The organism is Bradyrhizobium sp. WCU1, from assembly GCF_053474805.1.
Genome location: NZ_CM130280.1, coordinates 7003217 through 7457396 on the forward strand (window position 1 = coordinate 7003217; position 454180 = coordinate 7457396).

General features: G+C 64.5%; 417 protein-coding genes, 7 tRNA genes and 2 pseudogenes (2 of these 426 cut by a window edge). 209 read left to right on the plus strand and 217 right to left on the minus strand.

The annotated features are described in order from the left end of the window. From dxr to fabZ, 5 genes are all read left to right on the plus strand, one after another. Positions 1-1220: the 3' portion of a 1-deoxy-D-xylulose-5-phosphate reductoisomerase gene (gene dxr / locus ACTUWL_RS32875; RefSeq protein ID WP_035651641.1), read on the plus strand. 7 nt of this gene lie to the left of the window's left edge; 1220 of the gene's 1227 nt are visible here — the last part of the coding sequence; its start codon lies off the left edge, out of view; it ends in the stop codon at positions 1218-1220. 45 nt (positions 1221-1265) lie between these two features. Further along, complete coding sequence (rseP, locus tag ACTUWL_RS32880) at positions 1266-2417, plus strand: RIP metalloprotease RseP (RefSeq protein ID WP_021079210.1); 1152 nt, start codon at positions 1266-1268, stop codon at positions 2415-2417. A 177-nt stretch (positions 2418-2594) separates the two neighbouring features. Next, a complete protein-coding gene (gene bamA / locus ACTUWL_RS32885; RefSeq protein WP_021079211.1) occupies positions 2595-5135 on the plus strand; it encodes an outer membrane protein assembly factor BamA in 2541 nt (846 codons plus the stop codon). Between the two features lie 32 nt (positions 5136-5167). Next, the gene (gene lpxD / locus ACTUWL_RS32890) at positions 5168-6229 is read left to right on the plus strand and encodes a UDP-3-O-(3-hydroxymyristoyl)glucosamine N-acyltransferase (protein ID WP_021079212.1); all 1062 of its coding nucleotides are present in this window, start codon (positions 5168-5170) and stop codon (positions 6227-6229) included. Continuing rightward, positions 6229-6687: a 3-hydroxyacyl-ACP dehydratase FabZ gene (fabZ, locus tag ACTUWL_RS32895; RefSeq protein ID WP_021079213.1), complete on the plus strand. Its 459-nt coding sequence runs from the start codon at positions 6229-6231 to the stop codon at positions 6685-6687. The genes lpxD and fabZ overlap by 1 nt, the downstream gene beginning before the upstream one ends. A gap of 17 nt (positions 6688-6704) precedes the next feature. On the opposite strand, the gene ACTUWL_RS32900 is transcribed toward fabZ, so the two are convergent. Beyond that, the gene (locus ACTUWL_RS32900) at positions 6705-7028 is read right to left on the minus strand and encodes a KTSC domain-containing protein (RefSeq protein ID WP_021079214.1); all 324 of its coding nucleotides are present in this window, start codon (positions 7026-7028) and stop codon (positions 6705-6707) included. A 138-nt stretch (positions 7029-7166) separates the two neighbouring features. On the opposite strand from ACTUWL_RS32900, the gene lpxA reads away from it, so the two are divergent. Genes lpxA through lpxB form a run of 3 tightly spaced genes read left to right on the plus strand, consistent with a single transcriptional unit; the run spans position 7167 to position 10016 of the window. Beyond that, the gene (lpxA, locus tag ACTUWL_RS32905; RefSeq protein WP_021079215.1) at positions 7167-7961 is read left to right on the plus strand and encodes an acyl-ACP--UDP-N-acetylglucosamine O-acyltransferase; all 795 of its coding nucleotides are present in this window, start codon (positions 7167-7169) and stop codon (positions 7959-7961) included. Between the two features lie 19 nt (positions 7962-7980). Continuing rightward, complete coding sequence (locus ACTUWL_RS32910; protein ID WP_035651643.1) at positions 7981-8838, plus strand: LpxI family protein; 858 nt, start codon at positions 7981-7983, stop codon at positions 8836-8838. Further along, positions 8835-10016 carry a lipid-A-disaccharide synthase gene (lpxB, locus tag ACTUWL_RS32915; RefSeq protein WP_106940312.1) on the plus strand — a complete coding sequence of 394 codons (1182 nt, stop codon included), beginning with the start codon at positions 8835-8837 and terminating at the stop codon, positions 10014-10016. The genes ACTUWL_RS32910 and lpxB overlap by 4 nt, the downstream gene beginning before the upstream one ends. Before the next feature lie 77 nt (positions 10017-10093). Here the strand turns inward: lpxB and gltA are convergent, their stop codons facing one another. Both gltA and gltX read right to left on the minus strand, forming a co-directional pair. Further along, positions 10094-11395, minus strand: a complete 1302-nt coding sequence (gene gltA / locus ACTUWL_RS32920) for a citrate synthase (protein ID WP_021079218.1) — start codon at positions 11393-11395, stop codon at positions 10094-10096. 160 nt (positions 11396-11555) lie between these two features. Beyond that, complete coding sequence (gltX, locus tag ACTUWL_RS32925; RefSeq protein ID WP_035651645.1) at positions 11556-12977, minus strand: glutamate--tRNA ligase; 1422 nt, start codon at positions 12975-12977, stop codon at positions 11556-11558. Positions 12978-13131: 154 nt separating this feature from the next. Here gltX and ACTUWL_RS32930 point away from each other — a divergent pair, with 154 nt between their 5' ends. The 3 genes from ACTUWL_RS32930 (at position 13132) to ACTUWL_RS32940 (ending at position 17641) form a co-directional block, all read left to right on the plus strand. After that, positions 13132-14811: a glutamine--tRNA ligase/YqeY domain fusion protein gene (locus ACTUWL_RS32930; protein ID WP_021079220.1), complete on the plus strand. Its 1680-nt coding sequence runs from the start codon at positions 13132-13134 to the stop codon at positions 14809-14811. 35 nt (positions 14812-14846) lie between these two features. Next, on the plus strand, positions 14847-15230 hold the full coding sequence (locus tag ACTUWL_RS32935) for a YybH family protein (RefSeq protein WP_021079221.1): 384 nt from the start codon (positions 14847-14849) through the stop codon (positions 15228-15230). A gap of 125 nt (positions 15231-15355) precedes the next feature. Next, entirely contained in the window at positions 15356-17641 is a 2286-nt protein-coding gene (locus tag ACTUWL_RS32940; RefSeq protein WP_021079222.1) for a ComEC/Rec2 family competence protein, read from the plus strand. On the opposite strand, the gene ACTUWL_RS32945 is transcribed toward ACTUWL_RS32940, so the two are convergent. From ACTUWL_RS32945 to ACTUWL_RS32965, 5 genes are all read right to left on the minus strand, one after another. After that, positions 17638-17865, minus strand: a complete 228-nt coding sequence (locus ACTUWL_RS32945; protein ID WP_021079223.1) for a hypothetical protein — start codon at positions 17863-17865, stop codon at positions 17638-17640. The two genes, ACTUWL_RS32940 and ACTUWL_RS32945, sit on opposite strands and share 4 nt — an antisense overlap. Before the next feature lie 164 nt (positions 17866-18029). Next, on the minus strand, positions 18030-18458 hold the full coding sequence (locus tag ACTUWL_RS32950) for a hypothetical protein (protein WP_021079224.1): 429 nt from the start codon (positions 18456-18458) through the stop codon (positions 18030-18032). Positions 18459-18722: 264 nt separating this feature from the next. Continuing rightward, the gene (gene lexA, locus ACTUWL_RS32955) at positions 18723-19427 is read right to left on the minus strand and encodes a transcriptional repressor LexA (RefSeq protein WP_021079225.1); all 705 of its coding nucleotides are present in this window, start codon (positions 19425-19427) and stop codon (positions 18723-18725) included. Between the two features lie 244 nt (positions 19428-19671). Then, the gene (locus ACTUWL_RS32960) at positions 19672-20883 is read right to left on the minus strand and encodes a molybdopterin molybdotransferase MoeA (protein ID WP_021079226.1); all 1212 of its coding nucleotides are present in this window, start codon (positions 20881-20883) and stop codon (positions 19672-19674) included. Between the two features lie 106 nt (positions 20884-20989). Further along, positions 20990-21616, minus strand: coding sequence for an HAD family hydrolase (locus tag ACTUWL_RS32965; RefSeq protein WP_021079227.1), 627 nt, complete (start codon positions 21614-21616; stop codon positions 20990-20992). A 504-nt stretch (positions 21617-22120) separates the two neighbouring features. Between ACTUWL_RS32965 and ACTUWL_RS32970 the strand changes: the two genes are divergently transcribed. The 4 genes from ACTUWL_RS32970 (at position 22121) to ACTUWL_RS32985 (ending at position 27760) form a co-directional block, all read left to right on the plus strand. Further along, a complete protein-coding gene (locus tag ACTUWL_RS32970) occupies positions 22121-23032 on the plus strand; it encodes an amino acid ABC transporter substrate-binding protein (protein WP_021079228.1) in 912 nt (303 codons plus the stop codon). Between the two features lie 266 nt (positions 23033-23298). Then, on the plus strand, positions 23299-24315 hold the full coding sequence (locus ACTUWL_RS32975; protein WP_021079229.1) for an ABC transporter substrate-binding protein: 1017 nt from the start codon (positions 23299-23301) through the stop codon (positions 24313-24315). 718 nt (positions 24316-25033) lie between these two features. Continuing rightward, positions 25034-26221 carry an NADH:flavin oxidoreductase/NADH oxidase gene (locus ACTUWL_RS32980; RefSeq protein ID WP_021079231.1) on the plus strand — a complete coding sequence of 396 codons (1188 nt, stop codon included), beginning with the start codon at positions 25034-25036 and terminating at the stop codon, positions 26219-26221. Positions 26222-26407: 186 nt separating this feature from the next. Continuing rightward, a complete protein-coding gene (locus ACTUWL_RS32985; RefSeq protein WP_021079232.1) occupies positions 26408-27760 on the plus strand; it encodes a S41 family peptidase in 1353 nt (450 codons plus the stop codon). Positions 27761-27763: 3 nt separating this feature from the next. Here ACTUWL_RS32985 and ACTUWL_RS32990 read toward each other — a convergent pair whose 3' ends face one another. Beyond that, positions 27764-30496: a bifunctional diguanylate cyclase/phosphodiesterase gene (locus ACTUWL_RS32990; protein ID WP_021079233.1), complete on the minus strand. Its 2733-nt coding sequence runs from the start codon at positions 30494-30496 to the stop codon at positions 27764-27766. Between the two features lie 433 nt (positions 30497-30929). On the opposite strand from ACTUWL_RS32990, the gene ACTUWL_RS32995 reads away from it, so the two are divergent. Further along, on the plus strand, positions 30930-31094 hold the full coding sequence (locus tag ACTUWL_RS32995) for a Flp family type IVb pilin (RefSeq protein ID WP_021079234.1): 165 nt from the start codon (positions 30930-30932) through the stop codon (positions 31092-31094). A 15-nt stretch (positions 31095-31109) separates the two neighbouring features. Here the strand turns inward: ACTUWL_RS32995 and moaC are convergent, their stop codons facing one another. The 4 genes from moaC to ACTUWL_RS33015 all read right to left on the minus strand — a co-directional run bounded on the left by moaC (position 31110) and on the right by ACTUWL_RS33015 (position 35447). After that, positions 31110-31637, minus strand: a complete 528-nt coding sequence (moaC, locus tag ACTUWL_RS33000) for a cyclic pyranopterin monophosphate synthase MoaC (protein ID WP_021079235.1) — start codon at positions 31635-31637, stop codon at positions 31110-31112. 4 nt (positions 31638-31641) lie between these two features. Beyond that, positions 31642-32463, minus strand: coding sequence for an indole-3-glycerol phosphate synthase TrpC (gene trpC, locus ACTUWL_RS33005; RefSeq protein ID WP_021079236.1), 822 nt, complete (start codon positions 32461-32463; stop codon positions 31642-31644). A 10-nt stretch (positions 32464-32473) separates the two neighbouring features. Continuing rightward, entirely contained in the window at positions 32474-33487 is a 1014-nt protein-coding gene (gene trpD / locus ACTUWL_RS33010) for an anthranilate phosphoribosyltransferase (RefSeq protein WP_021079237.1), read from the minus strand. Positions 33488-33557: 70 nt separating this feature from the next. Then, complete coding sequence (locus tag ACTUWL_RS33015; RefSeq protein ID WP_035651570.1) at positions 33558-35447, minus strand: peptidylprolyl isomerase; 1890 nt, start codon at positions 35445-35447, stop codon at positions 33558-33560. A gap of 240 nt (positions 35448-35687) precedes the next feature. On the opposite strand from ACTUWL_RS33015, the gene tpiA reads away from it, so the two are divergent. Continuing rightward, positions 35688-36440 carry a triose-phosphate isomerase gene (gene tpiA, locus ACTUWL_RS33020; protein ID WP_021079239.1) on the plus strand — a complete coding sequence of 251 codons (753 nt, stop codon included), beginning with the start codon at positions 35688-35690 and terminating at the stop codon, positions 36438-36440. Positions 36441-36542: 102 nt separating this feature from the next. On the opposite strand, the gene ACTUWL_RS33025 is transcribed toward tpiA, so the two are convergent. Together ACTUWL_RS33025 and ACTUWL_RS33030 are read right to left on the minus strand one after the other, a co-directional pair. Continuing rightward, a complete protein-coding gene (locus tag ACTUWL_RS33025) occupies positions 36543-37070 on the minus strand; it encodes a GNAT family N-acetyltransferase (protein WP_021079240.1) in 528 nt (175 codons plus the stop codon). Positions 37071-37073: 3 nt separating this feature from the next. Beyond that, entirely contained in the window at positions 37074-37640 is a 567-nt protein-coding gene (locus ACTUWL_RS33030) for a helix-turn-helix domain-containing protein (RefSeq protein WP_021079241.1), read from the minus strand. A gap of 203 nt (positions 37641-37843) precedes the next feature. Between ACTUWL_RS33030 and secG the strand changes: the two genes are divergently transcribed. After that, positions 37844-38233, plus strand: a complete 390-nt coding sequence (gene secG / locus ACTUWL_RS33035) for a preprotein translocase subunit SecG (protein WP_021079242.1) — start codon at positions 37844-37846, stop codon at positions 38231-38233. Positions 38234-38400: 167 nt separating this feature from the next. Continuing rightward, positions 38401-40032: a CTP synthase gene (locus ACTUWL_RS33040; protein WP_021079243.1), complete on the plus strand. Its 1632-nt coding sequence runs from the start codon at positions 38401-38403 to the stop codon at positions 40030-40032. Between the two features lie 230 nt (positions 40033-40262). On the opposite strand, the gene ACTUWL_RS33045 is transcribed toward ACTUWL_RS33040, so the two are convergent. The 3 genes from ACTUWL_RS33045 to ACTUWL_RS33055 form a co-directional block, all read right to left on the minus strand. Beyond that, a complete protein-coding gene (locus ACTUWL_RS33045) occupies positions 40263-40928 on the minus strand; it encodes a class I SAM-dependent methyltransferase (RefSeq protein WP_021079244.1) in 666 nt (221 codons plus the stop codon). Between the two features lie 115 nt (positions 40929-41043). Continuing rightward, on the minus strand, positions 41044-42423 hold the full coding sequence (locus ACTUWL_RS33050; protein WP_021079245.1) for a sensor histidine kinase: 1380 nt from the start codon (positions 42421-42423) through the stop codon (positions 41044-41046). Next, positions 42420-43094 (minus strand): response regulator transcription factor, encoded by a 675-nt coding sequence (locus ACTUWL_RS33055; protein ID WP_021079246.1) that lies wholly within the window; start codon positions 43092-43094, stop codon positions 42420-42422. Before ACTUWL_RS33055 ends, ACTUWL_RS33050 begins: the two co-directional genes overlap by 4 nt. Before the next feature lie 167 nt (positions 43095-43261). On the opposite strand from ACTUWL_RS33055, the gene ACTUWL_RS33060 reads away from it, so the two are divergent. Then, a complete protein-coding gene (locus ACTUWL_RS33060) occupies positions 43262-43588 on the plus strand; it encodes an NIPSNAP family protein (RefSeq protein ID WP_021079247.1) in 327 nt (108 codons plus the stop codon). A 276-nt stretch (positions 43589-43864) separates the two neighbouring features. On the opposite strand, the gene ACTUWL_RS33065 is transcribed toward ACTUWL_RS33060, so the two are convergent. Then, positions 43865-44200, minus strand: a complete 336-nt coding sequence (locus ACTUWL_RS33065) for a PAAR domain-containing protein (RefSeq protein WP_021079248.1) — start codon at positions 44198-44200, stop codon at positions 43865-43867. A 168-nt stretch (positions 44201-44368) separates the two neighbouring features. On the opposite strand from ACTUWL_RS33065, the gene kdsA reads away from it, so the two are divergent. Both kdsA and ACTUWL_RS33075 read left to right on the plus strand, forming a co-directional pair. Continuing rightward, positions 44369-45226, plus strand: a complete 858-nt coding sequence (kdsA, locus tag ACTUWL_RS33070) for a 3-deoxy-8-phosphooctulonate synthase (protein WP_021079249.1) — start codon at positions 44369-44371, stop codon at positions 45224-45226. A gap of 16 nt (positions 45227-45242) precedes the next feature. After that, entirely contained in the window at positions 45243-46451 is a 1209-nt protein-coding gene (locus ACTUWL_RS33075) for an MFS transporter (RefSeq protein WP_021079250.1), read from the plus strand. A gap of 16 nt (positions 46452-46467) precedes the next feature. Here ACTUWL_RS33075 and ACTUWL_RS33080 read toward each other — a convergent pair whose 3' ends face one another. Together ACTUWL_RS33080 and queF are read right to left on the minus strand one after the other, a co-directional pair. Beyond that, entirely contained in the window at positions 46468-46776 is a 309-nt protein-coding gene (locus ACTUWL_RS33080; RefSeq protein WP_106940309.1) for a hypothetical protein, read from the minus strand. A 53-nt stretch (positions 46777-46829) separates the two neighbouring features. Continuing rightward, positions 46830-47306, minus strand: a complete 477-nt coding sequence (gene queF, locus ACTUWL_RS33085) for a preQ(1) synthase (RefSeq protein ID WP_021079251.1) — start codon at positions 47304-47306, stop codon at positions 46830-46832. Positions 47307-47427: 121 nt separating this feature from the next. Here queF and eno point away from each other — a divergent pair, with 121 nt between their 5' ends. Beyond that, positions 47428-48711 carry a phosphopyruvate hydratase gene (eno, locus tag ACTUWL_RS33090; RefSeq protein ID WP_021079252.1) on the plus strand — a complete coding sequence of 428 codons (1284 nt, stop codon included), beginning with the start codon at positions 47428-47430 and terminating at the stop codon, positions 48709-48711. 58 nt (positions 48712-48769) lie between these two features. Here eno and ACTUWL_RS33095 read toward each other — a convergent pair whose 3' ends face one another. Beyond that, on the minus strand, positions 48770-49132 hold the full coding sequence (locus tag ACTUWL_RS33095; protein ID WP_021079253.1) for a hypothetical protein: 363 nt from the start codon (positions 49130-49132) through the stop codon (positions 48770-48772). A gap of 16 nt (positions 49133-49148) precedes the next feature. Next, entirely contained in the window at positions 49149-50129 is a 981-nt protein-coding gene (locus tag ACTUWL_RS33100) for a hypothetical protein (RefSeq protein WP_021079254.1), read from the minus strand. 242 nt (positions 50130-50371) lie between these two features. Between ACTUWL_RS33100 and ACTUWL_RS33105 the strand changes: the two genes are divergently transcribed. Continuing rightward, complete coding sequence (locus ACTUWL_RS33105; protein ID WP_021079255.1) at positions 50372-51511, plus strand: zinc-binding dehydrogenase; 1140 nt, start codon at positions 50372-50374, stop codon at positions 51509-51511. Between the two features lie 112 nt (positions 51512-51623). Here the strand turns inward: ACTUWL_RS33105 and ACTUWL_RS33110 are convergent, their stop codons facing one another. Next, the gene (locus ACTUWL_RS33110) at positions 51624-52739 is read right to left on the minus strand and encodes a D-alanine--D-alanine ligase family protein (RefSeq protein WP_021079256.1); all 1116 of its coding nucleotides are present in this window, start codon (positions 52737-52739) and stop codon (positions 51624-51626) included. A gap of 284 nt (positions 52740-53023) precedes the next feature. Here ACTUWL_RS33110 and ACTUWL_RS33115 point away from each other — a divergent pair, with 284 nt between their 5' ends. The 11 genes from ACTUWL_RS33115 (at position 53024) to ACTUWL_RS33165 (ending at position 62689) form a co-directional block, all read left to right on the plus strand. Next, complete coding sequence (locus ACTUWL_RS33115; protein ID WP_021079257.1) at positions 53024-53575, plus strand: NADPH-dependent FMN reductase; 552 nt, start codon at positions 53024-53026, stop codon at positions 53573-53575. Positions 53576-53664: 89 nt separating this feature from the next. Beyond that, positions 53665-53982 (plus strand): FtsB family cell division protein, encoded by a 318-nt coding sequence (locus tag ACTUWL_RS33120; protein WP_021079258.1) that lies wholly within the window; start codon positions 53665-53667, stop codon positions 53980-53982. 159 nt (positions 53983-54141) lie between these two features. Next, positions 54142-55161: a pyruvate dehydrogenase (acetyl-transferring) E1 component subunit alpha gene (gene pdhA / locus ACTUWL_RS33125; RefSeq protein ID WP_021079259.1), complete on the plus strand. Its 1020-nt coding sequence runs from the start codon at positions 54142-54144 to the stop codon at positions 55159-55161. Positions 55162-55206: 45 nt separating this feature from the next. After that, the gene (locus tag ACTUWL_RS33130; RefSeq protein ID WP_021079260.1) at positions 55207-56607 is read left to right on the plus strand and encodes a pyruvate dehydrogenase complex E1 component subunit beta; all 1401 of its coding nucleotides are present in this window, start codon (positions 55207-55209) and stop codon (positions 56605-56607) included. A gap of 5 nt (positions 56608-56612) precedes the next feature. Then, a complete protein-coding gene (locus ACTUWL_RS33135; protein ID WP_021079261.1) occupies positions 56613-56918 on the plus strand; it encodes a DUF5076 domain-containing protein in 306 nt (101 codons plus the stop codon). A 2-nt stretch (positions 56919-56920) separates the two neighbouring features. Continuing rightward, positions 56921-58279 carry a pyruvate dehydrogenase complex dihydrolipoamide acetyltransferase gene (locus ACTUWL_RS33140; protein WP_021079262.1) on the plus strand — a complete coding sequence of 453 codons (1359 nt, stop codon included), beginning with the start codon at positions 56921-56923 and terminating at the stop codon, positions 58277-58279. Between the two features lie 12 nt (positions 58280-58291). Further along, entirely contained in the window at positions 58292-58468 is a 177-nt protein-coding gene (locus ACTUWL_RS33145) for a hypothetical protein (protein WP_021079263.1), read from the plus strand. Further along, positions 58469-58711, plus strand: coding sequence for a hypothetical protein (locus ACTUWL_RS33150; RefSeq protein ID WP_021079264.1), 243 nt, complete (start codon positions 58469-58471; stop codon positions 58709-58711). Between the two features lie 17 nt (positions 58712-58728). Then, positions 58729-60150, plus strand: coding sequence for a dihydrolipoyl dehydrogenase (lpdA, locus tag ACTUWL_RS33155; RefSeq protein ID WP_021079265.1), 1422 nt, complete (start codon positions 58729-58731; stop codon positions 60148-60150). Positions 60151-60355: 205 nt separating this feature from the next. After that, the gene (locus ACTUWL_RS33160; protein ID WP_021079266.1) at positions 60356-61597 is read left to right on the plus strand and encodes a threonine synthase; all 1242 of its coding nucleotides are present in this window, start codon (positions 60356-60358) and stop codon (positions 61595-61597) included. Between the two features lie 120 nt (positions 61598-61717). Beyond that, a complete protein-coding gene (locus ACTUWL_RS33165) occupies positions 61718-62689 on the plus strand; it encodes a tripartite tricarboxylate transporter substrate binding protein BugD (protein ID WP_021079267.1) in 972 nt (323 codons plus the stop codon). A gap of 40 nt (positions 62690-62729) precedes the next feature. Here ACTUWL_RS33165 and ACTUWL_RS33170 read toward each other — a convergent pair whose 3' ends face one another. Further along, positions 62730-64994: a lytic transglycosylase domain-containing protein gene (locus tag ACTUWL_RS33170; RefSeq protein WP_021079268.1), complete on the minus strand. Its 2265-nt coding sequence runs from the start codon at positions 64992-64994 to the stop codon at positions 62730-62732. Positions 64995-65295: 301 nt separating this feature from the next. Between ACTUWL_RS33170 and ACTUWL_RS33175 the strand changes: the two genes are divergently transcribed. Both ACTUWL_RS33175 and ACTUWL_RS33180 read left to right on the plus strand, forming a co-directional pair. Then, on the plus strand, positions 65296-66144 hold the full coding sequence (locus ACTUWL_RS33175; RefSeq protein WP_021079269.1) for an SMP-30/gluconolactonase/LRE family protein: 849 nt from the start codon (positions 65296-65298) through the stop codon (positions 66142-66144). Between the two features lie 92 nt (positions 66145-66236). Next, entirely contained in the window at positions 66237-66374 is a 138-nt protein-coding gene (locus ACTUWL_RS33180) for a hypothetical protein (protein WP_021079270.1), read from the plus strand. A gap of 108 nt (positions 66375-66482) precedes the next feature. Here ACTUWL_RS33180 and ACTUWL_RS33185 read toward each other — a convergent pair whose 3' ends face one another. Genes ACTUWL_RS33185 through ACTUWL_RS33195 form a run of 3 tightly spaced genes read right to left on the minus strand, consistent with a single transcriptional unit; the run spans position 66483 to position 69411 of the window. Beyond that, positions 66483-67841: a TRAP transporter large permease gene (locus ACTUWL_RS33185; RefSeq protein ID WP_021079271.1), complete on the minus strand. Its 1359-nt coding sequence runs from the start codon at positions 67839-67841 to the stop codon at positions 66483-66485. Next, on the minus strand, positions 67838-68392 hold the full coding sequence (locus ACTUWL_RS33190; protein WP_021079272.1) for a TRAP transporter small permease: 555 nt from the start codon (positions 68390-68392) through the stop codon (positions 67838-67840). The genes ACTUWL_RS33185 and ACTUWL_RS33190 overlap by 4 nt, the downstream gene beginning before the upstream one ends. Continuing rightward, positions 68389-69411: a TRAP transporter substrate-binding protein gene (locus tag ACTUWL_RS33195; protein ID WP_021079273.1), complete on the minus strand. Its 1023-nt coding sequence runs from the start codon at positions 69409-69411 to the stop codon at positions 68389-68391. The genes ACTUWL_RS33190 and ACTUWL_RS33195 overlap by 4 nt, the downstream gene beginning before the upstream one ends. A gap of 297 nt (positions 69412-69708) precedes the next feature. On the opposite strand from ACTUWL_RS33195, the gene ACTUWL_RS33200 reads away from it, so the two are divergent. After that, complete coding sequence (locus ACTUWL_RS33200) at positions 69709-69954, plus strand: pentapeptide MXKDX repeat protein (RefSeq protein WP_021079274.1); 246 nt, start codon at positions 69709-69711, stop codon at positions 69952-69954. 58 nt (positions 69955-70012) lie between these two features. Here ACTUWL_RS33200 and ACTUWL_RS33205 read toward each other — a convergent pair whose 3' ends face one another. Both ACTUWL_RS33205 and ACTUWL_RS33210 read right to left on the minus strand, forming a co-directional pair. Then, positions 70013-70369, minus strand: a complete 357-nt coding sequence (locus ACTUWL_RS33205; protein WP_021079275.1) for a DUF6481 family protein — start codon at positions 70367-70369, stop codon at positions 70013-70015. Between the two features lie 214 nt (positions 70370-70583). Continuing rightward, a complete protein-coding gene (locus tag ACTUWL_RS33210) occupies positions 70584-70835 on the minus strand; it encodes a hypothetical protein (protein ID WP_035651580.1) in 252 nt (83 codons plus the stop codon). A gap of 188 nt (positions 70836-71023) precedes the next feature. Between ACTUWL_RS33210 and ACTUWL_RS33215 the strand changes: the two genes are divergently transcribed. Beyond that, a complete protein-coding gene (locus ACTUWL_RS33215) occupies positions 71024-71200 on the plus strand; it encodes a hypothetical protein (protein ID WP_021079277.1) in 177 nt (58 codons plus the stop codon). Positions 71201-71343: 143 nt separating this feature from the next. Beyond that, a complete protein-coding gene (locus ACTUWL_RS33220) occupies positions 71344-71649 on the plus strand; it encodes a hypothetical protein (RefSeq protein ID WP_021079278.1) in 306 nt (101 codons plus the stop codon). A gap of 92 nt (positions 71650-71741) precedes the next feature. Here the strand turns inward: ACTUWL_RS33220 and ACTUWL_RS33225 are convergent, their stop codons facing one another. Further along, positions 71742-71918, minus strand: coding sequence for a hypothetical protein (locus ACTUWL_RS33225; RefSeq protein ID WP_021079279.1), 177 nt, complete (start codon positions 71916-71918; stop codon positions 71742-71744). A gap of 208 nt (positions 71919-72126) precedes the next feature. Here ACTUWL_RS33225 and ACTUWL_RS33230 point away from each other — a divergent pair, with 208 nt between their 5' ends. From ACTUWL_RS33230 to ACTUWL_RS33240, 3 genes are all read left to right on the plus strand, one after another. Beyond that, complete coding sequence (locus ACTUWL_RS33230; protein ID WP_021079280.1) at positions 72127-72342, plus strand: hypothetical protein; 216 nt, start codon at positions 72127-72129, stop codon at positions 72340-72342. Positions 72343-72484: 142 nt separating this feature from the next. Continuing rightward, positions 72485-73393, plus strand: a complete 909-nt coding sequence (locus ACTUWL_RS33235) for a 2-dehydro-3-deoxygalactonokinase (protein WP_021079281.1) — start codon at positions 72485-72487, stop codon at positions 73391-73393. 16 nt (positions 73394-73409) lie between these two features. After that, positions 73410-74045, plus strand: a complete 636-nt coding sequence (locus ACTUWL_RS33240; RefSeq protein WP_021079282.1) for a 2-dehydro-3-deoxy-6-phosphogalactonate aldolase — start codon at positions 73410-73412, stop codon at positions 74043-74045. A 27-nt stretch (positions 74046-74072) separates the two neighbouring features. Here the strand turns inward: ACTUWL_RS33240 and ACTUWL_RS33245 are convergent, their stop codons facing one another. Further along, positions 74073-74378, minus strand: a complete 306-nt coding sequence (locus ACTUWL_RS33245; protein ID WP_021079283.1) for a hypothetical protein — start codon at positions 74376-74378, stop codon at positions 74073-74075. A gap of 220 nt (positions 74379-74598) precedes the next feature. Here ACTUWL_RS33245 and ACTUWL_RS33250 point away from each other — a divergent pair, with 220 nt between their 5' ends. Then, entirely contained in the window at positions 74599-75012 is a 414-nt protein-coding gene (locus ACTUWL_RS33250) for an SRPBCC family protein (protein ID WP_021079284.1), read from the plus strand. Between the two features lie 296 nt (positions 75013-75308). Here the strand turns inward: ACTUWL_RS33250 and ACTUWL_RS33255 are convergent, their stop codons facing one another. The 5 genes from ACTUWL_RS33255 to ACTUWL_RS33275 all read right to left on the minus strand — a co-directional run bounded on the left by ACTUWL_RS33255 (position 75309) and on the right by ACTUWL_RS33275 (position 78044). Then, entirely contained in the window at positions 75309-75605 is a 297-nt protein-coding gene (locus ACTUWL_RS33255; protein ID WP_021079286.1) for a GMP synthase (glutamine-hydrolysing), read from the minus strand. A 492-nt stretch (positions 75606-76097) separates the two neighbouring features. Next, positions 76098-76565 (minus strand): DUF992 domain-containing protein, encoded by a 468-nt coding sequence (locus ACTUWL_RS33260; protein ID WP_106940307.1) that lies wholly within the window; start codon positions 76563-76565, stop codon positions 76098-76100. A 324-nt stretch (positions 76566-76889) separates the two neighbouring features. Beyond that, positions 76890-77024: a hypothetical protein gene (locus ACTUWL_RS33265; protein ID WP_021079288.1), complete on the minus strand. Its 135-nt coding sequence runs from the start codon at positions 77022-77024 to the stop codon at positions 76890-76892. A 179-nt stretch (positions 77025-77203) separates the two neighbouring features. Further along, positions 77204-77902, minus strand: coding sequence for a hypothetical protein (locus tag ACTUWL_RS33270; RefSeq protein ID WP_021079289.1), 699 nt, complete (start codon positions 77900-77902; stop codon positions 77204-77206). Positions 77903-77967: 65 nt separating this feature from the next. Next, positions 77968-78044, minus strand: a tRNA-Arg gene (locus tag ACTUWL_RS33275). Between the two features lie 287 nt (positions 78045-78331). Here ACTUWL_RS33275 and ACTUWL_RS33280 point away from each other — a divergent pair. The 7 genes from ACTUWL_RS33280 to ACTUWL_RS33310 all read left to right on the plus strand — a co-directional run bounded on the left by ACTUWL_RS33280 (position 78332) and on the right by ACTUWL_RS33310 (position 91504). Next, positions 78332-83539: an alpha-2-macroglobulin family protein gene (locus tag ACTUWL_RS33280; protein WP_021079290.1), complete on the plus strand. Its 5208-nt coding sequence runs from the start codon at positions 78332-78334 to the stop codon at positions 83537-83539. Next, positions 83536-85650 (plus strand): penicillin-binding protein 1C, encoded by a 2115-nt coding sequence (gene pbpC / locus ACTUWL_RS33285; protein ID WP_021079291.1) that lies wholly within the window; start codon positions 83536-83538, stop codon positions 85648-85650. The genes ACTUWL_RS33280 and pbpC overlap by 4 nt, the downstream gene beginning before the upstream one ends. Positions 85651-85732: 82 nt before the next feature. Then, positions 85733-87478, plus strand: coding sequence for an ArnT family glycosyltransferase (locus ACTUWL_RS33290; RefSeq protein ID WP_035651592.1), 1746 nt, complete (start codon positions 85733-85735; stop codon positions 87476-87478). Between the two features lies 1 nt (position 87479). Next, positions 87480-88325: a phosphatase PAP2 family protein gene (locus ACTUWL_RS33295; protein ID WP_021079293.1), complete on the plus strand. Its 846-nt coding sequence runs from the start codon at positions 87480-87482 to the stop codon at positions 88323-88325. Between the two features lie 69 nt (positions 88326-88394). Next, entirely contained in the window at positions 88395-89174 is a 780-nt protein-coding gene (locus ACTUWL_RS33300; protein WP_021079294.1) for a glycosyltransferase family 2 protein, read from the plus strand. Then, positions 89174-89512 carry a lipid-A-disaccharide synthase N-terminal domain-containing protein gene (locus ACTUWL_RS33305; RefSeq protein ID WP_021079295.1) on the plus strand — a complete coding sequence of 113 codons (339 nt, stop codon included), beginning with the start codon at positions 89174-89176 and terminating at the stop codon, positions 89510-89512. The genes ACTUWL_RS33300 and ACTUWL_RS33305 overlap by 1 nt, the downstream gene beginning before the upstream one ends. Before the next feature lie 249 nt (positions 89513-89761). Further along, a complete protein-coding gene (locus ACTUWL_RS33310; protein ID WP_035651595.1) occupies positions 89762-91504 on the plus strand; it encodes a M23 family metallopeptidase in 1743 nt (580 codons plus the stop codon). Positions 91505-91733: 229 nt separating this feature from the next. Here ACTUWL_RS33310 and ACTUWL_RS33315 read toward each other — a convergent pair whose 3' ends face one another. Then, positions 91734-93416 (minus strand): Na/Pi cotransporter family protein, encoded by a 1683-nt coding sequence (locus ACTUWL_RS33315; protein WP_021079297.1) that lies wholly within the window; start codon positions 93414-93416, stop codon positions 91734-91736. Positions 93417-93696: 280 nt separating this feature from the next. On the opposite strand from ACTUWL_RS33315, the gene ACTUWL_RS33320 reads away from it, so the two are divergent. After that, positions 93697-93942, plus strand: a complete 246-nt coding sequence (locus ACTUWL_RS33320; protein WP_021079298.1) for a PilZ domain-containing protein — start codon at positions 93697-93699, stop codon at positions 93940-93942. 130 nt (positions 93943-94072) lie between these two features. Further along, the gene (locus tag ACTUWL_RS33325; RefSeq protein WP_021079299.1) at positions 94073-94897 is read left to right on the plus strand and encodes a tetratricopeptide repeat protein; all 825 of its coding nucleotides are present in this window, start codon (positions 94073-94075) and stop codon (positions 94895-94897) included. 137 nt (positions 94898-95034) lie between these two features. On the opposite strand, the gene ACTUWL_RS33330 is transcribed toward ACTUWL_RS33325, so the two are convergent. From ACTUWL_RS33330 to metC, 5 genes are all read right to left on the minus strand, one after another. After that, positions 95035-96300, minus strand: coding sequence for an AAA family ATPase (locus ACTUWL_RS33330; RefSeq protein WP_021079300.1), 1266 nt, complete (start codon positions 96298-96300; stop codon positions 95035-95037). Then, positions 96297-97034: a CpaD family pilus assembly protein gene (locus tag ACTUWL_RS33335; RefSeq protein WP_021079301.1), complete on the minus strand. Its 738-nt coding sequence runs from the start codon at positions 97032-97034 to the stop codon at positions 96297-96299. The genes ACTUWL_RS33330 and ACTUWL_RS33335 overlap by 4 nt, the downstream gene beginning before the upstream one ends. Before the next feature lie 33 nt (positions 97035-97067). Beyond that, positions 97068-98534: a type II and III secretion system protein family protein gene (locus ACTUWL_RS33340; protein ID WP_021079302.1), complete on the minus strand. Its 1467-nt coding sequence runs from the start codon at positions 98532-98534 to the stop codon at positions 97068-97070. A gap of 13 nt (positions 98535-98547) precedes the next feature. Further along, complete coding sequence (gene cpaB / locus ACTUWL_RS33345) at positions 98548-99351, minus strand: Flp pilus assembly protein CpaB (protein ID WP_021079303.1); 804 nt, start codon at positions 99349-99351, stop codon at positions 98548-98550. A 466-nt stretch (positions 99352-99817) separates the two neighbouring features. After that, a complete protein-coding gene (gene metC, locus ACTUWL_RS33350; RefSeq protein ID WP_021079304.1) occupies positions 99818-101017 on the minus strand; it encodes a cystathionine beta-lyase in 1200 nt (399 codons plus the stop codon). A gap of 327 nt (positions 101018-101344) precedes the next feature. Between metC and ACTUWL_RS33355 the strand changes: the two genes are divergently transcribed. The 4 genes from ACTUWL_RS33355 to ACTUWL_RS33370 are packed head-to-tail and all read left to right on the plus strand — an operon-like array spanning position 101345 to position 105861. After that, a complete protein-coding gene (locus tag ACTUWL_RS33355; protein WP_021079305.1) occupies positions 101345-102361 on the plus strand; it encodes an amino acid ABC transporter substrate-binding protein in 1017 nt (338 codons plus the stop codon). A 25-nt stretch (positions 102362-102386) separates the two neighbouring features. Then, on the plus strand, positions 102387-103592 hold the full coding sequence (locus tag ACTUWL_RS33360; RefSeq protein ID WP_021079306.1) for an amino acid ABC transporter permease: 1206 nt from the start codon (positions 102387-102389) through the stop codon (positions 103590-103592). Next, complete coding sequence (locus ACTUWL_RS33365; RefSeq protein WP_021079307.1) at positions 103589-105109, plus strand: amino acid ABC transporter permease; 1521 nt, start codon at positions 103589-103591, stop codon at positions 105107-105109. Before ACTUWL_RS33360 ends, ACTUWL_RS33365 begins: the two co-directional genes overlap by 4 nt. Positions 105110-105120: 11 nt before the next feature. Further along, entirely contained in the window at positions 105121-105861 is a 741-nt protein-coding gene (locus ACTUWL_RS33370; protein ID WP_021079308.1) for an amino acid ABC transporter ATP-binding protein, read from the plus strand. A gap of 66 nt (positions 105862-105927) precedes the next feature. Here ACTUWL_RS33370 and ACTUWL_RS33375 read toward each other — a convergent pair whose 3' ends face one another. The 4 genes from ACTUWL_RS33375 to ACTUWL_RS33390 form a co-directional block, all read right to left on the minus strand. After that, positions 105928-106962 (minus strand): cysteine synthase A, encoded by a 1035-nt coding sequence (locus ACTUWL_RS33375; protein WP_021079309.1) that lies wholly within the window; start codon positions 106960-106962, stop codon positions 105928-105930. A gap of 233 nt (positions 106963-107195) precedes the next feature. Next, entirely contained in the window at positions 107196-108377 is a 1182-nt protein-coding gene (locus tag ACTUWL_RS33380; protein WP_291730503.1) for an SAM-dependent methyltransferase, read from the minus strand. Positions 108378-108423: 46 nt separating this feature from the next. Beyond that, the gene (locus tag ACTUWL_RS33385; RefSeq protein WP_021079311.1) at positions 108424-109227 is read right to left on the minus strand and encodes a DUF1365 domain-containing protein; all 804 of its coding nucleotides are present in this window, start codon (positions 109225-109227) and stop codon (positions 108424-108426) included. Further along, a complete protein-coding gene (locus ACTUWL_RS33390; protein WP_291730538.1) occupies positions 109224-110594 on the minus strand; it encodes an NAD(P)/FAD-dependent oxidoreductase in 1371 nt (456 codons plus the stop codon). Before ACTUWL_RS33390 ends, ACTUWL_RS33385 begins: the two co-directional genes overlap by 4 nt. 220 nt (positions 110595-110814) lie before the next feature. Between ACTUWL_RS33390 and ACTUWL_RS33395 the strand changes: the two genes are divergently transcribed. Genes ACTUWL_RS33395 through ACTUWL_RS33405 form a run of 3 tightly spaced genes read left to right on the plus strand, consistent with a single transcriptional unit; the run spans position 110815 to position 112888 of the window. Beyond that, on the plus strand, positions 110815-111402 hold the full coding sequence (locus tag ACTUWL_RS33395) for a sigma-70 family RNA polymerase sigma factor (protein WP_021079313.1): 588 nt from the start codon (positions 110815-110817) through the stop codon (positions 111400-111402). Next, complete coding sequence (locus tag ACTUWL_RS33400; RefSeq protein ID WP_021079314.1) at positions 111399-112049, plus strand: ChrR family anti-sigma-E factor; 651 nt, start codon at positions 111399-111401, stop codon at positions 112047-112049. Before ACTUWL_RS33395 ends, ACTUWL_RS33400 begins: the two co-directional genes overlap by 4 nt. 23 nt (positions 112050-112072) lie before the next feature. Next, positions 112073-112888: a DUF1295 domain-containing protein gene (locus ACTUWL_RS33405; protein ID WP_021079315.1), complete on the plus strand. Its 816-nt coding sequence runs from the start codon at positions 112073-112075 to the stop codon at positions 112886-112888. Here ACTUWL_RS33405 and ACTUWL_RS33410 read toward each other — a convergent pair. Continuing rightward, complete coding sequence (locus ACTUWL_RS33410) at positions 112877-113278, minus strand: DUF2177 family protein (RefSeq protein WP_021079316.1); 402 nt, start codon at positions 113276-113278, stop codon at positions 112877-112879. The two genes, ACTUWL_RS33405 and ACTUWL_RS33410, sit on opposite strands and share 12 nt — an antisense overlap. A 440-nt stretch (positions 113279-113718) precedes the next feature. Here ACTUWL_RS33410 and ACTUWL_RS33415 point away from each other — a divergent pair, with 440 nt between their 5' ends. The 6 genes from ACTUWL_RS33415 (at position 113719) to ACTUWL_RS33440 (ending at position 123772) form a co-directional block, all read left to right on the plus strand. Next, positions 113719-115188: an efflux transporter outer membrane subunit gene (locus ACTUWL_RS33415; RefSeq protein WP_035651597.1), complete on the plus strand. Its 1470-nt coding sequence runs from the start codon at positions 113719-113721 to the stop codon at positions 115186-115188. Next, positions 115178-116605 (plus strand): efflux RND transporter periplasmic adaptor subunit, encoded by a 1428-nt coding sequence (locus tag ACTUWL_RS33420; RefSeq protein WP_106940304.1) that lies wholly within the window; start codon positions 115178-115180, stop codon positions 116603-116605. The genes ACTUWL_RS33415 and ACTUWL_RS33420 overlap by 11 nt, the downstream gene beginning before the upstream one ends. 48 nt (positions 116606-116653) lie before the next feature. Then, complete coding sequence (locus tag ACTUWL_RS33425) at positions 116654-119782, plus strand: efflux RND transporter permease subunit (RefSeq protein WP_021079319.1); 3129 nt, start codon at positions 116654-116656, stop codon at positions 119780-119782. Then, positions 119779-122883 (plus strand): efflux RND transporter permease subunit, encoded by a 3105-nt coding sequence (locus tag ACTUWL_RS33430; RefSeq protein ID WP_021079320.1) that lies wholly within the window; start codon positions 119779-119781, stop codon positions 122881-122883. The genes ACTUWL_RS33425 and ACTUWL_RS33430 overlap by 4 nt, the downstream gene beginning before the upstream one ends. A 34-nt stretch (positions 122884-122917) precedes the next feature. After that, positions 122918-123643 carry a tRNA-uridine aminocarboxypropyltransferase gene (locus ACTUWL_RS33435; protein ID WP_021079321.1) on the plus strand — a complete coding sequence of 242 codons (726 nt, stop codon included), beginning with the start codon at positions 122918-122920 and terminating at the stop codon, positions 123641-123643. Positions 123644-123698: 55 nt separating this feature from the next. Beyond that, a tRNA-Cys gene (locus ACTUWL_RS33440) sits at positions 123699-123772 on the plus strand. A 43-nt stretch (positions 123773-123815) separates the two neighbouring features. Here the strand turns inward: ACTUWL_RS33440 and ACTUWL_RS33445 are convergent. Both ACTUWL_RS33445 and ACTUWL_RS33450 read right to left on the minus strand, forming a co-directional pair. Continuing rightward, positions 123816-123998 (minus strand): hypothetical protein, encoded by a 183-nt coding sequence (locus tag ACTUWL_RS33445; protein ID WP_021079322.1) that lies wholly within the window; start codon positions 123996-123998, stop codon positions 123816-123818. Positions 123999-124260: 262 nt separating this feature from the next. Continuing rightward, complete coding sequence (locus ACTUWL_RS33450) at positions 124261-124932, minus strand: TetR family transcriptional regulator (RefSeq protein WP_035651660.1); 672 nt, start codon at positions 124930-124932, stop codon at positions 124261-124263. Positions 124933-125025: 93 nt separating this feature from the next. On the opposite strand from ACTUWL_RS33450, the gene ACTUWL_RS33455 reads away from it, so the two are divergent. The 7 genes from ACTUWL_RS33455 (at position 125026) to ACTUWL_RS33485 (ending at position 132735) form a co-directional block, all read left to right on the plus strand. Beyond that, positions 125026-125511: an anthrone oxygenase family protein gene (locus ACTUWL_RS33455; protein ID WP_021079324.1), complete on the plus strand. Its 486-nt coding sequence runs from the start codon at positions 125026-125028 to the stop codon at positions 125509-125511. 351 nt (positions 125512-125862) lie between these two features. Then, positions 125863-125937 (plus strand) — tRNA-Asn (locus ACTUWL_RS33460). A gap of 136 nt (positions 125938-126073) precedes the next feature. Further along, positions 126074-126253 carry a hypothetical protein gene (locus tag ACTUWL_RS33465; protein WP_021079325.1) on the plus strand — a complete coding sequence of 60 codons (180 nt, stop codon included), beginning with the start codon at positions 126074-126076 and terminating at the stop codon, positions 126251-126253. 120 nt (positions 126254-126373) lie between these two features. Continuing rightward, positions 126374-127039 carry a protein-L-isoaspartate O-methyltransferase family protein gene (locus ACTUWL_RS33470; protein ID WP_021079326.1) on the plus strand — a complete coding sequence of 222 codons (666 nt, stop codon included), beginning with the start codon at positions 126374-126376 and terminating at the stop codon, positions 127037-127039. A gap of 214 nt (positions 127040-127253) precedes the next feature. Continuing rightward, positions 127254-128636: a TolC family outer membrane protein gene (locus tag ACTUWL_RS33475; RefSeq protein WP_021079327.1), complete on the plus strand. Its 1383-nt coding sequence runs from the start codon at positions 127254-127256 to the stop codon at positions 128634-128636. A gap of 336 nt (positions 128637-128972) precedes the next feature. Continuing rightward, the gene (locus ACTUWL_RS33480) at positions 128973-129719 is read left to right on the plus strand and encodes a PopZ family protein (RefSeq protein ID WP_021079328.1); all 747 of its coding nucleotides are present in this window, start codon (positions 128973-128975) and stop codon (positions 129717-129719) included. A 148-nt stretch (positions 129720-129867) separates the two neighbouring features. Beyond that, entirely contained in the window at positions 129868-132735 is a 2868-nt protein-coding gene (locus ACTUWL_RS33485) for a valine--tRNA ligase (RefSeq protein WP_021079329.1), read from the plus strand. A gap of 28 nt (positions 132736-132763) precedes the next feature. Here the strand turns inward: ACTUWL_RS33485 and ACTUWL_RS33490 are convergent, their stop codons facing one another. Next, complete coding sequence (locus ACTUWL_RS33490; RefSeq protein WP_021079330.1) at positions 132764-133369, minus strand: DNA-3-methyladenine glycosylase; 606 nt, start codon at positions 133367-133369, stop codon at positions 132764-132766. A 132-nt stretch (positions 133370-133501) separates the two neighbouring features. Between ACTUWL_RS33490 and lipA the strand changes: the two genes are divergently transcribed. The 4 genes from lipA to ACTUWL_RS33510 all read left to right on the plus strand — a co-directional run bounded on the left by lipA (position 133502) and on the right by ACTUWL_RS33510 (position 137012). Beyond that, positions 133502-134461 (plus strand): lipoyl synthase, encoded by a 960-nt coding sequence (gene lipA, locus ACTUWL_RS33495; RefSeq protein ID WP_021079331.1) that lies wholly within the window; start codon positions 133502-133504, stop codon positions 134459-134461. Positions 134462-134521: 60 nt separating this feature from the next. Next, positions 134522-135061 carry a hypothetical protein gene (locus tag ACTUWL_RS33500; protein ID WP_021079332.1) on the plus strand — a complete coding sequence of 180 codons (540 nt, stop codon included), beginning with the start codon at positions 134522-134524 and terminating at the stop codon, positions 135059-135061. After that, entirely contained in the window at positions 135061-135528 is a 468-nt protein-coding gene (locus ACTUWL_RS33505) for a type II toxin-antitoxin system RatA family toxin (protein ID WP_021079333.1), read from the plus strand. Before ACTUWL_RS33500 ends, ACTUWL_RS33505 begins: the two co-directional genes overlap by 1 nt. Positions 135529-136766: 1238 nt before the next feature. After that, on the plus strand, positions 136767-137012 hold the full coding sequence (locus ACTUWL_RS33510) for an ArsR/SmtB family transcription factor (protein ID WP_409861856.1): 246 nt from the start codon (positions 136767-136769) through the stop codon (positions 137010-137012). A 258-nt stretch (positions 137013-137270) separates the two neighbouring features. Here ACTUWL_RS33510 and ACTUWL_RS33515 read toward each other — a convergent pair whose 3' ends face one another. Further along, positions 137271-137669: a BA14K family protein gene (locus tag ACTUWL_RS33515; RefSeq protein ID WP_035651598.1), complete on the minus strand. Its 399-nt coding sequence runs from the start codon at positions 137667-137669 to the stop codon at positions 137271-137273. A 263-nt stretch (positions 137670-137932) separates the two neighbouring features. Between ACTUWL_RS33515 and ACTUWL_RS33520 the strand changes: the two genes are divergently transcribed. Next, complete coding sequence (locus tag ACTUWL_RS33520) at positions 137933-138592, plus strand: dihydrofolate reductase family protein (RefSeq protein ID WP_021079336.1); 660 nt, start codon at positions 137933-137935, stop codon at positions 138590-138592. Positions 138593-138636: 44 nt separating this feature from the next. Here the strand turns inward: ACTUWL_RS33520 and ACTUWL_RS33525 are convergent, their stop codons facing one another. Together ACTUWL_RS33525 and ACTUWL_RS33530 are read right to left on the minus strand one after the other, a co-directional pair. After that, the gene (locus tag ACTUWL_RS33525; protein WP_021079337.1) at positions 138637-139236 is read right to left on the minus strand and encodes a CinA family protein; all 600 of its coding nucleotides are present in this window, start codon (positions 139234-139236) and stop codon (positions 138637-138639) included. A 1-nt stretch (position 139237) separates the two neighbouring features. Beyond that, entirely contained in the window at positions 139238-140449 is a 1212-nt protein-coding gene (locus ACTUWL_RS33530) for a bifunctional 2-C-methyl-D-erythritol 4-phosphate cytidylyltransferase/2-C-methyl-D-erythritol 2,4-cyclodiphosphate synthase (RefSeq protein ID WP_021079338.1), read from the minus strand. 288 nt (positions 140450-140737) lie between these two features. Between ACTUWL_RS33530 and dusB the strand changes: the two genes are divergently transcribed. The 9 genes from dusB to mgtE all read left to right on the plus strand — a co-directional run bounded on the left by dusB (position 140738) and on the right by mgtE (position 153134). After that, positions 140738-141739 carry a tRNA dihydrouridine synthase DusB gene (dusB, locus tag ACTUWL_RS33535; protein WP_106940302.1) on the plus strand — a complete coding sequence of 334 codons (1002 nt, stop codon included), beginning with the start codon at positions 140738-140740 and terminating at the stop codon, positions 141737-141739. After that, on the plus strand, positions 141736-142911 hold the full coding sequence (locus ACTUWL_RS33540; protein ID WP_021079340.1) for a two-component system sensor histidine kinase NtrB: 1176 nt from the start codon (positions 141736-141738) through the stop codon (positions 142909-142911). Before dusB ends, ACTUWL_RS33540 begins: the two co-directional genes overlap by 4 nt. Before the next feature lie 9 nt (positions 142912-142920). Continuing rightward, positions 142921-144363: a nitrogen regulation protein NR(I) gene (gene ntrC / locus ACTUWL_RS33545; RefSeq protein WP_021079341.1), complete on the plus strand. Its 1443-nt coding sequence runs from the start codon at positions 142921-142923 to the stop codon at positions 144361-144363. A 178-nt stretch (positions 144364-144541) separates the two neighbouring features. Further along, positions 144542-146989: a sensor histidine kinase NtrY-like gene (locus ACTUWL_RS33550; protein WP_035651599.1), complete on the plus strand. Its 2448-nt coding sequence runs from the start codon at positions 144542-144544 to the stop codon at positions 146987-146989. 17 nt (positions 146990-147006) lie between these two features. Continuing rightward, the gene (gene ntrX / locus ACTUWL_RS33555) at positions 147007-148377 is read left to right on the plus strand and encodes a nitrogen assimilation response regulator NtrX (RefSeq protein ID WP_021079343.1); all 1371 of its coding nucleotides are present in this window, start codon (positions 147007-147009) and stop codon (positions 148375-148377) included. Positions 148378-148759: 382 nt separating this feature from the next. Further along, positions 148760-149008 (plus strand): RNA chaperone Hfq, encoded by a 249-nt coding sequence (gene hfq / locus ACTUWL_RS33560; RefSeq protein ID WP_006020546.1) that lies wholly within the window; start codon positions 148760-148762, stop codon positions 149006-149008. Between the two features lie 11 nt (positions 149009-149019). Then, positions 149020-150414 carry a GTPase HflX gene (gene hflX / locus ACTUWL_RS33565; protein ID WP_021079344.1) on the plus strand — a complete coding sequence of 465 codons (1395 nt, stop codon included), beginning with the start codon at positions 149020-149022 and terminating at the stop codon, positions 150412-150414. Positions 150415-150447: 33 nt separating this feature from the next. Further along, on the plus strand, positions 150448-151623 hold the full coding sequence (locus ACTUWL_RS33570; RefSeq protein WP_021079345.1) for an FAD-dependent oxidoreductase: 1176 nt from the start codon (positions 150448-150450) through the stop codon (positions 151621-151623). A gap of 140 nt (positions 151624-151763) precedes the next feature. Next, positions 151764-153134, plus strand: coding sequence for a magnesium transporter (gene mgtE / locus ACTUWL_RS33575; protein ID WP_021079346.1), 1371 nt, complete (start codon positions 151764-151766; stop codon positions 153132-153134). Between the two features lie 155 nt (positions 153135-153289). On the opposite strand, the gene mazG is transcribed toward mgtE, so the two are convergent. Next, complete coding sequence (gene mazG, locus ACTUWL_RS33580) at positions 153290-154150, minus strand: nucleoside triphosphate pyrophosphohydrolase (RefSeq protein ID WP_021079347.1); 861 nt, start codon at positions 154148-154150, stop codon at positions 153290-153292. Positions 154151-154278: 128 nt separating this feature from the next. Here mazG and queC point away from each other — a divergent pair, with 128 nt between their 5' ends. Continuing rightward, entirely contained in the window at positions 154279-154998 is a 720-nt protein-coding gene (gene queC / locus ACTUWL_RS33585) for a 7-cyano-7-deazaguanine synthase QueC (RefSeq protein WP_021079348.1), read from the plus strand. A gap of 176 nt (positions 154999-155174) precedes the next feature. Here the strand turns inward: queC and ACTUWL_RS33590 are convergent, their stop codons facing one another. From ACTUWL_RS33590 to nthA, 3 genes are read right to left on the minus strand one after another with little or no spacing between them, the layout of a single operon-like run. Beyond that, positions 155175-155552, minus strand: coding sequence for a nitrile hydratase accessory protein (locus ACTUWL_RS33590; RefSeq protein WP_021079349.1), 378 nt, complete (start codon positions 155550-155552; stop codon positions 155175-155177). After that, positions 155552-156211, minus strand: a complete 660-nt coding sequence (gene nthB / locus ACTUWL_RS33595; RefSeq protein ID WP_021079350.1) for a nitrile hydratase subunit beta — start codon at positions 156209-156211, stop codon at positions 155552-155554. Before nthB ends, ACTUWL_RS33590 begins: the two co-directional genes overlap by 1 nt. Continuing rightward, positions 156208-156837 (minus strand): nitrile hydratase subunit alpha, encoded by a 630-nt coding sequence (gene nthA / locus ACTUWL_RS33600; protein ID WP_021079351.1) that lies wholly within the window; start codon positions 156835-156837, stop codon positions 156208-156210. The genes nthB and nthA overlap by 4 nt, the downstream gene beginning before the upstream one ends. Positions 156838-156911: 74 nt before the next feature. Here nthA and ACTUWL_RS33605 point away from each other — a divergent pair, with 74 nt between their 5' ends. Then, positions 156912-157718 (plus strand): enoyl-CoA hydratase/isomerase family protein, encoded by an 807-nt coding sequence (locus ACTUWL_RS33605; RefSeq protein WP_021079352.1) that lies wholly within the window; start codon positions 156912-156914, stop codon positions 157716-157718. Between the two features lie 6 nt (positions 157719-157724). Here the strand turns inward: ACTUWL_RS33605 and ACTUWL_RS33610 are convergent, their stop codons facing one another. The 3 genes from ACTUWL_RS33610 to ACTUWL_RS33620 form a co-directional block, all read right to left on the minus strand. Then, positions 157725-158972 carry a DUF763 domain-containing protein gene (locus ACTUWL_RS33610; RefSeq protein WP_021079353.1) on the minus strand — a complete coding sequence of 416 codons (1248 nt, stop codon included), beginning with the start codon at positions 158970-158972 and terminating at the stop codon, positions 157725-157727. A gap of 239 nt (positions 158973-159211) precedes the next feature. After that, positions 159212-159748 carry a DUF4142 domain-containing protein gene (locus ACTUWL_RS33615; protein ID WP_021079354.1) on the minus strand — a complete coding sequence of 179 codons (537 nt, stop codon included), beginning with the start codon at positions 159746-159748 and terminating at the stop codon, positions 159212-159214. A gap of 10 nt (positions 159749-159758) precedes the next feature. Further along, on the minus strand, positions 159759-160247 hold the full coding sequence (locus ACTUWL_RS33620; protein ID WP_021079355.1) for a YciE/YciF ferroxidase family protein: 489 nt from the start codon (positions 160245-160247) through the stop codon (positions 159759-159761). A gap of 174 nt (positions 160248-160421) precedes the next feature. On the opposite strand from ACTUWL_RS33620, the gene ACTUWL_RS33625 reads away from it, so the two are divergent. Then, on the plus strand, positions 160422-160625 hold the full coding sequence (locus tag ACTUWL_RS33625; RefSeq protein WP_021079356.1) for a CsbD family protein: 204 nt from the start codon (positions 160422-160424) through the stop codon (positions 160623-160625). Between the two features lie 203 nt (positions 160626-160828). On the opposite strand, the gene ACTUWL_RS33630 is transcribed toward ACTUWL_RS33625, so the two are convergent. Next, positions 160829-161602: an AraC family transcriptional regulator gene (locus ACTUWL_RS33630; RefSeq protein ID WP_106940528.1), complete on the minus strand. Its 774-nt coding sequence runs from the start codon at positions 161600-161602 to the stop codon at positions 160829-160831. 173 nt (positions 161603-161775) lie between these two features. Between ACTUWL_RS33630 and ACTUWL_RS33635 the strand changes: the two genes are divergently transcribed. From ACTUWL_RS33635 to ACTUWL_RS33655, 5 genes are all read left to right on the plus strand, one after another. Beyond that, positions 161776-162921, plus strand: a complete 1146-nt coding sequence (locus ACTUWL_RS33635) for an HlyD family secretion protein (RefSeq protein WP_106940527.1) — start codon at positions 161776-161778, stop codon at positions 162919-162921. Continuing rightward, positions 162918-164492 (plus strand): DHA2 family efflux MFS transporter permease subunit, encoded by a 1575-nt coding sequence (locus ACTUWL_RS33640; protein ID WP_021079359.1) that lies wholly within the window; start codon positions 162918-162920, stop codon positions 164490-164492. Before ACTUWL_RS33635 ends, ACTUWL_RS33640 begins: the two co-directional genes overlap by 4 nt. 370 nt (positions 164493-164862) lie before the next feature. Continuing rightward, positions 164863-165882: a TRAP transporter substrate-binding protein gene (locus ACTUWL_RS33645; protein ID WP_021079360.1), complete on the plus strand. Its 1020-nt coding sequence runs from the start codon at positions 164863-164865 to the stop codon at positions 165880-165882. A gap of 36 nt (positions 165883-165918) precedes the next feature. Then, positions 165919-167805, plus strand: a complete 1887-nt coding sequence (locus ACTUWL_RS33650) for a TRAP transporter large permease (protein WP_021079361.1) — start codon at positions 165919-165921, stop codon at positions 167803-167805. 25 nt (positions 167806-167830) lie between these two features. Continuing rightward, positions 167831-169480: an acyl-CoA synthetase gene (locus ACTUWL_RS33655; RefSeq protein ID WP_021079362.1), complete on the plus strand. Its 1650-nt coding sequence runs from the start codon at positions 167831-167833 to the stop codon at positions 169478-169480. Positions 169481-169490: 10 nt separating this feature from the next. Here the strand turns inward: ACTUWL_RS33655 and ACTUWL_RS33660 are convergent, their stop codons facing one another. The 8 genes from ACTUWL_RS33660 to ACTUWL_RS33695 form a co-directional block, all read right to left on the minus strand. Continuing rightward, a complete protein-coding gene (locus ACTUWL_RS33660) occupies positions 169491-169958 on the minus strand; it encodes a MarR family winged helix-turn-helix transcriptional regulator (protein ID WP_021079363.1) in 468 nt (155 codons plus the stop codon). Further along, positions 169939-170697, minus strand: coding sequence for a nitroreductase family protein (locus ACTUWL_RS33665; protein WP_021079364.1), 759 nt, complete (start codon positions 170695-170697; stop codon positions 169939-169941). The genes ACTUWL_RS33660 and ACTUWL_RS33665 overlap by 20 nt, the downstream gene beginning before the upstream one ends. 151 nt (positions 170698-170848) lie before the next feature. Continuing rightward, positions 170849-171655 (minus strand): MBL fold metallo-hydrolase, encoded by an 807-nt coding sequence (locus tag ACTUWL_RS33670; RefSeq protein WP_021079365.1) that lies wholly within the window; start codon positions 171653-171655, stop codon positions 170849-170851. Then, on the minus strand, positions 171652-172443 hold the full coding sequence (locus tag ACTUWL_RS33675; protein ID WP_021079366.1) for a TatD family hydrolase: 792 nt from the start codon (positions 172441-172443) through the stop codon (positions 171652-171654). The genes ACTUWL_RS33670 and ACTUWL_RS33675 overlap by 4 nt, the downstream gene beginning before the upstream one ends. 14 nt (positions 172444-172457) lie before the next feature. Then, positions 172458-174437 carry a methionine--tRNA ligase gene (gene metG, locus ACTUWL_RS33680; protein WP_021079367.1) on the minus strand — a complete coding sequence of 660 codons (1980 nt, stop codon included), beginning with the start codon at positions 174435-174437 and terminating at the stop codon, positions 172458-172460. A gap of 89 nt (positions 174438-174526) precedes the next feature. Further along, on the minus strand, positions 174527-175567 hold the full coding sequence (locus ACTUWL_RS33685; RefSeq protein ID WP_021079368.1) for a DNA polymerase III subunit delta': 1041 nt from the start codon (positions 175565-175567) through the stop codon (positions 174527-174529). Continuing rightward, entirely contained in the window at positions 175564-176250 is a 687-nt protein-coding gene (tmk, locus tag ACTUWL_RS33690) for a dTMP kinase (protein WP_021079369.1), read from the minus strand. The genes ACTUWL_RS33685 and tmk overlap by 4 nt, the downstream gene beginning before the upstream one ends. A 1-nt stretch (position 176251) precedes the next feature. Further along, a complete protein-coding gene (locus ACTUWL_RS33695) occupies positions 176252-177502 on the minus strand; it encodes a D-alanyl-D-alanine carboxypeptidase family protein (RefSeq protein WP_021079370.1) in 1251 nt (416 codons plus the stop codon). 158 nt (positions 177503-177660) lie between these two features. On the opposite strand from ACTUWL_RS33695, the gene ACTUWL_RS33700 reads away from it, so the two are divergent. After that, positions 177661-178596: an alpha/beta fold hydrolase gene (locus tag ACTUWL_RS33700; protein WP_021079371.1), complete on the plus strand. Its 936-nt coding sequence runs from the start codon at positions 177661-177663 to the stop codon at positions 178594-178596. A gap of 33 nt (positions 178597-178629) precedes the next feature. Here ACTUWL_RS33700 and ACTUWL_RS33705 read toward each other — a convergent pair whose 3' ends face one another. Next, positions 178630-179562, minus strand: a complete 933-nt coding sequence (locus ACTUWL_RS33705) for a septal ring lytic transglycosylase RlpA family protein (protein WP_106940526.1) — start codon at positions 179560-179562, stop codon at positions 178630-178632. Between the two features lie 772 nt (positions 179563-180334). Between ACTUWL_RS33705 and ACTUWL_RS33710 the strand changes: the two genes are divergently transcribed. Next, complete coding sequence (locus ACTUWL_RS33710; protein WP_021079373.1) at positions 180335-180769, plus strand: NUDIX domain-containing protein; 435 nt, start codon at positions 180335-180337, stop codon at positions 180767-180769. Here ACTUWL_RS33710 and ACTUWL_RS33715 read toward each other — a convergent pair. Then, positions 180758-181225: an arsenate reductase/protein-tyrosine-phosphatase family protein gene (locus tag ACTUWL_RS33715; RefSeq protein WP_021079374.1), complete on the minus strand. Its 468-nt coding sequence runs from the start codon at positions 181223-181225 to the stop codon at positions 180758-180760. The two genes, ACTUWL_RS33710 and ACTUWL_RS33715, sit on opposite strands and share 12 nt — an antisense overlap. A 182-nt stretch (positions 181226-181407) precedes the next feature. Between ACTUWL_RS33715 and ACTUWL_RS33720 the strand changes: the two genes are divergently transcribed. Next, a tRNA-Ser gene (locus tag ACTUWL_RS33720) sits at positions 181408-181497 on the plus strand. Positions 181498-181658: 161 nt separating this feature from the next. Further along, positions 181659-182084, plus strand: coding sequence for an Arm DNA-binding domain-containing protein (locus tag ACTUWL_RS33725; RefSeq protein WP_035651626.1), 426 nt, complete (start codon positions 181659-181661; stop codon positions 182082-182084). A 105-nt stretch (positions 182085-182189) separates the two neighbouring features. Here ACTUWL_RS33725 and ACTUWL_RS33730 read toward each other — a convergent pair whose 3' ends face one another. The 7 genes and pseudogenes from ACTUWL_RS33730 to ACTUWL_RS33760 form a co-directional block, all read right to left on the minus strand. Next, on the minus strand, positions 182190-183935 hold the full coding sequence (locus ACTUWL_RS33730; RefSeq protein ID WP_021079391.1) for a tetratricopeptide repeat protein: 1746 nt from the start codon (positions 183933-183935) through the stop codon (positions 182190-182192). Positions 183936-183977: 42 nt separating this feature from the next. Beyond that, positions 183978-185375 carry an HlyD family type I secretion periplasmic adaptor subunit gene (locus ACTUWL_RS33735; protein WP_021079392.1) on the minus strand — a complete coding sequence of 466 codons (1398 nt, stop codon included), beginning with the start codon at positions 185373-185375 and terminating at the stop codon, positions 183978-183980. Further along, complete coding sequence (locus ACTUWL_RS33740; RefSeq protein ID WP_021079393.1) at positions 185372-187735, minus strand: peptidase domain-containing ABC transporter; 2364 nt, start codon at positions 187733-187735, stop codon at positions 185372-185374. Before ACTUWL_RS33740 ends, ACTUWL_RS33735 begins: the two co-directional genes overlap by 4 nt. A 633-nt stretch (positions 187736-188368) precedes the next feature. After that, positions 188369-189259: a hypothetical protein gene (locus ACTUWL_RS33745; protein ID WP_021079394.1), complete on the minus strand. Its 891-nt coding sequence runs from the start codon at positions 189257-189259 to the stop codon at positions 188369-188371. Positions 189260-189341: 82 nt separating this feature from the next. Continuing rightward, positions 189342-189599: a hypothetical protein gene (locus ACTUWL_RS33750; protein ID WP_035651627.1), complete on the minus strand. Its 258-nt coding sequence runs from the start codon at positions 189597-189599 to the stop codon at positions 189342-189344. Positions 189600-193790: 4191 nt separating this feature from the next. Continuing rightward, positions 193791-194237, minus strand: a pseudogene (locus ACTUWL_RS33755) (DUF4347 domain-containing protein); the annotation flags it as partial. Positions 194238-194338: 101 nt separating this feature from the next. Next, the gene (locus ACTUWL_RS33760) at positions 194339-194740 is read right to left on the minus strand and encodes a hypothetical protein (protein WP_021081926.1); all 402 of its coding nucleotides are present in this window, start codon (positions 194738-194740) and stop codon (positions 194339-194341) included. A 490-nt stretch (positions 194741-195230) separates the two neighbouring features. Between ACTUWL_RS33760 and ACTUWL_RS33765 the strand changes: the two genes are divergently transcribed. The 3 genes from ACTUWL_RS33765 (at position 195231) to ACTUWL_RS33775 (ending at position 202108) form a co-directional block, all read left to right on the plus strand. Further along, positions 195231-200912, plus strand: coding sequence for a glycosyltransferase family 25 protein (locus ACTUWL_RS33765; RefSeq protein WP_299105960.1), 5682 nt, complete (start codon positions 195231-195233; stop codon positions 200910-200912). A gap of 72 nt (positions 200913-200984) precedes the next feature. After that, positions 200985-201542 (plus strand): hypothetical protein, encoded by a 558-nt coding sequence (locus ACTUWL_RS33770; RefSeq protein WP_021081924.1) that lies wholly within the window; start codon positions 200985-200987, stop codon positions 201540-201542. A 278-nt stretch (positions 201543-201820) separates the two neighbouring features. Then, complete coding sequence (locus tag ACTUWL_RS33775) at positions 201821-202108, plus strand: DUF5658 family protein (RefSeq protein ID WP_021081923.1); 288 nt, start codon at positions 201821-201823, stop codon at positions 202106-202108. A gap of 124 nt (positions 202109-202232) precedes the next feature. Here ACTUWL_RS33775 and ACTUWL_RS33780 read toward each other — a convergent pair whose 3' ends face one another. Continuing rightward, positions 202233-203153 (minus strand): alpha/beta fold hydrolase, encoded by a 921-nt coding sequence (locus ACTUWL_RS33780; RefSeq protein WP_021081922.1) that lies wholly within the window; start codon positions 203151-203153, stop codon positions 202233-202235. A gap of 134 nt (positions 203154-203287) precedes the next feature. Here ACTUWL_RS33780 and ACTUWL_RS33785 point away from each other — a divergent pair, with 134 nt between their 5' ends. After that, positions 203288-203758: a winged helix-turn-helix transcriptional regulator gene (locus ACTUWL_RS33785; protein WP_021081921.1), complete on the plus strand. Its 471-nt coding sequence runs from the start codon at positions 203288-203290 to the stop codon at positions 203756-203758. 268 nt (positions 203759-204026) lie between these two features. Here the strand turns inward: ACTUWL_RS33785 and ACTUWL_RS33790 are convergent, their stop codons facing one another. Then, on the minus strand, positions 204027-204845 hold the full coding sequence (locus tag ACTUWL_RS33790) for an aminoglycoside phosphotransferase family protein (protein ID WP_035653331.1): 819 nt from the start codon (positions 204843-204845) through the stop codon (positions 204027-204029). A gap of 196 nt (positions 204846-205041) precedes the next feature. On the opposite strand from ACTUWL_RS33790, the gene ACTUWL_RS33795 reads away from it, so the two are divergent. Then, positions 205042-205299, plus strand: coding sequence for a hypothetical protein (locus tag ACTUWL_RS33795; RefSeq protein WP_021081918.1), 258 nt, complete (start codon positions 205042-205044; stop codon positions 205297-205299). A gap of 18 nt (positions 205300-205317) precedes the next feature. On the opposite strand, the gene ACTUWL_RS33800 is transcribed toward ACTUWL_RS33795, so the two are convergent. The 5 genes from ACTUWL_RS33800 to ACTUWL_RS33820 all read right to left on the minus strand — a co-directional run bounded on the left by ACTUWL_RS33800 (position 205318) and on the right by ACTUWL_RS33820 (position 215466). Further along, on the minus strand, positions 205318-206664 hold the full coding sequence (locus tag ACTUWL_RS33800) for a PQQ-dependent sugar dehydrogenase (RefSeq protein ID WP_021081917.1): 1347 nt from the start codon (positions 206662-206664) through the stop codon (positions 205318-205320). A gap of 143 nt (positions 206665-206807) precedes the next feature. Next, complete coding sequence (locus ACTUWL_RS33805; RefSeq protein WP_035653334.1) at positions 206808-208301, minus strand: sensor histidine kinase; 1494 nt, start codon at positions 208299-208301, stop codon at positions 206808-206810. A gap of 16 nt (positions 208302-208317) precedes the next feature. Continuing rightward, entirely contained in the window at positions 208318-214611 is a 6294-nt protein-coding gene (locus tag ACTUWL_RS33810) for a HAMP domain-containing protein (protein ID WP_415027985.1), read from the minus strand. A gap of 192 nt (positions 214612-214803) precedes the next feature. Next, on the minus strand, positions 214804-214986 hold the full coding sequence (locus ACTUWL_RS33815) for a hypothetical protein (RefSeq protein ID WP_291734934.1): 183 nt from the start codon (positions 214984-214986) through the stop codon (positions 214804-214806). A 165-nt stretch (positions 214987-215151) separates the two neighbouring features. Beyond that, positions 215152-215466, minus strand: a complete 315-nt coding sequence (locus tag ACTUWL_RS33820; RefSeq protein WP_021082216.1) for a hypothetical protein — start codon at positions 215464-215466, stop codon at positions 215152-215154. A gap of 61 nt (positions 215467-215527) precedes the next feature. Between ACTUWL_RS33820 and ACTUWL_RS33825 the strand changes: the two genes are divergently transcribed. Beyond that, positions 215528-215728 carry a DUF3072 domain-containing protein gene (locus ACTUWL_RS33825; RefSeq protein WP_021082217.1) on the plus strand — a complete coding sequence of 67 codons (201 nt, stop codon included), beginning with the start codon at positions 215528-215530 and terminating at the stop codon, positions 215726-215728. A 59-nt stretch (positions 215729-215787) separates the two neighbouring features. Continuing rightward, positions 215788-216075: a hypothetical protein gene (locus ACTUWL_RS33830; RefSeq protein ID WP_206117325.1), complete on the plus strand. Its 288-nt coding sequence runs from the start codon at positions 215788-215790 to the stop codon at positions 216073-216075. Positions 216076-216237: 162 nt separating this feature from the next. Here the strand turns inward: ACTUWL_RS33830 and ACTUWL_RS33835 are convergent, their stop codons facing one another. Then, the gene (locus ACTUWL_RS33835; protein WP_021082219.1) at positions 216238-216495 is read right to left on the minus strand and encodes a hypothetical protein; all 258 of its coding nucleotides are present in this window, start codon (positions 216493-216495) and stop codon (positions 216238-216240) included. 124 nt (positions 216496-216619) lie between these two features. On the opposite strand from ACTUWL_RS33835, the gene ACTUWL_RS33840 reads away from it, so the two are divergent. Further along, positions 216620-218689: an ATP-dependent helicase gene (locus ACTUWL_RS33840; protein WP_021082220.1), complete on the plus strand. Its 2070-nt coding sequence runs from the start codon at positions 216620-216622 to the stop codon at positions 218687-218689. A gap of 126 nt (positions 218690-218815) precedes the next feature. On the opposite strand, the gene ACTUWL_RS33845 is transcribed toward ACTUWL_RS33840, so the two are convergent. Continuing rightward, positions 218816-219067, minus strand: a complete 252-nt coding sequence (locus tag ACTUWL_RS33845; RefSeq protein WP_021082221.1) for a PilZ domain-containing protein — start codon at positions 219065-219067, stop codon at positions 218816-218818. A 267-nt stretch (positions 219068-219334) separates the two neighbouring features. Here ACTUWL_RS33845 and ACTUWL_RS33850 point away from each other — a divergent pair, with 267 nt between their 5' ends. Genes ACTUWL_RS33850 through ACTUWL_RS33860 form a run of 3 tightly spaced genes read left to right on the plus strand, consistent with a single transcriptional unit; the run spans position 219335 to position 222366 of the window. Further along, complete coding sequence (locus tag ACTUWL_RS33850; RefSeq protein WP_021082222.1) at positions 219335-220741, plus strand: MFS transporter; 1407 nt, start codon at positions 219335-219337, stop codon at positions 220739-220741. Positions 220742-220752: 11 nt separating this feature from the next. Next, the gene (locus ACTUWL_RS33855) at positions 220753-221940 is read left to right on the plus strand and encodes an acyl-CoA dehydrogenase family protein (protein ID WP_021082223.1); all 1188 of its coding nucleotides are present in this window, start codon (positions 220753-220755) and stop codon (positions 221938-221940) included. Positions 221941-221964: 24 nt separating this feature from the next. Continuing rightward, positions 221965-222366: a VOC family protein gene (locus ACTUWL_RS33860; protein ID WP_021082224.1), complete on the plus strand. Its 402-nt coding sequence runs from the start codon at positions 221965-221967 to the stop codon at positions 222364-222366. A 238-nt stretch (positions 222367-222604) separates the two neighbouring features. On the opposite strand, the gene ACTUWL_RS33865 is transcribed toward ACTUWL_RS33860, so the two are convergent. Then, positions 222605-223354: a Spy/CpxP family protein refolding chaperone gene (locus ACTUWL_RS33865; protein WP_021082225.1), complete on the minus strand. Its 750-nt coding sequence runs from the start codon at positions 223352-223354 to the stop codon at positions 222605-222607. A gap of 440 nt (positions 223355-223794) precedes the next feature. On the opposite strand from ACTUWL_RS33865, the gene ACTUWL_RS33870 reads away from it, so the two are divergent. From ACTUWL_RS33870 to ACTUWL_RS33900, 7 genes are all read left to right on the plus strand, one after another. After that, a complete protein-coding gene (locus tag ACTUWL_RS33870; RefSeq protein WP_021082226.1) occupies positions 223795-225135 on the plus strand; it encodes an ABC transporter substrate-binding protein in 1341 nt (446 codons plus the stop codon). Positions 225136-225250: 115 nt separating this feature from the next. Continuing rightward, positions 225251-226189, plus strand: coding sequence for a carbohydrate ABC transporter permease (locus ACTUWL_RS33875; protein ID WP_021082227.1), 939 nt, complete (start codon positions 225251-225253; stop codon positions 226187-226189). Then, a complete protein-coding gene (locus tag ACTUWL_RS33880) occupies positions 226189-227100 on the plus strand; it encodes a carbohydrate ABC transporter permease (RefSeq protein ID WP_021082228.1) in 912 nt (303 codons plus the stop codon). Before ACTUWL_RS33875 ends, ACTUWL_RS33880 begins: the two co-directional genes overlap by 1 nt. Positions 227101-227121: 21 nt before the next feature. Beyond that, positions 227122-228222: an ABC transporter ATP-binding protein gene (locus ACTUWL_RS33885; protein WP_106939911.1), complete on the plus strand. Its 1101-nt coding sequence runs from the start codon at positions 227122-227124 to the stop codon at positions 228220-228222. A 29-nt stretch (positions 228223-228251) separates the two neighbouring features. Beyond that, a complete protein-coding gene (locus ACTUWL_RS33890; protein ID WP_021081520.1) occupies positions 228252-229241 on the plus strand; it encodes a hydroxyacid dehydrogenase in 990 nt (329 codons plus the stop codon). 52 nt (positions 229242-229293) lie between these two features. Beyond that, positions 229294-230733: an amidase gene (locus tag ACTUWL_RS33895; RefSeq protein WP_291738641.1), complete on the plus strand. Its 1440-nt coding sequence runs from the start codon at positions 229294-229296 to the stop codon at positions 230731-230733. A gap of 102 nt (positions 230734-230835) precedes the next feature. Next, positions 230836-231489 carry a hypothetical protein gene (locus ACTUWL_RS33900; protein ID WP_021081522.1) on the plus strand — a complete coding sequence of 218 codons (654 nt, stop codon included), beginning with the start codon at positions 230836-230838 and terminating at the stop codon, positions 231487-231489. Here the strand turns inward: ACTUWL_RS33900 and ACTUWL_RS33905 are convergent. Then, entirely contained in the window at positions 231486-232010 is a 525-nt protein-coding gene (locus ACTUWL_RS33905; protein ID WP_035653048.1) for a DUF1993 domain-containing protein, read from the minus strand. The two genes, ACTUWL_RS33900 and ACTUWL_RS33905, sit on opposite strands and share 4 nt — an antisense overlap. 85 nt (positions 232011-232095) lie before the next feature. On the opposite strand from ACTUWL_RS33905, the gene ACTUWL_RS33910 reads away from it, so the two are divergent. After that, a complete protein-coding gene (locus ACTUWL_RS33910; protein ID WP_021081524.1) occupies positions 232096-232869 on the plus strand; it encodes a transporter substrate-binding domain-containing protein in 774 nt (257 codons plus the stop codon). A 183-nt stretch (positions 232870-233052) separates the two neighbouring features. Then, positions 233053-233844: a DUF2147 domain-containing protein gene (locus ACTUWL_RS33915; RefSeq protein WP_021081525.1), complete on the plus strand. Its 792-nt coding sequence runs from the start codon at positions 233053-233055 to the stop codon at positions 233842-233844. A 69-nt stretch (positions 233845-233913) separates the two neighbouring features. Here ACTUWL_RS33915 and ACTUWL_RS33920 read toward each other — a convergent pair whose 3' ends face one another. Beyond that, the gene (locus ACTUWL_RS33920; RefSeq protein ID WP_021081526.1) at positions 233914-234318 is read right to left on the minus strand and encodes a (R)-mandelonitrile lyase; all 405 of its coding nucleotides are present in this window, start codon (positions 234316-234318) and stop codon (positions 233914-233916) included. Between the two features lie 23 nt (positions 234319-234341). Further along, the gene (locus tag ACTUWL_RS33925) at positions 234342-235040 is read right to left on the minus strand and encodes a ribonuclease activity regulator RraA (protein WP_021081527.1); all 699 of its coding nucleotides are present in this window, start codon (positions 235038-235040) and stop codon (positions 234342-234344) included. Positions 235041-235254: 214 nt separating this feature from the next. On the opposite strand from ACTUWL_RS33925, the gene pxpB reads away from it, so the two are divergent. From pxpB to ACTUWL_RS33945, 4 genes are all read left to right on the plus strand, one after another. Then, a complete protein-coding gene (gene pxpB, locus ACTUWL_RS33930) occupies positions 235255-235986 on the plus strand; it encodes a 5-oxoprolinase subunit PxpB (protein ID WP_035653061.1) in 732 nt (243 codons plus the stop codon). Further along, positions 235983-237017: a 5-oxoprolinase subunit C family protein gene (locus tag ACTUWL_RS33935; protein WP_021081529.1), complete on the plus strand. Its 1035-nt coding sequence runs from the start codon at positions 235983-235985 to the stop codon at positions 237015-237017. Before pxpB ends, ACTUWL_RS33935 begins: the two co-directional genes overlap by 4 nt. 27 nt (positions 237018-237044) lie before the next feature. Further along, a complete protein-coding gene (locus ACTUWL_RS33940) occupies positions 237045-237818 on the plus strand; it encodes a LamB/YcsF family protein (protein ID WP_021081530.1) in 774 nt (257 codons plus the stop codon). A 147-nt stretch (positions 237819-237965) separates the two neighbouring features. Beyond that, positions 237966-238370, plus strand: coding sequence for a hypothetical protein (locus ACTUWL_RS33945; protein ID WP_021081531.1), 405 nt, complete (start codon positions 237966-237968; stop codon positions 238368-238370). 74 nt (positions 238371-238444) lie between these two features. Here the strand turns inward: ACTUWL_RS33945 and ACTUWL_RS33950 are convergent, their stop codons facing one another. From ACTUWL_RS33950 to ACTUWL_RS33960, 3 genes are all read right to left on the minus strand, one after another. Then, entirely contained in the window at positions 238445-238597 is a 153-nt protein-coding gene (locus ACTUWL_RS33950; protein ID WP_021081532.1) for a hypothetical protein, read from the minus strand. A gap of 264 nt (positions 238598-238861) precedes the next feature. Beyond that, entirely contained in the window at positions 238862-240019 is a 1158-nt protein-coding gene (locus ACTUWL_RS33955; protein WP_021081533.1) for a CmpA/NrtA family ABC transporter substrate-binding protein, read from the minus strand. Further along, positions 240016-240606: an ANTAR domain-containing response regulator gene (locus tag ACTUWL_RS33960; protein ID WP_021081534.1), complete on the minus strand. Its 591-nt coding sequence runs from the start codon at positions 240604-240606 to the stop codon at positions 240016-240018. The genes ACTUWL_RS33955 and ACTUWL_RS33960 overlap by 4 nt, the downstream gene beginning before the upstream one ends. 119 nt (positions 240607-240725) lie before the next feature. On the opposite strand from ACTUWL_RS33960, the gene rimO reads away from it, so the two are divergent. Then, positions 240726-242051 (plus strand): 30S ribosomal protein S12 methylthiotransferase RimO, encoded by a 1326-nt coding sequence (gene rimO / locus ACTUWL_RS33965; RefSeq protein ID WP_021081535.1) that lies wholly within the window; start codon positions 240726-240728, stop codon positions 242049-242051. 6 nt (positions 242052-242057) lie between these two features. Here the strand turns inward: rimO and ACTUWL_RS33970 are convergent, their stop codons facing one another. Continuing rightward, positions 242058-242354 carry a hypothetical protein gene (locus tag ACTUWL_RS33970; RefSeq protein ID WP_021081536.1) on the minus strand — a complete coding sequence of 99 codons (297 nt, stop codon included), beginning with the start codon at positions 242352-242354 and terminating at the stop codon, positions 242058-242060. Between the two features lie 313 nt (positions 242355-242667). On the opposite strand from ACTUWL_RS33970, the gene ACTUWL_RS33975 reads away from it, so the two are divergent. Then, positions 242668-243864, plus strand: a complete 1197-nt coding sequence (locus tag ACTUWL_RS33975) for an acetylornithine transaminase (protein WP_021081537.1) — start codon at positions 242668-242670, stop codon at positions 243862-243864. A gap of 102 nt (positions 243865-243966) precedes the next feature. Here the strand turns inward: ACTUWL_RS33975 and ACTUWL_RS33980 are convergent, their stop codons facing one another. From ACTUWL_RS33980 to pcsA, 3 genes are all read right to left on the minus strand, one after another. Further along, positions 243967-244941, minus strand: coding sequence for a quinone oxidoreductase family protein (locus tag ACTUWL_RS33980; RefSeq protein ID WP_021081538.1), 975 nt, complete (start codon positions 244939-244941; stop codon positions 243967-243969). Positions 244942-245233: 292 nt separating this feature from the next. Further along, positions 245234-245959: a TerC family protein gene (locus tag ACTUWL_RS33985; RefSeq protein ID WP_035653054.1), complete on the minus strand. Its 726-nt coding sequence runs from the start codon at positions 245957-245959 to the stop codon at positions 245234-245236. After that, positions 245956-246684 (minus strand): phosphatidylcholine synthase, encoded by a 729-nt coding sequence (pcsA, locus tag ACTUWL_RS33990; RefSeq protein WP_106939913.1) that lies wholly within the window; start codon positions 246682-246684, stop codon positions 245956-245958. Before pcsA ends, ACTUWL_RS33985 begins: the two co-directional genes overlap by 4 nt. 132 nt (positions 246685-246816) lie before the next feature. On the opposite strand from pcsA, the gene ACTUWL_RS33995 reads away from it, so the two are divergent. Then, complete coding sequence (locus ACTUWL_RS33995) at positions 246817-248001, plus strand: UbiH/UbiF family hydroxylase (protein ID WP_021081541.1); 1185 nt, start codon at positions 246817-246819, stop codon at positions 247999-248001. A gap of 13 nt (positions 248002-248014) precedes the next feature. On the opposite strand, the gene ACTUWL_RS34000 is transcribed toward ACTUWL_RS33995, so the two are convergent. Beyond that, positions 248015-248968 (minus strand): AEC family transporter, encoded by a 954-nt coding sequence (locus ACTUWL_RS34000; protein ID WP_021081542.1) that lies wholly within the window; start codon positions 248966-248968, stop codon positions 248015-248017. A 121-nt stretch (positions 248969-249089) separates the two neighbouring features. On the opposite strand from ACTUWL_RS34000, the gene hspQ reads away from it, so the two are divergent. After that, a complete protein-coding gene (gene hspQ / locus ACTUWL_RS34005) occupies positions 249090-249422 on the plus strand; it encodes a heat shock protein HspQ (protein ID WP_021081543.1) in 333 nt (110 codons plus the stop codon). Positions 249423-249451: 29 nt separating this feature from the next. Here hspQ and ACTUWL_RS34010 read toward each other — a convergent pair whose 3' ends face one another. Beyond that, on the minus strand, positions 249452-250729 hold the full coding sequence (locus tag ACTUWL_RS34010; protein WP_021081544.1) for an MFS transporter: 1278 nt from the start codon (positions 250727-250729) through the stop codon (positions 249452-249454). A gap of 330 nt (positions 250730-251059) precedes the next feature. Then, positions 251060-251899: an invasion associated locus B family protein gene (locus tag ACTUWL_RS34015; RefSeq protein ID WP_021081545.1), complete on the minus strand. Its 840-nt coding sequence runs from the start codon at positions 251897-251899 to the stop codon at positions 251060-251062. Between the two features lie 408 nt (positions 251900-252307). On the opposite strand from ACTUWL_RS34015, the gene ACTUWL_RS34020 reads away from it, so the two are divergent. The 3 genes from ACTUWL_RS34020 to ACTUWL_RS34030 all read left to right on the plus strand — a co-directional run bounded on the left by ACTUWL_RS34020 (position 252308) and on the right by ACTUWL_RS34030 (position 257009). Then, on the plus strand, positions 252308-254044 hold the full coding sequence (locus ACTUWL_RS34020; RefSeq protein WP_021081546.1) for an extracellular solute-binding protein: 1737 nt from the start codon (positions 252308-252310) through the stop codon (positions 254042-254044). A 120-nt stretch (positions 254045-254164) separates the two neighbouring features. Continuing rightward, a complete protein-coding gene (locus tag ACTUWL_RS34025) occupies positions 254165-255676 on the plus strand; it encodes an AMP-binding protein (protein ID WP_035653072.1) in 1512 nt (503 codons plus the stop codon). Between the two features lie 106 nt (positions 255677-255782). Further along, positions 255783-257009 (plus strand): hypothetical protein, encoded by a 1227-nt coding sequence (locus tag ACTUWL_RS34030; protein ID WP_021081548.1) that lies wholly within the window; start codon positions 255783-255785, stop codon positions 257007-257009. Positions 257010-257115: 106 nt separating this feature from the next. Here the strand turns inward: ACTUWL_RS34030 and ACTUWL_RS34035 are convergent, their stop codons facing one another. The 4 genes from ACTUWL_RS34035 to ACTUWL_RS34050 all read right to left on the minus strand — a co-directional run bounded on the left by ACTUWL_RS34035 (position 257116) and on the right by ACTUWL_RS34050 (position 267602). After that, positions 257116-263070: a hypothetical protein gene (locus tag ACTUWL_RS34035; protein ID WP_106939914.1), complete on the minus strand. Its 5955-nt coding sequence runs from the start codon at positions 263068-263070 to the stop codon at positions 257116-257118. Between the two features lie 82 nt (positions 263071-263152). After that, the gene (locus tag ACTUWL_RS34040) at positions 263153-263503 is read right to left on the minus strand and encodes a hypothetical protein (protein ID WP_146160306.1); all 351 of its coding nucleotides are present in this window, start codon (positions 263501-263503) and stop codon (positions 263153-263155) included. A gap of 293 nt (positions 263504-263796) precedes the next feature. Continuing rightward, positions 263797-267315: a transcription-repair coupling factor gene (gene mfd, locus ACTUWL_RS34045; protein ID WP_021081318.1), complete on the minus strand. Its 3519-nt coding sequence runs from the start codon at positions 267313-267315 to the stop codon at positions 263797-263799. Continuing rightward, entirely contained in the window at positions 267312-267602 is a 291-nt protein-coding gene (locus tag ACTUWL_RS34050) for an FAD assembly factor SdhE (RefSeq protein WP_021081317.1), read from the minus strand. Before ACTUWL_RS34050 ends, mfd begins: the two co-directional genes overlap by 4 nt. Before the next feature lie 143 nt (positions 267603-267745). Here ACTUWL_RS34050 and recG point away from each other — a divergent pair, with 143 nt between their 5' ends. Next, positions 267746-269854 carry an ATP-dependent DNA helicase RecG gene (recG, locus tag ACTUWL_RS34055; protein ID WP_021081316.1) on the plus strand — a complete coding sequence of 703 codons (2109 nt, stop codon included), beginning with the start codon at positions 267746-267748 and terminating at the stop codon, positions 269852-269854. Positions 269855-270085: 231 nt separating this feature from the next. Further along, positions 270086-271216 (plus strand): FAD-dependent oxidoreductase, encoded by a 1131-nt coding sequence (locus tag ACTUWL_RS34060; RefSeq protein WP_021081315.1) that lies wholly within the window; start codon positions 270086-270088, stop codon positions 271214-271216. Positions 271217-271232: 16 nt separating this feature from the next. On the opposite strand, the gene ACTUWL_RS34065 is transcribed toward ACTUWL_RS34060, so the two are convergent. The 4 genes from ACTUWL_RS34065 to ACTUWL_RS34080 form a co-directional block, all read right to left on the minus strand. Further along, the gene (locus ACTUWL_RS34065) at positions 271233-271616 is read right to left on the minus strand and encodes a rhodanese-like domain-containing protein (protein ID WP_021081314.1); all 384 of its coding nucleotides are present in this window, start codon (positions 271614-271616) and stop codon (positions 271233-271235) included. Continuing rightward, a complete protein-coding gene (locus ACTUWL_RS34070; RefSeq protein WP_021081313.1) occupies positions 271616-272389 on the minus strand; it encodes a DUF502 domain-containing protein in 774 nt (257 codons plus the stop codon). Before ACTUWL_RS34070 ends, ACTUWL_RS34065 begins: the two co-directional genes overlap by 1 nt. Before the next feature lie 107 nt (positions 272390-272496). Further along, complete coding sequence (glmS, locus tag ACTUWL_RS34075; RefSeq protein WP_021081312.1) at positions 272497-274323, minus strand: glutamine--fructose-6-phosphate transaminase (isomerizing); 1827 nt, start codon at positions 274321-274323, stop codon at positions 272497-272499. A gap of 325 nt (positions 274324-274648) precedes the next feature. Continuing rightward, positions 274649-274789 (minus strand): hypothetical protein, encoded by a 141-nt coding sequence (locus ACTUWL_RS34080; protein ID WP_021081311.1) that lies wholly within the window; start codon positions 274787-274789, stop codon positions 274649-274651. 119 nt (positions 274790-274908) lie between these two features. Between ACTUWL_RS34080 and ACTUWL_RS34085 the strand changes: the two genes are divergently transcribed. The 3 genes from ACTUWL_RS34085 to ACTUWL_RS34095 all read left to right on the plus strand — a co-directional run bounded on the left by ACTUWL_RS34085 (position 274909) and on the right by ACTUWL_RS34095 (position 278551). Beyond that, positions 274909-276123 (plus strand): sensor domain-containing diguanylate cyclase, encoded by a 1215-nt coding sequence (locus tag ACTUWL_RS34085; protein ID WP_021081310.1) that lies wholly within the window; start codon positions 274909-274911, stop codon positions 276121-276123. Positions 276124-276169: 46 nt separating this feature from the next. Next, a complete protein-coding gene (locus tag ACTUWL_RS34090) occupies positions 276170-276424 on the plus strand; it encodes a hypothetical protein (RefSeq protein ID WP_021081309.1) in 255 nt (84 codons plus the stop codon). Between the two features lie 159 nt (positions 276425-276583). Next, on the plus strand, positions 276584-278551 hold the full coding sequence (locus ACTUWL_RS34095; protein WP_021081308.1) for an oleate hydratase: 1968 nt from the start codon (positions 276584-276586) through the stop codon (positions 278549-278551). A 46-nt stretch (positions 278552-278597) separates the two neighbouring features. Here ACTUWL_RS34095 and ACTUWL_RS34100 read toward each other — a convergent pair whose 3' ends face one another. Together ACTUWL_RS34100 and ACTUWL_RS34105 are read right to left on the minus strand one after the other, a co-directional pair. Continuing rightward, positions 278598-279392, minus strand: coding sequence for an adenylate/guanylate cyclase domain-containing protein (locus ACTUWL_RS34100; RefSeq protein ID WP_021081307.1), 795 nt, complete (start codon positions 279390-279392; stop codon positions 278598-278600). A gap of 87 nt (positions 279393-279479) precedes the next feature. Next, positions 279480-280529: a carbon-nitrogen hydrolase family protein gene (locus tag ACTUWL_RS34105; protein WP_021081306.1), complete on the minus strand. Its 1050-nt coding sequence runs from the start codon at positions 280527-280529 to the stop codon at positions 279480-279482. A gap of 160 nt (positions 280530-280689) precedes the next feature. On the opposite strand from ACTUWL_RS34105, the gene ACTUWL_RS34110 reads away from it, so the two are divergent. From ACTUWL_RS34110 to ACTUWL_RS34120, 3 genes are all read left to right on the plus strand, one after another. Further along, entirely contained in the window at positions 280690-281640 is a 951-nt protein-coding gene (locus ACTUWL_RS34110; RefSeq protein WP_021081305.1) for a LysR family transcriptional regulator, read from the plus strand. Positions 281641-281717: 77 nt separating this feature from the next. Continuing rightward, positions 281718-282020 carry a DUF485 domain-containing protein gene (locus ACTUWL_RS34115; protein WP_021081304.1) on the plus strand — a complete coding sequence of 101 codons (303 nt, stop codon included), beginning with the start codon at positions 281718-281720 and terminating at the stop codon, positions 282018-282020. A gap of 15 nt (positions 282021-282035) precedes the next feature. After that, positions 282036-283619, plus strand: coding sequence for a solute symporter family protein (locus tag ACTUWL_RS34120; RefSeq protein ID WP_106939915.1), 1584 nt, complete (start codon positions 282036-282038; stop codon positions 283617-283619). 195 nt (positions 283620-283814) lie between these two features. Here the strand turns inward: ACTUWL_RS34120 and glmU are convergent, their stop codons facing one another. After that, the gene (gene glmU, locus ACTUWL_RS34125; RefSeq protein ID WP_021081302.1) at positions 283815-285173 is read right to left on the minus strand and encodes a bifunctional UDP-N-acetylglucosamine diphosphorylase/glucosamine-1-phosphate N-acetyltransferase GlmU; all 1359 of its coding nucleotides are present in this window, start codon (positions 285171-285173) and stop codon (positions 283815-283817) included. Positions 285174-285396: 223 nt separating this feature from the next. On the opposite strand from glmU, the gene ACTUWL_RS34130 reads away from it, so the two are divergent. Then, entirely contained in the window at positions 285397-286797 is a 1401-nt protein-coding gene (locus ACTUWL_RS34130; protein ID WP_035652814.1) for a hypothetical protein, read from the plus strand. Positions 286798-286892: 95 nt separating this feature from the next. After that, complete coding sequence (locus ACTUWL_RS34135; RefSeq protein WP_021081300.1) at positions 286893-287273, plus strand: hypothetical protein; 381 nt, start codon at positions 286893-286895, stop codon at positions 287271-287273. On the opposite strand, the gene ACTUWL_RS34140 is transcribed toward ACTUWL_RS34135, so the two are convergent. Then, on the minus strand, positions 287233-288861 hold the full coding sequence (locus ACTUWL_RS34140; protein ID WP_021081299.1) for a glycoside hydrolase family 17 protein: 1629 nt from the start codon (positions 288859-288861) through the stop codon (positions 287233-287235). The genes ACTUWL_RS34135 and ACTUWL_RS34140 overlap by 41 nt on opposite strands. Positions 288862-289106: 245 nt before the next feature. On the opposite strand from ACTUWL_RS34140, the gene ACTUWL_RS34145 reads away from it, so the two are divergent. From ACTUWL_RS34145 to ACTUWL_RS34155, 3 genes are all read left to right on the plus strand, one after another. Then, on the plus strand, positions 289107-289712 hold the full coding sequence (locus ACTUWL_RS34145; protein ID WP_021081298.1) for a hypothetical protein: 606 nt from the start codon (positions 289107-289109) through the stop codon (positions 289710-289712). A gap of 193 nt (positions 289713-289905) precedes the next feature. Continuing rightward, a complete protein-coding gene (locus tag ACTUWL_RS34150; protein ID WP_021081297.1) occupies positions 289906-292734 on the plus strand; it encodes a glycosyltransferase in 2829 nt (942 codons plus the stop codon). Positions 292735-292968: 234 nt separating this feature from the next. After that, positions 292969-293044 (plus strand) — tRNA-Lys (locus tag ACTUWL_RS34155). A 323-nt stretch (positions 293045-293367) separates the two neighbouring features. On the opposite strand, the gene ACTUWL_RS34160 is transcribed toward ACTUWL_RS34155, so the two are convergent. The 3 genes from ACTUWL_RS34160 to ACTUWL_RS34170 all read right to left on the minus strand — a co-directional run bounded on the left by ACTUWL_RS34160 (position 293368) and on the right by ACTUWL_RS34170 (position 294632). Continuing rightward, positions 293368-293550: a hypothetical protein gene (locus ACTUWL_RS34160; protein WP_146160307.1), complete on the minus strand. Its 183-nt coding sequence runs from the start codon at positions 293548-293550 to the stop codon at positions 293368-293370. A 465-nt stretch (positions 293551-294015) separates the two neighbouring features. Further along, positions 294016-294255, minus strand: coding sequence for a hypothetical protein (locus tag ACTUWL_RS34165; protein WP_021081295.1), 240 nt, complete (start codon positions 294253-294255; stop codon positions 294016-294018). 182 nt (positions 294256-294437) lie between these two features. Continuing rightward, positions 294438-294632 (minus strand): hypothetical protein, encoded by a 195-nt coding sequence (locus ACTUWL_RS34170; protein WP_035652811.1) that lies wholly within the window; start codon positions 294630-294632, stop codon positions 294438-294440. A 305-nt stretch (positions 294633-294937) separates the two neighbouring features. Here ACTUWL_RS34170 and ACTUWL_RS34175 point away from each other — a divergent pair, with 305 nt between their 5' ends. Beyond that, positions 294938-295117 (plus strand): hypothetical protein, encoded by a 180-nt coding sequence (locus ACTUWL_RS34175; protein WP_146160308.1) that lies wholly within the window; start codon positions 294938-294940, stop codon positions 295115-295117. 33 nt (positions 295118-295150) lie between these two features. Here ACTUWL_RS34175 and ACTUWL_RS34180 read toward each other — a convergent pair whose 3' ends face one another. From ACTUWL_RS34180 to ACTUWL_RS34190, 3 genes are all read right to left on the minus strand, one after another. Continuing rightward, the gene (locus tag ACTUWL_RS34180) at positions 295151-295534 is read right to left on the minus strand and encodes a hypothetical protein (protein WP_307756238.1); all 384 of its coding nucleotides are present in this window, start codon (positions 295532-295534) and stop codon (positions 295151-295153) included. A gap of 298 nt (positions 295535-295832) precedes the next feature. Continuing rightward, positions 295833-296684, minus strand: coding sequence for a 3-hydroxybutyryl-CoA dehydrogenase (locus ACTUWL_RS34185; protein ID WP_021081290.1), 852 nt, complete (start codon positions 296682-296684; stop codon positions 295833-295835). 137 nt (positions 296685-296821) lie between these two features. Then, complete coding sequence (locus ACTUWL_RS34190; RefSeq protein ID WP_035652809.1) at positions 296822-297013, minus strand: hypothetical protein; 192 nt, start codon at positions 297011-297013, stop codon at positions 296822-296824. 564 nt (positions 297014-297577) lie between these two features. Between ACTUWL_RS34190 and ACTUWL_RS34195 the strand changes: the two genes are divergently transcribed. From ACTUWL_RS34195 to ACTUWL_RS34220, 6 genes are all read left to right on the plus strand, one after another. Beyond that, positions 297578-297781: a hypothetical protein gene (locus ACTUWL_RS34195; RefSeq protein WP_035652806.1), complete on the plus strand. Its 204-nt coding sequence runs from the start codon at positions 297578-297580 to the stop codon at positions 297779-297781. A gap of 128 nt (positions 297782-297909) precedes the next feature. After that, entirely contained in the window at positions 297910-298167 is a 258-nt protein-coding gene (locus ACTUWL_RS34200; RefSeq protein ID WP_021081287.1) for a hypothetical protein, read from the plus strand. 190 nt (positions 298168-298357) lie between these two features. After that, positions 298358-299647, plus strand: a complete 1290-nt coding sequence (locus ACTUWL_RS34205) for a hemolysin family protein (RefSeq protein WP_021081286.1) — start codon at positions 298358-298360, stop codon at positions 299645-299647. 132 nt (positions 299648-299779) lie between these two features. Further along, positions 299780-300379: a formyltransferase family protein gene (locus ACTUWL_RS34210; protein ID WP_021081285.1), complete on the plus strand. Its 600-nt coding sequence runs from the start codon at positions 299780-299782 to the stop codon at positions 300377-300379. Between the two features lie 193 nt (positions 300380-300572). Continuing rightward, positions 300573-300932: a hypothetical protein gene (locus ACTUWL_RS34215; protein WP_021081284.1), complete on the plus strand. Its 360-nt coding sequence runs from the start codon at positions 300573-300575 to the stop codon at positions 300930-300932. Continuing rightward, the gene (locus ACTUWL_RS34220; protein ID WP_021081283.1) at positions 300877-301431 is read left to right on the plus strand and encodes a hypothetical protein; all 555 of its coding nucleotides are present in this window, start codon (positions 300877-300879) and stop codon (positions 301429-301431) included. The genes ACTUWL_RS34215 and ACTUWL_RS34220 overlap by 56 nt, the downstream gene beginning before the upstream one ends. A gap of 169 nt (positions 301432-301600) precedes the next feature. On the opposite strand, the gene ACTUWL_RS34225 is transcribed toward ACTUWL_RS34220, so the two are convergent. After that, positions 301601-301807: a hypothetical protein gene (locus ACTUWL_RS34225; protein ID WP_021081282.1), complete on the minus strand. Its 207-nt coding sequence runs from the start codon at positions 301805-301807 to the stop codon at positions 301601-301603. A gap of 11 nt (positions 301808-301818) precedes the next feature. Beyond that, complete coding sequence (locus ACTUWL_RS34230; protein WP_021081281.1) at positions 301819-302217, minus strand: RidA family protein; 399 nt, start codon at positions 302215-302217, stop codon at positions 301819-301821. Positions 302218-302359: 142 nt separating this feature from the next. On the opposite strand from ACTUWL_RS34230, the gene ACTUWL_RS34235 reads away from it, so the two are divergent. Continuing rightward, positions 302360-303235 (plus strand): DMT family transporter, encoded by an 876-nt coding sequence (locus tag ACTUWL_RS34235; RefSeq protein WP_035652802.1) that lies wholly within the window; start codon positions 302360-302362, stop codon positions 303233-303235. 87 nt (positions 303236-303322) lie between these two features. On the opposite strand, the gene ACTUWL_RS34240 is transcribed toward ACTUWL_RS34235, so the two are convergent. Continuing rightward, positions 303323-303562, minus strand: a complete 240-nt coding sequence (locus ACTUWL_RS34240; protein ID WP_021081279.1) for a BrnA antitoxin family protein — start codon at positions 303560-303562, stop codon at positions 303323-303325. A gap of 18 nt (positions 303563-303580) precedes the next feature. Next, positions 303581-304555 carry a cysteine synthase A gene (gene cysK, locus ACTUWL_RS34245; protein WP_021081278.1) on the minus strand — a complete coding sequence of 325 codons (975 nt, stop codon included), beginning with the start codon at positions 304553-304555 and terminating at the stop codon, positions 303581-303583. Positions 304556-304782: 227 nt separating this feature from the next. On the opposite strand from cysK, the gene ACTUWL_RS34250 reads away from it, so the two are divergent. After that, positions 304783-305004 carry an inorganic pyrophosphatase gene (locus ACTUWL_RS34250; protein WP_021081277.1) on the plus strand — a complete coding sequence of 74 codons (222 nt, stop codon included), beginning with the start codon at positions 304783-304785 and terminating at the stop codon, positions 305002-305004. Between the two features lie 10 nt (positions 305005-305014). On the opposite strand, the gene tgt is transcribed toward ACTUWL_RS34250, so the two are convergent. After that, positions 305015-306148 carry a tRNA guanosine(34) transglycosylase Tgt gene (gene tgt, locus ACTUWL_RS34255; RefSeq protein WP_021081276.1) on the minus strand — a complete coding sequence of 378 codons (1134 nt, stop codon included), beginning with the start codon at positions 306146-306148 and terminating at the stop codon, positions 305015-305017. Between the two features lie 267 nt (positions 306149-306415). On the opposite strand from tgt, the gene ACTUWL_RS34260 reads away from it, so the two are divergent. From ACTUWL_RS34260 to ACTUWL_RS34275, 4 genes are all read left to right on the plus strand, one after another. Beyond that, complete coding sequence (locus ACTUWL_RS34260) at positions 306416-307531, plus strand: patatin-like phospholipase family protein (protein ID WP_106939917.1); 1116 nt, start codon at positions 306416-306418, stop codon at positions 307529-307531. Positions 307532-307627: 96 nt separating this feature from the next. Further along, positions 307628-308401: a TetR/AcrR family transcriptional regulator gene (locus tag ACTUWL_RS34265; protein WP_021081274.1), complete on the plus strand. Its 774-nt coding sequence runs from the start codon at positions 307628-307630 to the stop codon at positions 308399-308401. Positions 308402-308692: 291 nt separating this feature from the next. Continuing rightward, positions 308693-309310, plus strand: coding sequence for a PepSY domain-containing protein (locus tag ACTUWL_RS34270; protein WP_021081273.1), 618 nt, complete (start codon positions 308693-308695; stop codon positions 309308-309310). A 237-nt stretch (positions 309311-309547) separates the two neighbouring features. Then, entirely contained in the window at positions 309548-310585 is a 1038-nt protein-coding gene (locus ACTUWL_RS34275) for an aspartate-semialdehyde dehydrogenase (protein ID WP_035652795.1), read from the plus strand. 56 nt (positions 310586-310641) lie between these two features. On the opposite strand, the gene ACTUWL_RS34280 is transcribed toward ACTUWL_RS34275, so the two are convergent. From ACTUWL_RS34280 to coaD, 6 genes are all read right to left on the minus strand, one after another. Then, positions 310642-311148, minus strand: coding sequence for a hypothetical protein (locus tag ACTUWL_RS34280; protein ID WP_021081270.1), 507 nt, complete (start codon positions 311146-311148; stop codon positions 310642-310644). Positions 311149-311207: 59 nt separating this feature from the next. Beyond that, the gene (gene queA / locus ACTUWL_RS34285; RefSeq protein ID WP_021081269.1) at positions 311208-312287 is read right to left on the minus strand and encodes a tRNA preQ1(34) S-adenosylmethionine ribosyltransferase-isomerase QueA; all 1080 of its coding nucleotides are present in this window, start codon (positions 312285-312287) and stop codon (positions 311208-311210) included. Between the two features lie 74 nt (positions 312288-312361). Next, positions 312362-312826: a peptidylprolyl isomerase gene (locus tag ACTUWL_RS34290; protein ID WP_021081268.1), complete on the minus strand. Its 465-nt coding sequence runs from the start codon at positions 312824-312826 to the stop codon at positions 312362-312364. Then, the gene (locus tag ACTUWL_RS34295) at positions 312802-313242 is read right to left on the minus strand and encodes a spermidine/putrescine ABC transporter permease (RefSeq protein WP_021081267.1); all 441 of its coding nucleotides are present in this window, start codon (positions 313240-313242) and stop codon (positions 312802-312804) included. Before ACTUWL_RS34295 ends, ACTUWL_RS34290 begins: the two co-directional genes overlap by 25 nt. A gap of 6 nt (positions 313243-313248) precedes the next feature. After that, complete coding sequence (locus ACTUWL_RS34300) at positions 313249-313812, minus strand: peptidylprolyl isomerase (RefSeq protein ID WP_021081266.1); 564 nt, start codon at positions 313810-313812, stop codon at positions 313249-313251. Between the two features lie 48 nt (positions 313813-313860). After that, on the minus strand, positions 313861-314358 hold the full coding sequence (coaD, locus tag ACTUWL_RS34305) for a pantetheine-phosphate adenylyltransferase (protein WP_021081265.1): 498 nt from the start codon (positions 314356-314358) through the stop codon (positions 313861-313863). A 270-nt stretch (positions 314359-314628) separates the two neighbouring features. Here coaD and ACTUWL_RS34310 point away from each other — a divergent pair, with 270 nt between their 5' ends. The 5 genes from ACTUWL_RS34310 to ACTUWL_RS34330 all read left to right on the plus strand — a co-directional run bounded on the left by ACTUWL_RS34310 (position 314629) and on the right by ACTUWL_RS34330 (position 319700). Next, the gene (locus ACTUWL_RS34310) at positions 314629-314886 is read left to right on the plus strand and encodes a hypothetical protein (protein WP_021081264.1); all 258 of its coding nucleotides are present in this window, start codon (positions 314629-314631) and stop codon (positions 314884-314886) included. 206 nt (positions 314887-315092) lie between these two features. Beyond that, positions 315093-316991, plus strand: a complete 1899-nt coding sequence (locus ACTUWL_RS34315) for a potassium transporter Kup (protein ID WP_168470999.1) — start codon at positions 315093-315095, stop codon at positions 316989-316991. A gap of 12 nt (positions 316992-317003) precedes the next feature. Continuing rightward, positions 317004-317588: a hypothetical protein gene (locus ACTUWL_RS34320; RefSeq protein ID WP_021081262.1), complete on the plus strand. Its 585-nt coding sequence runs from the start codon at positions 317004-317006 to the stop codon at positions 317586-317588. A gap of 58 nt (positions 317589-317646) precedes the next feature. After that, a complete protein-coding gene (locus ACTUWL_RS34325; protein WP_021081261.1) occupies positions 317647-318609 on the plus strand; it encodes a phosphotransferase family protein in 963 nt (320 codons plus the stop codon). A gap of 125 nt (positions 318610-318734) precedes the next feature. Then, positions 318735-319700 carry a DUF4062 domain-containing protein gene (locus tag ACTUWL_RS34330; protein WP_021081260.1) on the plus strand — a complete coding sequence of 322 codons (966 nt, stop codon included), beginning with the start codon at positions 318735-318737 and terminating at the stop codon, positions 319698-319700. A gap of 144 nt (positions 319701-319844) precedes the next feature. Here the strand turns inward: ACTUWL_RS34330 and gyrA are convergent, their stop codons facing one another. The 3 genes from gyrA to ACTUWL_RS34345 form a co-directional block, all read right to left on the minus strand. Next, the gene (gene gyrA, locus ACTUWL_RS34335; protein ID WP_021081259.1) at positions 319845-322574 is read right to left on the minus strand and encodes a DNA gyrase subunit A; all 2730 of its coding nucleotides are present in this window, start codon (positions 322572-322574) and stop codon (positions 319845-319847) included. Positions 322575-322787: 213 nt separating this feature from the next. Beyond that, positions 322788-323186 (minus strand): DUF2306 domain-containing protein, encoded by a 399-nt coding sequence (locus tag ACTUWL_RS34340; protein ID WP_035652867.1) that lies wholly within the window; start codon positions 323184-323186, stop codon positions 322788-322790. A gap of 253 nt (positions 323187-323439) precedes the next feature. Continuing rightward, positions 323440-323931: a single-stranded DNA-binding protein gene (locus tag ACTUWL_RS34345; RefSeq protein WP_021081257.1), complete on the minus strand. Its 492-nt coding sequence runs from the start codon at positions 323929-323931 to the stop codon at positions 323440-323442. A 445-nt stretch (positions 323932-324376) separates the two neighbouring features. On the opposite strand from ACTUWL_RS34345, the gene ACTUWL_RS34350 reads away from it, so the two are divergent. The 4 genes from ACTUWL_RS34350 to uvrA all read left to right on the plus strand — a co-directional run bounded on the left by ACTUWL_RS34350 (position 324377) and on the right by uvrA (position 330560). Beyond that, entirely contained in the window at positions 324377-325120 is a 744-nt protein-coding gene (locus ACTUWL_RS34350) for an outer membrane protein (RefSeq protein WP_021081256.1), read from the plus strand. Positions 325121-325368: 248 nt separating this feature from the next. Then, positions 325369-326130, plus strand: coding sequence for an outer membrane protein (locus ACTUWL_RS34355; RefSeq protein ID WP_021081255.1), 762 nt, complete (start codon positions 325369-325371; stop codon positions 326128-326130). Between the two features lie 240 nt (positions 326131-326370). Continuing rightward, the gene (locus ACTUWL_RS34360; protein ID WP_035652865.1) at positions 326371-327030 is read left to right on the plus strand and encodes an outer membrane protein; all 660 of its coding nucleotides are present in this window, start codon (positions 326371-326373) and stop codon (positions 327028-327030) included. A gap of 548 nt (positions 327031-327578) precedes the next feature. Beyond that, positions 327579-330560: an excinuclease ABC subunit UvrA gene (gene uvrA, locus ACTUWL_RS34365; protein ID WP_021081253.1), complete on the plus strand. Its 2982-nt coding sequence runs from the start codon at positions 327579-327581 to the stop codon at positions 330558-330560. A gap of 6 nt (positions 330561-330566) precedes the next feature. Here uvrA and ACTUWL_RS34370 read toward each other — a convergent pair whose 3' ends face one another. The 3 genes from ACTUWL_RS34370 to ACTUWL_RS34380 form a co-directional block, all read right to left on the minus strand. Next, positions 330567-332729 carry a nuclease-related domain-containing protein gene (locus tag ACTUWL_RS34370; RefSeq protein ID WP_021081252.1) on the minus strand — a complete coding sequence of 721 codons (2163 nt, stop codon included), beginning with the start codon at positions 332727-332729 and terminating at the stop codon, positions 330567-330569. A 333-nt stretch (positions 332730-333062) separates the two neighbouring features. Continuing rightward, positions 333063-333443, minus strand: a complete 381-nt coding sequence (locus tag ACTUWL_RS34375; protein ID WP_021081251.1) for a VOC family protein — start codon at positions 333441-333443, stop codon at positions 333063-333065. Between the two features lie 166 nt (positions 333444-333609). Continuing rightward, positions 333610-333942, minus strand: a complete 333-nt coding sequence (locus tag ACTUWL_RS34380; protein WP_021081250.1) for a PRC-barrel domain-containing protein — start codon at positions 333940-333942, stop codon at positions 333610-333612. Between ACTUWL_RS34380 and ACTUWL_RS34385 the strand changes: the two genes are divergently transcribed. Both ACTUWL_RS34385 and ACTUWL_RS34390 read left to right on the plus strand, forming a co-directional pair. Then, complete coding sequence (locus tag ACTUWL_RS34385; protein WP_299108262.1) at positions 333904-334725, plus strand: hemerythrin domain-containing protein; 822 nt, start codon at positions 333904-333906, stop codon at positions 334723-334725. The genes ACTUWL_RS34380 and ACTUWL_RS34385 overlap by 39 nt on opposite strands. Before the next feature lie 116 nt (positions 334726-334841). Further along, positions 334842-335246: a c-type cytochrome gene (locus ACTUWL_RS34390; protein ID WP_021081248.1), complete on the plus strand. Its 405-nt coding sequence runs from the start codon at positions 334842-334844 to the stop codon at positions 335244-335246. A 280-nt stretch (positions 335247-335526) separates the two neighbouring features. On the opposite strand, the gene ACTUWL_RS34395 is transcribed toward ACTUWL_RS34390, so the two are convergent. Both ACTUWL_RS34395 and ACTUWL_RS34400 read right to left on the minus strand, forming a co-directional pair. Then, positions 335527-336066 (minus strand): SRPBCC family protein, encoded by a 540-nt coding sequence (locus tag ACTUWL_RS34395; protein WP_021081247.1) that lies wholly within the window; start codon positions 336064-336066, stop codon positions 335527-335529. Between the two features lie 136 nt (positions 336067-336202). Next, positions 336203-336967, minus strand: coding sequence for an AAA family ATPase (locus ACTUWL_RS34400; RefSeq protein ID WP_021081246.1), 765 nt, complete (start codon positions 336965-336967; stop codon positions 336203-336205). An 82-nt stretch (positions 336968-337049) separates the two neighbouring features. Between ACTUWL_RS34400 and ACTUWL_RS34405 the strand changes: the two genes are divergently transcribed. Then, positions 337050-337373, plus strand: coding sequence for a hypothetical protein (locus ACTUWL_RS34405; RefSeq protein WP_021081245.1), 324 nt, complete (start codon positions 337050-337052; stop codon positions 337371-337373). A 21-nt stretch (positions 337374-337394) separates the two neighbouring features. Here ACTUWL_RS34405 and ACTUWL_RS34410 read toward each other — a convergent pair whose 3' ends face one another. From ACTUWL_RS34410 to ACTUWL_RS34430, 5 genes are all read right to left on the minus strand, one after another. Beyond that, on the minus strand, positions 337395-338399 hold the full coding sequence (locus ACTUWL_RS34410) for a hypothetical protein (RefSeq protein ID WP_021081244.1): 1005 nt from the start codon (positions 338397-338399) through the stop codon (positions 337395-337397). Between the two features lie 250 nt (positions 338400-338649). Further along, on the minus strand, positions 338650-339525 hold the full coding sequence (locus ACTUWL_RS34415; protein WP_021081243.1) for a PCC domain-containing protein: 876 nt from the start codon (positions 339523-339525) through the stop codon (positions 338650-338652). Positions 339526-339529: 4 nt separating this feature from the next. Beyond that, complete coding sequence (locus ACTUWL_RS34420) at positions 339530-341170, minus strand: acyl-CoA synthetase (protein ID WP_021081242.1); 1641 nt, start codon at positions 341168-341170, stop codon at positions 339530-339532. 211 nt (positions 341171-341381) lie between these two features. After that, positions 341382-341783 (minus strand): SPW repeat protein, encoded by a 402-nt coding sequence (locus tag ACTUWL_RS34425; protein WP_021081241.1) that lies wholly within the window; start codon positions 341781-341783, stop codon positions 341382-341384. Positions 341784-341886: 103 nt separating this feature from the next. Then, positions 341887-342057 carry a hypothetical protein gene (locus tag ACTUWL_RS34430; protein WP_158267733.1) on the minus strand — a complete coding sequence of 57 codons (171 nt, stop codon included), beginning with the start codon at positions 342055-342057 and terminating at the stop codon, positions 341887-341889. Between the two features lie 170 nt (positions 342058-342227). On the opposite strand from ACTUWL_RS34430, the gene ACTUWL_RS34435 reads away from it, so the two are divergent. Next, a complete protein-coding gene (locus ACTUWL_RS34435) occupies positions 342228-342500 on the plus strand; it encodes a GNAT family N-acetyltransferase (RefSeq protein WP_021081240.1) in 273 nt (90 codons plus the stop codon). Positions 342501-342514: 14 nt separating this feature from the next. On the opposite strand, the gene ACTUWL_RS34440 is transcribed toward ACTUWL_RS34435, so the two are convergent. Together ACTUWL_RS34440 and ACTUWL_RS34445 are read right to left on the minus strand one after the other, a co-directional pair. Next, positions 342515-343306, minus strand: coding sequence for a fumarylacetoacetate hydrolase family protein (locus ACTUWL_RS34440; protein ID WP_035652791.1), 792 nt, complete (start codon positions 343304-343306; stop codon positions 342515-342517). Between the two features lie 126 nt (positions 343307-343432). Continuing rightward, positions 343433-343846: a DUF3597 domain-containing protein gene (locus ACTUWL_RS34445; protein WP_021081238.1), complete on the minus strand. Its 414-nt coding sequence runs from the start codon at positions 343844-343846 to the stop codon at positions 343433-343435. 287 nt (positions 343847-344133) lie between these two features. On the opposite strand from ACTUWL_RS34445, the gene ACTUWL_RS34450 reads away from it, so the two are divergent. Beyond that, complete coding sequence (locus tag ACTUWL_RS34450; protein ID WP_021081237.1) at positions 344134-345045, plus strand: DUF2189 domain-containing protein; 912 nt, start codon at positions 344134-344136, stop codon at positions 345043-345045. 232 nt (positions 345046-345277) lie between these two features. After that, a complete protein-coding gene (locus ACTUWL_RS34455) occupies positions 345278-346093 on the plus strand; it encodes a lytic murein transglycosylase (RefSeq protein WP_021081236.1) in 816 nt (271 codons plus the stop codon). Between the two features lie 34 nt (positions 346094-346127). Here ACTUWL_RS34455 and ACTUWL_RS34460 read toward each other — a convergent pair whose 3' ends face one another. Continuing rightward, the gene (locus ACTUWL_RS34460; RefSeq protein WP_021081235.1) at positions 346128-346547 is read right to left on the minus strand and encodes a DUF3574 domain-containing protein; all 420 of its coding nucleotides are present in this window, start codon (positions 346545-346547) and stop codon (positions 346128-346130) included. A gap of 516 nt (positions 346548-347063) precedes the next feature. Between ACTUWL_RS34460 and ACTUWL_RS34465 the strand changes: the two genes are divergently transcribed. Then, a complete protein-coding gene (locus ACTUWL_RS34465) occupies positions 347064-348095 on the plus strand; it encodes an AraC family transcriptional regulator (protein WP_158267734.1) in 1032 nt (343 codons plus the stop codon). A 49-nt stretch (positions 348096-348144) separates the two neighbouring features. Here the strand turns inward: ACTUWL_RS34465 and ACTUWL_RS34470 are convergent, their stop codons facing one another. Next, entirely contained in the window at positions 348145-348432 is a 288-nt protein-coding gene (locus ACTUWL_RS34470; RefSeq protein WP_035652788.1) for a hypothetical protein, read from the minus strand. A gap of 733 nt (positions 348433-349165) precedes the next feature. Here ACTUWL_RS34470 and ACTUWL_RS34475 point away from each other — a divergent pair. The 4 genes from ACTUWL_RS34475 (at position 349166) to ACTUWL_RS34490 (ending at position 352347) form a co-directional block, all read left to right on the plus strand. Continuing rightward, positions 349166-349318: a DUF1127 domain-containing protein gene (locus tag ACTUWL_RS34475; protein WP_016846063.1), complete on the plus strand. Its 153-nt coding sequence runs from the start codon at positions 349166-349168 to the stop codon at positions 349316-349318. A 110-nt stretch (positions 349319-349428) separates the two neighbouring features. Beyond that, positions 349429-350862, plus strand: a complete 1434-nt coding sequence (trmFO, locus tag ACTUWL_RS34480) for a methylenetetrahydrofolate--tRNA-(uracil(54)-C(5))-methyltransferase (FADH(2)-oxidizing) TrmFO (protein WP_021081232.1) — start codon at positions 349429-349431, stop codon at positions 350860-350862. Between the two features lie 5 nt (positions 350863-350867). Further along, on the plus strand, positions 350868-351971 hold the full coding sequence (locus tag ACTUWL_RS34485; protein ID WP_021081231.1) for a protease: 1104 nt from the start codon (positions 350868-350870) through the stop codon (positions 351969-351971). Positions 351972-352062: 91 nt separating this feature from the next. Continuing rightward, positions 352063-352347 (plus strand): DUF1488 family protein, encoded by a 285-nt coding sequence (locus tag ACTUWL_RS34490; protein WP_021081230.1) that lies wholly within the window; start codon positions 352063-352065, stop codon positions 352345-352347. Here the strand turns inward: ACTUWL_RS34490 and ACTUWL_RS34495 are convergent. The 5 genes from ACTUWL_RS34495 to yajC are packed head-to-tail and all read right to left on the minus strand — an operon-like array spanning position 352344 to position 356641. Further along, the gene (locus ACTUWL_RS34495; RefSeq protein WP_021081229.1) at positions 352344-353207 is read right to left on the minus strand and encodes a phytoene/squalene synthase family protein; all 864 of its coding nucleotides are present in this window, start codon (positions 353205-353207) and stop codon (positions 352344-352346) included. The two genes, ACTUWL_RS34490 and ACTUWL_RS34495, sit on opposite strands and share 4 nt — an antisense overlap. Beyond that, a complete protein-coding gene (locus ACTUWL_RS34500) occupies positions 353204-353587 on the minus strand; it encodes an Mth938-like domain-containing protein (protein WP_021081228.1) in 384 nt (127 codons plus the stop codon). The genes ACTUWL_RS34495 and ACTUWL_RS34500 overlap by 4 nt, the downstream gene beginning before the upstream one ends. A 6-nt stretch (positions 353588-353593) precedes the next feature. Beyond that, entirely contained in the window at positions 353594-354628 is a 1035-nt protein-coding gene (secF, locus tag ACTUWL_RS34505; protein WP_021081227.1) for a protein translocase subunit SecF, read from the minus strand. Positions 354629-354638: 10 nt separating this feature from the next. Then, on the minus strand, positions 354639-356243 hold the full coding sequence (secD, locus tag ACTUWL_RS34510; RefSeq protein ID WP_021081226.1) for a protein translocase subunit SecD: 1605 nt from the start codon (positions 356241-356243) through the stop codon (positions 354639-354641). Between the two features lie 41 nt (positions 356244-356284). Then, a complete protein-coding gene (yajC, locus tag ACTUWL_RS34515) occupies positions 356285-356641 on the minus strand; it encodes a preprotein translocase subunit YajC (protein ID WP_021081225.1) in 357 nt (118 codons plus the stop codon). Between the two features lie 191 nt (positions 356642-356832). On the opposite strand from yajC, the gene ACTUWL_RS34520 reads away from it, so the two are divergent. The 3 genes from ACTUWL_RS34520 (at position 356833) to ACTUWL_RS34530 (ending at position 360329) form a co-directional block, all read left to right on the plus strand. Next, positions 356833-357807: an ATP-binding protein gene (locus ACTUWL_RS34520; RefSeq protein ID WP_021081224.1), complete on the plus strand. Its 975-nt coding sequence runs from the start codon at positions 356833-356835 to the stop codon at positions 357805-357807. Between the two features lie 67 nt (positions 357808-357874). Next, a complete protein-coding gene (locus ACTUWL_RS34525) occupies positions 357875-358348 on the plus strand; it encodes a hypothetical protein (RefSeq protein WP_021081223.1) in 474 nt (157 codons plus the stop codon). A gap of 418 nt (positions 358349-358766) precedes the next feature. Continuing rightward, entirely contained in the window at positions 358767-360329 is a 1563-nt protein-coding gene (locus ACTUWL_RS34530) for a porin (protein WP_168470989.1), read from the plus strand. A 176-nt stretch (positions 360330-360505) separates the two neighbouring features. On the opposite strand, the gene ACTUWL_RS34535 is transcribed toward ACTUWL_RS34530, so the two are convergent. Both ACTUWL_RS34535 and ACTUWL_RS34540 read right to left on the minus strand, forming a co-directional pair. Then, a complete protein-coding gene (locus ACTUWL_RS34535) occupies positions 360506-361870 on the minus strand; it encodes a LysM peptidoglycan-binding domain-containing M23 family metallopeptidase (RefSeq protein ID WP_021081221.1) in 1365 nt (454 codons plus the stop codon). A 110-nt stretch (positions 361871-361980) separates the two neighbouring features. Beyond that, a complete protein-coding gene (locus ACTUWL_RS34540; protein ID WP_021081220.1) occupies positions 361981-362637 on the minus strand; it encodes a protein-L-isoaspartate(D-aspartate) O-methyltransferase in 657 nt (218 codons plus the stop codon). Between the two features lie 370 nt (positions 362638-363007). Here ACTUWL_RS34540 and ACTUWL_RS34545 point away from each other — a divergent pair, with 370 nt between their 5' ends. Next, entirely contained in the window at positions 363008-363385 is a 378-nt protein-coding gene (locus tag ACTUWL_RS34545) for a response regulator (protein WP_021081219.1), read from the plus strand. A 9-nt stretch (positions 363386-363394) separates the two neighbouring features. On the opposite strand, the gene surE is transcribed toward ACTUWL_RS34545, so the two are convergent. From surE to ACTUWL_RS34605, 12 genes and pseudogenes are all read right to left on the minus strand, one after another. Beyond that, positions 363395-364162, minus strand: a complete 768-nt coding sequence (surE, locus tag ACTUWL_RS34550; RefSeq protein ID WP_021081218.1) for a 5'/3'-nucleotidase SurE — start codon at positions 364160-364162, stop codon at positions 363395-363397. Positions 364163-364241: 79 nt separating this feature from the next. Then, positions 364242-365129: a hypothetical protein gene (locus tag ACTUWL_RS34555; protein WP_021081217.1), complete on the minus strand. Its 888-nt coding sequence runs from the start codon at positions 365127-365129 to the stop codon at positions 364242-364244. A 16-nt stretch (positions 365130-365145) separates the two neighbouring features. Then, the gene (serS, locus tag ACTUWL_RS34560; protein ID WP_021081216.1) at positions 365146-366477 is read right to left on the minus strand and encodes a serine--tRNA ligase; all 1332 of its coding nucleotides are present in this window, start codon (positions 366475-366477) and stop codon (positions 365146-365148) included. 203 nt (positions 366478-366680) lie between these two features. After that, on the minus strand, positions 366681-367481 hold the full coding sequence (tatC, locus tag ACTUWL_RS34565) for a twin-arginine translocase subunit TatC (protein WP_021081215.1): 801 nt from the start codon (positions 367479-367481) through the stop codon (positions 366681-366683). Beyond that, positions 367478-367999 carry a Sec-independent protein translocase protein TatB gene (gene tatB, locus ACTUWL_RS34570; RefSeq protein ID WP_021081214.1) on the minus strand — a complete coding sequence of 174 codons (522 nt, stop codon included), beginning with the start codon at positions 367997-367999 and terminating at the stop codon, positions 367478-367480. Before tatB ends, tatC begins: the two co-directional genes overlap by 4 nt. Positions 368000-368160: 161 nt before the next feature. Next, entirely contained in the window at positions 368161-368394 is a 234-nt protein-coding gene (locus ACTUWL_RS34575; protein ID WP_021081213.1) for a twin-arginine translocase TatA/TatE family subunit, read from the minus strand. A 180-nt stretch (positions 368395-368574) separates the two neighbouring features. Beyond that, a pseudogene (gene scpB, locus ACTUWL_RS34580) lies at positions 368575-369462 on the minus strand (SMC-Scp complex subunit ScpB); the annotation flags it as partial. Between the two features lie 22 nt (positions 369463-369484). Further along, entirely contained in the window at positions 369485-370306 is an 822-nt protein-coding gene (locus tag ACTUWL_RS34585; protein ID WP_021081211.1) for a segregation and condensation protein A, read from the minus strand. After that, positions 370303-371325: a beta-N-acetylhexosaminidase gene (gene nagZ / locus ACTUWL_RS34590; RefSeq protein ID WP_021081210.1), complete on the minus strand. Its 1023-nt coding sequence runs from the start codon at positions 371323-371325 to the stop codon at positions 370303-370305. The genes ACTUWL_RS34585 and nagZ overlap by 4 nt, the downstream gene beginning before the upstream one ends. Before the next feature lie 46 nt (positions 371326-371371). After that, positions 371372-372838, minus strand: coding sequence for an SPOR domain-containing protein (locus ACTUWL_RS34595; protein ID WP_035652780.1), 1467 nt, complete (start codon positions 372836-372838; stop codon positions 371372-371374). A 118-nt stretch (positions 372839-372956) separates the two neighbouring features. Continuing rightward, on the minus strand, positions 372957-374753 hold the full coding sequence (argS, locus tag ACTUWL_RS34600) for an arginine--tRNA ligase (protein ID WP_035652777.1): 1797 nt from the start codon (positions 374751-374753) through the stop codon (positions 372957-372959). A 9-nt stretch (positions 374754-374762) separates the two neighbouring features. After that, positions 374763-375971: a deoxyguanosinetriphosphate triphosphohydrolase gene (locus ACTUWL_RS34605; RefSeq protein ID WP_021081207.1), complete on the minus strand. Its 1209-nt coding sequence runs from the start codon at positions 375969-375971 to the stop codon at positions 374763-374765. Between the two features lie 139 nt (positions 375972-376110). On the opposite strand from ACTUWL_RS34605, the gene erpA reads away from it, so the two are divergent. Then, a complete protein-coding gene (gene erpA, locus ACTUWL_RS34610) occupies positions 376111-376440 on the plus strand; it encodes an iron-sulfur cluster insertion protein ErpA (RefSeq protein WP_021081206.1) in 330 nt (109 codons plus the stop codon). 10 nt (positions 376441-376450) lie between these two features. Here erpA and ACTUWL_RS34615 read toward each other — a convergent pair whose 3' ends face one another. Together ACTUWL_RS34615 and ACTUWL_RS34620 are read right to left on the minus strand one after the other, a co-directional pair. Beyond that, complete coding sequence (locus tag ACTUWL_RS34615) at positions 376451-379573, minus strand: efflux RND transporter permease subunit (protein ID WP_021081205.1); 3123 nt, start codon at positions 379571-379573, stop codon at positions 376451-376453. Between the two features lie 3 nt (positions 379574-379576). Then, positions 379577-380710: an efflux RND transporter periplasmic adaptor subunit gene (locus ACTUWL_RS34620; protein WP_021081204.1), complete on the minus strand. Its 1134-nt coding sequence runs from the start codon at positions 380708-380710 to the stop codon at positions 379577-379579. A 169-nt stretch (positions 380711-380879) separates the two neighbouring features. On the opposite strand from ACTUWL_RS34620, the gene ACTUWL_RS34625 reads away from it, so the two are divergent. Further along, complete coding sequence (locus ACTUWL_RS34625; protein WP_021081203.1) at positions 380880-381305, plus strand: GNAT family N-acetyltransferase; 426 nt, start codon at positions 380880-380882, stop codon at positions 381303-381305. Positions 381306-381347: 42 nt separating this feature from the next. After that, positions 381348-382145, plus strand: coding sequence for an exodeoxyribonuclease III (xth, locus tag ACTUWL_RS34630; RefSeq protein WP_021081202.1), 798 nt, complete (start codon positions 381348-381350; stop codon positions 382143-382145). A gap of 49 nt (positions 382146-382194) precedes the next feature. Here the strand turns inward: xth and ACTUWL_RS34635 are convergent, their stop codons facing one another. The 7 genes from ACTUWL_RS34635 to ACTUWL_RS34665 all read right to left on the minus strand — a co-directional run bounded on the left by ACTUWL_RS34635 (position 382195) and on the right by ACTUWL_RS34665 (position 392723). Beyond that, complete coding sequence (locus tag ACTUWL_RS34635; RefSeq protein ID WP_021081201.1) at positions 382195-383031, minus strand: tetratricopeptide repeat protein; 837 nt, start codon at positions 383029-383031, stop codon at positions 382195-382197. Then, on the minus strand, positions 383018-384742 hold the full coding sequence (ilvD, locus tag ACTUWL_RS34640) for a dihydroxy-acid dehydratase (protein ID WP_021081200.1): 1725 nt from the start codon (positions 384740-384742) through the stop codon (positions 383018-383020). The genes ACTUWL_RS34635 and ilvD overlap by 14 nt, the downstream gene beginning before the upstream one ends. 317 nt (positions 384743-385059) lie before the next feature. Next, entirely contained in the window at positions 385060-386574 is a 1515-nt protein-coding gene (locus ACTUWL_RS34645) for a sensor domain-containing diguanylate cyclase (RefSeq protein ID WP_291735045.1), read from the minus strand. 352 nt (positions 386575-386926) lie between these two features. Beyond that, a complete protein-coding gene (locus ACTUWL_RS34650; RefSeq protein ID WP_021081198.1) occupies positions 386927-387841 on the minus strand; it encodes a hydroxymethylglutaryl-CoA lyase in 915 nt (304 codons plus the stop codon). After that, positions 387838-389847 carry an acetyl/propionyl/methylcrotonyl-CoA carboxylase subunit alpha gene (locus tag ACTUWL_RS34655; RefSeq protein WP_106939924.1) on the minus strand — a complete coding sequence of 670 codons (2010 nt, stop codon included), beginning with the start codon at positions 389845-389847 and terminating at the stop codon, positions 387838-387840. Before ACTUWL_RS34655 ends, ACTUWL_RS34650 begins: the two co-directional genes overlap by 4 nt. 15 nt (positions 389848-389862) lie before the next feature. Then, complete coding sequence (locus tag ACTUWL_RS34660; protein ID WP_021081196.1) at positions 389863-391467, minus strand: carboxyl transferase domain-containing protein; 1605 nt, start codon at positions 391465-391467, stop codon at positions 389863-389865. Positions 391468-391550: 83 nt separating this feature from the next. Continuing rightward, entirely contained in the window at positions 391551-392723 is a 1173-nt protein-coding gene (locus tag ACTUWL_RS34665; protein ID WP_021081195.1) for an isovaleryl-CoA dehydrogenase, read from the minus strand. A 193-nt stretch (positions 392724-392916) separates the two neighbouring features. On the opposite strand from ACTUWL_RS34665, the gene ACTUWL_RS34670 reads away from it, so the two are divergent. Together ACTUWL_RS34670 and ACTUWL_RS34675 are read left to right on the plus strand one after the other, a co-directional pair. After that, a complete protein-coding gene (locus ACTUWL_RS34670) occupies positions 392917-393570 on the plus strand; it encodes a TetR/AcrR family transcriptional regulator (protein ID WP_021081194.1) in 654 nt (217 codons plus the stop codon). Positions 393571-393572: 2 nt separating this feature from the next. Further along, on the plus strand, positions 393573-394067 hold the full coding sequence (locus tag ACTUWL_RS34675) for an Lrp/AsnC family transcriptional regulator (protein ID WP_035652770.1): 495 nt from the start codon (positions 393573-393575) through the stop codon (positions 394065-394067). Between the two features lie 9 nt (positions 394068-394076). Here the strand turns inward: ACTUWL_RS34675 and ACTUWL_RS34680 are convergent, their stop codons facing one another. After that, positions 394077-394382 carry an ETC complex I subunit gene (locus ACTUWL_RS34680; RefSeq protein WP_021081192.1) on the minus strand — a complete coding sequence of 102 codons (306 nt, stop codon included), beginning with the start codon at positions 394380-394382 and terminating at the stop codon, positions 394077-394079. Between the two features lie 255 nt (positions 394383-394637). Here ACTUWL_RS34680 and ACTUWL_RS34685 point away from each other — a divergent pair, with 255 nt between their 5' ends. After that, positions 394638-395801 carry an OpgC domain-containing protein gene (locus ACTUWL_RS34685; protein WP_021081191.1) on the plus strand — a complete coding sequence of 388 codons (1164 nt, stop codon included), beginning with the start codon at positions 394638-394640 and terminating at the stop codon, positions 395799-395801. A 60-nt stretch (positions 395802-395861) separates the two neighbouring features. On the opposite strand, the gene ACTUWL_RS34690 is transcribed toward ACTUWL_RS34685, so the two are convergent. From ACTUWL_RS34690 to ACTUWL_RS34715, 6 genes are all read right to left on the minus strand, one after another. After that, on the minus strand, positions 395862-397682 hold the full coding sequence (locus ACTUWL_RS34690) for a carbamoyltransferase family protein (RefSeq protein ID WP_021081190.1): 1821 nt from the start codon (positions 397680-397682) through the stop codon (positions 395862-395864). Positions 397683-398693: 1011 nt separating this feature from the next. Beyond that, positions 398694-399470 carry a cyclase family protein gene (locus ACTUWL_RS34695; RefSeq protein ID WP_021081188.1) on the minus strand — a complete coding sequence of 259 codons (777 nt, stop codon included), beginning with the start codon at positions 399468-399470 and terminating at the stop codon, positions 398694-398696. Between the two features lie 340 nt (positions 399471-399810). Beyond that, positions 399811-399887 (minus strand) — tRNA-Pro (locus tag ACTUWL_RS34700). Between the two features lie 218 nt (positions 399888-400105). Further along, a complete protein-coding gene (locus tag ACTUWL_RS34705; protein ID WP_021081187.1) occupies positions 400106-400582 on the minus strand; it encodes a DUF192 domain-containing protein in 477 nt (158 codons plus the stop codon). Positions 400583-400779: 197 nt separating this feature from the next. Further along, complete coding sequence (locus tag ACTUWL_RS34710; protein WP_021081186.1) at positions 400780-401442, minus strand: cold-shock protein; 663 nt, start codon at positions 401440-401442, stop codon at positions 400780-400782. A 199-nt stretch (positions 401443-401641) separates the two neighbouring features. Beyond that, positions 401642-402358, minus strand: coding sequence for an SIR2 family NAD-dependent protein deacylase (locus tag ACTUWL_RS34715; RefSeq protein WP_106939967.1), 717 nt, complete (start codon positions 402356-402358; stop codon positions 401642-401644). 248 nt (positions 402359-402606) lie between these two features. Here ACTUWL_RS34715 and ACTUWL_RS34720 point away from each other — a divergent pair, with 248 nt between their 5' ends. Further along, positions 402607-402768 (plus strand): hypothetical protein, encoded by a 162-nt coding sequence (locus ACTUWL_RS34720; protein ID WP_021081184.1) that lies wholly within the window; start codon positions 402607-402609, stop codon positions 402766-402768. A gap of 100 nt (positions 402769-402868) precedes the next feature. Here the strand turns inward: ACTUWL_RS34720 and ACTUWL_RS34725 are convergent, their stop codons facing one another. The 3 genes from ACTUWL_RS34725 to ACTUWL_RS34735 all read right to left on the minus strand — a co-directional run bounded on the left by ACTUWL_RS34725 (position 402869) and on the right by ACTUWL_RS34735 (position 404183). After that, complete coding sequence (locus ACTUWL_RS34725) at positions 402869-403138, minus strand: hypothetical protein (RefSeq protein WP_021081183.1); 270 nt, start codon at positions 403136-403138, stop codon at positions 402869-402871. Positions 403139-403436: 298 nt separating this feature from the next. Beyond that, the gene (locus tag ACTUWL_RS34730) at positions 403437-403622 is read right to left on the minus strand and encodes a hypothetical protein (RefSeq protein WP_021081181.1); all 186 of its coding nucleotides are present in this window, start codon (positions 403620-403622) and stop codon (positions 403437-403439) included. Positions 403623-403868: 246 nt separating this feature from the next. Beyond that, positions 403869-404183: a hypothetical protein gene (locus ACTUWL_RS34735; RefSeq protein WP_210256442.1), complete on the minus strand. Its 315-nt coding sequence runs from the start codon at positions 404181-404183 to the stop codon at positions 403869-403871. A gap of 200 nt (positions 404184-404383) precedes the next feature. Between ACTUWL_RS34735 and ACTUWL_RS34740 the strand changes: the two genes are divergently transcribed. The 5 genes from ACTUWL_RS34740 (at position 404384) to ACTUWL_RS34760 (ending at position 407424) form a co-directional block, all read left to right on the plus strand. Further along, positions 404384-404557, plus strand: coding sequence for a hypothetical protein (locus tag ACTUWL_RS34740; protein WP_021081179.1), 174 nt, complete (start codon positions 404384-404386; stop codon positions 404555-404557). Positions 404558-405180: 623 nt separating this feature from the next. Continuing rightward, on the plus strand, positions 405181-405414 hold the full coding sequence (locus ACTUWL_RS34745; RefSeq protein ID WP_021081178.1) for a hypothetical protein: 234 nt from the start codon (positions 405181-405183) through the stop codon (positions 405412-405414). 193 nt (positions 405415-405607) lie between these two features. Then, positions 405608-406060, plus strand: a complete 453-nt coding sequence (locus tag ACTUWL_RS34750) for a VOC family protein (protein ID WP_021081177.1) — start codon at positions 405608-405610, stop codon at positions 406058-406060. A gap of 365 nt (positions 406061-406425) precedes the next feature. After that, on the plus strand, positions 406426-407067 hold the full coding sequence (locus tag ACTUWL_RS34755; RefSeq protein ID WP_021081176.1) for a glutathione S-transferase family protein: 642 nt from the start codon (positions 406426-406428) through the stop codon (positions 407065-407067). 18 nt (positions 407068-407085) lie between these two features. After that, positions 407086-407424 (plus strand): hypothetical protein, encoded by a 339-nt coding sequence (locus ACTUWL_RS34760; RefSeq protein WP_158267735.1) that lies wholly within the window; start codon positions 407086-407088, stop codon positions 407422-407424. Here the strand turns inward: ACTUWL_RS34760 and ACTUWL_RS34765 are convergent. The 4 genes from ACTUWL_RS34765 to ACTUWL_RS34780 all read right to left on the minus strand — a co-directional run bounded on the left by ACTUWL_RS34765 (position 407408) and on the right by ACTUWL_RS34780 (position 411316). Then, entirely contained in the window at positions 407408-407665 is a 258-nt protein-coding gene (locus ACTUWL_RS34765) for a PilZ domain-containing protein (RefSeq protein WP_021081174.1), read from the minus strand. The two genes, ACTUWL_RS34760 and ACTUWL_RS34765, sit on opposite strands and share 17 nt — an antisense overlap. 324 nt (positions 407666-407989) lie before the next feature. Further along, positions 407990-408637 (minus strand): flavin reductase family protein, encoded by a 648-nt coding sequence (locus tag ACTUWL_RS34770; protein ID WP_021081173.1) that lies wholly within the window; start codon positions 408635-408637, stop codon positions 407990-407992. Between the two features lie 7 nt (positions 408638-408644). Continuing rightward, positions 408645-409607: a carbon-nitrogen hydrolase family protein gene (locus ACTUWL_RS34775; protein WP_021081172.1), complete on the minus strand. Its 963-nt coding sequence runs from the start codon at positions 409605-409607 to the stop codon at positions 408645-408647. Positions 409608-409681: 74 nt separating this feature from the next. Next, complete coding sequence (locus ACTUWL_RS34780; protein ID WP_021081171.1) at positions 409682-411316, minus strand: MFS transporter; 1635 nt, start codon at positions 411314-411316, stop codon at positions 409682-409684. A gap of 184 nt (positions 411317-411500) precedes the next feature. On the opposite strand from ACTUWL_RS34780, the gene ACTUWL_RS34785 reads away from it, so the two are divergent. Then, a complete protein-coding gene (locus tag ACTUWL_RS34785) occupies positions 411501-412394 on the plus strand; it encodes an IclR family transcriptional regulator (protein WP_021081170.1) in 894 nt (297 codons plus the stop codon). 418 nt (positions 412395-412812) lie between these two features. Here ACTUWL_RS34785 and ACTUWL_RS34790 read toward each other — a convergent pair whose 3' ends face one another. After that, positions 412813-413304 (minus strand): hypothetical protein, encoded by a 492-nt coding sequence (locus ACTUWL_RS34790; protein ID WP_021081169.1) that lies wholly within the window; start codon positions 413302-413304, stop codon positions 412813-412815. A 25-nt stretch (positions 413305-413329) separates the two neighbouring features. Between ACTUWL_RS34790 and ACTUWL_RS34795 the strand changes: the two genes are divergently transcribed. Next, entirely contained in the window at positions 413330-414493 is a 1164-nt protein-coding gene (locus ACTUWL_RS34795; RefSeq protein WP_146160310.1) for an ImmA/IrrE family metallo-endopeptidase, read from the plus strand. After that, on the plus strand, positions 414486-414920 hold the full coding sequence (locus ACTUWL_RS34800) for a hypothetical protein (protein WP_021081167.1): 435 nt from the start codon (positions 414486-414488) through the stop codon (positions 414918-414920). Before ACTUWL_RS34795 ends, ACTUWL_RS34800 begins: the two co-directional genes overlap by 8 nt. A gap of 62 nt (positions 414921-414982) precedes the next feature. Here ACTUWL_RS34800 and ACTUWL_RS34805 read toward each other — a convergent pair whose 3' ends face one another. The 4 genes from ACTUWL_RS34805 to ACTUWL_RS34820 all read right to left on the minus strand — a co-directional run bounded on the left by ACTUWL_RS34805 (position 414983) and on the right by ACTUWL_RS34820 (position 416999). Further along, positions 414983-415297, minus strand: coding sequence for a hypothetical protein (locus ACTUWL_RS34805; protein ID WP_021081166.1), 315 nt, complete (start codon positions 415295-415297; stop codon positions 414983-414985). A 533-nt stretch (positions 415298-415830) separates the two neighbouring features. Next, complete coding sequence (locus tag ACTUWL_RS34810; RefSeq protein WP_021081165.1) at positions 415831-416121, minus strand: DUF6538 domain-containing protein; 291 nt, start codon at positions 416119-416121, stop codon at positions 415831-415833. 85 nt (positions 416122-416206) lie between these two features. After that, positions 416207-416281, minus strand: a tRNA-Glu gene (locus ACTUWL_RS34815). Between the two features lie 379 nt (positions 416282-416660). After that, complete coding sequence (locus tag ACTUWL_RS34820) at positions 416661-416999, minus strand: hypothetical protein (RefSeq protein WP_021081164.1); 339 nt, start codon at positions 416997-416999, stop codon at positions 416661-416663. Positions 417000-417181: 182 nt separating this feature from the next. Between ACTUWL_RS34820 and ACTUWL_RS34825 the strand changes: the two genes are divergently transcribed. Continuing rightward, positions 417182-418414 (plus strand): Zn-dependent hydrolase, encoded by a 1233-nt coding sequence (locus ACTUWL_RS34825; protein ID WP_021081163.1) that lies wholly within the window; start codon positions 417182-417184, stop codon positions 418412-418414. Between the two features lie 22 nt (positions 418415-418436). Here ACTUWL_RS34825 and ACTUWL_RS34830 read toward each other — a convergent pair whose 3' ends face one another. Then, positions 418437-419321 carry a sulfite exporter TauE/SafE family protein gene (locus tag ACTUWL_RS34830; protein WP_291738348.1) on the minus strand — a complete coding sequence of 295 codons (885 nt, stop codon included), beginning with the start codon at positions 419319-419321 and terminating at the stop codon, positions 418437-418439. Between the two features lie 445 nt (positions 419322-419766). On the opposite strand from ACTUWL_RS34830, the gene ACTUWL_RS34835 reads away from it, so the two are divergent. The 3 genes from ACTUWL_RS34835 (at position 419767) to ACTUWL_RS34845 (ending at position 422731) form a co-directional block, all read left to right on the plus strand. Continuing rightward, a complete protein-coding gene (locus ACTUWL_RS34835; protein WP_035652759.1) occupies positions 419767-420804 on the plus strand; it encodes a PrsW family glutamic-type intramembrane protease in 1038 nt (345 codons plus the stop codon). A 32-nt stretch (positions 420805-420836) separates the two neighbouring features. Beyond that, on the plus strand, positions 420837-421409 hold the full coding sequence (locus ACTUWL_RS34840) for an HdeD family acid-resistance protein (protein WP_021081160.1): 573 nt from the start codon (positions 420837-420839) through the stop codon (positions 421407-421409). Between the two features lie 236 nt (positions 421410-421645). After that, positions 421646-422731 (plus strand): 3-deoxy-7-phosphoheptulonate synthase, encoded by a 1086-nt coding sequence (locus tag ACTUWL_RS34845; RefSeq protein WP_021081159.1) that lies wholly within the window; start codon positions 421646-421648, stop codon positions 422729-422731. A gap of 66 nt (positions 422732-422797) precedes the next feature. Here the strand turns inward: ACTUWL_RS34845 and ACTUWL_RS34850 are convergent, their stop codons facing one another. The 3 genes from ACTUWL_RS34850 to epmA all read right to left on the minus strand — a co-directional run bounded on the left by ACTUWL_RS34850 (position 422798) and on the right by epmA (position 425407). Next, on the minus strand, positions 422798-423064 hold the full coding sequence (locus ACTUWL_RS34850; RefSeq protein WP_021081158.1) for a hypothetical protein: 267 nt from the start codon (positions 423062-423064) through the stop codon (positions 422798-422800). 202 nt (positions 423065-423266) lie between these two features. Then, positions 423267-424358, minus strand: a complete 1092-nt coding sequence (locus tag ACTUWL_RS34855; protein WP_021081157.1) for a lysine-2,3-aminomutase-like protein — start codon at positions 424356-424358, stop codon at positions 423267-423269. Next, positions 424355-425407 carry an EF-P lysine aminoacylase EpmA gene (gene epmA / locus ACTUWL_RS34860; protein ID WP_021081156.1) on the minus strand — a complete coding sequence of 351 codons (1053 nt, stop codon included), beginning with the start codon at positions 425405-425407 and terminating at the stop codon, positions 424355-424357. Before epmA ends, ACTUWL_RS34855 begins: the two co-directional genes overlap by 4 nt. A 380-nt stretch (positions 425408-425787) precedes the next feature. Here epmA and efp point away from each other — a divergent pair, with 380 nt between their 5' ends. Next, positions 425788-426354: an elongation factor P gene (gene efp / locus ACTUWL_RS34865; RefSeq protein ID WP_021081155.1), complete on the plus strand. Its 567-nt coding sequence runs from the start codon at positions 425788-425790 to the stop codon at positions 426352-426354. A 50-nt stretch (positions 426355-426404) separates the two neighbouring features. Next, positions 426405-427982: a peptidase M23 gene (locus ACTUWL_RS34870; protein ID WP_035652753.1), complete on the plus strand. Its 1578-nt coding sequence runs from the start codon at positions 426405-426407 to the stop codon at positions 427980-427982. Positions 427983-428222: 240 nt separating this feature from the next. Here the strand turns inward: ACTUWL_RS34870 and ACTUWL_RS34875 are convergent, their stop codons facing one another. From ACTUWL_RS34875 to ACTUWL_RS34890, 4 genes are all read right to left on the minus strand, one after another. Then, entirely contained in the window at positions 428223-428624 is a 402-nt protein-coding gene (locus ACTUWL_RS34875; protein ID WP_374044865.1) for a chorismate mutase, read from the minus strand. A gap of 105 nt (positions 428625-428729) precedes the next feature. After that, positions 428730-429623 (minus strand): dihydrodipicolinate synthase family protein, encoded by an 894-nt coding sequence (locus ACTUWL_RS34880; protein ID WP_021081152.1) that lies wholly within the window; start codon positions 429621-429623, stop codon positions 428730-428732. Positions 429624-429802: 179 nt separating this feature from the next. Then, positions 429803-430309, minus strand: coding sequence for a cupin domain-containing protein (locus ACTUWL_RS34885; RefSeq protein ID WP_021081151.1), 507 nt, complete (start codon positions 430307-430309; stop codon positions 429803-429805). A 37-nt stretch (positions 430310-430346) separates the two neighbouring features. Further along, a complete protein-coding gene (locus tag ACTUWL_RS34890; protein ID WP_021081150.1) occupies positions 430347-430826 on the minus strand; it encodes a carboxymuconolactone decarboxylase family protein in 480 nt (159 codons plus the stop codon). A gap of 83 nt (positions 430827-430909) precedes the next feature. On the opposite strand from ACTUWL_RS34890, the gene ACTUWL_RS34895 reads away from it, so the two are divergent. Further along, on the plus strand, positions 430910-431482 hold the full coding sequence (locus tag ACTUWL_RS34895) for a MarR family winged helix-turn-helix transcriptional regulator (protein ID WP_021081149.1): 573 nt from the start codon (positions 430910-430912) through the stop codon (positions 431480-431482). A gap of 111 nt (positions 431483-431593) precedes the next feature. Then, entirely contained in the window at positions 431594-432829 is a 1236-nt protein-coding gene (locus tag ACTUWL_RS34900) for a lytic murein transglycosylase (RefSeq protein WP_021081148.1), read from the plus strand. 62 nt (positions 432830-432891) lie between these two features. On the opposite strand, the gene ACTUWL_RS34905 is transcribed toward ACTUWL_RS34900, so the two are convergent. From ACTUWL_RS34905 to ACTUWL_RS34935, 7 genes are all read right to left on the minus strand, one after another. Beyond that, positions 432892-433704 carry an SDR family NAD(P)-dependent oxidoreductase gene (locus ACTUWL_RS34905; RefSeq protein WP_021081147.1) on the minus strand — a complete coding sequence of 271 codons (813 nt, stop codon included), beginning with the start codon at positions 433702-433704 and terminating at the stop codon, positions 432892-432894. An 18-nt stretch (positions 433705-433722) separates the two neighbouring features. Next, positions 433723-435564: a single-stranded-DNA-specific exonuclease RecJ gene (gene recJ, locus ACTUWL_RS34910; RefSeq protein ID WP_021081146.1), complete on the minus strand. Its 1842-nt coding sequence runs from the start codon at positions 435562-435564 to the stop codon at positions 433723-433725. Positions 435565-435619: 55 nt separating this feature from the next. After that, positions 435620-436339, minus strand: coding sequence for a haloacid dehalogenase type II (locus ACTUWL_RS34915; protein WP_021081145.1), 720 nt, complete (start codon positions 436337-436339; stop codon positions 435620-435622). Positions 436340-436504: 165 nt separating this feature from the next. Next, positions 436505-437503, minus strand: a complete 999-nt coding sequence (gene glpX, locus ACTUWL_RS34920; protein WP_021081144.1) for a class II fructose-bisphosphatase — start codon at positions 437501-437503, stop codon at positions 436505-436507. 79 nt (positions 437504-437582) lie between these two features. Beyond that, entirely contained in the window at positions 437583-438902 is a 1320-nt protein-coding gene (locus tag ACTUWL_RS34925; protein ID WP_021081143.1) for a homoserine dehydrogenase, read from the minus strand. Between the two features lie 22 nt (positions 438903-438924). After that, positions 438925-440145, minus strand: a complete 1221-nt coding sequence (locus ACTUWL_RS34930) for an LL-diaminopimelate aminotransferase (RefSeq protein ID WP_021081142.1) — start codon at positions 440143-440145, stop codon at positions 438925-438927. Positions 440146-440362: 217 nt separating this feature from the next. Continuing rightward, complete coding sequence (locus tag ACTUWL_RS34935; protein WP_021081141.1) at positions 440363-440638, minus strand: hypothetical protein; 276 nt, start codon at positions 440636-440638, stop codon at positions 440363-440365. Positions 440639-440931: 293 nt separating this feature from the next. Here ACTUWL_RS34935 and ACTUWL_RS34940 point away from each other — a divergent pair, with 293 nt between their 5' ends. After that, positions 440932-442740: a PHA/PHB synthase family protein gene (locus tag ACTUWL_RS34940; protein WP_035652750.1), complete on the plus strand. Its 1809-nt coding sequence runs from the start codon at positions 440932-440934 to the stop codon at positions 442738-442740. Positions 442741-442813: 73 nt separating this feature from the next. Next, positions 442814-443212, plus strand: coding sequence for an MAPEG family protein (locus ACTUWL_RS34945; protein WP_021081139.1), 399 nt, complete (start codon positions 442814-442816; stop codon positions 443210-443212). A gap of 256 nt (positions 443213-443468) precedes the next feature. Here ACTUWL_RS34945 and ACTUWL_RS34950 read toward each other — a convergent pair whose 3' ends face one another. The 5 genes from ACTUWL_RS34950 to ACTUWL_RS34970 all read right to left on the minus strand — a co-directional run bounded on the left by ACTUWL_RS34950 (position 443469) and on the right by ACTUWL_RS34970 (position 447601). Beyond that, positions 443469-444059, minus strand: coding sequence for a class I SAM-dependent methyltransferase (locus ACTUWL_RS34950; RefSeq protein ID WP_021081138.1), 591 nt, complete (start codon positions 444057-444059; stop codon positions 443469-443471). A gap of 14 nt (positions 444060-444073) precedes the next feature. Further along, positions 444074-445051: an N-acetyl-gamma-glutamyl-phosphate reductase gene (gene argC, locus ACTUWL_RS34955; protein WP_021081137.1), complete on the minus strand. Its 978-nt coding sequence runs from the start codon at positions 445049-445051 to the stop codon at positions 444074-444076. Then, a complete protein-coding gene (locus tag ACTUWL_RS34960; protein WP_021081136.1) occupies positions 445048-445713 on the minus strand; it encodes an FMN-binding negative transcriptional regulator in 666 nt (221 codons plus the stop codon). Before ACTUWL_RS34960 ends, argC begins: the two co-directional genes overlap by 4 nt. Positions 445714-445933: 220 nt before the next feature. Continuing rightward, entirely contained in the window at positions 445934-446923 is a 990-nt protein-coding gene (locus tag ACTUWL_RS34965; protein ID WP_021081134.1) for an MBL fold metallo-hydrolase, read from the minus strand. Positions 446924-447070: 147 nt separating this feature from the next. After that, positions 447071-447601 (minus strand): DedA family protein, encoded by a 531-nt coding sequence (locus ACTUWL_RS34970; RefSeq protein ID WP_021081133.1) that lies wholly within the window; start codon positions 447599-447601, stop codon positions 447071-447073. Positions 447602-447785: 184 nt separating this feature from the next. Here ACTUWL_RS34970 and ACTUWL_RS34975 point away from each other — a divergent pair, with 184 nt between their 5' ends. The 4 genes from ACTUWL_RS34975 (at position 447786) to ACTUWL_RS34990 (ending at position 452315) form a co-directional block, all read left to right on the plus strand. Continuing rightward, a complete protein-coding gene (locus ACTUWL_RS34975) occupies positions 447786-448154 on the plus strand; it encodes a hypothetical protein (RefSeq protein WP_035652748.1) in 369 nt (122 codons plus the stop codon). Positions 448155-448279: 125 nt separating this feature from the next. Beyond that, positions 448280-450340, plus strand: coding sequence for a DNA topoisomerase IV subunit B (gene parE / locus ACTUWL_RS34980; protein ID WP_021081131.1), 2061 nt, complete (start codon positions 448280-448282; stop codon positions 450338-450340). 227 nt (positions 450341-450567) lie between these two features. Then, the gene (locus ACTUWL_RS34985) at positions 450568-451359 is read left to right on the plus strand and encodes an outer membrane protein (protein ID WP_021081130.1); all 792 of its coding nucleotides are present in this window, start codon (positions 450568-450570) and stop codon (positions 451357-451359) included. Positions 451360-451544: 185 nt separating this feature from the next. Beyond that, entirely contained in the window at positions 451545-452315 is a 771-nt protein-coding gene (locus ACTUWL_RS34990; protein ID WP_021081129.1) for a glucose 1-dehydrogenase, read from the plus strand. A gap of 80 nt (positions 452316-452395) precedes the next feature. Here ACTUWL_RS34990 and ACTUWL_RS34995 read toward each other — a convergent pair whose 3' ends face one another. Further along, positions 452396-453640 carry an FAD-dependent oxidoreductase gene (locus ACTUWL_RS34995; protein WP_021081128.1) on the minus strand — a complete coding sequence of 415 codons (1245 nt, stop codon included), beginning with the start codon at positions 453638-453640 and terminating at the stop codon, positions 452396-452398. 66 nt (positions 453641-453706) lie between these two features. Further along, positions 453707-454180, minus strand: the 3' portion of a protein-coding gene (locus tag ACTUWL_RS35000; RefSeq protein WP_021081127.1) for a caspase family protein. It continues 1023 nt past the right edge of the window; the window shows 474 of its 1497 coding nt (coding positions 1024-1497); its start codon lies off the right edge, out of view; the stop codon is at positions 453707-453709.

Consider the following 454180-nt stretch of genomic DNA (forward strand, 5'->3'; position numbering starts at 1 on the left):
CAGTTCCGTTGCGTAACAACAAGGCCGTGGCGGCATCGGCCGCACGGACCGTGACCGTCCTCGGTGCCACCGGCTCGATTGGCGACAGCACGATGGATCTGTTGCGTGGCGCGCGCGACCGTTACCGGGTCGAGGCGCTGACCGCGAACAGCAACGTCGAGGGGCTGGCCAAGCTCGCCAAGGAGTTCGGCGCGCGGTTCGCTGCGATTGCCGATCCGGCGAAGCTTTCCGAGCTCAAGGACGCGTTGGCTGGAACCCGGATCGAATGCGGGGCCGGGGAGAGCGCCATCATCGAGGCGGCCGCTCGGCCGGCGGATTGGGTGATGGCGGCGGTCAGCGGTGCGGCCGGACTGAAGCCGGCGCTTGCCGCGGTCGATCGCGGCGCCACCGTCGCGCTCGCCAACAAGGAGTGCCTGGTCTGCGCCGGGGACATCTTCATGGAGCGGGCCAAGAAGGCCGGCGCCTGCATCCTGCCGGCGGATTCCGAGCACAACGCGCTGTTCCAGGCGTTGGCTTCAGGCAATCGCGAGGAGCTGACGCGGGTCATCATCACCGCGTCCGGCGGGCCGTTCCGCACCTGGGCTCCCGCCGACATCGAGCAGGCGACGCTGGAGCAGGCCCTGAAGCATCCAAACTGGAGCATGGGGCAGAAGATCACGATCGATTCCGCCTCGATGATGAACAAGGGCCTCGAGGTGATCGAGGCGTCGTACTTGTTCGCCCTGGCGCCCGACGAGATCGACGTGCTGGTGCACCCGCAATCGATCATTCACGGCATGGTCGAGTTCTCGGATCGCTCGGTGGTGGCTCAACTCGGCACGCCCGACATGCGGATCCCGATCGCGCATTGCCTCGGCTGGCCTGATCGCGTGGTCGGCCCGTCAGCCAAGCTCGATCTGGCCAAGATCGGACAGCTCACCTTCGAGGCGCCGGACTTCCAGCGCTTCCCCGGGCTGCGGCTGGCTTACGAGGCGCTGCGGCTCGGGCACGGCGCAACGACAGTCTACAATGCCGCGAACGAGATCGCGGTCGCAGCGTTCATCGCCGGCAAGATCAAGTTCGGCGCGATCGCCCGGCTGGTCGAGGCAACGATGAATGATTGGATCAGGTCGGGGAATCAGCCACCACTGCACTCGGCGGATGATGCTATTTCCGTTGACCATATCGCGCGAAATAAAGCTGCCGCCCTATTGCCTCAAATTGCCTTAAAGGCAACCTAGAGGGTTGGGGACGGAGCTTGATCGCTCTTGTCAAGGGGAAGTCGGATGCCCGAGTATTTTCTTCATAGTATCAATGCGTTGAGCCATGGGCTCCTCGGCTATATCGTTCCCTTCCTCTTCGTCCTCACCATCGTCGTTTTCTTTCACGAGCTCGGCCATTTCCTGGTCGCACGCTGGGCCGGCGTGAAGGTGCTGACCTTCTCGCTGGGCTTTGGGCCGGAGCTTGCGGGATTCAACGACCGGCACGGCACGCGCTGGAAGATTTCGGCGATTCCGCTCGGCGGCTACGTCAAGTTCTTCGGTGACGACAGCGAGGCGTCGACGCCGTCGACGGAGACGCTCAACGCCATGACGGCGGAAGAGCGTGAAGGCAGCTTCCACCACAAATCTGTCGGCAAGCGCACCGCGATCGTTGCAGCCGGACCGATCGCAAACTTCATTCTCGGCGCCCTGATTTTCGCGAGCATGGCGCTGTACTACGGCAAGCCCAGCACGATCGCCCGGGTTGACGGTCTGGTTGCCGAGAGCGTTGCCGCGAATGCCGGCTTCAAGGTTGGCGACGTCGTCGTGGATATCGACGGTAGCGCCATCCAGAGCTTCGCTGACATGCAGCGGATCGTAGCATCGAACGCTGGTTCAGAGCTTGGCTTCAAGGTCAAGCGGGACGGCGCGATCGTCTCGCTCAAGGCGGCGCCGGCGCTGAAGGAGGTCAAGGATCCCTTCGGCAACGCTCACAAGATCGGCGTGCTCGGGATCGAGCACAAGGCTCAGGTCGGCGAAGCGTCCAGCGCTCCGGTCGGCGTCTTTGAGGCCCTGAAGATCGGCGTCGAGCAGGTCTGGTACATTATTGCCAGCACGTTCAAGTTCCTGGGGTCGCTCTTCGTCGGAACCGGCAATCCGGCCGAAGTGAGCGGTGTTATTGGAATCGCGAAGCTATCGGGCCAGGCCGCGAGCGCCGGGTTCCAGTTCGTGGTCAATCTTTGCGCCATCCTGTCGGTCTCGATCGGTCTGTTGAACCTGTTTCCGATCCCGCTTCTGGATGGCGGACACCTTCTTTTCTACAGCGCAGAGGCGCTCCGTGGGCGGCCGCTTTCGGAGCGGACGCAGGAGGTGGGTTTCCGAATCGGTCTGGGTTTGGTTCTGATGTTGATGGTGTTTGCGACGTACAACGACATCCTCAGAATCGCCGGGTCCTGAAACGGGGCTTTTCTGTGGCGTTGCCGATGGGCAACGTCTTGGTATGAAAATGGAAATGTTCTGCTGTAGTAAGTTTGCCCTCTTGGCAAAGTTGGCTACAAGCTGAGCGGCAGGTTGGGAATCTGTCGGGTCGTTGGGGAACGGTCCGGCATTGCGAAAGATAAGGGCGCGTTGCGCATGATGTTTGGAATGCGAGTGAGGGGGGGGCTGTTCGCCGCCTTGGTCATGTTCGCCGCGCCAGCGGTGGCCACCTTGGCGGCCGTTGCTGTCTCTGCGCCTGCGCTTGCGCAGACGGTCGATTCGATCACGGTGGAGGGGAACCGTCGCGTCGAACTCGAAACCATCCGCTCCTATTTCCATCCCGGACCGGGCGGTCGGCTGGGCCAGGCCCAGATCGACGATGGCCTGAAGGCGCTGATCGAGACCGGCCTGTTCCAGGACGTCCATATCGATCAGCGGGGCGGGCGCCTCGTCGTGGTCGTGGTCGAGAACCCGGTGATCGGTCGCGTTGCCTTCGAAGGCAACAAGAAGGTCAAGGACGAGCAGCTCACCGCCGAAGTCCAGTCCAAGCCGCGCGGCACCTTCTCGCGTCCGATGGTGCAGTCCGATGCCCTACGCATCGCCGAAATCTACCGCCGCTCCGGCCGCTACGACGTGCGGGTCAATCCGCAGATCATCGAGCAGCCGAATAACCGCGTCGACCTGATCTTCGAGGTCAATGAAGGCGTGAAGACCGGTGTGCGGTCGATCGAATTCATCGGCAACAGTGCCTATTCGGCGTCCCGCCTGCGCGACGTCATCAAGACCCGCGAATCGAATCTGCTTAGCTTCCTCGGCGGCAACGACGTCTACGACCCCGACCGGGTCGAGGCCGACCGTGACCTGCTGCGCCGTTTCTACCTCAAGAACGGCTATGCCGACGTTCAGGTCGTGGCCGCGCTGACCGAATACGATCCCGACAAGAAGGGCTTCCTGGTTACCTTCAAGATCGAGGAGGGCCAGCAGTACCGCGTTGCGTCCGTCAACTTCACCTCGTCGATCAACACGCTCGATCCGAACGCGCTGCGCTCCTATTCGCGCGTCAATGTCGGCTCGCTCTACAACGCCGAGGCGCTGGAGAAGTCGGTCGAGGAAATGCAGATCGAGGCGTCCCGCCGCGGCTACGCCTTCGCGGTGGTCCGGCCGCGCGGCGATCGCAATTTCGACAATCACACGGTGTCGATCACCTTCGCGATCGATGAAGGTCCGCGCACCTATATCGAGCGCATCAACATCCGCGGAAACAGCCGCACGCGCGACTACGTGATCCGCCGCGAGTTCGATATCTCCGAAGGCGACGCCTACAACCGTGCGCTGGTCGACCGTGCCGAGCGGCGGCTGAAGAACCTCGACTTCTTCAAGACCGTGAAGATCACCACCGAGCCCGGGTCCTCCAGCGATCGCGTCATCCTGGTCGTCGAACTCGAGGAGAAGTCGACCGGCGACTTCTCGGTGTCGGGCGGCTATTCGACCACCGACGGCGCGCTGGCCGAAGTCAGCGTCTCCGAGCGCAACCTGCTCGGCCGCGGCCTGTTCGCGAAGGCGTCGGTGACCTACGGCCAGTACGCCCGCGGCTACTCGCTGTCGTTCGTTGAGCCCTATCTGCTCGACTATCGCGTCGCGCTCGGCCTCGATTTCTACCAGCGCCAGCAGCTGTCCAACAGCTACATCGCCTACGGCACCAAGACGCTGGGCTTCAGCCCGCGGCTCGGCTTCAGCCTGCGGGAAGACCTGTCGCTGCAGCTGCGCTACTCGATCTACCAGCAGGAAATCACGCTGCCGTCGACGTTGAACAACTGTAACAACGTGCCGCTGCTGCCGGATGGAACGCCGAATCCCGCGTTCAATCCGACCCCCGCCTATGCGAACCTGAACGGGATCAGCCTGGTGTCGACCAATGGGCTGGGCTGCTTCTCCGATGGTGAAGCCTCGCTGCCGGTCCGCAAGGAGCTGGCGGGTGGCAAGACCCTGACCTCGGCGCTCGGCTACACGCTCAACTACAACACGCTCGACAACAACAAGAACCCGACCGACGGTCTGATCGTCGACTTCAAGCAGGACTTTGCCGGCGTCGGCGGCGACGTCAGCTACATCAAGAGCGCGATCGACGCGAAGTACTACACCCCGCTGGTGTCGGACATCGTCGGCGTGATCCACGCCCAGGGCGGTATCCTGAACAAGCTCGGGAGCCAGGATCTGCGCATGCTGGATCATTTCCAGATGGGCCCGAACCTGGTCCGCGGCTTCGCGCCGAACGGCATCGGTCCGCGTGACATCAACCCGTACGGCACGATGGACGCCATCGGCGGCACCAAGTACTGGGGCGTGTCGGCGGAACTGCAGATGCCGTTCTGGTTCCTGCCGAAGGAAGTCGGGCTCAAGGGCGCGGTCTATGCCGACGCCGGCGGGCTGTACGACTACAAGGGCCCGACCTCGTGGGCGGCGACGGGCGAAGTCAACCAGCCCGGCTGTATCAAGCCGACGAACAACCCGCCGTCTCCGGGCACCTGCCTTGGTCTGAGCTATGACGACAGCAAGGTGGTCCGTACCTCGGTCGGTGTCGGTCTGATCTGGCAGTCACCGTTTGGTCCGCTGCGCTTCGACTACGCGATCCCGCTGACCAAGGGTGCGTATGACCGCGTGCAAGAATTCCGGTTCGGTGGCGGTACGACTTTCTAACACCGCCACTCGGCCGGACTGCGACGGATGGAATGGCGCAGCCGATCTTCTTCAAGAGTCCTCCTTCGTCATCGCTGGCTGAAATTGCCGCGCTGACGAAGGCGCAACTGGTCGACCCCGAGAGGGGCGCGCAACAGATCAGGGGGCTGGCTTCGCTCGACGAGGCCGGTCCGATGCATCTCGCGTTTTTCGACAATCTCAAATACGCCGATCAGCTTGCCGCGACCAAGGCCGGTGCCTGCCTGGTCAGCCCGCGCTTCGAGGCGCAGGTACCGAAGGGCACAGCGGTGCTGCGGGCCGCAAAGCCGTTCCAGGTGTTCGTCGAACTGGCCCGCGAATGGCACGCGGATGCGCTGCGGCCGCAATCCTGGTTCAATACCGAGGGCATCGCCCCGTCGGCGATCATCGATCCCACCGCGCGTCTCGAGGACGGCGTCATCGTCGATCCGCTGGTCGTGATCGGCCCACGGGTCGAGATCGGCTCTGGCACCATCATCGGCGCCGGCGCGGTGATCGGCGCCGACGTCAAGATCGGCCGCGACTGCAATGTCGGCGCCAAGACCACCATTCAGTTCGCGCTGATCGGCAACAACGTCTTGATCCATCCCGGCTGCAATATCGGCCAGGACGGCTACGGCTTCATCTTCTTTGGGCCGAAGGGCCATGTGAAGGTGCCGCAGACCGGCCGTGTGGTGATCCAGAACAACGTCGAGGTCGGCGCCGCCTCGACCATCGACCGCGGTTCCCTGCGCGACACCGTGATCGGCGAGGGCACCAAAATCGACAATCAGGTCCAGATCGGCCACAATGTCACCATCGGCCGGCACTGCCTGCTCGCGGCCCAGATCGGGCTCGCCGGCAGTCTGACGATCGGCGACAATGTCGCGCTCGGCGCCAAGGTGGGCATCAACAACCACCTCAAGATCGGCGACGGCGCCCAGGTGACGGCGATGAGTGCGGTCAAGGACGACATCCCGGCCAACGGCCGCTGGGGCGGGCATTTCGCCAAGCCGACCAAGCAGTGGTTCAGGGAAATTATCGCAGTGGAGCGCCTGGTGCGCGACAACGAAGCCAAGGGCAAGGAACAGGAGTGATGGAGGAGGCACCGGTCAAATTCGAGCTGGTGGATATCAACGATATCCTGAAGACGCTCCCGCATCGCTTTCCGATGTTGCTGATCGACCGCGTGATCAAGATCCGCACCGACTACAGCGGCATCGGCATCAAGAATGTCACCTTCAACGAGCCGCCGTTCCAGGGACATTTCCCGGATCGCCCGGTGTACCCCGGCGTCATGATGATCGAGGCGATGGCGCAGACCGCCGGCGTGATCGGCATCAAGTCGGTCGAAGGCACCGAGAAGCCGCGCGCGGTGTATTTCCTCACCATCGACAAGTGCAAATTCAGGAAGCCGGTGCTGCCGGGCGACACCATCGAGTATCACATGCGCTCGCTCGGTCGCCGCAAGACGATGTGGTGGTTTCACGGCGACGCCAAGGTCAACGGTCAGGTGGTCGCCGAGGCTGATGTCGGCGCGATGCTGACGGACTAAACTTCAGGTCGCCGCCGTCACGACGTCCTGCAAGCATACCGGCCGTCCGCGCCGGCGATGCGCAGGACGCGGTTGAGGAAGACGCCCATCGACGGCGCGATCATCAGCGCGTCGTAGGTTTCAGCAGGCACGCCGCAATAGTGCTGATACCTGCCCCTGACCGCGACCAGCAGTGTCCGCGCGCCGGCGCTGTAGCAGACCCGCTGGACGATCGTGCTGCGATTGATGTCGCAGCAGTCGAAGTGCGAGAGATCGATGGTCGTGCTGTTGCCGAGGTCGACGGTCTCCGGGCCGATCGGCGCAGAGAACAGGCTGAGGATCAGCGCGGCGGCCCGGACCATGGCTCGGTTGCGACCTTCTCGTTTGCAACAGGCGGTCATGATACGTCACTGGACAGGGCGGTCAAAGTCGCGCTAACGACCGCCCAAATCGACAGCGTAGCGCTTTGGCGCCATTAACGAATTCCGGATCGAAACTTCATGAGCATGATCGACCCCACTGCGCGGATTGCGGATGGCGCTGTGATCGGGGCCGGCACCGAGATCGGTCCGTACTGCATCATCGGCCCCAACGTCGTGCTCGGTGAGAACTGCAAGCTGATCGCGCATGTCACGGTCAGTGGACATACCAGGATCGGCGCCGGCTGCGTCATCTCGCCGTTTGCCGCGCTCGGCGGGCCGCCGCAGGATCTCAGCTATCGCGGCGAGCCGACCCGTCTCGAAGTCGGCGAGGCCTGCACGATCCGCGAGGGCGTGACGATGAACGTCGGCACGATCAAGGGCGGCGGGCTCACCCGCGTGGGCGATCGCGGCTTCTTCATGAACAACAGCCATGTCGGCCACGACTGCATGGTCGGCAACGGCGTGATCTTCGCAACGTCGGCGACGCTCGGCGGTCATTGCGAGATCGGCGACTTCGTCTATATCGGCGGCCTGTCGGCGGTGCATCAGTTCACCCGGGTCGGCTCGCAGGTGATGATCGGCGGTGTTTGCGGCGTGCGCGGCGACATCATCCCGTTCGGGCTCGCCAACGGCCAGTACGCAGTGCTCGAAGGCCTCAACATCATCGGCATGCGCCGCCGCCAGTTCACCAAGGCGCGGCTCGCAACCGTGCGTGCGTTCTATCAGAAGCTGTTCCACGGCCCCGGCATCTTCGCCGAGCGGCTGGCTTCGGTGCAGCCGCTGGCGAGCGAGGATCCCGCGATCGCGGAAATCCTCACCTTCATCGAGGGCGGCAAGCTGCGGCCGCTCTGTCTTCCCGCCGGCACCAATTGAGCAGGGGATGGCCGCCAGCATGACGTCAGCGGCTCCCTCGCTTTCCTCGCCGGTCGGCGTGATCGCCGGCGGCGGTGCCATGCCGTTCGCGGTCGCCGATCAACTCGCCGCGCGCGGCATCACGCCGGTGCTGTTTGCACTGCGCGGCGCCTGCGATCCGGCACGTGCGCAGCGGTTTCGCCACCGCTGGATCTCGGTCGGTCAACTCGGGCGGGCGACGCGGCTATTTCGTGATGAAGGCTGCCGCGACCTGATCTTCATTGGCACCCTGGTGCGCCCGGCACTGTCGGAGATCAGAATCGACTGGGGCACGCTGCGCCTGCTCGGCCATGTCGTCCGCGCGTTTCGCGGCGGCGACGATCATTTGCTGTCGAGCGTCGGCCGCATCCTCGAGCAGCAAGGGTTCCGCATGGTCGGGATCAAGGATGTCGCGCCCGATCTCCTGATGCCCGAGGGCGCCGTGACCCGCGTGACACCCGACAGCGCCGCGCTCGCCGATATCGCGCGAGGCCGCGGCGTGCTCGATGCGCTCGGTCCGTTCGACATCGGCCAGGCCGCGGTGGTGATCGACGGTCACGTGGTCGCCGTCGAGGACATCGAGGGTACCGACGGGCTGCTGGCGCGGGTGGCGCGGCTGCGCGCCGAGGGGCGGATCCGTGCCAAGGCCGGCCGCGGCGTGCTGGTGAAGGCGCCGAAGAGCAAGCAGGATCTGCGCTTCGATCTGCCGACCATCGGCCCGCGGACGGTCGAGGGCGCGGCGACGGCGGGGATCGCCGGCATCGCCGTGATCGCCGGCAACACGCTCGCCGCCGAGCCGCAGGCCCTGATCGAGGCCGCCGACGCCAAGGGGCTGTTCGTCATCGGACTGGCGGGCTGATGCAGGCGCGTAGTCCCAGCACCGATCGCAAGATCTTCCTCATCGCCACCGAGGAATCCGGCGACCGTCTCGGCGCCGCGCTGATGAAGGTGCTGCGCCAGCGCCTCGGCGATAGCGTGCAGTTTTCCGGTGTCGGCGGCCGGGCGATGACCGCGGAGGGTATCGCTCCGCTGTTTCCGATCGAAGAACTCTCGATCGTTGGCCTTTCCGCCGTCGTGAAGCAACTGCCGAAAATCCTGCGGTTGATCAGCCGCACCGCCGACGCGGCGCTCGCCGACGCGCCCGATATGCTCGTCATCATCGACAGCCCCGACTTCACCCATCGCGTCGCCCGCCGGGTCCGCGCGCGCAATCCCGACATCCCGATCGTCGACTACGTGTCGCCGTCGGTCTGGGCCTGGCGGCCGGGCCGGGCGCGGGCGATGCGCGGTTATGTCGATCACGTGCTGGCGCTGCTGCCGTTCGAACCGGAGGAGTATCGCAAGCTGCAGGGACCGCCCTGCAGTTATGTCGGTCATCCCCTGACCGAGCAGCTCGCCTCGCTGCGCCCGAACGAGGAGGAGCAGAAGCGGCGCGACGGGCAGCCACCGGTTCTGCTGGTCCTGCCCGGAAGCCGGCGCAGCGAGATCAGGCATCATCTGGCGCTGTTCGGTGCTGCGCTCGGCAAGCTCAACCGGCAAATCCCGTTCGAGCTCGTGCTTCCCACCATGCCGCATCTCGAGGCGATGGTGCGCGAAGGGGTCGCCTCGTGGCCGGTGGCGCCGCGGCTCGCGATCGGCGAGATCGAGAAGCGCGCCGCATTCCGCGTCGCCCGTGCGGCGCTCGCGAAGTCCGGCACGGTGACGCTGGAGCTCGCGCTATCAGGGATTCCGATGGTGACGGCCTATCGCGTCGGCGCCGCCGAGGCGTTCATCCTGCGCCGCGCGATCCGGGTGTCGTCGGTGATCCTCGCCAATCTCGTCATCGGCAGCGATATCATCCCCGAGTTCCTGCAGGAGAACTGCACGCCGGACAAGCTCGCGGAGGCGCTGGTCGACGTGATCAAGGATTCGCCCGAGCGCCTGCGGCAGCTCGTCGCGTTCGCGACGATGGACGGCAAGATGTCGACCGGCGAGCAGCCGCCGAGCGTCCGCGCAGCCGACATCGTGCTGGCGGAATTGGGCCTGCGTTCGAGCTAACCGAAGTCGCTCGGGGCAAACGAAAACGGCGCCATCGGGAATGATGGCGCCGTCTCGATTTCGCTCAGGAACGAAGCTTACGTGCGCTTGTCGATCTGCACATAGTCGCGGCGCGCGACGCCGGTGTAAAGCTGGCGGGGACGACCGATCTTCTGCTGCGGATCCTCGATCATCTCGCTCCACTGGCTGATCCAGCCGACGGTGCGGGCGACCGCGAACAGCACGGTGAACATCGAGACCGGGAAGCCCATCGCCTTCAGCGTGATGCCCGAATAGAAGTCGACGTTCGGATAGAGCTTGCGATCGATGAAGTAGGGATCGCTGAGCGCGATCCTCTCGAGCTCCATCGCGACCTTGAGCATCGGATCGTCGCCGTGCCCGGTCTCTTTCAGCACCGCGTGACACATCTTCTGCATGATCTTGGCGCGCGGGTCGTAGTTCTTGTAGACGCGGTGGCCGAAGCCCATCAGGCGGACTTCGCTGTTCTTGTCCTTCACCTTGGCGATGAAGTCCGGAATGTTTTCGACCTTGCCGATGCCGTAGAGCATGTTGAGCGCGGCTTCGTTGGCGCCGCCATGCGCCGGGCCCCACAGGCAGGCGATGCCGGCCGCGATGCAGGCGAACGGGTTGGCGCCGGAGGAGCCGGCGATGCGCACCGTCGAGGTCGAGGCGTTCTGCTCGTGGTCGGCGTGCAGGATGAAGATCTTGTCGAGTGCGTCGGCGAGCACCGGATTGATCTTGTAGTCCTCGCAGGGCACCGCGAAGCACATGTTGAGGAAGTTCTCGGCAAAGGACAGCGAGTTCTTCGGATAGATGAAGGGCTGGCCGATCGTGTACTTGTAGGCCATCGCCGCCAGCGTCGGCACCTTCGCGATCATCCGCATCGAGGCGATCATGCGCTGCCGTGGATCGTTGATGTCGGTGGAGTCGTGATAGAACGCGGCGAGCGCGCCGACGGCAGCCACCATGATTGCCATCGGATGCGCGTCGCGGCGGAAGCCCTGGAAGAAGCGGGCCATCTGCTCATGCACCATCGTGTGATGGATCACGCGGTGGTCGAAGTCCTTCTTCTGCGCCGGGGTCGGCAGCTCCCCGTAGAGCAGCAGGTAGCAGGTTTCGAGGAAATCGCCGTGCTCGGCGAGCTGCTCGATCGGATAGCCGCGGTATTCGAGAACACCGGCATCGCCATCGATGTAGGTGATCTTCGACTGGCAGCTGCCGGTCGAGGTGAAGCCGGGGTCGTAAGTGAACACCCCGGCCTGGCCGTAGAGCTTGCCGATGTCGATGACATCGGGCCCAACCGTGCCGCTCAGGATCGGGAAATCGTAGTTCTTGTTGCCGATGGTGAGTGTGGCTGTCTTGCTGGATTTTGCGTCCATCGTGATATCCCCGATGAATTCGTTGCGAAAACCGACCATGCCCAGTCGCTAAATTGCGGCCCATGGCCGGGCGGAACGGCTTGTGGAGAAAGCGTCCCGGGATGGGTAGCTCATTGCCATGTGCGCTGCAAGATGGACCCTGGAGGGGGTCCATGCAGGATTACGCCGCCTGATCGCCGAGACGGGCAAGACACTCCTGGCGTCCCAGCACGGCCAGCACGTCGAAGATGCCGGGCGACGTCGTACGCCCGGTCAGCGCCACCCGCAGCGGCTGGGCGACGGCGCCGAGTTTCAGATTGTTCTGTTCGGCGAAATTCCGCATGGCGGCCTCGGTGGTTTCCGCCGTCCAGTCGTTCACGGCTTCGAGCGCGGTGCGCAGGCGGCCGATCAATGCGCGCGTTTCCGGCGTCAGTAGCGCCACGGCTTTCGGATCAAGCTCAAGCGGCCGATCGGCGAAAATGAAATAGGCGCCCGCGATCAGCTCGAGCAGCGTCTTGGCGCGCTCCTTCAGGCTCGGCATCGCCCGCAGCAATTGCGCGCGGGTGGTGTCGTTGAGCTTGGCCTTCAGCGCGGCGCCCTCGGGCACATAATCCAGCACACTCTCGAACTGGGTCACGAGGGATTGATCGTCGCTCTGCCGGATGTAGTGACCGTTGAGGTTCTCCAGCTTGGCGAAATCGAACCGCGCCGCCGAGCGGCCGATACCCGGGAGATCGAACGCGTCGATCATCTCCTGGGTCGAGAAGATCTCCTGGTCGCCATGGCTCCAGCCGAGTCGGACCAGGTAGTTGCGCAAGGCGGCCGGCAGATAGCCCAGCGCGCGATAGGCATCGACGCCGAGCGCGCCGTGGCGCTTCGACAGTTTCGAGCCGTCAGGACCGTGGATCAGCGGAATGTGGGACATGCTCGGCAGCTCCCACTCCAGCGCGTCGTAGATCTGCTTCTGGCGCGCCGCGTTGATCAAATGGTCGTCGCCGCGGATGATGTGGGTAACGCCCATGTCGTGGTCGTCGACCACGACCGCGAGCATGTAGGTCGGGGTGCCGTCGCCGCGCAGCAGGACGAGGTCGTCGAGATTCTCGTTCTGCCAGACCACGCGGCCCTGGACCTGATCCTCGATCACGGTCTCGCCGGTCTGCGGCGCCTTCAGGCGGATGGTCGGCTTGACGTCCGTAGGCGCGGTGGCCGGATCGCGGTCGCGCCACATGCCGTCATAGAGCCGGGTGCGGCCCTCGGCGCGCGCCGTCTCGCGCATCGCGGTGAGCTCCTGTGGTGTGGCGTAGCAGTAATAGGCCCGCCCGGCGGCGAGCAGACCCTCGGCGACCTCGCGATGGCGGGCGGCGCGGCTGAACTGGTAGATGACGTCGCCGTCCCAATCGAGCTCGAGCCATTTCAGGCCGTCGAGGATGGCGTCGATCGCCTCCTTGGTGGAGCGTTCGCGGTCGGTATCCTCGATCCGGAGCAGCATCTTGCCGCCGAGCTTCCTGGCATAGAGCCAGTTGAACAGCGCGGTGCGGGCACCTCCGATGTGGAGGAAGCCGGTCGGTGAGGGGGCGAAGCGGGTAACGACGGAATTGGTCATGATGGTGCAGGGCGTATGTGTGAACGGCGGTGGTGTATAGCAGGAACCGAACATAACTAAAGGCTCGAGCGGGCATTTTGGCGGGCAAACCGGGCTTGGCCCGGCGGCCCGAATTTGGCAGAAGATCAGCCAGACTCCTCCAGGGAACCCTTTGATGACGACTGACACGACGGCAGAGGCAGGGCGCGACTTCATCCGCGACATCGTCCAGGCCGATCTTTCCTCCCACAAGCACAACCGGATCGTGACCCGCTTTCCGCCGGAGCCGAACGGCTACCTGCATATCGGCCACGCCAAGTCGATCGCGCTGAATTTCGGCATCGCGCAGGAGTTCGGCGGCCAGTGCAATTTGCGCTTCGACGACACCAATCCGACCAAGGAGGAGCAGGAATACATCGACTCGATCCAGGCCGACGTCCATTGGCTCGGCTACGATTGGGGCAAAAACCTCTTCTATGCGTCCGACTATTTCGAGCGTCTGTACGATTGGGCCGAGGGCTTGATCAAGGCGGGTTATGCCTATGTCGACGACCAGTCGCAGGAGGAGATCCGCACCTCCCGCGGCACGCTGACCGAGCCCGGCAAGAACTCGCCGTTCCGCGACCGTTCGGTGGAGGAGAATCTCGACCTGTTCCGCCGCATGAAGGCCGGCGAGTTTCCGAACGGCACCCGCGTGCTGCGCGCCAAGATCGACATGGCGGCCGGCAACATCAACCTGCGCGACCCCGTGCTCTACCGCATCCTGCACGCCCACCATCCGCGCACAGGCGACAAATGGTCGATCTACCCGAGCTACGACTACGCGCATGGCCAGTCGGACGCGATCGAGGGCATCACCCATTCGATCTGCACGCTGGAGTTCGAGGATCACCGTCCACTCTATGAGTGGCTGCTCGACAAGCTGCCGGTGCCGTCGAAGCCGCGCCAGTACGAGTTTGCGCGGCTGAACCTGACCTACACGCTGCTGTCCAAGCGCGTGCTGACCCAGCTGGTCCGTGACGGCCACGTCTCGGGCTGGGACGATCCGAGGATGCCGACCGTCGCCGGTCTCAAGCGGCGCGGCGTGCCGCCGGCCGCGGTGCGCGAGTTCATCAAGCGTATCGGCGTCGCCAAGGCCAACAGCGTGGTCGATGTCGGCATGCTGGAATTTTGCATCCGCGAGGAGCTGAACCGCACGGCGCTGCGCCGCATGGCGGTGCTGCGGCCGCTCAAGGTCGTGATCGAGAACTATCCGGAAGGCCAGGTCGAGGAGATCGAGGCGATCAACCATCCCGACAATCCGGATGCCGGCACCCGCAAGGTCTCCTTCGGCCGCGAGCTCTATATCGAACGCGACGACTTCATGGAGAACCCGCCGAAGAAGTTCTTCCGCCTCTCGCCCGGCAACGAGGTGCGGCTGCGCTATGCCTACTTCATCAAGTGCACCGGCGTGATCAAGGACGCCGCCGGCGAGATCATGGAGCTGCGCGCGACCTACGATCCCCTGACCAAGGGCGGCAACGCGCCCGACGGCCGCAAGGTGAAGGCGACGATGCACTGGCTGCCGGCAGCACAATCGAAGCCGGCCGAGATCCGGATCTACAATCAGCTGTTCGCAAACCCGAGCCCGAACGCCGCCGATTTCGCTGCCGACCTCAACCCGCAGTCGCTGGAAGTGCTCAGCGATGCCCGGGTCGAGCCGGCGATCGCCGAGGGCAATTCGCCCGATCCGATGCAGTTTGAGCGGCAGGGCTATTTCGTGCGCGATGCAGATTCGACGCAGGACAAGCTCGTATTCAACCGCACCATCGGCCTGCGCGACACCTTCGCCAAGGAAGTCGGCGGCAAGAGCTAGGACGGTCCGGCGCGGACAGCAGACGGAGGGGATCGATGAGTGAAGCCAACGAGATCGCCTCCGCCGTCATCACGAACTGGTCGGCGGGTTTTGGCAAGCTCGATGCGGAGGCGCTTGCCGCGCTTTATTCGAAGAGCGCGTTCTTCTTCGGCTCGAACCCGACGCTCTATCGCGGCCGCGACGGCGTCAAAGCTTATTTTGACGGCTTGCCACGCTGGAGCGCGCCACGCGTTCAGTTCAGCGATGTGGCGGCGGAGCGCGTGAACGCCGATCTCGTAAACATGGCGGGGATCGCTTCGTTTTTCCTCGACGGCGATGCGCCGTCGCTCGCCGTCAAGATCACCTGGGTGATCGCGCGCGAGGACGGCGACTGGAAGATCGCCTGCCATCATGTCTCGTCGCAGGCGTCGCTGATCTAGGCGCTCAGCAGAGCCCAGCGGTCCGTGCCGGTTCACAGCCTTCGGTTGCGCGTTGCGGTTTCGTTCCCGTAGTCGGGTGACTGCGGCATCCGCTAGCCTGTCGACCGGCAGGGATCGCAAGCGGAATGGCGGAGCAGGGTACGACCCCGGGCGGCAAACGCGGCTACGCGGGCACGTGGCCGCCGCGCGCCGCTGTCCCGGCCGGCGGTTATCTGCCGGTGTCCGCCAGCAGCTGGCGGCCCTTCGTCGAGACGCTGCGGCAATGGGCGCGGGCGGAGACCGGCGCCGGTCGCTTGTTGCCGTGGGTGCCGGTGGCGTTCGGGACCGGTATTGCGTTCTATTTCGCGGCAGAGCACGAGCCGGTGCTGTCGGTTTCGGTGATCGTCGCAATTGCGCTCTGCCTGGTAGCCGTTCTGCTGCGACGGCACAGGATCTTCCCCGCCATCGTGATGCTGGCTGCGGTCGCGGCAGGCTTTGCGACCGCGACATGGAAGACGGCGCGGATCGCCCATGGCGTGCTGGCGCGGCCGATGTTCTCGGTGGCGCTGACCGGCTTCGTCGAGACGCGCGACATCCGCGAGAAGACCGACCGTTTCGTGCTGCGCGTGGTCTCGATGGAGAGCCCGCGCGACAACACGAAGTTGGAGCGTGTCAGGCTTTCGGTGAAGAAAGGCACCGCGCCCGAGGTCGGCAGTTTCGTCGAATTGAAGGCGCGGCTGATGCCGCCGCTCGGGCCCCAGCGCCCGGGTTCCTATGATTTCGGCCGCGACCTGTATTTCCAGGGTATCGGTGCCTCCGGCTTCGTGATGGGCGCGATCAAGACCTCGGAGCCGCCGGCGGCCGGTGGCTTCGCGCTGCGCTATGCTGCGATCATGCAGGGCCTGCGTGACGCCATCGATGCCCGCATCCGCACTACGCTCGATGGCGATCAGCGTGCGATCGCCACCGCGCTGCTCACCGGCCGCCGCGATGCGATCACGACGCCGGTCAACGACGCGATGTTCATTTCGGGGCTCGGCCATGTGCTGTCGATCTCCGGCTACCACATGGCTGTCGTCGCCGGCGTCGTGTTCTTCACGATCCGCGCGTTGCTGGCGCTGTTTCCGGCGCTGACGGCGGGACATCCGATCAAGAAGTGGGCGGCGGCGGCCGCGCTCGTTGCCGCGGCGTTCTATCTGCTGCTGTCGGGCGCGGAGGTCGCGACCCAGCGGTCGTTCTTCATGACGGCCGTGGTGCTGATCGCGGTGATCGTCGACCGCCGCGCCATCACCTTCCGAACGCTGGCGGTGGCGGCGCTGATCGTGCTCGCGATCGCGCCGGAGGCGCTGGTGCATCCGAGCTTCCAGATGTCGTTTGCCGCGACGCTGGGGCTGGTGGCGCTGGTGCAGATCGGGCTGCCGAACCTCTTGGCATCGCCCGACCATTCGGTCACCGCGCGCCTTGCGCTGTGGGGCGGGCGTGAGCTCATGGTGCTCACGCTGGCCTCGCTGGTGGCGGGGCTCGCGACGACGCCCTACGCCGCGTTCCACTTCCATCGCGTCACGCCCTACGGTCTGCTCGCGAACCTTGCGGCGATGCCGGTGGTGTCGGCCGTCGTGATGCCGGCGGGTCTGCTCGGGCTCCTCGCGATGCCGTTCGGCTTCGACGGCGTATTCTGGGCGATCATGGGGTTCGGCATCGACTGGATGATCCTGGTGACGCAATGGGTCGCGGCGCTCCCAGGCGCCGTCGGCCGGATGGCGGCTTTCGGCGTCGGGCCGATGATCGCGGCGAGCGCCGGTCTGATCCTGCTCGGGCTGCTGCGCACGCCACTGCGTTGGTCCGGCGCGGTGTTGCTGGTGGTGGCGTCGGTCTGGGCGGTGCGGGTGCCGCAGCCGGACGTGCTGGTTTCCGCCGATGGCCGCAACGTCGCGGTGCGGGGCGGCGACGGGCGGCTGCATCTGATGCACAGCGCCAAGGACGCTTTCCTCGTGAAGGAGTGGCTGGCGGCGGATGCCGATGCGAGGGCCGCCACCGATCCGTCGCTCGGCGAGGGCGTCTCCTGCGATCCCAGCGGCTGCGTGACGCAAGGGACCGGCGGTGCCTTCGTCGCGCTGGCGACCCGGCCGGAGGCATTGGCCGACGATTGCGAGCGTGCCGCGCTGATCGTGGCCACGCGGCCGGCCCCGCGGGACTGCTCCGCTTCCGTGATCGACACCGAGCGGCTGCGGCGTCACGGCGCCCTGATGCTGCGGCGGATCAGGGACGGCTACGCCATCGAGGCGGTCAGGCCGGGCGGGATCGACCGGCCGTGGTCGCCGGCGGTTCCCGGCGACGGTGAAAGCGAGCCCATATTGCGCGTGCCCGCTGCGGCGCCACGGCCGGCCGTCGACGCGACGCCGTCCGAGGTGGACGTGCAGGGCGAGGATTAGCCCGGACCGGGCGACGTGCCGGAGGGCAGCTCGAACAGGCCGAGGTGGTACTCGTCGGAGTCGGGGCCGCCATCGGGCTTCTTGACGAGGGTAAACACCGCCTCGGGAAACTGCTCCCAGACCTTCAGGTCGTCAGCCGTGACCGTCAGCCAACCGAACCGGAACATGTAGCGGCCCGGTTCCGTGACGCGTCCAGCCTTTTGCCAAGTGACCTTATCGACCACCGCGCACGTCCTCCGTGCACGATGATGCGCCAACCCGTCCGCCGACGCAAATGCCGTCCGTCGACACAAATCGCCCTACGCGCCCCGGAACCCGACGTCCGGGGGCGCTCGAAATCGCTTAGGTCATCTGCCGCCGAATGGATCCTTCCGCGGCGACGATGCGTTCAACCCAAAAACAGCGACGCGAATGCGGAGGGCCGCCGCTCCACAACCTTCGGCTTCTGTTCGATCTGCGGATGCAATGCCGGCAATTGTAGCACACTGACGCGCTGTCCCTCGACAAGCTGAGTCACCAGCACGTGGCTGCCGTCGGGGAATTCGACCGCGTCGTGATGGCGATCCGGCACGTCGGGCTCGACTTCGTTGAACACGCCGACGCGGAAGTTCATCGTCTTGGTCCAGATCCAGCGGCTGTCGTAGCGAACGTTCTCGGCGAAAGCGAGCTCGGTGCCCGGCAGCATGCAGACCGCGACAGTGGGATCGTTCTCCGAAGCAAAGCCGCGGGTCGAGGTGCCGCGGAAAGTCGTCGTGATCAGCGTCTCTCCGACAATGGCGGGGCGCGATGCCACGGCGTGCAGACTGTAGTCACACATCGGATGGCTCCTCATTGAGGTAGCGACCCGTGCCTCTCCATGAGGCATAGGGCCTCTACCAGAGTGGACGATAGCGAACGAGTGTCTGCTCGTTTCTGGGCGATTGTACGACTGCTCCGCGAACGCGCCGATCACAAACACGCGACGCTGCGTGAGAGGTATCGGAGCGCATCAGCCAGCCTGCACGAGAAGCCGCGCGTGACGCTATCTTTCAAGGAACGGTCCGATGTGCCGCTCGTTCCTCGCCGCCGCAAGTATTTGCATTCAGTACTTGCGGTAGAGGCCGATCAGCTTGCCCTGGATGCGGACCCGGTTCGGCGGCAGGATGCGCACTTCATAGGCCGTGTTGGCCGGCTCCAGCGCGATCGACGCTCCGCGGCGGCGGAAGCGCTTCAGGGTGGCTTCCTCCTCGTCGATCAGCGCCACCACGATATCGCCGGTGTTGGCGACGTCGTTGCGCTGGATCAGCGCCATGTCGCCGTCGAGGATACCGGCATCGACCATCGAATCGCCGCGCACTTCCAGCGCATAGTGTTCGCCGGCGCCGAGCATGTCGGGCGGCACGCTGATGGTGTGGCTACGGGTCTGCAGCGCCTCGATCGGCGTACCGGCGGCGATCCGGCCCATCACGGGCACGGCGACCGGCCGGTTGCCGTCGTCCTCGGCGATCGGCGGCGTGCTGGTGCGCTTGCCGAGGGTGCCTTCGATCACGCTCGGGGTGAAGCCGCGGCGGCCATTGCCGCCGCCGGCCGACAGCTCGGGCAATTTGATGACTTCGATGGCGCGGGCGCGGTTGGGCAAGCGGCGGATGAAGCCGCGCTCCTCCAGCGCAGTGATCAGGCGGTGGATACCGGACTTCGAGCGCAGGTCGAGCGCATCCTTCATCTCGTCGAAGGAGGGCGGCACGCCGGCCTCTTTCAGACGTTCATTGATGAAACGCAGAAGTTCGTACTGTTTGCGCGTGAGCATCTCGAGTATTCCCCCGGTTGATAGCGTCGTTCGATTCCGAGACTCTTCAGTGGGGCCTGCACGCCGGGCCTGACCTCCGAAGCACGGTGCTCATTGCAAGCACTCCCTCGCGGCCTCCCGATTGTAGACACCAGTACTCGAAACAAATCATGAACGGACACTATATGTTCGATATGTGTTCCGCAACCACTTAATTTCAGGTGAACGTATCGGGCAACGCACAACGAGCGGGCCGCGAAAGCCCTCACTCGGGCAGCGTCAGGATCTCGCATTCACTGCCTTTGATGGCAGCAGGCGCAAACGGCGGACGCACGAGAAGTGCCCGCGCCGCAGCAAGATTCCCGAGCAGCGACGAGTCCTGCTGCATGACAGGCGTTGCGATCAGCGTGCCGTCATCGTTCTCCTCGAGACGTGCGCGCAGATAGTCCTCGCGCTGATCATTGGCGGCGAGGTCGCGGCCGAGCAGGGCGGTGGTGCGGACATGATGAATCGTTTTCCGGCCGCTCAGCGCCCGAATCAACGGCACCAGGAACAGGAAGGCGCAGACATAGGATGACACCGGATTGCCGGGCAGGCCGATCACCCGCATCGCGCCTAACCGGCCATGCATCATCGGCTTGCCGGGCCGCATCGCGATCCGCCAGAACGCCATCCTGACGCCCTCGGCCTCCAGCGACTGCTTGACCAGGTCGTGGTCGCCGACCGAGGCGCCGCCGGTCGTAATCAGGATGTCGGCTTCAGTCTCGCGCGCCCGGCGGATGCCGGCCGTGGTCGCCTCCAACGTGTCGGCGGCAACCCCGAGGTCGACGGTCTCGGCGCCTTCGGCGCGCGCCAGCGCCCGCAGCGCATAGCCGTTGGAGTAGACGATCTGGCCCGGACCGGGCTTCGAGCCCGGCATCACCAGTTCGTCGCCGGTTGCCAGCACCGCGACCTTCGGGCGGCGGTGGACCGCGAGCTCCGGATAGTTCATGGCCGCGGCGAGCGACAGGGCGCGATCCGACAGCCGGCTGCCGGCGGTGAGCAGCACGTCGCCCTCGCGGAAGTCGACGCCCGCGGCACGGATGTGCCGTCCGGTGGCAGCCGCCTCTGTTATCGCGATGTGGTCGCCGTCGACCCTTGTGTCCTCCTGGATGATCACGGCGTCGGCGCCGTCGGGGATGACGCCGCCGGTAAAGATCCGCACCGCTTCGCCGGCTCCGACCGTCCGCTCGAACGGCCGGCCGGCCGCAACTTCGCCGATCACCTTGAGCCGGGCCGAGAGACTGGCCGCATCGGCTGCACGGACGGCGTAGCCGTCCATCGCCGACATCGGCAGCGGCGGCTGGGTGCGCAGCGCGGCGAGGTCGCGCGCCAGGGTGCGGTGATAGGCGGCATCGAGCGCGACCATCTCCTGCGGCAGCGGCTCGGCGCCGGCGAGGACGGCAGATAGGGCATCGGCAACCGGCATCAGGGCCATGCTCGGAACTCCTTCATTCCCAAGGTTCAAATCCCAAGCGCTTCGAATCCCAAGCGCTTCGAATCCCAAGCGCCTCAAATCCCAAGCGCCTCAAATCCCAAGCGCCTCAAATCCCAAGTGCGGTGAGTGCCCCGGCCACGTCATCCGTCGATGTCACGTGGATGGCACGGAGGCCGCGCGCCCGCGCACCCTCGATATTGGCGGCCAGGTCGTCGAAGAACAGGATCCGCGACGCCGGCACCCCGATGGCTTTTACCACATGATCGTAGGCCTCGGCGTCGGGTTTGCGGAAGCCGATGCTCGACGACAGGAAGACCGTTCGGAAATGGCTGAGCAGCTCGGCATGGATGACCGAGAAATGCGCGACATGAGCCGGATTGGTGTTGGAGAAGGCATAGAGCGGCATTCGCTTGGCGGCGGCCGCGAGCAGGGGAGCGATGCCCGGCATCTCGCCGGTGAAGATCGTGTTCCAGCCTTCGAGGAACTGGGCGTCGGTGATGTCGATACCGAGCGTCCGGCGCAGGTTTGCGAAGAATGCGGCGTCGTCGATCCGGCCGATCTCGTGATGCCTGAAGCTGTCGTCGACGACGAAGCGGCTGGCGAGTTCGGCCGGTGCGCAGCCGGCATGCTGCGCCCAGCACGCCATCACCTTGTCAAAGTCGATGTCGAGCACGACGCGGCCGATATCGAACAGCAGCACGTCGATGGAATCGGGAGAGAGTTGCGAGGTCATTGCGTGAAACCGTGTACGAGAATTGCGGGCGGGCGGCAATGTCCCCGATTTGTGCTGCAGGCATGCGACGTTGGACAGCACGGCACTTGGGATGACACCGACTATGTTGCCCGGTCTGTCTCGGCGCCGTCACCTGCTGATCCGGGCCGGCAACGCGCAACGCCGCCCGCATTGAAATATGACGGGCGGCGCTGGTTCTAGCCCCAGGAGGGATGACAAAATCCTGACCGTACGGATACGCATGAGAAAGGAACAGGGTTCACTGCTTTGGCCCCGTACGATTCCGGTCATCCGAAGGTGCAGAGCAAAGCGTTTCTATACGGTCTAGGATGGCGCGACTGAGTTGCTCTGGCCTCGGCGACCCCCCTCGCTGGGGCCCTTTCTTGATGCCCTGGCGTCGCCATGAACCTTCGCAAAGCGCGATAGCTGTTAGAGCGTCGTCGTCTATCGCCGCACCCGTGTGTGGGCTATCACGGCCATCTGATCACCGCACAGGAGCCGCCGATGCGCTTCCCCACCATCCTTTTCGTTCTCACGCTCGCCGCGAACCCCGTGGCGGCCGAGGAGCTGTCGGGCACGCTGCTGAAGATCAAGGAGACCAGGAAGGTCACGCTCGGCTTTCAGGAAGCGTCCGTTCCCTTCAGCTATCTCGACGACAATGCGCGGCCGATCGGCTTTGCGCTCGATATCTGCCTTCGGATCGTCGATGCTGTGAAGAAGGACCTCGGCATGCCGGATATCGCGGTCGACTACCTTCCCGTCACCTCGTCGAACCGCATCCCCCTGATGGTCAACGGCACGATCGATCTGCACTGCTCGGCGACTACCAACAGTGCGGATCGCCAGAAGCAGGTGACCTTCACCAACACGCACTTCCTGAGCGCGACGCGCTTTGCCGCCAAGAAATCCCTCGGCATCAACACGATCGACGACCTCAAGGGGAAGTCGGTCACCGCCGTTGCCGGCTCGGTCAACTTGGCGCAGCTCGTCAAGGTCAATGCTGACCGCAAGCTCGGCATCAACGTCCTGCCGGCCAAGGACCAGGCCGAGGCGTTCCTGATGCTGGAGACCGATCGCGCCCAGGCCTATGCGCTCGACGACGTCCAACTCGCGGTCGCGATCGCGCGATCGAAGGAGCCGGCGCTCTACATGATCAGCGAGGAGGCCTTCTCGAAGGCGGAGCCGTTCGGCGTCATGCTGCGCCGGGAGGACGCGCCGTTCAAAGCGCTCGCCGACCGCGCCACCGCGGAGCTCTACAAGAGCCCGGAGATCGAGGTGATGTACAGGAAGTGGCTGGAAGCGCCGACCCCGCCGAAGGGGATCAACTACAACGTGCCGATGTCGCCTGCGCTGCGCAATGCGTTCAAGAATCCGAGCTCGAGCTACGATCCTGATGTGTACGAGGTTACGAAGTAGCAGGGAGTAGGATGGGTGGAGCGAAGCGATACCCATCATTCTTGCCGCGGATGAGTGATGGGTTTCGTTTCGCTCGATGCGACGCGGTGCAGCCTGGTTCTACGCTTGGCCAGTGACGCGACCGGAATACGGATCGTCGCGCCAAGCCACCGATCTGTGGAACGGCTTTTCGCGTCCGGTGCCAAAAATGAAATAGCGTCTCATATACATCGGCGGTTTTTCTCCTAAGGTTGCGGGCTTGTAACTGCTGATCAGGAGCAAAGCCGGTGACCAGGCCGTTTTCTCTCTCGCGACGTTCTGCGCTCGGCGCGCTCGCCGGAAGTCTGCTCGCGGGTGGTGTTCGCGCGGAAACCGGGGCGGGTGCGGGCGCCGATCTCGGCGGCGTCACGCTCCGCGTCGCCTATTACAAGGGCGGCTGGCGGCCGCTGCTGCAGGCCGCCGGCGAGGACAAGACGCCGTACAAGATCGAATGGAAGGAGCTCAACAACGGTGTGCTCCATATCGAGGCGTTGAACGGCGATGCGCTCGACGTCGGTTCGGGCAGCGAGATTCCGGCGATGTTCGCCGCGCGCCAGAATGCCAAGGTGCGTTTCATCGCTGTCACTCACGAGGATCTCAATATCCAGGTCACGGTGGCGGCGAAGGATGCGCCGATCCGTTCGATCGCCGACCTCAAGGGAAAGCGCGTCGGCTATGTGCGCGCGACGACGGCACATTATTTCCTCGCCAAGCAGCTCGAGGAAGCAGGCCTTGCGTTCAGCGATATCGAGGCCATCAATCTGACGCCGTCGGACGGTTACACGGCGTTCGCCTCCGGCAAGCTCGATGCCTGGGCGATCTACGGCTACAACGGGCAGCTCGCCATCGCGAAGCAGGGCGCGCGCCTGCTCAAGACCGGCGTCGGCTATCTCTCGGGGAATTTCCCGATCTATGCCAACCCCAGGGCGGTCGACGATCCGCTGCTTCACGCGGCGTTGACCGATTTCTTGCTGCGTATCCAGCGCGCCTATGCGTTCGCCAACAAGAACTTTCCGGTCTACGCCGCGGCGCAGGTGGCCGAGACGCATCTGCCGTTGCAGGACATTCTCGACCAGTTCGCCCGCCGCAGCGACGACTTCTCGCTCGCCGGCGTGACGCCTGACGTGCCGGACACCCACCAGAAGGTCGCCGACACCTTCCTCAAGCTCGGCGTGCTCGACGCGCGCGCCGACGTCGGAAAGTTCTGGGATACGAGCTTCAACGATGCCATCGCGGCCGGGGCGGCGCGACTCGCGCGGCTGTAATGGTCGTCGCTGGAACGTAGCCAAATTGGGCTAGATGGTGCCGGGCGGCTCCCGGAGAGGTGCCATCCCGTCGACTCAAGAATCCAGATCGCGTGAAGCTCCAGATATTTGTGGCCTCGGCGTGAGCGCCGCAGCCGCAGGACGTGGCGCGTGCCTCTGCGGCAACGATCAAAGAACTGCCACCGAACGGCGCACAGCTGAAAAAGTTCCAGGGGGCCACGGCCGGCTGCGCCGTGCTGGCATTCGGACCGAAAAGGTTGCGGGCCGCGCGGCGGCCGTTCCATGATGACGTCGACCGGGTCGAACCTCGCGCAGGTCGCGGAGATGGCGCTCGGACCGCATTCTGTTGTCAATTTTGCAACCAATTTTTTCTCATGCTGATTGTTGTTCGGAGCTGACATTGAATCACGACACGTTGGCCAAGCTCACCGTCACCATCATTGTCCTGGTCGCGCTGCTGGTGTGGCGTGTTGGCGATCAGAGGAAGGCGAGTGCGTGCGGGGCGAACTGCCCGACGGACATGTCGGCGAACCGGAAACTCGCGCGATAGGGGGTCAGCCGACGCGCGCGCTTATTTGCCGATACCGCTGCCGCATCGCTTGTCGCGCCTCGCATGGGCTATCGGTCATCACGCGGTGCGTATATCGTCGGCGATGAGCACAGAGCCTGCCAGGTTCAGTCCGGCGCGCGCCGGCTCACGACGCCACATGAGGAAGCGATGTCCGAGAAGCTGCTGTTTTCGCCGATGACCATCCGCGGCGTCACGCTGAAGAACCGGATCGTGGTGCCGCCGATGCACCAGTATTCCGCCGAGAAGGGCTTTCCGACCGATTGGCATCTGATGAATGCCGGCAAGTTCGCCGCCGGCGGCGCCGGCCTCGTGATCGTCGAATCGACCAAGGTCGAGCGCCGCGGCTGCGGAACGATCGGCGATCTCGGCATCTGGGACGACAAGTTCATCGCGCCGCTCAGCCGTCTCGCCGGCTTCATCAAGCAGCAGAACGCGGTCGCCGGCATCCAGCTCGGCCATTCCGGCCGCAAGGCGCGTGCAAGCCGCCCCTGGGAGGGCGATCGTCCGCTCGAACGCAGCGCCGAGATCGAGGATTGGGATGCCTGGACGCCGGTGGCGCCGAGCGCGATCGCCCATAGCGAGCGCTGGCCGGTGCCGCGGGCGCTCGGGACGCAGGAGGTGAGGGATCTGGTTGCGGCCTGGGGGCAGGCGGCACGGCGCGCGCACGAGGCCGGCTTCGACGTGCTCGAGTTGCACGGCGCCCACGGCTATCTCGTGCATGAATTTCTCTCGGAGCGCTCCAACCAGCGCGGCGACGAGTATGGCGGCTCGGAAGCCAACCGGATGCGCTTCCTGATCGAGGTGACCGAGGCCGTGCGCGCGCACTGGCCGGATCACAAGCCGCTGTTCGTGCGGCTGTCGGTCGAGGACAATGCCGGCTGGGGTCCGGCGCAGAGCGCGCGGCTGGCGACCATCCTGAAGGCCAAAGGCGTCGACGTGATCGACTGCTCGTCGGGCGGAATCAGCGAGGTGGCGCCGATTCTCGGCAAGGAGATCAAATACAATTATCAGGTGCCGCTGGCGGAATATGTCCGCGCCCACGCCGATATCATGACCATGGCGGTCGGCTTGATCATCCATGGTGACCAGGCCGAGCAGATCCTGCGGGATAAACAAGCAGATTTGATCGCGGTCGGCCGGGAAATCCTCAATAACCCCAATTGGCCGATGGATGCGGCGTTGAAACTCGGGGTTGAGGGGCCATTTCGCAATGTTCCTGCGCAGTTTGGCTATTGGCTGGGCACGCGGGCCAAGCGCGGATTCGGGACCCGGCCGTCGACCTGGCAGGCCGGGTTGCAGGAGGCTGGGCCGGAGGCCGACCGGGAGCTGACTTGAGACTGATTTGGTGCTGACTAAGTTGTTGATTTGGCGCTGACCAGGGCATCGTGACAGGACCGTAATGGTCCGGTGACGAGGCGGCCTTGATCCGACCAAAAAGCCGTTGTGTGGTGCTCCGCGTCGGGGTGAGGTGGGCCGTATGTTGCGAAACGTTGCCGGCCGCTAGCGAAGGGATCACGGATAATGCGCAAACATTTTGGCTTCTTCCTCGGGACGGTTGCGGGAGCGTGTCTCACCCTGCTCGTGGCCTCGCCGCAGGGGGCGCATCTGTTCGCCGTCGCCAATGCCGCCGCGCATTCCGACAACACCTATTCGCAGCTCAATCTGTTCGGCGAGGTGTTCGAGAAGATCAAGACCGACTATGTCGAGAAGCCCGAGGACTCCAAGCTGGTCGAGGGCGCAATCAACGGCATGATCTCCTCGCTCGATCCGCACTCCCGCTACATGAACGAGAAGGGCTGGGCGGAGATGCAGGAGACCACGCATGGCGAGTTCGGCGGACTCGGCATCGAGGTCACGATGGAAGACGGCTTCGTCAAGGTGGTGGCCCCGATCGACGACACGCCGGCCTCGCGCGCCGGCATCATGTCGGGCGACGTGATCACCTCGATCGACGATGAGCAGATCCAGGGCCTCACGCTCGACCAGGCCGTCAACAAGATGAAGGGCGCGCCCAACAGCTCGATCCGGCTGAAGATCGTCCGCAAGGACGCCGACAAGCCGATCGAGCTCTCGATCACCCGCGAGATCATCCGCGTCCGCCCGGTGAAGTATCACGTCGAGGGCGGCGACATCGGCTATGTCAGAATCACATCGTTCAACGAGCAGACCACCGATGGCTTGCGCAAGGCGATCGGCGAGATCCAGAAGGAGGTCCCGCAGGACAAGCTCGCCGGCTATGTCGTCGACCTCCGCAACAATCCCGGCGGCCTGCTCGACCAGGCGGTGTCGGTGACTTCGACCTTGATGCAGCGCGGCGAGGTGGTCTCGACCCGCGGCCGCAATCCGGAAGAGACCCAGCGCTTCACCGCCCATGGCGGTGACATGACCAAGGGCAAGCCGCTCGTCGTGCTGATCAATGGTGGCTCGGCCTCGGCCTCGGAGATCGTGGCCGGCGCGCTGCACGACCACAAGCGCGCGACCCTGATCGGCACCCGCTCGTTCGGCAAGGGCTCGGTGCAGACCATCATTCCGCTCGGCGCCGGCAATGGCGCATTGGCGCTGACCACCGCGCGCTATTTCACGCCATCAGGCCATTCGATCCAGGCGCTTGGCATCAAGCCCGACATCGAGGTGCTGCAGGACGTGCCGGACGAGTTCAAGACCCGCTCGGAAATCAAGGGTGAGGCGTCGATGCGCGGCCATCTCTCGGCCGAGGGCGCCGAGCAGACCGGCTCGCAGTCCTACGTTCCGCCGGATGAGAAGAACGACAAGGCGCTGGCCGCAGCCTTCAACCAGCTGCGCGGCGTCACCGTCAACGCCGATGCCAAGAATGCCGACACCAAGACCGCGCAGAAGCGGCCGGTGCCGAACTAGCCACTACGCCGCGCCGGCGACAGGTTTTCGCCGGCGCGTCGCGGCCGCGCCGGCGGCGGGGCCTTGGCGGTGTCCGGCCAGCAGCTCGCGGATCTGCGCGGCCGGCTTCGGCGCACTGAACAGATAGCCCTGCATCTCCGAACAGCCGAGCTCGCGCAGCAATTGCTGCTGCTGCGCGGTCTCGACGCCTTCCGCCGTCGTGGTCATGCTGCGCTCGGCCGCGATGTTGACGACAGCCTCGACGATGCCGGCTGAGCCTTGCGGATCGGCGATGTCGGTGACGAAGCAGCGATCGATCTTGATCTTGTCGAACGGGAAGCGCTTCAGATAGCTCAGCGACGAATAGCCGGTGCCGAAATCGTCGAGCGCGATCCGGATGCCGATGGCGCGGAGCTGGTGCATTGCGGCAAGCGCCGTCTCGTCGTCGCGGATCAGCACCGCCTCGGTGATCTCGAGCTCCAATCGGCCGGCTGACAGCCCCGACGCCGCGAGCGCCGCGATCACCTTGAGTGCCAGCGTGCCGCTGCGGAACTGGATCGGCGAGACGTTGACGGCGAGCCTGATCTGGTCGGGCCAGTTCACGGCTTCCTTGCAGGCCGTCATCAGCACCCATTCGCCGAGCTGGTTGATCAGGCCGGTCTCCTCGGCGATCGGCACGAACTCGGCCGGCGAGATCATGCCGCGCACCGGATGCCGCCAGCGCACCAGCGCCTCGCAGCCGGTGATCTCGTTGCTGCGCAGGTCGACGCAGGGCTGGTAATACACTTCGAGGCCGCTGCCGGCCGCGATGGTCTGCCGCAACTCCATCTCGAGCTCGCGGCGGGCGCGGGCATCGGCGTCCATCGCCGGCTCGAAGAAGCGCGCGACGCGCCGACCGGCCGACTTCGCCGCATACATCGCCAGGTCGGCGTTCTTCATGATCTGGTCCAGATCGGTGCCGTCCCTTGGCGCCAGCGCGATGCCGATGCTGGCGTCGGTCGTGACCTGGTGGCCGAGGCATTGATAGGGCGAGCGGATCACCTCGTAGATGCGCGCGACCAGGTCGGTGACCTCGAACTCGCTCGTCACGCCGGTCTGCACGATCGCGAATTCGTCGCCGCCGAGCCGCGCCACGAAGTCGCCGTCGCCGATCACGCCGCTCAGCGTCCGTGCAACCGACTTGAGCAGTTCGTCGCCGACCATGTGGCCGAGCGAGTCGTTGACGCCCTTGAATTCATCGATGTCGATATAGAGCACCGCGAGCTGGCTGTCCGGGGTGACATGGGCCAGTTCGCGCTTGATCTCTTCGTGGAACAGCGCCCGGTTCGGCAGGTCGGTGAGCGCGTCGTAATGGGCCAGATGCGTAATGCGTTCCTCGGCACGGCGGCGCTCGGTGACGTCCTCGTGGGTCGCAAGCCAGCCGCCGTCGGCCAGCGGCTCGTTGACGACCTGGATCGAGCGGCCGTCGGGCGTCGCGATCACCATCGTGTTGCGGACGCCGACGTCGCGCAGCACGAGGTTGACGTAGCGCTCGACGTCGCCCTGGAACGAGCCGGTCAAATGGCGATGCACGATGACGTCGCGGAAGCTGCAGCCGGGCTTGATGACGTCGGCCGACAGTCCGTACATCTCGATGTAGCGCTTGTTGCAGATCACCAGCCGCTGCGTGGCATCGAACAGCAACAGCCCCTGCGTCATGTTGTTGACGGCGGTGTCGAGCCGCAGCTTCTCCAGCGTCAGGCGCTGCTGCTGGGCGCGATGCTGCTGGATCAGCTTGCGCACCACCAGCGTCAGCAGGATCGCGATCGCCAGAACGGATGCCGCGGCGACCGCGATCAGCATGCCGATCTGCTCGCGCCAGTTGGCGAGCGCCGCCTCCGTGGTGGTCGTGGCGACCACGACGATCGGGAATTTGGTCAGCGCCCGCGACGACAGCAGGCGGTCCTTGCCGTCGACCGGGCTCGCCATCCTTGTGGTGCTCTGCGGCAGCTCGAACACCTGCTGTTGGTTGGCGGGACCGTTGCGGAAATTCTTCCCGATCATTTCCTCGACATGGGGATAGCGCGCCAGCAGCGTGCCGTCGCGATGGTGCATCGAGATCGCGGCGCCTTCGCCGAGCACAACGGTAGAGAAGAATTTCTCGAACGTCGCCGGCTCGATGCCGCGGCCGACCACGCCGAGGAATTCGCCGTGCGGGCCGGTCACCTTGCGGACGATGGCGGTGGTCCAGTTTCCGCTGACGCGGCTGACCACCGGCGCGACCATCATGTCCGGCGAGTAGGGGCTGGATTTGAAGATGTTGAAATAGTCGCGATCGGCGATCGAAGCCTGCGGCAGCGGCAGGGCGCCCGAGCTGTTGATCAGCGCGCCGTCGGCGTCGAACACGTTGAGGCTGCCGACATTGGACAGCGCGTCCATCTTGGACTTCAGCATCGCATGGATGTCGGCGGACGACATCCGGCGCCTGTAATTCTCAGCCGTCGCGATCCCGTTGTCGCGCATGAACGCGATCAGGTCGCGCTGCACCACTTCGAGATCGTCGAGCTGCTGGTCGAAATGCCGCGCCAGCAGCAGCACGGTGTTCTCGAGCTCGCGCTCGCTGTTGTTCAGGGCGCGCTCGCGAAAATTCCCGGCCATCAAGGTGGCGCCGATCGCGATCGCGGCCATCAGCACGGCGCCGCCGAGGATCAGCCAGCGGATCGGGCCGCTACCGATCACCGAGGCGATGTTGAACGAGGCGCTGCCGTTTTGATTCATCTGTCGCTATCGTTTCCAGGCGTTTCACCCGGAAGTAGGTTTCGTGCACCTCCGGCCCGCGAAAGTCGTAGCCAAACGAAATGGAGCGCCGGTTAGCGAGGTTGGTTAACGAATAGTTGCCTGCGCGAGTGGGCAGCACGGCTTACGGCGTTAACGCAACTGATTTCCATCCGACCGACGAGATGTGGAAATTGCCGTGCATGAAGCTTTACGGGGTCGGCGCGCCGTTTCGGGGGTGACTGAAATCGGGACAAAAAGTTTCACGAACGAAACTGCAAATTCTGCCGGTCGCGATCCGATGCGACGGAATCCTTTGCCGTGTGCGTGATCGCCGCAAGAGTCCGTTTACGATCTAAGTCCATGACGCTGCTCGATGTCATCGTCGGCACGTTGCTTGCGTGTCGTCGCGCTCAGTGCAGTGCGTGAGAGGGCCATGAAGAAACTCCTGCGGAATTTTTGCGCCGACGAGACCGGAGCCACCGCGATCGAATACGGGCTGATCGCGACCGGCATCGCCATCGCCATCATCGCTGCGGTGAAGGGTGTCGGCACCAAGCTCTCGGGCACCTTCAGTTCGATCAGCGGCTCATTGAAGTAGCTGGAGAACCGGCGATCACGCGCCGGCGCGATAGTGCCCGGACTTGCCGCCGATCTTCTCGATCAGGTGAATGCCCTCGATGCGCACGCCGCGCTCGACCGCCTTGATCATGTCGTAGATCGTGAGGCAGGCGACGGACACCGCGGTCAGCGCCTCCATCTCGACGCCGGTCGGCCCGGTCACCTTGACGCTGGCGCGGACGATGCAGCCGGGCAGCTTGCGGTCGGTTGCGATGTCGATCGTGACCTTGGTCAGCGCCAGCGGATGGCAGAGCGGAATCAATTCCGAGGTCCGCTTGGCCGCCATGATGCCGGCGATCCGCGCGGTGGCCAGCACGTCGCCCTTCTTGGCCTGGCCGGATTCGATCAGCGCCAGCGTCGCCTTGCTCATCAGAACGCGGCCTTCGGCGACCGCGGTCCGTTCGGTCGCGGGCTTCGCCGAGACGTCGACCATGCGCGCCTCGCCCTTGGCATCGATATGGGTGAGGGCCGTGCCGGAGCCTGACGGCTCGGCCTGGGCTTTTGCTTTGGACTTCCGCGCCATCGCGTCAGCGCGTTGCGGTGGCGCGCGGGGCGGCCTGCCGCGTCAGCAACGCGCGGGTGGCCGCAGTGACGTCCTGCTGGCGCATCAGGCTCTCGCCGACCAGGAAGGTTGACATCCCGACGCGCTCGAGGCGGGCGAGATCCTCAGGCGTGAAGATGCCGCTCTCGCCGACCATCAGGCGATCGTGCGGGATCAGCGGCGCCAGCGTCTCGCTGGTCGCGAGCGTGGTCTCGAAGGTGCGCAGATTGCGGTTGTTGACGCCGATCATCGGCGAGCGAAGTTTCAGCGCACGGTCGAGTTCGACGCGGTCGTGGATCTCGATCAGCACGTCCATGCCGTAGCCGAGGGCGGCATCCTCGATCTCCTTGGCCGCCACGTCGTCGAGCGCGGCCATGATGATCAGGATGCAGTCGGCGCCATGGGCGCGCGCTTCCGCCACCTGATAGGTGTCGAACATGAAATCCTTGCGCAGCACCGGCAGGTTGGTCGCCGCACGCGCCGCGACCATGAAGTCGAGATGGCCCTGGAACGAGGGCGCATCGGTCAAGACCGACAGGCAGGCAGCGCCGCCGACCTCGTAGGCCTTTGCGAGCGCCGGCGGATCGAAGTCGGTCCGGATCAGCCCCTTCGAGGGCGAGGCCTTCTTCACTTCCGCGATCAGCGCGTAGTCGCCGCGTCCGTGCTTGTCCGTGAGGGCGCGGACGAAGCCGCGCGGTGCCGCGGCCGATTTCGCCTGCGCCTCGATATCGGCGAGCGGACGCGCGCGCTTGGCGACGGCGATCTCCTCGCGCTTGTAGGCTTCGATCTTGGTCAGGATGTCGGACATCTCTGCACTCTCAACCGTTCGAAACCGCAACCAGATGCTTCAGCCGCGCCGCGGCCGCGCCGCTGTCGAGCGACTGGGCGCCGATCGCAACCCCTTCCTTCAAGTCCTTGGCGCGGCCGGCCACGATCAGCGCGGCGGCGGCGTTGAGCAGGGCGACGTCGCGATAGGCGCTCGGCTTGCCCTGGAGCACGCTGGAGAGCGCGATCGCGTTGGCGTCGGCATCGCCGCCCTTCAGCGCCTCGCCGCCGACGCGGCCAAGGCCTGCCTCCTCGGGCGTCACCTCGAACGTCCCGATCTCGCCGTTCTCAAGGCTCGCGACGAAGGTCGGGCCGGTGAGGGTGATCTCGTCGAGGCCATCGGAGCCGTGCACGACCCAGACCTTGTCCGAGCCGAGATTCTTCAGCACCTGCGCCAACGGCTGCACCCACTGCCGCGAGAACACGCCGACCATCTGCCGCTTGACGCCGGCCGGGTTCGACAGCGGCCCGAGCAGGTTGAAGATGGTGCGGGTGGCGAGCTCGACCCGGGTCGGGCCGACATTCTTCATCGCCGGATGATGCGAGGGCGCGAACATGAAGCCGATGCCGGCTTCCGCGACGCAGCGTCCGACCTGGGCCGGCGTCAGGTCGAGCTTGACCCCGAGCGAGGCCAGCACGTCGGCGGCGCCCGAGCGTGACGACAGCGCGCGGTTGCCGTGCTTGGCGACGGGCACGCCGGCGCCGGCCACGATGAAGGCCGCGCAGGTCGAGACGTTGACCGATCCGGAGCCGTCGCCGCCGGTGCCGACGATATCGACGGCCTCGGCCGGCGCTTTCACCGGCAGCATCTTGCCGCGCATCGCGGTGACGGCGCCAGTGATCTCCTCGACGGTCTCGCCGCGCACCCGCAGCGCCATCAACAGCCCGCCCATCTGCGAGGGCGTGGCCTCGCCCGACATCATGCTGTCGAAGGCGGAGGCCGCTTCTTCACGCGTCAGCGTGGCGCCGGTGGCGACTTTTCCGATGATCGATTTCAGGTCGTCCATTCGCGGGCTCAGGGTCTGTTGTTGGAGCTTGATCTGCGGACAGCGCGCCGTCGCGCTATCCGGATCATGCTCAATTATTCGCGCCTGTCACCTGTGCGAAGGCTGCCTGGTTGACGGTCACGCCGATGTCGGACTCGATCTTGCTGACATATTGCGCGACCTGCTCGTCGCTCAGCGAGCGCCGCAGCGCCTCGGTGAGCTGCTTGGCCGCGTCGGAAGCGAAGTCGACCGGCGGCACCGTCACGTTGGTGACGCGGAACACGACCCACTGGCTGCCGCCAGCGGTCGACGTTTGCCCGTCGCCATCCTTGGCGGTGCGGAACGCTGCCGCGATCACGCCGGCCGGCGAGGCCTCGCGGTTGAAGTTCGCCGATGTCTCGACCTTGACGCCGGCAGCGGCCGCCTCATCGGCAAGCTTGGCGCCGCTGTCGAGCTTCTGTACGATCTCGGTCGCCTTGGCGCGCAGCTTGGCGGAGATCTGGTCGTCGCGCCACTTGGCCTCGACCTGGTCGCGGACCTCGTCAAGGGTGCGCTCGCGCGACGGCGTGATGCCGAGCACGTCGTACCAGACATAGCCGTTGTTGAACTGGATCGGGTCGTTGTCGACGCCGACGTCGCTGTTGAAGGCCTGCGACACCACGTCGAGGCCGCGCGGGATGTTTGACGCGACCTGGCCGTTCGGCAGGCGCCCCGAGCGATCGACCGCGTCGATCGTGACGGCGGTCAGTTTCAGCTTCTGCGCCGCGTCGATCACGCTGGAGCCGCCGCCGCGCTCGTCTTCCATCTTGTCGCGCAGCTCGGCGACCTTGGCGCGGGCGCGCTCGGTCGCGATCTCGTTCTTCACCTGTGGTGCGAGGCTCTCATAGCTCGGGGTCACGCCGGGCTCGATCTTGCCGACCTTGACCAGCGCGATGCCGAAGCGGCCCTGGACCGGCTGGCTGACTTCGCCCGCAGGCAGCGAGAAGGCCGCATCGCCGACGGCCGGATCGAGGATCGCCGACTTCGCGACCAGTCCGAGGTTGACGTCGGCCGGACTGAGCTTGCGCTCGTTGGCGATGTCGTCGAACGAGGTGCCTGACGTGATGCGGGCGCGGGCGGCCTGCGCCTCGCCGGCGTCCGGAAACACGATCTGTGAGACCTCGCGCTTCTCCGGCGTGCTGAGCCGGTCCTTGCGCTCCTCGAAGATCTTCCTGGCATCCTCGTCGGACACGGTTTCCCACTTGCCGATTTCCTCCGGCGTGATCGCGACGAAAGCGATCTTGCGGTATTCGGGCGCACGGAACTGGACCTTGTGGTCCTCGAAATAGGCGGCGAGCGCCTCGGGCGAGGGCGGATCGATGGTGCCGGCCTGTGCGGCGCCGAGCGTAACGTAATCGATCGAGCGCTGCTCGTTCTGGAAGCGGGTCAGCGCCTCGACCATCGATTTGGGCGGTTCGATCCCGGACGAGATGGTGCCCGCGATCTGCCGGCGCAGGCCGACGCGGCGCTGCTCGGCGATGTAGCGGCCCTCGGTGTAGCCGAAGTTGCGGATCACGGACTGGAAGCGCTGCGGATCGAACTGGCCGTTGAGGCCCTTGAAGTTCGGATCGTTGTAGATCGTGCGCAGCACCTCGGCATCGGATTGATTGAGGCCGGTGCGGCGCGCTTCCTCGTCCAACGCGGCTTCCGCAAGCGTCTGCTGCAGCACCTGTCGGTCAATCCCGAAGGCGCGCGCCTGGTCCGGCGTCAGCGGACGGCCGAACTGGCGGCCGAGCTGCTGCAGGCGGTCGGTATAGATCTGGCGGAACTGCTCGGCCGAAATTTCGGTCCCGCCCACCTTGGCGAAGGTCGACTGGCCAAACCCCTTAAAGATGTCGGCAATGCCCCAAATTCCGAAACTGACGATCAAAACGCCCATCACCGCGGCCATAATCGTCTTGCCGAGCCAGTTTGATGAGGCTTTCCGCATTCCTCGAAGCATGGGTCCAACTTGTTTTGCAGGAGGGGAACCGGATCGTGCCCAAGTGGGACCAAAAGTCGGGACTTCTTGTCCGGCAGCAGGGCGTCACCGAATTGAAAAGGCTTATAAAGTGGCCGAAGCCCCCCCGCAACCTCGGGCGCGCGGGCGCAAGCGTCGCACGGCAGGCGCGAAGCCGCGCTCTGGAAGTCGCCGCTCGGCTCTGATAGCGCAGGGGGACGCCTGAATGATGGGAAATCCGACATGACCGACGCCATCCGGCCGCTGATCGCCGGCAACTGGAAAATGAACGGCCTGAAATCCTCCTTTGCCGAGTTCGACGCGATGCTGGCCGGCGCCGGCGATGTCGCCGGGAAGGCCGATCTGCTGGTCTGTCCGCCCGCGACATTGGTCGGGGCCTTTGCCGACAAGGCGCGGGGCTCGAAGGTCGCCGTCGGCGCCCAGGATTGCCATCCGAAGGCATCGGGCGCCCACACCGGGGACCTCTCGGCGGAAATGTTCAAGGACCTCGGCGCCACGGCCATCATCGTCGGGCATTCCGAGCGGCGCGCCGACCATGGCGAGACCGACGCCTTGATTCGGCAGAAGGCGGAGGCCGTCTGGCGCGCCGGGCTGACCGCGATCGTCTGTATCGGCGAAACGCGCGAGCAGCGCGACGCCGGCCAGACGCTCGATGTCTGCGGCACCCAGCTGGCCGGCTCGCTGCCCGACGGCTCGACCGCGGTCAACCTGGTGGTGGCCTACGAGCCGGTCTGGGCGATCGGCACCGGGCTGACGCCGACCGCCGGAGATGTCGAGGAAGTTCACAGGTTTATCCGAGGTCAGCTCACCGATCGCTTCAAGGGCGAGGGAAACAAGATCAGGATCCTCTATGGCGGCTCGGTCAAGCCGTCGAACGCCGCCGAGCTGATGGCCGTCGCCAACGTCAACGGCGCCCTGGTCGGCGGCGCCAGCCTGAAGGCATCGGACTTTCTGGCGATCGCTGCGGGCTGCTAGCGGGACGGCGCTCCACCCACGTCATTGCGAGCGAAGCGCTGCAATCCATTTGTGGATCGATGGATTGCTTCGTCGCTTCGCTCCTCGCAATGACGCTTCGGGCTACGTTGCCGCGCCGATCCGCTTCCAGTAGATCAACGTCCCGGTGAGGCCGCCATGCGGTTTCAGCGCGTAGTCCGGGATCAGGCCGCTGAGCTGAAATCCCATTTTTTCGTAGAGTGGGGCGGCACCGTCCTCTTCGGCGGTGTCAAGCACCAGCAGCGTGCGTCCGTGCGCGATTGCAAGCTGCTCGGCGGCGCGCAGCAAAGCCGTTGCCACGCCGCGGTTGCGGTGGGTGAGGCGTGTCATCATCTTGGCGATCTCGGCGCGGTGCGGCTGGTTCGGCGGCAGCTTGAGCAGCAGGGTTACCGTGGCGACCAGATCATTGCCGTCGAATGCGCCGAGCACGATTCGCTCGCCGCGCGCCGCGGCGCCGAGCGAATCCTGCCAGAATGTGTCGGCGTCGTCCGGCGATAGCGGATGCATGAAGCTTACGGAGCCGCCGCTGGCGACGGTTTCGATCAACAGCTCGCTGAGCGCATCGCGAATCCCGGGTTCATCGGCGAGTGGCTTGATGGCGAAGTGCGGCATGCATCAGCTCCGGGCAAGGGCGACCACATAGGTGCAGCCGGTGTTGGTCTCGTTGGCGAAGGTCGTTTCCGCCGGCGGGCCGAAGCCGAAGCAATCGCCGGTCGCGAGCAGATGGCGCGCGCCGCCTTCGGTGATGACGAGGCTTCCGCTCAAGACCCAGACCAGCTGGCGGATATGGGCATAGGACGAGGCGGGCAGGGTGACGGATTGCTTCGGCGGTAACTCGACCCGCACCAGCTCGACCGGATGATCGGGGCGGCTGAACACCTGGCGGCGCAGATAGCCGGTTTCCGGATCGCGCCAGAGCGGCTGCGTCGCGGCACGCGACAGCCGCTCACCCTGGCCCTCGGCGCGCAGCATCAGGCCGGCCAGCGTGAGGTCGAAGGCCGATGCGAGGCGCACCAGCACGACCGCGGTGGGACTGACCTCGGCGCGCTCGATCTTGCTGATGGTCGCCTTCGAGACGCCGGCGCGTTCGGCAAGCTCGGCCAGCGACCAGCCCCGGCCATCGCGTTCGAGCTTGATCCGCAGCGCCAGGCGTTGGCTCAGGTCGTCTACCAAAGTATCCATTCGTCTATTATAATGGAATTGGCTGGTACCGATCAAGATGCGGCGGAGTGCGATCGGCGTCGCTTGTGATGTCAGCCGATGCGACTATCTCGGGGGTGACAATGCCCGGTCCAATCGTGTAACAGAGCGCGACTTCACGAAAACCGCAAAGCCGATAGCGCCGTTTGTCTGGCCGCTTGGCGGCTTATGACGGAAGGCTTGCGATGCAGACTGTCGTTATCATTATTCATCTCATGATCGTCGCCGTCATGATCGGCGCCGTCCTGCTGCAGAAATCCGAAGGCGGTGGCCTCGGCATGGGCGGCGGAGCCGGCTTCATGTCGAGCCGCGGCACCGCGAATTTGCTGACGCGGACCACCGCGATCCTCGCGGTCGGCTTCTTCGTGACCAGCCTGTTCCTGTCCTGGTACGCCGGCTACGACCGCAAGCCGAGCTCGATCATCGGCACCGGCGCACCGGCGCAGACCCAGCCGGCCGGCGGCACGCCGCTAACGCCCCCGACCTCGGGCGGCATCCTCGATTCGCTGAAGAAGACCGACGAGCAGCAGGGCCAGCAGGCTCCGAGCGGCCCGCAGGCACCACGGTCGCAATAAAGCGGGGTGGCCATGCAGGATGCACCGCTGGCGTCCTGCATCAGGAATACCCATCAATAGTCTGAAATCGCTCTCAATTTAGCATAACCCACAGCCCGGTGGTTTGTTTGCCGGGAACAGCTGATTCGTTTTGCGAATCGCAGGAAGCGGCTTAAAGGTAAAGTCCCATGGCGCGGTACATATTCATCACCGGCGGCGTGGTCTCCTCGCTCGGCAAGGGTCTGGCTTCAGCGGCGCTCGGCGCCTTGCTGCAGGCCAGGGGCTACAAGGTCCGCCTTCGCAAACTCGATCCCTATCTCAACCTCGATCCCGGAACGATGTCGCCGTATCAGCACGGTGAAGTGTTCGTGACCGACGACGGCGCCGAGACCGATCTCGATCTCGGCCATTACGAGCGTTTCACCGGTCGCCCGGCCACCAAGGCCGACAACATCACGACCGGGCGGATCTATCAGGACATCATCACCAAGGAGCGCCGCGGCGACTATCTCGGCGCGACCATCCAGGTGGTCCCGCACGTCACCAACGCGATCAAGGAATTCGTGCTTGATGGCAACGACGAGTACGACTTCGTGCTGGTCGAGATCGGCGGCACCGTCGGCGACATCGAAGGCCTGCCGTTCTTCGAGGCGATCCGTCAGCTCAAGAACGAGCTGCCGCGCGATCATGCCGTCTACATTCACCTGACACTTCTGCCGTACATTCCAAGCGCCGGCGAACTCAAGACAAAGCCGACGCAGCACTCGGTCAAGGAGCTGCGCTCGATCGGCATCCAGCCGGATATCCTGCTGTGCCGCACCGACCGCGAAATCCCCAAGGAAGAGCGGCGCAAGCTCGGCCTTTTCTGCAACGTGCGCGAGAGCGCCGTGATCGAGGCCCGCGACGTCGACAACATCTACGCCGTGCCGGAGGCCTATCACGCCGCCGGGCTCGACGACGAGGTGCTGGCCGCGTTTGGCATCACGGCGAAGCTTCCACCGGCGTTGCAGAGCTGGCACGTGATCAATGAGCGCGTCCGCAATCCGGAAGGCGCGGTGACCATCGCCATCGTCGGCAAGTACACCGGCATGAAGGACGCCTACAAATCGCTGATCGAGGCGCTGTCGCATGGCGGCATCGCCAACAAGGTGAAGGTCAATCTCGACTGGATCGAGAGCGAGGTGTTCGAGAACGAGGACCCGGCGCCGTTCCTCGAGCACGTCAACGGCATCCTGGTGCCCGGCGGCTTCGGCCAGCGCGGCGCCGAGGGCAAGATCCGCGCAGCGCAGTTCGCGCGCGAGCGCAACGTGCCGTATTTCGGCATCTGTTTCGGCATGCAGATGGCCGTGATCGAGGCGGCGCGCAATCTGGTCGGCATCGAGAACGCCAACTCGACCGAGTTCGGCCCGACCAAGGAGCCGCTGGTCGGCCTGATGACCGAATGGCTGCGCGGCAACGAGCTCGAGAAGCGCTCGCAGAGCGGCGACCTCGGCGGCACCATGCGGCTCGGCGCCTATCCTGCCGCGCTCAACCGCGGCAGCCGCGTCTCGCGGGTCTATGGCGGCGCGACCGAAATCTCGGAGCGGCATCGTCACCGCTACGAGGTCAACACCGCCTACAAGGACCGCCTCGAGCAGCACGGCCTGCGTTTCTCCGGCATGTCGCCCGACGGCGTATTGCCCGAGATCGTCGAATACGAGGACCATCCCTGGTTCATCGGCGTCCAGTTCCACCCCGAGCTGAAGTCGCGGCCGTTTGAACCGCATCCGCTGTTCGCTTCGTTCATCGAAGCCGCGGCGAAGCAGAGCCGGCTGGTCTGAGACGCTATAAGTTTTGGTTGAATCGGCTTGGCGCGGTCTTGCTTCACCGCTCCCCGGCGGGGAGAGGTCGGATTGCGCAGCAATCCGGGTGAGGGCTCTTGCTCTCTCGATAGACCGCAACCCCTCACCCGATTTGCTGCGCAAATCGACCTCTCCCAAGGGAGAGGTGAACTTTCGACGCCGCTACAGCTCAACCTCGTCTCATCAGGCTTTAGGTGTCAGCTGCGCCGTCACACGGCGGCGCAGTCCTCGTTGGCCCGGCGCTCTTGCTTGATCGGTGTCACATTGGTGCCGGCCGCAGGCGCTGTGTCACGCGTCAACAGCCTGTATTGCGGACGTCGCGTCAGCCGGTAGACCGCGGCGGGTGGCACGTTGAGAAGCGCGCGATCGACCAGCGTCGCGCGCAGGCCGAGCCGGTCGAGGATCGGCCGCCGGATCGGGCAGCGCATCCCATAGGTGAATTGATAGAACGCGGCGCCGGGACGCATATAGCTGAACGCGCCGCCGACGATCGAGATCACCTTGCGCGGCGACATGTTGAGCAGCGGCAATCCGCTGACCACCGCGCCGACCGGCGCGCCGTCATACAGCCGTTCCGACGCCAGCCTTGCTGCGTCCATCCACAGCACGCGCGCGCCGGGAAAGCGCAGCTGCAGCAGCCGCATGAAATCCGAGCCGTATTCGATCAGCGTCAGGTCCTGCTGGCGCACGCCGCGCTTCAGCAGCTGATAGGTGAAGGCGCCCGTTCCCGGGCCGAGCTCGAGCACCGGGCCGGTGTTGGCGTTGATGTCACGCGTGATCAGTTCGGCGAGCGCCGCGCCTGACGGTGCGATGGCGCCGACGCGGCCGGGGGCTGCCATCCACGCGGTGAAGAAAGAGAGCAGATCATGTGCCATTGGGATTCCCAGCAAAGTGTCGCAGCGCCGCGACTCGATTGCGTGGCGCGCTGTCTTCTTTGCGGGACCTGCATTGCGTCAGCATTGCGCAATGTTGCTGGAAAGCTCTCGGGCATCACGATGCGTACGGTGCCGGCGGCAATGTGAGGCGGAAGCACGCGCCGCCCCTCGGTCCGTCGAGCACGGAGACGTGACCGCCATGCAGCCTCGCGATCTCGCGCACCATGTTCAGCCCGAGGCCGGCGCCGCGGTCTTGCGGCGCAAGACGATAGAACGGATCGAATATCCGCGTGCGCTGATCCCGGGGAATGCCGTCGCCTTCGTCCGTCACGTCGATGGTCGTGGCGCTGCCGACATGGATGGTGATGGTGCCGCGACGGCCGCCATGCTGGATCGCGTTCTGCACGAGATTGGTCAGCGCGCGCTCCAGCGCGGCGCGGTCACCGATCGTGTCGACCCGATCGGCCGCGCTATCGAGCGACAATTCGTAGCCGGCCGCGATCGCCAGCGGCGCGAGATCGGCAGCGACATTGCGCGCGACCGCGACGAGATCGACGCGCCCGAACGGATTGCGGCACTGGTCGAAGCGCTGGATGTCGAGCAGCTGCTCGGCCAATGTCGCAAGCCGCGCCGAGTCCTCGAGCAGACGGGTCTTCTCTGGCCCTGAAGGCAGCGACTCCAGACGCGTGTTGAGGATCGCGATCGGCGTGCGCAATTCATGCGCCGCGTCCGCGACGAAGCGCTGGTGGCGCGAATAGCCGTCGTCGAGCCGCGTCAGCGCGTCGTTGACGGCGGTTACCAGCGGCGCGACCTCGAGCGGCAGGTGGTCGGCCGACAGCCGGCTGCCGCGCTGACGGAAGTCGATCCGGCGGGCTTCGTCAGCCGCGGTCTCAAGGCCGGCAAAGGCGCGCCGCACCACCATCGGCGTTGCGATGAAGGTGGCGCATGCCATCAGCAATAGGCCGGGCAGGGTGCTGGCCAGGCACGTCACCGCCATCACCAACAACGCCTTGGTGCCGGTCATCCGTCCCTGCGTCGCGGTGAGAATCTGAACGTTTCCCGCATCCGTATTGACCCGCTTGAGCCGCGCCGCGGGCTTGCCCGGGCTGTCCTCCAGCATCTGATAGCCGAGCCGCGCCTGGCTGATATGATCGAGGGCATTGCCGATCCGCGCGAAATCCGGCGGCACGTCGCCTTCGGTCAGCGTGTGCCCGTCGCGGTCCCGGACGGCGAACCAAAGATCGGGAAACTCGGCGCGCAGCTTGTTGAGATCGTCGGTCGAACGCAGCACGAGTTCGCCCTGCGCGTTGCGCGCGACCGCCGCTTGCACGACGTCGATGATGCGTTCCTCGTCCCGGTTGACCAGCAGGAAGCCGGACGCCCACAGCGCGCCGAGCACCGTGAGCACGAGTCCCGTCAGCAGGACGGCTTGCAGCGCGACCAGCCGCCAGCTCAGTTGCGAGCGCAAGCAATAGTGGTCGGCGGGTTCGCTCATGACACCTGCTTGAGCAGGTAGCCGACGCCGCGGATGCTGTGGATCTCGACGCCGGCGTCGGTATCTGCGAGCTTGCGCCGCAGCCGCGAGACATGGGCATCGAGCGCGTTCGACTGGATCTCGTCCTCGAAATTGTAGACGGCTTCCTCGAGCGTCGCGCGCAGCACGGTGCGGCCGAGCCGGCGCAGCAGCGTCTCGAGCACCAGCAGCTCGCGCCGGGGCAGGTCGAGCGGGCGGCCGTTGACGCTGGCCTCGCGGTGGCTGCAATCGAACGCCATCCGGCCGGCCTTGATGATCTCGAGCTGCAGGCCGGCGGGCCGGCGCAGCACGGCACGCAGTCGCGCCAGAAGCTCCTCGACCGCGAACGGTTTCGCCAGATAGTCGTCGGCGCCGCTGTCGAGCCCGCTGACGCGGTCGGCGAGGTCGCCGCGCGCGGTCAGCACGATGATCGGAACGCCGTCGGCCTTGGCGCGCAGCTTTGGGATCAGCGTGAGGCCGTCGCCGTCGGGCAGCTGGCGGTCGAGCAGGACCGCGCCATGCACGTCCGCGGAAATCGCCTCCTCGGCCTCGGCAAGGGTCGGCACGTGGTCGACCACCATGTCGTAGCCCTTCAGCGCCTGCGACAGCGCGGCCGCCATCTCCGCCTCGTCTTCAACCAGCAGTATCCGCATGTCCTCTCAGTCCTGCTCCCAACAGCCGGTTTTAGGGCAAGTCACATTGCAACAACATTGCGGAAATGGCCGCCGCGGGCGAGCAGGGGTGCCATGTTGGCGCCCCCTCAAGACAGCCCGGAACCCGCTGGCTATAACCGTCCGCACCACATCTGGGAGGACCGCCAATGATCTACGAGACCCGCGTCTATCGCTGCCTGCCGGGCCGGCTGCCGGCACTGCTCAAGCGCTTCGAGACCGTCACGTTGAAGCTCTGGGACAAGCATGGCATCAGGCAGGCTGGCTTCTTCACGACGCTGGTCGGCGAATCCAACCAGGACCTGACCTATCTGCTGGCCTGGGAATCGCTCGCCGAGCGCGAGAAGAAATGGACCGCATTCCAGACCGATCCGGAATGGATCGCCGCGCGCGCCAAGACCGAGGAGGACGGCCAGATCGTTCTCACCATCGAAAACCAGCTTCTGGTGCCGACCGCGTTCTCATCGGTGAAGTAACGCCGACTGCCGTCGAAGCAATCCATTGGCATCGCATTTGCGAGCGATGGATTGCCTTGTCGCTTCAGCGCAAAATAGCTTCGTCACGCCGGGACGTCGCCAGTTGCGTAAGCCTTGCGGGGGAGGCTGCACGATTTCGGAATACTGGAAATATATCCCTGATTTGCCCGACGGGTCAAGCCACCTTGTCGACAGCTACCTTCGAACGCCGAAAGTCGCCTGCTCCTTTGCATGGGGTTGTTTTCGATATTTTGACAGCGCCGCTGCGGTGGCGCGTTATTGCGGGCAGCCTGAGGTCTGGTCGCCTTCGCGGACCATCGGCTTGCCGTTGATGAAGACGCCGTGGCTCCCCGAGGTCGCCTTGCCGCCGCAATGCGTGCGGTCGCCCATCACCACCGCCGGTTTGCCGTTGATCAGGACGTTGGGCACGCCCTCGACCAGCGGACCGCCATTGCTGGTGGTGTCGCCGCTGCGGGCGGCCGGCTTGCCGTTGACGATGACGCCGGCGGCGCCGCTTGTGACGACGCCGGGCTGGCTGCTGGCCTGGCCATGGGCCAGGCCCGAGATCGCCGACATGGCGGCCACGGCTCCGATGACAAGCGAAATGCGCATGTTCTGCCTCACTGGGAATCCGTTCCGCGTCAGTCTACAGGGGCGGTTGGGGCAGGATTGTGATAGCACGGCGCACCTACGGCGTCAGCGCAACCCCCTCATGGTGCGGGATGGCTTGATCGATCCGGCGCGGGATTGCATGGTCGCTACCAAACAGGATGCAGCATTTTGACCAATCAGGTTTCCACGCAGGCCGCCGCACCGATCGTTGCCGTCGGATCGGCCAAGTTCGGCAATGCCTTGCCCCTCTCGATCATCGCCGGTCCCTGCCAGCTCGAGAGCCGCGCACATGCGCTTGAAGTGGCGTCCGCGCTGAAGGAGATCGCGGCGAGGCTCAAGATCGGCCTGGTCTACAAGACCTCGTTCGACAAGGCGAACCGCACCAGCGCGTCGGCCGCGCGCGGCGTCGGGCTGAAGCAGGCGCTGCCGATCTTCGCCGAGATCCGGTCCTCGCTCGGGCTGCCCGTGCTGACCGACGTGCATGAGCCCGACCAGTGCACCGAGGCGGCGCAGGCGGTCGACGTGCTGCAGATCCCGGCCTTCCTGTGCCGGCAGACTGATCTCCTCGTGGCAGCCGCCGCGACCGGCAAGGTCGTCAACGTCAAGAAGGGCCAATTCCTGGCGCCGTGGGACATGGCGAATGTGGTCAGCAAGATCACCGGCGCCGGGAATGCCAATGTCCTGGTTACCGAGCGCGGCGCGTCGTTCGGCTACAACACGCTGGTGTCAGACATGCGCGCGCTGCCGATCCTTGCGCGCACCACCGGCGCGCCGGTGATCTTCGACGCCACCCATTCGGTGCAGCAGCCGGGTGGCAAGGGCACCTCGTCGGGCGGCGAACGCGAATTCGTGCCGGTGCTGGCACGCGCCGCGGTCGCGGTCGGCGTCGCCGGCGTGTTCATCGAGACCCATCCCGATCCGGATCACGCGCCGTCGGACGGTCCGAACATGGTGCCGCTCCGCGACTTCGAAGCCCTCGTCAAGCGGTTGATGCAGTTCGACGCGCTGGCCAAGACCGCGGCCTGACGGAGGTGACGACGACATGACCGCAACCAGCGGCATGCCGCCGGCCCTCAACGTCATCACGCTGGCGACCTTCGCGGCGAGCCTGTCGGTACGCGCGCTCGATCCGGTGCTGCCGCACGTCGCGGACGATTTCGGTGTCGGCATCGCAACCGCAGCGAGCTTTGCCGCGGTGTTCGCCTTCACCTTCGCCGCGGTGCAGCCGGCGATCGGCGCCGCCGCGGATTTGTTCGGCAAGGCGCGGCTGATGACGATCTGCCTCGCGCTGCTTGGCGTCGCCAACATCCTCGGTGCGCTCTCGACCTCGTTCCCGATGCTGTTCGTCACCCGCATCCTCGCCGGCATCGGCTCGGGCGGGGTGTTTCCGGTCGCGCTGTCGCTGACCAGCGATCTCGTCGGCCCCGACAAGCGGCAGCTCGCGATCGGGCGAACGCTCGCGGGCTCGATGACCGGCAATCTGCTCGGCGCGACGGCGTCCGGCCTGATCGGCGATTTGCTCGGCTGGCGCGGCGTGCTCGCGGTGCTCGGCGGCCTCGTGATCATCGTCGCGCTGGCGGTTGCGGCCGGCTTCCGCGGCGCTGCCCTCAATCGCCCGCCGCGAACCAGCCTGAAGGCGCTGCGCCACGGCTATCGCACCATCTTCACCAACCCGAACGCGCGGATCTGCTACTCGGCGGTTTTCGTCGAAGGCTGCTGCGTGCTCGGGCTGTTTCCCTTCATCGCATCGTTCCTGTTCGAGCTCGGCGAGAGCTCGCTGTCGATCGCGGGCATCGTGATCGCGGGCTTTGCGATCGGCGGCTTGCTCTACACGCTGACGGTATCGCGCCTGCTGCCGTGGATCGGGGTGAGAGGCATGATGGTCGTCGGCGCAACGCTGGTCGGCATCCAGCTCGTCGGCGTCGCGTTCGGGCCGCACTGGAAGCTGCAGATGGCGGGCCTGCTGGTGATGGGCCTCGGCTTTTACATGATCCACGGCTGCCTGCAGGTGTTTGCCAGCGAGCTTTCGGTCGAGGCGCGCGCCACCGCGCTGTCGCTGCACTCGTTCTTCTTCTTCATGGGGCAGACCGTCGGCCCGATCGCCTACGGTTTTGGTCTTCAACATGCCGGCAAGACCGCAACGTTAGTCTCGGCCGCCGCGGTGATGGTGGTGCTCGGATTTATCTGCGCGAGATTCCTGAAGCAGACGCGGCCGGCTGATGCGGCGGCAAGGCCGGATGTGGAGGCTTAGCGATCGCCTATCAACGTCAAGAGTCACCAGCGATCGTGTAACTGTCGAGCAATCCACCCGCGACAAATTGGTAGTCCTTCATCAGTGGACCGACCAAATCAGGTTTGGCTTCCAGATAATCAGCTAGCGCCTTCGCGAGGTCCTGGACGCGATCATCGAATGACACGCTCCGTCGTTCAAACGATCGGATTCGGCGAAGGGCGGCGACTGCTATCCTTCGACGCTGCTCGAGGGATTGGCCCGCCACCGAAGAGCCGCCATCGTAAGCACGTGTCAACGCCGCTACCAAGGCGCTCAGCACCTCGTCTTCGGCCTTCTTGAGCAAGCCCTGCCTCCCTCAAAGTGTCTAGCCACGGGCGCTGGAGCAGACGTGTGGTCTTAACCCCGCCCGCGATACGTCGCGACGCCCTGATCCGGCACCCAGATGCCCTTCGGCAATCGTCCGGTCTGGAAGAACACGTCGATCGGGATGCCGCCGCGCGGATACCAGTAGCCGCCGATGCGCAGCCATTTCGGCTTGATCTCGTCCGTGATCCGCTTGCCGATCATGACCGTGCAGTCCTCGTGGAATGCGCCATGGTTGCGGAAGCTCGCCGCGAACAGTTTCAGCGATTTGGATTCCAGCAGCCAGCGACCGGGCACGAAGTCGATCACCAGATGGGCGAAATCCGGTTGGCCCGTCACCGGGCAGATCGAGGTGAATTCCGGCACCGTGAAGCGTACCAGATAATCGGTACCAGCCTGCGGATTGGGCACGCGGTCGAGCTGCGCCTTTTCCGGCGTGTCGGGCCATTCCACCGCGCGACCGAGTTGCAGGCCGGGGGAGGTGGTTGATTTGGTGGATTTCTTTGCCATCAGGGGTCTCCGTGGCGTCCTCTTATCCAATGCGGGGGCGCCCGTCACCCGGCCTTTTCCCCCTCGATGCATTGCGCTAGAAGCACCGCCATCTGCCCCCGCACTGCCACAAGAGGTTCTCATGACTGACATCGTCGACATCATCGGCCGCGAAATCCTGGATAGCCGCGGCAACCCCACGGTCGAGGTCGATGTGGTGCTGGAGGACGGGTCGATCGGCCGCGCGGCGGTGCCGTCGGGTGCCTCCACCGGCGCCCATGAGGCGGTGGAACTGCGCGACGGCGACAAGTCGCGCTATCTCGGCAAGGGCGTCGAGAAGGCGGTTGCCGCCATCAACGGCGAGATCTTCGAGGCACTCAGCGACCAGGCCGTCGAGGAGCAGGTCGCGATCGACGAGATCATGATCGAGCTCGACGGCACGCCGAACAAGAGCCGGCTCGGCGCCAACGCCATCCTCGGCGTCTCGCTGGCCTGCGCCAAGGCGGCCGCTGAATCCTTCGACATGCCGCTCTATCGCTACGTCGGCGGCACCTCGGCGCGGACGCTGCCGGTGCCGATGATGAACATCATCAATGGCGGCGTGCATGCCGACAACCCGATCGACTTCCAGGAATTCATGATCCTGCCGGTCGGCGCCAGCAGCTTCGCCGAAGCGCTGCGCTGCGGTTCGGAAATCTTCCACACCCTGCGCGGTGAACTGAAGAAGGCCGGCCACAACACCAATGTCGGCGACGAGGGCGGCTTCGCGCCGAACCTGCCGTCGGCCGACGCGGCGCTCGAGTTCGTCATGAACGCGATCGGCAAGGCCGGCTACAAGGCCGGCGACGACGTCGTGCTCGGCCTCGACTGCGCCTCCACCGAATTCTTCAAGGAAGGCGCCTACGTCTATGGCGGCGAGAACAAGACCCGCTCGCGTTCGGAGCAGGTGAAGTATCTCGCCGATCTGGTCGGCCGCTATCCGATCGTCACCATCGAGGACGGCATGTCGGAGGACGACATGGACGGCTGGAAGGAACTGACCGACGCGATCGGCAACAAGTGCCAGCTGGTCGGCGACGATCTGTTCGTCACCAACGTCACCCGGCTTGCCGACGGCATCAAGCACGGCCGCGCCAATTCGATCCTGGTCAAGGTCAACCAGATCGGCACGCTGACCGAAACGCTGGCGGCGATCGAGATGGCCTACAAGGCCGGCTACACTGCCGTGATGTCGCACCGCTCCGGCGAGACCGAGGACTCCACGATCGCCGACCTCGCGGTCGCCACCAATTGCGGGCAGATCAAGACCGGCTCGCTGGCGCGCTCTGACCGCACCGCCAAGTACAACCAGCTGCTGCGTATCGAACAGCAACTCGGCACCCAGGCGAAATACGCGGGCAGGGCGGCCCTGAAGGCGCTGGCCTGAACCTTTTTCAGGACACGGCGTCCGACGAACTCAAGCGGCGAGTATCACGCCGGTCACGTTAGTGCTTGAAGCAGGTTTCGTCGCTCGAAATATTCACTGCCGCCGGCGAGAGTCCTCTGGTGGCAGGAGTTGTTGCGCCTCTTGTGGGTTCGGGGCGGAGCCCATGCTCAGCCTCGAATTCCTTGACCAGCCTGACGATCCGGGAATTGACGGTCACGAAGCGATCGTCGCCAAGCTCCGCGCATTTCCGGAGAAACTCCTGCTCCTTGTTGCCCTCGACGATCGCCTTCATCTTCTCGAGGACTTTCTCAATCGCGACGCCGAACATCGTTCGTTGCTTTGATGGTTTCGTCGTCGTGGACTTCTTCTTCGTTGTCTTCTTTGCCGTCACCGATGTTTTCGCCCGCGCCTTTCTTGCCATAGCTTGCTCCTATCCATCAGTTCAGGGTTCGTGATCCGAGCCGGTCGATGATGCTCCGGTAGATGGCGTCGTCGATGGCCCGGTTGCTCCGCTCGCTCGCTGTCGATGGACGCGCAGGTGCCAGGCCTCCAAGCAATCCGGGCGTGGGAACCGGCGCTGCCTTCGGTGCGGGCGGCAGCGACATCGCGACAATGACCTTATGGATGTCTTTTCGCATCGACGTTGCGCCGAGCGAGGCACCGGACACGTTGAACAGATGATTCAAGGGCGTGAGGGTCACCTGAGGCGTCACCGAGCCCGTGATGGTCGTTTGAAAATTGAACGTGTCCGCGATCGTCGGAACCTTGTCGCCATCTTTCGAACCGGTGAGGCGTTGGTACTCATTGAGGTCGACAAACGTCTCGACCAACTCGCCAAGACCGATCCTGCCGCTCACCGGATAGGCAAAATTCTCGGGCGACCCATCTTCGGTGCAACGGCTTGGACGAAAGTTGATCAATTCGCCGAACGTGTCGTTGACACGGAATAGCCGGACCGTCTGGCGTTGCAGATCGCTGGATCCCTTGGCCGGCATGCTGAAAGTGCCGCTGCTCAACAGGTTCGCGAAATCCACCTCTGCGGCGACAGTATTTTGTTCGGTGATATCGAACGTAAAATCATAGCTGATGGCCGCGCGCTCGTACTTGACGATGTTGGCACGCACCCTCGGAGGCAATTCATAGAGGTGCTGATCGAGTTGATCGAGGGAAAGCTGATTGCTTTCGAGCCGCTGCATGAAGTCGGTCAATTCCGCCTTCCTGAGATAGTCGATGATCGCTTGCTTGATCGCGGCGCGAGCCTCGCATCGAATGTGATGAACGATCTCGCGCGTGGCCAACCGGGTGACGTCGTCGGGCAAAGGATGGATCGCGCACCCAGCCATTCCCAGCGCGCAGCAAAGCGGGAGAGCAAATCGCAACATGTGAAACACGCTTTGATAGAAATGATCGATAGGCATCTAATATTGGTTGCTATCCTAGGATCAGTTTGATTGCGGAGTCTGTGATATTTTGGCAACTGTTCAACAATAGGTTGTGCAGGGATCGAGTTGCGAGGGTGCTAAGGCGGTGCCCTGAAACTTGCTGTTTGAAGCGGCCGATCGCTGGACTTCATTGCCGGCTCGGCCCATATCGGCTGGGCCGTACGCTCCGCAGGGAGCATGTCGCGCCGGGCAAAAACGAATTCCAGGGAGAACGTATGATGAGTGACGGCAAGAGCGGTCTGCAGCTGCGTTCGCTGCTCAAGAAGGATGGCGAACTGGAATTGTCGCTGGTCAATGTCCCGACCCCCGAGCCAGGCCCCGACGAGGTCGTGGTCCGGGTCGAGGCGAGCCCGATCAATCCGTCCGACCTCGGTCTCTTGATCGGCCCGGCCGACATGGCCGCCGCCAAGGTCTCCGGCAGCAAGGAATTGCCTGTGGTGACCGCGCGCGTGCCGGATGCGGCGCTGCCGGGCCTTGCCGCCCGGCTCGACGAGTCGATGCCGGTCGGCAATGAAGGCGCCGGCGTCGTCATCAGGACCGGTTCGTCGGACGCCGCGAAGGCGCTGATGGGCCGGACGGTCGCGATGATCGGCGGGGCGATGTATGCGCAATACCGCACGCTGCGCGTCACCGAATGCCTGCCGTTGCCCGAGGGCACGACGCCCGCGGAAGGCGCGTCCTGCTTCGTCAATCCGCTGACCGCGCTCGGCATGACCGAGACGATGCGGCGCGAGGGCCACAAGGCGCTGGTGCACACGGCGGCAGCGTCGAACCTCGGCCAGATGCTGAACCGGATCTGCCTCAAGGACGGCATCGGCCTCGTCAACATCGTGCGCAACAAGGAGCAGGCCGATATTCTGCACAAGATCGGTGCCAGACACGTCGTCGATTCCAGCGCGCCCGATTTCATGGACAAGCTTACCGGTGCGCTGGTCGAGACCGGCGCGACCATCGCCTTCGATGCGATCGGCGGCGGCAAGCTCGCCGGCCAGATCCTGGTCGCGATGGAGACCGCGATCAACAAATCCGCCAAGGCCTACAGCCGCTACGGCTCGAACACGCACAAGCAGGTCTATATCTACGGCAGCCTCGACACCCGCTCGATCGAGCTGCCGCGCGGCTTCGGCATGGCCTGGGGTGTCGGCGGCTGGCTCTTGTTCCCGTTCCTGATGAAGATCGGTCCGGAGGCGGGCAACTCGCTGCGCCAGCGCGTGGTGGCCGAGTTGAAGACCACCTTCGCCAGTCACTACACCAAGGTGGTGTCGTTGCAGGAAACCCTGCAGCTCGACAACATCGCCGTCTACGGCAAGCGCGCCACCGGCGAGAAATTCCTGATCAATCCGAACAAGGGCGCGTAACCGCGCGGAGGCTAAAGCGCGATGAGATTAAGTTGAATCGTCATCGCGCGCTTTGGATTCTTGTTTGAGCATGATCCTTCCGGAAAACCGCTTCGCACTTTTCCGGATCATGCTAGTCGCGCTCGAACGCCAATGCCCTGGAGCGCTTGTGACGCTCCAGGGCATGGCCGATCAGCACATCCATCAGTGCGGATTGCGGCAGGCCGCTGGCCTCCCACAGCCGGGGATACATGCTGATGTTGGTGAAGCCGGGCAGGGTGTTCGCCTCGTTCACGAACGCCTCCTCGCCGTGCAGGAAGAAGTCGATGCGCGCCATGCCTTCGCAACCCAGCACACGAAACGTCTTGATCGCGAGCTCCCTGATGCGATCCGCGACAGCCGGCGGGACGTCGGCGGGCACCTGAAGCAAGGCGCCCTCCGCATCGAGGTATTTCGCGTCGTAGGAGTAGAAGCCGTGCTTGTCGGACGGCACGATCTCGCCGAGTTGGGAGGCGCGGATGTGGCCCTCGGCATCCTCGAGCACGGAGCACTCGATTTCCCGGATCGGCGCAACACAGCGTTCGATCAGGAGCTTGGTATCGAAGCGGAACGCCAGTCTGCAGCCTGCCTCGAACTCCGCCGCATCGCGCGCCTTCGACACGCCGACCGATGATCCCATGTTGGCAGGCTTGACGAACAGCTCCTGCGATCCGAGGGCGTTGACCGCGTCGTCATAGCTGACGGGAGCCGCGGCGGACATCACGACAAAGGGAACGATCGGCAATCCCGCCTCGCGCAGCAGGCGCTTGGCGATATCCTTGTCCATGCCGGCCGCCGAGCCCATCACGCGCGAGCCGACATAGGCGACGTCGGACAGTTCCAGCGCCCCCTGCACGGTGCCGTCCTCGCCGTTCGGGCCATGCAGCACCGGGAAGACGACGTCGAACGCCGGCAATTCCGCCGGCGCCGCGCCCGGCCCCTGCAGCACCACGACACGGCCCTGGCCGCCCGGCAGCAGTGCGAGCTGGGGCCCATGATCCGGAATGGTCAGCGCGCCGCCACCCGCGCCCGCGCCGTTTCCGGCATCGGCGACGATCCAGCGGCCATCCCGGGTGATGCCGATCGCCGTGACCTCATAGCGATCCGGGTCGAGCGAGCGAAGCACGTTCGCCGCCGACGCCCGCGACACGTCATGTTCGGCGGATCGTCCGCCGAACAGGATTGCAACCCGTCTCTTGCGCTCTGCCATTTCCGGTCAGCCCGATGGTGCGTGGAATCCGGCGACAGTATGGTTGGAAGAACGTGTCGACAATTGGCCCCGGGGCCGTGCCCGGCGCAGGTTTCGGTTGGAAGACGCGCTCCCCGGGCACCGTGGCACCGTGCGCGCGCTTGAGCCGTGGCGGCTCATGGCCGTACGGTCAATTCCGTGAACGCTGCGTTTCCGGAATTGGATGATCCATGCACTTGCATCTTTCTTGATGCGCCGGTAGGTGAGATAAGCGAGTTTCACGCGAACCCGAGGGGGAATTTGCTATGGCCTATAACATCGTCACCATCGTCGGCAGCATCCGCAAGGAGAGCCTGTCGCTCAAGATCGCCAATGCGCTGGCCAAGCTCGCGCCCGCTTCGCTGCAGCTCGACGTCACGACGCTTCAGGGCATTTCCTTCTTCAACCAGGACCTCGAGGGGGCCCCGCCGGCGGACTGGCTCGCCTTCCGCGAGAAGCTGCAGAAGTCGAACGGCGTGCTGTTCGTGACCCCGGAATACAACCGCTCGATCCCGGGCGTGCTGAAGAACGCGATCGACGTCGCCTCGCGGCCCTATGGCAAGAGCTCGTTCATCGGCAAGCCGATCGGCATCATCGGCAATTCGCCGGGCCCGCTCGGCGGCGTCAGCGCGGTGAAGCATCTGCAGAACATCCTGCCGGGGATTTCCGGTCCGATCCTCGGCCAGCCGGAAGCCTATCTCAACGGCGTCGGCGATGCTTTCGACGACAAGGGCGAGCTGACCAAGGAGTCGCTCAAGGGCGTGCTGCAGCAGTATCTCGACGCCTTCGCGGCCTTCGTCGAAAAGCAGAACCGCTGAGCGCATATCCGGAAAAGTGCGCAGCGCCTTGCTGGTCAAGTGGCCGCGCTTTAGCACTCCATTAACCCCATGGCCGCATCTTTGCGGCCATGGTCTCCCGTACACGCCTCAAATCGATTCTGACCGGGCTCGCGCTCTACACGCTGGCGGCGCTGATGGTCGGCTATTTCGGCGTCAACGCCTACACCGGCAAATACGGCCTGAACGCGCGCCAGGAGCTCGATCAGGAAATCATCGCGCTGACCTCGGAGCTCGCGCGGTTGAAGAAGGAACGCGCCGAGGGCGAGCAGCGGGTGTCGCTGTTGCGGTCGGACCGGGTCGATCCCGACATGCTGGACGAGCGCGCGCGCTTCCAGCTCGACTACGCCAACCCGCGTGATCTGGTTCGGATCAACAAGTCGAACTGACGCGTTCTCAAATTTCAAAAACAATCGCGCACTATCACAAAAGTGTCGCGCCGCGCTGCACTGCGGCATAGCAAAATTCCATCGGGCGAACGCAATCCTTCCAAGGTGATTTGAGTTGGGTTAGAGAGGGTTCTTCGACTTCTCTCACCCGGAATTGCCATGGCCGCACCCAAGAAAAGCGTCGCGAAGGAATCAGGTCAGGACAAGGCTGGCTCTCCCCCCGAATTCAGCAGGGAGCAGGAGCTCAAGGCACTGCGGGACATGCTCCTGATCCGGCGCTTCGAGGAGAAGGCCGGTCAGCTCTACGGCATGGGCGCGATCGGCGGCTTCTGCCATCTCTATATCGGCCAGGAAGCGGTCGTGGTCGGCATGCAGATGGCGCTGAAGCAGGGCGACGAGGTCATAACGGGCTACCGCGACCACGGCCACATGCTGGCCTGCGACATGGAAGCCAGGGGCGTGATGGCAGAACTGACCGGACGCCGCGGCGGCTATTCCCGCGGCAAGGGCGGCTCCATGCACATGTTCAGCAAGGAGAAGCATTTCTACGGCGGTCACGGAATCGTGGGCGCGCAGGTGTCGCTCGGCACCGGCCTTGCGTTCGCCAACCGCTATCGCGGCAACGATAACGTCAGCGTGACCTATTTCGGCGACGGCGCGGCCAATCAGGGCCAGGTCTACGAAAGCTTCAACATGGCCGAACTGTGGAAGCTGCCGGTGATCTACGTGATCGAGAACAATCGCTATGCGATGGGCACCGCGGTGTCGCGCGCCTCGGCCCAGCAGGACTTCTCCAAGCGCGGCGTGTCTTTCAACATCCCCGGCAAGCAGGTCGACGGCATGGACGTACGTGCGGTCAAGGCCGCCGCCGATGAGGCCACGGCATGGTGCCGAGGCGGCAACGGTCCGATCATCCTGGAGATGCAGACCTACCGCTACCGCGGCCACTCGATGTCCGATCCCGCGAAGTACCGCACCCGCGAGGAAGTCGAAAAGGTTCGTCACGACCATGACCCGATCGAGCAGGTGCGCAACCGCTTGCTGGCCTCAGGCGTGAGCGAGCAGGATCTGAAGGCGATCGACGGCGAGGTGCGCGAGATCGTCAACGAAGCCGCCGACTTCGCGCAGCACGATCCGGAGCCGGATGCATCCGAGCTCTACACCGACATCTACCGCTGACCCCACCCGCGCAGAAGAATTTCAAGACCGATTTCGGGAGCCGATATGCCCATTCAAGTGCTGATGCCTGCGCTGTCGCCCACCATGGAGAAGGGCAACCTCGCCAAATGGCTGAAGAAGGAAGGCGAGACCATCAAGTCCGGTGACGTCATCGCCGAGATCGAGACCGACAAGGCGACGATGGAGGTCGAGGCCACCGACGAGGGCACGCTCGGCAAGATCCTGATTCCGGAAGGCACCGCCGATGTCGCGGTGAACACGCCGATCGCCACCATCCTGGCCGATGGCGAAAGCGCCGCCGACCTCGCCAAGGTGCCCGCGGCTCCTGCGCCGAAGGCTGCGGAGGCGCCTGCTGCTGAAGCCAAGCGAGATGCAAAGGCGGAAGCGCCGCAGCCCGCGGCGAAGGCGCCGGCTGCACCGGTCAGCGAAGCACTGCCCGATCCGGAAATCCCGGCGGGCACCGAGATGATCACCCAGACCATCCGCGAGGCGTTGCGCGATGCGATGGCCGAGGAGATGCGCCGCGACGGCGACGTCTTCATCATGGGCGAGGAGGTCGCCGAGTATCAGGGCGCCTACAAGGTGACGCAGGGCCTGTTGCAGGAGTTCGGCGCGCGGCGCGTGATCGACACGCCGATCACCGAGCACGGCTTTGCCGGCGTCGGCGTCGGCGCGGCGATGGCCGGACTGAAGCCGATCGTCGAGTTCATGACCTGGAACTTCGCCATGCAGGCGATCGACCAGATCATCAACTCCGCCGCCAAGACGCTCTATATGTCCGGCGGCCAGATGGGCTGCTCGATCGTGTTCCGCGGACCGAACGGCGCCGCCGCGCGCGTTGCGGCCCAGCACAGCCAGGACTACGCCGCCTGGTACTCGCAGATCCCGGGCCTCAAGGTGATCGCGCCGTACTCGGCCGCCGACTACAAGGGCCTGCTCAAGGCCGCGATCCGCGATCCCAATCCGGTGGTCTTCCTCGAGAATGAAATGCTGTACGGCCACACCGGCGAGGTGCCGAAGCTGCCCGACTTCGTGGTGCCGATCGGCAAGGCGCGCATTGCCCGCGCCGGCAAGGACGTCACCATCGTCTCCTGGGCGATGGGCATGTCCTACGCGCTGAAGGCCGCCGACGAGCTCGCCAAGGAAGGCATCGAGGCCGAGGTGATCGATCTGCGCACCATCCGTCCGATGGACACCGAGACCGTCATCAACTCGGTGAAGAAGACCGGCCGCGCGGTCACGGTGGAGGAGGGCTGGCAGCAGAGCGGTGTCGGCTCCGAGGTCGCCGCGCGCATCATGGAGCATGCGTTCGACTATCTCGACGCGCCGGTCGCGCGTGTCTCAGGCAAGGACGTGCCGATGCCCTACGCGGCCAATCTCGAAAAGCTCGCCCTGCCTTCCGTCGCCGAGGTGGTCGCGGCCGCCAAGGCCGTGTCCTACCGGTAGCGCCGATGGCCGGTCCCAAGGAGCAGCCGCTGCCGCCCGACGTGATGGGCCGCGACGACGCCGTCGAGGTGCTGCGCGCGTTTGTCGTCGACGGCGGGCTGTCGATCGCGTTCCAGCGCGCCTTCGAGGAGCCGGACATGTGGGGGCTGATGCTCGTCGACATCGCCCGTCACGCTGCGCGCGCCTATTCGCGCGAGAGCGAATACACCGAGGACGAAGCGCTCGCGCGCATCGTCGAGATGTTCGAAGCCGAAATCGCCCGGCCGACCGACATGGGCCAAACCAAACCGCGGTCGCAACAAGGTCACTGACAATGCCGATCAATATTCTCATGCCCGCGCTGTCGCCGACGATGGAAAAGGGCAACCTCGCCAAGTGGCTCAAGAAAGAGGGCGACAAGGTCAAGTCCGGCGACGTGATCGCGGAGATCGAGACCGACAAGGCGACGATGGAAGTCGAGGCGGTCGATGAAGGCACGATCGCCAAGATCCTGGTGCCCGAGGGCACCCAGGACGTGCCGGTCAACGACGTGATCGCTGTCCTGGCCGGCGATGGCGAGGACGTGAAGGCGGCAGCCAGCGCCGGAGCCGGCGCAGCACCTGCGCCGAAGCCCGCCGAGCCCCCGAAGCCTGCCGCCCAGGCCGCGGCTGCCGCTGCACCTGCTCCGACGGCAGCTCCGGCGCCGTCCGCGGCGCCGGTACCACAGCCCGCTGCGGCGCCCGCCGCGCAGGCCAACGGCCACGCCCGCGTGTTCTCGTCGCCGCTGGCGCGCCGATTGGCAAAGGAAGCCGGCATCGATCTCGGCCGCATCACCGGCACCGGCCCGCACGGCCGCGTCATCGCGCGCGACGTCGACGACGCCAAGTCCGGCAAGGGCCTGAAGGCGCCGGCGGCCGCGCCCGCCGCGGCTGGCCCGAGCATCGCGCCGTCAATGTCGGACAAGCAGATCCTGGCGCTGTTCGAGCCCGGCTCCTACGAGGTCGTGCCGCATGACGGCATGCGCCGCACCATCGCGCAGCGTCTCACCGCCTCGGTGCAGAACGTCCCGCACTTCTACCTGACCATCGACTGCGACATCGGCAAGCTGCTCGCCGCGCGCGAGGAGATCAACGCGGCTGCGCCGAAGGACAAGGAGAAGAAGCCGCTCTACAAGATCTCGGTCAACGATTTCGTCATCAAGGCGATGGCGGTCGCGCTGCAGAAGATCCCGAACTGCAACGTCAGCTGGACCGAAGGCGGCATGCTCAAGCACAAGCATTCCGACGTCGGCGTCGCGGTGGCGATGCCGGGCGGCCTGATCACGCCGATCATCCGCAAGGCCGAGACCAAGACGCTGTCGACCATCTCCAACGAGATGAAGGATTTCGCCGCCCGCGCCCGCGCCCGCAAGCTGAAGCCGGAAGAATACCAGGGCGGCACCACCGCGGTGTCCAACCTCGGCATGTACGGCATCAACCACTTCACCGCCGTGATCAACCCGCCGCACGCTTCGATCCTCGCGGTCGGCACCTCGGAGGAGCGTCCCGTCGTGCGTGGCGGCAAGATCGAGATCGCGAACATCATGAGCGTCACCTTGTCGTGCGATCACCGCGCGATCGACGGCGCGCTCGGCGCCGAGCTGATCGGCGCCTTCAAGCAGCTGATCGAAAACCCCGTGATGATGATGGTGTGACGGGCATCAGCCATGTACGCGATGTCAGGTCCGTACGTTCTGCTCGCCGCCATCGCCGTTGCGCTGCTCGTCGCGGTCAACCGCGACCTGATATCGACGTTCCAGTTCAGGCTCATGATGATCGGTGCTGGCGTGCTGGCGCTGGCGTGGACCATATTCCTCGGTACGGTGTGGCAGGAGTACCGATGAATGGCCGGCACGGCCCGCACGCGCTGGCCCTGGATCTCGCTGCTGCTGTCGGCTGTGCTGGTGCTCAACCCGGTCGGGTTGGATCTGGTGCACTCCGCGTTCTTCGCCGGCGAACAGCTGGCGCGGAACATCGCCCAGCCGATCGTGCCGACGGCCCTGGCCATCATGGCCGTGGTAATCGGGTTCGAATGGCTGGTCAGGTCATTGATCGCAAGAAGCCGCGCCCGCGGCGCCACAGATTGAGTTGAACGGGAGCCGCCATGGCCGACACATCCTTCGACGTCATCATCATCGGCTCCGGCCCCGGCGGCTACGTGACCGCGATCCGCGCCGCGCAGCTCGGGTTCAAGACCGCGATCGTGGAGAAATCCTATCTCGGCGGCATCTGCCTGAACTGGGGCTGCATCCCGACCAAGGCGCTGCTGCGCTCGGCGGAGATCTACCACTACATGCAGCACGCCAAGGATTACGGACTGTCGGCGGACAATGTCGGCTTCGATCCGAAGGCCGTGGTGCAGCGTTCGCGCGGTGTCTCGAAGCGCCTCAATGACGGTGTCGGCTTCCTGATGAAGAAGAACAAGGTCACGGTGATCTGGGGCGACGCCACGATCGACGCACCCGGCAAGATCACCGTGAAGAAGTCCGCGGTCGAGGCGCCGAAGGGCGCCAGCGGCGAGGGCAGCTACCAGGCCAAGCACATCATCGTCGCGACCGGCGCGCGGCCGCGCGTGCTGCCCGGGCTCGAGCCCGACAAGAAACTGATCTGGACCTATTTCGAGGCGATGGTGCCGGAGCGGATGCCGAAATCGCTGCTGGTGGTGGGCTCGGGCGCGATCGGCATCGAATTCGCCTCGTTCTTCCACACCATGGGCGCCGACGTCACCGTGGTCGAGGTGCTGCCGCAGATTCTCCCGGTCGAGGATGCTGAGATCGCCGGCCTGGCGCGTAAGCGCTTCGAGAAGATGGGCATCAAGATCATGTCCTCGACCAAGGTGACCAAGCTCGAGAAGAAGGCCGACAGCGTGGTCGCGACCATCGACGACGGCAAGGGCCAGCCGCAGACCAAGGAATTCGAGCGCGTGATCTCGGCGGTCGGCGTGGTCGGCAATATCGAGAATCTCGGGCTGGAGAAGCTCGGGGTGAAAACCGACCGCGGCTGCATCGTGATCGACGGCTACGGCAAGACCAATATCCCCGGCATCTACGCGATCGGCGACGTCGCGGGTCCGCCGATGCTGGCGCACAAGGCCGAGCATGAGGGCGTGGTCTGCATCGAGGCGATCAAGGGCCTGCATCCGCATCCGATGGACAAGCTGCTGATCCCGGGCTGCACCTACTGCAACCCGCAGGTCGCCTCAGTTGGCCTGACGGAAGCCAAGGCCAAGGAAGGCGGCCGCGAGATCCGCGTCGGCCGATTCCCGTTCGTCGGCAACGGCAAGGCGATTGCGCTCGGCGAGGACCAGGGCCTCGTCAAGGTGGTGTTCGACAAGAAGACCGGGCAGCTGCTCGGCGCGCATATGATCGGCGCCGAGGTCACGGAGCTGATCCAGGGCTATGTCGTGGCGATGAACCTGGAGACCACCGAAGAGGAGTTGATGCACACCGTATTCCCGCATCCGACCTTGTCGGAAATGATGAAGGAAGCGGTGCTCGACGCCTACGGGCGCGTGCTGAACATCTGAGGCCGCGGACGGCGGCCGCGGTCCCGTCATCCCCGCGCAAAGGCTTCGCCTTTGTCGCTGGAGGAGCGCGGAGCGCGTCTCGAAGGATGTACGGCCCGGATCGATCGGCGGGCCGTTCGCCCTTCGAGACGGCCGCTTCGCGGCCTCCTCCGGGTGACGGGTCTGGCAGGGACGAATTCATCAAGAGCAAGAAAGAGCGCACCTCGTGAAAGACAACGACAACCTCACCATCGAACGCCCGACCTTCGTGACCCATCTCGAATGCGCGATGGAGGGCGATCATTATGCAGCCGACCAGGTGCACAATCTCTCCAAGGCCGGTAAGCCGCTCTTGGTGCGCTACGATCTGGCCGGGGTGAAGAAGGCGCTCACGAAAGAAGCGCTGGCCGAGCGACCGGCCGACCTGTGGCGCTATCGCGAGCTGCTGCCGGTGCGCAAGTGCCAGGACATCGTCAGCCTCGGCGAAGTCACGACGCCGCTGATCCGGTTGCCGAAGCTTTCAGCGCGACTTGGCGGCGGCGAGATCATCGTCAAGGACGAGGGGCGGCTGCCGACCGGCTCGTTCAAGGCGCGCGGTCTCGTGATGGCGGTGTCGATGGGCAAGGCGCTCGGCATCAAGCACATGGCGATGCCGACCAACGGCAATGCCGGCGCGGCGCTCGCCGCCTACGCGACCTCCTGCGGCATCAAGACCACGATCTTCTGCCCGGCGGATACGCCGGAGGTGAATGTCAGCGAGATCGAGCTGCAGGGCGCCACCGTCTACCGCGTCAACGGCTATATCGACGATTGCGGCAAGATCGTCGGCGAGGGCAAGGCCAAGGTCGGCTGGTTCGATACCTCGACCCTGAAGGAGCCGTACCGGATCGAGGGCAAGAAGACGATGGGCCTCGAGCTCGCCGAGCAGCTCGGCTGGGACGTGCCCGACGTGATCTTCTATCCGACCGGTGGCGGCACCGGGCTGATCGGGATGTGGAAGGCGTTCGACGAGCTCGAGAGGATCGGCTTCATCGGCTCGAAGCGTCCGCGCGTGGTCGCGGTGCAGGCCTCCGGCTGCGCGCCGATGGTGCGGGCCTATGAGGCCGGCACCGAGCATGCGGCACGCTGGGAGGACGCCCACACCATCGCCTCGGGCATCCGCGTGCCGCAGGCGATCGGCGACTTCCTCATCCTGCGCGCGGTGCGCGAGAGCAAGGGGTTTGCGATCGCGGTCGATGACGACAAGATCAGCAACGCGCTCAACGAGGTCGCCCGCGAGGAGGGCCTCCTGTTGTGCCCCGAGGGTGCTGCGACCTATGCTGCCTACAAGCAGAGCCTTGCCGACGGCCGCGTCACGAAGACCGACCGCGTGATGCTGTTCAATTGCGCCAGCGGCCTGAAATACCCGCTGCCGCCGGTGACCCGCGCGCTCGACCGGCACAAGCCGATCGACTTCTCGCAGTTCTAACCTGTTGTTGCAGTCGTCATTGCGAGCGCAGCGAAGCAATCCATCTCACCGCCTGCTGGACCACGGATTGCTTCGTCGCTTCGCTCCTCGCAATGACGGTGTCATTTGATGGAGTGAACGATGCGTCGAATCCTGTTGGCTGTTTTGGCCGCGTTTGTGACGCTGGTCGGCCCTGCACACGCGGAAACCTGGCCCGCGCACCCGATCACCATCGTGGTGCCGTTCGCTGCCGGCGGTCCGTCGGATGCCATGGCGCGCATTCTCGCCGAGCGGATGAAGCAGTCGCTAGGTGAGGTGGTCCTGATCGAGAACGTGACCGGAGCGGGCGGTTCGCTCGGCGTCGGCCGCGCGGTGCGCGCGGCGCCGGACGGCTACACCGTCTCGTTCGGCCATCTCGGGACCCACGTCGCAAACGGCGCGATCTACAAGCTCGGCTACGACCTCGTCGATGATCTCGAACCGGTCGTGCTGCTGCCGAGCAACCCGATGATCATCGTCAGCAAGAACACCGTGCCGGCGAAGTCGCTGAAGGAGCTGCTGGCGTGGCTACAGTCGCTGCCGGCGCCGCCGACCGCGGGCACCGCCGGCGCCGGCAGCGGCAGCCATATCGCCGGGGTCTATTTCGAGAACGTCTCCGGCATCAAGCTGCAATACGTGCCGTATCGCGGCACCGGGCCCGCGCTGAACGACCTCGTCGCCGGCCAGATCGATATCATCATCGATCAGACCTCGAACTCGATCAATCAGGTCCGCGCCGGCAACATCCGCGCCTATGCCGTCACCGATTCCAAGCGGGTCGCGAATGCGCCGGAGGTGCCGACGGTCGACGAGGCCGGCCTGCCAGGCTTCCACATGACGCTGTGGTCCGGCCTCTGGGTACCGAAGGGCACGCCGAAGGAGATCGTGGCCAGGCTCAACACCGCTGCGATCCAGGCGCTGCGTGATCCCGCCGTGAAGAAGCAGCTCGAGAATCTCGGCCTGCAGATGCCGCCGCAGGACCAGCTGAAGCCGGAGGCACTTGGTGCCTGGCAGAAGGCGGAAATCGCAAAGTGGTGGCCGATGATCAAGGCGGCGAATGTGAAGGTGGAGTGAAGACGCAACGTCGTGCCGGCCTTCGCCGGGACGACAGCATCTACTGCGACGGGATTGCTGCACCCGCCGGCGCCGCGTTGGTCTCCTGCGTCACGACGCGCTCGCCGCTCTTTGCCGCGATCGCCGTGCCGGCGTCCTCGAAGCGCGCCCGATAGACCACGAAATTCTCCATCACGCGCTGCACGTAGTTGCGCGTTTCCGAGATCGGAATCCGCTCGACCCAGTCGACCGGATCGACCTTGGGATCGCGCGGATCGCCATAGGCCTTGATCCAATCGCGGACGCGGCCGCGGCCAGCGTTGTAGCCGGCAAATGTCATGATATGGCAGCCGCGATACTCCGCCAGCAGCGCGCTCAATTCGGCCGCGCCCATCTGGGTGTTGTAGACCGGATCGGACACCATCCTGCTCCAGTCGTAGCTGACGCCGAAGCGCTTGGCGGTGTCGCGGCCGGCTTCGGGCGTCACCTGCATCAGGCCGACGGCGTTGGCCGCCGACTTGTCGCGCTGATCGAACGCGCTTTCGGTGCGCGCGATCGAGTAGGTCATGCTGCGTCCGATATCGGGCGCGATCGGGCTGTGCCTGGGAATGCCGATGACCGGGAAGGCGTAATGGTCGAAGGCAAAGCCCCGCGCGAGCGCGATCTTGCCGATCTGCAGCATGGCGCGGGCATCGTTGCGGCGGCCGGTGAGCTCGCCGAGTGCCTCGAGCATGCCGACGTCAGGGCTCTCTTCGGCAAGGTCGGCGGCGAAATAGAGCACGATGTCGGGCTCGCCGATCGTATAGAGCATATCGGCGGCGCGAACCCGTTCGTCCGCGGCCATGCTGTCGGCGTTCGCAGCGGGCGAGGGCGCGTGCAGCTCGACGCCGTCGCGGCCGAGCCTGGCCAGCGCGAGCTGCCCGTAATAGGCGGTCGGGTAGCGCGCGGCGGCCTGGTAGCCGGCGCGCATCGCCACGGAGTTGCCGAGTGCCTCGGCGGCGCGGCCGCGCCAATAGGCGGCGCGCGCCAGCACGGTCGGGTTGGTCTGGCCCTCGTCGATGTGAGCGAAATGCGCCGCCGCGGTCTTGGCATCATCGAGACAGCGCAGCGCGATCCAGCCGCGCATGAAGTGCATGTCGGAGCGATAATAAGGATTGTCCGGCGCCGCAGCGCCCCGGATCACGTCGTAGGCCGCCTGGTACTCGCCCTGGTCGAGCAGCTTGCGGGAGAGGATGCGGCGCTCGCGCCACCATTGGTCGGTGTCCTGCTGCGCCATCGTCTCGGGCGCGGCCGCAATCGTCACGCGCGCCGCATCATCGATCCTGTTCTTCGCGAGCAGCCATTGGATGCGGCAGAGCGTGTAGCCGAGGTCGCTGCGGGCATCGGCCGGCACGTCGTTCAGCATGTCCTCTGCCTTGCTGGATTGGCCGCGGACCGCGCTGCAAGCCTTCACGATCGCGAGCTCGTCGCTGCCGAGGTGCTGCGCCGCGCGCCGCGCGGCGGCGAGATCCTTGGCGCCGATCCGCTTGTCCATGCGCGCGCGATGGTCATCGCGCGTCAGCAGATCCTTGAACGCGTCGTAGGCGTCGCTCTCGGTCCGGTCCAGCAATTCGTCCGAGCGCCAGGCCTCGCGCACCAGCCGCGCGGCGCCGTCGCGGTCGCCCTCAGTGAGCAGCGTACGGGCGAGCGCGAACTTGCCCTTGGCGCTGATCGGTTGATCGAGGGTGAAGCCGTGCACCGTGGCCGGATCGCTGCGCTCCTGCCACATCCGCGCTTCAGCCCGCTTGCGCAGCAGCGTGACGCTTGGCCAATCCGGGTTGGCCGCGACGAATGCCGCATAGCGGCTGAACGGCGCATTCGACTCCGAATGGCGCAGCAGGTACCACTCGACGAGCTTCCGCCCGACCGGGTCGGCAATCTTGGCCTGGATATCGGTCGCGTCGCTGGTCTTGCCCTTGCGCGCCGCCGCGATCGCATCCCTGACCGCGGCGAGATCGCCCGACAATTGCGGCCCGGCAGATTTCTCAGGCTCGGGCGCCTTGGTGGTCTCGACCGATTTGGACGGAGCTGATTTGGCCTTGGCGGATTTGCGTCTATCGGCGCCGTGCCTGGCGTGCCGGCGCTTGCCGGAGGCGTTCTCTCGCACGGCCTTGGCGTTGGTCCTGGTGTTGGTCTTGGTGTTGGTCTTGGCGCCATGCGCCTTGTTGTCACCGTGGCCGCTCTTGGCCTGATGCTGGTGATGCGGCTTGGCGGTCGCCTGGATCGGAAGCAGCGCGAGCGCAGCGACGGTGGCGAAACACGCCAGCGGACGTAGGCACCGGTTCATTCTCTGGTCCCCCCTGAGAAACCACGAGGCACAAACAGAACGCGTCATACGGCGGCACAACCGCCGCAGGTTATCACTACCCTCGATTCTCGAGTGTTAATGCGGCCGCAACTCAACAGGGAAAACGCGGCGAAATATGGAATATGGCCTGTGGAATCCGCGGGAACCGGGGTTTTGCGGGCAAAAATAGCGGCATATGCACCGCGTTTTGACCGATTCCCGCCGAGATGTATCTTCGGTGCAACCGCGCTGTGGGGGAACCGATGTCGTCGACAGATCAGTTTTTGCCGGCCCGGACACCATGACGGCTCGCCTCAGAACCGTCCTGGACGGTGGCCGCTATTTTGAAGGTCCGCGCTGGCATCGTGGGCGGCTCTGGTTCGTCGACTGCATGGCGCGGACGCTGCTCAGCATCAGCCCGTCGGGCGAGCGGCAGGAGCATGCTGCGGTGACCGACGACACGCCCTGCGGTCTCGGCGTGCTGCCTGACGGCGATATCGTCGTGCTGACGATGTTCAGGAAGCGGCTGCTGCGTTTTGCCGACGGCGCGCTGTCGCTGTATGCCGACCTCTCGGCGGTCGCGAGCGGCACGATCGACGACATGATTGTCGACGGGCAGGGGCGGGCCTATGTCGGCGACCTCGGCTTCAATCTGCCGCCGCCGGAGGGGCGCGGCGCGGTCGGCCGGATCATCCTGGTGATGCCCGACGGCAGCGCCCGCGTCGTCGCCGACGGCTTGCGGTTTCCCAACGGCATCGCGGTGTCCTCCGACCATCGCCGGCTCGTCGTCGCGGAAATGGATGGCGCAGGTCTCGCCGACTACGACATCGCGCCGGACGGCGGGTTGAGCCTCCGCGGGCGGTTCGGTCGCCTCAACGATCCCGACGGCATCTGCCTCGATCGTGATGGAGCGGTCTGGGCCGCCTCGTTCACGGAAGACGCTTTTGTCCGGATAGATCGCGACGGCGTGGAGCTTGAGCGCATCGCGGTCCCGGGCCGCCGCGCAGTCGCCTGCGCACTCGGCGGCACCGATCGCAGGACATTGTTCTGCTTGAGCGCGGAGACATCCTACGAGGAGCTGCGGAAGGGCAAATCGGTGCCGCGGATCGATGTTGCCGAGGTCGGCACGCCGGGCGACGGCTTTCCCTAAGCAAAAGCGGACTGACCTTGGGTCTTGACCTTGGGGGTCTTGAAATTTGTTCCCGTTTCGTTCATATTGCGGCGCTTCGGGAGCACGCCGCCATGGACGCCGAACGAGACCGCGAAATCATCAGGCTCTGGAACGAGCTCCGCCGGCTGCAGCGCGCAGGACTTCCGACTGCGTCGATCGTCCGGCGGATCGAGCAGGCGCTGGCCGCACGGGAGCAGGAGGCGGCCTGACCCGCCTCTAAAGCGCGATGAGATCAGGTTGAATCGTCATCGCGCCTTGGATTCTTGTCTAAGCATGATCTTTTCGGAAAACCGCTTCGCACTTTTCCGGATCATGCTTTAGCGCCCGCCGTCGGGCCCCATCACCAGGTTCGGCAGCCAGGTCGATATCTCCGGGAAGAAGCAGAGCAGGAGCACCGCGAACATCATCAGCAGCACGAACGGCAGCGTGCCCCAGATGACTTCGCTGAGGGGAATGTCCGGCGCGACGTTGCGGATCACGAAGATGTTGAGGCCGACCGGCGGGTGAATCAGGCCCATCTCCATCACGATGGTCATGACGACGCCGAACCAGATGATGTCGAATTCGGCGGCCCGGAGCGGCGGCAGGATGATCGGCGCGGTCATCAGGATGATCGAGACCGGCGGCAGGAAGAAGCCGAGCACGATCACCATCACGAGGATCGCAAACAGCAGTTCCCAGCGCGGCAGATGCATCGCGACGATCGCTTCCGCCGCCGATTGCGAGATGTGCAGATAGCTCATCACGTAGGAATAGAGCAGCGACATGCCGATGATCAGCATCAGCATGGTGGATTCGCGGATGGTCGATTTCAGGATCGGCGACAGGTCGCTGGGTTTCCACACGCTGTAGATCACGGCGACCAGCGCGAGCGCCAGGAGGCCGCCGAGCCCTGCGGTTTCCGACGGCGTGGCGTAGCCGCCATAGAGCGCGATCATCACACCGGTCAGCAGCAGCACGAACGGAATCACCCGCGGCAGCGCGCTGAAGCGCTCGGCCATGGTGAACTCGTCGTGCTGCAGGATCGCGGCGTCCTTGCCGGTCGCGTCATAAGCGGCCTTGGCCATGGCGTATTCCTTGCGGAAGCGGAACACGGCGTAGAGGCCGAACAACGACACCAGCAGCAGTCCCGGGCCGATGCCGGCGAGGAACAGCCGCCCGAGCGATTTCTCGGCCGCGACGGCGAACAGGATCATCGTGATCGAGGGCGGCAGCAGGATGCCGAGCGTGCCGCCGGCGGCGATGATCCCCGCGGCAAAGCCGCCGGAATAGCCGCGCTTGCGCATCTCGGGAATGCCGGCCGAGCCGATCGCCGAACAGGTCGCGGGCGACGACCCGGCCATCGCCGCGAACAGCGCGCAGGCGAACACGTTAGCGACGCCGAGGCCGCCGGGCACGCGGTGCAGCCAGGCGTGCAGCGCCGAGTAGAGGTCCTGGCCGGCGCGCGATTTGCCGATCGCCGCACCCTTCAGGATGAACAGCGGGATCGACAGCAGCGTGATCGAAGCCATTTCCTCGTAGACGTTCTGCGTCACCGTATCGAGCGAGGCCGCCGGCATGTAGATCGCCATGAACACGACCGCGACCGCACCGAGCGCGAATGCGATCGGCATGCCGGAGAACATCGCAAACAGGGTGGCAAGCCCGTAGGAGATGCCAATACCAAACACGGTCATCGGCGCGCGCCACCGGTCAGCGGAATGAGGATTTGCAGGAGGAGCTGCACGCAGAGCAGGGTCATGCCGAGCGCCATCAGGCCATAGGGGATCGCAAGCGGCGGCGACCACATCGAGTTGGACACCTGGCCGTCGACATAGGCCTCGTGCGCCAGCGTCCAGGATTTCCAGGCGAAGAAAGTGCAGAATGCGAAGCTCGCGACATCGACGAGCCACAGCCTGATGCTGTTGGCGCGGGTCGAGAGCAGGCCGACGAACGCCTCGATGCTGACGTGACCACGCTGGCTCTGCACATAGGCCGAGGTCATGAAGGTGGCGCCGACCAACAGGAACACCGCAGCCTCGTCCTGCCAGTAGTTCGGGCTGTGGAACAGGGCGCGGCCGAGCACGCTGTAGCTCAGGATCACGCAGGCCGCGATCAGGGCCAGCGCGGCGAACACCACGATGATGTTGTTGCAGACGGACAGCGCGCGCCCGAGCAGCGCCACGGGTGTGTTGCCCGCGGCGCCGCTCGAGGTTTCGGCCTGATCCGCGATCGGACCATGCATCATGCGGCGACGTCGCTTGCGAGCTTCAGCAGGTTGGCTGCGGTCGCCGTCTTGGCGCCATAGTCCTTCCAGGCCGTGTCGCGCGCGATGTCGCGCCACTTGCCGACAATGGCGGCGTCGAGCGCGCTGACCTTGGCGCCGGCCTTCTCATAGACCTTGGCCACCTCGGCATCGTCGTCCTGCGCGCCCTTGCGGCCGAAAGCCTCGAGTTCGGCGCCGACGGCGAGGATGATGTCCTGCTGGTTCTTCGGCAGCTTGTCGAAGATCGCCTTCGACATCATCAGCGGCTCCAGCATGAACCAGTAGGAGGCGCCCGCGCCCGAGGTCAGCGACTTCGCGACCTCCTCGAGGCGGAACGAGATCAGGCTGGTGGAGGAGGTGATGCCGGCATCGCAGGCGCCGGTCTGCATCGCGGCGTAGATCTCGTTCGAGGGCACCGACAGCACCGCGGCACCGGCGGTCTGCAGCACCATGTCCATCTCGCGCGAGCCGCCGCGCACCTTCATGCCCTTGGCGTCCTCGGGCGCCACGATCGGCTTGGAGCGGCTGGCGACGCCGCCGGCCTGCCAGACCCAGGAGATCAAGAGGATGCCCTTGTCGGCGAGGAAGTCGGAGAGCGCCTTGCCGACCGGCTCCTTCTTCCAGCGCAGGCCCTGGTCGTAGGTGGTGACGAGGCCCGGCATCAGGCCGATATTGGTCTCCGGCAATTCGCCGCCGGCATAAGGCATCGGATACAGGCTGAGATCGAGCGCGCCCTTGCGCATCGCCGAGAACTGCGCGTTGGTCTTGATCAGCGAGGAGTTCGGATAGACCTCGGCGGTGAGGTCGCCGCCCGAGCGCTTGGCAACCTCGGCCGCGAACATCCGGCACAGCCGGTCGCGGAAGTCGCCCTTGTCGATCGTGCCGCCGGGAAATTGGTGCGAGATCTTCAGCGTGGTCGCGGCCTGCGCGGTCCCGACGCCCATCCGTACGACTGCGGGCGCGGCGAGGGCGGAAGCGAGAACGTGGCGGCGTGTGAGCATGGGTTCTTTCCCTGAAGGGCTTCTTGAGTGGCTGTTAGACCGGCGCGGAGTTGCAGCTTAGCCGGTCTTCGCGTGGGTTTTCTCTCATCTGATAGTTCGAGGCGCCCTGATAGTGCGAGCCGATACGCGGCCGCAAGCGTTGCCGTTGCTGCGGCGCACACTGCGCGCCGACCCGGCGCGTGCGCGCGGGACGCTTCAAGAATTTGTTATTGGAGGTAACAACGGGCGGCGCAAGTGCGTCGAGGAGAGAGCGGCAAGTCGTCGCGCTCACACTGGATCATACAAGGGATCATCATCATGACCACCAAGACCCGCCTCGGCCTCTCCGCAGCTTTGCTCTCGTTCAGCCTGGCGCTCGCGCCCGCTGCCTTCGCTCAGGACAAGATGGGCCACGACGATGCGATGAAGAAGGAAGGCGCGATGTCCAAGGATGCCATGTCCAAGGACGCCATGAAGAAGGACGATGGCATGAAGAAGGACGACGCCATGAAGAAGGACGGCGGCGCGATGATGAAGAAGGACGACGGCATGAAGAAGAACTGATTGCCGCGATCGATCACCGCCCGCAGGCCCGCCGTCGTGGCGGGCCTGACGACGGTGGCTAGCGCTTCTTCTTGCCGCGCTCCTTGCGCGCCGCGTAGCGGGCGTCGCGCTTGGCCTTCTGCTCGGCCTCGAGCGCAGCCAGTCTTGCGACTTCCTCTTCCTTCTCCCGCGCGATTCGGGCGGCCTCGGCTGCGGCGGTTTCTTCCTCGCGGCGCTTCCGTTCGGCCTTCTCGATTTCACGGGCTTCCTTGGCCTTGGCGCGGCGTTCGGCAATCGCCGCGCGCTCCTCGGCCCGTGCCTTCACGGTCGGATCGTCAGCGCCTGGCTGGGTACGAAACTTGTTGAGGAGGTTTTGCCGCGCCTGCAGGGCCGCTTTCTGGCGGTCGGCAAAACCCGGTTCCTTGAAGCCACTCATAGAGGAAGCCCGCTGCTTTCTGTTCGTTGATGGATGGGGTTCGGTTCGGCGTTCAATAAGTGAATGGCGGCGAAAAGGCCAGTGGCGAACGAGGGGCTGTGGAGCAAAGGAGATATGAGCGCACAGCAAATGGCGGTGGTTGCCTACGCCTGGAGGTCGGCGTGGTGAGTGGTTGGTCACCGAATCCGGCGACAGCCCGGCCCTGTCGCAACGTCTAGCCGCGCTCAGACTGCTCCCGCCATCCGTTGCCCAGGACGTCATTGCCGGAGACCTTGGTGCCCAAAACCTTGGCGACCGTCTCGGCGGTCATCGCGCTCCGGTCGGAAGCGCGCTGGGCTTCGAGCCTGTCGCGCGCCTTTTCGGTGATCAGGAGGCTGATCAGGCGCAGCCTGCTGGTCTCGTCGACAGCTTCCGACAGTAGTTGCCTGTAACGCTGATAATCGTAGCTCACTTGCTGTTCGCTCATCGGCACGCCCCGCACACGCGCTCCACCTGCGCGAGCAGTGTTTCGCGAGTCTGAAGCGCCCGCAATGGAATTGCAGGGGCAGACGGCTGCCGGCGCGCATTTCGTTGTGCGACTGTTGCAGAATTGATCGCACGCAACCGTGCAAACGGTCATGATGCGGGGCAATCGCAACGGGAACCCAAGCGGGCATGAGCGAATCCGAAGACGGAGGCAACCGCCGTGGTGCGTTGATCGGATTGCTGGTCGCGGTGGTCATGCTCGCGGTCGGTCTCTGGCTCGCGCACGACCTGACGGCGGCGAGCAAGATGCAGGATTGTGTGATGTCGGGCCGATCCAACTGTAATGTGATCGAGCCGGCACGCTGACCCTGCCTTGCGGCAGTGCAATATCGCTCCCACATCAGACCGTAAGAGTCGGGCTGAACTGTTTGGTCCCGGTTGTGATTCCGGTCACACGCGGACAAGTGAGCTGCCTGATCAATCCCCAGAGATCGGCGGGAACCAAGGCCATGATGTCAAAGCTGTGGTCCGGAAAGGGCGCGGCGCTGGCTGTCGCAGGCGCGGCGGGTGCCGTTTTGGTAGCGTATGTGTCCCTCACGCTGGCATCGCCCGAACAGGTGTCCAGCGCGGGCCTCGGCCCCGGATGGCAGTGCAGCCGGGTGGCTTTCGTGCTGACCACCTGCACCCGGGCGGGCGAGGCCGAGCGCGAGGCCAGGGGTGAGGGCGAGGTCAAGGCTGCAGATGAGGCCAAGGCCGTAGGTGAGGTCAAGGCGATCCCCGTACGAGCGAAGGACGATTGTCCGCCTGAACCCTAGTTCTGTTGCTGTCGGGTTTGCCTCATACCAGCGGTGCCACGTGGCTCAAACCCGCGCCGGCCGGCCCGGGCGTCAGAGCGCCGTATTTCAGATTATTTCTTGGTGGCGCCACGCGGCTTGATCGAGAGGCCGAGGCGCATCGCCATCTTCTTGATCCGCTCCGGCGAGCGGCCGGTCGCCTTCACGACCTCCTCCAGCGTCTTGGAGGAGCGTGCCAATTCCATCAGTCGTCGGTCCTCCTTGAACGACCACCGCGGCTTTCTGGCCATCTTGTTGGTATCCTTGCGCATTGCTGGGCAACAAAGCCGCCAGGCGGGGTCGCCTGACGGCCTTGCCGGTGTGGGCCCGGACCTTGGGGAAATGTCCGGTGGATAAGCAATACTGCTTCCGGATAAGGTCGCAATTGAAACCGGAATTTAACCTAACCTATCAAGGTTACTTGTAAGGTTACTTGGATAGAGCGTGGCAGGAGGCCTTATGCGCAAGGTCGCCATTTTGAGTGCCGCAGCATTTTTACTGTCCGGTTGCTGGCCCGACCCGGAGGTCACGGGATCGACCAACAGCTGTGCGGCCAATCTTTATAGTCAGTACAATCCCAAGGTCATGGATCAGTGCGTCAATGCCTGCATCAAGTGTGACCACGGCAACGTCACGACCTGCACGACCTCCTGTACGCTGAAGGGCGCGCGGTAACCGAACCGCGCATGCCCTGATGCGAGGAGTTTCGTAGCAGCACGCCAACGGGCCGTCTTGCGCGGCCCGAGGAAGGCCTTTATCGCGTCTCATGAGCGGTGCCGTCGCTGCGCCGGAAACTGAGTGCGTGGAACTGAGCGCGATGAGCGGGCCTTCCTATGTCGCGGTCGATTGGGGCACCAGCAGCTTCCGGCTCTGGCTGATGGACGCTGGCGGCGAGGTGTTCGGCGAACGCCGCAGCGACCAGGGCATGACCGCGGCCGCGAGGACCGGCTTTGCCTCCGTGCTGCAATCGCATCTCGACGCGCTGGGGGCGGCCGTCGATCTGCCGGTCGTGATCTGCGGCATGGCCGGCGCGCGGCAGGGCTGGGTCGAGGCCGGCTATGTCGACACGCCGGCGCATCTCTCGGACATCCTCAAAGGTGCCGTCAAGGTCAGCGGGCAGGCGCGGGACATTCGCATCCTGCCGGGAATTGCGCAGCGCAATGTCGCGGCTCCCGACGTGATGCGCGGCGAGGAAACCCAGTTGCTCGGCGCGCTCGGTCTGGACGCACCGGGCGAGGCGCTCGTTTGCATGCCGGGAACGCATTCCAAATGGGTGCGCCTGCGCGGCGGAACCGTCGAGCGTTTTGCGACCTTGATGACCGGCGAGTTGTTCAGCGCGGTCGTGCGCGACACCATCCTGTCTCACGCCGTCGCGGACGCTGACGAGGCTGTTGATGCCGACGCGTTTTGCTCGGCGGTCGCTGAGGCATTCGCCTCGCCTGCGCTGTCAGCCAACCTGCTGTTTCGCGTGCGATCGCGGCAATTGCTGTTCGGCGGCAGCGCGCAGGCCGCGCGCGAGACGATCTCGGGCACATTGATCGGCGCCGAGCTGGCGGCCGGCCTCGCCGAGCGGGCGCGGGCAACGCCGGTCACGCTGATCGCATCGGGCCGCCTGCAGCGGCTCTATCAGATCGGGCTCGAACACCTTTCCATTCCGCTCAACGTCATGGATGCAGACGAGGCGGTTCGCCGTGGCCTTGCCGGCGCAGCGGCGGCGATCTGGTAAAATTGAGGATCAACGCATGAGCATTCCGTTTCCGCCGATGCAGCGTCCGCTGCTCGCGATCCTGCGCGGCGTCAGGCCGGACGAGACCTTGGGCATCGTGAGCGCGCTGATCGAGGCTGGCATGACCGCGATCGAGATTCCGCTGAACTCGCCCGAGCCGTTCCGTTCGATCGCGATCGCGGCGAAGCGGGCGCCTGCCGATGTCCTGATCGGCGCCGGCACGGTGCTGTCGGCCGCGGACGTCGATCATCTCCACGACGCCGGCGGGAGTCTCATGGTGTCGCCGAACGTCGATGTCGACGTGTTGAGGCGGGCCCGGGACCACGCGATGGTCACGATGCCCGGCGTGTTCTCGCCGACGGAAGCCTTGCTCGCCGCACGTGCGGGCGCCTCAGGCCTGAAATTCTTTCCGGCGAGCGTGCTCGGCGCCTCAGGCATCTCGGCGATCCGCGCCGTGCTGCCGCCGGATGCGATGATCGCCGCCGTCGGCGGCGTCTCGGAGCAGAATTTCGCGGTGTATGTGAAGGCCGGCATTCGCGCCTTCGGTCTCGGCAGCAGCCTCTACAAGCCGGGCATGACGGCCGCGGATGTTGCGGTCAGGGCAAGGACGACGATCGAGGCGTATGACAGGGCGGTGCAGGGGGCGAGCTAAGCTCGGTCCGCAACGCCTGATCGCGGGTTAATCGTCGCGCTTGCCGCCATCGATCACCCTGAACAGCGGCGCCGCCTCGCGAGGGTTCTCGAGCAGCTCTTCGACCATGGCGATCGCGGCCGCGACGTACTTCTCGGTCGCGGCGTCCAGCGGCCGCTCGGCTTCGTCCGACAGCGCGAGCCTGGCGCCCTCGAGCAGCTTGCGGGTGCGGACCGCGGATTCGTCGCCGGCGGTGAGGGCGGCGCGGGCGATCGATCGCAGCACGAACAGCTCGCCCTCCAGCCGCAGCAGGCGGTCGTTCAGCTTGCTCAGCACAGTGTTCAGGTTCCGCATGACGTCCTCTCCGGGCGTTGGCTCCGTCTTCCATACACGGTCATTCCTGACGAAATTCTTGTGCCGGCGCCAAACCCGGGCGGCCCCGGGCCGGGACGGCCTGCTGGTGGAGCCGTTTGTGGATCATCGCGGATGGCCCTAGTAGAGTGATCGCGATCCGCCGGCCCGGCCGGGCGCCAGGGGCGCATCCACCCGTTCAATCACGACGAAGGAAACGCATATGAGGATTGCCGTCGAAACGATCGTTGCCGCACCGATCGCCGATGTCTGGCGCGCCTACACCACGCCGGACGATATCAGGCAATGGAATGCGGCTTCCGACGATTGGCACACCACTGCTGCGACCGTGGATCTGCGCGCCGGCGGCGCCTTCTCCTCGCGGATGGAAGCCAAGGACGGCAGCATGGGATTCGATTTCGCCGGCACCTACACCAGGGTCGAGGCGCCGCGGCTGCTCGAATATTCGTTCGGCGATCGCACCGCGCAGGTTGCGTTCACGCCCGAGGCCGGCAGCGTCAAGGTAGAGGTCAGCTTCGACAGCGAAGATACCCATTCGGTCGAACAGCAGCGCGGCGGCTGGCAGGCGATCCTGGACAATTTCAAGCGCTACGTCGAGGCAAAGCGGCGGTCCTGATCCGGCCATTGCAGGGCGGCTCTCTCGGCGCGGTCGGGATGATGATCAGGAGCAAATTGCGATGCGCCTTGTTTTGGCACTTGGTCTGTTGGTGATGCTGTGCGCGCCGGCGAACGCCGCACCACGGCGTCACCCCCACCCACGGCAACCCGCAGCCGTTCGCGCGCCCGCGGATGTCACGCCGTCGGCGCGCTTCGCCGTTCCCGGCTGGAGTGACGAGGCGACCCGCCAGTGGCTCGACCGCGCGTCGGAAAATGCCGGCCGCGGCGGATAGTCCTACAGCCTGCGGCACCAATTCAATCGTCGCCGTCGTCTACGGTTCCGCGCGGGTTCGATGCCGAGCGGCCGCCATAGCGCCGCGGAGCGGCGGCGGCCTTTCTCGGGCTCACGTCTTCGCTTTCGCGTAGCTCCTTGCGTACGCGCCGCGCGGTTCGCATCGCGCGCTTGATGTTTGGATCGTGCGAATCCTCATCGAAGAAGAGGACGATCTCGCAGCCAGGGCATTGGCGCGTGTAACCGTTCTGCAGCCGCATGGCGCGATCGCGAAAGACGTTCTTGCAGCGTGTGCAGCGGATCTGGACGGAATCTTCCATGACGGTCCTGCATTTCGGTGCACGCTCACAATACCTCTGAGGAGGCAGTTCGAAGCAAGAAATCACGAAGCGCGCTGCAATCAAACGCGGCAGCCTGCAACGTCACGACCAGAATGCATCGGGCCGTTGAAGGCGCCGGAACCTTGTTCATGCACGGAGAACTAGGGAAGCATTCGTGCGCTGGATGATAAAGAACAGGATGCGACTTCAGAGCAGACCGTGAACATCAAAAAGAACGGCCCCAGCGCGTGGGCCACGCTGAGGCCAAGTTGACACTTTGGTCGTGAGGCACCGTCACAGCACCTCGATGCTTAACCTACCCGCGTTTCTCTCCAGCCAAATAGCCCATATGGGCCATGATGTCTGGCACAGAACGTGCAGACTTGGAGCCGTCAGGATTTTGCATCACCTTCCTGGGGCTAGGAGCAGCGCCGTCCGCATATATTTCAAGCGGACGGCGTTGTGCGTTTGACTTGCCGCGCGCGAGCACGATCAGGGATTCACCGGCCGAATTTCCAGGCTCTCGATTTTCACCGGCGGTGGTGCGGGATCTTTTTCGTCCAACGGATGCAAGGCGACCGTCGCATTCGTACCGCCTGTGAGAACGTTGTCGCCGGCGCCGCTCGCGTGCGTGTAGTTGCCGGCGAGATCGTCGAGCCCGAGCCGCGACACCGGTGCCATCACCTTCCAGGTGAGGGTGACTTCCTGCTCACCGATGAAAATGCCGAAGTTGCGAATGGCCGCGACGTAGCGGCTGTCCGGTGCATTCTCGACGTGCAGCACGCAGTCGAGATTGGTCACCGGGCCCAGGATGAAACCGGTGTCGGGGCCGCCGCGACATGCAAGCGTTCCGGCTTGCACCTGTTGTGCCTCGGCGGTTGCGATGGGGGCGACGACAATTACCGCCCCACACATCGCAAGGACGACGCAATGATCCGTTGCACGCATGGTGCTGTACAACGCCGATCGAAGCGCGATCGGTCCACGATCTCAGCCACGGCCTTTGCTTGTGGTTAAGAGAGTTTTAGGGAGCCTCGGCCGCAGCGGCCTTCGCGAGCGATCCGGCAGAGCTGCGGGGACCACTCGCTGCGCAAGCCGCAGCCGATCGCCCCGCCGCAGAATGCGCCGGTCGCAACGACGCTAACTGTGTCCCGAAAATTACGCCGCCGGGCTGGAAATGATTTGTCCCGGCGGCGACCTGTTCCAATCTGGGCCCGCAATCCCAGTGACGGTCTGTCTGCAGGACCGGCGCCAAGGTTCGAACGCACCGGACTCTTACGGGGATCAGCGCCTGGCAACCGTCTGGTGCTGGCTGCCGACCTTCTTGTGCAAGGGCGCAGGCCCGATGGTGGCCCAAACCACCGCCGCAATCACCATCGCCGTCAGGATGGCGCCGGCCAGGGGCTGATCGTTGTCCATGGTTCGCGTCCGTTCAGATATGCTGATCGAGCTTGCGCATCTCCTGCAGGCGGGCCAGGCAAAAATCGCGGTACAATTCGTTGATGAAATCCCACATGACCGAATCCCCTTTTGGTCGAATGTTGGGACGCTACGCCGGGTTTGTTTCCGGCCGGCTTCGCGGCCTCCGGAAAATGGCTTCATCGAGGGGCGGCGTGGCGATCCGGCCAGGACCGCAGCGGTGGCCCCGAGGTTGCCGCGCGATTCCGGTCTCTCATCAAGATGATCGCGATCACGGCGGCGCACATCAACGGACCAACGGGAACCAGCACCAGCGGAAATGCGTAGCCCAATACGAACACGATGCCGACAGCGATCCGAAACACCCGACGATCGGAGAGCAGCGAGATCCGGCTATCCGTCTTCGCGTTCATCAGAAACACCAACGCGAGCGCCAGGATCGGCATATCGTAGATGGCGAAGTAGGGCGAAATGAGCGGCGTTACCGCAAGCAGGGTTGCGGCCTGCAAGGCGAAGCTGACGTTGCGGCGCCACATGACCAGCACCCAGATCGCGCAGGCCGACGCGATCGCGATCTGCAACGACATCGCCGATCCGTAGCCCAGGCCGGCAAATCGAAATAGCCCGTAGTTGCTCTGCAGCTTGTACCATGGCAGCACGCCGCTGAGGTGAAACTGCGTGGTCGCGAAAGTCGCTGCCTTACGAAATCCGTTGAAGCTATCCCAGCCGAAGATGACCCCCGTGAGCAGGATGAGGGTCGGCGCCACGAAGCAGGCCGTATGTTGCTGCAGGGCCGCGATTCGGCGCGCCGGCGCGCTCGACCAGTCGAAACCGATTGTCTTTCGAAGCAGGCATTCCTGGTCGTAGAGCGTCCGCAACGAAGCTGGCCAACATTGACCGGCTGATCCGCTTCCCGGATCACTGCGACGACCTGAGCCATTGTTGGCGATCCCGGCAGGATTCGAACCTGCAACCCGCGGAGTAGAAATCCGCTACTCTATCCAGTTGAGCTACGGGACCGTGGCCGCCTTGTAGCACCGCCATTATGAAAAATCCGCTTTTCCGCCAAGTCGGTCCGAACCGATTTCTGTGGGCGAGCGACAAAGGCGAGCAGGGGTCCCGTCCTGCGTTGGCCTGTCCAGCCCCCGAGCCGGCATGATGCTGCCGCCGGGGTTGGTCGAAGGAATGTCGGCAATGCGATCTGCGACGTTTTCGTCCGTTCATGTCGGCGCCTTCACTCCGTCACCTTTTCGCGCATTTTTTACCCCAACGCGGCGCTCGACCGCGGGGCGTTCAGGAGCTCCATCATGATCGGATTGGTTCGTGCCGCTGCAGTTTGCGCCACGCTGGCGCTCGGCCTGGTCAGCGCCCAGGCGGCGGACAAGGCCTTCAAGCGCGACGACCTCGCCGATTCCGCGATCAAGCTGGAAGCCCAGATCAAGAGCGAGGCGGGGGCGGTCAACAAGTCGGCCGCAACCCTGCGCACCGACGCGGATGCCGCCTTCAAGCGCAATGATTTCCGCGGAGGCTTGCAGATCCTCGGCCAGATCGCGGCGACCGCGCCGGAGGACGGCGCCAACTGGCTGCGGCTCGCCAAGACCGTGTTCCAGATCAGGTCGGCGAGCTCCAGCGAACAGACCTTCCTGATGGAGCGCGCCTCCACCGCCGCCTACATCGCCTATCAGCGCGCCGGCAATGCCGGCGAAGAGGCCGATGCGCTGGCCGTGCTCGGCAAGGCGTTCGCCGAGCGCAAGCTGTGGCGTCCGGCGCTCGACAGCTTGCGGCTGTCGCTCGACCTGCGCGAGGTCGCCGATATCAGAGGCCAGTATGAGAGGATGCGCGACGAGCACGGCTTCCGGCTGCTGGATTATAGCGTTGATTCCGATGCGGCCTCGCCGCGGGCCTGCTTCCAGTTCTCCGAGGAGCTGGCCAAGCGCGTCGATTTCGCGCCGTACCTGGCACTGGCCGGCACCGACAAGCCGGCCCTGTCGGCGGAAGGCCAGCAGCTCTGCGTCGATGGCCTGAAGCATGGCGAGCGCTACAACATCAATCTGCGCGCCGGGCTGCCCTCGACCGTCAAGGAGACGCTGCCGAAATCGGCCGAGTTCAACATCTATGTCCGCGACCGCAAGCCGTTCGTCCGGTTCACGGGGCGCGCCTATGTGCTGCCGCGGACCGGACAGCGCGGTATCCCGGTGGTCAGCGTCAACACGCCGGCGGTCACGATCGATGTGTTCCGGATCGGCGACCGCAACCTGATCAACACCGTGATCGATAGCGACTTCCAGAGCACGCTGAGCCGTTACCAGCTCTCCGATCTCGGCGGCCAGCGTGGCGTCAAGGTGTGGTCCGGCGAGCTGGCGACCGCAACCACGCTGAACCAGGACGTGGTCACGGCGTTTCCGGTCGATCAGGCGCTCGGCGACCTGCAGCCCGGTGTCTATGTCATGACCGCGGCGGCCAAGGGCCCGGGCAGCGATGATGACGGCACGCTGGCGACGCAATGGTTCATCGTCTCGGACATGGGCTTGTCGGCCTTCTCCGGCAATGACGGTATCCACGTGTTCGTCAACTCGCTGGCCTCGACTGAAGCGGTCGCCAATGCGGAAGTGAAGCTGGTCGCCCGCAACAACGAGATCCTGGCCACCCGCAAGACCGACGCCGCCGGCCACGTGCTGTTCGAGCAGGGCCTGGCACGCGGCGAGGGCGGGCTGTCGCCGGCGCTGCTCACGGTGACAGGCGAAAAATCCGACTACGCCTTCCTGAGCCTGAAGACCAATGCCTTCGACCTCACCGACCGCGGCGTCGCGGGCCGGGCGATCCCCGCCGGCGCCGACGCCTTCGTCTATGCCGAGCGCGGCGTCTATCGTTCCAACGAGACCGTTTATTTGACGGCGCTGCTGCGTGACGGCCAGGGCAACGCGCTGACCGGAACGCCGCTTACCATGGTGATCGAGCGTCCCGACGGCGTCGAATTCCGCCGCACCGTGCTGCCTGACCAGGGTGCCGGCGGCCGGATGCTGGCGGTGGCGCTCAATTCCGCGGTGCCGACCGGCACCTGGCGCGCCCGCGTCTTCACCGATCCCAAGGGCGCGTCGGTCGGCGAGACCACCTTCATGGTCGAGGATTACATCCCCGAGCGGATCGAATTCGACCTGACCAGCAAGGAGAAGCTGATCAAAGCTGAAGTTCCGGTGGAACTTCAGGTCTCCGGCCGTTTCCTCTATGGCGCGCCGGCCTCGGGCCTTCAGCTCGAAGGCGATATGCTGGTCGCGCCGGCCGCTAACGGCCGGCCCGGCTATGCCGGCTACCAGTTCGGCGTCGATGACGAGAAGACCGCGAGCAATGAGCGGACTCCGATCGAGGACCTGCCGGAGGCCGATGCCAATGGCGCGGCGACCTTCCCGGTGAAGCTCGAGAAGGTCCCGGCCTCGACCCGGCCGCAGGAGGCCCAGATCTTCATCCGCATGGCGGAGAGCGGCGGCCGTTCGGTCGAGCGCAAGATCGTGCTGCCGGTGGCCCCCAGCGCCTCGCTGATCGGCGTCAAGCCGTTGTTCGGCGACAAGAGCGTCGCCGAGGGCGACAAGGCCGAATTCGATGTCGTGTTCGTCGCGCCCGACGGCAAGCAGCTGCCGCGCAACGGGCTGCGCTACGAGCTGCTGAAGCTGGAGTCGCGCTACCAGTGGTACCGGCAGAACTCGTCCTGGCAGTATGAACCGGTCAAGTCGACCCGCCGCGTGGCCGATGGCGACGCCAACCTCGCGGCCGACAAGCCGCTGCGCCTGACCTTCCAGCCGCAGCCCGGCCGCTACCGGCTCGATGTGAAATCGACCGATGCCGACGGGCCTGTGACCTCGGTGCAGTTCGATGTCGGCTGGTATTCGGACGGCAGCGCCGACACGCCCGATCTGCTGGAAACATCGATCGACAAGCCGGAATATGCTTCTGGCGACACCATGACGGTGTCCGTCAATGCGCGCACCGCGGGCAAGCTGACCGTCTATGTGCTTGGTGACCGCCTGCTGACGACCCAGAGCGTCGACGTCAAGGAAGGCACCCAGCAGGTCAAACTCGAGGTTGGCAAGGATTGGGGCACCGGCGCCTACGTCATGACGACGCTGCGCCGTCCGCTCGATGCCGCCGCCGGGCGCATGCCGGGCCGCGCGATCGGGCTGAAATGGTTCGGCATCGACAAGAAGACGCGTACGCTCGCCGTCACGCTGTCGCCGCCCGCTCTGGTGCGGCCGGGCACGGCGCTGAAAATTCCGGTCAAGCTCGGCGGGCTCAATCCCGGCGAGGATGCCAAGGTGGTGCTGGCCGCGGTCGACGTCGGCATTCTCAACCTGACCAACTACAAGCCGCCGGCGCCGGACGACTACTACCTCGGCCAGCGCCGCCTGACCGCCGAGATCCGCGACCTCTACGGGCAGCTGATCGACGGCATGCAGGGCACAACCGGCCAAATCCGCAGCGGCGGCGACGCGGCCGGCGCCGAGCTGCAGGGCTCGCCGCCGACGCAGAAGCCGCTCGCGCTCTATTCCGGCATCGTCACGGTCGGCCCCGACGGCACGGCCGAAGTGAGCTTCGACATTCCGGAGTTCGCGGGCACCGCGCGGGTGATGGCGGTGGCGTGGAGCGCCACCAAGCTCGGCCGCGCCAATGTCGACGTGACGGTGCGCGATCCCGTGGTGCTGACCGCGACCTTGCCGCGCTTCCTGCTGACCGGTGACAAAGGCACCATCAGCATGGATATCGACAATGTCGAAGGCGCCGCCGGCGACTACGCAATCAGCATCAAGGCGAGCGGCCCGATCAAGGCGTCGGGCAATCCCACGACGACGGTGAAGCTCGCCGCCAAGCAGCGCTCCTCGCTGTCGCTCGGGCTCGAGGCCGGTGGCGCCGGTCGCGCCGATTTCGACGTCAATATTTCCGGGCCGAACGGGCTGACGCTGGCGCGGCATTACGCACTGGACGTCAAGCCGGCCACGCAAGTGCTGGCACGCCGCTCGATCCGCACGCTGGCGAAGGGCGAGAGCCTGACGCTGACGTCGGACATGTTCTCCGACCTGGTGCCGGGCACCGGCAGCGTCTCGATCTCGGCGAGCCTGTCGACCGCGCTCGATGCCGCGAGCATCCTGAAGGCGCTCGACCGCTACCCCTATGGCTGCTCCGAGCAGATCACCAGCCGTGCGCTGCCGCTGCTCTATGTCAACGATCTCGCCGCCGGCGCCCATCTGGCGATGGACACCGCGGTCGATCAGCGCATCCGCGACGCGATCGAGCGGCTCCTCGCTCGACAAGGCTCCAACGGATCGTTCGGCCTTTGGTCGGCGGGCGGCGACGACGCCTGGCTCGATGCTTACGTGACGGACTTCCTGACCCGCGCCCGCGAGAAGGGCTTTGCGGTGCCGGACGTGCTGTTCAAGAGCGCGCTCGACCGTGTCAGGAACTCGGTGGTCAATGCCAACGAACCGGAGAAGGACGGCGGCCGTGATCTGGCCTACGGCCTCTACGTGCTCGCGCGCAATGGCGCGGCGCCGATCGGCGACCTGCGCTATCTCGCCGACACCAAGTTGAACAATCTGGCGACGCCGATCTCCAAGGCGCAGCTTGCCGCGGCACTGGCGCTGGTCGGCGACAGAGCGAGGGCCGAGCGGGTCTACGGCGCCGCGCTCGACGCGCTGAACCCGAAACCGGTGATCGAGTTCGGCCGCGTCGATTACGGCTCGGCACTGCGCGATGCGGCGGCGCTGGTCTCGCTTGCCGGCGAGGGCAATGCGCCGCGCACGACGCTGACGCAGGCCGTGTTGCGGGTGGAAGCAGCGCGGGGGCTGTCGCCCTACACCTCGACGCAGGAGAATGCGTGGATGGTGCTGGCGGCGCGCGCGCTGGCCAAGGAGACGCTGGCCCTCGACATCAACGGCCAGGGCGTCAAGACCGCGGTCTATCGCAGCTACAAGGCCGAGGCGATGACGGGCCAGCCGCTCAAGATCACCAACACCGGCGACGCACCGCTGCAGGCGGTGGTCTCGGTGGCGGGCTCGCCGGTCACGCCGGAACCTGCGGCCTCCAACGGCTTCAAGATCGAGCGCAGCTACTTCACGCTCGACGGCAAGCCGGCCGATGTCAGCAAGGCGAAGCAGAACGACCGCTTCGCGGTTGTCCTGAAGGTCACGGAAGCGAAACCGGAATTCGGTCACATCATGGTGGCGGACTATCTGCCGGCCGGGCTCGAGATCGACAACCCGCATTTGGTGTCGTCAGGCGATTCCGGCACGCTCACGTGGATCGAGGACGGTGTCGAGCCGAAGAACACCGAGTTCCGCGACGACCGCTTCACCGCGGCGATCGACCGCGGCGCCAACGACAAGTCGGTGTTCACTGTCGCCTATGTCGTGCGCGCGGTGTCGCCGGGCAAATACGTGCTGCCACAGGCCTATGTCGAGGACATGTACAACCCCTCGCGCTACGGCCGCAGCGGCACCGGCGCCGTCGAGGTGAAGCCCGCGAAATGAGCGCAGCGTCGAGGACAGCACCGGAACGCAAGACGCGCTGGCGGCGGATCAAGACCGTCCTGGCGATCTGCGCCGTCACGACGCTGGTCGCAACCGGCGGCTTCGCCGGCTGGGTCGTCTCGCTCGGTCCGCTGCCGATCATGCAGGCGCAGCAGGTCTCGACCACAGTCGTCGATCGCAACGGAAAACTGCTGCGCGCCTATGCGATGGCGGACGGACGCTGGCGGCTGCCGGTCGATGCGAAGACGGCCGTCGATCCCGGCTATCTGAAGCTGCTGTTCGCCTATGAGGACAAGCGCTTCTACGAGCATCACGGCATCGATCCGCTGGCGCTGTCGCGCGCCGGCTTCCAGCTGCTCACCAGCGGCCATATCGTCTCGGGCGGTTCGACCATCACGATGCAGCTGGCGCGGCTGATCGAGCCGCGGCACCAGCGTTCGGTCTACGCAAAGCTGCGGCAGATGGTGCGCGCGGTCGAGCTGGAGCGGCAGCTCTCGAAGGACCAGATCCTCGACCTCTATCTGGCGCTGGCGCCGTTCGGCGGCAATCTCGAGGGCGTCCGCGCGGCCTCGATCGCCTATTTCGGCAAGGAGCCGAGGCGGCTGTCGCTCGCGGAAGCCGCGCTCCTGGTGGCGCTGCCGCAATCGCCGGAGCGGCGGCGGCTCGACCGTTACCCCGAAGCCGCGCATGCCGCGCGCGACCGCGTGCTCGACCGCATGGTCGAGGATGGCGTGGTGTCGAAGGACGATGCCGCGCAGGCGAGGGCGGCGGCGGTGCCGAGGTTGCGCAAGCAGATCCCGATCCTGGCGCCGCATTCGTCCGATCAGGCGGTCGCGACGATGAAGGACTCTCCCGTCATCAAGCTGACGCTGGACTCCACACTTCAGCGGAACCTGGAGGCGTTGGCGCGCGATCGCGCCATCGCGCAGGGGCCTGACGTCTCGGTCGCGATCGTGGTGGTGGACAACGAAACCGGTGACGTGCTGGCGCGCGTCGGCTCCGCCGATTATTTCGACGAGCGGCGGGCCGGGCAGGTCGACATGACGCGCGCGATACGCTCGCCGGGCTCAACGCTGAAACCGTTCATCTACGGCCTCGCTTTCGAGGACGGCTTCGTCCATCCCGACAGCCTGATCGAGGATCGGCCGATCCGCTTCGGCAGCTATGCGCCGGAAAATTTCGACATGACGTTCCAGGGCACGGTGCCGATCCGCAAGGCGCTGCAATTGTCGCTCAACGTGCCCGCGATCGCGCTGCTCGATCGGGTCGGCGCCAGCCGGCTGTCGTCGCGGCTGAAGCAGGCCGGCACCAGTCTGGTACTGCCGAAGGACGAGGCGCCGGGCCTTGCGATGGGTCTCGGCGGTGTCGGCATAACGTTGCAGGATCTCGCCCAGCTCTATTCCGGACTGGCGCGGCTCGGCGCCACCAAGCCGCTGCGCGAGATCATGCAGGAGAATGACAGCCGCGACACGATGCGGTTGATGGATCAGGCCGCGGCCTGGCAGGTCGGCAACGTCCTGCTTGGCACACCGCCGCCGGAGAACGGCGTGCACAACCGGATCGCGTTCAAGACCGGCACCAGCTACGGCTATCGCGATGCCTGGTCGGTCGGCTTCGACGGCCGCATCACGATCGGCGTCTGGGTCGGCCGCCCGGACGGCGCGCCGGTGCCGGGTCTGGTCGGCCGCACGGCAGCGGCGCCGATCCTGTTCGACGCCTTTGCGCGCACCGGCAAGATCCCGGCGGCGTTGCCGAAGCCGCCGCGGGGCGTGCTGGTTGCCTCCAACGCGAAACTGCCGCCGCCGCTGCGCCGGTTCCGGCCGTTGGGCGAGCTGGTCCGCAGCGGCAATGATCAGGCCCCGCACATCCAGTTTCCGCTGAACGGCTCACGCATCGACGTCGATCAATCGGAGGGCGGCCGCAATGCGCCGCTGCCGGTGAAGGTTGCCGGCGGCGTGCTGCCGCTGACGGTCCTCGTCAATGGTGTCTCAGCCGGGGACATCGACAGCCGGCGGCAGCGCCTGATCGACCCGCCCGGGCCGGGCTTCGCGCGGCTGACCGTGATCGACGCCACGGGAGCTGCGGATACCGTTGTGATCCGCGTGCAATGATCGCGCGGGAAAGCGGAACGGTACGGGTGGAAAGCGGAACAGCACGGTTGTTTGCGCTGCGGTTTCATCGTATGCGAAACCCATGGTGGATAGCCTCCAACCCCGGCGCTTTGGAGCAGGGCAACAGTCTGTAAAACCTGCGCATTCGAGCCGCAGGCTGTTCATGGCGTTCGAGTTCGCGACGGCCAGCCAATGGCGTTCGCTCCTGTTTCTGACGCTGACCTGCCTGGTGCTGTTCCTGCCGGGCTTCTTCACCATCCCGCCGATCGACCGCGACGAGGTTCGCTTTGCCCAGGCGACCAAGCAGATGGTCGAGAGCGGCGATTTCGTCGACATCCGCTTCCAGGACGACGTCCGGTACAAGAAACCGGTCGGCATCTACTGGATGCAGGCGGCGGCGCTGAAGACGATCTCCGCGCTCGGGGTGCAGCGCGCCCAGGTCCGTATCTGGGTCTACCGCCTGCCGTCCCTGATCGGCGCCATCGGCGCCGTCTTGCTGACCTATTGGACGGCGCTCGCCTTCGTGACGCGGCAAGGGGCGGTGCTGGCCGCCCTGATGATGGCAAGCTGCGTGTTGCTCGGGGTCGAAGCGCGGCTCGCCAAGACCGACGCGATGCTGCTGCTGACGGTCACCGCGGCGATGGGTGCGATGGCGCGCGTGTATCTGTCCTGGCAACGCGGCGAGGATCCGGCGCATCCATCATGGGGCCCGCCCGCGATCTTCTGGACCGCGCTCGCGGTCGGCATCCTGCTCAAGGGGCCGCTGATCCTGATGTTCGTCGGCCTTGCGATGGCGGGGCTTGCGATCCTCGATCGATCGGCGGCGTGGTTCTGGCGGATGCGTCCGGTCTGGGGCCTGATGTGGACCCTTGTGCTGGTGCTGCCGTGGTTCGTGCTGATCTTCCTGCGGGCCGGAGAGACCTTCTTTGCCGACTCGGTCGGCGGCGACATGCTGAGCAAGCTCGGTGCGCAGGAATCGCACGGCGCGCCGCCCGGGATCTATCTGTTGCTGTTCTGGATCACGTTCTGGCCCGGCGCGCCGCTTGCTGCCATGGCGGCGCCGGCGGTCTGGCGCGCGCGGCGTGAGCCCGGCGCGCAGTTCCTGTTGGCCTGGCTGATCCCGTCCTGGATCGTGTTCGAAGCCGTGCTGACCAAGCTGCCGCATTACGTGCTGCCGCTCTATCCGGCGATCGCGATCCTGACCGTCGGCGCGCTGGAGCGCCGCGTGCTGTCGCGTTCGCCCTGGTTGCTGCGTGGCGCCGCCTGGTGGTTTGCCATCCCTGCATTCGGCGCGGTGCTGGTGATCGTCGGCGCCATCAAGGCGATCCATCAGCCGGTGTTTCCGGCCTGGCCGCTGTTTGCCGTCGCGATGGTGTTCGGCCTCGTCGCGTGGTGGATGTTCGAGGACAGCCGCGCCGAACGCTCGCTGCTCAATGCGGTGATCGCCGCGGCGCTGATGGCGGGCGCCACCTATGGCGTGGTGCTGCCGCGGCTCACCACCGTGTTTCCGAGCCAGGAGGTCGCACGCGCCTTGCGCAACGTCACCTGCGTCGGCCCGAAGGCGGCGGCGGCCGGCTTCCATGAGCCGAGCCTCGTCTTCATGACCGATACCTCGACGCTGCTCACCGACGGATCCGGCGCGGCGGATTTTCTGGGGCAGGGCTCCTGCCGCTTCGCGCTGGTCGAACAGCGCTCGGAGCGCGCCTTCGTGCAGCGCGCCGAGGCGATCGGGCTGCGCTACAACGCGCCGGTCCGGATCGAGGGCTACAACATCTCGCAGGGCAAGGCGGTCTCGATTGCGATCTTCCGTTCCGAAGGGACGGAGTGACATGCCGGCGCCGCCAGCCAACCTGGAATCCGCCAATTATTTCGGACGATTGCTGACGCTGGTCTGGCTGTCCCTCGCCCAGCTGGTGCGGGCACCGTCGCATTCGCGCCGGGCCGAGGCAGCGCGCCGCTCCGCGCGCCACGTGCTGCTGCTCTTCGTCATCGGCGGCGCCGTGATCGTCACGCTGATGTATGCGGTCGATGTCGCCGAGATCAGCCTGATGCCGCCGCGCGGCACGCCTTCGCTCTGGTGGGTGAAGATTCTCACCGATTTCGGCAAGGACGAGTATGTGCTCAGCGCGCTCGGTCTGCTGCTGATTGCAGTCGCATTGGCGGCGCCCGCGCTGCGCGGCGTGCCGCGCGCAACCCTGCTTGGCCTCGGGACCAGGCTGCAATACCTGTTCCTGTCGGTCGCGCTGTCGGTGGCGACCGGTGAAGTGATCAAGTGGATCGTCGGTCGCGGCCGGCCGTTCGTCGGCGGCAAGGCCAATGCCTTCAACTTCCAGCACTTCGCCGGCACCGAGGCCTATTCGAGCTTTCCGTCGGGACATGCGATCACGGCGTTTGCGCTGGCCTTCGCCGTGTCGGCGGTGTGGCCGCGCGCGCGGGTTGCGATGCTGGTCTATGCGCTGATCATCATCGCGACGCGGCTGGTGCTGCTGGCCCATCATCCGAGCGACGTGGTGGCCGGCGCGGCTGTCGGCATGATCGGCGCAACGGCCGTACGCTACTGGTTCGCCGCCCGCCGCCTTGGTTTTGCCATCGATCGCGATGGCACCGTGGTGGCGTTGCCGGGCCCCTCGGAAGGGCGCCTCAAAAGGGTTGCGAGGAGCGCTTTCGCCCCATAAAAGCGGTCGCCCGGCGGCCGGATCGGGTGGGTTCCAGCCGCGAACCCCACATCAACCACGAGTGCCGAATTGCCTGTTTCCGACCAGACGCCGGTCGCCGTTTCCATCGTCGTGCCGGTGCGCAACGAGGCCGACAATATCGCGCCGCTGATCGCCGAGATCGCGGCCGCGCTCGACGGACGTTGGGCCTACGAGATCGTCTACGTCAATGACGGCTCGACCGACGCCACCGGTGAACGGCTGGGCGCGATCATGGCGCAGCGGCCCAATCTCCGGCAACTGCGCCACGCCATCTCCTCGGGCCAGTCGGCGGCCGTGCGCAGCGGCGTTCGCGCCGCGCGCGGTGCGATCGTGGCGACGCTCGATGGTGACGGCCAGAACGATCCGGCCTTCCTGCCGGACCTGATCAGGGCGATCGAGAGCGGCAACGGCCGCGTCGGCCTTGCCGCCGGCCAGCGCGTCGGGCGCAAGGACACCGGCTTCAAGAAGCTGCAATCGCGCATCGCCAACAAGGTGCGCGGCATCATCCTGCGTGATGGCACGCGCGACACCGGTTGCGGCCTGAAGGCGTTTCCGCGCGAGGTGTTCCTGGCGATGCCCTATTTCGACGGGCTGCATCGCTTCCTGCCGGCGCTGGTCCGCCGCGAAGGATATGCGATCGCCTATGTCGATGTCGTCGATCGCCCGCGCCATTCCGGCGTCTCGAACTATGGATTCTTCGACCGGCTCTGGATCGGGATCATGGATCTGGCCGGCGTGTGGTGGCTGATCCGCCGCAAGAAGCCGACGCCGGTCGTCACGGAAGTGCCGGGCGTCACCGATGCGACTGATGTCACCAAGGTGAAATGATGCTGATTCAGTTTGGCCAGGCGCTGAGCGCCTATTTCTACGACACGTTCGTCGCCAAGTTCGATTTCTGGCTGGCGTTCGGCCTCGTCGCGCAACTGCTGTTCACCGCGCGCTTTCTGGTGCAGTGGATTTCCAGCGAGCGCGCCGGCCAGAGCGTGGTGCCGATGGCGTTCTGGTTCTTCTCGATGGGCGGCGGCCTGATGACGCTGGTCTACGGGCTCGCCAAGCGCGAACCCGTCATCATCCTCGGCCAGGGCCTCGCCACGCTGATCTATGTCCGCAACATCATGCTGATCGTGAAGAACCGCCGACGCGCGTCGAAGACGCTCGACAATTGATCCGCACGGCCGTCGGTGCGGCGAACGGTATGCTGGGGCTGCTTTCGAAGTCTTGATGGCTTCCAGCATCGATTGCGACCAAATCCGGACGACGGTCAAACAATCGCCCCAAGACGCATGGCATCTACGGCCCGTCGTGGGCGTGGCGGCATCCCGAGTCCATGCGCCAGGGGATGAGGGGCGTCGATGACCAGCCGTGGCGAACCGACCAGAGCGGGTAGTTATCTGTTGCATGTCCGCAATGTCGTTTTGCTCGACGCGCCGCCGCTGACCGGCGAGCGCGGTCTGCCGGACCGGCGCGCCGTCAGTATCCGCTGGATGGCCGGGACGATCCTGATCGGCGCCGCGGCCGTGGTGCTGCTTGGTGGCGCGCTTCGCGGCGCATTTGGTTATCGCACGAGATTCGCTGCGTCGCCGGTGGTCTCAGGTCCGCGCGTCACGGGGCAGGTGGTCGACGAGGCGCGGCGCGGCGATCGCCTGGATCGGAGGCCCGGCTCGCCAGGCAATCCCTCGGCGCTCAAGATCGAGCAATTGAGCGATGCCGGCTCGGTCCGTCGATTTACCCGCGTGTCGGCGCGGCTTGCGGAGATCGATCCCGAGCCGGAGCAGGACCATCGCCGCGAAACGCCGGCGGACGGCAAGGACGAGCAGCGAGCAAGCACGCAACTGCCGTCGGAGTTGCCATCGATCATTCGGGGAGGTCCATCGCGCCGTGGGCTGCCGGGCGGCACCAGCGCTTATGCCGACGTTGAAGACGTGCCGCATTCGCCGGCTCCGATCGGTGACGCCGTCAATGTCACCAGCCTTCCGAAGTCGCCTTCCTCCTCTCGTCACTATCGACATGTCATTGTCGCCAGGAGCGGTGACACGCTCTCCGCCATCCTGCGGGCGCTGGCCGCGGCCGCGGAGGATGCGCCGGCGATCCTTGCCGCTTTCCCGTCGACGGGCCGTCAGCAGACATTGTCGGGCGGCGAGAAAATCACCGTCATCGAGCAGGACGGAGATGCCGGGGCGCCGCGCGGCCACGTCGCGAAAGTGTCGATCGAACGGGCGGGCTCCAGCGTGTCCGCCGTCGGTCGCACCGATGTCGGTCAATACCAGGCGATTGTGCCGGAACAGCCGGAGGCCGCCGCGTCGGGCGGAAGGCAGCCGCGCCAATCGATCGACACGCACGCCGTCCCGGGCGAGACGTTACGCGACGGCCTCAACGCGCTTGCTCGCTCCAATCACGTCGACGAGGGGATCGTCGCTGAACTGATGCGGCTGTGCGGCCGCGATTTCGACCTCGACGAGCCGCTCGGCGACGCCGATGTGGCCGAGATCATCTATGCGCCCAACGACATCGGCCAACCGGAACTGGTGTTCATCGATTTGGCGGCGGGCGGGCAGACGCGCCGCTACTATCGCTTCACGGCGCCGGACGATGGCAGCTCCGATTTCTATGATGAGGACGGCCAGTCCATCACCAAATTTCTGCTGCGCAAGCCGGTGGTCAGCGGACGCCTCGGCGACGGGTTCGGGTGGCGCATTCATCCGATCCTTGGCGATCGCCGCTTCCATGAGGGCGTCGATTTCGCCGCCCCCTACGGGTCGCCGATCGCGGCCGCGGGCGCCGGCGTCGTCGAGACCGAAGGGTACGAACGCGGGTACGGCAAGTACATCCGGGTACGGCATGATCGCGGTTACGAGACGACTTATGCTCACATCGCGAGCGTCCCGTCCGGACTGAAGGTGGGTGACCGTGTTCGCCAGGGCGAGACGATTGCCTATGTCGGGTCCACGGGGCTCTCGACCGGACCGCATCTCTATTACGAGGTGCGGATCAACGGCCGTAACGTCGATCCGCTTCGGATGAAATTGTCGGGCGGCCGGGTGCTGCAGGGCGATCTCCTTGGCGCCTTCGATCGCCAGCGCGACAGCATCGACCAGCTCGTTGCGGCTTCCGCGTCTCCACAGCCGCCGCGTGGTTCGGAACATCGGCCGCCGACCTAGAGCATGATGAGTTTGGGTCGAGTCAGTTAATCTCGCAAGATTCGTTCACCTCTCCCCAGCGGGAAGAGGTCGATTTGCGTAGCAAATCGGGTGAGGGGGCGCTGCTCCTACAAGAGACCGCAACCCCTCACCCGGCGCTACCCGCCGACCTCTCCCAAGGGAGAGGTGAATTCCCACTGCTGCTTCAGATCAACCCAATCTCATCGCGCTTTGGCGCGACCGCGCTTGATCAAGGCCGCCCGGGCGCCGGAAGTTCGGCTGCTTCCACCGCGTTCTGCCGATCGGCGGCGGTCTCGCCGGCGGCATCGAGCACGGGGTAGGCGACCGAGCAGATGTGCGAATGGATGCGGCGCAGGTCGCGCAGCACGTCGAGATGCAGCGACGTGGTTTCGATGGTCTCGGGCCGGCCTTCGCGCAGTCGCTCCAGATGGCGCTCGACGGCGGCAAGTTCGGCCGCGCGCAGCGCCGCCTTCTCGGTGAGCAGCTTGCGCGCTTCGCTCGCATCGCCCGACATGAACACCCCGAACGCGATCCGCAGCGAATCGATCGTGCGCTTGTGGAACGCGGCCAATTCCTCGGCGCCTTCCGCCGAGAATTGCAGGCGGTGCTTGATCTTCTTGGTCGCGAGCTCGCTCAGGTTCTTGTCGACGATGTCGCCGATATGCTCGAGGTTGATCGCGAAGGCGACGATCTCCATGGCGCGGTGTCCCTCGCGCTCATCGAGGCTGCCGCGGGTAAGCTTCGTGACGTAGAGCTTGATCGCCTCGTTCAGCCGGTCGACGGTGTTGTCCATCTTCGACACATGGTCGACCAGCGCGCGATCGTTGGTCAGCATCGCCGCCATCACCTTGCGCAACATCGCCTCGGCATGGTCGCCCATATGCAGCACCTCGCGCGCGGCGTCGGCGAGCGCAAGCGAAGGCGTCTCCAGCGCGCTCTCGTCGAGATAGCGCGGCCGTGACGGATCGGTCTCCTGCGCCCGCTTGGGCAGCAGCCGCTCGAGCAGGCGCGCGAAGTGATCCAGCACGCCGATGAACAGCAGCGCGGTCGCGACGTTGAAGGCGATGTGGAACAGCGCGGTCGCCTTGGCGAGATCGGGCTGCCAGGTGCAAATCGTTTCCGTGATCGGGCGCAGGAACGGCGCCACCAGCAGGATGCCGACGACGCGGTTGACGAGGTTGCCAACCGGCAGCCGGTAGCTCGCCGGATTGTCGCGCCGCGCGCCTTCCATCAGCGGATTGATGGCGCTGCCGAGATTGGCGCCGAGCACCAGCGCGAACGCGGCGTAGGGCGAGATGAACTGGGAATAGGCCAGCGACATCACCAGCAGCACGCTGGCGACGCTGGAATGGACCAGCCAGGTGACGAACGCGCCGATCAGGATGCAGAGCACGGGATCGCCGGTGATCCCGTTCAGGAACACGCGCACGCCCGGGGCATTCTCGGCCGGCGCCATCGTATCGAGCAGGATATGCAGCGCGAGCAGCATCAGGCCGAGGCCGATCGCGACCCGGCCGAGGTCCTTGATCCGGGAGCGTGGCCCGCTGCGGAATGCGACGAGGCCGACAATGAACAGCACCGGCGCCACCGCTGCGACATTGAACGACAGCACCTGCACGATCAGCGTGGTGCCGATATTGGCGCCGAGCATGATCGCAAGCGCCGGCACCAGGCTGACGATCTCCTCGGCGGCGAAGGAACTGGTGATCAGGGCAGTCGCGGTCGAGCTCTGGAGCAGGGCGGTCAGGCCGAGGCCGGCGCCGAGCGCGGTGAACCGGTTGCGGAGCGCCCGCGCCAGCAACAGCCGCAAATCGGGCCCGAAGGCCCGCAGGATCCCGCTATGGACCATGTGCAGGCCCCACAGCAGGAGCGCGACGCCCCCCATCAGATCAAGCAGAACAAGACTTCCCATACGTCCTGGATATCCCGGCAAATTCGAGTCGAAGGGTTCACGCTATAGAGCCAATTGACCCGCGATCAACCCCTTTTTGTTCACGTTGGAACCGGCCGGGGGAGCGGGCTTGTAGCGAAGAGGCCGTTAATCGAGGCGGCGTCGTTCGGACACGGCGATACCGGTAAACGAATCCTGGAAATGACCGTTCAATTGCGACGGGTTCCGCTAGGCAGTTCCCAATCTTTCCCGGTTATGACGGTGGGAACGAGAAGCTGTCCAGCAAGGCTTGGGGATCAGGATGTTTGTCAATCGCCGCAAGAGCGAACGCCGTGAGTGCCGGAGCGTCGCCAAAATTCAATTGGGCACAGGGTCGTTGCCGCGTGACTGCATGATCACCGACATCTCGGCCGGCGGCGTCAAGGTGATCGCCGAATATCTGGAGATCCCGCCGGAATTCACCATCATCCTTTCGAGCGGCAGTCCGCGTCAGTGCCGCCTGGCCTGGCGGATTGGCCACGAATTCGGCGCCCAGTTCGTCGACTGACGGCCGGGCGGCCTGCGCGGCGCCATGCGCCGCTTCTGGGCCGGATGACGGCGAGATGATGGCATCCTTAACCGGAACTTAGGGTTAAGCTGTGAGCATCCCGGAACCTTCGCTGTTCCGAGTCTCGTTGATGTCTGAGAAACTAGCCCGACCTCTTGGCCGCATGCATCGTCTTGCCGGCTCGGCAGCCGCCGTGATCCTGCTGATCGGGCTGTCCGCCTGTCAGACCTCGGGTCCGTCCGACATTACCGGGTCGTTGGGCGATACGGCGGAGGCCACGCCGGCTCCCGTCGATCCCCGGCGCGACATTGCGACCTATCACGAGCGCGTCCGCGCCAACCCGAAAGACACCGACGCCGCGCTGAAATACGCCCGGGCGCTCCGCGCCACCGGCCAGCGGGCGCAGGCGGTCGCCGTCATGGAGCAGGCGGTACTGGCGCAGCCCAGCAACAAGGCGTTGCTCGCCGGCTACGGACGGGCGCTCGCCGATAACGGCAATTTCCAGCAGGCCTTCGACGTGCTCGGGCGCGCGCACACGCCGGAAGACCCGGACTGGCGTATCCTGTCGGCGCAAGGCGCAGTGCTCGATCAGCTCGAGCGCCACGACGAGGCCCGGCAATATTACGCGAGCGCCCTCAAGGTCGTGCCCGAAGATGCGTCGGTGCTCTCCAATCTCGGTCTGTCGTACCTGCTGTCGAAAGACCTGCCGAAGGCCGAGGAGACGCTGCGCCGCGCCCGGGAGCGCGCACCCGACGACATGCGGATCCGTACCAATCTCGCCGTCGTGGTCGGCCTGCAAGGCCGCCAGGCGGAGGCGGAGACCATCATGAAGGCTGACCTGCCGCCCGAGCAGGGCTCGGCCAATGTTGCCGCGCTGAAGCGGCTGCTGGCGCGCAGGGACGCGAGCCGCACCGAGGCGGACAAGATTCCGGTTGCGGCCAGCCGTCGCGACTAAAGCGGGATGAGTCTTGGTTGGATCGGCTTGGCGCGGTCTTGGTTCACCACTCCGGGGAGAGGTGACCTTTCGGCGCCGTCCCCGCTGGATACAATCTTATCAGGCGTTGGTTCTAGCGATGCCTCGAATCGGGGCTGCTAGCCGGCGGCGCGGCGTCCGTCGTTGCGGCGCGGCTGCAGTTTCTTGAGGATCGGCGACAGGAACGATTCGCGCGCCTCGGCGAGATCCGGGCGCCCGGTCAGGCGCTGCGCGATCTGCAAGAAGGTCCTCGTGGTGCGGTGACGTGCGGAGACTTCCGCGATCATCTGGCCGTTGTTGGCGGCTTCCCCGAATAGCCTGCAATCGAACGGGATCGCCGCAATCGGCTGGCTCTCGATCGTCTTGGCGAAATCCTTGACCTCGATCTCGGGTCGCTTCGACATGCCGACCTGGTTCAGGCAATAGAGCGGCGGACGATCGTTGGGACGCGCGGTCCGCAACAGGTTCATCATGTTCTTGGTATTGCGCATGTTGGCGAGATCGGGTTCGGCGACGATCAGGATATCGTCGGCGCCGACCAGCACGCGCTTGGTCCAGGCGGTCCACTGATGCGGAACGTCGAGCACGATGCAGGAGGTGGTCATGCGCATCGTATCGAAGATGGCGTCGAAGGCTTCGGCGCCGAAATCGTAGACGTGGTCGAGCGTGGCCGGTGCCGCCAGCAGGCTGAGGTGATCGCCGCACTTTGCGAGCAGGCGCTCCATGAAGGCGCTGTCCGGACGCTCTGGTGAGAAGACCGCGTTGGCGATGCCCTGCACCGGATCCTGGTTGTAGTCGAGGCCGGCGGTGCCGAAGGCGAGGTCGAGATCGACGACGACCGAATCCAGTCCGAGGTCGCGCGCGATGGTCCAGGCGACATTGTGGGCGATGGTCGAGGCGCCGACGCCACCCTTGGCGCCCGCGACCGCGATCAGGCGGCCGACCGAGACCGCTTCCGAGGACGAGAACAGGCCGCAGATCGAGCGCACGACGTCGAGCACCTTGACCGGCCCGATCACGTAATCGTTGACGCCGCGCCGGACCAGTTCGCGATACGGCGCGGCCTCGCCGGGGGTGCCGAGCACGACGACGCGGGTGCCGGGATCGCAGACCGTCGCGAGCTCGTCGAGGGCGGCGAGCAGATCGGTGTCCGGCTCGGTCTCCAGCATGATGACGTTGGGCGTCGGCGCCTTGTGGTAGGCATCGATGGCCGCGGCAATGCCGCCCATATGGACGGAGAGGTGAGCCTTGGCGAGCCGGCGGTCTTCGGCGGCGGCGCGCGCCGTCGCGGCGGTCGCGACGCTGGCGCAGAACGCCTGCACGGAAATCCGCGGCGCCGGCGCGATGTGGTCGTTGGCGTGTGGCTCGTCGTGTTGTTCGGTCATTTCGCGGCGTCGCTCAGCTTGGCTCTATCGGCTTCAGGGTAGGTGGTCGCGGTTGACTCACCCTTGCTGTATTTCTGGAACGCGATCGACCGGCGCGGCGTGTAGGCTGCGGTCTCGGTCCGCGGCTGTTCGAGGTCAGACGGATTGGCGACCATCGCAGCCAGGTTGTGCTGGTTGGCGCAGCCGAAATTGTCCCACTGCTTGTTCTCGTGGTAGGCCGGATTGTCGATCGAGGGACCAAGGTCGGCCGGCCATGTGCCGCAGGGCCCGGCGACCGCGGCCATCTTCGGATAGCTGAGGCGAATGGTCGGCAGCGCGCGCGGATCCTCGATGCGGTAGGAGCGTCTTGTGATGGCGTGGGCGGGCACGCCCATCGACGCCAGCACGCCGCGGATTTCCCGGGACACCGCCTGTGCCGAGCGCGCGTTCGAGGTGTCGGCCGGCACGTCGATTGCGATCGCGCCGGTGCCTTCGCGGCGCCAGCTGCGGGCGAGCCCCATGACGTCGTCGCGCTGGGTTTCGGTGAGATTGCCGCGGGCGCGGCCCACGAAGACGACGATCGACTGCTCGCCCTCGGTGATCGCGATCGGATGCCGCTGCCGGTAATCGTCGGGCACCGTGCCGGTGACGACGTCGCCGGTCAGGTTGCAGCCGCCGAGTGCGACCGCCGACGTGACGAGGGCGCCGAACAGCGCCAGCGTCCTTGCGCGACCGGCTTGTGTGTTGCGTGTCATCATAGGATCCCCCAACCCCTTCAGGTCCGCGCCTCAGTCGATGATGAAGCCGAAATTGGCCGGCGTCGTGCCGATCGGCTCGGCACGGGCGGCAACGCCGTAGATGCGGTTGACGCGCGCCAGCAGCGCCGACTGCGCGTCGGAGGCCGGGGCGAACCCGTCATCGGGACGGGACAATTCCTTCTGCGCGACCGCGCGCACCACATAGGGCGTCACGATGACCATCAACTCGGTCTCGTTGTTGACGAAGTCCTGGCTCCTGAACAGCTGTCCGAGCACCGGGATCTGGTCGACACCGGGCATGCCGTTGATGGCCTGCTTGGTCTGCTCCTGGATCAATCCGGCCATCGCGATCGAGCCGCCGGAGGGCACCTCCAGCGTGGTGTCGGCGCGACGGGTCTTGATCGAGGGAATCGTCGTGCCGCCCTGGCCGCCGGTCAGCGCGTTGTCCATCGAGACCTCGGAAACCTCGGTCATCACCTTCAGGCTGATGCGCCCCTCGGACAGCACCACCGGGGTGAAGTTGAGCGAGATGCCGAACTTCTTGAAGCTGACGGTCTGGACGCAATTGCCGATCGTGCCGGTCGACGACGTCTGACAGGTGACGCCGGTCGGAATCGGAAACTCGCCGCCTGAGACGAAGGTCGCGGACTCGCCGGAGATCGCGGTGAGGTTCGGTTCGGCCAGCGTCTTGACCACGCCCGCGGTCTCCATCGCCCGCAGCGTCGCGGTGACGGTCGGCACGCCGAGCTTGTTCAGCGCCGCGCCGGTCAGCAAATTGCTATTGAGCGGTCCGTTGTTGGCGGTGAAGGGGTTGGCGTTGTTGAAGACCACCGCGGCGGTGCCGTAGTTCATGTTGGCGCTGAGATCGACGCCGAGCTGCTTGACGACGTCCCTTCGCACCTCGGCGACGGTGACTTTCAGCATCACCTGGTCGCGGCCGCGCACCACGATGGAGTTGACCACCTTGTCGGGGCTTCCGACGAGCTTGGCGGCGATATCGCCGGCCTGCTGGGCCTCGACCGGGCTTGCCACCGTGCCGGTCAGCACCACGCTCTCGCCGACGCCCTCGATCTGCACGCCGGGCAGCATCTGCTTCAGCGCGGCGCGCATGCCGTTGAGATCGCGCTTGATCGCGATGTCGTAGGAGGCGACCTGGTTGCCGTCGGCGTCGAAGAACACCACGTTGGTCTGGCCGACCGCGGCGCCGATGATGTAGGCACGCTGCGCCGAGCGGATCACGGCGTTGGCGATCTTGGGATCGGCGACCAGGACGTCCTTGGCTTCGCGCGGCAGGTCGACCACGACCGACTTGCCGACGCCGAGCGAGACGGAGCGCGTCTTGGCGGCAATGCTGCTCGTCACCGCGACGTCCGCGTTCTTGTCCGGATCGGTCGCGCTGGCGAGGGCGGGGATCAGCATCAGGGCGGTGACCGCCGAGATCGACAGCGAACGGACCAGCGTGGTCCGCTTCGTCAGTTGTGTTGCACCCGTTGTCATATCGAAGCCCCCATCACTTCTGTGTCGTCTGAGAGCTCGGGATGCCGAAGCGCACGACCCTGATGCTCTCGCCCCGCTTCGGGGCATTGTCTCTGGTCTCGTCGGTCTTCTCGTTGACGTCGGCGATGCTGCGCAGCGCCAGCGCCAGCGTGCCGCTCTGCCGCGCGCGCGCGAGCGTCTCGGCCTGTTCCGGCTTGAGCTCGAGGGTCACGGTCTTGCCGACGAGGGAGTTGTTGCCGTCCTTCTCTTTCGGCGCCTGGTCGATCGCCAGCACGCGGACGTTGGACAACAGGATTTCGGTGGTGACGATGTCGCGGCCACCCATTTGCTGATCGAGATTCTTGTCGCGTCGCGACAGGATCACGTCGACGCGGTCGTTCGGCAGGATGAAGCCGCCGGCGCCGGTCTCCGGCGAGATTTCAGTGGAGATCGCGCGCATGCCGGACGGCAGGATCGCGGCCATGAAGCCGCTGCCATTGGCCTTGACCAGCTTTTGCTCGCGGATCGGTTCGCCGATGATGAAGGGAGCGCGCGCGATCGAGCCGATCACGTCGTTCATGGCGTCGGCGTTGGTGTCGTGGCGGATGAACGCGCTGCTGGCGGTCTCGGCCGGCCAACGCTGCCATTGCACGTCCTCAGCCTTGACCGCTTGACCAAGTCCGATGTCGGACTTCGCCACCAGCACCTCGACGGTCGGCAATTGCGCCACGGGCGCCGCGACCGGCGCAGGTTTATTGTCGCCGACGCTCGCGAGATACATGGCCGCGAGGCCTGCGACGCCGGCGATGCCGAGGACCACGATGCGTGCCGTCTTCATGCGATTGTCTGAATGCCCTTACCGCAGGGCAGTCACGTCCTTGCGGCACTGACAGCCCTTCCCGGGAGCATCACTACGGCCGCAAAAGTATAAGGGAACTTGATGGAAGGTCCGGACAATTAAGGGATTGGTGGGGATGGTGAACGCCGGGTTATCGGCGCTCGTCGCATCTCCGCAGAATCCCGGAGATCGTGCATGCTTACCGCCAGCGACGTCGGTGGCAACGCCGCGTCAGGCCGGCCGGTCGTGGTTAATGTCGGCTGACGCGCGCCGACACGCAGCGGGGCAAGGCATCGCTGCGCAATTTCGGAATATTAGAAGTGTGCCCCTGATTTGCCCGACGTGTCAAGCCGTCTCGTCGAACGCCGGCGGCGTCAACGCCTTTGCATGGGGTTGTTTTCGATATTTTGGCGGCGCGCACCTGCGGCGGGGAGTTCCTCCGCCGTCGTGCGTCGATCGCCCTGGATCAGAGCGCGGCCTTCAACGCGGCGAATCCACGATCGAGATCGGCCTTGAGGTCGTCGAGATTTTCGAGCCCGATATGCAGCCGCAGCGTCGGGCCGCCCGGCGACCATTTGGTCGCGGTGCGATAGTCGCTGCAGTCGAACGGGATGGCGAGGCTCTCGAAGCCGCCCCAGGAAAAGCCCATGCCGAACAGTTGCAGCGCGTCGAGCATCGCATCGACCGCGGCCTGCGGCACTGGCTTCAGCACGATGCTGAACAGGCCGGAGGCGCCGGTGAAGTCGCGCTTCCAGATCGCGTGCCCCGGATCGGTCTCCAGGGCCGGGTGCAGCACCCGATCGACTTCGGGGCGTGCGCCAAGCCAGCGCGCCATTTCGAGCCCGGAGCGGTGGTGCTGGGCGAGCCGCACCGACAGCGTGCGGACCCCGCGCAGCGCGAGATAGACGTCGTCGGGGCCGGCGCAGACGCCGAGCAGGCGGATCGCATCCTGAACCAGCGGCCAGGCCTTTGCATTGGCCGCGATGGTGCCGAACATGATGTCGGAATGGCCGCCGATATACTTTGTGCCGGCCTGCATGCTGATGTCGACGCCCTGGTCGAGCGAACGGTGATAGAGCGCCGTCGCCCAGGTGTTGTCGTCGATCATGAGCGCGCCGCGGGCATGCGCCACGGCCGCTATCGCGCGGATGTCGGGCATCTCGAAGGACTGCGAACCGGGCGCCTCGACCAGCACCGCGCGGGTATTCGGCTTGAACAGCGTCTCGATGCCGGCACCGATCAGCGGATCGAAATAGCTGGTCTCGATGCCGTAGCGCTTCAGCATGTTGTCGCAGAAATTGCGGGTCGGCCGATAGGCATTGTCGCACACCAGCAGGTGGTCGCCGGCCTTCAGCGCGGCGAGCAGCGTGGTGCTGATCGCCGCCAGTCCCGACGGGGCGATGCCGACGCCGGCGCATTGCGGGCCTTCCAGCGCCATCAGCACGTCCTGCAGCGCCCGCGTGGTCGGGCTGCCGTGGCGGCCATAGGTAAATTCGGCGCGATGGGCGTGCAGGGCCTCGGCGGTCGGATAGAGCACGGTCGAGCCGTGAAACACCGGCGGATTGACGAAGCCTTTCTGGGCCTTGGTGTCGCGGCCGGCCGTGACCAGGCGGGTCGCGGCGTCTTGTTGCGGGCGGGAGGGCGTGGAGCCGTCGGAGGAGGTCATGGTTCGCTGCCGTTGGACTTTTGACTTTTGCCGCAGCCGTACCGCGTCGGGAGGACGGGACTACGCCGGGAGTTGCTACTAACAAGAGGTAGAAGACACGCGTCAACCCCTTGACCCGGCTCGTCAGTCGCTATGTGATGCGGCGCAACTACCCGTCGCCGCACGTTGAGGGGCCTGCCGCGACCGAGGATCCGTTGCCTGACCGGTTTGCACGCCAAACTGCCGGTTTGATCAGCATGATTTGCTGCAGGGGATCATTGGGATGGCCCGTGAACGCGAGCGATCACAAAGCAAACGTCCAACGGACGACCCTGAAAGGCCCCGCCCATGAAACGCGTATCCCTGGCTGTCATACTTACCGCTGCCGCCGCCCTGTCGGTCCAAGCGGCTTCGGCACAAACCCTCAAGACGGTCAAGGATCGAGGCCAATTGTCCTGCGGCGTCAGCCAGGGGCTGCCCGGATTTTCGGCACCCGACGACAAGGGGAACTGGACCGGGATCGACGTCGACGTGTGCCGGGCGATCGCCGCCGTGGTGCTCGACGACCCGACCAAGGTCAAGTTCGTGCCGCTGTCGGCCAAGGATCGCTTCACCGCGCTGCAGTCGGGTGAGATCGACGTGCTGTCGCGCAATACCACCTGGACGGTGTCGCGTGACACCTCGCTCGGCGCCAATTTCACCGGCGTGACCTATTATGACGGGCAGGGCTTCATGGTGAAGAAGTCGCTCAAGGTCAATTCGGCGCTCGAGCTGAACAGCGCATCGGTCTGCGTGCAGACCGGAACCACCACCGAGCAGAACCTCGCCGACTTCTTCAAGGGCAACAACATGAAGTATGAGGTGATCGCGTTCGGCAGCATCGACGAAGCGGTCAAGGCCTATGAGTCAGGACGCTGCGACGTCTTCACCGACGACGCCTCCGGGCTCTACGCCAGCCGGCTGAAGCTCGCCAGCCCCGCCGATCACATCGTGCTCCCGGAAATCATTTCGAAGGAGCCGCTGGGGCCGATGGTGCGCCACGGCGACGACCAGTGGTTCGACATCGTGAAATGGACGCTGTTTGCAATGATCAATGCCGAGGAACTCGGCATCACCCAGAAAAACGTCGACACGATGCTGAAATCCGACAAGCCGGAGATGAAACGGGTGCTCGGCACCGACGGCAATCTGGGCGAACAGCTCGGCCTCACCAAGGACTGGGTGGTGCGGATCGTGAAGGCGGTCGGCAATTACGGCGAGACCTTCGAGCGCAATGTCGGCACCGGCTCGCCGCTCGGCATCGCCCGCGGCGTCAACAATCTCTGGAACAAGGGCGGTATCCAGTACGCGCCGCCGATCCGCTGATCGATCCCGGCCGACGGCTGCCGCGATGAGCATCGCGCCCCGCAAACCACCGCTGCAATTTGCCCTCAGGCTGAAGCGTGCGCTTGGCGGCAAGGCCGGCTGGAACGGGTTGGCCGCCCAGATTGCCTTCGCCGCGATCCTGGCCTGGATCGCCTACGAGATCGTGGCGAATGCACGCACGAACCTGGAGACCCAGCACATCGCGTCGGGCTTCGGCTTCCTCAATTACAATGCGGGCTTTGACGTCAACCAGAGCCTGATCGCCTACAACAATTCCGACACTTACTGGCGGGTGTTCTTCGTCGGTCTTTTGAACACGATCCTGGTCTCGGTGATCGGAATTGTCTTTGCCACCGTGATCGGCTTCGTCGTGGCGCTGTGCCGGTTGTCGCCCAACCTGCTGTTGTCGCGGATCGGCGGCATCTATGTCGAGATCGTCAGGAACCTGCCGCTGCTGTTCCAGATTCTGTTCTGGTATCTCGCCGTGCTCGCGGCGCTGCCGGCGCCGCGGCAGAGCATCTCGGTCTTCAGCACGTTCTTCCTCAACAATCGCGGCCTGGTCGTGCCGCAGCCGATCACCGAGCCGGGGCTCTATCCGTTCCTGGTCGCGCTCGCGGTAGGCATCGTTTTGGCGCTGGGATTGCGACGCTACGCGCGGCGCGCCCTGTTTCAGCGCGGGCAGATGATCCGGATCTGGCCCTACTTGCTGGGTTGTCTCGTCGGCCTGCCGCTGGTCTCGATACTGATCTTCGGCTGGCCGTTGAAGTTCGAATTGCCGCAGCTGAAAGGCTTCAACTTCGCCGGCGGCGCGCGGATCATTCCCGAATTCGTCGCGCTGACGGTCGCGCTGTCGACCTACACGGGGGCTTTCATCGCCGAAATCGTCCGCGCTGGCGTCCTGTCGGTGCACAGGGGACAGATGGAGGCGGGCTCGTCGCTCGGCCTCAGCCGCGCCGCGACGCTGCGGCTGATCGTGGTGCCGCAGGCGATGCGGGTCATCGTGCCGCCGCTGACCAGCCAGTACCTCAATCTCACCAAGAATTCGTCGCTGGCGGTGGCGATCGGCTATCCGGATCTGGTCTCGGTCTTCGCCGGCACCGCGGTGAGCCAGACCGGGCAGGCGATCGAGATCATCGCCATGACGATGGGTGTCTATTTGCTGCTCTCGCTGACGACGAGCGCGCTGATGAGCGTCTATGGCTGGCGCATCAACCGGAGCATGGCGGCATGACGGATATCTCCGCGCCGTCCTTTGTCCGGCAGGACCTGGTCACCGAGCGCGCAGCGCCGGCGAAGACCACCGGCTTCATCGGCTTCCTGCGCACGCGGCTGTTGAACTCGCCGGGCAACGTCCTGCTCACGATCCTCGGCCTCTTGCTGGCCTGGTACATCGTGATCCCGGCGGTCAAGTTCCTGCTGGTCGACGCGGTGTGGACCGGCAAGGATCGCACCGCGTGCCTCGCCGAACAGGCCGGGCACCAGGTCGGTGCCTGCTGGCCCTATATTCAGGCCAAGCTGACGCAGTTGATCTATGGCTTCTATCCGGAAGCCCAGCGCTGGCGCGTCAACCTGACTTATGGGCTCGGTGCCGCGCTGTTGCTGCCGCTGCTGATGCCGCGCTTGCCGGCGAAGGGGCTGAACTCCGGACTGTTCTTCTTCGCGTTTCCGGCGGTCGCGTTTTTCCTGCTGCATGGCGGCGGCATCGCGGGCTTCGGCGTGAGCTGGACGGCAGGCCTGTTCCAGCTGTTCGAGCAGAGCATTGGCGGCGCCGGTGATCTGCTGGTCAATCTCAGCAAGGGTTCGGCGATCGCCCCGCTGCCATGGGTCCTGGGCAAGCTGCTCGTCCTGGTCGGGGTACTAATCCACTGGCTGATCTTTCCGCTGACCTGGCTGCGCGATCAAATGCAGCTGTCGTCGGTGCCGGTCTGGGGTGATTTCCTCCTTACCGCCGTGATCGTATCCGCCGCGCTGTTTGTGCTCGGTGGCGGCCTGCGCACAGGCCGCAGGGCGCTGATCGGCAGCCTCCTGACGTTTGCCGGGATCGCCGTCGGCATCAAGCTGATGGGGCTCGATCGCGGCGGCTTTCCGATCGTCGACACGCGGCTGTGGGGCGGCCTGCTGGTGACGCTGGTGATCGCGATCACCGGCATCGTCGCCTCGATGCCGATCGGGATTGCGCTCGCGCTCGGCCGCCGCTCGACCATCCCGCTGATCCGGATCTTCTCGATCGCCTTCATCGAATTCTGGCGCGGCGTGCCGCTGATCACGGTGCTGTTCTTCGCGACCTACATGCTGCCGCTGTTCGTGCCGGGCAATTTCGCGGTCGATGGCCTGCTGCGGGCCCTGATCGGCGTGGCGATCTTCACCGGCGCCTATATGGCCGAGGTGATCAGGGGTGGGCTTGCTGCGGTGGCGCGCGGGCAGGCGGAGGCCGCATCGGCGCTCGGCCTGTCCTGGTGGAAGACAACGTCGCTGATCGTGCTGCCGCAGGCGCTGCGCTACGTCATTCCCGGCATCGTCAACAGCTTCATCTCGCTGTTCAAGGATACCTCGCTGGTGTCGATCGTGGCGCTGTTCGACCTGTTGGGTTCGCTGCGGGCGTCGTTCTCGGACCCGAACTGGTCAACGCCGACCACGGCCTTTACCGGCTTCGCCTTTGCCGGGATGATCTATTTCGTGTTCTGCTTTGGAATGTCGCGCTACTCGCTGTTCGTCGAAAACCGGCTCAACGCTCATCGCCGCCACTGAACAAGGTCACCATGTCCACAGCCCCGATCGTCAACATTTCCACGCTGAACAAATGGTACGGCGACTTCCACGTGTTGCGCGACATCAACCTTGAGGTCGGCAAGGGCGAGCGCATCGTGATCTGCGGCCCATCCGGCTCGGGCAAGTCGACCCTGATCCGCTGCATCAACGCGCTGGAGGAATTCCAGGAGGGCGAGATCGTGGTCGACGGCATCGAGCTCGGCCCGAACCTGCGCCGGGTCGACGAGGTGCGGCGTGAAGTCGGCATGGTGTTCCAGAGCTTCAACCTGTTCCCGCATCTTACCGTGCTCGACAATTGCACGCTGGCCCCGATCTGGGTGCGCAACATCCCGAAGAAGGATGCCGAGGCGATGGCGATGAAGTTCCTCGAGCGGGTCAAGATCCCGCATCAGGCCAACAAGTTTCCCGGCCAGATGTCGGGTGGTCAGCAACAGCGCGTCGCGATCGCCCGCGCGCTGACCATGAACCCGAAGGTGATGCTGTTCGACGAGCCGACCTCGGCGCTCGACCCGGAAATGGTCAAGGAGGTGCTCGACACCATGGTCGATCTCGCCAGGGAGGGCATGACCATGCTGGTCGTGACCCACGAAATGGGCTTTGCCCGCGAGGTCGCCAACCGTGTCGTGTTCATGGACGCCGGCCAGATCATCGAGTCGAACACGCCGCAGGAATTCTTCGCCAACCCGCAGCATGCGCGATCGAAGCTGTTCCTGAGCCAGATTCTGAGATGAGCGAACTGGGAGTGGCGAATAGCGAATGGATTCCTCGATTCGCTGCTCACCACTGCTATTTGCGACTCAGACGAACGGCAGCTCGATCTTGCTGCGCCGTTCCAGCCATTCCGGCACCGGTAGATTCTTCGAACGCATGAAGGCCGGGTTGAACAGCTTGGACTGATAGCGGTTGCCGGAGTCGCAGAGGATGGTGACGATGGTCTTGCCGGGGCCGAGCTGCTTGGCAAGCTGGATCGCGCCGGCGATGTTGACGCCGGTCGAGCCGCCGAGGCACAGGCCCTCGTGCTCCAGCAGCTCATAGATGATCGTCACGGCTTCCTCGTCGGAGACCAGGAACGCATCATCGACATTCGCGGTTTCGACAACCGGTGTCTTGCGGCCCAGTCCGATGCCTTCGGTGATCGAGTCGCCCGGGGTCGACTTGACCTGGCCGTTCTTGAACAGTTCGTACATCGCAAAGCCGTGCGGATCGGCGCACGCGGTGACGATGTCCTTGTTCTTTTCCTTCAAATAGCGGCTGATGCCGGCGAGCGTGCCGCCGGTCCCGACCGAGCAGATGAAGCCGTCAACCTTGCCGTTGGTCTGCTGCCAGATCTCAGGTCCGGTCGAGTCGTAATGCGCCTTGGGATTGTCGAGGTTATTCCACTGGTCGGCGAACAGCACGCCGTTCGGCTCGGTCTTGCGCAGCTGATCGGCGAGACGCCTGCCGAGATGCTGGTAGTTGTTCGGATTGGAGTAGGGCAGTTGCGGCGCCTCGACGAGCTCGGCGCCGCACAGCCGCAGCATGTCCTTCTTTTCCTGGCTCTGCGTCTCCGGAATGACGATCAGGGTGCGGTAGCCGCGCGCGCTCGCCACGACCGCAAGCCCGATGCCGGTATTGCCCGCGGTCGATTCGACCACGAGGCCGCCGGGCTTCAGATCGCCGCGCTTTTCGGCCTCCAGGATCATCCCCTTGCCGGCGCGATCCTTGACCGACTGGCCGGGATTCATGAATTCGGCCTTGCCGAGAATGGTGCAGCCCGTCAGTTCGGATGCACGTTTCAGCTTGATGAGGGGGGTGTTGCCGATCGCTTCGATGACGTCTTTGTTGAATGTCATGTCGGGGGTAATCTTTTGCCGGTCAGTGTTTTGCTCTGGCCGGAAACTAGTGTGCCGACGGCAAAAGGGGAAGGCTTTTGCAGTGCGGCGAACGTCGTGTGGCGATCTGCGTTAACCTGTTGTCGGGACCGATCAAGCGCCGCCGGGAACGCTCGTTTCGCGAATGCCCGGCGGCCCGGCCAAATCTTGCTGCAATTCGGCGCGCGACGTCAGATTTGCTGTATGAGCTCAATTCAAGATGAACGCTCGATCTTGTACAGCCCCACATTGAGGGCGCCAATTTCGAAGCCCAGTCTGCAATAGGCCAGATAGTACTCCCACATCCGCTTGAACCTGACATCGAAGCCGAGGGATTCGATTGAAGCCCAGGCGTCGAGGAAACGGTCGTGCCAGTCGGCCAGCGTGCGTGCGTAGCTGTCGGCGAAAAATTCGGTTGAAACCAGCCGCAATCCGGAACTGCTCACCAGCTGCTTGACGATGTCGATGGTGGGCAGCATTCCGCCAGGAAAGATATAGCGCTGGATGAACTCCGGCCGCCTGCGATAGCTTTCAAAGCGACGCTCATCGATCGTGATCACCTGGAGCACCGCGACGCCACCGACACTGAGCCGCTGCCGCAGCTTGTCGAAAAACAGTGGCCAGTAGGTTTCTCCGACCGCTTCCAGCATCTCGATCGAGACGACCCGGTCGTAGCGGCCGGCGGTGTCCCGATAGTCCTCGAGCCGCAGGTCTGATTTGTCGGCAAGGCCTTGCGCGGACAGCTTCTCACGCGCGTAGCCAAGCTGCTCGGTCGACAGCGTCAGTCCGGTGACGTGACAGCGGTGTCGTTCGATCAGGTGTCGTGCCAGCGCGCCCCAGCCGCAACCGATCTCGAGGATTCTCTCGCCGCCGTCGAGTTCGAGCAGCTCGGTGACCCGATCGAGCTTGACCTGCTGAGCTTGCGCGAGGGTCTGGTAGGGCGAGCTGTAGATCCCGGACGAATAGGTCATGCTCGGATCGAGCCAGAGCCGGTAGAAATCATTGCCGAGGTCGTAATGGGCGCGAATGTTGCGCCGGCTACCGCGCCTGGTATTGCGATTGAGCAGGGCATGGCGAAGCCAGTTGAGAGGCTGCGGAGGTCTCAACCGCTCGAACGAGGCCGCGTGGGTCGAACGCGGTGCGGCGGCACTCAGGAACGCGTGGATGTTCGGCGTCGACCACTCGCCGGCAAGGTAGCCTTCAGCAAAGCCCAGATCGCCGCCGGTCAACAGCCGCAGCAGGCATTTCCAACTGTGAATCCTGATATGCACCTGTTCTCCGCCGCGCGAGCCGGAGATCGCAACACCCCGTCCGCCGGGCAACTGCACCAGAATCTCTCCGCAGTCGAGCCGGCGAAACATCCGCCGCAGCAGCACTCCGATCGTCGCGCGCAGCACCGGCGGCCATTCGACGGGCACCCAGCCCAAGGCGGTTCGCTGATGGTCAGTGTGCATGCAAATTCGTCCCTCGCTTGGGTGATCTGGCCGCGAGCGTCATGTCGTCAGCGGGTGGATTCGGGCGGTCACGAAAGCGCAAGCCCTTCAGCCAAAGCCTCGCCGCCTCCCAATGGATCGCGAGCATGACTTTGACGGTCACAAGCGGAATCCCAAGGAAATTGCGCAACAATGTCCGATCGCTCAGTGACTGGCGTGACGCAACCAGGCATGCGCTAAGCATCGTTTCGCCGCCTTCGCTCGCGGCGATGGCGAGCGCAAAATGCTCGGCCGGCAGGTTCAAGCGGAAATGATAGGTTTGGTTCATGGCCATGAACGGCGACACGTAGAAGGTCTTGTTGCAGTCGTGCCGGATGCCTGTGTCGCCAGCGTCGGCCGCCGCCACATAAGCGTGGCGTGCGCCGAACGTGTTGTGAACCTGATAAACGATCGCCGCGAGCTGGCCCGAGTTTCGGTAGCAGAAATAGAGGCTGAGGGGATTAAAACTGTAGCCGAGTGTCCGCGGCATGCAGAACAACTGAATCCGCCCGCCGGCCAGATCGATACCCGCTTGTTCGAGATGCCGCTCGATCTGAGCGCGCAGTGGCGTTGCTCCGGCGTCGCCGTGATCGCGGTCGTACAGTGCGAACAGGTTGAACCGGTTGTGCGAGAGAAGCCGCAACCGAGAGCTGAGCGTTGGCATCTCGTCGAGATCGAGCAGCAGCCAGAACACACGGTAACGAAAGCGATGCGTCGTCGGCCGCAGCCGCCGATGCATCACGCCACCGCGATAGAGACAGGAGCGCAGCGTCATGGCTGCAGCTCCGGTTCAGGCAAGGATCTGGTGTTGGCGGCGAGCACAATGCGTCCGGATTCGTTCGGCACGTTCCACGGCCTGCGTACGTTGCCGAGTTGCTCGGCGACCGCAAGCCCGGATTGCAGCCCGTCTTCGTGGAAGCCGGCGCCGAAATGCGCGCCGCAGAACCAGATGCCTCCGTCGCCTTGCAACGACCATAGCCGGCGCTGCGCGGCAATCGCGGCTGCATCGAAGATCGGGTGCTCGTAGACCTCCGTCTGATGCAGCGTGTCCGCGCGCGGTGGACGGGCAGGATTGAGCGTGACGAACAGCGGCAAATGCCCGGGGATGCCCTGCAGCCGGTTCATCCAATAGGTGACACCGACCGGCCCGCTGCACTCGCCGCGGGATCCGACATAATTCCAGCTCGACCATGCGAGACGCCGCCGCGGCATGAACGTTTGATCGGAATGGAGGACGGCAAGGTTGCGGCTGTAGCGGAACGCACCGAGCAATCCGGATTGATCTGGCGTGGGCTCGTCGATCGTCGACAGCGCCTGATCCGCATGCGTTGCCAGCACCACATGATCGTATGGCCGTGTTTCGCCGTGAATGTCGGTCACTGTCACACCGCGTGCCGACCGTCGTATCCTGGTCACGCCGCAGTCGAGCTTGATCCGGTCCGCGAATGGCTCGACCAGTCGCTGTACGTAGACACGGCTACCGCCGGTCACGGTTTCCCATGGCGGACGACTGGTCAGCTGGAGCAGCCCGTGATTGTGGTGGAATCGAATGAAGGTCGCCGCGGGGAAGGCGAGAATTTCCTCCGGGGGCGCCGACCAGATGGCGCTTGCCATCGGCAGCAGGTGGTCGTCGCGGAACGCGGAACCAAAACCGCCTTGCGCCAGATAGTCGCCGAGGCTGATCGTCTCGTCACCCAGCAACGTCGCGTCGCGTGTCGCGCGATCGTAGAACCGGACAAGGTCGCGCAGCATCGACCAAAAGCGCGGACGCAGCAAATTGCCGGGCTGAGCAAGCAGGCCCGAGAGGCCGGTCCCGGAATATTCGAGATCGCCCTGGTCAAGAGAAACCGAGAGCGACATTTCCGAAGCTTGTGTGGGAACGCCGAGATGCCGGAACAGCGCGGTAAGGTTAGGGTAGGTTTTCCGGTTGAACACGATGAAGCCGGTATCCACGGCGACGCGTTGGCCGCCAAGGGACGCCGTCACGGTGTTGGAATGCCCGCCGATCCGATCGGATTTCTCGTAGACGGTCACATCGTGCCGCTGGCTCAGCAGCCAGGCTGCCGAGAGGCCGGAAATGCCGGTTCCGACTATGGCGACGTTCAATTTGCCGTCGGTCCTCAACGATGATCCCTCTTCGATCCGCGAGCGCGCCGGCCCCTTGCGCCGGCTGGCGTCATCGATAGGAACGACTGATCTTGAGGGTTGGATCACCGGCAGTGATCCAACCGCGGACCGACGGCGTTCCTGTTGCATGCAAACCGCCCTACGACATACCTCCGGGGTTGCCGGTCTGGTCAGGCCGGGTGCGATCCGGTATTGCGGTCGCGTAGCCCGTAACGACAGGGAGTGCCCGCGCGGCATGCTGAGTGAAACTCCCGACAATGAGACGTCGGATGCGGCCCGTTGGGCCCGGCTGATCGAAGCCGTTGCGATTCGAAGGGATCGCGAGGCCTTCGCTGCGCTGTTTCGGCATTTTGCGCCGCGCATAAAGACGCTCATGCAGCGCTCGGGCGCGAGCGAGCAGCTTGCCGACGAACTGGCGCAGGAGGCCCTGTTCCTGGTGTGGTCGAAGGCCAGTCTGTTCGATCCCAAAAGCGGTGGTGCCGCAGCCTGGATATTCACGATCGCGCGCAACCTGCGCATCGACGCGCTCCGTCGTCAGAGGCGAACTCCAACCAACGATACGTCCGAGACGGAGCTCGAGTTTCAGCGCGATGAGGGGCCGTCGCCTGACGCTGGGGTGGCGGCATCTCAAATCGAAGCGCGGGTCCGTAACGCGCTGTCGGCGCTGCCCGACGAGCAGATGCGGGTGATCGAGCTATCGTTCTTTCACGAAGCAGCCCATGCGGAGATCGCAAGGGTGCTGGATATTCCGCTCGGCACCGTCAAATCGCGCCTGCGGCTCGCGATGGCACGGCTGCGCAACTTGCTGGATGACTTCTCATGACCGTCCATCATCACCCCCCGGACGAGCTGTTGGGCGCGTTCGCAGCCGGTACGCTCGATCTTGGCCAGCACGTTGCGATTGCTACCCATTTGGTCGGCTGCGCCAAGTGCCGCGGAGCGGTGCAGGCGATGGAGCATGTCGGCGGCGCGGTGCTGGCTGCGCTGCCTCCATCCGCGATGTCTGACGGATCGTTTGAGGCCTTGCAGCGCAGATTGGACGAGGCATCGGAGATTCCCGCCCCCGTGCAGCGCCAGGGGCGGGCATTCCGCGACGTGCCGGGCTTGCCGGACTTTCTGGGCAGCTATCCCGACAGCTCGTGGCGATGGATTGCGCCAAAGGTGCATTTGCGACCGATCCGGTTACCCGAGCCGAGCGCGACGCGCGTCTTTCTGCTGAAGTCCAGCCCGGGAACGAGAATGATCGAGCACACGCACACCGGCTTTGAGATGACCTGCGTGCTGTCGGGAAGCTTCGTTCACGCCGGCGGCCAGTTCGGACCCGGAGATTTCGATTTGGGGGACGGGGCGGTCGATCACGACATCAGGATCGACTCCATGGAAGACTGTATTTGCCTGGTCGCAATGCAGGGCGATTTGCGGCTCAACGGAGTGATCGGCCGCTTATTGCAGCCGTTGATCCGCATGTGATGGCTGCGCCGGAAGATAGCTCCATGAGCCTGCTCCCGCTGATCTTCCAATTCGTCGTCATGGCACTCGCGATGTCTGCGGTTATGGCGATAGCCTGGTTCATTCAGCGCCGGACCGGGGCCACGGGATGGATCGATGTCTGCTGGACATTCGGGACCGGCCTGGTCGCTTGCCTGGCCAGCGTTGTCTCGGTCCCGCCGGGCGAGACGGCCAGCGCGCGGCAGATCGTGGTCGCGATCCTGGTCGCCATCTGGTCGCTCCGGCTCGGCGGTCATCTGCTGCTGCGAACCTGTAAGGCAGGCGATGATCCGCGCTATCGCGACCTGATCGATCAATGGGGCGCCACTGCCGGCAGGCGGATGTTCCTGCAGCTGCAGGCGCAGGCGGCAGTTGGTTTGCTCCTGGCGGTCTCGGTCGCGCTCGCTGCACATAATCCGCGCCCCGAACTCGGGTTTGCGGATTTCATCGGTGCGCTGCTGCTGCTGGCCGGCCTGATCGGGGAGGCGTTATCCGACGCGCAGCTGCGCAGATTCCGCTCGGATCCCGCCAACCGGCAGCGGGTCTGTGAGGCGGGGCTCTGGAAGTGGTCGCGCCATCCGAACTATTTCTTTGAATGGCTGTGCTGGCTGGCCTATCCGTTGATCGCGATCGACCCCTCATATCCGGCGGGCTGGATCACGCTGCTGGCGCCGGCCTGCATGTACTGGGTCTTGGTCCACGTGTCCGGCGTGCCGCCGCTCGAACAGCACATGCTGCGTTCGCGCGGGCAGCAGTTCCGCGACGTGCAGGCGCGGACCCGGGCGTTCCTTCCGTTTCCGAAGCTGACGTCAGGGGACTAGCCTCGATGTCACGAAATACGCCGCCGTCGCGGAAATTGCGCCAAGCAACGTCCCCCAAGTGACGTCGAGCAATGTGAGTTGGACGGTCCAGTTCCGCAACGTCGCCTGGTTGGTCAAGTCATAGGTCATGTAGCTGAAGAAACCGAGCAGCGCGCCGCTGAGCGCGGCCGAGCCAAGGCCTCCCGACTTCAGGGCCGGAAGCACGGCGAACACCACCAGCCCGACCGGGTAGACCAGATAGAACACGATCGCCGGAGGCAGGTTGACCTCGGCCGACAGGATGTCGCCGAGAGTCGGGCGATACAGTCGGCTCGCCATCGTTCCAAGCCAGGCCATGTCGCAGAGCAGAAAAACGATCAATGTCGACAGGTAGGCGTACAGGTAGGTCATGTCGGGTCCGAAGGTTGAACGCCGCTATGGGACGCAAAGCAGCGAATCTCTCGAAGGTAACGACGGATCGCGCGATCTGGATCATCGGGGCGCCGGGCAGGGCGCTGGACGCTGCGGTTTCGGCGCAACAGGGCCGAGAAATCCCCATGAAATCTTTGTTAGAATATGACTTCCGGCACCGGCCTGAAACGCGCGGAAATGCCTTAAAAATAGGGGAAAGCCCGCAATCAGGCTGGCCTCGAATCGCTTGCGATGCGACGCCGTGCGCCCGTGACGGGGCTGTCCGCTCCATCGTCCCAAGGGTAGGATAGGACAGTCAGGTTCCATTGAAAGCATTAGCCCGTGTACGTCACCCAGACCACCGCTGAACGCGTCGCTCGTGCGCCACGGGCAAGGTCTGGCTCCGGCGGAGAGCGGGTGTGACCCAGCCCGCATCCGTGATGGTGCCTGGAGGCCGGTTCGGCCTCGCCGGCCGCCTGGGACGGCTGGCCGGACGCTCGATCGTCGCGCTCGGCCTGGTCGCGGGCTCGGCCGGCTGTATCCTGACCCAGGACATCCCCGATCCTGCGCTCGACGTGCCGCAGGGTTACAAGGCCGCGCGGCTCGGCCGGCCCGGCGATGCGCTTCCGACGCTCGACTGGTGGCGCGGCTTCCGATCCAGCGAGCTGACCCAGCTGATGGAGGAGGCGCAGACCGTCAACCTCGATATCGCCGCGGCGGTCGCCCGCTTCCGCCAGGCCGATGCGCTGGCGCGGCAGGCCAGCGCGGCGCTGCTGCCAACCGTCAATCTCAACGGATCGGAGACCTATTCCCGCACCTCAGGCTCCAGCGCGAGCGGTCTCACCAATGGCGGGCGCGAAGTGGTGAACTACAACGCCTCGCTCAGCGCCAGCTACCAGCTCGACTTCTGGGGCCAGAATCGCGACGCCGCGCAGGCGGCGGAGGAGACTGCGGTCGCCAACCGGTTCGATCGCGAGGTGGTGGCGCTGACCACGCTGACGAGCGTAGCCAATGCCTATTTCACTGTGCTCGCCACCCAGGACCGGCTCCGCACCGCGCAGCGCAACATCGCCAGCGCCGAGCGCATCCTCAATGCGATCCGGGACCGCTTCAAGGCCGGCACCGGCTCCGATCTCGACGTCGCGCAACAGGAGAGCGTGGTCGCCAACCAGCGCGCGCTGGTGCCGCCGCTTCGGCAGACGCTCGACCAGAACGTCAATGCGCTCGCGGTGCTGGTGTCGCGGCCGCCCGAAAGCGTGCGCGTCGCCGGCGGCTCGCTCAACGCGGTTGCCGTCCCCCGCGTCACGCCGGGCCTGCCGTCCGAATTGCTGACCCAGCGTCCCGACATCCGCCGCCAGGAGGCGCAATTGGCATCCGCCACCGCCAATGTCGGCAGCGCGCGGGCGCAGTTCTTCCCAAGTATCCAGCTGACCGGGACGGGCGGTTACCAGAGCCAGGCGCTGGTCTCGCTGTTCCAGCCGCATGCCGCCTTCTTCAATCTGGTCGGCGGTATGACCCAGCCGATCTTCGACGGCGGCCGCATCCTCGGCAATTTCGAGAACGCGAAGGCGAAGCAGGACGAGCTGCTGCAGACCTATCGCAAGACGGTGGTCCAGTCGTTCACCGATGTCGACAACGCGCTGGTCGCGATCCGCGAAACGTCGCGGCGGCTACAACTGCAGCGCGACGTGCTGTCGTCGTCGCGGCGCGCCTTCGACCTCGCCGAGCAGCAGCTCAAGGCCGGCACTGCCGACATCGTAACTGTGCTAAACACGCAGCTGACCCTGTTCCAGGCGGAAGACGCTTATTCCCAGGCCCAACTTGCCCGGCTCTTGGCGATCGTGAGCCTCTATCAGGCCTTGGGGGGCGGCTGGGAACCGAAGATGGAAAGACCGGTCGATGCTCTTTAAGCCCGACTCTGCGGATGACGAGAAAAGCACCGCGCCGCGCAAGCGGAGCCTGATCTCGCGCCTGCTGGGGCGCATGGTGTCGCTGCTCATCACGCTCGTGATCCTGGCCGGCCTCAGCTATCTCGGCTGGCTCGCCTTCCAGCCCAAGTCGAATGGAGCCGGCGGGCGCGGCGCGGGCGCGCGGCCCGATCTGCCGGTGCCGGTGCTTGCGGCCACCCCGCATGTGCAGGACGTACCGGTCTATCTCGACGGCGTCGGCTCGGTGAAGGCGCTCAACACCGTCACCGTGCGCTCGCAGGTCGACGGCAAGCTGCTCAAGGTCAATTTCCTCGAGGGCCAGGACGTCAAGAAGGACGACGTGCTGGGCGAGATCGATCCCGCGATCTATCAGGCGCAGTACGATCAGGCGGTGGCCACGAAGGCCAAGGACGAGGCGCTGCTCGCCAATCAGAAAATCGACCTTGCCCGCTACGAGCAACTCGCTGCCACCAACGCGGGCTCCAAGCAGCAGGCCGATACGCAGCGTGCGCTGGTCGCGCAGCAGGAGGCCATCATCAAGGCCGACCAGGCCCAGATCGACAATGCGCGCACCACGCTCGGCTACACCAAGATCGTCGCACCGATTTCCGGCCGCGCCGGCCTGCGCCAGGTCGACCAGGGCAATATCATTCACGCCTCCGACACCACCGGGCTCGTGATCCTGACCCAGCTACAGCCGATCGCGGTGTGGTTCAGCCTGCCGCAGCAGCAGATCATGCGCGTCAACGCCGCGGCCGCGAAGGGCCAGCTGGCCGTCGACGTGTTCGGCAATGACGGCGTCACCGTGATCGACACCGGCAAGCTGACCGGCATCGACAATCAGGTCGATCCGACCACCGGTACGCTGAAGCTGAAGGCCGAGCTCCCGAATGCCAGCTACCAGCTCTGGCCCGGGCAGTTCGTCAATGTGCGGCTCAAGGTTGAGATCCTGCCGCAGGCGATCGTGGTGCCGACTTCGGCCGTGCAGCGCGGTCCCGCGGGCACCTTCAGCTATGTGATCGGCGCGGACAACGTCGTCTCCGCCAAGCCGGTCACGGTCACACAGCAGAACGAGCATGAAGCCGTCATCGCCAGCGGCCTGACCACCTCGGACCGCGTCGTAACGACGGGCTTTGCCAACCTCGCCGATGGCTCCAAGGTCATTGTCGGCAAGGACGACGGGCCGCCCGCCGCCGATCTCGCGCCGCGCAAGCGCAGCCGCAGTCCCGACGGCAAGAGTGGAAGCCAGAGCAAGGACGGCAAGCCGGACGGGCAGGGCAAGAACGGCGAGCCGCACGGCCGGCGCGAGCCCGGCGAAGGCGATCAGAAGGGGCAGGCCGGGCCGGCGCCGGCGGCAGGGGGCGAACAGCCGGGCGGCTCGCCGAAAGCGCAGCCATGAGCGATATCCTGACCTCGTAATGTCTGACCTTGCAGCGAGAACGCAACCATGAGCGTCTCCGAACCGTTCATCCGCCGGCCGATCGCCACCTCGCTGCTCGGCATCGCCCTGATGATCGGCGGCGCGCTCGGCTATTGGGCGCTGCCGGTCTCGGCGCTGCCGCAGGTCGATTTCCCGACGGTCCAGGTGTCGACCCAGCTGCCCGGCGCGAGTCCCGACGTGGTCGCCTCGCTGATCACGGCGCCGCTGGAGCGGCAGCTCGGGCAGATCCCGTCGCTGTCGTCGATGAACTCGACAAGCTCGTTCGGCGTCAGCCAGATCTCGCTGCAGTTCGACCTCAACCGCGACATCGACGGCGCCACCCAGGACGTGCAGGCCGCGATCAACGCCGCCGCCGGCATCCTGCCCAAGTCGCTGCCGTATCCACCGGTCTACGCCAAGGTGAACCCGGCGGACGCGCCGGTCATGACCCTCGCGCTGACCTCGGACACCATCTCGCTGCGGGCGATGAGCGATCTCGCCGATACCATCCTCGGGCAACGCTTGAGCCAGATTTCAGGCGTCGGCCGGGTTTCGATCCTCGGCGGCCTGAAGCCGGCGGTGCGCGTGCAGGCCGACCTCGCGCGGCTTGCGGCCTACGGCATCGCGATGGAGGATCTGCGCAACGCGATCGCCGGCGCCAACGTGTCGGGGCCGAAGGGCTCGCTCGACGGCGCCCAGCAATCCTACACCATCGCCGCCAACGACCAGATTGCCGCGGCCGATGCCTACCGGCCGATCATCATCGCCTATCGGAACGGCTCGCCGGTCACGATCGGCGACGTCGCGCAGATCGTCGACGGGCTGGAGAACGACCGCACCGGCGGCTGGTACCAGGGCACGCCGGCCGTCATCATCGACATCCAGCGCCAGCCGGGTGCCAACGTGATCGACGTCGTCAAGCAGATCCGCGACGAAATCCCACGGCTGCAACGCGCGGTGCCGGCCGGCGTCAAGCTGACCGTCGTCTCCGACCGCACCGTGACGATCCGCGCCTCGGTCCGCGACGTGCAGTTCACGCTGGTCCTGAGCGTCGTGCTGGTGACGCTGGTGGTGTTGTTGTTCCTGCGGTCGCTGCGCGCGACCCTGATCGCCGGCGTCGCACTGCCGCTGTCGCTGATCACGAGCTTCGGCATCATGTATTTCGCGGGCTTCAGCCTCGACAATCTGTCCCTGATGGCGTTGACCATCGGCACCGGTTTCGTGGTCGACGATGCGATCGTGATGATCGAGAACATCGTCCGCCACATGGAAGACGGCGAGACGGTCATGGAAGCCTCGCTGAAGGGTGCCAGCGAGATCGGCTTCACCGTGATCTCGCTGACGGTGTCGCTGATCGCCGTGTTCATCCCGCTGCTGTTCATGTCCGGTCTGGTCGGCCGCATGTTCCGCGAGTTCGCGCTGACCTTGACGATCGCGGTGGTGACCTCGGCGATCGTCTCGCTGACACTGACGCCGATGATGTGCTCGCGGCTGCTCAAGAACATCCATGAGGAGATGGCGGTCCCGGGCCTGGCCGCGGTCAGCCGCTTCATCGACCGCATGGTGGAATTCTATCATCGCACGCTGCTCTGGGTGCTGCAGCGCCAGCGCGCGACGCTGCTGGTGACGTTCGCGACCATCGCGCTGACGCTGATCATGTATGTGCTGGCGCCGAAGGGGTTTCTGCCGCTGCAGGACACTTCCTCGATCACGGCGGTGACCGAGGCAGGACCGGACGTTTCGTTCGACGAGATGCAGCGGCGCCAGAGCGCAGTCTCCGACATCATCAAGGCCGACCCCGACGTCGTCGGCGTGGTCTCGGTGATCGGCTCCGGCTCGGTCAATCCGACCACCAATGTCGGCCGCCTGGTGATGACGCTGAAGCCGCTCGATCAGCGGCGCGATGGCGTCGCTAACGTGATCGAGCGGCTCAAGCAGAAGATATCGATGGTCCCCGGCATGACGGTCTACTTCCAGCCGGTGCAGGACGTGCAGATCTCGACCCAGTCGAGCCGTTCGCAATACCAGTACACGCTGACCGCGACCGATGCCGCCGAGGTCTCGCAATGGGCGCGGAAACTTGTCGCCGAAATGCGGCGCGACCCGATCTTCCGCGACGTCTCGTCGGAGGCGCAGGAGGGCGGCTTGCGCGCGGCGCTCGACATCAACCGCCAGCGCGCCGGCCAGCTTGGCGTCAGTCTCCAGGGTGTCACGGATACGCTGAACGACGCCTTCGCGCAGCGCCAGATCTCGACGATCTACGGCCAGGCCAACCAGTACCGCGTCGTGCTCGAGGCGCTGCCGATGTACCAGCGCGACCCGTCGATTCTCGACAAGCTCTATCTGCCCGGCGCCAACGGCGCGCAGGTGCCGCTGTCGGCGGTGGCAACCCTGGTCCGCACCACGGCGCCGCTCGCGATCTCGCATCAGGCCCAGTTTCCGTCGGTCTCGCTCAGCTTCAACCTGGCGCCCGGCGAAGCGCTCGGCGACGCGGTCGAGGCGGTGAAGGCGATCGAGGCCAGGATCGGGATGCCCGGCAGCATCGTCGGCATCTATTCCGGCGACGCCGCCGAATTCGCGCGCTCGCTGGCCGGACAGCCCTGGCTGATCCTGGCCGCGATCATCACGATCTACATCGTGCTCGGCGTGCTCTACGAGAGCTACATCCACCCGATCACCATCCTGTCGACGCTGCCCTCGGCCGGCGTCGGCGCCATCCTCGCCTTGATGCTGTGCGGGCAGGACCTCTCGGTGATCGGCCTGATCGGCATCATCCTGCTGATGGGCATCGTCAAGAAGAACGCGATCATGATGATCGACTTCGCGCTGGAGGCCGAGCGGCATCAGGGCATGTCGTCCTATGACGCGATCGTGCAGGCCTGTCTGCTGCGCTTCCGGCCGATCATGATGACGACGCTGGCGGCGCTGTTCGGCGCGCTGCCGCTCGCGATTGAAAGCGGCACCGGCGCCGAGCTACGCTTCCCGCTCGGCATCTCGATCATCGGCGGCCTGCTGCTGAGCCAGTTGCTGACGCTCTACACCACGCCGGTGATCTATCTCGCGCTCGACCGACTCAACCGGCGGATCGAGCGGACCGTGCCGGAGCCAGGTCCCAGCGGCCCGCCGATCGCGGGCACCACCGAGGGCATGCAGTGATCTCGATCTCGGAGCCCTTCATTCGCCGGCCGGTGGGCACCACGCTGCTGGCGATCGGGCTGTTCCTGGTCGGGATCGTCGCCTACGAGTTTCTGCCGGTGTCGTCGGTTCCGAACGTCGATTTCCCGACCATCCGGGTCTCGGCGTCGCGTCCCGGCGCCGATCCCTCTGTCATGGCCGCGACCGTCGCCGCTCCGCTGGAGCGCAAGCTCGGCACCATTTCTGGTGTCGACCAGATCACCTCGACGAGCTCGCTCGGCACCACCAGCATCCAGGTGCAGTTCTCGATCGGCCGCGACATCGACCGCGCGGCACGCGACGTGCAGGCCGCGATCAATGCCTCGCTCGCCGATCTGCCCAGCGACCTGCCGTCGCTGCCCAAGTTCCGCAAGGCCAATCCGGCCGCGGCGCCGGTGTTCGTGCTGGCGTTGACCTCGAAGACGATCTCGACCAGCGCGATGTACGATGTCGCCGACACCGTGCTGGCGCAGCGCATCTCGCAGGTGCCCGGGGTTGGCGAGGTCACCGTCAGCGGCGCCGACCAGCCGGCGGTGCGCATCGCGCTCAATCCGGTGTCGCTGGCCAATGCCGGGATCGCGACCGACGACGTCCGGCTTGCGATCATCAATGCCAATCCGCTCGGCCCCGTCGGCATCTTCAACGGTGACCGCCAGAGCGAGACGCTGTCGATCAACAAGCAGATGCGCACCGCGGCCGAGTTCCGCGACATCGTCATCAAGAGCTCGAACGGCAATTTCGTCCGCCTCTCGGACGTCGCCGAGGTCGAGGATTCCGTCCGCAACTCGCGCTCGATTGCCTGGTTCAACAAGCAGCCGGCGGTGCTGATCCAGATCACCAAGCAGGGTGATGCCAACGTCATCGACACCGTCGACAACGTTCGCAGGCTGCTGCCGGAATTGAAGCAGTGGATCCCGGCCGGTGTCGATATCTCGACCCTGGTCGATCGTACCGGAACGATCCGAGCCAGCGTCGAGGACATGCAGTTCACGCTGCTGGCGACCGCCATTCTCGTGATGGTCGTGGTGTTCGTGTTCCTGCGCCGCGTGGTGCCGACGATCGCGGCCGGCGTGTCGGTGCCGCTGGCGCTGGCCGGCACCTGTGCCGGGATGTGGCTGGCCGGCTTCTCGATCGACAATCTGTCGCTGATGGCGCTCGCGATCTCCGTCGGCTTCGTGGTCGACGACGCCATCGTGATGATCGAGAACATGTACCGCAATCTCGAGCAGGGCATGGCTCCATATCCGGCCGCGGTCGAAGGCGCCAAGCAGATCGGCTTCACGGTGCTGTCGATCTCGCTGTCCTTGATCGCTGCCTTCACGCCGCTGATCTTCATGGACGGGATCGTCGGCCGGCTGCTCCGCGAATTCTCGCTGACCTTGACCTTTGCCATCATCGTGTCGACGCTGGTGTCGGTGACGATCACGCCGATGATCTGCGCGCACTACATCAAGGAGACGACTTCGGATCACGCCACCTGGTACGACCGGGCCATCGAGGGCACGCTGTCGCGGGTGGTGGCATTCTATGCGTCGACCCTGCGGATCGTGCTCGGCTATCCCTTCCTGACCCTGGTGGTGTTCTTCGCCACCGTCGCGCTCACCGTGACGCTCTATGTCAAGACGCCGAAGGGCTATTTCCCGACCGACGACAGCGGCTTCGTGATCGGCTCGACGCGGGCGTCGGCGGACATCTCGTTCCAGTCGATGCTCGCCCTGCAGCAGCGGCTCGCCGACATCGTGATGGCCGACCCCGCGGTTGCCGGCATCGGCTCGTCGGTCGGCTCCGGCGGCGGCCCGGGCGGCGCCACCTCCAACCGCGGCACCATGTTCATCAGCCTGAAGCCGCCGGAGGAGCGGGCAGGCATGTCGACCGCCCAGGTGATCGACCGGCTGCGCCGCAACCTGTTCATGGTGCCCGGCATCCGCCTGTTCATGTTCGCGGCGCAGGACATCCGCACCGGCGGCCGGCAGAGCGATTCCGACTACCAGTACACGCTCGCCTCGACCGATCTCGACCTGTTGCAGAAATGGGCGCCGCTCATCGCCAAGCGCATGGAGACCGTGGAGGGCATCACGGACGTCTCGGCCGACCGCGATCCCGGCGGCCTGCAGCTCAACCTCGCGATCGACCGCAGGATGGCCTCCAGCCTCGGCGTCCGGGTGCAGGATATCGACAACGCGCTCAACAACGCGTTCTCGCAGCGGCAGATCTCGTACATCTACACCCAACGCAACCAGTACGTCGTGGTGCTCGAGATCGACCCGAGATTCCAGAGTGATCCGTCGAATCTCGAGCGTATCTATGTCGCCGGGGCCAATGATGTGCAGGTGCCGCTGTCGGCACTCGTGCACTACCAGAAGGGATTGTCGGCGCTCGCGGTGTTTCACTCCGGCGGCGTCCCCTCGACCACGGTGTCGTTCAATCTACTGCCGGACGTCCCGCTGGAGGTCGCGACCACCAACATCCAGCAGGCGGTCAACGAGCTGCATATGCCGGAAGGCATTCGCGGCAGCTTCGACGGCAATGCCGGCGACTTCAACAAGACCAGCGGTCGGCAGCCGCTCCTGATCCTCGGCGCGCTGGTCGCGATGTATATCGTGCTCGGCGTGCTCTATGAGAGCCTGGCGCATCCGATCACGATCATCTCGACCTTGCCGTCAGCCGGCCTCGGCGCCTTGCTGGCGCTGCAGGTGACCAATACGCCGCTGACCGTGATCGCCTTCGTTGGGATCATCCTGTTGATCGGCATCGTCAAGAAGAACGGCATCATGATGGTCGACTTCGCGCTCGAGGCCGAACGGCATCAGGGCCTGTCGTCGCGGGATGCGATCTTCGAGGCCTGCCGGGCGCGCTTCCGCCCGATCCTGATGACGACGATGGCGGCGCTGTTCGCCGGCATTCCGCTGGTCATTGCGACCGGCCCGGGCACCGAGCTGCGGCGGCCGCTCGGGATCACCATCATCGGCGGCCTGTTCGTGTCGCAGATCCTGACGCTCTACACCACGCCGGTGATCTACCTGTTGATCGACAGGCTGCGCCGGCGTCGCGAGCCATCAGGTGTGCACGCGCCGGCGGAATAGTTTGAATTGTGCCGTCGTGAGCGTATAGCGAAGCATGTCCGAACCGACCGAAGTCAAACCCGACGTCACCGCCGAGATCGAGGATTGCCCGGATTGCGGCAAGCCGCTGCCGCTGTGCATCTGCGACAGCGTCACGCCGATCGAAAGCCGCATCCAGCTGCTGATCCTGATCCATCCGCAGGAGCAGGACAGGGCGCTCGGCACCGCGCGGCTGTTGGCGCGGCATTTCGAGAACGCCGTGGTGCGGATCGGGCTGTCGTGGCCGAGCCTGGCCAAGGCGCTCGGCCGGCCGGTACCGGATCCGTCGCGCTGGGCGGTGCTCTATCTCGGCTCGGCCAAGGTCGAGGATCTCGATACCGAAGCGGAGATCGTCGCGATCAACCGCAAGGGCGAGCTCGAGCCGCATCAGCGCGCGATCCTGTCCGACATCGAGGGCATCGTGCTGCTCGACGGCACCTGGAGCCAGGCCAAGGCGCTGTGGTGGCGCAATGCCTGGATGCTGAAGTGCCAGCGGGTGATTCTCGGGCCGAAACGGCCCTCGCTTTACGGCAAGCTGCGCCGGGAACCGCGCCGCGACGGTCTGTCCACCATCGAGGCGGCCGCAATCCTGCTGGCCGGACTGCAGAAGCGGCCCGATATCGCTGCAACGTTAACGGACAGTTTCGAACGGATGCTGGCGCGATTCCGCGAAGTCCAGGCCAAAATGCCCGAATTGGCGCCAAAACCGAAGAAGAAGGATTATCGAAAGCGCCGGCGCTAGTTCTGCGGCTTGGTTGCCTATCGGGCGGAGGGCGTATATGAAGTGCGCCGCAAGGGGCCACGTGGCGGAGTGGTTACGCAACGGTCTGCAAAACCGTGTACACCAGTTCAATTCTGGTCGTGGCCTCCACTCATCTCATCAATGGCTTGCAGCCGACAAACGAGAAGCCGCCTTAGCTCGCGGCGTACCAGCCTTCAGGAAACGGAATCAGCGGCCACGGCGCCTGGTTGTCATTGGCGGCGGGCGGCGGTGGCTGAATGCGGGGCGAGGGCTGGGCCACAATATCCTCCTGAGCAATAGGCGCGATCGCGGTTCGCACGGCGTCTAGCAGCAGATCAAATTCGACTTCGCTCATCGCGCTCTCCGAGGTTCGAGAGCGCCATGGTCGCAAAACTGTCTTCGGTCCGGATTGAACGATTCGTTCGAATTTTATGAAAAGAACGATGGCGTCCGCTTTGGTAAATAAATGACTGATGAGCTCCTTCGGGAACCTAGGTCGGCACCGCCGCACCTCGTGTGGGACAAATCACATCTTACGAAAAACTCTTCCCGGAATTCCCGGCGATATTCATAGCAGACAAATATCGCAGGAATTTTAGCGAGACGTGACAATGGTGTCAGGTCAACTCGGCGAGGTCGTGCGGCAGCATGGCCTTGAATTGCGCCAGCGCCTGCCGCGCCTTCTTCGGCGGCAGCGTGATCGCGTGGCGCACGGCGGCTGCGATCAGCGTCATCGTCAGTCCTGAGAAGGTGGCGAGGGTGGCGGCCGGCATGCCGGGCGCGATCCGCCTGATCGCGTCGGACAACAGGCCGGCAAGCACGGCCATGTCGTCCGCATCGAGCTTCTGCAGCGCGCGATCGGCCTGCGTCGCCTGCCAGATGTCGCGCATGACAGGCTCGCGCATGAACATCTCGTAGTAGCTGTCGACGATCCGGCAAAGCGCCGGATGCAGGTCGCGCGCGGCCGCGACTGCGGCCAGGTCGCGCCTGACGCACTCGCGTCCGACCGCGTTATGCCGTTCCGCCAGCGTGCCGATGATCGCGGCCTTGTCCGGGAAATATTGATAGAGCGAGCCGAATGCGACGCCGCTGCGTTCGACGATGTCGCTCATGCGGAATGCCTCGCTGCCCTTTTCCGCCATGATCTCGGTCGCGCAGGCGAGGATGCGCTCGAAGCGCTCGCGGCTACGCTGCTGCGCCGGGGCAAGCCGCGCCAGCCCGGGCAGGGGAGCGTCCAGCACCGGCGTGGCCCCTTCTGTTGCCCCCGGCGCAGCCTTTCGTCTGGCCACCATCGCTCTCCTTCGAAATCGGTTGACGCCTCAAATACGAGAGTTTATCGCTTTTGACAAACACGAGGATTTCTCGTATTTGGAGGTGAATCGATGCGCAATGTCCTGACCTCGGGCTTGCTGTGGTTTTCCGCGCTCGGCTGCGGCCAGATCGCCGGGCTCTATTTCGCGTTCTCGGCGTTCATCATGACCGCGCTCGGCCGGATCGATCAGGCCGCCGGCATCTCGGCGATGAACGCGATCAGTGTCTATATCCTGCGCTCGCCGTTCATGCCGGTCTTTATCGGCACCACGCTGTCCTGCGCCGTGCTGGTCGTGCTCGGCGGGCTGCGATGGCAGGAGCCGGGCGCCATTGCGATGATTTGCGGCGGCGTCCTCTATGTGCTTGGGATGTTCATCGTCACCATGGTCTTCAACGTGCCGCTGAACGACCAGCTTGCGGCCACCGATCCCGCGAGCGCCGCGGCTGCGCCGGTCTGGGCGCGCTATCTGATCGACTGGACCTTCTGGAACCACGTTCGGACCGTCACCTCGCTGGCGGCGACCGCGATGTTCATCGTAGCCATCGCTGCGCGCTGACCGGCGCTTCGCATCAGCCTCCGCAGTCTCAACGTGCTGAGGCTGCGCTACGATCCCGGCACCAAGACCACGTCGTTCATTGCGGAATGACATCGGGGCGGGCGGCTGGCACCTCGTCCCAGAATCACAGGCGCCGCGGAATGGCCGCGCCGGCGGGATGTGCGGGCGCCGCTACGGCGATGGCTCGACGGCCGGAACAGCCCTGCATTGCGCCCGGGACGCCGGCAAACCCTTGCAACGCAGTGGTTTACCGTCCCGCGCTAAAGTTTCGCCGGAGCCCCTATTTGGTTCTTTGCAAGCCCGAAAGGCTTTGTTATACGCTGCCCGCTCGCGAACAATTTGTTCGCCTATTCCTCGGTAGCTCAGCGGTAGAGCATTCGACTGTTAATCGAATGGTCGCTGGTTCGAATCCAGCCCGGGGAGCCAGCTTTGCTGGCCCCATCCACGTCCCGCCATCGACACTCACAAGCGCGTGGTCCGCAACATGCAGACCAAAATCGTCGTCAAATCGACTCAATAGCCGTCGACACTGCGTGTTGCCGGGTCTTGAGAGGTGATTCTGATGCCGATTAATCTGATCGACCTGTCGATGCCGCAGCCGACGCTCGTTCCGAATGATGCGCCCGAGATCAGCGACGATGAGTGTGTCCGCCGGCTCGCGCAGGCCGTCGAGCAACATGATTCCGAGCATCTCGATGAGGTGGCCCGCCTGATCAGCCGGCTTGCCGTCACGATCGAATAGCGCCCCGCGCCACCGGTTCCGCACGCCAACGGCGTGTTGCGTTTTGGCGGAGCTTGTTCCAAAAGATGGCCCTGTTCTAGCTTCTCCAGCGGCAATGCCGCGACTTGCAGGGTCCCGCCAATGACCGGTTTTTCGACCGCGCGCCAGTACATGGTCGATGGTCAGGTGCGTCCGAGCGACGTGACCGATGATCGTATTCTCGAAGCCATGCTGAGCGTGCCGCGCGAGGTGTTCGTGCCGGCCAGCAAGCAGGCGCTTGCCTACCTCGACCTCGATCTCGACGTGACCGAGGGCGGCGCGGTGAGCCGCTGCCTGATCACGCCGGCGCTGCTCGCCAGGATGCTGCAGGCCGCCGAGATCAAGGCCTCCGACCGCGTCCTGGTCGTCGGCTGCGCAACCGGCTATGCCGCCGCAATCGTGGCGCGCTTTGCCGCGGAGGTCCGTGCCACCGAAAGTGATCCGGCGCTCGCCGCCAAGGCGACCGCAGCCTTCGCCCAGCTCGGGATCCAGAATGCGACCGTCAAGACCGCGGCTGCCGCCGACGGCGATGCCGCGGGCGCGCCCTATGACGTCATCGTCCTCAATGGTGCGACCGAGATCGTCCCGACCGGGCTGTTTGGACAGCTCAAGGAGGGGGGCCGGCTGGTCGGGGTGTTCGGCCTGACGCCGCCGCCGCGCGCCACCCTCGTGACCCACTCCCACGGGGATTTCGGACATCGCGAGCTGTTCGACGCCACAGCCCCCGTGCTGCCGGGACTGGAGCGGCTTCCCGCGTTCGTCTTCTGACCCTACCGCGCTGCGCCAGCTGATAAAATCCCGTTCTGAATCAGAAGTGTGGCCCGTTTGCCCCATGTGAAGAGTTTCCACCATGTTCCGTTGCGGGGTGGTTCCGTTGCCCTTAGCTGCGGACTAAGGTGAGGCGGGACTCACTTCGTCTGAAGCGACCGCCGGAACTGACTTGCGTGTGGAGACGGCGACTACAATGATTGGATTACCGGGGATGCGAGGGGTGAAGGCTATCACCGCGGCTGCGACTGCCGTCCTTCTGTTGGCGGAGATGGGCCCCGTGCCCGCACTCGCCGAAACTATCGAGTCCGCGCTGGTGCGGTCCTACCAGAACAATCCCCAGCTGAACGCACAACGCGCCCAGGTGCGGTCGATTGACGAAAACGTTCCGCAGGCACTCTCGGGTTACCGTCCGAAGGTCTCGCTGACCGCAACCGCCGGCGGACAATACACCGATGAGAAATTGACGGCGGGAACCCCGGCGGTGTCCGGCGTGAGCCGGCAGCGCACCGTCGGCATCACCGCCAACCAGTCGTTGTTCAACGCGCAGAATGCGCCGAAGGTGCGCCAGGCTGAAAGCCAGGTGTCGTCGGCACGCGAAGGTTTGCGGGTGCTGGAGCAGAGCGTGCTCCTGAGCGCGGCGACGATCTATATGGACTATCTCCGCGACGCGGCGATCGTCGAGGTTCAGCGCAGCAATACGCGCGTGCTGGAACAGACGCTGAAGCAGACCCAGGACCGCTTCAACGTTGGCGAAGTGACGCGCACCGACGTCGCGCAATCCGAGGCCCAGCTCGCGGCGGGCAGAAGCCAGCAGCTCACCGTGGAATCGAACCTGACGACGACGCGGTCGAACTACCGCCGCATCATCGGCGTCGAGCCGCAGAATGTGGCGCCCGGCTCGCCGGTCGACCGGTTCCTTCCGCCGACGCTCTCCGCCGCTGTCGAGCTCAGCCTGACCCAGAACCCGAATGTCACCGCTGCGATGTACGGCGTCGACGTCAGTTTCCTGCAGACCAAGGTTGCCGAAGGTGCGCTGCTGCCGTCGGTTGCGCTGCAGGCAACGGTCAGCCAAGGCTACGAGACGCAGTTGACTGTGTATCGCCTGTTCAATGCGTCGGTCGGTGTTCAGCTGTCGCTGCCGATCTATCAGGGCGGCACGGAATACTCGCTGATCCGGCAGTCCAAGGAATCGCTGGCCCAGCAGCGTCTGGTGCTGGACCAGACCAGGGATCAGGCGCGCGCCAACGTCGTCACCGCCTGGGGCCAGCTGGTCGCCGGCAAATCGCAGGTTTCGTCGGCGCAAGCGCAGGTGACCGCGTCCGAAATCGCCTTGAACGGCGTTCGCGAGGAAGCCAAGGCCGGCCAGCGCACCACGCTCGACGTGCTCAATGCGCAGCAGGCGCTTGTCAACGCGCGCAACGCGCTCGTCACCGCGCAGCATGACCGCGTCGTCGCATCCTACAATGTGCTGAACGCGATCGGCCGCCTGTCGCCGCAGGTCATGGGCCTTGCGACCAACGTCTATGATCCGAGCGTGCACTACCAGCAGGTTCGCGACAACTGGGCCGGCGTCCGCACGCCCGACGGCCGCTAAACACCTTCGCTTTCATCATCGCTTGTCGCGCCATGTTTGTGGTTCTGAGTTAATCAGGACCACGAACGGGCGCGTTTGCTTGCAATCGATATTTGGCCTGACATACCGTTTTGTCGGGCAGCAAGGCGATTCGCGGCGAGCCGGCGTAGCGTGATGACAGGTGCGACGCCACCTGTGATCACGCTGCATTGGGCGACACGAAGCTTGCAGAATGGCCTCGGGTGGGCGTGATCTGGGGACAAGTCGGGCGGGAGCAATGAAAATCTCCGCCCGCATCATCGGAACCGGCGAATCCTCTCGGGCTTGATGTAAAATAGTTTCGATGTGGAGTCGGAGATGACGCAACCTGCGAAGGTCCAAGAGCCCTCGATGGAGGAGATCCTGGCGTCGATCCGTCGCATCATTGCCGACGACGAGGCGAAGCCGGGCGCGACCGAGAAGCCGGCGGCTGCCGCTGCACCACCGCCTCCGAAGGCTGAGCCCGCGCCACCTCCGGCAGCCAAGCCCGCGATGAAGAGCCCGCCACCCGTAGCGCCTCCGGCCGCAAAGGCCGCAGCGCCCGCGCCGAAAGCACCGCCGCCCGCACCGGCAGCGGCCGCCAGCAACAGCCAGGACGATATCGATTCGCTTCTGGCCAGCCTCGACGAGGCGACGCCCGCGGCCGAGATCAGGCCGTCGCCGCAGCCCGAAGCCCAATCCGAAGCTGATGTGTTCGAGCTCACCGACGACATGGCGCTGCCGGAGCCGGCTCCGGCGCCGTCGTTCCGCAAGGTCGAGCCGGAGGACGACGTCGAGTTCACGGAAGCCCGTGGCCGGGCACCAGCCCAACAACCCGTTCGAGAACCACCGGCGATCGAACCGGCGCCGATGCAGCAGATCATCTCGGGAACCACGATGCGGGCGGTCGAATCCGCCTTCAACTCGCTGGCCAACACGGTGCTGAGCAACAATGCTCGGACGCTGGAGGATCTGGTCAAGGAGATGCTGCGGCCAATGCTGAAGTCCTGGCTGGACGACAATCTGCCGGGTCTGGTCGAGCGGATCGTCAAGGCCGAGATCGAACGGGTCTCCCGCGGGCGGTAGCTCCGCGCGGCTGCGAGGGCCTGGCAGCCCTCATTTCAGCCCCCAAATGCCCAAATCGCCCAAAACGCCGTTTTGACGCGCCGGTCCGGTTGACTTGGTGCGCTCCGGCGGCTTTCTAACCTTTCCCCATGGTCCACAGCGCATTGTCATGATCGAGAAAAACTACCAGCCCGCCGATATCGAGCACCGCATGGCCCGGATCTGGGAGGAGAGCGGGGCGTTCAAGGCCGGCAGGCCCGAGCGCAAGGACGCCGCGCCCTTCACCATCGTGATCCCGCCGCCGAATGTGACCGGTTCGCTGCACATGGGCCACGCGCTCAACAACACGCTGCAGGACATCCTGTGCCGTTTCGAGCGGATGCGTGGCCGCGACGTGCTGTGGCAGCCCGGCACCGATCATGCCGGCATCGCCACCCAGATGGTGGTCGAGCGCCAGCTGATGGAACGGCAGGAGCCGGGACGGCGCGACATGGGCCGCGCCAAATTCCTTGAGCGGGTCTGGCAGTGGAAGGCCGAGAGCGGCGGCACCATCGTCAACCAGCTCAAGCGCCTCGGCGCATCCTGCGACTGGTCGCGCGAGCGCTTCACCATGGACGAAGGGCTGTCGCGCGCCGTCGTCAAGGTATTCGTCGAACTGCACCGCGAGGGCCTGATCTACAAGGACAAGCGCCTCGTCAATTGGGACCCGAAGCTGCTCACCGCGATCTCCGATCTCGAGGTGCAGCAGGTCGAGGTCAAGGGCCATCTCTGGTACCTGCGCTATCCGATCGAAGGCCGCAGCTTCAACCCCGACGATCCGAAATCGTTCATCGTGGTCGCGACGACGCGCCCCGAGACGATGCTCGGCGACACCGCGGTCGCGGTGCATCCGGACGATGAGCGCTACACGGACCTGGTCGGCAAGCATGTCATCCTGCCGCTGGTCGGCCGCAAGATTCCGATCGTCGCCGACGATTATTCCGATCCGGAGAAGGGCTCGGGCGCGGTCAAGGTGACGCCGGCGCACGACTTCAACGACTTCGAGATCGGCAAGCGCCACGGCCTGCCACAGATCAGCGTGCTCGACCAGGAAGGCTGCCTCAGCCTTGTCGGCAACGAGGACTATCTGCGCGGCCTGCCTGTTGGCGCCGACGAGTTCGCCGCCGAGTTCGACAAGATCGAGCGCTTCGCCGCGCGCAAGAAGATCGTCGCGAGGCTGGAGGAGTTCGGCTTCCTGGAGCGGATCGAGCCCAACACTCACATGGTGCCGCATGGTGACCGCTCCGGCGTCGTGATCGAGCCGTATCTGACCGACCAGTGGTATGTCGACGCCAAGACGCTGGCGCAGCCGGCGATGGCCGCGGTGCGCTCGGGCGAAACCACCTTCGTGCCGAAGAATTGGGAAAAGACCTATTTCGAGTGGATGGAGAACATCCAGCCCTGGTGCATCTCGCGCCAGCTCTGGTGGGGCCATCAGATCCCGGCGTGGTACGGCCCCGACGGCAAGGTGTTCGTCGCCGAGACCGAGGAAGAGGCTGTCGGCAACGCGCTCGGCTATTACGTCGAGCAGGAGGTCATTACGCCGGAGCAGGGCCACGACATGGCCACGGACCCCGCCAAGCGCGAGGGCTTCATCACGCGTGACGAGGACGTGCTCGACACCTGGTTCTCGTCGGCGCTGTGGCCGTTCTCGACCTTGGGATGGCCGGACGATGTGCCGGAGGTTGCGCGCTACTACCCGACCAACACGCTGGTCACGGGCTTCGACATCATCTTCTTCTGGGTCGCCCGGATGATGATGATGGGTCTGCATTTCATGAAGCAGGCGCCGTTCTCGACCGTCTACATCCACCGTCTCGTCCGCGACGAGAAGGGCGCCAAGATGTCGAAGTCGAAGGGCAACGTCATCGATCCACTCGGCGTGATCGACGAATACGGCGCCGACGCGCTGCGCTTCGCGCTGACCCGTGAGGCGGCACAGGGCCACGACATCCGCCTGTCGCCGCATCTGGTCGAGACCAACCGCAATTTCGCGACCAAGTTCTGGAACGCCTGCCGCTTCGCCGAGATGAACGAGTGCGTGAAGCCGGACGGGTTCGATCCGAAGAACGCGAAGGAAACCTTGAACCGCTGGATCGCGCACGAGACCTCGCGCGTCACCCGTGAGGTGACCGAGACGATCGAGGATCATCGTTTCAACGATGCGGCAGCCGCGATCTACCGGTTCGTCTGGAACGTGTTCTGCGACTGGTATCTCGAACTCGCAAAGCCGGTGCTGATGGGCGAGGAGGGCGCGGCCAAGGCCGAGACCCGCGCCATGATCGCCTGGACGCGCGACGAGATCCTCAAGCTGCTGCATCCGTTCATGCCCTTCATCACCGAAGAGCTGTGGGCCGTGACCGCGAAGCGCGACGGCCTCCTGGTGCTGGCGTCTTGGCCGCGCAAATCGGGCGTGACCGGCGAGCAACTGGCGGCGATCGCGACCGCCGGTCCAGTCGTCGACCCGATCATCCCTCCGGTCATTGCCGCGCTCGACGCCGACGAGTTCAGCGATCCCGCGGCCGAAGCTGAGATCGGCTGGGTGGTCGATCTCGTCACCACGATGCGTTCGGTGAAAGCGGAGATGAACATTCCGCCATCGACGCTGACGCCGCTGGTGATCGTGACCAACTCGGATGAAACGCGGGACCGTGCGCGGCGCTGGAACGACACCATCAAGCGGCTCGCTCGGTTGTCGGAGATCTCGTTCGCGGACGCCGCGCCGGAAGGCGCGATGCAGCTGCTGGTCCGCGGTGAAGTCGTCGCATTGCCGCTGAAGGGCGTGATCGATCTTGCCGCCGAACGGGCGCGGCTCGAGAAGGAGCTCGGCAAGGCCGACGCCGACATCAAGCGCGTCGACGCAAAACTCTCCAACGAGAAGTTCGTCGCCAACGCGCCGGAAGAGCTCGTCGAGGAAGAGAAGGAAAAGCGCGCGGCAGCGCAGGAACGCCGGGCGAAGATCCTCGAGGCGATCGAGCGGCTGAAGAAGGCGTCGTAGCGGACGCCTTGAGTAGACGCCTTGGCGTTCAAAACCGCTTGCTGAGGAACTTCGATCCCTTCAGCCCGTAGCGCCAGGGCAGCTCGACGGCCTTGGTGATGCCGATCCGGATCCCGGTGACGATGTCGGGCGTCTCCAGCCGGGCGTGGAGCGCGATCGGCGGACGGTCCAGCGGCAGCTCGCTATGGGCGATGGTGATGCCCATCGCTTCGCACAGCTTGCCCGGCCCCGAGCATAGCGCGCGTTCGTCCTCCAGCCCGCGCCGCCGGCGCATCGCGGCGAGCCCATGGGTCGGCTCGATCGCGCGGATCAGCACGGCGCTGGCCGAGCCAGCTTCCTCGCAGACGAAATTGACGCACCAATGGATGCCGTAGGAACGGTAGACATAGGAGAAGCCCGGCGGGCCGAACATCACCTGGTTGCGCGGGGTCGGTCCGTTGAACGAGTGCGCCGCCGGCTCGGTGTGATGGTAGGCCTCGACCTCGGTGATGATGCCGCCGACCCCGCCGACCAGGAAGGTCGCGCCGATCAGGTCGGGCGCGACCTCAAGGACGCTGCGATCGAAGAAGGAGCGTTTCAGCGCCTTGCCGAGGCGCGGCACGGTCGCACGGGTCGAGCGGGGTTTTTGAGCCATTTTGAGGTGGGAATCGGCGTGGAACGGACCGCAACACTGCCAATATCTGGGCTGATCTGCTAGGGTCGCGGTGCGGGTTGCGAGCCGCGTCAACACCGATTAGCTATGGTTTCTCGCGACTTGCAGGCACCTATGGTCACCATTGTCGACACCATCTCCACCACCCAGCTCCGCCCGCGCCACCCCGAAAAGGTGAACCGGCCGGATGCCGTATCGCCGCCGAAGCCGGACTGGATCCGGGTTCGCGCGCCGAACACGCGCGGCTATGCGGATACGCGCAAGATCGTGAAGGAGAACGGCCTCGTCACGGTGTGCGAGGAGGCGGGCTGCCCCAATATCGGTGAGTGCTGGGACAAGAAGCACGCCACCTTCATGATCATGGGTGACACCTGCACCCGCGCTTGCGCATTCTGCAACGTCAAGACCGGCATGCCGGGCGCGCTCGACGCCAATGAGCCCGAACACGTCGCCGAGGCGGTGTCCAAGCTGGGATTGGCCCACGTCGTCATCACCTCGGTCGATCGCGACGATCTCGCTGACGGCGGCGCGGAGCATTTCGCGCAAGTCATCCGCGCCATCCGTGCGCGCTGCCCGACCACCACGATCGAGATCCTGACGCCGGACTTCCTGCGCAAGGACGGTGCGCTGGAGCGCGTGGTCGCGGCCAAGCCCGACGTCTTCAACCACAATCTGGAAACCGTGCCATCGCGCTATCTGACGGTCCGTCCCGGCGCGCGCTATTTCCATTCGATCCGGCTGTTGCAGCGGGTCAAGGAGATGGACCCGACCATCTTCACCAAGTCGGGCATCATGGTCGGTCTCGGCGAGGAGCGGCATGAGGTGCTCCAGGTGATGGACGATCTGCGCTCGGCCGAGGTCGATTTCCTGACCATCGGCCAGTATCTGCAGCCGACGCGCAAGCATCACGCCGTGATGCGCTACGTGACCCCGGACGAATTCGCGGGCTACGAGCGCGTGGCCTATACCAAGGGCTTTCTGATGGTGTCGGCGAGCCCGCTGACACGCTCGTCGCATCATGCCGGCGAGGATTTTGCGAAACTGCAGGCGGCACGCACGGCTCGTGGCCGCTAGTACTTTTTACCTCGGTGAGCCGGTGCCAGCCCGTGCTCGACCGAACCTTGGACTGGACCAATGCAGCGCGTTCTGGTGATGGGATCGTCCGGGTCCGGCAAGTCGACTTTTGCCCGGCGGCTGTCCGCTCTGACGGGTATCCCGACCGTGTCGATCGACGCGCTGTTCTGGAAGCCGGGCTGGGTCGAGTCCGACAAGGACGACTTCGAGCGTCGCATGATCGAAGTCGCGCGCGAGCCGCGCTGGATCATGGACGGCAACTACACCAGGAATGGTGCAGGTGAACTGCGCCGGGAGCTCTCCGATACGATCATCTGGTTCGACCTGCCGCGGTCGACCTGCATGCTTGGGATCCTGGGGCGCATTGCCGGGAGCTACGGTCAGGTTCGCCCCGAGATGGCGGCTGGTTGCCCGGAGAAGATTGATCTCGAGTTCTTCCGCTACGTCTGGACCTATCGCGAGCAGCAGCGGCCGAAGCTGGTCGAATATTTCGAGGGCCTGCGCCCCGATCAATCGCTGGTCTGCTTCACAGCCCGGACCCAGGCGGACGATTACCTGAAGAGCCTCGCACGCCAGCAAAACCGTGCGAGTATCCACTGATGCCACGATTCTCCAGCAAGCGGCGGGTCCGCCACACCGCACCTCAAATGTTCGATCTGGTCGCCGACGTCGAGCGCTATCCGGAATTCGTGCCGTTGTGCCAGGCGCTCAAGATCCGTCAGCGGACGCCCAAGGACGACGGCACCGAAATCGTGGTCGCCGACATGACGGTCTCCTTCAAGCTGGTGCGGGAAACCTTCACCAGCAAGGTGACGCTCGATCGGCCCAACTTGAAGATCCTGGTCGAATATCTGCGCGGCCCGTTCAGCAATCTGGAGAACCGCTGGAGCTTCGAGCCGAAGTCGGAGACCGAATGCGATGTCGGCTTCTTCCTGGACTACGAATTCAGGAGTCGGATGCTGGCGATGCTGATGGGCTCGATGTTCGACGCCGCATTCGGACGCTTTGCGCTTGCTTTCGAGAAGCGGGCCGACCAGATTTACGGCAAGCCGCAGCTGTCAACGTAAGCGCTCTCGTTGCGAAACGCGCCGCAATGCGTCCGCGTCGATCAGCGGGTGCTCCGATGCGGCAGTACCGGTCGAGCCTGGCAAAGGCCAACGAGGACAGCACGAGGATCGCAGCTCCGATCACCGTTTCCGCACTTTGCGGCGTGCCATAGATGTAGTGCTCTCCGATCATGGTGACGATCGGTACAAAATAGAATACGACGCCGATTTTCGACGCCTGATGTCGTGACAGCAGATAGAGGAGCAGTACGTTCGCGCCAACTGACACGACGAGTATCATCCATGCGGCGGAGATCAGGAAGCCGACATCCAGCGTGGCTCGCCAACCGGTCACCGCCACGACTGTTCCGAAGACGAGCGCCGAGCCGATATATTGCCAAACGATCGAGCGCGCGACGGCGACGCCGATTTGCTTCTGCAATGCGGTCCCAACGGTGATGGCCAGAAGCGCAATCACCCCGAACCCGACACCCGAAACGGAACCGTCGCCTACCGCGCGTGTGCCGACGACGGCCAATACCAGTCCCAAGAATGCGGCCAGCAAGAGCACCATGCCCCGCCACGGCACCCTTTCTCGTGCGATCCAGGGGGTGAGCAGAGGCTGAGCACCCAGTATGATCGTGAGGGTGCTGGGTGACAGTCCGTGGGCGATAGCCAGGAAATAGGCGCCTTGGTAGCCCGCCTGTAGCAACAGGCCGACCGAGATCGCCCAAAGGACGGTTCGACCAGGCAGGGCCAGGGCGGCGCGAAAGTCGGATCGAAACGCCACGAGCAGGACGACCGAGAGCACAAGCGTCGCGCCGATGGAGCGAACGGCAAGGAACGTCCAAACGGACGAACTCATGAGGCCAAGCTTTACGAAAATTGCACCGCTGCTCCACATGACCAGAAACAGCATTGGGGCCACGACGCTCAGCGAGGCGTGGTGTCCGGGCCGCATCGTCGTTGCAGCGCGATCCGGCGCCCGACCTGAAATCCGAGCGGGCGCCGCATCATCCAGGTCTCCTGGCTCGTCGGCGGATCCATCAGTCATCAACGTGCCCAACGACTTCCTGCATCGCAGCGCGCGATCATATTGTCATTTGGCTAAATGACAATATGATCGGCGCATGGAACGATCCGCACAGATCAGAGCGCTGGCCAGCGAAGCCAGGATGCTGATATTGAGGCTCTTGGCCAGGCCTCGGAGGCACTTCGGCCATCAACGGTCGGCCGATCCCGTCGAAGTTGGGGTTTGCATGACGCTGATCGCGGAGGCCCTTGCGATTACGCAACCCACCGCAAGCCGGCATCTTGAGATTCTCAAGCGCGCAGGGTTCATCGCGGTTCGACGGCACCACAAATGGTCTTACTGCAAGCGGAACGAAGCTGCGATTCAGGATCACCTGGAATGGATCAGGCATGAGCTTCAGATCCGAAACGGATCTGCCGGAGCTGCAAGCAGCACGCGCCCCGCTCAATCCCGCGCTCGCATGGCGCGCTGAGAATTGCTGACGGAGCCCGGATGCTCGCGACAGCTACGCACCGACGCGGCGAGGTTCCAGAGCGTTGGCGGCATGAGGATTGTTTCATGCCGATCCTGACCGCGACCTGCAAACGTGCGCCGCTGTACCGAAGGTTCAGGTCAAGCCGGCGGTCGACCTGAACCAGTTTCATGTTGACGGCCTTGGGCCGTCGATTTTGATTAGGCTGGTCAACTCGTGACCGACTGTTGCGGATCGGAAATCGTTCCGCGCGCCGACTTACGGGCAGGAACGGCGCACGCCGCCGGAGGCGATGTAGGTGCCGGATGCGGGATCGTAGGAGCGGAAACGCCGGGAGCAATAGGCGTCGTTGTTGGCCTTCGCCTGGCTCGCCGCGATCGCGCCGCCGATGATCGCGCCGGCCGCAAGCCCGCCGATCACCGCGCCGGCATTGCCGCGGCCGTGATGACGGTGGCCGTAGTAGCCGCCGCGATAGCCACCGTGGTAACCGTGACGCGGGCCGCCGTGCCAGTGGCGGTACTGCACGTGCGCGACGGAGCTGGGCTGGCCCTGCAAATGCGCGGGCGCGAGCGGCGCGGCAGCTGAGGGTGCAATCGTGGTCAGCGTCATGGCGCCCGCGGCAATTGCGGCCACGACCAAAGTTCCCAACTTCATCATTTTCTCCTTGTTGTGGGATTGCGGTTGAAACACCGCATGTTGGAACGGAAGAAACTGCGAAGCGACGTCAGGGTTCCACTTGAGATGGTGTCACTAAGTCGCAATTGACACGACCGGCCCATGCCCGACCTGACGTGACCAGGATTCGCGCGATGGGACGACACTGCCGGAAGTCTTGCGAAGAATTTCGCGCAGAGTGTCGGATTCTCCCCGTCCACGTCGTCCTTGGGTCATCTCGATGATAATCACCCAGGGAGCTCGAAGTGAGAAAGATTGTTGTTGGCGCCTTCATCAGCCTGGACGGCGTCATGCAGTCCCCCGGCGGCCCGCAGGAAGATCCGATCGGCGGCTTCAGCTTCGGCGGCTGGTTCGCGCCGCTGTTCGACGAGAAGACCGGCGAGGTCATCGGCGAGATGTTCGCCAGTCCGTTCGATCTGCTGCTTGGCCGCAAGACCTACGACATCTTTGCCGCGCACTGGCCCTATGTCGACAAGAGCGATCCGATCGGCCCGCTGTTCGATCGCATCACGAAATATGTCGCCACCCGCGACGCCACCCGCAAGCTGAGCTGGCAGAACAGCGAGACGCTTGGGGCCGACGCCGTCGGCGCTTTGAAGAAGTTGAAGCAGTCCGACGGACCGAATCTCCTCACCCAGGGATCGAGTGATTTTCTCAAGACATTGCTGGCCGCCGGCCTCGTCGATGAGCTCAATCTCTTCATCGCGCCGCTCATCCTCGGCAAGGGCAAGCGCCTGTTCGCCGACAGCGGCCAGCCAGGCAATCTGAAGCTGGTGTCTTCGCAGGTCATGCCGTCCGGCGTCATCCACGCCAAATACGTTCCAGACGGCGAGGTGAAGACCGGCTCGTTCGAATTCGATACGCCAACTGAGGCGGAGCTCGAGCGTCGCAAGAACCTGATGTGAATCAAGAGCGGGTCAGCATATGGAGGCCGGTGCCGCGGCCGGTCTCATCCGCGCGGCGGCCGCCGCCGTTTCGCGGCGTGGCTGCGCGGCGAACGGGCCACTCGTGGTCGCAACCGGCTGGCAGTCTCTCGGCGGGGTTTTGCGGCCTGCGGCGGGCGCGCGAGTTCCATCAGCATGCGCAGCGCCTCGACGACGGAACGCTGCCGCACCGCGCTGCGGCCGATCGCGCCGAACCGCTGCTCACGATGGAGGATGCGGCCGTCGCGTGCGGCGACAGCGAAATGCACGAGGCCTACCGGCTTGCCTGGCGTCGCCCCGCCGGGGCCGGCGATTCCGGTGATCGAGACCGCAAGGTCGACGCCGGCCTTCTCCAGCGCACCGATCGCCATCGCGGTCGCGGTTTCCTTGCTCACCGCGCCAAACGTCTCCAGCGTCGCCGCCTTTACGCCAAGCATCACCCGCTTGGCCTCGTTCGAATAAGTCACGAAGCCGCGGTCAATGACGTCGGACGAACCGGGGATGTCGGTGAGCGCGCCAGCGACCAGGCCGCCGGTGCAGGATTCGGCGGTCGCAATCGTGAGCTTGCGCATCCGGCACAGGTCGAGCAGCGAGCGGGAGAGGGCACGAGCGTCGCTGCCGCCCATGTCAGGCACTCCGGCCCTTGTCGTCCCAACCTTGCTCGTCCCAAGGCAGGCGGACCGTGGCGCTCGCGGTCGCCGCGATGCCTTCCTCGCGACCGGTGAAGCCGAGCCGCTCGCTGGTGGTGGCCTTGACTGCGACGCGCGAGATGTGGACACCGGAGATCTCCGCGATCTTCGCCCGCATGGTGTCGCGCAGCGGACCGATCTTCGGCCGCTCGCAGATCAGCGTCACTTCGAGGTTGGCGATCCGCCCGCCGCGCGCGGTAACGCGCTCGACGGCATATTTCAGGAATTGGTCGGAGGAAGCGCCCTTCCACTTGGCATCGCTCGGCGGGAAGTGCGAGCCGATGTCGCCGTCGGCCAGCGCGCCGAGGATGGCGTCGACCAGCGCATGCAATCCGACATCGCCGTCGGAATGGGCAAGGAACCCCTTGCTGTGCGGCACGCGCACGCCGCAGATCATCACGTGATCGCCTTCGCCAAAGGCATGCACGTCGTAGCCGGTGCCGGTCCTGATGTCGCCGAGCTGGCTGGCGAGCCGCGCTTCCTCGCGCACGAAGTCTTCGGGGGTGGTGAGTTTCATGTTGGCAGCATCGCCTTCAAACGTCGCAACGGTCAATCCCGCCCATTCAGCAAGCGCGGCATCATCGGTGAAATCGCTGCGGCCCTCGCGCGCGGCACGACGATGCGCTTCCAATATTACGTCGAAACGAAACGCCTGCGGCGTCTGCGCGATCCGCAGGCGCGCGCGCTCCGGCGTCGCTTCGACATCGCCGGTATCGCCGGTGAGCTTGATCGTGTCGGTGACGGGAATGACGGGGATCGCCGCGCCGGTCCGGCCGGCTGCCGCGATCGCGCGTGAGATCACGGCTTCGGTCACGAAGGGACGGGCGGCGTCATGGATCAGCACGATGTCCGGCTTCTCGGCGGCGAGCGCCTCGAGCCCGGCATGGACCGAGGCCTGCCGGGTCGCGCCGCCTGGTGTCGGCGGTCGGTGACGAAGGCCCGCGACCGCTTCATCGAACAGCGCGGCATCGTCAGGATTGACCACCGGCTGCACCGCAAAGACGTCAGGATGTCCGGAGAACGCCTCCATGGCGCGGTAGATCACGGTCTGCCCGCCGATCGTCCGATATTGCTTCGGACCGCCTGCGCCGGCGCGAAGTCCACGGCCGGCTGCGACAAGAATAGCTGCGGTACGCTCAAGCTTCGGCATTTTGAACCAGTGACAGACGAATCTGGGATGAGGGGGACGGCGGGGATCGCCCGCCGCGCACAGCCCTTAGCATGACCGCTGCGCAAAAACAGAGCGTTTGCCGCTGACTGTGGGAAAAGCAGATTTTGTTGCGGTGCACTTGCGTCGGTGGTACAAATGTCTAAACCGTAGGCATGAGCCTTGACTGCACAAGAATTGTGCGCAGAATAGACGATGTCAGCTGCAATGGCGTGGCTGCAAAACGACGAGACGGCTGTGACCGGCGTGCAAAGTACTCCTCGTAACCCATTGAAAATAGGCGATATTGCTGTCGCCAACCGGGTTCTTCTTGCGCCCATGTCCGGCATCACTGACGCGCCCTTCCGGCGACTCGCTGCCACTTTGGGCGCCGGCCTGGTGGTCTCCGAGATGACCGCCAGCGACGATCTGGTGAATGGCAAGCCGATGTCGAAGCTGCGTTGTGAGGCAGCCGGGATCGGGACGCATGTGGTCCAGCTTGCGGGCTGCCAGGCCCATTGGATGGCGGAGGGCGCGCGGATCGCCGAGGACGCCGGCGCCGACATCATCGACATCAACATGGGCTGCCCGGCACGCCATGTCACCGGCGGCCAGTCTGGCTCGGCCCTGATGCGTGACCTCGACCACGCGGTCACGTTGATCGATGCGACCATCGCCGCGGTCAAGGTGCCGGTGACGCTGAAGATGCGGCTCGGCTGGGACGATCGCTCGCTCAACTCGCCCGAGCTGGCGCGCCGGGCCGAAGCCTCAGGCGTGCAGATGATCACCGTGCATGGCCGCACCCGCTGCCAGTTCTACAAGGGCGAGGCGAACTGGAACGCGGTGCGCGCGGTCAAGGACGCCGTCTCGGTCCCGGTCGTGGTCAACGGCGACATCACCTCATTCCACAAGGCCGTCGGCGCGCTGCAGATGTCGGGCGCCGACGCCGTCATGATCGGCCGCGGCGCCCAGGGGCAACCGTGGCTGCCCGGCCAGATCGGCCGCCGGCTCGAGACCGGGGTCGCCGAAACCGCGCCATCGCTCGCCGAGCAACTCAAGCATGTTCGCGCGCTCTATGACGAGATCTGCAGCCATTACGGTCTGCGCATCGGGCTCAAGCATGCGCGCAAGCATCTCGGCTGGGCGCTGGAGACCGCGGCCGCCTACAGCTGCGCACCAACGGCCACGTTGAAGGCCTGGCGGCAGGCGATTCTGACCGCGGAGCAGCCGTCCAGCGTGCATCGCTCGCTCGAGGACGCCTACGACGATTTTGCCTGGAGTGCTGCCGCATGACGTCAGCCATGGAATTTCGCCGGCCCGTGCCTACCGATGGCGAGGCCATCCTCAACGCGCTGCCCAATCCGGTGCTGCTGGTCGCACCCGACGGCCGGATCGTCGACGCCAATATCGCCGCCGAATCCTTCTTCGAGATCTCGACCCAATTCCTGCGCCGGCAGTCGCTGAAGGAGCTGGTGCCGTTCGGCAGCCCGCTGCTTGCGCTGATCGAGCAGGTGCGGGCCAGCGGCTCGCCGGTCAATGAATACAAGGTCGATCTCGGCACGCCGCGGATCGGCGGCGATCGCCAGGTCGATCTTCACGTCGCGCCACTGACCGAGCGGCCCGGCCACATCGTGGTTATGCTGCAGGAGCGCACCATCGCCGACAAGATGGACCGCCAGCTCACCCATCGCAGTGCGGCGCGTTCGGTGATCGCGCTGGCGGCGATGCTCGCCCATGAGATCAAGAACCCGCTGTCCGGCATCCGCGGCGCAGCGCAGCTGTTGGAGCAGCAGGCCTCATCCGAGGACCGGCTTTTGACGCGGCTGATCTGCGACGAGGCGGACCGCATCGTCACGCTGGTCGACCGCATGGAAGTGTTCGGCGACGATCGTCCGGTGGCGCGCGGCCCGGTCAATATCCATTCCGTGCTCGACCATGTGAAGCGGCTGGCGCAATCCGGCTTTGCCCGCAATGTCCGCTTCATCGAGGACTACGATCCGTCGCTGCCGCCGGTGCTCGCCAACCAGGACCAGCTGATCCAGGTGTTCCTCAATCTGGTGAAGAACGCGGCCGAAGCGGTCGCCGACCTCGGCACCGATGCGGAGATCCACCTCACCACGGCTTTCCGCCCGGGCGTGCGGCTGTCGGTGCCCGGCAAGAAATCGCGGGTCTCGCTGCCGCTGGAATTCTGCGTCAAAGACAATGGCTCAGGCGTGCCGGAAGACCTGCTGCCGAACCTGTTCGATCCCTTCGTCACCACCAAGCAGACCGGCAGCGGGCTCGGCCTCGCGCTGGTCGCCAAGATCGTTGGCGATCACGGCGGCATCATCGAGTGCGAGTCGCAGCCGCGCAAAACCACTTTCCGTGTGCTGATGCCGATGTACAGCGTCGCCAAGCAACACGACCAAAGCAACCGCGATGACGTTCCGGGTACGTCCTCGCCTGCCTCTCAGGATGCACGATGAGGAACACCAATGCCTGCAGGTAGCATACTTGTCGCTGACGACGACACCGCCATCCGGACCGTCCTGAACCAGGCGCTGTCGCGCGCCGGCTACGAAGTGCGCCTGACCGGCAATGCCGCCACGCTGTGGCGCTGGGTCAGCCAGGGCGAGGGCGATCTCGTCATCACCGACGTGGTGATGCCCGACGAGAACGCGTTCGATCTGTTGCCGCGGATCAAGAAGATGCGGCCGAATTTACCAGTCATCGTGATGAGCGCGCAGAACACCTTCATGACCGCGATCCGCGCCTCCGAGCGCGGCGCCTACGAGTATCTGCCGAAGCCGTTCGACCTCAAGGAGCTGATCACCATCGTCGGCCGCGCGCTGGCCGAACCGAAGGAGCGGGTCTCCAGTCCCGCCGACGACGGCGAGTTCGACTCGATCCCGCTGGTCGGCCGCTCGCCGGCGATGCAGGAAATCTACCGCGTGCTGGCGCGGTTGATGCAGACCGATCTCACGGTGATGATCTCCGGCGAGTCCGGCACCGGCAAGGAGCTGGTCGCCCGCGCGCTGCACGATTACGGCCGGCGCCGCAACGGCCCGTTCGTCGCGGTCAACATGGCGGCGATCCCGCGCGACCTCATTGAGTCCGAGCTGTTCGGCCATGAGCGCGGCGCATTCACCGGCGCCAACACCCGTGCTTCCGGCCGCTTCGAGCAGGCCGAGGGCGGCACGCTGTTCCTCGACGAGATCGGCGACATGCCGATGGAGGCGCAGACCCGGCTGCTGCGCGTGCTGCAGCAGGGCGAATACACCACCGTCGGCGGCCGCACCCCGATCAAGACCGACGTGCGCATCGTCGCGGCCTCCAACAAGGACCTGCGCATCCTGATCCAGCAGGGCCTGTTCCGCGAGGATCTGTTCTTCCGCCTCAACGTAGTGCCGCTGCGGCTGCCGCCGTTGCGCGAGCGCATCGAGGATCTGCCCGACCTGATCCGGCATTTCTTCTCGCTTGCCGAGAAGGACGGCCTGCCGCCGAAGAAGCTCGATGCCCAGGCGCTGGAGCGGCTCAAGCAGCACCGCTGGCCGGGCAACGTCCGCGAACTGGAGAACCTCGCCCGGCGGCTCGCCGCGCTCTATCCGCAAGACGTCATCACCGCCTCGGTCATCGACGGCGAGCTGGCGCCGCCGGCGGTGACCTCGGGCAGCACCGCGACTGTCGGCGTCGACAATCTCGGCGGCGCGGTCGAGGCCTATCTGTCCTCGCACTTCTCCGGTTTCCCGAACGGGGTGCCGCCGCCGGGCCTCTATCACCGCATCCTCAAGGAGATCGAGATCCCGCTGCTGACCGCCGCGCTGGCGGCGACCCGCGGCAACCAGATCCGGGCCGCCGACCTGCTCGGATTGAACCGCAACACCCTGCGCAAGAAGATCCGCGACCTCGACATCCAGGTCTACCGGAGCGGCGGGTAGCAGGAGCGGGCACCGGCGCGAGGACTCACGACAGTTATTGAGTAGTCACAAATGGTTTTGCGGACATCGAGCCGCACTGCGGTTTGCGCCGCGGAAATGTCGCAATTCGGCAACATTGTGATATGATTGCATCAGTTCGCAATTCCCGCGGGCGATCGCTCTCAGCTCAATTGCCGGTATGACCAGCGCAGACACCACCGCTTCAACGTTACACGCGTCACCGGCCGAGCCCCGAGCAGAGGCGCGGGGCTTTCCGTTGCGGCGCTGGCTGGCGCCGTTCGCCGTGGCCATCGCGCTGTTGTCCGCCTTCCTCACCTTCGTGGTGCTGACCGGCCTGACCCCGATCGAGCCGACGCCCGAGGTGGTCCGCTCCTTCCTGCTGATCAATGCCGGCTCGATCCTGCTGCTGGTCGGCATCATTGTCCGGGAAGTCTGGCAGATGGTGCAGGCGAGGCGGCGGGGCCGGGCGGCGGCGCGGCTGCACGTCCAGATCGTCGGCCTGTTCTCGGTGATCGCGGTGCTGCCCGCCGTGCTGGTGTCGATCGTCGCCAACGTCACGATCGAGCGCGGCCTCGACCGGCTGTTCTCGGGCCCCACCAAGCAGGTGATCCAGAACTCGCTGACCATCGCCAGCGCCTACATGCAGGAGCATGCCCAGCTCATCAACGGCGACACGCTGGCGATGGCCAACGACCTCGCCCATGCGCGGCCACTCTACGACCAGGACCGCATGACGTTCCTGCAGCTGATGACGGCCGGCGCCGAGTCGCGCAACCTGCCGGTCGCGGTGTTGATGGACAAGGACGGCAAGATCGTCGCCAGCGCCGAAACCGGCGTCCGGCTGAACTACGAGGCGCCGCCGCCCGACATCCTGAAGGACATCAACGAAACCGAGCCGAAGATCTCGGTGTTCCCGGAAAACTACGTCGCCTCCGTGGTCCGGCTGCGGGCCTATGACGACATGTTCCTGTATGTGGCGCGGCTGCTCGATCCGGCTGTTGTCGCCCAACTCAAGCAGACCCAGACCAGCGCCGCCGAATATGCCCAGGTCGAGACCCAGAGGCTCGGTGTCCAGGTGGCGTTCGCGCTGATGTTCGCGGTGATCGCACTGACCATCCTGATGGCTTCGGTGCTGATCGGGCTGAACTTCGCCAACGGGCTGGTGTCGCCCATCCGCCAGCTGATGGGCGCGGCGAGCGAGGTCTCGACCGGCAATCTCAATGTCCAGGTGCCGGTGCATAAATCGGCCAGCGACCTCGCGCTGCTCGGCGAAACCTTCAACAAGATGACCCAGGAGCTGCGCACCCAGCGCAACGAGCTGGTCGACGCCAGCGAGACGATCGACAGCCGCCGCCGCTTCATCGAGGCGGTGCTGTCCTCGGCCTCTGCCGGCATCATCGGGGTCGACGCGTCGGGCAGCGTCGGCATCCTCAATCGGTCGGCGGAAAAGCTGATCGGGCACGCCGAGTCCGAGACGCTCGGCCATCCGCTCTCGGACGTGCTGCCCGAACTCGACGAGATGATGAAGACCGCGCGCGAGGGCACGCAACGCCTGGTGCAGGGCCAGGTCACGATCCTGCGCGACGGCAATGAGCGCAATCTGTCGGTTCGCGTCTCGGCCGAGCAGACCAGCCAGTCGCATGAGAGCTACATCATCACGCTCGACGACATCACCGAATTGGTCTCCGCGCAGCGCACCTCGGCCTGGGGCGACGTCGCCCGCCGCATCGCCCATGAGATCAAGAACCCGCTGACCCCGATCCAGCTCTCCGCCGAGCGCATCCGCCGTAAATTCGGCAAGACCATCACCGAAGCGAAGGACAAGTCGATCTTCGAGCAGTGCACCGACACCATCGTGCGCCAGGTCGACGATATCAGGCGCATGGTCGACGAGTTCTCACGCTTTGCGCGGATGCCCAAGCCCGTGATGGAAGGCGAGGACGTCGCCGACGTGGTGCGCCAGGCCGTGTTCCTGATGAAGGTCGCGCATCCCGATCTCGCCATCGAGGCCGACATCAAGCAGTCGCCGCTGCCCGCGCAATTCGACCGCCGGCTGATCTCGCAGGCGCTGACCAACATCATCAAGAACGCCACCGAGGCGATCGAGCAGGTGCCGCCCGAGGAGCTCGGCAAGGGCCGCATCGACGTCGTGGCGCAGCGCGAGAACGACGACGTCCTGATCGACGTCGTCGACAACGGCATCGGCCTGCCCAAGGTCGCTCGCGCGCGCCTGCTCGAGCCCTATGTCACGACGCGGGCCAAGGGCACCGGGCTTGGACTTGCGATCGTCGGCCGCGTTCTGGAGGACCATGGCGGCCGCATCGAGCTCAAGGACGCCTCCGATTTCCGCGAGGGCCAGCGTGGTGCCTGGATGCGGCTGCGCTTCTCCGTCACGGGCCAGGCGGCCAAGCCCGAGCACAAGCCTGAAAGCAAGGAACAAAAACCGGACGCGACACCGGACAAGACCGAATCCGACATTGAAAAAAATCCGCCGGAAGAGTCGACCAACGGCCCGGCACAGGCGACCAACAATGAACCAAAAATCCAAGAAGCAAACAGCCAAGAGCCAAATGCGCAAGAGCCAAGAAGCCAAGAGCCAAAAATCAAAGCCGCGACGGGCGACTGACAAGGCAGGTGTAACCCATGGCAAGTGACATTCTGATTGTCGACGACGAAGCTGACATTCGTGACCTCGTCGCGGGTATCCTGGACGATGAGGGCTTCTCCACGCGCACTGCGCGCGACAGCGATTCGGCGCTCGCCGAGATCGCCAATCGCCGCCCGAACCTGGTCTTCCTCGACATCTGGCTGCAGGGCTCCAAGCTCGACGGCCTGCAACTGCTCGAACAGATCAAGAAGGACAATGCCGATTTGCCGGTCGTGATGATCTCCGGCCACGGCAACATCGAGACCGCGGTCGCCGCGATCAAGCGCGGCGCCTATGACTTCATCGAGAAGCCGTTCAAGTCGGACCGGCTGATCCTGGTCGCGACCCGGGCGCTCGAGACCTCGCGGCTGAAGCGCGAGGTCAAGGAGCTCAAGCAACTGGCGCCGGCGGCAAGCGTGCTGACCGGCCGCTCGGCCTGCATGAACCAGCTGCGCCAGACCATCGACCGCGCTGCCAAGGCCAACAGCCGCATCCTGATCGTCGGTCCCTCCGGGGCCGGCAAGGAGCTCGCCGCGCGCACGCTGCATCATGCGTCGGGTCGCGCCGAGGGTCCGTTCGTGGTGATCAATGCGGCCGCGATCACGCCGGAGCGCATGGAGATCGAGCTGTTCGGCATCGAGGGATCGAACGGCGAGCAGCAGCGCAAGGCCGGCGCGCTCGAAGAAGCGCATGGCGGCACGCTGTTCATCGACGAGATCGCCGACATGCCGCGCGAGACCCAGAACAAGATCCTGCGCGTGCTGGTCGATCAGACCTTCCAGCGCCAGGGCGGCACCAGCAAGGTCCATGTCGACGTCCGCATCATCTCCTCGACCGCACGTAACCTCGAGGAAGAGATCGCCGCGGGCCGTTTCCGCGAAGACCTCTATCACCGCCTGTCGGTGGTGCCGATCCGGGTGCCGCCGCTGTCGGAGCGCCGCGAGGACATCCCCGAGCTGATCGACTATTTCATGGACCAGATCTCGGCCGCCACCGGCCTGCCGAAGCGGCAGATCGGACAGGACGCGATGGCCGTGCTGCAGTCCCATGTCTGGCCGGGCAACGTCCGCCAGCTGCGCAACAATGTGGAGCGCGTGATGATCCTGGCCGGCGGCGGACCGGAGGCGATCATCACCGCCGACATGCTGCCGCAGGACGTCGGCTCGATGGTGCCGGCGATGCCGACCTCCAACAATGGCGAGCACATCATGGGCTTGCCGCTGCGCGAGGCGCGGGAGGTGTTCGAGCGCGATTATCTGATCGCCCAGATCAGCCGCTTCTCCGGCAATATCTCGCGCACCGCGGAGTTCGTCGGCATGGAGCGTTCGGCGCTGCATCGCAAGCTGAAGGCGCTCGGGGTCGGCTGACGCTCAGGGGCGGCCGATCACGACGTGCCCTGGGCAGGCAACCGCCCGCGACCTGGAGCGAGGCCCCGGCGCTCACCGCCGGGACCAGGCTTCGGGGCCAGGTAGAGCGCCGGCGAGGCGAGGGCAAGACACGGTACAGCCGGGGATTTATCCACTCTCCACGAGAATATTCGTCTCTTTCCTTGCGCTTTCTTAGAATTGCCACCGTGTTCCTACCGACTGCACCCCGAACCGGCTTGCCTAAAAACCGCGCGTGGCCTCTAATCCTACCGCTACGCCTGCCAGAGGGGGATCTCAGGGCAGGTGGGCAGCCGGAGGAGGCTCCGTCAGAGAGCCGCAACCGGTTCAATAAAAAGAAGCACAAGCTTGCGGGACAAAAACAATGGCGGCAGACCGCGCACAAAATCTACAAGACACCTTCCTTAATCACGTTCGTAAAACCAAGACGCCACTGACGATATTTCTGGTCAACGGGGTAAAGCTGCAGGGCATTGTCACATGGTTCGACAATTTCTGCTTGCTGCTGCGGCGCGACGGTCATTCGCAGCTTGTCTACAAGCACGCGATCTCGACTATCATGCCGGGAGCTCCGATTCAGCTGTTCGAAGGTGGCGAGGACGCACCTGCTTGAGAGTGAACTGATTGGAACCCTTCGATCGTGAAGGGGGCGCCGACCGGACCAAGTCTAGGCCCGGGTCGGCCGGGAACGGCGGTACCGGGCGAGTCATCGTCATCGGCCCGTACCTGCGCGCGCGCCGTGGCGACGGCGACGCGCAGCCGGATTCCGCGATCCGCGACTACGAAGCACGGATCGAGGAGGCCGCCGGCCTCGCCGGTGCGATCGACCTCACCGTCGTTGAGTCCGTTGTCGCGCCGATCAGCCAGATCCGGCCCGCGACCTATCTCGGCAAGGGCAAGGTGGAGGAGATCAACGGCCTCGTCGCCAGCAACACGGTCGAACTCGTGGTGATGGATTGCGCGCTGTCGCCGATCCAGCAGCGCAACCTCGAGAAGGCCTGGAGCACCAAGGTGCTCGACCGCACTGGCCTGATCCTGGAAATCTTCGGCCGCCGCGCCAAGACCAAGGAAGGTGCGCTGCAGGTCGAGCTCGCCCATCTCAACTATCAGCGCAGCCGCCTGGTGCGGTCATGGACCCATCTCGAGCGCCAGCGCGGCGGCTTCGGCTTCATGGGCGGCCCCGGCGAGACCCAGATCGAGGCCGACCGCCGCCTGATCAGCGAGCGCATCACCAAGCTCGAGGGCGAATTGAAGAAGGTGCAGGCGACGCGGCGGCTGCATCGCGCCGGCCGCCAGCGCGTGCCCTACCGCGTGGTGGCACTGGTCGGCTACACCAATGCCGGCAAATCGACCCTGTTCAACCGCCTGACCCGGTCTGACGTGCAGGCCGCCGACATGCTGTTCGCGACGCTCGACCCGACCCTGCGCGCGCTCAATTTGCCGCATGGCGGCAGAGCGATGCTGTCGGACACGGTCGGCTTCATTTCCAATCTGCCGACCCAACTGGTCGCTGCGTTCCGCGCCACGCTGGAGGAGGTGCTGGAAGCCGACATCGTCCTGCATGTCCGCGACATCTCCCATGAAGACGCCGAGGCACAGGAGCGCGACGTCGAGGGCGTGCTGCGCCAGCTCGGCATCGATCCCGACGCCGATGGCGGCCTGCGCATCATCGAGGTCTGGAACAAGATCGACCGCTTCGATCCCGAGGAGCGGGACAATCTGCGCAACATTGCTGCGCGCCGCCCGCCGGAGCGGCCATGCTTCCTGGTTTCGGCCGTGACCGGCGAGGGGATCGACGCATTGTTGACCGCGATCGAGGATCGCCTCGCGGCCAAGCGCATCACGCTCGACCTGTCGATCGACGCCGCCGATGGCGCCGGCATCAGCTGGCTGCACCGCAATGCCGAGGTCCTGAGCAAGGAGCTTCATGGCGAGCGGTTCGACATGACGGTGCGGGTCGACGAGACCAAGCGCGACATCGTCGTGTCACGATTCGATGCTCTGCCGCACGGGACGTAGCGTCCCGGAAGTCCGAGACGGCAAGGGGGATCGATGTTCAATCGTCGGGCATTTCTCGGCGGCGGCCTGGCGAGCGCCGCGGTCGCAGGGATTTCAACGCGTGGCGCCGCCGACAACGCTGCGTTCGTCGATGCCCCCGCACTCCGGCCGGTCCTTGCGCGTCCGGACCGGATGTTTCGCGTCACCGTGTGCCTGCGTCCCTTCCGCGCCGCCGGTCCGCGCATCGAGGCGGAATGGATCGACGCGAAGTATGTCGTCCACAATTATGGACATGGTGGAAGCGGCTGGTCGCTGTCGTGGGGCGCCGCGCAGGAGGCCGTGCCGCTGGCCCTGCAATTGAGCACGCGCAATATCGCCGTCCTCGGCGCCGGCGCGATCGGCCTGACGACCGCAATCACAGCCCAGCGGATGGGCGCGACCGTCACGATCTATGCCAAGGAGCGTTTCCCTCAGGTGCGCTCGGCACGCGCGACCGGAGACTGGTCGCCGGATTCGCGCGTCGCGATGGAAGCCGATGTCGCGCCGGACTTCGCCGACCGCTGGGAGCGCATGGCGCGCACGACCTTCGCAGCCCATCAAAGCTATCTCGGCCTTGCCGGCAATCCGATCGAATGGACGGATCGCTATCTGCTCTCCGACGATGCTCCCGACGCCGACGGCCGTCCGCACCGGCGTCAGCATGCCTCGGCCGACGGCCAGAAGAAATTCCTCGAACTGCGCGGCCGCGTCCGGTCGCTCACGCCGCGATGGGACTTGCTGGCCGCCGGATCAAATCCATTTCCCGCGCCGTACGCCTGGAAAAGCGCCTCGCTGACCTACAACGTCACGGATCTCTATCGGCAACTGGAGGCAGAGTTTCAGCGCGCCGGGGGCCTCTTCGTGCCGATCGAGTTGCAGGCGCCGTCCGATCTTTCGAAGATCCGCGAAACCGTCATTGTCAATTGCACCGGCTATGGCGCCCGTGCGTTGTTTCGCGACGAGAGCATCGTTCCGGTGCGCGGCCAGATCGCCTGGCTCATTCCCCAGCCGGATGTCGGTTACGGCGTCTTCTACCGTAACCTCAGCGTGCTCGGCCGGCGCGACGGCATCGTCGTTCAGCCGGTCGGCGAGAACGACTATTTCGGTTTCAACGACGACAACGAAACGCCTGACTACGCCGCCGCGCGCCAGGCGGTGGAAGACGCGGCGAAGCTGTTCAGCCGGGCCTGATCGGCCGCGATCCCCCGAAATGTGACGGCGCCGTGAGGCGGCCTCACTGCTGCGCGCCTGGGACGCGCCGCCGCACTTTCTGTTTGAATTCTGCGCCGCCGTGGTTCATTCGCTGCTGGACGCACAGGCGAGGGTGATCGATGCAGAATTCAGGCGACACCATGACATTGGAGACGGTCGCGAGCCCGCACGGGGATATCGCCCATGAGCGGGCGCCCGAAATCGTCGAGGCGCTCAACGCCCGGGAACCGGCGGACGCCGCCAAGCTGCTGCGCTCGCTGCCGGCCGAGAAGGCGATCGAGGTGCTCGACCTGCCGGGGCTCGACAACACCTGCGAGATCCTGGCTGAGCTGCCGACGGACACCGCGGTGTCGCTGCTGTCGGGCGTCTCCGACGACCGCGCCGCCGACATCTTCAAGGAGCTGGTCGAGCCGCTGCGCACCACGCTGCTGAACGGGCTCAATCCGGAGACCCGCAGCGTCATCTCGGGGCTGCTGGCCTATCCCGAGCGCAGCGCCGGCAGCATCATGACGACCGAGTTCGTCAGCGTGCCCTCGACCTGGACCATCGCCGAGGTGCTGCATCACATCCGGATGGTCGAGCGCACCCGCGAGACTGTCTACTCGATCTTCGTGATCGACCCGGTCAAGAAGACCCTGATCCAGGCCGTGCCGCTGCGCCGCCTGATCTCGGCCGACCCGCACGCCAATGTGCTGACCGCGGCGCCGGCACGGAAGCCGCTGATGATCGCCCCCGAGGCCGACCGCATGGAGGCGGCGCGGCTGATCTCGCGCTACGATCTGCTCGCGGTCGCCGTCGTCGACGGCCCCGGCCACATCCTCGGCATCGTCACGGTGGACGACGTCATCGACGCCATCGTCGAGGAATCGACCGAGGACGCCCAGAAGTTCGGCGGCATGGAAGCGATCGACGAGCCATACTTGCGGATCGGCTTCGGCGAGATGATCAAGAAGCGCGCCGGCTGGCTGTGCGCGCTGTTCCTGTCGGAAATGCTGACCGCGACCGCGATGCAGTCGTACCAGAGCGAGCTCGAGAAGGCGATCGTGCTGACGCTCTTCATCCCGCTGATCATGAGCTCCGGCGGCAACTCCGGCTCACAGGCGACCTCGCTGCTGATCCGTTCGCTGGCATTGCACGAAGTGCGGCTGCGCGACTGGTGGCGAGTCGCGGTGCGCGAAGTCCCGACCGGTATCGTGCTCGGCTCTATCCTCGGCCTGATCGGTATTGTCAGGATCGCGCTCTGGCAGACCATGGGCCTGTTCGACTACGGCCCGCATTGGGGGCTGGTGGCCGCGACCGTCGGCGCCACGCTGATCGGCATCGTCACCTTCGGCTCGCTGTGCGGCTCGATGCTGCCGTTCGTCCTCAAGCGCATCGGCTTCGATCCCGCCAGCGCATCCGCGCCGTTCGTCGCGACGCTGGTCGACGTGACAGGTCTCGTGATCTATTTCGGCGTTGCCGCGGTTATCCTGCGCGGGACGCTGCTGTGAGGTGAGGCAGCGTCCTCAAACTCGCCGTCGTCCCTGCGAAAGCAGGGACCCATAACCACAGGCCATCGTTGTTGAGCGCAGCAGCAGTTCTGCTTGATCGCCTCGACGAATCTCTGGCGATGCCGCGGGACCGATACCGCCAACCAACCGATAGATCACGCGGTATGGGTCCCCGCTTTCGCAGGGACGACAGCGGTGGTTGTGGCGGCTGTTTTCGCCTCGTTCCACAGCGCATCCATCTCGTCGAGCGACGCGTTCTCCAGTGAACGTCCCTTTGCCGCCAGCGCCCGTTCGATATAGGCAAACCGCCGCTCGAACTTGGCGTTGGTCGCGCGCAGCGCGGTTTCCGGATCGGCGTCGACGTGGCGGGCGAGGTTGACCAGAGCGAACATCAGGTCACCGGTTTCCTCGGCGATCTCCTGCTTGTCGTTGCGGTCGAGCGCGGCCTCGATCTCATCGGCCTCCTCGCGGATCTTGGCGAGCACCGCGCGTGGGTCGTTCCAGTCGAAGCCGACGGTGGAGGCCTTGCGCTGCAACTCCATCGCGCGCGTCAGGGCGGGAAGGCCCGCCTTCACGCTCGCCAGCAGCGATGTGTGCGCGGTCTCCTCTGGCGGCCGACGTGCCGCGCGCTCGGCCTTCTCCTCCGCCTTGATGCGCTCCCAGGCGCTCTTGACACTGGCCGGCTGGATGTTGCCGTCCTTGTCGGCAAAGACATGCGGATGGCGGCGGATCATCTTCCTGGTGATCGCCTCGACCACGTCGCCGAAGGCAAATGCGTTCTGCTCCTCGGCCATCCTCGCGTGATAGACCACCTGGAGCAGGAGGTCGCCGAGTTCCTCGCGCAGATCGTCGAGATCGCCGCGCGTGATCGCGTCCGCGACCTCATAGGCCTCTTCGATCGTGTAGGGCGCGATGGTCTCGAAGTTCTGAATGAGATCCCATGGACACCCCGTCACCGGTGTCCGCAGCGCGGCCATGATCTCGATCAGGCGGGAAATGTCGCGGGAAGGGGTCATGGAGCACCGCTGGATGAGAGGTCGAGCCGTTATGCCAAATCGACCCAGTCGATCCCAGCAAAACGCGCCGGAATCGCGGCGCCGTCCACCGATTGGCCGCAGGGCGAAGGAGTGGTAAAGCCCGTTCCATGACCGAACAGAACGCTTCCGACACCGCGCTGGTGCTGTTTTCCGGCGGCCAGGATTCCACGACCTGTCTGGCCTGGGCCTTGTCGCGCTTCGCCCGCGTCGAGATGCTGGGCTTTTCCTACGGCCAACGCCATGCCGTCGAACTGGATTGCCGCGACCAATTGCTGGCCGGGATCAAACAGATGCGGCCGGACTGGGCGGCGAAGCTCGGCGACAGTCACACGCTCGCGATCCCGACGCTGTCGGACATTTCCGACACCGCGCTGACCCGTGACGTCGCCATCGAAATGGGCGCGGACGGGTTGCCGAACACCTTCGTGCCGGGCCGCAACCTCGTGTTCCTCACCTTCGCCGCGGCGCTGGCCTACCGGCGCGGCATCCGCCACATCATCGGCGGCATGTGCGAAACCGACTATTCCGGCTATCCGGATTGCCGCAACGACACCATCAAGGCCTTGCAGTCGGCGCTCAACCTCGGCATGGCCAGAAACTTCGAGCTGCACACGCCGCTGATGTGGCTCGACAAGGCCGCGACCTGGCGGCTCGCGCACGAGCTCGGCGGGGCAGGGCTGGTCGATCTGATCCGAGAGCGCTCTCACACCTGCTATCTCGGCGAACGCGGCGCGCAACATGATTGGGGCTATGGCTGCGGCGAGTGCCCGGCCTGCAGCCTGCGTGCCAAGGGTTGGCGGGAGTACGTCGCGCAGGGGGGCGCGTAACCGCGGCTGATGGCCTCCGCAGGGGCGCGCCGCCAAAATATTGAAAACAACCCCATGCAAAGGAGCTGGCGGTCGCCGGCGTTCGACACGGCGGCTTGACACGTCGGGCAACTCAGCCTTACTATTCTAAAATTCAGAAATCGTGCAGCTTCGGTTCACTGCTTTCGTGGGCGCCGCTACCCGAAATCCGCCGCCGTCAGTACGATCGGTTGGCCGTGCGGGGTGCGGTCGGCGGCGTGATCCCAGGCGTCGCGGTAGCGATGCAGCGTCTCGTGCGTCGTGACGCCCTTGGCGGCGACAAGGTGTTCGAGCGTCGCCAGCCAATGCTGATAATAGGTTTCGCCGGTGTCGGGATCGCCGGCGGCCTGCGCGCGTTTGATCTGGTCGGCGAGGGCCGCCGCCCATTCGGGCCAGGTGAACACGCCGCGGTCATGCAGCGTCAGTGCCATCGCGAACGCCTGTGCTTCCCAGGGCGCGCGAAACACCGGGCCGTCCTGATCGCGGGGAATGCTGGACACGGCACTGGTCGCGCGCGCGGCGGCGCCGGCATCCATCACACCGCCTCCAGATAGGGCTCGAACGCGTCGATCGAGACCTTGATGGTCGGATCCGAGTCCGGCCCCCACAGCTCACGTCCGTCGAACACGACGGTGTACAGCCATTGCGGATGCTCGCCGGCATCGTTGGCAGCCGTATCGGGAAAGACGTGACAGCCATGATCGCGCTCGACCACGCCGACATGACCGCGCACATAGCGCGGCAGCCGCGTGTGCGTGGCGGGATGGATGTTCTTCGCCCGCACCCGATCGCCGGCCTTGAACTTCGCCGGGGCCGGCGCCGCGCGGCCGAACTTGCCGCGCACCATGATGCGCTCGACATCGGGGATCGAGAACTTGCCGTGTTTGAGCGATTTCGCCGGCGCGACGGAATGTCCGGATGCGACGTCGTCCTTGGAGATATAGCCCTTGTCTAGCAGCAGGGCTTCCAGCCCAAGGAACCATTTTTTGTAATAGGAGCTCGACAGATAGACCTGCGGGGGCAGGGTCTCGCGATAGAAGCGCGAGGCGTCGATGTTGAAGGCGCCGGCCGCGCCCATCGCACGGACCATGGCGAGCACCCGCGATTCCCATTCCTCATGGAACATCGGCTCGTTCGGCTCGGGCTCGACCTTGCCGAACCCGTCCATGCCGCCCATGTCGTGGACGCCGTTCATGACGGAGCTCCCGGCGTCTTCGGGAATCCGGTGCCGATCATCGAATCGCGCGTCACGAGCTCGGCGAGCTGCTCCTCGCTCCAGCCCTCGGTACCGGCGGGCCGCATCGGCAGCACCAGGAAGCGCGTCTCGGCGGTCGAGTCCCAGACCCGGATTTCGGTTTCCTTCGGCAGGCTGACGCCGAAATCGGCCAGTACGCCGCGCGGATCCTTGACCGCGCGCGAACGGTACGGCGAGGCCTTGTACCAGACCGGCGGCAGGCCCAGCATCTCCCAAGGGTAACAGGAGCAGAGCGTGCAGACGACCATGTTGTGGCGACCGGGCGTGTTCTCGATCGCGACCAGATGGTCGCCGACCCGGCTGACATGGCCGAGGGTGCCGACTGCCTTGGAGGCGTCCTCGAGCAGCGCCTGCTTGAAGGCGGGATCGGCCCAGGCCTTGGCGACGACCCGGGCGCCGTTATGCGGGCCGATCTTGGTCTCATAGGCCTGCACGATGGCGTCGAGCGCGGCAGCCTCGACATAGCCTTTTTCGGTCAGGATCGATTCCAGCGCGCGGACGCGCAGTTCGGTCTCCGAAAGTTCGGAATGGTCGTGATCGTGGTGGTGATGATCATGTTCGCTCATGCCCAGAGAATAGGCGAAACCGCCATGCTATGTCGAGGCAAGCCGTACACAACAATGCGAGCTGGGAGGTATGCGTGGTTGACTATGTGACGATCGAAAAAGGCCTCGGGCCGGAGGGCCGCATCGCGGTGGTGCGGTTCGACCGCGGCGACGGGATCAACGCGCTGTCGCCGGAGGCGCTGCGGCAGCTGACCGATGCGGCGCGCAGTTTCGAGGACGATGCCGACACCTCGGTGGTGGTGCTGACCGGCGGCGCCAAATCGTTCAGCGCCGGCTTCGACCTCAAGGATGCCGAAGGGCGTTCGCGCGCGACCATGGACATGGGCATGCTGCGCCGCCACCTGAAGCTCGGGCCGCGGCTGACGCGCGCCTGGCAGGAGATGGAGCAGGTCACGATCGGCGCGATCGAGGGCTTCTGTGTCGGCGGCGGCGTGGCGCTCGCCGTCGCGCTGGATTTCCGCGTCATGGCGCGCGATGCGCATCTGCGGGTGCCGGAGATTGCGCTCGGCATGAACATGAGCTGGCAGAGCGTGCCGCGCATGCTGCATCTGATGGGCCCGGCGCGCACCAAGCAGGCGGTGATCCTGGCCGACGACCGGATTTCGGCTGCCGAGGCCTATGAATGGGGCTTGGTGGAGCAGGTGACTGATCCCGGCAAATCCTTCGAAGCCGCGATGGCGTTCGCGGCCAAGATCGCCGCCCAGCCGCCGATTTCGGTGGCGATGACCAAGCTGACGGTCAACCGGCTGGCGCATGCGCTCGACGATCTCGCCAGCCACATGGATCTCGACCAGTTCGCGCTGGCGAGCCTGACCGAGGATCACAAGGAAGGCGTTGCGGCGTTCCTCGGACGGCGCAAACCGCGCTTCAGGGGGCGCTGACGGGCGTCACTGCCGTTTGGGGATATCGCAGCCGGAGAGGTCGGCCTCCCAGCCGAAAACTGATCGGCCGTCGAGGCTTGGCGAACGGGCGCGCTCGTTGGCCACGAACGCATCGAAGGACGGGCCGGTTGCGGTCAGCTCCAGCCTGCGCGCCTGATCGTCCAGCCGCTTGAGTGCCTGCATCTCCTCGTCGCGGCCGAGCTTCGCCTGTTGTACCGCCGATTTCAGCACGCCGATGGTCTCGTCATAGACCTTGATCGGCACCGGAAACGGATGACGGTCTTTGCCGCCATGCGCGAGTGAGAACCGCGCCGGATCGCGGAAACGATACGGCGTCCCGTGAACGACTTCAGCGACCATGGCGAGCGACTCCACGGTGCGGGCGCCGACGCCGGGTGTGAGCAGCAGCTCGGGGAAGTCCAGCGGCCCGCGCTCGGCTGCGGCGGCGAGGGTGCCGTGCAGACGGCGGATGAACACGTCGCTCGAGCGCACATCGTGATTCGCAGGCATGATCAGATGCAACAGATCGCCCTGTGCCGCCACCTTCTCGGTCAGCTCGGCATATTCGCGCGCAACGCCGTCGGGACCGAGCCCGGCAAGCAAATCGAGCTGAGCCTGGCGTGAGGCATCGGCGCGGTGGTCGGTCAGATTGACGATCTCGCCCTGCGATGGTCCGTCGATCGCGCTGTGCGGCTCGTCAACGAAGCTGCGCAGGCCCTCGGAATGCCAGTGATAGCGCCGCGCCTGCCGCTTGCTGTCGCTCATGCCTTGCTGGACCACGGTCCATTTGCCGTCCGTGGTGACGAAGAAGCCGTGCAGATAGAGCTCGAACCCATCCTGGACCGCGGCGCTGTCGACCTTGGCGACCAGACGGCTGGCGCGGGTGAGCGCAACGCCGTCAAAGCCGGTCCGCTCGCCCAGCGCCGTCAGTTCGTCCGGCGTCCGGCGCGAATACCTGCCGCGGCCGCCGCAAACGTAGATGCCGAGCTCGTCCTGCAGCGGTGCCAGCCCGCGCTTGAGCGCGCCGATGACGCTCGTAGTGATTCCGGACGAATGCCAATCCATGCCCATCACGGCGCCGAACGACTGGAACCAGAACGGATGCGAGAGCCGCTGCAGGAACGCGTCACGGCCGTAATGATGGACCACGGCCTGCGTGATGATCGCGCCCAACGTCGACATGCGCTCCGCCAGCCACGGCGGCACGCGCCCACCATGCAGGGGCAGATCAGCGCTGCCGGTACGTCGGGCCATCGGTCTCCAAACCTTGGATCACGCCTTCGATCGAGCCTCGATGCAACGTCCGTGACGAGAGGCAGACTATCCTCGCCGATCAGCCTGTAATCGACTCGTTAGCAACCCGTCGAGGATCGCGAGGGATTGTGGTCGCCAAACGCCTCGCTGTCGACCCCGCGGAGGCCCGACCGGAACATCCGGGCGATGGCCAAGAAGGGCCGCCGGCAGCCGGATCCGGGGCTGCCGGCGACTGGCAATTACTTTCGGTTCTTGTCCAGGTCCTGCGCCATCGCGAGATGGTGCTTGAGCGCGAGCAGGGTCCGATCAGCCCAGTCCTTCAGCTTCACATCCTCGCCGCCCTTGGCGTAGCGTTCAAACAGTGAGACCGCATCCTTGTGGGCGCTGACCTGCATCGGATCATATTCGCTGGCGAAATTGTCCGGCTTGGTGTTGCGCAGCACGTCGAGCTTCTTCTGTGAGCTGTCGTCGAGGCCGGTCGGCAATGCAGCCTTCATCTCGCCGCTGACCAACGCCTTCAACTCGGTACTGGTCTTGGTATGGTCCGTGATCATCTGGTCGGCGAACTTCTTTTCCGCCGCATTGCCCTTCTGCTGGGCGATCTTCGCTGCTTCGATCTCCAGCATGTCGCTCAAGGCCACTTCCTTGATGAAGTCTTCCGTTTTCGGTGCGACGCCAAGCACGGAATTGACACCGGTCTTCTCGCCGACCGATTGGGCCAGCGCGGGCAGGGTCAGCCCGCAACTGATGGCAATAGCCAGAATAGTTCGCTTCATGCGCGTCTCCTCAGGCCGCCTCGGCATTGATGGCGCTGATGGCGAGCTTGCTGAGGGCTTCATCCGTCTTCTTTTCCTCGGCCAGGGTCTGGTCGATGAGCTTGACGGCGTCCTTCATGTTGAGCTTGGTCGCCCATGCTTTTAGTGTGCCGTAACGCGCGATCTCGTAGTGCTCGACCGCCTGGGCCGCAGAGACTAGGCCCGGATCGAGCGCCGGCGTGTCGGCATACTCTTCCATGATCTCCTTGCCTTCGTCGAGGATGCCCTCGATGGCGTCGCACTTCTTGCCGCGCGCCGGCTTGCCCATCAGATCGAAGATCTGCTCAAGCCGATCGATCTGGCCTTCGGTCTCGTCATGGTGCTTCTCGAAAGCCGCACGCAACTGCTCGGATTCGGCGGCCTTGGCCATCCGCGGCAGTGCCTTGAGGATCTGTTTTTCGGCGTAGTAGATGTCCTTGAGGGTGTCCAGGAAGAGGGCGCTCAGGTCTTTCTCCGGCATTGGTGTCGCTCCGTGGGGGTTGATCTGTACCCACAACAGGGACCCTGCAATGTCGTTCCTATCTGTCCTGGTTCAGGCGCGGACTTATGACTGCGCAGCTTTGACGCATCGCTCGCCAGGAACGAAGCGTCGGCGCACCCGTTGGACGATCTCATCTTTCAACGGAGGATCGCGATGGATTGGAATCGTGTCGAAGGCAACTGGAAGCAAATGAAGGGTAAGATCAAGGAGCAGTGGGGCAAGCTGACCGATGACGATCTCGATGTGATCGCCGGCAAGCAGGACCAGCTCGAAGGCCGTTTGCAGCAGCGCTACGGCTATGCCAAGGATCAAGCCACGAAGGAAGTGAATGACTGGTACGGCCGCCAGGAATGGTGACCGCTGCGCATTCCAGGGCCCCGCTTGCGGGGCCCTTTGCTTTGCGCCGCTTGGAATAGGGGCCAATGTCAAACGTTCAAGGCGTGCCGTCATCGCCTCGAGCAAGGGGCATCCAGCCGATCACGGTCCGACCGACCCAGCCTCGCCGCGAGGGGATTGGTCTATGACTGAAGTTGAAGCCCGTATGACGCGAAGACGGTGCCCTAACCCTCGCCTAGATACTGGCTCGGAGCAATGCCGAAGGTTCGCTTGAACATCGCGGCGAATGCGCTGGGGCTCTGATAGCCGTGCTCCATCGCGACCTCCAGGATCGATGCACCGGCGGCAAGCCGCGGCAGGCTCAGCATCAGCCGCATGCGTCGCCGCCACTCGCCGAAGCTCATTCCGAGTTCCTTCTGAAACAGTCTGGCCAGCGTACGGCCGCTCATGGCGCACTCCGCCGCCAGGCTTTCCAGCGTGACCTCCGAAGCAGGGTCCGCGATCATGGCGTTGCAGAGGTTGGCGAGGCGCGGATGATTTGGCATCGGCACGTGCATCGACAAGCGAGGCGCCAGGCGAACCTCATCCAGGATCAGCCGCATGACCCTCTCGTCGCGGCTATCGGTGTCGTAGTCGAGCGGAATGGCGGTCGCGGCGACGACCAGCGAGCGCAGCAGGGCGGAGACCTCGATCACCTCGCAGTCCGGTGACAGGTCCGGTAGCGCGTCGGGCACGACGAACACCGTACGCATCTCCACTTGTCCCGCGATGCGGATAGCATGCGCTATGCCGGCCGGCATCCAGACCGCGCGACCGCTCGGCACCACCCAGCTTCCCGATGGGCAGGTAACGGTCATGACACCGGCTATGGCATGCACCAATTGCGCCCGTGGATGGCTGTGGGGTGCGATGATCTCTCCATCGCAGTGGCTGCTCGCCATCGCGGCAAGCGGCCGTGGTGCAAGCTGGCAGGCTTCGTGAGTGCGGGCGATGTCCATTTCACGACGATTGTTGACCTAACTGCGCGCGAATGACAAGCGGGGCAGGGCTATGACCTCTGACAAACTGCCACCGCGGCGGCGCTTCCTTCAGCGTCTCCGAGCGCGGGGGATCATTTTGTGACGGCCGACGGCGAGTTCCGTTGGTCGAAGGTCTACGCATGTCAGGTTCAATGACTCAACTCAGCTTCAATTCGACTCCGTCCAGCGCCGCGAACATATCCACCTTCCTGCGGACCGGCCGCCGCTGGTTGCCGCAGATTGGCGGTGCTCTCGCCGGGCTGCTCGCGCTGACCTATGGCGCGCATTGGTGGTTGTCGGAACGCTTCATCGAGACGACGGACAACGCCTATGTCCGCGCCGACGTCGCCGTCATCAGTTCACGTATCGCCGGTCATATCGCGACCGTCGTGGTGTGCGACAATCAGGCCGTCCGCCGTGGCGACGTGCTGGCCAAGCTCGATGACGCGCCGTACCAGGCAAGACGCGACCAGGCGAAGGCCGCCGTTGCGGCAGCGCAGGCTGATGTCGTCGTCGAGACGGCCGCCATCGCGACGATCGATGCGCAGTTGGCGCAGCAGCGCAGCCTGATCGTCCAGGCGGGCGCCGAGACGGTGACGGCCGAAGCGGAGGTACAGCGGACGTCGCTTGAATTGCAGCGTCAGGAGGCGCTGGTCGCGCGCGAGGTTGCAAGCCGCCAGCGCCTGGAGAGCGCGGAGGCGGACCAGAAAAAATCCGTGGCAACGCTTGCCGCGGGGCGTGCGGCTCTGGCCGGCCAGCACGACCGCCTGACCGTGTTGACCGAGCAACGACAGGGCAGGCTGGCGACGCTGGAAAAGGCACGCGCGGCCGTGTCCCAGGCACAGGCGACGCTGGAGCTGTCGCTCATCGATGTCGCCAACACCGTGATTCGTGCGCCGGTGGACGGCGTGGTCGGACAGCGCACGATTCGCGTCGGGCAATATGTCGATCCCGGCCAGCCGCTGCTTGCGGTGGTGCCGGTCCAGGCTGTTTACGTGGTTGCCAACCTGAAGGAGACCCAGCTCGACCGGGTTATGGTGGGACAGCCGGTAGCGCTCGACGTCGATGCATTCGACGGCGAACCGCTGTCCGGCCATGTCGAGAGCTTTGCGCCGGCGTCCGGTGCGCAGTTCGCCCTGCTGCCGCCCGACAATGCCACCGGCAACTTTACCAAGATCGTGCAGCGCCTGCCCGTGCGGATCAGTATTGATCCCGGGCAACATCGCGCAGCCGATTTGCGGCCGGGTCTGTCGGTGGTCGCGAGGATTGATACGCGCCGCGGCGAAGCGCAGCGATGAGCGCTCAGGAGAGGGCTGACGGCGCCGAGCCGAAGGTCGAGCTGCGAGCGTGGGTTGCCGTGATCGGCGGCGTGTTCGGCTGCTTCATGGCCGGCATGAATGTGCACGTTACCAACGCCTCGCTGCCGGACATCCGCGGCTCACTCGGAGCCACCTTCGAGGAGGGCTCCTGGATCACCACGGCCTATCTGGTGGCCGAGATCATCGTGATTCCGCTGACCGGCTGGCTGGTGTCGGCATTCTCGATGCGGCGGGTGCTGATCGTCGGCACCACGGGCTTTCTGTTGTTCTCGGTGGCGTGCTCGCTCGCACCGACGATCGGCGCCATGATCGCGGCGCGGGCGTTGCAGGGCGCATTTGGCGGGGTCTTGATCCCATTGTCGTTCCAGCTCATTGCAACCGAATTGCCGCTGTCGCGCCGTCCACTCGGGATGGCCCTGTTCGCCGTCGCCAACAATGTCGCGCAGGCTGCGGGACCTTCGATCGGCGGCTGGCTGACCGACGTCTATTCCTGGCGCTGGATCTTCTATCTGCAGATTCCGCCCGGGCTCGCGCTGCTGGCCGCGATCGCCAGGTCGATCAGGCCGCAGGCGGTGCACGCCGCCGGGCTGCGCAATGGCGACTGGGGCGGCATCGCGACAATGGCGCTCGGCCTGAGCGCGATGCAGATCGTACTGGAGGAGGGTGGCCGTAGGGATTGGTTCGCCTCACCTTTCATCGTTCAGACCTCGATCCTCGCCGCGACCAGCCTTCTGCTGTTCGTCGTGATCGAGCTGCGCGCCACCACGCCGTTCATCAATCTGCGGCTGCTCGGCCGTTATAATTTTGGGCTCGCGAGCTTCATGCAGTTCACCTTTGGCGCGGTGGTGTTCGGCGTGGTGTTCCTGGTGCCGAACTATTTTGCCGAGTTGCACGGCTACAATGCCCGCGAAATCGGACTCGCCATGATTCCCTATGGCCTGGTTCAGTTCGCGATGTCGTTCATGACCCCGCCGCTGATGAAGCGGGTGGGGACGCGATGGATCATCGTGCTCGGCTTCGTTCTGGTCAGCATTGGCTGCTTCATGAATATTCATCTCGATCACGATGCCGCGCGCAACGTGATCATTCCGTCACTCATCGTGCGGGGCATTGGCCAATCGCTGGTGGTCGTTGCCTTGTCGGTCATGGCGGTCCGCGGGATCGAACAAGCGCAACTTGGGTCGGCTTCGGGGCTGTTCTCGACGGTTCGCAATGTCGGCGGTGCGATCGGGATCGCGATCGCGAGCCAGATCGTGGTCGAGCGTGAGAAGCTCCACGCATCGCGGATCGGCGAGGCGATGACGGTCTTCAGCCCAGAAACCCGCGAGCGCGTCATCGCGTTGGTACGCCGGTTGGGGGGCCTCTACGTGGATCGTGTCGCAGCCTTGCATGCCGCAGTCACCGCGCCGCTGCGGCAGCAGGCGATAGCCTTGCTCGACAGCCTCGTCCATCGCGACGCGCTGATACTCGCCTATAGCGATACGTTCCTGCTTGCAGGTATCGCCATGGCATTTTGTGCGCTGGCAGCTCTTGTCTTGAAGGACTCGTGATGAGTTGGTCGTGGGGGGCCACGATTGGCTGTGGCGCAGGCTTGCTTGGAGCCACGGGTATAATCAGAATTCGCATAAGGTATATTATGGAATATTTATATCTACAATTAGATCAGATATTTAGTGGGAAATCTTCGCATTGGACAGCAGCACGGCGTCGGTTCAGACCTGTCTCGGCCGTTGCTGGGGCTCGCCCGGACAATCGTCGCGGTTCACATGCAAGCGTCTCGTCAGAAAGCCGATATTGCCGCGGCGTACGGACGCTGCAATAAGCCCCAGCTGTGCAGAGATCGCTGGTGACCCCGCGGCATCAGGTCCGTATAGGATGGCATCTCAGAACAACAACAAGCCTCTCGAGGGAGCAACACCAATGAGCTTTTCACGACGCACGCTGCTGAAGGTTTCCGCCGCTTCCGCCGTCCTGGGCGGAATTGGCGCGCCGTATGTCGCGCGCGCCCAGTCGGCCGAGTTCTCCTACAAGTTCGCCAACAACCTGCCGGAATCGCATCCGCTGGTGGCGCGCGCCCGGGAGATGTCTGCGGCGATCAAGACCGAGACCAACGGCCGGTTCGACCTTCAGGTGTTCCCGAACAATCAGCTCGGCTCGGATACCGACGTGCTGAGCCAGGTGCGCTCCGGCGGCGTCGAGTTCTTCACGCTGTCCGGCCTGATCCTGGCGACCCTGGTGCCGGCGGCTTCGATCAACGGTATCGGCTTCGCATTCCCGGACTATCCCACGGTCTGGAAGGCCATGGATGGCGACCTCGGCGCCTATGTCCGTGGCGAGATCAAGAAGGCCGGCCTCGAGGTCATGGACAAGATCTGGGACAACGGCTTCCGCCAGACCACGTCGTCGACCAAGCCGATCAACGGACCGGACGACTTCAAGGGGTTCAAGATCCGCGTGCCAGTGTCGCCGCTGTGGACCTCGATGTTCAAGGCGTTCGACGCCTCGCCCGCCTCGATCAATTTCAGCGAGGTCTATTCGGCGCTGCAGACCAAGATCGTCGAGGGCCAGGAGAACCCGCTGGCGCTGATCTCGACCGCGAAGCTGTATGAAGTCCAGAAGTATTGCTCGCTGACCAACCACATGTGGGACGGCTTCTGGTTCCTGATGAACCGTCGTGCCTGGGCGGCTCTGCCTGACGATATCAAGACCATCGTCGCCAAGCACGTCAACGCGGCCGCCGTGAAGGAACGCGAAGACACCGAGAAGCTGAACGCGACCGTGAAGCAGGAACTCGCGGGTAAGGGTCTCGTGTTCAACCAGCCCGAGGTCGGGCCGTTCCGCGACAAGCTCCGCACCGCCGGCTTCTACGCCGAGTGGAAGGGCAAGTACGGCGACAAGGCCTGGGAGCTGCTCGAGAAGTCCGTCGGCAAACTGTCCTGATCGTCAAGCGGGAGGCTCGCCAGCGGGAGATTTGCTATGGCTCATGTCGAGATGACGCCGGCCGTGGCCGGCGAGGCGGCGTCACAGCCCCCTCGCCGCCGCTCTGTTCTCGGTGCCATCGATGCGGCGCTGGGATGGCTGGTCGAAATCCCGGCGGCGATCCTTGTCGTCGCCGAGGTCGTCATCCTGTTCGCGGGCGTGGTGGCGCGCTACGTGCTGCACACGCCGCTGATCTGGTCCGACGAGCTGGCGTCGATCCTGTTCCTGTGGCTTGCGATGTTGGGATCAGTGGTCGCGCTCCGCCGCGGCGAGCACATGCGCATGACGGCCTTGGTGGCAAGCGCCGGACCGCGGCTCTGGGCCTATCTCGACGTCGTCGCGACCTGCGCCGCGCTGGCGTTCCTGGTCCTGATCGTGCACCCGGCCTATGAATACGCCTACGAGGAAAGCTTCATCACGACGCCGGCGTTGCAGATCTCCAATACCTGGCGCGCCGCGGCGCTGCCGGTCGGGATCTGCCTGATGGCGTTGTTCGCGCTGCTGCGGCTGGCCCGCGCCGGCGATTTCAAGACCTTCCTGCTGGCCGCCCTGACGGTGGTTGCCTTGATCGGGGTGTTCTGGCTGGCGCAACCGATGTTGCGGCCGCTCGGCAACCTCAACCTGATCATCTTCTTCGTCGGCGTGGTCGGCTTCTGCGTGTTCGCCGGCGTGCCGATCGGCTTTGCCTTCGGGATGGCGATCTTCGGCTATCTGGCGCTGACGACGCGGACGCCGTTGATGGTGCTGGTCGGCCGGATGGACGAGGGCATGAGCCACCTGATCCTGCTGTCGGTGCCGCTGTTCGTGTTCCTCGGCCTGCTGATCGAAATGACCGGCATGGCGCGCGCGATGGTGGCCTTCCTGGCCAGCCTGCTCGGGCACGTCCGGGGCGGCCTGCACTACGTGCTGGTCGGCGCGATGTATCTGGTGTCAGGCATTTCCGGATCGAAGGCCGCCGACATGGCGGCGGTCGCACCGGTGCTGTTTCCCGAAATGAAGGAACGCGGCGCCAAGCCTGGCGATCTGGTCGCCCTGCTCGCCGCGACCGGAGCGCAGACTGAAACCATTCCGCCGAGCCTGGTGCTGATCACGATCGGCTCGGTCACCGGCGTCTCGATCTCGGCGCTGTTCACCGGCGGCCTGCTGCCGGGCGTCGTGCTGGCAATCACCCTGTCGGCGCTGGTGTGGTGGCGTTACCGCGGCGAAAACCTCAGCCACGTCCAGCGCGCCACGCGAAGCGAGATCGGCAAGGCCTTCATCTACGCCCTGCCCGCATTGGCGCTGCCGTTCGTGATCCGCTACGCGGTGGTCGAAGGCATCGCCACCGCGACCGAGGTCTCGACCATCGGCATCGTCTATGCGTTCCTCATCGGCCTCCTGATCTATCGCAAGTTCAACTGGCGGCGGCTCGTGCCGATGCTGATCGACACGGCGTGCCTGTCGGGCGCGATCCTGTTCATCATCGGCACCGCCACCGGCATGGCCTGGGGCCTGACCCAGTCCGGCTTCTCGCGGGCGCTGGCGGCGGCGATGGCCGGATTGCCCGGCGGGTCGGCGACCTTCATTGCGGTGTCGATCCTGGCCTTCGTGATCCTCGGCAGCGTGCTCGAGGGCATCCCGGCGATCGTGCTGTTCGGGCCGCTGCTGTTTCCGATCGCGCACCAGGTCGGCGTCCACGAGGTGCACTATGCCATGATCATCATCCTGGCGATGGGCATCGGGCTGTTCGCGCCGCCGTTCGGCGTCGGCTATTATGCCGCCTGCGCCATCGGGCGCGTCGATCCGGCCGAGGGTATCCGGCCGATCTGGGGTTACATGCTGGCGCTGTTGATCGGCCTGATCATCGTCGCCATCTTCCCCTGGATATCGATCGGTTTCCTTTAGAGCACCTAGCGGATGGGATAGAGCCATGAGTGCAGCTCAAAATCAGTACTCGATCGGGCTGGACAAGACATCAGCCAATTACGTGCCGCTGACGCCCCTGAGCTTCCTGGCGCGCTCGGCCGCGGTCTATCCCGACCATGTCAGCGCCGTCTATGAGGGGCGCAGCTTCACCTGGAAGCAGACCTATGAGCGCTGCAAGCGGTTCGCGTCCTATCTCGCGGGCCATGGCATCGGCCATGGCGACACGGTCGCGGCGATGCTGCCGAACATCCCGGCGATGAACGAGCTGCATTTCGCGGTGCCGATGACCGGCGCGGTGCTGAACGCGCTGAACATCCGGCTCGATGCGGCATCGATCGCGTTCCAGCTCGACCATGGCGGCGCCAGGATTATCCTCGTCGATCCCGAATTCGCCGGCGTGATCGCGGAGGCGTTGACGCTGATGGAGGGCCCGAAGCCTTTCGTCATCGACGTCGATGATGCCGCATTCAGCGGCGGCAAGCGGATCGGCGCGATCGAGTATGAGGCGGCGGTCGCGGCAGGCGATCCCGCATTCGCCGAGCGGCCGCCGGCCGACGAATGGAATGCGATCGCGCTGAGCTATACGTCGGGCACGACCGGCAATCCGAAGGGCGTGGTGACCCATCACCGCGGCGCCTATCTCAATGCCGTCAGCAACATCCTCGCCGGCAATCTCGGCCAGCATCCGGTCTATCTCTGGACGCTGCCGATGTTTCATTGCAACGGCTGGTGCTTCCCCTGGACGATCGCGGCGACCGCCGGCGTCAATGTCTGTCTGCGCAAGGTCGATCCCGCAAAAATCTTCGAGCTGATTCCGAAGCACGGCGTCACCCATATGTGCGGCGCGCCGATCGTCTACAACACGCTGATCAATGCGCCTGACGCACCGAAGGGCGGCAAGGTGAAGCCGGTCACAGGCCTGATCGCCGGCGCGGCGCCGCCGGTTGCGGTGCTCGAGGGTGCCGAGCGCATCGGCATCAAGCTGACGCATGTCTACGGCCTGACCGAGGTCTACGGCCCCGCTTCCGTCTGCGCCGAGCAGCCGGGCTGGGACGAGCTGTCGGCCGATGCGCGCGCGCAGCTGAAGCGGCGTCAGGGCGTCTCCTATCCGCTGCAGGAAGGCGTCACGGTGCTCGATCCCGAGACCATGCGCGAGGTGCCGCGCGACGGCGAGACCATCGGCGAGGTCATGTTCCGCGGCAACATCGTGATGAAGGGCTACCTGAAGAACGAGAAGGCGACGCAGGAAGCCTTTGCCGGCGGCTGGTTTCACACCGGCGATCTCGGCGTGCTCGACGCGCACGGTTACGTCATCATCAAGGACCGCTCCAAGGACATCATCATCTCCGGCGGCGAGAACGTCTCCTCGGTCGAGGTTGAGGACATCCTCTACAAGCACCCGGCCGTGCTGTTCGCGGCGGTCGTCGCAAAACCCGATCCGAAATGGGGCGAAGTGCCCTGCGCGTTCATCGAGCTGAAGGACGGCGCCAAGGCGACCGAGGCCGAAATCATCGCCTATTGCCGCGAGCACATGTCGGGCTTCAAGACACCGAAATCGGTGGTCTTCGGGGCGGTCCCGAAAACATCCACGGGCAAGATCCAGAAATTCCTGCTGCGCAACGAGGTCGGCTCGGCCAAGGCGATCTCGGCCTGAGCCGTGGCGCTCAGCCCTCCGCGAGGCGGCCGAGCAGATCGTACAGGAGCTTCTTCTGGTCTGCCTTGAGCGGCGCCAGCGTCGTCGCCGTGCATTCGATCTCGATCGGGATCAGTTGCTCGACCAGCGCTGTGCCGGACGCGGTCAGGTCGATCAGGACCAGCCGCTTGTCGGTCGGATCGCGCCGTGTCGCAACCAGACGCCGCTTCTTCAGCCGCAAGACGACGTCGCGGATATTGGCGGGCTCCATCGCAACCAGGCGTCCCAGCAGATTCTGCGACAGTGCCCCGCGCTCGTAGAGCCGGGCCAGCGTCGCGTATTGCGGCGCTGTCAGATCGTAGGAGCCGATCCGCTCCACAAGGTTGGACGACGCGCGCTGATAGGCCCGACGCAGCAGGAAACCGACCTGGTCCTCCAGCCTATAGTCCGGCGCGACACGCCTTGCTGGTGCCGCTGCTTTAGTCGACGTTCTCGGCATCGCGGTACATCACCTTGTGGCGCGTGGTCGAAACCCATTCGTCAATCTGGGCTTCGGTCATGAAGTGCTGATCATCGAACCTGTTCCAGTTGCTGATGTCGGTGAGGCTCTTCTTCCAGCGCTTGTAGGGCGGCTTGGCCGGCGGACCGAAGCACATGATGTCGAGCACGGACAATTCGTCGGGGATGCCGAGCAGCGGCTTCATCGCCTGCTGAGCCTTCTCCTGCCCGATCGCGGTCACCCACCAGACATTATAGCCGAGGGCCGCCGCCGCGAGGTGCGCCGACATCGTCGCGGCCGCCACGCTCTGCAGCAGGATCCGCTCGGCATTCTGCTTGTACATCTTGTCGAGCTCGGAGCCGTCATTGAGTACCGGAAACGCCTTGACCCAGCGGAAGTCGCTCGCGACCACGATGAAGCCCGGGGCCGATGCGAGGCCGCGATAGTCGGGCGTCGGGAACTTCATCTTGAGCCGGGCGCGGGCGACCTGCTCCTCGCGGAAATACTCGGTGATCCTGTTCTTCAGCTCCTGATCGGTGACGGCAATGAAGTGCCAGGGCTGCGCATTTGCGCCCGATGGCGCGTGCCGCGCCGCCTCCAGAACCATGTCGTAATGCTCACGCGGCATCACGTAGCCGGAATCGAAGGCGCGTGTGGTCAGCCGGTTCTTCACGACGTCCATCAGCGCGTCATATCGCGTGCGGTCCGTATAGTCCCGCGCGGCCAAAGCCTCTGCCATTGGGTCCTCCCGATATTGTTATGATCATAACGATATCCAAAGTCCGCGAAAGGTCAATCCCGGGCTGCGAAGGCGGGCGGCAGCCTGGCGTGCGGAATCCCGCGCGATCGGATGAACGCGCGCGGCCCGGTCGTCACGGTCGTTGACGTCTTCAGCCCGCCCGGTCGAGCGTCAGCCGCATGCCGTCATAGGCCGGGATCACGCCGGCCGGCAGGCTCTGCCGCAGCACCTCGTAGTCGAGGTCGGAATGCATGTTGGTGATCACGGCGCGCTTCGGCTTGAAGCGTTCGATCCACGACAGCGCATCCGCAACGCTGAAATGGCTCGGATGCGGCGCATAGCGCAGGCCGTCGACGATCCAGAGATCGAGGCCTTGCAGCGCCGGCCAGCTCTCCTCGGGAATGTCGTGCAGATCGGGCGTGTAGGCGGCATCGCCGATGCGGTAGCCGAGCGCCGGAATCCGGCCGTGCTGCACCAGGAAGGCCTCGAGCTTCAGCGGACCGCCCTTCCCCGTGACCGTATGGCTCTCGCCGGCCTCGATCGAATGCCGGGTTAGGATCGGCGGATAGTCGCTGCCTTCAGGCGAGATGAAGCAATAGGAGAACCGCGCCATGATGTCCTTGGCGGTCGACTGGTTGAAGTAGACCGGGATGCGGCGGCGCTGGTGCAGCACCACCGAGCGCAGATCGTCGATGCCGTGGGTCTGGTCGGCATGCTCATGGGTCAGGAACACCGCGTCGATATGCTCGACACTGGCGTCGATCAACTGCTCGCGCAGGTCGGGCGCGGTGTCGATCACGACCCGCGTGGTGCCGTGCTCCATGGTGCGCTCGGCCATGATCGAGCAGCGGCGGCGGCGGTTCTTTGGATTGCTGGGATCGCAGGCGCCCCAGCCGAGCGCCGGGCGCGGCACGCCGGCGGAAGAGCCGCAGCCCAGGATGGTCAGTGTCAGCGTCATGCAGCTACCTTCGGCGTCGGCACCTTGGAGAACAGCCGGAAGAAGTTTTCGGTGGTCTGCCGTGAGATATCTTCCAGCGAGACGCCGCGTGTTTCGGCGAGCACCTTGGCGACCTCGACGACGTAGGACGGCTCGTTGCGCTTGCCGCGGAATTTGCCGGGCGCGAGATACGGCGCGTCGGTCTCGACCATGATGCGGTCGGCCGGCAGCTCGGCGGCCAGCGCGCGCAGCGCGTCCGACTTCTTGAAAGTCAGGATCCCCGTGAACGAGATCGACAGCCCAAGCGCAATCGCCTTCATCGCGAGCTCGCGGCCGCCGGTGTAGCAATGCAGCACCGCCTTGAACGGGCCCTTCGCGACTTCGTCCTCCAGGATGCGGCCGCAATCCTCGTCGGCCTCCCGGGTGTGGATGACGAGCGGCAGGCCGGTCGCGCGTGCGGCCGCGATATGCGCGCGAAAGCCCCGCTCCTGCGCCTCGCGCGAGCCATGCTCATAGAAATAATCCAGCCCCGCCTCGCCGAGCGCCACGACCTTCGGGTGTTTGGTCAGCTCGATCAGCTCGCTGGCCGGAATGCCGTCCTCTTCATCGGCGTGATGCGGATGGGTGCCGACCGAGCAGTAGACGTCCGGAAAGCGCTCCGTGATCGCAAGCAGGCCGCCGAGCCGCTTCACCCGGGTCGAGATCGTGACCATGCGGCCGATGCCGGCCGCTTCGGCGCGGGCGACGATCCCGTCGAGATCGTCGGCGAAGTCGGGGAAATCGAGGTGGCAGTGACTGTCGACCAGCATGAATTTCGAGCCGCTCACTCGGTCTTCGGTTCCACGTAGCGCGGGAACACGCCGACCGGCGCCGGCAGCACCGTGCCCGGCCTGATCCGCTCCGCGATCGCCGCGAAGTCGCGGGCATCTGCTGCTATCCCGAGGCTGTCGAGCATCTTGCCGCAGGACTCGGGCATCACCGCCTGCGCCATTATCGCGATCTGGCGCACGACTTCGGCGGTGACATAGAGCACCGTCTTCTGACGCGCCGGATCGGTCTTGGCCAGCGCCCACGGCGCTTCGCCCGCAAAGTAGCGGTTGGCCTCGGCGACCACGGCCCAGACCGTGTTGAGCCATTGATGGATCTGCTGCGTGGCCATCGCGGTCCGCGACGTCTCCAGCATGGCGTCGGCCTGCGCCAGGATCGCCTTGTCGTTGTCGCTGAACTCGCCCGGCTCCGGCAGGACGCCGCCAAGCTGCTTGGCGATCATCGACAGCGAACGCTGCGCGAGATTGCCGAAATCGTTGGCGAGGTCGGCATTGATGCGCGCGACGATGGCCTCGTGGTTGTAGTTGCCGTCCTGGCCGAACGGCACCTCGCGCAGGAAGAAATAGCGCACCTGGTCGACGCCGTACTGGTCCGCCAGATTGAAGGGATCGACCACGTTGCCGACCGACTTCGACATCTTCTCGCCCCTGTTGAACAGGAAGCCGTGGGCATAGACGCGCTTCTGCAGGGGAATGCCGGCCGACATCAGGAAGGCCGGCCAGTACACCGCGTGGAAGCGGATGATGTCCTTGCCGATGATGTGCACGTCGGCAGGCCAGTAGCGCCAGTGCTTGTCGCTTTGGTCGGGATAGCCGACGCCGGTTATGTAGTTGGTCAGCGCATCGACCCAGACATACATCACGTGCTCGGGATCGTTCGGGACCTTGACGCCCCAGTCGAACGTGGTGCGCGAGATCGAAAGGTCCTTCAGCCCGCCCCGCACGAAGCTCATCACCTCGTTGCGGCGGGAATCCGGACCGATGAAATCGGGCTGGCTCTCATAGAGATGCAGCAGCTTGTCCTGGTAGGCCGAGAGCTTGAAGAAATAACTCTTCTCCTCGACCCACTCGACCGGCGTGCCCTGCGGGCCGCGGCGGACATTGTCCTCGCCGACTTTGGTCTCATCCTCGGCGTAATAGGCCTCGTCGCGGACCGAATACCAACCCGCATAGCTGTCGATATAGATGTCGCCATTGTCCTGCATGCGGCGCCAGATTTCCTGCACCGACTTGTGGTGAGCAGGTTCAGACGTGCGGATGAAGCGGTCGAACGAGACGTTGAGTCGCTCGTCCATCTCCTTGAACCGCGCGGCGTTGCGGGTGGCGAGATCGTACGGCGTCATCCCCTCGCCCTGCGCGGTCTGGATCATCTTCTGGCCGTGCTCGTCGGTGCCGGTCAGGAAGAACACGTCCTTGCCGTCGAGCCGCTGGAAGCGCGCCAGCGCGTCGGTCGCGATCGCCTCATAGGCGTGGCCGATATGCGGCTGGCCGTTCGGATAAGCGATCGCGGTCGTGATGTAGTAGATGTTGCCGCGGTCTGCGGCTGGCGCCGCGACGGCGGCGGATACAGGTGCTGCCGCGGCCGGCCTGGGTTGCTTTGGTGCGCGAACCGCTGCCGGTCTCGGCGCCTTCTCGGCGGCCGGAGCCTTCGGCACAGCGGGCTTCCTTGCAGCCGTCGCAACGGCCACCGCGGCGGCCTTCTTCGGCGCGGTCTTGGTGGCCTTCGCCGCAGCCTTCTTGACAGCCTTCTTGGCCGTCTTCTTCGCAGCCTTCTTCACGGTCTTTTTGGCTGCCGTCTTCGCTCCCGACTTGTTGGCTCCCGTCTTGGTCTTGGCGGCCTGCTTCGCCTTCTTGGCGACGCGCCCACCCTTCTTGGCCGTGCGCGACTTCGCAGCGGCCTTCCTCGTCGCGCGGGCGGGCGATGCCTTCTTCGTCTTCTTGGCCTTCTTCGACGATGTCTTCTTAGCGGTCGCCACCACGGAATCCTTTGCAGATCGAAACGAGATTGTCGGGAGTTTTGTCGGACGGATGTGTTGTCAGACAGATGTGTTTTGGGACTTGGCGTCTATCGGGTCGCATCCGCGAGCATCGAAAACACCGAGAAAACCAGCGGCTTGCGCTCCAGATTGTAGGCTTCGGTATCGCGCGCGGCGCGAACGATCTTTTCCCATACCTCCGCGAGCCGTGCAAGGCGCGGCAGATTGGCATTGGCGTCGCCGGTCCGCATCCGCTCGCTCATCCAGCGATCGATGCCGTCGATGAAGGCGGCGAGCGCGACGCGGTCGCTGGTGCCGAGCGCATCGCCCAGCGCATGCAGCTCGCGCGGATCGACGCTTGGAAGCGTTGCCAGCAGCGCAGCCGTACGTTGTTGCAGCTTGAGGGCGTCGCCGCCGAGCAGCGACAGCGCCCGCCCGACGCTGCCTTCGGATGCGGCCGCGGCTTCCAGCAGCGCCGGGTCTTCAGCGTCGATATCGGTTGCCGCCGCGGCTGCGCGCACGACGTCGTCCGTCTCCAGCGGCCGCAGCAGCAATTTGCGGCAGCGGGACAGGATCGTCGGCAGCACCCGCGACGGCGCGTGACTGACCAGGAGGAACAACGACTGCTGCGGCGGCTCCTCGAGGATTTTCAAGAGCGCATTCGCAGCGTTGGGATTGAGCTCGTCGACGGTGTCGACGATGCAGACGCGCCAACCGTCGACCGCGGCCGTCGAGCCGAAGAACGAGATCGTCTCGCGCGTCTCGTCGACCGTGATCACGGTGCGCATCACGCCGCGGTCGTTGAGGCCGCGCTCCAGCACCAAGAGCCCGCCATGGGCGCCCGCCGTGATCTGCCGCGCCACCGCATCGGACGGATCGACCCGCAGCGTCGGCGCCGCCTGAACCTGCGACGATTTCGGATTGCGGAACGCCAGCACAAAGCGCGCCATGCGGTAGGCCAGCGTCGCCTTGCCGACGCCCTGCGCGCCGCCGATCAGCCAGGCATGCGGAATCCGCCCGCTGCGATAGGCATCGAGCAAGGTGGCCTCAGCCTCGCGATGTCCGAACAGATCGGACGTTTCGCGCGGATGGCGGGCAGTGCGCTCCTGTTCGACCTTGCGCGCGCTCATGCTGGACTGTCCGCCGTGAGCGTCGCGCGCAGATGCTCGCGCAGCGCGGCCCATATCGTAGCTGTGACCGTGTCCGGATCGGGCGTGGCGTCGATCAGGACGCAGCGCTCCGGGTCTTCGGCCGCGATCCGGCGGTACGCGTCGCGCAAATCCTGGTGGAACTTGATGCCTTCGGCCTCGAAGCGGTCAGCCGTGGCGTTGCCGCGGCGCGCGGCGGCGCGTTGCAGTCCGACCTCGACCGGCACATCGAGGATGAAGGTCAGATCGGGCTTGAGATCGCCGATCGTCACGCGCTGCATCGCGTTGACCAGTTCGGGCGACACCTGCCCGAGCTGGCCCTGATAGGCGCGCGTCGAATCGAAGAAGCGGTCGCACAGCACCCAGATGCCCTGGTTGAGCGCCGGCAGGATCACCGTGCGGACGTGGTCGTCGCGCGCCGCGGCAAACAGCAGCGTCTCGGCCTCGGGCCCGAGCAGCTTGCCCATTCCGGACAGCACGAGGTGACGGATGATCTCCGCGCCCGGCGAGCCGCCGGGCTCGCGGGTCACGATCACGCGCAGCTTGGCGGTGTCGAGCCGCTCAGCGAGCTTGCGGATCTGGGTCGATTTGCCCGAACCTTCGCCGCCTTCAAAGGTGATGAAGCGACCGCGCAAGCTCGGCCGTTGGACTGCTGCTTCCGCCATGTCAGAGTTTCTCGACCCCTGCGCGGAACATGCCGATGACGAGCTCCTGGGCACCGTCGAGCGCGCGGCGCATCGTCGATCCCGTGCCGACGGCATCAGCCGCGAACACCGGCGCCTCCATCGCGACATTGGCGCCGCGCCACACGCGCACCACCCCGATCTTCTGGCCGGCGGCGATCGGCGCCTTGACAGGGCCGCTATAGATCACGCGTGCGAGCAGCTTGTCGTTGCCGTTCTTGGACACCATCACCTTGACCGGATCGGGACTGACGAGCTTGACCGAGCGGCTCTCGCCGCCGAACACCCGGGCGTAGCCGACCGGCTGGTTGGCTGCGATCAAGGTCCGGGTCTCGAAGCTGCGGAACCCCCATTCCAGCATCTTCTTCGCCTCGGTCGCGCGGTCTTCGGAGTCCTCGAGACCATTGACGACGACGATCAGCCTTGTGTCGTTCTGCACCGCGGAGCCGACCATGCCGTAGCCGCCTTCCTTGGTGTATCCGGTCTTCAACCCGTCGGCGCCGGGCAAGGCATTGAGCAGCGGATTGCGGTTCTGCTGGCGGATCTTGTTCCAGGTGAACTCCTTCTCGCCGAACAGCTTGTACTGGTCGGGATAGGCCTGGATGATGTGGCGCGCCAGCACCGCGAGTTCCCGCACCGTCATCTTGTTGGTCGGGTCCGGCAGGCCGTTGGAATTGCCGAAGGTCGACTTCGTCATGCCGAGCTCGCGGGCGCGCTTGGTCATGAAGTCGGTCGCGAACGTATGCTCGTTGCCGGCAATGCCTTCGGCGAGCGCGATGCAGGCGTCGTTGCCGCTCGGGATGATCGCGCCGTGCAGGAGGTCGTCGACCGAGACCTTGCTGTTGATCGCAGCGAACATCGTCGAGGTGCCGGACGGCGCCCCGCCCCGCCGCCAGGCGTTCTCGCTGATCCGGTATTCGTCCGTGAGCTTGATGTCGCCCTTCTTGATGGCGTCGAACACCACCTCGGCGGTCATCAGCTTCATCATGCTGGAGGGCGCGCGCAGCTCGTCGGCATTCTTCTCGAACAGCACGCTGCCCGAGGAGGCCTCGACCAGGATCGCGGTCGGCGCGTCACCGTCGAATCCGGCGTCTTCCTTCTTGGCGCCCTGGACGCTGTTGTTGGCGGCATAGACCACGCCGCCGCAGCCGATCGCCAGCGCGACCGCGGCCGCGATCAGGCCGCGCCCGGCGCGAGCTGACAACGTGCGGGGAACTGCGGTCTGGGCTGCCATCGGCGATGTCCTGAAAGACTGCGTTCTAACAGCTGGAAGTATCGCAAACAACTCAGGTTTCGCCGCTTGTGCACGGCCGGCTGGATTGCCTGCTGCGTTGAACGTCCGTATCTTCGGAACTAACGACAGCAAAACCGGCAAACAAGGCGGAAACGCGAATGTCATCCTCCCGCACCATTTCCGCCAACGGCATCGACATGTTCGTGCGCGAGGCCGGCCACGGCCCGCTGGTCGTGCTCTGCCATGGCTGGCCGGAACTGTCCTACTCGTGGCGGCACCAGATCGCAGCGCTCGCAGCCGCGGGCTTCCGGGTCGCAGCACCCGATATGCGCGGCTTCGGCCGGACCGCCGCGCCGGCCGACATCGGTGCCTACACGATCTTCGATACCGTCGGCGACATGGTCGCGCTGGTGGCTGCGCTCGGCGAGAAGAAAGCAATGATCGTGGGTCACGATTGGGGAGCGCCGGTGGCCTGGCACGCGGCGCTGTTCCGCCCCGACGTCTTCACCAGGGTTGCCGGCCTCAGCGTGCCGCCGCCGTTTCGCGGCCGCGGACGTCCGCTCGAAACCCTGCGCGACAGCGGCATCACCAATTTCTATTGGCAGTATTTCCAGCCGCCCGGAGTCGCCGAGGCCGAGTTCGAGCGCGACGTCGCCCACACCATGCGGCTGGTGCTCGGACGCGGCGTCTCCGATGCCAGCTCGATGTTCGTCGACGAGGCCAAGGGCTTCCTCGGCAAGCTGCCGGCCGGAATGCCGCTGCCGGCCTGGATCACCGAGGCCGACATCGCCGAATTCGCCGAGGGTTATCGGCAGTCCGGCTTCCGCGGCGGCCTCAACTGGTACCGCAATCTCGACCGCAACTGGGAGCTGACCGCGCCCTGGCAGGACGCGCAGATCCATCAGCCATCGTTGTTCATCGCCGGCTCGAACGATTCTGTCATCACCGGGCTGATCGGCGCCAAGCGGGTCGCCGACATGGAGCGCGTGCTGCCGAACTTGCGGCAGAAGCTGATCATCGAGGGCGCCGGCCACTGGATCCAGCAGGAGCGCCCCGACGAGGTCAACGCGTCGCTGATCGCGTTTCTGAAGTGAACAGGCCAAGCACCTGATTCGTAACGCTTTGACTTAGTAGAGCCCGCGCCCGCTCAGCACTTCGGCCGGTCCACGTGCATCGATCGGCACATAGGCGGCGGCCGGGCTCGGGGTTGCGGCATAGCGCGGGTCACCCTCGTAGGAGACTTCGCGCTGATTGTTCGCGACGCGACGGTGCGACCGGCTTGAGGCCGACATCTCCGAGGTCGCGTTCGCCGAGGCGTAGTCGGCCTGGGTGTTGCCGAGGCTGTACGGCCGCCCTTCGGGCAGCGGGACGTCGCCGCGGACCCGGCCCGACGAGGACGACATCTCCGGGACGAACGGACGTGCCGAGGTGACCCGGACCATCGACGGCGACGGCGCTGGCGTGCCGGTGCGCAAGGTCGCCATCAACTGGCGGTCGTCGGAGCCTTCGAGCGGTGCCCGGCCGACATATTCGACGCGGACGCGGGCGACACCATTTCCTTTGAAATCAAGCAGTTCGGCAGCTTTGTTCGAGACGTCGATGAGGCGGTTGCCGTGGTACGGGCCGCGGTCATTGACGCGAACGACGAGCGATTTGCCGTTGCTTAGATTGGTGACCCGCGCGTAGCTCGGCATCGGCAGGGTCGGATGGGCGGCCGTCAGCGAGGCCATGTCGAACACCTCGCCATTGGCGGTCAGGCGGCCGTGGAAATCATCGCCGTACCAGGACGCCATGCCCTCGGCGCGGTAGTTCTCGTTCTCCTCCGGCACATAGGTGCGGCCGGCGACGACATAGGGCTTGCCGATGCGGTAGGTGCCGCCGCCCTTCGGCACGGGGTCGCCCAGCGCCACGACCCGCGGGCTCGACGACACGCCATATTTGGGATCGACCCGGCTGGCGAACTTGTTGGAGGAGGCACAATTGGCGAGGACGAGGCACGTCGCCACCGCAACGGCGCCGCGCGCCGTCCGGATCATCGAATCTGGCCGTCTAGTCCCCATTTGCCCCAAGTACCATTCTGCCGGACCCGCGCCTACTCCGAGGCGTCGGGATCATTTTCGTCACTGCGCGGCCCACCTCCGCACCAGAGCTTGACGATATCGCAACCGGAACACGGCGGAAATGGGGAGAGCCTTAACCCTATGGCACTTTGGTAAACCGCCTGTTGCGCCTCCTCAGTTGTTCTACGGAGCCTCGGCCACCCGAAACGCGCTCGCCTGTCCCGCTATCAGACACACTGTTGCAGTAAATCATCAGTGGGTCGGCATCTTGAATTCCAACAATTGAATCTTTTTGACTGTGCAAGGCTGCAATCGTTTTCTCTTCAGCGTGGGGCGCAAAGGAAGTTTGCGATGATCGAGACGGTTACAGCGGTGATGGGCTTGGTGAGTGCGGCGATCTTCTTGGCGCACGCCGTGGAAGGCTATCGGTACCGGGCCTGACAGTCCGTTGAAGGCGGAAAGACGCGTCACCTCTTTCCAGGAGAGTATGTTCGGAAAGCTTTAATCAATTCGGATGAGCATCGATTGAAAGCAGGTGTGTCATGCGTAATCACGATTTGGTCTCCGACGGATTTCTAACCCTGACCGCAGCAAGCCTCGTGCTGCTGTGCTCGAGCCTCTTGGCCTTCGCTTTCGGCTAAAGATGCGATGCTCCGGGGCGCCATCTGCGCCCGCTCGCCTACCCCTCACCTCGTCCCTCGCCGATCTCACTCACGTCGGCATCAGCCCAGTCCTGACGCCCCCTCCACCTTTCCAGCGAGAGGATTGGCGAATGACCGGCTCAGCGAGGGAGGGAACGTCGGCACTCCTCGTCAGCACAGACGGCCGGTTGCTCATGCAACTGCGCGACGACCTTCCGCACGTTTCCGATCCCGGCAAGATTAGCCTGTTTGGCGGGCGGCGGGAGGGCACCGAGACTTTCCTGGAATGTGTCGTTCGCGAGATCCACGAGGAGATCGGCCATTACGTGCCGCCGGAGCGCTTTGAGCTGATCGGGAGTTACTCCGGACCGGATCCTTCGACCCCGGGCGGCAGCCTTCGGGGCGAGGTGTTCCTCGCCCGCGACGTTCCGATCGACCGGCTGAGGGTCACCGAAGGCCGCCTCGAGATCGTCGCGGTCGAGGACCTCGAACGTCTCAGCGGCAGGCTCGCGCGCCCGGCGGAGTATGCGCTGGCGATATTCCTGAAGCGCGAACTAGCTGAGTGACGAAACCAGCCCGCGCACGAGGTCATCGATCATCGGCAGCGCAACGGCGGGATCGGCAACGTCGATGTCGTGCACGTGCCAATACGTCACTCTTTCGGCAACCTCAGGGAACCGCCGCTCGACGAGCGGGCGATGCTCGGCCTCCTTGAGCGCGATCACGAGGTCCGCGCCGTCGAAGTCAGCCAGCGAACAGGGTTGCGGATAGCGCGTCGCGCCCTCCGGGACGATGCCGCTGGCGCGAAGACGCCGATCCGCAAACACCGACATGGCTCCGACATTGTCGGGCGAGCCCCGTTCGGCTGCGCCTCGGGACAAGGCGCGCCACGGCAGGTTCTCGGCTCTTGCCAGATGATTGAACAGCTCTTCTGCGTATCGACTGCGATAGTAGTTGCCGGTGCAAAGGAACAGGACACGCTTCATCGGCGCATGATGACTGGCGCCGGCGGTCGGGGTCAACGATGATGCCTCTCTGGCGGCGATTTGCCGCCCGGCTGGATCGCCGGAAAGTGAACTCGTCTTCGCGCTCAGATCAGTCCGCCGGCCGCTGGCGGACCGCGCAAACGGCCGTTTCGCCCCGGCGTTCTCATCAAGTTCGCGTTGCGTTAGGCGTCGCCCTACGCTAAGGGCCTGATCGATCCGGAAGGGTGGCCGAGTGGTTTAAGGCACCGGTCTTGAAAACCGGCGTGCCCGCAAGGGTACCGTGGGTTCGAATCCCACCCCTTCCGCCAGTACACTGTTCTCCGTTGTTCTCCACCGTTCGGAATCCCCAGTAAAATCAGCGCTTTCGTCGGCGAACTGTATTCCCTAGTTCGCCTCGTTCCTCACAATCAAAGCGCAAACCGTAGCTTGGGACCGTGGGTTCGGAGGATGGTTTTCATCGGAGGAACACGTGGTTGGAAAACTCAAGCCGCTCGACGTCGAACGCGAAACGAAGCCCGGAAAGTATGCTGACGGCGACGGGCTCTACCTGATCGTAACTGGTCCCGCGGCGAAGAGCTGGTCTTATCGTTACTGGAAGGACGGCAAGGAGCGATGGCATGGCCTCGGCTCCTTCAGGGATGTATCCCTTAAGAACGCTAGGCTCGCACGAGACGCAGCTCGTCTATGCGTGAAGGGGGACCGCAACACGCCCGGCATAGACATCGTGCAGGAGCGCCGTGAGGCTCGCCAAGAGGCGAAGGCGGCAGCGGACCGAAGCCCACAGCTCACTACAGGTTTGGTTGACGGCGTCGCAAAGGAAGCCTCGCGCAGATCGTCCGCTTTGCCCCAAAGCTTAGGTCGGACGTCGCGCCACCGCCCTGCTGGCTTTGCGTGACCTCATTCAGAACGTCCACTGACGTGGCGGAATTGATGATAGGTCCGATTTTGTTTGCCGAGCTGAGCTTCACATACTGTTAGAACGGCGGGTCCGTTCGCGAGATCATCTTGAAGCAGTTCTTGTCAGTTCCGCCAGCTCTGCGTCTGCATCTACGACGCCTTGGGCAACGGCCAGCTCCAGCCAGTAGCTCGCCTCCTTAGGGTCACTATGGCCAGCCGCACCGCTACGCAAATAGCGCCCGAGCATGAGTTGAGCTTGACCATGCCCGCGCTCTGCGGCTGCGCGAAACCAATGCTCGGCTTTGGCTCGATCAACGGCAATGGCATGGCCGCCGCTATACATTGCGCCTAGTGCAAACATTGCTCCAGCGTGGTCTTTCGCGGCGGCCTGTTCGCATAATTTGAGCGCGGCAGGAGTGTCTTGTGGTCCCCCTCGACCGTTCACGAGCATCTCGGCCAGGGCAACCTGAGCATCGGTGATCCCTCCCTCCGCCGCACGCGCGAACCAACCGCGTGCTGCTTTCAGGTCGGCCGGCACACCTCGGCCGTCGGCAAATAGGCGACCGATCATAAACTGCGCCTCCGGAACCCCTTCGGCAGCGCGCCGCAACCAGACGGCCGCCTGCTGTTCGTTGCGCTCAACGCCGATGCCCTGGAGAAGGCATACGCCAAGATTGAACGCGGCGACAAGATTGCCGCGTTGCGCTGTATTCATGAACCAATCCGCTACCGGCGGGCATTCCTCTCCTCTGACTGCTCGTTCCAGCAGGTCATTTCCGACGTCGACTTGAGCATCTACATTTCCGGCCTCGGCAGCGATGCGCAACCATCGGGCCGCTTCATGATTGTCCTGAGGTACTCCGGCTCCGGTCATGTAAAATGAACTCAACGACCGAGCCGCCGCCGCATTGCCCCCCTCAGCTGCGCGGCGATACCAGTTTGCCGCTTCCACGTAATTCGGCGGTAGTGCTCCGCCCTTTGCATAGAGGTCGCCGACCAACTCCGCTGCACGAACGTCGCCTGCCAGGGCCGCACGACGAAGCCACGTCTCTCCCAAAACAAGGTCTCTCGCAACAACCGTGCCTTCAATCAGTAAGGTGCCCCATTTTATCTGCGCACCGCGATGTCCCAATTCTGCGGCCTTGCGGTACAGCTCAGCAGCGGCGCCCGGGTCATGCGGGCCACTGATCCCACCTTCGGTCAGGACACCCAGCATGAAGACGGCCGTCGGAATTTCGGCGGCGGCCGCCGCTCGCATGTTTTCGACGACCTCGTCCCGATGAACGGCCCGGTTCGGGTCTCCAGCAAGCGACAGCGCATATCCCAATTGTCCTTGCGCGCAGCCCGCGGCGGCGGAGCGGCGATACCATTCCCTCGCCTGTATGAGGTCTCTGAGCGGCGGCGGACCATAGGTCAGAATGTAAGCCAATAGAGCTTGCCCATCGGGAGAACCGGCGTCAGCCGCTAGACGGGCCCACTTCAGGGCGGCTTCGAAATCCGGCTTCGCCGTGCTGTCGTGCGAAAACAATCGCGCGGCAGCATCGCCGCTTTCACGCGATTGCGGGCCGAGCCCTTGGAGCAAGAGCGCCGCCAGCAGGGACTGCGCTTCCACGTGGCCATCCAACGCCGCGCGTTCCAGCCAACGCGCGCCCTCCGTTCGACTGAACGGAACGCCACCGCCCTGAAGGTAGAGCTTTCCGATAAAATATGCAGCTTCCGCGCTGCCGGCCTCTGCCATTCGGGCCAGATGCGGCAACGCTTCAGCAAACCGCTCTTTCTCGATAAGAGCGATCGCCCGGCGTAGCCCCGTTTCGGGTGACGCCTTTCCGATCAAGCGATCAAAGAGCATTTCCAGAAGGCTCCGTCGGGTCGTACAGCAAAGCCATCTCGATCAGGGCTCGCGCATCGCTTCCTGCGTCACCGGAAGCATCAGGCCGAGCATGTATTTTAGTACGGTGCGCTGCCCCACCTTGATATCAGCGGTTACGGGCATGCCTGGCGTGAGCTGGAAACCGGCCGGCACGTCGTGCAGGGCCACCCGATCGATACTTATGCGGCTTCGGTAAAATGGCTCCAGATTCGTCGTCGGAATGGCACTGGTCGGATTGCGCGCCTCTACCTGAGCATTAAAGCTGTCCGGGCTCACGATGCGCACGACACCCTCGGCCATACCGTACTGAGAGAATGGAAACGTGTCGAACTTGATGGCCACGGGATCCTTGACGTGCACAAAGCCGTTATCCTTGCCCGCGATGTTGGCCTCGATCTCAAGCGGCGCGTCTGCCGGCACGAGCGTAATGAATTGCTGGCCCGACTGCATGACGGATCCTACCGAGACCTTTGCGACCGATTGCACGATCGCGTCCAGCCCGGCGCGGATCTCGACCAGCTTGCGTCGCAGGTTCGCCTTGGTCAGCAGCTCGCGTGTATCGGCCGCCTTGACGGTGATCTCCTGCAACTTTTGCGATGCTTCAGCCTTCCAGCCACGAACGTAGGCGTCGCGGTCGGAAGCAAGTGCCGCTTGATCGCGCTTCGCCCCCTCCCCTGTCGCAACAGCGTTGGAAAGCGACCGCTGCATTTCAACGCGTGTATCCTTTGCGATCAGCGAGTTCAGCCGACTTCCGGTCTGGGTCGCCTCCAGTTGCCGGCGCATATCCTCGATGCTTTGGGCGACACCGAGGCGATCACGATAGCCTACAGCATCAGAGTCCGCCCTCGCTATAACGGAATTCAGTTCCTGCAGGCGATGCTCGTAGTTCTCGACCTTGGCATCAAATTGCGCCTTTCGATGGTTGAAAATCGAGGCCTGCAAGGTCCAATTTGGATCATTGCCGGAGTACGTGAACGGCTGTCCATCTGCCTCAGCGCGCAGACGCGCAAGTTCGGGCTCAAGGCTGTTCAGTTGCCCCTCTAAAGCCACTCGATCTGCTTCCGCGAAGGTTGGATCTAGCCGTGCCAGCACGTCGCCCGACCGCACGCGCTGGCCTTCGCTGACGTCGATTGAACGAACGATTGCGGTTTCAAGTGGCTGCACGAGAACGGTGGAGGATTGCGAAACCACAAGGCCGCGCGCTGTGACGACCTGATCGACGGGCAATACACCCGCAACTAGAACCAAGGCAGCGACCATGCTGGAGACGATCCAGACGGTGCCACGGGCTGCGCGCGGGACAGGTGCATTAACAATCGCCGTTGACGGTTGCTGGAATTCAAGAATCACTGGCAACGTCGGATCGCTCTTCTTCGATCTGAACGGTAGCGGCAGCAAATTGGCCTGCACTTCGCTCATGGTGCGTTCGCTCCGCCCGTGACCAGCTTCGGAGTAACCGACTGGCGCGTCGGTTCGACGTGCCGGTTCTGCTGGTTCCAAAGTTGTCGGTAGATCGTGCAACGCTCCACCAAAACGTTGTGCGTAGCGCAGTCGACGATCTTACCTTGATCGAGAACTAGAATTTGATCGCAGCCGACCAGCGACGACAACCGGTGCGAAACAATGACCATTGTCCGTCCGCTGGCGATACGTTCAAGGTTGGCCGTCACGACGGCTTCACTTTCCGGGTCAAGTGCGCTGGTCGCTTCGTCCAATATCAGGATGCGTGGATCTGCAATGAGCGCTCGTGCAATCGCCAGTCGCTGCCTTTGGCCGCCGGAAAGGTTTGGAGATCCCTCTTCGATGTAGGTTTCGAAGCCATTGGGCATCCGCTCGATGAATTCCTCCGCACCGGCGAGCCTTGCCGCATAAACAGCATCGGACAAGGTCAGCCCCGGTCGACCGGCGATGATGTTATCTCTGATGGAACCGCGAAAGAGAAAATTCTCTTGCAAGACGACACCGAGGCTCTGTCGAAGGTGCCGTAGATCAACGTCGCGCAGATCAGCGCCATCGATCTTCACAAATCCCTTGTAGTCACGATTAATACCCTGCAGCAGGCGCGTAACCGTCGACTTGCCGGATCCGCTGCGGCCAACTATCCCTAGCGTCGATCCGGCAGGAACGGAGAAGCTGATCCTGTCGAGTGCGGGGACAGTTGTGTTGAGGTAGGTGAAGCTGACGTCCTGGAAGGCTATTTCACCTGCGAACTTCGGCCTCAAGCCTCCCGCTCGCGCACCGCTCTCAGTGGGCCGATTGAGAACGGAGCTCGCTTCTCCAATCGCGGCCCCAACCTCCTCATAGTCCTCGATCAGTCGCGCCAGCCCGACCAGCGGCTGGGCGACCCGCGCGCTCAGCATCAGGAACGCGAACAATCCGCCGACCATGTAGCCTGACTGGTCGCTCATCGCGAGATATGCACCAAGCATGGTCGTGCCAAGCACCATCAAGCGCTCTATCGGTGTAACCAAAGTCTGCGGCCAATTGGACAAGCGGCCGAATTCGAGCCGCCATTTTCCTGCCTCGGCAATGCGTTCGTCCCAGAGGGCGCGACGTTGCGGCTCAAGCGCCAAAGCCTTGACCGTCTTGATCCCCACGATCGTCTCACCGAGCGTCGCCGATTTCCACGTCTCGGCGGTGGCGACCCGTCCATACATCTCTCGCATCGGCTTCAGGAATGCGATGATGATCAGCAAGATCAGGCAAGCGCAGCCAAGAACAATGCTGGCGAGGATCGGACTTAGATAGAACAGGAACGGGAGCAGCACGCAAAGCGTCATCAGGTCGAGAAACGTCGTCAGAAGGCGGCCGGTCAGAAACTCGCGAACGCGATAGACCTGCGCGATGCGATACATCGTTTCGCCGGCAGGATGGCGCTCGAAGTAATCCAGTGGCAGGCGAAGCAGCCGATTGAAGACGTGCAGATTGAGTTTTGCGTCGAGCCTCGCGCCGACGACCGCAATGATATGACGTCGCGCATGTCCCAGGAGGGATTCATAAATGATGACGACCGCCATGACTGCCGCAAGCATCACCAAAGTCGACGTGCTGTGAAATTGCAGGACCTTGTTCACCATCGTCATCACCAGGAGTGGTGGGAAGATGGTGAGGAAGCTGATGGTGAGCGAGGCGATGCCGATGTCCCGCAGCAAGCGCCTTTCGCGCAGAACGAGATCGAAAAGCCAGCGCAAATCAAACGGAGCGTCGGCCGCAGTGCCGCTTCGGCTCGCGCGCACCAGGATGGCCTCACCGCTCCACACCTGAGAAAGGCGCAACTCATCGACGGGCACGGCCGCGTCTGCCGGGGCGCCGGGATCCCTGAGCATAACGATATTCTGATCGCCGTTTGCGCCAACCATGAGCGCGGCGCTGCCATCGGCAAACAACAGGACGACGGGACCAGCCTCGCTCATGCCCTGCAAGTGCCGCCAACTGGTTCGTACCGCACGAGACCACAGACCGGCGTTCTGTGCCCAGGTCGAGAGTGCGGCAGCCGATGGATAGATATCGGGTTCACCAGCTCTCAATTCGCTGGCATCAAGCTCGACGCCGTAATGACGGGCCACCTGAATAACCGCCTGCAGTCGTGCCTGGTATTGCGGACTGCGTTGCGCGTCCAGGCGATTGATTGAATGCCCTTGTTGCGGATCAACCCCGGTTAATTTCGGTGCGGATGAAACGGCAAGCGGCTTTGACAGAGCCTCTACGTTGACCTTTGCGGCGAGCTCCGCGCAAATCCGTTGTGCGGAGTGGCATGCGCGGACACCGAGATCGGTCACTAGCTCGCCGCCTCCACGGAGACTATCCATGAATCTACGCGGGAGACCGGACCATCGCGCCGCGAATTGCGCTTTCGCCGTTTGCCAGGCACGTCGCGAGGTGCTCGGCCCTTTGGCGGCGCGTGAGCGTCCTCGCGGGCGTTCGGAACGAATATCTCGTGACGCCACAACGTGTGACCGGTCACCGCTCCGAGCCGGGATGACATCCAGGTCGCCGGGGACATTGTACGATGGCGTTCTCACCGGTGCCGTTACGCCGGGTCGGACCTGCCCTTCGACGCGCCATACTGCCTGATCGAAATCACCTTTCTCAGTGTCGATTTGTGCCTGCGACATATCCCTTCTGGCGGCGAGCCGGCTCTCCAAAAGGGCACGTGCCCGGCTGTAAAGCGCATCACGCGACGCTTCATCGTCCGCACCAAGATCGTCAATTGCGTTCTGCAGCAAGCGGACATACTTGCCAGGTCCCGGCTCCCCAAAGGCTCCGCTATGCGGGTCCACGGTCACCCTCCTAAATCGACAACAGAATAAAAATCTTCACTATATCGCGGCAATCTAGACGAATTCGACCGGTCGCAACACCGAAATCCCTCCAGTTGGTTGACGCGATTGGACCCTGCTCGCACCGACATCTCACGCGATCGCGAACAATTGCCGTAGCCGGGACGGCAATTCGCCGGTGGAGCCAATTGCAACACAGCTTTCTGTCCACAAATCGAGATAGCGTTCGATCGGAACGGAGGTCCGCTCCGGCCAGCGGTTCAAGGCTCCGAGATCATCGAGGCAGGTTGGTTTGCCAGGTTTGACGTCCTCGTAGATCTGGAGGACACCGACCACCGCGGGTCCCCACAGAACGTCCTTGCCGGATCCAATTTCCAGCTTCGCGCGATTCATCCGGAACCACTTGAGCGGGGAAAGATAGTCAGCTTTGAATTTGTCCAGCAGCGCGGAGCCATATTGACGAACAGCACGGGCAAAACCTGCGTCCCCCGCAAATGGCGGCGATTTCTCCCAGCTATCGGCGAGCAGCCGCAGGCCGCGAACCGAAAATGTCTCCACGAGCACCTCCTCGAGCCATTGTGTCGGAGGTTGTGGTTTTGCGGAAAATTGCCAGCTGTTGCTGAGGACATGCCCAAGCTCGTGACCGAATTGATACGCGAGCCTGCACCAGTCGGCATAGCCGATGTTCACGACGATCGAAGCCATGTCGGGCTGATCGCTGTGCAGCCAGATCGCCGGCGCAACTTCGCTATGGTTTTCGATACGAAGCTTCCTGGGTTGCCGATCCGACAGCAATCGCATTCCCGACAGATCGACCTCCCGGATCCGCGTGAGTACACGCATCACAGCGTCGGTCGGCGCCGCATGCCAATCGCCCGACAGTTCGATCGGAGCGCTTCGAAGGTCTTCTGTCGGGGCGACCTCGCGCCCGAAGCCCCTCCCGATTCCAACGACGCTAAGAACCGCCGCGCTGCCCGAGAGAACGAGGAAGCGTCGGCGATTGATTTTCGTAGTGCCTACCATCGGCAATTCTCGGCCTGATCGGAGAGGAGCCCAGGGATGCGATCCCTGGCCTCCTCATCCATCACTTTTTCAGCCGCCGACCTTAAGAGTCGTGTTTCGGCAGATTGAGGTTGGGCCTGTTCGATTGATCGAGTTGACCAATCGTTCCGGCACCACCCGGACGGTTCTGATCGAAGGCCGAGCCGCCATCCGTGTTGCCCATGCGGGACAACAGCATCTGCGCCAAGCTCTTGATCGTCGTCAGATCGGCCTGCAACTGCTGGCCATTCATTGATCCTCCCGCCATTGCAAGCGCCAGGTCCGCGACAGCAGCCTCCAATTTCAGCAGCACCGGGTTCAACGCGCCAATGGTCGTATCGGGATTGATCGTCGTGGTCAGCGACGTCTTATCATCATGATTACCAGACGTTCCCGTTGCACCCGCCGAGCCCGTCGAGCCGGTCGCTCCAACTCCCGTCGCGCCGGTAGCTCCGGTCGAACTGGTAGCGCCTGCTGCGCCGGTCGCACCAGTTGCTCCCGTCGCTCCGGCAGTGCCGGTCGGACCAGTTGGGCCGGTGTGACCACGGTGGCCTCGCGGACCAGTCGGCCCCCTTGGACCACGTGGACCAGTCGAGCCGGTCGCTCCGGTCGACCCCGCCGGGCCGGTTGCCCCTGTGGCTCCGGCTCTGCCCGTCGAGCCGGTTGCACCCGTCGAACCGGTAGCACCCGTTGCGCCCGTCGAGCCTGTCGCTCCTGTTGCACCGGTCGAGCCTGTGGCACCCGTTGCGCCGGTTGAGCCGGTAGCACCAGTGGCACCCGTCGAGCCTCTGGCTCCTGTTGCACCCGTCGAGCCCGTTGCTCCAGTCGAGCCTGTGGCACCCGTTGCGCCGGTTGAGCCGGTAGCACCTGTTGCGCCCGTCGAGCCTGTCGCTCCTGTTGCACCGGTCGAGCCTGTTGCTCCAGTCGAGCCTGTGGCACCCGTCGAGCCTGTGGCACCCGTTGCACCGGTTGCACCAGTGGCACCCGTCGAGCCTGTTGCACCGGTCGAACCGGTGGCACCAGTTGCGCCCGTCGAGCCTGTCGCACCGGTCGAGCCCGTTGCTCCAGTCGATCCGGTAGCACCCGTCGAGCCTGTGGCACCCGTTGCACCGGTTGCACCAGTGGCACCCGTCGAGCCTGTTGCACCGGTCGAACCGGTGGCACCAGTTGCGCCCGTCGAGCCTGTCGCACCGGTCGAGCCCGTTGCTCCAGTCGATCCGGTAGCGCCCGTCGAGCCTGTGGCACCCGTTGCACCGGTTGAGCCGGTAGCACCAGTGGAGCCTGTGGCTCCTGTTGCACCCGTCGAGCCCGTTGCTCCAGTCGAGCCTGTGGCACCCGTTGCACCGGTCGAACCGGTGGCACCAGTTGCGCCCGTCGAGCCTGTCGCACCGGTCGAGCCCGTTGCTCCAGTCGATCCGGTAGCGCCCGTCGAGCCTGTGGCACCCGTTGCACCGGTTGAGCCGGTAGCACCAGTGGAGCCTGTGGCTCCTGTTGCACCCGTCGAGCCCGTTGCTCCAGTCGAGCCTGTGGCACCCGTTGCACCGCTCGAACCGGTGGCACCAGTTGCGCCCGTCGAGCCTGTCGCACCCGTTGCTCCAGTCGATCCGGTAGCGCCCGTCGAGCCTGTGGCACCCGTTGCACCGGTTGAGCCGGTAGCACCAGTGGAGCCTGTGGCTCCTGTTGCACCCGTCGAGCCCGTTGCTCCAGTCGAGCCTGTGGCACCCGTTGCACCGGTCGAACCGGTGGCACCAGTTGCGCCCGTCGAGCCTGTGGCACCCGTTGCACCGGTTGAGCCGGTAGCACCAGTGGAGCCTGTGGCTCCTGTTGCACCCGTCGAGCCCGTTGCTCCAGTCGAGCCTGTGGCACCCGTTGCGCCGGTTGAGCCGGTAGCACCCGTTGCGCCCGTCGAGCCTGTCGCTCCTGTTGCACCGGTCGAGCCTGTTGCTCCTGTTGCACCGGTCGAGCCTGTTGCTCCAGTCGAGCCTGTGGCACCCGTTGCGCCGGTTGAGCCGGTAACACCAGTGGCACCCGTCGAGCCTGTGGCACCCGTTGCACCGGTTGCACCAGTGGCACCCGTCGAGCCTGTTGCACCGGTCGAACCGGTGGCACCAGTTGCGCCCGTCGAGCCTGTCGCACCGGTCGAGCCCGTTGCTCCAGTCGAGCCTGTGGCACCCGTTGCACCGGTCGAACCGGTGGCACCAGTTGCGCCCGTCGAGCCTGTGGCACCCGTTGCACCGGTTGAGCCGGTAGCACCAGTGGAGCCTGTGGCTCCTGTTGCACCCGTCGAGCCCGTTGCTCCAGTCGAGCCTGTGGCACCCGTTGCGCCCGTCGAGCCTGTCGCTCCTGTTGCACCGGTCGAGCCTGTTGCTCCAGTCGAGCCTGTGGCACCCGTTGCGCCGGTTGAGCCGGTAGCACCAGTGGCACCCGTCGAGCCTGTGGCTCCTGTCGCACCGGTCGCGCCCGTTGCACCGGTCGAGCCGGTAGCACCCGTTGCGCCCGTGGCGCCGGTAGCACCCGTTGCGCCGGTAGCACCAGTGGCACCCGTGGAGCCTGTGGCTCCTGTTGCACCCGTCGAGCCCGTTGCTCCAGTCGAGCCTGTGGCACCAGTTGCGCCCGTCGAACCGGTGGATCCAGTTGCACCGGTACGACCGGTTGCACCAGTGTTACCTCGCGGTCCCGTTGGCCCTGTCGGCCCTCTGGGTCCGGTCGCACCCGTCGCGCCGGTACGTCCAGTCGCCCCTGTCGATCCGGTTGCGCCGGTCGAGCCCGTTGCTCCCGTATTGCCGGTAGCTCCCGTTGCGCCGGTTCGTCCGGTTGCACCGGTCGAGCCCGTTGCACCGGCGGCGCCGGTCGCACCCGTGGCGCCGGTCGATCCTGTCCCGCCCGTTCCGCCCGTGGCGCCGGTCGCACCTGTGGCGCCGGTTGATCCCGTCCCGCCCGTTCCGCCCGTGGCGCCGGTCGCACCTGTGGCGCCGGTTGATCCCGTCCCGCCCGTTCCGCCCGTAGCGCCGGTCGCACCTGTGGCGCCGGTCGATCCCGTCCCGCCCGTTCCGCCCGTGGCGCCGGTCGCACCCGTGGCGCCGGTCGATCCCGTCCCGCCCGTTCCGCCCGTGGCGCCCGTCGCACCTGTGGCGCCGGTCGATCCCGTCCCGCCAGTTCCGCCGGTGGCGCCGGTCGCACCTGTGGCGCCGGTTGATCCCGTCCCGCCCGTGGCGCCCGTCGCACCTGTGGCGCCGGTCGATCCCGTCCCGCCCGTTCCGCCCGTGGCGCCGGTCGCACCTGTGGCGCCGGTTGATCCCGTCCCGCCAGTTCCGCCCGTGGCGCCGGTCGCACCCGTGGCGCCGGTCGATCCCGTCCCGCCCGTTCCGCCCGTGGCGCCGGTCGCACCCGTGGCGCCGGTCGATCCCGTCCCGCCCGTTCCGCCCGTGGCGCCGGTCGCACCCGTGGCGCCGGTCGATCCCGTCCCGCCCGTTCCGCCCGTGGCGCCGGTCGCACCTGTGGCGCCGGTCGATCCCGTCCCGCCCGTTCCGCCCGTGGCGCCGGTCGCACCCGTGGCGCCGGTCGATCCCGTCCCGCCCGTTCCGCCCGTGGCGCCGGTCGCACCCGTGGCGCCGGTCGATCCCGTCCCGCCCGTTCCGCCCGTGGCGCCGGTCGCACCCGTGGCGCCGGTCGATCCCGTCCCGCCCGTTCCGCCCGTGGCGCCGGTCGCACCCGTGGCGCCGGTCGATCCCGTCCCGCCCGTTCCGCCCGTGGCGCCGGTCGCACCCGTGGCGCCGGTCGATCCCGTCCCGCCCGTTCCGCCCGTGGCGCCGGTCGCACCCGTGGCGCCGGTCGATCCCGTCCCGCCCGTCCCGCCCGTGGCGCCAGTCGCACCTGTGGCGCCGGTTGATCCGGTCCCGCCCGTGGCGCCAGTCGCACCTGTGGCGCCGGTTGATCCGGTCCCGCCCGTGGCGCCCGTCGCACCCGTGGCGCCGGTCGATCCCGTCCCGCCCGTTCCGCCCGTGGCGCCAGTCGCACCTGTGGCGCCGGTTGATCCTGTCCCGCCCGTTCCGCCCGTAGCGCCGGTCGATCCCGTCGCGCCCGTCCTGCCCGTGGCGCCGGTCGCACCTGTAGCGCCAGTTGATCCTGTTGCGCCGGTGGCGCCAGTTGAACCGGTCGAACCCGTGGCGCCGGTGGGACCCACATTACTGTTGGGACCTGTCAGCGTGAAGGTCTCACCGCTACTCGTACCGTCAACCGTCAAACCGAAAAAATTGACGACGGTGTAATTGCCTGTGGAGCTGACGAGTACGTTGAGTTGGAACGCAACGTTGGTGATATTCGGGATCGTAAACGAGCCAACAACGGTGACCACGCCACCGATTGTCGTTTCGATATAGTAGGTGCCGCTCGACAGGTGACCACTGCCATTACCTACGGAGCCGCTGATCGTAACGTAGTCATCGACAACGGCCAAAAGTCCCGCATAGGTTGACTGCATCTCCGGCGCAAACGGCAAGTACTGCCCGTTGCAATTTGACCTTTCCAGGCGCCACGTCCCTCCGCGGCGCATGTCGCCGATCGGCCCACATGCCGCCGCAACGCCAGCGCCGAACTCATGCTCAAGCGCCCCAATGAAACTCGCGCCGAAAGAGCCTCGAGCGACATCGCAACTCCAGAGCCGTACATCTCCTTCTTGAGCAAGAGCGCTACCAATTCGGGCCAAGTCCTTGGCGTGAACTGGCAGGGTATCAACTGACCACTCGCCGGATGTGAAGCAAACACGCCCAGGCGCGCCATGCGCGACAATGTGAATCGCATCGAGGCCTTCGATCCCCACCAGCGCTTCCGCCATCTGCCTTGCAGCAGGCCTTGCACCGTCGAGCACAATAGCCCGAACCTCGGGCCGGAGATTCTCCAGCAGCGTGTTCAGGTCGGGAACGAGCGGATCGACGAACAGAAGCTCTGATTTGTGGGCCATGAAATTGGTCCTGTTTTGACTTACAACAATTCACGTCAGGCCGAGCGCGGGTTGCCGCCTCAGCCCAAATCAATGTGCAGACGCTCTGTAGTGCGTTCAGACTATTTGCTACTTGGTCCGCTTGGTGATGAGAGACTCAGAGAGCTTCGGACGGACAGAAACGGACAGACCGTAAACTCGCCGTTCGAATCAAAAGTGCCGATGTCGTAGGCACTCGCGTAGCGCCCGACCTTCATCCGCATCTCGACCGCGCTGAAGCGATCGGACGCGTCTGGTAAAATGACCTGGGAAACGATCGTCTTCGTGGCTCGATCGACGACGAAGTAGGTAATGTTCTGGGTGGTCGCGCCACGCGGCAACGATCCGGTTACCGTGATTTCGTTTGAGATGCCCGCGGAGAGAAGCCCCGCATATTTGGCAATGCCTTCTCCCGTTAAGGGAGGTGTGACGGAAACAGAGCTGCGGGAAGAGGCCGACTTATCGGCCGGACCTGACTTAACCATACGGCGCCACCCAACGCATTTCACGAGATCGAATCCCGGAGCACGTTTGTCCGGAGACCGACGCTCGAACCAACCACAATTTAGTGGTTCAACCTTGGGTGGTACCCGCTACACTCACTTCAGTCGCCAAAAACGCGCTGAAGATCACATTCCAAGATTGAACGTCATTCAAAAAGTTCCCGCCTGAATCGCAGACGGACCGCAAAATTAATTATCCCTTAAGATGTAAAGCAGACTGAGAAAGCGAGCGCAAGAAAATTCAAGATCGAAATCAAAATACATCAAATTATTTCGCTCCCCATTTCCATTAACCAGCGGGCTGACCTCGCATGTAGCGCACAACTCACTGAATTTGCTGCCCGAACAATTTCAGCTAAATTGTTTCGCGACGTTCGATGGAACAACGGGTTCGCTGACCTAGGGCGTCGAGCACAATATTTCCTGGTTTGAACTTTTTACAATTGCTTGCGGAAACCGAAAAAGTTTGGCGGTGGTGGAAAATAAGCGCCTTTGCCTGAACATGATCGTCAAGAACGAGGTGGCAAATCTCGAGCGCTGCCTGGCGGCGGTCGCTGACCACATCGCTTGCTGGGTCATCTGCGATACCGGTTCGTCTGACGGCACGCAGGACTTCATCAAGACGTTCTTTGCCCGGCGCAATCTTCCGGGAGAACTTCATACAATTCCGTTCCACGATTTCGGACAAGCTCGGAACGACGCGCTCGATCGTGCCTGCGCCTCAGAGCTTGAGTTCGATTACGTCCTGTTCAACGACGCCGATATGGAGCTCATCGTCGACAACGCCGAATTTCGTAAGTCCCTTTCCGGTCCAGGCTACCGCCTCTTGCAGCGCGCGTCGGGCGGATTGAGCTACTGGAACACCCGACTGGTTCGGCGTGACAGTGGTTCGAAGTACTTTGGAGTGACGCACGAATATATCGACGTCCCGGGAGACGTCGTTGAACTGCAGGGCGCCTGGTACATCGATCACGCCGATGGATCGAATCGTGGCGACAAATCAGAGCGGGATATCCGACTACTCAAAGCGGCGCTCGACCTTGAGCCCGACAACGCTCGGTACTGGTTTTATCTTGCGTGGTCCTACCGAGATGCCTGCCAATATGTCGAAGCCGCCGCAGCCTTTGCCAAGCGCGCGGACATGGAAGGCTGGGACGAAGAAGCGTGGATGGCACGGCTGCAGCACGCACGGTGCCTGCGAGACCTGGGCGACGAAGACGGCTTCGTCAGCAAGGCACTTGAAGCGTTCAAGCAAAGGCCGACACGCGCGGAACCCCTTTACGAACTGGCACGATACTATCGAGAACGCGGCAGGTATGAGACAAGCCTCCACTTTTCCGAGCTCGGCCTTTCGATATCGGCCCCCGAAAACGACATCCTTTTCATTGAAACCGACGTCTACCAGACCGGCCTTCGCGAGGAATTCTCGATCGCCGCAAATTATAGTCAGGACGCCGCCCGCTGGGACCGTGGCTACTCGATTTGCAACAGCCTGGCGCTCAACCGAGCAATTCCGGACGCCCCACGTGAGCTCGCGCGGACAAACTTATTCTTTTACCTGCAGCCGGCGGAGCGGCTATTTGGATCATTTTCTGCACGACAGGTGGATTGCGACGTCCCTCAAGGCTATCGGCCAACCAATCCCTCTGTCTCGCGTCATGGAAATGACCTCTATCTCGTGCAGCGGACAGTGAATTTTCGCCTGCTCAAAGACGGCACCTATGAGACAGATAACGGCGCTCCCATTCGAACGCGCAACTATCTGCTACGGTTGAACGCGGATCTTGAGGTGGAAACTGCGGCCGAACTTCTGCTGCCCGCCGACTTCCCAAAAACCCAATTCGAGGAAGTGCAAGGACTCGAGGATATTCGTTTGTTCAGTTGGAATGGCTCGCTATGGGGCAGCTCATGCGTCCGCGAGTTGAATGCTGAAGGCTGGTGCGAACAGTTGATCGCCCGGATTGAACAACGAAGCAATTCGGAAACCCGACTCGCTGAGTGGCTCGTGCTTCGTCCTGAGGGTCCACGACTCCATGAAAAGAACTGGATGCCGCAAGCCAAGGGCGCAAGTCTGCATTTCATCTACTCATGCGACCCGACCAGGATCGTAAACGACAGGGGTGAAACCGTCTCAGAGAGCGATGCCGGCTTCGCCGTCGAACAGTTCCGAGGCGGAACACAACTCATTGAGTTTGACGAAGGATGGCTCGCACTCGTTCATGAAGTTCAGTGGCAGAACGATCGAAGGTTCTATCAGCATCGCTTTGTATGGTTCGATAGCGAAAATAATCTGCGCCGGCTTAGTCGCCCGTTCTATTTCAAGGAAAAAGGGGTCGAGTTCGCGGCGGGGCTGGCTTGGCATCCAGACGGCCGTCGCCTGCTCGTATCTTACGGTGTCGCCGATAGCGAATCCTGGATCGCCTCGATTGAGGCGGCCGAAGTGAGTACTGCACTTGAAGGCAATTCGGCGCCGCCAACCGCGGTTTCAGCTGCTCCGTCTTCCCAGCGGTGCGAGAACGAGCGCAGCAATAAAGAGCCTGTGGTCAAGGAGTCCGGATTGTCGAAACCAAACGGAAAGTCGATCGGCCTGTGCATGATCGTCAAGAACGAGGCGGCGGTTATCGTTCGTTGCCTCGACAGCGTTCGACCGATGATCGACTATGTGTTGATCGAAGACACCGGCTCGACCGACGGCACGCAAGACATCATACGACAGTGGCTCGACAGCAATGGATTGACAGGCGAAGTCATCGACGAACCCTGGCGGGATTTCGCTTACAACCGATCGCATGCGCTCGCTTGCCTGCGCCGGAACCCGGACGTCGACTACGCCCTCATCATCGACGCCGATGACGCGCTCACCATCGAGCCGGGGTTTGACGTCGCCGCCTTCAAGTCTGGCATGACTGCCGACCTCTATGACGTGGCCATCAACCACAACGGCATCCGCCATCATCGGCCTCAGCTTTGCAGCAACAAGAAGGAGTTCTATTTTCGAGGTGTCTTGCACGAGTTCGTGGAAGCGCCGGCCGACGCTCGCGGTCGGGAGACCGCTTCCGGCTTTGCGATCCAGATTGGCGGCGGCGGTGCACGCAGCCAGGATCCCGAGAAATACCGCAAAGATGCAGCGCTGCTGGAGGGCGCCCTGCAGAACGAGACGGACGCGTTTCTCCGCTCTCGTTACACGTTCTACCTTGCTCAAAGCTATCGTGACTGCAACGAGCCCGAGAAAGCGCTGCCCCACTACTTGGCGCGCGCTGAAATGGGCTTTTGGCAGGAAGAGGTCTTTATTTCTCTCTATTCTGCGGCGCGGCTCAAGGAAGCGCTCGATCATCCTGAACACGAGGTCATCGCGGCTTATCAGCGGGCCGCCGATTCTCAGCTCGCGCGAGCTGAGGCGTTGCATGGTGCCAGCCGCTACTGCCGTTCAAAGGGTCGCAACAAGGAGGGAGCTGATATCGCGCGCCGCGGCATTGATTTGCCGATGCCTGTTGGAGCGCTGTTCGCCGAGGAATGGATCTATGAGTTCGGACTACTCGATGAATTCGCCGTCAACGCTTTTTGGGCTGGCGATTATCAAGGCTGCATGGACGCCTGCCTTCGCATCCTTCAGAATCCGTCAATCGATGAAGGCCTGAGAAGCCGCGTAGAAGACAATCTGCGTTTTGCGAAGGACCGGATATCCGAAAGGGTCGAACTACCGAATGCACTCAATGAACCCGACGGAAATCGTCCGCTTCCCAAAGTGCTGATAGCAATTCTTGCCAAAAGCAAAGCTGGCCACTTGCCGCTGTTTCTGGACTGCATCGAAGCGCTCGACTATCCGTCGGAGCGGATCGCGCTCCACGTCCGGACCAACAACAACCGGGATGATACCGCCGAAATTCTCCGGGACTGGCTTCAGCGTGTCGGATCGCGATATTCGCACGTAGAACTTGACGATAGCAATGTTTCGGAACGCGTTCAGGACTTTGCTGACCATGAGTGGAATGCCACTCGCTTCTCCGTGCTAGGTCGAATTCGCCAACACAGCATGAACCAGACTTTGGCTCTGGGATGCGACTATTATTTCGTGGTCGACGTCGACAACTACCTACGTCCCCTCACCTTGCGGCACCTTGTAGAACTCAATCTTCCGATCGTAGCGCCGCTGCTCAAGTGTGTCGACGCCGACCGGCCGCTGTACTCGAACTATCACCAGAAGATCGACGCGAACGGATATTTTCTTCCGAGCGACGAATACAACACTATTCTCAGCCGGTCGTCGCCGGGCCTCCACGAGGTGCCGGTGGTGCATTGCACATATCTGGTTCGCGCAGACGCCATACCGCAATTGACCTACGATGATGGATCGGGCCGGTATGAATATGTGGTATTCGCCGACAGCGCGCGACGCGCGGGAATCTCACAGATATTAGACACTCGCGAAGTCTACGGATGGCTGACCTTCGCGTCCGATGGGGAGGCAATCCGACCGCTGATCGCCGGAGAACTTGCCGCCAAGCCCGCACGGGAAGCACCGAGAAAGGACACCGTTCCAGCCAGCGATGGGAAAAGAGCGATACGATTGAAGGAGTATCCGGCAAATGCGTCCTTCTCTCACACACCTTCAGATGAGTACGTCCAAAGTCGGAATCATACTCTCGTCCGAAAGCCATATCTTCTGGAGACTGACGCTCTCGGCTTCATTCGTGGATCAAAGTCCCCGACTACAGCGGCCCAAACCGTGATCGTTCTCGGCGACAGCGTGGTCGAAGGTATGTACCTCGATCCCGATGACCGATTTTGCGCAAAGCTAGAGACCATTCTGCGTAGCGAGAATGCTGTAGATGTCATCGTGAGAAACGGGGGCTACAGCGGTGCGACCACTCTCCATATGCTGAACTTGTTTCTCAACAAGATCATACCGCTCAAGCCTGACGTCGTCATTCTGATGACAGGGATTGTGGATGTGGATGTTGCGAATCTCGAGTCGAGCTTTTGGAGCCGCGATTGTTGGCTCGAGCCGATCGTCGACCTTAATGCAAACAACTCGTGGCGCGACCAAAACCTGCTTTCCGCGCCGAACGTCGCGGATCGTCGTCGGCTACTCGATCTCTTTTCCCTAGCCGCGCGATCGTTTGGTATCGAGCTTTGGTTCGCGACTATTCCCCATCTGCGGGACGAAAGTATCGATCCCGGCATCGCCCGAACTCGCGTACTGATCAACGAGACCACTCGCGCGGCTGCTCGTTCTGGAGAACACGCCCTGTGCGATTTGGAAGCGCAATTGGCTGGCCGTACCGACATTTTTCAAGACGCATTTCACCTAAATCCGATCGGCGCCGAGGCTGCGGCTCGCTCGATCGTATCAAATGGCTTAGGTTCGTACCTGCTAGCAAAGGGGTCAAACGCGCCATTTCGAGCGGCGCAAAAGAATAAGCAATCAGCGAATGCTATTCATGTAATCAATTTGGACCGAAGCACGGCTCGCTGGGATAAGTTCAGATCTCGCAATGCCAAGCTCGGCAACTTTGAGCGAGTTTCAGCGATCGACGGCCGCAAGCTGGATCGCTTAGACCTCGAAAGACAAGGGCTCATTGCCCCTGAACTTGACTACAGCGCGGGAGCCTTGGGTTGCGCGCTGTCTCACATACAGCTTTGGCAAAAGGCCGCGTCTCAAGACCAGCCGTTGACGATCTTCGAGGACGACGCGCTTAGTCATCCTGTATTCGATGAGCACCGCCTGGCGGTGCTGGCCCAGCTTCCAACCGATTGGGATATAATATTGTGGGGGTTCATTTACGATCCACTTTTCCTCTGGATCGATCTTGGATTCTCCGCCTCGGAGATGCGGTTTTACGATCGAACCGAACCTTTTACCTGGAGCGATACTTCGGACGGCCGACCAATTTATCACCCCCACAGGCTCAGGCACGCCTACGGAACACAGGCATACTCAATTAGTCCACGCGGAGCGAGGCGCCTCTTGGGCAGCGTTCTGCCGCTCAAGAAGCAGTTCGTGCCGTTTCCAGGAACATCGATCGTCGATCAGGATCAGGGGATCGACGGCGCTATGAACTTGGCTTATCCCACATTGCAAAGCTACGTCTGCATCCCTCCCCTGGTGGTTCAGCGCGACGATGGTGTCAGCGACCGGCTGAGCACCAAATAGCGCGATTACTGTCAATGTGGCGCAATCGCGGAATGGCCTGGATAGAGCTAGCCCAATTTCGATCGAGAGAAAGTGGATGACTTGAGACTGCAAAACGTGCCCCTGTTGGAAGTTCAAGCTCGATGGGCTTACAGCGAGCTGACAGATTCTGCGGCCGCCCGGCACTATTCTCATCTGGAGCATCTCGTCACAAAGCGATCGAGCGGGACGGCATTCGAGCAGTTGTCCGAAGCCGAACAATATGAGCTCGCCTTTGGTACCGCTTGCGCTCGGCCCGTCCTGCTCGCATTTCTGACCGGAGTGCTCTCATTCGACGTTATCGAAATTGGCCGGACCAGATTGGGCTCGATGTTCGTGCCGCCAAATGTGTGGGATCCCGAAAGCGAGGGACGCTTTGTTTCGTTCGAGGAATACATGACAACGACAAGCGTCGATCCAGATGATCCTCGAAACGTGCTTCGCAAGGGAACGAGCTATGAATTTCCTGCGGATCCGATCACGTTTGGCCGCTCGTTCAGCTTTCTGATATTAATCGATGGCTTTCACCGCGCCGCCCGCTTTTGGAGATACGGTCCGCCGGACGGAAAGTTACTTGCTTACTTGCCGTCGGGTCTGATGATCGAGGACTGAATTTTGAATGGCAGAATCTCGATGCTCAGATGCTCGCCAGCAAAGACCAATCCGCGCCCACCCCAACTGTCGCTGACCGTAGTTCATACCGTGGCTTTTGGTGACCATGATTCAAAATGCCAAATCATTCCAGCCGAGTTGACAGGACACCCCTTCCGCCACGCTCACCGCCTCCGCAAGCTGGCCCGGTTGCAGTTCCCTGCCCCAACCAACAATTAACGAATCAGCTTGAATGGTAGGTGCAATGCCCGTTCGGCGTCCGGCACCGAGAGGTTGAGATGAATTGGGTCAAGGCACTGCTGTTGCTTTCCGTACTGGTTCTGGGATGCGCTGACCTCGCCACCACCAACAGGATTCTGGAGCTCGGATTCGGCGAGGCGAATCCGTTCATGCAGATGGCCCAGGCCTGGTTCGGCGTCTGGTGGCTGATCCCGAAACTTGGCTTGACCTATCTCGTCATCGCGCTGCTGTGGCGCAGTGAAAGCCTTGCCAAGATTGCCCTTGTCGTGGCGTTCTGCTCGACGCCTGTCATCAACAACCTCGTCATCCTCGCCGGCGCGAGCTGAACCGCTACGCGCCGATTTGGATGGGAATGCGGACGGCCTGCGCGTCGTCCGTGCAGGCGTAATCCAATCAATGTCCCGGATCTCTGCTGCGTGATCCCGACGGCCAGGTCTTGCCGGGCCGCCGTCAAGTCAGCGCAATGAACTCCACGATCAGGCCGGCAATGTCCTGCGGCGCATCCTCGAAGCAGTAATGCCCGACGCCGGCAAGGCGCCTGACCGGCGCCGCCGGGAAGATCGCGGAGAACAGCGGCAGGAAATGGTCTGCATGCAGCGTGCGGTCCGCTTCGCCCCAGATCGCCAGCGCCGGCCTGCTGCGGATCGCGCGATCGGCGGCAGGCGTCGGCGCCTCGAATTGGTGCGCCCCGGTCGCAAAGCCCTTCGCCCATCCGATCGCGCCGAGGCAGTCGGCCGGGCGCGCGAAAGGCGCCCCGTAGGCGGCGAGCCAGGCGTCGGTGATGACCGCGTTGTTCTCGAAGCCGTTGAGCTTCAGCGTGCTGAGAATATTGAAGCCGAGTTGGCCGAGCACCGGCTCGAGCTCGCCGTTCGTCTCGGCTGCTGCGATCCATTGAAACCAGGGCGAGACCTGCGCATTCGCGGTGACGCGCGCGAACAGATCACTTTGCCCGAACGGCGTCGGTCCGTTGGCCGAGATGACGCGGCGGATCCGATCCGGATGGCGTGCCGCGAACCCCATGCCGACCGGACCGCCGAAATCATGCATCACGAGGGTGATATTGGTGAGGTCGAGCGCAAGGACCAGGGCCTCGAGATTGTCGACATGATCCTGCAGCCAGTAGCTGCGCTGCGCCGGCGTTGCGCTCTTGCCAAAGCCCATGTGATCCGGGACGACCACGCGGTGCGTTGCGCGCAGGACCGACACCAGATGCCGGAACAGATAGCCCCAGGTTGGCTCGCCGTGGAGGCAAAGCACCACCTCGCCGTCCCGCGGGCCTTCGTCGACATAATGCATCGGAAAGCCCAGCGCCGCGCTGAAATGCGGCGTGAAGGGAAAGGTGCCGTCGAACGTTGCATCGGGTTGGATCATGGTGGGCCTCGGATAGTTTTAATTTGAAACCATCATGTATCGCTTGAGGTTTTACTTTGCAACCGATATATCGAGTTCTCGATCGGGCGGTCTTTTCGGGCCGCGCCGCGATGAAAGACGTCAGGCGGATCACGATGGCCAAGCGAGTGAGCCACAGGGACTCGATGTGCGGAGTGGCCCGGCCGCTCGATGCGATCGGCGACTGGTGGTCGCTGTTGATCGTCCGCGACGCGTTCGACGGGCTGCGCCGGTTTGGCGAATTTCAGAAGAGCCTCGGGCTTGCCAAGAACATCCTCTCCGCCCGGCTGCGCAATCTCTTGGCGCACGGCATCATGGAGACCGTGCCCGCGGCGGACGGAAGCGCGTATCAGGAATATGTGCTGACCGAGAAAGGTCGCGGGCTGTTCCCGCTCCTCGTCGCGCTCCGGCAGTGGGGCGAGGATTTCTTCTTCGAGCCCGACGAGGCGCATGTGCTCCTGGTCGATCGAAAGAACGGGTTGCCGGTGCGGCGACTAGAACTGCGCGCACAGGACGGACGCGTCGTCGGTGCAGAAGATACGATGGTGCGGTCGCCGCAGGCTTCGGCCGGGAAAGGCATCGCGTAAGGCGCGCGTGCGCGGCGCGGACACCGTCACCGGCAACCGGATCTTAACCCTCCTTGCCGCAGCATCGGCTGCGTGGAGGTTCGACCAATGCAGACATTCCGGATTTCGCTGAGCGATGGAACGCGGCAATTCCACACGGCGATTCAGGCGCCGGATCCCGCGTCCGCACGTATCAAGGCCGCCTACTTCTTCGATATCTCGAAGTGGCGGATCCTGAGCGTGTCGTTGAGCGGGGCCAGCGTCGCGGCGGCATAGTCGCTGCGCGCCTTCACGCCATCCGGTCGAGCTCCGCTACGGCAAGTCGTGCGATCGCAAGGTCGATCTCGGCGAGCGGATCGCCATCGCCCAGGAACCATGCTGCCGACAAGCCTGTCCAGGCGATGATCCATGACAGCAGGCGCCGGCGATCCAGCCGCGCCGTTTCCACGACGACGTCGAGACGCCGCGCAAAGCGGCCGGGTTCGGTTGCGACCGGCCGTGTCGGATCGGCAAGATCGGGGTTGGTGAAGATGTTGGCGAAGTCGAAGCCGCGCTCGCCGACCAGATGCTTGGGATCGATCGCGAGCCAGCCGCGCGCGCCGAAGTCGAGCACATTGTCATGGTGCAGGTCGCCATGCAGCACCACGATCTCGCGCGGATCGCCGAGCAGCGCCTCAGCGGTGTCGGCCGATCGGTTCAGGATGCCGCCGTGCGCTCTCGCCGCCGGCCACAACGCGCGAAACCAGTCTCTGAGTGGCGTCAAGTCCGGCCTCGGTTTTGCTCTCCGGGCATGCAGCCGCTCGGCTGTTGCGCAGAGAATTCGGCAGGCCTCATCGTCCCGGCCGGTTCGGGCGATGTCGCTCAGCGACGCTGCACCCATCGCCCGTTCGAGCAGCAGCGCCTTGCCGTCACGGGCCAGGACCCGCGCCGCGCCGTCGCCATCCCACCACGCCATGACGATGCCGCCGAGGCGCTCGTTCGGCTCGTGCGAAAGCTTGAGCATGGCCGGTTCGCCGTGCTGCCGCACCGGCAGCAACCGTGCGGCGTGCGTGACGATCACGTCGCCGTCGGAGACCAGGCTCCAGGCCGAGAGATAGGGTTCAAACATCCAGGCAGGCTGGGTGGTGAAGGGCGCGACCGTCGTTGTAATCACTGCCGCTGCGCGCTGCCATGCTGGTTCCCTGCGGCGCATCGTGGCAGGGGCGCGCCAACCGGTTCCGCGTTGCCCTGCCCATGTTGGCTGATGACAGCCCCTACCCCTCTCGCGCTACAATGTCGCAGCCGGTGCGACGGAGGGTGTGGCGATGCCGCGGAAGGGAATTACCGGACACGACGAGTGGGTGGTCACCGAGGCCCTGGCCACGGCGCTGGTTGCGCTGGAACAGTTGCCGTCGAAGCACCAGCCGCGTGCGCATATGGAGGATGTCCGGAAGATTCTGACTGCGCGGTGCGAGGCCGGCGCCGTCACGCTGCATCTGGCGCAGGCGAAGTGCCGGTTGTTTCCCGATACCAATCCGCTGACAATCTATGAGGAATACGGCCTCAAGGACGGCTTGGGGTAGCGGCGTCCGACAGAACGGCTACTCGTGGCTGATCCGCCAAATCGTGCCGTTGCCGTCTTCGGAGACCAGCAGAGCACCGTCGCGCGCCACGGTCACGCCAACCGGTCGGCCCCAGACCTCGTTGTCGCCGACGACGAAGCCGGTGACGAAATCCTCGTACTCGCCGGTCGGCACGCCGTCCCTCAACCTGATGCGAATGACCTTGTAGCCGGTGCGCTTCGACCGATTCCACGAGCCGTGTTCAGCAGCAAAGCCATCGCCGCGATACTCGGGCGGAAAGCTGCTGCCGGTGTAGAAGGTCAGGCCAAGCGAGGCCGAGTGGGCCTGCAACAAGACGTCAGGAACCGTCACCCTGTCCTTCAGGTCGGGCCGCTCGCCGGCATGCGCGGGATCCTCGTTGGCGCCGATGTAATACCAGGGCCAGCCGTAGAACGCGCCTTCGCGGATCCGGGTCACATAATCAGGCACGAGGTTGTCGCCGCGGCCGTCGCGCTCATTGGTCGAACACCATGGCGTGCCGCTGCCCGGCTGGATCGCGAGGCCCACGCAGTTGCGGATACCCGTCGCAAACAGTTTCTGGTTCTTGCCGTCGGGATCGAACGCAAGCACGGCGGCGCGATCGGTCTCGGCGCCCCAGGCCGCGCCAAGCGCGTGGTCGCGGCTCCAGGCTTCGATACCTTCCGGGGGCCGGCCGAGGCCCTCGCCTGCGTTGCCCGCGGATCCGACCGACACCAGCATCCGCTTGCCGTCCGGCGTGAACACGATGTCGCGCGTGGAATGGCCGTAGCCGTGCGGCAGCCGGGCCACGATCGTCTCGGGCGCTCCAGACGCCTTGAGATCACCGTTGCGGTAGGCAAAGCGCACGACGCTGTCGGTGTTGGCGACATAGAGCCATTGCGGATTGTCGCCGTTCGGGAAGAACGCGATGCCGAACGGCCGGTTCAGTCCGCTTGCGTAGACCTCGTTGTTTGCAGCCTTTGCGGCGCCGTCCGCGCTGCGCAGGACGCGGATGCGGCCCGGACCGGTTTCCGCGACGAAGATGTCGCCATTGGGCGCGGTCCGGATGGTCCGCGGTCCGCTCAGCCCGCTCGCGAACAGCTCGACCTTGAACCCCGCCGGCACCTGCGGCAATGCCGAGGCGGGTCGCTGCACAACGCGTGACGCATTGCTGCTGGAGGCCGTTGCCCCCGGTCTGGGCAAGTCTTGCGGGGTGATCAGCCGCACCGTGCCCGGCCTGTCGCGCTGCCAGTCGCCGAACGCCTCCGTGCCTTTCAGGACCGGCTCGGCCGCCGCCGCTCCGATACCGATCGCGGCTGCGAGGAGAATGACCGACAGACCTGCGCCGGCCAGATTCGTCTTCGGCATGTGCTCCTCGGGCGATGTCTGCGTCAGTTGCAGAGTTCATAGCGCGGTTCGACCGCCGGCTGCGGTCACAATGTCGTCTGCGTCGTTGTCGTTGGAGGCGCTGCGCGTCGGATCACCCGGCTTGATGATCGATGGGCGCGGGATCAAACCCTGGAGCTGACCATCGGCTTGCGTTGGGCGGCCGCCGACAGGTCGGGATAGACCGCGGTTTCTCCAGCCATCGCCTTGAGAGGAACCGTGAGCCGGCAGATCAGGCCCTCGGCGCGCCAATCGAAGTCAGCCCGGCCGCCGAGCTGGGTCTCGATGCTGGCGATGACGCTTCGCGTGCCGAAACCTTTCTGCTTCGGCTTGGTCACCGGAGGCCCGCCGGACTCCACCCAGGCCAGGATCAGCGTCTCGTCCTGCACTTCCCAGGTAATCGCGAGCCGGCCCGGCAACACCGACAGGCTGCCGTATTTGGCGGAGTTGGTGACGAGCTCGTGCAGCGCCAGCGCCAACGTCTGCGCGGTCGCGGGCTGCAACTGCACCTCCGCGCCATCGATCTGGATCTGTCCGGCTTCGGAATAAGGTGCGATCTCCTCGGTCACCAGCCGGCGGATCTCGGCGCCCTGCCAGCTCGACAGCGACAGCACGGTGTGCACGCGCGCCAGCGCCGTGATCCGGCCCTCGACCGCCCGCACATAGGCGGTGACGTTCTGCGCGCGCGTCAGCCGTACGATCGATTGCGCCAGTGCGAGCGCGTTCTTGGCGCGATGGTCGACCTCGCGGGTCAACAGGCTCTGCCGTTCCTCGGCCTTCTTGCGATCGGTGATGTCGACGGTGACGCCGCTGACCCGCACCACCCTGCCGTTCCGGTCGCTGGTGGCAGCAGCCGTGCCGACACACCAGCGCACCTCGCCGTCAGGCCGCATGACGCGGAATTCGGCCTCATAGGACGTTTGTCCCTTGCCGAACCCGGCCCAGGCTTCGCGCAGTTCCTCGACATCGTCGGGATGAAACAGTTGCTGGATATTGTCCGACGTCAGCGCGAAGGATTTCGGATCGACGCCGAAGATCTTGTACTGCCCTTCGTCCCACATCCAGTCGCCGTTGACCCAGTCCCAGTCCCACGAGCCCATCTTGCCTGCGGCGATCGCCATGCTGCGGCGCGCTTCGCTCTCGACCAGCCGTGTGGTCGACTGCTCGAGCTCGGCGGTGCGCGCACGCACCCGGTCCTCGAGCTCGGCATTGAGGCGTTCGAGCTGCCGCGTCTTGCGGTAGAGCTCGGCGAACACGCGGATTTTCGCGCGCAGCACTTCCGGAACGACCGGCACCGGGACGTAGTCGACCGCGCCCATCTCATAGCCGCGCAGCCGGTCGATGTCGCTGACCTGGATGGCCGAGATGAAGATCATCGCGGTCTTCTGGAAGCGCGGATGCTCGCGGATCATCGCGGCGAGCTCGAAGCCGTCGAGCTCTGGCATGCAGACGTCGACCAGGATCACGGCGACTTCGTTCTTGAGCAGGAACTCGAGCGCCTCGCGGCCCGACGAAACCGGGACCAGCGTCTCGCCGAGTTCCTTCAGGATGACCTCGTAAGCCAGCAGCTTCGCCGGCTGGTCATCGACCAGAAGGATATTTACCTTTTCATGGTCCATCATGTTCGATCGCCGATCAGCGGTGCAGCCACATGCGGATCGCCAGCAGCAATTGCTCGGTGTTCACGGGTTTCGCCAGATAGTCGGATGCGCCTGCCTCCAGGCATTTCTCGCGGTCGCCCTTCATCGCCTTTGCGGTCAGCGCAATGATCGGCAGCCGCGCAAAGGCGGGGTTTTGCCGGATCGCGCCGATGGTCTGGTAACCGTCCATCTGCGGCATCATGATGTCCATCAGCACGACCGCGATCTTGGGATTGGACTCGACCAGCGAGATCGCCTCGTGACCGGTTGTCGCAGTCAACACCTTCATACCTCGCCGCTCCAGCACGCTCGACAGCGCGAAGATGTTGCGGGCGTCGTCGTCGACCAGGAGCGCGGTCTTGCCAATCAGATCCTCGTCGGAACTATTGAGCTTCTCCAGCATCCTCTGTTTTTCGACGGGCAATTCCGTGATCACACGGTGCAGGAACAGTGACGTTTCGTCGAGCAGACGCTCCGGCGACTCCACGCCTTTCACGACGATGCTGCGCGCCATCGTGTGCAGTTCCGCATCTTCCTCGGCCGAAAGTTCCCGGCCGGTAAACACGACAACGGGAATATTGGAGAGCGTTTCGTCCTTGCGGATCTGATCCAGCACCTCGAAACCGCTCATGTCGGGCAGGCGCAGATCGAGCACGACGCAGTCGCAGGGATTTTCGCGCAGCGTCGACAGCGCCCCTGCCCCGGTGCCGCTGGTCACGATCTCGATATCCTCGTGCCCGAGGAGTTCGGTGATGCTGAGCTGCTCGGCCGCATTGTCCTCGACGATCAGCAGGCGCTTGCGGCGCGGCCTGGCGTATTCCTTGATCTGCGACAGCGCCGCGCTGACGCCTTCGGTCGTGGTCGGCTTGTTGACGAAAGAGAACGCGCCGCGCGCCAGCGCGTGCTGGCGATCTTCGTCGAGCGTGATGATCTGGACTGGAATGTGACGGGTCAGCGGATTGTGCTTGAGCTGGCTGAGCACGGTCCAGCCCAGCATGTCGGGCAGGAAGACGTCGAGCGAGACCGCGCTCGGCTGGAACTGCTTGGCGAGATCGAGCGCCTCGGCGCCGCGGCTTGCGACCAGCACCTTGAAGCCCTTGTCGCGCGCGAGGTCGATCAGCACCCGCGCGTAATGCGGGTCGTCCTCGACGATCAGCAGGATGGTGTCGCCGGGCTCGAGATTGAGCCGGTCATCCGGCAGCTGCTCGATCACACGCTCCTGGGTACCGGACGATGACTGCAGCGACGGCGCCGCCGTGTGCGGCATTTGTATCGGCTGAGCCTGCGGCCGCAATGCGACCGACGGTCCGGCATATTTCAGCGGCAGATAGAGCGTGAAGGTCGAGCCCTTGCCGGGCGCACTGCGCAGATGAATCTCGCCGCCGAGCAGGCTCGCCAGCTCTCGGCTGATGGCAAGGCCGAGACCGGTACCGCCGTATTTGCGGCTGGTGCCGGCGTCGGCCTGCTGGAACGCCTCGAAGATCAGCTTCTGCTTGTCCTGGGGAATGCCGATGCCGGTATCCGACACCTCGAACGCCACGACGGCGGGCGCGGCATTGAGGATCGGATGCTCCGCGCTCCAGCCGCCGAGCGCGGCCGACACGGTCAGGCTGACGCCGCCATCGGCGGTGAACTTGAACGCATTCGAGAGCAGGTTCTTCAGCACCTGCTGCAGCCGCTTGGAGTCGGTGACCATGCTGCGCGCGAGGTTGGCATCGACATCGATGCTGAAGGACAGATGCCGGTTCTCCGCCTCGTGCCGGAACGGCCGGCCGACGGTCTCGAGCAGACTTGACGTCAGAATTTCCTCGGCATCGACCGTCACCGTACCGGATTCGATCTTGGACAGATCGAGAATGTCGCTGATCAGGTTCAGCAGATCCGTACCGGCGCCGTGAATTGTGCGGGCGAACTCGACCTGCTTGCCGGTCAGGTTACCGTCCGGATTCTCGGTGAGCTGCTGGCCCAGGATCAGGATCGAGTTCAGCGGCGTCCGTAGCTCGTGCGACATGTTGGCGAGGAATTCGGACTTGTACTTCGAGGTCAGCGACAGCTCGGTCGCCTTCTCTTCCAGCGCGCGGCGGGCCTGCTCGATTTCCTGGTTCTTGCGCTCGACGTCGACGTTGCGTTCGGCGAGCTGCTGGGCCTTCTGCTCGAGCTGATCGTTGGTCTGCTGCAATTCCTTCTGTTGGGTTTGCAATTCGCCGGCGAGCTGTTGCGACTGTTTCAGCAGCGCCTCGGTCTGCATCGTCGCCTCGATGCTGTTGAGCACGATGCCGATGCTGTCGGTGAGCTGTTCGAGGAAGCTGATCTGCGAGGTCGTAAACGAGGAGATCGAAGACAGCTCGATGACAGCCTTGACCTGGTTCTCGAACTGCACCGGGAACACGACGAGGTTCTTCGGCATGATCCGCATCAGGGCCGAATTGATCGGTACGGCATCGCCCGGAATATCCGAGACGAGACGCTGCCGCTTGTCGAGCGCGCACTGGCCGATCAGTCCCTCGCCGAACTGGACGATTTGCGGATGCGGGTTGCTGCTGTCGCTGGCGTAGGCCGCTAGCAAACGCAGCTGCGCATTCTCGGGATTGTCGACCTGGTAGATCACGCCCATATGGGCATTGATCAGCGGCGCAAGCTCGGTCAGCAGCAGCCGGCCGACGGTCGCAAGATCGCGCTGGCCCTGCAGCATGTTGGTGAAGCGGGCCAGATTGGTCTTCAGCCAGTCCTGCTCGGTGTTGCGCTCCGTCGTAAGACGGAGGTTGCCGATCATCGTGTTGATGTTGTCCTTGAGCTCGGCGACCTCGCCGCGCACGTCGACCTGGATCGAGCGCGTCAGGTCGCCCTTGGTCACGGCAGTCGCCACTTCCGCGATCGCGCGCACCTGAGAGGTCAAATTGGCCGCCAGCAGGTTGACGTTGCCGGTGAGGTCCTTCCAGGTGCCTGCTGTGCCGGGCACGTTGGCCTGACCGCCGAGCCGCCCCTCGACTCCGACTTCGCGGGCCACGCTGGTGACCTGTTCGGCGAAGGTCGCAAGCGTCTCGGTCATGTTGTTGATGGTGTCGGCGAGCGCGGCCACCTCGCCCTTCGACTTCACCGTGAGGTTCTGCTTCAAGTCGCCGTTGGCGACCGCAGTCACCACCTTGACGATGCCGCGCACCTGCTCCGTCAGGTTCGCCGCCATGACGTTGACGGTGTCGGTGAGGTCCTTCCAGGTGCCGGCGACGCCGCGCACCTCGGCCTGGCCGCCGAGCTTGCCCTCGGTGCCGACCTCGCGCGCCACGCGCGTCACCTCGCCGGCAAAGGCGTTGAGCTGATCCACCATCGTGTTGATGGTGTTCTTCAGCTCGAGGATTTCGCCCTTCACGTCGACCGTGATCTTGCGCGACAGGTCGCCGCGCGCCACGGCGGTGGTCACTTCGGCGATGTTGCGGACCTGGGTGGTCAGGTTCGCGGCCAGGAGGTTGACGTTGTCGGTGAGGTCCTTCCAGGTGCCGCCGACACCGGGCACCACGGCCTGGCCGCCGAGCCGCCCCTCGGTGCCGACCTCGCGCGCCACGCGCGTCACTTCGGCGGCGAACGAGCGCAGCTGCTCGACCATCGTGTTCAGGGTGTCCTTGAGCAGCAGGATCTCGCCGCGCACGTCCACCGTGATCTTCTTCGACAGGTCGCCGCCGGCGATCGCGCTCGCGACCTCGGCGATGTTGCGGACCTGCGCGGTCAGGTTCGACGCCATGAAGTTGACGTTGTCGGTGAGGTCCTTCCATGTGCCGGCGACGCCGGGCACTTCGGCCTGGCCGCCGAGTTTGCCTTCGGTACCGACCTCGCGCGCGACGCGCGTGACCTCGCCGGCGAAGGCGTTGAGCTGGTCCACCATCGTGTTGATGGTGTTCTTCAGCTCGAGGATTTCGCCCTTCACGTCGACCGTGATCTTGCGCGACAGGTCGCCGCGCGCCACGGCGGTGGTGACCTCCGCGATGTTGCGGACCTGGGCGGTCAAATTGCCGGCCATCGAGTTGACGTTGTCGGTGAGGTCCTTCCAGGTGCCGGCGACGCCGGGCACGTTGGCCTGGCCGCCGAGGCTGCCGTCGGTGCCGACCTCGCGCGCGACGCGCGTCACCTCGCCGGCGAAGCGGTTGAGCTGGTCCACCATCGTGTTCAGCGTTTCCTTCAGCTGAAGGATCTCACCGCGCACGTCGACCGTGATCTTGCGCGACAGGTCGCCGCCGGCGATCGCGGTCGCGACCTCGGCGATGTTGCGGACCTGTGCCGTCAAATTGCCCGCCATCGAGTTGACGCTGTCGGTCAGATCCTTCCAGGTGCCCGCGACGCCGGGCACTTCGGCCTGACCGCCGAGCTTGCCGTCGGTGCCGACCTCGCGCGCCACGCGCGTCACTTCGCCCGCGAAGGCGTTCAGCTGGTCCACCATCGTATTGAGCGTTTCCTTGAGCTGAAGGATTTCGCCCGACACGTTCACCGTGATCTTCTTCGACAGGTCGCCCTTCGCCACCGCGGTCGCGACCTCGGCGATATTGCGGACCTGCGCCGTCAGGTTCGAGGCCATCGAGTTGACACTGTCGGTCAAGTCTTTCCAGGTACCGGCAACGCCGCGCACCTCGGCCTGGCCGCCGAGCTTGCCCTCGGTGCCGACCTCGCGCGCCACGCGCGTGACCTCGCCGGCGAAGGCGTTGAGCTGGTCCACCATCGTGTTGATGGTGTCCTTCAGCTCGAGGATCTCACCGCGCACGTCCACCGTGATCTTCTTCGACAGGTCGCCATTGGCGACCGCGGTGGTGACCCCTGCGATGTTGCGAACCTGCGCGGTCAGGTTCGAGGCCATGAAGTTGACGTTGTCGGTGAGGTCCTTCCAGGTGCCGGCGACGCCGAGCACGTTGGCCTGGCCGCCGAGCTTGCCTTCGGTGCCGACCTCGCGCGCCACGCGCGTCACTTCGGACGCGAAGGCGTTGAGCTGGTCGACCATCGTGTTGAGTGTTTCCTTCAACTGAAGGATCTCGCCCGACACGTTGACCGTGATCTTCTTCGACAGGTCGCCGCCGGCGATCGCGGTCGCGACGTCGGCGATGTTGCGGACCTGCGCAGTCAGGTTTGACGCCATGAAGTTGACGTTGTCGGTCAGGTCCTTCCAGGTGCCGGCGACGCCGGGCACCTGGGCCTGGCCGCCGAGCTTGCCTTCGGTGCCGACCTCGCGCGCCACGCGCGTCACTTCTGAGGCGAACGAGTTGAGCTGGTCGACCATCGTGTTGATGGTGTCTTTCAGCTCGAGGATTTCGCCTGACACGTCGACCGTGATCTTGCGCGACAGGTCGCCGCGCGCCACGGCCGTGGTCACATTGGCGATGTTGCGGACCTGGGCGGTCAGGTTGCCGCACATCGCGTTCACGGAATCGGTGAGGTCCTTCCAGGTGCCGGCCACACCGGGCACGATCGCCTGGCCGCCGAGCTTGCCGTCGGTGCCGACCTCACGCGCAACGCGCGTCACTTCCGAAGCAAACGAGCGCAGCTGATCGACCATCGTGTTGATGGCCTCCTTCAGCTGCAGGATCTCGCCGCGAACGTCGACCGTGATCTTCTTCGACAAGTCGCCGTTGGCGACCGCGATCGTCACCTCGGCGATGTTGCGGACCTGGCCGGTCAAATTGTTGGCCATCGAGTTGACGCTCTCGGTCAGGTCCTTCCAGACGCCGGTCACTTCCGGCACTTGGGCCTGGCCACCGAGCTTGCCTTCGGTGCCGACCTCGCGGGCCACGCGTGTGACCTCCGAGGTGAACACCGAGAGCTGCTTGATCATCGTGTTGACGATGTTCGCCGATTGCAGGAATTCGCCGCGCAGCGGCCTGCCCTCGACATCGAGCTGAACGGTTTGCAGCAGATCGCCCTGCGCCACGGCGGCGACCGCGCGGGTGACCTCGCGGGTCGGCCACAAGAGGTCGTCGATCAGCGTGTTGACCGAGCTTTCCATATCGGCCCACGCGCCGCTGGCGAGGCCGAAATTGACGCGCTGGCGAGTTTGCCCCTCGCGGCCGACGACCTGCCCGACGCGCGCCAATTGCTGAGCCATGCGCTCGTTGGCGGTCGCGATCTCGTTGAAGGCGTCCGCGATCTTGCCGTCGATACCGAGGTAATCGCCACGCATCCGAACCGAGAAATCGCCGCCGCGCATCGCCTGCAGGGACTGCAGCAGATCGTGCGAGGAATCGAGGCTTCCATTCGATGATTGAGCGCGGCGTGTTTCAGCACGGGGACGAGGCGGAGAACCGAGATCGGTCATGTAATTTCCCCTACGCACTGGCTTACGAATCCTAAAGACTCGGAAAAGCCAGTGTGACCATAAGAATGATTGCTCTTGATCGATTCAAGCGGGAAAACGCCAAAACCGCGATTTGTGACGCAAACCGAGTGACTTAATCGCTAATGGAACCAAAAGTTCCGACCCGGCATTGTAACTTTTCGCAGAGTGGGACTAGCGTTCGGCCGGCCAGCTTCGCCGCACCAATTGCACCCGCTCGATGCGGCTGCATTGTTCGCAGCGGTATTGAAGGATGTCCTTGCCCTCGCTGCCCGGATAGCTGCTCTCAAGCCGCATCGTCCTGATGCAGCTGATGCAGGAGATCAGCGTCAGCAGCGGGCTGCGATCGTCATTCATCGATGCCCGCGGTGGCGCGGTCGGATCGGCGATCATGGCGCTGGGCAATGCTATGGTGTTGGCTCTCACCACAAGAAAATGCCGATCCTGCGGCTCAGGTTCCGACTCGGAAACCCGATTTACGCTCGAAGCGCGCGTCCGCGCTGGTTCGACCGGGCGGCCGGATCACACCCTGGCGTGGCCCGGTTTGGGCTTAGGCTTGTCCGGCCTGGCCTTGTCCGCCTTGACCGATGCAATCGGGCGATCCGCATAGCTTCGGCTGAGCCGCTCGCGAACGGTCGGGAGGCGCTCGCCGCCACCGGCGGCTTTCCATCGGCCGATCAGCTCGGCGACCTCTGCGCGCATCGCCATCAGCCGGTATGACGCTTCGCTGCAATCCAGGTCGCGATTGACCTGGTCCCGGATCGACGCTTCGATCAAGGTCATCTCAGCCCGCAAAGTGCTGATCCTGCGACGAATTTCATTGATCTTGTTGTCCATGGGTTGTTAGAACAAAAATAGAACATATTGTCAAGTCACGATCCGGCAAGTGAGGTGGACCATGAGCACAGCGGCGGTGAGATTTGGCGGGGTTGCGGACCGCTTCGGCGGTCTGATGTCGCGCGCCCAGGCGCTGCGGTTGAGGAGCCTGGCCGAGGAGGCTTATCAGCCGGACCAGTACGCGCGCGACTTGACGTCGGAGGAAGCCGAACGGCGCATCGACGCCCTCCGGGCGGAGATCGCGCTGGCGGACTCGTTCTGAGCCACCCCCCTGAGGCTCTGATATAGCGGCGCAGCTGGGTCTGTTCTGTTATTGCTGCTTTGCCGCTGCTTGATCTGGGGGGGAAGTCTTTCGTGCTCGAGTTGGAGAAGCGCTCGCCGCTTGCGTTCCCGATCACGCTCAAGGACGGGCGAATACTCGCAACGGTTGGCGACGCGGCGGACTATCTGTCAGCGCTGAACGCGGATCAGCGCGAGCGCGGCTATTGGAAGACGGCGATCCTGATGTTCAACAACGCGATGCGCGAACCCAGCTACCTGAGGATCGCGACGATCAACATGCGCTCTGCGCTTGTGTATGACCGCCTCGTCGACGACGCCGGCTCCTGATTGTGGCGCGGCAGCTACAGCCGAATCGGCGGTGGTTGCGTACGGCCCTTGTCGTTATGGCCGCAAACAAGGTAACGGCGGTACACGCGACGGCCGGGCGCACCATGCACTTCGGCCGCACTCTCGGGCCGCCTCGGAGGGCCAAAGGCGGCCCATTTCTTTTCAAATCAATTTTGCGCGGACGAACAGCACCCGCAGCGCGCTGGTCGCCTGCACGGTCAGCATGGCGTTGCCGGCGGCTCGCTCCAGCGCAGCCAGCGCGTCGTCGTGCAGCGAGCGGAACTCCATCCATTCGACGGCGCTGAGATTGCTGATGAAGCGGTAGGCCTGGCCGACGGTCGCGAGCGTCACCGTCTCGCCATTCAGCCGCACCTTGAATGTCGCCTTCAGCGGCGTGTCGGATTTGGAAGTGTCACCCATGGCGCGGTTGTGCGCCGCGGCGCGTTAATGTCAATCTAATTTCTCCGCGTCCGCGCAGCTGCGCCTGCCCCACTGAATCGCAATGTCTGTTAGCGTTTCATCCGGCGTTTCCTGGGGGTGATTCGTGCCTGATCTTGCCAACACGGCCTATCTCGATGCGCTTAATTCCGAGCAGCGCCGCGCCGTCGAGTACGGGGTCGGCGACGATGGCATCGTCGGCGCGCCGCTGCTGGTGATCGCGGGCGCGGGCTCGGGCAAGACCAACACGCTCGCCCATCGCGTCGCGCATCTGATCGTCGCCGGCGCCGATCCGCGCCGCATCCTGTTGATGACCTTCTCGCGGCGTGCCGCGGCCGAGATGGCCGGCCGCGTCGAGCGCATCGCCCGCCGTGTGCTCGGCGATCGCGCCTCCGTCATGACCGATGCGCTGAATTGGGCCGGCACGTTCCACGGCATCGGCGCGCGGCTGCTCCGCGAATTCGCCGAGCGTATCGCGCTCGACCCGGCATTCACGATCCATGATCGCGAGGACTCCGCCGACCTGATCAACCTGGTCCGTCACGATCTCGGTTTCTCCCGTACCGAAAGCCGGTTCCCCACCAAGGGCACCTGCCTTGCGATCTATTCGCGCTGCGTGAATGCGGAACTGCCGGTCGAGGCCGTGCTCGGCCAGTTCTTCCCCTGGTGCTCCGGCTGGGCCAGTGAATTGAAGCAGCTGTTCGCGGCCTATGTCGAAGCCAAGCAGCGGCAGAACGTGCTCGATTACGACGACCTCCTGCTCTACTGGGCGCAGATGGTGACGGACAGCGCGCTGGCCGAGGAGATCGGCGGCCGCTTCGATCATGTCATGGTCGACGAATATCAGGACACCAACCGCCTGCAGTCCTCGATCCTGCTCGCGCTCAAGCCGGCCGGGCACGGGCTCACCGTGGTCGGCGACGACGCGCAGTCGATCTATTCGTTCCGTGCCGCCACCGTGCGCAACATCCTCGACTTCCCGAGCCAGTTCAGCCCGGCCGCCGAGATCGTCACGCTCGACCGCAACTATCGCTCGACCCAGCCGATCCTGTCGGCCGCCAACGGCGTGATCTCGCTCGCCAAGGAACGCTTCACCAAGAACCTGTGGAGCGACCGCACCTCGACCCGCAAACCGCTGCTGGTCACGGTCCGCGACGAGGCCGATCAGGCCCGCTACATCGTCGAGCAGGTGCTGGCCAATCGCGAGGAAGGCACGCTGTTGAAGCACCAGGCGGTGCTGTTCCGCACCTCCTCGCACAGCGGTCCGCTGGAGGTCGAGCTGACTCGCCGCAATATTCCGTTCGTGAAATTCGGCGGCCTCAAATTCCTCGACGCCGCGCACGTCAAGGACATGCTGGCGCTGCTGCGCTTCGCCGCCAATCCGCGCGACCGGGTCGCGGGCTTTCGCATCCTGCATCTATTGCCCGGCGTCGGGCCGGCCTCGGCACAGCGCGTACTCGACCGCATGGCCGAGGCCGCCGATCCGATTGCTGCGCTCGCAGCGCTGCCCGCCCCACCCCGCGCCGGCGCCGACTGGCGGCTGTTCGTCGAGGCGATCGAGAACCTCCGCTACTCGGAATGGCCCGTCGACATCGAGCGCGCGCGGCTCTGGTACGAGCCGCATCTCGATCGCATCCATGAAGACAGCGAGGTCCGCCGCGCCGACCTCATCCAACTCGAACAGATCGCCGCCGGCTATCCGTCACGCGAACGCTTCCTCACCGAGCTCACGCTCGATCCGCCCGACGCGACCAGCGACCAGGCGGGCGTGCCGCTGCTCGACGAGGATTACCTGATCCTGTCGACCATCCATTCCGCCAAGGGGCAGGAGTGGAAATCGGTCTATGTGCTCAACGTCGTCGACGGCTGCATGCCGTCCGACCTCGGTGCCGGCACCTCGGCCGAACTCGAGGAGGAGCGCCGCCTGCTCTATGTCGCGATGACCCGGGCCAAGGACGACCTGCATTTGCTGGTGCCGCAGCGCTTCTTCGTCCACGGCCAGGCCGCCAGGGGCGACCGCCACATGTACGCCTCGCGGACCCGCTTCATCCCGGAGCGACTGCTGCCGATGTTCGAGCGGACCACCTGGCCACGCGCCGCCGCCGCGCAAGCCTCAACCGCCAATCGCGCGCCGCCGATCGACATCGGCGCCCGGATGCGTGGCATGTGGCGCTGACACGGGTTCAAGGGATTTTCGCATGACCCGGAACGAAGCCGCCGGCGCAACGCGCCGTCCGTAATCGGCAGACGGCCATTCCAGGCGGCTCCGGCGCGCCGCTAGGACAGTTGCTGATCGCCGCGCTCACGCGGTCGCCACGAAGCTCACTCCGATCCGGGTCTTCTTGCTCCAGATCACCTGGCACTCATAGACGACGGATGCCTCACGGGCCATCATCAGGCGGAATCTGTGCGGGACGAAGGCCGGATTCTCGACCTCGATGGCGGCGCCTTCCGGCGAAATGTTCACGATCGTGCAATGCATGACCGAACCGCCCGACGAGACATAGCCGGGTTCATTGACCTCGGTTCGCGGATGCTTGCGCTTTTCGTCCACCCGGCCTGCCCCCCAAGCTTTGTGTACCCAAACGTGGGGGATCGGCATTGCCGGAGTCAACGGCTGGTGCCGCCCACTTCGGGTTTTCGCACTACGATTTGTGCGCAGCAGTAAGCCGGATTGCTTATCGCGTCCGTGCAGATGAGCCCCGCGTCGGTGCGGGCTTGCCGTTCGCGACGGCGCAAGGATAGCTTCATCCTATGGGCGATGCGCTGGCGCAACGCACGCTCCCAACAACAATGAACAGGCGCCATGGGGAGACGCGCCATGTTCGAGATTCTCGATCGCCGGACGACTCTGACCGGCAACCAGATCAAGATCCTTGCCGCGGCCATCATCGGCGATGCGCTGGAATTCTTCGACTACTTCCTGATCGGCTTTGTGCTCGCCTTCCTGATCGGCCCGTGGAAGCTCACCTTCGGCCAGTCGGCCACCGTGCTGATGAGTTCCGGCATCGGCGCCATCATCGGCGCCTATCTCTGGGGCTGGCTCGCCGACCGCGTCGGGCGCCGCATCGTCTTCATCGGCACGGTGCTGAACTTCTCGATCGCGACCGGCCTGCTCTATTTCACCCCCGACAATGGCTGGGTTTACCTGGCGATCCTGCGCTTCTTCGTCGGCACCGGCGTCGGCGGCCTGTATTGCGTCGACCTGCCGCTGGTGCAGGAGTTCATGCCCTCGCACAAGCGCGGTTGGGTCGGCGGCCTCGTCACCTGCGTGATCCCGCTCGGCGTCGGCCTTGGCGCGGTGCTGGGCGCGATCATGGGCACCGATCAGTGGCGGCTGCTGTTTGCGATCGGCGTGCTGCCGGCGGTCCTGGTGCTGCTGGTCAGGCTCTGGGTTCCCGAGTCGCCGCGCTGGCTGTGCCGGCAGGGACGCTACGACGACGCCCGCAAGTCGCTCGCCTGGGCGCTCGAGGTGCCGCCATCGGAACTGCCTTTGCCGAGCGCGGCCGACGCCGGCCCGATCGTCAAGACGAGCTGGTTCGACCTGTTCAAATATCCGCGCAGCCTGATCGTCTCCTGGCTCGGCAATGCCGGCGCGCAGACCGGCGTCTACGGCATCACGCTATGGGCGCCCGCGCTGTTCGTGCTGCTGCTCAAGGTCACGCCGCAGGAGGCTGCCAAGATGATGATCCTGCTCAGCGTCACCGGCTTCCTCGGCCGCCTCTCGTTCTCGTATTTCTCGGAGCTATTGGGACGGCGCGTGGCCGGCGGCCTGCTCGGCTTCGGCGCCGGAGCGCTGACCATCATTGCCGGCTATCACTACGACGCGACGCTGTTCGGCATGTCGGCGTTCTGGCTGCTGCTCGGCGCAGCCTTCTTCTTCGCCGACGGCGGCTTTGCGATCGTCGGCCCCTATGCCGCGGAGGTCTGGCCGTCGCATCTGCGCACCACGGGCATGGGATCCGCCTACGGCTTCGGCGGCATCGGCAAGATCATCGGGCCGGTCGGCCTCGCCTTGATCGTCGGCTCGAGCAACTATCTCAAGCCGGACGTGCCGCTGACCCAGATCCCGACCGCCTTCGTCTATCTCGGCTGCTGGTTCCTGATGGCGGGCGCGGTCTATCTGTTCTTCGGGCTTGAGACCCGCGGCAAATCGATCGAGCAGATCGACCGGGAGCTCAACGCGGCGGCTGACGTCGCGGCCTCCGCAACGATCCGGCGCGCCTGAGGGAGGCGGACATGAATACGACTTCTGCGGATCTTGCCGGCGACCGTGACGTGATCGCCCGCGCCGAGGCGGTCCGGGACGTGGTTGCGGCCGCCTCCGACGAAATTGAGACAACCCGCCGGCTGCCGCCCGATTTGCTCGACCGGCTGCATGAGGCGCGGCTGTTCCGCCTGCTGTTGCCGCGTTCGACCAACGGGATCGAGACCGATCCCGTCACCTTCTTCCATGTCATCGAGACCATCGCCAAGGCTGATGCCTCAACGGCGTGGTGCCTGAGCCAGGCCGGCGGCTGCGCGATGTCGGCCGCCTATCTCGACCTGCCGGTCGCGCAGGAGATGTTTGCCGACCCGCGCGCCGTGCTGGCCTGGGGCCCCGGCCCGAAGGTCAAGGCGATCGAATGCGCGGGTGGCTACCGCGTCAGCGGGGTCTGGTCATTCGCGTCTGGCGGGCGGCACGCCACCTGGCTCGGCGCCCACTGCCCGATCTACGCCGCGGACGGCTCGCCGCGCCGCGACGCCAACGGCGAGCAGCTCGAGCGCACCATGCTGGTGCGGACCGAGGACGTCGAATGGACCGACATCTGGAACACGGTCGGGCTGCGCGGCACCGCCAGCGACCAGTTCGCGCTCAACGACTTCTTCGTCCGCTCGGACCATTCGATCACCCGCGAATTCGACCGCGAGTGCCGCGAGAACGGGCCGCTGTACCGGATGAGCAACCACACCTGCTACCAGGTCGGTTTCGCCGGGGTCGCCTGCGGCATCGCCCGCAGCGCACTGGACAATTTCGTCGACGTCGCCCGCAACAAGGTGCCGCGCGGCATGAAGACGACCTTGCGCGACAATGCCGTGGTGCAATCCGGCCTCGCCCAGGCCGAGGTCAGTCTGCGCGCCGCCCGCGCCTTCCTGCTGCAGTCGATGGCGGACATCTGGAAAGACCTGGTTGCCGGCCACAGCATCACGGTCGCGCAGCGCATGACGATCCGGATGGCGGCAACGCACGCCATCCACAAGGCGCGGGAAGCCGTCGACTTCGCCTACAGCACGGCCGGCGCCACCGCGATCTTCGACGGCCATCCGCTGGAACGCCGCTTCCGCGACATCCACACCGTGACCCAGCAGCTGCAGGGACGCTTGAGCCATTTCGAGACCGTCGGCGCCTGGATGCTCGGCGTCGATGCCGACCTCAGCTTCGTCTGATCTGAATTCTCAGGGAGAAGAACCATGCCATTGGGCGGACTGCAGCATTTCACCATCGAGCCGCAGGATCTGGAGAAGACCAAGGCGTTCTATTGCGACGTGCTCGGGCTCGAGAATGGCGATCGGCCGCCGCTCGATTTCCCCGGCTACTGGCTCTATTCCGGCGGCCAGGCCGCCGTCCATTTAATGGGCACCCGCAAGCCACGCGACGGCATCGTCGTGCGTGGGACGGAGAAGAAATATGAGGACACCGGTCGTCTCGACCATATCGCCTTTGCCGCGACCGACGTCGATGCCGTACGCAAGCGCCTCCAGGCGAACAACATCAGCTTCCGCGAGCAGATCGTGCCGCGCACCGGCGACACCCAGATATTCCTCTACGATCCCGACGGCGTCGGCGTGGAGCTGAACTTCCCCAAGAGCTGAAGCGGATTTCCCTGCTCAACAAATCGCCGACGCAAAGCGCCGGCCAATATTTCCCATTGCGAAAGCGGTTCCCGACAAGGCCCTGACTCGGCCATCACTCGGGCGTGATCCGGTCGGTTTTTCTTCAACATTGAATGACGAATTAACCGGGCCGCGCCGCTGCGGCAGAATAGCCGGGTGCTGCGCCTTTAACCTACCCCAGGGCATGGTGGCCCGGCTATTCGTCCCCACTTCGCGCTTAGTCGAGCCCGCGCTCGTGGCTGAGGCGAACCATTTCGTTGATGAAGATTTGCTTCTGCTTGTCGTCGAGGCTCGCAAACAGCGGCTCGGCGGCGTCCGCCACGCCGCGCTGATCGACCGCGCGATCGTTGAGGAACTGGGCCTCGTTGCGCATCTGCTCGATGATGTCGTCAGGCGGATCTCGCTGCGCGCGTGCAATGCGCAGGTTGAGCCGGTCCGCGCCATTGTGGCCGAGATAGTGCATCGCGCTGTTGAAGCCGGCCCAGTTCTTCTCCTGCTCCGGCGTCAGGTTGAGCTCCTTCTTGATCCGCTCGATGTTGGCGTCGCTGTTGGCGACGATCTGTTCGGCCGTGAGCTGCGGTGCGCCGGCCTGGGTCAGCACCGTCGGCGCTTGTTTGGCGCCCTTGTCCTTGGCGGCGGCCTTGGCCGATTTGGCGGCCTTAGCGCCCTGCTTGTCACCGGACGCCGGCGCCTGTGCGTTCTTGCTGTTGCCGGCATTGGGGTTGCCGTTGTTGCCGGTCAACACCCCGGTCACGCCGGTCACGACCCCGACCACGCCGCCGATGGCTCCGCCGAGAACCCCGCCGACCGGTCCGGCAGCCTTGTTGCCTTCGCGCGCGCCCTGCTCGACCCCCTGCACGATCTGCGCATCGACCATATGAGGCACTGCAAGCAGCGTGACGGTGGTGGCCGCAACCGCGGCGCACAATCTCCATCGTGCTCGCAGCTTCGCTACCGGGATGAGCATGATCGGGTCTCCGTGATCGATGGTGGATTGCAGGGTTGATGCGGCGGGCAGGCTCGACGAATCCGAATTTTATCGTCTCCCCCTTCGGCAAGTCTATCGGCTGCACCGGGCATCAACATGACGGAACAGGGTTCGGTCAGGCAGACTTGAGAGCTGCGGCTCAACCGCGCACCCGTCGGCGCGTGCGTTCAGCAGGTCTCGCGTGCGCCGCAGCAAGATCTCAACAGGTGCTGTAATCCGCGGTGACGCCGGCACTGCCTGCGATTTGACCACAACGTTAGTACTACGCGACAAGGGCATCTCGTTTCTCGACAGCCGCCGGCAATTCTGTTCTGATCAGTGTGAACGAAATCCCGCGACGTCGCGCGAACGCGACGCACAAAAACGACAACGGGATTCGAAAAGTCTTTTGTCCGGTGGCTCGCCAGGGAGGGAACGCCATGTCACGGAAGACGCTTTCACGCCGAGAATTCGTTGCAGCGACAGCGCTGTCATCGGCGGCGCTCATCACAGCCCCCTACGTGCGTGGCGCCTACGCAGCCGGAAAGCTCTCGATGGGCTTCTGGGATCACTGGGTGCCGGGCGCGAACAGTGCGTCCACCGATCTGGTCAATGAATGGGCCGCCAAGGAAAAGGTCGAGGTCCAGATCGACTACATCACCAGCCAGGGCAACAAGAACATCGTCACCATCGCTGCCGAGGCGCAGGCGAAATCGGGTCACGATATCTTCCAGATGCCGACGTGGTGGCCGCAGGCCAATGCCGAGCTGCTCGAGCCGGTCAACGACATCATGGACCCGCTCGTCAAGCTGAATGGCGAGGTCAATGGCACGGTGAAGTATCTCGGCCAGGCCGACGGCAAATGGCTTGGCGTTCCCGCCAGCGTCGGCAGCCAGATCAAGGGCCCCTGCTCGCGCATCGACCTGATGAAGAAGCACGCCGGCATCGATGTGCAGGAAATGTATCCGGCCGGGAGCCCGCCGAAGGCGGATAACTGGACCCTCGATACGTTCCTCAAAGCGGCCGAAGCCTGCCACAAGGCCGGCTTCCCGTTCGGTATCGGCCTCGGCGAGACCAGCGACAGTGTCGACACCGCCGGTGCGATCTTCCAGTCGTTCGGTGCGCAGCTGGTCGACGCCAAGGGCAATTTGACCGTCAAGACCGACGCGGTGCGCCAGTCGCTCGAATTCTACAAGAAGCTGCTCGCCTTCCTGCCGCCAGACGTCGCCGCATGGGACGATGCCTCCAACAACAAATGGCTGGTCGCGGGCAAAGGCGCGATGATCATGAACCCGCCGAGCGCGTGGGCGGTTGCCAAGCGCGACGCGCCGCAAGTCGCGGAGCAATGCTGGACGCACGGGTTCCCGGCCGGCCCGAAGGGACGTTTTGCGCCCTATCTGCCGTTCTTCTGGTCGATCTGGTCGTTCTCAAAGAACAAGGAGGCGGCCAAGAGCCTGCTTTCCTTCCTGTCGCAACCTGCGTCGATCGAGAAGATGGTGGTCGCGAGCGGCGGCTACGACCTGCCGGCCTACGAGAAGCTCACGACATTGAAGGTCTGGGAAGAGCAAGGCCCGCCCAAGGGCACGCTCTATCACTACCCGAACCCCTACAAGCACCAGACGCTGTCGATTGCGGCCTCGCCTGCACCGCCCAAGGTCGCGCAGCAGATCTACTTCCAGGCCACCCTGACCAAGATGTGCCTGCGGTACTACCAGGGTGAAGCCATGGAGAAGACGCTAGCCTGGGCCGAGGGCGAGTGCGAAGGCTTCATGCGAAGCTGACGGCAATCGAGCCCCGCGCGGCCGCAGATAGTGCCGGTCGCGCGAGGTCTCGTTTTCGTACCCCGACCGCCGAACCGGCGAGCTGTGCAACCAACCCGCGCGAGGGACCTCCGTTATGGTCGATGTCGCATTCCAGTCCAACCGCACAGCTGCAGCCCAGTCGGGGCGTAGACGGGTCGGCCTGCGCAACGCGCTGCGGCGCAAGTCGATGTCCGCGTTCCTGATGACGCTGCCGTTGATCCTGCTGATCGCCGTGCTGGTGATCTATCCGGCGATCTATTCGCTGCATCTGGCGACGCTGAACAAGGCGATGACGAAGTTCGTCGGCTTCGGCAATTTCGAGTTCCTGTTCAAGCGCGACACTTTCTGGCTGGTGGTCAAGCAATCCTGCATTTTCGCGATCTCCGCGGTGATCTTCAAAGCGCTGATCGGCTTCATCGTCGCGCATTTTGTGCACAACGTGCCCGCCAACAAGCAGCGCAAATGGCGCGGCATGCTGCTGGTGCCGTGGGTGATCCCGCCGGCGATGAGTACGCTGGCCTGGCTGTGGCTGTTCGACCCGTCCTACAGCGCGTTCAACTATACGCTCTCCATCTTCGGCATCGGGCCGATCCCGTGGACCGGCGACGCAATGTGGGCGCGGTTCTCGGTGATCCTGGTCAATGTCTGGTACGGCGCGCCGTTCTTCATGATCATGTATCTGGCGGCGCTGAAATCGGTACCCGAGCAGCTCTATGAGGCGGCGGCAATCGACGGCGCCAATTGGTGGCAGCGCATCTGGTACGTGACCCTGCCGATGATGCGCAACATCATCGCGATCACGACGCTCTTCTCGCTGATCGTGACCTTCGCCAATTTCGACATCGTCCGCATCCTGACCGCGGGCGGCCCGCTCGACCACACCCACATCTTCGCAACCTGGGCGTTCCGCGTCGGCATCGAGGGCAGCGACATTCCGCTCGGCGCCAGCGTCTCGCTGTTCATGGTGCCGATCCTCGCTGTCGCGGCGATCTTCATCCTGCGCGACATCACCAAACGCGGCAACGAATCCTGATGAGCACCGTGACGATCGACAAGGCGGGACCGACGCGCAAGGTGAAATACGGCAGCATGAGCCGTGACCGGACCTGGGCGCTGCGCTGGTCCTATTTCTTCCTGACGCTGTTTGCGATCTTCTCGCTGACACCGCCATTCTACATGCTGATCACGTCGCTGAAGGGTAGCGCGGAGATTTCAGCGGCGACCAATCCGTGGTGGGTGCATCAACCCACACTCGAAAACTACGTCCAGCTGCTGACCTCGAACCAGTTCCTGCGCTTCTTCTGGAATTCGGCCTGGGTCTCGATCATCGTCGTCACCATCACGATGCTGATCAGCGTGCCGGCCGCCTTTGCGCTGGCGCGGATGAAATTCTGGGGCTCGGCGACGCTCGCGACCGGCGTGTTCCTCACCTATCTCATCCCGGACAGCCTGCTGTTCATCCCGCTGTTCAAGATGTTCGCCGTGTTCGGCGACTGGACTGGCATCCAGCTCGTCAATCGCTGGTACGTGCTGCTGTTCATCTATCCGACGCTGACGGTGCCGTTCTGCACCTGGATCATGATCGGCTATTTCGCCTCGATCCCGAAGGAGCTCGACGAAGCCGCGATCATCGATGGCGCGAGCTGGTTCCAGACGCTGACCCGGATCTTCATCCCGGTCGCCCTGCCAGGCCTGATCGCGGCCACGATCTTTGCCTTCACGGTTTCCTGGGCCCAGTTCCTCTATCCGCTGGTGTTCACGACCTCGACGGATCAGCTCGTACTGCCGGTCGGCATCATCACCACCTTGATCAAAGGCGACGTCTTCAACTGGGGACAGATCATGACCGGCGCCCTGCTCGGCGCCGCGCCGCCGCTGATCATCTACGCTTTCCTGATGGACTACTACATTGCCGGCCTGACCGCCGGTGCGACGAAGGGTTGAACGCGACAAGGGTAGGAATTCATGGCCGACGTCAGTTTGCGCAAGGTGGTGAAGCGTTACGACGAGGTCGAGGCGGTGCGCGGCATCGACCTCGATATCGCCGACCATGAGTTCGTGGTGCTGGTGGGCCCAAGCGGCTGCGGCAAGTCGACGACCTTGCGGATGATCGCCGGCCTCGAGGACATTTCCGACGGCGACATCATGATCGGCGGCGATGTCGTCAACGACGTGCCGCCGAAGGACCGCGACATCGCGATGGTGTTCCAGAATTACGCACTCTATCCGCATATGACCGTTGCCGAGAACATGTCGTTCGGGCTGCGGCTGAAGCACTACCCCAAGGCGGAGATCAAGAGCCGGGTCACCGAGGCCGCCCGGATGCTCGACATCACCGACCTGATCGACCGCAAGCCCAAGCAGCTCTCCGGCGGCCAGCGCCAGCGCGTCGCGATGGGACGTGCGATCGTGCGCAATCCGAAGGTGTTCCTGTTCGACGAGCCGCTGTCCAACCTCGACGCCAAGCTGCGCGTGCAGATGCGGATCGAGATCAAGAAGGTGCATCAGAAGGTCCGCACCACGACCGTCTACGTCACCCACGATCAGGTCGAGGCGATGACGCTGGCCGACCGCGTGGTGGTGATGAACCACGGCAGGATCGAGCAGATAGGCACGCCTAATGAGCTCTATCACAAGCCGGCGACGCGGTTCGTCGCAAGCTTCATCGGCTCGCCCGCGATGAACTTCGTGCCGTGCCGGCTCGAGGACGTCGGCGGCAAGCTCAACGTCCGGCTGACCGATCGCCTCGCCTTCGCGCTGCCGCCGGCGCGCGCCGCGCGCTACCAGGCCCTCTCGCGCACCGACAGGCTGCTGCTCGGCATCCGGCCCGAGCACATCATGGAGGCGCGGCCGCATGCCGAGCCCGGCGTCGAGCCGTTCGACGCAGTACTCGACGTCACCGAGCCGATGGGGATGGAGACCCTGGTCTATTTCACGCTCGAAGGCGGCCAGATCTGCGGCCGGGTCAGTCCCAATGCCGGCGCGCAGGATGGCAGCCCGCTCCGATTGGCTGTGGACCTCAACAATATGCATTTGCTAAACGAGGTGACCGGCGCCGTCCTTTGACGGCTTACAAGAAACCTCAAGGGCAGGAAATGGCCACCAACAAGAAGAAGATTTTCATCACCCAGACTCTGTCACCGGGGGCACGGGCGCTCCTCAACGAGCGGGACGACGTCGAACTCATCGAATTTCCCAACCTGATCTCGGCCAAGGACTTCCAGGCGATGCTGGAGCAGCACGCGCCGGTCCATGGTGTGGCGCTCGGCGCCACCCGCTTCGGCGAGGCGGAGCTCGAGGCCTCCAAGGGCATGCTGGTGGTGACCCGGATCGGCGTTGGTTACGACGCGGTCGACGTGCCGGCGCTGTCCCGCCGCAAGGTGCCGCTGATGGTCGCAGGCACCGCGAACTCGCCGTCGGTCGCGGAGCATGCCTTGTTCATGATGCTGACGCTGGCCAAGCGCGCGCAGGAAATGCACTCGATGGTCAAGGACGGCACCTGGGCGAGCCGGCTCGGCGTGCTGCCCTTCGATCTCTACGGCAAGACCGTTTTGATCGTGGGCTTCGGCCGGATCGGCACCCGCACCGCCAAGCGTTGCCTCGCGATGGAAATGAACGTGCTGGTCTATGATCCCTACAAGCCCGCCAGCGAGATCACCGCGGCCGGCTGCGAGGCCGTGCCGAGCTTGGAGGCGGCGCTGCCGCGAGCGGATTTCGTCACCATCCACTGCCCGAAGTCGCCCGAGACCGTCGGCCTGTTCAACGCCGCGCGGATCAGGCTGATGAAGCCGACCGCCTACCTCATCAACACCGCCCGCGGCGGCATCGTCGACGAGAATGCGCTGCACGACGCGCTGGTGTCGGGCAAGCTCGCCGGCGCCGGTCTCGATGTGTTCGAGGTCGAGCCGCCGCCGGTTGGCCAGCCCCTGCACGCCTTGCCCAACGTGATCATGGCACCGCATGTGGCCGGCGTGACCGTCGAGGCCGTCGATCGCATGAGCGAGCAGACCGCGCGCAATATCCTGAGCGTGCTGGACGGCAATCCGCTGCGCCAGAATGTAATCAACCAGGACGTCCTCGGCTGACCTTTCAGCTTTCTCGTTGGCGCCGCGGCCGATCGGCAGGATCGGCCCGGCGATGCGGAGTACCCAAATGGCCTTCAAGGAATTCGGCAACTACGATGCGGTCGGTCTCGCCGAGCTGGTCCGCAAGAAAGAGGTGACGGCGAAGGAGCTGCTCGACGAGGCGGTCGCGCGCACCACCGCCGTCGACCCAAAGATCAACGCGGTCGTCGTCAAGCATTACGACTACGCCGAGCGCCAGATCGCCAAGGGCTTGCCCGACGGCCCGTTCACCGGCGTTCCGTTCCTGCTGAAAGACCTCGATCTGCTCGAGGGCACCCGCACCACGTCGGGCGCCAGCCTGCTGAAGGACTTCGTCGCAGACCACAACGGGACGCTGACCCAGCGCTTCCTCAATGCGGGACTTGCGATCTTCGGCAAGAGCGCGAGCCCGGAATTCGGCCTGATGCCGACGACGGAATCGCGTCTGTTCGGCCCGACCCGCAATCCCTGGAATCTCCAGCATTCCTCCGGCGGCTCGTCCGGCGGCGCCGGCGCTGCGGTCGCCGCGCGCATCCTGCCCGTCGCGCATGCCAGCGACGGCGGCGGCTCGATCCGGATTCCCGCCTCCGCCTGCGGCGTGTTCGGCATGAAGCCGACGCGCGCCCGCAACCCCTGCGGTCCCGATCGCGGCGAAGGCTGGGGCGGTTTCTCGGTCGGCCATGTGCTCAGCATCAGCGTCCGCGACAGCGCCGTGATGATGGATGCGATCCATGGCCCGGAGCCGTCGAGCCTCTACGTCGCGCCGCCGCCGGAGCGGCCGTTCTCGCAGGAAGTCGGCCGCGACCCCGGCCAGCTGCGCATCAGCTTCACCGACAAGTCGCCCTATGGCGATGCCATCGACCCGGAGATATCAGCGGCGGTGCGCGACACCGCCAAGCTGCTGGCCGGCCTTGGCCATCATGTCGAGGAGCGCGCGCCGCCGCTTGCAGCCGATCCCGCCGCGCTCATGACCACGATCGTCGGCGGCAACACGGCCCTGACCATTCGCCTGCTCGAGCAGCGGGTCGGGCGCACGCTGACATCTGACGACGTCGAGCGGCTGACGCTCGCCAGCGGCCAGAACTCGGTGAAGATGACGCCGGCCGACTATGTCGCGGCGCAGCTTGCGGCGTTCCAGGTCTCGCGCGGGCTCGCGACCTTCTTCGAGGGCTGCGACGTCTTCCTGAGCCCGACCCTGTGCGCGCCGCCGCTTCGTCTCGGCGAGTTGAACACGATGTCCGAGGATCTGAGCCACATCGCGCCGGTGCTGCGCCGCTACATGCCGGGCACCTCGATGTTCAACATGTCCGGGCAGCCGGCGATGTCGGTGCCGCTGGCCTGGAACAAGGCCGGCCTGCCGCTCGGCATGATGTTTGCGGCCAAGCTCGGCGAGGAAGGACTGCTGTTCCGCCTGGCCGCCCAGCTTGAACAGGTTCGTCCCTGGAAGGACAAGCGACCGCCGGTCTGCGCCTAGCTCCATCAAGCGAAGCGCCTAGCTGACAAAGGATAGTCAGATCAGGTAGATAGAAAGGGCGTCGGCGCGATTCCGCCGGCGTTGTGCCTGGGAGACCGAACCGTGAGCGACCCGACCGACAATGCGCTTGCCGCGATCGCGAGCATTCTCGATCAGACCAAGACACCTCACGAGAAGGCCAAGTCGCCGGACGACACGACCGACGGGGCGGCTGAGCCGACGCCGCCAGTCTCGATCGCAATGCCACCGCCCCTGCCGACGTCGATCGAAGTCGTTACCGTCGAGACCGTATCCATCAAGACCGTGACCATCGAGGCCGCGCCCGCCGAACCGGCGGCTGTCGAGCCGGAGCCGATCGAGGAGCCGGCGCCGACCGAACCGTCACAGCCGGTCGCACAGGCTGAGCCCAGTGAGCCGCCGACGAGTGAGCCCGAGCCGAGCGCGCCGGAGCCGGAGCCGATCCAGCCGCCCCAACCGATCGAGGCCGACGGCTATTCCAAGTCCGGCCCAGGCCCGATGGCTGCGCTGCGCTTCCGCTGGACGGTGCGCCAGGACGGCGCCCAGTACTATGTCGACGAGACCGTCGGCGAAGGAACGGCCCCACTGGTCAATGGCCCGATGGGCCGGGATGCCGCGATCAAATTCGTCGATGATCGCGAAGCCGAAGCGCGGCGGCGCTTCGAGCATTTCAAGCACGAGATCGCCAGCCGCACTGCGGCCGCCCTGCGGATGAGCCGGGACAGCAACGAGGCCTAGCCCTGCGGCGGCCGCGGCGGTCCCAGAAAGTCCTTCTTCGCGAGATCGACGCCGGCGTGACGCAGGATGTCGTAGGCGGTTGCGACATGGAAGAAGAACTGCGGAACGCTGAAGGTCAGGATCAGGGACTTGCCGGTGAATGGCCTGGTTGCGCCGCTCCTGAACGTGAATACGACGTTCATGTCGGTCGCGGCGTCGATCACCTCCCGCGGCAGGCCCTGCACAAAATCGATCGTAGCGGCAATCCGCGCTTTCAGCCCGGCGATGTCGATTGACGCGTCAGGGAAGACCGGCGGCGCACACCCCGCCAGCAAGGCGCAGCTCAGGACGACGTGCCGGTTCGCCTCCCCGACCTGCTGGCGAAGGCTGTACATGTTCGGCGCGAGCCGCATTCCGAGCAACACGTCTGGATCGAGCTTGCGCGCCCTGGCGTGCGCCTCGGCATGATCGAGCAGCGCGGAAAGATTGCGCAGATACGGCACATAAACACCGACGGATGCGTCATGGAGCGAGATGGTCACTTTTGCCCCGCAATACTGGCTCGATCGTCCCATCTGGTCTAAATGCTCCGCAACGACATGTCATCGGAATTGACGGAGAAATCAGATGTTTCGCGCGCTGGCCGGTCTCGCTCTCGTTCTGCTCCTGTCGGCTGCGCATGCACAGCCGGCGCCATCTCGGCTCGATGAGATCGTCGCGCGCGGCACGCTGCGGGTCGGCATGACCGGCGACTATCTGCCCTTCACGGCGCTCGACAAGGAGACCAAGATATTTCGCGGCTTCGACGTCGACATGGCGCAATCGCTCGGCAAGGCGCTCGGCGTCAAGGTTGAGTTCGTGCCGACATCATGGCCGCAAATGATGAAGGATTTCGAGGCCGACAGTTTCGACATCGCGATGGGCGGCATCTCCATCACTTACGACCGGCAGAAGAAGGGCCTGTTCTCGACGCCGATCATGCGCGAGGGCAAGACGCCGATCGCGCGCTGCGCCGACAAGGGCAAGTTCGAGACGCTCGCCGAGATCGACAAGCCCGGCACCCGCGTCATCGTCAATCCCGGCGGTACCAACGAGCGCTTTGCGCGCGCCAATGTGACGGCCGCCGACATCCGCGTCTTCAGCGACAACACCAAAATCTTCGACGAGATCGCCAAGGGCGACGCCGATCTGATGATGACCGACGCCTCCGAGACGCGCTATCAGCAGAAGCTGCACCTCGGTGTGCTCTGCGCCGTGCATCCCGACAAGCCGTTCGACTTCGCCGAGAAAGCCTACTGGATGCAGCGCGACGTCGCCTTGAAGGCGTTCGTCGACCAGTGGCTTCACATCACGCGCGAAGACGGCAGCTACGCGAAGATCTACGCTGCGTGGTTCGAATAACCTGCAGCGTCAGACCCCGGCTCCGAAAAATTGATGCGCACGGCCTGAAACCGAACCGCGATCCAATGCTTTGAACCTAAGCCGCGAGGACACGACTCATGTTCTGACCGTGATCTGGGACACGTTCAACGAGGCAGCCACCAGATAGCCTTGCGAACGGGATTCCCTGCACTGGAGATCGAGATGAAGAAGCTTCTGGCGATCGCCGCGCTCGTGCTGGCGAGCACCGTGACAGCGCAGGCACAATACACATTCGATTACGGCGGCCGCACCATCCGCATCGATCCGGATCGTGGAACGGTTTCGATCCCCGGCGTCTATGACAACACCAGCCGCAGTTCCAAACGCACCAAGCACAGGGACGCCGAGCAGAAGCGCGAGACGACACCGAAAGACGCCAGGACGGATTCTCCCTCTCCGCCCGTCACGCCACCCGCTGCCACTGCATCACCCGCTCCGGCTACGATTGATCAGGCTGCCGCCCCGGCGGCGCCGTCAGCCGCAATGACCGAGCCCGCGAACACGAGCGTCGCACCACCTCCGGCTACGGCAGCGACCGCACCGCCACCACCACAGCCGCCACCGGTCGTGCAGCAAAGCGCGGCGCCGGCGGCGAGTCCGGTCCCAGTGCCAACGGTCGGTGTCGCATCGCCTGCAGCGAACCCGGTGCAGGCAGCCAACTCGCCGCTGGGCGTCTGGTTGACTGAAGAGAAGGAAGGCAAGGTCCGCATCGAGCAATGCGGCGCCAATCTCTGCGGCTACTCGGTCGACAAGAAGTCGAACGCCAACGGCGAACAGGTTCTGATCAACATGAAGCCGGGCAAGGACAAGTGGAGCGGCCGCATCTTCGATCCGAACAGCGGCAGCACCTACGATTCCACCATCGCGCTGAAGAGCCCCGACACGCTGCGCGTACAGGGCTGCGCGTTCGGCGGCATGTTCTGCGGCGGCCAGACCTGGACGCGGGTGAATTGATTGCCTGTCCCGAAAAAGTAGAAGCCCCGCTCACAAGCGGGGCTTCTGCCTTTGGCCGGCAACGACCGGTCAGCCGAGCTTGCCGTTGTATTCCTCGTCGGTGACGTGCTCCATCCAGGTCGAGAACACCCCGTCGAGCGCTTCCTGCATGGCGATGTGGGTCATGCTGTTGTCGGGCGAAGCGCCGTGCCAGTGCTTCTCGTTCGGCGGAATCCAGACCACGTCGCCGGGGCGGATTTCCCGGATCGGCCCGTCCTTGGCCTGCACGCGGCCGATGCCCGAGATCACGTAGAGCGTCTGCCCGAGCGGATGGGTGTGCCAGGCGGTGCGCGCTCCGGGCTCGAACGACACCCGCGAGGCGTTCAGCCGGGCCGGCGCCGGGGCCATGTTGATCGGATCCTGCAGCACGCTGCCGGTGAAATGCTCCTTCGGCGCGCGGCGGGTCGGCCGCGAGCCGGAAACGTGGATATCCATCGGGTTACCTCCCTTTCTTGACGTTATTTCTTGGATGCGGCGTAACGCGCCTTGGTATCGGCATTCATCGGATACAGGCCGGGCAGCTGGGCGCCGTTGTTCACCTCGTTGACGATCCAGGCTTCCATCCGTTCCTGCTCCGGCCCTTCGGCCAGCACGTGATCGAGGAATGCCTGCGGGATCAGCACCGCGCCGTCCTGGTCCGCCACCACCACGTCGTTCGGAAACACGGCAACGCCGCCGCAGCCGATCGGTTCGCCCCAGCCGACGAAGGTCAGCCCTGCGACCGACGGCGGCGCGGCGTAGCCGTCGCACCACACCGGCAGGCCGGTGCCGAGCACGCCCTCGACATCGCGCACCACGCCGTCGGTGATCAGCGCCGTCACCCCGCGCTTGACCATCCGCGCGCAAAGGATGTCGCCGAAGATGCCGGCGTCGGTGATGCCCATGGCATCGACCACCGCGATGCAGCCCGCCGGCATCGCCTCGATTGCGGTGCGGGTCGAGATCGGCGACGACCACGATTCCGGCGTCGCCAGGTCCTCGCGGGCCGGAACGAAGCGCAGCGTGAAGGCCGGTCCGACCAGCCGCTTCAGCCCGGGCTTCAACGGCTTGGTGCCGCGCATCCAAATATTGCGCAGGCCCTTCTTGAGCAGGACCGTGGTGATGGTGGCGGTGGACACGTGCGACAGCGTCGCGATCGCCTCAGTGGACAGTGACATCTCGAGAGCTTGCTCCGATGGGAGGGAAAGACCGGCGCATGTTGCCGGGCAAAGGGCGTGCGTCAAGGGCTGCGCGAAAATGCTGCGATCAGCCAAATTTATCGCCGGCATGCCGATTAATTTATTGAAGTTGCTGCGTCATTTTGCACGAAGCGAATTCCGTTTTGTCACGAAACACGCTAGCTTGATGGCCGACGAAGTCCGCTTGATCCAAATGGCCGAACCCTTAAGTCCTCCCCGCCTTTTGCCGAGTGGCGATGCCGCCATCACGGTGGAATTCAGCCGCACCATCGATGATGCCGCCAACCGGCGGGTGCTCGCGCTCGACCGGGTGATCGCAGCCGAGCCGATCGCCGGCATCACCGAGACCGTGCCGACCTACCGTTCGCTGCTGGTGCATTACGATCCCGTGCAGATCAGCTTCGACGCGCTCGGCGAGCAGCTGCTCGCGCGCGCCGCCAAGGCACCGCCGACCGAGACCGGCACGCGGCGCTGGCGGATTCCCGTCACCTATGGCGGCGAGCACGGCATCGATCTCGAGGATGTCGCCAAGAGCCTCAAGACCACGCCCGACCAGATCGTCGCCCGCCATGTCGCCGGCGACTATCGCGTCGCCATGATCGGCTTTACGCCCGGCTGGTCCTATCTCAGCGGGCTGGAGACATTCCTGCACATGCCCCGGCGCAAGGATCCGCGGCTGCTGACCCCGGCCGGTACCATCTCGATCGGCGGCATCCAGACCGGCGTGCAGTGCCTGGCCGGCCCGAGCGGCTGGCACCTGCTCGGCCGCACCCCGGTGCGAACCTACCAATTGCATCGCGACCCGACGTTCCTGCTGGAGCCAGGCGATGCCATCACCTTTACGGCGATCGACGCCAAGACCTTTGCAGAACAGGACCGCGCCGCCGAGGCCGGCGAGGTCGTCGCGGAACTGGTGACGCCATGAGCAAGCTCGTCGTCACCTCGATCGGCCCGGCAAGCTCGGTGCAGGACGGCGGGCGCCCGGGCTCGCAGCGTTACGGCCTGGTGCCGAGCGGCGCGATGGACCGGCTTTCACTGGCGGCCGCCAACACGCTGGTCGGCAACGACCCGTTCGCCGCCGCGGTCGAAATCGGCCCGTTCGGCGCCGCCTTCACCGCACGCGGCGGCGCGGTGCGCGTCGGGCTCGCCGGGGCATCGCGCAACGCTGACATCGGCGGCCGGCCGGTCGCGTTCGACAGTTCGGCGACGCTCGCCGAGGGCGAGACGCTCAATCTCGGCTTCGCGCGCGGTGGTTCGTTCAGCTATCTCGCGATCGAGCACGGCATCGAAGGCGAGCCGATGTTCGGCAGCCTCGCGGTCAATGCCCGCGCCGGGCTCGGCAGCCCCTACCCGCGCCCGCTGCAGAGCGGCGACGAGCTGACGACAAAAGCCGCCAGCGCCGCCGCCGAGCGCCGCATCGAGTTGCCGGCGGAGACCGATGCGCCGATCCGCGTCGTGTTCGGCCCGCAGGACGACGAGTTCGCCGAGGACAACAAGAAGCTGTTCATCGACAGCGAGTGGAAGATCTCGGCCACCAGCGACCGCATGGGCTACCGTCTCGAGGGTCCCGTCATCAGGCACCTCGACGGCCACAACATCGTCTCCGACGGCACCGTGAACGGCAGCATCCAGGTGCCCGGCAACGGCCAGCCGATCGTGCTGATGCCCGACCGCGGCACCAGCGGTGGCTATCCGAAGATAGCGACCGTGATCACGGCGGATTTCGGTCGCTTCGCGCAGCTCTCGGCCGGCCGGCCGTTCCGCTTCAAAGCGGTGACGATGGCGGAAGCGCAGGCCGAAGCGATCAAGCTCCACGCGCTGCTGCGTTCACTGCCCGACCGCCTCCGCGGCATCGAGGATTTTGGTCTCAACATCGAAGCGCTGCGGGATGCGAATGTCGCGGGCCAGGCGGTCAGCGCTGTGGATGTATCGACCTGGCAAGTCGCGTTACCCTGAATCAACACAACAAACGGATCGATCGTCATGACCAAAACCGTCGACCTCAATTGCGATCTCGGCGAAAGCTTCGGCCCCTGGGAAATGGGCAATGATGCGGCGATGATCGAGCTAGCGACCTCGGTCAACGTCGCCTGCGGCTTCCATGCCGGCGATGCCGACATCATGCGCAAGACGGTCGAGCTCGCGAAGGCGCGCGGCGTCAGCGTCGGCGCCCATCCCGGCTATCGCGACCTGCATGGTTTCGGTCGCCGTCCGATGCCGGGGCTGACGTCCTCGGAGATCGAGAACCTGATCGCCTACCAGATCGGCGCCTTGCAGGCGATCGCGACTGCGGCCGGCCACAAGGTCACCCACGTGAAGGCGCATGGCGCGATTTCCAACGTCGCCTGCGAGGACGACATGACCGCGCGGGCGATCGCCAATGCGATCAAGGCCGTCGATCCGAGCCTCGTGTTCGTGGTGCTGGCAAACTCGAAGCTGGTGCGCGCCGGCGAAGCCGCCAACTTACGGATGGCGCATGAGGTGTTTGCCGATCGCGCCTATGAGGACGACGGCAATCTGGTGTCGCGCAAGAAGCCCGGTGCGGTGCTGCATGATCCCAAGGCGATCGCCGAGCGCGTGGTGCGGATGGTGCAGGATGGTGCGGTCGTCTCGGTCACCGGCAAGGTGATCAAGATGCAGACCGATACCGTATGCATTCACGGCGATACGCGCGGCGCCGTCGAGATCGCGCAGGGCCTGCGCGAAGCGCTGAAGCAGGCCGGCATCACGGTTGCGCCGTTCAAGACCGCGCACTGAACAGCCCACGCAATGACCGAGGGCCGGCCACCGCGCCGGCCCTTTTAGATTCCGTTAAGAGTCTTCTTAAACCCAAACTTGCCGTTTGATTGCTAGGTGCAGATTCCGAGCCTTTGATTGTCCTCTCAGGAAATTGGGTACGAAAGCATGTTCCGCACCAGCCTCTCCCTCGCCATTGCGGCGGTTGCCACCGCCGCCTTCACCAGCGCTGCATCCGCCGGCTGCTACAGCTGCTATACGCCGCCGCCCCAGCCCTGCACGACCTGCTATCAGGTGCAGACGGTGCCGCCGCAGTATCGCACCGTGCAGGAAACCGTGATGGTGGCGCCGGGCCGCGTCGTCGCGCATCGCACCCCTGCGCAGTATCGCACCGTGATGGTGCCGAAGACCGTGATGGTCGCGCCCGAAGGCGTCGCCTATGAGCGGATCGCGCCGCAATACGCCACCCAGGAACGCACCGAGATGGTCTCGCCGGGCTATTCCTACTACGCCCCGGTTCAGCAGACCTGCAACACCTGCGGCGGCTACGGCTACGGCTACGGCCGCTACTGAGCGATCCACACCCAGCCAATACAAAGCCGCCGCCTGATCACATCAGACGGCGGCTTTTGACTGTTCAGAAGGTCTCAGAACGGGTGGACGGACAGCGTGCCGAACACGATCGCCGCGATCACAGCAAAGGCGCTGTACAGCGCCGCGGTGTGAATTCCGGCCCCGGACTTTCTTGAAACTTGCCGCGCGTGAAAGTGCAGGCGGGCTTCCGCCGATAGTTCGCGCATGGTCGATCTCCAACGCCCCATTCTCGGGCATATGGAATATCGTTCGTGGCGCAATTCAAGCGGGTGGCAAAAATAGCGACGCCACACCCGCGAGGAACCCGGTTCCCGGAGGAATCTTCTTCCTCTCGGGCTCGCCCGAGAATGTTATTCGTCGCAATTCGAGGCGTCGGGAACCCGCGCCAGTCCCGCGTGACCGAAAATCTCGAAAACAACCCCATGCAAAGGAGTCGGAGGCCCCCCGCTGGCGTCGGCCACTACCCGCACTCAGGGCTTCCAGCGCCCGATCCTGAATGCAGCCAGATGGCCGGGGATGTCGGCCGGATCGAACGGTGGACCGGCGAACGCGCCGATGGCGTGGGAGGCGCCTGCCGGGCGACCGGACGCGGCGTCGTAGAGGTCGGGCCTGAACACCGCCATGGCGGCCTTCAGCGCCTCCGGCCGGTACGGTGTCTGGCCCCATCGCACCATCTGGGCGTAGAGCCAGGCCGCCTGCGCGGGATCCGGCCGCGCCGCCGCCTCGCGCCCCACCAGCAAATAGCGATTGCTCTCGCGCATGGTGCCGTCCGGCGAGATCTTCAAACGACCATCGAGCGTGCGCTGGATGACGCTGGCGTCGACGCCGAGCCGCTCGGGTGAGCTAAGAATGCGCGCGACCTCGGGCCGGTTCTCCGGTTGCTCGATGAACTCGGCGGCGCGCAGATGCGCGCGCACCAGTGACGCCACGACGTCTGGATGCTTCTCCGACCAGCTCTGGCGCACCGCGAGCACCTTCTCCACCGCGCTGAGCAGGATGTCGGAGACGAAGTGCAGGATGTGGCCGACGCCGAGATCAACCGCGATCGAATTCCAAGGCGCGCCGACGCAGAACGCATCGACGTGCCCGTTGGCGAGACTGTCGACCATGTAGGGCGGCGGCAGCACCACGAGCTGGACGTCCTCATCGGGATCGACGCCGCCGGCAGCCATCCAGAATCGCAATTGATAATTGTGGGTCGAGAACGGGAAGGTCATGCCGAAGGTCAGCGGCTCGGCCCCGCTCTTGCGCCGCTTCGCAACCACGCGGGCCAGCGCCTGCGCGGTCGCCATCGGATCGAAGCGGTCACCGTCGATCTCCTCCATCAGCGCGGCATGCAGCGCCGGCGAGACCGTGATGGCGTTGCCGTTAAGCCCGAGATTGAACGGCGCTGTAATCGGCACCTTGACGTGGCCAAGCCCGAGGCTCGAGGCGATCGCGACCGGCGCCAGCAGATGGGCGGCATCGAACAGGCCGATATTCAGTTTGTCGCGGACGTTCGACCACGACACTTCGCGGACCAGCGTGATGTCGAGGCCCTCAGTCGCGGCATAACCCTTGTCGACGGCGACGATCAATGCGGCGGCGTCGACCAGAGGAATGAACCCGATGCGCAAGGGTGTGGTCATTTCAAGAGCTCCGACGCCGTCAGGATCGATTGCGCGATCTCCCCGATTTTCTTTTTCTCGCGCATCGCGGTCGAGCGCATCAGCACATAGGCCTCCTCCTCGGTCAGCCCCTTCACCTTCATCAGGATGCCCTTGGCGCGGTCGATCACCTTGCGCTCCTCCAGCGCGTGCTTGGTGCGGTCGAGCTCATCCTGCAGCTTGGCGAAGGCATTGAAGCGCGACACGCAGAGATCGAGGATCGGCTTCATCCGCTCCTTCTTGAGGCCGTCGACGATATAGGCGGAGACGCCCGCCTCCACCGAGGCCTGGATCGAGGCAGCGTCGCTCTGGTCGACGAACATCGCGATCGGCCGGCGCACCGCACGGCTGACCTGGAACATCTGTTCCAGCACGTCGCGGCTGGGGTTCTCAAGGTCGATGACGATGATTTCGGGATCGAGCGCGTAGATCCGCGACAGCAGGCTCTGCATCTCGCTGATATGGACCACGTCGGTGTAGCCGGCCTCCCGCAGCCCCTCCTCCAGGATGGCCGCGCGGATCGGGCTCTCGTCGACGATGACGATCCTGGGAGACGATTCTGCGCTCATCGACAACTCTTAAGCCCCGGCGACTGCATCCATATCACGCCAGAAGGTCCGGGAAAGGGTTGTAATTCTCGGCAATTGGGACTAGCTCCTGCCCATCAATCAGGCAGATTTGGGACGATATGCAAGAGGCCGCCGCGCCGAAAGTGAGCTTTGTGTCCTTGGGTTGCCCCAAGGCGCTGGTCGATTCCGAACGCATCATCACCCGGCTGCGCGCGGAGGGCTATGAGCTGGCGCGCAAGCATGACGGGGCCGACATCGTCATCGTCAACACCTGCGGCTTCCTAGATAGCGCCAAGCAGGAATCGCTCGCCGCGATCGGCGAAGCCATGGCGGAGAACGGCAAGGTCATCGTCACCGGCTGCATGGGCGCCGAACCCGAGCAGATCGAGAGCGCCTATCCCGGCGTGCTCTCGATCACCGGACCGCAGCAATATGAGAGCGTGCTGGACGCCGTGCATCGGGCGCTGCCGCCGGCGCACAATCCGCATCTCGACCTGGTGCCGCCGCAGGGCGTCAAGCTGACGCCGCGCCACTACGCCTATTTGAAGATCTCCGAAGGCTGCAACAACCGTTGCAGCTTCTGCATCATTCCGAAGCTGCGCGGCGACCTGGTGTCGCGGCCGGCCAATGACGTGCTGCGCGAGGCCGAGAAGCTGGTGAAGGCCGGCGTGAAGGAATTGCTGGTCATCTCGCAGGACACTTCGGCCTATGGCGTCGACCTGAAATATGCCGAGAGCCCGTGGCAGGATCGCTCGGTGCGCGCGAAGTTCTACGATCTGGCAAAGGAGCTCGGCGAGCTCGGCGCCTGGGTGCGGCTGCAATATGTCTACCCCTACCCGCATGTCGACGAGGTCATCGGCCTGATGACCGATGGCAAGGTGCTGCCCTATCTCGACATCCCGTTCCAGCATGCGAGCCCCGACGTGCTGCGCGCGATGAAGCGTCCGGCCGCGCAGGAGAAGACGCTGGCACGGATCCAGAAGTGGCGCGAGCAATGCCCGGAGCTGACGCTGCGCTCGACCTTCATCGTCGGCTTCCCCGGCGAGACCGATGCCGATTTCGCCTATCTGCTCGACTGGCTCGATGAAGCCGGGATCGATCGCCTCGGCTGCTTCAAATACGAGCCGGTGGCCGGCGCCACGTCGAATGCGATCGGCAACCCGGTGCCCGACGAGGTCAAGCAGGAGCGCTGGAACGCGCTGATGGCCCGGCAGCAGAAGATTTCCGCGCGCCGCCTCAAGCGCAAGGTCGGCACCCGCCAGCAGGTGATCATCGACGAGGTCGGTCCGACAGTGGCAAAAGGCCGTTCAAAGGCCGACGCGCCGGAGATCGACGGCGCGGTGTACCTCAGCAGCCGCCGCCCGCTGAAGGTCGGCGAAATCGTCACCGCCAAGATCGAGCGTTCCGACGAATACGATCTCCACGGCACCGTCGCCGGATTCTGACCTCGGCTAATTGGCGGCCGGCGGAGCCGCGAGCGCCGGATCCAGCGTGCGCAGTACCCGACGGATGCGGACCGAGCTGCCGATGCCTGCGTTGCGCACATAGGCATCGATGACCTCCTCGCTCTCGACCACGACGAGGCCGAACAGCTTGCGGTCATCGGTGGCGTAGGTGCACAGCCAGTGCATCTTGCCCTGCGTTGCGATGATTGCGTCCAGCGCAATGCGCGCATGCCGCGCCGCCTGCGCGTCATCGGTGACATCGAAATTGGCAGGAAGATCTCGTTCGATCAGCAGCTTGATCACGGCGCCACCTCCAGGATTGCCTGGCGGCAGCCTAACACGCTCCACGAGCCGCTTGCGTGCGAGATCACCTCCCGCTTGACACCGCCGCCGGTTCGGCTGTATGAGCCCGCGCCATGAAGCTGAACCGGACCAACCGCCGCGCCACCTGCCAGCGTCGTCGCAACGACGATGAAGGGTCGCGCCATGTCCGACGCCAGCGCTGATTAGCTAAAAGCATCAGCTGAGGTTTTCGAGAAGGCCGCGCCCCCAAAGCGCGGCCTTCTCGCTTTTCGGCCTGCCCTTTTTCCCAACACTGTCCCCAGAGGAGATCGACATGACCAACGCCACCCATCCGTTCGACGCGCTGATGGACATCACCGCCCGCCCGGAGGTCGTGTTCGTGCGCGGCGCCGGCTCCTATCTCTGGGACGCCAACCGCAACCGCTATCTCGATTTCGTGCAGGGCTGGGCCGTCAATCCGCTCGGCCATTCGCCGGTCATCGTCGCCGACGCGCTGGCGGCGCAGGCCCGGCGGCTGCTGACGCCGAGCCCGGCGTTCTACAACGAGCAGAGCCTGAAACTGGCCAAGGCGCTGGTCGACAGCAGCTGCTTCGACCAGGTGTTCTTCGCCAATTCCGGCGCGGAGGCCAACGAAGGCGCGATCAAGCTCGCGCGGAAATTCGGCGCCAAGTACAAGGGCGGAGCGCACGAGATCATCACCTTCGAAGGCGGCTTCCACGGCCGGACGCTCGCGACCATGTCGGCCTCGGGCAAGAAGGCGTTCGAGCCGCTGTTCGAGCCGAAGGTCTCGGGCTTCCGGAAAGCGCGGCTGAACGATATCGAGTCGGTGCGGAAGTTGATCTCCCCGTCGACGGTCGCGGTCATGCTCGAGCCGATCCAGGGCGAAGCCGGCGTCTGGCCTGCGAGCGACGCATTCCTGCAGGAGTTGCGCGCGCTGACCCAGCAGCGCGGCCTGCTGCTCATCGTCGACGAGATCCAGACCGGCATCGGCCGGACCGGAAAGCTGTTCGGCCATGAGCATGCCGGGATCGCGCCCGACATCATGACGCTCGGCAAGGGCATCGGCGGCGGCGTGCCGCTGGCGGCGCTGCTCGCAACCGAACATGCCTCCTGCTTCGATCACGGCGATCAGGGCGGCACCTTCAACGGCAATCCGCTGATGTGTGCCGCGGGTCTCGTCGTGCTCGATCAGATCGGCAAGCCCGATTTCCTGAAATCGGTCACCGACACCGGGCTGCTGCTCGAGCGTGAATTGCAGCGGCTATCGGCGCGGCACGGGCTCGGCGAGATCAGGGGCCGCGGCCTGCTGCTCGCGCTCGACCTCAAGATGCCGATCGGCGCAGCTGTGATGGCCGAGGCGTTAGCGGCCGGCGTGCTGGTCAACTCGCCGCAGCCCGACACGCTGCGCTTCATGCCGGCGCTCAACGTCACACGGGAGGAGATCGCCTTGATGATCGACTGCCTGGATACGGTGCTGACCAAGGTCGGAGCAGCAAGGCGGGTGGCGTAAGAACCAACCCGCTCGTCATCGCGAGGAGCGCAGCGGCGAAGCAATCCATCGATCCGCATGTGCGGAGATAATGGATTGCTTCGCTCGCAATGACGGCGAGAACTACGGCCTGAGAATTGCCGCGCCGGTGGTGGCCCGGCTTTCCAGGTCGATATGCGCCTTCGCCGCATCCTTCAGCGCGTAGGCGTGGTTGATCGGCACGTGCAGCTTGCCGTTGATCACGGCGGCGAACAGCGTGTCGGCGCCTTCGAGCAGTTCCTTGCGGGTGCCGACATAATCGTTGAGCTTCGGCCGCGTCGCGAACAGCGAGCCGTGGTTGTTGAGCTCGGCGAGCGGGAACGGCGGCACCGGGCCCGAGGCGTTGCCGAACGAGACGAACAGGCCGCGCGGCCTGAGGCACGATAGCGATCCCGGGAACGTGGTCTTGCCGACGCCGTCATAGACCACGTCGCAGAGCTCACCGCGGCTGATCTGCTTGACGCGTTCGACGAAGTTCTCCTCGTTGTAGAGGATGACATGGTCGCAGCCATTGGCGAGCGCGAGATCGGCCTTCGCCTTCGAGCCGACAGTGCCGATGACATGTGCGCCGAGCGCCCGCGCCCACTGGCAGGCGAGCAGCCCGATGCCGCCGGCCGCGGCGTGGATCAGTACCCGATGGCCCTGCTCGACCTTGAAGGTCTTGTGCAGCAGGTACCAGACCGTGAGCCCCTTGAGCATCAGCACGGCGCCCTGCTCATAGGTGATGTGGTCGGGCAGTTTGACGAGTTTGTCGGCCGGGATGACGCGCTCGGAGGCGTAACCGCCGAGGTTGTAGTAGTAGGCGACACGATCGCCGGGGTGGAAATTGGTCACTCCCGGACCGACCGCCAAAACCTCGCCCGCGGCCTCGTTGCCGGCAATGAACGGCAGGCCGGGCGCCTTGTAGAGGCCGGTGCGGAAATAGACGTCGATGAAGTTGAGCCCGACCGCATGCTGGCGGATCCTGACCTCGCCGGTCCCGGGTGCGCCCACCTCGACGTCCTCATAGGTCAGGACTTCCGGTCCCCCCACCTTGTGCACGCGCACAGCCTTGGTCATGTCGTCGCTCCCCTCAAATTCTGACCTGCCGAGCGAATGCCATCGGCACCTTCTTGTCAACCAAGCGGCCTGGAGCCGGCCCAGAGCAAGATGTGTTGGGATCGAATCGGTTCGGCCACGCGCGACTTCACCTCTCCCCATCGGGGAGAGGTCGATTTGCGAAGCAAATCGGGTGAGGGGCCGCAGCGCTAACGAGGGACTATAACCCCTCACCCGGCGCTACGCGCCGACCTCTCCCAAGGGAGAGGTGAACCTCCACTGCCGATCCACTTCAACCCAATCTCATCATGTCTTAGCGCGCGGCCTTCTTGCGGTTGCGTTTGGCCAGCACGTTGAACATCTCGACCGCGACCGCGAAGACGATCGCGAAATAGATGTAGCCGCGCGGAATGTGGAATTTGAAGCCGTCGGCTACCAGTGCCACGCCGATCAGCACCAGGAACGCCAGCGCCAGCATCTTGGTGGTCGGATGCTCCGCGACAAACCGCGCCACCGGTCCGGACGAGATGTACATGATGGCGCAGGCGATCACGACCGCCGCGACCATGATCTCGATGTCCTGCGCCATACCGATCGCGGTGATGATCGAGTCCAGCGAGAACACGAGGTCGATGATGATGATCTGCACGATCACCCAGAAGAATGCGTTGGGGCTCGGCTTCTCCCTCTCCTCGACGTCACGCGCCTCGACCTCGCCGTGGATTTCGTGGGTCGCCTTGGCGATCAGGAACAGGCCGCCGCCGATCAGGATGATGTCGCGCCACGACAGTGAGATGTCCTGCACTGATATCACCGGTTGGGTCAGCCCGATCAGCCAGACCAGGATCGACAGCAGCAGAATGCGGAACACCAGCGCCAGCAGCAAACCGATCTGCCGCGCGCGGTTGGCCTGCGGTTGCGGAATCCGCGAGACGAGCACCGACAGGAAGATGACGTTGTCGATGCCGAGCACGATCTCAAGCGCAGTCAGGGTCAACAGCGCTGCCCAGGCTTCCGGGCTGCTGATCAATTGCATCATGCTCTGAAGGCTTTCATCCGGCGGATCACGGTATCGCTGCCGACAATGTAGACGGCAATGGCGCAGAGACCGAAGGTGATGGGCGCGCCAACCACGAAATCGTTGGCGAGCGTATACGCGCCGAGCACCGCCCAGGCGCCGAGCAGCCACAGCGTCAGCCAGCGCAGCCGCACCACGCGGAACGGGTGCAGCACGTGAAACGGCGCGAAGGTCAGCACGATCAGCAGCGCGACCACGATGGTCGACAGCACCGGCGGCAGATGCAGCAGGAACAAATAGAACGCCGCCGCATTCCACAGCGCCGGGAAGCCGCGGAAATGATTGTCGTCGGCCTTCATGCGGCGGTCGGCGAAATACAGCGCGCTGGAGACCACGATGCCGATGCCGAGGATCGGCGCGGCCAGCGGCAGCAGCATGCCGCTCGCGGTGATCGCATAGGCCGGCACGAACACATAGGTGACGAAATCGACCACCAGGTCGAGCACCTCGCCCGACCAGTTCGGCTGCAGCCGAACCACGTCGAGCCGGCGCGCCAGCGGGCCGTCGATCCCGTCGATGATCAGCGCAACCCCGAGCCAGGCGAACATGTTGGCCCAGTGCTCGCGCACGGCCTCCAGCATCGCCAGCAGCGCCACCCCGGCGCCGAGTGCCGTGAAAATATGAACGGAGAATGCGGCGGTCCGCATCCGTTCTGGCAGCGCATCCGGCTGGCTCGAGTGCTCCATCGGCCGAGTGCTATCAGGAATCGGCCCACTTTGCATATGCAGTCTTGCGGCGTTCGGCCGCGCAAACCGTTGGAAACTCTTGGTGGTTACCGATGGCTTGAAAATCGGGCCAAGCATGTCAAATGTCCAGATATGACCGACAGCTCGCTCGATTATGACGTTATCGTAATAGGCGGCGGCCCGGCCGGATTGACGGCTGCGATCGCACTCGCCGATGCCGGCGCGCGGACCGCGCTGCTGGCGCGCCGCGCGCCCTATGCCGACAACCGCACCACCGCGCTGCTCGGCGCTTCGACCGACATCCTGGAACGGCTCGACGTCTGGCGGCGCTGCAGCGACAAGGCGGCCGCGCTCAAGACCATGCGCCTGGTCGACGACACCGGCCGCCTGATCCGCGCACCGGAAGTGCGGTTCAATTCCGACGAGATCGGCCGCGAGCAGTTCGGCTTCAACATCGACAACCGCGCGCTGGTCGCGGCGCTCGAGGAGCGCGCCGGCGAGATCGCAGCGCTGACGCGGTTCGACGACGAGGCCGCCGCGGTGCAGCCGGATGATGCCGGGGTCACCGTGGTGACGCGGCAGGGCCAGCCGCTGCGGGCCCGGCTCGTGGTCGGCGCCGATGGCCGCAATTCATTGTCCCGCGAGGCCGCCGGTATCGAGGTTGTCAGCCGCGCGCTCGGGCAGTCCGCCCTCACCTTCAACATCACCCACAGCCGCCCGCACCGGAACATCTCGACCGAGTTTCACACCGAGCACGGCCCTTGCGTGTTCGTGCCGCTCAGCGGCGACCGCAGCAGCGTGGTCTGGGTTTCGACACCCAAGGAGGCCGAGCGGCTGAAGGCGCTCGGCGACGAGGAATTGTCCGAAGCGGCCGAGCGGCAATCGCATTCGATTCTCGGCCGCGTCGAGGTGCAGCCCGGACGGCATGTATTTCCGCTCGCCATCGAGCGGCCTCGGCAGTTCGCCAGGAACCGGATCGCGCTGGTCGGAGAATCCGCCCATGTGCTGCCGCCGATCGGCGCGCAGGGCCTCAACATGGGGCTGCGCGATGCCGCCGATATCGCCGAGATCGCGGGCCAGGCGATCGGCCGCGGCGAGGATCCCGGCGCGCCGAACGTGCTGGCACGCTACCAGGCCGCGCGGCGGCCCGACGTGGCCAGCCGGACCTGGGCGATCGACATCGCCAACCGCTCGCTGCTGAGCGATTTCCTCGGCGTGCAGACCGCGCGTGCCGCCGGCCTGCACGTGCTCGGCGCGTTCGGCCCGCTGCGGCGTCTGGCGATGCGCGAGGGCCTTGCGCCGTCCTGGCGGCGGTGAGCATCATGCGCGCTTAGGGAAATACCAGTCGCCCGCTCTGGATGAACCACATCACGCTGGTCAGCGTGATCACCGAGGCGAAGGTGCCGATCAGCACCGCGACCGACGCCGGCTCGATCCAGGTGTCGTTCTGCCGCGCGATCACGAACACGTTGAGCGCCGGCGGCAGTGAGGCCATCAGCACCGCGGTCGCCGCCCAAGGCTGCGCGAACGGGCCGAACAGCAGCATCAGTCCGAAGGCCAGCAGCGGATGGATCAGCAGCTTGATCGCAACCACGCCCGGCACCTCCCACGGCACCCGCTCGAACGGCCGCAGCGCCACGGTGACGCCGAGCGCGAACAGCGCCATGGGCGCCGCGGCGTTCTGCAGGAACTGGATGGTGCGGTCGAGCGCTGTCGGAATCGGAACGTGAAACGCGGCGACCAGCGCGCCGAACACCGCCGACATGATCAGCGGGTTCTGCACGATCTGCTTGAGCACCACGCCGAATGCGTGCAGCAGCGAGGGATGGTCGCGGTCGGTGAGCTCGATCAGCAGCGGCACGATCGAGAACAGGAAGATGCTGTCGCAGCAGAAGATCAGCGCGGTCGGCGCCGCCGCCTTGGTGCCGAGCACGGCCAGTGCCAGCCCGGGGCCCATATAGCCGATATTGCCGTAGGCACCCGACAGCCCGGCGAGCGTCGCCTCGCGCAGCGTCAGGCGTCCGATCAGCTTGCCTGCGAGCATCGCCAGGAAGAACGCGATCACGGTTCCGAGCGTGGTGGCGATCAGGAATGGCGGGTTGTTCAGCTCCGCAAACGGGGTCTTGGACATGATCCCGAACAGCAGCGCCGGCAACGAAACGTAAAGCAGGAAGAAATTCATCCAGGCGAGCCCGCTCTCGGGCAAACCCTTGGCTTTTCCGCAGGCATAGCCGATGAAGATCAGGCCGAAATACGGCAGCGCCAGATTGAGGATATCGATCATTCTGAAAGTAGTTTCTCGGCCGGTTTTCGGGCCGTTTTTGCAGGTCTGGAATCGGTAAACCCGGGGTTAATTCGAAGCTTAGCCCCTAGCATCGGCCACAATGTTGGTCTATCGACGAACCATGATCAAAGCGCGCACCGCCAAATTCCAGATCGGGCAGATCGTCCGTCACCGGGTGTTCTCCTTCCGGGGCGTGATTTTTGATATCGACCCGGAGTTCAACAACACCGAGGAATGGTGGCTGTCGATTCCCGAGGACATGCGGCCGCACAAGGACCAGCCGTTCTACCATCTGCTCGCGGAGAACTCGGAGACCGAATACGTCGCCTATGTCTCCGAGCAGAACCTGCTGCCCGACGAGTCCGGCGAACCGATCCGGCACTCGCAGGTCGCGGAGATCTTCATCAAGGACAAGTCGGGCGGCTACCGCCCGCGCAATCCGTCGCTGAACTGACCCGCCGCACCGCGGCTCGGCCGGCCGCGTCATATCCCGTCACGTTTGGCCAGCGCTGCCGCGACCGCCCAGACCACGAACCCCGCCAGCGCCAATCCGGCGCCGACCAGCCCGGTCGAGGTCCAGCCGTAGCCGGCCGCAACCGCCATTCCGCCGAGCCACGGCCCCAGCGCGTTTGCGGTGTTGAATGCGGAATGGTTGAGCGATGCAGCGAGGCTCTGCGCCTCGCCCGCGACGTCCATCAGGCGGGTCTGCAACACGGTGGCGAGCGCGCCGCCGAGTCCGATCAGGAAGACGTCCGCACTCAGCGTCCAGAAATTCAGTGCCGCCAGCGGATACAGCGCCAGCGTGGCCGCCGACCACAGCAACAGCCCGCCCGCGGTCGCCATCAGCGCACGGTCGGCAAAGCGCGGCACGATGATGTTGCCGGCGGTCAGGCCGGCACCGAACACGCAGAGCGTCACCGGCACCAGCGCCGGCGAGGTGTGCGTCACCGCCAGCATGGTCGAGGCGAGATAGGTGTAGACCGAGAATAGCCCGCCGAAGCCGATCGCGCCGATCGCCAGCGTCAGCCAGACATGCTTGCGCCCGAGCGCGGACAGCTCGCGCAGCGGGCTCGCATTGCTGTTGGCGACGTCGCGCGGCGCGAACAGCAGAACCAGGATGGCGGTGAGCAGCGCGAGGCCCGCGACGATCGCAAACGCCCAGCGCCAGCCGATCGCCTGCCCCACCCCGTTGGCGAGCGGCACGCCGATCGTCGTCGCAATGGTGAGGCCGAGCAGGACGCGGCCGACCGCCGCCGTGCGCTTGTCCGTCGGCACCAGCGAGGCCGCGACCAGCATGGCGATGCCGAAATAGGCGCCATGCGGCAGCCCGGCGAGGAAGCGCAGCACCAGCATGGTGTGATAGTCGGGCGCGAGCCCCGACAGGCCGTTCATCAGCGCGAAGAAGCCCATCAGCGCTATCAGCAGCGTCCGCCGCGTCATGCGCGCCGACAGCACGGCGATGACAGGCGCGCCCACCACGACGCCGAGCGCGTAGGCGCTGATCGCCTGGCCCGCCTGCGGCTCGCTGACATGCAGGTCGTGGGCGAAAAACGGCAGCAGGCTCATGGTCGCGAATTCGGCGATGCCGATCGCGAAGCCGCCCATCGCCAGCGCGAGGTGGACGATGCCCGGATGAAACGCGCCGGGAACATTGTCCTGGTCGACGCGGCCATCGGCCGAAGCCCGGCTGCCCGCCTGCAAAGCCTCGTTCCTCGGCCGGGAGAGCGGTTCCCGCCGCTGCTTGCTGACTTGCTGGGACATTGGCGACTTCCATGACTGCGAACGGCGGCCAGGGTCCGCGGGAGAACCACGCGCGCTTTGGCGCATCGAAAGCGCGCATTCCGCGCGTTCGTCTGGCCTCCCGTGACGGATTTATGATTGTGCTTCGACGCCCGAGGATTTGTCCGGACAAGGCAACCGCGATGCGGCTTGGCGCGATCGATTTGCCTTGAGTGACCATCGCACACCACCTGCGCAATCACCACCGCAGCAGGCTGCCATCAGCCAGTCCGTATCGCATGACAAAAAAGGCGCCCTTCCGGGCGCCTTTTGATTTGCGATGATCTCGCGACGGCGTGAGCGCTTGAACGCTTACTTGGCCGCCGGGTTGGCTGGAGCCGGCGTCGCACCGGCAGCGCCCGCGCCTTCCAGCTTCTTGCGCTGCTCTTCGGCACGCTTCTGCAACTCTTCCTGCAGCTTCTTCGAGTTTTCCTCGAACACCTTCGGATCGGTCGGCGGGCCGTCGAACGCCTTGGCGAATTCGGTGTTGAGCGGCAGCGGCAGCGTCAGCGGCGCGCCGTTCGAATTGATCGCCTGGACCACGAGGTTCTGGCCCTTCTTCATGTTGGCGATCAGCTCGGGGGTTGCTTCATAGTCGGACATGCAGCCGTTCTGGAAGCAGATCACGTAGGGCGCCTGCTGCGGCGGGTTACCGTCGACGATGACGCGGGTGCCGTGCACGAGCTGCATGCCGAGCGGCAGCGTGACGCGCAGGATCTTCTTCGGCTCGCCTTCCGGCTCGATGATCACGGCGGCGATCACAGGCTGGCCGGACTCGATGCGGCCGTCCTTGCCGGTGAAGCACACCTGCTTGGCGTTGGCTTCCTGGCCCTTCAGGCAGAACTTGGTCCAGGGGGCGTAGATGAGCTGGATCTGCTGATCCTGGGCGGGCTGCTGGCCGGCGGCCGCGGCGGGCGGCGCACCTGCTGCGGCCGGTGCCTGGGCTGCGGGCGCCGGGGCTGCCGGAGCCGCCTTCGGAGCTGCCTTGGGTGCCGCCTTGGGCGCGGCCTTCGGTGCCGCGGGCGCCGGCGCTGCCGGCTGCTGGGCCTGCGCGGCAGGAACCAGGAGCGCTGCAGAGAATGCCGTCGCCGCCATCAGGGCAACAACTCGCCCATGCGGCCGGACCGGGGCGGCCAAGATACGGAAATTCATTGCGGAAAACCCTTTCTGAACGGCAGCACCCGAAACCGCTGCAGGCGCCGACACATAGCCGCGAAACACAGCTGCTCCCGCGGCTGTCTCCTAGTCAATTGAGGCGGATACGTGACAGGCGTTCCCGCCTTCGAATTGCACGCCTTCAATACAGCGGCGCGCGGAAAGATCAATGCCGACAACCGCATTTGCGCCTATGTGACGACGAGTTTCAGCGGCCTGTGATAAACCTCGGTCGTGACGTTTCGCGAATCAAATCCGGCGCCTCACGCACGTGTTCCCGGGCACGTTGGGCGCGTCGCATCGGCCGCCGTCCCGCTCGTCTTGGCATTCGTCCTGGCATTCGTCACGGCACTGCTGACGGGCGCACCTGCCCCGACATTGGCCGCCGAGAGCCGCGCGATCGCGATGCACGGCGCCCCCGCGCTGGCGGCCGACTTCACCCATTTGCCCTATGCCAATCCGGACGCCCCGAAGGGCGGTCGGCTGGTCCTGAGCCCGCGAGAAGGCACCTTCGACAGCCTCAATCCGTTGATCGTCCGGGGCCTCGCCGTGCAGCAGCTGAGGGGCTACGCCTATGAGCGCGGCTATGTCTACGAAAGCCTGCTGGTGCGGAACAATGACGAGCCGTTCACGCTCTACGGCCTGCTTGCCCGCAGCGTCGAGACCGACGATGCCAGAAGCTATGTGACATTCCATATCGACCCGCGGGCACGCTTCTCCGACGGACGCGAGGTCACCGCCGACGACGTGGTGTTCTCGCTCGAGTTGCTGCGCGATCACGGCCGTCCGCTGCATCACCAGTATTATTCGAAAGTCGCAAAGACCGAGGTGCTCGACCCGCTCACGGTGCGATTCGATTTCGGCGGTGTCGCGGATCGCGAATTGCCGATGATTCTGGGCCTGATGCCGATCCTGCCGCGTCATGCCACCGACGTCTCCAGGTTCGAGGAGACCACCCTGGCGCCGCCGATCGGCTCGGGCCCGTATCGCGTGACGGCGGTCAAGCCCGGCACCAGCGTGACCTTCACCCGCAATCCCGATTACTGGGGACGCGACCTGCCGGTGAACCGCGGCCTGTGGAATTTCGACGAGATCAGGCTCGACTATTACCGCGACGCCAACGGCCAGTTCGAGGCATTCAAGCGTGGCCTCTATGACTTCAGGACCGAGCCCGAACCGCTGCGCTGGCACGATGGCTACGATTTCCCCGCAGCGAAACGCGGTGAGGTGATCCGCGAGGCCATCAAGATCGGCACGCCGCAACCGTCCGAATTCCTGGTGTTCAACACCAGGCGGCCGAAATTTGCCGACGTCAAAGTGCGCCAGGCACTGCTGATGCTGTTCGACTTCGAATGGATCAACCACAATTACTATTTCGGACTCTATTCGCGCGCCGGCGGCTATTTCGCGGGCTCGGAATTGTCCGCCTATGGCCGCCCCGCCGACGACCGCGAGCGCGAACTGCTCAAGCCGTATTCGTCGCACATCCCGCCCGACATCCTCGATGGCCGCTATCGCCTGCCCGCCACCGACGGCTCAGGCCGCGACCGCACCATCCTTCGCAACGCGCTCGCGCTGTTGTCCGAGGCCGGCTACGCGCTCGACGGCACCGTGCTGAAGCAGCGCTCGACCGGAACGCCGCTGCGGATCGAGATCCTGGTGACGACACGCGAGCATGAGCGGATCGCCCTCGCCTACCAGCGCGACCTGAAGCGCGCCGGCATCGACGCCGCGGTGCGGGTGGTCGATGCGGTGCAGTTCGAGCAGCGCCGGGTTGCCTTTGATTTCGACATGGTCCCTGTTCGCTGGGACCAGTCGCTGTCGCCAGGCAACGAGCAGTGGTTCTACTGGGGCAGCCAGGCGGCCGACGTGCCGGGCACCCGCAACTACATGGGCGCCAGGGATCCGGCCATCGACGCCACGATTGCCGCCCTGCTGGCGGCGCGGGAGCGGCCGGCCTTCGTCTCGGCGGTGCGGGCGCTGGACCGGGCCCTGACGTCGGGCTTCTACGCTATCCCCCTATTTAACTTGGGAGAGCAATGGATCGCGCGCTGGAATCGGATAGAACGGCCTTCGACCACGGCGCTGACGGGCTACCTGCCGGAGACTTGGTGGGAGAAGCCCGGCGCGGAATCCAAATAGTCTGCCAAGATAGTCTGCCAAGTAATCTGCCAAAGTGTTCTGCCAAGCAATCGATCAGGTGATGCGCCCCGACGCGGCATGACCTGGTCCGATCGAAGCGATGCAACCGACGTTGAACCTGTGAACCAGTCGATCACCTCGCCCACCCTCGATACGCTGTTCAAGCGCACCCTGGCGCGGCAGCCCGAGGCGCTGGCGCTGGTCGACCCGCTCAACAAGCAACGCGTCACCGGACAGACCCGCAAGCGCCTGACCTATGCGCAGGCCGACCGCGCGATCTCGGCGATCGCCGCCCATTTCGTCGAGATCGGATTGCCGGCCAATACAGTGATCGCGGTTCAGCTTCCCGGCACGATCGAATTTGTCTTGACGGTGCTCGCCGCCCATCGGGTCGGCCTCGTGGTGGTGCCGTTGCCGCTGCTGTGGCGGCAGGCCGAGCTGACCTCCGTGCTCAACCGCACCGCGGCGCGGGCGATCGTGACATGCAGCAGGATTGACGGCATCTCCTACGCCGACCTCGCCATGAACGCTGCGGCCGAGGCGTTCTCGATCCGCCATGTCTGCGGCTTCGGGACCGATCTGCCCGAAGGCATGTCGTCGCTCGATCAGGCCATTCTCGAGGACTCCCGGACCTCGCGCCCGATGATCCAGGACGGCCGCAAGCCGGCGCTGATCTCCTTCGACGTTACCAGCGATGGCTTTCGTCCGGTGCCGCGCGCGCATTTCAGCCTGATCGCCGGCGGGCTCGCGATGTCGCTCGAGAGCGACCTGGCGCAGGGCGCGACCATCATGTCGGCGTTTGCGCCGATGTCGTTTGCCGGCATCTGCTCGTCGCTGGTGACCTGGCTGCTGTCCGGCGGAACGCTCGTCATGCATCACCCGTTCGACGAGGACGCGTTCGAGGCCCAGTTCAACGATCACGCCTGCGACACGCTGATCGCGCCGGCGCAGCTCGCGCTGCGGCTCGACGAGCGCGGCCTGTCGGAGCGGCTGCCCAGCCTGCGCAACGTGATCGGTCTGTGGCGGATGCCGGAGCAGGTTGCCTCCAGCGCGCACTGGATCTCGCGGCGGGTGACCATGACCGACGTCTATCTGTTCGGCGAGGCCGGGCTGTTCGGCGCCCGCCGTACCGGCGAGGACGGATCGCCGGCCCCGATCAAGCCCGGTCCGCACAGCGCGCCACGTGAAGCTCCCAGCGCATCGATCGCCGGCGAGGTCCTGCTGACCCCGAAGGGCACGCTCGGCCTGCGCGGCCCGATGGTGCCGGTCGCGGCCTATGCGCCTTCGTCGCCGCCGGCCGAAAGCCTGATCGCGCCGGCGCCACGGGATTACGTCGACACCGAATATGCCGCCCGGCTCGACCGCACGACCGGCGCCATCAACATCACCGCCCCGCCGTCGGGGGTCATGACGGTCGGCGGCTACCGCTTCCTGGCCGAGGAGTTGCAGGAATGGTCGCGCCGGCTCGGCCAGGGCGCGCTGTTGACGGCTTTGCCGGACCGCCTCAGCGGCCACCGCCTGGCCGGACGGGCGCAGGACAATGCGCGGGCCCGCGACGCCCTGACAGAACTTGGGCTTAACCCGTTGATGGTCGAAGCATTTCGCGACCGCAGCGGCACCGGAATGCCTTAAAATCTTATCATTGCGTTAGTCTTAGCATTGTGTTGACGCCGCATTAAGCCAAGCCAACTAGCATCGCAGCCGTTGCTGTTCTTAAGCATTGGTTTCGAGCGTTCGAATGTCTCAACAAGGTCCGGTTCTCATCGTCTCGGCATCGGCAAAGCCGCCGTTTGCCACGGTCCTCGATGAAACCAAGCTGTTTCCGGTCGTGGTCACCGACTGGAACGAGGTCGGGCGCGCCATCGAGCAGGTCAAGCCGGCCGCGATCATCGCGGCCGCCGAGGGCGTCGACTTCGTCACCCTGTCGGGGCTTGCCAAGCGCGCCGCCGCCCGCGCGCCCTACCTGCCGCTGATCGCGGTCGATCCCGCGACCACCCTGCCCGACACCGTGATCGCGTTCTTCCAGAAGAAGGGCCTGCCGGATCGCCTGGTGGCCCGGCTCAATGCGAGCCTGCGCGTTCGCGCGCTGCATGCGACCGTGATGCGTCGGCTGGTGCCGCCGGCCCCGGTCGCACTGACGGATATCGATCCGGTCGGCGAAGCCACCACGCTGCTGATCGGTCGCGGCGGCGCCTACCCGACGCTGTCGGTCGCGCTCGGCGAACGGGCCGGCGTGGTCGGCGCGCTCAGCATCGAGGCCGCGGCCAAGCATCTGTCCAACCGCGACATCGACGGCATCGTGCTGGCCGAGGGATTCACGCCGCGGGTGATGGACGCTTTCCTGACTGTTTTGACCGAGGATGTCCGCTTCCGCCCGCTGCCGGTGATCGTCACCTCGGGCGAGCTGACGCCGCGTTACGAACTGCCCAATCTCGAGATCGTCACGGCCGGGCCGACGCGGGTCGCCGACATGGCGTTGCCGATGATCCGGCAGCATGCCTTCGAGGCGCGGCTCGGCCGCATGCTCAAGGCGATCGACGCCAAGGGCCTGATCGATCCCCGCACCGGACTGCTGACCAAGGCCGCGTTCGAGCGCGATTTCGCGACCGCCGTCTACCACACCGCCGAGCGCGGCGGCGCGCTCTCGGTGGCGCGCTTCACCTTCGACAACGTGCAACCCCGCGCGCAATTCGACGGCGCGCGGATCATCAGCCGGCTGATGCGCCAGGCCGATTTCGGTGCCGTCTATGACGACCGCTCGCTCGTCGTGGCATTCGCCGGCACCGATTTGCGCAACGCGCAGGCGATCACGCGGCGATTGGCGAGCGTGATGCGCCATACCCAGAACGGCCGCCGCGACGTCAGAGCCGAGCCCGCCGTCAGCGTCGCAACGCTGCTGCCGGGCGATTCAACGATGTCGCTGCTTGGCCGCTTGTTCGGGACGCCGGAGCGCGCGGCCTCGTAACAAGCTCCATGGCGCGTACCAGTTGCCGCGATCGCTGCGCGGGCATCGCCTGCATGCGAAGCCACCTTATCTCGGTGGCGGCTCCGCACGCCTCGTCTTCAAGCCCTCATGCGTGCTGTGGCTGCGCCAGCTGACTGACCTGCGTCGCCGGCGGATCGACAACCAGGGTACCGCCATGGCCATCACTCGATGCCGTGAATGTGGACGCCATATAGTTGCCAAGCAGCGCAACACTTGCCGTGACGGTGCCGTCCGTCACCGTGAGCGTTCCCCGCGTGGTGTTTCCGCTGAAGGTCGGCGTGTGAACATTCGCGAAACTGATGTTCGCGAAATCGATCGCGTCCGAACCCGTCATGCCGGCGACGGTGCCGCTAAAGCTCGCCGAATTGTCGAGCTTCAGCGTTCCTGTCGAGCTCTGGAACAACACGGTGGCGTTCGAAGCCCCCGGCAATTCCAGCGTGGCACCCGATGCGATGGTCGCATTGCTGGAGCTCTCCCCCGTCACGTTGAATGGCTGCCAGGCCCCCCACGCGATGCCGTCATTGGCCCGGACCCAGAGTAGATCGTTGCCCGGGCCGGCCTGATAGGTCGTCTGGGATAGTTGCGCCGCCGTGATATCGATCTCGGCACTTGCCTGCTGCGTTACGCTGTTGACGATCCAGGCCCCGTTCGTGTTGGAATCCCACAACGCATATTTCGTTATGGTATCGCCATCCGCGTCCGTCGCGCTGAACAGGTTCGATGCGGCGAAGGTCTGGCCGGAGACCGTCACCACGTTCGAGGCCGACACCGTCGGCACCTGGTTGGTTGCGGTCGCCGTGAAGCTCGTCCACGCTCCCCACGCGATGCCGTCATTGGCCCGCACCCAGAGTGTATCCGACGGCGAGCCGCCGGGACCGAACACGTAACTCACCTGCGACAGGTTCGCCGCCGACACGTTGATGTTGGTGCCGGCTGCCTGTGCGACACCGTTCACCACCCAGTGACCGTTGCCGCCGGTGTCCCAGAGCCCGTATTGGGTGATAGCGTCGCCGTCGGGATCCGAGGCCGTGAACAGGGTCGTGGCCGCGACCGAATGGTCGTGAAGCCCGGTCGCGTTCGATGCCGTCACGACCGGCGGGCTGTCGGGCCCCGGGGTTGCGGTGAAGCCCGTCCAGGCGCCCCACGCCAATCCGTCGTTCGCACGCACCCAGAGCGTATCGGGCGTCGAGCCGGTCGGCCCGAACACATAACTCACCTGCGACAGGTTCGCCGCAGATACGTCGATCTCGGTGCCGGCGGCCTGTGCGACACCGTTCACCACCCAGTGGCCATTGCCGCCGGTGTCCCAGAACGCGTATTGGGTGATGGTGTCGCCGTCGGGATCCGAGGCCGTGAACAGGGTCGTGGCCAGCGTCGACGTCTCGCCATGGGTCGCCGTCACGTTCGATGCCGTCACGACCGGCGGGCGGTCGGGTCCCGGTGTCGCGGTGAAGCCCGTCCAGGCGCCCCACGCCAATCCGTCGTTCGCACGCACCCAGAGCGTATCGGGCGTCGAGCCGAACGGCCCGAACACGTAACTCACCTGCGACAGGTTCGCCGCAGATACGTCGATCTCGGTGCCGGCTGCCTGTGCGACACCGTTCACCACCCAGTGGCCGTTGCCGCCGGTGTCCCAGAACCCGTATTGGGTGATGGTGTCGCCGTCGGGATCCGAGGCCGTGAACAGGGTCGTGGCCAGCGTCGACGTCTCGCCATGGGTCGCCGTCACGTTCGATGCCGTCACGACCGGCGGGCGATCGGGTCCCGGGGTTGCAGTGAAGCTCGTCCAGGCGCCCCACGCCAATCCGTCGTTCGCCCGCACCCAGAGCGTATCGGGCGTCAAGCCGAACGGCCCGAACACGTAACTCACCTGCGACAGGTTCGCCGCCGACACCTCAATGTTGGTGCCGGCTGCCTGCGCGACGCCGTTCACCACCCAGTGGCCATTGCCGCCGGTGTCCCAGAACCCGTATTGCGTGATGGTGTCGCCGTCAGGATCCGAGGCCGTGAACAGGGTCGTGGCCAGCGTTGACGTCTCGCCATGGGTCGCCGTCACGTTCGATGCCGTCACGACCGGCGGGCGGTCGGGTCCCGGGGTTGCGGTGAAGCTCGTCCAGGCGCCCCACGCGAATCCGTCATTGGCCCGCACCCAGAGCGTATCGGGCGTCGAGCCGAACGGCCCGAACACGTAACTCACCTGCGACAGGTTCGCCGCCGACACCTCGATGTTGGTGCCGGCTGCCTGCGCGACACCGTTCACCACCCAGTGACCATTGCCGCCGGTGTCCCAGAACGCGTATTGGGTGATGGTGTCGCCGTCGGGATCCGAGGCCGTGAACAGGGTCGTGGCCAGCGTCGACGTCTCGCCATGGGTCGCCGTGACGTTCGATGCCGTCACGACCAGCGGGCGGTCGGGTCCCGGGGTTGCGGTGAAGCTCGTCCAGGCGCCCCACGCGAATCCGTCATTGGCCCGCACCCAGAGCGTATCGGGCGTCGAGCCGAACGGCCCGAACACGTAACTCACCTGCGACAGGTTCGCCGCCGACACCTCGATGTTGGTGCCGGCTGCCTGCGCGACGCCGTTCACCACCCAGTGACCGTTGCCGCCGGTGTCCCAGAACCCGTATTGGGTGATGGTGTCGCCGTCCGAATCCGAGGCGGTGAACAGGCTCGTGGCCAGCGTCGACGTCTCGCCATGGGTCGCCGTCACGTTGACTGCGCTCACGGTTGGCGCGCTGTCGCCAGATGCCTTAGCCGTAAATTGAGTCCAGCCGCCCCAAAGCGTGCCGTCATTGGCCCGCACGGAAAGGGTGTCGGTCGTGCCGCTCGGACCAAACACGTAGCTCACCTGCGACAGGTTGGCCGCCGCAACATCGATCTCGGCATTGGTGGCCTGGACGACGCCGTTGATGACCCAGTGGCCGTGACCTTGTGTGTCCAAGAACGCATATTGGGTGATGGCATCGCCATCTGCGTCCGTCACGGAGAAGAGGCTGGACGCCAGCACAGAGGTCTGGCCAGAGCCTGCATGGATGTTGGACGCTGACGTGACCGGTGCGACATCGGCACGTGTCGTGACCAGCGTTCCGGTGCCAGAATCCGCGCTGACGCTGAACCGCACGCCGGGAAGCGCATCAAGCTGCAGATCGAAGGAAGTTGCCCCCTCGGTGACATGCAGGATGTTGCCGGCCCCCAAGGTCGCCGAGCCGCCCGATACGAAATTGAGGCCTGTCAGATCGATGCTGTCGCCCAGCACCAGACTGCTGATGGTGGTGCCGGCCAGGGAGGTGCCGTCGATCTTCAGTTGACCGCCGGAACCGCTGAAGGTGATGCCGCCGCTCGCGACGCTGCCGGTCTGCAATTCGACCGTGCCGCCGGAGATCGTGACCGGCCCCGTGGAGCCGCCAGAGGACACGATCTCATTGCCTCCGGCAAAGACCGCGACGTTGCTCGTCACCGCGCCGGCAACGTTGAGCGCGCCACCGCTCGACACCGCGATGTTGTGCGCCGTAGCTCCAGACGCAACGTTCAGCACGCCGCCACCGCTGACGGTCGCGTGATCGAGCGCGCCTCCCGACGACACGTTCACCGTGCCGCCCGAAATTCCGGTTCCGGAACCGGTCACGCCGGTGACCACCCCTCCGGAGAGTACGTTTTCGACGCCGCCGGCAAACACCGCGACATTGCTCAAAACCGTGCCGCCGACGTTGAAGATGCCGCCGCTCGAGACGGAGATATGGTCTACCGTCGCACCGGACGAGACATTCAGGTCACCGCCATTGAAGACGGTCGCATATTCGAAAGACGCGCCAGAGAGAACGTCGACCAGCCCGGAAATTACGGTGCCCGAACCGGCGACGCCGGTGACGGAACCACCTGCAGAGACGATTTCGTGGCCGCCACCTAGAATAACAACATTGCTGGTGATCTTGCCGCCAAGGTTGAGCGTGCCACCCGATAGCGTGACGTCGTGTGCCGTCGCGCCGGCGGAAACGTTCAGGACGCCGCCGCCGAAGGCCGTGGTGTTGAACGTCTGGCCGCCAGACGAAACATTTTCAACACCTCCGCTTGAAACCGCGGCGCCAATGCTGAAGCCACCGGCGGAAACTACCTGGTTGCCATGCAACAGAATCGTGGCGCCGGAATCGACACCACCACTAAAGACGGCCTCGAATCCGCCGGACAGGATCGTGCCCGTCGCGCTGCCACCGGCTGAACCGGGACTACCGCTGATCGGTCCTACGCCGAGCTGGAAGTAGCCGCCGCTCAGCACCGCCGTATCGGCCGCCGTGCCGCCGCTCAGCACCGTCATGCCGCCGGAGTTGGAGATCGTTGTCCCGGAGACTGTACCGCCCGAGGTGACTTGCGCGCCGCCGTTGTTGACGATGGTGGTGGACACTGCGAGGCCACCGGAATTCACACTGAGCTGACCGCCCGACACGGACGTGTTGCTGACGGTTCCGCCCGCCGAACCACCCAGTCCCTGGCTCGACGACGGAACGCCGACCTGCATGAAGCCGCCATCGCCAACGATGCTGCCCAGGGCCGTGCCGCCCGCGAACACGCTCTCGGTGCCACTCGTGGTGACGGTGGTGGCGGAGGTTAAGCCGCCCGACAAAACGTCGAGGATCGGGCCAACACCCACCGAATAGCCGCTCAGGACGGCGCCAGGCCCCACCTCGAGGTTGGTGCCGCTACCGAAAGTGGTGTTGGAAAGCTGCGAAACGGACGCTCCGCTGACCAGTTCTACGGCGCCGAAATTGGTGACCGAAACGCCACTCAGGGACCCACCTGAGAACAGCTTCAGCAGACCACCGTTGACCATCGTGGCGTTTGCCGACCCGCCGAAAAGGACGTCGAGCTCACCGCCGCCGAAGACAGTGGCGCCGTTCGCGGCACCTCCGGACGAAACGGTTTCCAGGCCGCCCTGGCGGATGTTGATGTTACTCGTCGTGCTTCCCGCGAGATTGAATTGGCCGCCGGAATTCACATTGATGTCGTGCGCGGACGCGCCGGCCAGCAAGTTCAGCGCGCCGCTGCCGTCGACAGCAAGGTCGCTGACGGTGGCTCCTGCGGACACGTTCACTGTGCCGACGACGTTGACCGTTGGGAAGCCGGACGAATCCAATGATCCGTTGATGGCACCGCCGGCAGAGACGTTCAATGTGGCGCCGCCCGCAATGAATACGGAGCTCGTCACCGTACCCAGAAGGCTGAGCGTTGCCCCGTTCGATACAGTAAGATCATGAACGGTGGCGCCAGCTGCGACGCCGGCCGCGGCTCCGGACGACAACGTGAAGAACTCGGCCGTGCCTCCGGAGAGGACATTGAGCGAGCCTCCCGACACCGTAAAGGACTGCGCGTTGCCGCCAGAAAGCACGTTCAGCGTGCCCCCCGACACATCGAAGTTCTGCGCATTGCCACCCGAAGAAATATTCTCCGTGCCGCCGGAGAAGACCTCCGAATTGCTGGTCTGAGCGCCAGCGAGATTGAGGATGCCGCCATTGCTGACGCCGAAGTCGTGGATCGTCGCGCCAAAGTCGGCCGTGACAAGGCCGCCGCTCCTGACCGTGAAGTAGGACAACTGGCCGCCCGCGGTCACGCTGACCGTACCACCCGACACGATCGTCTCGTTGCTGCCCGGAGCGCCCGTCTCGATGCCGCCGGAAGAGATCACAACCAGGCCGCTCGCATAGACCGTAACCTGGCTTGTCACCGTTCCGGCAACGTTCAGCGTGCCGCCCGACGACACGGCAATGGACGACGCCACACCGCCCGAGGAGACGTTGAGCATGCCGCCTGCATCCACCGTGGCCGAGACGCTGCCACCGCCGCTCGAGATATTCAGGCTGCCGCCGGACAGGATCGTGGCGCCGCTGTCGACACTACCGCTCGAAATCACTTCGTTGCCACCGGACAAAGTCGTTCCAGTAGCGCTGCCGCCGGACACAACGATCAGCGTGCCGCCAGTCAGGACGGTATCGCCGGATTCAGTACCGGAAGATACAGTTACGGTCACGCCGCTGGAAATCGTCTGCATGGCTCCGCCTCCAGGCCAGAATAAAATTCATTTGCCCGTTTTCGGAGCATCGATGCCCGTCGGCGTCGACGCCCTTTACGCGCTACATATTGGCGCCGACCGGAAATCCCGGTATGCGCTGAAAAACTTGCGCTATGTGATCGGCCGTAATCAGCCGCGCGCATTCAAAATGTCGCGGTGAATCCGCATGCCGCGAACACCACAGGAAATCCTTGTCTATGAAGTCGGACCGCAATCCTTTCGGACCGACCTGGGTGGGCAGTTTGGCGGTCGCAGGATAGGCAGGCTTCGGGGTGTCGGCATTCGACCAAACAGCCTCCGACTCGACCGGCGTGGCGTCGGTCGAACGATCAACGATTACCTTAGGTTGTCCCGCTAAATGGTTCGCCGGGCGTTTCACGGCGATCGCCGACGCGACGGTAATCGCATTCACAAAAAAACCCCTGCCCTGAAATAAAAAGAACTGCTCAAAAAGTGAACAAAAAGGTAGGCGAGATTAACAACCTCGTCAACGAACCAAACCTTAGTACCTCCTCGGGGCTGCTCCTGAATCGCCGTGCAACGATGAGCCGATCGAGCTTGCTTTGGGCGAAATCTGCTCTGCCGTGACAACGAACGTGGCGATCACCATCGCGAACGGAGAGGCGCATTTGATTGCGTTCGCGCGATCCGAGCCAGCGCACTCCCGCTCTCTGAGCCGAGCCTCCGCTTCGGGGAGGCTGAACCTCACGCCGCCTTCTTGCTCTCGGCGAGATTGGCGAGCTGGCGCAGGATCTCCGTGGTGCCCGCGAGCCGCTCTTCCGGCGTGTCCCATTCCTGGAAGAACACGACCTTCATGTCCGGCCGCACCTTGGCGGCCCGGCCGTGCTGACGGATGAACGTCACCAGCCGCTCCGGATGCGCAAAGCTGTTGTCGCGGAATGCGATCACGGCGCCCTTCGGGCCTGCATCGACCTTGCCGACATTGGCGCGGCGGCAATAGGCCTTGATCGCGGCGACCTTGAACAGATAGCGGACTTCGTCGGGCAGCACGCCGAAGCGATCGCGCATCTCGGCGGCAAAGGCGTCGATGTCCTCGTCGGTGTCGAGATCGGCGAGCCGACGATAGAGCGACAGCCGCACGCTGAGATCGTTGACGTAGTCTTCTGGAATCAAGACCGGCATGCCAATCGTGATCTGCGGCGACCAGCGATCGGCGGCAGGCTCGACGACGCCGGCCTTGAGGTTGACGATCGCCTCCTCCAGCATCGACTGGTACAGCTCGAAGCCGACTTCCTTGATGTGGCCGGACTGCTCCTCGCCGAGCAGATTGCCGGCGCCGCGGATGTCGAGGTCGTGCGAGGCAAGCTGGAAGCCCGCGCCCAGCGTCTCCAGCGACTGCAGCACCTTGAGCCGCCGCTCCGCCTGCGCCGTGATCTTCTGCTGCGCCGGCAGCGTGAACAACGCGTAGGCGCGCAGCTTGGAGCGACCGACGCGGCCGCGCAGCTGATAGAGCTGGGCGAGGCCGAACATGTCGGCGCGGTGCACGATCAGCGTGTTGGCATTCGGGATGTCGAGACCGGATTCGACGATCGTGGTCGACAGCAGGATATCGTATTTGCCGTCGTAGAACGCGGACATGATGTCTTCGATCACGGTCGGCGGCATCTGGCCGTGCGCGACGGCAACCTTCATCTCCGGCACGTTCTTGTCGAGGAAATCCTTGACGCCGGCGAGGTCCTCGATCCGTGGCACGACGTAGAAGGCCTGGCCGCCGCGATAGCGCTCGCGCAGCAGCGCCTCGCGGATCATCAGGGGGTCGTGGGGCGCGACGAAGGTGCGCACCGCGAGGCGATCGACCGGCGGCGATGCGATGATCGAGAGCTCACGGACCCCGGTCAGCGCCAGTTGCAGCGTGCGCGGGATCGGGGTCGCCGACAGCGTCAGGACGTGGACCTGGGCGCGCAGCTGCTTCAGCCGCTCCTTGTGGCTGACGCCGAAATGCTGCTCCTCGTCGACGATCAAGAGGCCGAGGTCCTTGAACTTGATGGCCTTGCCGAGCAGCGCATGGGTGCCGACGACGATGTCGACGCTGCCGTCAGCGAGTCCCTTCTTGGTCTGGTTCAAATCCTTGGTCGACACCAACCGCGAGGCCTGCGCGACATTGACCGGGAAGCCCTTGAAGCGCTCGGTGAAGGTGCGCGAATGCTGGCGCGCCAGCAGCGTGGTCGGCACCACGACCGCGACCTGCTTGCCTTCGAGTGCGACGGCGAAGGCCGCGCGCAGCGCCACCTCGGTCTTGCCGAAGCCGACGTCGCCGCAGATCAGGCGGTCCATCGGGCGGCCGATTTCGAGGTCCTTCAGGGTCGAGTTGATGGCCCCCAGCTGGTCCTCGGTTTCATCATAGGGGAAGCGTGCGCAGAACTCGTCATAGACGTGCGGCTGCAGCGGGAATTTCGGCGCCTCGTGCAGCTGCCGCTCCGCCGCGATCTTGATCAATTCGCCCGCGATCTCGCGGATGCGGTTCTTGAGCTTGGCCTTGCGCGCCTGCCAGCCGCCGCCCCCGAGACGGTCGAGCTCGACATTGGCGCTGTCGGAGCCGTAGCGCGACAGCAGCTCGATGTTCTCGACCGGCAGGAACAGCTTGGTCTCCGCCGCGTAGTGCAGTTCGAGGCAGTCATGCGGCGCGCCGGACACTTCGAGCGTCTGGAGACCGACGAAGCGGCCGATGCCGTGCTCGACGTGAACCACCAGATCGCCGGTCGCGAGGCTCGTCACCTCCGAGATGAAATTGTCGAGCTTGCGGCTCGCCTTGCGTGGCCGCACCAAGCGGTCGCCGAGAATATCCTGCTCGCTGATGACGGCGAACTCGTCGGTCTCGAAGCCGGACTCCATGCCGAGCACGGCCAGCATGGTCTCGTTGCGCGGCGTCGCCTGCACGATGCGCCAGGTGTTGACGCTGGTGGTGTTGAGCAGCTTGTGGTCGCGCAGCATCGCGCCCATGCGGTCGCGCGAGCCTTCGCTCCACAGCGCGACGATCACTTTCTTGCGCTGCGATTGCAGCGCGCCGATGTGGCCGACCACCGCCTCGAACACGTTGACATTGCCGTCGGCGCGCTCGGGCGCGAAATTGCGGCCCTGCCGCGCGCCGGCGTCGAACACGTCTGCCGTGCCTTCGGGCACCGCGAACGGCGTCAGCCGCGCCAGCGGCGCGTCGCCGAGCAGCTTGGTCCATTCGGCCTCGGTCAGATAGAGCTTGTCCGGCGGCAGCGGCTTGTAGATCGCGCCGCTGCCCGGATGCTCCAGCGCTTCGCGCCGTGCGTCATAGTAGTCGGCAACCTGGGTGAAGCGCTCGCGCGCGGCGTCCTCGCCCTGCGGCTCGATCGCAATGGTTGCGCCGTCGAGATAATCGAACAGCGTGTCCATCCGCTCCTGGAACAGCGGCAGCCAATGCTCCATGCCGGGATGGCGCCGCCCCTCGGAGACCGCTTCATAGAGCTGGTCGTCGCGCTCCGGCGCGCCGAACGCCGCGACATAGCCCATGCGGAAGCGGCGGATGGTCTCGGTGGTGAGCTGGAATTCCGAGACCGGCACCAGGTCGAGCCCGCGCATGTCCAGGTGTGTGCGCTGGGTCTCGGCATCGAAGGTGCGGATCGATTCCAGGCTATCGCCGAAGAAGTCGAACCGCACCGGCTGGTCGAGGCCGGCCGGAAACAGATCGAGGATGCCGCCGCGCACGGCGTATTCGCCGGGTTCACGCACCGTGGACGAGCGGGTGTAGCCATTGTGCTCCAGCCAGGCGACGACCGAGTCCATCGGCACGACGTTGCCGGGGACGACCGACAGCGCCTGCGCCGCGACCTGATCGCGCGCCGGCACCCGCTGCACGGCGGCGTTCACCGTGGTCAGCACGATCAGCGGCTTGTCGGAGCCCGTCAGCCGCGACAGTTTCGCCAGCGCGGTCAGCCGCTGCGCCAGGATACCGGAATGCGGCGAGACGCGGTCATAGGGCTGGCAGTCCCAGGCCGGGATCTGCATGACCGCGATATCGGGGGCGAAGAACTCCAGCGCGCGGGCAAGCTGCTGCATCCGTGCGCCGTCGCGGCACACCACCGCGAGGCTGACCGCCGGCCGCTTCGGCTGCGCGGCGATGGCGCGCGCCAGATCGGAGATGACGAGCCCCTCGGCGCCCTCGGCGACGTTGGCGATGGTCAGCACCCGGCCGGGTGCGAGCATCGCGGCCGGCGATTTCATCGGCTGCTTCATGCGCTGGGGTCCGCAACCCGGAACGCCTTGATGCGGGCAAACAGCGCGGTCGCATATTCCGAAGGCAGCACCTTGTCACCGGTCAGCGCGGCATAGAGATCGGGATCCGGAACCTCGATCAGGTGCTCGAGCTCACCGATCTCCTGATCGGACAGCTCGCCAATGGTCGCGTCTGCGAACCGGCCGAGGATCAGGTCCATCTCCCGGGTGCCGCGGTGCCAGCAGCGAAACAGAAGCCGCTTGCGGCGGTCATCGAGCCCCTGGCTCGATCGTGTCGATCCCGTCATGTCCCAAAATCCGTTCAACGCGAAAAGCCCGGACGTGCCGGGCGCGCTTGATATAGCGACAGCGGCGGCCGATGTCAGCCCTCATTCGCCGCCTTTTGGGGTTTCCTTGCGCGCATGACGTGAGTCGTGTGTAAAGGGCTGCGATGCGCCCCGCTTTGCTCAATCCGCTGTTTGCCCAGGTCACGACGCTTTCGGGCGTCGGCCCGAAGCAGGACAGACTGCTGCGCTATTTGCTCGACCGGAGCGAGACGCCGCGGCTGGTCGACCTCCTGCTGCACCTGCCGGCGAGCGTGATCGACCGCCGCGCCCGGCCGAAGATCCGGGATGCTGTGGTCGGAACCATGGTGACGCTGGAGGTCACCGTCGATCGCCATCGCCCGCCACCGCCACGCAATTCGCGCGCACCTTACCTCGTCTATGCCAGCGACGACACCGGCGACGTGGTGCTGACCTTCTTCCGCGCCCAGCCCGGCTATGTCGAGAAGCTGCTGCCGATGGGCGAGAAGCGCTACGTCTCCGGCACGCTGGCGATGTATGACGGCATCCCGCAGATCGTGCATCCCGATCGCGTCGTCGACGAAGCCGGCTTTGCAAAGCTCTCCGGCATCGATCCGGTCTATCCGCTGACCGAGGGGCTGGCGATCGGCTCGCTCCGCCGCGCCATCGCGCAGGCGCTGACCAAGCTGCCGGATTTGCCGGAGTGGATCAGCCCCGAGGTGCTGCGCCGTTGCAACTTCCCGCCGATCCGGGAGGCGCTGACCCGCGTCCATGTCCCGGTCGAGCTGACCGACATCCTGCCCGATGGACCGTTCTGGTCGCGGCTCGCGTTCGACGAACTGCTGGCGGGCCAGCTCGCGCTGGCGTTGATCCGCGCCACGCTGCGCCGCCCCGCCGGCGTGCGCAATGCGGGCGACCGCCATCTGCGCAACAGGATCATCGACGCCCTGCCCTATGCGCTGACCAGGTCGCAGCGCGAGGCGGTCGCGGCGATCACGGAGGATCTGCGCCAGCCGGTGCGGATGCTGCGCCTCGTGCAGGGCGATGTCGGTTCCGGCAAGACCGTGGTGGCGCTGCTCGCGGCCGCCGCCGTCACCGAGGCCGGCAAGCAGGCGGCGCTGATGGCGCCGACCGAAATCCTGGCGCGCCAGCACATCAAGACCATCGCGCCGCTCGCCGAGCGCGCCGGCATGCGGGTTGCGATCCTCACCGGCCGCGAAAAGGGTAAGGAGCGCCGCGAGCTCCTGGCGCGGCTGGAGGCCGGCGAAATCGATCTGCTGGTCGGCACCCATGCGCTGATCCAGGACGATGTGATCTACAAGGCGCTGGCGCTCGCCGTGGTCGACGAGCAGCATCGTTTCGGCGTGCGCGAACGGCTCGCGCTGACCTCCAAGGGCGAGGCCGTCGACGTGCTGGTGCTGAGCGCGACACCGATCCCGCGCACGCTGGTGCTGACATATTTCGGCGACATGGACGTCTCCGAGCTGCGCGAAAAGCCGGCGGGACGCCAGCCGATCGACACCCGCGCAGTGCCGATGAGCCGGATCGAGGACGTCATGGACGGCGTCGGCCGCGCGCTTGGCGCGGGAAAACTCGTCTACTGGATCTGCCCGCTGGTCGACGAATCCGAGGCCGAGGGCACCGAGCACCTCACCAACGCGACCGAACGTTTCGAGAGCCTGCAGCAGCGGTTCGGCGATCGCGTCGGCCTGGTGCACGGGCAGATGAAGGGTGCCGAGAAAGACCGTGTGATGGCGCAGTTCGCCGCACACGAGATCGGCCTCCTGGTCGCGACGACGGTGGTCGAGGTCGGTGTCGACGTGCCGGCGGCGACCATCATGGTGATCGAGAACGCCGAACGCTTCGGCCTCGCGCAATTGCATCAATTGCGCGGCCGCATCGGCCGCGGCTCGGAGGCTTCGACCTGCCTGCTGCTCTACAAGGAGCCGCTCGGCGAGATGTCGAAGGCGCGGCTCAAGGTGATCCGCGAGACCACGGACGGCTTCCGGATCGCCGAGGAGGATCTCAAGCTGCGCGGCGAAGGCGACGTGCTCGGCGTCCGCCAGAGCGGCCTGCCCGGCTACCGCATCGCGCGCTCCGAGGTGCACGGCCAGCTCATCACCCAGGCCCGCGACGAGGCGTTGCGGATCATGAAGGACAATCCGAAGCTCAAGGGCGAGCGCGGCGAAGCGCTGCGCTGCCTGCTCTACCTCTACGAACGCGACGAGGCCGTGCCGCTGATCGGCGCGGGGTAGCTGCCAACGGCAGGCGCGGCCTTGCTTTTGCCGATCAAGGGGTATACCCCTCCGCCGCCGCGAAAAACGACCGCCTGAACCGGCAAGCCCGGCAGGCCGTCGCGTACACGTCAGCCACGCACTCACGTGGTTCGGCCAGCGTCTCCGAAAGCAATCGCCTGACACCTATCAGGCCATCGCAGCCATCAGCGCCGCCGCGCGCTGCATGTTTGCGACCACAGGAGCGCTACCATGCGAAATCCGGTTACGATCATTGGCGCCGGCCTCGGCGGTCTCACGCTCGCGCGTGTTCTGCATCTCCACGGCTTCGCCGCAACGATCTATGAAGCCGAGATTTCGGCGAGCCAAAGGACGCAAGGCGGCCTGCTCGATATTCACGAACATAACGGACAGCTCGCGCTCAGGGCCGCAGGGCTGTTTGACGCGTTCCTGGAGCTCGTCCGTCCCGGTGAAGATGCCAAGCGCATCGTCGACAAAGACGGCCATGTCCTGTTCGACCAGCCCGGCAGCCGCACCGGCACGCGCCCCGAGGTCGACCGCGGCGATCTTCGGCGCATACTGATCGATTCGATCCCTCCGAATGCGATTCGATGGGGACACAAGGTCACGTCGATCGCTGCGCGCGGTGACGGACGGCACGACATCACCTTTGCCCATGGCGCGACGGTGACATCGGACGTGCTCGTCGGCGCCGACGGTGCATGGTCGAAGGTCCGTCCGCTGCTGTCGGAGTCGAGACCTGCGTACACCGGCGTCTCGTTCATCGAGACCTCGCTGTTCGACGGCGACACGCGCCACAAGGCAAGCGCGGATGCGATCGGCAGCGGCACGCTGATGGCCGTTGCTCCCGGCAAGGGTATTCTGGCGCATCGCTATGCCGATGGCACGCTGCATACTTATGCGGCCCTGAAGGAGCCGGAGGATTGGATCAACTCGATCGACTTCAGCGACCCCAAAGCTGGCCTGGCGCATCTTGCCGAACAATTTCGCGGCTGGGCCCCGCAACTTACCGCCCTGATCACCGACGGTGAAACCGATCCGGTGCTGCGCCGGATCCATGCGCTGCCGGTCGGACATCGATGGCGGCGTGTGCCCGGCGCAACGCTGCTCGGCGATGCCGCGCATCTGATGTCGCCGTTCGCCGGCGAAGGCGCAAACCTTGCGATGCTCGATGGCGCGGAACTCGCCCGGGCGCTTGTTGCCACTCCCGATGACGTCGAAGGCGCGCTGGCCCGCTATGAAAGCGAGCTATTCCCGCGAAGCGCTGATGTGGCGGAACAGACCGCTGCGAACCTGGAGGAGTTCTTCGGCGACCGCGCCCCCGAGAGCGTGGTTGACCTGTTCAGCCAGCATCTTGCGTGAAACAGCAACGCGTCAATCAGCGCCGATCACCCTCGGTCGATGAAACCGGCACCAGCTCATGTCCCGCAGCCTGCCAGCCGCGGCAGCCGCCTTGGATCACGGCGACATGCGCAAATCCGATGTCGTGCAGCGCCTGAGCGGCGCGCTTGGCCTTGCCGCCGCCGCCGCAGGTCAGGATGATCGGCTGCTCGCGATCGCCGAGTGCGGGATCGGACGCAGCGATGCCAGCGATCTCCTCGTGGCTGATATTGCGCGCGCCCGCGATGGTGCCGCGCTCGCGCAACTGCCAGGGCTCGCCGACATCGATCAGCGTGATGCCGCCTTGCTCGAGCTCGCGCTTGGCCTGGTCGGGCGACAGCAGTCGCGCGCCCTCACCGGACGGCGTCTCGCCGGAGCGCATCAGCCCTCGACCTTGGCCGGCGCCGCCGGCTGCAACGACGCCTGATTGGCGATCCGCGCGGCATTGGCCATGCCGGCGAGCGCCGCGGCGCGCTTCTGATCGTTGGTGCCGGGCTGCACCACGCCGGCCGACATGATCAAGGTCGCGGCATCCTCGGTGCTCATCTCGATCTCGATGACCTTGCTCTTCGGCACGTAGAAGAAGAAGCCAGTGGTCGGGTTCGGCGCACACGGCAGGAACACCGAGATGTGCTCCTCCTGTCCGGGGAAGCTGGCGGCGAGCTCGGCGTTCGGCGCCTGCGAGATCAGCACGATCGACCACATCCCGGGCGAAGGAAATTCGACCAGGCCGACGCGGCGGAAGCTCGAGCCGTTGCCGGAGAACAGCGTCTCGAACACCTGCTTCAGGCCGCGGTAGATCGCACGCACCGCAGGAATCCGCCCAAGCAGCCGCTCGCCGAGATCGACCAGCGTTCGCCCGATCAGGTTGGCGGTGAGAAAGCCAAGCAGCGTCAGCGCGATGACCGCGACGATCAGGCCGGAACCGGGCAGCCCGAACGGCAGATAGGTCTCCGGCCGGTAGGCCGTGGGTACGAACGGGCGGACCAGATTGTCGACCCAGTTCACGAACCACCAGGTCAGGTACAGGGTGATCGCAACTGGCCCGGCCACCACGAGGCCGGTCAGGAAATAGTTGCGGAAACGCGCCATCAGCCCGCGCGGCGCGTCCGGCGGCAAATCACCAGCGACAGGAGGCACTTGGTTGGAAGTCATTGCGGTTCCAAGGTCGTCGAAGCGGCGTCGAAGCGGCCGTTGTCCAGCACCCAGCTAAGCCATTCTGACGCATTTTTGAAGGGGCCGCGTGACGGCCCGGCTTGCGACTATTCGACCGTGACCGATTTGGCCAGATTCCGGGGCTGATCGACGTCGGTGCCCATCACGACGGCAGTATGATAGGCGAGCAGCTGCACCGGCACCGCATAGACCATCGGCGCAAAGGTCGCGCCCATGTCCGGCATCACGATCGTGACCAGAGACTGGATGGTCGCCTCGGCGGCGCCCTTGGCGTCGGTCATCAGGATGATCTTGCCGCCGCGGGCGGCGACCTCCTGCATGTTGGAGACGGTCTTCTCGAACACCTTGTCGTAGGGCGCGATCACCACCACCGGCATGTGCTCGTCGATCAGCGCGATCGGGCCGTGCTTGAGCTCGCCGGCGGCATAGCCCTCGGCATGGATGTAGGAGATCTCCTTCAGCTTCAGCGCGCCTTCCAGCGCCAGCGGATAGCTGGTGCCGCGGCCGAGATAGAGCACGTCGCGCGACTTCGAGATTTCGCGCGCCAGCTTCTCGATCTGCGGCTCTGACGTGAGCGCCTCCGACATCAGGCGCGGAATTTCGACGAGGCCGTGCACCAGCTTGCTCTCGTCGGCCTCGGACAGCTCGCCGCGCGCCTTGCCGGCGGCGACCGCGAGCGAGGCCAGCACCATCAGCTGGCAGGTGAACGCCTTGGTCGAGGCGACGCCGATCTCGGGACCTGCCAGTGTCTGCAACACGGTCTCGCTCTCGCGAGCAATCGTCGAGGTCGGCACGTTGACGACCGAGAGCGTGTGCGTGCCCTGCGCCTTGGCGTAGCGCAGCGCCGCCAGCGTGTCGGCGGTCTCGCCGGACTGCGAGATGAAGATCGCGAGATCGCCCTTGCGCAGCGGCGCCTCGCGGTAGCGGAATTCGGAGGCGACATCGAGCTCGACCGGCAGCCGCGCCAACCGCTCCAGCCAGTATTTCGCGACGAAGCCGGCATAGCTCGCGGTGCCGCAGGCGGTGATCGAGACGCGCTGGATGTCCTTGAAGTCGAACGGCAGCTTGACCGGCATGGTGACGCGCTCGGTCGCCATATCGACGTAACGCGCGAGCGTATGCCCGACCACTTCGGGCTGCTCGTGGATCTCCTTCGCCATGAAGTGGCGATAGTTCGCCTTGTCGACCAGCGCCGTCGCCGTGGTGTGCTTGATCGCCTCGCGATGCACGATGGCGTTGTCCTTGTCGAAGATCGTCGCGCCCTTGCGGTTCAGCACCACCCAGTCGCCGTCCTCGAGATAGCTGATCGTATCGGTGAACGGCCCGAGCGCGATCGCATCCGAGCCGAGATACATTTCGCCCTCGCCGTGGCCGACCGCGAGCGGCGGGCCGTTGCGGGCGCCGATCATCAGATCGTCCTCGCCGGCGAAGATGAAGCCGAGCGCGAAAGCGCCGCGCAGCTGCGACAGCGCCGCCCTCACCGCCTCGACCGGCGCGACGCCGCCCTTGAGCAGATTGTCGACCAGATGCACCACGACCTCGGTGTCGGTCTCGGTGGCGAACACCGCGCCCCTGGCTTCAAGTTCCTCGCGCAGCTCGCGGAAATTCTCGATGATGCCGTTATGCACGACGGCGACGCGTTCGGTGGCGTGCGGATGCGCGTTGTTCTCGGTCGGCCTGCCGTGGGTCGCCCAGCGGGTGTGGCCGATGCCGGTGTGGCCGCCGAGCGGCTTCGCTTCGAGCCGGGTCTCCAGATTCTTCAGCTTGCCCTCGGCGCGCCGCCGCGCCAGGACGCCGTTCTCCAGCGTCGCGACCCCCGCGGAATCATAGCCGCGATATTCGAGCCGCTTCAGCGAATCCACCAATTGCTCCGCGACCGGAGCGCGTCCAAGAATGCCGACGATGCCGCACATGCGGTTCAATGTCCCCAAAAATCGCCGAAAATTTGCCGAAGCGGCGACACGGTCCCTTAACGGGAATCGCCGGCCGCAAGATACTCAATAATTATTGCCGATTGCGACAGTCTTAAACGGCAAGGTTGATGCGAAAGGCTGGTTAATCGGGGCTAACCAGTTTGGCAAGAGTGCGTCAGCCAGCACCGGCGCCGGCAGCCGAACCTTGGGCCTTCGCCGTGCATCCTGACGTAGGCGAACAAGCCCACGAGGCCCCACAGCCCGCGACCGGTCTTTGTGAAGATCGTTTCGACCAATGCTTGGACCAGACAAAGGAGCAGGTCGTTCACGGTTCCCAACCCCGACCGTGGAGCCGGACGTCGCGGCACGTCAGCATGCCGTGCAGTCCGGCCTTGATGAAAAGCAGATAGAGCGCGAACGCCAGCACGAAGCCGATCCGGTTGTCGCTCGCGGCAAAGTTGCGCATGATGTGTTCTGCTTCGCCGCCGCTTGATCGCGATGAAACCGCCGCGGGCAAACGCCGTGAACCGCGTCAACGCAGCATTAACGGCTTTCGGCGAGGGTGCCGCCGCCGGAGGTACCCCGATGCACACCACGCATGATCGTGAGACGCAGCGCCTCGATGTGCTGGCCGAACTCGACATCCTCGACACGCCGCGCGAGCTTGCCTTTGACCGACTGACCGGGCTGTGCCGAAAGATCTTTCGCGTGCCGATGTCGACGCTGACGCTGATCGACGGCCATCGGCAGTGGTTCAAGGCCTCCGACGGCATGGAGGACCGCGAGACCGCGCGCGGGCCCGCGCTCTGCAACCTGGCGATTGCGCAGGACCATCCCCTCGTCATTCCGGACACGCTGCGTGAGCCGCGCCTTGCCGACAATATCTTCGTGCACGGCAAGCCGCACATCCGTTTCTATGCCGGCGCGCAGCTCAAGATGTCAGGCGCGGTGATCGGAACATTGTGCGCGATGGACACGCGCCCGCGCGATTTCGATGCCGATGCGATCAGCATGCTGTCCGATCTTGCCGCCGTCGCCGTCGACGAACTGATGTTGCGGAACCTGTCCATGCAGGACGCCCTCACCGGCTGCTCATCGCGGCGCGCCTTCCGCGGTGAAGGCGAACGGCTGACCGCGCTGGCGGCGCGGCATCTCAGTCCGCTCGCCTGCGCGGTGCTCGATGTCGATCATTTCAAACGGGTCAACGATACCTACGGGCACGCGGTCGGCGACGTGGTGCTGGCCGCGGTGGCGGAGGCCGCACGTGGCGCGCTGCGCGGCTCCGACGTGATCGGCCGGCTCGGCGGCGAGGAATTCGGCATCCTGTTGCCGCACACCAGGCTCGACAACGCCATGGGCGTGCTCGAGAAGGTGCGTGCGGCCGTCGCGGCGACGCGGATCGAGACGCCGGCCGGCACCATCGGCGTCACCTGCAGCCTCGGCGGTGCCGCGCTCTCGCCCGGCAATGGCTTCGACGACATGCTGCGCAATGCCGACCTTGCGATGTACGGCGCCAAGCAGGCCGGCCGCAACCAGGCGCTGGCCTGGGTCGACCGTGCGCCGTCGATTGCGCCGACCGCGCGGCGCGTGTTCAAGGCCGGCACGATCAGCTTCAATGCCGGGCATTCCACGATCGACTGCACGGTGCGCGGCCTGTCGCGCGACACCGCAACGATCGAGGTGCTGTCGACTTCCGGCATCCCCGAACAGTTCAAGCTCGCGATCGCCGCCGATGCGCTGTCGCACGCGTGCCGGATCACCGGAAAGGCCGACAACCGGATCGAGGTCGCCTTCACCTGACCGGCGGCGTCGGTCATTATCACGTGGTTGGCTGCGGAGCCTTGCGATGTCGAACGATCAGCCACCGCCGCTCGCAAAACCGTTCTGGCGCCGCGGCCTTGCCGGCTTGCTCGATTTCATCACCGTGTTCTTCGGCGGCGGCTACGCCATCGGCGCCGCCACTGGCCAGACCACCAAGGACGGTTTCAGCCTCACCGGCGCTCCGGCGCTGCTGCTGTTCGCACTGATCGCTGCGTATTTCTATCTCGGCTGGAAGGTCGTCGGTGGCACGCTGTGGCAGCGCATCCTCGGCGCGCGGTAGGCCGCGACAGGAACGCGGCCCGTTCTGGCGATGATAGATTGCAGAGACGGCGCATCGCGTTCTGGTTGCAGCTTCCGTGAATACCGCCCGACGGCCACGAAATTGACAGGTCGGCTCGCTACGGTCAGGCTCACCTGAACGCGATGCAGCGAGGCCGCCATGACCGATGCTCCCAATCCCTCCCGCAGCAGCTTCGAAGTCGAGGCGGACGCGACGGCGCGTTACTGGCACAAGAGCAAGCACGATACCCTGCCTCCGCCCGACATGATGGGCGCCTATATGCGCAACCGTCCGGTGCTGAGCGGAACGGCCGAGCCCCGCAAGGCCTGGATTATCGGCAGCGGCATCGCCGGGTTGGCTGCGGCCTTCTACATGATCCGCGACGGCGGCATGAAGGGCGACGACATCACCATCCTCGACTCCATGCACATCGAGGGCGGCTCGCTCGACGGCGCCGGCGATCCCGAGAAGGGCTACATCATCCGCGGCGGCCGCGAGATGAACTGGAACTACGACAATCTCTGGGACATGTTCCAGGACGTTCAGGCGCTCGAACTGCCCAAGGGCTACAGCGTTCTCGACGAGTACCGGCTCGTCAACGACAACGATCCGAACTTCTCGAAGGCGCGGCTGATGCACAAGCGCGGCCAGATCCGCGATTTCTCGACGCTCGGCCTGTCGAAGCCGCAGCAATGGGAACTGATCCGGCTGCTGCTGAAGCGCAAGGAAGACCTCGATGACATCACCATCGAGCAGTATTTCAGCCCGGGCTTCCTCGAAACCAATTTCTGGTACCTGTGGCGATCGATGTTTGCATTCGAGAACTGGCAGAGCCTGCTCGAAATGAAGCTCTACATGCATCGCTTCCTCGATGCGATCGACGGGCTGACCGACATGTCGGCGCTGATCTTCCCGAAGTACAACCAGTTCGACAGCTTCGTCCGTCCGCTGGTCACGCATCTGCGCGAGCGCGGCGTCAAGGTGCAGTTCGACACGCGCGCATACGATCTCGACATCAAGGTCGAGGGCGCGACGCGCACGGTCACCGCGATCAAGGCCAAGGTGAACGGGGCCGATAGCACCATTTCGATCGGTCCGAAGGACCTGGTGTTCGCGCTCACGGGATCGATGACCGAGGGCACCGCCTACGGCGACATGGACCACGCCCCGGTCCTGCAGCGCGGCAAGCATGATCCGGGTGAAGCGAGCGACTGGACGCTGTGGACGAACCTTGCGAAGAAATCACCGATCTTCGGCAGGCCCGAGAAATTCTACGGCAATGTCGACAAGTCGATGTGGGAATCGGTCACGCTCACCTGCAGGCCGTCCCCCTTCGTCGACCGGCTGAAGGAGCTTTCCGTCAATGACCCCTATTCCGGCAAGACGGTCACCGGCGGCATCATCACCTTCACCGATTCCAATTGGGTGCTTAGCTTCACCTGCAATCGGCAGCCGCATTTCCCGACCCAACCGAAGGACGTCCTGGTCGTCTGGGTCTACGCGTTACTGATGGACAAGGAGGGCAACTACGTCAAGAAGCCGATGCCGGCCTGCACCGGCCGCGAGATCATCGCAGAGCTTTGCTACCACCTCGGCATCGAGGATAAACTTGATGCGGTGGTGGCGAACACCAAGGCCCGTCTCGCCTTGATGCCTTACATCACCGCGATGTTCATGCCGCGCGCCGCCGGCGACCGCCCGCATCCGGTTCCCGCCGGCTGTACCAATCTCGGCTTGATGGGGCAGTTCGTGGAAACCGCGAACGACATCATCTTCACGATGGACAGTTCCGTGCGCACAGCGCGGATCGCGGTCTACACGCTTCTCAACCTTCCCAAGCGGGTCCCGGACATCAGCCCCACCCAATATGATATCCGCACGCTGCTGAAGGGCGCCCGAGCGCTGAACAACAACGAACCGTTCCCGGGCGAACGCCTGCTGCACCGGCTGCTGGACAAGACCTACTACGCCCACATCCTGCCGCCATTGCCCGAACCCGATGCCACGAGACGGGGCACTGCAGAGCGCGAACTGGCGGGACTTCTCGGCAAGGGCGATCAGGCGCTCGGCGCCATCATCGGCTGGCTGGAGCGGATTCGAGAGAGCATCGGAGTTCGCAAAGGCTAGACGCGCTGCTTGATTGCAGCATCAGGCGTCCGTCTTGCAGGACGGCTCAGGGCTCGACCCGGTAAAGGCGCCAGCGCTCCGGCACGCCCTTGAGCTGATGTGCGCCGCGATCCTTGAAGCGGACTTCGGACTTCAGCATCAGGTCCTTGACCGCGCTCGAGACCAGGACCTCGCCGGCACGCGCCTTCGCCGCGACGCGCGCGCCGATGTGAAACGCGAGACCGATGACCTCCGCGCCGCTCACCTTGTACTCGCCCGCGTGCAGCCCAATCCTGATCTCAAGCCCCAGCGTGCGCACGGCCTCGCGGATCGCGGTCGCGCAGCGGATCCCGGCCGCCGGCTTGCCGAACGTCGCCAGCACGCCGTCCCCGGTCGTCACGACTTCCTTGCCGCGCAGGGCCTTCAGCTCCCTGCGGACGGCGGCATAATAGTGGTTCATCACCGTCGCCCAGCGCGAATCGCCGAGCCGTGCGGCTTTCTCGGTGGATCGAACGATGTCGACGAACAGGATCGTGGCGAGCGCCTGCTTGAGCTCCGAGCCTCGATCGGCGGTCCACCGCCGGTTGGCGATGTTTCCCGTCAGCGGTTCGTAACGATGGCTGCGCCGCCGTGCGACGGCCGCCTTGGTGTAATCCTGGGCACGCTGCACCGTGCGGCAGCGAATGGTCTTTTCCTGCGGTGGAAACGTCCAGTAGACTTTTCGGCCGGCTCCAGCGCCCTGAACTTCGACGGCGCCCCACTTCAGGAAGACCGTCGAGCCGGTGCGCCGAATGCACCATGCCTTGGACGTGTATCCGGAGACGTTGGACTGATGGACTCCGATGCGGAGGAATTTGGGCATGAGCGTCCGGCCGAGAGCGCTTGGGGTCCTACCTCCGGTAAAGCGTAGTCAGACATTCGCGCATTGGCAACAGCACTGGATTGAAGGCTAGCCGACCCGCTGCCCGTTCGATCCGGCGTCGGCGTCGACGGACAGGATCGCCTGCGCTTCCGCTCCTGGCTGTCGTTCATCGCGAAATCGTGCCGGGGTCAGCCGGCTGCGGTCGACGGTCACGCCAAAAATGTCGAAGCGGTTGTAGTAACCGACCACGTCGTGAAACTGTTTCGGCTCGACGCAGCGATTGAGATCGATCTCGGCGTAGGCGATCCCCTCCTGATCCTGCAATTCATCGCCAAACACGACCCCCGTCGGATCGACGAAGAAGCTCGCCGCACGTGGCGTCCGGTCGATCACATCGGCGATCGTTCTGTCGCGTTCGATGAGGAAGGCACGCATCGGCTCATCCATGTAGCCGGCGGTGACGATCCCGAACACCTTGGCTTCGAAGCAGTGGGCGCTTGCCCGGATGCGATTGGCGGCGACGTTGTCGAAATTGCCGCCGCCGGCCGGGCGTCGGGTCGGCCACATCGGCGGCCAGCTCGAGATGTGGACCTGTTCGCCCTGCGCCATCAGCGCGAAACGAGCCAATGGATTGGTGTTCTCGCCGCAGATCAATCCCCCGATGCGGCCCTGCCGTGTCTCCGCGACCACAAGGCCCGCACCATCCCCGGATGACCACACCAGCTTCTCGTAGAATGTCGGAACCAGCTTGCGGTGATGGACCAGAATTTCGCCGGTCTCGCCGATCAACAGGTTCGAATTCCACAGCCCCCCGACGCTGACGGCCGAGCGCTCGCTGATGCCGATCGAGACGGTGACGCCAAGGGCGCGCGCCTCGGCACAAAGCCGCGCCACTTCCGGCCCGTCCGCCGACACGGATTGCGCCGCCATGCGCACGAACAAGTCGTGATTGTCGATCGGAGGCCACAGCGCCGCCCAGACCGGAAAGGCGGGAATGTAGGTTTCCGGAAACGCGATCAGCTCGGCGCCGGCCCTGGCCGCCTCGCGCATGATCGAGATCGCCTTCTCGGTGGTCGCCTGGCTGTCGAGGAACACGGGCGCGGCGTGGACGGCGGCAGCCTTGAAGCGAGCAAGCATATGAAAAATCCCGGCTAGGATGGGGGGAGCGAAGCGGTATCATCCCTGCCTCGCAGGCATGCATCGGAATTGTCGCATGGTCGGTTGCGAAGGATCGGAGCCACCTCGCGTTGGAACGGGAATTGCTTTGCTGGCAACGGCCGTAATCCGGAGGCAGGTCATGTTCGATACGATCAACTGGGACGATTTGCGGGTATTTCTCTGTGCCGCTCGCGCAGGGAATTTGAGCCAAACAGCAAAGCGGCTGCGGCTGGACCACTCCACCGTCAGTCGGCGCATCGCGCAGATGGAAGCCTCGCTCGGGATCGCGGTGTTCGAACGCCACCGCACCGGGCTCAAGCTCAACGAAGTCGGCGAGCGGCTGTTGCGTCACGCCGAGCGGGTCGAAAGCGCTGTCATCGCCATTCGCGAGGAGGCCAGCGCCAGCGACACCCGGGAGCTCGTGGGGAACGTACGGCTCGCCACCATGGAAGGGATCGCCTCGCTCTATCTGGCGCAACGCTTTGCCGATCTGCGGCGCACCGCACCGCAACTCACCGTCGAACTCGTCACGTCCGCCCAGACGGTCTACGTCCATAAGCGCGAAGCCGACCTGTTCGTGTCCTTCTTCCGGCCGCCCGGCCCGGGCCTGATCTCGGAACGCATCGGCAAGTTTCGGCTCGGGCTATTCGCGAGCCGGAGCTATCTCGACACGCACGGCATGCCTGCAACGCTCCGCGACCTCGGGGATCATTGGTTCGTTTCCTATATCGAGGATCTGATCCAGGTGGATTCGGTGCGCTGGCTCGCCGATGTCATCGAAGAGCCGAAAATCGCCTTTCACTCCAACAGCATGATCGCGCAGATGAATGCCGCGGCGGGCGGCCTCGGGATCGTCATGCTGCCGAGCTTTGCCACCAGCGACCGGCCCGACCTGATCCCCGTGCTGCCCGCCCTCGCCGGCACCGTTCGCGAGGTCTGGCTCAACGTCCACAGCGACCTGCAATTTGCGCCGCGCATCCGCGCCGTCCGCGCCTTCCTGAAAAATACCCTGAAGCAGGACCCCGACATGCAGGTCACGCTGGCCGACGCCCTGCCGCAGCCGCGCACAGCAGATTGCAAAAATCCATAATTCCCTTCCGTGGTGGTCCGGCTGAAGCTCGTCCGATTGGCGCAAGGCAAAGCGCGCTCAAGTCTTAGGGGGCCAATATGGACAGGGTTATTCCCGGCAATGCCGGTCCGGCACCAAGTGGCGTCGCATCGGCCAGCAAGCTCGCCAAGACGCGGCTGACCATCGCGCTCGCTCTCAGCGTTGCGATGATCGTGATCTATTTCGGCTTCATGGCGCTGTTCGCGTTCGACAAGCCGCTGCTCGGCACCATCCTGATGCCGGGCCTGTCGCTTTGCATCGTGCTCGGTCCGCTCGTCATCATCTCCTCGTTCGTGCTCTGCCTGGTCTACGTGCTGTGGGCGAACCGGGTGCTCGACGCAGGCGTTCGCAGGCTTCGCTGAGGGGACAGAGTAAGAATGGGCAGCAGCACGCTTTCGATCGGGTTCTTCTTCGCCTTCATGGCGTTGACGCTGGGGATCACTTATTGGGCCGCGCGGCGCACGCGCACCACCGAGCACTTCTTTGCCGCCGGCGGCCAGGTCACGCCGTGGCAGAACGGCTGGGCGCTTGCGGGGGACTTCCTGAGCGCCGCGGCCCTGCTCGGAATTGCAGGGATCGTCACCTCGAACGGCTTCGACGGCATGATCTATTCGATCGGGTGGCTGGTCGGCTGGCCGATCATTCTGTTCCTGATCGTCGAACCCCTGCGCAACGTCGGCCGCTTCACCTTCGCCGACGTCGTGGCCTATCGCCTGCGCCAGCGCCCCGTGCGCCTCGCCGGCGCCGTCGGAACGCTGGCCGTCATCCTGTTCTACCTGATCGCCCAGATGGTCGCGACGGGATCGCTGATCAAGCTGCTGTTCGGCCTGCCCTACACCTGGTCGGTCGTCGTGGTCGGCAGCGTGATGCTGGTCTACGTCCTGTTCGGCGGCATGTTGGCGACGACCTGGGTGCAGGTCGTGAAGGCTGCGCTGCTGATGGGCGGAGGCATCCTGCTCGCCTTCCTGGTGTTGACCCATTTCGACATGAACCCACTGAAGCTGTTCGCCGCGGCGTCCGAGAAATACGGCACCAAGGTGCTGCAGCCGGGATCGAAGGTGGTCTCGGGCCAATGGGATGCCATCTCGCTCGGGCTCGGCCTGATGTTCGGCACTGCCGCGATGCCGCATGTGCTGATGCGGGCCTACACGGTGAAGGATGCCAAGGCCGCGCGGCTGTCGATCCTCTATGCTACCGGCCTGATCGGCGTCTTTCATCTCATGGTCTTCATCATCGGCTTTGGCGCCATGGTGCTGGTCGGCGCCGACGCGGTGGCCAAAGCCGGAGGTGGCGGCAACATGGCCGCGCCCCTGCTCGCACTCACCGTCGGCGGCAACGCTTTCTTCGGCTTCATCTGCGCGGTCGCGTTCGCGACCATGCTCGCCGTCGTCGCAGGGCTGACGCTGTCGGGCGTCGCCACGCTCTGTCACGACGTCTGGACCAATGTGATCCGGAACGGCGCCGCTTCCGAGCAAGAGCAGCTCAAGGTCGCGCGCGTCGCAACCGTTCTGATTTCCATCTTCGCCATCATGCTCGGCATCGCGTTCGAAGGCCAGAACGTCGCCTTCATGGCGGGCCTCGCGTTCTCGATCGCCTGCGCCGCGAACTTCCCCTCGCTCGTGCTCTCCATCATTTGGCGCCGCTTCACGACGCCCGCGGCGGTGGCGAGCATTCTGGTCGGCACGCTGAGCTCGCTGGTGCTGATCTATCTGTCGCCGACGATCCAGGTCGACATTCTCGGCAAGCAGCTCACCGCGATCGAGCATCAATGGTGGTTCGTATCGCTGCGCAACCCGGCGATCATCAGCATGCCGCTCTCCTTCGCGGTCGCGATCCTGCTGTCGCTGGTCACCCGGGAGAAGAACGCAGATCTCGCCTTCGACGAGATGCAGCAGCGCATCCTGCTCGGACCGGTCCAGCCGACCACCAGCGAACCTGCCCGGGCGAAGAGTGCGGCCTGATTCACTGAGCGCGCAGCACATTCGGTGTCGTCCCGGCCCTGAGCCGGACCATAACCACGAGCGCCAACTGGTTTGCCGCGCTGTGGCCGCAGCTTGCTCCAGCAACACAACCCTGTGGTTATGGGGCCCTGCGAACACTTCCGCAGGGACGACGTCTTGGGACGGAGGCAGACTCCCGATCAGACCAGGAGAAGATCACTTCCCCTTCGCCGCCTTCGCCTTCAGCTTCGCTGCGCGGTAACGCGCAGCGCCGCCCTCGCGGATCGACTGCTCACTGCGCTCCAGCGCCATGGCGTCGTCGGGAACGTCCCTGGTGATGACGGAGCCCGAGCCGATATAGGCGCCCTTGCCGATCGTGACCGGCGCGACCAGCGACGTATTGGTGCCGACGAAGGCGCCCTCGCCGATCAAGGTCTCGTGCTTGAGGAAGCCGTCATAGTTGCAGGTGATGGTGCCGGCGCCGAGGTTGGAATTGGCGCCGACATGGGCGTCGCCGACATAGGAGAGATGGTTGACCTTGACGCCAGCCTCGAGCACCGCGGCCTTGGTCTCGACGAAATTGCCGATCCGCGCGCCGTCACCGAGCGAGGTGCCCGGCCGCAGCCGCGCGTAGGGACCAACCGACACCTTTTTGCCGACCTTCGCCTCGACGAGGTGCGAAAACGAATGGATCACCGCGCCATCGTCGATCGAGACGCCCGGTCCGATCACCACGAACGGCTCGATCACGACGTCGTTGCCGAATTTGGTATCGGCGGCGAGATGGACGGTGTCCGGCGCGATCAGGGTCACGCCGGCATCGAGCGCGGCCTTGCGCAGTCGCGCCTGCATCACAGCCTCGGCCTCGGCGAGCTGCGCCTTGGTGTTGATGCCGCGCACTTCGTCTTCGCTGGTCTCGATCACGACGGCCTCCAATCCCATGTCCCTGACGATGCCGACGGCATCGGTCAGGTAGTATTCGCCCTTGGCGTTGGCGTTGCCGATCTTCTCGATGATCGCGAGCGCGGTCCTGCCGTCGAACGCCATTACGCCGGCATTGCACAGCGTGATGGTGCGCTGCTCGGGGCTGGCGTCAGCGTGCTCGCGAATCGCCACCAGCGTGCCGTTCTCGACCACCAGCCGGCCGTAGCCGGTCGGGTCGGCGGCATGGAAGCCGAGCACCGCCAGCGCCGCGCCGTCGCGCAGCGGCGCGCGCATCCGCGCAAAGGTCTCGGCCGAGATCAGCGGCGTGTCGCCGAACGCGACCAGCAGGTCGTCGGCGCCGCCGGCGATCGCCTCGCGCGCCGCCAGCACCGCATGCGCGGTGCCAAGCCGTTCGCGCTGCACGTAGATCCCGGCATCGGGCCGCACCCGGCGCGCCTCGGCGGCGACCGCCTCGTGATCGGGGCCGATCACCACCGCGAGCTGCGAGCCCACGCCGGAGGCGGCGGCATTGAGCACATGCACCAGCAACGCCTGCCCGGCCACGGGGTGCAGCACTTTCGGCAGCGACGAGCGCATCCGCGTGCCCTCGCCGGCCGCAAGCACCACTGTCAGGCTCGTTCGCGCAGTCATTCGAAAATCCCCGATATCGCGCGAAGTTCGCCGCGCCAACCTTACGTTCAAAGCTAACGTCCAAAGCTTACGTTCAAAGCCTTCTTGGAGGCCGTCTTTAATTGTTTTCCCCGGCAGAAGAAACCGTTTCGCCCTCATGGTCCTCCGGATTCAAGTTCCCGGTCCATTTCCTGTTAATCTTTGCCTCGTGATTCGGCGGGCCTTGAGGAGGGCCAAGCGGGCTTTGGCCAAAGATCGCGACAGTCTGGCGGCGGATTTAGACACCGAGAGCACCTCCGGCTTTTTGGCCGAAGAGGACGCCTTCGATCGCCGCATGCTGTGGCGGCTCGGCTCGTGGGGCGCAGCTGCGGTCGGCGCCGTCACCATCGCCGTGATGGCCAACCAGTCGGCACTGACGATGCGTCGCGACCTGGTCGCCGCGTCAGACATCGCACGCCAGGCCCAGCAATTGCAGACATTGGCGAAGGAGAGCCATAACGAGACGCGCCGGCTCGCCTCCGCGATCGATACGCTGAACGGCGACCGCGACCGGCTCTATTCGCGCGTCACCACGCTGGAACAGGGTCTCGACTCCGTGACCGGCACGATCGCAAAGCAGCCGGCCGCACCTGTGCCGGGACCGCCTCCCTCGGCGGCGGCCCCCGTCACACCGCCGACCTCCGCCAATACGGCGTCCGCCGCCGCACCAGCCGTTGCCATCGTCGCAACCACGCCGCCTGCCGTATCGGACAAGCCGGTCACGCCCGACAAGGTACCGGCAGCCACCGACAGCAAGCCGCCACCAACCGAAAAGCCCGCTGCTGCGGCCGACAAGCCTGTAACGGCTGACAGGAAGCCGGCGCCCGCCTCGGCGAAGCCGCCGGTTGCCACAGAGAAGCCGTTGGCGGCTGACAATTCGTCGCCGGCTCCTGCTCCCGCCGCAACAGTTGCCAGTCCGATGAGTGCCGCAGCTGCGGCAGCCAGTGCCGAGGATACAAAGGCGGCCGCGGCAGCGCTTGCGGCGCTGCCGGTCGCGGACAAGCCACCTGCCGAGAAGCCGCGGGTGGCATCGCTCGAACCTGCGGCGAGCAAGGCGACCGCAACGATCAAGCCGCCGACCGCCAACGACGTCAACGCCGCACCGATACCGCCGCTGGTGATCACACCGGATCCGGACTCCGACGTTGAAGACGACGCGCCGAAGGCTCAGATCCACCGCACCGAATTCGGCGTCGATCTCGGCACCGCAAATTCGGTCAACGGACTACGGGCATTATGGCGCGGCTTGTTGAAGGCTAAGGCCAACGCGCCGCTGGCCGCGCTGCGGCCGATCATCGTCATCAAGGAAAACAGCAACGGACTCGGCATGCAGCTGCGCCTGGTCGCCGGACCGCTGAACGACGCCGGCACCGCTGCCAAGATCTGCGCCGGCCTCAGCCTGATCCAGCGGACCTGCGAGACGGCGATCTATGACGGCCAGCGGCTGGCCGTAAACGAGCCGCCCGCCGGAGCCAGAGCGGCGCAGCCGCACCGGCGGTTGGCGCCGAAGCGCAGCACCCTCGCCGCGCCGCCGCAACCGGCCGTCGAGGAAAAGAAGCCGGAGCCTGCGACAATCTCGTCGATGTTCCGGCGAAACAGCCAATAGTCATGTCCGGCAAAGGATTGCGGCCAAATTCTCAACCGATTTCGCTGCTTTGACCGAGCCTTGTCCCAGCCCCCGTTCCCGACCATAGTGCCGCGATGACAAAACCTCCGTTCCGCCTCTCCCCCTATCAGGTCCAGTTCCTGATGGTCGTCGGCTTCGTCACTGTCGGGTACGCGCTCTACGTGCGCTATCTGGCGATCGAGTTCTCGCCCGTCGCGCTGGCCTGCGACGCCGGCACGCAGACCATGCTCTGCAAGGCGCGTGCGCTCTCGACCGTGCTGTTCAAGAATTCGGTGTTCGGCATCACCGCGCTGGTGATCGCGCTGTTGAACCTGATGCGGCCCTCGATCGTGCTGCTCACCGGCGGGCTGATTGCCGCCGGGCTCGGGATCGTGCTCTACAACGTCGTGTTGTCAGGCCTTGCGATCGGCCTGTTCATCCTGGGTTTTGCGCGGCCCGCGCCCGCCACAGCGTAGCGGCGAGCAACAGATACATCACGCAGGTCCAGTCCGACTGCCAGTTGATCGTGCCCTCGTTGTAGATCGTGTAGAGGGCGGCGATCGCGAGCAGGCCGGCGAACACGGATTCGGCGAGCGGCCGGATGCCTTCCTTCGGGCGGTTGAGCATGGTCAGCAGCGCGAACGGCACCACGGCCATGGTCAGCGAGGCATAGGGGAAGTCGCGATAACGCGGATCGAAGGCGAAGCCGAGCGCGGTCTCGGCGGCGATGACGGTGGTGACGGCAAGCACGATCGCCAGTAGTGCGCCGATCGCGCCCTTGCCGCGATAGTCGCGCGGCCCGATCAGTTCCAGGAAGGTCGGCAGCGAGCGCCCGGCAATCAGCGCATGCGCGGTCAGCAAGGGCGCGATGATCGCGGCCGCGAGCAGCACGCCCCAATGCAGAAAGCCGCTGGTGCCGTAGCTCTCGTAATACATCTTGTCGCCGGCGATCCCGAGCAGCGCCCCCGCCGTCGTCGCCGAAATGGCGACTGCAATCCAGGCCGACGGCCGTGGCGTCCAGGGCCTGCGGCGCAATGTCAGCCAGGCCACCAGGAAGGTGGCGACCGACAGCGCCATGCCGCCCGCCATCTGCAGCTTCCAGTCCGGATAGTTGGAGATCGGAACGCCGGGTGGATATTTGACCTGCCGCTTCACCGAATCGAACAGGCCCCAATTGCCGCCGACGGTGCCCTCGAGCTTGCGCTTCCAGGGCTGGTCATAGGCCTCGATCAGGTTGACGCGAAAGCCCTCGCTCTTGGCGAGGTCGAGGATCTCCGACACCACCCGAGCCTGGTTGGTGCGCGACGGCAATGCGCCCTCCCGCATCCGCCCCTGGCTCGGCCAGCCGGTCTCGCCGATCAGGATCTCCTTGCCAGGGAACGTGACCGCCATCCTCTTGCGGATCTCGTCGACATGCGCCGCGGCGTACTTCGCCTTGACCGGGATGTCCTCCCAATACGGCAGGATGTGAATGGTGACGAAATCGACCGCGTCATAGATCTCGCGGTTCTTTATCCAGTATTCCCAGACGTCGGCATAGGTGACCGGGATATTGCCGGCCGAAGCCTTCACCGCGCGGATGTTGCCGGCCAGATCGGCGGCTGTCATCTCACCGCGCAGCAGCACTTCGTTGCCGACGATCAGCGAGGTGACCACGCCCGGATATTCCTTGGCGAGCCGCACCGCGATCGCGATCTGCTGCAGGTTCTTGAAACGGTTGCTGCTGAGCCAGATGCCCTGCATCACCTTCAACCCGACCTTGGCCGCGACGGCGGGGACCTGGTCGAGGCCGTTCTCGATCGAATAGGTGCGCACGCAGTCGGTGACCTTGGCGAGATCGGCGAAGTCCTGCTCGATCTGCTCGACCGGAATCTGCGTGGTGGGATCGAGCGGCGTCTGGGCGCCGCGGAACGGCGTGTAGGACACGCATTGCAGCTTTGCGGCAGGATCGATCGGCGCGCGCACGAGCGTAATCGGCGTGGCGAGCCACCACCACACGGATGCAATCACGGCGAGCGAGATCAGGAGAAGCGCCAGCGGCGTACGAAGCGAAATCGGTTCCATCCTCCGGGGGACCGTCGAATTAGCCGGTCACAGCCCGTCTGCCAAGAGTAGGATTAGGTCAATACCATGGTTGTCCTGCGACAGTTTTGCTCTGGAACGATAAAGTTGTGAGTTTGCTGGACAAAATACCAAATTCCGGTCATCTGACTCCGCCAGAGTCTCCGCCGCACTGGAGACCTATTTGGACGGCATCACGCGAGCCGTTAGGATGATCCCGCGGGGGCAGGAACATTATCGGGGAATACATGCGTCGACGGCTGCTTGAGTTGAAGAACACTGCTTTGCGCCACCTTGCCGTAACGGGCCTTGTCACAGGCCTTGCGCTCCTGACCGGAGACGGCGGCGCTTTCGCCCAGAGCGGCACACCGAATCCGCCGGACCAGGCCAAACAGCAGCCCGGACAGGCCGACGCCACTGCCGCGCGGGAAGCCAACCAGCGCAAGGTCGAGGAATTCGTCGAGGCCCAGCAGGCCATCAATGGTCCGGCCGGCAATCCGGAATGCGTCTGGCTCGGCCGCCGCGTGGTCCGCCTGATGTGGAACGACGACCTCGATACCGCATTCCGTCATCTCGACCTCTATGACCGGTTCGGCTGCCCCGGCGGCCACGTCCAGGCCGCGTTCCGCTGCCTGACCCGGTTCGGCGCCCAGATCGACGACAAGGTGCGCGGCAGCCTCGACGGCCGCATCCACGCCTGCTGGATCAATCCGGGCGCCCAGCCGCAGGCCGCCGCCGCCGCGCCTGCACCCACCCCGGCGCCGTCGACGGCCGGCAATGGCGCGCCAGCGCCGGCAGCGTCACCCTCGCCTGCGCCAACCCCGTCGGCCTCGCCTGCGCCGGCGTCGAAATAAGCGCGCCGCGCGATCGGGACCGGCCGCGATTTTTTTCGCGGCTGGAACGGCTTGCGCCCTTAAAACGCCATTGCGGCATACCAGTTGTTAAATCGGATGGCGGAGATATCTTTCGCTCCGCCGCCATGTTGGTCGAACCCAGGGGACGGGTTCGCTTAGTCCTCAATCTCAGGCCCCGTATGGTTTAACCGCGATGCGCGCCGTCGTCGCCGTCCTGTTGCTTGTCACCGCCGCTCACGCCGCCCTGTGGGGTCTCTTCCAGGAGAAGCAGGCAGCGCCCGATTTCCGTGGCACGCTGCCGAGCCTGTCCTACGCCCCGTTCGAGTCGGGCCACACGGTCGCGGACGTTGCCGCCGACACCGAGAAGGTGCGCACGGACCTCAGAAAGCTCTCGACGCTCACCAAGGCGGTCCGCCTCTATTCGTCGACCGAAGGCAACGAACTGGTGCCGCCGGTCGCCGCCGAGTTCGGCATGAAGGTCACGGTCGGCGCCTGGATCGACAAGGACGCCAACCGCAACAACCGCGAGATCGAAGCTGCGATCAATCTTGCCAAGCGCAACAGCAACGTCATCGGCATCGTGGTCGGCAACGAAACCGTGTTCCGCGGCGAGCAGGTCCCGCTCGAAAACCTCGGCTCGGTTCCGGAAGTCGGAGTGCCGCCGGAGGAATCCGAACGAATCCTTCGCGAGGAGGCGCAACGCCTGCACGACGCGGAAACGCAGCCCGAAGACAAGCGCGGCGAAGCGGTCAAATGGGCGATTGCCGAAAGCAACGTGCACCGCCTGATCAAGGTGATCCAGCGCGTCAAGAAATCGGTCAACGTTCCCGTCACGACCGGTGAAATCTGGAACATCTGGCGAGACCATCCGCAGCTCGCCAATTCGTCCGACTTCATCGCCGCCCACGTGCTGCCCTACTGGGAAAACTTCACCGACAAGCAGGCGGTGGACCAGGCGGTCGACCGCTACAATCTGTTGCGCGACTCCTTCCCCGGCAAGCGCATCCTGATCGCCGAGTTCGGCTGGCCGAGCCAGGGCTACAATCTGCGCAACGCCGAGCCGGGCGCGTTCCAGCAGGCCACCGTGCTGCGCAACTTCGTCACCCGCGCCGAAGCCATCGGCATGGACTACAACATCGTCGAAGCGATCGATCAGCCCTGGAAGTACTTCGAAGGCGGCGTCGGTCCCTACTGGGGCATCCTCAATGCCGACCGCGAGGCGAAGTTCGCCTGGACCGGTCCGGTCACCGACCTGAATTACTGGAAGATCGCGCTGGTCGCGGTCCTCGTCGGCCTGTTCATGTCGCTGCCGATCCTGCGGCTGGACCAGCCGACGGTGATGCAGGCGCTGGTGCTGTCGGCCGCCGCCAATGGCGTCGGCGCCTGGGTTGCGACCGTGTTCTCATACTGGACCACGCATTATTTCGTCTGGGGCTCGGCCTTCGCGCTCAGCCTCGGCCTCGTGCTGCTGGTGCCGCTGGTGCTGATCGCGATGGCGCGGATCGAGGAGATCGCGGCGGTGGCGTTCGGCCATGGCCCACGCCGGCTGATCGGCAAGAGCGCGACGCTGGCGCCCGCCACCATCGGCGAGGACGTCAAGTTTCCGAAGGTCTCGATCCACATCCCGGCCTATTTCGAACCGGTCGAGATGCTGAAGCAGACGCTCGATGCGGTGTCGCGGCTCGACTATCCGAATTTCGAGTGCGTCTGCATCATCAACAACACGCCGGATCCCGAGTTCTGGCGGCCGATCCAGGATCACTGCCGGCAGCTCGGCGAGCGCTTCAAGTTCATCAATGCCGAGAAGGTGCAGGGCTTCAAGGCCGGCGCGCTGCGGATCGCGATGGAACGCACCGCGGCGGATGCCGAGATCATCGGCATCATCGACGCCGACTATGTCGTGCATCCGGACTGGCTCAAGGATCTCGTCCCCGCCTTCGCCGATCCCCGCGTCGGCCTGGTGCAGGCGCCACAGGAGCATCGCGACGGCGACCGCTCGCTGATGCACTACATCATGAACGGCGAATATGCCGGCTTCTTCGACATCGGCATGGTCCAGCGCAACGAGTTCAACGCCATCATCGTGCACGGCACGATGTGCCTGATCCGCCGCGCCGCGATGGACAAGGTCGGCGGCTGGTCGAGCGACACGATCTGCGAGGACACCGATCTCGGCCTTTCGATCCAGCAGGCGGGCTGGCTCACGCACTACACCAATGTGCGCTACGGCGAAGGCCTGCTGCCCGACACCTACGAGGCGTTCAAGAAGCAGCGCCACCGCTGGGCCTATGGCGGCTTCCAGATCGTCAAGAAGCACTGGCGCCGCTTCCTGCCCGGGGCGAGCCGGCTGACGCCGGATCAGCGCCGCGAATTCTCGCTCGGCTGGCTCAACTGGCTCGGCGCCGAAAGTCTCGGCGTCGTGGTCGCGATCCTCAATTTGATCTGGGTGCCGATCGTCGCCTTCGCCGACATCGCGATCCCCGACAAGATCCTGACCCTTCCGATCATCGCCTCCTTCATCGTCTCGCTGGTGCATTTCGTCGCGCTCTACCGGCTGCGGGTGAACATCAAGGCCGGCCAGATGCTGGGCGCCATGATCGCGGCGATGAGCGTGCAATGGACGGTGTCGCGCGCGGTGGCGCAGGGCCTGATCACCGAGCACCTCGCCTTCGCCCGCACCTCCAAGGGCGGCCTGTCGCGGATGTCGATCGAATTCCAGGCGTTCTGGGAGGCCGTGATCGGCGTGCTGCTCCTGATCGGCGCCATCGTGCTGGTCGTCACCAACGGCTACAAGCAGGTGCGGGAGATCTACATCTTCGCCGGCGTCCTGGTGCTGCAGAGCCTGCCGTTCCTGGCGGCGGTCGCGATCGCGATCCTGGAGAATTCGCGGATCAACGAGTTCGCGTTCTGGCGCAACAGCGCGATCCGCACCGCGGAACTGATCGGGTTGCGACCGGTCAGCCTGCCCTCGGTCGCCGCCCCGCAGCAGCCGGTCGGCTCGGAAATCGGCCGCGACAACTAGCGCATGATCCGGAAAAGTGCGCAGCGGTTTTCCGAAAGACCATGCGCCAACAAGAAGCTCACTTCAAGAAACGGCCCTAAGCACAGGCATTGGAACGGCAAATCCGCCGCAACGGTGCACAATTGACTGCCCATCGGCTATTGACCCGATGGGCCCTGCCCCCTACACAGCGCGGGCTGGAGCATGATCCGGAGCGGTTTCACCGCTTGGTCCGGATCTGATGTTCAGGTGAGTGAGCGCGTAGCTCAGGCGGTAGAGCACGTGACTTTTAATCATGGGGTCGAGGGTTCGAGTCCCTCCGCGCTCACCAATTAAATCAATCACTTAAGAGAGAAATAGACCTAAGCCGGCCGGAGGTCAGTTCGGATCGTCCACACCATGCACACTGGGCGTGCTCGGCTTGGCCTACCTCGCGCGGCGCTAGCAGCCGGTGTGATGAACGGTGGCCGGTAGACCTGAGCCGGGCTGATCCGATTGGCACTGAACTTGCGATTTCGCTCGGTGCTGGGATTGCAGTCCCCAGATTGAAACAGGGCGCCGTCGGGACAAACCATTTCGGGCCCGGCGGCGTACTTTTTCGGGACGGTCAGGACAGCATGCCGTCGCCCATGGGATGCCCGGCCACCCGCCAGATCAACGAACCGGCGGATTGTAGCGATCCCAAATCACGGTTTTCGAGCCACTCTGCGCCGATCGCGCGATGGCATCGTCGAACTTGTGATAGTGGTCGAACTGCTGCTGCTCATCGCGCAGCAGTGGCGCCTGGGCAGACGAGTAAGGGCTATTCGTAGCGTTCCACTGATCAGATCCCGACACGACACAACCCCATCCTGGTTCAGATGCAGGTTGGTTAGCATCGTTGCGCTTGTATCTCTGTATCGTCGTCGCAACAGCGCCGGCAATCCGCCAAATATGCGCACACGGATTGTTTCCGTGGTTCTTCAAGCGTGAGGAACTGGCACATGAGATTTGCCAGGGCCGTCGCAGTCTGGTTCGCGCCTTGCATCCTTGCCGCACTCGACACGGCCTATGGTCCAGGCTGGGAGAAGACTTGTCCGTCATTGGACGACGAGGTTCGTCCCAGGACACGACCGGCAAAATCAACCAACGATACCGATCAGATTCCGTTTCCGTCCATTGGCCCTCCGCCCCTGGCGGGTCCCAAGCCGATAGGCCCTGCGGGCGGGAAACCCATTCCCAAAGGATAGCCGGACAGCTGCGGAATCAATCGACACGCGTCAGCGCAATGGGGAGATCAGGGTCGATCGAAGTTGACGTTGTTCAAGAAGACAGCGGCAGCTCGCCCTGCCCGCCCGTCCAATCGATGATATCGACCTGAAGCCCTCGCTTCAGCATCTCGGCTTCGAGGCTTCCGGCGTGCCGCTTCCACTCCGGCGTCGCGCGGACCCGGAATTTCGGCTCCTCGCCGTTCGCCTCGAATTCATCGTCGGCCTTGAGCGCGCCGCGGACGGCCTCGTACATCATCTTCAGGCTGGCGTCGGTGAAGGCGCCGTAGTCCATCGGTCGTCTCCCTCAACACGGTCAGAAGACAAAGGGCCGCCACGGAACTCATCCGTGGCGGCCCTCTGCAAGCGGCCCATCCAGACGGCCCAATACGAGCGTGGGCGAGTCGGGTTAATGAAACGTTGTTCGCGCGGGTGGCAACCCGCAGCTCGCCTGGTTTGGCCGCTGCTTCTGCCTCGTCACAGCCTCAGGCGTCGAAACAGTTGGGCGAGCGCCGTGTTGGCGGATTGCGCGCGCCGTTCGAGGATTTCCGCCGCCGTGGCGTAGTTGCGGGCGAGGCTCTGGAGCGCATGTCGAGCATCCGGCAGCGTGGACTGCCTGGCCATCTCCAGGCACTGGTGCTCGAAGTATCGAAGCTCCTCAAGTTCGGTCATTGCGATTCGTCCGATTCCGTTCAGCATCTTCGAACTCACTGCGCCAACGGCCTAGTGAAAGTTTGGCAAGATTGTTGCGAACGCCGGACTATCTGGTCGGAGTGTTGCTGGACGCATGATTTGACAATCACTGCTCCGTGACCAGTGCGGGCGCGCGCCGGGCGCGGACACGCGCCGGGCTGATCGACAAGCGCACCCGATGGCTACACTATGCGTGAGTCTTGCTTCGGACGCAGCAACGTCTTGAGCGCAGTGCAGGGGTATCTTCGCGAAGGGTGCGGTGGCGCGGCGTTGAGTTGGCATTGTTGAACCAGATGAAGAAGCGCGATTGGGCCTTCGTGGCGGCATGTGTGGCAGGCGCGCTGATGTTCGGTATCTGGAGCGTCCAGATGGGCTTCGCGTTCCATCGCTCCCGGCAGGTTCCGACCGATCTTTCGAGATCGCACCGGGGCGGCGGCGATCAGCTGCACCACCAGTCCCGATAGGCCGCGCAATCGCGTTCCTCAACGCCGCACCGCCTAGGCCCAGGCCAGGTATGCGGGGACGGCGCCGTCATCATCGTCGTCCCCGGCCCGTGCGAGCCGCCTGCGGCGCGCGCTGTCCGTTGCGCGGCGATGCCGCATGTCGAACCGGTGCAACGCCTTTGGCACGCGCTCCGCGATATCGCGAACCAACGCAATGGCCCGCCTGACGACGGCCAGGACGGTCGCAACGCGCGTGAACAAGCCGATCAGGAAGATCATCGAGAAGACGTCGATATAGGCCAGCATATCGCCGACCAGCATCAATTCGGGCGGAAGCGGAATCCGGTGCAGGTAAGCGACGATCAGGATGACCACCGGGATCAGCGCAATCAGCTTCCGCAATGTCAGCCGGTCCAGCAAGGCGGCGAGCTCGACCACCAGGACCAGCCAGAGCCAGTCGCCAAGCGCGGCCGGCTTGTCGATCGTCCAGGTCTGCCAACATCGCTGCCAGTTCCGCTTCCACATCGGAGCGCCCGCCTTATCCCCGAGGCAATGCCGGCTACGGCTTCGACGACGCTTCGCCGCCGTCGCCCTCGACCGCGAGGCCCGGTGTGCCTAGGAGTCCGGGCCTCGTGTCTGATGTCCCCCGCCTCGTGGCGGATCAGGTGTTGTGGTTACGCGAGCCTTCCGGCGCGATCCATCCCGGATGACTACGGGGATCAGCCGCGCGCGGACGTCACTTGCTGTAGCTGTAGAAGCCCTGCCCGGTCTTGCGGCCGAGATGGCCGGCATCGACCATCTCCTTCAGCAGCGGCGCCGGCCGGTACTTGGGATCGTTGAAGCCGGTGTAGAACACCTCCATCACCGACAGCATGGTGTCGAGCCCGATCAGGTCGGCGAGCGCGAGCGGTCCGATCGGATGGTTGCAGCCGAGCTTCATGCCGGCATCGATCTCCTCCGCGGTCGCAATGCCTTCCTGCAGCGCGAAGATCGCCTCGTTGATCATTGGGCACAGGATGCGGTTGACCGCAAAGCCCGGGCTGTTCTTCGCGGTGATCGCGACCTTGCCGACGCGCTTGGCGAAGGCTTCGGCCTTGGCGACCGTGTCGTCCGAGGTCTGCAAGCCGCGGATCAGTTCGAGCAGCGCCATCACCGGGACCGGATTGAAGAAGTGCATCCCGATGAAGCGGTCCGGACGATCGGTGGAGGCCGCAAGGCGGGTGATCGAGATCGACGAGGTGTTGGTCGCAACCAGCGCGCTCGGCTTCAGCCCGGCGCAGAGATCCCTGAGGATCTTGACCTTCAGCTCCTCGTTCTCGGTCGCCGCTTCGATCACGAGATCGCAGGCGGCAAGCTTGGACTTGTCGGTGGTCGCGTTGATCCGCGCAAGCGTCGCGTCGCGATCCGCCGCGGTCATCTTCTCCTTGCTGACCAGGCGATCGAGACTGCCCCCGACCGTCTTCAGGCCGCGCTGCACCGCCGCGTCCGAGATATCCACCATGGTCACGTTCAGTCCTGCGGCAGCGCAGATCTGCGCGATGCCGTTGCCCATGGTTCCGGCGCCGATGATGCCAACCGTCTCGATCATTGTATCAATCCCTCTCGTCGCTCGGCCGCCTCGCAGCCGCATCGTCAAAAACGGCGGACCGTGGGGTCCGCGGATGGCGCATGCATAGCAGTCCGGCCGAATGGCCGATACAGCAGACGATGGTATTCTGGTGGGGCCTATTCCGGACGTGGCGGTACCGGCCGCCTCGGCGGGACGGTCGGCCGTGGCGGCAATTGGGTGCGCGTCGGCTCGGCCGCGCGCGACGGCTCGAACACGCGATTGAGCCGCACGATCCACCAGGCCAGTCGCCCGTAGTTGCGGCGAAGCGCCGATCCGAATCCTTCGTCGATATCGTGGTCACGATCCATACCCCTATCGTTAATGTGCATCCTTGAAGGAACGGTGAGTGCCATCACGAGCTGCACCAGCAATCGTTAGGATTTTGGCAACTATTTCGCGCAAGCCTCGATGCGTTGATGGCGCGGGCACCGGTAATCTTGCGGATTGCGTATTGAAGACCCTGCGCCGCGGCATCGCCATGTCGATGCGACTCGCATTTAGTTGATCGAATTTTCCGCGGAGCGCCGCGACATAACATTAGACCACGAGGGCTACGCCCATGCTTTCTGAAAAGTTCTTTTTGGTGCTCGAGACATTGCTCAACGGCCAGACCCATTCCAACGGAGCCCCGCGCGTGGTGAGCACGTCGCCCCACGTCCCGGTCAAGCTTCCGCGCGAAAGCCGCCCCGAAGGCAACGTGCCTCGTTAGGCCTGTTGGGGCGCATCGCCACGACCGATGCGGCTCTGCGGCTGGCAGGCCTGATCGATCGCCGAGACCTGCCAAGCCGATTGGCGGCCTCGCGGCCGTGATCCAGCTCATAGTCGGTGAAGGCGAGCCACGCTACACCACTCCCGCAACGAAGTGGTGCGCCATGGACAGCAAGACCGATTTCGGAAGCATCGTGGTCGCAATCTGCGTTGCCGCATACACGGCGATCATGCTTGCCTATCTCGCCCAGCACAATCTCGGCCTGACCGCCACGCAGACGCGTCATCTCTCGATGCTGGCCGCGCTGTTCCTCGCGCTGCCGATCGCACTGGACCTGCTGCGCGCCGGCGCCGACAACGCCCGCTGACGCGGGCCATGGCGGCGCCTGCCGCATCCGATCCCCCGCTGAACACGCGCCCAAAGCAACATAGCGCTAGGTGAAGCGGCGCGAATCAGCGTTATCTTGCAACTGATCACTTCGTGGGATTTGGCTGCATGACCCAGCCCAGCGTCCTTGATCAGAAGATTTTGGATCAGAATATTCGCGAGCTGCAGGAATGGCTCCGCAACGCCTGGCAGCAGCTTGCGGACCCCACGCTCACCGCCTTCTCCCGCCGCGAACTGCGCAACCAGATGAAGCAATGCAACGCCGATCTGCGCGTGCAACTGCAAGCCGCTTCCAGGCAAATGCTGAGTCAGCCCGCCGCATCGGGCAAGACGTTCGCCAAGCCCGAGCTGCGGATCCTCGCCTAGCAGGAAACCGGCCGGCATTTCGGGGCCGCATGCCGGCCGGCGCGCCAAAATGCCGCGATCTCCTACTGCATGCTCGGCATACGCACCCTCTGCTTGTGCAGGGCCCCCCGACGAGGCACAGCAAAACAGCGCCGGCGTGCCTATATTGGCGTCGTAGGGCGGCCAACGCCGCCGAAGCTTAGGGACTCCCGTGTTTTATCTGGAACTTGCGATCGTGGCGGTCTTGATCGTCGTCAACGGTCTGTTGTCGATGTCGGAGCTTGCGATCGTCTCCTCCCGTCCGGCGCGCCTCGCGGCGCTGGTCGAACGCGGCGTCAGCGGCTCGCGCCGCGCGCTCGCGCTGGCTTCCGATCCCGGAAAATTCCTGTCCACGGTCCAGATCGGCATCACGCTGATCGGCGTGCTGTCGGGCGCCTTTTCGGGCGCCACCCTCGGCCAGCGGCTTTCGCAATTTCTGTTCGAACTCGGGCTGGCTGCGAACGTCGCCGATGCGGCCGGTGTCGGCATCGTCGTCGGCGTGATCACCTATGCCTCGCTGATCGTCGGCGAGCTGGTGCCGAAGCAGATCGCGCTGCGCGACCCGGAGTCGGTTGCCGTGCGGGTTGCTCCGGCGATGACCGTGATGGCGCGGCTGTCGCTGCCGCTGGTGTGGCTGCTCGATCGTTCCGGCAAGTTCTTGCTGTGGGTCCTCGGTCACCGCGAAGACGCGCAGGACCGCGTCAGCGAGGACGAGATCAAGACGCTGGTGGTGGAAGCCGAGAATGCCGGCGTGCTCGAGCCCGGCGAAAAGGAGATGATCGCCGGCGTGATGCGGCTCGGCGATCTTCCGGTCGGAGCCGTGATGACGCCGCGTCACGAGGTCAGCCTGATCGACCTCGCCGCCCCTGCTCCCGAGATCCTGGCGACCCTGCAAAAGAGCAATCACTCGCGCTGCGTGGTGTTCGACGGCAACCGCGACCATGCGCTCGGCATCGTGCAGGCCAAGGACGTGCTCGATGTCTACCTCGCCGGCCAGACGCCCGACATCCGTGCGCTGACGCGTGATGCGCCGATCATCCCGGAAACCGTTGACGCCCGCGACGTGGTCGCGATCCTGCGCGACTCCGCGGTGCATATCGGCCTCGTGCACGACGAATACGGCACCTTCCAGGGTGTCGTGACCAGCGCCGACATCCTCGAGGCCATCGTCGGCGCCTTCCATACCGAGGAAGGCCCGGCCGAGCCCGCCTATGTCAAGCGCGACGACGGCTCCTATCTAATCTCCGGTTGGATGCCGGCGCTCGAGTTCAGCGAACTGCTCGGCATCGCGCTGCCCTCGCCGCGGCCCTACCAGACCGCGGCCGGCTTCCTGCTGCATGCGTTCGGCGCGATCCCCGATACCGGCGCGAAGATCGCTGCGCAGGGCTGGGACTTCGAGATCGTCGACCTCGACGGCCGGCGCATCGACAAGGTGCTGGCGAGCAAGCGGCCGGTGGCGTGACATTGCCAACCGGCCGCCCTGTTGATAACCGGCAGGACAGCAAGACAGCCGGCTGCGGTGTGCTATCGGCATAGCGGCAGCCCATGCGATCCAAGAGCAAATCCCAGAGTAAGCCCCACGGAAGTGATCCCCATGCGCATTACCCTTGTCGGTTCCCGCCATTTCGGCGTGACGACCCTGAACATGCTGCGCGAGCACCACGTCACGCTGGTCAGGGTGGTCGTGCATGACGGCGAGGACCGGCTGGCGGCCGCGGCCAGGGCGGCCGGCATCGAAGTCGTGGTCCAGGCCGATCCCAAGCTGGTGACGGCCGCCGAGATCGCACCCGGCACCGACCTGATCGTGACCGCCCACAGCCACGCCCGCGTCAGCAAGGAGGCGCTTGCCGTGGCCAAGCTTGGCGGCATCGGCTACCACCCGTCGCTGCTGCCCCGCCATCGCGGCATCGCCGCGGTGGAATGGACCATCAAGGAAGGCGATCCGATCGCCGGCGGCAGCATCTATCACCTCGCCGACCGCATGGATGCCGGCGCCATCGCCGCGCAGGACTGGGTGTTCGTCAAGAAGGGCGAGACCGCCCGCGAATTGTGGGAGCGCGCGCTGGCGCCGCTCGGCCTGCGGCTGCTCGGCGAGGTCATCGACTACGGCAAGGTCAACGGCGCGCTGCCGGCCAAGCCACAGGACGAGCAGTTCGCGACCAAGGCGCCCAATCTGAGCCCCGGCAAGCACTAGATCGAAGCTCGGTATCTAAATACCAAAAATCGGGAGCAAGAGATCAGATTCTCCGTTCCAGAGCCGGAACCGAATTCACCATGATGTGTTTGAGTTTACAGGAACATTCGGGGACTCCCGCGGCGCAGCAAATTTTGAACACATTGTGACAAGATAAGCCGCGTCATCACACGAAATGACAGGGATTTGATTCATGCGTTCGATCCGCATTCGCGACCTGATTTTGGTCACTTCGGTCGCTTCCGCTGCCGCCCTCACCGCAGCGCCCGCCACCGCCCAGCAGCCTTATGACGGCCTTTGGAACGTCACTGTGGTCACCAAGACCGGCAGCTGCGAGCCGTCGCAGAGCTCGACCGTCACGGTCGCCGAAGGAAAGATCTCGGCGCAGGGCGCGGCGATCTCCGGCACCGTCGGCAGCGGGGGTCTTGTGCGAGTCTCGATCAATGGTGCATATGCGAACGGACAACTCAGTGGCAACTCCGGATCGGGGAAGTGGAATGGGGCATCAGCTGGCGTACCGTGCAGCGGCCGATGGGAAGCATCCCGTCAGTAAGATCAGCAGCGTATCGCGTTTCTTCGCCATCGCGCGGCGGCCCGCATTTGCAGCCGCCGCGTTTTTCGTGACCGCACTCGCGAGCACCGCGGGCCATGCCCAGTCCGGCCCGTTCGCCGGCATGGCGGGCACCTGGTCGGGCGCCGGCACGGTCACCTTGGACGACGGATCAAGCGAGCGGATCCGTTGCCGTGCGACCTATCGCGTCGGCGGACCCAAGATGACCATGAGCCTGACTTGCGCCAGCGACGCCTACAAGTTCAACTTGGCGGCCGACGTGGAGGCTGAAGGCAGCGCGGTCAGCGGATCCTGGAGCGAGTCCAGCCGCAATGTCAGCGGCGACCTGCGCGGTCGCGGCGGCGGCGGCAACTTCCAGGTCGTGGCCAGCGCCCCCGGCTTCAACGCTGACATCTCGATGCGGACCTCAGGCAACAAGCAGTCGGTCACGATCAGGGCCGACAGCCAGTTCCGCGGCGCCAATATCACGCTGTCGAAGTAACCGACCTTCACGTAACAACGCCCCCGGGATCAAAATCTCGAGGGCGTTTTTTGTTGGCCATGCGATCGCTAGAGCATGATCCGGAAAAGTGGAAACCGGTTTTCCGAAAAGATCATGCTCAAACAAAGAGATGAGACCATGATGCGATTCCGTGGAAACGCATCATGGTCTAAGCGGTGCGTGGCTTGCCGAGATTCTCCGCGGTCTGCTGGATGGTGCGAGCGATCAACAGCGCCTGCTCCTTGTTGACCGCGAAGTCATACACGCCTTTTTCCGTGGTCATGGAGATCACCATGATATCCGGCTGTTGCTCCGGCCAGCCGGTCGCAAACCCCGTGAGGAGCTCGGGCGCCTTTCGCATGTTGCTCTTGTTCATGTCTGAATGTCCTATGTTGCGGGCACGAACGCCGTGACCTCGATCTCGACCTTCGCGCGCTGATCGACAAGGCCGTCGATATAGAGCAGCGTCGACGGCGGGAAATTGCGCCCGAGCGTCTCCTTCCACGCGGCGCCGATGCCCGCGCCCGCAGCCTCGTATTCGCTGCGGCTGGTCAGGTACCAGGTCAGACGCACGATATGCTCGGGGCCGGCGCCGGCCTCGTTCAGCAGCTTGATGATGCGCTTCAGCGCGGTGCCGACCTGTACGGCCATCTCGGGCGCGTAGTCGCCCTTCTCGTCGCCGCCGGTCTGCCCCGCGAGCACGATCCATTGGCCAGGCGCCTCGAACGCGACGCCGTGCGAGAAGCCGCGGGGTTTCGACCATTCGGCCGGTTGCAAGACACGCATGAGCAGATCCTCCTTATGGGGTTATTCCCGACCTGCTTAGCAGAGATCGCACAGCCGGCGCACCACCAGTCGACGGAATTGCGCGTTGCAAATTCGTGACGGCTCGCCGATACCGGGAATCCCTCCTCATCCTGCTCCGATCATGGATCGCACGCCCTCGAAGACTCGCGCAGCACTTTGGATGTCCGGCTGGCTCGCGCTGATGCTGATCGTGGCGGTGGCGGGCCGCGAGGCAACGCGCGAAGTCAACGTCTTCCAGCTGATGGCCGTGCGCGGCGTACTCGGCTTCGTGATGCTGTATCCGCTGATCCACATCAATGGCGGCTTCGCGATCGTGAAGACCGCGCGCGTCCACATCCACATCGCGCGCAACCTGATCCATTTCTGCGCGCAACTCGGCTGGTTCTATGCGCTGACCTTGATCCCGATCGGCCAGGTGGTCGCGATCGAATTCACGATGCCGATCTGGACCGCGATCCTCGCGGCGAGCTTCCTCGGCGAACGGATGACATCCTGGAAGATCGTCGCCATCGTGCTCGGCCTGGTCGGTGTGATCGTGATCGTGCGGCCGGCGACCGGAGCGATCAATCCGGGCCAACTGATCGCACTCGGCGCGGCCGTCGGTTTCGGCATCTCGGTCGTCGTAGTCAAATCGCTGACGCGCACCGAGCAGACGCTGACGATCATGTTCTGGATGCTGGTGGTGCAGTCGCTCGCCAGCATCGGGCCCGCGCTCTATGTCTGGACCTGGCCGCCGCTTTCGACCTGGGGCTGGCTCGCCGTGATCGCATTCTGCGGCACGTTCTCGCATTATTGCATGGCGCGCGCTCTGCTCCACGCCGACGCGACCGTGGTGATCCCGATGGATTTCGTCCGGGTGCCGCTCACCGCGATCGCCGGGTGGCTGATTTATGCCGAGCGGCTCGACGCCTATACGGTCCTCGGCGCGGCCATGATCCTGGCCGGCAACCTGTTGAACCTGAAACCGGGCGCAACAAAGCGGACGCGCGCAAGCTGACCGCTGCGTATCGCGATCTGCAACGCCACCACCCGATGACGGCAAAAGCCCGGGGATCATCCCGGGCTACCTTGCTTGCGAAGCGAGTTACTTCCCGGCGGCCTTGCGCAGCGCCGCGTTGATGCGGTCCTGCCAGCCGGGACCGCCTTCCTGGAAATACGCCAGCACGTCCTGATCGATCCGCAGCGTGACCTGCTCCCGGACGCCGGGGACGGCCACGGTCTTTGGCACCGCGTCAGCGACCTTGGTGGTGGCGCGTTTGAACGCCGCCTCGGCTTCGCTACGGGCATCGTTCAGGGTTCGCGGTCGCCTCGGCTGATCGGCCATATCCTGGATTCCTGTGTCTCAGATTCCTTCAAACAGCGCGGTCGAGAGATAGCGCTCCGAGAATGACGGCACAATCGCCAGGATGGTCTTGCCCGCAGCTTCCGGCCGCTTGCCGATCTGCAAGGCGGCTGCGATCGCGGCGCCCGACGAAATACCGCCGGGGATACCTTCGTTGCGCGCCAGCGCGCGCGCGGTCTCGATCGCGGTCGCGCTGTTGATCTTGACGATCTCGTCGATCACGGAGCGGTCGAGGATGTCAGGGACGAAGCCGGCCCCGATGCCCTGGATCTTGTGCGGCGTGTGCTGGCCGCCCGACAGCACCGGGCTTTCCTCCGGCTCGACCGCGACGACCCGCAACGACGGCTTGCGCGGCTTCAGCACCTGCCCGACGCCGGTGATGGTGCCGCCGGTGCCGACACCGGCGACGAAGTAATCGATGTTGCCGCCGGTGTCGTTCCAGATCTCCTCCGCGGTGGTGCGGCGATGGATTTCGGGATTGGCGAGATTCTTGAACTGCTGCGGCATCACCGCGTTGGGCGTCGTGCGCACCAGTTCTTCCGCGGTCGCGATCGAGCCCTTCATGCCCTGCGCCGCCGGGGTCAGCACGATCTCCGCACCGAGGAAGGCGAGCATCCGCCGCCGCTCGATCGACATCGACTCCGGCATCACGAGCTTCAGCCGATAGCCGCGTGATGCCGCGACATAGGCCAGCGCAATACCGGTGTTGCCCGAGGTCGGCTCGATCAGCACGGTGTCGGCATTGATGATACCGGCCTTCTCCATCGCCACGATCATCGCCGCCCCGATGCGATCCTTCACGCTGGCCGCCGGGTTGAAGTATTCCAGCTTGGCGAGGATCGTCGCATTGACACCGTTCGCCTGCGGCAGTCTCCGCAGCCGCACGATCGGCGTCGAGCCGATCGCATCGACGATGGAGTCAAAGACGCGGCCGCGTCCGGGTTGCACTGCACTCGTTGTCGACGGCGCGTCCATCAGGCGGCTCCTGTTGCGGGATATGCTGGAATATGCGGTCTTCTCTCATTTGGAGCAGCGCATCATGACGCGCAAGTGAGAAACCGCCGCAACGCATATTCGTTGCATCGCAAAATCAGAACCTGCGCAAATAACGTAAAACCTACGTATTTGTGTTGCGACAAGGTCAAACAAATGGGCTTATATACTTTCGTCAGGTGCAGCTCAGAACGCAAAGGGAGGCGCACATGCCAGCACTTGCTGAAGTTCGGTCGACCGTCGCGTCCAGACCCGATCCGCGCGGCAGCGATTTGCCGACCTGCCCGGTGTGTGCTGACTCAATGGTCGCGGCAGAAGCTTCCGCGTACCTGTTCGACAATCTGATCAGCTATCTCTGGACCTGCGATAATTGCGGTTACGGGTTCGTGACCAAGCACTCGGTGAAACCGATCCCGATCGTGTGCAACTGATCACACAAGCTCATCTCGGAGCAATGTCCCCGCGCGCCCAACCGGCGCGCGTTTTCGTTCTGAAGTCCTCGAACGTGCCGTTGGCCACCGCATCGCGGATGCCCTGCATCAGCTCCTGGTAATAGGCGACGTTGATTTCGGACAGCAGCATTGCCCCAAGGGTTTCGCCAGCGCGCACCAGATGGTGCAGATAGGCGCGCGAATAGTCGCGTGCCGCAGGCCACGGGCTCTCCTCATCGAGCGGACGCGGATCGTCGATGTGACGGGCGTTGCGCAAATTGATCTGCCCGAACCGGGTGAACGCCATGCCGTGGCGCCCGTTCCGTGTCGGCATCACACAGTCGAACATATCGACGCCGCGCGCCACCGCCTCCAGAATGTCCTCCGGGGTGCCGACGCCCATCAGATAGCGCGGCCGATCGGCCGGCAGCGCCGGCGCGGTCTCCTCGATCATCGACAGCATCACCGCCTGCGGTTCGCCGACCGCGAGGCCTCCGATCGCGTAGCCGTGAAAGCCGATGTCGGTCAGCCCGCGCGCACTGGCGTGACGGAGATCGGGGATATCGCCGCCCTGCACGATGCCGAACAGCATGTAGCCGTCGGGTGCGCTCTCGAAGGCCCGCTTGGAGCGTTCGGCCCAGCGCAGCGACAGCTGCATCGCGCGCTCGATGTCGGCGCGCTCGGCGGGCAGCCGCACGCACTCATCCATCTGCATCGCGATGTCGGAGCCGAGCAGCCGCTGCACCTCGATCGAGCGCTCCGGCGACAGCTCGACCTTGGCGCCATCGATATGCGAGCGGAAGGTCACCGCCTTCTCGGTGACCTTGCGCAGCTCCGACAGCGACATCACCTGGAAGCCGCCGGAATCCGTCAGCATCGGCCCGCCCCAGCCGGTAAAGCGCTGCAGGCCGCCCAGCCCTGCGATCCGCTCGGCGCCCGGCCGCAGCATCAAATGATAGGTATTGCCGAGCACGATGTCGGCGCCGGCATCGCGCACCTCGCGCCAATGCATGCCCTTCATCGCGCCGGCGGTGCCGACCGGCATGAATGCAGGTGTCCGGACCAGGCCATGTGGTGTGGTCAGGCGCCCGGTGCGGGCCGCACCGTCGGTTGCCAGCAGCTCGAAATGATTGGGAAGATTCATGCGGCTGCTTATTGCGTGTCACTGAAGCCCGATCAACCCGTCCGATAACGGCTTCCGCGCGACTTCGTGAACGCGAACGGCCGGATCAGAGCTTGCCCCGGAATGGAACGTCGGTTAAACAAAACGAAACCGTATCGTTTTATGTCAACAATAAGGCGACAGACCTCCCCGCCGCGACTGCAATCCGCGCGAAACCAGACCGAGATGTTCTCCCTCTTCAGCGCCCGGCCTGACCGCGTCCGCCATCGGGCGAAAGTCGCCCATGCGATGCGGCAAGTGGCGCTGCTGTGCGGGCTCGGCTTCACGCTGGCGGCGTGCAGTTCGCTGCCGCGGACGCCCTACACGGCTGCCGACGCCGTTAATTCGCGGGTGCTCGATCTCGACGGGCTGCGCCGCTATGCCGACGAGCCGGTGTCCAGGTTCAAGCTCGAGAAGGACAACCTCGCCCGGATCAAGACCTATCTCGCCCTCTCCGGCGGCGGCGCCGACGGCGCCTATGGCGTGGGTGTGCTCAACGGCTGGACTGCAGCCGGCAACCGTCCGAGCTTCTCGGTCGTCTCCGGTGTCAGCACCGGCGGACTGATTGCGCCGTTTGCCTTCCTCGGCTCGCGCTACGACGACACGCTGAAGGAGGTCTACACGTCAGGCATCGCCGAAAGCCTGCTGGACGACCCGAGCCTGATGCGGGTGCTGTTCGGCTCCGGCCTGTTCGGCAACAAGCGGCTGCGCGAGCTGGTGGCGCGTTATGTCGGCGAGGACATCCTGAGCGAGGTGGCGCGCGAGAATGCCAAGGGCCGAAAGCTCCTGATCGTCACCACCGACCTCGACACCCAGCGCACCGTGATCTGGGACATGGGACGGATCGCAGCCGTCGGCACGCCCGAAGCGCTGCAGCTGTTTCGCGACGTGATGGCCGCCTCAGCCAGCATCCCGCTGGTGTTTCCGCCGATCATGATCGATGCCGAGGGCCAAGGCCGGCGCTTCCAGGAGATGCATGTCGACGGCGGCGTCACCGCGCCCGTGCTGACGCTGCCGGACGCGCTGATGTTCCGCGAACGGGCCTGGCCCGCCAACGGCCGGATGAACATCTACATCCTCGTCAACAAGAAGCTCGAAGGCAATTTCCAGCTGGTGTTGAACTCGACGATCGACGTCGCCTCGCGCAGCATTTCTGCGATCACCCAGGCGCAAACCCGCTCCGTCATTCTCTCGACCTATGATTTTGCCCGGCGCAACCGCCTCGGCTTCCATCTGTCCTATATCGAGCGCGACTATCCTGCGTCGGAAAACCAGGGCTTCGACACCGCCTATATGCGTGCGCTCTACCAGTACGGCTACGACAAGGCCGCCGCGGGACGCGCCTGGACCGCGACGCCGCCCTGACCCGCCTGCCCCTGGTACCGCCGAATGGACGAATCCGTACCGCGCGGGTTATAGACCGGACGGACCCGTCCGACGCACAACGAGATGAATGGGCACATGGGATTGACGGCGACCAAGGCCAAGGCGGCCAACAAGGCGGCCAAGCGCGGCGTGATCAAGTCACGCGGCGGCCGGCCGACCCGGGACGCCGCGATCGAGCGCGACCAGCGGCTGATCGAGGTCGCCACCCGCCTGTTCCTCGAACGCGGCTTCGAGGCGACGTCGATCGACGCGGTGGCCGAGGCTGCCCGCGTCAGCAAACCCACCGTCTACGGCCAATATGGCGATAAGCGCGGCCTGTTCACCGCAGTGCTCCGGCGCGAGATTGCCCGCTGGCTCGCCCCGCTCGCTGCCGCCGCGGCGGAAATGCAGGGCGACGGCAGCTGCGATGGTTCGGCCGAGGAGCGGCTGATCGACCTCGGGCGCCAGCTGTTGGTGCTGAATTGCAGCGCCGATTCCATCGCCTTCAGCCGGATCCTGACCGCGCAAGCGATCAATTTCCCTGAGGTCGCCAAGCTGGCCGTCGACGAGGGCTGGTCGAAGGCCGTCTCCACCACCGCCGATTTCTTTGATCATCTGGCCGACAAGGGCGTGCTCGATCTCGAGGACACCACGATCGCGGCCGAGACCTTCCTCAACATGGTGGTCGGCCACACCCACCGGATGGCGACATTCGGGATACCGATCGACATGAAGGCGGCCGAGACGCGGATGGAGGTCTCGATCCGGCTGTTCCTGGCCGGCGCCGTCGGGCCGCGGGACCGGCTCCGCAACGGGGCCAAGGAAGGGACGAAGGAAGGGACGAAGGCACGCCGCAGGCCCGCGCGCTGAACGGTATTTTGGATCATTTTATCGTCTTACACGTTGCCGTGATGAACCTTGAATAAACAGAACGAAACCGTATTGTTTAGTTGCAATGAGACGCGGGACCTAGTTCAGCCCCCCAACGGTTTTGTGTCGCCTTGTAAACTTCGATCGTCACGACGGAGCAGCCGCCATCGCTTCGTCTGAACGTTCGGCGGCCGACCTCTGACTAACGGGGGTCGGCCGCATTTTCGCGGCACCAATGGCCGCACGACAGCGCGGGCAACGCGCGAGCTCAGTTTCGATGCAGGTTCGACGATGAGGACAGGACGATTGCGCGGATTGCGGCACTGGGGATTCGGAACGTGGTTGCTCGCGGCTGCGCTGCTGACCGCGACGCTCGCGTCGCCGGCCCAGGCGATCACGAGTTCGGCTGCCGCGGCGCTCACGCCGCAGGACGATGACAGCGCGCTCGACGTGCATGCGGTGCGCCGCGAGCTCGACAGCTTCCAGGCCGCGCAGATCTCGCTGCGCAAGGCGATGGCGATCGCCGAGGCGCTGCACGCCGGTGCGATCACTGCCGACATCAGCTTCGACGGCGCCTCGTTTCCCGCAGTCTACCGGGTCAAGACCATGCAGCAGGACCGGATCTGGCGGCACGCCATCGATGCAGCGACCGGCGAAGTGGTGGGGGGCGAGGCCGCCTCGCCGCTGACCTCCCTCGACGCCGAAGACCGCGGCAACCTGATGGTGCTCAGGGCGCTCCGCCATCGCCTCGCCGATGCGGTGCGGGTTGCCGAACACACCACCTCGGGCAAGGCGATCAGCGGCGGCCTGACGCGCGAGCGCGGCAAGCTCAATTTCGTCATCGTGGTGGTCGCCGGCAGCGACCTGAAAGAGGTGATCCTGGAGCCGCCGGGCGCACGCAGGCGCTGAGGCCGGCGCCGATGTTGCCGAATTTTCGCCCAAAGGCCGTTGACGTCAGCCGATCTGTCCCGCATAAGTCGGCACCATGATCACCGCGACCAAACGCACCACCAAAACCACTGAGCTCTCCGGGGCCTCGGGAGGCGTGCGCGCGTAGTCGGTCAACCGCACCATCTCTAGCCGAAGCCCCGCCTGATGAAGGTCCGGGGCTTTTTTATTGTCTGCAGCACATCCAACACATCTCGAATGGAGGACAAAGTGAGTAACGATCCCGTCGTCGCGATTGTCGGCGTCACCGGCGCAGTCGGCGCCGAATTCATTGCCACCATGGACAAGCGCGGCTTCCGCGTCGGCAAGCTGAAGGCGCTGGCGAGCGCCCGTTCGGCCGGCAAGACCATCAGCTTCCGCGGCCAGCCGGTGGTGATCGAGGAACTCACCGAGCGCGCCTTCGACGGCGTCGACATCGCGCTGTTCTCAGCCGGCAGCGGCATCTCGAAGAAGTTCGCGCCTCTTGCAGTGAAGTCCGGCGCCGTGGTGGTCGACAATTCCTCGGCGTTCCGGATGGACCCGAACGTGCCGCTGGTGATCCCCGAGATCAACGCGCGGAGCATCCGCGATCACAAGGGCATCATCGCCAACCCGAACTGCGCCGCCATCACCGCGCTGGTGCCGCTGTGGCCGATCCACCAGAAGAACCGCATCAAGCGGGTGATCATCTCGACCTACCAGGCCGCGAGCGGCGCGGGAGCTGCCGCGATGGACGAGCTCGTCGAATCCACCCGCGCCAATCTCAACGGACAAGTCTACACCCCGAAGGTGATGCCGCATCCCTACGCCTTCAATTTGTTCAACCACAACACGGCGGTCGATCCGGAGACCGGCTACAACGACGAAGAGACCAAGGTCATCAAGGAGACCCACAAGATCTTCGAGGACGAGAAGATCGCGGTCGGCGTCACCTGCGTGCGGGTGCCGGTGCTGCGCGCGCATTGCGAGGCGATCACCTTCGAATGCGAGAAGCCGATCACCGAGGACCAGGTCCGCGCGATCATGGCGCAGGCACCGGGGGTGAAGATCGTCGACGATCGCGCCAAGAACTACTTCCCGATGCCGATCGACGCCTCCGGCCAGGACGACGTGCTGGTCGGCCGCATCCGCAAGGACCTCAGCGATCCCTCGGGGCACTCGATCTCGATGTTCGTCGCCGCCGATCAACTGCTCAAGGGCGCCGCGCTGAACGCGGTGCAGATTGCGGAGCTATTGCCCGAACGCGCGATGGCGTGAGGAGCGAGTTGGATTCGTAGGGTGGGTTAAGCTTCGCAGCTAACCCACCCACGCTTCTAGAGGCCGCTATTCTGGTCTCCGAGTCCGTAAAGTCTGATTGCTTCCGTGCTTGTGCAAACAGGTAATGGAATCTGGGGGAGCCAAGTAGCGTTCCCGCGACGCCATTGGATAAAGAAATCAACGCGGCCCGGCTCCGCGACCTCTAACGCCACGTTGTTCTCGAACGCGGGACAAATTGTCAGCTCTCGGCTTTCGTTCGGCTTCAGCATGAACTGCGGTGGCCTGCCCGCCTGCGCATTCAAAAGAGCACGAGTGCTTTGTCCATCGGAGAGAAAATATACTTTGCAAGGTCGAAAGAACCACCCTCGCTTGACTTTGTTGCCCATGATCGCAACGTCATAAGGCGTCGTGTTCGTAATTCTGATGCAGATTTTTATACGACCGTCCTCCGCCTTTGTTGTAAGCGACACTACAGGACGCCCCTTATAATAGCGGTCAATAAAGACGAACCCAGCGCTGATGAGGCCGACGACGCCGCCTATTTCCCCGATTGTGAGAGCCATGGTTTTCCCCTCATACACCCCTGCTGCGGGTATATCAGGCTTAGCACCACCTGTCGCTGTTACCGCTCATTCGCCCGAAACAGCAGGCACGCATCGCCGTACGAATAGAACCGGTAGCCGTTCTTGATCGCGTGGGCGTAGGCGCCCTGCATGGTCTCGAGGCCGGAGAAGGCCGAGACCAGCATGAACAGCGTCGAGCGCGGGAGATGGAAATTGGTCAGCAGGATATCGACCGCGCGAAAGCGGTAACCCGGCGTGATGAAGATCGAGGTTTCCGCCGCGAACGGCTGGACCTCGCCGTCCGGTGTCGTCGCGCTTTCCAGCAGCCGCAGCGACGTGGTGCCGATCGCGACGATCCGGCCGCCCTTGGCGCGCGCTGCATTCAAGGCAGAGGCGGTCTCGGCGGTGATGCAGCCCCATTCGGCATGCATCTTGTGCTCTGAGGTTTCGTCGACCTTCACCGGCAGGAACGTCCCTGCCCCGACATGGAGCGTCAGCCGGTGCAGCGTGACGCCGCGATTGCGCAGCGCGGCTTCCAGCGCCGGCGTGAAGTGCAGCCCTGCCGTCGGCGCGGCGACCGCACCTTCATTGGCTGCGAACATGGTCTGGTAGTCGCTGACGTCCTGGTCGTCCGGTGTACGCTTGGAGGCGATATAGGGCGGCAGCGGCGTGGCGCCGACATCGGCGATGGCCTGGTCGAGCACTGGGCCATGGAACGAGAATGACAGCGTCACCTCGCCCTCCTGCCCCTTGGCCTCGACCTCGGCATCGAGATTGCCGAGCAGGCAGACCTTGCCCTCGTTGCCGAAGCGGATGGTATCGCCCGGGGCGAGCTTCTTCGCCGGTTTCACCAGCGCCTGCCAGCGCGAGCCGTCGAGCCGCTTGATCAAGGTCGCCTCGATCTTCGGCTCGGTCTCGCGCCCGATGCGGCGGCCCTTGAGCTGGGCTGAGATCACCTTGGTGTCGTTGACGACGATCTGGTCGCCCGGCTCCAGCCAGTGCGGCAGGTCCGCAATGGAGGCGTCGCGCAGCACGCCGTCCGGATGCACCACCAGCATCCGCGCGGAATCGCGGGGGCTCGCGGGCCGGAGCGCGATGCTCTCGGGCGGCAGTTCGAAATCGAAGAGATCGGTGCGCATGGCGCGATTGTTACTTCAACGTTGCCGTCACGGGATCGCGCGCGGCGTGATCCCGTGACGACGGAGTGTTCAACTCAAGCCGCGTCGGCGGCCATGCGCGCCTTGACGATCTTGTCCGGGTTCTGCACCGGCTCGCCGCGCTTGATCTTGTCGACATTCTCCATGCCCTCGGTGACCTTGCCCCAGACCGTGTACTGGCCGTTGAGGAAGGAGGCGTCGTCGAAGCAGATGAAGAACTGGCTGTCGCCGGAATCCGGGTTGGCGGCGCGGGCCATCGAGGCGGTGCCGCGGACATGCGGCTCCTTGTTGAACTCGGCCTTCAGCTTCTTGCCGGAGCCGCCCATGCCGGTGCCCTGCGGACAGCCGGTCTGCGCCATGAAGCCGTCGATCACGCGGTGGAACACGATGCCGTCGTAGAAGCCCTCGCGCACCAGCTCCTTGATCCGCGCGACGTGGCCGGGCGCGAGATCCGGGCGCATCTCGATCGTGACCGGGCCCTGGGTGGTTTCGAGGATCAGAGTATTTTCGGTAGCAGCCATGCTCGCTTCTCCTGGCTTCGGGGTGGATATTTCTTATTCCTGAATGGGATCGCGAATGGGCGGCCAGCCACCGCGCCGCCGAGGCTCTCGGTAAATGGCATCGGCGTGCAGCGTTGCAACGCCTCCATCACGGCGACCCGGTATGCAATCCGGTCGTTGTCGGTCGCTTCCTCCGATTCATAGCTGATCCTGGGATGGCCGAGGATCGCGCCTTCACGGTTGAAGCTGACAATGACGGTAATGTCGACCGGGCCGGCCTTGTCCGGCGGCGGCGGCCGCCAGCAGCGGTGGATGGCAAGAACAACGTCCCTGATCGTATTGAGTTGCTCCGGCTCGGCTGCCGCCGGTCCGGACAGCGCGAGCCACGCCACGAGCGGCGCGGCGAACCAGGCAAGTGGCTTGCTGCGCGCCGCCATCGCCGATCACTTGATGTCGGATGCGACCTGCACCTTCACCATCTTGTCGGGATCGGTGACGGCGCCGCCGGGCGAGCCCGCGGATGCCTTCTTCAGCTTGTCGACCACATCCATGCCCGACACCACCTCGCCGACCACGGTGTATTGCCCGTTCAGGCTCGAGCCGTCGGCGAACATGATGAAGAACTGCGAATTGGCGCTGTCGACGCTGTCGCCGCGCCGGGCCATGCCGACGACGCCGCGCTTGAACGGCACCTGCGAGAACTCCTGCTTCAGATTCGGATATTTCGAGCCGCCGGTGCCGTTGAAATTCTGGCCGTCGCCGGTCTGCGCCATGAAGCCATCCATCACGCGATGGAACGGCACGTTGTTGTAGAAGCCCTCGCGCGCCAGCTGCTTGATGCGCTCGGCATGCTGGGGCGCGATGTCGGTGCGGAGCTTGATGACGATGCGGCCCTTGGTGCTGTCGATCACGATCGCATTGGCCTTGTCGAGATTGGCGGGCAGCGGCTGCGCGACCGCGGGCACGACGCAGAGCAACGCGGCAACGAATGCAAGAATGCGGATCATGGAAACTCCGGATCTCTGTAACGTTCGGGGTGTGGCAGGCCGCCGGGATCAGCCGGCGAACTTGGCCTTCAGGCTAGCGGCGACTGATGACGGCACGAATGCAGAGAAGTCGCCGCCCATCTGGGCGATTTGGCGCACCAGTGTGGCGGTGATCGGGCGGACGCCGACCGACGCCGGAACGAACACGGTATGCACGTCGGGCGCCATGGCCTCGTTCATGCCGGCCAGCTGCATCTCGTAGTCGAGATCGGTGCCGTCGCGCAGGCCGCGAATCATGATGGTGGCACCAAGCTTGCGCGCTGCCGTCACCGTCAGGTTGTCGTAGGTGGTGCAGTCGAAGGCGCAGCCCGCTGCCTGGGCGATCGGGCTGCATACCTCGCGGAGCATGCCGAGCCGCTCCTCGGTCGAGAACAGCGGCTTTTTGCCGGCGTGGATGGCGACGGCGACGACCAGGCGGTCGCATAGGCCGACGGCCTGCCGGACCACATCCAGATGGCCGTTGGTGACGGGATCGAAGGAGCCGGGGTAGAGCGCGATACGGGACATGGTCCCTCCTAACCCGCCCGGCTCTCCCCGGCAAGCCGCCCCGGGTTCCCCCCGTCGAGCGAAAATAAATCCCTGCTCGCCCAGTGAACGAGTCCTGGGATGCCAGCGTCTATGTGGGTGAATGTTTCGTCGGCCGTTGGCGGACGAAACAAAACCGGCCTGCGATGAAACCATTTTCGACCCTGGCGAAGACACCAGGAAACGTGCGGCCGGTAGACATTGGACAACGAAACGACGGGCCCCGGGGGGCTCGTTCATATGGGGACCGTCATGATCAAGGCACTTTCCGCTATCGCTGTTGCCGCGTTCATTGCCGCCGCGCTCACCGTTCTGCCGGGCTTCGCGCCGCAGGTCGAAGCCTCTACCCCGCAGCCGCTGGCCAAGAGCGACCGTCTCGACATCCACCCGGTGGGCAAGGGCTGCTCGCAGCAGGCCTGGCCGAATTTCGAGGCCTCCTGCCTGCGCAGCGCCGGCAGCAAGACGATGGTCCGCGAAGCCCGCCTCGTCACCGCCGACCGTACGCCGTAGAAGAAATTTCCAGGCGAGACGGCTGCTGGTTCGCGCGGAGATCGCGCGCACCAGCAAGTCGTCCAGCCCCGCGTAAAGGTCAGGCTGTCACGCAAATCCCAATGGTAATTTGCGACGTCCCGTCGCAGACTATCGTCTAACGCGCCCGACCGGATGATCCGGCGGGCGCTAGCCATCGGGGGATTGCCGTGACCAGTACGCCCGCCATCGCTTCTTCTGGCCATCCTCCATCAAGCCCGATCCCGGTTGCCGTCACGTTGGGTGCCTTGGGTGTCGTCTATGGCGATATCGGCACCAGCCCCCTCTACGCACTGAAGGAAGCCGCCAAGGCCGCCGCCCATGGCGGGCCCCTCACCCACAGCGCGGTGCTCGGCGTGGTCTCGCTGATCCTGTGGGCGCTGATCCTCATCATTTCAGTCAAATACGCCATGCTGATCCTGCGCGCGGACAACCGCGGCGAAGGCGGCATCGTCGCGCTGCTGGCGCTGCTTTCGGCGCGCAACGCGGCGCCCGGCACCTGGCGCTCCCATCTTCTGGTGGTCGGCCTGATCGGCGCCGCCCTGCTCTATGGCGACGGCGCGATCACGCCGGCAATTTCAGTGCTGTCGGCGATCGAAGGCCTGAAGGTCGACGCGCCCTCACTGACGCCAGCGGTGGTGCCGCTCACCGTGGTGATCCTGATCGGCCTGTTCTTCATGCAGAAGCAGGGCACGGGCTTCATCGGCAAGATCTTCGGGCCGGTGATGCTGTTCTGGTTCGCCGTGCTCGCGGCGCTCGGCATTCATGGCATCGTCAAGGCGCCCGGCGTGCTGGTCGCGCTGAGCCCGTTCTATGCGTTCGATTTCCTGATCCACCAGGATTTTCACGTCAGCTTCGCCATCCTCGGCGCCGCTTTCCTCGCCGTCACCGGCGGCGAGGCGATGTATGCCGACATGGGGCATTTCGGCCGCTTCCCGATCCGGCTCGCCTGGTTCGCGGTCTGCCTGCCCGCACTGGTGCTGAATTATTTCGGCCAGGCCGGCGAACTGATCAACGACCCGAACTCGATCGACAACCCGTTCTTCCAACTTGCCCCGAACTGGGCGCATTACCCGCTCGTGCTGCTCGCGACCCTCGCCACCGTGATCGCCTCGCAGGCCATCATCTCCGGCGTGTTCTCGCTGACCCAGCAGTCGATCCAGCTCGGCTTCCTGCCGCGGATGCACATCCAGCACACCACGAGCGATGCGATCGGACAGATCTACGTGCCGCTGGTGAACTGGCTGCTTGCGGCGGGAACGCTCGGCGCGGTGCTGGCCTTCGGCACCTCGGACGCACTCGCCGGCGCCTACGGCATCGCGGTGTCGCTGCTGATGGCCATCACCACGCTGCTCGCGGCGCTGGTCGCGATCCAGTGGGGCTATTCGCCGATCCTCGTGATCGCGGTGAACGGCTTCTTCTTCATCATCGACGCGATCTTCTTTGCGGCAAACACCGAGAAACTGTTCGAAGGCGGCTGGTTCCCGCTGCTGCTCGCCGCGGCGGTGGCGTTCCTGATGATGACCTGGCGCGGCGGCGTGAAGCTGGTCGAGAAGGCTCGCGCCAAGCTGCGTCAGCCGGAAGAGGATCTGATCGAGACCGCGGTCAACAAATGCAGCGCCCGCCTGCCCGGTACCGCCGTGTTCCTGGCCTCGGCTCCCCGGGGGGTGCCGCTGGCGCTGACTCAATTCGTCAAGCACAACCACGTGCTGCACGAGCGCGTGCTGCTGGTCACCGTGCAGATCGAGGAACTGCCGCGCATCTCCGACGAGGACCGCGCCGAGGTCATGGAGATCAGCCCGGGCATCACCCGCATCATCCTGCACTATGGCTTCATGCAGTATCCGACCATCTATGAAGGGTTGAAGCTCACCTGCCGGCAGGGCAAGCTCCCCGGCATCGACCTCTCCGACGTGACCTATTACATCGGCCGTGAGACCATCATCCCGCGCGAGGACGTTCCGGGCATGTGGGTGTGGCGGGAATCGCTGTTCGCCTTCCTGCAACGCAATGCCGAGCGGTCGGCGGCCTTCTTCGGCGTGCCGACCGGCCAGGTCGTGGAGTTCGGCACGGAGATCGAGATTTAGGAGTGGACGTGCATGAGCAGCTCATTTGGGCCGGCGGCGCAAGCGGCTGGACCAACGCCCCACCAAGGCGGAAATGGTTCCGGCGAAAGCCGAGCGTTCGTCACGTCCGGACACATCAGGGCGTTGCTTGGAATATGCCTCACATGGGGATGCTTTTACATTTTCTGGATCGGACTGAACGACGCGACATTGGATGGAGAACCGTTCGCCTTTCCAGTCACGGGATATGACAATCTTCAGTTCTTCGTCGCCGCACCGCTGGCGCAATCCGTGCTCTATGTGCTAGCGCGCAAAACGTCTTGGCTGCTGAATCTCTATCTTGCGATTTCCGTCGTTTTCTTGGTTTATGCTGGGCTGCACTTGGTCGACGGCTATCGGCTCACGTACTGGCACCAGGGTGACTTGCTGTGCCGGCAAGGATGCGACGACGTCTGGGTTTTCGGTTGGTTGGTTCTGGCGCAAGGCATCATCTTGATGTTCTCGCCATCTGTGTTCAGGGATTTCTCGGGTTTCTGGCAACTGGCAACAAGACTGGGTCTTGCCGCGATGCTGCTATGGTTGGCCTCCACGTCATTCGCCCTGATGTTGTCTATGTAACGTCGCTTCAAGGGCTGATGTGTCGCGCTCGATCAGACCATCGGTGGGATGTGCGGGCATGTCCAACGATCCGCCGCTTCAGCTCAAACCGAGGCTGACAATCTCGATCGAGCAGGCTCAAGCCATCGTCGACCGCGTACCGCTGCATTCCCGCGTGCACGATGTCATCGAACTGCGCGGCGGCGAGATCAGCACGATCCTCGAGATCGTTCTGGCGGACGCGCCCAACTGCATCCTGAAGGTCTACCCGACGCAGCTGCAATGGAAGATGGCGAAGGAGGTCCACGTCCTCGGGCTGCTGCGCGACGTCGCTATTCCCGTTCCCCACATTCTCCTCGCCGACGATACGCATTCGACGATCGACCTCAGCTTCGTGCTGATGAGCAAGCTCGACGGCGTCATGCTCGGCCAGCGCGAGCCGGAGCTGGGCGATCAGGAGCTGTTTGCGATCTACGCCGAGATGGGCGCGGCGCTGCGCAGGATCAACGACGTCACCCTCGATAGCTTCGGCTATATCGGCCCGAACGGCGTCTGGACCCCTCACCCAAGCAACCGCGCCTACATGTCCGCCCAGTTTGAGCGGAAGCTGACAGAATTTTGCACCCGCGGTGGCGACCCGGCGCTGGCCACACGGCTGCGGGCCAGCATTATCGCACGCAACCATTTGCTCGACGCAGCCCAGACGCCGCGCCTGTGCCACTACGATTTCCATGCCGGAAATGTGCTGGTGAACGCCGAAGGAAGCCCGGAGCTTTCCGGCATCGTCGATTTCGAGAACTGCACGGCCGGCGATCCGCTGATGGATATCGCCAAGGCGCTGTACTACTTCACGCCAAACGACGCGCCGAAGCGCGACGGCCTGCTCGCCGGCCACGGCACACGCGACCGGCTGGATTGGGAAGCCACGATCGCGCTCTACCGGCTCGCCTGCACGCTGGAGCTCTGGTGCTGGTTCGCGCAAATCGGAAAGACGGACGTGCTCCCCAGGCTCACCATGGAGCTTGAGAGTTCCACCAATTAGGCGTGTAATTATGCGGGATAAGGCCAAAGTAGAGCTTGCCGGTCACCGCCGACTGCCACCAGAAGCCAACGTCAACACGGCGCGACCTCCCTACCACCCAAGGTTAGATGTACGCGGAGACCTCAATGGCGTCGGAGCCGATATACAAAGTATTCGTGAGCTCTACATTTGCGGACCTCAGGGAGGAACGAGCCGAGGTCCAGAAGGCTCTGCTGAAATTGAATTGCTTGCCGGTAGGAATGGAGCTCTTTCCCGCGGCCGATGATGATACTTGGGAGTTCATCAAGCAGCAGATAGATGACTCAGACTACTACGTTGTGCTGGTTGGCGGCCGATACGGCAGCCTTGCTGCGGACGGAGTTAGCTTCACAGAAAAAGAGTTCAACTATGCGCGTGAACGAGAAATTCCATCGATCGGCTTCATTCACGGCGATCGAGGCGCCATTCCGTTCAGTAAGACCGAAGACAATCAAGAAATGCGCGAGAAGCTCGACGCCTTCATTTCGAAGATCCGGAAGCGACCGGTGCGCACGTTCACAAGCCCTCATCAGCTGGCCGCAGAGGTAACAACCAGCTTTGTAGATCTTAAGCGAACAAAACCGAGAACGGGATTTGTTAGGAGAGATGAGGTGGTCGAATACAAGAAGTATGCGGAACTGCTCGAAAAGGTAGCGTACTTGGAAAAGCAGGTGCTTGACTCAAAGGCAGCAGAGGAGAGGCCGTTTATTGGATACGATGTGACGGTTAAATTTGGGAACCGGATTGAGGTGAGTTGGGGTACGATATTCCTTGCAGTCGCAACGACAATAATGAACTTCTCCGAGGAGAATTTTTTGGTTGCCAACTTCTACAAAGCTCTAAGTCGGTATCAACCCAATACGAAAGAATTCGAAGGCAACAGCCTGGAAGAACGTAGCTTACGTGAGATCGGGGAGACCCTGTTCGCCGCGAATCTCATAGACCGTATAGACGAGGAGCAAATTGACAGTTCTTTGGCGCGGCGCAGCAAAGTGCGGTTCTGGAAGCTTACAGACTACGGGCGACGACAATTCGCCATTCTCCGAAACCCTTTAACCAAAGTCTCTTCGTAGCCACTTGATCGTTACTCGCGATATCACAGTATGCACTTGCGCAAAATTCCCTGCGATTCACCGATCGTTGTTAGAAGAGGTCAACGACGGCGCTGAAGCGCCGTCGAGTTCTCTGTGGCGAAAAACCACATTCGGAGGCGCCTGCTAACCGCCGTTGCCGTTCTCGCTGTTCTCTTCTTCCGGAATGTGCTCGACCGAGACCACGTGCTCGTCCTCGGCGGTGTCGAACACGATCACGCCCTGGGTCGAGCGGCCGGCCACGCGGATGTCGGCCACCGGACAGCGGATCAATTGCCCCTTGTCGGTGACCAGCATGATCTGGTCGGCGTCCTCGACCGGGAACGACGCCACCAGATTGCCGTTGCGATTGTTGACGCTCATCGCGACGATGCCTTTACCGCCGCGGCCGGTGGTGCGGTACTCGTAGGACGAGGTCCGCTTGCCGTAGCCGTTGACGGAAACCGTCAGCACCACCTGCTCGGCCGCCGACAGCTCGGCATAGCGCTCCTGCGACAGCTGGATCGCATCGTTCGCCGTCTCCTCGCCCTCGGTCTCGACCGGCTCTTCGGTCGTGGCCTCGCCGGCCACCGCGCGGCGCATCTTCAAATAGGCGGAACGTTCATCCGAGGTGGTCTCGACATGGCGCAGGATCGCCAGCGAGATCAGCCTGTCGGCCTCGGCGAGCGCAATGCCGCGCACGCCCATCGAGGTGCGGCCGGTGAAGACGCGCACATCGGGGACCGGGAAGCGGATGCACTGCCCGCCGGCGGCGGTCAGCAGCACGTCGTCACGCTCGGTGCAGATCTGCACGTCGACGATCGCCTCGCCCTCACCGAGCTTCATCGCGATGATGCCGGAGCGGCGGACGTCGACGAAGTCGGACAGCTTGTTGCGGCGAACGGTGCCGCTGGTCGTCGCGAACATCACGTCGAGATTGCCCCAGGAGGATTCATCCTCCGGCAGCGGCATGATGGTCGTGATGCGCTCGCCCTGCTCCAGCGGCAGGATGTTGATCAGCGCCTTGCCGCGCGCGTTGGGCGCCGCCATCGGCAGCCGCCAGACCTTCTCCTTGTAGACCTGGCCGCGCGAGGAGAAGAACAGCACCGGTGTGTGGGTGGAGGCCACGAACAGCCGCGCGACGAAATCCTCGTCGCGGGTCTGCATGCCGGCGCGGCCCTTGCCGCCGCGGCGCTGCGCCCGGTAGGTCGAGAGCGGTACGCGCTTGACATAGCCCGCATGCGAGACGGTGACGACCATGTCCTCGCGCTGGATCAGGTCCTCGTCCTCGACCTCGCCTTCCTGCTCGATGATCACGGTCTTGCGCGGCGTCGCGAACTGCTGCTTCACCTCGGCGAGTTCGGTCTTGACGATGCCCTGCACGCGCGCACGCGAGCGCAGGATGTCGAGATAGTCGGCGATCTCGGCCGCGAGCTTGTCGAGCTCATCGGAAATCTCGTCCCGCCCGAGCGCGGTCAGGCGTTGCAGCCGCAGATCGAGGATCGCCCTCGCCTGCTCCATCGACAGCCGGAGCGTGCCGTCGTCATTGATCCGGTGCCGTGGATCGTCGATCAGCGTGATCATCGCCTCGACGTCCCGCGCCGGCCAGTCGCGCGACATCAGCGTGTCGCGCGCCGTGTTCGGATCGGGAGAGGTCCGGATCACCCGGATCATCTCGTCGATATTGGCAACCGCGATGGCGAGGCCGACCAGGATATGGGCGCGGTCGCGCGCCTTGCCGAGCAGGAACTTGGTCCGCCGCGTCACCACCTGTTCGCGGAACGCGACGAAGATGGTGAGCAGATCCTTCAACGTCATCGTCTGCGGACGACCGGAATCCAGCGCCAGCATGTTGGCGGGGAAGTTGGTCTGCAGCGGCGTGAAGCGATAGAGCTGGTTCAGCACGACGTCAGGCACCGCCTCGCGCTTCAGCTCGATCACGACGCGATAGCCGTCGCGGTCGGACTCGTCGCGGAGATCGCCGATGCCCTCGATCTTCTTCTCCTTCACGAGGTCGGCGATGCGCTCGACCATCGTGGCCTTGTTCACCTGGTAGGGAATCTCGGTGATGATGATCGCTTCGCGGTCCTTGCGGATGGTGTCGATCGTCACCTTGCCGCGCATCACGATCGAGCCGCGGCCGAGATGATAGGCGGAGCGGATGCCCTGGCGGCCGAGGATGATGCCGCCGGTCGGGAAATCCGGCCCGGGGATGATGTCGATCAGCTCGTCGATCGAGAGCGCCGGGTTGTCGATCAGCGCCACGCAGGCGTCGACCACCTCGCCGAGATTGTGCGGCGGGATGTTGGTCGCCATGCCGACGGCGATGCCGCCGGCGCCGTTGACCAGGAGGTTCGGGAACCGGGCCGGCAGGACCGACGGCTCCTGCTCGGAATTGTCGTAGTTCGGCTGGAAATCGACGGTTTCCATGTCGATGTCGGCGAGCACGGCGAGCGCCGCCTTGGTCAGCCGCGCTTCGGTATATCGGTAGGCCGCCGGCGGATCGCCGTCGATCGAGCCGAAATTGCCCTGGCCGTCGATCAGCGGCACGCGCAGCGAGAAGTCCTGCGCCATGCGGACCATCGCGTCGTAGATCGACTGGTCGCCATGCGGATGGTACTTACCGATCACGTCACCGACGACACGGGCGGATTTGACGTATTTCTTGTCCGGCGTGTGCCCCTGCTCATGCATCGAATACAGGATGCGCCGGTGCACCGGCTTGAGCCCGTCGCGCGCATCGGGCAGCGCACGCGACACGATCACGCTCATCGCGTAATCGAGGTACGATTTCTTCATCTCGTCGAGAATGGAAACGGGACGAATATCTGAGGGCGCCGGCGGCTCGCCGGGCTTGTCATCTTCGTTATCGGACAAAGGGGAAATCCGGTCAGTTTTACTGGGGAATCATATAGCCCATCGGGGGCCTGATAACCACCCCGACGCGGCTCCGGCTAGCCGTTTTTCCCTTCGTTTTTTCATGGACTTACCAGCCACATTGTAGATTTGCCGCGGGCCGGCTTTGCGCCGCGATCGCAGGCCGGGTGGGAGCCGATGGAGCTGGCCCCACGACGCCCCTCAACCGCGCAATCAGTTGCCGAAAATCACGGCGTGCATGATCCGCCCGGGCATCAAGGTGAACAGCCCGGCGATGAGCAGCGCGCCGAAGAAGATGCCGATCATCGTGAACTTGTGGCTGCGGACATTGTGGCTGCGCGCAGCCGTCACGCCGACCACCAGCATGACCAGCGAGAAGACCGACAGCAGATGGATTGGGCTCCACGGCCCGAGCAGCCGGATCTGATGGATCCAGAACGAGCTGCCTGCGACCACCAGCATCAGGATCACCCAGATCCAGCCCAGCGTCCGGTGCGGCAGCGTGCCCTTCGGCGCGGCGAGCTGGATCGAGCCGAGCACGAAGGCGGCCATCGCAGCGAAGGCATGGAGCGGGATCGCAGGCGCGGCGTCGAGCAGTGGCGCGAGGCTCATGGTGACGGCCTTTGCATTGAACTCGCGGCCAGTCATCGTCCGCCGCCAGCCAATGTAAATATCATTCACATCGACCTGTGTCAAAGTCGCGGGAACTTGCGCCAGCCAGCCCCAAAAACCTAATACTAGGCTTGCAGCTCGGACGTTATCCTCATAATCCACATGAGGATAATTGCACCACGCATCTCACCGCCGCCCCGCGAAATGAATCTTCACGGAGCGGTTCGTATGAGCCCGGGAATGCGACGTTCGATCAGAACGGGATGTCGTCGTCCATGTCGCTGTTGCGGCTGCCGCCGCCGGCGGCCACTGCGCGGCGCGGCGCCGAGCTGACCGGACCGGACGAGCCGAAATCGCTGCCACCGTCGTCCGAGAAGCTGCCGCCACCGCCGCCCCGCCCGTCGAGCATGGTCAGGTTGGAGTTGAAGCCCTGCAGCACGACCTCGGTCGAGTACTTCTCGACGCCGGACTGGTCGGTCCATTTGCGGGTCTGCAACTGGCCCTCGATGTACACCTTGGCGCCCTTCTTCAGATACTGCTCGGCGACCTTGCAGAGGCCCTCGTTGAAGATCACGACGCGGTGCCACTCGGTCTTTTCCTTGCGCTCGCCGGTGCCCTTGTCGCGCCAGGTCTCCGAGGTGGCGATGGACAGATTGGCGATCGGACGGCCGTCCTGGGTCCGCCGGATTTCCGGATCCTTGCCGAGGTTTCCGACCAGGATCACCTTGTTCACGCTTCCTGCCATCGCATCATCTCCACTTAAAAACCGGGCGTCCGGACATCGGCCGCCACTCTCAACCTTCGCCACTTACATCGCAGGCGTCGTGGATGACCCTATACGCCGGCGCCGGCTCGCCGCCTTTGCCCGCGCGCGGTTATCCACGACTATCGAGGATATAGCACTGCAGCCGACAATGTTCCAGTTTTGTTCGCCACAACCAGCCGTAGAGGCGACCAGGGCGATAGAACGGCCGGACGATTTCGATCGCGGCGGCCCGCCGGCTCATCCACGCTAGAAAAAATTCAGTAAATCAATGACTTGCACTAGCCACACTTCTTCCGCAAGTGTGGCTTTTGGGAGACGGCGTTTCCGGTTGAATCAGCGTATAGATGTCCACCATCAGATGGGCGCTCGCGTCTGAGATCGGCTTTGGGACCCTTTTGGAAGCCGATCGGCTGGGAGTTTTGAAATGAAGAAGTTTTTGCTCGGTACGGTTGCCCTGATTGCGTTCGCAGCGCCCGCTGCGGCGGCCGACCTCGCGGCACGCCCCTACACCAAGGCGCCGCCGATAATTGCTGCGATCTATGACTGGAGTGGCTTCTACATCGGCGCCAACGGCGGCTGGGGCTCGAGCCACAATTGCTGGAGCCAGGTCCCGGGTGGACTGCTCCTCGGATCGGATGGTTGCCATGACGCGACCGGCGGCGTTGCCGGTGGCCAGATCGGCTATCGCTGGCAGTCCGGCGCCTGGGTGTTCGGCCTCGAAGCGCAGGGCGACTGGGCTGACCTGAAGGGCAGCAACAACAGCGCGATCTTCCCGGGCCTCTTCACCAACCAGACCAAGATCGACGCGTTCGGCCTGTTCACCGGCCAGGTCGGCTACGCCGTCAACAACGTGCTGCTGTACGCCAAGGGTGGTGCGGCGCTGACCGACAATCGTTACAGGACCTTCTTCACGCCGACCGGCGTGCTCGCCGGCAGCGCCAGCGACACCCGCTGGGGCGGCACCATCGGCGCCGGCATCGAAGTCGGCTTCGCGCCGAACTGGACCGCTGGTGTCGAATACGACCACCTGTTCATGCAGGACAAGACCTACAACCTCACCACCCCGACCGGCGCGCTGTTCAGCAGCATCCGCGACCGCCAGGACGTCGACCTCGTCACCGTCCGCGTGAACTACAAGTGGGGTGGCCCGGTGGTCGCGCGCTACTGATCGCGCGATCCGGTTCGATCGAGACCAAAGGCCGGCTTCGCGCCGGCCTTTTTGTTTGGCGGGTCGGCCGGCTCGCGCGAGCGGCCAGTCGCACACAACCACGAATCAAACGTGGTTAAATCTTAATAAATCGTGCAATATCCAATAAAATCAAAATGTTATCAGTGTGGCCGGAGCGCTACGCTGGCTTGCAACCTGTGCTGGTAGCCTTGTCCCGTCATTGATCGATTCGAAACGGGATGGATTCCATGAAGCAGCTTTGCGTTGCCGCGGCCGGCCTTGCCGCGCTGAGCGTTTCGTCCGTATCGGCGGCTGACCTCGCCGCGCACGCCCCCGCACCGGCGCCGGTCGTCGCGCCTGCGACCAGCTGGAGCGGCTTCTATCTCGGCGCCCAGGGCGGCGGCGGCTGGGGCACCAGCAACGAGACTTACCTTGGCGCACCGAACGATGCGGCGTTCATCGGCACGCAGAGCTACAACACCAGCGGCGGCTTTGTCGGCGGCGTGGTCGGTTACAATTTTCAGACCGGCCCCGTCGTGTTCGGGATCGAGGGCGACTACCACTGGGCCGCCGTCACCGGCCGCTCCGACGTGATCAATGTCGGACCGCCCAGTGTGCTCGACACCTACTACACCGAGCTGCGCAGCTTCGGCGACATCAAGGGCCGGCTCGGCTACGCCGACGGCGCCACGTTGTGGTTCGTGAGCGGCGGCGCCGCGGTCGGCGACATCCTGCACCGCTACAATGCCGGGCTCGCGCCGCCCTCGGCCTCGGCCAGCGACACGCGCTGGGGCTGGACCGCCGGCGCCGGCGTCGAATACATGTTCGCTGCCAATTGGTCGGCCAAGCTCGAATACAACTACATCGATCTCGGCAAGGTCGCGCCGATCCAGTACACGCCGGCACTGAACGATCGCTCGGAGTGGAAGGACAGTTTCCACACCGTCAAGCTCGGCATCAATTACCACTTCAACGCACCGAGCAGTCCGGTGGTGTCAGCGAAGTACTGAGCGACCTGCGGCCGCGCGCCGCAGCCGTGCAGCGAACGACAGGAGCCGGCCTTGCGCCGGGCTCTTTCGTTGCGGGCAAGCGCACGGCTCGCGTGGGCCGTTTTCCGTGCATTGTGGTTTCACGGATACACAACTTCCAAGATTTCTAGGTAGAAACACATGAACGTCACGCGACACCGCGTTGGCGTTTCCCTTCAATGTTTGAAGGGACAACAAGAAAATGGGACTGGGACTTTGAAAATCAGGAATGTTCTGCTGGCCTCGGCCGGCATGTTTGCCCTCAGCGCAATTGCACCGGCGATGGCCGCCGACATGGCGGCTCGCGCGCCCTACGTGAAGGCTCCGCCGCCGGTCGCGTTCACCAACTGGACCGGCTTCTACATCGGCGGCTTCGGTGGCTACGCCAGCGAGAATTCGGGCAACCCGAAGATGGAAGGCGGCTTCGGCGGCGGCACCATCGGCTACAACTGGCAGGCCGGCAACATCGTGTACGGCCTCGAGGCCGACGGCGCATGGGCTGACGTCAACGCCTCCGCCACTGCGCTCGGCATCACGGCGACGAGCAAGATCGACGCGCTCGGCACCGCGCGCGGCCGCATCGGCTTCGCGGTCGACAAGGTGCTGTTCTACGGCACCGGCGGCTACGCCTGGGTCGACAACAAGCTCTCCCTCAGCGCGGGCGGCGTCAGCGTCTCGCAGAGCAACTTCCACTCGGGCTGGACCGTCGGTGCCGGCATCGAGGCGTTCATCGCGCCGCAGTGGTCGATCAAGGGCGAATACCTGTATCGCAGCCTGGGCGGTGAGACCTACTTCGGCGTGCGGTCGGCCGACATCAACCTGCACACCGTCCAGTTCGGCGTGAACTATCACTTCGGCGGCCCGATCGTCGCGAAGTACTAAAGCCTGATGAGATTAAGTTGAGCTGGAACGGCATCGAAAGTTCACCTCTCCCTTGGGAGAGGTGATTTGCGGAGCAAATCGGGTGAGGGGTTGCGGTCTATCGAGAGAGCAAGAGCCCTCACCCGGATTGCTGCGCAATCCGACCTCTCCCCACCAGGGAGAGGTGAAGCAAGACCGCGCCAAGCCGATTCAACCAAAACTCATCTCGCTTTAAGCGAAAGACAGCCCCCCAAGGTCTCGGAAAGGCCGGCCTCGCGCCGGCCTTTTTTTCGTCAAAGCATTTTCGAGCGAAGCCTGTCCCGGAACTTGATCCGGGATGGATGCCGGTTCGCGCCAGGAAAACGCGTCAAAACGGAAATCTGGAACCGATCCTGCTGACGGCTGCTGCCATCGGCTAAACTATCCGTTGATGGACGCCATTCAGCACTGGAAATTGTCGGCCGTTCTACCTACGTTCCAGTCTTCACACACCCCATCGGCGCAAGCTCCCGGCATCACCGGCGATGCGCGCCCAAAAGGCGCCCGATCATGCGCCCGGAACCGTCGCAATGGATGAAGTGCTCAAGGCGAAGCGCCAAAACAACGCCGGCTCCTCATCGCGCGCCATCACGATCCGCGGCGCGCGCGAACACAATCTGAAGAACATCGACGTCGAGATTCCGCGCGACAAGCTCGTGGTGTTCACCGGCCTGTCCGGCTCCGGCAAGTCGTCGCTCGCGTTCGACACCATCTATGCCGAGGGCCAGCGCCGCTACGTCGAGTCGCTGTCGGCCTATGCGCGGCAATTTCTGGAGATGATGCAGAAGCCTGATGTCGACCAGATCGACGGCCTGTCGCCGGCGATCTCGATCGAGCAGAAGACGACCTCGAAGAACCCGCGCTCCACCGTCGGCACCGTCACCGAGATCTACGACTACATGCGCTTGTTGTGGGCGCGGGTCGGCGTGCCCTATTCGCCGGCGACGGGATTGCCGATCGAGAGCCAGATCGTCTCGCAGATGGTCGACCGCGTGCTGGCGCTGCCCGAAGGCACCCGCCTCTATCTGCTGGCGCCGGTCGTGCGCGGCCGCAAGGGCGAGTACAAGAAGGAGCTCGCCGAATACCTCAAGAAGGGCTTTCAGCGCGTCAAGATCGACGGCACCTTCCATGAGCTGTCGGAGGCCCCTAGCCTCGACAAGAAATTCCCGCACGACATCGACGTGGTGGTCGACCGCATCGTGGTGCGCCCCGACCTGGCCCAGCGCCTCGCTGAAAGTTTCGAGACCGCGCTGAAGCTCGCCGATGGCCTCGCGGTGATCGAATACGCCGACACGCCGGCGGCGGCTGCCGGCGAGAAGGAAGACAAGAAGAAGACCGCAAAAATCCACGACAAGAGCGGCCCCGAGCGCATCCTGTTCTCCGAAAAGTTCGCCTGCCCGGTGTCCGGCTTCACGATCCCCGAGATCGAGCCGCGCCTGTTCTCGTTCAACAATCCCTACGGCGCCTGTCCGGCCTGCGGCGGCCTCGGCGTCGAGCAGCATATCGACGAGGACCTGGTCATCCCGGACAAGGAGCTGACCCTGCGCAAGGGCGCGATCGCGCCATGGGCAAAATCGTCCTCGCCCTATTACATCCAGACCCTGACCGCGCTCGGCAAGCACTACAAGTTCACGCTCGACACCAAGTGGAAGGATCTGCCGAAGAAGGTGCAGGCCGCGCTGCTGCACGGCTCCGGCGACGACGAGATCAAGTTCTCCTATGAGGACGGCGTGCGCTCCTACGACACCAAGAAACCGTTCGAGGGCGTCGTCACCAACATCAACCGCCGCTACCGCGAGACCGAGAGCGAGTGGGCGCGCGAGGAGCTCGGCAAGTATTTCTCCGACGTGCCCTGCGAAGGCTGCCACGGCTATCGCCTGAAGCCGGAGGCGCTGTGCGTCAAGATCGGCGGCAAGCATATCGGCGAGATCTCCGAGCTCTCGGTCAAGCGCGCCGGCGAATGGTTCGAGACGGTGCCGGAGGCGCTGAACGCGCAGCAGAACGAGATCGCGGCGCGCATCCTCAAGGAGATCCGCGAGCGCCTGACCTTCCTGCTCGACGTCGGCCTGAACTACCTGACGCTGTCGCGCTCCTCCGGTACGCTGTCCGGCGGCGAGAGCCAGCGCATCCGCCTCGCCTCGCAGATCGGCTCGGGACTGACCGGCGTGCTCTACGTGCTGGACGAGCCGTCGATCGGCCTGCACCAGCGCGACAATGCCCGGCTGCTCGATACCCTGAAGCGGCTGCGCGACCTCGGCAACACCGTGGTCGTGGTCGAGCATGACGAGGACGCCATTCGCTTGGCGGATTACGTGCTCGATATCGGCCCCGGCGCCGGCATGCATGGCGGCAACATCGTCGCGGAAGGCACGCCCGACCAGATCATGCGCAACCCGAAATCGCTGACCGGCAAGTACCTCACCGGTGAGCTTTCGGTGCCGGTGCCCGACCGGCGGCCGCCGAACCATCGCCGCACCATCAAGGTGATCAACGCCCGCGGCAACAATCTGAAGAACGTCTCGGCCGAGATTCCGCTCGGCCTGTTCACCTGCGTCACCGGCGTCTCCGGCGGCGGCAAGTCGACCTTGCTGATCGACACGCTCTACAAGTCGATCGCGCGCAAGCTGAACAATGCCAGCGAGGGCGCCGCGCCGCACGACCGCATCGAGGGCCTCGAGCACATCGACAAGATCATCGACATCGACCAGTCGCCGATCGGCCGCACCCCGCGCTCCAACCCCGCGACCTATACCGGCGCCTTCACGCCGATCCGCGAATGGTTCGCCGGCCTGCCGGAAGCGAAGGCGCGCGGCTACGAGCCCGGGCGCTTCTCGTTCAACGTCAAGGGCGGCCGCTGCGAGGCCTGCCAGGGCGACGGCGTCATCAAGATCGAGATGCACTTCCTGCCCGACGTCTACGTCACCTGCGACACCTGCAAGGGCAAGCGCTACAACCGCGAAACGCTGGAAGTGCTGTTCAAGGGCAAGAGCATCGCCGACGTGCTCGACATGACCGTCGAGGAAGCCGCCGAGTTCTTCAAGGCGGTGCCGCGCGTGCGCGAGACCTTCCAGACCCTGCACCGCGTCGGTCTCGACTACATCCATGTCGGCCAGCAAGCCACGACGCTGTCCGGTGGCGAAGCCCAGCGCGTCAAGCTAGCCAAGGAATTGTCGAAGCGCGCCACCGGCCGCACGCTCTACATCCTGGACGAGCCGACCACCGGCCTGCACTTCCACGACGTCGCAAAGCTGCTCGAGGTGCTGCACGAGCTGGTCGCCCAGGGCAACACGGTTGTCGTGATCGAGCACAATCTCGAAGTCATCAAGACCGCCGACTGGGTGATCGACCTCGGCCCCGAAGGCGGCGACGGCGGCGGCGAGATCGTCGCCTGGGGCCCGCCGGAGGACATCGTCAAGGCGCCGAGGAGCTACACCGGCAAGTTCCTGGCGCCGGTGCTAAAGAAGGCGAACAGCAAGCCGCGGAAGAGTTCAGCGAGCGAGGCGGCGGAGTAGCCGGAGTCATTTCTCTGCTCGCTTCTGCCTTTCCCGAAAGGCTCTTGTTTGCTGCCTTAATTCCTTCTGCTCGAGAGCCTTGTTAAGAGCGGCGACTTGCCTTCTTGCCTTTCTTTCCTCGGACTTGACCCCCGCGGCATCAAATCCGAGAAGCTTGCCAACTCTCTCCAAAATGAAAGGTCCCCGCTGCAGCTCCCGACTGACTCCGAGCCGATTCTCGTCAATTACAAAAACGCTTTCAATCTCCTTTATCCGACTCTGCATTATCCGAACCTGCACTGGATCAGAGAGTTGACGCATCAAATCGTTTGGTGCCGGCTCCTTACCTTGCCAGAAAGAATATAAGCCCGACCGATGTATGAGACGCTTCTTTCGATGCAGAACGTGCGGGGTCTTTGAATTCAAGTACCGATCTTTGAAAAAACGGCCAATGCTTGACCAATCTGCAATATAAATCCCGTCATGCGCACCGCCTTCAGCATAAGGAGCTTCGTACAAGATAATGGGTACAATCTGCATTTGACGCGGGTCTACTCCTCCAGCCTCAATCGCCATCTCAGGGTACATGGCTAATCCATTCAGCTGCCGTTTGATTTGTTTAATGAAGGCGTCACGCTCTTTTCGGAAGTAATAGGACTGGATTGGGTGATGATTTGACAAGCCGCGATTCTTGCATTCGAAAATAAAGAGATGGCTCTCCCACGGTACAAGAACGTCGATCTCGTAGGGCTCTCCATCACGGCTCGTATCAATGCTAAAGGCATTAAGACCCATTGCCTGGAAGAACTGCTGGACTTCGGCCTCAAACCTCTTTCCTTTGCCATCGAACCGCTCTTCCAACGACAGTAAGTTAGAATAGGTCGTCATACCGGGATCGGCGTGAATTGCTGCTGGCGCAACAAACAAAAGTGAGCCGCCAGACATCTGTAACAGCGGGCAATCAAACAGATCTTCACTTCGGGTGCAGAAGGTAACCTGTGCGATGAACGCCGTAGCCGCCTCTGACGAGAGGCCAGCTTGCTCTAGCCTATGTTGAAGTTCCATTCGATCGAACGCTGGCAAGCATCTTTCCAAGGGATCGACGTTCCGTTCAAAGCACTCCAACGCCAATTTGTTGAGAGCGCTATACCCGCGGAGCCACTCGATGATCTTCAATCCCGCATATTTTCCTCGGTCGGTCCTAACGTCCGCGCCCAGTACCCTCGATAGATACATCGCAGAGCTAACTTCACGGACACTGACGAATTCGTCAGGAAGTAGCTTAGGTTGATCTGAAATGTCTTTTTCTTGCTCCAGTGCCGGCGTTTCGAACATCAACTCTGCAACGATCTGCTGTAACTGTTCCTTGAGGCGCTCGTTGGCGATCCAGTCGTAGTGTTCTTCGCCGGAAGGAACGTACTCAAAGTACGCGCGTGCCTCCCCAGGCATTCCCTCGATCGCTCTTCCGTTCTCGATCTCTACGAATTCTCCACCCCAATATCGACGACGTTGTTCCACTCTCTCCCATCTGATCCAACTCGTTGCCAATGTCGCAACGGCAACGCTTTCGCTCAATTCTTCATCCGAAACTTCCTGCAATTCCGGAAAGACAATTCTTCCGTCCCTTGATATCCATCCGTTCTCGTGCGCGAACATTTCAAGCGTCGCACCTAGATTTTCAATCAACGATGTTGTCGCAGAATCTATCAGGAAAGGCGTTCCATCATCGAGCGTACCGGTCGGCTCATCCGGAACACTCAATCTCTTCTTTTTCTTGATGCTCTCGCGCGCCCGCCGCTCGACGAAGTCGAGATAGTGCGAAGCTAACTTTAGCGCTGCCGAGACTTGCGTCGTCGGAGGTCGACTGCGCGCGGGTAGCTTGTTTAGTATGTGAAGAACATTACGATACCCTTCTTCTACCCTTCTAACTGTCGTGACGACATCCGTCAGACTCTGCTGCAGGCCCGCGCTAAGAGTCTTGGCGAAAAGCTTTTGCAGTTCCGAGAAAAAGAGGTTCCGCGCGCCTTCCCGCTTATTGGGATACTTAAAAAATAACTGTCCCGATCGCATTGCAAGTTCAAGTAAGGCTTTGGCGTTGTCTTCCGCAGAGCCCGCCGTCAGTTCCTGTGCTATCCACCGGGAATCTAGCTTTTCTAAAGCTCTACGTATTTCAGTCTCGCTAATTGTCATTGCTCCTCCAGCAAACTCAACTCCGCGAGGCACAACGTAACGTTGAATAGATGCTCATGTCGAGTTGGACTATAAAAACTTGCCGCGTCGACTCGGGGTGCATAATTTGCCGTTCTTGCGACGAACGTGACGCATTACTCCCCGCTCACCCTCCGCACTTGTGCTAGCTTGCTTCGCAGCCGGCTGCAGCGAATGAACGAGGCTGTACGTAGCTCATTGCCTAAAAGGAAGGCTTAGCAGGTAGCCAGAATGAGGTCCGTAGGCGAATTGGCGTAGCGCATTTCACCGATCCTTTTGCGACATTGTAGCGGTTACGCCTCCGGCTAACCTACACTAGACATTGTCTCGATTCCCGCGGTACGAGGCGATCTGCCAGACGTTTGCCCAGGAATCCCGAACCATCGCTCGTCGGTCGCCATAAGGCGTATCCGCGGGGGTTTCGATCGATTCAGCTCCTGCCGCGATCGCGCGGTGGTAGGTTTCGTCGGTGTTCGGAACATAGACGTAGAGGAAGGACGGCATCGTCTCGCGGATGCCTCCGCCGTCGCTGATCAGGATGATCGAGTCTCCGATCCGGATTTCCGTTGGCGCTCCGGAGCGCACTTCGCCTTCGGCACCGAAGACGTTTTTCAAGAATCCGGCCAAGCCGGTGAAGTCGCTCGTGACAATTCTCGGTATGACGGAAGGCCAGCCGACGGGCTTGTATTGGGTCATGCGCCTAACTTTGACGACGATGCGTCGCTTATCAAGACTACCACGATAGCACCAAGCGTAGGGCGGATTAGCGAAGCGTAATCCGCCATCTTATCGCCAAGCTCGGCGGGTTATCGGGCCCCGCGTCGCGCGGACCCGTTGGGCTAACCCGCCCTACTCGCTCCAGCTACACCGCCCAATAATTCGGGTGCGTATACGACTGCGAGCGGTCGCCCCAGTCGAATTCGTCGCCGTCGAACTCCGACGGCCCGGCGCGCAGATCCTCCAGCGTCACTTCGGCCTCGAAGGCCTGCCGCGCGGGATCGAAGTGCAGCGCGGTCCATCTGACGGGATAGTGGTGATGGGTGCTCAGCACGCCGCCGGTCTTGATGATGGCGTAGGCCACCGTGCCGCTCACCTTGTCGAGCATCAGCCGCTCGATCGAACCGAGTTTTGAACCGTCGCGCCCGAAGACGCAGACGTGCTCGACCCGGTCACTGGGCACCAAGGTATGATGCATGGCATCCTCCCTGTATTTCCTCGTATTTGCCGCGGATCATACGCCCCTCGGCCTGGTGAGCCAACCGGCAAACCCCGGCGCAGCGACCGGCTGGGGCGCCATCCGGCAGCGCTTCGCGCGAACCATCGCGCATATTCGGCTTGCGCCTTGATCCAGCGCAAAGTTGGTGACGGTCTTTTCGTCTATGGACTGATCCAGCCTCCTGCCTGGATCAGTGCCATGATCATCGACATTCTGTCCCGGGAACACCGCAACATCGAGCGGCTGCTCAACGTTCTCGAGCATGAGCTGGATATTTTCGATCACGCCGGCCGCCCGGATTACGAAGTGATCGGCAGCATCATCGCCTATTTCGAGGTCTACACGGAGCTCTACCATCATCGCCAAGAAGACCTGATCTTCGCCAAGCTCAGGCATCGCGATCCTGCGGCCGCGGCGAAGATGGGCGATCTCGCGCGCGAGCATCAGAAGGGCTCCGATCGCCTGCACCGCGTCGCCCACGCGGTCGCCAATGTGCGCGCGGGCGGCGAGATTCCGCGCGAGAATGTCGACGCGGTCATCCGCGATTTCCTGGCGCACGAGCGGCGCCACATCATGATGGAAGACCGCGATTTCTTTCCCGCCGCGGTCAAGGCATTGACGCCGCAAGATTGGGCCGACATCGAGTCCACGCTTTCGCCGCACAAGGACCCGTTGTTCAGCGATGCGACCGAGGCGCGGTTCGACGTGCTGCGCGCCCACATCATGGATCTGGAGAAGGAGGCTGAAGCCGAGCGGCATTAGAGCATGACCCGGAATGTGGAGACCGGGTTTCCCTCGCGGACATCCTGCTCAAACCAAGAGATGAGATCGACCCGACATCCCTCCAATTGCAATCCAAACTGTTTCCGGAGAAATTCATGATGGGGACGAAATTCGCAATGGCCTGCGCCGTCGGCAGCATGACGCTCGCCGCCGCTCTGCTCGCGACATCGGCTGCGCCGGCCTGGGCGCTCGACGGTGACCCGATCGCGGGCCAGGCCATCTTCCAGCGCATTTGCCAGAATTGCCATTCGATCGACGTCGGCGTGAACAAGGTCGGCCCGAGCCTGTGGCACGTCGTCGGTCGCCAGCCGGCGTCGGTCCAGGGGTTCGACTATTCGGACGCGATGCGCGGCAACAAGGCGCCCTGGGACGTGACGGCGCTCGATGCCTACCTCGCCGACCCCCGCGGCGACGTTCACGGCGTGAAGATGTTCTTCAAGGGGCTCAGCAATGCCCGCGACCGCGCCGACGTGATCGCCTATCTGCAAACCAAGCAGTGAGTCTCGATTTCGGGAGGCGGATCGGCAACTCGCCCGGATGCACGTAGCGATATCCGGGCGAGTTGATCGGACGGATTGACCACTCCCGCATGTCGCGAAACCCTTCAGCGGGCACGCATACTCCATTTCTGAATAATAGAAACGTATCGCTGATTTGCCCGACGTGTCAAGTCGATTTTCCGACTGCCGGCGGCAGCCTGCTCCTTTGCATGGGGTTGTTTTCGATATTTCGGGATGCGCGCGCTGCCGAGGCCGGCAGCGCGATCGCACGCAGCATGCGCTAGCTTCCGCTCTCGATCTTCTTCTTCAGCGCTTCCAGCCCGGCCTTGTAGAGCCCGCTCACCGCCTTGATCGCGGCCTCGTCGTTCAGCTCCGGCGGCGGATCGTTGTTGGGGTAGCCGCGATAGAACGCGCCGGACCATTCCAGCTTCGCCTTGCCGCCGGGCGCCGGCGACACCTCCAGCGTCGAGGAATAATTGGTCACCGGCAACACCTTCACGTCGACCGCGGTGATCCGGTACGAATAGCTCATCATCTCGGGCTCGTATTTGGAGAGCTCCTCCTCGATGGTGACGCCCGGAGCCAGCGTCAGCCGCCGCGTGGCGCCGATCTCGTTGCCCTTCTCGCCCTCGGTCTTGCTGACGCCGGCAAGCCAGCTCATGTCCTGGAAATTGCCGATCACCGCCCACACCTTGGCCTGCGGCGCGTCGATCTCGATGGATTCCCGCACCTTCTGACGGGTCGGCCCATGCGCCCATGCCGCCCCCAGCACGGCCAATGCCGCCACCACGACGCCAGCCCTCGCGATCGTCAGCCTCATCCTCGTCTCCCCGCTTTTCCGGTCCGCGCACCAGGCGCCTGCCGGAGCTTATGTTTCGGTATTCTGCACCGGATGGAAAGCGGCTTCTTGCACCAGAGCGAAGTCAAAACTTCCCCGCGGGACAAGCCTTTCCGCCCTACTCCTCGATCGCCGCCTCGATGAACCCCTTCGGGTCGTCGCAAAACTCCCGCATGACCTTGAAGTGATCGGTGTCCTTCAGGCTCACCGGTTCGAGGCCGTACTTCGTCAGCCGCAGCAGCGTCGCGTCGGGATAGGCCATCAGGACCGGCGAATGCGTGGCCATGATCACCTGACAATGGCCCGTCCCGTTCATCCGGTGCAGCAGCTTGAGGAATTCGATCTGGCGCGCGGGCGACAGCGCGGATTCCGGCTCGTCGAAGATGAAGATGCCCTGCCGCTGGCAGCGCTCCTCGAAGAAGCGCAGGAAGCCCTCGCCGTGCGAATGCGACAGGAAGTCCGGCGGCGTGCCTCGGGCGTCCATCGCTGCCTCGTCCAGATAGCGTGCGACCGAGAAGAAGCTCTCGGCGCGGAAGAACCAGCCGTTGGTAATCCTGGGCAGCCAGCTCGCGCGCAGCGCCGACGCCAGCGAGCCGCCCATTTTCTCCAGCGCACGGCCGTGGTCGACCGCGCGATACCCCTTGCCGCCGCCGGCATCGTCATAGCCGGCCATCACGGCGATGCCCTCCAGCAGCGTCGACTTGCCGGTGCCGTTCTCGCCGACGATGATGGTGATCGCCTTGTCGAAGCCGAGCTCGAAATCATCGCCCAGCAGCGGCAGCACGAACGGATAGGCCTTGCGGTTCGGGATTCGTGCAGGATCGAGCCAGACCCGCCGAAGGTACGGCGCGGGCATCTTGATCGGGCGGTTTCGTCTGGCCATGTGCGCGAATCCGGGGAAACAACGGCGGGTGGCCCAGTTTATGATACGAGCCCGCGGCAATCCTAGATGGTTCGATGTCCGAATGCCCAGCAAGGCCTACGCCCGCTTCCGCAAGGCAATCCTCACCGAGCAGCAGGTGGTCTGTGTCTATGCCGGCCGGCCGCGGGAGCTGTGCCCGCACATCATCGGCCACAACAGAAGCGGCGAAGAAGTCGTGCTGGCCTGGCAGTTCGCCGGCGAGAGCTCCGGCAAGCTGCCGCAATGGCGCTGCCTGCGCCTTGCGCACGTCAGCGACGTCCGCCTGCGCAAGGGCCCCTGGCACGAGGGCGGCTCGCATCGCGCCGAACAGACCTGCGTCAGCGCGATCGACCTCGATATCAACATCCATGTCCGCAAGCGGAGGTGATCGCGATGCGCGGCCTTCGGGCTAGATGAAGCGTCCCGGTTTGGCCATGAACTGATCAATCGCGGTCTTCAACTTGCCCTCGAGCTCGCTTTGACCGCCCCAGAACAGCGTCGGCACGTCGAACACATCGAACGGCAGCTTGGTCCCGCTATAGGCCGTCTGGATCACGGCCTTGCCGCTGGCGCGCGCATAGCCCAGCTCGTAGAAGACATTCGGACGTGCGCCGCTGACCTCGGCGATCACAAACGCCGCGCGCCGAATTCCGGCAAAGATCGCCGGCACGATGCGCTCATTGCTGTCGAGATGGTCATCGACCTTGACCGCCGAAAAACCCTTCTCCTTGCAAACCCGACCGAAGGTTGCATAGGCATCCGTCAGGTGAGGAACGTTCTCGAACGACATCACGACGAACACTTCGGTCGACAGGATCGCGCGCTCGGCCAGCGTGACCACCTCGGCCGCGTATTGGTCGACCACCTCGTCGTTCTCGTCGGTCATGAAGCGGTTCAAGGCCTGGTAATCCTCGCGCGACAGGTTCGACACCCCTCTTCGCTCAAACGACGCCAGCTCGTCGACATAGATATCCGTTGCGGCACCTCCGAATGTCGCGACCGACAGGATCGGCTTGTTCGCGAACCGGCCCCAGCTCGCGGCGTGCTGCGTCCCGTCCCAGCCGCCGATGATGATCATCGCATCGCATTCACGCACCGGCTCGGGAAACGCGAATCCGCGCGGGACCTCGGACCAGTCGCCCAGCTGCGATCGGGTGATCTCGCCGAATTTGTGGATCGGCGTCGTGCTGCGGGTGACCCACGAATGGATCATCTTGTTCGGGTCGAGCTTCCTGGATTGAGCCGCGGCCGAGGCAGCCTGCGCAACGACGAGATCCAGTTGGGTGCGACAGCCACCGAGCAGCGTATGGCCTCGCAGGATCGTCTGCCGACCAAGCGCCTCGGCGAAGCGCCGTCGCAAGGGCCCTGTCTCATCCTTCTCGTACAGGCCGCCCGCCACCAGCAATTTGGCCATCGACACTCTCCCAATATGTTCCGCTCAAAATCAACCCGACCTCGCCTTGTCGGTGCAATGCCGCAACAATAGAGGCGTTCTTCGATCAACTCAATTCTAACGTGTAGCGATTTTCAGAGGCAGCTTGAATATTCAGCGCGGTTCCCGAGCGACCTATTCGGCTCAATCACTGATTTGTCCAACGGCACTGGTGCCCGTCTCACAAGCAGTACCGTAGCCGGGACGACGATGCGGATGGATCGCACAGCCGCTACGGCTGCTCCGCCTCCTCCAGCACCTCGAGCACCAGCTCCATCGTCATCAACACCGGATTGTCGCCCCGTACCAGACGTCCTTCGGCGGTACCGCCGAGATAATCGACCAGCGCGATGTCGAGCTCGGCATGCAGCCGGCCATCCTCGTCGGCCGCGATCTGCCCCGCGGTCACCGCAAGCTCGGTCGCGAACGGCACCACGTCGTGGACATCGGTGAAAACGGCACCGATGGTGGAACCAACGCCGCCATGCAGCCGTGCACGCAGGATGCCGTGCAGGCGGCAGAAGCCTTCGAGCGCGCAGGCGAAATCCTGGTTCGGCCGCAGCCGTAACGCAAAGGCATGGCTGGTGGTCTTCGCACCAGCCGGCGCGCGGGCGACCGGACCGAACAGCTTGAAATTGGTCTCGCTGTCGGGCTCGGCCAGGAACGTCGCGCCATCGATTCCGAATGCGGCGACCTCGAACGGTTCGGCGACGATGGTCTCATCGGGGAGCATGTGTCCGCCGTTGAAGCGGCCGTCGGCCTCGGTCCACAAGCCGTGGCAATGGAAGAACGGCGCGCCGTCGCGCTCGCCGAAGGTCAGCGCCGCGAGCTTGAGCCGCGTCACACCCTCGGGACGAAACGTGTCGCTGTAGAACGCGGCGTTGGCGCCGTCCTTCGACAGCGCCGGCATCACATAGGCGAACGGCCCGAGCGCGCCAGCTTTGGCGCTGAGCACGCCGGCCGAGAACCCCTCCGCCGCAAAGCCGCGACGCACGGCCTCGAGCAGGGGAATTCCGGCCTCGAGCACGAATGAGAAGGCGCGGCCGCGCGCGGTGACCCATTGGATGCGCTCGGTGACCGGAGCGCCGGGCTGAGCGATGCTGCGCATCGCCTCACGCGCCCGGCGATTTGGCGATCGCCTCGAGCAGCCCGCGCGCCTCGAGCTCGTCGCGGATCAGCCGCTTCGGCACCTTGCCGTAGCCGGACTTCGGCAGCGCCTCCCAGAAGAAGAAGCGCTTCGGCATCTTGTAGCGCGGCACTTTTGGCGCGAGATAGGCGGCAAGCTCCGCCTCGGCGACCGCCTCCGTCCCCTCGCGCGCGACGCAGACGGCGATGCCGACCTCGCCCCAGAACGGATCCGGCACCCCGAGCACCGCGACCTCGCCGACCGCGGGATGGGTCAGGAGCTTCTCCTCGATCTCACGCGGATAGATGTTGGAGCCGCCGGAGATGTACATGTCGGAGGCCCGGCCGGTGATGTAGACGAACCCCTCCTCGTCCATGTGGCCGAGGTCGCCGGTGCGGAACCAGCCGTCGCGGAACGCCTTCGCATTGGCTTCGGGGTTGTCGTAGTAGCCCGCGAACACGCCGGGACCGATCACGCAGATTTCGCCGGTCTCGTGCGGTTTCAGCTCGCGCCCATCCTCGCCCTGGATCGCGACCTGCATGCCGGTGCGCTCGAAGCCGCAGGTGCCGATCCGTGCATGCGGGCCGTCCTCGGGATCGTGCAGGCCGGGCGGCAGCACCGTGATGTTGCCGGTGACCTCGCCGAGACCGAAATACTGCACCAGCACGCCGCCGAGCTTGTTCAGCGCGGCCTTCTGGTCTTCGCGATACATCGGCGCGCCGGCATAGATGATGTAGCGCAGCGAGGAATGGTCGTGCTGCTCGGCGGCGGGATGCTCCACCATCATCTTCAGGATGGTCGGCACCGTGAACATGTTGCTGACGCGGTGCCTGGCGATCAGGCGATAGGCTTCCGCGATGTCGAATTTCTCCGACGGCAGCAGGATGGTCGGCACGCCGCGCGCGGTCTGCACCAGTTGATGCACACCGGCGCCATGCGACAGCGGCGCCACCACCAGCGAGGCGTCGTCCTCGGTGGTGCCGGGCATCAAATCGGCGAGATGGTTGGTGATCACGAAGGCCATCTGGCCATGGGTCAGCACCGCGGCCTTGGAGCGGCCCGTGGTACCGGAGGTGAAGAAGAACCAGCAGGGATCGTCGTACTCGACCGGCGCGTTCTCGACCGAGGCGCCCGCATGCCTGGCGATGACGTCACCAACGGTCGCTTCGCCGAACGTCCCCTCCTCGCCGATCCGCCAGACGAATTCGAGCGCTGGATTGGCGGCCGCCCTGGCGTGCTCGGGGAAGTCCGTGTGGCACAGAAACGCCTTGGCGCCGGAGGCAGCCGCCAGATAGCCGACCTCGTCCGGCATCAGGCGGAAATTGGTCGGCACCCAGACCGCGCCGAGCCGGAACGCCGCGAACATCGACCAGAACATCTCGTCGCAGTTCTTGGAATGCACCAGGATGCGGTCGCCCTTGCCGATGCCGCGCGCGGCCAGTGCCGCCGCCAGCGCCGAGACGTTCTGGTCGATATGGCGCCAGGACCAGGCCTTCTCGTTCCAGATGAAACCGGGACGATCGCCATGGCGGCGGGCGTTCTGGGTCAGGATGTAGGCGAGGTTCATCACCCGGCGCGACACCCGCGCGATCCCGCCGCGCGGGGCGGTCCCGGCCGTCCCGCTCATTGCCGCCCCGCCGATACGCACAACAGACAGGGCATGGTCAGGACGGTCATCGGGTGTTTCCTTGGTCAGAACCGGGCGTCTTCAAGCGCCGCAAGGGGTTGGTACCACCCGGTTTATCGCCAAGCAGCGCGCCTCGGCAAGGCCTGCCGGACGGAGCGCGATGATACCGCGCACCGGTGTCAGCCAGCCCGATCTGCCTTGGCCCAGACCGCTACTGAGGGTACTTGGCCAGGTCCTGCTCGCTCAGGTTCCAGTCCTGCCAGAGCTGCAACGCGCCGATCATGACGACCAGCGCGCCGAGCAGGATGTGCCAGAGCTGCAGCGCCTGGTCCTCGGAGTAGCCGAAGATGACCGGCGAGACGATCAGCCAAAGGCCGAGCAGGATGCTTGCCACCTCCTCCCAGCGATGCAGCGCGACATATTCGAGCTGGGCGAGGCCCAGCACCAGCATGCCGACCACGAAGCTGTTGAGCACCAGGTGGCTGCGCTCGACGTCGACGACGTCGCTCACCTGCATCGGAAACCAGGGCGAGACCATGATCAGCACGCCTAGCAGCATGCCGAGCCAGTCCTCCCAGGGGCGGTGTGTGCCGAAGAAACGATTGTCCGACATGACGAACCTCCTTGCGACAAGGGGCATACGTCAGCGGCCGGTCCTGCCATTCCGCACCAGACGACCTTCGGGCCGCATCACGGGCGTATGTCTCAGCGCAAGCCTAATCGAATTGCATCGGCTCGCAAGGCCCGATCGTCTGTGTGCGATGCGGCAAGGCCGACAACGGCTGGCATCGTCCATCACCGCGCCCCGCCGAGGCGCGCCAGCGTGCAGCGCCCTTGTCGTAATCGGCGAGCTCGCCCTTGTTGTCGCGCTGGAACAGCCGGATCATGCCGCGACGGCCCTTTTGGCAGATTCGGCAGCGTCAGGGCAGCGCCGAGCAGGCAGGCCAGAATGCGCATCTCGTCAAACCACAGACACCAATTTGCAGGTTGGTCGCGGCTTTGCAGCGGCGGGTTGGCGCGCTTAAATCAAGACCAGTGCATCAACCGGGATTCTGCGATGGCTGCCGTCCGCGACAACAGGGACCAAAACCGCTTCGAGCTTGAAACAGAGGGCGGGCTGGCCTTTGCGAATTACCGTCGGACGCCATCGGCAGTGATCATCACCCACACCGAGACACCGCGCGCCCTGCGTGGCCGCGGCATCGCGTCGGAGCTGGTCAAGGGCGCGCTGGAGCTGATCCGTGCCGACGGCCGCAAGGTGATCGCAGGCTGCGGCTTCGTGTTGGACTATCTCGACAAGCACCCGGAATATGCGGACCTTGCCGGCTGACTTTCGATCCAACGTCAGACGATCTTGATCGACATGTCGGGCAAGCCCTCGAGCTTGCAGAGCAGCACGTCGCCCTTCACAACGGGACCGACATTCTCCGGCGTTCCGGAATAGATGATGTCGCCGGCCTTCAGCTCGAACGCCTCGGAGAGCTTTGCGATCTGCTCGGCGACGCTCCAGATCATGTTCTTCAGATCCGAGCTCTGCCGCACCGTGCCGTTGACCGCAAGCGAGATCGCCCCTTGCGTGAAATGGCCGGTCTTGTCAGCCGGATGGATCGGCCCGAGCACTGCCGCATGGTCAAAGCTCTTGCCGATCTCCCACGGCTTCTTCTCGGCCGCCATGCCGTTCTGCAAATCGCGCCGCGTCATGTCGAGGCCAAGCGCGTAGCCATAGACGTGCTCGAGCGCCTTGTCGGCGGGAATGTTGGTGCCGCCGGACTTCAGCGCCGCGACCAGCTCGACCTCGTGGTGATAGTTCTTGGTCAGCGACGGATAGGGATGATCGGCGACCGTGCCGATCGCGACATTCTGAATGGCATCGGTCGGCTTCTGGAAGAAAAACGGCGGCTCGCGCGTCGGATCGGAGCCGCGCTCGATCGCATGGGCTGCGTAGTTGCGGCCGATGCAGTAGATGCGGCGGACTTGGAACACCTCGGTGGCGCCGACAATCGGGATCGTCACGGCCGCGACCGGAAACATCGCCTTCGGCGCCACCTCGGCGTGGGCCGGCACGGATTGGGCGGCGGCGCCGGCCAATGCGAGGGCGCCGGTCGCAAGCATGGTCCGGCGATCGAGATCGGTCACGGCAGTTCTTGCAGGAGTTTTCATCGGCGCTCTCCTTCTTGTCCGCCGATCTATAGATGTTCGCCGCTCCATAAAAAAGGGCCCGCGGTGGCGCGGGCCCTGGCCGTGCGCGGGATGACGATCCCGTCAGTGCTTGATATCGGGGGGCAGCTTGCCGCCGTTGGCGGCGAGCTTCGTCATCACCTGCTTGTGCAGCCAGATGTTCATGCTGGCGGAATCGTTGGTGTCGCCGGTGTAGCCGAGCTCCTTGGCGAGTTCCTTGCGCGCCGACAGGCTGGAGTCGATGTCGAGCGCCTTCATCAGGTCGACGATCGAGGTGCGCCACTCGAGCTTCTCGCCCTTGGCGGCAACCGCCTTGTCAAGGATGGGGGCGACGTCCACGGACTGCGCGGGCGCGGCACCGGCGGGCACAGCAGCGGGAGACGGCGACGCGCTGCTGGATCCACCGGCGGGAGCTGCGCTCGTGGCCGTTCCGCCGGCGGGCGCGGCGCTGGCGCTGCTGCCGAAGATCGCGCCCATGATTTTTCCGAAAATGCTCATCGTTCGCTCCCAAGAGAGTTGAGATGTGAAGGCCACACGGCAGTGCGCCGGCTGACCGAGGTCGCAGTTCAAGTGTATCGCCCCCTCAATACCTTGCCAATGCGACATTCACTTAAGCGTGAGTGCTTTTGGCGCGGTTTGGGAGTACCCTCACCCAACAGTTCGCGACACGGCCAGTTCCTGCTCTGTCTTTCGCGTCTGGCTTGCTCGTGATCGCTTCGAGAGGCGGTACGTTTGTGCCCGCGCGCCGGGCGCAGAATGCGACCGCCCAGAGGGAGACAACGACCATGGCCACGCAATACCAAGGCAATGTCACATCGATGACGCAGGGCGGACAGGGCGCCGCATCTGCACCCATTATCCGCACCATCGGCCTGTCCGATCTGCATCAAGCGCTGCGTCTCGGCTGGGAAGACTTCAAGGCGGTGCCAAGCCACGCCATCATCCTGTGTCTGATCTATCCGGTGCTCGGCCTCGTGCTTGCGCGCACCGTGCACGGCTATTCCGTGCTGCCGCTGTTGTTTCCGCTGGCCGCGGGTTTTGCCCTGCTCGGCCCGTTTGCCGCCGTCGGCCTGTACGAGATGAGCCGCCGCCGCGAAGACGGCGGGGAAGCATCCGCATGGGACGCCCTGGAGGTATTCCGTTCGCCGTCATTCGGCGCGATGCTTGGGGTAGGAACGCTGCTGTTCGCGTTGTTCGTGACCTGGATCGCCACCGCACAGGCGATCTACACGGCGGTGTTCGGCTACGAGACCGCGGCCAATATTCCCGATTTTGTCGAACGCGTGCTGACCACCTCGCAAGGCTGGTGGCTGATCGTGGTCGGCTGCAGTGTCGGCTTCCTGTTCGCGCTCGTCGCGCTTTGCATCAGCGTGGTTGCCTTCCCCATGATGCTCGACCGCCAAGCAACCGCCGGTGAAGCCATGGTGACGTCGATGCGCGCCGTCGCGCAAAACCCGGTGCCGATGGCGGCCTGGGGCCTGACGGTCGCGGTGCTACTGGTGCTCGGCACGATCCCGTTCTTTCTCGGGCTTGCCGTCGTGATCCCCCTGCTCGGCCACGCCACCTGGCATCTCTATCGCGAGGTCATCGTCAAGGATCCGAACGCTCGGCCGGTGATCCCCGAGCCGCGCGAGCGCAAGCCCGCCGCCGACTTCCCGGCCAACCTGTTCCCCTGGCGGCGCAGCGGTCGCGGATAGACGCCAGTCAACCTGAGCTCGTAAACGTCACAGCAACCGCCGGCCGATATGATCGGCCGGCGGTTTGTCGTCCCGGATCGTCAAATGGATGTGAAATTGGCGTGGCATTTGCAGCGCGACCTGAGAAAGGCGGCCCGGGTCACGAGCCTTGTTTTGGCCGCTGTTGCCGCGAACATACCCGCCGCCTCCGCGACCCATCGCTGGCAACGCAGACTTCGGAGTGAAATTGCCTATGACCTCTCGCTTGTCCTTTCGCACGCTCGCCGTTGGGGCGTGGCTTCTGACCTCGACCGCGTCTGCGCTCGCCGCCCAATGCGGCACGGGCACGTTCGAGTCCTGGCTTGACGATTTCAAGAAAGAGGCTGTGGCGAAGGGGATTTCACAGAACGCGATCCAGGCCGGATTGAATGGCGTCACGCAGGACAAGGCGATCCTGGCGCGCGACCATTCGCAGCAGGTGTTCAGCCAGACCTTCGAGCAGTTCTCGGGCCGCATGGTACCGCCGCGGCTCAATCGCGGCTCCGACATGATGAAGCGCTACGGCTCGGTGCTGTCGCGTATCGAGGAAACCTACGGCGTGCCCGGCGAAATTCTGGTCGCGATCTGGGGGCTGGAAACCGATTTCGGCGTCAACACCGGCAAGTTTCCGACCCTGCGCTCGCTGGCGACGCTGGCTTATGATTGCCGCCGCTCCGACATGTTCAAGGCCGAGCTGATGGATGCGCTGCGCATCGTCGAGCGCGGCGATCTCGCGCCGCAGGAGATGCACGGCGCCTGGGCCGGCGAAATCGGCCAGACCCAGTTCATGCCGTCGTCCTACATCAAGTTCGCGGTCGACTTTGACGGCAACGGCAAGCGCGACCTCCTGCACAACGTGCCGGACGTGCTGGCCTCGACGGCGAACTTCCTGAAGAGCTACGGCTGGAAGAAGGGCAAGGGCTGGGAGCCCGGCAGCGAGAATTTTGCGGTCATCCAGCAGTGGAATAAGAGCGAGGTGTACGCCAAGACGATCGGCTACTTCGCCACCCAACTCGCCAAGGCGCCATAAGGTATGTCGCCGCAATTGTTGTTACAGCGAGTGGTCAGAACGATGCGCAAGTGACCGAGAGCGTGAGGCCCACCGACTGTTGGTGAAAGCGCTGCTTGTACGCGGAGCCGATCTCTTTCAAGCGCGCCAAGGTCTCCGGGGTCTCGGCAGCGATGACGCGCACGACGAAGGACGGCTCATGCGTGATTCGGCCCGTTTCCGGGTCGCGCCACTGGCCGAACGCCCTGAGCAGGGTGAAGCCATCTGGAAAGCGCGGTGTCACCTCCCTCTTGAGGAAGTCCGACCACTGGGCGTCCGACACGCGGCCATGTCCGGCGATCTGACGCCCAAACAACAGTTCGGCCTGCATCATCGACTTGCCGTTGATCAGCTGGCAGGAAGTTGCGGCACCTTCGGCGGCTGATGCGTTGCTTCCCGCGACGAGGACAAGCCACGCGGCGATCAGTGCGCGCATGAGGTTCGAACTGTCTGCTTTGCCACGCCGGCCGGCGACGTCTCGGGTGATGCGGTCCGGTACACGATTCGAGCAAACGGCAACATTCCGAGGAACACGGCCAGCACGCCAATGATGCCCATTGCAAGCCTCACGTCGACGTGCGCGGTATGGACGCGCAAAAGTAGTACTAAGATCACCCTTTATCCTTCTGCAAGCAGTCCGATCCAGCGCTATAGCGTTTACTGATTTGTCCGCCCGCCGGCTAGGACAGGCGCGACAAACACCTTGGATGAAAACGACCTGACGGGTCGCCATTTCAATCGGAATACGTTTCGGCCAATGGGAGGTGCGTTCCACCTCGGACTGCACCTGCCGCAGGGGCGAACCGGGGATGGAACACACATAGGCGCTTTGACAGAGCCAAGTCATTGGCTAGAAGCCCTGCGTTGCGAGCGTTTGTTGCCGAACCGGGGCGCCCCGGTGAACGAGACGCGGCGGTTCGCCGACACATGTTGCGACACCCTGAGTTTCCCGATGACCTCGACGGCCGACGACGTTGCACTTTCCCGGTTCTCCCTGGCAGATTTTGCCGAGCGGGACCGTATGGCCGCATGGCGTGATCTGTACGGCCGGCTGGTGCTGAAGGCCGACCTCGTGCCGTTGCCGGATCATTCGTTGCATGCGGACGTGACCGTGCGGATGCTGCCCGGGCTGTCCATCACGTCGGCCAGCATGTCGGCGTTTCGCTACGAGCGGGGTGCCGAACAGTTGGCGGACGGCAACGACGGGCTTGTCCTGGTGATGGGGTCGCACGATGCCACGATGGTGCAGCGCGGACGCGAGGTCTCTTGGAGCGCCGGCGATGGGCTGCTGCTCAGCTCGGCGGATCCGGTCGCGATGGTTTGCCCCGCCCCGGCGAAGATTCTGTGCCTGCACGTTCCACGGCCGGCGCTGGAGCCGCTGGTGAGCAGCGTCGATTCCTCCGTGATGCAGCCTATTGCACGCTCCACCGAAGCGCTGAAATTGCTGGTGAGCTATGTTGGGGCGCTGCAGGAGGATTATTCGCTTGCAACGCCTCAGCTAAGGCACGACGTGGCCTCGCATGTGCACGATCTGATCGCTGTAGCGCTCGGCGCAACGAGAGACGCCGCGGCTGTTGCCCGTGGGCAGGGCGTCCGCGCAGCACGGCTGCGCGCCATCAAGGCCGATATCATCGACCATCTCAATCATGGCAGCCTCACGGTGGCCGCTGTCGCGCGGCGGCACGGCGTCACTCCGCGCCAGGTGCAACGGATGTTTGAAGACGACGGGACCTCATTTTCCCAATTCGTGCTTGGACGCCGTCTCGCGCGAGCGCATCGATTGCTCGTCAATCCGCGCCACGCCGATCGGCCTGTGAGCGCGGTCGCCTTTGAGGTTGGTTTCGGCGACTTGTCCTATTTCAACCGCACCTTTCGCCGCCAATACGGCGCGCCCCCTTCAGATGTGCGTGAATCGGCGCGAAAAGGGCCTATCGCGAACAATGGCCTTGATCCAATCCGGACCGATCGCGCTCCAGCCAAATAATATGGGCCGATTGCCCCAGGCAATCGGCCCATATCGTCATGATCAACGCTTACTTCGCCATGCTGGCTTCGGCAGCCTTGCTGAGATGCGCGCCGCATGCACCCCACTTGTCATTCAGCATCGCATCCTGGGCGAGCGAGACTTCCTTCTCCGCCGCGAATTTGACCTCATTGTCAGCCATCGCTTCGACGGCAGCTTCAGTCTTGCCGAAATTGGCACCGCTGCAGCCGACGCCCATATGATGATGACGATGAGCGGCCTGAGCCGGAGCGACGGCGTAAACGACGGCAGCCATGCTGGCCGCTGCGATCAATGTCTTGATCATGGGATGTTCCATCTTTTGTTCTTGAACAGAATCCAGCGTGATTGCGGAATCTGCGGAACGATTATTCGCTGTTCCCGGCACCGTTCAGAATGAACTTCACGCGAGACGAATGTGATCGGCGCTGCACGCGGATCGCGCATGCGTTGCATAATGTTTTGATTACAAGCCGGTAAGGAAGCAGCGCCGCATTAGCATGGTCGGGCACGTTCACTTCAATCAAAGCGCCGTTCCGATAATCAGCAGACGCCCTTAGCAGCGTCTTGCTCCCTGGCAGAAATTCGCATCCCGGAGTGCTGAATTACCTCAGGAGTCAATGCGGCTGATTGACGCTACGTCCGTCGGCGTCTCCGCAGCGACATATTATGAATACAAACTCACTTCTAATGCCAAGATGTCGCATGCGAATCACGCATGGAACACATCGAAGTGATCCCTCACCCACAAGGGCGTTCCAGCTTGATTGCGCGGTCCTTAATTACCACATGGAGGACACCGCAGAGACCAGTAGAGCCCCATCAACCTACTGATCTATAGAACATTTTATCACGACCAGCACCACCGAGGGAACTTTCACCTCCGGGCCACCGACCGAAGCCGCAAACGGTTAACCGGAACTTACCTTCGCCATGCGTTTTGAGCCTAGCTGCATCGCAACATTGAACCTACCGCACTGCACTATATCATCTATATTCACTTCAACGATGAGGCTTTGGAAAAGCTGAATCTGAACTACTAGGAGACTATCATGTTGCTCTCGCTCATCCGCATGATCCAGGCTTTCCGGGATTATCAGCGCAATGTCAGCGAACTGTCCCAGCTCAGCGATCGTGAACTGGCCGATATCGGCCTCGACCGCTCGGACATTCCGCGCGTTGCCGCCGGTACCTACAACGGCTAATCCGCCGTAAGCCAATTGATGAACGGATAACGCCCGCTCCTGCAGCGGGCGTTATCGTTTGTGGTGCGGTTTCAGATGCATATGGTTTCGAAACGCGCTAACGCTGCGCGATGACACCGCATCACTCCTCTTCCCAACCCGTGCACATCGTGGGCGCGGGGCTCGCCGGCTCGGAAGCCGCCTGGCAGGTCGCCAATTCCGGCATCCGTGCCGTGCTGCACGAAATGCGCCCGCACCGGATGACCGAAGCGCACCGGACCGAAGGCTGCGCCGAGCTGGTCTGCTCGAATTCCTTCCGCTCCGACGATGCTGCCAACAACGCGGTCGGGCTGCTGCACGCCGAGATGCGGCGACTGGGCTCCCTCATCATGTGCTCGGCCGACGCCAATCAGGTGCCCGCCGGCGGCGCGCTGGCGGTCGACCGCGACGGCTTCTCCGCCGCCGTCACCAAGGCCCTGAACGAACACCCACTGATCGAGATCAGCCGCGAGGAAGTCGCAGGGCTCCCGCCGGCTGACTGGAGCAACGTCATCGTCGCGACCGGTCCCCTCACCTCGGCACCGCTCGCCGACGCCATCAGGCAGCTGACCGACGAGAACGCGCTGGCGTTCTTCGATGCGATCGCGCCGATCGTGCACAAGGATTCCATCGACATGTCGGTGGCCTGGTTTCAGTCGCGCTACGACAAGGTCGGTCCCGGCGGCACCGGCGCCGATTACATCAACTGCCCGATGACGAAAGAGCAATACGATGCCTTCGTCGCGGCGCTGCTCGATGGCGAGAAGGTCGACTTCAAGGATTGGGAGACCAACACGCCGTATTTTGATGGCTGCCTGCCCGTCGAGGTGATGGCCGAGCGCGGCCATGAGACGCTGCGCCACGGGCCGATGAAGCCGGTCGGACTGACCAATCCGCACAATCCAACCGTCAAGCCCTATGCGATCGTCCAGTTGCGGCAGGACAACAAGCTCGGCACGCTCTACAACATCGTCGGATTCCAGACCAAGCTGAAGCATGGCGCGCAGCAGCGCGTGTTCCGCACCATCCCCGGCCTCGAGAACGCGGAGTTCGCCCGCCTCGGCGGCCTGCATCGCAACACCTTCCTGAACTCGCCGAAGCTGCTCGATGCGCAACTGCGCCTGCGCGCGCAGCCGCGGCTGCGGTTCGCCGGCCAGATGACCGGCTGCGAGGGTTATGTCGAGTCGGCCAGCGTGGGCCTGATCGCCGGCCTCTGCGCCTCCGCCGACATGCGCGGCGCGGCGCTGCCCCCGCCACCCGCCACCACGGCGCTCGGCGCGTTGCTCGGCCACATCACCGGCGGCCACATCGAAACCATCGATGCCGGTGCGCGCTCGTTCCAGCCGATGAACATCAATTTCGGCCTGTTCCCGCCTCTCGCCAGCGCTCCGACCAAGAAGCCGGACGGCTCGCGGCTGCGCGGCAACGAGAAGACGGTCGCCAAGAAGCAGGCGATCAGCGCGCGGGCGCTCGCCGACCTCGATCACTGGATCGCAGAGCACCTGCGCGTTGCAGCAGCGGCCTGACCGTCATGAGCTTGCCGAAAGACGACGACGCCACTTTGTCGGCGCGATGGAGCCAGGGCGTGCTGCTCAAGCGCGACGTGTTCTCGACCGTCGAGCGCGGCCGATTCCGCGGCGATGACGGCGAGGTCGACGGGGTGCTGCGCCGGCTCGACCAGGTGCCGTTCTGGTCGTTCGCCGTGGCGCTGCATCTGTTCTCGCGTGAACGCCGTGCGCTGACCCTGGCGCGCGACCTCAACGTCGGACCCAAGCTGTTGTGGGCGGGCCGACGCGCGCTGGTGCGCGGCTTCATCGACGGCGCGGCGCTGCATCTGGCGAAGCCGCATGGCGACGTCGCCTATTTCCGCTCCGCCAAGCAAGCGTTGCGCAAGCTGCATCGCGCCGGCATCTGCCACAACGACCTCGCCAAGGAGCAGAACTGGCTGGTCGGCCGCGATGGCCGCGCCTACCTCACCGACTTCCAGCTCGCCGCCTGCTTCAAGAGCCGAAGCCGGCTGTTCCGCCTCGCGGCCTATGAGGATCTGCGGCATCTGTTGAAGCACAAGCGCAGCTACGCCCCGGAGGCGTTGACGCCGAAAGAGCGCAAGGTGCTGGCGAAGAAGTCCGCGGTCGCCAGCGTCTGGCTGAAGACCGGCAAGAAGGTCTATCAGGCGATCACGCGCGGCATCTTCAATTTCACCGACCGCGAGGGCGGCGGCCGGCGGCTGGTCAACGACGCCCCGGTGCTGGTCGATTTGATCCGCCGCAATCCCGACGTGCGCGACACCGCGATCGTCGCGTTTGCCGACCGGCGCGTCGGCGTCGGGCTGTACGCCTTCGTCGAGGCAGACCAATCCGCGCTGGAAAAGACGCTGCGCAACGAGCTCACCGCAGCCAAGGGCGTCAAGCCGCCCGAACACATCCAGATCGTGCATGCACTGCCGCGCGATGCGGCCGGCAAGCCGCGCACCGAAATCCTGCAGCTCGTCGCCATGAACCAGATCGACCTGATCGAGCCGATGATGCGCAGCGACGCCGATCGCGAATTCCTCAAGGACATCCTCGAGCAACGCAAGAACCTGCGCGATCGCTTCAATTTTGAAGTCGCCGAGATGGATCGACAGCTGCGCTAGACCATGCGCACTTCCGGGCGCGCAGCCCTCGACAAACGCGCTGCGAAGCACCACTCTTTGCGTGGGCTAGCGCGCTCAAGGGACGAGCTTAATGCCACTCACCCGTGGCCGTATCGGGGGATATGATGCCGAACGTCTCGCGTTCGGCTTCACCATGATGAACGGCGACCAGGAAGTTGAATGCCAGATCAGCGACGCTGCAATGGACGAGCTCGCCGGCACGCGTGGAACTGCGAGCATGGCGCGACAAGCCCAGTTCGTTGCGCTGCGCGACGCGGTCGAGCAGATCGCATCCGACATCTATGACAGCGGCCCGATGGTCAAGGGCGTAACGGTCCGCATCTTCACCAAGCACATCGCGAAAGCGAGGAGCTAGCTGCCGAACTCCTCGGTGCGCGCGGCTCGCCACAATGTCCACAGCGTGCGCAGGCGCGAGACCGGCTTCGGCAGGAACGGATCGTTGTCGGCCCTCCTCATCCGGTTGAGCTCGCGCCTGACGTGAGCGAGCGGCAGGAAGATCGGCCGCACGCCGGATGGCACGTCCGCAAGCAGCCCGAATGCGGTCTTGAGATGGCTTTGCGCCTCGTCCGCTAGCTGGTCGATCGCAGCGCGGATGTTCGGCGTCGGCTTGCCGGCAAACACCTCTTCCTTGCTGCTGCCGTGCTGCTGCAGCAGCGGGAGCGGCAGGAACAGTTGCTGCCGCGATGCGTCGCGGCCCAGGGCCGCGATGACCTGCGCCATGCCCTGGGCAAGGCCGGCATGGCGGGCCAGGTGATCGATCGCCTCCGATGGCCGCGCCATCACGCGCGTCGCCTGCGAGAACAGCGCCGAGGCCGTGGCGTCGAGATAGCCTTCGAGTGCGACCAGCGACGGCATCGGATCGTTGTAGAGATCGAACTGGTGCTCCTCGACCAGCTGTGAGAACGGCGAGACCGGCAGGCGGTGATTGCGGATCGCATACAGCAGCTCTGCCGCGACCGGATTGCCCTCGACGCCGCCGTGCCCGGCGCCTGCCAGCATATCGGTCCACCATTGCAGCCGCATCTCGCCGGGCAGCGGCTGGCTGACCTGCTCGTGCACGCGCGAGACCTCGATGTTGAACGCGTAGATCGCGAGCAGCGCCCGGCGCTCCGGACCTGGCAGGAACAAGGTCGACGCGTAGCGCACGAAGTCATGGGTCCGCACCAGATCGGCGCAGAAGGCCGCGCCATCCCTCGGCGCCTCCGTCGCGCTCATGGCACCGCGATCAGCGCCGCCGCGACCCGGCGCCGCTCGCCCAGCATGATGTTGTAGGTGCGGATCGCGGGACCGGTCTGCATAGGGTCGAGCACGACGCGGACCGCACGCAAGGCCTCGCGCAGGCCCTTCGGCGGCACCCAGACCTCGGTGCCGGTGCCGACGATCAGCGTGTCGATCGCGTTGGCGGCCGCGAACACCTTCTGCAGCGAATATTCGTCGATGTCCTGCGGCCTCGTGACCGGCCAGGCCCAGATCGAGTCCGGCAGGCACAGCAGCGAGCCGCGATGCGACATATCGGCAAACGCGAAGCCGCCCTTGCCGTAGGCCTCGATCGGCGCCGACCTCGGAAGATGGGGAGCGTCCGAGGGGTTGCTCATGACCGGCTACTTCTTGGCTGCCGCCGTGTCCGGCTTCTTGGCCGGCGCATCCTGCGCCTCACCTCGCGTGGTGTGGACGCCGAGATAGATCAGGATCGGCGCCGCGATGAAGATCGAGGTGTAGGTGCCGACCAGCACGACGCCGAACATCATCACGGCGGTGAAGCTGTGGATCGCCTGGCCGCCGAACAACAGCAGAGCGAGCAGCGCGAGCGTCACGGTAACGTGGGTGATGATCGAACGCGACAGCGTCGAATTGATCGATTCGTTCAAGAGCTGCGGCATCGGCATCTTCTTGTAGCGCCGCAGCATCTCGCGGATGCGGTCGTAGATGACGACGGTGTCGTTGAGCGAGTAGCCGAGAATCGTCAAAAGCGCCGCGATGCTGGTGAGGTCGAAGTCGACCTGGGAGATCGACATGAAGCCGATCGTGAGCACGATATCGTGGACGTTGGCGATCATGGCGCCGAGCGCGAACTGCCACTCGAAGCGGAACCAGAGGTAGATCAGGATGCCGACGATCGCGAGCATCAGGCCGAGCATGCCGTAGGCAAGCAGCTCGCCGGAGACGCGCGGCCCCACCACTTCGACGCGGCGGTAGTCGACGGTTTCGCCGAGCGCGCCGCGGATCTTGCCCACCGCGTCCTGCTGCGCCTTGTCGCCGCCCGGTTGTTCGGCGACGCGTATCTGCACGTCGCCCTCGCCCGAGCCGCCGAGTTGCTGCAACTGCACCTCGCCGAGACCAAGGCCGTTCAGGGTCGTGCGCATCGCGGCGATATCTGCAGTGCCGGACTTGGCCCGCACCTCCAGCAGCGTGCCGCCCTTGAAGTCGATGCCGAAATTCAGGCCGTGGGTGAAGAACAGCGTGATGGCAAGGATCGAGAGCAGCGCCGAGATCGGGAAGCTGATGCGGCGAAAGCGCGTGAAGTCGAAATGTGTGTCGTCGGGGACGATGCGCAGCGACGGCAGCAGGCCGAGCGCCGCGACCACGGTCAGCACGGCGATCAGGATGCCAAGGCCAATGAGAACGGTATGGGTCACGAAAGGCCTCTCAGATCGGCACGGTTTGCGGCCGCTTCCACCGCACCCATGCGGCGACGATCAGGCGCGTCATTGTGAAGGCGGTGAACACCGTGGTGATGATGCCGATGCCGAGCGTCACGGCAAAGCCGCGCACCGGCCCGGTGCCGATGTAGAACAGCACGGCGGCGGCGATGAAGGTGGTGATGTTGGAGTCGAGGATGGTCGCCAGCGCCCGCTTGAAGCCGGCGTCGATCGCCGAGATCGCGTTGCGGCCGCCGCGCAGTTCCTCGCGGATACGCTCATAGATCAGCACGTTGGAGTCGACCGCGATGCCGACGGTGAGCACGATGCCGGCGATGCCGGGCAAGGTCAGCGTGGCGTTGAGCAGCGACAGCAGCCCGAAGATCATGGCGACGTTGATTGCGACAGCAATGTTGGCGAACACGCCGAACAGCCGGTAGGTGAGCAGCATGAACACGATGACCAGGATCGAGCCGACATAAGCGGCGAGCTCGCCCTTCTCGATCGAGTCCTGCCCGAGGCCGGGACCGACGGTGCGCTCCTCGACCACGGTCAGCGGCGCCGGCAGCGCGCCGGCGCGCATCAGGATCGCCAGATCATTGGCCGACTGCACGGTGAAGCTGCCGGAGATCTGGCCCTGTCCGCCGGTGATCGGCTCACGAATCACGGGCGCCGAGATCACCTTGTTGTCGAGCACGATCGCAAACGGCTGGCCGACATTGTCCGCCGTCGCCTGTGCGAATTTGCGCGCTCCCGACGTGTTGAACTTGAAGCTGACGATCGCCTCGCCGGTGCGCTGGTCGAAGCCGGGTTGGGCGTCGGAGAGTTCGCCGCCGGAGACCAGGACCTGCTTCTTGACGACATACGGAACCGGCGGCGGCGCCGCGCTCATCAGGAGCTCGGAGTCCGGCGGCACCCGGCCCTGCTGGGCCTGGTCAGGCGACACCGAGGTGTCGACCATGCGGAATTCCATCTTTGCGGTCCTGCCGAGCAGATCCTTCAGATGGGTCGGGTCCTGCAGACCCGGCACCTGCACCAGGATGCGGTCGGTGCCCTGACGCTGGATCACAGGCTCGACGGTGCCGAGCTCGTTGACGCGGCGCTCGACGATCTGGATCGACTGTTCGATGGTCTTGCGCATCCGCTCGATCATCGCGGGCTGCGACACGGTCAGGCGGATCAGGCCGCCCCCGGCATCGGTCACGTCAACGTCGCGCTGGCCGCTGGAGCCGAGCAAGCCGCCGATCGGCTGCGCGACCTCGCGAAGTTTGGTGATCGCCGCGGGAACATCGCTTTCCTTCGCGATCCGGGCCTCGACGGCGTCGTTGCGGATCGTGATGCCCCCGGTGAAACCGATCCTGGCGTCACGCAGCGCCTTCCTGGTGTCGTCGCGAACCTGCTCGAGCTTCTCCTTCTTCACGTAGTTGGAGTCGACCTCGAGCAGCAGATACGAGCCGCCCTGCAGATCGAGGCCCAGGACGAGGCGCCGCTGCGCCCAGGCCGGCCAGGTCTTCACCTGCGCTTCGGGGAAGAAATTGGGCACGGCGCACAGGCAGACCACCAGCGCTGTCAGGATGATCCCCAGCGCTCGCCACCGCGTGAAATACAACATCGAATTGACCTGTCAGGTTCGGCAAAAGGCTTCCGCGGCGATCAGCTCGCGGATGCCTCGTCCTTGGCGTCGCCCTTCGCCGGCTCACCCTTGGTCCGCACGCCCGAAATCATCTGCCGCATCTGCCGCACGCGGACGCCGTCCGAAATCTCGAACTCGATCTGGTCGTCATCGACCACCTTGGTCACCTTGCCGACGAGGCCGCCCGAGGTCACCACGGTATCGCCTCGGCGGATGTTCTTCACGAGGTCCGCATGGTCGCGCACCTTCTTCTGCTGCGGGCGTAGAATCAGGAAGTACATGATGACGAAGATCAGCGCGAATGGCAGCAGCGACATCAACATGCTGTTGGTGTCACCACTTGCTCCAGCCTGAGCAAACGCAGGAGTAATCAGCATTCGGACGATCCTCGGATAAGACGGGAAAGAACCGGCAGTGCCCTCGACCTTCGGGGCGGTATGGCGGTCCGGACAAATTCGCGCGGACTATAGCGGCCGCGGTCCCAATTGCAACGTTAACGGACCTTCATTTAGGGCGCTTGCGGGACCGCCGCCAGCCCGATAAGGCTGCGCCGTCAGGAACTGGACAAATGCCGAAAAAAGCCAAAAAAACAACCAGCAAAACCGCCCCCAAAACTGCCGCCAAGCGAGCCGCAAACGCCGCGACAAAACGCCCGGTCATGCCGCTCGATGGCGCCACCGCCGAGCGGATCGCGAACGCCCTCGAGACCATCGCAAGCCGCCTCGCGGCCGCCTCCCCGGCTGCCGCCGATCCAGCCGAGTCGCTCGGCGCCGCGGACGCCTTCGTCTGGCACCCGGACGGCCGCCTGGCCCCGGTGCCGCGCGTCAGCCGAGTCGAGATCGGGCTGCTCAAGGGCGTCGACCGGATGCGCGACATCCTGATGGAGAATACCGAGCGCTTCACCAACGGACTGCCCGCCAACAATGCGTTGCTGTGGGGCGCCCGCGGCATGGGCAAATCGTCGCTGGTGAAGGCGGCGCACGCCACAATCAATGCCGACCGCAAGCCGGCCGACCGGCTGAAGCTGATCGAAATCCACCGCGAGGACATCGAGAGCCTGCCCGGCCTGATGGAGCTTTTGCGCAGCTCTCCGTTCCGCTGCATCGTGTTCTGCGACGACCTGTCCTTCGACGGCAACGACGCCTCCTACAAGTCGCTGAAGGCGGTGCTGGATGGCGGTATCGAAGGCCGCCCCGACAACGTCATCCTCTATGCGACCTCAAATCGGCGCCACCTCCTGGCGCGCGAGATGATCGAGAACGAACGCTCGACCGCGATCAATCCGGGCGAAGCGGTCGAGGAGAAGGTGTCGCTGTCGGATCGCTTCGGCCTCTGGCTCGGCTTCCATCGCTGCAGCCAGGACGAGTACCTCGCGATGGTGAAGGGCTATTGCGCCCATTACGGCATCAAGATCGCCGAGGACGAGCTCGAGCGCGAGGCGCTCGAATGGTCGACCACGCGCGGCTCGCGCTCCGGCCGCGTTGCCTGGCAGTACACACAGGAACTCGCCGGACGGCTCGGCGTGCGGCTGAGCGGGGCATAGCGCAAGCGAGCGCTTTGATCGAACCGCGGGCCTTCTGAATTCGGCGCGGCATGGCTACACTCGCCCCATGCCGGCCGACCCCAGCACGACTGCAAGACGATGTGGCGAGTGCACCGCTTGCTGCGACGGCTGGCTGAAGATCCGGATTCGCGACCACGACGTCCATCCGGGGCAGCCGTGCCCGTTCAGCAGCGCGGGCCGCTGCACGATCTACGCCGAGCGTCCGGTCGATCCCTGCCGGAATTTCGTCTGCGGCTGGCTGACGCCGACAAGTCCGCTGCCCGACTGGATGCGTCCCGACAGGTCCGATCTCATTTTCCTTCCCGCGAGCTTCGTCTGGCGGACGATCCCCGTCGATGTCGCGGTCGCCGTCGGCACGCGCCCGAAGGAAAAGGCGCGTGCCTGGCTCGAAGCCTTCAGCCGTGACATGCGGCGGCCGCTGCTGCTGCAATCCGACGGCGAATGGCACGCGCATGGGCCACCGCAATTCCTGCGCGAAATGGTCGAGCGGATCTCAGCCGGCCTTGATCCGACGCGGTAATATTGAACCATCAATGGCGTCCATTCTTGCCCGAAATTGGCATTCATTATCCCAATTTCACTGCGTGATGTTGCGTTGCGGTCATAACTTGTCAGCAACACTGACACAGTTTGCAAAGAGTAATTGCATCAATAACTTCAGCTCCAAGCAAGTAAGTGAAATTTTATTCCCAAAACTGCTGTGCGACAATTGATGCACTGCAACAGTATTATAGTACCCATTATGTCACACGACGTGTTTATCATCTTCAGGCCACTCCACACCCGTGTATCTGGCATTTCGTATACCTTAGGCTTTCCGACCGTTTGCAGCCTCGGCACCCCGCCGAGGCAATTGGCAAATGGGGGAATGAATGAAGAAAAGACTTCTCGCAGGAACAGCATCCGCAGCGGTGTGCCTGGCGCTCATGCAAGGTCCGATGCAAGCGGCGACGCTCGACGACGTCATGGCGCGTCTTGATGCACTCGAACGAAACAATGCGAAACTCGCCAAGGAGAACGCTCAACTCAGGGACCGCGTGAACCACATCACGAGCCACCCCGTTCCTCCCGCAACCGCGGCAGCAACGCCCAAGGGCAATCCGGTCCAGCACGCGGCCGTGGCCCCCTCCCCGACGCCACCTGCTCCCGAACATGCAGTCGTCAGCATCGGTGGCGCACCGCTCTATACCAAGGCGACAGGCACCAATGCCTTCGTCGACAACACCACCGTCACGCTCTACGGCCACGTCGACCTCTCGGGCGACTTCTTCAACGCCGGTGTGTTCGATCAGGGCAACAAGTTCGGCGTTGCGAGCAACCTCACTTACTTCGGCGTTCGCGCCCGGCACAATCTCGAGCCGTACGGCTTCGCAGGATGGGCCGCCGTGGCCCAGTTCGAATCGCTGGTCGAGGTCGCCGCAACGCCGACCGAGCGCGCCGCGTTCGGCACCCGCGACAGCTTCATCGGCATGGAAACGCCGTGGGGCGCCATCAAGGCCGGCAAGGCCGATACGCCGTACAAGAAATCGACCGCGAAGTTCGATCCGTTCTCGGCCACGCTTGCTGACTACAATTCGATCATGGGCAACACCGGCGGCGACCTGCGCGCCGAGTTCGATTGGCGCGCGGCGCACGCAGTCTGGTACGAGTCGCCGATCTGGAACGGCTTCCAGGCAACCTTGATGGCTTCGCCGGGACAGAACACGGCGCGCGACAACAGCGATTTCGCGCTCGGCGACTTCAACTGTCCCGCCACGTCCTCCCGCGGCAGCGGCAGCGGCTTCCCGCTGACCGCGGCGCCTGAGGGCTGCACGGACGGCTCGTACGGCAACCTCTACAGCGCGTCGCTGACCTACAATCAGGGACCGTTCACCGCAGTCGCAGCCTATGAGCTGCATGAGGGCACCAACCGCACCGGCGACGAGGCGGTGACGCCGCTCAGCACCGGCGGCGTGCTGATCGTGCCGCCCGGGGCGGTCGGCATCGCCAACGAATGGGCCGCGAAGCTCGGCGCCGGCTATGGGTTCAACGACGGCATCGGCAAGCTGCAACTCTACGGCATCTATGAGGTCATGCGCCGCGAGCACACCGTTGCCGACTTCAACGAGCGATCGCGCGACGGCTATTTCATCAGCGCCACGCAATCGGTCGGCGCCTGGGACGTCAGCGCGTCCTGGGCCCACGCCAACGCCTCGCCCGGCTCGCCGGGGACCGGCGTGTTCAACAACTACACCGTCACGCCGGCGGCCGGCTCGGCGGACTTTGCGCTCAACAGCGTGGACAGCAGCGCCGATCAGTATGCGGCAGGCGTCAAGTACCACTTCAGCCCGTTCGCAACCTGGTATCTCGTCGGCAGCTATCTGCGCAACGGCCCCGGCGCGCATTACTGCCTCGGCGTGAGCGGTCACGGCTATGGCGTGTGCGGTCGCGACGCCAACAACAACGTGGTCGCCGGCAACAAGGCAAGTGCGGTCACGACCGGCATGACCTTCGACTTCTAAAGCGCGATGAGATTGGGTTGAATCGTCATCGCGCTTTAGCTCCTTGTTTGAGCATGATCTTTTCGGAAAACCGCTTCGCACTTTTCCGGATCATGCTTTAGCCCAAAACAAAACGGGGGAAGCTTGCGCTTCCCCCGTTGTCTTTGTTGTGAGACTTGGAAGTCCCGGCGCGTCGCTTACGCGCCGTTGAGGAACTGGAGCGGATCGACCGGAGACGATCCCTTGCGAATTTCGAAATGGAGCTGCGGCGAGCCGGCCTCGCCGGTCTGGCCCGACTTGGCGATTACCTGACCGCGCTTGATGGTGTCGCCGCGCTTGACCAGGACCTCGCTCGCATGGGCGTAGGCGGTGACGTAGCCATTGGAATGGCGAACCAGCACGAGGTTGCCGTACCCCTTCAGTTCGTTGCCCGAATAGGCGACGACGCCGTCTTCGGCGGCCTTCACCGGCGTGCCCTCGGGCACCGCGACGTTGATGCCATCGTTGACCTTGCCGTTGGTCTTCGAGCCATAGGCGGTGATCACCTTGCCGCGCACCGGCCAGCGGAAGGTCGGCAGCGCACTGGTGGTCTCGGCCGGCTTGGCCGCCGGCGTCTCCGCGACGGCTGCGGGCTGCTCGACACTGGCGGTCGGCTGAACCAGCCGGGCACTCTGCTGCGGCAACGCACTGGCGACCACCCGCGGGGCGGCCACGGCCGGGGCCGGAACCGCCGTAGCCACCGGTGCAGCGGCAATAGGTTGCGCAACCGGCGCGGGAGCCGCCATCGCGGTCTTGGCGCCGGGCACCACGAGCTTCATGCCGAGGCCGAGCCTGGCCGACTGATCGAGGTTGTTGGCACGGGCGAGCTCGGCCACCGGGATATGGTGCTGGCGCGCGATGCTGTGCAGCGTATCGCCGCGATTGACATAGTGGACGCCGGCAGGCGCGGCCGCCACCGCGACGGGCCGCGTGGCAGGCGCGGCCATTGCAGGTGCCGCGGCAACCGCTCCTGGACGCGGAATGATCAGCTGCTGGCCGGGCGACAGCGCGCGCGGTCCCTTGTAGCCGTTGGCACGCAGGATCTCGGCGGTCGAGACATTGTAGCGGCGCGCAAGGACGTCGAGCGTGTCGCTGGTGCCGACGATGATGGTGGTGCCGCCATGCGCTGCGGCGACCGAATGCGGCACGCTTCCGGTGGCTTCGATCTGCGGGCGTGCAGGCGGCGGGGTGTAGGACGAAAGCCCACGGCCTCCGCCGGAGACGCCGCCTCCGGCGACCGGATAGGATTGCGGCGCCGCAACGGGCGGCGGCAACGGCTGCGACTGATACTGCGAATATTGCGGTTGGGTCCGCGGCCGCGCGTATTGCGGCAGTTCGCGCGGCGCCTGCTGCACAGTGCCGGTCGGCTGCGGATCGAACGCAAACGGATTTTGTGAATAGGAGTTTTGCGAGAAGCGCGACGACATATCGGCGCTGCAACCGGCAAAAGCCATGGACATCAGCGCCAGCACCGCAACCTGCGGTACGCGACGCGAGCGAAGCAACTCAACTACCCCAGACATGGTTACTCACTCGTACGCAACAAAAGACTGTTTTGAGTAAACACGTCGCGAGTAAATAACCGCTTAACCCTGCGAATAAGGCGTTGGTGCCAAGCAGCAAATCGCCGAATTCACAATTCGCGCGCGATTCCCGGCAGCGCCGGCACAAAGCGGACGTCGACCAGCTCCTTGCGATCGAAGCCGTTCTCGGTCCGCACCACGCGGATCAGGGTCTGGGTGCCTTGATGCGGCCCGACCGGGGCGATCAGGATGCCGCCCGGATCGAGCCGCTCCAGCAGCTTCTCCGGGATCTGCTCCATTGCCGCGGTTATGATGATGCGGTCGAAATCGCCCGCGCCCGGGGGAACGTCGAAGCCGTCGCCGAGCAGCACCTCGATGTTGTAATAGCCGAGCTTTTCAAGGCGCTCGCGCGCGCTATCCGCCAGTGTCCGGTAGCGCTCGATGGTCAGCACCTGCTTGCAGAGCCGGGACAGGACCGCCGCCTGATACCCGGAGCCGGTGCCGATCTCGAGCACGCGGTGGTCCTTCTGCAACTGCAGCTGCTCGGTCATGTAGGCCACGACGAAGGGTTGGCTGATGGTCTGCCCGCAGGCGATCGCAAGCGCGCTGTCGCGATAGGCCTCGTTGCGATCGCGCGGATCGACGAACATCTCGCGCGGCACCTCCTCCATGGTACGCAGCACCGCCTGATCGCTGACCCCTCGCCGCCGTAGGGTGAGCTGAAACATCATCTTCTCGGTGGGGTCGGGCTTCAGGGCCATGTTCATCAGCGTCTCTGGGCAGCAGCGCGGAATCTTGCTCCTGCTAGATGACATTGAATTCCGAAATACCGCGTTAAGGAAAAATTTCCCGTCACCTTTTGTTCCCGGTCAGGAACCGGCGCTCCGATTCGTCTTGGCGCCGATCCGCAAGCTTCCCATATAATCGGTAGCGACGCGCTGATAGCACCACGATGCGCGGGCGGCGGTTGAGCCGTTGTCCCCGCCCAAAGTCTGGACGAATCTCGCGCAACGAGTCAGTCAGGACGATCAGGCGACGCAGCGGCGCGTGCCGGAAACCGACTAATCCTCAAACGTTTGCATTGCGCCCTGTAGTGTTATTTGCGAGCCTATTTCAGGGACGGGCAAGGATTCCATCATGACAGCGATACGGCCGGCGGGCTGTTCAGTTTTCCTCGTGGAGGACGAGGTCATGATCCGGATGATGGTCGCCGATATGCTGGAAGAGCTCGGCCATAGTGTCGCGGCCGAGGCCGGCGAAATCGGCGAGGCGGTCAAGCTCGCGCAATCGACCGAATTCGACCTCGCGATCCTCGACGTCAACGTCAATGGCAAGGTCATCACGCCGGTCGCCGAGTTGATCAACGCCCGCAACCGCCCGTTTATCTTCGCGACCGGCTACGGCTCATCCGGCCTGCCCCCGGAATATCGCGACCGGCCGGCGCTGCAAAAGCCCTTCCAGCTGGAAACACTGGCCCAGGCGATCTCCAGCGCGATGCGCAGCGCGCCGGTCTAGGTCACGAGATCACTTCAGCGTATCGACCAGCGTTTCCGAAAACACCTCATCGGTGCGATCGAGCCGCAACGGCGTCACCGAAACGTAGCGCGCAGCAAGCGCGGCAAGGTCGGTGCCCTCGGCCGGCGTATCCATCATCGCGGCGCGCTCGAAGCCGATCCAGAAATATGGATTGCCGCGTCCGTCGTGACGGCGATCGATCTTCAGAAAGCCCTGATTGCGCTTGCCCTGCCGCGTGATCCGGATGCCCTTGACATCATCAGGCATGCAGGACGGGAAGTTGACGTTGATCACCGTGTTCCTGGGCACGCCGGCGCCGATCACCTTGCGGATGATGTCGGGTCCGAACTTCAGCCCGGTGTCCCACAGCGGCGCGTTGCGCGTCTCGATCGAGAATTCCTGCGACAACGCGAATGACGGAAAACCCAGGATGGTGCCTTCCAGCGCGCCGGCGATGGTGCCGGAATAGACCACGTCCTCGGCGACGTTGCGGCCCTTGTTGACGCCGCTCAGCACGAGATCGGGCAGCTTGTCACCGAGGATGTGACGCGCGCCCATGATGACGCAATCGGTCGGCGTGCCACGCACCGCGAAATGGCGCGGGCTGACTTCGCGCAGCCGCAACGGATCGTTGAGCGACAACGAGTGGGAAACGCCGGATTGATCGAGCTCGGGGGCAACGATCCAGACGTCGTCGGACAGGGCACGTGCGATCTGCTCAATGACTTTCAAGCCCGGAGCGTTGATGCCGTCATCATTGGTGCAGAGAATTCGCATCCGTCAAAGTGCCTCTTGTTCTGATTCGACGCCGGTTTCTTGAGTTGCGGCTTCTTGCGTTGACTGCCGTCTTAACCGGCTAGGGCCGCCGAGGCAAACCCGACGAAGGCCCGCGCCAACTCGCCGACGTCACGCGCCACGGCTGCAGAAACTTGCCGCTGCCGGCAATCTTGCGGTCGAATACCGGCCAGGCCGGCTTCCGAATGCTCTTTATCACGGGTACCAGCGGCGGCAGCTCAAGCTTTCTCGCCGGCGCCTGAGGCAGATCGCCCTTGAGAGCTTCTGGCCTGACCGGCTCGGGCTCCGGAGATTCAAGCTTGGGAGCCTCCCGTTGCGCAGGCTCAGCGTAGGCAGGCTCCGTCTTGGCAGGTTCAGCTTCGGCGGGTTCAGCTTCAACCTTGGGCGTTTCGACCCTGCGCGCTTCAGGCCGGGGCGGCTTCGGAAGCTCCGATTTGAGGGGCTCGGATCCGACGGGTTCGACATTGCGAGGCTCAAGCGTCGGCGTCTCAGGCATGCGCGTGTCAGGCCTGGTCGTTTCAAGCTTGGGCGACACAGGTTGCTGCGGCGGCGCGGGTGCCACCTCGGCCGGCCCAGCGACCGGCGGCGGCGCAGCCGATTTCGATTTCAGCCGCGCCAGCAATTCCTCGATCGAGGGCACCGACGCTGCGTCAAGGTGAGTGCGCGGCGCCGCCGGACGGACCGGAGACGGCGGTGCGGCAACCGCTGCCGGCGGCGGCCAATCGGCCGGCGCCAATTGGGCGAATTTGCCGCGCGCGATCTCCAGCGCCTTGTCGAAGTCGGGCCGGTCGATCCACGCCTTCGATTGCACCTCGCTGACGCGGGCTTCCCACAAGCGCGCGGCCTCGATGTCGTAGTAGCCCATCTGCTTCTGATTGATCAGTTGCAGACCATGGCCGGTGACGGCCCATTGTCGACCAAGCCAGTGGATGTCACGGTGGAGCGGCATCGCACTGGCCCTCGCTCTACATGCCGTGCTCGATGACCTTGAGCCCGCCCATATAGGGCTGCAGCACATCGGGTACCGCGATCGAGCCATCCTGCTGCTGGTAGGTCTCCATGACCGCGATCAAGGCGCGGCCGACCGCCGTGCCGGAGCCGTTCAGCGTATGCACGAAGCGCGGCTTGCCGTCGGGACCGCGGTAGCGCGCATCCATGCGGCGGGCCTGGAAGTCGCCGCACACTGAGCAGCTCGAGATCTCGCGATACGCGCCACCGTCGCCCTGCCCCGGCATCCAGACCTCGATGTCGTAGGTCTTCTGCGCGGAGAAGCCCATGTCGCCGGCGCACAGCGTCATCACGCGATAGTGCAGGTCGAGACGGCGCAGCACTTCCTCGGCGCAGGACAGCATGCGCTCTAGCTCGTCCTTGCTGGCTTCCGGCGTCGTGATCGACACCAGCTCGACCTTGGTGAACTGGTGCTGCCGGATCATGCCGCGGGTGTCACGGCCGGCTGCACCCGCCTCGGCTCGGAAGCACGGCGTCAGCGCGGTGAGCCGCATCGGCAGCTCCTTCTCGTCGAGGATGGATTCGCGCGCGAGGTTGGTGAGCGACACTTCGGCGGTTGGAATCAGGCCGAGCCGCTCGCTGCGCAGATCGGCATTCGGCGTCGCGAGCAATTCGCCCTTGATCGCCCAGAACTGGTCGTCCTCGAATTTCGGCAACTGGCCGGTACCGAACATCACGGCGTCGCGCACCAGCAGCGGCGGGTTGATCTCGGTGTAGCCGTGCTCGCCGGTGTGCAGGTCGAGCATGAACTGCCCGATCGCGCGTTCGAGCCGCGCCAGTCCCTTCTTCAGCACGACGAAGCGCGCGCCGGACAGTTTGGCCGCCGCCTCGAAATCCATGGTGCCGAGCGCGGTGCCGAGATCGTCATGCAGCTTCGGTGCAAAGCCGTAGTCGCGCGCTTTGCCGAACACGTGGTGCTGAACGTTGCCGTGTTCATCGGTGCCGTCGGGCACCTCATCGAGCGGCAGGTTGGGAATCGACGAGAGCTCTCTGGTCAGCTCGTCATCGGCCGTCTTTGCCGCCGCCTCGAGCTCCGGCATCGTGGTCTTCAGCTCGGCGACCTCGGCCATCAGCTTCGCCGCACGCGCCTCGTCTTTGGCCTTCTTCGCGTCGCCGATCTCCTTGGAGGCCGCATTGCGTCGCGCCTGGGCCTGCTCGGAGGCCAGGATCGCCGCACGCCGCCTCTCGTCGATCGCCAGCAGCGACGGCGACAGCGCCCCAAGTCCGCGGCGCTTCAGGCCGGCGTCGAAGGCTGTCGGGTTGTCGCGGATCGCTTTGATGTCGTGCATGGGAGTCGGGGTCCTAACGTCGCACTTGCAGATACCGTTGTATGTCAACGTTTTGCAGCGTGCCTCAACTAGCACAACTGTCATCGCCCGCGAAGGCGGGCGATCCAGTATTCCAGAGACGTCAGTGCGTCACCGAGCGGCGCCAGCGTACTGGATACCCCGCTTTCGCGGGGTATGACAGCGGATGTGCGGCCTGAACCGCCCTACTCGGCGGGGTTGGTCGCCGACGGCGCAGTCGACGAGGTGGTCGCTGCCTTCTTCTCCACGATCCGGACCGCGACGATGGCGCCCTCATAGAGCGCGAGCAGCGGGATCGCCAGCGAGGCCTGGCTCAACACGTCGGGCGGCGTCAGCACCGCAGCGATGATGAACGCGATCACGATGAAGTAGCGCCGCTTCTCCTTCAGCATCTTCGAGGTGACGATGCCGATGCGACCGAGCAAGGTCAGGATCACCGGAAGCTGGAAGGCGATCCCGAAGGCGAAGATCAGCGACATCATCAGCGAGAGATACTCGCCGACCTTGGGCAGCAGCTGGATCTGCGCGGTCTCCGCGCCGGCGGTCTGCTGCATGCCGAGCGAAAAACGCGTCAACATCGGGAAAACCACGAAGTAGACCAGCATCGCGCCCATCACGAAGAAAATCGGCGTGGCGATCAGATACGGCAGGAAGGCATTGCGCTCGTGCTTGTAGAGCCCAGGCGCCACGAACATGTAGACCTGTCCGGCGACGATCGGGAACGAGATGAAGGCGGCCCCGAACATTGCGAGCTTGAGCTGGGTGAGAAAATACTCCAGCAGCGCCGTGTAGATGAATTTCGAATTCTCCGGTCCCGCCACCCAGATGAACGGCCAGACCAGGACATTGAAAATCTGCTTGGCAAAGAAGAAGCAGATGATGAAGGCCACGGCAAAGCCGAGCAGCGCCTTGATCAGCCGCGAGCGCAGCTCGATCAGGTGATCCATCAAGGGGGCCTTGGAGGCCTCGATGTCTTCGGCGCTCATGACGCCCTCGCGTCCTTGAGCACGTCGGGCTGTGCCGGGGTGACGTCGTGCGGCGCAGGCTCGGGCTTCACTTCATTGGTGATCGCGAGCGGTTCGCCGGCGGCCGCGTGCGTCTCGGCCTCGACGAAGGTTTCCGGCGTCGGCTCGGCCGGCGTTGTGGGCGTCACCGGTGCGTCGCTTGACGTCACCGGTGCGTCGATTGCGGAAGCGACCTGCGCATCGACCGGCTTGTCGATCTGCAGGGCGTCGGTGACGTCCTTCTGCAGCGAGGTCATGATGTTGCCGCTGGTGATGCCGGTTGCGGCTTCCCTGACCTCATCAAAACTCTTCTTGAGGTCGGCCATCTCGGCCTCGCGCATGGCTTCCTGGAACTGGCCCTGGAATTCGGCGGCCATCTTGCGCGCCTTGCCCATCCATTGTCCGACCATGCGCAGCACGCCCGGAAGTTCTTTCGGGCCGATGGCGATCAGCGCGACGACCGCGATGACGACCAGTTCACTCCACCCGATATCGAACATGAATTGTTCCGCCTAAGCGCGCCGCCATCGGCCCCATCGCTCCCAACAGGATGTGGGGCCGCCGGCGCCTTTTCTCAATCGGCGTCCATAGCGCGTCTGTGCGACGGCGTCACCGTTTCGCGCGAAGAAAAACGTCGAAAATACACGTCAGTACAAGCGCCTTAGACGGCCTTGCTGCCGACGTCCTGGCGCGCTGCCGACGGCGCCGCATTGTGATCGATCGCCTTGGTGGGCTCGGTCTTGTCTGCGACCTTGTCGTCGTCCTGCATGCCCTTCTTGAAGGCCTTGATGCCCTGGGCGACGTCACCCATCAGGTCCGAAATCTTGCCGCGTCCGAACAGCAGCAGGACCACTGCGATCACGACGATCCAGTGCCAAATGCTAAGCGAACCCATCCTGCAACCCTCCAGAAATGGCCGGCGGACCGGCCTGAACATGGCCGGAAGTTAGGCCCGCGGGGTGTCAAAAACAAGGACCTCTGCCGCGGCAAATCGCTGTCGCGGCTACGTAATATTGCTAGGCTTAACCGGGAATATTCCGCCCTATTCGCCCTTCTCGGCGCCGTCGTGATCGCCCGCGTCGTCAGCGCGATCGTCCGGCTCGTCGGCGTCGGGTTCATCGGCATCGGGCTCGGCAGTGTCAAGCTCGCCTGCCTCTGCCTCACTGACCACCTCGGCTTCGGTCTCGGCCGTCGCTTCAACCTCGGTAGCGGCCTCGGTTTCGGCCTCGACCTCAGCCGTCGGTTCCTTGGCCTCCGGCTCGACGGCCGGGGCCAACAGCAGTTCCAGTGTATCGCCGGGCTCGAGCGGCTCCTCATCCTCGCGCAGCGTCGCATCGTCAGATGGCGACGGAACGGAGAATCCGGTCGGCAGCCGCGAATCGAGCAGGCCGGTGCCCTTGAGTTCCTCGAGCCCCGGCAGGTCGCCGAGCGCTTCCAGGCTGAACTGCGACAGGAAGCCGTCGGTGGTTCCGAAGGTCAGCGGCCGGCCCGGCGTCTTGCGGCGGCCGCGCGGGCGAATCCAGCCGGTTTCCAGCAGCACGTCGATGGTTCCCTTCGACGTCACCACGCCGCGAATCTCTTCGATCTCGGCGCGGGTCACCGGCTGGTGGTAGGCGATGATCGCCAGCACCTCGATCGCCGCGCGCGACAGCTTGCGGGTCTCGGTGCTCTCGCGCGTCATCAGCCACGACAGATCGCCCGCGGTACGGAACGTCCACTTGTTCGCCACCTTCACCAGGTTGACGCCGCGCGGCGCATATTCCGCCTGCAACTGTGCCAGCGCCTGCTTGATGTCGACGCCGTCAGGCATGCGCTTGGCCAGCGTTGCCTGATCGATCGGCTCGGCCGATGCGAACAACAGGGCTTCAAGGAGCCGCAATTCCTCAGGCCGCGCCACCGGATGATCCATCGGAGAAACCTCCTCCTCGGGCTCGTCTCTGCGCACTTCCGCCAAGCTTGCCATCGGCCTGCTCTCCTTCTTCCACTTACTCAACCGACAGGTCGGGCGCAGCCATTGCGGCTTGCGCTGGACGCTTTCGGAAATAGATCGGCGCGAACGCCTGCTTCTGGTTGATTTCCATCTCACCCTCGCGAACCAGTTCGAGGGCGGCGGCGAAGCTCGATGCGAACACCGTCGCCTTCTGGGTGGGATCGGCGACGTAGCTCATCAGGTACTCGTCGAGGCAGCTCCAGTCCTCGGCGATGCCGACCAGCCGCTCCAGCGAGGCGCGCGCTTCCGCAAGCGACCACACCGTCCGCTTGGCCAGATGCACCGACGTCAGCACCCGCGACGCGCGCTGCGTGGCATAGGCCGACAGCAGGTCGTACAGCGTCGCGGTGAACTTCGGATGCTTGATCTCGGCGATCGATTCCGGATTGCCGCGCGGGAAGATATCGCGCTGGAACTGCGGCCGGTTCATCAGCCGGTTCGCCGCCTCACGGATCGCCTCGAGACGACGCAACTGGTTGGCAAGCGCGGTCGCCATTTCCTCGGCGCTCGGCCCCTCAGCGGTCGGCGGTTCCGGCAGCAGCAGCCGCGACTTCAGGAAGGCGAGCCAGGCTGCCATCACCAGATAGTCGGCGGCGAGTTCGAGGCGGATCTTGCGCGCTGCCTCGATGAACGAGAGATACTGGTCGGCGAGCGCCAGGATCGAGATCTTCGACAGGTCGACCTTCTGCTGCCGAGCCAGCGTCAGCAGCAGGTCGAGCGGGCCCTCGTAGCCCTCGACGTCGACCACCAGCGCCGGTTCGCCATCAGCAAGGTCGGCCGGCCGCCCGGTATCGAACGATAGAATTTCAGCGGTCATGCCGTCCCTACCCGATCCAACAACGCATCCAGTTCAGCCCGCGCCGCCTGCCGGTCCAGCGGCTCCGGCTGCTTCCGCACAGCGAGCGCAGCCTTGGCGCGCTCAAGCGCCTTGCCGGTCAGTTCCGGCGTTTCCCGCGCGACTTCGCGCATCTCGTCGAGATTGCCGTTGCAGTGCAGGATCATGTCGCAACCGGCGCTGACGATGGCGCGGGTCCGCTCGGCAATCGATCCGGCCAGCGCATTCATCGACACGTCATCACTCATCAACAAACCCTGAAACCCGATCAGGCCGCGAATCACCTGTTCGATGATTGTCGCAGAAGTCGTCGCCGGATGGACGGGGTCCAGCGCGCTAAACACAACATGTGCAGTCATGGCCATCGGCAAGTCCGCCAGCGGCTGGAACGCGGCGAAATCGGTCCGTTCCAGCTCATCTCTGGCTGTATCGACCGTTGGAAGCCGGAAATGGCTGTCCGCCGTGGCCCGGCCATGGCCGGGGATGTGCTTGAGAACCGGCAGCACGCCGCCCTGTTCCAGCCCATCCGTGACCGCACGCGCGATCGCCGCGACCTTGCCCGGTTCGGTTCCATAGGCTCGGTTGCCGATCACTGCGTCCGCCCCGGCGACGGGAACGTCGGCCAAAGGCAGGCAATCGACTGATATTCCGAGGTCGATCAGGTCGGCCGCGATCAGCCGCGAGCTGAGCCGCGCCGCGGCAAGGCCGAGCTTCGGGTCGATGTCGTAGAGCGCGCCGAAGCTCGCGCCGGGCGGATAGACCGGCCAATGCGGAGGGCCGAGCCGTTGCACCCGCCCGCCTTCCTGGTCGATCAGAACCGGGGCTTCGGCCATGCCAGCCGCTTTCCGGAGTTCCCCAATAAGAGCCGCCACTTGGGCCGGACTCTCGATGTTGCGCTTGAACAGGATGAAGCCCCATGGCCGCTCGGCGCGAATAAATTCGCGTTCAGCGTCGTTGAGGATCAGGCCGGATACGCCCGTGATGAATCCGCGGTTCGTCATTCGGCCGATTAGGCCGTATGCGGCTCACGGGTCAAGGAAACGGCCGTTAATTTCTTTGGATGAGGCACTGCGGCCCACCGGCCGACATCAGGCTTTTGCACAGCTGGCTCGCCTCTTCCGACGACGCGAACGGGCCCGCGAAGGCGCGGTAATAGACGCCCTTCTCACCGAGATCGACGCGTTTGACCACCAAAGGCTGCGAACCGAGCACGCTGCGATATTTGCCCTGCAGCGTTCGATAGGACGACTGCGCGTCGGCCTCGTTCTTCTGCGACGACACCTGCACCAGGTATCCGCCACCACCGACCGAGGCCGTCGAGGTCGACGCGATTCGGGTCGGAGGTGCGGCGGGCGCAGGGTCGGGCTGGCCGCCCGGAGTCAGCGACATCGGCGCGTTCACACTGGCATTGGCTGCCGACGGGTTGCCGCGCGACACTGGAGGCTTCGCTGCGGCCGGCTTGGCCGGCGCGGCGGCCGCAGCCTGTGCGCCGTCAGGCGAATCGCCCTTGACCGACAACGTCCGGACCTTGCGCGGCTCATTGTTCGGCAGGGTCCCGTTCGCGGCGATCGGCGCCGGCGCGGGCTGCGCCGTCTGCACGCTGGCGGCGGGCGGCGGATTCGCATTGGCGTTCAGCGCCGGAAACACCACGCGCGGACCGGCGGTCTTCGAATTGACGTCGACCGGGGTCTCCTCGCGCGACACGATCTTCTCGGTGCCGTCCCCCGTCGCCATGCGGTCCGGCGTCTTGGCCGGCGCATCGGCCTGGGCCGGCAACACCTTGGTCGGCGTATTGTCAGCCTTGATGATCGGCGGTTCGCCCGTTCGGGGCGAGCCGACATAGTTGCGATAGGCGAGCGCGCCACCAGTGCCGACCACCGCGAGTGCCACGACCGCGGCGACCGTCATCAGGCCGCTGCTCCGCTTGCGCGGTTCGGGTTCTTCCTCATAGGCATCATAGGCGTAGGGATCGTCCGGATAGGACGGATCGCGCTGCAGATCCTGTTCACCGGCCTCCAGTTGGCCGTAGAGCGCGTCGTCATAGCGCGACGTATCGTGCCCCTGATCGTTGGCCTGATAATGCGGCTCCTCGTCGAAGGCCTCAGGCTGCCGGGGGGGCTCGACCGGCCGATAGGTCGCGACCGGCGCGGGCGCAGGCGGCTGTGCCTGCTGGGCCGCATAGCGGTGCAGCGGATGCACCGGCTTCGGTTGATAGTCCTGCTCCGGCTCTTCGTATTCGGTGTGCTGCACGGGCGGCGGCGGGGCCGCCTCCTGCCGCGCGCGCTGCATCCAGGGCGGCGGGCCTGCGGGCGGGGTCTCGTCCTCTTCCGCCTGCGGCTCATACTGTTGCGGCCGCGCATTGGCGCGCGACTGCAGCGGACGCGGCGGCGGCTTGTTGGCGGTGCCGAATGGATCCGTCTGGCCGATCAGCCGGGCCAGTTCAGCAAGCGGATCGCTGTCGGCCCTCGAGGCCGTGTCGGCGGAAAAATTTCGGTCCTGATATCGATCAGCCATCGTGATGATGCATCCCCTTCGGGACAGCGCCAAGATCGCCGGCACAGCCGGTCCGAACGAGTTGGCCCCTGCCAGATGCCCTCACAAATCCCCACTCGTGAGGGCCAAATGCCCCTGCCTACCGCATCTCGGTCGGAGCGTGGACGCCTAGAACAGCTAAGCCCGATGCCAGAACCGAGACGACGCCCTGAACCATTGCCAGTCGCGCCCTCGTGATCTCTGCATCATTATTGATAATGAAGCGTAAATAGGGCAAATCGCGCCCCTTGGTCCAAAGCGCATGAAATTCACTGGCCAAATCATATAGATAAAAAGCGATTCGGTGCGGCTCATGTGCCACCGCCGCGGCCTCGATCATCCGGGGATAAAGCGCCAGCCGCTTGAGCAAATCGAGCTCGGCCGGGTCGGTCAACCGTTCGACCGCAGCGCTCCGCAGATAGGCGAGCCGGGCCTCGTCGGACGTCGGCAGGTCCGGAACCGCTTCTTCCCGCGCATTGCGGAAGATCGAATGGCCGCGGGCGTGGCCGTACTGGACGTAGAAGACGGCATTGTCCTTGGTCTGCTCGATCACCTTGGCGAGGTCGAAATCGAGCACCGCGTCGTTCTTGCGGAACAGCATCATGAACCGCACGGCGTCGGAGCCGACCTCGTCGACGACTTCGCGCAGCGTGACGAATTCGCCTGACCGCTTCGACATCTTCACCGGCTCGCCGTCGCGCAGCAGCTTCACAAGCTGCACGATCTTGACGTCGAGTGTCGCCTTGCCCGCGGTCACCGCTTTCACGGCCGCCTGCATGCGCTTGATGTAGCCGCCGTGATCGGCGCCGAACACGTCGATAAGGTTGGTGAACCCGCGCTCGAACTTGTTGCGGTGGTTGGCGATATCGGACGCGAAGTACGTGTACGAGCCGTCCGACTTGATCAGCGGACGATCGACGTCGTCGCCATACGCGGTGGCGCGGAACAGCGACTGCTCGCGGTCCTCGTAATCCTCGACCGGCTTGCCCTTCGGCGGCGGCAGCCGGCCCTCATAGATGTCGCCCTTGGCGCGCAGGAAATCGATGGTCTCGGCGACCTTGTTGTTGCCCGAGGTGATCAGCGAACGCTCGGAGAAGAACACGTCGTGATGGATATTGAGCGCGGCTAGATCGCCCTTGATCATCTCCATCATCATGGCGATCGCCTTGTCGCGCACGATCGGCAGCCACGCGGCTTCGGTCATGTCGAGCAGCTTCTCGCCGTATTCCTTGACGAGCGCCTCGCCGACCGGCACGAGGTAATCACCGGGATAGAGCCCTTCCGGGATCGCGCCGATGTCCTGCCCCAGCGCCTCGCGGTAACGCAGGAACGCCGAGCGCGCGAGCACGTCGACCTGGGCACCGGCATCATTGATGTAATATTCGCGGCAAACGTCGAAGCCGGCGAATTGCAGCAGGCTGCACAGCGCGTCGCCGAACACGGCACCGCGGCAATGGCCGACATGCATCGGTCCGGTCGGATTGGCCGAGACGTATTCGACATTGACCTTCTCGGCCTTGCCGATGTCGCTGCGTCCGTAAGCGGAGCCGGCGGCCAGCACGGCGCGCAGCCCGTCTGCCCAGACCTGCGGCTTCAGGGTCAGGTTGATGAAGCCGGGCCCAGCGACATCGACCGAGGCCACCAGCGCGTCGGCGCGCAGCCGCGCGGCGATCTTGTCGGCGAGCTCGCGCGGCTTGGCCTTGGCGTCCTTGGCGAGCACCATCGCGGCATTGGTCGCCATGTCGCCATGGCTGGCATCGCGCGGCGGCTCCACCACGACGCGTGTGAGGTCGATGCCCGCGGGCCAGTTATCCTCGGCTCCGACCGCGGCACAGATCGCGTGCACGCGCGTCAGCATGTCGGCAAAAAGGTGTGGTGAAGCAGTGGTGTCGGCCATGGCAGGGCGCTAACGCAAATCCGGGGTCGAGTCAAAAAGCCTTTGGTGCTCGATCAGGGCGAAACGGTCGGTCATCCCGGCAATGAAATTGCCGATCCGCCTGTTCCGCGCGTTCGTGGTCTCCTGCACGCTGCCCTCGATCCATTCCGCCGGCAGGTCGCCGGGCGATTGCCGGTAGCGCTCGAACAGATTGCGGACCACCTGCTCCGCCTCCCGCATCACGATCATCACCCGCTGGTGGCGATACATCCGCCGGAACAGGAACGCCTTGATCGCCGCCTCCTGCTCCGCCACCTCGGCCGGAAACGCGATAAGCGGCGCATTGTGATGGCGCACGTCCTTGGCCGATTGCGGCCGGGCGGCCGCAAGGCGCCGGCTCGCCTCGTTGAAGACGGCATTGATGAAATGTGAGATCAGCTCACGTACCAGCTCGGCACCGCGCCGGACCTCATCGAGCCCGGGGTAATGGCGATCGATCTCGGCGATGATTTCAGCGGTCAGCGGCATCTCCTTGAGGTCGTCGACCGCGAACAGGCCGGCGCGCAGGCCGTCGTCGATGTCGTGCGCGTCATAGGCGATGTCGTCGGCGAAGGCGGCGATCTGCGCCTCGAGCGAGGCGTAGCTCCAGAGCTCGAGGTCGTAGGTCCTGTTGTAGTCGGCGATCCCGACCGGAAGGCCGCTGTCCAGGTAGCGGCCGGCCGGCGCACCGTTGCGTTCGGTCAGCGGGCCGTTGTGCTTGACGATCCCCTCGAGCGATTCCCAGGTCAGGTTCAGCCCCCCGAACTCGGGATAGCGGTGTTCCAGCAAGGTGACGACCCGCAGCGCCTGTGCATTGTGGTCGAAGCCGCCATCATCCTTGAGGCAGTCATCGAGCGCGCGCTCCCCGGCATGCCCGAACGGCGGATGGCCGAGGTCATGCGCGAGCGCCAGCGTCTCGGTCAGATCCTCGTCGACCCCGAGCTGGCGCGCCAGTGCGCGGGCGATCTGCGCCACCTCCAGCGAATGAGTCAGCCGGGTGCGGTAATGGTCGCCCTCGTGGAAGACGAAGACCTGGGTCTTGTGCTTCAGGCGGCGGAACGCGGTGGAATGGATGACCCGGTCGCAGTCGCGCCGGAACGGGCTCCGGGTCCGGCTCGGCGGCTCCGCGACCAGCCGGCCGCGGCTGTGGTCGGGGTCGCAGGCATAAGGCGCGCGGGGGGCAGCCATTCCGACCGACACAGTATTTTAGTCCTTATCCATTTGATTCCATGGTCCGACGCACTTAACTATGCCTGAGGCGGCTGACCAAATGAATTGGCTATGACGCCGGGCATGATCCGATCCGACCATGCCTCGAATCAAGGTTTCGGAGACCGATATGACTGCTGCCATCACCGTCAGCGAACGGGCCGCCCGCCGGATCGGGCAGATCCTCAGCAAGGAAGGCGACGGCGCCAAGCTGCGCATTTCGGTCGAGGGCGGCGGCTGCTCCGGTTTCCAGTACAAGTTCGACGTCGAGCGCACCCAGGCCGATGACGACCTCGTGATCGAGCGCGACAGCGCCGTGGTGCTGATCGATCCCGCCTCGGTCCCGTTCCTCGCGGGTTCGGAGGTCGACTTCGTCGACGATTTGATCGGCGCCTCGTTCCGCGTCGTCAATCCGAACGCCACCGCCTCCTGCGGCTGCGGCACCAGCTTCTCGATCTAACCGCCGCCTGCTACTCGGCCGCGACCACCTGCGGCCGTTCGATGTCACCGTCCGCCTGCGGGTCGAGCTTGCGCCGCAGGCCGCGGTCGATGCGGTCGAGATAGATGTAGATGACAGGCGTGATGAACAGCGTCAGCAGTTGTGAGACGCAGAGGCCGCCGACCACGGCGACGCCGAGCGGCTGACGCAGCTCCGCACCGGCGCCGGCACCGAGCGCGATCGGCAGCGTGCCGAAGATCGCCGCGAACGTCGTCATCATGATCGGGCGGAAGCGCAGCAGAGCGGCCTCGCGGATCGCATGCTCGGCACTCAACCCCACGCGGCGGCGCTCCAGCGCGAAGTCGACCATCATGATCGCGTTCTTCTTGACGATGCCGACCAGCATCACGATGCCGATCATTGCGATCACCGACAGCTCCATCCCGAACAGCGTCAACGTCAGGATCGCGCCGATACCGGCCGACGGCAAGCCCGAGATGATGGTGATCGGATGGATGAAGCTTTCGTAGAGAATGCCAAGGATGACGAAAGCCGCGAACACCGCGGCGAGGATCAGGACGCCCTGCCCGCGCAGCGAATCCTGGAACACCTGCGCGGTGCCGGAGAAGCCGGTCGCAATCGTTGGCGGCGGGCTTGAATTCTGCTCGAGCTCGGTGATCTTGTCGACTGCGTAGCCGAGCGAATTGCCCGGCGCGAGATTGAACGAGATCGTCACCGCCGGCTGCTGGCCCTGGTGGTTGATCTGCAGCGGTCCGACCGTCGGCACCAGCCGGGCCACCGCATCCAGCGGAATGGTCTGGCCGCTCGCGGTCTTCATGTAGAGCTTCGAGAGGTCTGACGGATCGACCCGAAACTGCGGCTGCACCTCGAGAATGATCTGGTAGTCGTTCGACGGCATGTAGATAGTGCCGACCTGCCGCGAACCATAGGCGTTGTAGAGCTGGTTGCGGACCTGGTCGACGGTGATGCCGTACACCGCCGCCTTCTCGCGGTCGATGTCGACTGTCATCTGCGGGTTCTTGATGTAGAGGTCGGTGGTGACGTCGAGCAGGCCCGGGATCTTCTCGATCTTGTCGCGCATCTCAGGCGCCAGCCGGTACAGCGCCTCGGTATCGCCGCTCTGCATCACGTATTGATACTGGCTCTTGGAGATGCGGCCGCCGATGTTGAGGTTCTGGACGCTCTGGAAGAACGCCTGCATGCCCGGGATCTCGCGCGCCTTCTGGCGCAGCCGCCCGATCACGACAGCGGCGTTGTCGCGGGTGTTCTGCGGCTTCAGCGCAATGAACAGCCGGCCGTAATTGGTGGTCGAATTGGGACCGCCGGAGCCGACGGTGGAATTGACATAGTCGATCGCCGGATCGGTCCTGAGCACGTCGACCAGTGCCTGCTGGCGCACCTTCATCGCCTCGAACGAGGTGTCGGTCGCGGCTTCCGTCACGCCGATCAGGAAGCCGGTATCCTCCTGCGGGAAGAAGCCCTTCGGCACGATCATGTAGAGATAGACTGTGCCGCCGAGCGTCGCGAGCGTCACCACCAGCATCAAGGCCTTCTTGGCCAGCACCCAGTCCAGTGCCCATTCATAGGCGCGCAGCCAGGCCTCGAACATCGCCTCGAACGCCCGCAGCGCGATGTTCGGCCGCCTGGTCGCATCATGCGCGCGCAGCACGCGGGCGCACAGCATCGGCGTCAGGGTCAGCGACACGAAGCCGGAGACGATGATCGCGACCGAGATCGTGACCGCGAATTCGCGGAACACGCGGCCGACGATGCCGCCCATCAGCAGCACCGGGATGAACACGGCAATCAGCGAGAACGTGATCGAGATGATGGTGAAGCCGATCTCGCGGGCGCCCTTCAGTGCCGCCTCGAACGGCTTCATGCCATGCTCGATATGGCGGACGATGTTCTCCAGCATCACGATGGCGTCATCGACCACGAAGCCGACCGAGAGCGTCAGCGCCAGCAGCGTCATGTTGTTGATGGAGTAATCCAGCGCGTACATCGCAGCGCAGGTGCCGAACAGCGAGATCGGCACCGCGAGCGCCGGAATGAAAGTCGCCGACGCCGAGCGCAGAAACAGGAAAATCACCAGGATGACGAGCCCGATCGCGATCAGCAGGGTCTCCTCGACGTCGCTGACCGCCTGCCGGATCGAGACCGAGCGGTCCATCATCACCTGCATCGTTACCGAGGGCGGGATCGCGGCGCGCAGCGACGGCAGCTTTGCGAGAACGGCGTCGACGACGGCGACGGTGTTGGCGTCGGGCTGTTTCTGGATCGCGAGCACGATCGCGCGCTCGTCGTTCATCCAGGTCGCGATCTTGTCGTTCTCGACGCTGTCATAGACCTTGGCGATCTCGTCGAGTCGGACCGGCGAACCGTTGCGCCAAGCGACATAGATCTGGCGGTAGTCGGCCGCCTTGTCCATCTGGCCGGAGGCCTGCAGCGCGACGTCCTGCTTGGGACCGTTCAGCGTGCCGACCGGGGTGGAGGAATTGGCGCGCGACACCGCTGCGCGGATGTCCTCCATCGAGACGCCCCGGGCGGCCGCGGCCTCCGGATCGGCCTGGACCCGGATCGCGAATTTCTGCGCGCCGTAGATCAGGACCTGCGCGACCCCCGGCAGCTGCGACAGCGCCTGCCCGATCGTGATGTCGCCGTATTCGTTGACCGCCGACAGCGGCAGCGTCGCCGACCCCAGCGAGACGAACAGCACCGGGAAATCGGCCGGGTTCACCTTCCGGAAGCTCGGCGGGATCGTCATCTCGATCGGCAGCCGGCGCTGCGCGATCGTCAATGCCGTCTGCACGTCGAGCGCCGCGGCATCGATGCTGCGGTTGAGGTCGAACTGGATGGTGATGACGCTGGTGCCCTGCGACGAGTTCGAGGACATCGAGGAGATGCCGGCAATCGTCGAGAGCTGACGCTCGATGATCCCTGCAACCGAGGCCGCCATGGTGTCGGCGCTGGCGCCCGGCAGGGTCGCGGTGACTGCGATGGTCGGGAAGTCCACCTTGGGCAGCGCCGAGACCGGCAGCAGGCGGAAACCGAACAGGCCGAAGGCGATGATCGACGCAGTGATCAGCGTCGTCATGACCGGGCGGCGGATGCAGAGCTCGGACAGCGTCATAGGTCAGGCTCCGGCCTTGCGCGCCCGCAACTCGACCCGCGATCCCTCCGACAGCAGCAGCTGGCCGTCGACGACGACGCTTTCATCGCCCGCCAGTCCGTCAGAGATCACCGACGAGCCCTGGAACGTGCGATCGACCTTGACGGGCTGGACCTTGGCGACGCCGTCCCTGACCACGAAGACGAAATTGCCGTTCTGGCTGCGCTGCACCGCGACCGTGGGCACCACGACGGCGTCCTCGCTGCGGATGATCAGCTTGGTCTGCACGATGGTGCCCGGCCACAGCGTCTCGCTGGCATTGTTCATGACGCCGCGCACGGTCACCATGCCGGTGGTTGCATCGACGGCGTTCTCGACCATGGCGACCTTGCCGCTTTCGGAGCGCTGGTGGCCGGGAATGGTCGCGATCACCTTGGGATCACCCTTTCCCATGGCGTCGCGCAGATCGACCAGCGCCCGCTGCGGGATTGCGAAGGTGACATAAACCGGCGCCATCTGGTTGATGATCGCGAGCGGTTGCGTATCGGCGGGACGGACGAAGTTCCCGACCTTGACGTTGGCGGCGCTGATCCGGCCCGCAAACGGCGCCCGGATCACGGTGTAGCTCTTCTGGACGCGGAGATTTTCCAGCGCGAACTGGTCGGCCTTGATGGTGCCGATCAGGACGTCGGACTGGGTCTTGGCGTTGTCGAGGTTGACCTGGGTGGTCGCGCCCTTGCCGACCAGTTCGGTGTAGCGGCGCTGGTCGCGCTGTGCGCCCTCGAGCTGGGCCTGGTCGCGGGCTAGGACACCCTCGGCCTGCTCGATCTGGGCGTCGATCTGTCGCGCGTCGAGCATGAACAGCAGGTCGCCCTCATTGACCCTGGCGCCGTCCTCGAAATGCACCGAGACGATGGTGGTCTCCAGCCGCGATTTCAGCGCCACGCTGGAGATCGGCGTGACCGTTCCGATCGCATCGACATCGACCGGCACCGATCTGCGTTCCGCCTTGGCCAGATCCACCGAGACTACCCGCGGCCGCGGGGGCCCTTGCGTGGTTGCGGAACCGCCGCCCATCCACGAAGAGCGGATCATGTAGGCCGCCCCGGCCGCAATGCCGAGGACCGCGACAGTCAGAACCAAACTGCGTTTTTTCATAATTTTGCACGTGCGCCGCCCCTTCCCTTGAAGGCGGGACGCTTCGCGACTCCCCCATCGGCAATTGTTACGCCTTGTTTCCGGAGAGGGTTAGCACAGCCGGACCGCATATGGTATGCCACGAAAGTGAAATACTGCGCCTCCTCGGGCGCCCGCCAATCGCCGCCCTATGTCCACCTCCGTCCTGATCTGCACTTGGGAAGACGCCCGCGAACGCTCCGGCGCCATCCGTTACAAAGTCTTTGTCGAAGAACAGGGCGTGCCGGTCGAACTGGAATGGGACGAGATGGACGCGTCGAGTTGGCATGCGCTGGCGTTTACCGATGACGGCACACCCGTTGCCACCGGCCGGCTGCTCCCCGACGGCCATATCGGCCGCATGGCCGTGCTCGAAACGGCACGTGGCACGGGCGTTGGCGCCCGAGTACTGGACGCGCTGATGGCCAAGGCGGCAGAACTCGGCTATCCCGAACTGATCCTCAACGCTCAGACGCACGCGGAGCCGTTCTATGCGCGCGCCGGGTTCGAACGGTGCGGCGACGAGTTCGAGGAAGCCGGCATCCCACACATCGAGATGCGCAAACGCTTGGTCTAGGCATCAAGTGACGCGAAAGCGTCATGAAATAAGGGACTTCCGATGACAGTTCGCATCGCCACCTGGAACGTCAACTCGGTCCGGCAACGGATCGAACTGCTGGTCGCCTGGCTGAAGGAGTGCTCTCCGGACATCGTTTGCCTGCAGGAGATCAAATGCGTCGATGACGCTTTCCCTCGGCTCGAGGTCGAGGCGCTCGGGTATAATGTCGTCACCCACGGGCAGAAGACCTTCAACGGCGTCGCGCTGCTCTCCAAGCTGCCGTTCGACGAGACCAAATCGGGCCTCGCCGGCGACGACGAGGACGCCCATGCCCGCTTCCTCGAAGGCGTCGTGACGCTGAAACAGGGCGTGGTACGGGTCGCATGCCTTTACCTGCCCAACGGCAATCCCGCGAACACCGACAAATATCCCTACAAGCTCAAATGGATGTCGCGGCTTCTTGAGTACACGAAGGAACGGCTTAAGGCCGAGGAGCCGCTGATCCTGGCCGGCGACTACAATGTCATCCCGGCGGCCCGCGACGTCTACAATCCGGCCGCATGGGCCGACGACGCGCTGTTCCGCCCGGCGACCCGCGAGGCCTTCCAGTCCCTGCTCGGCCTCGGCCTCACGGATGCGCTGCGGGCAGTCAATGACGAGCCCGGCCAGTACACCTTCTGGGATTACCAGGCCGGCGCCTGGCAGAAGAACTGGGGGCTGCGGATCGACCATCTCCTGATGTCGCCGCAGGCCAGCGACCGGCTGATCGATGTCGGCATCGACAGCTATGTCCGCGCCTGGGAGAAGCCGTCCGACCATGTCCCGGTCTGGGCCGATCTCGATTTCGAGACCGCCTGAGCCCCGAGCGAGTTCCAAGGGCCGCCCGCGATCTCAGTCGCGGCGGCCTCTAATCGCGACGACCTTGCACCCAGTGCTCGAGCATCTGCAGTGCCATCGCACGGTCGTCTTCCGACGCCTTGGCGATCGCCCGGTTGTAGCTTTCCTTGATCCAGGCCTCGTCGGGCGTGGCGCTGTCGCGCGCCAGGGTCAGCCACATCAGGCCGCGCGCCCGCTGCGGCGGCAGCCGGTCGCCGTTGAACAGCATCTGGCCAAGCAGCGCCTGCGCCTGATGCTGGCCCTTCTGGGCGGCAAGGCCCAGCCAGCGCGCGCCATAGCGGAAATCATCCCGCGATGCATCCGGCGTCTTCAAATACAGCCGGGCAAGGTCGTACTGGGCGTCGGCATTGCCGAAATAGGACGCCGCATAGGAGAACATCTCCCGCGCGCGCTCGGTGTCCGCCTTCACCTTGGAATTGGGAATGCCGTTCAGATAGTAGCGGCCGAGCGCGACAAAGGCGTTGGCCACGATCGAGGCTTGCGGCGCCGACGGTGAATCCTCGGCATGCGCATTGGCGATCCGGCTGAAATATTCGAAGGCGCGCATGTCGTCCTGGATCACGCCGTCGCCCTCGGCGTACATCTTGCCGAGCTTCCACTGCGCCACGGGGTGGCCGCCCTCGGCCTGATACTGCAGCGTGCTGAAGGACGAGGTCGGCGCGGTCGCCGTCGGGGCAACCGGCGTCGTGGCCCGCTTCAACGCAGCCGCCGAGCCCGGCTGCGGCGCGACCACCGGCAGAACGGTATCCTGGGGGTTGACCGGGGCTCCGTCGAATCCGAATCCAGGGCCCGCCACCGGAATGGCCCCTAACGCAAACGCAAAAATCGTACGCCTAAACGTCCGCATAACACTGTTTCTCGTGCGCGCCACCCGGATGGGTGACTGCGCCATCCACCGCCGGCCCCACTTGCTCGGCGTACTTCCACAGCGCACCAGATGTGTGGTTAGTCGCCCGAGGGGCCCATTTGGTCTTACGATTTGCGAGCTCGGCGTCGCTCAATTTTACGTCAAGTGTGCCGGCGACCGCATCGATCTCGATGATGTCGCCGTCCTGCAATAACCCGATCGGCCCGCCGACGGCCGCTTCAGGTCCAATATGTCCGATGCAGAAGCCACGGGTGGCGCCGGAGAACCGGCCATCGGTGATCAGGGCAACCTTGCCCCCCATCCCCTGCCCGGTCAGCGCCGCCGTGGTCGCCAGCATCTCCCGCATCCCGGGACCGCCCTTCGGCCCCTCGTAGCGGATCACAATCACTTCGCCTTCCTTGTAGGTGCGCTTCTGCACCGCCTCGAAAGCGTCTTCCTCGCGGTCGAAGCACCGGGCCGGACCGGTGAACTTCAGGTTGGACATTCCCGCGACCTTCACGATCGCACCCTCCGGAGCGAGATTACCCTTCAGCCCGACAACGCCACCTGTGACGGTGATCGGATTGTCGGCGGGCCGCACCACATCCTGGTGCGGATTCCATTTCACGCTTTTGAGGTTTTCGGCGATCGTTCGGCCAGTGACGGTGAGGCAATTCCCGTGCAGGTGGCCATGGTCGAGCAGCGTCTTCATCAGCAGCGGAATGCCACCTACTTCAAACATGTCTTTGGCAACATAACGGCCGCCCGGCTTCAAATCCGCGACGTAAGGAGTCTTTTTGAAGATTTCGGCAACGTCGAACAAATTGAATTTGATGCCGCACTCATGGGCGATCGCCGGCAGGTGCAGCGCAGCATTGGTCGAACCACCTGAGGCTGCAACCACGGCCGCAGCATTTTCAAGGGCTTCGCGGGTGACGATGTCACGGGGCCGGATGTTTTTCTCGATCAGCTCCATCACCTTCTCGCCGGCGGCGGCGCAGAAGGAGTCGCGGATCTCATACGGCGCCGGAGCCCCGGCCGAATACGGCAGCGCGAGGCCGATCGCCTCGGACACAGTCGCCATGGTATTGGCGGTGAACTGGGCGCCGCAGGCGCCGGCCGAGGGGCACGCCACCCGCTCGATCTCGTCGAGGTCCTCGTCCGACATGGCGCCGACCGAGTGCTTGCCGACCGCCTCGAACATGTCCTGCACGGTCACCGGCTGGCCACGGAAGTTGCCCGGCAGGATCGAGCCGCCATAGATGAAGATCGAGGGCACGTTGAGACGGACCATCGCCATCATCATGCCCGGCAGCGATTTGTCGCAGCCGGCGAGCCCGACCAGCGCGTCATAGGCGTGGCCGCGGACGGTCAGCTCGACCGAATCGGCGATGCATTCGCGCGACGGCAGCGACGAGCGCATGCCGTCATGGCCCATGGCGATGCCATCGGTCACGGTGATGGTGCAGAATTCGCGCGGTGTACCGCCGGCCGAAGCCACGCCCTTCTTCACCGCCTGCGCCTGGCGCATCAGCGAAATGTTGCAGGGGGCCGCTTCATTCCAACATGAAGCAACGCCGACAAAGGGTTGATGAATCTGGGCTGTCGTCAGCCCCATCGCATAGAGATAGGAACGATGCGGCGCGCGCTGGGGGCCCTCCGTCACGTGACGGCTGGGCAGCCTGCTCTTGATGTTCGTCTTGACGTCCATCGCGACCCTGTTCCGGCGCTCTTTTTCCTGCGCCCTTCCTCCATCAACGCTGGAACCGATAAAATGTCCCGTCGTCGGAGCGCTGGCTATTCAGCTAGGTGAATATCCTTTCATGTCAGGGTGTGGCCAAAAAGCGGCGCGACTACGGATGGGCTGCTTTTAGGGTTAAATGTTCCGACACCGTTGCAACGACGCAACAATCGTGTCCGTAAGGCAACCATGTATTATCAGTCCTTATGGGAACCTGACGGGCGCCTGACCAAGTAGCTGTTTAGTTGCAGTCATGTTACTAAGCTCGTTCAAGCTGCAACTCAGGCCTACTCCGCCGCCAGCTTCGGCGGCGCCGGCGGCAGCCAGCACTGCGTCCGATTGCGGCCGCCTTCCTTGGCCTGGTAGAGCGCGGCGTCGGCGGCCTTCATCAGGGCGTCTATCCCGGACATGCTCGTGAGGGCTTCGGCAACGCCGATGCTCACCGTGACGGACACCGGACGGCCGTCCGCCGTCAACGTCAGTCCTTCGACCCGCCTGCGAATCCGCTCGGCAACAGTTCGGGCGCGCGACAATGTCGTTTCCGGCAACAGAACCGTGAACTCCTCGCCTCCGATGCGGCCGACAATGTCCGACTTGCGCTTGCCGCGCGTGCAGATCTCGGCGACCGCCTTGATCGCCTCGTCACCGATCGCGTGGCCGAACCGGTCGTTGATGCTCTTGAAGTGATCGATATCGACCATCAGGACGGAGACCGAACGATAGTAGCGCTGGAACCGGCTCCACTCCGCATCCAACGTCATGAGGAAGTGCCTGCGGTTGAACAGTCCAGTGAGTGGATCGGTGGTCGCGAGCACCTCCAGCTGTCGCGCATTGCGGACAAGATCGGTGACGTCGACAAAGGTCAGCATCCGGCCGCCATTTGCCATCGTCGAGCAATGGACCCGGATATTGCGGCCGTCCGGCGTCTGCAAGTCGCGCTTGTGGTCGCCCGCCTTGATCTCCGCGATCCGCTTCGCCGGAAAGGCCTTGATCTGCTCCGCCGTTGCGCCCGTCGGGACTGCCCGGCGATTGCGCGCGATCAGCGTGACATAGGCGGGATGCCGCGCGACCTCCTCCTCGCTCACCTCCCAGAATTCCCGCATCCTGCGATTGAGGAACACCGCATTGAGATCGCGATCGAGCAGCACGACGCCGTCCTCCACGTTCTCGAGCGCCCCGGTCAGCACCTTCAGCTTGTCCGACGCGCGCACGATGTCGGTTACGGGCGTGTAGCTCACCATCCGGCCGCCGTCGGGCAGCGGCGTGCACTGACATCGGATGACATCACCATTGCTGCGCCTGAGATCGATCGGGTTTGTGTCCCCTATGCTCACGAGGCGGACGCGTTCGGCAAGGTAGGCTTCGAGCTGCTCGGCCGGCAGATCATAGGCCATGGTCTTGCAACCGTGACGCATCAGATCGGTGAAGCTGGGGGTGCGGTCCGCAACCGCGTCCGGAAGCACCCACATGTTCCGAAACGCGCGGTTGATGAACAGGGCTTTCAGTTCGGCATCCAGCAGCAGGATGCCGACCGGGATCAGATCGAGCGCCGCGCGCAGCGCCAGCATGTGCCCGCGCAGAATGTCGCCGCTGCGTCGCTCCGGAATGGTGAACGGTGCGGGACCCGCAGGTGCGGAAGCCGGCGCGGCTGCCGAAGCTGCAGCGCTCGCCCGCTGCTCCTCAAACGCGAGGCCGAGCTGCCGGTCCGATTGCCACAATCGTTTGCACGGCCTCACCTGGTTGGTGCCGACGAGCAACAACTGAACGTGGTCGGGAATGCCGATCGTGGTTTCGAGTTCCACGGTCGCCCCGGCATCGGTGAGCTGCCGGACCGTGCAATCGAACGCTGACCGACCGAAGTTGAAAACGATCTTTCCGGCCAAGAACGTTCGGCCACGAGAAGCTGACACCTGTCCGGACATGGCGAGCCACCTGGAGCAATTGCGAGCTCGCTCACCTCAGCACCTTTGAGTCACCAAGCCATGAATGCTTTTCGAGCATTTTGGTCGGGAACCCCATGACAAGGCGTGTGCGCCGCAATGCGGGTTCCATTGGGCGGCCCCGCGTCAAGTCGCAGCCCGTCCGATTTCCGTCATTCCGGAGCGTGCCTTGGCGCATGCCCGCAATGGCGACGGACGGACGTCGCTCGTAGGCTCACGAGCCGCCGAGCCGCTTCCGTTTCGCGTTCAGCGCGGAGGCGACACGGCCCACCGGCGGACGGCCGAGCAAGGTGGCAACTTCGTTCGTCGTGGCCAGCAGCTTGTCCATGTCGATGCCGGTTGTCACGCCCATGCCTTCCAGCATGTAGGCGACATCCTCGGTCGCGACGTTGCCGGTGGCGCCGGGCGCGTAGGGGCAGCCGCCGAGGCCGCCGGCGGCGGCATCGATGACGCGGACGCCCTCCTCCATGCCGGCATAGAGATTGGCGAGCGCCTGGCCGTAGGTGTCGTGGAAATGCATCGCAAGGTTGGCGACCGGAAGCTCGGCGCCGACCGCGCGCAGCATCTCCCTGGCCTTGAGCGGCGTGCCGACACCGATGGTGTCGCCGAGCGAGATCTCATAGCAGCCGAGCTCCCACAGGGTCACCGCGAGGTCGGCGACCGCCTTCGGCTTGATCTCGCCGTCGAACGGGCAGCCGAGCACGCAGGAGACGTAGCCACGCACCTTGACGCCGTCGGCCTTGGCACGCGCCAGCACCGGCTTGAAGCGCTCGATCGATTCCGCGATCGAGCAATTGATGTTGGCGCGTGAGAAGCCCTCGGAGGCCGCCGCGAACACCGAGACCACCCGGGCGCCGGCCGCGCGCGCGGCGTCATAGCCCTTCTCGTTCGGCACCAGCACGTGGAATTCGGCATCCCTGATATGGCTGACGCCGCACAGCACCTGGTCGGAGCTCGCCATCTGCGGGATCGCCTTCGGCGACACGAAGGCGCCGACCTCAACGGTATTGAGCCCCGCCGCCACCAGCGCCTCGACGAAGGCGATGCGCGCCGCGACGCTGACCGGCGTCTTCTCATTCTGCAGGCCGTCGCGCGGCCCCATCTCGATGATCTTGACCTGATCGCTCATGACGCAGCCGCAGGCTCCACTTCCGCAAGCTCGACACCCTCGCCGACGATATCGCCGACCTTGCATTTGAGCTTCTTCAGCACGCCGGCGTAGGGCGCGCGCAGGGTCTGCTCCATCTTCATCACTTCCAGCGTCAGGATCGGCGCGCCCTTCTCCAGCGTCGCGCCCTCCTCGGCCAGCAGCGCCACCACGGTGCCGGGCAAGGGCGCGACGATCTTGTCCTCGCCGACCTGCTCCTCGCTTTCGCCGCCGAACGGATCGACCCAATGCAGGTCGAAGCGGCCGTTGCGGGTACGCAGATAAAGCTCGTGGCCCTCGATGACCGATGCAACGCGCGACTTGAGGCCGTTGAGCGTCAGGTCGAAGCCATCCTCGCCGGATGACGAGATCGCGAAGGCAAGCTCGTGGCCGCCGACCGACAGCGTCGACGGACCGTTGCCATAGTGCAGCGTGATGGTCTGCGGCGGTTCATGGCCTTGCTTGAACGAGAACACCCGCTGGCGGCGGCCGACCGGCATCCAGCCGAAGGCCTGCCAGGGCGAGTTGGCCTCGCGCCGCGCCGCCTTCTGCTCGTCGTCGACGATCGCCGCCACCGCCGCGCACAGTTCGAAATCGCCGGCCGCGCCCTGCCCCGCTGTCAGGTTTTTCAGCTCGCGCTCGATGAAGCCGGTATCGATAGCATTGGTCCTGGTCGCCTGATGCGTCACCAGCGCCGACAGGAACGGGATGTTGGTGACGATGCCGCGGACGTCGGTCTGCTCAAGCCCACGGTTGAGCTTCTCGATCGCGCCTTCACGCGTCGGCGCCCAGGCGATCACCTTGGCGAGCATCGCGTCGTAATACGGCGAGACATTGTCGCCGCTGCGATAGCCGGCATCGATCCGCAGTCCGTCGCCGTCCGGCGGAGTCCGCCAGGTCTTGATGCGGCCCACCGAAGGCATGAAGTTCTTCTGCGGATTCTCCGCGTAGACGCGCGCTTCGATGGCGTGGCCGTTCAACCTGATCTCATTCTGCTTCAGCGGCAGCGCTTCGCCGAACGCGACGCGAAGCTGCCATTCCACGAGATCGACGCCGGTGATCAGCTCCGTGACCGGATGCTCGACCTGCAATCGGGTGTTCATCTCGATGAAGAACACGTCCTTGCCGTCGGAGACGAACTCGATAGTGCCGGCGCCGACATAGTTGACTGCACCGGCAGCCTTGCGGGCGGCCTCGCAGACCGTCTCGCGCTGCGCAGCGTTCAGGGTCGGCGACGGCGCCTCCTCGATCACCTTCTGATGGCGGCGTTGCAGCGTGCATTCGCGCTCCCACAGCGAGAGCAGATTGCCATGGCTGTCGCCGATGATCTGCACCTCGATGTGGCGCGGATTCTGCACGTATTTCTCGATCAGCATGCGGTCGTCGCCGAACGCCGCCTTGGCCTCGCGCTTGGCGCTGGTGATCGCGGCCGCGAGCTCGGCCGCCGAATTGACCACGCGCATTCCGCGGCCGCCGCCGCCGGCCGACGCCTTCACCAGCACCGGGAAGCCGATCCGGTTGGCGGCTTCCGCCAAAATCGCTTCGTCCTGGGCCTCGCCGTGATAGCCCGGCACCAAGGGCACGCCGGCCTTCTCCATCAGCGCCTTCGAGCCGGATTTCGACCCCATCGCCGTCATCATCCCGGCGGTCGGGCCGACGAACACCAAACCTGCGTCGAGGCAGGCCTGCGCGAATTCGGCATTCTCCGACAGGAAGCCGTAGCCGGGATGCACCGCCTCCGCGCCGGTCTGCTTCGCCGCCGCGATGACGCGCTCGATGTTGAGATAGCTGTCACGCGCCCGCGCCGGCCCGAGCAGCACCGCCTCGTCGGCGAGCGCGACATGCATCGCCTCGCGGTCGGCCTCGGAATAGACGGCGACGGTGCGCAGCCCCATGGCGCGCGCCGAGCGGATGACGCGGCAGGCGATCTCGCCGCGGTTGGCGATCAGCAGCGTGCGGAAACGCCGGTAGAGTTTTGAGCGGTCCATGATCAGATCCTTGGCTCACATCCTGAACAGGCCGAACTTGGTGGGTTCGATCGGCGCATTGGCCGCTGCCGACAGGCCGAGCCCGAGCACCAAACGCGTGTCGGCGGGATCGATCACGCCGTCGTCCCACAGCCGCGCGGTGGCGTAATAGGGATTACCCTGTTTCTCGTACTGCGCCCGGATCGGCTCGCGGAACTTGTCTTCCTCTTCCGCCGACCAGCTCTCGCCCTTGGCCTCGATGCCGTCGCGCTTGACCTGGCTCAGCACCATCGAGGCCTGCTCGCCGCCCATCACCGAGATGCGGGCGTTCGGCCACAGCCAGAGGAAGCGCGGGCTGTAGGCGCGGCCGCACATGCCATAGTTGCCGGCGCCGTAGGAGCCGCCGATCACCACGGTGAATTTCGGCACGCCGGCGGTCGCAACCGCTGTCACCAGCTTGGCGCCGTCGCGCGCGATGCCGCCGGCCTCGTATTTCTTGCCGACCATGAAGCCGGTGATGTTTTGCAGGAACACCAGGGGAATGCCGCGCTGGCAGCACAGCTCGATGAAATGCGCGCCCTTCAGCGAACTCTCGCTGAACAGGATGCCGTTGTTGGCGATGATGCCGACCGGATAGCCCCAGATATGGGCGAAGCCGCAGATCAGCGTGGTGCCGTAAAGCTTCTTGAATTCGTCGAATTCGGAGCCGTCGACGATCCGCGCGATGATGTCGTGGACGTCGAACGGCTTGCGCCCGTCGGCGGAGACCACACCATAGATCTCCTCGGCGGGAAACAGCGGCTCCTGGACGGCGCGCATGTTGAGCGTTGCCTTCGCCGGCTGCTTCAACGTGCCGACGATGCGTCGCGCGATGCCGATCGCATGCGCATCGTTCTGGGCGTAGTGATCGGTCACGCCGGACTGGCGGGAATGCACATCGGCGCCGCCGAGCTCTTCGGCGGTGACGACCTCGCCGGTCGCGGCCTTCACCAGCGGCGGGCCGCCGAGGAAGATGGTGCCCTGATTGCGCACGATGATGCTCTCGTCCGACATCGCCGGCACATAGGCGCCGCCCGCCGTGCACGAGCCCATCACGATCGCGATCTGCGGGATGCCCTGCGACGACATCTGGGCCTGATTGTAGAAGATGCGCCCGAAATGCCGCTCGTCGGGAAATATCTCGTCCTGCAACGGCAGGAAGGCGCCGCCGGAATCCACCATGTAGACACAGGGCAGATTGTTCTGCCGCGCGATGTCCTGGGCGCGCAGGTGCTTCTTCACCGTCATCGGATAGTACGTGCCGCCCTTGATGGTGGCGTCATTGGCAACGATGATGCATTCGCGGCCCGCAATGTGGCCGACGCCGGTAATGACGCTCGCCGAATGCACGTCACCGCCATAGAGGCCGTTGGCAGCGAGCGGCGACAATTCGAGGAACGCGGTGCCCGGGTCGACCAGCAGATCGACGCGGTCGCGCGCCAGCATCTTGCCGCGCGAGGTGTGGCGCTTGCGCGAGGTCTCCCCCCCGCCGCCAGCCACCTGGTTGAGCTTGTCGCGGAGCTCCGCGACCAGGCCGCGCATCACGTCGGCGTTGCGGGCGAATTCGGAAGATGTCGGATCGATGGTCGAATGAAGCGGCATCTGTGTTGCACGTTTCGTTGGAGGAGCTGACAGGATCGGGGACGTCAGGCGATCGCGCCATGGCGCGACCGCCGGCGCGAAGCTCAAGCCGTCTTGGCGAACAGCTCGCGGCCAATCAGCATGCGGCGGATCTCGCTGGTGCCGGCGCCGATCTCGTAGAGCTTTGCGTCGCGCAGCAGACGGCCGGTCGGATACTCGTTGATGTAGCCGTTGCCGCCCAGCAGCTGGATCGCATCCAGCGCGCATTGGGTGGCCTTCTCGGCGGCATAGAGGATGGCGCCGGCTGCGTCCTCGCGTGTGGTCTCGCCGCGGTCGCAGGCCTTTGCCACCGCGTAGACATAGGCGCGCGAGGCGTTCATCGTGGTGTACATGTCGGCGATCTTGCCCTGCACCAGCTGGAACGAGCCGATCGGCTCGCCGAACTGCTTGCGCTCGTGCACGTAAGGCAGCACGACGTCCATGCAGGCCTGCATGATCCCGATCGGCCCGGCTGCGAGCACCGCGCGCTCGTAGTCGAGACCAGACATCAGCACGTTGACGCCGCGGCCGACTTCGGAGAGCACGTTCTCCTCCGGCACCTCGCAATCCTCGAACACCAGTTCGCAGGTGTCGGAGCCGCGCATGCCGAGCTTGTCGAGCTTCTGCGCGGTGGAGAATCCCTTCATGCCCTTTTCGATGATGAAGGCGGTCATACCGCGCGGGCCGGCGTTGACGTCGGTCTTGGCGTAGACCACCAGCGTCTCGGCGTGCGGGCCGTTGGTGATCCACATCTTGTTGCCGTTGAGCACGTAGCGGTCGCCCTTCTTCTCGGCGCGGGTCTTCATCGAGACCACATCCGAGCCGGCGCCGGGCTCCGACATCGCCAGCGAGCCGACATGCTCGCCCGAGATCAGCTTCGGCAGATATTTGCGCTTCTGCGCCTCGTTGCCGTTGCGGCGGATCTGGTTGACGCAGAGGTTGGAATGAGCGCCATAGGCCAATCCGACCGAGGCCGACGCCCGCGAGATCTCCTCGACCGCGATGCAATGCTCGAGATAGCCGAGGCCCGAGCCGCCATACTCCTCTTCGACCGTGATGCCGTGCAGGCCGAGCGCACCGATCTTGGGCCAGAGGTCGCGCGGAAAGGTATTGGAGCGATCGATCTCGGCGGCGCGCGGTGCGATCTCGTTGGTCGAGAAATCATGCACCGTCTCGCGGATCGCATCCGCGGTCTCGCCAAGGTCGAAATTGAAGATTGCCGCCCGGTTCGAGGCCATGATCCCTCCCATGAGATTCATCTTGCAATTAAACGATCATACGTTTTTTTCTTGGCTTCGCAAGCGACTGTGCTATGGTTCGTGCATGAAATCGGCAGTTCATTGAATTCACTGGGATTTCATGCGATAAACATACGGTCGTTCGCTTGTTTCCTAACTTTCCTGGCAAGCCGACACCCCCTCCGAGGCCCCGATGGCACGCACGATCGGTTCACATGGCCCCACAACTCTGGAGGCGATCCGCAAGGCTGGCGTGCGCCTGATCTTCGAGCACGGCTACGAGGCCATGAGCTTGCGCCAGCTCGCCGCCGAAGTCGGCATCCAGGCGGGCTCACTCTACAACCATATCTCAACCAAGCAGGACCTGCTGTTCGATCTGGTGCAGGACCATATCAACGATTTGCTGCGCGAGCTTGATCTGGCGCTGGAGGGCAAGGCCGATCCGGTCGAACAGCTGCGCGCCTTCGTCGCCTTCCACGTCACCTATCACATGACCCGCAAGCGCGAGGTCTTCATCGCCAATTCCGAGCTGCGCAGCCTCGATGCCAAAAACTACGACGCCGTCGTGTCGCTGCGCGGTGCCTACGAGCAGCGGCTGGCACAGATCCTCACCGACGGGGTGTCGGACGGCGTGTTCGAGGTAGTCGACATCCAGGTCGCGACCTTTGCGATCATCGCTCTGCTGACCGGGCTCTGTACCTGGTACCGCCCCGGCGGCCGGCTGACCCGCGACGCCATCATCGCAGCGCACGAGAAGCTGGTGCTGTCGGGCGTCGCACCGCAGGCTGCGATCGGTCGGGTCCAGAACGGCGGTAAAGGCCCGCGAACCGCGGTGGCGGGTTCGTGACTGTGACAGAGCGCCCACAGCTCGATGACATCGACCTGCGGATCCTCACCGAGTTGCAACGCGACGGCCGGATCAGGATCAACGAGCTTGCCGAGCGGGTCGGCATCACCGCCCCGCCCTGCCTGCGCCGGGTCCGCGCGCTGCGCAGCCGCGGCGTGGTGCAGGCGATCCGTGCCACACTCGACGAGCGGCTGCTCGGCTACGAGGTGACGACTTTCGTGCTGATCCAGCTCGACAGCCAGAACCTGGTCGCGATCGAGGCGTTCGAGGCCGCAGTGGCGGCGGTGCCGCGCTTCCTGCAGTGCTGGCGGATCTCGGGCGACGCCGATTTCATGCTTCGGTGTGTCGCGCCCAGCGTCGACGACATGCGCCGGCAGCTGCTACAATTCGCCGGCCTGCCCAACGTGCGCAGGATCAGGAGTTTTCCGGTGCTCGGGGTCTCCAAGGACGCGCCGCTGCCGATTCCAGCGGCCCTCGTCCCAAGCCCCGCGAGTTGATCGTAGACCCTAGTGGGTCCACGGCTCCCAGCGCCGGAAGGCGAAATTGTCGGCATAGGCGATCTGGCGGTGCGCCGAATCCTTCGGCTCGATCACCTGGTAGGCGATGCCCTTGCGCTCGCAATAGGCCACCGCCTCCTCCTTGGTCTCGAAGTGCAGCGTGAGCTGCTGCTTCATGTCCGACGACGAGGTCCAGCCCATCAGGGGCTCCACGGTGCGCGGCTGCTCCGGCTCATAATCCAGCTGCCACGCCTTGGTCTTGGCACGTCCCGATTGCATCGCGTTTTTGGCGGGCTTAAAAATGCGTGCGGTCATGGATGGTCGGCCCCGTGGGATGTGCAACATGGAAGCGATTTGAAGGAAACCGTCGGGATAGTATAGAGACACCGTTCAACGAACTGATCGGTGATTCCTCGATCTCGGAGGCAGCCTTCGCCGGACCGGTATAGTCATTCTACCGCGCTGTGACAATCTGGCCCCGGGAGGCTTCCCTTTGCAGTCCCTCGGGGCGCGGCCAGATTGCCAAGGTGCGGTCTTCTCGACAGCATCACCTCGAGGAAACGGCGTCCCATGGAAATCCACGCTCATTTGCCCGAAAAAGGACGTGACCTCCGGCTCGACCTGTTCCGCGGGATCGCGAACTGGGCGATCTACCTCGACCACATCCCCGACAACATCGTGAACTGGATCACGACGCGGAACTACGGCTTCAGCGACGCCGCGGACCTGTTCGTCTTCATCTCCGGCTACACCGCCTCCTTCGTCTACGCCCGGATGATGCTGGAGCGCGGCTTCATCGTTGGCGCCACGAGGTTGACCAAGCGGGTCTGGCAGCTCTATGTCGCCCACATCATCCTGTTCGTGATCTACATCGCCTCGATCAGCTACCTGGCGCTGCGCTTCGGCGACTCCGAGATCATCAACGAGTTCAATGTCGCCGGCCTCGTCGACAACGCCACCGAGACGCTGCGCCAGGGCCTGTTCCTGAAATTCAAGCCGGTCAATCTCGACGTGCTGCCGCTCTACATCGTACTGATGGGCCTGTTTCCGCCGGTGCTGTGGTTCATGCTGCGGCAGCCGAACTGGACCATGCTGGCCTCGCTCGCGCTGTGGCTGGTCTCGCGCCATTTCGGCTGGAACCTGCCCGCCTACCCGGCCGGGACCTGGTACTTCAATCCGTTCGCCTGGCAGGTGCTGTTCGTGTTCGGCTCGTGGTGCGCGATGGGCGGCGCGCGCGCCAACATGCACATCATCAACTCGCGCTACACGCTGTGGTTCTGTATTGCCTATCTGGTCTTCGCGCTGATCATGACGATGGCCGGCCGCTTCCCGGAATTCGGCGCGATGTTCCCGGATTGGCTGTATTCGACCTTCAATCCGAACGACAAGACCAACCTCGCGCCCTATCGCTTCCTGCACTTCGTGGTGATCACGGTGCTGGTGATCCGCTTTGTGCCGAAGGACTGGTCGGCGCTGGAATGGAAGGTGTTCGATCCCCTGATCGTCTGCGGCCAGCAGTCGCTCGCGGTGTTCTGCGTCGGCGTATTCCTGTCCTTTGTCGGACATTTCGAGCTCTCGATGAGCTCGGGCTCGCTGTTCGCGCAGATCTTCGTCAGCATCTCCGGCATCGCGATCATGACGATCGTGGCCTATTACATCTCGTGGTCGAAGCGGCAGGACAAGCCGATCAAGCCGCCAGCGCCGAAACCCGCGGCACCGGCCAAGGCGGCCTGACGCTCAATATCTGAGTATGGCCTTGTCGGAAAACCGCTTCGCGGTTTTCCGGGCCATGCCTTAACTTCCACCGCGGCTGCCGTCCTGGGTGGTCGAGGACACGATGGTGGCGACGTCTCCGAACGTCGTCATCACGGGCGTAACGACCTTGTGCATGGCGGTCTTCGACACCAGCGTGTCGTGCAGCACGAGGTGGTCGATACCCGTGGTGAGGAAGCAGCTCACCGCATCCTGCGGCGTCTCGATGATCGGCTCGCCCTTGACGTTGAATGAAGTGTTGATCAGCACCGGCACGCCGGTCAGCGCCTCGAACTCTTTGAGCAGGCGATAGAGCACCGGGTTGGTTTCTTCCCGCACGCTCTGCACCCGCGCCGAACCGTCGACATGCACGATCGCCGGGATCCTGTCGCGCCAATCCGGCCGCACCGGCTTTGCGATCAGCATGTAGGGCGAGTCCTCCTCGCCCTCGAAGATCTCCTTCATGCGCTCGGCCAGCACGATCGGCGCGAACGGCCGGAACGCCTGGCGGTGCTTGACGCGGCTGTTGAGGATGTCCTTCATCTCGGCCCTGCGCGGATCGGCGATCAGGCTGCGGTTGCCGAGCGCGCGCGGACCGAATTCGGACGGGCCCTGAAACCAGCCGATCACGCGCTGCTCGGCGAGCAGCCTGGCGGTGTCGCGGCAGATGTTGTCGCTGCGCTTCGCATCGACCTGGATGCGCACCAGGAAGCCCTGCAGCGCGGCCGCCACCTCCGCGTCGCTGTAGCGTCGGCCGACATAGGCGTGCTCCATCACGAAGGAGCGGCGCTGTTTCAGAATCTCCAGCCAGCCGTAATAGGCACAGCCGATGGCGATGCCGTCGTCACCGGCGGCGGGCTGGATCCAGACGTTCTCGAAGCCGGCCTCGCGTGCGATCCGCCCGTTCGCCACGCAGTTCAACGCGACGCCGCCGGCGATGCACAGGTTCTTCGCGCCGGTGCTCTCGCGCAGCCAGCGCGCCCGCTCGAGCAGCACGTTCTCGGTGTCGTCCTGCACCCGCCAGGCGATGTCCTCCCAGTGCCGCATGGTCGGGCTCTTGTCCCAGCTGCCGCTGTCGAGCACGAAGGGCTGCTTGTTGTCGTCGCCCCAGAACGGCACGTGCAGCCGGCCGTCCTTCATCTCGAGGAGACTGCCGACCTGCCCGTGGCGGCCATAGGGCGCAAGCCCCATCAGCTCGCCGCACTTGTTCCAGTCGCCGAACACATAGGTCGAGACCCGGCTGTACAGCGCACCCAAGCCCGGCATGTTGTAGAACTCGTCCGACAACAACCCGCGCGCCGGCTCCATGAAGACCTTCTTCAGGCATTCGAGCCTGGTATCGTCGAACCTGTAGTAGCTCTCGGACTCGCGGGCGAGCGGCGAGGCTCCTTCCTGGGGATAGGCCTCCATCGCGTCGGCCTGGTAGCTGCCGACGCCGTCGACGATCATCACGACGCCATCCTTGAAGGGCGACACCGCGAAGGCGCTGTAGGCATGCGCGAGGTGATGTGAGATCGACACCACCTTGTCGGATTTCGAACGAAACAGCGGATGCTTGATGGCCGCGTTGCGCTCGGCAATCGGCAGGAAGCCGGGCATGTCCTGGTGGAGCATCCGCTCCTCCATCTCGGGCACCGGAAGGATGTAGCTGTTGCGCACCACGAGATCGACATCGTCGAGCGTGATGCCCTCGGCGGACAGGCAGTAGTCGACGACTTCCTTGTAGAAGCCGGAGGCGTGCTTCTCGCGGGTGATGCGCTCCTTGGAGATCGCGTAGGCGATCGCGCCGTCACGCAGCAGGCAGGCGCTCACGTCATGGTCGTAGGCGTTGAGACCAAGGACGTAGGTGTGTTGTTTCGGCATGGGCACTCTTCAGGGAGGATTCTGAAACGCTCAGAGAACATGATCGTGTCGACTTCAAGTTCTCGACGGCATTTTTCGCGACTCGCAAATCATCGCTTCTGCGATGCACAAATCAAATCGGCACGAAGTCGATGCAATGCAAGATGAACAGAATGAACGGCGGATGAACGACAAGATGAGTGTAGCAACCACATCATCCTTTGCGGGCGGGACTGTAACTTGACCTTACCTGTTGGTCTCAATAGAGTCGCTAAAGCTCGCAAGAACCTTAGTGAAAATATTGTCTTAGGCATGCTCGAACCGGATGTCGGTGTCGCGCGTCTAAGCGAGACAGCCAGCATCAGTTCAGATGTTTGGAAGTGACTGGAGATCTTCAGAATGACTAAACGCTACAATATCCTGACTCGTTGCCTTGCAGCAGTCGCTTTGTTGTTCGTCTATGTCGCAAGCACCTCTGCCATCCTGGTTGGCGCGACCACATCGTCTGCGCAAGCGCAATGGCGCGGGCGCGGCTATGGCTATCGCGGCGGCTGGGGTCGCGGCCGCGGATGGGGCTATGGCCGTGGCTATGGCTACTACGGCGGTTACGTCGGTCCCCGTTGCTGGTGGACCCCGCGTGGTGTTCGCGTTTGCCGGTGGTAACAACCAAGCGGCCGACACAAGCGATATTGAAGACATAGATCGGGTGCGTCGGTTCCGGCGCACCTGATTTTCTTTTTGGGTATTGTCTTTTGGGCCGCGCACGGACCTGCGCCACGCAAGGACCTGACACGCAGCAACCCGCGGCACGCAAGAAAGAGCCCCGGGAGACGCCGGGGCTCCAGTCACGGGAGAGAACCTTCAGAAATCGGACGCGAGGCCGAGCCGTCGGCCCGATCACCCAAGTGCATCTACTGCGTGCATGAAAGCAGATTCTGCTGCCTCAGGCTGTAGCCGTGCCGCAACAACCCACCGGAATGAACGCCTTTCCACCGGTTCCATCGCCCGTCGAAAAACCGCTGCGGTCACGCTCTAATCGTCGAGGATGGCAACTGCCCTCGTCCACCCCGCCGAGGCACGCTCAATCTTCACCGGGAAGCAAGACACCATGAACCCGGTCGACGGCAGCTGCTCGAGATTGTGCAGCTTCTCGATGTGGCAGTAGCCGATGTGCCGCCCGGCCTTGTGGCCTTCCCAGATCAGACTGGCGTCTCTGGTCTCGGCATATTTCTTCGCGGTGAAAACGAACGGCGCATCCCAGCTCCAGCCGTCGATGCCGGTCAGCCGCACGCCGCGCTCGAGCAGATACATCGTCGCCTCATAGCCCATGCCGCAGCCCGAATTGACGTAGTCAGGCTGACCATACTTCGCGCCGGCGCTGGTGTTGACGACGACGATCTCGAGCGGTGACAGCGAATGGCCGATACGCTTCAGCTCGGCCTCGACGTCGCCGGCGGTCGCAACATAGCCGTCAGGCAGATGCCGGAAGTCGAGCTTCACCCCTGGTTGGAAGCACCATTCCAGCGGCACCTCGTCGATGGTCCATGATCGCTCGCCGCGGTTCATGGTCGGATGGAAATGCCAGGGCGCATCGAGATGCGTGCCGTTGTGCGTCGAGAGCGAGACCTGCTCGACGGCCCAGCCCTGTCCGTCCGGCAGATCCGAAGCCTTCAATCCATCGAAGAACTGCAGCATGCGCGGCAGCCCCTGCTGATGGTCGATGTACTGGATGGTCGGGTGGTTGCCGGGCGGATCGGCCGGAACGTCGTTCTGCAGGGGAACGGAGATATCGATCAGTCTGCGCGCCATGGTGCCTCCTCACGGATTGGTCTTGTCAGGCGGGACTAACCTGCCAGCCCGCGCGCGTGATCGGCAAGCCACATCCGCTCGGGATCGCGGCTGACGACGTCAGGGCTGGGCTGCGGCAAGGCGGCGCAATGTTGAACCTATTTGCCGCCGGGGCGACCCATGGGCACTGGGGATTTCAGGGCCCAGTATTCGACGGCGCCGTCTGGACGAACATATTCCGTCCAGGCGGCGTTGTTGCGTCAGGCAAGACGATCTCGATCGAAGTTTGTTGCAGTTCCGCGCGACCGGGCTACGGCCCGCCCGGTTGGTTCTCTCGACGAAGCTATGCGATGGGATGGGATGGTCGGGGCAGCTGGATTCGAACCAACGACCTGCAGTACCCAAAACTGCCGCGCTACCAGGCTGCGCTATACCCCGACATTTCCGAGAAGCCCCGTGGATACACGCTTCAGCCAGCGCCAGCAAGGCACCGGTGCCGGGCTTCCCGCGGCGAAATTGGCAGCCATTTCTGCGCCGGAATCGCCTCGAAGAACCTTGAGCCTATTCCGTTCCGATTGAATCGGAACGGGGCTCTGGATTCTTGTTTTGACGCGTTTTCTTCACGCGAACCGGTATCCACCTCGCTTGAAAACGCTTTAGTGGCCGGCAAACAGCGGATGGCCGACCCGGTCGCCGGGCTGGATGCCGTATTTCTGTGCCGTGCCGGCAATCACCTCGAGGACGCCCCTGGCGAGCCCGCGCGACGAAATGATCTTGGTCGACATCGGCTCGGTATTCTCGGCGATCCGCAGGATGCGCCCGTCGGCCCGGATGAAGATCATGTCGAGCGAGATGTAGGTGTTCTTCATCCACATCGACACTTCCTGTTCCGGAGTGAAGTCGAACAGCATGCCTTTGCCGTCCGCGAGTTCCTTCCGGTACATCAGGCCGGTCTCCTTCTCCTGCTCGGTGGTCGCCATTTCGACGGAGAAGACGTGCACCCCTGATTTGGTGACGATTTCGAGCGGCTGGACGCTGGCAGCCTGCGCGGCCGGCGCCAGCGCGCCGAACATCATGACGAGGGAGGCCACCAGCCACGGGCGAAGCCGCCCAACCATGCGATCGAAATTCATCGACAAATACTCACACCGGGGAAGATTTTTCCGGCGGACCCTAACCCGATGATTGCGGCAAATGCCAGAGCCCTGGAGGCTCGCCGGCGCCTCACGTTTCCGTCAGGACGACAACCGGAGGTCTTGTTTGAGCATGATCTGTTCGGAAAACCGCTTCGCACTTTGCGCTAACGCGGCCCTCCGGGTCCGGATCATGCTCAGTGCGACGACAGCGCCGACGGGCCGGTCTCCGGATGGATCTCGGCGGCCATCATGCCCTTGGAGCCGGGCCCGAACCGCACCAGCACATACTGGCCGGGACGCAGCTCGGTCATGCCGAAGCGGCGCAGCGTTTCCATGTGCACGAAGATGTCCGGCGTGCCCTCGCCGCAGGTCACGAAGCCGAAGCCGCGCAGCCGGTTGAACCACTTGACCTGCGCGCGCTCGAGCCCGCTGGTCGCGGTCACCGTGACGTGGGTCCGCGGCGGCAGCATCTGCGCCGGATGAATCGCGGTCGACTCGTCCATCGAGACGATGCGGAAGGCCTGATAGCCCTTCGCACGCTGCACGCATTCGACGACGAGGCGCGCGCCCTCGTAGGCGGTCTGATGGCCGTCGCGCCGGAGCACCGTCACATGCAGCAGGATGTCCGGCCAGCCATTGTCAGGGACGATGAAGCCGTATCCCTTCGAAGCGTCGAACCATTTGATGACGCCGGAGACTTCGACGAGGTTGGCCGCCACATCGCCGAGACCGGAGAAGGCATCCATCGCCGGATCGCGCGGCGCGCTGCCGAACTCGCCCTGTCCAATCCTGCTTTGCCCAACTCCGCCGATCGGCGGTCCGCCGAGCTTCTTGGACTCAAATCCGTCCGACCCCATGACCCCGGACCCCACACATCAAATGCGGAGCGCCGACATTGCGGCGCACCCTGTACACGCTGCTCTCCATCACCAACTCGTTTGGACGCTGCGCGAATCTCTCAACCAAAAGATAACACTCCCGCTTGCGGGGCATAGCTAAAAAACGATTCTATCGGGAACTATGAACAGGCTTGCACAGCCGCGAATCAATCGGGCATCAATTGCCTACGAAAGGACCAAGCGTGTCGCCGATGTCGTGGCGGATCACCAGGTCGGCGATGTCGTCCTGATCGGTCGGCTCGTTGTTGATGATCACGAGCCGAGCGCCGCTCTCCTTGGCCATCATCGGAAAACCCGCGGCGGGCCACACCACCAGCGACGACCCGATCGCCAGCAACAGGTCGCAATCCCTGGCGAGTTCCGCCGCGCGGCGCATCGCATCCTCCGGCATCGACTGTCCGAACGAGATCGTCGCGGTCTTCACCGGATCGCCGCACTCGGAGCAGTCGGGTGCAGCGCCAGTCTTGTCGAAGTGCAGTTTCACCCACGAGAGCTCGTAGGCTTTGCCGCAACCGATGCAGCGGGCGTAGGTGGTGTTGCCGTGCAGCTCGATGACGTCATCGGCCTTGAAGCCCGACGCCTGGTGCAGATTGTCGATGTTCTGGGTGATGATGCCGGGAATCTTGCCTGCCCGGTACAGCGAGGCGAGCGCACGATGCCCGCGCCCGGGCTTGGCTGCCGCAAATGTCGGCTCCATCGCAAAGCGGCGCCGCCATGACTCGTCGCGCGCCTCCTGACTGGCGACGAACTCGTCGAACGGGATCGGCCGGTTGCGCGTCCACAGCCCGCCGGGCGAGCGGAAGTCTGGAATGCCGCACTCGGTGGAGATACCCGCACCGGTGAAGGGGACGATCGACGATGCCTCGGCGATCATGTCGCCAAGCCGCTCGACGCCGCTGCGCAAGTCTTTTGCAATCGAGTCTTTTGCGATCACTGGAAATATTCCGGTTGGCGGCCGCGATTATAGCACGGCTTGACCGATTGCGAGCTCGAGGGCGATGGCACCGGCGCGGTCGCTTCCGCCCCAGCATCATCACATTCCTGCACTGCCTGCTCCGCATTGACGCCCAATTCAATGATGCCAATGCGCGTGGGATAGGACCAATACGACGAGGATGGGCAATGACCGATCGGGAAGACAGTGCCGCGCGCGAGCGCGAGGAGATCGTCGCACGCGTTGCCAGCTTCAGGGCGACGCAGCAGAGGTTCGAGCGCGACCGCCAGGAGTATTACGACAACACGCTCGGCAATGTCTGGAGTGGATTTCAGCGCAGGAGCGCCTGATGCCGCGCCGACCACCGCGACGATACGATCGTTCGCCCGCGATCACGTCGTGACGCGCAATTGAGAAAGCCCGGAGCGATGTGCTCCGGGCTCGCCGCCGTTACCAATAATGGCGATAGTAGTGGTGCCGGTAATACGGGCGATAGTAGGCGTAACCGTCGTCGTAGTAACCGTAACGCGGGCCGTAATAACCGTAGCCGGGCCCATAATAGCGTGGGCCGTAGTACGCGCCGGCCGCGCCTGCCGCGAGTGCACCGGCGGCCAGACCGAAAGCCAGGCCGGGACCGATGCCGCGCGCCTGCGCCGGCGCGGTGACCATCGTTGCGCCAACCGTCGCAACGGTCGCCAGAACTGCCAATGTCTTTTTCATGCGCAACCTCCTCACGTGGTGATGTGCACCAACGCGGCCGGACGGGGATGGTTGCTGCAAAAGTCTGTTCCGGTACCCCAGCCATGCGATAGCGCAAAGCTACCATCGGTTAGCGCCGGAACAAAAACACAACCTCAGTGATTAGCTCTGATGTGAGCGAGGTTGGCATCGATGCCGGCGTGGATGGAACTGCTGCTGAACGTGATGGCCTTTGCCGGCTTCATCGGCATTGCGATGTATCACAAGCATCCGAACGGGAAGCTGCCAGACTGACCGCCGGACCTCTCCGTTGGCAGCCTCAATTTGCCTTGCGCGCCTCTCCCGCCGTCCGGACGAGCCGGTCCGCCTTCGCGAGCACCTTGCCGCTCTCGGGCTGCGGCCTAAGCCAGAAGCTGATCACCACAAAGACGGAACAGAAGAGCAAGCCCACCATCATCACGCGCCGGTGGGTCGGTCGATCAGCGCTATGGAACGATGGCATCATGGCTGTCACCTGCAGCCATCTCAACTGCAATCGCAGGTGGTGGCAACGCCATGCCACTCTTAACCTAACTCGGTAGGGTTAGCGGTGGTCCGATACGGCGCCGCGGGCGATATGCCCTGCAGCGCCGGCCTGCCGTGGAATCCACAACATATCCCACGCTTGTCCGCAGCAAATTCACAGGGGCGCAGGGCCCGTTTCCTCAACGGACCCCGGCTCTTGCTGCGCACTCGTCCACAGCCAGCCCGATCAAACGTCCGCCAGGTGCTTCGGGGTCGCCTGGAAGCTCAGGCTGCGGATTCCAACCGGCACCGGCCCGAACACCTCTGCCCGGTCGCCGCTGAAAGTGCCGGAGAAGCCGCTCGTCACCTCCTGCCCGGCGAACAGCAGCCGGGTGAACGGATCAGAAAACGTCGAATGCTGGTTGGTCCTGAGGTGTCCCTTCCAGGTGCCCTCGCCGGCCCTGTAGGGACCGATTGACCAGAAATACGGCCCCCCGCCGATCAGAAGACCGTCCCGCAGGTTCAGGATGCCGCTATCACGGCCACGCACGCCGTCGGTCATATGGATATGGATCGAATAGGGCCCGTTCCGCACCGATCGCGTCGTCTGGTCGCGAAAGTCCGCAGTATGACGCCAAGCCGGGCGGCGCACGAGCACGCCGATACCGTCCGGCCGCCGATTCGGGCCGAAAGCGCGGAACCGGACGTCAAGAATCCGTTAAGAAAGCCCTGACAAGGTTCGACCGCCGGAGGGAGCGAGCCATGCTCATTTACCCCGTACCTGCCGAAGTGACACACGCCAGGGTGCAGCTCGTCGTCGATCAGACGGCGAAGGAGCAGCCGCGTATCATCAGCGCCGATGTGCTTGACGTCTTCGCGGCCAAGAACAAGGCCGACCGCGACGCCGTCGAGGCCATGCTCGACATCAAGGTGTGAGGTCGCAAGCGGGCAACGACGTCCGCTCGCCCGGTCTTTCCTTTGAACCTTTCGCGCCGTGCGAAGACACAATTGCGCTGGGGGATTTCAGGGCCCAGCGTTTGGCGCAGCGCTGTGGGACGAGGATATTCCGTCTACGCGGCGCTGTTGCATTTTACAAATTCAACCTTAAGTTTGGTCCCCAACAGTTGACGGCTCACGCCCTGAGAGATCCCCAGTCCGTCAACTGGGAAAGCCCCGCATCCAGCCTGCGGGGCTTTCTATTTTCGGATGCCGGAACCTTTCGCCACGAGCACCGTTGGGTGTCCCGTTGCCGGCATGATCACCCCAAGGCCGGTCGGCATCAGACCCCGCGAGCCCGCTCGCGGGGTTTTTGCTTTCTAGAGGATGTCCAACCTCGCGCGTCCTTGATTGGCAGTCGTGGCCATTCGATGGGATAGAAGCGAGTGCCTCCAAGGCTCGACCACGAAAGCCCCGTTCCGGAATTTTCCCGGGCGGGGCTTTCTCGTATCGCTTGCGGCATATGCTTGCGGCGATGCCGGCGGCGCATAAAGCTTTAGCTACCGCGCCAATCGGGCGGCAACCACTTGAGTGCTAGCAAGGTGTCGCAACAGGGGCAGCGCATGTCAGAAGACCACTGGTCAGCCGATCTCGCGCCGATCATGTGGAAATGGTTGGTGCGGCTGATCTGGTTCGGCAGCATCGCATTCTTTCAGTTCGCCGAGATCGCGCGATATCTGAGCGGCAACACCTACCGCCCCTTCTTCGGCCTGTACGCCGGACTGCTGTTCGCTCTCGTCATCTGGTTCATCGCCTGCGTGATCCGGAACATCGCTCAGCGCGCCGAGGCTCGGTAAGGCCCACCGGCCGACGCTGACCTAGGGATAAGGCCTTCACACAATCGCGAATGAGTGGCGGGAAAGCGCGAACGCCCGCAGGGCAGATCCGCAGGTTAGAGCTGCCCCTTGATGCGATTTGCTGCTATTTTCCCTCCCGGACCATCCCGCCAAGCATCTCTGCAAGACTCTCTGAATCTGCCAGGAGGAAAAAATGCGCTATCTGCACACCATGCTGCGCGTCCGCAATCTCGACGTCGCAATGAAATTCTATCAGGACGCGCTCGGGCTGAAGGAAGTGCGCCGCATCGACAATGACAAGGGCCGCTTCACGCTGGTGTTTCTCTGCGCGGAAGAAGACCTCCATCTGCTCAAGTCGCTGCCGCAGAGCCGCGGCGCGCCGCTGGTCGAGCTGACCTATAATTGGGACGAGGAGAAATACGGCGAGGACCGCCATTTCGGTCATCTCGCCTACGAGGTCGACGACATCTACGCGACCTGCGAGAAGCTGATGAAGATGGGCGTCACCATCAATCGCCCGCCGCGCGACGGCAACATGGCGTTCGTGCGTTCGCCCGACCTGCACTCGATCGAGATCCTGCAGAAGGGTGATCCGAAGCCGCCGGCCGAACCGTGGGCCTCGATGCCCAACACCGGTCACTGGTAAGACGCGAAAGTAAACGCCGCGCCCACGCGCAAGTTCCTGTCCGTCTTTCGCGGTCGGTCAGGCGCGGAGCGATCGTTAGGAACCCCTCGCAACCGTTGAAGTTGCCTCCTCATGCATTGAACCCGAGGAGGCAACGAGATGGGAAAAGGAATTTTGCTTTGGCTGTTGGGTGTGCCGATCCCGGTGATCATCGTGCTGTGGTTGCTGTTCGGTCACTGACTGCGTTTTGACGCGTGCGATTCGACGAGGCTCCGCCGCAATGCGGCGGGGCCTTCTTTTTTGCTCTCGATACAATTCACACCGCGCTTTTCCACGGCGTTTCGGCTAAGAACGCCGCAAAGCACGACAGCGGGAAGAATCGCGTGATGGACAGCAAGCCGCAACTGACGATCTGGGGCCGGGCCAATTCGGTCAATGTGCAGAAGGTGCTCTGGTGTCTCGCCGAGCTCGACCTGCCCTATCAGCGCATCGACGCCGGCATGCAGTTCGGCAAGAACGATCAGCCCGACTATCTCGGGATGAATCCGAACGGCCGCATCCCGACGCTGGTCGACGGCGACTATGTGCTGTGGGAATCCAATTCGGTGATGCGCTATCTCTGCATGGCCTACGGCCAGAGCTCGCCGGTCTATCCTCAGGCGCCGAAGGCGCGCGCTGCCGTCGACCGCTGGCTCGACTGGACACTGTCGACGCTGCAGCCGGTCGACCGCCCGGTGTTCTGGGGGCTGGTGCGCACGCCGCCGGAGCAGCGCGACATGGTTCAGATCCAGAAGGACGCCGACGCCGGGGGCGTGGTGTGGCGCGTTGCCGAGGCGCAGCTGGCGAGCCGTCGCTTCATCGAGGGCGAACAGTTCACCATCGCCGACATCGCGCTCGGCGCCTTCGCGCGGCGCTGGTTCGGCGTCGAGGGTGTCACCAAGCCGAAGCTGCCCCATCTCGAACGCTGGTTCGGCGAGATCGCGCAGCGGCCGGCCTTCGTGCGCATCGTCGCACCGCCGATGTCCTGAGCGGCAAGGCGTTAGAGCATGATCTTTTCGGAAAACCGCTTCGCACTTTTCCGGATCATGCTTCAACGTCCGCTGGACATCCCCGCACCGACACTGATGCCGCCGCCGAGCTTCACGCAGGTGTCGGTGCCTTCGACCTTGACGAAGCCCGCTCCGTACGACGCGCAGGGATTGCTCCGCGTCGCGGATTTTGACGGCAACATCTTGCCGGCATCGGGTGGCGTCTGGAAATTGCGGCGATCGCCGGTTTGCGCGAACGCGGTGGCGGGGAGCAGGACGGCGATGACGGCAAAACAGGTCTTGCGCATCCGCCCCTTGTATCGCGCGCAGCAAAAAGAGGCTAGCGCACGAATTTGACGCCGAACGTCTTGCCCTCGCGCCAGACCACCTCGCAGGCGCGCCCGGTGCGGGCGTCGCGCGAAAACGCCAGCCGCAGCTTGGCCGGCAGCGAGTTGTTGTCCTGGACCGTGATTTTTGCGCCCGACGAGGAAATGTCCTCGACCACGCACGGCCGCGCGGCGAATCCGCCGTCGAGCGTGATCCAGCCGGACTGACGCAGCGATTTGCGCGTTTCGCGCTTCTTGGACCCTAGAGCCATCACATCATCCCCGGGATCACGGGTATCGCCGGTCGCTTTACAAAGGGTTACGAGATATTAGCGGACTGTCGCGATCCCGGAGATTGTGCACATCCCCGCAGCGGCGCGGCAGGGCTTGGTCGCGCGGGATAATGCATTGAGTTTACTGGATTTCCTATTTGGCGCTGACGGCATCGCGCACGCACTGCCAAAATATCGAAAACAACCCCATGCAAAGGAGCCGCCGGCTGCCGGCACTCGACGACGCGACGTGACACGTCGGGCAAAGCAGGAGCATTATTTGATAATCCGGAAATTGTGCACACGCCCTTCGCCCCGACTAACTCATTTCGGCCCGGGCCGACCATGGTCCCCTCGGCCGATCGGCGCCGGCCGCTCCAGCTGGAACAGGTTGGTTGGACGCGCATACCACCCGCTCCCATGCATGCGGGCGATGAGATCGAGGGCAAGCGTGTCGATGTAGCCCTTGCCGGCATCGAGGACGAACTCGTCCGAGACGTGGGCGCATACGACCTCGCCGATCACGGCAACCTGCCGCGGACCCGTCTCATGAGTCGAGAGGCTGCGGCATTCGAACGCCACCGGGCTGTCGGCGATGCGTGGCGGCGAAACCATCTGCGAGGGCACCGTCCGCAAGCCGGCGAGCGCGAGCTCATCGACCTCGCGCGGCGCATCGACACAGGTGGCATTCATGGCATCGGCCATGCCCCGCGGCACCAGATGCGCGACGAACTCGCCGGTCGCGAGGATGTTCTCGGCGGTGTCCTTCAATCCCTTCTCGGGATGGCGAAGCAAACCGAGCGCAACCGTCGGCGGCTCGTGCCCCAGCACGTTGAAGAAACTGAACGGCGCCGCGTTGACGACACCGTCAGCGGACCGTGTCGTCACCCATGCGATCGGTCGCGGGGTAACGGTCGCAGTAAGGATCTTGTAGCGGATGTCCGCAGCAAGCTGGCCCATATCGAAGAACATCCTGGCCTCAAGTCCTTGTCTGCGCACTGCTGACCGTCGACACCGCGGCCTTCGGCCGATCGTCGACGATGAGCTGGAATACGTCGGGGCGCGAATAATGACCGGTCGCATCGAAGTCGTATTTGCCGCGCGCTACGTCGTCGAGATCGACGTCGGCGTAGAGAATGGTTTCGCCGTCGAAGTGCGGCCCCGCCAGCACCTTGCCAAGCGGGTCGATGATGGCGCTGCCGCCGCGCATCAGCACGGTCTCGGGATCGTCGCTGAGCGCACATTCGTAGTTCTCGGGAAATGCGCCGCGCTTGAGGTACTGGCAGGCGGTCAGCACAAAGCAGCGGCCCTCAAGCGCAACGTGCTGCATCGTCGGCAACCAGGTGTCACGATCGTCAGCCGTGGGCGCGCAGTAAATGCTGACGCCCTGGCTGTACATGTGCATGCGCAGCATCGGCATGTAGTTTTCCCAACAGATCACGGCGCCAATGATGCCCAGCGCGGTCTTGAAAGCCGGCATGGTGGAGCCATCGCCAAAGCCCCAGATCAGCCGCTCGCCGGCGGTCGGCATCAGCTTGCGGTGCTTGCCGACCAGGCCGTTCGCGCCATCGAAGAACAGCACGGTGCAGTACAGCGTGCCATGCTCGCGCTCGATGCAGCCGATGACTGCGAAGACCCCAGTGGCCGCAGTTGCCGCCGCAATCGTCTCGACCTCGGGACCGTCGAGATCAATCGCCTGGTCCCAATACAGCCGGAAGGCTTCGCGCCCTTCCTGCTTGCGCAGACCGACCGGCGCACCGAACGAACTACCTTTCGGATAGCCGCCGAGAAAGGCCTCGGGAAAAACCGTCAGCCGCGCGCCGGCCCTGCACGCTTGCTCGATCAGGCTTGCGGCCTTCCGAGCTGACGCGAGGGTGTCGTTCGGAAATGCCCCCGCCTGAATGACGGCCGCCTTGTAGCTGCTGATTTTTCGGGAAGTCATGACGCCGATCCGGAATATGACGATGCAAGGAAACACGGGCTGCTCTCGGGCTGCCCGTGAATAGTGTCGTGGGTTTAGTCATCGGTCTCGAGCTTCGGCCGGTTCGGCAGCACGATCGAACCGATCACCGCGACTGCGGCGCAGATGACGACCGGATACCAAAGTCCTGCGAACACATCGCCGACCGCCAGCGACAGGTAGGTCGCGAAGAACGGCAGGAAACCGCCGAAGATACCCGCACCGATGTGGTACGGAAACGAGAGCGCCGTGTACCGGATGTTCGCAGGGAAGACCTCGACCAGGAACGAGGCGACCGGCCCGTAGATCATCGCCACGATGATGGTCATGACCACCAGCAGGAAGATGATGTGACCGGACGATACCTTGGCCGGATCGGCCTTAACCGGGTACCCCACGTCCACCAGAGCTTTGCGATAGGCTGCCGGGTCGTAGCCGGGAATCGTCGTCCCCTTCACCGTGATCGCCACAGCCTGGCCGCCGATCGGCGCAGCGTAGCTGAAGTTGATACCGCCCGAGATCAGCAGCTTCTTGGCCTGAACGCAGGGCTTGCCGTGATCGCTGTGGGTGCTCAGCAATGCGGCCGCAAGACCGAACCTGCAGGCTTCGCTGGAACTGTCCGCATGCACCTTGACGGGCGCAGTCCGGGTTGCGGCCACGAGTTGCGGATTGCCCGCTTCCAGAAGCGAGGCAAACATCGGCCGATAGCACAGTGCCGAGAGCAACAGGCCCGCTATCATCAGCCACTTGCGGCCGATCCGGTCGGACAGCCAGCCGAAGAATATGAAGGCTGGCGCGCCGATGATGAGACCAACTGCCATCAAAATGTATGAGGTCTGCAGATCGATCTTCGCCACCTGCTGCATGAAGATCATCACGTAGAACTGCCCCGTGAAGTAGGTCGAGCCCATGCCGGCGGTTGCACCGAACAACGCGATCAGTACGAGACGCAGGCTCGACCAGCGGCCGAACGTGTCGCGGATCGGGTTCTTGGACAGGCGCCGCTCGGCCTTGAGACGAGCGAACACCGGCGACTCGTGCAGCCTGGCGCGGACATAGATCGAGAACGCCAGCATCACGATCGAGATGATAAACGGAACACGCCAGCCCCAGGCCTTGAAGTCGGCGTCGCTCATGAGGCTCTGAGTGCCGATGATGACGGCGATCGAGAGCGCCAGACCAATCGACGAGGTGATTTGAATCCAGCCGGTCAGAAGCCCGCGCCGGTTGGGACGCGAATGCTCGGCGACATAGACGACAGCCCCGCCATACTCTCCGCCGACCGCAAGACCCTGGATCAGGCGCAGCACCACCAGCGCAATCCATGCCGCGTGCCCCACCGTCGCATAGGTCGGCAGGAAGCCGATCAGCGCCGTGCTGCCGCCCATCATCACGATGGTGATGAGGAACGTATATTTGCGGCCCACCAGGTCGCCGATGCGTCCGAACACCACCGCGCCGATCGGGCGGATGACGAATCCGGCGGCAAGCGCGCCGAGCGACGCAAGCACGGCAGCCGTCGGATTGTCCGGCGGGAACAGCACCGAGCTCATGAACACGGCCAGCGAGCCGTAGATGAAGAAGTCGTACCACTCGAACACCGTGCCCAGCGTCGAGGCCAGGACGACCTGCCGCTCCTCGCTGCGCGTCAGATCGTGATCGACTGCTGCCGTCGCCGTTACTGCATCCATCGCCATTCCCCTGTTTTACGGCCCGCGAGCCCCCGCTCTGACAGCAGCCTCGAAGCGACATTTCTTATTTAGTCAGATAGATATGATATTATCAAATATGGCAAGCTTGAATGTCCGGCGGGACGCGCCCAATAATGCGGCTCAGGAGCGAATCCATTAACACTATGATTCACAAGGACTTTCAGTGAAAAGGACGCGCGGAGCCCCGCAGCCTGAGCCGCTGCCTGCGGCAGCAAGGTCCCAATCTGAAGGAGCGGCCAAGGCGGAACGCACCGGGCGGCGCGGCATCCAGTCGATCGAAATCGGCTTCCGGATCCTTGATTATCTGCGCACCGAGCTGCGTCCGGTTCCGCTCAAGATGATCGCCGCCAACACCGGAATGTCGGCGGCCAATGCCCACTACTATCTCGTAAGCTTTCAAGCCGTAGGCATCGTCCGGCAGGAAACCGACACCGGCTGCTATGCGCTCGGACCCTACGCGCTGAAGCTCGGCATGGCCGCGATCGAGCAATTCGATGTCTTCACCGCCGCCCGCCCCGCGATGACCGAACTGGCGACGACCATCGGCCACACGGTCTTTCTCGGCGTCTGGGGCAACCGCGGACCCACCATCATCTATCGCGTCGAAGGCGGCGCCAGCCGGCCGATCATCGAACTGCGCGTCGGCAGTGTGCTCAGCCTGCTGCGCTCGGCGCTCGGCCGCAACTTCCTCGCGCATCTGCCGCGCTCCATCACGGAGCAGATGCTCGACCAGGAGCTCAAGGAAGAGCGCTCACGGCACGCCAGGATCGACGACGCGCCGGCAACCAAGGCCGAAGTGGAAGACATGGTCGCAACGATCCGGCACGACGGCATCAGCCGGTGCCGCGACGCGCTGCTGCCGAACTTCACATCTTTGTCGGCACCGATCTTCGATCAGACCGGATTTATGATCGCGGCGATCACGATGATGGGACCGATCGGTATCCTCGACGACGATCTGAAGGGCGCGACGGCGAGAGCCTTGCTCGCCCATGCTCGCGCCCTCTCGGCCACGGCCGGCTGGCAGCCTGAAGGATCGGGAATTGGTACCCTTTGAGGAGGTCGAATCCCGACCTCCGGGAGCGATGAACCAAGCCCCTGGTACTTCGTCGAGAACGGCAGCGGCTTAGACTCCGATGGGAGACATGACGAGCACCGCCCCGCCGCTTGCCTGTGGAGGCGGTGAGATGGCCGGAACCATCCGCCATAAATGACCAGATTGCGTTGCTTCACCGCGGTCGCAGCATCGGCAATCGTCAATCGGGGGCGAAAGGTCAATCGGCGCCGGACACGCACAGCGTCACGTTGAGATGCAACGAGGCTGGCGCTCCCTAGCGGAGGGCGTGAGGAACGCTACCTACCCTTGATTTCACAGTAGAATTTCTTGGTCACCCAATTCACTGTACCCTCGGCAAGGGGCGCCCTTAACGTGTTCCTGAAGTGGACAGAGGTGCGCGGCTGAATGCGGTGGCTTACTACGCTTTTGGGAACTCGCCCTGCGCCCTTCTTTCCAATGCATCCGCCTCTTGTCGGAGCGGCTTTACTTGGCGATCCGCGTCGAACCAAAGCACCCCGAGGCTGACCGGTGCAGGCAGGAGCGAAAGTCCAACGAGCAACATGGGGACCATCTCCCAACCCTCGGTTATTGGGTCATCGGCCTTGAACGCAATGACGGTCAGTATGATCGCCAGCGCAGCTGCAACAAGCGAGTTTCCTAGAACGTACTTCTCGAACTCCCTCGACAGGCGAATTCTGAAGATTTCGTACCTGCCCTCAATACCCAAAAGCTCATCCTCAAACTCTTTTGGGGGACGCTCGTGCTCTGGAGCCAGGAACAGGCTTCGCAGTCTAGCCAAGGCGCGGTTTAGAGGCTGAAGGCCGATGTCCCCGTAAAGCTGGAGAACGACAGTCCCTACATGGAGGCCTACCCCTAGTTGCACGACGCTAGAAAAATCCCCATACTTCATAAGTCCGACTCCCCAAGGACTTTTCGTGGCTTACAATCCAAATATTCTTTCAAAGATTTTGAGCACTCGGTTTCTTAGTACCGAGCAACTCTCTGATCGCCTTCAAATTGCACCCGCTGAACTTTCTCGCGAGCTTGACCGAGAACCTGAGCCGGGACAAGGCATCCTCAATCGCATTGCAAAGGAGCTTGGGGTACCGCCCTACTCTTTCTTCATGGAGAAAGCACCCGCGCTCCATGATGTATTGCCTGACTTTCGCTCCTCGACCGCGAAGCCAGCGGCCAAGATGAAAGAAACGGTCCAATCCATTCAATTTGCTGAAGGTGTCCAGCGCGCTCTCGAACAGTTCTGGGTGAAACTTGACCTGCCTCAGTTCTCAGCAAAGGGCAACGCCGAGGTCGACGCGTTCGCTCTGGCGGCGCGCGAGCTACTGAGCATTTCGCTTCAAGATCAGCTCGACGCAAAGGACGCAAACGCGTTCTATCTTGTCTGCAGAAAGAAGATTGAAGACGCCGGGATTTTTGTCCTCCACGACAGCTTTCCTGAACAGGATGGTAGCGGTTTTTGTCTCTCGCACCCTCGCCATCCAGTGATCGTGGTCAACACCCGAAAGCAGACGAAGGGGCGACGTCTTTTCACTCTCATCCACGAACTTGCGCATGTCCTCATGCGGTCGACCGGCATCTCCGACCCGTTCATCACAAGGAACTCAGTCGAGCGGATATGCAATCGCTTCGCAGGAAGCTTCCTCGTACCCAAATTGTATGTTCAGGCACTCCTGAAGGGGCCGACCACAACTCAGCCTGACGACGAAGACGTCAAATGGGCCTCCCGTCGATTGAAGATAAGCCAAGAGGCTACCGTCTTCAGACTAGAGCAGCTCGGCATTTACACAGCCGGTAGCTACGACCGATGGAAGGCGCTGGTGCATGGCCGCAACCCGGATTACTTCGAGAAGCGCGGCGGACCACCGGGAGGCGAACCGCCCCCACAAGAAAAAATCAAGCTGTCGAAGTACGGCTTCTCTTTCGCTCGCGCATTCGACTCGTTGCTTCGCCAAGGCCTCATTAGCGAGGTAAACCTTTATCGCTCAACGGGTTTAAAGCCGAAGTATCAGAGGCAGTACTTCGACTACGTTAAGTCTCTCACGCCTGACCAGCTCCACACGCTGGAGCTTGATGATGAGTGAAGGCGATGCGGAATACTTGTGCATCGCCGATACCGATGGACTGCACGGTATTGCTGCTGCGTCGGGCAACCTGAAGACCGTCCTTCTCAGCCATCTCCAAAGCGGTCTCATTGGGGTGCCGGCGTGTGCTTGGAAGGAGTTTGAGGAGCTTTATCCCTATGAAGCGGAAGCGTTGAAGTCCTTTGTTTCCACTCGGATAATAATGAAACGAGCATACTATGTTGGCGCCGCCCGCATCGCGGACAAATTAAACTCTGGCTTCCCACGAGGAGCTTACGACGACAGCGTCGAGCTTTTCACGGCTTCCATTGCCTTCGCGAAAAAGTGCCGTATCGTCACTTCGCCTGCGCAGATTGCAGTCTACACCGCGATGGCCTGCCAAGCGTCCGACCTAGATACGTGGGTTGTAGAGCACGCTTTGAGCTAGTCGAGCATTCCCCTTGCGCCTCCAATTTGGCATTGCAGCTCGGGCCGCACTTGAACGTGCACTTAGTGCCAGCGTTGGGACACCAACACCAAAATGATGAGGAAACTGCTCATTGCCACGATAGTGCCAAGCCGTCTGATCTCTTGCGCAGTCTGCCGCGCGGCCTTCGCTTGTGTCTCATCGATCATGTCAGCCACGTCGCGGAGTCTGCTGATGACGTGCTCTAGCGCGACGCCCTGCCCGTGCATCATACGCACCACCGCCGTTGTTTGTTCGGTGGACTCGGGTCGCTCCGCCTGGGCGAGGGCTTGATCGTATGTTTCCCCCAAAAAGTCGCTTAGTTTGTCCTGCCTCTCATCAGTGTACCGAACCACCATCACTCGCCCTTTCCCCTTCAACAGCCGGCAGACTAGCGCGCAACCGAACGTGCACCCAGCGTGCAGCTAGAGGTGCCGAAAAAACTTAGACAGGGGCACTCTCACGGGCTTAGATTTACGCGGCGGCCCTCACTCGCCCCAAGTCTGCAACATGCGCTCCGCGCTTGCGGGGTCGGTCTTGATCCGGGACACAGCCATCCGCTGCAGCCCGCTAGCCCTGCCAATCTCGGCAACGTTGATGCCCTGCGCGGCCATATCCATCACTGCGGTGAACTGAGCGCGATCAAAGGTCGGCTTCCGTCCCCTCTAGGCTTTCTCGTTGGTGGCCTTCGCGTGCTCTATACCGGCGCGCTGCGTGTCCTTCAAGCTCGCCGGCTGTCCTGCCTTCTGCGAGCGCTTGATCTTCAAGCTCGTCGGGGTCGATGTCGTCAGCGAACGGATCCAGGACTGCGGGAGCAATGTATGGCGAGATCGATGGAGCGTCGTGGCGCTTGCGGTTTTCGGCGGCAAGCTGAAGCTGCTCGCGTTGAGCCTTAAGCCCTCGCGGAAGATACCCAGGCGTCGCCAGCGCGCTTGATGGTGGCGGGGTCGAGACTGTCGAGCAGAGGGGCGGCCTTGCGCCGGCGCAGCTCGGCCCACTCTTGCTGAACGCGGTCTGCTTCCTCGGTGTGCCTGCGGCGCGCCTCAGCCGGGTCCTTGGTCTTGAGGGAGCGCTTCACTTCCCAGCCGATTTCCTCGCGCAAATCGTCGGGAACGGCCTTGCGGAAGTAGTAGACATCGCTGTCTGGATGCTTCCACGGTCGGGACATGCGTAGAACTACCATTCTGTACCACCTCGCTGTGCCAGAGGCGGCCAAGAAATCGTTGCCTAGCAAGGGGTTGCAGGAATAACAACAGCTTACATCAAGCTGGCGCTCCCTAGCGGAATCGAACCGCTCTCTCCACCGTGAAAGGGTGGCGTCCTAACCGATAGACGAAGGGAGCAAAACTCCCGGCAAATCAATACGTTAAACGTGAGATAGGCCGGACTGGCCGCTACCGGCGAACGGCCGCGACGGGCGAACGTATAGTGGCGATTGGCCGGCCGGGCAAGCGTCCAGAACGCTTTTCCCGGATTGCCGCCGGATCACCTCTAGGAGGTCATCTGCAAGACAATCCGGCCTCGATCGAGGTCCAGAAGCCGCAATGCGACGGCACATGCGCGTGGGCCCGCGAACCGCCCACATGAATCAGGATGACGGTGGCTAGCGCGACGACGACGGCGGGAACAATGAATCTTCGGAACGACATGGGGGTGCGCATCGGCCGACATCGTGGCCTAACTAAGGCCTCAGGCCGGCGGCAACACACACCGCGCCGGCGGCTAGTGATTGCTGGCGACGTCCTGACGATTGGTCTGCTGCGCCGCCGCCACCGCCGGCGCCTGCTTGATGCAGGTGCTGCAGATCACGAGCTTGCGCGCCAGCCGGTCGTCGGCATCTGCATCCGACAATTGCGTCTCCGCCGCCGGTGACACATTGCGCGCATGGCGGCGCGGCTGCGGGGCGTTGGGATCCTGTCCGGCGCCGTCCCAGGCCAATGGCCCGGTTCCGGACGGCGGGGTGGTCATGCTGTATTGCTGCGAATATTGCGCGCAGGCGCCGAGCGCGATCGGAAGAAACAGCACAGCGGCCTTGCGAGCCCAGTTCCGGAATGCAGACATGATCACACTCACACGCTATTCGTACCGCGACACCAGTACCGCGACCTAAGAGCAGAACCGCTAAGAAATCGTTCACCCTGATTGTTCCGTCGCATTCAACCACGACGGCATCAAGACGGGATTGCGGCGCCAAGCCGCAAAATCCAGACGCAAATCAAAAGACGCAAATCCGGAGTCCATCCATGCCAGGCATCAACGGTCGCTTCGACGGCAAGCGCGTGCTCGCCGATCTCAATGCGCTGCGCGCGATCGGTGCCTACAAGACCGGCGTGCACAAGCCGACATTCTCGGAGCCGCATCTGCGCTCGCTCGGCTGGCTCGCGTCCCGCCTGCCCGATGCTGATCTTGTCGCCACGATCGATGGCATCGGCAACGTGCTCGGCAGCAGTGCGAAAGCGGGGCCGAAGCTGCTAGCGGGCTCGCATCTCGAAAGCCAGAACCATGCAGGCTGGCTCGATGGGCCGCTCGGCGTGGTCTATGCGCTGGAAGCCGCGCGCGTCATCAACGGCGATCCCGGCATCAACGGCGCGGTCGAAGTCGCCGCATGGTGCGACGAGGAAGGTCATTTCGGCAGTTTCCTCGGCAGCCGCTCCTACGCAGGCGCCGTGACCGAAGCCGATATCGATGCAGCGCGCGATCGCTCCAGCGGCCGCACCATGCGTGAGGCGCTGCGCGACGCCGGCTTTGCCGGGCGCCCGCGCCTCACCGCCGAAGCCGGCCGCCATATCGGCTATCTCGAGGCACATATCGAGCAAGGCGACACGCTGGAAGCGAGCCGGCTCAAGATCGGCGTCGTCACCTCGATCGTAGGCATCTGGCAATATCGCATCAGCTTCATCGGCGAGCAGAACCATGCCGGCACCACACGGATGGCCGTTCGCAAGGATGCGGGCCTGGCACTGGCGCGGTTCTGCGTCGCGATCGACGACAGCTTCCCTGCCCTGTGCGGACCGCGCACGGTGTGGACCACCGGACGCATCACGCTCGACCCCGGCGCACCGAGCATCATCCCGGGCGGCGCCGAGATGCTGTTCCAGATCCGCGACGACAATCCGGAGGTGATCGCGCGTCTCGAGGCGCAGTTGCACCGGATGGCCGACGAGGCGACGGCGCAGGGCCGTTGCAGCGTCAAGGTCGAGCGCATCCGCACCGGGGTGCCCGCGATGATGACACCCGCTTTCCAGGACGCGATCGAGGCCGCGAGCGCGGCCTGCGCCGGCGGCAAATCCATCCGCATGCCGAGCGGCGCTGGCCATGATGCCCAGGTCCTCGCCACCCTCATGCCGGCGGCGATGCTGTTCGTGCCGTCGATCGGTGGCATCAGCCATCACTGGAGCGAGAACACCGACGACGCCGACATCGTCACCGGCGCCGAGGTGTTCGTCGACACCTGCCGGCGGCTGCTGGCCGGCTAGCCGCTTCATCGCGACGCCGCGATCAGGTCGAACCGCCCCGGTTGCCGGATCTCAGCGAGGCCAGCGCGTGCGAACTTTGTACCGTCCCTCGCCTCGCCGTGAAGAAGACGTACAGCAAGCAGACGTCGATCAGGATCGTGGCGACCATGACGCCGTAGGCCCACGGGCTTTCCATCAGCTTCACTTCGATCAACACGCGTGACAGGCCAAACCCCACGACCCACGCATCAAAACTCATGCAGATCCGGCGAAACGTTTCGGCATCCAGCCGCCGGATCAGAAAGGCGCCGAGCGGTATGCCGACGACGACGCAAGGAACGAGCACGAACAAGATGCTCCGGCTCTCTTCGATGAACAGACCGAGGTTGTAGTACGCGATCGCGGTCAGGCCGGACTCCGTCACCCGGACCAGCGCGAGGCCGGCCCGAAATTCATCTTTGACGAGGCCCTGGTTGTTGAAGAGGATCGCCAGCGGCGGCCCGGAAATGGTCGTGACCGAGTACAGGACGCCCAGCATCGTTCCAAAAGGCAAGCCGACCAGCCATTTCGACTGGATCGGCCTCCGCCAGCCGGCGGCCTGCAGCAGGATCAGCGGCAGAATGATCGAATAGGTGGCGAATTTGATCCAGCTGGGCTGCAGCGACGTCAGCGCAAAGGCGCCGACTGCGATGCCGGGCAGCATGCCGATGAGGATCGGCAGGATGCGCCGCCACACCGCCGGAACGCCTTTCAGGTTGATGCAAAGGACGCATAGATTGACGACGACTTCGACGATGACAATCGCGGGATTGAGGACGCGATTGGTGTAGAAGACGAGTGCGACCGGCACCGTCAGCGACGAGAACCCGTAACCCAGCGCACCGTTTACAAAGGCCGCAAACAGAGCGCTCGCGGCAAGAACGATCACAGCAGAATCAATCGAAGGCATCTCTGGCTTTTACCGGATCAGTCACTCCCCGCTGTACTATAACTCAACGAAGGGCACGCAGTGCCCGAAACTTGCGAAGGCCTTGCGAAGCGCCCTGAGCGCGCCGCGACAGCGTAGCACTTCGTTTTGCCCGGCAGAGGCCGACGCCACCTGCCGTGCAAATTCGCCGCAATCGGCGGATCGGTGCTGCAGTCGTGGCGCGGTGCCCGGTCCCCTTCCGCCGTCAGGCACCTTCCGGCGACCGCTCTTTCTTGATCTGATCGACGCGTTTCGGCCGCGCTTTCGCAGGCACCGTGACATATTGGACACGAGAACGGCGCCAGCCGAACCGATTCCTCCAATCGTCCATTTGCAATCCGCTGAACTTGCTGCCATTTCTTCGGAGCGCACCGCTGTGGTGCCATTGAAGGGGCCCGTTCGGCTCATGTTGTTGCTTGAGTCGCTTCCGACTGTGATCGGCGCCGCCGCCATCGCACCAGCACTGCTGGTGCTGTGGCTGGTGATCGCCGCTGACGAGCGCCCCGGACCGCCGGTGCAGGTATGGCTCGCCTTCGTGCTCGGCGCGGCCAGCATCTCGCTGCTCGGCCTGGCACGCATTCCCTTCAATGCGCTGCTCGCTATTCCCGACAATCCCTGGGCGACGCAGGCGGTGCGCGCCCTGTTCGGCGTCGCGGCGCCGGAGGAGATCGTCAAGGTTTTCGTCATCGTCGCCATCTCGACGCGGCGCCGCGCCTTTGCCGACCCGATGGATACCGTGGTGTACGGCGCGGCTGCCGGCCTCGGCTTCGCCGCCTATGAAAACCTCGCCTATCTGGTCCAGCACAAGGACATGTGGCGCGCGCTCGCGGCGTTGCGCAGCGTGCTCACCGTACCGTTCCACGGCGCACTCGGCATCATCGCCGGCGCCTACCTTGCGATCGCGCGCTCCGGCGGCGCGCTCGGCGCCTACCGCGGTCACCGCGACTGGGCGCGCATCACCAATTGGGCGCTGGTGCTGGTCGCACCGGTCCTGCTGCATGCGGCGTTCGACTTCCCGCTGCTCGCGCTGCAGCGGATCCCCGACCTCAGCTCGACCACACACCTGCTGCTCGGCACGGCCAGCGTGCTGATCGGCTTCTCCTCGATCGGCTTTGCGGTCCGCCTGGTGCGCCGCCTCGGCAGGCATCATGCCCCGCGCACAGATGTCGCGCGCGAGCGGCTGAGCCAGTTGCGACGGATGTGGGCGCTGCTGCTGATCGGCGGCGGCACCGGCTTTGCCGGGGTCGCCTTCCTGCTCACCTCGCTGCATCATTGGTACGTCAATCCCGAGCGCAATGCGTCCTTCATCCTGATCCCGATCGGCTTCACCTCGATCCTGATCGGACTGGCGCTGTTGGTCGCGACCACCGCCGTCTACTTCTTCGGCCGCAACCGGATGCGGACCGCCTCGGAAGGCTTTCCGTCCGCGCCGGGCCAGGGTTAGGATACCTACGTTCGCAGATTGGGAGAGCCGCGATGACCCTGTCCAACGACCTCGACAAGCTGCGATCCGAGATGAAGGCCGCCGTCAAGGCGCACTGGAAAGCTTTCCTGTTCGAAGGCATCCTGCTCGTGATCCTCGGCATCGCAGCGCTGATCGTGCCCACATTCGCGAGCCTCGCCGTCACCATCTTCCTCGGCTGGATGTTCCTGATCTCCGGAATCGGCGGGCTGATCGTGACGTTCTGGGCGCGCAGCATGCCGGGCTTCTGGTGGTCGCTGATCTCGGCCACGCTCGCCGTGCTGGCCGGCATGGTGCTGCTGGCGCGCCCGATGCAGGGCGTGCTGACGCTGACCATCGTCACTGGCGCCTATTTCGTCGCCGAGGGCATCGCCACCATCATGTACGCGCTGGAGCATCGCCGCGAACTGTCGGGACGCTGGTCGTGGCTTTTGATCGCGGGCCTGATGGATATTCTGGTCGCCTTCTTCATCATCGCGGGGCTGCCGGAGTCGGCGGGATGGGCCATCGGCCTCCTCGTCGGTCTCAACCTGATGTTCGGCGGGGCGACCCTGATCGGCATGGCGTTGGCGGCGCGCAACACCTGACGGCGAACTGCCGGGGGTCTTGATTTGGGGTAGTGACAGCCCCAAATCCCTGCGCTATAGAGCCGCCCATGATCACCGTCGCCACCAGCTATTTTTGGTACTTTAGCTACGACAGCTCGCTGGCGGCAGGAGGATCGCGCTCAATCTGAAGAATTGCAGCAGACGTCCAAAACAAGCCGCCAGACCTGGCGGCTTTTTTGTTGCCGGCAGGTCCCAAAACTCCAAAGGAGCCAGCCGTGTTGAGTACGACAGACGATCTTCGCATCAAGGAATTGAAAGAACTGAGTACGCCTGAAGAGGTGATGCGGGAGGTCCCGCGCACCCTGACGGCGACACGCGTCGTGATGGGCGCCCGCAATGCCATCCACGCGATCCTCAACGGCAGCGATGACCGCCTGCTGGTCGTCGTCGGCCCCTGCTCCATCCACGATCCCGCGGCGGCCGTCGATTATGCCGAGCGCCTCGCCGGCCTGCGCGAACAGCTCGCCGACCGCCTCGAGATCGTGATGCGGGTCTATTTCGAGAAGCCGCGCACCACCGTCGGCTGGAAGGGGCTGATCAACGATCCCGACCTCGACAACAGCTTCGACATCAACAAGGGCCTGCGGCTCGCCCGCAACGTGCTGTCGGCGGTGAACAATCTCGGCCTGCCGGCCGGCACCGAATTCCTCGACATGACAACGCCGCAATACATCGCCGATCTGGTCTCCTGGGCCGCGATCGGCGCCCGCACCACCGAGAGCCAGATCCATCGCGAGCTGGCGTCCGGCCTGTCGTGCCCGGTCGGCTTCAAGAACAGCACCGACGGTGGCGTGCGGATCGCGGCGGATGCGGTGAAGTCGGCGTCGCACCCGCACCACTTCATGGCGGTCACCAAGGGCGGCCGCTCGGCGATCGCCGCCACCAGCGGCAACGAGGACTGCCACGTCATCCTGCGCGGCGGCCGGGTGCCGAACTATGATGCCGCGAGCGTCGATGCCGCCGCAACCGAGCTCGGCCGCGCCGGGGTCGCGGCGCGGCTGATGATCGACACCAGCCACGCCAACAGCAGCAAGAAGCCGGAGAACCAGCCGCTGGTTGCCGCCGACATCGCAAAGCAGGTCGCGGCAGGCGAACAGCGCATCATCGGCGTGATGATCGAGAGCAACCTTGTCGCGGGACGCCAGGACGTCGTGCCGGGCAAGCCACTGACCTACGGCCAGAGCATCACCGACGGCTGCATCGACCTCGCGACGACGGCTGACGTCTTGAAGCAGCTGGCCGATGCCGTCGACGCACGGCGCGGCGTGCGGCGTGACGGCTTGCAAGAGCGTTCGGCCTGACGCGGCCGGACGGATTGAGCGTTGCCGGCGGGGCGGATACCGCGCTCCGCCGGTCTCTTCCGTGGTTTAGCAGCCGCGGCAGATGCTCTTGATCTTCTTGTCGAGCGCCGCGTCTTCCTTGTTGGCCTGGCTGTTCGGATCGCTGATGTTCTTCTCGTTGCCAACGTCGCCGCGGCGCGGCTGACGATGTCCGACCGGCGCGTCCGGCACCCCCGAATTTTTCTGCATGGAGGACGATCCGCCCTGCTGCTGCGCCCAGGCCAGCGACGTTCCCAGTTGGGGCGTTCCGAGGCCAACCGTCATCAGAGCCATCAACAAAACTGTCTTCCGCATCTCGCGTCTCCGCTTCTCAACCCTATCGCGCCCGTTCCGGCACCTCGACGGTAGCACAGTTGCGCCGCCCTTGCGCTGCGCAATCCTGTCCCTTCGGTATATCGGCCATGGTGCCAAGGAGCCAGATTCCTGCGGCGACCAGCACCGCAAAGAAGCCGAACATCACAGCATTTTCGATGCCGCGGCCCCGCCCATTGCCGCCTCAGGATTGCGGCGGGTAGGAATGAACGTCACCGCAATAATCGACGATACGGTACCGCCGTTCCGCGCCATCTTCACGTTCGCGGGAAACCGGCTGCGACAAATAGGTCGGGCCGATCGGCGCCTTGCCGTGACCGCCGGGAATGTCGAGCACGTAATCCGGCTGACAAAGTCCGGAGACGCGCCCGCGCAGGGCCCGCATCAGCTCCTGCCCGGCTTCGATCGTGGTGCGCAAATGCGCGGTGCCGGGCGCAAGGTCGCCATGGTGCAGATAATAGGGCTTGATCCGGCACTCGACGAAAGCGCGCATCAGCGCCGTGAGCGTCGCCGCATCGTCGTTGACGCCGCGCAGCAGGACCGACTGGCTCACCAATGGAATGCCGGCGTCGGCGAGGCGTGCGCAGGCCGCGCGGGCATTGGCACCGAATTCGCGCGGATGATTGGCGTGGATCGCAATCCAGGTGGTTGCCCCTTCCACCCGCAGCGCCGCGATCATCTCGGGATTGATACGTTCGGGATCGGCGATCGGAACGCGGCTGTGGATGCGGATGATCTTCACATGATCGATGGCGGCGAGATCGGCCATGATCTCGGCGAGCCGGCGCGGCGACAGCATCAACGGATCGCCGCCGGTCAGGATGACCTCCCAGATCTCCGGATGGCTGCGGATGTAGTCGAGCCCCGCGCGGTAGGCATCGTCCGACAATGCCGAGGCCTTTCCCGGCCCGACCATTTCGCGGCGGAAACAGAACCGGCAATAGACTGCGCAGACATGGACGAGCTTGAACAGGACCCGGTCCGGATAGCGATGCACGATCCCACCGACCGGCGAACGAGCGTCGTCGCCGATCGGATCGGCGTTCTCGCCGGGCTGCTCGACGAGCTCGTCGGCGCTCGGGATGAACTGCCGCGCGATCGGGTCGGCTGGATCGGCCGGGTCGATCAACGCGACGAGCTCCGGCGTCACCGCGACCGCATAGCGCGCCGCCACCTGTTCGAGCTCGGCAACGGCGTCGACCGGCGCGAGGCCGGCATCGATCAGCTCGCGCGGCTGGCGCAGCGTCGCCGCCAGTTTCGGATCGATCCTGTTCATGGCTCTCCCGCAGGCGGCGTCCAGACCACCTGATCAATTCGCGGCGCGCCGCTCGCCAGCATCACCAGCCGGTCGAAGCCGAGTGCGACACCGCTCGCCTCCGGCATCCGGCCGACCGCGGCAAGGAAATCGTCGTCGAGCGGATAGCGCTCGCCGTAACGGCGGGCCTTCTCGTCCATCGCTGCGGTGAAACGATGGCGCTGCTCGGCCGCATCGGTCAACTCGCCAAAGCCGTTGGCGAGTTCGACCCCGCAGGCATAAACCTCGAAGCGCTCGGCGACGCGCGGGTCGCCCGCCTTGGTGCGCGCCAGCGCCGCCTCCGGCGACGGGTATTCGAACAGCACCGTCAGACGGTCCTGTCCCAGATTGGGCTCGACATGCTCGACCAGCACCTTGCTGAAGATGTCCGACCAGGTGTCGTCATCGGCGATCCGCACCCGCGCGCCCGCGGCCGCCGCCAGCGCTGTGCGGTCGCCCTCGCCGCCCGCGATCGTCGCCAAAAGGTCAATGCCGGCCAAGCGCTCGAAAGCTGCCGCGACCGTCAGCAGCTCCGGCTCGGCAAACGGATCGGCCGTCTTGCCGCGGAACGAAAACCGCCCGATCCCGGTCGCCTGCGCGGCATGGGCGATCACCACGATGGTATCGGCCATGATGGCGTCATAGCCGGCGGCGGCCCGATACCATTCCAGCATGGTGAATTCGGGCAGATGCAGGTCGCCGCGCTCGCGATCGCGGAACACCCGCGCGAACTCGTAGATCTTCGGCTCGCCGGCCGCGAGCAGCTTCTTGCATGCGAATTCCGGCGAGGTGCGCAGATAGCGCGTCGCGGCAGAGCCATCGGCCTGTCTGAGCTCGGTCCGCGGCGCGTGCAGATGCGTCTCGTTGCCCGGCGATATCTGCAGGATCGCAGTCTCGACCTCGGCAAAGCCCTGCTCCTCGAACCACGCCCGGAGCGCCCGCGTGATCGCGGTCCGCGCCTGCAGGAACGGCCTGCGGTCGGCGTAGCGCCGCGGCGTCCACCAGGGCGAGGGCTGGTCCTGACCCGTCATCGCCAGCGGGTCCGCATGGAATCGACATCAACAAGCCCCCACCCCGGCTCAGGAGTCGGACATAACCAGTTGATTCGAAGCAGATTCATGGTCGGTATGGCCTTGGTCACCGGGAACGCGGCAAAGCTGATCCCTTCTTGTCGAAAGATGCCGGCCTTGTCCATGCGCCACCGCGGCCGGACCGAAGCGGATGGCCCGATCCGGCCCGAAAGCGGAGCCGATCCCGCGTGGCCGGAACGGTTGGCAACCTGCCGAATTCGGCCGCAAAAGACTGGCATCTCAGGGACAAATCAGTATGTTGCAGCCCGAAATCGTCGCCACGGCCGAGGCGCTGCCGAACCGGTTGGCACCCTCACGTTCTCAAATTCAGGAAAACACCTTTGAAAGTCATCGCCAGTTCCATCCGCAAGGGCAACATCATCGAGCAGGATGGCAAGCTCTATGTGGTCCTCTCCGCCGAAAACATTCATCCCGGCAAGGGCACCCCCGTCAGCCAGATCGAAATGCGCCGCATTGGCGACGGCGTGAAGGTGTCGGAGCGCTACAAGACCACCGACCAGGTCGAGAAGGCCACCGTCGAGGACCACAATTACAACTACCTCTATGAAGACGCCGACGGCTTCCACTTCATGAACAACGACAATTACGACCAGGTCCAGGTCTCCAAGGAGATCGTCGGCTCGTCGGCGCCGTATCTGCAGGAGAACATGACCGTCAAGCTGTCGATGCACGACGGCAATCCGGTCGCGATCCAGCTGCCGCAGCGCGTGACGCTGGAAGTGGTGGAGACCGAGCCCGTGACCAAGGGCCAGACCGCCTCGTCGTCGTACAAGCCCGCCGTGCTGTCGAACGGCATCCGCACCGGCGTGCCGCCGCATGTTTCCACCGGCACCCGCATCGTTGTCATGACCGAGGACGGTTCCTACGTTGAACGCGCCAAGGATTAGGCGCAAGGATTAGGCGCTAGTCTCTCTGGAGACTCGAACCGGGGGGTGCAGTGAACAGGAAGGTGGTCAGCTTCATTACTTGCTGGCTGGCAGCCCTGGTCTCGCCTCCTCCCGGCGCTCATGCCGACGAATTCCGGACGCCTTCGATCTCGGCCATGCGGGTCGAATGGCGCTCGGTGCTGGATCAGCTCCGGCAGGAGATCGCCACCCGTCCGGCCATCGTCTCCAGCTTCAGCTTCGCGGCACAGCGCCGCGTCCCGGCCTCCGATCCTCGCACCATGCCCGCGCTGGTGCAGCTGAACGCTCTGACCTCGCCGCTATTCCCCGGCATTGCGCAGAGCCCGATCCCGGTGCTGCTGCCATTCGATCCCGCAAGCTATCTCGAAGCCCGGCAAGGCAGCGCGCCAGACGGCCTGCCGGTCGCGCGCTACCAGGCCGATTTCCGCGCGGCCGACGTCTTCCATGCCGGCGCGTCCGGCTATGACGCCGTGTTCTCGCTCGATCCCGGCGCGGGCGACGGCATGCCGTTGCGGACGTTTGCTAAGCCGGTCGAGGTGCAGATCTCGGGCTCGATCCTGGTCTACGACCTCGCCGACCGGCTCGGCGGCAAGGGCGAACCGGTCAAGGCTCTGGTCACGCAGTTTCCGGACCTGCGCCGCTTCATCCGCGAAGGCTATGTCCGCTACGCCTTCACGCGTTTCGGGATCCCCTATGTCGTCTCGATCCAGTGCCTCGACAGCGCGCCGAGATCGAAGCGGCTGGCGTGCCGCGAGACCTACCCGGTGGCCGAACGATTTTTGAAGGCGTTGCGCATCGCCGGCGGGCAGCCGTCGCGGCCGCGCAACGATACGGCTGCCGACTCCGCCGAGCGGCCGATCGTGCAATCGGCCGACTTCACCTACCGCCCGAGCGGCGACATCATCGCGGGCAGCGGCGGACGCCGGCAGCAGGGCGGCCATCCGGACTTCACGGTCTATTCGCAGATCCGCTTTCCGCTGGAGAAGGCGCCGGCCTTCGCCCATTCGCAGTCGTTTCCGAAGCGCGGGCGGGTCGACGAATATCCCTGGCAGGACAATTTCTGCGAGGCGCGCAGTTTCGAGGTCGGCCAATGCGCCAGCGGCTTCGGCCATCAGGGCCAGGATATCAGGCCCGGCGCGTGTCCGGGCGACGGCAAGGACGGTTGCGACCCCAGGCAGCAGGTGGTGGTCGCGGTGCGCGACAGCATCGTGATCCGCTCGGCGCAGCAGCAGGCCGCGACGTTGCAGGTCAACACCCGCACCGAACATGTCCGCTTCCGCTACATGCACATGAACCCGTCCGTGATGGACGCCGACGGCCTGCTCAACGGACGCCGCCTCAGCGAGGGCGAGAAGATCGGCGTGGTGTCGAACTATCTCGACCATCCCAACGGCACGTCACGGCACCTGCATTTCGACGTGCAGGTGTTCACGCGCGACGGCTGGCTCTGGGTCAATCCCTACACCACGCTGGTGTCGGCCTATGAGCGGCTGATCCACGGCCGCGGCCGCGAGATCGGACCGGAGCCCGGCCCCGCAGCGGCCGTGGCGCACGCATTGTCCGACGATGTCGTGCGTCGCATCGACACCCAGGAAGGCGGCGGCAATTAAAGCATAATGAGATTAGGTTGAGCTGGCACGGCGTCGAAAGTTCACCTCTCCCTTGGGAGAGGTCGATTTGCGCAGCAAATCGGGTGAGGGGTTGCGGTCTACCGAGAGAGCAAGAGCCCTCACCCGGATTGCTGCGCAATCCGACCTCTCCCCGCCGGGGAGAGGTGAAGCAAGACCGCGCCAAGCCTATTCAACCAAAACTCATCCCGCTTTAGCGCCTGCGGCGCCACCGGCATTCGACTACTTCTTCCAGGGCGCGTCGCCCCGCGCCGCGGCGTCCGCGAAGACGCCCTGCTCGTAATCGATGAAGGCGCGTATCATGGCGCGGTAAGCGGCTTCCGCAACCTTGGGCGACAGCCCGTCTGCATCGGCGAGCGCCATCGCCTTCTTCACGACGGCCTCGGCGCGCTCGGGCGCCTCGACCTGCGCGGGGTTGGCCTTGAAGCGGGCGGCCTCATGGACGTAGCGGCCGCGCTCGGCCATCAGGCGCACGATCTCGCGGTCGAGCCGGTCGATGTTGCCGCGCACCTCGCCAAGCGTCCTGCAGCAGGCGCCGTTGTCGACGGTGGGATTGCCCCACAGTGCCGGCGCATCGGTTGCAGGCTCCTCGGCCCACGCCACCGCGGGAATCAGAATCGTCAATAGAGCCACCGGCAATCGCATCGAACGCCTCCCAGTCAGCGCGCACGCCCAGCGATTGTTATGCCGATTTTATGCGCGGATGGAAGCTCGGCGACCTCAGAGCGATCAACCGATGTCCATTGCGGCCAACACCTCGCCCACCTTCGCCTGGGCGTCCGGCGGCAACGGCAGGATCGGACGCGGCGGCTCGGCCGCGCAGATTCCCCTGAGATTGGCGATCGCGTAGACGACGCGCAGGCTCGAGAATGTCTTGAGCAACTGCCAGACCGGTTGCAGCCGCGCATCGAGCTGCCGCGCCCTGGCGGCATCGCCACTTGCCACGGCGCGGACGATGTCGAGGCAGACCTTGGGGAAGATTCCGGCGAGGACGCTGTACCAGGTCTCGCCGCCCGCCAGCAGCGCCTCGGTGCAATTCCAGTCGGCGCTGTAACCGAGCGAGAAACCGCCCGGCACGACAGCCCGCAATTCCGCGACATGGCCCGACAAGGTCGACGCATCCAGCGCAGGACTTTTCACCGCAATAATCCCGTCCACTCGACTCAAGCGGCCGATCAAGGCCGGCGTAAACCGAAAATGCGTGGTGCCCGGATTGTCGTAGATGCAGATCGGCAATCTGCTTTCACGCGCCACCGTTTGAAAGTGCTCGAAGACTTCATCATCGGTCAGGGGCGTGTAGGAAACCGCCGCCAGCAGGCCGGCCGCAGCGCCGGCGTCACGTGCATCTTGCGCCAGCTTCACCGCATCGTCGGTGCGGAGTGCGCCGACGCCGACCAGGATCGGCGTTCTGCCATCCGCCAGCGCTGCAGCCGCCTGCATCGCGCGGCGCCGCTCTTCACGGCTGAAATACGGATATGAACCGGTGCTTCCGAGCAGCCCGATCGAATCCACCTTCGCGGCGAGCAAGGGCTCCAGCAAGGCACGAAGCGCGCCGGCATCGACTTGCCCATCCCGTGACGAGGGCGTGATCGGGAACGCGGAAAGCCCCTTGAGATTGACCATTGATTGCTCCTGTTCGGTGCCGCCGCGCGAACGGCGAAATCGCATTCCGGCCGTGGCCGCCACGCCATCAATCGCCGTGCGCAGTACCCGTTGCAAGGTCCAGTTTGCTGCAGACTTCACAGCAAACTGGTCCAGCGCGCCACAGATCTCGCGATCCCTGGAAATTGCGTGGGGTGCGACTATTCGAGCATTGTCGTCAGCTGCGCGCCTTCGTCCGCGACGAACACCGCGATCAACTCCGCTGGCTCCGTGGTGCTCGCATTGGCCGACACCATGTGGGTCGAGCCCGGCGGCTCGAAGAAGGACTGGCCGACATGGAAGGTTTCGACCGGCCCACCGCCGAGCTGGGAGCGGATTTCGCCCTTGGTGATGTAGGCCGTCACCGAACCGGAGTGACGATGCGGCGGCGTGAAGCCGCCGGGACCGTAGAACACGCGCACCACGGTGACGCGCTTGCCCTGTACGTTCGGCAACGCATGCGAGGTGATGACCTCGACCTTGTCGAGCGGCGACGCCGCATTCGCGCTGGCGCATAGCGGCGCGATCATCGAGGAAATCGCGTCGAGCGGGGGCGGCAGCGCCTTGCCGATCACGAAGGCCGAAGCCAATCCCGCGATCGCGGCAAGCAAGACTGGCCGCGGCGGCCGCACGAATGAAAAGGATTCTGTCATCGCCATCGAGGTCATCGGTCGTTCTCCCCTGTCGATTGCTGTTGAATTCTTCTCACGATGTCGCGGCTGCGACCCGCTGCCGGCGCGGTGGCGGCGTCCAGCGATAGGCTGCGCCGAACCGGTTCCAGACATTGATCGAAGCGATCGCCGAGGTCAGGTAGGTCAGCTCCTTCTCGGAGAATTCGGCGGCGGCTTCGGCGTAGACCTCGTCGCAGACGCCGTTCGGCAAGGTCGTCAGCGCCTCGGTCCAGGCCAGCGCCGCGCGCTCGCGCGCCGAGAACTGCGGCACCTCGCGCCACACCACGACGAGATTGAGCTTGTCGATGGGCACGCCGAGGCTCTCGCCCTGCAGGATGTGATACTGCACGCAGAAGGCGCAGCCATTGATCTGCGAGGCGCGCAGCTTGACCAGTTCCAGCAACTGCTTGTCGAGACCGGCCTTCGCCGCGAACTGGCCGAGGTCACGCACGACGGCGAAGACATCGGGGGCGAGCTTCTCGAAGTCGGTGTATTCCTTGCGGGCATGTGACATCGGCTTGGCCTCATGTTATCAGTGTACTGACATATTATCAGAGCTCTGATATTGAGCAAGACGCAGACATTCGCGAAGGCAACATGGCGGGGATGCAGAAACGAGGGAAATCGGGCAGCGCCGAGCGGCGCCCGGCGGGGAACGCGGTGGCGCGCAAGGCGGCGATCGGGGCAGGACCGGCCGCAGACGCCCTGCCCGCCTCCGCCGTCCCGCCGCCCGGCAAAGGCAAGCGCGGCGAACAGGGTTATCTCGCGTATCTGTTGCGCCAGGCACATGCCGCTTCACGCCTGTCGATGGAGCGTGCGCTGGCGCAGCTCGGCGTCACCTCGCCGCAATTCGTCGTGCTCACGATGCTGAAGGCCTATCCGGGGCTCTCAGGGGCCGATCTGGCCCGGGTGGCGCTGCTGACGCCGCAGACCGTCAGCGTGATCATCCGCAACCTTGAGCGCGACGGCGCGATCCGCAAGTCGCCGCATCCGGTCCATGGTCGGGTGCTGCAATGGACCCTGACCAGCCATGGAACCACGCTGCTGGAGAAATGCCGGCATATCGCCCAGGCCCAGGAGCGCCGGCTCGCGGCCGGCCTCGATGCCAGATCGGAACAGGTGGTCCGGCAATGGCTGTCAAAAATCGCCACAGATTTGCAGGATAGCTAGAGCATGCCCCGGAAAAGTGGGAACCGGTTTTCCGAGAAGGGCATGCTCAAACAATGATCCTGCGGCGGCGTGGCTTTTGGCTCGCTCGATCGGCGCCGCTAGACTGGACGTATGAAACAGCCTGATTCTCCGAATTCCCCCGCGCGCCGCGCTGTCCTGAAGGCAGCGCTCGCCGCAGGCGTGACACTGACCAACCCGCTCGGCGTGCTGGCGGCGGCGCCTCCGGGCTTCGATCAATGGCGCGACAATTTTCGCGCCCGCGCGCTGGCGAAAGGCATATCGGAGGCGACCTGGAATCGCTGCATGGGGCGGATCGAGCCCGACATGAGCGTGTTCAAGCAGATGCGCAACCAGCCGGAATTCCACGAGCAGATCTGGCAGTACATCAACCGCCGCGTCTCCGACTGGCGCATCATTCATGGCAAGGAAGCGCTGAAGAACAATCAGGCGCTGTTCGCCAGGATCGAGCGCGACTTCGGCGTCGAGCGCGGCACGCTGCTCGCGCTGTGGGGCGTTGAATCAGCCTATGGCGATCCGCTGGTGCAGCAGAACCACATGACGCCGGTGTTTCCTTCGCTCGCAGCGCTCGCCTGGAACGAGCCGCGCCGCAAGGCCTATTGGGAGACCGAGCTGATCAACGCGATGAAGATCGTGCAGCGCGGCTGGAGCACGCCCGAGGAGATGAACGGCTCCTGGGCCGGCGCGATGGGCCATTCGCAGTGGATGCCGGAAGTCTGGCTCAATGTCGGCTTCGACTATGACGGCGACGGCAAGGTCTCGCCGTTCGGCCGGCCCGACGATGCGCTCGGCTCGACGGCGAAGTATCTCGTCAATCGCGGCAAGTGGCACCGTGGCGAGCATTGGGGCTACGAGGTCCGCGCGCCCGGCGGCAGCGCCAGCGGCAGCCGCACCTATGCGGCCTGGGCCAGCGCCGGCGTCGTCAGAGCCGATGGCCAGCCGTTCTCGCAGCCGAACGCGTCGGCGCAGCTCTGGATCCCGGTCGCCGGCGGCCCGGCTTTCCTGCTCGGCCCGAACTTCAACTCGGTGAAGAGCTACAATCCCTCGATGAATTACGCGCTGGCGATCTGCCATCTCGGCGACCGCTGTCTCGGCGGACCGCCCTTCATCCAGCCCTTCCCGGGCTCGGAGCGCGCGCTGACGCTCGCCGAGGTGCAGGAGATGCAGACGCGGCTGACCAAGGCCGGCTTCGACACCGGCGGCACCGACGGCCGCGTCGGCAACGACACCATGAAGGCGATCAAGGATTTTCAGATCAAGGCCGGCCTGCTGCCCGCCGATGGTTACGGCGGGCTCAAGGTGCTGGCGCGATTGCGGCAAGGCGGGTAGCTCGCAGAGACGACCGCGGTTGGGATGCAAATGCGCCGCTCATCTCCTCGCAATAACGGAAATCAGCTCGGCTGCCGCACCACGCCGCCGGCGTTCATGCCGCCGTCGATCACGAGCTCGCTGCCGGTGACGTAGCGCGAGGCATCCGAGGCGAGATAGAGCACGCCCTGGGCGATCTCGATCGCCTGGCCGGCGCGGCCGAGCGGCGTCGCGAACCTAGCCCGCTCCTCCGGATCGATCGGCGCGTTCTGGCCGGCGCCGGACGGGCCGGTCGGAATCTTGCCCCAGATCGGCGTGTCGATGATGCCGGGATGCACGGAGTTGACGCGGATGCCGTCGCCGACCTGCGCGCATTCCATCGCGATCGACTTGGCGAACAGCCGGACCGCGCCCTTGGTCGCGCTATAGCCGGAGAGCGTCGCCGCGCCGCGCAGGCCGGCCAGCGACGACATCATGATGATCGAACCGCCGCCATGCTTGCGCATCAGCGGCAGCGAATGCTTCACCGACAGGAACACGCCATCGATGTTGATGGCCGTCTGCCGGCGCCAATCCGCCAGCGACATCTCGACGATCGAAGGCGCCCCGATGCCGATGCCGGCGTTGGAGACCATGATATCCAGGCGGCCATGGCGCTTGCCGATCTCGGCGACGACCTCGATCCAGCGCTCCTCGCTGGTGACGTCCTGCGGCAGGAAGCTCACCTTGCGCCCGGCCTTGCTCAGCCGCGCTGCGAGTTCGGGTCCCCTCAATTCGTCGATATCGGTCGCAACCACCGTCGCGCCTTCCTGCGCCAGCAATTCGACGATCGCCTCGCCGATCCCCGATGCGCCGCCGGTCACCAGCGCGACCTTGCCTTCAACCTGTCCTGCCATGTCCTCTCCAAACGTTTCTTATCGGATCACCGTCGGGCCCTGATCCGGTGCCGCGACGTCCAGGACACGGAATTGCACACGTTCGTTGCCTTGCCAACGGTCGACTGCAAGAGAGCCCGCCACGTGCAATTGCTGACCGCGATTTTGCGTCAAGGCGCTGCCGAGCTTCTGTCCGACCGAGCGGAATGCGATACCGTTGACGATGGAGCCGTCGCCGGACTTGAAGCGCAGCCGCAAATGCGCCTGCCCGACCTCGTCGGCATAGACCAGCTGGTGCGACGGCAGCGCGATCACCGGCTCCGGATTGGCGCTGCCGAACGGCCCTGCGCGGTTGAGCGTCGCGGCGAATTCCGGCGTCACCGCGCGCGCGGTCACGGCACCATCGATGAACAGCTCGTTCTCGTGGCGCGAGTTGGCGACGTCGGCCGCCAGCGCGCTTTCCATGTAGGCGCGGAATTCGGCAAGCTTCTCCTTGCGCAGCGTCACGCCGGCCGCCATCGCGTGCCCGCCGCCCTTCATCAACAAGCCATCGTGCACCGCCTGGCGCACCGCCTTGCCGAGGTCGACGCCGCCGATCGAGCGGCCCGATCCGGTGCCGATGCCGCCCGGCTCGAGCGCGATCGCAAACGCCGGCCGCGCGAACTTCTCCTTCAGACGCGCCGCGACCAGCCCGACCACGCCGGGATGCCAGCCTTCCGCCGCAGTGACGATGACAGCGCCCTTGTCCTCGAGCCCGAGCGAAGCCAATGCCTCCGCTTCGGCCTGGGCTTCAGCCGCCTGCTCGATCACGCGCCGTTCGGTGTTGAGGCGGTCGAGCTCGGCCGCGATCCGCGCCGCCTCCGAGACATCGCCTTCGAGCAACAGCCGCACGCCGAGATCGGCGCGCCCGATCCGCCCGCCGGCATTGATGCGCGGCCCCAGCATGAAGCCGAGATGCCAGGCCTCCGGCGGGCCGTTGAGCCGCGCCACGTCCATCAGCGCGGTGTGGCCGACATGATCGCGGCGGCGCATCGCGATCAGGCCTTTTGCGACGAAGGCGCGGTTGAGCCCGATCAGCGGCGCGACGTCGGCGACGGTGCCGAGCGCGACGTGATGCAGCACGCTGAGCAGGTCCGGCTCCGGCATCTCGCGGCTCCAGAAGCCGCGCTGGCGCAGCTCGCGATTGACGGCGACCAGGGTGACGAACACCAGGCCGACGGCGGCGAGATGGCCAAGCCCGGAGAGATCGTCGGGCCGGTTCGGATTCACCAGCGCATCGACCTCGGGCAGTTCATCGCCGGTCTGGTGGTGATCGATCACGACGACCGACATGCCGAGCTTCTTCGCCTCCGCCAGCGGCTCGATGCTGGTGGTGCCGCAATCGACCGTCACGAGCAGCGTCGCGCCCTTGGTCGCCAGCGCGCGGACGGCGTCGACGTTCGGCCCGTAACCCTCGAAAATGCGGTCCGGAATGTGGATCAGCGGGTCGAGCCCGCAATGGCGCAGATGCCAGGTCAGCAGTGCCGCCGAGGTCGCGCCGTCGACGTCATAGTCGCCGAAGATCGCGACCTTCTCGCCACGAACAGCGGCATCCGCGATGCGCCTGGCGGCCTGCTCCATCTCGGTGATCGTGTGCGGATCCGGCATCAGCTTGCGGATGGTCGGGTCGAGGAAGTCCGTGACCTCGTCGATCGCGACATCGCGCCCCGCCAGCACGCGCGCCAGCATTTCCGGCAAATTGTGTCGCTGCACGATCGCGAGCGCCCGCGCCGCCCCGCGTGCATCGAGCCGGTCGCGCCAGAGCTTTCCGGTCAACGACCGCGTCACGCCAAGGAACGCCTGCGGCGCCTCGATCGGCAGTGCGGATGCGTGGAGCGTCATGATTCCCTATCCAATCACCAGGAATCGTAGCGCTTCAGTGAATCCCAGGCCAGTTCTAGCAGCCCATCCGGCCGGCGATTTCCCCGAAATCCTTGGCCACGATGTCCCAGCTGCCGGTGGCCTCGAAATCGACCTTCTGCAACGGACCGTATTCGGTCGGCCGCGCCACGAAGGCGGTCTTCAGGCCATGCTTCTGCGCGTGCTTGAGGTCGTAATTGTGGGCGGCAACCATCATCACCTGCTCCGGCGGCAGGCACAGCAGCTTCGCGGCGCCGAGATAGGTTTCCGGATCGGGCTTGTAATGCTCGAACAGCTCGGCCGACATCACGAGGTCCCAGGGAAGGCCTGCGAACTTCGCCATGTTGGTCAGCAGCGCGACATTGCCGTTGGAGAGCGGCGAGATGATATACTTGGTCTTCAGCCGGGTCAGGCCGGCGACGCTGTCCGGCCACCCGTGCAGGCGATGCCAGCCCAGCGTCAGATGATTCAGGTCGGCTTCGGTCAGCCCGTTGATGCCGAGCTGCGCGACCAGCTTCTCCAGCGAGCGGCGGTGCAGGACGTCGAGGATGACGTAGCCGTTCTGCGGGTTCTTGCGCACCTCATCCATCGAGGCCGTATAGACCGCACGCCAGCCGTCGACCAACGCGGTCCAGTCGGCCTTGATGCCCCGCGTCTCGCCCCACTTGGTGAAGTCGTTGATCAGGCTGGTGCGCCAATCGACCACCGTGCCGAACACGTCGAAGATCAGGGCCTTGACACCGGACAGATCGGACATGGGTTGCCTCCCGCTTTGTTATTCTTGCTTGCGTCACACTCTCTCTTCGTCATTCCGGGATGCGCCTCCTGGCGCAGGCCCGGAATCCATATTCATTGTCGTGGTTATGGATTCCGGGCTCGCGCTTCGCGCGCCCCGGAATGACAACCACTGCTGGGCCCGTTCTCAATCCAGGTGGAACTTCTCGAGCTGGCGGTGCTCGGCCTTGATGTAGCGCACGGTGCCGGTGACCGATCGCATCACGACCGTCTCGGTCTCGATCACGTCCTTCTTGAACTTGACGCCGGTCAGCAGCGAGCCGGTGGTGACGCCGGTGGCAGCGAACAGGCAATCGCCCTTCGCCATGTCCTCGATGCCGTAGATCATCTTCGGATCGGTGACCCCCATCTTGTGGGCGCGCTCGCGCTTTTCCTCGGTGTCGAGGATCAGGCGGCACTGCATCTGGCCGCCGATGCAGCGCAGCGCGACCGCCGCGAGCACGCCCTCGGGCGCGCCGCCGGTGCCGATATACATGTCGACGCCGGTCTCGTCGGGCTTGGCACAGTGGATGACGCCGGCGACGTCACCGTCGGTGATCAGCTGCACGGCAGCGCCGGTCGAACGCACGCTGTTGATGATGTCGGCGTGGCGCGGACGGTCGAGCACCAGCACGTTGATGGCGGTCGGGTCGACGCCCTTGGCCTTGGCGAGCCGGCGGACGTTGTCGGCCGGCGGCGCATCGAGCTCGATCACGTTCCGAGCGTAGCCAGGACCGATCGCGATCTTCTGCATGTAGACGTCGGGCGCGTGCAGCAGCGTGCCGCCGTCGGCCATCGCCATGGTGGCGATCGAGCCCGGCATGTTCTTGGCGCACAGCGTGGTGCCCTCGAGCGGGTCGACGGCGATGTCGACCTTGGGACCGGCGTTGAGGCCGACCTTCTCGCCGATGAACAGCATCGGCGCCTCGTCGCGCTCGCCCTCGCCGATCACGACCGTCCCCTCGATCGGCAGCTTGTTGAGCTCGCGCCGCATTGCGTCGACCGCAGCCTTGTCGGCGGCCTTCTCCTGGCCGTGGCCGCGCAGCCGCGCGGCCGACACCGCCGCGCGCTCCGTCACGCGCACGATTTCGAGCGTCAGGATGCGCTCGAGCAGCATCTGCGGCGGCACGGAAATATGGGTCGACATCGGCGTACTCCTTAAGCCTCGGGGACAGGCCAGCCTGCCCGCATGAATCGTCTCACGCCCGACCCGTTCAGGCCATGCGTTAGTTTTTCTCGATCCGGATCACCTGCGGCCTGCCGCTGATGACCTTATCGCGCTGCACTGCGGCCAACGCCCGATGCACGGCATCCTCGCTGGTCGCATAGGTAATCAGAATGACCGGAACCGGTGAAGGTTTTTTGGCCGCACCGTTAACATCGACGCCATCCGGATGCCGCTGCACGATGGATTCCAGAGATATCTTCTGTTCCGCGAGCCGGGTGGCGATTGTTGCGGCAGTGCCTGCAAGATCGCGCGCCATCAGGCGGATATAGTAGCCACCCTCATGGCGTTCCATCGGCGCCTTGGTGGTGTCGCGCAACCGCTCGACCGGACGCCCGAACGGCTTGGCGCGGATGCCGCGGGCGACGTCGGCGATGTCGGCGACCACGGCCGAGGCGGTCGCATCGCCGCCGGCGCCGGGGCCCACCAGCGTGATCGGCGGAATGCCCTCGCCGTCGATGGCGACCGCGTTGGTCACACCCATCACCTGGGCGATCGAGGATGATTTCGGCACCATGGTCGGGTGCACGCGCTGCTCGATGCCCTTCGCCGTGCGGACGGCAACGCCGAGCAGCTTGACGCGGTAGCCGAGTTCCGAGGCGGCCTTGAGGTCTTCGGGCGTGATCGAGGAGATGCCTTCGACATAGACGGCGCTTTCCGCGACCTTGGTTCCGAAGGCGAGGCTCGCCAGGATCGCGAGCTTCTGCGCGGTGTCGTGACCATCGACGTCGAACGACGGGTTGGCTTCGGCATAGCCGAGGCGCTGGGCGTCCTTCAGGCATTCCTCGAACGACAAGCCCTCCTGCTCCATCCGGGTCAGGATGTAATTGCAGGTGCCGTTGAGGATGCCGTAGACGCGGTTGACGCTGGTGCCGGCCAAGCCCTCACGCAGCGTCTTGATCACCGGGATCGCCGCACCGACCGCCGCCTCGAAGTTCAGCGCGCCGCCATGCTTCTCGGCGGCCGCGGCAAGCCGCAGGCCATGCTTGGCGATCAGCGCCTTGTTGGCCGTCACGACCGACTTGCCCGCCTTCAGCGCCGTCTCGATCGCCGACAGCGCGGGATCTCCGGCGCCGCCCATCAGTTCGACGAAGCAATCGATATTGGGATCCTCAGCCAGCGCCTGCGGGCTCTTCGCCCAGGCGATGCCGCGCAAATCGAGGCCGCGCTTCTTGGCTTTCGAGCGCGCCGTGACGGCGACGACACGGACGGGCCGGCCGCTGCGCTCGGCCAGCGCGCGTCCTTGCGTTTCGATGAGGCGGACGACATCGGCACCGACGGTGCCGAGCCCCGCTATGCCCACGTTCAGGGGTGCGATCATGAGATTAAGCAACCTGGAAGGATCAGCGTCGGTTGGCGAGAGGAACGACGTTGTGCAACGTTTCGATGCCGCTTTCAAGGAAGCGGCGCACGCCGCGCGCAGCCTGCCGGATGCGCTGCTCGTTCTCCACCATCGCGATGCGGACAAAGCCCTCGCCGTGCTCGCCGAACGCGACGCCTGGCGACACCACGACGCCGGATTTCTCCACCATCAGGGTTGCGAACTGCATGCTGCCGACCGCCTCGAACGCCTTGGGCAGCGGTGCCCAGGCGAACATCGAGGCCTGCGGCGGCGGAATGTCCCAGCCGGCGCGGCCAAATGACTCAACCAGCGCATCGCGCCGCTTGCGGTAGGTGTCGCGCATCTCGCGGATGCAATCGTCGGGACCGTTCAGCGCCGCGGTCGCCGCCACCTGCACCGGCGTGAAGGCGCCGTAATCGAGGTAGGATTTGACCCGTGCCAGCGCTGCGATGATGCGCTCATTGCCGACCGCAAAGCCCATGCGCCAGCCGGCCATCGAGAACGTCTTCGACATCGAGGTGAATTCGACGGTGACGTCGAGCGCGCCGGGCACCTGCAGCACCGACGGCGGCGGCTTATCCTCGTCGAAATAGACTTCGGCGTAAGCGAGATCGGACAGGATGAAGATGTCGTGCTTCTTCGCGAAGGCGACCAGATCCTTGTAGAAGTCGAGATCGGCGACATAGGCGGTCGGGTTCGACGGATAGCAGACGATCAGCGCGATCGGCTTCGGGATCGAGTGGATGATGGCCCGTTCGACCGCCTCGAAGAATTGCGGCGTCGGCTCCGAGGGCACCGAGCGGATCATGCCGCCGGCCATCAGGAAGCCGAACGCATGGATCGGATAGCTCGGATTCGGGCACAGCACGACATCACCGGGTGCGGTGATCGCCTGCGCGACGTTGGCAAACCCTTCCTTGGAGCCGAGGGTGGCCACGACCTGGGTGTCGGGGTTGAGCTTGACGCCGAAGCGGCGGGCGTAATAGGCGGCCTGGGCCTTGCGCAGGCCGTTGATGCCGCGCGAGGCCGAATAGCGATCGGTGCGCGGCTTGCCCAGCGTCTCCTTGAGCTTTTCGATGACATGCGCCGGGGTCGGCAGGTCCGGATTGCCCATGCCCATATCGATGATATCGGCCCCGGCGTTGCGCGCGGCCGCCTTGGCCTGGTTTACCTTTTCAAAGACGTAAGGCGGCAGACGGCGAATGCGGTAAAAATCTTCCATGGGACCCTTGCTCCGACAACCGCAATGCCAGAATCGCCCCCTTTATTGGCTTTACGGAAGCCTCAACGGCCTCTTCCAGAAATCACACCAAATCAATGACTTAGAGCGAATTCAGGGACACGATCTGGGGGCTGTGGCCGGATCTGCGGTTGAACTGGATTTCTTTTAGCACGGACGCCGGGCGGCGCCAGCGCTGATCGGCCGCCAGGTTGCGGCCTTACTTGCCGGCCTGGGCCGCCGTCGAGGCCTGGCGCGCGCGCGCCGCGATCAGCTCCTGCTCGATCTTGGCCTGATCCGCCGGCTTGATCGTCGGATCGGCGCGGTCGGGCGGAAGGTCATGGACCGGGAGGTAACCGTTGGCATCCTTTTGCCGCGCCGGCGCGTCGGCGGGCATCGCCATATCGGCGATCGTGCTCGAGCAGCCGCCCAGCGCCAGCAACGACGCGAGCAGCACTGCGGCCGCGAGCCCCCTGTTCATTCGATCGATCGGCATGCGCCGAATTGTCCCCAACAAGCTAGCGCGCACGTGGCACGGTTGCCGACACGGGTCGCACTGGTACGAGCCTTGCAGCGTCCCCGCTGCGTTAATCCTGGCTTCAGTCGTTTCAAACCATTGTCGCCCGAAACGCTTAAAGCGTGAAGAACAATAGCGACCCCTGAGGCTTCAATATGACGGAACAAAGATCTTTTGTCGCACCGCAACAGAACGAAACATCTGATTTTCACTGATTTTCGTTGCCGCACCGCGCGATGACGCCCCCCAAACGACTCGATATTGTCCCTCAGATGAGCAACGTCAGCACCGACACCCAAGCCGCCCCGAAATTCAACAGCGAAGCCTTTGCCATGAACATCGCGCGGGCGATGGAGAGCAGCGGCCAGGCGCTGGCAGCCTATCTCAAGCCGCGCCAGACCGGAGAGGTCCGCGACAAGCCGCCGAACGAGCTCGGCGAGGTGATCAAGACCTTCAGCGTGATCGCCGAATACTGGCTGTCCGACAAGGAGCGCGCCTCCTCGCTGCAGATGCAGCTCGGCAAGGACTACCTCGATCTGTGGGGCTCGGCCGTGCGCCGCATGGCCGGCGAAGCCGATGCCAAGCCCGCGATCGCGCCGGCGCCGCGCGACAAGCGCTTCCAGGATCCGGAGTGGAAGTCGAATCAGTTCTTCGACTTCATCCTGCAGCTTTACCTCTTGACCTCGAAATGGGCGCAGCAGCTGGTCAACGACGCCGACGGCATCGACCCGCACACGCGCAAGAAGGCTGAATTCTACGTCCAGCAGATCACCAACGCGCTGGCGCCGTCGAATTTCGTCCTGACCAATCCGGAAGTGCTGCGCGCCACCGTCGAGACCAACGGCGACAATCTGGTCCGCGGCATGAAGATGCTGGCCGAGGATATCGAGGCCGGCCACGGCACGCTGAAGATCCGCCAGTCCGATTCGAGCAATCTCGAGGTCGGCGTCAACATGGCGACGACGCCGGGCAAGGTGATCTACCAGAACGAGCTGATGCAGCTGATCCAGTATTCGCCGTCGACGGAGAACGTGCTGCGCACGCCGCTCCTGATCGTGCCGCCCTGGATCAACAAATTCTACATCCTCGATCTGCGCCCTGAGAAATCCTACATCAAATGGTGCGTCGACCAGGGCATCACGGTGTTCGTGATCTCCTGGGTCAATCCGGACAAGGAGCTCGGCAAGAAGACCTGGGCCGACTACATGACCGAGGGCCCGCTCACGGCGATGGACGTGATCGAGAAGGTCACCGGCGAGATGAAGGTGCACACCGCCGGCTATTGCGTCGGCGGCACCATGCTCGCCTCGACGCTTGCCTATCTCGCCGAGAAGCGCCGCCAGCGCGTGACGTCGGCGACGTTCTTTGCCGCGCAGGTCGATTTCACCCAGGCGGGTGACCTCCTGGTGTTCGTCGACGAGGACCAGATCTCGGCGCTCGAGCGCGACATGCAGGAATCCGGTGTGCTCGAAGGCAGCAAGATGGCGATGGCCTTCAACATGCTGCGCTCCAACGACCTGATCTGGTCGTATGTCGTCAACAATTACCTGAAGGGCCGGCCGCCCTCCTCGTTCGACCTGCTGCACTGGAATTCGGATGCGACGCGGATGCCGTCGTCGAACCACTCCTACTACCTGCGCAACTGCTATCTGGAGAACCGGCTGTCGACCGGCACCATGGTGCTCGACAACACGCTGCTCGATCTGTCGAAGGTGAAAGTTCCGATCTACAACCTCGCCGCACGCGAGGACCACATCGCACCGGCGGAATCGGTGCTGTACGGGTCGCAGTTCTTCGGCGGCCCCGTGAAGTATGTGCTGTCGGGCTCCGGCCATATCGCCGGCGTGGTCAATCCGCCCGCGGCGAAGAAATATCAATATTGGACCAACGACAACATCAAGGACATCAAGCTCGCCGACTGGCTGAAGGGCGCCGAGGAGCACAAGGGCTCGTGGTGGCCGGACTGGCGCGCCTGGCTGGAGAGCCACGATCCGGAAACAGTCCCGGCGCGTATCGTAGGCGCGAACGGAACGCCGGTGCTCGAGGACGCGCCGGGCAGCTATGTCCGCGTCCGCGCGTAGCGCGAGCTGTTCCGCTCAGCTATAAACAGACGATCCCGGCGGTCGGGAATCGGATTGACGTGAGGGGGAGACGATGACGCGCGAACTGTTCTGGCTGTCGCTGACGGTGATCCTGACCGGCATCTTGTGGATCCCCTACACCATCAACCGCTGCCAGGTGCGCGGCCTCTCGGGCGCTATGGCCAACCCCTCGCGCACCGACAAGCCGCATGCCGAGTGGGCCAACCGGCTGATGTTCGCGCATGACAACGCGGTCGAGAACCTCGTGATCTTCGCGCCGCTGGTCCTGATCCTCAACGCAGCCGACTACTCCACCAAATGGACCGTGCTCGCCTGCGCCGTCTATTTCTGGGCCCGCGTCGCCCATCTGATCGTCTACACGCTCGGCCTGCCGGTGTTCCGCACGCTGGCCTTCACGGTCGGCTTCCTCGCCCAGGCGGTGCTGGCGCTCGCGGTCTTCAAGGCGCTCTGAACCAAAGCGTGATGAAGTTACGTTGAGCTGGAACGGCGTCGACGGTTCACCTCTCCCTTGGGAGAGGTCGATTTGCGCAGCATATCGGGTGAGGGATTACGGTCTATCGAGAGAGCGAGAGCCCTCACCCGCTTCGCAATCCGACCTCTCCCCAGCGGGGAGAGGTGAACCGAGACCGCGCCAAGCCGATTCAACCAGAACTCATCCCGCTTTAGATTTTGCCGCCGGTTGCGGCGTCAGCGCCGGTGCCCGCCAACTACGCGCCCTTGCGCACGACGATATGCAGCATCGTCGCGGGCGCCTCGTCAAAACTCTTGATCTCGCTGGTGTCGGACGAGACCTGCGTCCACGCCCCCGAGGCGGCGTAGGTCGCCGCCAGCCAATCGGCCTCCGGATAATTGTAATAGCGGCCGATGCTGTCGCGGCCATCGCCATGGCCGATCTTGTAGCTCGCGTAGAAGATGCCGGCGGGCTTCAGCGCCCGGTGGATGCGGCCGATGATGCCGGCTAATTCGTCGCGCGGCACATGCAGCAGGCAGGCGCTGGCCCAGACGCCGTCATAGGCCTCGCGATCCCTTAGCTCGTCGAACAGCATCGGCTCGACGGGATGATTGATGCGCCGCGAAGCTACCTCGGCCATCTCCGGGGAGCCATCGGTCGCGCGCAGCACGAAGCCTTCGGCAAGCATGACCGCAGCGTGATTGCCGGCGCCGCAGCCGAGTTCGAGGATCGCGCCGCCCGGCGGCAACAGCTTGAGGAAGCCGATCAGCCGGGTGGACGGTGCTTTCGCCCACCCGGCATAGGCCTCGGCATTGCGCCGGTAGAATTGCAGCGTGGCGTCGTCCACGGTGCGCCTGGCCGTCAGCTGTCGGCCAGACCGAGCATCAGCCGCATGTTCTGAACCGCGGCCCCCGAGGCGCCCTTGCCCAGATTATCGAGCCGGGCGACCAGCACCGCCTGGCGATATTTGTCGCTGGCGAACACGTAGAGCTCGAGCTGGTTGGTCTCGTTGAGCGCTTCCGGCTCGATCTTGCCGCCCTTGGCGGCTTCGTTCTGCAGCGGCATCGCGGTGACGTATTTGCTGCCGGCATACCACTTCGCGAGAACGGCCTGCAGGTCGGCTCCATCGGGCTTGCCCGGCAGCGCGTCGAGCTGCAGGGGCACCGACACCAGCATGCCCTGCCGGTAGTTGCCGACCGACGGGATGAACAGCGGCCGCCGCGTCAGATGCGAATACAGCTGCATCTCCGGTACGTGCTTGTGCTCGAAGCCGAGGCCGTAGAGGTGGAAGGCCGGTGCCGAGCCGTCCTCGAAGCTCGCGATCATCGACTTGCCGCCGCCCGAATATCCGCTCACCGCATTGATGGTGACGGGATAATCGGCAGGCAGCAGCCCTCCATCGACCAGCGGGCGCAGCAACGCGATCGCACCGGTCGGATAGCAGCCGGGATTGGAGACCTTCGGCGCGTTGCGGATCTTGTCGGCCTGGCCGGACGCGAGCTCGGCAAAGCCATAGGCCCAGTCCGGCGCGACCCGATAGGCGGTCGAGGCGTCGAGCACTTTTGGCGCAGCATTGCCCATGGTGTCGATCAGCGCGACGGTCTCCTTGGCCGCGTCGTCAGGCAGGCAGAGGATCACGAGATCGACCTCCTCCATCAGCGCACGCTTGGCGCCGGCATCCTTCCGCTTGTCCTCGGCGATGTGCTTCACGGTGACGTCGCCGATCGAATGCAGCCGCTCCTGGATGCCGAGGCCGGTGGTGCCCGACGCCCCATCGACGAACACGGCCTTGGTCGCACCGCTCTTGGTTTTCGGCTGGTTGGTGTCAGTCAAGGTCATGGCACGGTCCTTTCGAGCTCATTGGTTTTGATAGCAAAGACTTCCGGCCGCGCCTGCCGCATCAATTGCGCGATCTGTTGCGCGCCGGCGTCGGCTCGCGCGGCAAGGTGACCCGCGACCGCCGCAAAGTCGGTCTCGGATTTGTGCTGGTTCAGCTTGAAGCTGCCCTCCACCTCTTCCACCGTCATCTCAAGGCCCACGATCGCCTTCTTCATGGCATCGAGCCGCGCCGCTGTCATCTTGCCCGACACCCACGGCTTTTTCGGCAACAGCCGATCCTCGAACTTGGCCGTCAGTGCGTCGATCTGAACCGCGAGTTCCTCACCCGACAGGGGCCGGACCGGCCCGGTCAGATGCACGGCCTGATAGAGCCAGGTCGGCACCTGGTCGGGCGACACATACCAGTCGGCCGACACATAGGCATCGGCGCCGGTGACGGCCAGCAGCCAGGGCGCTCCACCCAAAAGCTTTACCAGCGGATTGTGACGAGCAACATGAAACAGCGCCCGCGGCGTGCCGTCGGCGGCGTACGACAGATAGAACGGCAGCGCGGAAGCGACCGGCTTGCCGCCGTCCCACGCGCAGGCAAGGCCGAAGCCGCGCGCCTCGGCGAAGGCAAGGCTTGCGGCGCGGTCGGGCTTGAATGGTTGCGGCGTATACATGGTCGAATACTCCTGCTTGACGAAGGAGCCGCCAGATCGAACCGCGTGTCTTTTTGAGGAGAGCGCCGCGGGATCAGATCCGGCGGCAGAGGCGATGGTCTTAAACGCGAGCGACCGCCCATACCGCGAGAATGCGGCGGCGGCGGGCGATGATGATGGTCGCGGCGTTGATCATGGGCGCGGCTATAAGGCCGCGCCCCCTTTGCGTCAAGGAAAACCGTCAGATCACCGGATTCCACGGCGCCGGCACGACACGGTAGCCGCTGCCGTCCTTCACCACATTGCCGAGGCCGGGGAACGGATAGTGGAAGCCCTGCACCTGCAGCCGCTCCGCGACGATCATGTCGTAGACGCGGCGGCGGGTCTGCTCGGCGACGTCGGCGTCCTGGTCGAAGAACGCGTGCCAGCCGGGATTGGTCGCGAACAGATCCGGGTTGTTGGTGACGTCGGACTGGATGAACACCTTCTCCGATCCCGAGGCCAACACGTAGGAGGTGTGGCCCGGCGTATGGCCGACGGTCTCGACCGAGGTCAGGCCCGGCGCGATCTCCTTGCCCCATTCGTAGGGCGTGACCTTCTTCTTCAGCGCAGCCTCGAAGATGTTGCGGTTGTTCTTGAACAGGCCCTGCATGCGGCCAGCCGGCGCCCGGCTCATCTCGCCATCGTCCATCCAGAACTTCCATTCGGTCGCCGGCACCAGCACCTCGGCATTCGGGAATGCCGGCGTGCCCTCGGCAGTGAGCAGGCCGTTCACGTGATCGCCATGGAAATGCGAGATCACGACCATGTCGACGTTCTTGGGATCGAAGCCGGCGGCGACGAAATTGTCGGCGAACAGGCCGTTGGCGCCCTTGGAGCTGGCCTTGGCCAATGCGCCGTTGCCGGTGTCGATCACGACCAGCTTGCCGCCGGTGTTGAGCACCAGCGGCGCGAACCAGATCGTCACCATGTCGCGCGGCATGAACGCCTTGTCCAGCGCCGCGTTGACATCGTCCCGCTTCGCATTGGGGATGAAGGCGTCCTCCAGCTTGAACACGTTCTTGCCGTCGGACACCACGCTGACCATGATGTCGCCGACCTTGTAGCGATAGAAGCTCGGCGCCTGCCTGTCGGCCGCGGGCGCTGCGGCGCCGGCCGGGACTGCCGGCAGCAGCGGCGCGGCGGCAATGCCGGCAGCACCGGCAAGAGCGTGACGTCGTGTCAATTCCATGTGTTGTCCTTCCAGTGAGACGGCGCCCGATAGTCCGTGCTTGGTGAGCGAGGTTGTATCAGCGTTTCGATGCCCGCGCGATGACGGCTGCGCGCGGTCCTGCTTCTCCCGCCTACCCCCTGAACTGCGGCCTTATTCCGAAACTCGCTACACCACCCGCCATATCCATTCGAGGGCCTGGGCAATGACGTCGCCGAACAATAGCAGCGCCGCGGACCAGACCAGCGCGGAGACGAAATTGGCGATCTGAAATTGCCAGTACGACATCTCGAAAATGCCGGCCGCAAGCGGCACCGAGGCGCGCAGCGGGCCGAAGAAGCGGCCGATGAAAATGCTGGGCACGCCCCATTTCTTAACGAAGGCTTCGCCGCGCGGCAGGATCTCCGGATAGCGCGACAGCGGCCACATCTGCGCGACCTGCTCCTTGTAGCGGTAGCCGAACCAGTAGGAGACCCAGTCGCCGAGTGCGGCGCCGATGCCGCCCGCGATCCAGATCGGCCAGAAATTGATCCCGCTGACGCCGATCAGGGCGCCGATCGCAACCAGCGCACCCCAGGCGGGCACCAGCAACGAGATGAAGGCGAGCGATTCAGCGAACGCCAGCAACATGACGATCGGAGCGGCCCAGACCTGGTGATGGCGAACGAATTCGGCCAGGGCCCGCGTAAGGTCTTCCATCTCGTCGTGTGCCTTCCGCTCCGTTGAACCTCGAATGAACCTTTCTAGCGGCACGCAGCCTAAGAACAGGTAAGCCAGCCCATTGCGTGACATCAAGTCACAAAGGCGGGGATCAAACGTGATTTCCCATCAGCCCCCGCGGTCCGGGCTGGCTGGCACCTCCCTCGCAAAAACGAATCACTGGATGATCGGGCCACTGGTGATGTGCGTAAGCGTTCTCGCCCTGCTGTTCGGAATGCTCGCGGGCATCGCCATGGGCATCCAGCACGGCTTCACGTTGGGGCCGGCGCACGCGCATCTCAATCTCGTCGGCGGTGTGTTGCTGTTCCTGTTCGGGCTCTACTACCGGCTGATGACGGCCGCGGGCAGGATGCTGCTCGCCAGGATCCAGGGCTGGCTGCATATCATCGGCGGCATCCTGTTTCCGGCTGGCGTGGCCGCCGTGCTGCTGAAGGGACCCTCGTTCGTGGCCGCCCCGATCGTCGGACCGCTGATGGTGGCAGTCGCCATGGCCCTGTTCACGGTCATTGTATTCCGTACCTCGCGGGCGTAATCGCAGGCTCCTATCTAGAGGGACGGCCGGGCCCGAGGTGCGGTCGTCCCCATTGGCAGCCCATCCGTGGCATAGTCAGAGCAACCGATTCGCCGCGCCATGATTGGCGCGCCACTTGAAGAAACATGGCCAAATCATTGAAGTCGAACGCCAAAAGCAAATCTGCTGACGACCTGTTCGGAGCCCCGGAACCGAAGGGCCGCGCCGTCGCGAAGGCTGCAGCCAAGCCCGTGAAGGACGCCGAAGCCGGCTATACGGCGGCGAGCATCGAGGTCCTGGAGGGCCTGGAACCGGTGCGCAAGCGCCCCGGCATGTATATCGGCGGCACCGACGAGAAGGCGCTCCATCACCTGTTCGCCGAGGTGATCGACAACGCCATGGACGAGGCCCTGGCGGGCCACGCCACCTTCATCGAGGTCGAACTGACGGCCGACGGCTTCCTGTCGGTGAACGACAACGGCCGCGGCATTCCGATCGACCCGCATCCGAAATTCCCGAAGAAGTCGGCGCTCGAAGTCATCATGTGCACGCTGCACTCGGGCGGCAAATTCAATTCCGATGTCTACGAGACCTCGGGCGGCCTGCACGGCGTCGGCGTCTCCGTGGTCAACGCCCTCTCCTCCCGGCTCGAGGTCGAAGTCGCGCGCAGCGGACAGTTGCATCGCATGACCTTCGAGCGCGGCCATCCCAAGGGCAAGCTCGAGGACCTCGGCAAGGTCAGCAATCGCCGCGGCACCCGGGTCCGCTTCAAGCCTGACACCGAAATCTTCGGCGCCAAGGCCGCCTTCAAGCCGCAGCGCCTGTTCAAGATGACGCGCTCGAAGGCGTATCTGTTCGGCGGCGTCGAGATTCGCTGGCACTGCGATCAGGAACTCCTGAAGGGCGTCGAAGACGTCCCGGCCGAAGCCAAATTCCACTTCCCCGGCGGCCTGAAGGATTACCTCGCCGCGGCGATCCACGCCGACACGCTGGTGCATCAGGACATCTTCTCCGGCAAATCCGGCCGCAGCGGCGCGCATGGCGCCTGCGAATGGGCGGTCGCCTGGACCGCCGATGCCGACGGGTTCCTGTCGTCCTACACCAACACCGTGCCGACACCCGACGGCGGCACGCATGAATCCGGCCTGCGCAGCGCGCTGCTGCGCGGCCTGAAGGATCACGCCGAGCGCGCCGGCCAAGGCAAGCGCGCAGCCTCCATCACCTCGGAAGACGTGATGGTGGGCGCAGCCGTCATGCTCTCGGTGTTCGTGCGCGAACCTGAATTCCAGGGCCAGACGAAAGACCGCCTCGCCACCGCCGAAGCGCAGCGCATCGTCGAACAGGCGATGAAGGATCCGTTCGATCACTGGCTGTCGGGCAATCCGAACCAGGCCAACCGGCTGCTCGATTTCGTGATCGACCGCGCCGAGGAGCGGCTGCGCCGCCGCCAGGAAAAGGAAACCGCGCGCAAGACCGCCGGCAAGAAGCTGCGTCTGCCCGGCAAGCTCGCCGATTGCTCCGACGCCGGCACCGAGGGCTCCGAACTGTTCATCGTGGAAGGCGACTCGGCCGGCGGCAGCGCCAAGCAGGCGCGCGACCGCAAGACCCAGGCCGTGCTGCCGCTGCGCGGCAAGATTCTCAACGTCGCCTCCGCCGGCAAGGACAAGCTGACCGCCAACGCGCAGCTCTCCGATCTCGTGCAGGCGATCGGCTGCGGCACGCTCGCGCACTACCGTGAAGAGGACCTGCGCTATCAGCGCATCATCATCATGACCGACGCCGACGTCGACGGCGCGCACATCGCATCGCTCCTTATCACCTTCTTCTACCGGCAGATGCCGCGGCTGATCGACGAGGGCCATCTCTATCTGGCGGTGCCGCCGCTCTACAAACTCAAGCACGGCACCAAGTCGGTCTACGCGCGCGACGACGCGCACAAGGAAGAGTTGCTGAAGAACGAGTTCAACGCCAACGCCAAGGTCGAGGTGAATCGCTTCAAAGGCCTCGGCGAAATGATGCCGGCGCAGCTCAAGGAAACCACGATGGATCCGGCCAAGCGCACGCTGCTGCGCGTGGTGCTGCTCGCCGACGATCGCGAGGGCACCGCCGACTCGGTCGAGCGGCTGATGGGAACCAAGGCGGAAGCGCGCTTTGCCTTCATCTCCGACAAGGCCGAATTCGCCAGCGACGATTTGCTCGACGTTTAGGCCCAACCGGCTGATTTCAAACGATTTTACGGCCGCCTCCAGAACGGGGCGGCCGTTCTTCATTGAGCCCTGTCGAAGGCTGCCAGCGGCTTCGTTTTCGAGCGGTTGTGTCTCACCCGCAACAGCTTTTCCGGCGGAAGCACGTATAGTCCAAGCATGAGTTTCGGGAATCGGTGCCAGCGCACCCCGGTCAGCGACCCGATCGAACGCTAGTCGAGGATTTGGACATGAAGAAGATTTTGCTCGCTCTGACCGCGGTTGCTGCGATGACGGGTTCCGCGTCGGCTGCCGATCTGGCCGCCCGCCCCTACACCAAGGCTCCGGCCCCGATCGCGGTGGCGCCGAGCTGGACCGGCTTCTACATCTTCGGCGGCGGCGGCGGTGGCCTCTGGGACGCTGACACCGGCGTCCAGTCGACCGTCACGGGCGCGCCGATCCTCGGCTTCAACCAGCGCCAGGGCGGCGACGGCTGGTTCGGCACCGTCGGTGCCGGTTACGACTGGCAGACCGCCAACAGCTGGGTCATCGGCGTGTTCGCCGACGGTCAGTTCGGCAGCCTGAAGGGCACCATCCAGGATCAGGGTCCGTTCGTCGCGGGCAACATCAAGAACGACTACAGCTGGGCCGCCGGTGCGCGCCTCGGTTATCTGATCGCTCCGAACGTTCTGTCCTACGTCAATGCCGGCTACTCCAGCTCGCACTGGAAGGGCACCACGCTGTTCAACACCGCGAGCGCTCTCCCGTCGGGCCTGCACACCAACGGCTTCGACCGCAGCGGCTGGTTCGTCGGCGGCGGCGTCGAGAACAACCTGAACATCTTCGGCATCACCGCGCCGGGCTGGTTCATGAAGACCGAGTATCGTGCCGCTTACTACGACAAGAAGAACATCTCGGAACTCGCCGACGTCACCAACATCTCGAACGGCCGAGACATCACCTTCAAGCCGTTCGTTCAGACCATCAGCACCTCGCTGGTCTACCGTTTCAACTGGACCGGTCCGGTTGTTGCGAAGTACTGATCTCTGCTGACAAGGCAGACCAAAAGCCCCGGCATCGTCCGGGGCTTTTTTTGTTGCTGAACGCCTTCGAGAGCGATCTCGCGCACGCCTCCCGGCGCAGGACCAACCGGCCGCGCCCGATCTGGTCAGCGCGGTGGCGATCGGGCACTCTCGCGACCAGATTCAAACCACAGCGGACAACAACAATGAGAAACGGACAGTTTGATCTCTCGGGCAGGGTCGCGATCGTCACCGGCGGCAATGGCGGCATCGGGCTCGGCATGGCGCGCGGCCTCGCCGATGCCGGCGCGGCGGTTGCCGTGGTCGGCCGCAACGAGGCGAAATCTGCTGCTGCCGTCGAGGATCTGGGCAAGCGCGGCGTCAAGGCGATCGCGGTGGCGACCGACGTGACCGACAAGGCGGCCGTCGCGGCCATGGTCGAGCGGGTCATCGGCGAGCTCGGCCGGATCGACATCCTCGTCAACAACGCCGGCATGAGCATCCGCAAGCCGCCGCATGAGCTCGAGCTCGACGAGTGGAGCAAGGTGATCGACACCAACCTCACCAGCGCCTTCCTGTGCTCGAAGGCGGCCTATCCTGCGCTCAAGGCGTCGGGCCACGGCAAGATCATCAATATCGGCTCGATGATGTCGATCTTCGGCGCGAGCTTCGCTGCGGCCTATGCCGCGAGCAAGGGCGGCATCGTGCAGTACACCCGCGCCTGCGCCAACGCCTGGGCGCCCGACAACATCCAGGTCAACGCCATCCTTCCCGGCTGGATCGACACCGACCTGACCAAGGGCGCACGCCAGCAGGTTGCCGGGCTGCATGAGCGCGTGCTCGCGCGCACGCCGGCGGCGCGCTGGGGAGCCATCGACGACTTCGCCGGCATCGCCGTATTCCTGGCCTCGCCCGCGTCGGATTTCGTCACCGGCACCGCGATCCCGGTCGACGGCGGCTATTCGGTCATGGCCTGAGACACAGGGGCCCTGCTGGAGCGGCCGGGGCCCTTCGCATCCTGCTCGCTCAGGAGAAGTTCGCCGGCACGCGTGACGCTTCAGCCTGCGGCCGGCGAATGCACGTGCTCCGGGCGCACTCCGACCGCGACGAGACGCGCCGTCAGGCCCTGCAGCCAGGGCATCGCCGTGATCAACCGCAGCGCGAGCGGCACCGGTCGATCGCCTCCCTTCAGCGCCGCGCTGATGATGTTGTCCTGCGCGATCACCTGCATGCGCTGCGTCACGCGCACCGGGAATTCGCGGCGGCGCCGCACCGCATCGAGCTCGTGCTCCGACGGACAGCCTTGTGCGAGCTTCGCCGCCAGGATGTTGGCGGTCGCGACCGCGTCCTGCACCGCGAGGTTGACGCCGACGCCGCCGATCGGCGACATCGCATGCGCCGCATCGCCGATGCAGAGCAGCCCGGGAAGCGTCCAGCGCGTCAGCCGATTGATCGCGACCGTGAGCAGCTTGACGTCGTCGAAGCTCTTCACGTCGCCAATGCCGGCCTTGAGGATCGGCGCCAGCCGCAGCACGTCGTCGAGCAGCGCCGGCAAGCCCCTCGCCTTCACGGCGTCGTATTGCCCCTTGGCGATCACATAGGCGCATTGCCAATAGTCGCCGCGATCGAACGTCACCATCATCTTGCCGTGGTCGACACGGGCGAACAAATTCTCGGTCTCGTCCGGATGGCGCCCGACGCGAAACCACAGCACGTCGATCGGCGCGCCGATCTCCTCGACGGCAAGGCCTGCGCGCTCGCGCACGATCGAACGGCGGCCGTCGCAGCCGATCACAAGATCCGCCTCGATGTCGATCGTGCCGTCGGGCGTCGTCACGCGGACGCCGGCAACCGCATCGCCGCGCCGGATCAGGTCGGTCGCCTCGGCGCTCATCAGCACCTGCAGCGAGGGAAAACGCTTGCCGCTGTCGCGCAGGAAATTGAGGAAGTCCCACTGCGGCATCATCGCGATGAAGGGATATTTGACGCTGAGGCGGCTGAGGTCCGCGATCCGCACCGAGGTGCCGCCGAACATGCCGTCGAGCTTCTGGATGTCCTGGTGCGGCAGCTTCAGGAAGCCGTCGATCAGACCGAGCTCGTCCATCACCTGCAGGGTCGAGGGATGCACGGTATCGCCGCGAAAGTCGCGGAAGAAGTCGGCGTGCTTCTCCAGCACCACGACGTCGATCCCGGCGCGTCCAAGCAGATAGCCGAGCATCATGCCCGCCGGCCCGCCGCCGACCACGCAGCAGCGCACCTTCATCTGACCTGTGTTCGGTCCTGCCGGATTGCCCGCATCCATGATGCCGTCCTTAACCGTTGTCTCGCCGCTCCCTTGGTAACGCGGGTCGGACGACAAGGATGCAGACTATCGCCTGAAGGTCTTGATCTCCGACACGCTGCCGTCGCGATAGGTCAGTTCCACCGAGACCGATTTGGTCTGCGGCGCGAGCTTCAGGTAGGGCTGCGCGTCGGACGGGATCGCGCTCGGATCGCGCGAATTGCAGGCGGGCATCTTCAGCACCTTGTCCGGCACCGCGGTGTCGATGCCGATCCGCACCTCGCGAATCGCGCAGCGATACGACATCAGGTGGGTATAATAGACGAGCAGCCCGTTGAACTCGCGGAACGACAGCCAGCTTGTCGCCGTCATGTCGAGGATCTTGCGCTGGTCGCGGATCAGCGCGGCGTCGGGATCGAACTTGATCGGGAACGGCCCCTGCATCTCGCCCTGGGTATCGACATAGCGAAGCTCGATCGTCGCCGCCGGCGCATCGGCCGGCAGCTCGATCGACGGATTAGGCATCCGCTTGCGCGTGCGCGGATCGAGCGTGTCCATGAA

Excerpts from the sequence above, each read along its gene's own strand:
- ACTUWL_RS34400 (WP_021081246.1), bottom strand. The coding sequence starts at position 336,967 with ATGGCCAGACGAAACCGCCCGATCAAGATGCCCGCGCCGTACCTTCGG.
- ACTUWL_RS32980 (WP_021079231.1), top strand. The coding sequence starts at position 25,034 with ATGTCCGAGAAGCTGCTGTTTTCGCCGATGACCATCCGCGGCGTCACG.
- ACTUWL_RS33130 (WP_021079260.1), top strand. The coding sequence starts at position 55,207 with ATGCCCATTCAAGTGCTGATGCCTGCGCTGTCGCCCACCATGGAGAAG.
- bamA (WP_021079211.1), top strand. The coding sequence starts at position 2,595 with ATGATGTTTGGAATGCGAGTGAGGGGGGGGCTGTTCGCCGCCTTGGTC.
- ACTUWL_RS33655 (WP_021079362.1), top strand. The coding sequence starts at position 167,831 with ATGAGTGCAGCTCAAAATCAGTACTCGATCGGGCTGGACAAGACATCA.
- tmk (WP_021079369.1), bottom strand. The coding sequence starts at position 176,250 with ATGGCGGAAGCAGCAGTCCAACGGCCGAGCTTGCGCGGTCGCTTCATC.
- ACTUWL_RS34720 (WP_021081184.1), top strand. The coding sequence starts at position 402,607 with ATGACCGATCGGGAAGACAGTGCCGCGCGCGAGCGCGAGGAGATCGTC.
- ACTUWL_RS34395 (WP_021081247.1), bottom strand. The coding sequence starts at position 336,066 with ATGAGGCTGACGATCGCGAGGGCTGGCGTCGTGGTGGCGGCATTGGCC.
- ACTUWL_RS33945 (WP_021081531.1), top strand. The coding sequence starts at position 237,966 with ATGTTCCGCACCAGCCTCTCCCTCGCCATTGCGGCGGTTGCCACCGCC.
- ACTUWL_RS34120 (WP_106939915.1), top strand. The coding sequence starts at position 282,036 with ATGGGCAGCAGCACGCTTTCGATCGGGTTCTTCTTCGCCTTCATGGCG.
- ACTUWL_RS33445 (WP_021079322.1), bottom strand. The coding sequence starts at position 123,998 with ATGAGCGAAGTCGAATTTGATCTGCTGCTAGACGCCGTGCGAACCGCG.
- pcsA (WP_106939913.1), bottom strand. The coding sequence starts at position 246,684 with ATGGAGCACTCGAGCCAGCCGGATGCGCTGCCAGAACGGATGCGGACC.
- ACTUWL_RS33485 (WP_021079329.1), top strand. The coding sequence starts at position 129,868 with ATGATCGAGAAAAACTACCAGCCCGCCGATATCGAGCACCGCATGGCC.
- serS (WP_021081216.1), bottom strand. The coding sequence starts at position 366,477 with ATGCACGACATCAAAGCGATCCGCGACAACCCGACAGCCTTCGACGCC.
- ACTUWL_RS34410 (WP_021081244.1), bottom strand. The coding sequence starts at position 338,399 with ATGGCCAAATTGCTGGTGGCGGGCGGCCTGTACGAGAAGGATGAGACA.
- ACTUWL_RS34010 (WP_021081544.1), bottom strand. The coding sequence starts at position 250,729 with ATGTCCCAGCAAGTCAGCAAGCAGCGGCGGGAACCGCTCTCCCGGCCG.
- ACTUWL_RS33670 (WP_021079365.1), bottom strand. The coding sequence starts at position 171,655 with ATGACGCTGACACTGACCATCCTGGGCTGCGGCTCTTCCGCCGGCGTG.
- ACTUWL_RS34820 (WP_021081164.1), bottom strand. The coding sequence starts at position 416,999 with ATGTCTGCATTCCGGAACTGGGCTCGCAAGGCCGCTGTGCTGTTTCTT.
- ACTUWL_RS33425 (WP_021079319.1), top strand. The coding sequence starts at position 116,654 with ATGAGCGTCTCCGAACCGTTCATCCGCCGGCCGATCGCCACCTCGCTG.
- ACTUWL_RS32990 (WP_021079233.1), bottom strand. The coding sequence starts at position 30,496 with ATGAATCAAAACGGCAGCGCCTCGTTCAACATCGCCTCGGTGATCGGT.
- ACTUWL_RS33875 (WP_021082227.1), top strand. The coding sequence starts at position 225,251 with ATGGTCGATGTCGCATTCCAGTCCAACCGCACAGCTGCAGCCCAGTCG.
- secD (WP_021081226.1), bottom strand. The coding sequence starts at position 356,243 with ATGTTGTATTTCACGCGGTGGCGAGCGCTGGGGATCATCCTGACAGCG.
- ACTUWL_RS33435 (WP_021079321.1), top strand. The coding sequence starts at position 122,918 with ATGTCCGAACCGACCGAAGTCAAACCCGACGTCACCGCCGAGATCGAG.
- ACTUWL_RS34840 (WP_021081160.1), top strand. The coding sequence starts at position 420,837 with ATGACCCTGTCCAACGACCTCGACAAGCTGCGATCCGAGATGAAGGCC.
- ACTUWL_RS33175 (WP_021079269.1), top strand. The coding sequence starts at position 65,296 with ATGACGGCTCGCCTCAGAACCGTCCTGGACGGTGGCCGCTATTTTGAA.
- ACTUWL_RS34460 (WP_021081235.1), bottom strand. The coding sequence starts at position 346,547 with ATGCGCGCACTGATCGCCGCGTGGCTTGTCCTCGTCGCGGGAAGCAAC.
- ACTUWL_RS34280 (WP_021081270.1), bottom strand. The coding sequence starts at position 311,148 with ATGGCTCTCACAATCGGGGAAATAGGCGGCGTCGTCGGCCTCATCAGC.
- ACTUWL_RS33395 (WP_021079313.1), top strand. The coding sequence starts at position 110,815 with ATGCTGAGTGAAACTCCCGACAATGAGACGTCGGATGCGGCCCGTTGG.
- ACTUWL_RS32910 (WP_035651643.1), top strand. The coding sequence starts at position 7,981 with ATGACGTCAGCGGCTCCCTCGCTTTCCTCGCCGGTCGGCGTGATCGCC.
- ACTUWL_RS33940 (WP_021081530.1), top strand. The coding sequence starts at position 237,045 with ATGACCAAAACCGTCGACCTCAATTGCGATCTCGGCGAAAGCTTCGGC.
- glmU (WP_021081302.1), bottom strand. The coding sequence starts at position 285,173 with ATGACTGCGCGAACGAGCCTGACAGTGGTGCTTGCGGCCGGCGAGGGC.
- ACTUWL_RS33135 (WP_021079261.1), top strand. The coding sequence starts at position 56,613 with ATGGCCGGTCCCAAGGAGCAGCCGCTGCCGCCCGACGTGATGGGCCGC.
- ACTUWL_RS33075 (WP_021079250.1), top strand. The coding sequence starts at position 45,243 with ATGACCGCAACCAGCGGCATGCCGCCGGCCCTCAACGTCATCACGCTG.
- ACTUWL_RS33850 (WP_021082222.1), top strand. The coding sequence starts at position 219,335 with ATGTTCGAGATTCTCGATCGCCGGACGACTCTGACCGGCAACCAGATC.
- ACTUWL_RS34685 (WP_021081191.1), top strand. The coding sequence starts at position 394,638 with ATGGAAATCCACGCTCATTTGCCCGAAAAAGGACGTGACCTCCGGCTC.
- ACTUWL_RS33870 (WP_021082226.1), top strand. The coding sequence starts at position 223,795 with ATGTCACGGAAGACGCTTTCACGCCGAGAATTCGTTGCAGCGACAGCG.
- ACTUWL_RS34880 (WP_021081152.1), bottom strand. The coding sequence starts at position 429,623 with ATGGTCAATCTCAAGGGGCTTTCCGCGTTCCCGATCACGCCCTCGTCA.
- ACTUWL_RS33635 (WP_106940527.1), top strand. The coding sequence starts at position 161,776 with ATGACTCAACTCAGCTTCAATTCGACTCCGTCCAGCGCCGCGAACATA.
- ACTUWL_RS34350 (WP_021081256.1), top strand. The coding sequence starts at position 324,377 with ATGAAGAAGTTTTTGCTCGGTACGGTTGCCCTGATTGCGTTCGCAGCG.
- ACTUWL_RS34525 (WP_021081223.1), top strand. The coding sequence starts at position 357,875 with ATGCCGGCCGACCCCAGCACGACTGCAAGACGATGTGGCGAGTGCACC.
- ACTUWL_RS33625 (WP_021079356.1), top strand. The coding sequence starts at position 160,422 with ATGGATTGGAATCGTGTCGAAGGCAACTGGAAGCAAATGAAGGGTAAG.
- recG (WP_021081316.1), top strand. The coding sequence starts at position 267,746 with ATGCGCCCCGCTTTGCTCAATCCGCTGTTTGCCCAGGTCACGACGCTT.
- ACTUWL_RS34885 (WP_021081151.1), bottom strand. The coding sequence starts at position 430,309 with ATGACCTCGATGGCGATGACAGAATCCTTTTCATTCGTGCGGCCGCCG.
- ACTUWL_RS34345 (WP_021081257.1), bottom strand. The coding sequence starts at position 323,931 with ATGGCAGGAAGCGTGAACAAGGTGATCCTGGTCGGAAACCTCGGCAAG.
- ACTUWL_RS33030 (WP_021079241.1), bottom strand. The coding sequence starts at position 37,640 with ATGGATACTTTGGTAGACGACCTGAGCCAACGCCTGGCGCTGCGGATC.
- ACTUWL_RS33795 (WP_021081918.1), top strand. The coding sequence starts at position 205,042 with ATGCCGCGGAAGGGAATTACCGGACACGACGAGTGGGTGGTCACCGAG.
- ACTUWL_RS33290 (WP_035651592.1), top strand. The coding sequence starts at position 85,733 with ATGGTGGATAGCCTCCAACCCCGGCGCTTTGGAGCAGGGCAACAGTCT.
- glpX (WP_021081144.1), bottom strand. The coding sequence starts at position 437,503 with ATGTCGACCCATATTTCCGTGCCGCCGCAGATGCTGCTCGAGCGCATC.
- surE (WP_021081218.1), bottom strand. The coding sequence starts at position 364,162 with ATGCGAATTCTCTGCACCAATGATGACGGCATCAACGCTCCGGGCTTG.
- ACTUWL_RS34810 (WP_021081165.1), bottom strand. The coding sequence starts at position 416,121 with ATGGTAGTTCTACGCATGTCCCGACCGTGGAAGCATCCAGACAGCGAT.
- ACTUWL_RS33665 (WP_021079364.1), bottom strand. The coding sequence starts at position 170,697 with ATGGCAGAGGCTTTGGCCGCGCGGGACTATACGGACCGCACGCGATAT.
- ACTUWL_RS33915 (WP_021081525.1), top strand. The coding sequence starts at position 233,053 with ATGAAGAAGCTTCTGGCGATCGCCGCGCTCGTGCTGGCGAGCACCGTG.
- ACTUWL_RS34770 (WP_021081173.1), bottom strand. The coding sequence starts at position 408,637 with ATGTTCTTCGATATGGGCCAGCTTGCTGCGGACATCCGCTACAAGATC.
- ACTUWL_RS33015 (WP_035651570.1), bottom strand. The coding sequence starts at position 35,447 with ATGCTTCGAGGAATGCGGAAAGCCTCATCAAACTGGCTCGGCAAGACG.
- ACTUWL_RS32985 (WP_021079232.1), top strand. The coding sequence starts at position 26,408 with ATGCGCAAACATTTTGGCTTCTTCCTCGGGACGGTTGCGGGAGCGTGT.
- queF (WP_021079251.1), bottom strand. The coding sequence starts at position 47,306 with ATGGCAAAGAAATCCACCAAATCAACCACCTCCCCCGGCCTGCAACTC.
- ACTUWL_RS33910 (WP_021081524.1), top strand. The coding sequence starts at position 232,096 with ATGTTTCGCGCGCTGGCCGGTCTCGCTCTCGTTCTGCTCCTGTCGGCT.
- ACTUWL_RS33815 (WP_291734934.1), bottom strand. The coding sequence starts at position 214,986 with ATGAATGACGATCGCAGCCCGCTGCTGACGCTGATCTCCTGCATCAGC.
- ACTUWL_RS33250 (WP_021079284.1), top strand. The coding sequence starts at position 74,599 with ATGAGGATTGCCGTCGAAACGATCGTTGCCGCACCGATCGCCGATGTC.
- ACTUWL_RS34765 (WP_021081174.1), bottom strand. The coding sequence starts at position 407,665 with ATGGCTCTAGGGTCCAAGAAGCGCGAAACGCGCAAATCGCTGCGTCAG.
- ACTUWL_RS34545 (WP_021081219.1), top strand. The coding sequence starts at position 363,008 with ATGACAGCGATACGGCCGGCGGGCTGTTCAGTTTTCCTCGTGGAGGAC.
- ACTUWL_RS33950 (WP_021081532.1), bottom strand. The coding sequence starts at position 238,597 with ATGCGCGAACTATCGGCGGAAGCCCGCCTGCACTTTCACGCGCGGCAA.
- ACTUWL_RS33115 (WP_021079257.1), top strand. The coding sequence starts at position 53,024 with ATGGCCTATAACATCGTCACCATCGTCGGCAGCATCCGCAAGGAGAGC.
- ACTUWL_RS33855 (WP_021082223.1), top strand. The coding sequence starts at position 220,753 with ATGAATACGACTTCTGCGGATCTTGCCGGCGACCGTGACGTGATCGCC.
- ACTUWL_RS33165 (WP_021079267.1), top strand. The coding sequence starts at position 61,718 with ATGCGTCGAATCCTGTTGGCTGTTTTGGCCGCGTTTGTGACGCTGGTC.
- ACTUWL_RS34355 (WP_021081255.1), top strand. The coding sequence starts at position 325,369 with ATGAAGCAGCTTTGCGTTGCCGCGGCCGGCCTTGCCGCGCTGAGCGTT.
- lpdA (WP_021079265.1), top strand. The coding sequence starts at position 58,729 with ATGGCCGACACATCCTTCGACGTCATCATCATCGGCTCCGGCCCCGGC.
- ACTUWL_RS34135 (WP_021081300.1), top strand. The coding sequence starts at position 286,893 with ATGACAAAACCTCCGTTCCGCCTCTCCCCCTATCAGGTCCAGTTCCTG.
- ACTUWL_RS34760 (WP_158267735.1), top strand. The coding sequence starts at position 407,086 with ATGATCTTTTCGGAAAACCGCTTCGCACTTTTCCGGATCATGCTTCAA.
- ACTUWL_RS34825 (WP_021081163.1), top strand. The coding sequence starts at position 417,182 with ATGCCAGGCATCAACGGTCGCTTCGACGGCAAGCGCGTGCTCGCCGAT.
- moaC (WP_021079235.1), bottom strand. The coding sequence starts at position 31,637 with ATGGCGCGGAAGTCCAAAGCAAAAGCCCAGGCCGAGCCGTCAGGCTCC.
- ACTUWL_RS34035 (WP_106939914.1), bottom strand. The coding sequence starts at position 263,070 with ATGCAGACGATTTCCAGCGGCGTGACCGTAACTGTATCTTCCGGTACT.
- ACTUWL_RS33210 (WP_035651580.1), bottom strand. The coding sequence starts at position 70,835 with ATGAGCGAACAGCAAGTGAGCTACGATTATCAGCGTTACAGGCAACTA.
- ACTUWL_RS33335 (WP_021079301.1), bottom strand. The coding sequence starts at position 97,034 with ATGACACGCAACACACAAGCCGGTCGCGCAAGGACGCTGGCGCTGTTC.
- ACTUWL_RS33955 (WP_021081533.1), bottom strand. The coding sequence starts at position 240,019 with ATGACCACACCCTTGCGCATCGGGTTCATTCCTCTGGTCGACGCCGCC.
- mgtE (WP_021079346.1), top strand. The coding sequence starts at position 151,764 with ATGCAGAATTCAGGCGACACCATGACATTGGAGACGGTCGCGAGCCCG.
- ACTUWL_RS33225 (WP_021079279.1), bottom strand. The coding sequence starts at position 71,918 with ATGGCCAGAAAGCCGCGGTGGTCGTTCAAGGAGGACCGACGACTGATG.
- ACTUWL_RS34680 (WP_021081192.1), bottom strand. The coding sequence starts at position 394,382 with ATGACCGCACGCATTTTTAAGCCCGCCAAAAACGCGATGCAATCGGGA.
- ACTUWL_RS34415 (WP_021081243.1), bottom strand. The coding sequence starts at position 339,525 with ATGCGCAGCATCGCTCAGCCCGGCGCTCCGGTCACCGAGCGCATCCAA.
- ACTUWL_RS33185 (WP_021079271.1), bottom strand. The coding sequence starts at position 67,841 with ATGACCGTGTTTGGTATTGGCATCTCCTACGGGCTTGCCACCCTGTTT.
- ACTUWL_RS32960 (WP_021079226.1), bottom strand. The coding sequence starts at position 20,883 with ATGGCCCTGATGCCGGTTGCCGATGCCCTATCTGCCGTCCTCGCCGGC.
- ACTUWL_RS34730 (WP_021081181.1), bottom strand. The coding sequence starts at position 403,622 with ATGATGCCATCGTTCCATAGCGCTGATCGACCGACCCACCGGCGCGTG.
- ACTUWL_RS33385 (WP_021079311.1), bottom strand. The coding sequence starts at position 109,227 with ATGACGCTGCGCTCCTGTCTCTATCGCGGTGGCGTGATGCATCGGCGG.
- ACTUWL_RS34265 (WP_021081274.1), top strand. The coding sequence starts at position 307,628 with ATGGGATTGACGGCGACCAAGGCCAAGGCGGCCAACAAGGCGGCCAAG.
- ACTUWL_RS34490 (WP_021081230.1), top strand. The coding sequence starts at position 352,063 with ATGCCACTCACCCGTGGCCGTATCGGGGGATATGATGCCGAACGTCTC.
- epmA (WP_021081156.1), bottom strand. The coding sequence starts at position 425,407 with ATGACGGGTCAGGACCAGCCCTCGCCCTGGTGGACGCCGCGGCGCTAC.
- ACTUWL_RS33685 (WP_021079368.1), bottom strand. The coding sequence starts at position 175,567 with ATGAGCGCGCGCAAGGTCGAACAGGAGCGCACTGCCCGCCATCCGCGC.
- ACTUWL_RS33415 (WP_035651597.1), top strand. The coding sequence starts at position 113,719 with ATGGTGCCTGGAGGCCGGTTCGGCCTCGCCGGCCGCCTGGGACGGCTG.
- ACTUWL_RS34375 (WP_021081251.1), bottom strand. The coding sequence starts at position 333,443 with ATGACCCAATACAAGCCCGTCGGCTGGCCTTCCGTCATACCGAGAATT.
- ACTUWL_RS34855 (WP_021081157.1), bottom strand. The coding sequence starts at position 424,358 with ATGAACAGGATCGATCCGAAACTGGCGGCGACGCTGCGCCAGCCGCGC.
- ACTUWL_RS33455 (WP_021079324.1), top strand. The coding sequence starts at position 125,026 with ATGCGCAATGTCCTGACCTCGGGCTTGCTGTGGTTTTCCGCGCTCGGC.
- ACTUWL_RS34195 (WP_035652806.1), top strand. The coding sequence starts at position 297,578 with ATGGACAGCAAGACCGATTTCGGAAGCATCGTGGTCGCAATCTGCGTT.
- ACTUWL_RS33505 (WP_021079333.1), top strand. The coding sequence starts at position 135,061 with ATGCCACGATTCTCCAGCAAGCGGCGGGTCCGCCACACCGCACCTCAA.
- ACTUWL_RS32930 (WP_021079220.1), top strand. The coding sequence starts at position 13,132 with ATGACGACTGACACGACGGCAGAGGCAGGGCGCGACTTCATCCGCGAC.
- tgt (WP_021081276.1), bottom strand. The coding sequence starts at position 306,148 with ATGAATCTTCCCAATCATTTCGAGCTGCTGGCAACCGACGGTGCGGCC.
- ACTUWL_RS34915 (WP_021081145.1), bottom strand. The coding sequence starts at position 436,339 with ATGTCCGATCTGTCCGGTGTCAAGGCCCTGATCTTCGACGTGTTCGGC.
- ACTUWL_RS34165 (WP_021081295.1), bottom strand. The coding sequence starts at position 294,255 with ATGGACTACGGCGCCTTCACCGACGCCAGCCTGAAGATGATGTACGAG.
- ACTUWL_RS33790 (WP_035653331.1), bottom strand. The coding sequence starts at position 204,845 with ATGTTTGAACCCTATCTCTCGGCCTGGAGCCTGGTCTCCGACGGCGAC.
- ACTUWL_RS33255 (WP_021079286.1), bottom strand. The coding sequence starts at position 75,605 with ATGGAAGATTCCGTCCAGATCCGCTGCACACGCTGCAAGAACGTCTTT.
- ACTUWL_RS34965 (WP_021081134.1), bottom strand. The coding sequence starts at position 446,923 with ATGGAATTGACACGACGTCACGCTCTTGCCGGTGCTGCCGGCATTGCC.
- ACTUWL_RS33525 (WP_021079337.1), bottom strand. The coding sequence starts at position 139,236 with ATGGGCGGCAGCGACGCTCGTGCCCTCTCCCGCTCGCTGCTCGACCTG.
- nthB (WP_021079350.1), bottom strand. The coding sequence starts at position 156,211 with ATGAACGGCGTCCACGACATGGGCGGCATGGACGGGTTCGGCAAGGTC.
- ACTUWL_RS34585 (WP_021081211.1), bottom strand. The coding sequence starts at position 370,306 with ATGACCGCTGAAATTCTATCGTTCGATACCGGGCGGCCGGCCGACCTT.
- ACTUWL_RS34210 (WP_021081285.1), top strand. The coding sequence starts at position 299,780 with ATGCGCATTACCCTTGTCGGTTCCCGCCATTTCGGCGTGACGACCCTG.
- ACTUWL_RS33500 (WP_021079332.1), top strand. The coding sequence starts at position 134,522 with ATGCAGCGCGTTCTGGTGATGGGATCGTCCGGGTCCGGCAAGTCGACT.
- ACTUWL_RS32950 (WP_021079224.1), bottom strand. The coding sequence starts at position 18,458 with ATGTGTGACTACAGTCTGCACGCCGTGGCATCGCGCCCCGCCATTGTC.
- ACTUWL_RS34800 (WP_021081167.1), top strand. The coding sequence starts at position 414,486 with ATGAGTGAAGGCGATGCGGAATACTTGTGCATCGCCGATACCGATGGA.
- ACTUWL_RS33880 (WP_021082228.1), top strand. The coding sequence starts at position 226,189 with ATGAGCACCGTGACGATCGACAAGGCGGGACCGACGCGCAAGGTGAAA.
- ACTUWL_RS34225 (WP_021081282.1), bottom strand. The coding sequence starts at position 301,807 with ATGAACAAGAGCAACATGCGAAAGGCGCCCGAGCTCCTCACGGGGTTT.
- ACTUWL_RS33640 (WP_021079359.1), top strand. The coding sequence starts at position 162,918 with ATGAGCGCTCAGGAGAGGGCTGACGGCGCCGAGCCGAAGGTCGAGCTG.
- ACTUWL_RS34260 (WP_106939917.1), top strand. The coding sequence starts at position 306,416 with ATGCGGCAAGTGGCGCTGCTGTGCGGGCTCGGCTTCACGCTGGCGGCG.
- ACTUWL_RS34705 (WP_021081187.1), bottom strand. The coding sequence starts at position 400,582 with ATGAATTTCGATCGCATGGTTGGGCGGCTTCGCCCGTGGCTGGTGGCC.
- ACTUWL_RS34750 (WP_021081177.1), top strand. The coding sequence starts at position 405,608 with ATGCGCTATCTGCACACCATGCTGCGCGTCCGCAATCTCGACGTCGCA.
- argC (WP_021081137.1), bottom strand. The coding sequence starts at position 445,051 with ATGACCTTGACTGACACCAACCAGCCGAAAACCAAGAGCGGTGCGACC.
- ACTUWL_RS34670 (WP_021081194.1), top strand. The coding sequence starts at position 392,917 with ATGGCACGCACGATCGGTTCACATGGCCCCACAACTCTGGAGGCGATC.
- ACTUWL_RS33230 (WP_021079280.1), top strand. The coding sequence starts at position 72,127 with ATGCGCAAGGTCGCCATTTTGAGTGCCGCAGCATTTTTACTGTCCGGT.
- parE (WP_021081131.1), top strand. The coding sequence starts at position 448,280 with ATGGCCAAATCATTGAAGTCGAACGCCAAAAGCAAATCTGCTGACGAC.
- ACTUWL_RS33240 (WP_021079282.1), top strand. The coding sequence starts at position 73,410 with ATGAGCATTCCGTTTCCGCCGATGCAGCGTCCGCTGCTCGCGATCCTG.
- ACTUWL_RS34475 (WP_016846063.1), top strand. The coding sequence starts at position 349,166 with ATGTTGCTCTCGCTCATCCGCATGATCCAGGCTTTCCGGGATTATCAG.
- ACTUWL_RS33960 (WP_021081534.1), bottom strand. The coding sequence starts at position 240,606 with ATGAGCGCAGAATCGTCTCCCAGGATCGTCATCGTCGACGAGAGCCCG.
- tpiA (WP_021079239.1), top strand. The coding sequence starts at position 35,688 with ATGACCGACGCCATCCGGCCGCTGATCGCCGGCAACTGGAAAATGAAC.
- ACTUWL_RS33980 (WP_021081538.1), bottom strand. The coding sequence starts at position 244,941 with ATGACCAAGGCTGTGCGCGTGCACAAGGTGGGGGGACCGGAAGTCCTG.
- ACTUWL_RS34995 (WP_021081128.1), bottom strand. The coding sequence starts at position 453,640 with ATGGATGCGGGCAATCCGGCAGGACCGAACACAGGTCAGATGAAGGTG.
- ACTUWL_RS33615 (WP_021079354.1), bottom strand. The coding sequence starts at position 159,748 with ATGAAGCGAACTATTCTGGCTATTGCCATCAGTTGCGGGCTGACCCTG.
- ACTUWL_RS33745 (WP_021079394.1), bottom strand. The coding sequence starts at position 189,259 with ATGGTAGGCACTACGAAAATCAATCGCCGACGCTTCCTCGTTCTCTCG.
- ACTUWL_RS34650 (WP_021081198.1), bottom strand. The coding sequence starts at position 387,841 with ATGAGCGATCAGGTCAAGATCATCGAGATGGGGCCGCGCGACGGCCTG.
- ACTUWL_RS34625 (WP_021081203.1), top strand. The coding sequence starts at position 380,880 with ATGTCCACCTCCGTCCTGATCTGCACTTGGGAAGACGCCCGCGAACGC.
- ACTUWL_RS34295 (WP_021081267.1), bottom strand. The coding sequence starts at position 313,242 with ATGGCGGCGCGCAGCAAGCCACTTGCCTGGTTCGCCGCGCCGCTCGTG.
- ACTUWL_RS34080 (WP_021081311.1), bottom strand. The coding sequence starts at position 274,789 with ATGCGCAACTTTGCCGCGAGCGACAACCGGATCGGCTTCGTGCTGGCG.
- ACTUWL_RS33280 (WP_021079290.1), top strand. The coding sequence starts at position 78,332 with ATGATCGGATTGGTTCGTGCCGCTGCAGTTTGCGCCACGCTGGCGCTC.
- ACTUWL_RS34290 (WP_021081268.1), bottom strand. The coding sequence starts at position 312,826 with ATGGCTGCTACCGAAAATACTCTGATCCTCGAAACCACCCAGGGCCCG.
- ACTUWL_RS34725 (WP_021081183.1), bottom strand. The coding sequence starts at position 403,138 with ATGAAAAAGACATTGGCAGTTCTGGCGACCGTTGCGACGGTTGGCGCA.
- ACTUWL_RS33295 (WP_021079293.1), top strand. The coding sequence starts at position 87,480 with ATGCCGGCGCCGCCAGCCAACCTGGAATCCGCCAATTATTTCGGACGA.
- ACTUWL_RS33660 (WP_021079363.1), bottom strand. The coding sequence starts at position 169,958 with ATGCCGAGAACGTCGACTAAAGCAGCGGCACCAGCAAGGCGTGTCGCG.
- ACTUWL_RS33920 (WP_021081526.1), bottom strand. The coding sequence starts at position 234,318 with ATGGATATCCACGTTTCCGGCTCGCGGCCGACCCGCCGCGCGCCGAAG.
- ACTUWL_RS33360 (WP_021079306.1), top strand. The coding sequence starts at position 102,387 with ATGAGCATCGCGCCCCGCAAACCACCGCTGCAATTTGCCCTCAGGCTG.
- ACTUWL_RS34430 (WP_158267733.1), bottom strand. The coding sequence starts at position 342,057 with ATGATCCGGCTGTTCCAGCGCGACAACAAGGGCGAGCTCGCCGATTAC.
- ACTUWL_RS34340 (WP_035652867.1), bottom strand. The coding sequence starts at position 323,186 with ATGAGCCTCGCGCCACTGCTCGACGCCGCGCCTGCGATCCCGCTCCAT.
- glmS (WP_021081312.1), bottom strand. The coding sequence starts at position 274,323 with ATGTGCGGCATCGTCGGCATTCTTGGACGCGCTCCGGTCGCGGAGCAA.
- ACTUWL_RS34445 (WP_021081238.1), bottom strand. The coding sequence starts at position 343,846 with ATGAGCATTTTCGGAAAAATCATGGGCGCGATCTTCGGCAGCAGCGCC.
- ACTUWL_RS33045 (WP_021079244.1), bottom strand. The coding sequence starts at position 40,928 with ATGGCACATGATCTGCTCTCTTTCTTCACCGCGTGGATGGCAGCCCCC.
- ACTUWL_RS34200 (WP_021081287.1), top strand. The coding sequence starts at position 297,910 with ATGACCCAGCCCAGCGTCCTTGATCAGAAGATTTTGGATCAGAATATT.
- ACTUWL_RS34320 (WP_021081262.1), top strand. The coding sequence starts at position 317,004 with ATGAGCAGCTCATTTGGGCCGGCGGCGCAAGCGGCTGGACCAACGCCC.
- ACTUWL_RS33895 (WP_291738641.1), top strand. The coding sequence starts at position 229,294 with ATGCGGAGTACCCAAATGGCCTTCAAGGAATTCGGCAACTACGATGCG.
- pxpB (WP_035653061.1), top strand. The coding sequence starts at position 235,255 with ATGGCCGAACCCTTAAGTCCTCCCCGCCTTTTGCCGAGTGGCGATGCC.
- ACTUWL_RS34935 (WP_021081141.1), bottom strand. The coding sequence starts at position 440,638 with ATGCCGATCGATCGAATGAACAGGGGGCTCGCGGCCGCAGTGCTGCTC.
- ACTUWL_RS33325 (WP_021079299.1), top strand. The coding sequence starts at position 94,073 with ATGTCTGAGAAACTAGCCCGACCTCTTGGCCGCATGCATCGTCTTGCC.
- ACTUWL_RS33235 (WP_021079281.1), top strand. The coding sequence starts at position 72,485 with ATGAGCGGGCCTTCCTATGTCGCGGTCGATTGGGGCACCAGCAGCTTC.
- ACTUWL_RS34000 (WP_021081542.1), bottom strand. The coding sequence starts at position 248,968 with ATGATCGATATCCTCAATCTGGCGCTGCCGTATTTCGGCCTGATCTTC.
- ilvD (WP_021081200.1), bottom strand. The coding sequence starts at position 384,742 with ATGGACGTCAAGACGAACATCAAGAGCAGGCTGCCCAGCCGTCACGTG.
- ACTUWL_RS33515 (WP_035651598.1), bottom strand. The coding sequence starts at position 137,669 with ATGATGAAGTTGGGAACTTTGGTCGTGGCCGCAATTGCCGCGGGCGCC.
- ACTUWL_RS34635 (WP_021081201.1), bottom strand. The coding sequence starts at position 383,031 with ATGCGGACGTTTAGGCGTACGATTTTTGCGTTTGCGTTAGGGGCCATT.
- ACTUWL_RS34145 (WP_021081298.1), top strand. The coding sequence starts at position 289,107 with ATGCGTCGACGGCTGCTTGAGTTGAAGAACACTGCTTTGCGCCACCTT.
- ACTUWL_RS33650 (WP_021079361.1), top strand. The coding sequence starts at position 165,919 with ATGGCTCATGTCGAGATGACGCCGGCCGTGGCCGGCGAGGCGGCGTCA.
- ACTUWL_RS33105 (WP_021079255.1), top strand. The coding sequence starts at position 50,372 with ATGAGTGACGGCAAGAGCGGTCTGCAGCTGCGTTCGCTGCTCAAGAAG.
- ACTUWL_RS34405 (WP_021081245.1), top strand. The coding sequence starts at position 337,050 with ATGCCCAGCAAGGCCTACGCCCGCTTCCGCAAGGCAATCCTCACCGAG.
- ACTUWL_RS34090 (WP_021081309.1), top strand. The coding sequence starts at position 276,170 with ATGTCGAACGATCAGCCACCGCCGCTCGCAAAACCGTTCTGGCGCCGC.
- ACTUWL_RS33800 (WP_021081917.1), bottom strand. The coding sequence starts at position 206,664 with ATGCCGAAGACGAATCTGGCCGGCGCAGGTCTGTCGGTCATTCTCCTC.
- yajC (WP_021081225.1), bottom strand. The coding sequence starts at position 356,641 with ATGCTGATTACTCCTGCGTTTGCTCAGGCTGGAGCAAGTGGTGACACC.
- ACTUWL_RS34100 (WP_021081307.1), bottom strand. The coding sequence starts at position 279,392 with ATGCCCAAATTCCTCCGCATCGGAGTCCATCAGTCCAACGTCTCCGGA.
- ACTUWL_RS34270 (WP_021081273.1), top strand. The coding sequence starts at position 308,693 with ATGAGGACAGGACGATTGCGCGGATTGCGGCACTGGGGATTCGGAACG.
- ACTUWL_RS33265 (WP_021079288.1), bottom strand. The coding sequence starts at position 77,024 with ATGGACAACGATCAGCCCCTGGCCGGCGCCATCCTGACGGCGATGGTG.
- rseP (WP_021079210.1), top strand. The coding sequence starts at position 1,266 with ATGCCCGAGTATTTTCTTCATAGTATCAATGCGTTGAGCCATGGGCTC.
- ACTUWL_RS33095 (WP_021079253.1), bottom strand. The coding sequence starts at position 49,132 with ATGGCAAGAAAGGCGCGGGCGAAAACATCGGTGACGGCAAAGAAGACA.
- ACTUWL_RS33140 (WP_021079262.1), top strand. The coding sequence starts at position 56,921 with ATGCCGATCAATATTCTCATGCCCGCGCTGTCGCCGACGATGGAAAAG.
- ACTUWL_RS33760 (WP_021081926.1), bottom strand. The coding sequence starts at position 194,740 with ATGGTTAAGTCAGGTCCGGCCGATAAGTCGGCCTCTTCCCGCAGCTCT.
- ACTUWL_RS34085 (WP_021081310.1), top strand. The coding sequence starts at position 274,909 with ATGCACACCACGCATGATCGTGAGACGCAGCGCCTCGATGTGCTGGCC.
- ACTUWL_RS34455 (WP_021081236.1), top strand. The coding sequence starts at position 345,278 with ATGACCTCTCGCTTGTCCTTTCGCACGCTCGCCGTTGGGGCGTGGCTT.
- ACTUWL_RS34990 (WP_021081129.1), top strand. The coding sequence starts at position 451,545 with ATGAGAAACGGACAGTTTGATCTCTCGGGCAGGGTCGCGATCGTCACC.
- ACTUWL_RS34330 (WP_021081260.1), top strand. The coding sequence starts at position 318,735 with ATGGCGTCGGAGCCGATATACAAAGTATTCGTGAGCTCTACATTTGCG.
- ACTUWL_RS34775 (WP_021081172.1), bottom strand. The coding sequence starts at position 409,607 with ATGACTTCCCGAAAAATCAGCAGCTACAAGGCGGCCGTCATTCAGGCG.
- ACTUWL_RS34110 (WP_021081305.1), top strand. The coding sequence starts at position 280,690 with ATGTTCGATACGATCAACTGGGACGATTTGCGGGTATTTCTCTGTGCC.
- ACTUWL_RS34835 (WP_035652759.1), top strand. The coding sequence starts at position 419,767 with ATGTTGTTGCTTGAGTCGCTTCCGACTGTGATCGGCGCCGCCGCCATC.
- ACTUWL_RS34115 (WP_021081304.1), top strand. The coding sequence starts at position 281,718 with ATGGACAGGGTTATTCCCGGCAATGCCGGTCCGGCACCAAGTGGCGTC.
- ACTUWL_RS33860 (WP_021082224.1), top strand. The coding sequence starts at position 221,965 with ATGCCATTGGGCGGACTGCAGCATTTCACCATCGAGCCGCAGGATCTG.
- ACTUWL_RS33530 (WP_021079338.1), bottom strand. The coding sequence starts at position 140,449 with ATGCCGAAGCTTGAGCGTACCGCAGCTATTCTTGTCGCAGCCGGCCGT.
- ntrC (WP_021079341.1), top strand. The coding sequence starts at position 142,921 with ATGCCTGCAGGTAGCATACTTGTCGCTGACGACGACACCGCCATCCGG.
- ACTUWL_RS34790 (WP_021081169.1), bottom strand. The coding sequence starts at position 413,304 with ATGAAGTATGGGGATTTTTCTAGCGTCGTGCAACTAGGGGTAGGCCTC.
- coaD (WP_021081265.1), bottom strand. The coding sequence starts at position 314,358 with ATGTCCCGTATCGCGCTCTACCCCGGCTCCTTCGATCCCGTCACCAAC.
- ACTUWL_RS33675 (WP_021079366.1), bottom strand. The coding sequence starts at position 172,443 with ATGCTGGTCGACAGTCACTGCCACCTCGATTTCCCCGACTTCGCCGAC.
- ACTUWL_RS34250 (WP_021081277.1), top strand. The coding sequence starts at position 304,783 with ATGCCAGCACTTGCTGAAGTTCGGTCGACCGTCGCGTCCAGACCCGAT.
- eno (WP_021079252.1), top strand. The coding sequence starts at position 47,428 with ATGACTGACATCGTCGACATCATCGGCCGCGAAATCCTGGATAGCCGC.
- fabZ (WP_021079213.1), top strand. The coding sequence starts at position 6,229 with ATGGAGGAGGCACCGGTCAAATTCGAGCTGGTGGATATCAACGATATC.
- lipA (WP_021079331.1), top strand. The coding sequence starts at position 133,502 with ATGGTCACCATTGTCGACACCATCTCCACCACCCAGCTCCGCCCGCGC.
- ACTUWL_RS34660 (WP_021081196.1), bottom strand. The coding sequence starts at position 391,467 with ATGCCGCTTCATTCGACCATCGATCCGACATCTTCCGAATTCGCCCGC.
- ACTUWL_RS33205 (WP_021079275.1), bottom strand. The coding sequence starts at position 70,369 with ATGAGTGGCTTCAAGGAACCGGGTTTTGCCGACCGCCAGAAAGCGGCC.
- ACTUWL_RS33040 (WP_021079243.1), top strand. The coding sequence starts at position 38,401 with ATGGCGCGGTACATATTCATCACCGGCGGCGTGGTCTCCTCGCTCGGC.
- rimO (WP_021081535.1), top strand. The coding sequence starts at position 240,726 with ATGCAAGAGGCCGCCGCGCCGAAAGTGAGCTTTGTGTCCTTGGGTTGC.
- tatB (WP_021081214.1), bottom strand. The coding sequence starts at position 367,999 with ATGTTCGATATCGGGTGGAGTGAACTGGTCGTCATCGCGGTCGTCGCG.
- ACTUWL_RS33400 (WP_021079314.1), top strand. The coding sequence starts at position 111,399 with ATGACCGTCCATCATCACCCCCCGGACGAGCTGTTGGGCGCGTTCGCA.
- ACTUWL_RS33195 (WP_021079273.1), bottom strand. The coding sequence starts at position 69,411 with ATGCTCACACGCCGCCACGTTCTCGCTTCCGCCCTCGCCGCGCCCGCA.
- ACTUWL_RS34620 (WP_021081204.1), bottom strand. The coding sequence starts at position 380,710 with ATGAAAAAACGCAGTTTGGTTCTGACTGTCGCGGTCCTCGGCATTGCG.
- ACTUWL_RS34850 (WP_021081158.1), bottom strand. The coding sequence starts at position 423,064 with ATGCGGAAGACAGTTTTGTTGATGGCTCTGATGACGGTTGGCCTCGGA.
- ACTUWL_RS33120 (WP_021079258.1), top strand. The coding sequence starts at position 53,665 with ATGGTCTCCCGTACACGCCTCAAATCGATTCTGACCGGGCTCGCGCTC.
- ACTUWL_RS34555 (WP_021081217.1), bottom strand. The coding sequence starts at position 365,129 with ATGCCGCTCCACCGTGACATCCACTGGCTTGGTCGACAATGGGCCGTC.
- ACTUWL_RS33420 (WP_106940304.1), top strand. The coding sequence starts at position 115,178 with ATGCTCTTTAAGCCCGACTCTGCGGATGACGAGAAAAGCACCGCGCCG.
- uvrA (WP_021081253.1), top strand. The coding sequence starts at position 327,579 with ATGGATGAAGTGCTCAAGGCGAAGCGCCAAAACAACGCCGGCTCCTCA.
- ACTUWL_RS33610 (WP_021079353.1), bottom strand. The coding sequence starts at position 158,972 with ATGGCCCGACGTACCGGCAGCGCTGATCTGCCCCTGCATGGTGGGCGC.
- ACTUWL_RS33645 (WP_021079360.1), top strand. The coding sequence starts at position 164,863 with ATGAGCTTTTCACGACGCACGCTGCTGAAGGTTTCCGCCGCTTCCGCC.
- ACTUWL_RS33220 (WP_021079278.1), top strand. The coding sequence starts at position 71,344 with ATGATGTCAAAGCTGTGGTCCGGAAAGGGCGCGGCGCTGGCTGTCGCA.
- ACTUWL_RS33995 (WP_021081541.1), top strand. The coding sequence starts at position 246,817 with ATGACCGACAGCTCGCTCGATTATGACGTTATCGTAATAGGCGGCGGC.
- ACTUWL_RS34485 (WP_021081231.1), top strand. The coding sequence starts at position 350,868 with ATGAGCTTGCCGAAAGACGACGACGCCACTTTGTCGGCGCGATGGAGC.
- ACTUWL_RS34310 (WP_021081264.1), top strand. The coding sequence starts at position 314,629 with ATGATCAAGGCACTTTCCGCTATCGCTGTTGCCGCGTTCATTGCCGCC.
- queA (WP_021081269.1), bottom strand. The coding sequence starts at position 312,287 with ATGCGCACCGATCTCTTCGATTTCGAACTGCCGCCCGAGAGCATCGCG.
- ACTUWL_RS32935 (WP_021079221.1), top strand. The coding sequence starts at position 14,847 with ATGAGTGAAGCCAACGAGATCGCCTCCGCCGTCATCACGAACTGGTCG.
- recJ (WP_021081146.1), bottom strand. The coding sequence starts at position 435,564 with ATGACGCTCCACGCATCCGCACTGCCGATCGAGGCGCCGCAGGCGTTC.
- ACTUWL_RS34695 (WP_021081188.1), bottom strand. The coding sequence starts at position 399,470 with ATGGCGCGCAGACTGATCGATATCTCCGTTCCCCTGCAGAACGACGTT.
- ACTUWL_RS33025 (WP_021079240.1), bottom strand. The coding sequence starts at position 37,070 with ATGCCGCACTTCGCCATCAAGCCACTCGCCGATGAACCCGGGATTCGC.
- ACTUWL_RS33190 (WP_021079272.1), bottom strand. The coding sequence starts at position 68,392 with ATGATGCATGGTCCGATCGCGGATCAGGCCGAAACCTCGAGCGGCGCC.
- mazG (WP_021079347.1), bottom strand. The coding sequence starts at position 154,150 with ATGACCCCTTCCCGCGACATTTCCCGCCTGATCGAGATCATGGCCGCG.
- lpxD (WP_021079212.1), top strand. The coding sequence starts at position 5,168 with ATGGCGCAGCCGATCTTCTTCAAGAGTCCTCCTTCGTCATCGCTGGCT.
- ACTUWL_RS34380 (WP_021081250.1), bottom strand. The coding sequence starts at position 333,942 with ATGCATCATACCTTGGTGCCCAGTGACCGGGTCGAGCACGTCTGCGTC.
- ACTUWL_RS33590 (WP_021079349.1), bottom strand. The coding sequence starts at position 155,552 with ATGGATGCCGGCGCCGCCGCGCGCGCGACCAGTGCCGTGTCCAGCATT.
- ACTUWL_RS34970 (WP_021081133.1), bottom strand. The coding sequence starts at position 447,601 with ATGGAAGACCTTACGCGGGCCCTGGCCGAATTCGTTCGCCATCACCAG.
- ACTUWL_RS33055 (WP_021079246.1), bottom strand. The coding sequence starts at position 43,094 with ATGCGGATACTGCTGGTTGAAGACGAGGCGGAGATGGCGGCCGCGCTG.
- ACTUWL_RS34690 (WP_021081190.1), bottom strand. The coding sequence starts at position 397,682 with ATGCCGAAACAACACACCTACGTCCTTGGTCTCAACGCCTACGACCAT.
- ACTUWL_RS34975 (WP_035652748.1), top strand. The coding sequence starts at position 447,786 with ATGATCGGGCCACTGGTGATGTGCGTAAGCGTTCTCGCCCTGCTGTTC.
- ACTUWL_RS34150 (WP_021081297.1), top strand. The coding sequence starts at position 289,906 with ATGCGCGCCGTCGTCGCCGTCCTGTTGCTTGTCACCGCCGCTCACGCC.
- ACTUWL_RS34500 (WP_021081228.1), bottom strand. The coding sequence starts at position 353,587 with ATGAGCAACCCCTCGGACGCTCCCCATCTTCCGAGGTCGGCGCCGATC.
- ACTUWL_RS33630 (WP_106940528.1), bottom strand. The coding sequence starts at position 161,602 with ATGGACATCGCCCGCACTCACGAAGCCTGCCAGCTTGCACCACGGCCG.
- ACTUWL_RS33735 (WP_021079392.1), bottom strand. The coding sequence starts at position 185,375 with ATGAGCGAAGTGCAGGCCAATTTGCTGCCGCTACCGTTCAGATCGAAG.
- ACTUWL_RS32965 (WP_021079227.1), bottom strand. The coding sequence starts at position 21,616 with ATGACCTCGCAACTCTCTCCCGATTCCATCGACGTGCTGCTGTTCGAT.
- trpC (WP_021079236.1), bottom strand. The coding sequence starts at position 32,463 with ATGTCCGACATCCTGACCAAGATCGAAGCCTACAAGCGCGAGGAGATC.
- ACTUWL_RS34420 (WP_021081242.1), bottom strand. The coding sequence starts at position 341,170 with ATGAGCGGGACGGCCGGGACCGCCCCGCGCGGCGGGATCGCGCGGGTG.
- ACTUWL_RS34495 (WP_021081229.1), bottom strand. The coding sequence starts at position 353,207 with ATGAGCGCGACGGAGGCGCCGAGGGATGGCGCGGCCTTCTGCGCCGAT.
- ACTUWL_RS34185 (WP_021081290.1), bottom strand. The coding sequence starts at position 296,684 with ATGATCGAGACGGTTGGCATCATCGGCGCCGGAACCATGGGCAACGGC.
- ACTUWL_RS33320 (WP_021079298.1), top strand. The coding sequence starts at position 93,697 with ATGTTTGTCAATCGCCGCAAGAGCGAACGCCGTGAGTGCCGGAGCGTC.
- ACTUWL_RS33060 (WP_021079247.1), top strand. The coding sequence starts at position 43,262 with ATGATCTACGAGACCCGCGTCTATCGCTGCCTGCCGGGCCGGCTGCCG.
- ACTUWL_RS34710 (WP_021081186.1), bottom strand. The coding sequence starts at position 401,442 with ATGGGGTCGGACGGATTTGAGTCCAAGAAGCTCGGCGGACCGCCGATC.
- ACTUWL_RS33465 (WP_021079325.1), top strand. The coding sequence starts at position 126,074 with ATGCCGATTAATCTGATCGACCTGTCGATGCCGCAGCCGACGCTCGTT.
- queC (WP_021079348.1), top strand. The coding sequence starts at position 154,279 with ATGACCGAACAGAACGCTTCCGACACCGCGCTGGTGCTGTTTTCCGGC.
- ACTUWL_RS33405 (WP_021079315.1), top strand. The coding sequence starts at position 112,073 with ATGAGCCTGCTCCCGCTGATCTTCCAATTCGTCGTCATGGCACTCGCG.
- cysK (WP_021081278.1), bottom strand. The coding sequence starts at position 304,555 with ATGGACGCGCCGTCGACAACGAGTGCAGTGCAACCCGGACGCGGCCGC.
- ACTUWL_RS33330 (WP_021079300.1), bottom strand. The coding sequence starts at position 96,300 with ATGACCGAACAACACGACGAGCCACACGCCAACGACCACATCGCGCCG.
- ACTUWL_RS34520 (WP_021081224.1), top strand. The coding sequence starts at position 356,833 with ATGCCGAAAAAAGCCAAAAAAACAACCAGCAAAACCGCCCCCAAAACT.
- ACTUWL_RS33865 (WP_021082225.1), bottom strand. The coding sequence starts at position 223,354 with ATGCTCATCCCGGTAGCGAAGCTGCGAGCACGATGGAGATTGTGCGCC.
- ACTUWL_RS33145 (WP_021079263.1), top strand. The coding sequence starts at position 58,292 with ATGTACGCGATGTCAGGTCCGTACGTTCTGCTCGCCGCCATCGCCGTT.
- lpxA (WP_021079215.1), top strand. The coding sequence starts at position 7,167 with ATGAGCATGATCGACCCCACTGCGCGGATTGCGGATGGCGCTGTGATC.
- ACTUWL_RS34895 (WP_021081149.1), top strand. The coding sequence starts at position 430,910 with ATGGCGGGGATGCAGAAACGAGGGAAATCGGGCAGCGCCGAGCGGCGC.
- ACTUWL_RS33710 (WP_021079373.1), top strand. The coding sequence starts at position 180,335 with ATGACCGGCTCAGCGAGGGAGGGAACGTCGGCACTCCTCGTCAGCACA.
- ACTUWL_RS34665 (WP_021081195.1), bottom strand. The coding sequence starts at position 392,723 with ATGGCCTCGAACCGGGCGGCAATCTTCAATTTCGACCTTGGCGAGACC.
- ACTUWL_RS32900 (WP_021079214.1), bottom strand. The coding sequence starts at position 7,028 with ATGGTCCGGGCCGCCGCGCTGATCCTCAGCCTGTTCTCTGCGCCGATC.
- ACTUWL_RS33730 (WP_021079391.1), bottom strand. The coding sequence starts at position 183,935 with ATGCTCTTTGATCGCTTGATCGGAAAGGCGTCACCCGAAACGGGGCTA.
- ACTUWL_RS33700 (WP_021079371.1), top strand. The coding sequence starts at position 177,661 with ATGTCATCCTCCCGCACCATTTCCGCCAACGGCATCGACATGTTCGTG.
- ACTUWL_RS34735 (WP_210256442.1), bottom strand. The coding sequence starts at position 404,183 with ATGACCGACGGCGTGCGTGGCCGTGATAGCGGCATCCTGAACCTGCGG.
- ACTUWL_RS34930 (WP_021081142.1), bottom strand. The coding sequence starts at position 440,145 with ATGGAAGATTTTTACCGCATTCGCCGTCTGCCGCCTTACGTCTTTGAA.
- ACTUWL_RS33170 (WP_021079268.1), bottom strand. The coding sequence starts at position 64,994 with ATGAACCGGTGCCTACGTCCGCTGGCGTGTTTCGCCACCGTCGCTGCG.
- ACTUWL_RS33985 (WP_035653054.1), bottom strand. The coding sequence starts at position 245,959 with ATGATGCAATTGATCAGCAGCCCGGAAGCCTGGGCAGCGCTGTTGACC.
- tatC (WP_021081215.1), bottom strand. The coding sequence starts at position 367,481 with ATGAGCGCCGAAGACATCGAGGCCTCCAAGGCCCCCTTGATGGATCAC.
- ACTUWL_RS33365 (WP_021079307.1), top strand. The coding sequence starts at position 103,589 with ATGACGGATATCTCCGCGCCGTCCTTTGTCCGGCAGGACCTGGTCACC.
- ACTUWL_RS33110 (WP_021079256.1), bottom strand. The coding sequence starts at position 52,739 with ATGGCAGAGCGCAAGAGACGGGTTGCAATCCTGTTCGGCGGACGATCC.
- ACTUWL_RS34450 (WP_021081237.1), top strand. The coding sequence starts at position 344,134 with ATGGCCACGCAATACCAAGGCAATGTCACATCGATGACGCAGGGCGGA.
- ACTUWL_RS33065 (WP_021079248.1), bottom strand. The coding sequence starts at position 44,200 with ATGCGCATTTCGCTTGTCATCGGAGCCGTGGCCGCCATGTCGGCGATC.
- ACTUWL_RS34540 (WP_021081220.1), bottom strand. The coding sequence starts at position 362,637 with ATGAACATGGCCCTGAAGCCCGACCCCACCGAGAAGATGATGTTTCAG.
- ACTUWL_RS33780 (WP_021081922.1), bottom strand. The coding sequence starts at position 203,153 with ATGATCCAACCCGATGCAACGTTCGACGGCACCTTTCCCTTCACGCCG.
- ACTUWL_RS34220 (WP_021081283.1), top strand. The coding sequence starts at position 300,877 with ATGGGGCATCAGCTGGCGTACCGTGCAGCGGCCGATGGGAAGCATCCC.
- erpA (WP_021081206.1), top strand. The coding sequence starts at position 376,111 with ATGACTGCTGCCATCACCGTCAGCGAACGGGCCGCCCGCCGGATCGGG.
- ACTUWL_RS34940 (WP_035652750.1), top strand. The coding sequence starts at position 440,932 with ATGAGCAACGTCAGCACCGACACCCAAGCCGCCCCGAAATTCAACAGC.
- ACTUWL_RS34575 (WP_021081213.1), bottom strand. The coding sequence starts at position 368,394 with ATGGGTTCGCTTAGCATTTGGCACTGGATCGTCGTGATCGCAGTGGTC.
- ACTUWL_RS34170 (WP_035652811.1), bottom strand. The coding sequence starts at position 294,632 with ATGACCGAACTTGAGGAGCTTCGATACTTCGAGCACCAGTGCCTGGAG.
- ACTUWL_RS34275 (WP_035652795.1), top strand. The coding sequence starts at position 309,548 with ATGGAGGACAAAGTGAGTAACGATCCCGTCGTCGCGATTGTCGGCGTC.
- nthA (WP_021079351.1), bottom strand. The coding sequence starts at position 156,837 with ATGAGCGAACATGATCATCACCACCACGATCACGACCATTCCGAACTT.
- ACTUWL_RS34615 (WP_021081205.1), bottom strand. The coding sequence starts at position 379,573 with ATGACGCTGTCCGAGCTCTGCATCCGCCGCCCGGTCATGACGACGCTG.
- secG (WP_021079242.1), top strand. The coding sequence starts at position 37,844 with ATGCAGACTGTCGTTATCATTATTCATCTCATGATCGTCGCCGTCATG.
- ACTUWL_RS34960 (WP_021081136.1), bottom strand. The coding sequence starts at position 445,713 with ATGTATACGCCGCAACCATTCAAGCCCGACCGCGCCGCAAGCCTTGCC.
- ACTUWL_RS33050 (WP_021079245.1), bottom strand. The coding sequence starts at position 42,423 with ATGAGCGAACCCGCCGACCACTATTGCTTGCGCTCGCAACTGAGCTGG.
- ACTUWL_RS33820 (WP_021082216.1), bottom strand. The coding sequence starts at position 215,466 with ATGGACAACAAGATCAATGAAATTCGTCGCAGGATCAGCACTTTGCGG.
- trmFO (WP_021081232.1), top strand. The coding sequence starts at position 349,429 with ATGACACCGCATCACTCCTCTTCCCAACCCGTGCACATCGTGGGCGCG.
- gltA (WP_021079218.1), bottom strand. The coding sequence starts at position 11,395 with ATGGACGCAAAATCCAGCAAGACAGCCACACTCACCATCGGCAACAAG.
- hfq (WP_006020546.1), top strand. The coding sequence starts at position 148,760 with ATGGCGGCAGACCGCGCACAAAATCTACAAGACACCTTCCTTAATCAC.
- ACTUWL_RS34070 (WP_021081313.1), bottom strand. The coding sequence starts at position 272,389 with ATGACTTCCAACCAAGTGCCTCCTGTCGCTGGTGATTTGCCGCCGGAC.
- ACTUWL_RS33315 (WP_021079297.1), bottom strand. The coding sequence starts at position 93,416 with ATGGGAAGTCTTGTTCTGCTTGATCTGATGGGGGGCGTCGCGCTCCTG.
- ACTUWL_RS33775 (WP_021081923.1), top strand. The coding sequence starts at position 201,821 with ATGAATTGGGTCAAGGCACTGCTGTTGCTTTCCGTACTGGTTCTGGGA.
- ACTUWL_RS33835 (WP_021082219.1), bottom strand. The coding sequence starts at position 216,495 with ATGGGTGACACTTCCAAATCCGACACGCCGCTGAAGGCGACATTCAAG.
- ACTUWL_RS34015 (WP_021081545.1), bottom strand. The coding sequence starts at position 251,899 with ATGAATTTCCGTATCTTGGCCGCCCCGGTCCGGCCGCATGGGCGAGTT.
- ACTUWL_RS34230 (WP_021081281.1), bottom strand. The coding sequence starts at position 302,217 with ATGCGTGTCTTGCAACCGGCCGAATGGTCGAAACCCCGCGGCTTCTCG.
- ACTUWL_RS33890 (WP_021081520.1), top strand. The coding sequence starts at position 228,252 with ATGGCCACCAACAAGAAGAAGATTTTCATCACCCAGACTCTGTCACCG.
- ACTUWL_RS33370 (WP_021079308.1), top strand. The coding sequence starts at position 105,121 with ATGTCCACAGCCCCGATCGTCAACATTTCCACGCTGAACAAATGGTAC.
- ACTUWL_RS33200 (WP_021079274.1), top strand. The coding sequence starts at position 69,709 with ATGACCACCAAGACCCGCCTCGGCCTCTCCGCAGCTTTGCTCTCGTTC.
- ACTUWL_RS33805 (WP_035653334.1), bottom strand. The coding sequence starts at position 208,301 with ATGGACCATGAAAAGGTAAATATCCTTCTGGTCGATGACCAGCCGGCG.
- ACTUWL_RS34985 (WP_021081130.1), top strand. The coding sequence starts at position 450,568 with ATGAAGAAGATTTTGCTCGCTCTGACCGCGGTTGCTGCGATGACGGGT.
- xth (WP_021081202.1), top strand. The coding sequence starts at position 381,348 with ATGACAGTTCGCATCGCCACCTGGAACGTCAACTCGGTCCGGCAACGG.
- ACTUWL_RS33550 (WP_035651599.1), top strand. The coding sequence starts at position 144,542 with ATGACCAGCGCAGACACCACCGCTTCAACGTTACACGCGTCACCGGCC.
- ACTUWL_RS34030 (WP_021081548.1), top strand. The coding sequence starts at position 255,783 with ATGTCTCAACAAGGTCCGGTTCTCATCGTCTCGGCATCGGCAAAGCCG.
- ACTUWL_RS34780 (WP_021081171.1), bottom strand. The coding sequence starts at position 411,316 with ATGGATGCAGTAACGGCGACGGCAGCAGTCGATCACGATCTGACGCGC.
- ACTUWL_RS33705 (WP_106940526.1), bottom strand. The coding sequence starts at position 179,562 with ATGGGGACTAGACGGCCAGATTCGATGATCCGGACGGCGCGCGGCGCC.
- mfd (WP_021081318.1), bottom strand. The coding sequence starts at position 267,315 with ATGAAGCAGCCGATGAAATCGCCGGCCGCGATGCTCGCACCCGGCCGG.
- ACTUWL_RS32995 (WP_021079234.1), top strand. The coding sequence starts at position 30,930 with ATGAAGAAACTCCTGCGGAATTTTTGCGCCGACGAGACCGGAGCCACC.
- trpD (WP_021079237.1), bottom strand. The coding sequence starts at position 33,487 with ATGGACGACCTGAAATCGATCATCGGAAAAGTCGCCACCGGCGCCACG.
- ACTUWL_RS33490 (WP_021079330.1), bottom strand. The coding sequence starts at position 133,369 with ATGGCTCAAAAACCCCGCTCGACCCGTGCGACCGTGCCGCGCCTCGGC.
- ACTUWL_RS33480 (WP_021079328.1), top strand. The coding sequence starts at position 128,973 with ATGACGCAACCTGCGAAGGTCCAAGAGCCCTCGATGGAGGAGATCCTG.
- ACTUWL_RS33100 (WP_021079254.1), bottom strand. The coding sequence starts at position 50,129 with ATGCCTATCGATCATTTCTATCAAAGCGTGTTTCACATGTTGCGATTT.
- ACTUWL_RS34905 (WP_021081147.1), bottom strand. The coding sequence starts at position 433,704 with ATGGCAGGACAGGTTGAAGGCAAGGTCGCGCTGGTGACCGGCGGCGCA.
- ACTUWL_RS34715 (WP_106939967.1), bottom strand. The coding sequence starts at position 402,358 with ATGATCGCCGAGGCATCGTCGATCGTCCCCTTCACCGGTGCGGGTATC.
- ACTUWL_RS34095 (WP_021081308.1), top strand. The coding sequence starts at position 276,584 with ATGACCGATGCTCCCAATCCCTCCCGCAGCAGCTTCGAAGTCGAGGCG.
- ACTUWL_RS34425 (WP_021081241.1), bottom strand. The coding sequence starts at position 341,783 with ATGTCGGACAATCGTTTCTTCGGCACACACCGCCCCTGGGAGGACTGG.
- ACTUWL_RS34740 (WP_021081179.1), top strand. The coding sequence starts at position 404,384 with ATGCTCATTTACCCCGTACCTGCCGAAGTGACACACGCCAGGGTGCAG.
- ACTUWL_RS33620 (WP_021079355.1), bottom strand. The coding sequence starts at position 160,247 with ATGCCGGAGAAAGACCTGAGCGCCCTCTTCCTGGACACCCTCAAGGAC.
- ACTUWL_RS34240 (WP_021081279.1), bottom strand. The coding sequence starts at position 303,562 with ATGGCCGATCAGCCGAGGCGACCGCGAACCCTGAACGATGCCCGTAGC.
- metC (WP_021079304.1), bottom strand. The coding sequence starts at position 101,017 with ATGACCTCCTCCGACGGCTCCACGCCCTCCCGCCCGCAACAAGACGCC.
- ACTUWL_RS33825 (WP_021082217.1), top strand. The coding sequence starts at position 215,528 with ATGAGCACAGCGGCGGTGAGATTTGGCGGGGTTGCGGACCGCTTCGGC.
- hspQ (WP_021081543.1), top strand. The coding sequence starts at position 249,090 with ATGATCAAAGCGCGCACCGCCAAATTCCAGATCGGGCAGATCGTCCGT.
- ACTUWL_RS34890 (WP_021081150.1), bottom strand. The coding sequence starts at position 430,826 with ATGTCACATGCCCGCAAGGAATACACCGACTTCGAGAAGCTCGCCCCC.
- ACTUWL_RS34235 (WP_035652802.1), top strand. The coding sequence starts at position 302,360 with ATGGATCGCACGCCCTCGAAGACTCGCGCAGCACTTTGGATGTCCGGC.
- ACTUWL_RS34435 (WP_021081240.1), top strand. The coding sequence starts at position 342,228 with ATGGCTGCCGTCCGCGACAACAGGGACCAAAACCGCTTCGAGCTTGAA.
- ACTUWL_RS33340 (WP_021079302.1), bottom strand. The coding sequence starts at position 98,534 with ATGACAACGGGTGCAACACAACTGACGAAGCGGACCACGCTGGTCCGT.
- ACTUWL_RS33215 (WP_021079277.1), top strand. The coding sequence starts at position 71,024 with ATGAGCGAATCCGAAGACGGAGGCAACCGCCGTGGTGCGTTGATCGGA.
- ACTUWL_RS34325 (WP_021081261.1), top strand. The coding sequence starts at position 317,647 with ATGTCCAACGATCCGCCGCTTCAGCTCAAACCGAGGCTGACAATCTCG.
- ACTUWL_RS33180 (WP_021079270.1), top strand. The coding sequence starts at position 66,237 with ATGGACGCCGAACGAGACCGCGAAATCATCAGGCTCTGGAACGAGCTC.
- ACTUWL_RS34140 (WP_021081299.1), bottom strand. The coding sequence starts at position 288,861 with ATGGAACCGATTTCGCTTCGTACGCCGCTGGCGCTTCTCCTGATCTCG.
- ACTUWL_RS33785 (WP_021081921.1), top strand. The coding sequence starts at position 203,288 with ATGGCCAAGCGAGTGAGCCACAGGGACTCGATGTGCGGAGTGGCCCGG.
- ACTUWL_RS34745 (WP_021081178.1), top strand. The coding sequence starts at position 405,181 with ATGTCAGAAGACCACTGGTCAGCCGATCTCGCGCCGATCATGTGGAAA.
- lexA (WP_021079225.1), bottom strand. The coding sequence starts at position 19,427 with ATGCTCACGCGCAAACAGTACGAACTTCTGCGTTTCATCAATGAACGT.
- ACTUWL_RS33935 (WP_021081529.1), top strand. The coding sequence starts at position 235,983 with ATGAGCAAGCTCGTCGTCACCTCGATCGGCCCGGCAAGCTCGGTGCAG.
- ACTUWL_RS34470 (WP_035652788.1), bottom strand. The coding sequence starts at position 348,432 with ATGGAACATCCCATGATCAAGACATTGATCGCAGCGGCCAGCATGGCT.
- ACTUWL_RS34105 (WP_021081306.1), bottom strand. The coding sequence starts at position 280,529 with ATGCTTGCTCGCTTCAAGGCTGCCGCCGTCCACGCCGCGCCCGTGTTC.
- ACTUWL_RS33355 (WP_021079305.1), top strand. The coding sequence starts at position 101,345 with ATGAAACGCGTATCCCTGGCTGTCATACTTACCGCTGCCGCCGCCCTG.
- ACTUWL_RS33305 (WP_021079295.1), top strand. The coding sequence starts at position 89,174 with ATGCTGATTCAGTTTGGCCAGGCGCTGAGCGCCTATTTCTACGACACG.
- ACTUWL_RS34535 (WP_021081221.1), bottom strand. The coding sequence starts at position 361,870 with ATGTCTGGGGTAGTTGAGTTGCTTCGCTCGCGTCGCGTACCGCAGGTT.
- ACTUWL_RS34060 (WP_021081315.1), top strand. The coding sequence starts at position 270,086 with ATGCGAAATCCGGTTACGATCATTGGCGCCGGCCTCGGCGGTCTCACG.
- argS (WP_035652777.1), bottom strand. The coding sequence starts at position 374,753 with ATGGCCGACACCACTGCTTCACCACACCTTTTTGCCGACATGCTGACG.
- cpaB (WP_021079303.1), bottom strand. The coding sequence starts at position 99,351 with ATGAAGACGGCACGCATCGTGGTCCTCGGCATCGCCGGCGTCGCAGGC.
- ACTUWL_RS33410 (WP_021079316.1), bottom strand. The coding sequence starts at position 113,278 with ATGACCTACCTGTACGCCTACCTGTCGACATTGATCGTTTTTCTGCTC.
- ACTUWL_RS33885 (WP_106939911.1), top strand. The coding sequence starts at position 227,122 with ATGGCCGACGTCAGTTTGCGCAAGGTGGTGAAGCGTTACGACGAGGTC.
- ACTUWL_RS34370 (WP_021081252.1), bottom strand. The coding sequence starts at position 332,729 with ATGACAATTAGCGAGACTGAAATACGTAGAGCTTTAGAAAAGCTAGAT.
- ACTUWL_RS34300 (WP_021081266.1), bottom strand. The coding sequence starts at position 313,812 with ATGATCCGCATTCTTGCATTCGTTGCCGCGTTGCTCTGCGTCGTGCCC.
- ACTUWL_RS33925 (WP_021081527.1), bottom strand. The coding sequence starts at position 235,040 with ATGTCACTGTCCACTGAGGCGATCGCGACGCTGTCGCACGTGTCCACC.
- ACTUWL_RS33475 (WP_021079327.1), top strand. The coding sequence starts at position 127,254 with ATGCGAGGGGTGAAGGCTATCACCGCGGCTGCGACTGCCGTCCTTCTG.
- ACTUWL_RS34925 (WP_021081143.1), bottom strand. The coding sequence starts at position 438,902 with ATGATCGCACCCCTGAACGTGGGCATAGCGGGGCTCGGCACCGTCGGT.
- ACTUWL_RS33470 (WP_021079326.1), top strand. The coding sequence starts at position 126,374 with ATGACCGGTTTTTCGACCGCGCGCCAGTACATGGTCGATGGTCAGGTG.
- ACTUWL_RS34465 (WP_158267734.1), top strand. The coding sequence starts at position 347,064 with ATGACCTCGACGGCCGACGACGTTGCACTTTCCCGGTTCTCCCTGGCA.
- ACTUWL_RS34065 (WP_021081314.1), bottom strand. The coding sequence starts at position 271,616 with ATGCGCTCCGGCGAGACGCCGTCCGGTGAGGGCGCGCGACTGCTGTCG.
- ACTUWL_RS33570 (WP_021079345.1), top strand. The coding sequence starts at position 150,448 with ATGTTCAATCGTCGGGCATTTCTCGGCGGCGGCCTGGCGAGCGCCGCG.
- ACTUWL_RS34595 (WP_035652780.1), bottom strand. The coding sequence starts at position 372,838 with ATGGCTGATCGATATCAGGACCGAAATTTTTCCGCCGACACGGCCTCG.
- ACTUWL_RS34050 (WP_021081317.1), bottom strand. The coding sequence starts at position 267,602 with ATGACGGGATCGACACGATCGAGCCAGGGGCTCGATGACCGCCGCAAG.
- nagZ (WP_021081210.1), bottom strand. The coding sequence starts at position 371,325 with ATGACGAACCGCGGATTCATCACGGGCGTATCCGGCCTGATCCTCAAC.
- ACTUWL_RS32940 (WP_021079222.1), top strand. The coding sequence starts at position 15,356 with ATGGCGGAGCAGGGTACGACCCCGGGCGGCAAACGCGGCTACGCGGGC.
- ACTUWL_RS34805 (WP_021081166.1), bottom strand. The coding sequence starts at position 415,297 with ATGGTGGTTCGGTACACTGATGAGAGGCAGGACAAACTAAGCGACTTT.
- ACTUWL_RS33245 (WP_021079283.1), bottom strand. The coding sequence starts at position 74,378 with ATGCGGAACCTGAACACTGTGCTGAGCAAGCTGAACGACCGCCTGCTG.
- pbpC (WP_021079291.1), top strand. The coding sequence starts at position 83,536 with ATGAGCGCAGCGTCGAGGACAGCACCGGAACGCAAGACGCGCTGGCGG.
- ACTUWL_RS33540 (WP_021079340.1), top strand. The coding sequence starts at position 141,736 with ATGACGTCAGCCATGGAATTTCGCCGGCCCGTGCCTACCGATGGCGAG.
- ntrX (WP_021079343.1), top strand. The coding sequence starts at position 147,007 with ATGGCAAGTGACATTCTGATTGTCGACGACGAAGCTGACATTCGTGAC.
- ACTUWL_RS34020 (WP_021081546.1), top strand. The coding sequence starts at position 252,308 with ATGCACGGCGCCCCCGCGCTGGCGGCCGACTTCACCCATTTGCCCTAT.
- ACTUWL_RS33375 (WP_021079309.1), bottom strand. The coding sequence starts at position 106,962 with ATGACATTCAACAAAGACGTCATCGAAGCGATCGGCAACACCCCCCTC.
- ACTUWL_RS32970 (WP_021079228.1), top strand. The coding sequence starts at position 22,121 with ATGCGCTTCCCCACCATCCTTTTCGTTCTCACGCTCGCCGCGAACCCC.
- gltX (WP_035651645.1), bottom strand. The coding sequence starts at position 12,977 with ATGACCAATTCCGTCGTTACCCGCTTCGCCCCCTCACCGACCGGCTTC.
- ACTUWL_RS34390 (WP_021081248.1), top strand. The coding sequence starts at position 334,842 with ATGATGGGGACGAAATTCGCAATGGCCTGCGCCGTCGGCAGCATGACG.
- pdhA (WP_021079259.1), top strand. The coding sequence starts at position 54,142 with ATGGCCGCACCCAAGAAAAGCGTCGCGAAGGAATCAGGTCAGGACAAG.
- ACTUWL_RS33810 (WP_415027985.1), bottom strand. The coding sequence starts at position 214,611 with ATGACCGATCTCGGTTCTCCGCCTCGTCCCCGTGCTGAAACACGCCGC.
- ACTUWL_RS34945 (WP_021081139.1), top strand. The coding sequence starts at position 442,814 with ATGACGCGCGAACTGTTCTGGCTGTCGCTGACGGTGATCCTGACCGGC.
- ACTUWL_RS34900 (WP_021081148.1), top strand. The coding sequence starts at position 431,594 with ATGAAACAGCCTGATTCTCCGAATTCCCCCGCGCGCCGCGCTGTCCTG.
- ACTUWL_RS33510 (WP_409861856.1), top strand. The coding sequence starts at position 136,767 with ATGACGCTGATCGCGGAGGCCCTTGCGATTACGCAACCCACCGCAAGC.
- ACTUWL_RS33975 (WP_021081537.1), top strand. The coding sequence starts at position 242,668 with ATGACCAACGCCACCCATCCGTTCGACGCGCTGATGGACATCACCGCC.
- ACTUWL_RS34530 (WP_168470989.1), top strand. The coding sequence starts at position 358,767 with ATGCAAGCGGCGACGCTCGACGACGTCATGGCGCGTCTTGATGCACTC.
- ACTUWL_RS34215 (WP_021081284.1), top strand. The coding sequence starts at position 300,573 with ATGCGTTCGATCCGCATTCGCGACCTGATTTTGGTCACTTCGGTCGCT.
- ACTUWL_RS34755 (WP_021081176.1), top strand. The coding sequence starts at position 406,426 with ATGGACAGCAAGCCGCAACTGACGATCTGGGGCCGGGCCAATTCGGTC.
- ACTUWL_RS33695 (WP_021079370.1), bottom strand. The coding sequence starts at position 177,502 with ATGGCAGCCCAGACCGCAGTTCCCCGCACGTTGTCAGCTCGCGCCGGG.
- ACTUWL_RS33150 (WP_021079264.1), top strand. The coding sequence starts at position 58,469 with ATGGCCGGCACGGCCCGCACGCGCTGGCCCTGGATCTCGCTGCTGCTG.
- ACTUWL_RS34655 (WP_106939924.1), bottom strand. The coding sequence starts at position 389,847 with ATGGACCGCTCAAAACTCTACCGGCGTTTCCGCACGCTGCTGATCGCC.
- ACTUWL_RS34190 (WP_035652809.1), bottom strand. The coding sequence starts at position 297,013 with ATGGATCGTGACCACGATATCGACGAAGGATTCGGATCGGCGCTTCGC.